General features: G+C 66.8%; 289 protein-coding genes, 3 tRNA genes and 3 pseudogenes (1 of these 295 running past the window's edge). 150 read left to right on the forward strand and 145 right to left on the reverse strand.

Features of this window, described 5'->3' with window-relative positions; genetic code table 11:
• Positions 1-447 carry the 3' end of a DNA repair helicase YoaA gene (yoaA, locus tag CDN36_RS00230; protein WP_287495852.1) on the forward strand. The gene continues 1,836 nt to the left of window position 1, outside the view, so the window shows 447 of its 2,283 coding nt (coding positions 1,837-2,283); the start codon falls outside the window, past its left edge; it ends in the stop codon at positions 445-447.
• Between the two features lie 110 nt (positions 448-557).
• Here yoaA and CDN36_RS00235 read toward each other — a convergent pair whose 3' ends face one another.
• Positions 558-1,382 carry an outer membrane protein assembly factor BamD gene (locus CDN36_RS00235; protein WP_150554199.1) on the reverse strand — a complete coding sequence of 275 codons (825 nt, stop codon included), beginning with the start codon at positions 1,380-1,382 and terminating at the stop codon, positions 558-560.
• 21 nt (positions 1,383-1,403) lie between these two features.
• On the opposite strand from CDN36_RS00235, the gene CDN36_RS00240 reads away from it, so the two are divergent.
• Both CDN36_RS00240 and pgeF read left to right on the forward strand, forming a co-directional pair.
• On the forward strand, positions 1,404-2,609 hold the full coding sequence (locus tag CDN36_RS00240) for an RluA family pseudouridine synthase (RefSeq protein WP_287495686.1): 1,206 nt from the start codon (positions 1,404-1,406) through the stop codon (positions 2,607-2,609).
• A complete protein-coding gene (gene pgeF, locus CDN36_RS00245) occupies positions 2,590-3,426 on the forward strand; it encodes a peptidoglycan editing factor PgeF (RefSeq protein WP_502920317.1) in 837 nt (278 codons plus the stop codon). The genes CDN36_RS00240 and pgeF overlap by 20 nt, the downstream gene beginning before the upstream one ends.
• Positions 3,427-3,494: 68 nt before the next feature.
• Here pgeF and CDN36_RS00250 read toward each other — a convergent pair whose 3' ends face one another.
• Complete coding sequence (locus tag CDN36_RS00250; RefSeq protein ID WP_174966256.1) at positions 3,495-3,749, reverse strand: hypothetical protein; 255 nt, start codon at positions 3,747-3,749, stop codon at positions 3,495-3,497.
• A gap of 284 nt (positions 3,750-4,033) precedes the next feature.
• On the opposite strand from CDN36_RS00250, the gene phaC reads away from it, so the two are divergent.
• The 8 genes from phaC (at position 4,034) to CDN36_RS00290 (ending at position 13,936) form a co-directional block, all read left to right on the forward strand.
• Entirely contained in the window at positions 4,034-5,803 is a 1,770-nt protein-coding gene (gene phaC, locus CDN36_RS00255; protein ID WP_287495854.1) for a class I poly(R)-hydroxyalkanoic acid synthase, read from the forward strand.
• A gap of 61 nt (positions 5,804-5,864) precedes the next feature.
• Positions 5,865-7,046 carry an acetyl-CoA C-acetyltransferase gene (locus tag CDN36_RS00260; RefSeq protein ID WP_150554201.1) on the forward strand — a complete coding sequence of 394 codons (1,182 nt, stop codon included), beginning with the start codon at positions 5,865-5,867 and terminating at the stop codon, positions 7,044-7,046.
• A 195-nt stretch (positions 7,047-7,241) separates the two neighbouring features.
• Complete coding sequence (locus CDN36_RS00265; RefSeq protein WP_150554202.1) at positions 7,242-7,982, forward strand: 3-ketoacyl-ACP reductase; 741 nt, start codon at positions 7,242-7,244, stop codon at positions 7,980-7,982.
• Positions 7,983-8,138: 156 nt separating this feature from the next.
• A complete protein-coding gene (gene phaR / locus CDN36_RS00270; RefSeq protein WP_150554203.1) occupies positions 8,139-8,717 on the forward strand; it encodes a polyhydroxyalkanoate synthesis repressor PhaR in 579 nt (192 codons plus the stop codon).
• A 139-nt stretch (positions 8,718-8,856) separates the two neighbouring features.
• Positions 8,857-10,224 (forward strand): 30S ribosomal protein S12 methylthiotransferase RimO, encoded by a 1,368-nt coding sequence (rimO, locus tag CDN36_RS00275; protein WP_287495687.1) that lies wholly within the window; start codon positions 8,857-8,859, stop codon positions 10,222-10,224.
• Positions 10,225-10,354: 130 nt separating this feature from the next.
• Positions 10,355-11,290 carry a sugar kinase gene (locus CDN36_RS00280; RefSeq protein WP_150554205.1) on the forward strand — a complete coding sequence of 312 codons (936 nt, stop codon included), beginning with the start codon at positions 10,355-10,357 and terminating at the stop codon, positions 11,288-11,290.
• Positions 11,291-11,480: 190 nt separating this feature from the next.
• On the forward strand, positions 11,481-12,662 hold the full coding sequence (gene bktB, locus CDN36_RS00285) for a beta-ketothiolase BktB (RefSeq protein ID WP_150554206.1): 1,182 nt from the start codon (positions 11,481-11,483) through the stop codon (positions 12,660-12,662).
• Between the two features lie 53 nt (positions 12,663-12,715).
• Positions 12,716-13,936, forward strand: a complete 1,221-nt coding sequence (locus CDN36_RS00290) for a cystathionine beta-lyase (protein WP_287495688.1) — start codon at positions 12,716-12,718, stop codon at positions 13,934-13,936.
• A 74-nt stretch (positions 13,937-14,010) separates the two neighbouring features.
• Here CDN36_RS00290 and serB read toward each other — a convergent pair whose 3' ends face one another.
• The 8 genes from serB to mfd form a co-directional block, all read right to left on the reverse strand.
• Positions 14,011-14,889, reverse strand: coding sequence for a phosphoserine phosphatase SerB (gene serB, locus CDN36_RS00295; RefSeq protein ID WP_150554208.1), 879 nt, complete (start codon positions 14,887-14,889; stop codon positions 14,011-14,013).
• Positions 14,890-14,952: 63 nt separating this feature from the next.
• On the reverse strand, positions 14,953-15,963 hold the full coding sequence (locus CDN36_RS00300; protein ID WP_150554209.1) for a GlxA family transcriptional regulator: 1,011 nt from the start codon (positions 15,961-15,963) through the stop codon (positions 14,953-14,955).
• Positions 15,964-16,023: 60 nt separating this feature from the next.
• Complete coding sequence (locus CDN36_RS00305; protein ID WP_287495689.1) at positions 16,024-16,581, reverse strand: isochorismatase family protein; 558 nt, start codon at positions 16,579-16,581, stop codon at positions 16,024-16,026.
• A 145-nt stretch (positions 16,582-16,726) separates the two neighbouring features.
• On the reverse strand, positions 16,727-17,743 hold the full coding sequence (locus CDN36_RS00310) for an ornithine cyclodeaminase family protein (protein WP_287495690.1): 1,017 nt from the start codon (positions 17,741-17,743) through the stop codon (positions 16,727-16,729).
• A 104-nt stretch (positions 17,744-17,847) separates the two neighbouring features.
• Positions 17,848-18,876, reverse strand: coding sequence for a threonine/serine dehydratase family protein (locus tag CDN36_RS00315; protein WP_287495691.1), 1,029 nt, complete (start codon positions 18,874-18,876; stop codon positions 17,848-17,850).
• Positions 18,877-19,034: 158 nt separating this feature from the next.
• Entirely contained in the window at positions 19,035-20,321 is a 1,287-nt protein-coding gene (locus tag CDN36_RS00320) for an MFS transporter (protein WP_150554213.1), read from the reverse strand.
• Positions 20,322-20,540: 219 nt separating this feature from the next.
• A complete protein-coding gene (argE, locus tag CDN36_RS00325) occupies positions 20,541-21,758 on the reverse strand; it encodes an acetylornithine deacetylase (protein ID WP_287495692.1) in 1,218 nt (405 codons plus the stop codon).
• 245 nt (positions 21,759-22,003) lie between these two features.
• Positions 22,004-25,468 carry a transcription-repair coupling factor gene (mfd, locus tag CDN36_RS00330; RefSeq protein WP_287495693.1) on the reverse strand — a complete coding sequence of 1,155 codons (3,465 nt, stop codon included), beginning with the start codon at positions 25,466-25,468 and terminating at the stop codon, positions 22,004-22,006.
• A 109-nt stretch (positions 25,469-25,577) separates the two neighbouring features.
• On the opposite strand from mfd, the gene ispD reads away from it, so the two are divergent.
• Together ispD and ispF are read left to right on the forward strand one after the other, a co-directional pair.
• Positions 25,578-26,300, forward strand: coding sequence for a 2-C-methyl-D-erythritol 4-phosphate cytidylyltransferase (gene ispD, locus CDN36_RS00335; protein WP_287495694.1), 723 nt, complete (start codon positions 25,578-25,580; stop codon positions 26,298-26,300).
• Between the two features lie 69 nt (positions 26,301-26,369).
• A complete protein-coding gene (ispF, locus tag CDN36_RS00340; protein WP_287495695.1) occupies positions 26,370-26,909 on the forward strand; it encodes a 2-C-methyl-D-erythritol 2,4-cyclodiphosphate synthase in 540 nt (179 codons plus the stop codon).
• Between the two features lie 294 nt (positions 26,910-27,203).
• Here ispF and CDN36_RS00345 read toward each other — a convergent pair whose 3' ends face one another.
• The 4 genes from CDN36_RS00345 to ompR form a co-directional block, all read right to left on the reverse strand.
• Positions 27,204-27,731, reverse strand: a complete 528-nt coding sequence (locus CDN36_RS00345; protein ID WP_150554217.1) for a carboxymuconolactone decarboxylase family protein — start codon at positions 27,729-27,731, stop codon at positions 27,204-27,206.
• A gap of 59 nt (positions 27,732-27,790) precedes the next feature.
• Positions 27,791-28,339 (reverse strand): peroxiredoxin, encoded by a 549-nt coding sequence (locus CDN36_RS00350; RefSeq protein ID WP_150554218.1) that lies wholly within the window; start codon positions 28,337-28,339, stop codon positions 27,791-27,793.
• A 242-nt stretch (positions 28,340-28,581) separates the two neighbouring features.
• Positions 28,582-29,922, reverse strand: coding sequence for an ATP-binding protein (locus CDN36_RS00355; RefSeq protein ID WP_150554219.1), 1,341 nt, complete (start codon positions 29,920-29,922; stop codon positions 28,582-28,584).
• 191 nt (positions 29,923-30,113) lie between these two features.
• The gene (ompR, locus tag CDN36_RS00360; protein ID WP_010808867.1) at positions 30,114-30,839 is read right to left on the reverse strand and encodes an osmolarity response regulator transcription factor OmpR; all 726 of its coding nucleotides are present in this window, start codon (positions 30,837-30,839) and stop codon (positions 30,114-30,116) included.
• A gap of 169 nt (positions 30,840-31,008) precedes the next feature.
• Here ompR and CDN36_RS00365 point away from each other — a divergent pair, with 169 nt between their 5' ends.
• The 3 genes from CDN36_RS00365 (at position 31,009) to CDN36_RS00375 (ending at position 34,492) form a co-directional block, all read left to right on the forward strand.
• Positions 31,009-31,338: a hypothetical protein gene (locus tag CDN36_RS00365; RefSeq protein WP_150554220.1), complete on the forward strand. Its 330-nt coding sequence runs from the start codon at positions 31,009-31,011 to the stop codon at positions 31,336-31,338.
• A gap of 277 nt (positions 31,339-31,615) precedes the next feature.
• The gene (locus CDN36_RS00370) at positions 31,616-33,118 is read left to right on the forward strand and encodes a DUF1800 domain-containing protein (protein WP_502920322.1); all 1,503 of its coding nucleotides are present in this window, start codon (positions 31,616-31,618) and stop codon (positions 33,116-33,118) included.
• A 126-nt stretch (positions 33,119-33,244) separates the two neighbouring features.
• On the forward strand, positions 33,245-34,492 hold the full coding sequence (locus CDN36_RS00375; protein WP_287495697.1) for a DUF1501 domain-containing protein: 1,248 nt from the start codon (positions 33,245-33,247) through the stop codon (positions 34,490-34,492).
• A 42-nt stretch (positions 34,493-34,534) separates the two neighbouring features.
• Here the strand turns inward: CDN36_RS00375 and hpnD are convergent, their stop codons facing one another.
• Positions 34,535-35,422 (reverse strand): presqualene diphosphate synthase HpnD, encoded by an 888-nt coding sequence (hpnD, locus tag CDN36_RS00380; RefSeq protein ID WP_150554223.1) that lies wholly within the window; start codon positions 35,420-35,422, stop codon positions 34,535-34,537.
• Between the two features lie 270 nt (positions 35,423-35,692).
• On the opposite strand from hpnD, the gene CDN36_RS00385 reads away from it, so the two are divergent.
• Positions 35,693-35,779: transfer RNA gene (locus CDN36_RS00385), tRNA-Leu, on the forward strand.
• A 413-nt stretch (positions 35,780-36,192) separates the two neighbouring features.
• Here CDN36_RS00385 and CDN36_RS00390 read toward each other — a convergent pair.
• The gene (locus tag CDN36_RS00390; RefSeq protein ID WP_502920323.1) at positions 36,193-37,005 is read right to left on the reverse strand and encodes an IclR family transcriptional regulator; all 813 of its coding nucleotides are present in this window, start codon (positions 37,003-37,005) and stop codon (positions 36,193-36,195) included.
• A gap of 342 nt (positions 37,006-37,347) precedes the next feature.
• Here CDN36_RS00390 and CDN36_RS00395 point away from each other — a divergent pair, with 342 nt between their 5' ends.
• From CDN36_RS00395 to map, 9 genes are all read left to right on the forward strand, one after another.
• Positions 37,348-38,901: a class I adenylate-forming enzyme family protein gene (locus CDN36_RS00395; protein WP_287495699.1), complete on the forward strand. Its 1,554-nt coding sequence runs from the start codon at positions 37,348-37,350 to the stop codon at positions 38,899-38,901.
• A 37-nt stretch (positions 38,902-38,938) separates the two neighbouring features.
• Positions 38,939-39,733 (forward strand): citryl-CoA lyase, encoded by a 795-nt coding sequence (locus CDN36_RS00400; RefSeq protein WP_150554225.1) that lies wholly within the window; start codon positions 38,939-38,941, stop codon positions 39,731-39,733.
• Between the two features lie 48 nt (positions 39,734-39,781).
• Entirely contained in the window at positions 39,782-41,107 is a 1,326-nt protein-coding gene (locus tag CDN36_RS00405; protein ID WP_287495700.1) for an MFS transporter, read from the forward strand.
• Positions 41,108-41,308: 201 nt separating this feature from the next.
• Positions 41,309-42,151: a MurR/RpiR family transcriptional regulator gene (locus tag CDN36_RS00410; RefSeq protein WP_287495701.1), complete on the forward strand. Its 843-nt coding sequence runs from the start codon at positions 41,309-41,311 to the stop codon at positions 42,149-42,151.
• A gap of 411 nt (positions 42,152-42,562) precedes the next feature.
• Positions 42,563-44,041: an MFS transporter gene (locus tag CDN36_RS00415; protein WP_150554228.1), complete on the forward strand. Its 1,479-nt coding sequence runs from the start codon at positions 42,563-42,565 to the stop codon at positions 44,039-44,041.
• A 15-nt stretch (positions 44,042-44,056) separates the two neighbouring features.
• The gene (locus tag CDN36_RS00420; RefSeq protein ID WP_287495702.1) at positions 44,057-44,755 is read left to right on the forward strand and encodes an aspartate/glutamate racemase family protein; all 699 of its coding nucleotides are present in this window, start codon (positions 44,057-44,059) and stop codon (positions 44,753-44,755) included.
• Positions 44,752-46,089, forward strand: a complete 1,338-nt coding sequence (locus tag CDN36_RS00425) for an MFS transporter (protein WP_287495703.1) — start codon at positions 44,752-44,754, stop codon at positions 46,087-46,089. The genes CDN36_RS00420 and CDN36_RS00425 overlap by 4 nt, the downstream gene beginning before the upstream one ends.
• 149 nt (positions 46,090-46,238) lie before the next feature.
• The gene (locus CDN36_RS00430; protein WP_287495704.1) at positions 46,239-46,490 is read left to right on the forward strand and encodes a ParD-like family protein; all 252 of its coding nucleotides are present in this window, start codon (positions 46,239-46,241) and stop codon (positions 46,488-46,490) included.
• Entirely contained in the window at positions 46,490-47,317 is an 828-nt protein-coding gene (gene map, locus CDN36_RS00435) for a type I methionyl aminopeptidase (RefSeq protein WP_150554232.1), read from the forward strand. Before CDN36_RS00430 ends, map begins: the two co-directional genes overlap by 1 nt.
• 104 nt (positions 47,318-47,421) lie before the next feature.
• Here map and CDN36_RS00440 read toward each other — a convergent pair whose 3' ends face one another.
• The 7 genes from CDN36_RS00440 to CDN36_RS00470 form a co-directional block, all read right to left on the reverse strand.
• Positions 47,422-48,249, reverse strand: a complete 828-nt coding sequence (locus CDN36_RS00440; protein WP_287495705.1) for a hypothetical protein — start codon at positions 48,247-48,249, stop codon at positions 47,422-47,424.
• 226 nt (positions 48,250-48,475) lie between these two features.
• Complete coding sequence (locus CDN36_RS00445; RefSeq protein WP_287495706.1) at positions 48,476-49,588, reverse strand: HPP family protein; 1,113 nt, start codon at positions 49,586-49,588, stop codon at positions 48,476-48,478.
• 346 nt (positions 49,589-49,934) lie between these two features.
• Positions 49,935-50,402: an RcnB family protein gene (locus CDN36_RS00450; RefSeq protein WP_287495707.1), complete on the reverse strand. Its 468-nt coding sequence runs from the start codon at positions 50,400-50,402 to the stop codon at positions 49,935-49,937.
• A gap of 384 nt (positions 50,403-50,786) precedes the next feature.
• Positions 50,787-52,328, reverse strand: a complete 1,542-nt coding sequence (locus CDN36_RS00455) for an efflux transporter outer membrane subunit (RefSeq protein WP_287495708.1) — start codon at positions 52,326-52,328, stop codon at positions 50,787-50,789.
• 12 nt (positions 52,329-52,340) lie between these two features.
• On the reverse strand, positions 52,341-55,526 hold the full coding sequence (locus tag CDN36_RS00460) for an efflux RND transporter permease subunit (RefSeq protein WP_150554237.1): 3,186 nt from the start codon (positions 55,524-55,526) through the stop codon (positions 52,341-52,343).
• A 64-nt stretch (positions 55,527-55,590) separates the two neighbouring features.
• Entirely contained in the window at positions 55,591-56,955 is a 1,365-nt protein-coding gene (locus tag CDN36_RS00465) for an efflux RND transporter periplasmic adaptor subunit (protein ID WP_287495709.1), read from the reverse strand.
• Between the two features lie 28 nt (positions 56,956-56,983).
• Positions 56,984-57,880, reverse strand: coding sequence for an alpha/beta hydrolase (locus tag CDN36_RS00470; RefSeq protein WP_287495710.1), 897 nt, complete (start codon positions 57,878-57,880; stop codon positions 56,984-56,986).
• Between the two features lie 262 nt (positions 57,881-58,142).
• On the opposite strand from CDN36_RS00470, the gene CDN36_RS00475 reads away from it, so the two are divergent.
• Both CDN36_RS00475 and CDN36_RS00480 read left to right on the forward strand, forming a co-directional pair.
• Entirely contained in the window at positions 58,143-59,168 is a 1,026-nt protein-coding gene (locus CDN36_RS00475) for a LysR family transcriptional regulator (RefSeq protein WP_150554239.1), read from the forward strand.
• The gene (locus CDN36_RS00480; RefSeq protein ID WP_287495711.1) at positions 59,165-59,740 is read left to right on the forward strand and encodes a GNAT family N-acetyltransferase; all 576 of its coding nucleotides are present in this window, start codon (positions 59,165-59,167) and stop codon (positions 59,738-59,740) included. Before CDN36_RS00475 ends, CDN36_RS00480 begins: the two co-directional genes overlap by 4 nt.
• A 172-nt stretch (positions 59,741-59,912) precedes the next feature.
• On the opposite strand, the gene cphA (CDN36_RS00485) is transcribed toward CDN36_RS00480, so the two are convergent.
• Positions 59,913-62,492 carry a cyanophycin synthetase gene (gene cphA / locus CDN36_RS00485; RefSeq protein WP_287495712.1) on the reverse strand — a complete coding sequence of 860 codons (2,580 nt, stop codon included), beginning with the start codon at positions 62,490-62,492 and terminating at the stop codon, positions 59,913-59,915.
• Positions 62,493-62,633: 141 nt separating this feature from the next.
• A complete protein-coding gene (cphA, locus tag CDN36_RS00490; protein ID WP_150554242.1) occupies positions 62,634-65,267 on the reverse strand; it encodes a cyanophycin synthetase in 2,634 nt (877 codons plus the stop codon).
• Between the two features lie 405 nt (positions 65,268-65,672).
• Here cphA (CDN36_RS00490) and CDN36_RS00495 point away from each other — a divergent pair, with 405 nt between their 5' ends.
• From CDN36_RS00495 to CDN36_RS00505, 3 genes are all read left to right on the forward strand, one after another.
• Entirely contained in the window at positions 65,673-68,015 is a 2,343-nt protein-coding gene (locus tag CDN36_RS00495) for a cyanophycin metabolism-associated ABC transporter (RefSeq protein ID WP_287495713.1), read from the forward strand.
• 18 nt (positions 68,016-68,033) lie between these two features.
• Positions 68,034-68,501, forward strand: coding sequence for a cyanophycin metabolism-associated DUF1854 family protein (locus CDN36_RS00500; protein ID WP_287495714.1), 468 nt, complete (start codon positions 68,034-68,036; stop codon positions 68,499-68,501).
• A gap of 77 nt (positions 68,502-68,578) precedes the next feature.
• The gene (locus CDN36_RS00505) at positions 68,579-69,487 is read left to right on the forward strand and encodes a recombination-associated protein RdgC (protein WP_150554245.1); all 909 of its coding nucleotides are present in this window, start codon (positions 68,579-68,581) and stop codon (positions 69,485-69,487) included.
• Between the two features lie 108 nt (positions 69,488-69,595).
• Here the strand turns inward: CDN36_RS00505 and CDN36_RS00510 are convergent, their stop codons facing one another.
• Positions 69,596-70,312 carry an SDR family oxidoreductase gene (locus tag CDN36_RS00510; protein WP_150554246.1) on the reverse strand — a complete coding sequence of 239 codons (717 nt, stop codon included), beginning with the start codon at positions 70,310-70,312 and terminating at the stop codon, positions 69,596-69,598.
• A gap of 197 nt (positions 70,313-70,509) precedes the next feature.
• Here CDN36_RS00510 and CDN36_RS00515 point away from each other — a divergent pair, with 197 nt between their 5' ends.
• Positions 70,510-71,106: a TetR/AcrR family transcriptional regulator gene (locus CDN36_RS00515; RefSeq protein WP_150554247.1), complete on the forward strand. Its 597-nt coding sequence runs from the start codon at positions 70,510-70,512 to the stop codon at positions 71,104-71,106.
• A gap of 106 nt (positions 71,107-71,212) precedes the next feature.
• Here the strand turns inward: CDN36_RS00515 and CDN36_RS00520 are convergent, their stop codons facing one another.
• Positions 71,213-72,118, reverse strand: a complete 906-nt coding sequence (locus CDN36_RS00520) for a LysR family transcriptional regulator (protein WP_150554248.1) — start codon at positions 72,116-72,118, stop codon at positions 71,213-71,215.
• A 219-nt stretch (positions 72,119-72,337) separates the two neighbouring features.
• Between CDN36_RS00520 and CDN36_RS00525 the strand changes: the two genes are divergently transcribed.
• The 3 genes from CDN36_RS00525 to CDN36_RS00535 all read left to right on the forward strand — a co-directional run bounded on the left by CDN36_RS00525 (position 72,338) and on the right by CDN36_RS00535 (position 74,227).
• Complete coding sequence (locus CDN36_RS00525; protein WP_287495715.1) at positions 72,338-73,051, forward strand: SDR family oxidoreductase; 714 nt, start codon at positions 72,338-72,340, stop codon at positions 73,049-73,051.
• A 23-nt stretch (positions 73,052-73,074) separates the two neighbouring features.
• Positions 73,075-73,866 (forward strand): SDR family NAD(P)-dependent oxidoreductase, encoded by a 792-nt coding sequence (locus CDN36_RS00530; RefSeq protein ID WP_287495716.1) that lies wholly within the window; start codon positions 73,075-73,077, stop codon positions 73,864-73,866.
• 235 nt (positions 73,867-74,101) lie between these two features.
• Positions 74,102-74,227 (forward strand): hypothetical protein, encoded by a 126-nt coding sequence (locus CDN36_RS00535; RefSeq protein ID WP_277396700.1) that lies wholly within the window; start codon positions 74,102-74,104, stop codon positions 74,225-74,227.
• A 95-nt stretch (positions 74,228-74,322) separates the two neighbouring features.
• Here CDN36_RS00535 and CDN36_RS00540 read toward each other — a convergent pair whose 3' ends face one another.
• Entirely contained in the window at positions 74,323-74,511 is a 189-nt protein-coding gene (locus tag CDN36_RS00540; RefSeq protein WP_039411560.1) for a hypothetical protein, read from the reverse strand.
• 351 nt (positions 74,512-74,862) lie between these two features.
• Between CDN36_RS00540 and minC the strand changes: the two genes are divergently transcribed.
• Genes minC through minE form a run of 3 tightly spaced genes read left to right on the forward strand, consistent with a single transcriptional unit; the run spans position 74,863 to position 76,782 of the window.
• Positions 74,863-75,648, forward strand: coding sequence for a septum site-determining protein MinC (minC, locus tag CDN36_RS00545; protein WP_287495717.1), 786 nt, complete (start codon positions 74,863-74,865; stop codon positions 75,646-75,648).
• 54 nt (positions 75,649-75,702) lie between these two features.
• The gene (minD, locus tag CDN36_RS00550; protein ID WP_150554252.1) at positions 75,703-76,518 is read left to right on the forward strand and encodes a septum site-determining protein MinD; all 816 of its coding nucleotides are present in this window, start codon (positions 75,703-75,705) and stop codon (positions 76,516-76,518) included.
• Positions 76,519-76,527: 9 nt separating this feature from the next.
• Complete coding sequence (gene minE / locus CDN36_RS00555) at positions 76,528-76,782, forward strand: cell division topological specificity factor MinE (protein WP_010808102.1); 255 nt, start codon at positions 76,528-76,530, stop codon at positions 76,780-76,782.
• Positions 76,783-76,922: 140 nt separating this feature from the next.
• Here minE and CDN36_RS00560 read toward each other — a convergent pair whose 3' ends face one another.
• The 7 genes from CDN36_RS00560 to CDN36_RS00590 all read right to left on the reverse strand — a co-directional run bounded on the left by CDN36_RS00560 (position 76,923) and on the right by CDN36_RS00590 (position 87,747).
• Positions 76,923-77,879: a DUF1571 domain-containing protein gene (locus CDN36_RS00560; RefSeq protein WP_287495718.1), complete on the reverse strand. Its 957-nt coding sequence runs from the start codon at positions 77,877-77,879 to the stop codon at positions 76,923-76,925.
• A 194-nt stretch (positions 77,880-78,073) separates the two neighbouring features.
• Positions 78,074-79,813: an AMP-binding protein gene (locus CDN36_RS00565; RefSeq protein WP_287495719.1), complete on the reverse strand. Its 1,740-nt coding sequence runs from the start codon at positions 79,811-79,813 to the stop codon at positions 78,074-78,076.
• Positions 79,814-80,069: 256 nt separating this feature from the next.
• Entirely contained in the window at positions 80,070-81,389 is a 1,320-nt protein-coding gene (locus tag CDN36_RS00570; RefSeq protein ID WP_287495720.1) for an acetyl-CoA C-acetyltransferase, read from the reverse strand.
• 124 nt (positions 81,390-81,513) lie between these two features.
• Positions 81,514-82,560 carry a MaoC/PaaZ C-terminal domain-containing protein gene (locus CDN36_RS00575; RefSeq protein WP_287495721.1) on the reverse strand — a complete coding sequence of 349 codons (1,047 nt, stop codon included), beginning with the start codon at positions 82,558-82,560 and terminating at the stop codon, positions 81,514-81,516.
• Positions 82,557-83,978 (reverse strand): 3-oxoacyl-ACP reductase, encoded by a 1,422-nt coding sequence (locus CDN36_RS00580; protein WP_287495722.1) that lies wholly within the window; start codon positions 83,976-83,978, stop codon positions 82,557-82,559. The genes CDN36_RS00575 and CDN36_RS00580 overlap by 4 nt, the downstream gene beginning before the upstream one ends.
• A 51-nt stretch (positions 83,979-84,029) precedes the next feature.
• Entirely contained in the window at positions 84,030-86,531 is a 2,502-nt protein-coding gene (locus CDN36_RS00585; RefSeq protein ID WP_287495723.1) for an acyl-CoA dehydrogenase, read from the reverse strand.
• 373 nt (positions 86,532-86,904) lie between these two features.
• Positions 86,905-87,747 (reverse strand): TetR/AcrR family transcriptional regulator, encoded by an 843-nt coding sequence (locus CDN36_RS00590; protein WP_150554258.1) that lies wholly within the window; start codon positions 87,745-87,747, stop codon positions 86,905-86,907.
• A gap of 491 nt (positions 87,748-88,238) precedes the next feature.
• Between CDN36_RS00590 and tig the strand changes: the two genes are divergently transcribed.
• From tig to CDN36_RS00630, 8 genes are all read left to right on the forward strand, one after another.
• Positions 88,239-89,579, forward strand: coding sequence for a trigger factor (gene tig, locus CDN36_RS00595; RefSeq protein ID WP_150554259.1), 1,341 nt, complete (start codon positions 88,239-88,241; stop codon positions 89,577-89,579).
• A 125-nt stretch (positions 89,580-89,704) separates the two neighbouring features.
• Positions 89,705-90,358 carry an ATP-dependent Clp endopeptidase proteolytic subunit ClpP gene (clpP, locus tag CDN36_RS00600; protein ID WP_150554516.1) on the forward strand — a complete coding sequence of 218 codons (654 nt, stop codon included), beginning with the start codon at positions 89,705-89,707 and terminating at the stop codon, positions 90,356-90,358.
• A gap of 234 nt (positions 90,359-90,592) precedes the next feature.
• Positions 90,593-91,873, forward strand: coding sequence for an ATP-dependent Clp protease ATP-binding subunit ClpX (clpX, locus tag CDN36_RS00605; RefSeq protein ID WP_150554260.1), 1,281 nt, complete (start codon positions 90,593-90,595; stop codon positions 91,871-91,873).
• Between the two features lie 194 nt (positions 91,874-92,067).
• Positions 92,068-94,488 (forward strand): endopeptidase La, encoded by a 2,421-nt coding sequence (gene lon / locus CDN36_RS00610; protein ID WP_287495724.1) that lies wholly within the window; start codon positions 92,068-92,070, stop codon positions 94,486-94,488.
• Positions 94,489-94,766: 278 nt separating this feature from the next.
• Positions 94,767-95,069, forward strand: coding sequence for an HU family DNA-binding protein (locus CDN36_RS00615; protein ID WP_477642103.1), 303 nt, complete (start codon positions 94,767-94,769; stop codon positions 95,067-95,069).
• Between the two features lie 56 nt (positions 95,070-95,125).
• Positions 95,126-95,201: transfer RNA gene (locus CDN36_RS00620), tRNA-Val, on the forward strand.
• Positions 95,202-95,215: 14 nt separating this feature from the next.
• Positions 95,216-95,292, forward strand: a tRNA-Asp gene (locus CDN36_RS00625).
• Positions 95,293-95,374: 82 nt separating this feature from the next.
• Positions 95,375-97,297 (forward strand): SurA N-terminal domain-containing protein, encoded by a 1,923-nt coding sequence (locus CDN36_RS00630; protein WP_287495725.1) that lies wholly within the window; start codon positions 95,375-95,377, stop codon positions 97,295-97,297.
• A 50-nt stretch (positions 97,298-97,347) separates the two neighbouring features.
• Here CDN36_RS00630 and CDN36_RS00635 read toward each other — a convergent pair whose 3' ends face one another.
• Positions 97,348-98,046 carry an arylesterase gene (locus CDN36_RS00635; protein ID WP_287495726.1) on the reverse strand — a complete coding sequence of 233 codons (699 nt, stop codon included), beginning with the start codon at positions 98,044-98,046 and terminating at the stop codon, positions 97,348-97,350.
• On the opposite strand from CDN36_RS00635, the gene CDN36_RS00640 reads away from it, so the two are divergent.
• Complete coding sequence (locus CDN36_RS00640; protein WP_287495727.1) at positions 98,045-98,737, forward strand: ABC transporter ATP-binding protein; 693 nt, start codon at positions 98,045-98,047, stop codon at positions 98,735-98,737. The genes CDN36_RS00635 and CDN36_RS00640 overlap by 2 nt on opposite strands.
• A 46-nt stretch (positions 98,738-98,783) precedes the next feature.
• Here the strand turns inward: CDN36_RS00640 and pgi are convergent, their stop codons facing one another.
• The 3 genes from pgi to CDN36_RS00655 form a co-directional block, all read right to left on the reverse strand.
• Positions 98,784-100,454 (reverse strand): glucose-6-phosphate isomerase, encoded by a 1,671-nt coding sequence (pgi, locus tag CDN36_RS00645; protein WP_287495728.1) that lies wholly within the window; start codon positions 100,452-100,454, stop codon positions 98,784-98,786.
• Between the two features lie 124 nt (positions 100,455-100,578).
• Entirely contained in the window at positions 100,579-102,282 is a 1,704-nt protein-coding gene (locus CDN36_RS00650) for an NAD(P)H-hydrate dehydratase (protein ID WP_287495729.1), read from the reverse strand.
• A gap of 433 nt (positions 102,283-102,715) precedes the next feature.
• On the reverse strand, positions 102,716-104,014 hold the full coding sequence (locus CDN36_RS00655; RefSeq protein ID WP_353846831.1) for a D-amino acid dehydrogenase: 1,299 nt from the start codon (positions 104,012-104,014) through the stop codon (positions 102,716-102,718).
• A gap of 259 nt (positions 104,015-104,273) precedes the next feature.
• On the opposite strand from CDN36_RS00655, the gene purL reads away from it, so the two are divergent.
• Positions 104,274-108,305, forward strand: a complete 4,032-nt coding sequence (gene purL / locus CDN36_RS00660) for a phosphoribosylformylglycinamidine synthase (protein ID WP_287495731.1) — start codon at positions 104,274-104,276, stop codon at positions 108,303-108,305.
• 242 nt (positions 108,306-108,547) lie between these two features.
• Here the strand turns inward: purL and CDN36_RS00665 are convergent, their stop codons facing one another.
• The 6 genes from CDN36_RS00665 to CDN36_RS00690 form a co-directional block, all read right to left on the reverse strand.
• Positions 108,548-109,342, reverse strand: a complete 795-nt coding sequence (locus tag CDN36_RS00665) for a peptidylprolyl isomerase (protein WP_287495732.1) — start codon at positions 109,340-109,342, stop codon at positions 108,548-108,550.
• 62 nt (positions 109,343-109,404) lie between these two features.
• Positions 109,405-109,668, reverse strand: coding sequence for a BolA family protein (locus CDN36_RS00670; protein WP_150554271.1), 264 nt, complete (start codon positions 109,666-109,668; stop codon positions 109,405-109,407).
• Between the two features lie 17 nt (positions 109,669-109,685).
• The gene (locus CDN36_RS00675) at positions 109,686-110,219 is read right to left on the reverse strand and encodes a septation protein A (RefSeq protein WP_150554272.1); all 534 of its coding nucleotides are present in this window, start codon (positions 110,217-110,219) and stop codon (positions 109,686-109,688) included.
• Between the two features lie 185 nt (positions 110,220-110,404).
• Positions 110,405-110,830, reverse strand: coding sequence for a YgiW/YdeI family stress tolerance OB fold protein (locus tag CDN36_RS00680; RefSeq protein WP_174966261.1), 426 nt, complete (start codon positions 110,828-110,830; stop codon positions 110,405-110,407).
• A 213-nt stretch (positions 110,831-111,043) separates the two neighbouring features.
• A complete protein-coding gene (gene msrB / locus CDN36_RS00685) occupies positions 111,044-111,466 on the reverse strand; it encodes a peptide-methionine (R)-S-oxide reductase MsrB (RefSeq protein WP_150554274.1) in 423 nt (140 codons plus the stop codon).
• A 124-nt stretch (positions 111,467-111,590) separates the two neighbouring features.
• A complete protein-coding gene (locus CDN36_RS00690; RefSeq protein ID WP_287495733.1) occupies positions 111,591-113,108 on the reverse strand; it encodes a protein adenylyltransferase SelO in 1,518 nt (505 codons plus the stop codon).
• Between the two features lie 353 nt (positions 113,109-113,461).
• Here CDN36_RS00690 and CDN36_RS00695 point away from each other — a divergent pair, with 353 nt between their 5' ends.
• The 9 genes from CDN36_RS00695 to CDN36_RS00735 all read left to right on the forward strand — a co-directional run bounded on the left by CDN36_RS00695 (position 113,462) and on the right by CDN36_RS00735 (position 123,769).
• Positions 113,462-115,090, forward strand: coding sequence for a 3-(methylthio)propionyl-CoA ligase (locus tag CDN36_RS00695; protein WP_287495734.1), 1,629 nt, complete (start codon positions 113,462-113,464; stop codon positions 115,088-115,090).
• Positions 115,091-115,360: 270 nt separating this feature from the next.
• On the forward strand, positions 115,361-116,350 hold the full coding sequence (locus tag CDN36_RS00700; protein WP_287495735.1) for a branched-chain amino acid ABC transporter permease: 990 nt from the start codon (positions 115,361-115,363) through the stop codon (positions 116,348-116,350).
• Positions 116,350-117,702: a branched-chain amino acid ABC transporter permease gene (locus CDN36_RS00705; RefSeq protein ID WP_287495736.1), complete on the forward strand. Its 1,353-nt coding sequence runs from the start codon at positions 116,350-116,352 to the stop codon at positions 117,700-117,702. The genes CDN36_RS00700 and CDN36_RS00705 overlap by 1 nt, the downstream gene beginning before the upstream one ends.
• An 86-nt stretch (positions 117,703-117,788) precedes the next feature.
• On the forward strand, positions 117,789-118,520 hold the full coding sequence (locus CDN36_RS00710) for an ABC transporter ATP-binding protein (RefSeq protein ID WP_241013853.1): 732 nt from the start codon (positions 117,789-117,791) through the stop codon (positions 118,518-118,520).
• Entirely contained in the window at positions 118,513-119,247 is a 735-nt protein-coding gene (locus tag CDN36_RS00715; protein WP_287495737.1) for an ABC transporter ATP-binding protein, read from the forward strand. Before CDN36_RS00710 ends, CDN36_RS00715 begins: the two co-directional genes overlap by 8 nt.
• Positions 119,248-119,347: 100 nt before the next feature.
• Positions 119,348-121,444 (forward strand): 3-hydroxyacyl-CoA dehydrogenase NAD-binding domain-containing protein, encoded by a 2,097-nt coding sequence (locus CDN36_RS00720; protein WP_287495738.1) that lies wholly within the window; start codon positions 119,348-119,350, stop codon positions 121,442-121,444.
• A 93-nt stretch (positions 121,445-121,537) separates the two neighbouring features.
• Positions 121,538-122,143, forward strand: a complete 606-nt coding sequence (gene pncA, locus CDN36_RS00725) for a bifunctional nicotinamidase/pyrazinamidase (protein WP_287495739.1) — start codon at positions 121,538-121,540, stop codon at positions 122,141-122,143.
• A 163-nt stretch (positions 122,144-122,306) separates the two neighbouring features.
• Positions 122,307-122,747: a PaaI family thioesterase gene (locus CDN36_RS00730; protein WP_150554281.1), complete on the forward strand. Its 441-nt coding sequence runs from the start codon at positions 122,307-122,309 to the stop codon at positions 122,745-122,747.
• Between the two features lie 26 nt (positions 122,748-122,773).
• Entirely contained in the window at positions 122,774-123,769 is a 996-nt protein-coding gene (locus tag CDN36_RS00735; protein WP_150554282.1) for an NADP-dependent oxidoreductase, read from the forward strand.
• A 60-nt stretch (positions 123,770-123,829) separates the two neighbouring features.
• Here the strand turns inward: CDN36_RS00735 and CDN36_RS00740 are convergent, their stop codons facing one another.
• The 3 genes from CDN36_RS00740 to ygfZ are packed head-to-tail and all read right to left on the reverse strand — an operon-like array spanning position 123,830 to position 126,154.
• On the reverse strand, positions 123,830-124,708 hold the full coding sequence (locus CDN36_RS00740) for an NRDE family protein (RefSeq protein ID WP_150554283.1): 879 nt from the start codon (positions 124,706-124,708) through the stop codon (positions 123,830-123,832).
• Entirely contained in the window at positions 124,699-125,004 is a 306-nt protein-coding gene (locus tag CDN36_RS00745) for a DUF4936 family protein (RefSeq protein ID WP_150554284.1), read from the reverse strand. The genes CDN36_RS00740 and CDN36_RS00745 overlap by 10 nt, the downstream gene beginning before the upstream one ends.
• A gap of 19 nt (positions 125,005-125,023) precedes the next feature.
• Positions 125,024-126,154 carry a CAF17-like 4Fe-4S cluster assembly/insertion protein YgfZ gene (gene ygfZ / locus CDN36_RS00750; RefSeq protein WP_287495740.1) on the reverse strand — a complete coding sequence of 377 codons (1,131 nt, stop codon included), beginning with the start codon at positions 126,152-126,154 and terminating at the stop codon, positions 125,024-125,026.
• A 187-nt stretch (positions 126,155-126,341) separates the two neighbouring features.
• Here ygfZ and mltG point away from each other — a divergent pair, with 187 nt between their 5' ends.
• The 5 genes from mltG (at position 126,342) to CDN36_RS00775 (ending at position 130,652) form a co-directional block, all read left to right on the forward strand.
• Positions 126,342-127,337 (forward strand): endolytic transglycosylase MltG, encoded by a 996-nt coding sequence (gene mltG, locus CDN36_RS00755; RefSeq protein WP_150554286.1) that lies wholly within the window; start codon positions 126,342-126,344, stop codon positions 127,335-127,337.
• Positions 127,334-128,005: a dTMP kinase gene (gene tmk, locus CDN36_RS00760; protein ID WP_150554287.1), complete on the forward strand. Its 672-nt coding sequence runs from the start codon at positions 127,334-127,336 to the stop codon at positions 128,003-128,005. The genes mltG and tmk overlap by 4 nt, the downstream gene beginning before the upstream one ends.
• Before the next feature lie 49 nt (positions 128,006-128,054).
• Positions 128,055-129,095: a DNA polymerase III subunit delta' gene (holB, locus tag CDN36_RS00765; RefSeq protein WP_287495741.1), complete on the forward strand. Its 1,041-nt coding sequence runs from the start codon at positions 128,055-128,057 to the stop codon at positions 129,093-129,095.
• A gap of 28 nt (positions 129,096-129,123) precedes the next feature.
• Positions 129,124-129,906: a TatD family hydrolase gene (locus CDN36_RS00770; RefSeq protein WP_287495742.1), complete on the forward strand. Its 783-nt coding sequence runs from the start codon at positions 129,124-129,126 to the stop codon at positions 129,904-129,906.
• 71 nt (positions 129,907-129,977) lie between these two features.
• Positions 129,978-130,652: an ankyrin repeat domain-containing protein gene (locus tag CDN36_RS00775; protein WP_287495743.1), complete on the forward strand. Its 675-nt coding sequence runs from the start codon at positions 129,978-129,980 to the stop codon at positions 130,650-130,652.
• A gap of 44 nt (positions 130,653-130,696) precedes the next feature.
• Here CDN36_RS00775 and CDN36_RS00780 read toward each other — a convergent pair whose 3' ends face one another.
• From CDN36_RS00780 to otsB, 3 genes are all read right to left on the reverse strand, one after another.
• A complete protein-coding gene (locus CDN36_RS00780) occupies positions 130,697-131,515 on the reverse strand; it encodes a crotonase/enoyl-CoA hydratase family protein (RefSeq protein WP_287495744.1) in 819 nt (272 codons plus the stop codon).
• A gap of 206 nt (positions 131,516-131,721) precedes the next feature.
• On the reverse strand, positions 131,722-133,143 hold the full coding sequence (gene otsA / locus CDN36_RS00785; protein ID WP_150554292.1) for an alpha,alpha-trehalose-phosphate synthase (UDP-forming): 1,422 nt from the start codon (positions 133,141-133,143) through the stop codon (positions 131,722-131,724).
• Complete coding sequence (gene otsB, locus CDN36_RS00790; RefSeq protein WP_287495745.1) at positions 133,140-134,000, reverse strand: trehalose-phosphatase; 861 nt, start codon at positions 133,998-134,000, stop codon at positions 133,140-133,142. Before otsB ends, otsA begins: the two co-directional genes overlap by 4 nt.
• 361 nt (positions 134,001-134,361) lie before the next feature.
• Here otsB and CDN36_RS00795 point away from each other — a divergent pair, with 361 nt between their 5' ends.
• On the forward strand, positions 134,362-137,010 hold the full coding sequence (locus CDN36_RS00795) for a PepSY domain-containing protein (RefSeq protein WP_287495746.1): 2,649 nt from the start codon (positions 134,362-134,364) through the stop codon (positions 137,008-137,010).
• 165 nt (positions 137,011-137,175) lie between these two features.
• Positions 137,176-137,460 (forward strand): acylphosphatase, encoded by a 285-nt coding sequence (locus CDN36_RS00800; RefSeq protein ID WP_150554294.1) that lies wholly within the window; start codon positions 137,176-137,178, stop codon positions 137,458-137,460.
• A gap of 155 nt (positions 137,461-137,615) precedes the next feature.
• Here CDN36_RS00800 and CDN36_RS00805 read toward each other — a convergent pair whose 3' ends face one another.
• Together CDN36_RS00805 and CDN36_RS00810 are read right to left on the reverse strand one after the other, a co-directional pair.
• Positions 137,616-139,253: a methyl-accepting chemotaxis protein gene (locus tag CDN36_RS00805; RefSeq protein WP_287495747.1), complete on the reverse strand. Its 1,638-nt coding sequence runs from the start codon at positions 139,251-139,253 to the stop codon at positions 137,616-137,618.
• Positions 139,246-140,010, reverse strand: coding sequence for a hypothetical protein (locus tag CDN36_RS00810; protein WP_287495748.1), 765 nt, complete (start codon positions 140,008-140,010; stop codon positions 139,246-139,248). Before CDN36_RS00810 ends, CDN36_RS00805 begins: the two co-directional genes overlap by 8 nt.
• Positions 140,011-140,136: 126 nt before the next feature.
• Here CDN36_RS00810 and CDN36_RS22485 point away from each other — a divergent pair.
• Together CDN36_RS22485 and CDN36_RS00815 are read left to right on the forward strand one after the other, a co-directional pair.
• A pseudogene (locus tag CDN36_RS22485) lies at positions 140,137-140,460 on the forward strand (sensor histidine kinase); the annotation flags it as partial.
• A 283-nt stretch (positions 140,461-140,743) separates the two neighbouring features.
• On the forward strand, positions 140,744-141,463 hold the full coding sequence (locus CDN36_RS00815) for a response regulator (RefSeq protein WP_287495749.1): 720 nt from the start codon (positions 140,744-140,746) through the stop codon (positions 141,461-141,463).
• On the opposite strand, the gene trhA is transcribed toward CDN36_RS00815, so the two are convergent.
• The 3 genes from trhA to CDN36_RS00830 form a co-directional block, all read right to left on the reverse strand.
• Entirely contained in the window at positions 141,454-142,098 is a 645-nt protein-coding gene (gene trhA / locus CDN36_RS00820) for a PAQR family membrane homeostasis protein TrhA (protein ID WP_150554297.1), read from the reverse strand. The genes CDN36_RS00815 and trhA overlap by 10 nt on opposite strands.
• Positions 142,099-142,106: 8 nt before the next feature.
• Entirely contained in the window at positions 142,107-142,661 is a 555-nt protein-coding gene (locus CDN36_RS00825; protein WP_150554298.1) for a peroxiredoxin, read from the reverse strand.
• A 195-nt stretch (positions 142,662-142,856) separates the two neighbouring features.
• Positions 142,857-143,369: an Lrp/AsnC family transcriptional regulator gene (locus CDN36_RS00830; RefSeq protein WP_287495750.1), complete on the reverse strand. Its 513-nt coding sequence runs from the start codon at positions 143,367-143,369 to the stop codon at positions 142,857-142,859.
• 170 nt (positions 143,370-143,539) lie between these two features.
• Here CDN36_RS00830 and ilvB point away from each other — a divergent pair, with 170 nt between their 5' ends.
• The 18 genes and pseudogenes from ilvB to CDN36_RS00915 all read left to right on the forward strand — a co-directional run bounded on the left by ilvB (position 143,540) and on the right by CDN36_RS00915 (position 168,064).
• Positions 143,540-145,372: a biosynthetic-type acetolactate synthase large subunit gene (gene ilvB, locus CDN36_RS00835; RefSeq protein WP_150554300.1), complete on the forward strand. Its 1,833-nt coding sequence runs from the start codon at positions 143,540-143,542 to the stop codon at positions 145,370-145,372.
• A gap of 268 nt (positions 145,373-145,640) precedes the next feature.
• Positions 145,641-146,420: a basic amino acid ABC transporter substrate-binding protein gene (locus CDN36_RS00840; RefSeq protein ID WP_206111077.1), complete on the forward strand. Its 780-nt coding sequence runs from the start codon at positions 145,641-145,643 to the stop codon at positions 146,418-146,420.
• 149 nt (positions 146,421-146,569) lie between these two features.
• Entirely contained in the window at positions 146,570-147,322 is a 753-nt protein-coding gene (locus CDN36_RS00845; RefSeq protein WP_150554301.1) for an amino acid ABC transporter permease, read from the forward strand.
• Positions 147,306-148,028 carry an amino acid ABC transporter ATP-binding protein gene (locus CDN36_RS00850; RefSeq protein WP_150554302.1) on the forward strand — a complete coding sequence of 241 codons (723 nt, stop codon included), beginning with the start codon at positions 147,306-147,308 and terminating at the stop codon, positions 148,026-148,028. Before CDN36_RS00845 ends, CDN36_RS00850 begins: the two co-directional genes overlap by 17 nt.
• 221 nt (positions 148,029-148,249) lie before the next feature.
• A complete protein-coding gene (locus CDN36_RS00855) occupies positions 148,250-149,491 on the forward strand; it encodes an aspartate aminotransferase family protein (protein WP_150554303.1) in 1,242 nt (413 codons plus the stop codon).
• A gap of 299 nt (positions 149,492-149,790) precedes the next feature.
• Entirely contained in the window at positions 149,791-150,864 is a 1,074-nt protein-coding gene (gene astA, locus CDN36_RS00860) for an arginine N-succinyltransferase (protein ID WP_174966273.1), read from the forward strand.
• A 386-nt stretch (positions 150,865-151,250) separates the two neighbouring features.
• Positions 151,251-151,823, forward strand: coding sequence for an HdeD family acid-resistance protein (locus tag CDN36_RS00865; RefSeq protein ID WP_287495751.1), 573 nt, complete (start codon positions 151,251-151,253; stop codon positions 151,821-151,823).
• A 137-nt stretch (positions 151,824-151,960) separates the two neighbouring features.
• Complete coding sequence (gene dps / locus CDN36_RS00870; RefSeq protein WP_150554306.1) at positions 151,961-152,446, forward strand: DNA starvation/stationary phase protection protein Dps; 486 nt, start codon at positions 151,961-151,963, stop codon at positions 152,444-152,446.
• A gap of 165 nt (positions 152,447-152,611) precedes the next feature.
• On the forward strand, positions 152,612-155,317 hold the full coding sequence (locus tag CDN36_RS00875) for a bifunctional acetate--CoA ligase family protein/GNAT family N-acetyltransferase (protein WP_287495752.1): 2,706 nt from the start codon (positions 152,612-152,614) through the stop codon (positions 155,315-155,317).
• Between the two features lie 81 nt (positions 155,318-155,398).
• Positions 155,399-156,376: a magnesium/cobalt transporter CorA gene (gene corA, locus CDN36_RS00880; RefSeq protein ID WP_287495753.1), complete on the forward strand. Its 978-nt coding sequence runs from the start codon at positions 155,399-155,401 to the stop codon at positions 156,374-156,376.
• A gap of 243 nt (positions 156,377-156,619) precedes the next feature.
• Positions 156,620-156,700, forward strand: a pseudogene (locus CDN36_RS22490) (hypothetical protein); the annotation flags it as partial.
• Between the two features lie 20 nt (positions 156,701-156,720).
• Positions 156,721-157,980 (forward strand): CoA transferase, encoded by a 1,260-nt coding sequence (locus CDN36_RS00885; protein WP_287495754.1) that lies wholly within the window; start codon positions 156,721-156,723, stop codon positions 157,978-157,980.
• A 514-nt stretch (positions 157,981-158,494) separates the two neighbouring features.
• Entirely contained in the window at positions 158,495-160,735 is a 2,241-nt protein-coding gene (locus CDN36_RS00890; protein WP_287495755.1) for a TonB-dependent receptor, read from the forward strand.
• Entirely contained in the window at positions 160,735-161,469 is a 735-nt protein-coding gene (locus CDN36_RS00895; RefSeq protein WP_287495756.1) for a tetratricopeptide repeat protein, read from the forward strand. Before CDN36_RS00890 ends, CDN36_RS00895 begins: the two co-directional genes overlap by 1 nt.
• Before the next feature lie 442 nt (positions 161,470-161,911).
• Complete coding sequence (locus CDN36_RS00900; protein WP_287495757.1) at positions 161,912-162,754, forward strand: sulfite exporter TauE/SafE family protein; 843 nt, start codon at positions 161,912-161,914, stop codon at positions 162,752-162,754.
• Positions 162,755-163,232: 478 nt separating this feature from the next.
• On the forward strand, positions 163,233-163,796 hold the full coding sequence (locus CDN36_RS00905; protein WP_287495758.1) for a hypothetical protein: 564 nt from the start codon (positions 163,233-163,235) through the stop codon (positions 163,794-163,796).
• 186 nt (positions 163,797-163,982) lie between these two features.
• Positions 163,983-164,657, forward strand: coding sequence for a response regulator (locus CDN36_RS00910; RefSeq protein ID WP_150554314.1), 675 nt, complete (start codon positions 163,983-163,985; stop codon positions 164,655-164,657).
• Positions 164,658-164,686: 29 nt separating this feature from the next.
• Positions 164,687-168,064 (forward strand): hybrid sensor histidine kinase/response regulator, encoded by a 3,378-nt coding sequence (locus tag CDN36_RS00915; protein ID WP_287495759.1) that lies wholly within the window; start codon positions 164,687-164,689, stop codon positions 168,062-168,064.
• 41 nt (positions 168,065-168,105) lie between these two features.
• Here the strand turns inward: CDN36_RS00915 and CDN36_RS00920 are convergent, their stop codons facing one another.
• Entirely contained in the window at positions 168,106-169,011 is a 906-nt protein-coding gene (locus tag CDN36_RS00920; RefSeq protein ID WP_287495760.1) for a LysR family transcriptional regulator, read from the reverse strand.
• Between the two features lie 113 nt (positions 169,012-169,124).
• On the opposite strand from CDN36_RS00920, the gene hmgA reads away from it, so the two are divergent.
• The gene (gene hmgA / locus CDN36_RS00925; protein ID WP_287495761.1) at positions 169,125-170,444 is read left to right on the forward strand and encodes a homogentisate 1,2-dioxygenase; all 1,320 of its coding nucleotides are present in this window, start codon (positions 169,125-169,127) and stop codon (positions 170,442-170,444) included.
• Positions 170,445-170,537: 93 nt separating this feature from the next.
• Positions 170,538-171,812, forward strand: a complete 1,275-nt coding sequence (fahA, locus tag CDN36_RS00930) for a fumarylacetoacetase (RefSeq protein ID WP_150554318.1) — start codon at positions 170,538-170,540, stop codon at positions 171,810-171,812.
• 92 nt (positions 171,813-171,904) lie between these two features.
• Here fahA and CDN36_RS00935 read toward each other — a convergent pair whose 3' ends face one another.
• The 4 genes from CDN36_RS00935 to astE all read right to left on the reverse strand — a co-directional run bounded on the left by CDN36_RS00935 (position 171,905) and on the right by astE (position 177,094).
• The gene (locus CDN36_RS00935) at positions 171,905-172,156 is read right to left on the reverse strand and encodes a hypothetical protein (RefSeq protein ID WP_287495762.1); all 252 of its coding nucleotides are present in this window, start codon (positions 172,154-172,156) and stop codon (positions 171,905-171,907) included.
• Between the two features lie 234 nt (positions 172,157-172,390).
• Positions 172,391-173,638, reverse strand: coding sequence for an AI-2E family transporter YdiK (gene ydiK, locus CDN36_RS00940; protein WP_287495763.1), 1,248 nt, complete (start codon positions 173,636-173,638; stop codon positions 172,391-172,393).
• Positions 173,639-174,256: 618 nt separating this feature from the next.
• Positions 174,257-175,945 carry a hypothetical protein gene (locus CDN36_RS00945; RefSeq protein ID WP_287495764.1) on the reverse strand — a complete coding sequence of 563 codons (1,689 nt, stop codon included), beginning with the start codon at positions 175,943-175,945 and terminating at the stop codon, positions 174,257-174,259.
• Between the two features lie 81 nt (positions 175,946-176,026).
• Positions 176,027-177,094, reverse strand: coding sequence for a succinylglutamate desuccinylase (gene astE / locus CDN36_RS00950; protein ID WP_287495765.1), 1,068 nt, complete (start codon positions 177,092-177,094; stop codon positions 176,027-176,029).
• 144 nt (positions 177,095-177,238) lie between these two features.
• On the opposite strand from astE, the gene astD reads away from it, so the two are divergent.
• The 5 genes from astD to CDN36_RS00975 all read left to right on the forward strand — a co-directional run bounded on the left by astD (position 177,239) and on the right by CDN36_RS00975 (position 181,557).
• Positions 177,239-178,720 carry a succinylglutamate-semialdehyde dehydrogenase gene (astD, locus tag CDN36_RS00955; RefSeq protein WP_150554323.1) on the forward strand — a complete coding sequence of 494 codons (1,482 nt, stop codon included), beginning with the start codon at positions 177,239-177,241 and terminating at the stop codon, positions 178,718-178,720.
• Positions 178,721-178,821: 101 nt separating this feature from the next.
• A complete protein-coding gene (gene astB, locus CDN36_RS00960) occupies positions 178,822-180,186 on the forward strand; it encodes an N-succinylarginine dihydrolase (RefSeq protein WP_287495766.1) in 1,365 nt (454 codons plus the stop codon).
• A gap of 252 nt (positions 180,187-180,438) precedes the next feature.
• Positions 180,439-180,741: a DUF1488 family protein gene (locus tag CDN36_RS00965; RefSeq protein WP_150554520.1), complete on the forward strand. Its 303-nt coding sequence runs from the start codon at positions 180,439-180,441 to the stop codon at positions 180,739-180,741.
• A gap of 262 nt (positions 180,742-181,003) precedes the next feature.
• A complete protein-coding gene (locus CDN36_RS00970; RefSeq protein WP_150554325.1) occupies positions 181,004-181,213 on the forward strand; it encodes a DUF2964 family protein in 210 nt (69 codons plus the stop codon).
• A gap of 152 nt (positions 181,214-181,365) precedes the next feature.
• Positions 181,366-181,557: a DUF2964 family protein gene (locus CDN36_RS00975; RefSeq protein ID WP_150554326.1), complete on the forward strand. Its 192-nt coding sequence runs from the start codon at positions 181,366-181,368 to the stop codon at positions 181,555-181,557.
• A 75-nt stretch (positions 181,558-181,632) separates the two neighbouring features.
• Here the strand turns inward: CDN36_RS00975 and CDN36_RS00980 are convergent, their stop codons facing one another.
• A complete protein-coding gene (locus tag CDN36_RS00980) occupies positions 181,633-182,382 on the reverse strand; it encodes a class I SAM-dependent methyltransferase (RefSeq protein WP_287495767.1) in 750 nt (249 codons plus the stop codon).
• Positions 182,383-182,839: 457 nt separating this feature from the next.
• Here CDN36_RS00980 and CDN36_RS00985 point away from each other — a divergent pair, with 457 nt between their 5' ends.
• Complete coding sequence (locus CDN36_RS00985; protein ID WP_502920318.1) at positions 182,840-184,225, forward strand: BaiN/RdsA family NAD(P)/FAD-dependent oxidoreductase; 1,386 nt, start codon at positions 182,840-182,842, stop codon at positions 184,223-184,225.
• Between the two features lie 17 nt (positions 184,226-184,242).
• Here CDN36_RS00985 and CDN36_RS00990 read toward each other — a convergent pair whose 3' ends face one another.
• The 3 genes from CDN36_RS00990 to CDN36_RS01000 form a co-directional block, all read right to left on the reverse strand.
• Complete coding sequence (locus CDN36_RS00990; RefSeq protein ID WP_287495769.1) at positions 184,243-185,412, reverse strand: methyltransferase; 1,170 nt, start codon at positions 185,410-185,412, stop codon at positions 184,243-184,245.
• Between the two features lie 83 nt (positions 185,413-185,495).
• A complete protein-coding gene (locus CDN36_RS00995) occupies positions 185,496-187,589 on the reverse strand; it encodes an FUSC family protein (RefSeq protein ID WP_287495770.1) in 2,094 nt (697 codons plus the stop codon).
• 21 nt (positions 187,590-187,610) lie between these two features.
• Positions 187,611-188,261: an HAD-IB family hydrolase gene (locus CDN36_RS01000; RefSeq protein ID WP_287495771.1), complete on the reverse strand. Its 651-nt coding sequence runs from the start codon at positions 188,259-188,261 to the stop codon at positions 187,611-187,613.
• Between the two features lie 370 nt (positions 188,262-188,631).
• Here CDN36_RS01000 and CDN36_RS01005 point away from each other — a divergent pair, with 370 nt between their 5' ends.
• Both CDN36_RS01005 and CDN36_RS01010 read left to right on the forward strand, forming a co-directional pair.
• The gene (locus tag CDN36_RS01005; protein ID WP_287495772.1) at positions 188,632-189,627 is read left to right on the forward strand and encodes an aldo/keto reductase; all 996 of its coding nucleotides are present in this window, start codon (positions 188,632-188,634) and stop codon (positions 189,625-189,627) included.
• A gap of 157 nt (positions 189,628-189,784) precedes the next feature.
• The gene (locus CDN36_RS01010) at positions 189,785-190,810 is read left to right on the forward strand and encodes a universal stress protein (RefSeq protein WP_287495773.1); all 1,026 of its coding nucleotides are present in this window, start codon (positions 189,785-189,787) and stop codon (positions 190,808-190,810) included.
• Positions 190,811-190,942: 132 nt separating this feature from the next.
• Here the strand turns inward: CDN36_RS01010 and CDN36_RS01015 are convergent, their stop codons facing one another.
• The 5 genes from CDN36_RS01015 to CDN36_RS01035 form a co-directional block, all read right to left on the reverse strand.
• Positions 190,943-192,202 (reverse strand): NAD(P)/FAD-dependent oxidoreductase, encoded by a 1,260-nt coding sequence (locus CDN36_RS01015; protein ID WP_287495774.1) that lies wholly within the window; start codon positions 192,200-192,202, stop codon positions 190,943-190,945.
• 173 nt (positions 192,203-192,375) lie between these two features.
• Entirely contained in the window at positions 192,376-193,026 is a 651-nt protein-coding gene (locus CDN36_RS01020; protein WP_150554335.1) for a TetR/AcrR family transcriptional regulator, read from the reverse strand.
• Positions 193,023-194,585, reverse strand: coding sequence for an efflux transporter outer membrane subunit (locus tag CDN36_RS01025; protein WP_287495775.1), 1,563 nt, complete (start codon positions 194,583-194,585; stop codon positions 193,023-193,025). The genes CDN36_RS01020 and CDN36_RS01025 overlap by 4 nt, the downstream gene beginning before the upstream one ends.
• On the reverse strand, positions 194,582-197,800 hold the full coding sequence (locus CDN36_RS01030; RefSeq protein WP_287495776.1) for an efflux RND transporter permease subunit: 3,219 nt from the start codon (positions 197,798-197,800) through the stop codon (positions 194,582-194,584). Before CDN36_RS01030 ends, CDN36_RS01025 begins: the two co-directional genes overlap by 4 nt.
• Positions 197,797-199,068 carry an efflux RND transporter periplasmic adaptor subunit gene (locus tag CDN36_RS01035; protein ID WP_150554521.1) on the reverse strand — a complete coding sequence of 424 codons (1,272 nt, stop codon included), beginning with the start codon at positions 199,066-199,068 and terminating at the stop codon, positions 197,797-197,799. The genes CDN36_RS01030 and CDN36_RS01035 overlap by 4 nt, the downstream gene beginning before the upstream one ends.
• Positions 199,069-199,617: 549 nt before the next feature.
• Between CDN36_RS01035 and phbB the strand changes: the two genes are divergently transcribed.
• Positions 199,618-200,361: an acetoacetyl-CoA reductase gene (gene phbB / locus CDN36_RS01040; protein ID WP_287495777.1), complete on the forward strand. Its 744-nt coding sequence runs from the start codon at positions 199,618-199,620 to the stop codon at positions 200,359-200,361.
• 41 nt (positions 200,362-200,402) lie between these two features.
• The gene (locus CDN36_RS01045) at positions 200,403-200,993 is read left to right on the forward strand and encodes a hypothetical protein (protein WP_150554339.1); all 591 of its coding nucleotides are present in this window, start codon (positions 200,403-200,405) and stop codon (positions 200,991-200,993) included.
• On the opposite strand, the gene CDN36_RS01050 is transcribed toward CDN36_RS01045, so the two are convergent.
• Positions 200,975-201,685 carry a phosphatase PAP2 family protein gene (locus CDN36_RS01050; protein WP_287495778.1) on the reverse strand — a complete coding sequence of 237 codons (711 nt, stop codon included), beginning with the start codon at positions 201,683-201,685 and terminating at the stop codon, positions 200,975-200,977. The genes CDN36_RS01045 and CDN36_RS01050 overlap by 19 nt on opposite strands.
• Before the next feature lie 290 nt (positions 201,686-201,975).
• On the opposite strand from CDN36_RS01050, the gene CDN36_RS01055 reads away from it, so the two are divergent.
• From CDN36_RS01055 to CDN36_RS01085, 7 genes are all read left to right on the forward strand, one after another.
• The gene (locus CDN36_RS01055) at positions 201,976-203,127 is read left to right on the forward strand and encodes an acyltransferase family protein (protein WP_287495779.1); all 1,152 of its coding nucleotides are present in this window, start codon (positions 201,976-201,978) and stop codon (positions 203,125-203,127) included.
• Between the two features lie 315 nt (positions 203,128-203,442).
• On the forward strand, positions 203,443-203,997 hold the full coding sequence (locus tag CDN36_RS01060; RefSeq protein WP_174966262.1) for a M23 family metallopeptidase: 555 nt from the start codon (positions 203,443-203,445) through the stop codon (positions 203,995-203,997).
• Positions 203,998-204,165: 168 nt separating this feature from the next.
• Positions 204,166-204,291, forward strand: a complete 126-nt coding sequence (locus CDN36_RS01065; RefSeq protein ID WP_287495780.1) for a hypothetical protein — start codon at positions 204,166-204,168, stop codon at positions 204,289-204,291.
• 71 nt (positions 204,292-204,362) lie between these two features.
• Positions 204,363-205,181, forward strand: a complete 819-nt coding sequence (tam, locus tag CDN36_RS01070) for a trans-aconitate 2-methyltransferase (protein ID WP_287495781.1) — start codon at positions 204,363-204,365, stop codon at positions 205,179-205,181.
• 214 nt (positions 205,182-205,395) lie between these two features.
• Positions 205,396-206,286, forward strand: a complete 891-nt coding sequence (locus CDN36_RS01075) for a helix-turn-helix transcriptional regulator (protein ID WP_287495782.1) — start codon at positions 205,396-205,398, stop codon at positions 206,284-206,286.
• A gap of 295 nt (positions 206,287-206,581) precedes the next feature.
• Complete coding sequence (locus CDN36_RS01080) at positions 206,582-207,328, forward strand: TSUP family transporter (protein ID WP_287495783.1); 747 nt, start codon at positions 206,582-206,584, stop codon at positions 207,326-207,328.
• A gap of 257 nt (positions 207,329-207,585) precedes the next feature.
• On the forward strand, positions 207,586-208,050 hold the full coding sequence (locus CDN36_RS01085; RefSeq protein WP_502920324.1) for a nuclear transport factor 2 family protein: 465 nt from the start codon (positions 207,586-207,588) through the stop codon (positions 208,048-208,050).
• A gap of 130 nt (positions 208,051-208,180) precedes the next feature.
• Here CDN36_RS01085 and dapA read toward each other — a convergent pair whose 3' ends face one another.
• A complete protein-coding gene (gene dapA, locus CDN36_RS01090; protein ID WP_287495785.1) occupies positions 208,181-209,164 on the reverse strand; it encodes a 4-hydroxy-tetrahydrodipicolinate synthase in 984 nt (327 codons plus the stop codon).
• A 530-nt stretch (positions 209,165-209,694) separates the two neighbouring features.
• On the opposite strand from dapA, the gene CDN36_RS01095 reads away from it, so the two are divergent.
• Together CDN36_RS01095 and CDN36_RS01100 are read left to right on the forward strand one after the other, a co-directional pair.
• The gene (locus CDN36_RS01095; RefSeq protein ID WP_174966263.1) at positions 209,695-210,315 is read left to right on the forward strand and encodes a DUF4142 domain-containing protein; all 621 of its coding nucleotides are present in this window, start codon (positions 209,695-209,697) and stop codon (positions 210,313-210,315) included.
• Between the two features lie 275 nt (positions 210,316-210,590).
• On the forward strand, positions 210,591-213,812 hold the full coding sequence (locus CDN36_RS01100) for a VTT domain-containing protein (protein ID WP_287495786.1): 3,222 nt from the start codon (positions 210,591-210,593) through the stop codon (positions 213,810-213,812).
• Positions 213,813-213,822: 10 nt separating this feature from the next.
• On the opposite strand, the gene CDN36_RS01105 is transcribed toward CDN36_RS01100, so the two are convergent.
• Entirely contained in the window at positions 213,823-214,299 is a 477-nt protein-coding gene (locus tag CDN36_RS01105; protein WP_150554347.1) for a VOC family protein, read from the reverse strand.
• Between the two features lie 625 nt (positions 214,300-214,924).
• On the opposite strand from CDN36_RS01105, the gene CDN36_RS01110 reads away from it, so the two are divergent.
• On the forward strand, positions 214,925-216,331 hold the full coding sequence (locus CDN36_RS01110) for a diguanylate cyclase (protein WP_287495787.1): 1,407 nt from the start codon (positions 214,925-214,927) through the stop codon (positions 216,329-216,331).
• A gap of 9 nt (positions 216,332-216,340) precedes the next feature.
• Here the strand turns inward: CDN36_RS01110 and CDN36_RS01115 are convergent, their stop codons facing one another.
• Positions 216,341-217,126 (reverse strand): FRG domain-containing protein, encoded by a 786-nt coding sequence (locus CDN36_RS01115; RefSeq protein ID WP_150554349.1) that lies wholly within the window; start codon positions 217,124-217,126, stop codon positions 216,341-216,343.
• A gap of 165 nt (positions 217,127-217,291) precedes the next feature.
• Positions 217,292-217,807, reverse strand: coding sequence for a DUF2938 domain-containing protein (locus tag CDN36_RS01120; protein WP_287495788.1), 516 nt, complete (start codon positions 217,805-217,807; stop codon positions 217,292-217,294).
• A 130-nt stretch (positions 217,808-217,937) separates the two neighbouring features.
• Between CDN36_RS01120 and CDN36_RS01125 the strand changes: the two genes are divergently transcribed.
• Both CDN36_RS01125 and CDN36_RS01130 read left to right on the forward strand, forming a co-directional pair.
• Entirely contained in the window at positions 217,938-218,453 is a 516-nt protein-coding gene (locus tag CDN36_RS01125; RefSeq protein ID WP_287495789.1) for a helix-turn-helix domain-containing protein, read from the forward strand.
• Between the two features lie 317 nt (positions 218,454-218,770).
• The gene (locus CDN36_RS01130) at positions 218,771-219,631 is read left to right on the forward strand and encodes a class I SAM-dependent methyltransferase (RefSeq protein WP_150554434.1); all 861 of its coding nucleotides are present in this window, start codon (positions 218,771-218,773) and stop codon (positions 219,629-219,631) included.
• Positions 219,632-219,721: 90 nt separating this feature from the next.
• Here CDN36_RS01130 and CDN36_RS01135 read toward each other — a convergent pair whose 3' ends face one another.
• Positions 219,722-220,045, reverse strand: coding sequence for an ArsR/SmtB family transcription factor (locus CDN36_RS01135; RefSeq protein ID WP_241013841.1), 324 nt, complete (start codon positions 220,043-220,045; stop codon positions 219,722-219,724).
• 175 nt (positions 220,046-220,220) lie between these two features.
• Between CDN36_RS01135 and CDN36_RS01140 the strand changes: the two genes are divergently transcribed.
• Positions 220,221-220,931 (forward strand): hypothetical protein, encoded by a 711-nt coding sequence (locus CDN36_RS01140; RefSeq protein ID WP_287495862.1) that lies wholly within the window; start codon positions 220,221-220,223, stop codon positions 220,929-220,931.
• A gap of 437 nt (positions 220,932-221,368) precedes the next feature.
• Here the strand turns inward: CDN36_RS01140 and CDN36_RS22495 are convergent.
• Positions 221,369-221,596, reverse strand: a pseudogene (locus CDN36_RS22495) (helix-turn-helix domain-containing protein); the annotation flags it as partial.
• Between the two features lie 155 nt (positions 221,597-221,751).
• Between CDN36_RS22495 and CDN36_RS01150 the strand changes: the two are divergent.
• Positions 221,752-223,197, forward strand: a complete 1,446-nt coding sequence (locus tag CDN36_RS01150) for a CoA transferase (protein WP_502920325.1) — start codon at positions 221,752-221,754, stop codon at positions 223,195-223,197.
• A 51-nt stretch (positions 223,198-223,248) separates the two neighbouring features.
• Here CDN36_RS01150 and CDN36_RS01155 read toward each other — a convergent pair whose 3' ends face one another.
• Entirely contained in the window at positions 223,249-225,036 is a 1,788-nt protein-coding gene (locus CDN36_RS01155) for a GGDEF domain-containing protein (RefSeq protein ID WP_287495791.1), read from the reverse strand.
• Between the two features lie 425 nt (positions 225,037-225,461).
• Between CDN36_RS01155 and CDN36_RS01160 the strand changes: the two genes are divergently transcribed.
• The 4 genes from CDN36_RS01160 to CDN36_RS01175 all read left to right on the forward strand — a co-directional run bounded on the left by CDN36_RS01160 (position 225,462) and on the right by CDN36_RS01175 (position 230,999).
• The gene (locus tag CDN36_RS01160) at positions 225,462-226,511 is read left to right on the forward strand and encodes a YVTN family beta-propeller repeat protein (protein ID WP_150554443.1); all 1,050 of its coding nucleotides are present in this window, start codon (positions 225,462-225,464) and stop codon (positions 226,509-226,511) included.
• 13 nt (positions 226,512-226,524) lie between these two features.
• The gene (locus CDN36_RS01165; protein WP_287495792.1) at positions 226,525-227,517 is read left to right on the forward strand and encodes a sterol desaturase family protein; all 993 of its coding nucleotides are present in this window, start codon (positions 226,525-226,527) and stop codon (positions 227,515-227,517) included.
• 210 nt (positions 227,518-227,727) lie between these two features.
• Positions 227,728-228,801 carry an Lnb N-terminal periplasmic domain-containing protein gene (locus CDN36_RS01170; protein WP_502920319.1) on the forward strand — a complete coding sequence of 358 codons (1,074 nt, stop codon included), beginning with the start codon at positions 227,728-227,730 and terminating at the stop codon, positions 228,799-228,801.
• A complete protein-coding gene (locus CDN36_RS01175) occupies positions 228,798-230,999 on the forward strand; it encodes an alpha/beta fold hydrolase (RefSeq protein ID WP_287495793.1) in 2,202 nt (733 codons plus the stop codon). Before CDN36_RS01170 ends, CDN36_RS01175 begins: the two co-directional genes overlap by 4 nt.
• A gap of 37 nt (positions 231,000-231,036) precedes the next feature.
• Here the strand turns inward: CDN36_RS01175 and CDN36_RS01180 are convergent, their stop codons facing one another.
• Complete coding sequence (locus CDN36_RS01180; RefSeq protein WP_287495794.1) at positions 231,037-231,666, reverse strand: putative pterin-binding protein; 630 nt, start codon at positions 231,664-231,666, stop codon at positions 231,037-231,039.
• A 238-nt stretch (positions 231,667-231,904) separates the two neighbouring features.
• Between CDN36_RS01180 and metE the strand changes: the two genes are divergently transcribed.
• From metE to CDN36_RS01200, 4 genes are all read left to right on the forward strand, one after another.
• On the forward strand, positions 231,905-234,193 hold the full coding sequence (metE, locus tag CDN36_RS01185; RefSeq protein WP_287495795.1) for a 5-methyltetrahydropteroyltriglutamate--homocysteine S-methyltransferase: 2,289 nt from the start codon (positions 231,905-231,907) through the stop codon (positions 234,191-234,193).
• 380 nt (positions 234,194-234,573) lie between these two features.
• Positions 234,574-235,233, forward strand: coding sequence for a response regulator transcription factor (locus tag CDN36_RS01190; protein ID WP_150554448.1), 660 nt, complete (start codon positions 234,574-234,576; stop codon positions 235,231-235,233).
• Positions 235,230-236,618, forward strand: a complete 1,389-nt coding sequence (locus tag CDN36_RS01195; protein WP_150554449.1) for a sensor histidine kinase — start codon at positions 235,230-235,232, stop codon at positions 236,616-236,618. The genes CDN36_RS01190 and CDN36_RS01195 overlap by 4 nt, the downstream gene beginning before the upstream one ends.
• A gap of 58 nt (positions 236,619-236,676) precedes the next feature.
• Positions 236,677-238,404: a glycosyltransferase family 39 protein gene (locus CDN36_RS01200; RefSeq protein WP_287495796.1), complete on the forward strand. Its 1,728-nt coding sequence runs from the start codon at positions 236,677-236,679 to the stop codon at positions 238,402-238,404.
• Positions 238,405-238,567: 163 nt separating this feature from the next.
• Here the strand turns inward: CDN36_RS01200 and CDN36_RS01205 are convergent, their stop codons facing one another.
• The 4 genes from CDN36_RS01205 to CDN36_RS01220 form a co-directional block, all read right to left on the reverse strand.
• Positions 238,568-239,398 carry a family 1 encapsulin nanocompartment shell protein gene (locus tag CDN36_RS01205; RefSeq protein WP_287495797.1) on the reverse strand — a complete coding sequence of 277 codons (831 nt, stop codon included), beginning with the start codon at positions 239,396-239,398 and terminating at the stop codon, positions 238,568-238,570.
• On the reverse strand, positions 239,395-240,525 hold the full coding sequence (locus CDN36_RS01210; protein ID WP_287495798.1) for a Dyp-type peroxidase: 1,131 nt from the start codon (positions 240,523-240,525) through the stop codon (positions 239,395-239,397). The genes CDN36_RS01205 and CDN36_RS01210 overlap by 4 nt, the downstream gene beginning before the upstream one ends.
• Before the next feature lie 252 nt (positions 240,526-240,777).
• Entirely contained in the window at positions 240,778-241,359 is a 582-nt protein-coding gene (locus CDN36_RS01215; protein ID WP_287495799.1) for a hypothetical protein, read from the reverse strand.
• A 175-nt stretch (positions 241,360-241,534) separates the two neighbouring features.
• Entirely contained in the window at positions 241,535-242,146 is a 612-nt protein-coding gene (locus CDN36_RS01220; RefSeq protein WP_287495800.1) for a hypothetical protein, read from the reverse strand.
• A 627-nt stretch (positions 242,147-242,773) separates the two neighbouring features.
• Between CDN36_RS01220 and CDN36_RS01225 the strand changes: the two genes are divergently transcribed.
• The 6 genes from CDN36_RS01225 to CDN36_RS01250 all read left to right on the forward strand — a co-directional run bounded on the left by CDN36_RS01225 (position 242,774) and on the right by CDN36_RS01250 (position 247,262).
• Positions 242,774-243,592 carry a DUF2092 domain-containing protein gene (locus tag CDN36_RS01225; RefSeq protein WP_287495801.1) on the forward strand — a complete coding sequence of 273 codons (819 nt, stop codon included), beginning with the start codon at positions 242,774-242,776 and terminating at the stop codon, positions 243,590-243,592.
• Between the two features lie 527 nt (positions 243,593-244,119).
• Positions 244,120-244,305 carry a hypothetical protein gene (locus tag CDN36_RS01230; protein ID WP_174966255.1) on the forward strand — a complete coding sequence of 62 codons (186 nt, stop codon included), beginning with the start codon at positions 244,120-244,122 and terminating at the stop codon, positions 244,303-244,305.
• 91 nt (positions 244,306-244,396) lie between these two features.
• Positions 244,397-244,810: an alternative ribosome rescue aminoacyl-tRNA hydrolase ArfB gene (gene arfB, locus CDN36_RS01235; RefSeq protein ID WP_150554457.1), complete on the forward strand. Its 414-nt coding sequence runs from the start codon at positions 244,397-244,399 to the stop codon at positions 244,808-244,810.
• 121 nt (positions 244,811-244,931) lie between these two features.
• On the forward strand, positions 244,932-245,255 hold the full coding sequence (locus CDN36_RS01240) for a helix-turn-helix transcriptional regulator (RefSeq protein ID WP_241014137.1): 324 nt from the start codon (positions 244,932-244,934) through the stop codon (positions 245,253-245,255).
• The gene (locus CDN36_RS01245; protein WP_287495802.1) at positions 245,252-246,547 is read left to right on the forward strand and encodes a type II toxin-antitoxin system HipA family toxin; all 1,296 of its coding nucleotides are present in this window, start codon (positions 245,252-245,254) and stop codon (positions 246,545-246,547) included. The genes CDN36_RS01240 and CDN36_RS01245 overlap by 4 nt, the downstream gene beginning before the upstream one ends.
• Positions 246,548-246,659: 112 nt before the next feature.
• Positions 246,660-247,262: a DUF2239 family protein gene (locus CDN36_RS01250; protein WP_287495803.1), complete on the forward strand. Its 603-nt coding sequence runs from the start codon at positions 246,660-246,662 to the stop codon at positions 247,260-247,262.
• A 103-nt stretch (positions 247,263-247,365) separates the two neighbouring features.
• On the opposite strand, the gene CDN36_RS01255 is transcribed toward CDN36_RS01250, so the two are convergent.
• The 8 genes from CDN36_RS01255 to CDN36_RS01290 all read right to left on the reverse strand — a co-directional run bounded on the left by CDN36_RS01255 (position 247,366) and on the right by CDN36_RS01290 (position 255,683).
• The gene (locus CDN36_RS01255) at positions 247,366-248,580 is read right to left on the reverse strand and encodes an MFS transporter (RefSeq protein ID WP_502920320.1); all 1,215 of its coding nucleotides are present in this window, start codon (positions 248,578-248,580) and stop codon (positions 247,366-247,368) included.
• 510 nt (positions 248,581-249,090) lie between these two features.
• Positions 249,091-249,333 carry a ChaB family protein gene (locus CDN36_RS01260; protein ID WP_150554462.1) on the reverse strand — a complete coding sequence of 81 codons (243 nt, stop codon included), beginning with the start codon at positions 249,331-249,333 and terminating at the stop codon, positions 249,091-249,093.
• A gap of 119 nt (positions 249,334-249,452) precedes the next feature.
• Positions 249,453-249,608 carry a DUF3309 family protein gene (locus CDN36_RS01265; protein WP_072637024.1) on the reverse strand — a complete coding sequence of 52 codons (156 nt, stop codon included), beginning with the start codon at positions 249,606-249,608 and terminating at the stop codon, positions 249,453-249,455.
• Between the two features lie 321 nt (positions 249,609-249,929).
• Positions 249,930-250,355 carry a PRC-barrel domain-containing protein gene (locus CDN36_RS01270; RefSeq protein WP_241014144.1) on the reverse strand — a complete coding sequence of 142 codons (426 nt, stop codon included), beginning with the start codon at positions 250,353-250,355 and terminating at the stop codon, positions 249,930-249,932.
• Positions 250,356-250,428: 73 nt separating this feature from the next.
• Positions 250,429-250,791, reverse strand: coding sequence for a BON domain-containing protein (locus CDN36_RS01275; protein WP_287495804.1), 363 nt, complete (start codon positions 250,789-250,791; stop codon positions 250,429-250,431).
• 225 nt (positions 250,792-251,016) lie between these two features.
• Complete coding sequence (locus CDN36_RS01280) at positions 251,017-252,039, reverse strand: BON domain-containing protein (protein ID WP_287495805.1); 1,023 nt, start codon at positions 252,037-252,039, stop codon at positions 251,017-251,019.
• Positions 252,040-252,475: 436 nt separating this feature from the next.
• Positions 252,476-253,969 (reverse strand): DUF2252 domain-containing protein, encoded by a 1,494-nt coding sequence (locus CDN36_RS01285; RefSeq protein ID WP_287495806.1) that lies wholly within the window; start codon positions 253,967-253,969, stop codon positions 252,476-252,478.
• A 10-nt stretch (positions 253,970-253,979) separates the two neighbouring features.
• A complete protein-coding gene (locus CDN36_RS01290) occupies positions 253,980-255,683 on the reverse strand; it encodes a mechanosensitive ion channel family protein (RefSeq protein ID WP_287495807.1) in 1,704 nt (567 codons plus the stop codon).
• Positions 255,684-256,130: 447 nt separating this feature from the next.
• Here CDN36_RS01290 and CDN36_RS01295 point away from each other — a divergent pair, with 447 nt between their 5' ends.
• Positions 256,131-258,254, forward strand: a complete 2,124-nt coding sequence (locus CDN36_RS01295; protein WP_287495808.1) for a putative bifunctional diguanylate cyclase/phosphodiesterase — start codon at positions 256,131-256,133, stop codon at positions 258,252-258,254.
• Between the two features lie 58 nt (positions 258,255-258,312).
• Here the strand turns inward: CDN36_RS01295 and CDN36_RS01300 are convergent, their stop codons facing one another.
• The 3 genes from CDN36_RS01300 to CDN36_RS01310 all read right to left on the reverse strand — a co-directional run bounded on the left by CDN36_RS01300 (position 258,313) and on the right by CDN36_RS01310 (position 261,949).
• Positions 258,313-258,897: a winged helix-turn-helix transcriptional regulator gene (locus CDN36_RS01300; protein ID WP_287495809.1), complete on the reverse strand. Its 585-nt coding sequence runs from the start codon at positions 258,895-258,897 to the stop codon at positions 258,313-258,315.
• Positions 258,898-259,121: 224 nt separating this feature from the next.
• Positions 259,122-260,666: a DHA2 family efflux MFS transporter permease subunit gene (locus CDN36_RS01305; RefSeq protein WP_287495857.1), complete on the reverse strand. Its 1,545-nt coding sequence runs from the start codon at positions 260,664-260,666 to the stop codon at positions 259,122-259,124.
• A 152-nt stretch (positions 260,667-260,818) separates the two neighbouring features.
• The gene (locus CDN36_RS01310; protein WP_287495858.1) at positions 260,819-261,949 is read right to left on the reverse strand and encodes an HlyD family secretion protein; all 1,131 of its coding nucleotides are present in this window, start codon (positions 261,947-261,949) and stop codon (positions 260,819-260,821) included.
• Between the two features lie 193 nt (positions 261,950-262,142).
• Between CDN36_RS01310 and CDN36_RS01315 the strand changes: the two genes are divergently transcribed.
• Positions 262,143-263,693: an efflux transporter outer membrane subunit gene (locus CDN36_RS01315; protein ID WP_287495810.1), complete on the forward strand. Its 1,551-nt coding sequence runs from the start codon at positions 262,143-262,145 to the stop codon at positions 263,691-263,693.
• A 154-nt stretch (positions 263,694-263,847) separates the two neighbouring features.
• On the opposite strand, the gene CDN36_RS01320 is transcribed toward CDN36_RS01315, so the two are convergent.
• Positions 263,848-264,882 (reverse strand): DNA-binding protein, encoded by a 1,035-nt coding sequence (locus CDN36_RS01320; RefSeq protein ID WP_287495811.1) that lies wholly within the window; start codon positions 264,880-264,882, stop codon positions 263,848-263,850.
• A gap of 113 nt (positions 264,883-264,995) precedes the next feature.
• Here CDN36_RS01320 and CDN36_RS01325 point away from each other — a divergent pair, with 113 nt between their 5' ends.
• Both CDN36_RS01325 and CDN36_RS01330 read left to right on the forward strand, forming a co-directional pair.
• Positions 264,996-266,216 carry a site-specific integrase gene (locus tag CDN36_RS01325; protein ID WP_287495812.1) on the forward strand — a complete coding sequence of 407 codons (1,221 nt, stop codon included), beginning with the start codon at positions 264,996-264,998 and terminating at the stop codon, positions 266,214-266,216.
• 257 nt (positions 266,217-266,473) lie between these two features.
• On the forward strand, positions 266,474-267,607 hold the full coding sequence (locus CDN36_RS01330) for an NAD(P)H-dependent flavin oxidoreductase (RefSeq protein WP_287495813.1): 1,134 nt from the start codon (positions 266,474-266,476) through the stop codon (positions 267,605-267,607).
• Between the two features lie 136 nt (positions 267,608-267,743).
• Here CDN36_RS01330 and CDN36_RS01335 read toward each other — a convergent pair whose 3' ends face one another.
• The 8 genes from CDN36_RS01335 to CDN36_RS01370 all read right to left on the reverse strand — a co-directional run bounded on the left by CDN36_RS01335 (position 267,744) and on the right by CDN36_RS01370 (position 282,569).
• Complete coding sequence (locus CDN36_RS01335; RefSeq protein ID WP_150554475.1) at positions 267,744-268,469, reverse strand: ABC transporter ATP-binding protein; 726 nt, start codon at positions 268,467-268,469, stop codon at positions 267,744-267,746.
• A gap of 63 nt (positions 268,470-268,532) precedes the next feature.
• The gene (locus CDN36_RS01340; RefSeq protein ID WP_241014135.1) at positions 268,533-270,521 is read right to left on the reverse strand and encodes a branched-chain amino acid ABC transporter ATP-binding protein/permease; all 1,989 of its coding nucleotides are present in this window, start codon (positions 270,519-270,521) and stop codon (positions 268,533-268,535) included.
• Between the two features lie 2 nt (positions 270,522-270,523).
• Positions 270,524-271,402: a branched-chain amino acid ABC transporter permease gene (locus tag CDN36_RS01345; protein WP_150554476.1), complete on the reverse strand. Its 879-nt coding sequence runs from the start codon at positions 271,400-271,402 to the stop codon at positions 270,524-270,526.
• A 219-nt stretch (positions 271,403-271,621) separates the two neighbouring features.
• Positions 271,622-272,839: an ABC transporter substrate-binding protein gene (locus CDN36_RS01350; RefSeq protein ID WP_150554477.1), complete on the reverse strand. Its 1,218-nt coding sequence runs from the start codon at positions 272,837-272,839 to the stop codon at positions 271,622-271,624.
• Between the two features lie 391 nt (positions 272,840-273,230).
• Positions 273,231-276,818 (reverse strand): DNA translocase FtsK, encoded by a 3,588-nt coding sequence (locus CDN36_RS01355; RefSeq protein ID WP_287495814.1) that lies wholly within the window; start codon positions 276,816-276,818, stop codon positions 273,231-273,233.
• Positions 276,819-276,990: 172 nt separating this feature from the next.
• A complete protein-coding gene (locus tag CDN36_RS01360) occupies positions 276,991-278,004 on the reverse strand; it encodes a WaaZ-like lipopolysaccharide core biosynthesis protein (RefSeq protein ID WP_287495815.1) in 1,014 nt (337 codons plus the stop codon).
• Positions 278,005-278,456: 452 nt separating this feature from the next.
• Positions 278,457-281,474, reverse strand: a complete 3,018-nt coding sequence (locus CDN36_RS01365; protein WP_287495816.1) for a putative bifunctional diguanylate cyclase/phosphodiesterase — start codon at positions 281,472-281,474, stop codon at positions 278,457-278,459.
• A gap of 219 nt (positions 281,475-281,693) precedes the next feature.
• On the reverse strand, positions 281,694-282,569 hold the full coding sequence (locus CDN36_RS01370; RefSeq protein WP_287495817.1) for an N-acyl amino acid synthase FeeM domain-containing protein: 876 nt from the start codon (positions 282,567-282,569) through the stop codon (positions 281,694-281,696).
• Positions 282,570-282,940: 371 nt separating this feature from the next.
• Between CDN36_RS01370 and CDN36_RS01375 the strand changes: the two genes are divergently transcribed.
• Both CDN36_RS01375 and CDN36_RS01380 read left to right on the forward strand, forming a co-directional pair.
• Complete coding sequence (locus CDN36_RS01375; protein ID WP_150554482.1) at positions 282,941-283,429, forward strand: MarR family winged helix-turn-helix transcriptional regulator; 489 nt, start codon at positions 282,941-282,943, stop codon at positions 283,427-283,429.
• A gap of 136 nt (positions 283,430-283,565) precedes the next feature.
• Positions 283,566-285,104, forward strand: coding sequence for a DHA2 family efflux MFS transporter permease subunit (locus CDN36_RS01380; RefSeq protein ID WP_287495818.1), 1,539 nt, complete (start codon positions 283,566-283,568; stop codon positions 285,102-285,104).
• 73 nt (positions 285,105-285,177) lie between these two features.
• On the opposite strand, the gene CDN36_RS01385 is transcribed toward CDN36_RS01380, so the two are convergent.
• On the reverse strand, positions 285,178-285,579 hold the full coding sequence (locus CDN36_RS01385) for a hypothetical protein (protein ID WP_287495859.1): 402 nt from the start codon (positions 285,577-285,579) through the stop codon (positions 285,178-285,180).
• A 253-nt stretch (positions 285,580-285,832) separates the two neighbouring features.
• Here CDN36_RS01385 and CDN36_RS01390 point away from each other — a divergent pair, with 253 nt between their 5' ends.
• Entirely contained in the window at positions 285,833-288,523 is a 2,691-nt protein-coding gene (locus CDN36_RS01390) for an autotransporter family protein (RefSeq protein ID WP_287495819.1), read from the forward strand.
• Between the two features lie 25 nt (positions 288,524-288,548).
• On the opposite strand, the gene CDN36_RS01395 is transcribed toward CDN36_RS01390, so the two are convergent.
• The 11 genes from CDN36_RS01395 to CDN36_RS01445 form a co-directional block, all read right to left on the reverse strand.
• Entirely contained in the window at positions 288,549-289,808 is a 1,260-nt protein-coding gene (locus tag CDN36_RS01395) for a GGDEF domain-containing protein (RefSeq protein WP_287495820.1), read from the reverse strand.
• A 403-nt stretch (positions 289,809-290,211) separates the two neighbouring features.
• Positions 290,212-291,060: an IclR family transcriptional regulator gene (locus tag CDN36_RS01400; protein ID WP_150554486.1), complete on the reverse strand. Its 849-nt coding sequence runs from the start codon at positions 291,058-291,060 to the stop codon at positions 290,212-290,214.
• A gap of 275 nt (positions 291,061-291,335) precedes the next feature.
• Positions 291,336-292,961: an AMP-binding protein gene (locus CDN36_RS01405; RefSeq protein ID WP_502920326.1), complete on the reverse strand. Its 1,626-nt coding sequence runs from the start codon at positions 292,959-292,961 to the stop codon at positions 291,336-291,338.
• A 71-nt stretch (positions 292,962-293,032) separates the two neighbouring features.
• Positions 293,033-294,790 (reverse strand): ABC transporter permease subunit, encoded by a 1,758-nt coding sequence (locus CDN36_RS01410; RefSeq protein WP_150554488.1) that lies wholly within the window; start codon positions 294,788-294,790, stop codon positions 293,033-293,035.
• A gap of 59 nt (positions 294,791-294,849) precedes the next feature.
• A complete protein-coding gene (locus CDN36_RS01415; RefSeq protein WP_150554489.1) occupies positions 294,850-295,944 on the reverse strand; it encodes an ABC transporter ATP-binding protein in 1,095 nt (364 codons plus the stop codon).
• A gap of 35 nt (positions 295,945-295,979) precedes the next feature.
• On the reverse strand, positions 295,980-297,062 hold the full coding sequence (locus tag CDN36_RS01420; RefSeq protein ID WP_150554490.1) for an ABC transporter substrate-binding protein: 1,083 nt from the start codon (positions 297,060-297,062) through the stop codon (positions 295,980-295,982).
• A 122-nt stretch (positions 297,063-297,184) separates the two neighbouring features.
• On the reverse strand, positions 297,185-297,985 hold the full coding sequence (locus tag CDN36_RS01425) for an enoyl-CoA hydratase/isomerase family protein (protein ID WP_287495822.1): 801 nt from the start codon (positions 297,983-297,985) through the stop codon (positions 297,185-297,187).
• A 515-nt stretch (positions 297,986-298,500) separates the two neighbouring features.
• Entirely contained in the window at positions 298,501-298,926 is a 426-nt protein-coding gene (locus CDN36_RS01430; protein ID WP_150554492.1) for a F0F1 ATP synthase subunit epsilon, read from the reverse strand.
• Between the two features lie 118 nt (positions 298,927-299,044).
• Positions 299,045-300,097 (reverse strand): Ldh family oxidoreductase, encoded by a 1,053-nt coding sequence (locus CDN36_RS01435; protein ID WP_287495823.1) that lies wholly within the window; start codon positions 300,095-300,097, stop codon positions 299,045-299,047.
• Positions 300,098-300,123: 26 nt separating this feature from the next.
• A complete protein-coding gene (locus CDN36_RS01440) occupies positions 300,124-301,614 on the reverse strand; it encodes a DASS family sodium-coupled anion symporter (RefSeq protein WP_150554494.1) in 1,491 nt (496 codons plus the stop codon).
• Positions 301,615-301,929: 315 nt separating this feature from the next.
• Positions 301,930-302,442 (reverse strand): hypothetical protein, encoded by a 513-nt coding sequence (locus tag CDN36_RS01445; protein ID WP_287495824.1) that lies wholly within the window; start codon positions 302,440-302,442, stop codon positions 301,930-301,932.
• 557 nt (positions 302,443-302,999) lie between these two features.
• Here CDN36_RS01445 and gor point away from each other — a divergent pair.
• A complete protein-coding gene (gene gor / locus CDN36_RS01450; RefSeq protein ID WP_150554496.1) occupies positions 303,000-304,361 on the forward strand; it encodes a glutathione-disulfide reductase in 1,362 nt (453 codons plus the stop codon).
• A 75-nt stretch (positions 304,362-304,436) separates the two neighbouring features.
• On the opposite strand, the gene CDN36_RS01455 is transcribed toward gor, so the two are convergent.
• From CDN36_RS01455 to CDN36_RS01495, 9 genes are all read right to left on the reverse strand, one after another.
• Positions 304,437-305,198 (reverse strand): phytanoyl-CoA dioxygenase family protein, encoded by a 762-nt coding sequence (locus CDN36_RS01455; RefSeq protein ID WP_287495825.1) that lies wholly within the window; start codon positions 305,196-305,198, stop codon positions 304,437-304,439.
• A gap of 84 nt (positions 305,199-305,282) precedes the next feature.
• Positions 305,283-305,639 carry a hypothetical protein gene (locus CDN36_RS01460; RefSeq protein ID WP_150554498.1) on the reverse strand — a complete coding sequence of 119 codons (357 nt, stop codon included), beginning with the start codon at positions 305,637-305,639 and terminating at the stop codon, positions 305,283-305,285.
• A 183-nt stretch (positions 305,640-305,822) separates the two neighbouring features.
• Positions 305,823-306,068, reverse strand: a complete 246-nt coding sequence (locus tag CDN36_RS01465) for a hypothetical protein (RefSeq protein ID WP_150554499.1) — start codon at positions 306,066-306,068, stop codon at positions 305,823-305,825.
• Positions 306,069-306,165: 97 nt separating this feature from the next.
• Positions 306,166-306,408, reverse strand: coding sequence for a formate dehydrogenase subunit delta (locus tag CDN36_RS01470; protein ID WP_150554500.1), 243 nt, complete (start codon positions 306,406-306,408; stop codon positions 306,166-306,168).
• Between the two features lie 77 nt (positions 306,409-306,485).
• Positions 306,486-307,442, reverse strand: a complete 957-nt coding sequence (gene fdhD / locus CDN36_RS01475) for a formate dehydrogenase accessory sulfurtransferase FdhD (RefSeq protein ID WP_502920321.1) — start codon at positions 307,440-307,442, stop codon at positions 306,486-306,488.
• 24 nt (positions 307,443-307,466) lie between these two features.
• Positions 307,467-310,352: a formate dehydrogenase subunit alpha gene (gene fdhF / locus CDN36_RS01480; RefSeq protein WP_287495827.1), complete on the reverse strand. Its 2,886-nt coding sequence runs from the start codon at positions 310,350-310,352 to the stop codon at positions 307,467-307,469.
• Positions 310,353-310,381: 29 nt separating this feature from the next.
• Positions 310,382-312,022, reverse strand: coding sequence for a formate dehydrogenase beta subunit (locus CDN36_RS01485; protein WP_150554502.1), 1,641 nt, complete (start codon positions 312,020-312,022; stop codon positions 310,382-310,384).
• Positions 312,015-312,497 (reverse strand): NAD(P)H-dependent oxidoreductase subunit E, encoded by a 483-nt coding sequence (locus CDN36_RS01490; protein ID WP_150554503.1) that lies wholly within the window; start codon positions 312,495-312,497, stop codon positions 312,015-312,017. Before CDN36_RS01490 ends, CDN36_RS01485 begins: the two co-directional genes overlap by 8 nt.
• Before the next feature lie 259 nt (positions 312,498-312,756).
• Entirely contained in the window at positions 312,757-313,830 is a 1,074-nt protein-coding gene (locus CDN36_RS01495) for a substrate-binding domain-containing protein (protein ID WP_150554504.1), read from the reverse strand.
• 202 nt (positions 313,831-314,032) lie between these two features.
• Between CDN36_RS01495 and CDN36_RS01500 the strand changes: the two genes are divergently transcribed.
• The 6 genes from CDN36_RS01500 to CDN36_RS01525 all read left to right on the forward strand — a co-directional run bounded on the left by CDN36_RS01500 (position 314,033) and on the right by CDN36_RS01525 (position 322,599).
• Positions 314,033-316,345, forward strand: coding sequence for an FdhF/YdeP family oxidoreductase (locus tag CDN36_RS01500; protein ID WP_287495828.1), 2,313 nt, complete (start codon positions 314,033-314,035; stop codon positions 316,343-316,345).
• A 377-nt stretch (positions 316,346-316,722) separates the two neighbouring features.
• Positions 316,723-317,799 carry a fatty acid desaturase family protein gene (locus CDN36_RS01505; RefSeq protein WP_287495829.1) on the forward strand — a complete coding sequence of 359 codons (1,077 nt, stop codon included), beginning with the start codon at positions 316,723-316,725 and terminating at the stop codon, positions 317,797-317,799.
• Positions 317,800-318,016: 217 nt separating this feature from the next.
• The gene (locus CDN36_RS01510) at positions 318,017-318,295 is read left to right on the forward strand and encodes a hypothetical protein (protein ID WP_150554507.1); all 279 of its coding nucleotides are present in this window, start codon (positions 318,017-318,019) and stop codon (positions 318,293-318,295) included.
• Positions 318,285-318,539 (forward strand): hypothetical protein, encoded by a 255-nt coding sequence (locus CDN36_RS01515; protein ID WP_150554508.1) that lies wholly within the window; start codon positions 318,285-318,287, stop codon positions 318,537-318,539. Before CDN36_RS01510 ends, CDN36_RS01515 begins: the two co-directional genes overlap by 11 nt.
• A 10-nt stretch (positions 318,540-318,549) precedes the next feature.
• Positions 318,550-320,235, forward strand: a complete 1,686-nt coding sequence (locus CDN36_RS01520) for a PepSY-associated TM helix domain-containing protein (protein ID WP_287495830.1) — start codon at positions 318,550-318,552, stop codon at positions 320,233-320,235.
• Positions 320,236-320,460: 225 nt separating this feature from the next.
• The gene (locus CDN36_RS01525) at positions 320,461-322,599 is read left to right on the forward strand and encodes a TonB-dependent siderophore receptor (RefSeq protein ID WP_287495831.1); all 2,139 of its coding nucleotides are present in this window, start codon (positions 320,461-320,463) and stop codon (positions 322,597-322,599) included.
• 111 nt (positions 322,600-322,710) lie between these two features.
• On the opposite strand, the gene CDN36_RS01530 is transcribed toward CDN36_RS01525, so the two are convergent.
• The 6 genes from CDN36_RS01530 to CDN36_RS01555 form a co-directional block, all read right to left on the reverse strand.
• On the reverse strand, positions 322,711-323,481 hold the full coding sequence (locus CDN36_RS01530; protein ID WP_150557388.1) for a ferredoxin--NADP reductase: 771 nt from the start codon (positions 323,479-323,481) through the stop codon (positions 322,711-322,713).
• A 275-nt stretch (positions 323,482-323,756) separates the two neighbouring features.
• The gene (pelG, locus tag CDN36_RS01535; RefSeq protein ID WP_287495832.1) at positions 323,757-325,133 is read right to left on the reverse strand and encodes an exopolysaccharide Pel transporter PelG; all 1,377 of its coding nucleotides are present in this window, start codon (positions 325,131-325,133) and stop codon (positions 323,757-323,759) included.
• Positions 325,133-326,821, reverse strand: a complete 1,689-nt coding sequence (pelF, locus tag CDN36_RS01540; RefSeq protein ID WP_287495833.1) for a GT4 family glycosyltransferase PelF — start codon at positions 326,819-326,821, stop codon at positions 325,133-325,135. The genes pelG and pelF overlap by 1 nt, the downstream gene beginning before the upstream one ends.
• Positions 326,818-327,894: a tetratricopeptide repeat protein gene (locus CDN36_RS01545; protein ID WP_287495834.1), complete on the reverse strand. Its 1,077-nt coding sequence runs from the start codon at positions 327,892-327,894 to the stop codon at positions 326,818-326,820. Before CDN36_RS01545 ends, pelF begins: the two co-directional genes overlap by 4 nt.
• 22 nt (positions 327,895-327,916) lie before the next feature.
• The gene (locus CDN36_RS01550) at positions 327,917-329,335 is read right to left on the reverse strand and encodes a PelD GGDEF domain-containing protein (protein WP_287495835.1); all 1,419 of its coding nucleotides are present in this window, start codon (positions 329,333-329,335) and stop codon (positions 327,917-327,919) included.
• Positions 329,336-329,717: 382 nt separating this feature from the next.
• Positions 329,718-330,545 (reverse strand): phosphodiesterase, encoded by an 828-nt coding sequence (locus tag CDN36_RS01555; protein WP_287495836.1) that lies wholly within the window; start codon positions 330,543-330,545, stop codon positions 329,718-329,720.
• Positions 330,546-331,063: 518 nt separating this feature from the next.
• Between CDN36_RS01555 and CDN36_RS01560 the strand changes: the two genes are divergently transcribed.
• Both CDN36_RS01560 and CDN36_RS01565 read left to right on the forward strand, forming a co-directional pair.
• On the forward strand, positions 331,064-331,342 hold the full coding sequence (locus CDN36_RS01560; RefSeq protein WP_150557394.1) for an HU family DNA-binding protein: 279 nt from the start codon (positions 331,064-331,066) through the stop codon (positions 331,340-331,342).
• Positions 331,343-331,877: 535 nt separating this feature from the next.
• Positions 331,878-332,897 carry a CHAD domain-containing protein gene (locus CDN36_RS01565; RefSeq protein WP_287495837.1) on the forward strand — a complete coding sequence of 340 codons (1,020 nt, stop codon included), beginning with the start codon at positions 331,878-331,880 and terminating at the stop codon, positions 332,895-332,897.
• A gap of 115 nt (positions 332,898-333,012) precedes the next feature.
• Here the strand turns inward: CDN36_RS01565 and CDN36_RS01570 are convergent, their stop codons facing one another.
• A complete protein-coding gene (locus CDN36_RS01570; RefSeq protein ID WP_287495838.1) occupies positions 333,013-335,469 on the reverse strand; it encodes a heavy metal translocating P-type ATPase in 2,457 nt (818 codons plus the stop codon).
• Positions 335,470-335,537: 68 nt separating this feature from the next.
• On the opposite strand from CDN36_RS01570, the gene CDN36_RS01575 reads away from it, so the two are divergent.
• The 5 genes from CDN36_RS01575 to CDN36_RS01595 all read left to right on the forward strand — a co-directional run bounded on the left by CDN36_RS01575 (position 335,538) and on the right by CDN36_RS01595 (position 342,379).
• Positions 335,538-336,074, forward strand: coding sequence for a Cd(II)/Pb(II)-responsive transcriptional regulator (locus tag CDN36_RS01575; protein ID WP_353846834.1), 537 nt, complete (start codon positions 335,538-335,540; stop codon positions 336,072-336,074).
• Positions 336,075-336,407: 333 nt separating this feature from the next.
• On the forward strand, positions 336,408-337,673 hold the full coding sequence (locus tag CDN36_RS01580) for an NAD(P)/FAD-dependent oxidoreductase (protein WP_287495839.1): 1,266 nt from the start codon (positions 336,408-336,410) through the stop codon (positions 337,671-337,673).
• A gap of 309 nt (positions 337,674-337,982) precedes the next feature.
• Positions 337,983-339,317 (forward strand): putative bifunctional diguanylate cyclase/phosphodiesterase, encoded by a 1,335-nt coding sequence (locus tag CDN36_RS01585; RefSeq protein WP_287495840.1) that lies wholly within the window; start codon positions 337,983-337,985, stop codon positions 339,315-339,317.
• A gap of 24 nt (positions 339,318-339,341) precedes the next feature.
• Entirely contained in the window at positions 339,342-341,015 is a 1,674-nt protein-coding gene (locus CDN36_RS01590) for a sensor domain-containing diguanylate cyclase (RefSeq protein WP_287495841.1), read from the forward strand.
• A 47-nt stretch (positions 341,016-341,062) separates the two neighbouring features.
• The gene (locus tag CDN36_RS01595; RefSeq protein WP_287495842.1) at positions 341,063-342,379 is read left to right on the forward strand and encodes a phospholipase A; all 1,317 of its coding nucleotides are present in this window, start codon (positions 341,063-341,065) and stop codon (positions 342,377-342,379) included.
• Positions 342,380-342,400: 21 nt separating this feature from the next.
• Here the strand turns inward: CDN36_RS01595 and CDN36_RS01600 are convergent, their stop codons facing one another.
• Positions 342,401-342,808 carry an EamA family transporter gene (locus tag CDN36_RS01600; RefSeq protein WP_287495843.1) on the reverse strand — a complete coding sequence of 136 codons (408 nt, stop codon included), beginning with the start codon at positions 342,806-342,808 and terminating at the stop codon, positions 342,401-342,403.
• A gap of 158 nt (positions 342,809-342,966) precedes the next feature.
• Between CDN36_RS01600 and CDN36_RS01605 the strand changes: the two genes are divergently transcribed.
• Positions 342,967-343,194, forward strand: a complete 228-nt coding sequence (locus CDN36_RS01605) for a DUF1289 domain-containing protein (RefSeq protein ID WP_150557402.1) — start codon at positions 342,967-342,969, stop codon at positions 343,192-343,194.
• Here the strand turns inward: CDN36_RS01605 and CDN36_RS01610 are convergent.
• The 6 genes from CDN36_RS01610 to CDN36_RS01635 all read right to left on the reverse strand — a co-directional run bounded on the left by CDN36_RS01610 (position 343,175) and on the right by CDN36_RS01635 (position 351,567).
• Positions 343,175-344,608 carry an aldehyde dehydrogenase family protein gene (locus tag CDN36_RS01610; protein ID WP_150557403.1) on the reverse strand — a complete coding sequence of 478 codons (1,434 nt, stop codon included), beginning with the start codon at positions 344,606-344,608 and terminating at the stop codon, positions 343,175-343,177. The two genes, CDN36_RS01605 and CDN36_RS01610, sit on opposite strands and share 20 nt — an antisense overlap.
• A gap of 161 nt (positions 344,609-344,769) precedes the next feature.
• On the reverse strand, positions 344,770-346,365 hold the full coding sequence (locus tag CDN36_RS01615) for an ABC-F family ATPase (RefSeq protein ID WP_287495844.1): 1,596 nt from the start codon (positions 346,363-346,365) through the stop codon (positions 344,770-344,772).
• 214 nt (positions 346,366-346,579) lie between these two features.
• A complete protein-coding gene (locus tag CDN36_RS01620; RefSeq protein WP_287495860.1) occupies positions 346,580-347,695 on the reverse strand; it encodes a BMP family ABC transporter substrate-binding protein in 1,116 nt (371 codons plus the stop codon).
• A 130-nt stretch (positions 347,696-347,825) separates the two neighbouring features.
• Positions 347,826-348,746, reverse strand: coding sequence for an ABC transporter permease (locus tag CDN36_RS01625; protein ID WP_287495861.1), 921 nt, complete (start codon positions 348,744-348,746; stop codon positions 347,826-347,828).
• A gap of 19 nt (positions 348,747-348,765) precedes the next feature.
• Positions 348,766-349,872 (reverse strand): ABC transporter permease, encoded by a 1,107-nt coding sequence (locus CDN36_RS01630; RefSeq protein ID WP_287495845.1) that lies wholly within the window; start codon positions 349,870-349,872, stop codon positions 348,766-348,768.
• 144 nt (positions 349,873-350,016) lie between these two features.
• Entirely contained in the window at positions 350,017-351,567 is a 1,551-nt protein-coding gene (locus CDN36_RS01635) for an ABC transporter ATP-binding protein (RefSeq protein ID WP_287495846.1), read from the reverse strand.
• A gap of 221 nt (positions 351,568-351,788) precedes the next feature.
• Here CDN36_RS01635 and CDN36_RS01640 point away from each other — a divergent pair, with 221 nt between their 5' ends.
• Complete coding sequence (locus CDN36_RS01640) at positions 351,789-352,727, forward strand: LysR substrate-binding domain-containing protein (protein WP_150557409.1); 939 nt, start codon at positions 351,789-351,791, stop codon at positions 352,725-352,727.
• 211 nt (positions 352,728-352,938) lie between these two features.
• On the opposite strand, the gene CDN36_RS01645 is transcribed toward CDN36_RS01640, so the two are convergent.
• Positions 352,939-354,318 carry an 8-oxoguanine deaminase gene (locus CDN36_RS01645; protein ID WP_150557410.1) on the reverse strand — a complete coding sequence of 460 codons (1,380 nt, stop codon included), beginning with the start codon at positions 354,316-354,318 and terminating at the stop codon, positions 352,939-352,941.
• A gap of 49 nt (positions 354,319-354,367) precedes the next feature.
• Complete coding sequence (locus tag CDN36_RS01650; protein WP_287495847.1) at positions 354,368-355,738, reverse strand: nucleobase:cation symporter-2 family protein; 1,371 nt, start codon at positions 355,736-355,738, stop codon at positions 354,368-354,370.
• Positions 355,739-356,174: 436 nt separating this feature from the next.
• Here CDN36_RS01650 and uraH point away from each other — a divergent pair, with 436 nt between their 5' ends.
• The 3 genes from uraH to CDN36_RS01665 all read left to right on the forward strand — a co-directional run bounded on the left by uraH (position 356,175) and on the right by CDN36_RS01665 (position 359,750).
• Positions 356,175-356,525, forward strand: a complete 351-nt coding sequence (gene uraH / locus CDN36_RS01655; RefSeq protein WP_150557412.1) for a hydroxyisourate hydrolase — start codon at positions 356,175-356,177, stop codon at positions 356,523-356,525.
• A 44-nt stretch (positions 356,526-356,569) separates the two neighbouring features.
• Positions 356,570-357,775, forward strand: coding sequence for a urate hydroxylase PuuD (locus CDN36_RS01660; protein WP_150557413.1), 1,206 nt, complete (start codon positions 356,570-356,572; stop codon positions 357,773-357,775).
• 586 nt (positions 357,776-358,361) lie between these two features.
• Positions 358,362-359,750 (forward strand): MATE family efflux transporter, encoded by a 1,389-nt coding sequence (locus CDN36_RS01665; RefSeq protein WP_287495848.1) that lies wholly within the window; start codon positions 358,362-358,364, stop codon positions 359,748-359,750.
• 83 nt (positions 359,751-359,833) lie between these two features.
• Here CDN36_RS01665 and CDN36_RS01670 read toward each other — a convergent pair whose 3' ends face one another.
• The 5 genes from CDN36_RS01670 to CDN36_RS01690 form a co-directional block, all read right to left on the reverse strand.
• Entirely contained in the window at positions 359,834-360,679 is an 846-nt protein-coding gene (locus CDN36_RS01670) for a proteasome-type protease (RefSeq protein ID WP_150557415.1), read from the reverse strand.
• A 52-nt stretch (positions 360,680-360,731) separates the two neighbouring features.
• A complete protein-coding gene (locus CDN36_RS01675) occupies positions 360,732-361,538 on the reverse strand; it encodes a transglutaminase family protein (protein WP_150557416.1) in 807 nt (268 codons plus the stop codon).
• 4 nt (positions 361,539-361,542) lie between these two features.
• Positions 361,543-362,538 (reverse strand): alpha-E domain-containing protein, encoded by a 996-nt coding sequence (locus CDN36_RS01680; RefSeq protein WP_150557417.1) that lies wholly within the window; start codon positions 362,536-362,538, stop codon positions 361,543-361,545.
• 170 nt (positions 362,539-362,708) lie between these two features.
• Positions 362,709-364,133, reverse strand: a complete 1,425-nt coding sequence (locus tag CDN36_RS01685) for a circularly permuted type 2 ATP-grasp protein (protein ID WP_174966492.1) — start codon at positions 364,131-364,133, stop codon at positions 362,709-362,711.
• A 214-nt stretch (positions 364,134-364,347) separates the two neighbouring features.
• On the reverse strand, positions 364,348-364,579 hold a 232-nt coding region (locus CDN36_RS01690), incomplete at its 5' end, for an ureidoglycolate lyase (protein WP_287495849.1).

Consider the following 364,579-nt stretch of genomic DNA (forward strand, 5'->3'; position numbering starts at 1 on the left):
CAGGGAGAGGCGAGCCGCACCGAACTGCTCGACCGTTTTCGCGCGTTGGGCAACGCGGTGCTGGTGGGGAGTCAGAGCTTCTGGGAAGGGGTGGACGTGCGCGGCGAGGCGCTGTCGCTGGTCATCATCGACAAGCTGCCGTTCGCGCCGCCCGACGACCCGGTGCTCGCAGCCCGGCTCGATGCACTCACAAAGAAGGGACTCAGCCCGTTCGCCGTGCACCAGCTGCCGCAGGCGGTCATCACGCTCAAGCAGGGCGCCGGTCGCCTGATTCGTTCCGAGCGTGATCGCGGCGTGTTGATGATCTGCGATCCGCGTCTTGTCGACAAACCCTACGGGCGTCGGATCTGGCAGAGCCTGCCGCCGTTCAAGCGCACGCGCGAACTGCCGATCGTGCGCGGATTCTTCGACGAGATGGCCGCCGGGGGCGACGCAGGTCGATCCTGACGCGCGGCCGGCCGCGCGGGCGCCGGTCGCCTCTCGGGCGCCCAGAAACGAAAAGCCCCCGCACGGGCGGGGGCTTTTGTCATGCCGTCTTGCTCGGGAGCACCGGCAGCTTAACGCCAGATTTGCCACCACGACTTCTTGTCGCCGCTGGTGTCGATACGGCGACCCACCGTCAGATAGCCGCTGTTCGGATACGTCTGTTCCATCACGCGACGCGCGTCGTCGCGCAGTTCGGTCATGCCGAGTTTGTCGTAAGACTTGATCATGATGCCAAGCGCGTCTTCGAGCGCCGGCGCCTTGTCGTAGTCCTTGAGCGCGGTCTGGGCGCGGTTCACGGCGGCCAGGTAGGCGCCACGGCGATAGTAGTACTCGGCCGCGTGCACTTCGTGTGCGGCCATGGCGTTGACGGCGTAGCGCATGCGCAGGGCAGCGTCGTTTGCGTACTTGCTGTTCGGATAGTGCTCGACCAGATACTTGAAGCTGTCGTAAGCCGCACGCAGCGCCTTCGGATCGCGCTCGCTCAGATCCTGCCCCGAGAAGCGCCCGAAAAGACCGAGGTCGTCGTTGAAGTTGATCAGACCCTTGAGGTAATAGGCGTAGTCGATCGAGGGGCTGTCCGGATGCAGGCGGATGAAGCGATCCACGGCCGTGAGCGCCTGCGCCGGCTCATTGTCCTTGTAGTAGGCGTAGGCCGTGTTGATCTGGGCCTGTTGCGCATGCGGGCCGAACGGGTCGCGCCCTTCGAGCAGTTCGTAGTACTTGGCGGCCTTCGTGTAGTCGCCGCTATCGAAGCTGTCCTTGGCTTCCGAGTATAATTTGTTCGTCGACCAGCTGGCCGTTTCGTCGACTTTCTCCGGCAGAATGCCGCAGGCGGCCACACCGCCGACCAGGATGGCGGCCAGCGTCAGATGTTTGACAAGTTTCAGGGCTTGCATGCTCGTTGGCTTCACTTCTCGATGACCCGTTCAATACTGCCGGATTATAGCGTAACCGCCTCATTAGCCACGGAAAATGCGGATGACTCGTCCGATGACGATTTCGATTCGCTTGCCGAGGCTTTCCCGGGTGCCGCGCACGGCATCGCCACCTCCACCGACGCCTCCATCGCCGCCTCCACCGCCGCCCCCGCACCGGGCGGCCCGGCCCCGTCGTCCGACCAATCCGGCCAATCGATCGCGAATGTCCCGCTCAGCGCGACATTGCCCGACGCGGTGGCCGGCGAGCGCCTCGACAAAGCGCTGGCCCTCTGTTTTCCCGAATATTCCCGGAGTCGCCTGCAGGCGTGGGTCGAAGACGGACGCGTCGCGCTCGACGGTGTGACGGCCAAGGTGCGTCAGAAGGTCGCCGGCGGCGAGTCGGTCCTCATCATGCCGGCGGCGCTGCCCGAGCAACTCGCGTTTGCACCGGAGCCGGTGCCGCTCGACGCCGTCTACGAAGATGCCGCGCTGGTCGTCTTCAACAAGCCGCCCGGGCTGGTCGTGCATCCGGCGGCCGGCAACTGGTCCGGCACGCTGCTCAACGGGCTGCTCCATCGCTACGGACACGCCGCCGCCGATCTGCCGCGCGCCGGCATCGTGCATCGGCTGGACAAGGAGACGTCGGGGCTGATGGTGGTGGCGCGCACGCTCATCGCGCAAACCGACCTCGTGCGCCAGTTGCAGGCCCGCACCGTCAAGCGCCATTACGCGGCGCTGGTCTGGGGACGCCCGCCGCTGCGCACGATCGTAGACGCGCCGATCGGGCGCGACCCACGCGAGCGCACGCGCATGGCGGTCGTGCAGGGGCAGGGCGGCAAGCCCGCGCGCACGCGCGTGGCGACTGTCGCCAGCGGGGAATGGGAAGGCTCCCCGGTGTCGCTCGTGCTGTGTTCGCTCGACACGGGGCGCACGCACCAGATTCGCGTCCATCTCTCGCACCTCGGACATTCGCTGCTCGGCGATCCCCTGTACAAGCCGCGTCACAAGCGACCGGCGCTGCCGGGCGACTTTGCGCGCCAGGCCCTGCACGCGTGGCGTCTGGGGTTGCTCCATCCCGACGACGGACGGGCAATGCACTGGCAGGCGGCGCTGCCCGGCGACATGCAAGACCTCATGGCCGCCATTGGCCTCGAATTCGATTTCTCAACGCTGCCCGACTCGCTCGATGACTTCTTCCCTGCCTGAGCCATTTTCTCCAGCCCCGATGCCCGCCGACTGGATCGTGCCCGACTGGCCGGCGCCGGCCAACGTCCGCGCGGTATTCACGACACGCGCCGGTGGGGTGAGCGAAGGGCCGCAGGCGACGTTCAACCTCGGTTACAAGGCCGACGATGACCCCGAGGCCGTGCGCGTGAACCGCGAGCGGCTCCGGGCGTATACGGGCGTGCCGTCGGCGTGGGTCGCGCAGGTGCACGGTCCGCGCGTCGTGGACGCTCGGGACGCGCTCGCCGCCGCCGAGGCCGGCGAACCGCTGCAGGCCGACGCCAGCATCACGACCGCCGTGGGCCTGGCCAGCACCGTCATGGTGGCGGACTGCCTGCCGGTGCTGCTGTGCGACACCGGGGGCCGCGCCGTCGCAGCGGCCCATGCCGGTTGGCGCGGACTGTGCGCGGGCGTGATCGAGCAGACCGTGCAGGCGTTGCACGCCCGTTTGAAGGACGAGGCGGACGGCGCAGAGGCATCGGTCATCGCCTGGCTCGGGCCGTGCATCGGCCCGACGGCGTTCGAAGTCGGGCCGGAAGTGCGCGCGGCGTTTCTCGATGCGGCCACGCCCGAAGAGCGGGACGCGACGCGCGCGGCGTTCGTGGCGCGCGGCGCGCCGCAAGCGGACAAGTCGCTTGCGGACCTGTGTGCGTTGGCCCGCTTGCGGCTCGCGCGCGAGGGCGTGACGAACGTCTCGGGCGGGCAGTGGTGTACGGTTGGCGATCCGGCGCGGTTCTACTCCTATCGACGCGATCGCGTGACAGGGCGCATGGCCGCGCTCGTGTGGCGCGTGGCGTGAGGCGGGGCGAGGGGGGCGAGAGGGGCGAGGGGGGGCGAGAGGGGCGAGAGGGGGGGGGGCGGCGCGTGTCACTCGGACGCGTCCGACGTCGGTCCGGTCCCGGGGGCTGCGCCATGGAGGGCGGCATCAGCAGGCGCTGCGGCATCGCGTCGCAGCGCCTGGGCGCTACGGATGCGGCGAATGCGGCTTCCCGCAATGTATAGCCACAGCAGCGCGGGGGCGATGCCGCCGCCGGCGAAGATCAGCAGACCCAGCCAGACCGAGGGTGCGGTGATTGCCACCATCGCCATGACATACAGCCATCCGAGAATGACGATAAACATCGGGACAAACGCGCATTCAAAAAAGGAAGGGGTGACGGGACAATGCCCCCCGGGACGTAGCCGCAAGCATTGACAGGCCTGCGCACGCACGCAAGAATGCTCCACAGGCGGGGCGCATCGCTCGCAAAGCGAAGCCCGCCGCCGCGTTTCGGGCACTGGCCCGTGAACGCAACGGACGTGACACTCAGGCTATCATGAATCGCGCCAGTGCCAACTTCGATCCGGCTTCGTTTGCCGCCTCGTTCGCTCAGCAGTTCCCCTCCGCTTCGCTCTCCGCCCAGGACATGTCGCAGTGGTTCAAGGCCGCCCAACAGATGTTCGGCGCTTTGCCGGGGCTTGCCGCGCAGACCGGCTCCGCAGCCAGCGGCGCTTCGAGTGCTGCCAGCACCGCCAATCCCTTCACTGGTCTCTTCGATCTGTTCGGCAAGGCGGGCAGCCTTCCAAAACCCACGCCCGTGCACGTCGATCCCGCGCGCCTGAGTGCGCTGCAGGCGGACTACGCGCGTGAATTTTCCGAACTTGTCGCCAGCTTCAATCAGCCGGGACTCGACACGGCGCCCTCGCTTGGCGACCGCCGCTTCGCAGGCGAGGGCTGGCGCAACCCGTTCTATGCGCTGCCGGCCGCGCTATACCTGCTCAACGGCCGCTTCCTGATGCGCATGGCGGAACTGGTCGACGCCGACGCCAAGACGCGCGAGCGTATACGCTTCGCCGTCGAGCAATGGGTGGCGGCGAGCTCACCGGCGAACTTCATCGCGACCAATCCCGACGCGCAGCAGCGCCTCGTGCAGACGCACGGCGACAGCCTGCTCGCGGGCATGCAGCACCTGCTGGTCGACATGGGCAAAGGCAAGGTGTCGCAGACCGACGACGCGGCCTTCGAAGTCGGGCGCAACGTGGCGACCACCGAAGGCGCCGTGGTCTTCGAGAACGACCTGATTCAGCTCATCCAGTACAAGCCGCTGACGGCGACCGTCTATCAGCGTGCGCTGCTGATCGTGCCGCCTTGCATCAACAAGTACTACATCCTCGACCTGCAGCCCGAGAACTCGCTCGTGCGCTACGCGGTGGAGCAGGGACATACGGTATTCGTCGTGTCGTGGCGGAACCCGGACGCGTCGCTCGCCCACAAGTCGTGGGACGACTACGTCGGCGAAGGACCGATTGCCGCCATCGACGTCGTGCGCGAAATCAGCGGGCAGCCGCAGATCAACGCGCTCGGCTTCTGCGTGGGCGGCACGCTGCTGGCGGCGGCGCTTGCCGTATTCGCGGCGAGGGGACAGAAGGGGCGCAAGTCGCCGGTCGCCAGCGTGACGCTGCTCACCACGCTGCTCGATTTTTCCGACACTGGCGTGCTCGACGTATTCATCGACGAGGCGCACGTGCAATTTCGCGAGCAGACCATCGGCGGCGGGCTGGGGCAGCCGCCGGGCCTCATGCGCGGCGTGGAACTGGCCAACACGTTCTCGTTCCTGCGCCCGAACGACCTGGTCTGGAATTACGTCGTCGACAGCTATCTGAAAGGCAATGCGCCACAGCCGTTCGACCTGCTGTACTGGAACGGCGACGGCACCAACTTGCCGGGGCCGATGTTCTGCTGGTATCTGCGCCATCTCTATTTGCAGAACGAGCTGAAGCAACCTGGCCGCGTGCAGACCTGCGGCGTGCCGGTCGATCTGGGCGCCATCGACGCACCGGCCTACGTATTCGGCTCACGCGAGGACCACATCGTGCCGTGGACATCGGCGTTCCGCTCGCTGGCCCTGCTCGGCGGCGAGCGCCGGTTCGTGCTCGGCGCGTCGGGGCACATTGCCGGCGTGGTCAATCCGCCGGCGAAAAAGAAACGCAGCTATTGGCGCAACGACGACGTGTGCGTCGAGGCGAACGACTGGCTGGCCGGCGCGACGGAGCACCCGGGCAGCTGGTGGACCGACTGGAGCGAATGGCTGGCGGGCTATGCCGGCAAACGCGTCAAGGCGCCAAAAGCGTATGGTAATGTTGCTCATGCACCCATCGAACCGGCGCCCGGCCGCTACGTCAAGGCGAAGGCCTGAGCGGTAGCGGCAACGCGGGCATCCCCCCCGGTTCGACTCATTTGATTACGAGGAAAGAGACATGACGGATATCGTGATTGTGTCGGCTGCGCGCACCGCGGTCGGTAAGTTTGGCGGCTCGCTCGCGAAGGTGGCTGCGCCGGATCTGGGCGCCATCGTCATCGAGGAAGTGCTCAAGCGCGCCAGGCTCAAGGGCGAGGACGTGAGCGAAGTCATCATGGGCCAGGTGCTGACCGCGGGTTCGGGCCAGAACGTGGCGCGTCAGGCGTCGATCAAGGCCGGCCTGCCGTCGATGGTGCCCGCGATGACGATCAACAAGGTGTGCGGCTCCGGCCTGAAGGCCGTGATGCTCGCCGCCAACGCCATTACGGCCGGCGACGCCGACATCGTGGTCGCGGGCGGCCAGGAGAACATGAGCGCCGCGCCGCATGTGCTGCCGGGCTCGCGCGACGGTTTTCGCATGGGCGACGCCAAGCTCGTCGACAGCATGATCGTCGACGGCCTGTGGGACGTGTACAACCAGTACCACATGGGCATCACGGCGGAGAACGTCGCGAAGGAATACGGCATCACGCGCCAGATGCAGGACGAGTTCGCCGCGGCGTCGCAGAACAAGGCGGAAGCCGCGCAGAAGGCCGGCCGCTTCGACGACGAGATCGTGCCGGTGTCGATTCCGCAGCGCAAGGGCGACCCGGTCGTCTTCAAGACGGACGAGTTCGTGCGTCACGGTGTGACGGCCGAGTCGCTCGCGGGTCTGAAGCCGGCCTTCACGAAGGACGGCACGGTCACGGCTGCCAACGCCTCGGGCATCAACGACGGCGCGGCGGCGGTGGTGGTGATGTCGGCGCGGCGCGCCGAGCAGCTTGGGCTCACGCCGCTCGCGCGCATCGTCGCGTATGCAAACGCCGGCGTCGATCCGTCGGTGATGGGCATCGGCCCGGTGCCGGCTTCGCAGCGTTGCCTCGCGCGCGCCGGCTGGAAGGCGAGCGATCTGGACCTGATGGAAATCAACGAGGCGTTCGCGGCGCAGGCGCTGGCCGTCAACAAGCAGATGGGCTGGGATACGTCGAAGATCAACGTGAATGGCGGGGCGATCGCCATCGGTCACCCGATCGGCGCGTCGGGCTGCCGCATTCTCGTCACGCTGCTCCACGAGATGGCGCGCCGCGACGCGCGCCGCGGCCTCGCCTCGTTGTGCATTGGCGGCGGCATGGGGGTGGCGCTGGCGGTCGAGCGCGTCTGAGGCGCTTCGGGAACGCCGTCCATTCGTCCATAACGATTTGAATCGAAACGGCATCGGCCGCGCGTGCAAGGCGCGCGGCAGCATGCCGGGGCAGTCAGGAGACGAAAGGCGCGCGGGAACGCGCGGCTTGCGCGTCGGTCAATTGGCAGTCGCAACAGGCGGCACGCGGTGCCGTTATTTAGGGGGAAGCGTTCCATGACTCAACGCATTGCATACGTGACAGGCGGGATGGGCGGTATCGGTACGTCCATTTGCCAGCGGCTGTACAAGGATGGTTTCAAGGTCGTAGCGGGCTGCGGGCCGAACTCGCCGCGCCGGGTGAAGTGGCTCGAAGAGCAGAAGGCGCTCGGCTTCGACTTCGTGGCGTCCGAAGGCAACGTCGGCGACTGGGATTCGACCAAGGCGGCGTTCGACAAGGTGAAGGCCGAAGTCGGCGAGATCGACGTGCTGGTCAACAATGCCGGCATCACGCGCGACGTGGTGTTTCGCAAGATGACCCGCGAAGACTGGGACGCCGTGATCGACACCAATCTCACGAGCCTGTTCAACGTCACCAAGCAGGTGATCGACGGCATGTGCGAGCGCGGCTGGGGTCGCATCATCAACATCTCGTCGGTCAACGGCCAAAAGGGCCAGTTCGGTCAGACGAACTACTCGACGGCCAAGGCGGGCATTCACGGCTTCACGATGGCGCTGGCGCAGGAGGTGGCGACCAAGGGCGTGACGGTCAACACCGTGTCGCCGGGCTATATCGGCACGGACATGGTGCGCTCGATCCGCCAGGACGTGCTCGACAAGATCGTGGCGACGATCCCGGTCAAGCGTCTGGGCGAGCCGGGCGAGATCGCGTCGATCGTGGCGTGGCTGGCTTCGGACGACTCGGGCTTCTCGACGGGCGCGGATTTCTCGCTCAATGGCGGCCTGCACATGGGCTGAGCGGTGACGGGGCCGGCGCGGACCGAATTTCGCAGTCGCACCCCGTTGCGGGTTAGGGCTTTGCCGCATGGCAGCAAACGTCCTAGAATCGATAATATGTGACTAACCCCGACCGCCGGTCGGGGAAGTCCTTCATAAAAGCAGGAAACCCACCGCATGACCGCGAGCAAGAAGACTGACGAGCGCCTGATCAAAAAGTATCCGAACCGGCGTCTGTACGATACCCAGACCAGTACGTACATCACCCTTGCCGATGTGAAGCAATTGGTACTCGAGACCGAAGAGTTCAAGGTCGTCGATGCCAAGACGGGCGAGGACCTGACCCGCAGCATTCTGCTGCAGATCATTCTGGAAGAAGAAACGGGCGGTGTCCCGATGTTCTCGAGCGCCATGCTCGCCCAGATCATCCGCTTCTACGGCCACGCGCTGCAGGGCATGATGGGCACGTACCTCGAGAAGAACATCCAGACGTTCATCGAGATTCAGAACAAACTGGCCGATCAGTCGAAGGGCATCTACGAGGGCGCGGCCTTCAATCCGGACGTCTGGGCGCAGTTCATGAACATGCAGGCGCCGATGATGCAGGGCATGATGACCAACTACATCGAGCAGTCGAAGAATCTGTTCGTGCAGATGCAGGAGCAGATGCAGAGCCAGGCCAAGAACATGTTCAGCACGTTCCCTTTCCCTGGCGCCCCCGGCGCCCCCGGGACGGACCCGAACAAGAAGCCCTGAACGCCCGCCTTCCCCCGACAGGAACGTTGCGATGTGACCGGGGCGCGCATCGCGACGAATGTTGGAACGCACCGCGGGCGAACAAGGTAAAATGCGCGGTTCGACCGTTACACGTATTCACTAGATCAGGATTCGCCCCATGTCCCGCCCATCGCCCGCCGGCACCCCCAAGGTCGGCTTCGTTTCGCTCGGCTGCCCGAAGGCCCTGGTCGATTCCGAGCAAATCCTGACCCAACTGCGCGCCGAAGGCTACGACATTGCCGGCACCTATGACGGCGCCGATCTCGTCGTGGTCAATACCTGCGGCTTTATCGACGACGCCGTTCAGGAAAGTCTCGACGCCATCGGCGAGGCACTCGCCGAAAACGGCAAGGTGATCGTCACGGGCTGTCTTGGCGCGAAGAAGGACGCCGCCGGCCAGGACATCGTGAGCGCAGTCCACCCGAAGGTGCTCGCCGTGACAGGCCCGCACGCCGTGGGCGAAGTGATGAGCGCCGTGCACACGCACTTGCCGAAGCCGCACGATCCGTTCACCGACCTCGTGCCGCCGGCCGGCATCAAGCTCACGCCGCGTCACTACGCATATCTCAAGATTTCCGAAGGCTGCAACCATCGCTGCACGTTCTGCATCATCCCGTCGATGCGCGGCGATCTCGAGTCGCGCCCGGTCGCCGAGGTGATGCTCGAAGCCGAGAACCTGTTCAAGGCGGGCGTGAAGGAACTGCTCGTGATTTCGCAGGACACCAGTGCCTACGGCGTCGACGTGAAGTACCGCACCGGTTTCTGGGCGGGCCGCCCGCTCAAGACGCGCATGACGGAACTGGTCACGGCGCTCGGCGAGTTGGCCAGGCAGTATGGCGCGTGGGTGCGCCTGCACTACGTCTATCCGTATCCGCACGTCGACGAAATCATTCCGCTGATGGCCGAGGGCCACATCCTGCCGTATCTCGACGTGCCGCTGCAGCACGCGCACCCGGACGTGCTCAAGCGCATGAAGCGTCCCGCGTCGGGCGAAAAGAACCTCGAGCGTATTCAGGCGTGGCGCAGACTGTGCCCGGATCTGACGATTCGCAGCACGTTCATCGCTGGCTTCCCCGGCGAGACGGAAGCGGAATTCGAATATCTGCTGGACTTCCTGCGCGAAGCACAGCTCGATCGCGTGGGCTGCTTCGCTTACTCGCCGGTCGAAGGCGCGAAGGCCAACGAATTGCCGGGCGCGTTGCCCGACGAGGTTCGCGAGGCGCGCCGCGCGCGCTTCATGGAGGTGGCCGAAGCGATTTCGGCCGAGCGCCAGCAGCGCAAGGTCGGTCGGACGATCCAGGTGATCGTCGACGAAATCAATCAGGACGGCGGCATTGCCCGTTCGGCGGCAGACGCCCCCGAAATCGACGGTCTGGTCTACATCGAGCCGACGCCCAAGGCCGCGAAGCGCCTGAAGGTCGGCGAGTTCGTGAACGTGACGCTCACCGGCGCCGACGGCCACGACCTGTGGGGCGAAGTGGTCTGATGCACGCGGCGCGCGCGGTTGCCGCGCGCGCTCGCAAATCCTTGAGTCGCAATTTCCGAAGCTCAATCAGTTTCTCCAGCCCGTTCAGCCTCCTCGGCCCTCCAGCCCCATTGCTCCGAAGACCGCACCGATGACGCAAGCCCGCTCGCAAACTCCGCAAGTCCTGGCCATGGGCGAAGCCATGGTCGAATTCAACCAGTCGCCCGACGACCCGCGCCGGTATCTGCAGGGTTTCGGCGGCGACACGTCGAACTTCGCCATCGCCGCGCGCCGTCAGGGCGTTCGCACGGGCTTCGTGAGCGCCGTGGGCGACGACCTGTTCGGCCGCATGCTGCTCGATCTGTGGCGCGAGGAGGATGTCGACACGCGCTACGTGAGCGTCGACGCACAGGCGCCGACCGGCGTCTATTTCGTGTCGCACGACGAGAACGGCCACCACTTCGACTATCTGCGCGCCGGCTCGGCGGCGAGCCGGTATCGCGCTCAGGACCTGCCGCGCGACGCGCTCGCCGGCGCCTCGTTCCTGCATCTGTCCGGAATCAGCCTGGCGATCAGCGTGAACGCCTGCGATGCCGCGTTCGACGCAATGTCGAAGATCCGCGCGGCCGGGGGCAAGGTGTCGTTCGATACCAATCTGCGCCTGAAGCTGTGGCCGCTGGCACGCGCGCGCGCGACGATGCGCGAGGCGTTCAGCCTGACCGACGTATGTCTGCCGAGTTGGGACGACGTGACGGCCGTCACCGGCCTGGAAGACCGTGACGCCATCCTCGACGCGCTGCTCGCCTACGGGGTGAAAGTCGTCGCGCTCAAGCTGGGCCGCGAGGGCTGCTACGTGGCCACGCCGGACGAGCGACGCATCGTGGCGCCGTACCCGGTGCAGGCGGTCGACGCGACGGGCGCCGGTGACTGCTTCGGCGGCGCTTTCGTCGCGCGACTGGCGCTGGGCGATGATCCGTTTGCCGCCGCGCGCTACGCCAATGTGTGCGCAGCGCTGTCCACGACCGGATACGGCGCCGTCGCCCCCGTGCCGCGCGCCGAAGCGGTGCTGCGCACGCTCGCGGCCTGAGGCCCGAGTCCCACCGGCGGGGGGCGGGTGACGGGCCGCTCGCGGCGCCCGTCATCTGCCATCGTCTGCCGGTGCGGCGCCTTGGCGCACCGCCATGCGTCACCGAAGCTTCCCTCCAAAGTCCCTGCCATCGCGGTAACCCCCGCGGCGGTATACTCGTTGCCAATCCAAATCCACCCGGAGAAGAGACATGCAACGAGAAGTCGTGATCGTCAGCGGTGTGCGCACTGCCATTGGTGATTTTGGCGGCAGCCTGAAGGATTTCGCGCCGACGCAGCTCGGCGCCATCGTCGCGCGCGAAGCCATGTCTCGCGCCAACGTGGGCGGCGAGGACATCGGCCACGTGGTGTTCGGCAACGTCATCCATACCGAACCGAAGGACATGTATCTGGCGCGCGTGGCGTCCATCGAGGCCGGCGTGAGCCAGCATGCGCCGGCCATGACGGTGAACCGCCTGTGCGGCTCGGGCCTGCAGGCGGTCGTCTGCGCCGCGCAGTCGATCCTCCTGGGCGATGCGGACGTGGCCATGGCCGGCGGTGCGGAGAGCATGAGCCGCGCGCCGTACATCATGCCGGGCGCCCGCTGGGGGACGCGCATGGGCGAGTCGCGCCTGGTCGACATGATGCTCGGGGCGCTGCACGATCCGTTCGCGAATATCCACATGGGCGTGACAGCCGAGAACATCGCAAGGAAGTGGGGCATCACGCGCGAGGATCAGGACCGTCTCGCGGTGGAGTCGCACCAGCGTGCCGCGCGTGCGATGGCGGCCGGCTACTTCAACGACCAGATCGTGCCGGTGACGCTCAAGACCAAGAAGGGCGAAGTGGCGTTCACCACCGACGAGCACGTGCGCGCCGACGTGAGCCTCGCGGACATGGCGAAGCTGCGTCCGGTGTTCGAGAAGGACGGCACGGTAACGGCGGGCAATGCCTCGGGCCTGAACGATGCGGCGGCGGCGCTCGTTCTCATGGAGCGCGCCGAAGCCGAGCGCCGCGGCGCGAAGCCGCTCGCCCGGCTGGTGAGCTACGCGCACGCCGGCGTCGATCCGAACTACATGGGCATCGGCCCCGTGCCGGCCTCGCGCCAGGCGCTCGCGCGTGCGGGTCTGAAAGTCGACGACATCGACGTCGTCGAAGCCAACGAAGCGTTCGCGGCGCAGGCTTGCGCCGTGACGCGCGACCTCGGCTTCGACCCCGCGAAGGTCAACCCGAATGGCTCGGGCATCTCGCTCGGTCATCCGATCGGCGCGACCGGGGCCCTCATCACCGTCAAGGCGCTGCACGAACTGCAGCGCACTGGCGGCCGCTACGCGCTGGTGACCATGTGCATCGGCGGCGGGCAGGGCATTGCGGCCGTGTTCGAGCGCGTGTAACTTACTCCCGAGGGGCCGGCGTTCTTGCCGGCCCCAGTTTTTCCGGAGCCGTGATGACGCAAGACAACCGCAAGCCCTTCGATACGCCGGAAGCCAACGGCTGGCACTGGCAAACCAACATCCTGCACGCCGACACGCAAGTCCCGGCCGGCTTCGCCGCCATGCCGGTGCCGGTCGCGCGCGCCTCGACGGTGGTCTTTCCCGATCTGGCCGCCATGCGCTCGCTCGACTGGAAGAACGACAGTCAGTGGCGCTACGGACTGCACGCCACGCCGACGTCGATGGAACTCATGCGTCGCCTGGCCTCGCTCGAAGGCGGCAGGCACTGCCTGCTGTTCCCGTCGGGACTGGCTGCAATCTCGAACGTCTACTTCGGCCTGATCAAGAGCGGCGACGACGTCCTCGTGCCCGACAACGCCTACGGTCCGAACCGCGAGCACGGCGACTGGCTCGCCGAGTCGTTCGGCATCACGGTGCGCTACTACGACCCGATGATCGGCGAGGGCATCGGCGCGCTGATTCGGCCCAACACGAAACTGATCTGGCTCGAAGCCCCGGGCTCGGTCACGATGGAAGTGCAGGACGTGCCGGCGATTGCCCGCGTGGCGCGCGAGCGCGGCGTGCTCACCGCCATCGACAACACCTATTCGGCAGGGCTGGCCTTCCGCCCGTTCGAGCATCAGGTCGACATCTCGGTGCAGGCGCTGACCAAATACCAGTCGGGCGGCAGCGACGTGCTGATGGGCTCGGTCGTGACCGTCGATGACGACATTCATCATCGCCTCAAGCAGGCACGCATGCGCATGGGCGTGGGGGTGTCGGCCGACGATTGCAGCCTCGTGCTGCGCAGCCTGCCGAGCATGCGACTGCGTTTCGAAGCGCACGACCGCGCGGCGACGGCATTGGCGACATGGCTGGGTGCGCGTGACGAGATCGCGGCGGTGCTGCACCCCGCGTTCGAGGACTGCCCGGGGCATCGGAACTTCCGTCGCGACTTCACGGGCGCGGGCGGCCTGTTCTCCGTGGTGTTCCACGAACGCTACGCACAGTCGCAGATCGACGCCTTCATCGAGGCGCTGCGTCTGTTCAAGATCGGCTTCAGTTGGGGCGGCGCACACAGTCTGGTCGTGCCGTACCGCGTGCCGTCGATGCGCACGGCCACGACATGGCCGCACAAGGGCGCGCTCGTGCGCTTCTATGTGGGGCTGGAGGACGTGCGCGATCTGCAGTCCGATATCGAAGCCAGCCTGAAGGCGCATCTCGGCGGCGCCTGAGCGGCCGCCGCCAGTGCGCGCCAAGCGGCAAAACGCATTCGCCCGGCACCGCAACGGCGCCGGGTGACGTCGCCTCAGGCGTCGCGGAACAGCGATAGCAGGCCGTCCAGGCCGACGTGGTTGAACGCCACCGAGGCCTTCTCGCGCACCACCGGCTTCGCACGGAAGGCCACCGACAGTCCCGCAATCGCCATCATCTGCAGGTCGTTCGAGCCGTCGCCCATGACAATGGCTTGCGAGGGCGTCGCACCGAACTGCGCCGCCACTTCGGCGACCGTGCGCGCCTTCACTTCGGCGTTGACGATCTCGCCGAGCACGCGGCCGGTGAGCCTGCCGTCGACGATTTCCAGCGTGTTGGCGCGCGTGACATCCAGATTCAGACGCGCCTTCAGGCGATCGGTGAAGAACGTGAAGCCGCCCGAGACGAGCAGCGTGCGCAGGCCCAGCGCCTGCACGCCGCGCAGCATGGTCTGCGCGCCGGGCGAGAGTTGCAGGCGCTCCTCGTAGACCTTTTCGAGCGCATTGGCCTCCAGACCCTTGAGCAGCGCCACGCGGCGCGTAAGGCTCTCGTTGAAGTCCTTGATCTCGCCGCGCATGGCCGCTTCGGTAATGGCCGAGACTTGCGCCTTCAGGCCGCAATAATCGGCGATTTCGTCGATGCACTCGATGGTGATGAGCGTCGAGTCCATATCCATCGCGACCAGCTTGAAGTCCGCCAGACGGCGCGTGCTGTCGACCAGCACGGCGTCGACCCGGTGCTGCTGTGCAAAGGTTGCAGCCACGGCGCGCAACGCCGGAGAATCGGTGACGCCGGCAATGCGGGCGATCGGGGCGCGCGTGTCGGCGCAAAACGTAACCGGGGCGCCGGGCACCAGTGCGCGAATGGCGGACTGCAGCGCGTCTGACGCCGGCAACGAGGCGGGCGCACCGAGAATGACAAGGTCGTGGGTCATGATGAAATGGCAGTCTTGCGGAATACGGGCGACCGACATTCTACCCGGGTTGCGGTGCGGCACTTACGCGTCCGGGCGCGCGCGGCGGGCCTGACTCGGCGGCAGCGTTTCGAACTTGTGCCACACGCGGCGCAGGTGGCGGCTGGAGCCAAAGCCGGTGCGCTCGGCAATGCGCTCCAGATCGAGCCGCGTGTTGCCCAGCATCTCGCGCGCCAGGGCGATGCGCAGACGATGCAGATAGTCGATGGGCGCGACGCCCGCGTGCTCGCGGAAAAGACGCGTGACGTGGCGCTCGCTCGTGCAGGCGATTTCCGCCATGAGGGCAAGCGTCCAGTCGCGGGCGGGTTCGGCGGCCATGGCGTCCTGAACGCGATGCAGCGCCGGATGCAGATGGTTGCGGCCTTCGAGCCATGGCGACAACTGCGGATCGGCGCCCGCGCGCCGCGCGTAGACCACCATGTGCCGCGCAATGGCCGCGGCACATACCGCGCTCGTGGCATTGGCAATGAGCGTGAGCATCAGGTCGAGGCCCGTCGTCACGCCGGCACTGGTCCACACGTTGCCGTCCCGCACGTAGAGCCGGTTGTCGGCGACGCGCGCGCTGGGCGCAAGTGCTCGCAGCTCGTCGCAACTGCTGTGATGCGTGGTGCACTGGCGCGCGTCGAGCAGGCCGGCGCGCGCCGCGAGCAGTGCGCCGGTGCAAATGCAGGCGATCTGGTGCGTGGGCCCCACGACCCGGCGCAGCCACGCGATCGCGCGCGCCTGCGCGAGCGCCGGCGACTCGCCGCGGCCCGGCGCCTCGCCCGAGGCGCCCCACACCGGCAACGGCTTTTCCACCGTGCCGGCGATCACGAGCCAAGCGTTCTCCGGCAGTGCGTCGGGCAGCACTTCGAGCGGCGAGATCCGCAGCCCGATCGACGTCGCCATCGAGGGCCGCGTTGCGACATAGCGCAACGTGAAACGCACGTCGTTCTGCAGGTGATTGGCGATGCGCAAGGCCTCTGCCGGCGCGGCGACGTCGAGCAGCAGCGTATCGGGCATGACCAGCAGGTAGACGGGTTGCAGACGCGGCATGGGCGAGATCCGGTCGGTCGGACAAGGCGCCCGCAGGACGCCTTCGGACAAGCCTTGACGTTACACCGCGGCGAGCGCTTCCTCAACCGTGACGACGCGCGCGAACCGATCGACGAGTACCGTTTCGGTCCGCTCCTTGAGTTCTTCCACCGACAGTTCGCGGCCGGTGCGGGGGTGCCGCATCGGGAACGTGAGTGTGGCCTCGGTCACGAAGTCGACGTCGTAGCCGGCGTCGGACGCGGCCCGCGTGGTCGTCTCGCAGCATTGTTCGGTGCGAATGCCTGAGACGATCAGGCGAGTGATGCCGTGCTCGATCAGCCAGGCGCCGAGCGTCGAGCCCGCGAGAGCGCTGTGCCTCGTCTTGTCGACGGTGACGGCCGGCGCGATGCGCAGTTCCTCGAGCGTGCGCACGAAGCCCGACTCGCGCGAGAACGGACCCGACGAGACGTGGAACACCTGCACCACGGGAATGCCCCTGGCGACGGCGCCGTCGATGAGGGCCTGCTGGCGCTCGAAGTAACTCGCGAGGTCGTCCTCGCGCCAGAACGGGCGCTGGCGAAACGACTCCTGCGCATCGATGACCAGCAGGGCGGTGCGGGGGGATGGGACTTGTGACATTTGCGGCTCCGTATGACGGTTGACGATGGCCCCATCGTAGGGTCGCGTGCGTTATCGCGACAGGCCGGGCGCAGACCGGAACCGGACGGATCCGGACGAATCCGGACATCGGGGGGCGGCTGCCCGACGCCGATCACCCCCCGGCTCAGATTGCGACGCGGGCGCCCGCGCCGGCGTCCTGTGCGCGTTGATACAACGCGGCGGCAAGCGCCACGTCCTGCGCGCCCATGCCGAGTGATTTGAACAACGTGACCGATGCCGCGTCGGTGCGCCCCGGATGCGCGCCCACCACGATCTCGCCGAGTTCGGCGAGCAGGTGCTCCGGTCCGATCCGGCCTTCGGCGGCTGCGGCGAGATAGTCGCCCGATTCGTTGATCGTCGATTCACGCCGGTCGACGAAGAGCTGCCCCAGGGCCATGAGCGCCGTGTCGGCCTCGCGATGGCGCGGCGTGCTGCTGCCCACGAGGTTCACATGCGTGCCCGGTGCGAGCCATTTCGCCTCGAGCACGGGGTCCGTCGCGTTGGTGACCGTGACGACGATGTCGGCGTCGCGCACGGCGTCCTGAACACTGCCTGCCGCCTCCAGCGTGACATCGTAGTGCGGCTGGACGGCGTCGACGAATCGCTGCGCACTCTCGAGCGAGCGGCTTGCCACACGCACGTGACGCAGGGGCCGCGCCGCCACCAGCGCCGCGAGATGCCAATGCGCCTGATGGCCGGCGCCGATGAGCGCAAGACGCGTCGCATCGTGGCGGGCCAGCAGCCGTGTGGCCAGGCCGGTCACCGCCGCCGTGCGAATGCCTGTGATCTGCGCAGCGTTCATGATGGCTAGCAGCTCGCCCGTCTCGCCGCTCATGAGCACGACACAGCCTTGGTGCGGATCCTTGCCCAACGTGCTGTTGCCCGGGAAGAACGTGCCGACCTTGGCGCCGTAGACGGGCGCGCCGCCGCCGATGAAGGCGGGCATCATGCCCAGCAGTCCCTTGGCGCCAAGCGCCTCGGGCGGGCGCACGATCTGGCGCAGCGGCAGATGGATCTGGCCGCGTGCGAGCGCGGCGAACATGTCCGACATCACGGGGATGGCGTCGGCGACCGGCATCAACGCGGCGACTTGCGCGGCGTCGAGCACGAGCACGGCGGGCGAGGGTGAGGTGGCGCTCATCGGGGCGAACCTGGGCGGGGCATGCTGGACGGTAGTGGCAGTAGCAGCAGTAGCAGCAGTAGCGGCGAGGACGGTCTCAATGGTGGAGAAACGGCGAGCGCGTGTCAGCGGCCGCCCTGCGCGGCGAGCGCGGCGTCGATGTGGCGCTGGAATGTCGCCGTGTCGGTGTTCGTCCCGCACAGCAGCACGCCCACTCGCTTGCCGAGGAGCGTCTCGCGCAACGGCCCCATGAGGGCGGCGGTCGCAGCCGCGCACGCCGGTTCGACCGCGAGCTTCAACTCGCGGAACAACGTGAGCATGCCGGCGCGCATCTGGTCGTCGGTCACCGTGACCAGCTCGTCGATATGGCGACGGCACAGCGTGTAGCTATAGCGTTCCGTGTGCGGCGCCATCAGACTGTCGGCGATGCCCGTCATCGGGCCCATCTTGATGGGGCCGCCGGCGGCGAAACTCCGCGCCATGGCGTCCGCGCCGGCGGGCTCCACGCCGTAGACCTTCACGTGCGGCGCGAACAGCTTGAAGGCCGTTGCCACGCCCGCGATCAGTCCGCCGCCGCCGATGGGCACGATCACCGCATCGAGCTCCGGCGCCTGCCGGGCCCACTCGTAACCGAGCGTGGCCGTGCCGAGCACCGTCCGGTAGCCGTTGAACGGATGCACGAAGTAGCGGCCTTCGTCCTGCTCCACGCGCTTGACGATGTCGAACGCCTCGTGCACGTTCTCGGCGAGCACCAGATCCGCACCGTACTCGCGGCACAGGGACGAGCGCGCCGGGCTTGCCGTCTTGAGCATCACCGTCTTGGCGGCCACGCCCATCGCCTGCGCGGCGTAAGCCACGGCCACGGCATGGTTGCCCGCCGACACGCACGTCACGCCGGCCCTGCGCTGGGCGTCGTCAAGCGAGAGCAGGTTGGAGAAGGCGCCGCGCGCCTTGAACGTGCCGGACGCCTGCAGTAGTTCGAACTTGAACGTCACGCGCGTATCGCCCAGCGTCGGGAAGTCGCCGCGCGTGAACACCGGCGTGGTGCGCACGTATCGCTTGAGTGTCTCGTGCAGGGCCGCGATGGCGTCCCGGGTCGGCGCGGGCTGGCCGTCGATGGTCTCGGCGTGCAGGTCGGGGGTCGATTGCGTCACTTGAAACTTGTCTCCGTCATGAAGGCCCGCAAGCCGGGCTCCGGAAAAGCACCTGCGCGACACGTCGCGCAGGGCGCCACTGATAGGACCGCGATCGCATGGGCGTATCGCGATTTGCCGCGCCTGCCGCGCCGCAGCGGGCAAAGCGCACGCTGGCCTCAGCGCAGGCCGAGCGTGCGGCTGCGCAGCAGCGCGGTAATGCTGATCACGGCGGCGAAAATCAGATAGAAGCTCGGGGCAAGCTTGTTGCCGGTCGCGCCGATGAGCCACGTAATGATAAACGGCGCGAAGCCGCCGAACACGGTCGCCGCGATGTTGTAGCCGAGCGAGAGGCCCGTCGTGCGCACCTGCACCGGGAAGAGCTCGGTGAGCAGTGCGGGCAGTGCGCCGAAGTACGTGGTCATCAGCAGGCCGAGCACGATCTGGAACACCATCAGCGAGGCGAACGTCGGATTCGCATCGAGATAGCGGAACATCGGATAGACAAGGATCAGCAGGGCGACAGCCGCGGCGAGCATCGGCTTGATGCGGCCATGCGTGTCCGACCAGTGGCCGACGATGGGCGCGACGATCAGCTGCACCACACCGGTGAGCAGCACCGCCGAGAACGCCGCGGAGGACGGCAGGCCGAGCTGCTTCACGGCGTAAGTCGGCATGTAGAGCACCAGGTACGTCGCCACGGTCGCCATTACGACGACGCCGATGGCAAGCAGCAGGCGCTCCTTCTGGCTCGCGAACGTGTCGCGCAGCGGGCTTTGCGTGGGCTCGATGTCGAGGAACTCGGGCGTCTCGTCCAGGCGCCGGCGGATGTAGTACGCGACCGGGCCGATGAGCAGGCCGAAGAAGAACGGGATGCGCCAACCCCAGGACGCCATCGCCTCGGGCGACAGATTGCCCGTGAGCAGCGCGCCGAACCCGGCGGCCAGCAGCGTGGTGAGGCCTTGCGAGGCGACCTGCCAGCTCGAGAAGAAGCCGCGCCGCTGCGGGGCGTGCTCGGCAAGAAATGCCGTGGCGCTGCCGAACTCGCCGCCGGCCGAGAAGCCCTGCACCATGCGCGCGATGACGATGCCCACCGGCGCGAGCACGCCGATCGCGGCGTAGGTCGGCATGATCGCGATGAGCAGCGTGCCAACCATCATCAGCACGATCGAGAGCGTGAGGGCGGCCTTGCGCCCGGCGCGGTCGGCATAGGCGCCGATCACGATGGCGCCGAGCGGGCGCATGAAGAACGACACGCCGAACGTGCCGAGCGTGAGCAGCAGCGACACCGTGTCGTTGCCGGTCGGGAAGAACAGCTTGGCGATGGTCACGGCGAAGAAGCCGTACACCACGAGATCGAACCACTCGAGCGCATTGCCGATCGAGGCCGATACGATGACACGCCAGGCGTGCGGGGACGTGCGGGCGGCAGGGGCCGTCGCGTTGGGGGCTGCGCTTGCGCTCATGGGCGAGATCTCCAAAACCTGTCTGGCGTTGTGTGCTTGTAATGTTGCGAAGGGGTTGTCCTGTGCGCCCATTCTTTTGCAGGCGTCTGGTACTGCGTACAACGGTGTCCCGGCGCCGTACCGGCCGTCCAAGACAACGGGCCGCACCCGCGAAGCGGATACGGCCCGGCAAACGTCATGTCTTCATGCTGGCGTCGCAGGCGAGCATGGCGGCCCGTCTCAGGCGTCGACCGTGTTGCTGCGAATGAGCTTTTGCAGGAACGATTCGCACTGCGCGATCTGTTCGAGCGACACGAATTCGTTGGGCTTGTGCGCCTGCTCGATGTTGCCCGGGCCGCACACGATCGAGGGCACGCCCGCGAGCTGGAACTGGCCCGCTTCGGTGCCGTAGGCGACCTTGCGCTTGTCGGTGTCCTTGGTGAGCGCGCGCACGAGTTGCGTGATGGCGTCCTGCTCCGAGGCGTCGAGCGCCGGCGCGGCGGCAATCTTCTTGAATTCGATGCCTGCGCCCGGATGCTCCTCGCGCATCTTCGGCACGAGCTCTTGCGTCGCGTATTGCTGGATGCGCTGGAAGATGCCTTCGGCGTCCACGCCCGGCAGGTTGCGGTACTCGAAGACGAATTCGCACAGGGCCGGAATCGTGTTGAGCGCAATGCCGCCCGAGATCGTGCCTGTCTGCGCCGTGGTGAACGGCACGTCGAAGAGCTCGTCGAACGGGCCGTTTTGCTTGAAGTGATCGGCCAGATCGCGGATGTAGCAGATAAGGCGCGCCGCGTATTCGATGGCGTTCGAGCCCTTGGGCGTGAGCGAGGAGTGCGCGGCGTGGCCGCGCACGCAGCAGTGATAGGCGTTGATGCCTTTGTGCGCGACGATCACGCGCATGCTCGTGGGCTCGCCCACGATGCAGCCGTCCGGGCGAATGCCGCGCTCGCGCAGCTCGGCGAGCATCACCGGCGCGCCCACGCAGCCGATTTCTTCGTCATAGGAGAACGCGAAGTGGAACGGCGTCTTGAGCCTGGCCTCGCGCATGGCGGGCAGCATCGTCATGACCGAGCCGATGAAGCCCTTCATGTCGCACGTGCCGCGGCCGTAGAGGTTGCCGTCGCGCACCACGGGTTTGAACGGATCGGTGTCCCAGGCCTGGCCGTCGACCGGCACCACGTCGGTGTGGCCCGAGAGGACGATGCCGCCCTGCGTATTGCCGTCGGCGGCGGGCAGCGTCACGAACAGGTTGGCCTTGCGCTTGGTGGCGTCGTAGGACAGCCACGGCTCCACACCGGCGTCCTTGAGCGAATCGCGTACCGTCTCGATCAGGCCGAGGTTCGACTCGCGGCTCGTGGTGTCGATGCTCACCAGCTTCGTGATCCAGTCGAGCGATGCCGGCTGGGCCTCTGTGGCGGCCTGCGGTGCGATGGCTTGGGGGGAAGCGCTTGTCATTCGAATCTCCGGAAATCTGCCAGTCATGTGCGTCACATGGTCTGGGAAATGGTACTCAAAAATAATTTAGAGGTAAAAGGTTGCTCACACAACATTTCTTACCTCGCGGGAATCGGCGGGCTGGGCAAGGGTTTGCCCGGTGCGCCGGAATCGGGAAATCGGGAGGCGGCCGAAATTGGTGCGGTGCACACCGGCGGGCGGCCGTCTGTGGCCGCTCGCCGCGCGTGGGAACGAGCGCATGGACGTCACGCCGCGCGCGCCACGGGCGAGCCCAGCGCGCGCAGGGTCTCCTTGATGGCACGCACGCGATCGCTCAACTGCGCGTGCCTGAGCTCGACGCGCAGCTTGTCCTGACCGGCGAGCTTGATGTGACGATGCTTCTGCACGAGCTCGATGATGCGCATCGGGTCGACGGCCGGTGTCGGCTCGAACTGCAGCGCGATCGCTTCCTCGCTCGCGTCGATCTTCGTGATGCCCAGCGGCTTGGCCAGCAGACGCAGGCGATGCGTCTCGATGAGAGCCTGCGCCTGTTGCGGCAGCTTGCCGAAGCGATCGACGAGCTCCTCCTGGATCGTGTCGATGGCGTCGGCGTGCGTGCCGTTGGCGAGCCGCTTGTAGAGCGAGAGGCGCTCCTGAACGTCGCCGCAATAGTCATTGGGCAAAATGGCCGGCACGTGCAGGTTGATCTCGGTCGTGGCGGCCAGCGGCGCCGTCAGGTCCGGCTCACGGCCGGCCTTGAGCGCGCTCACGGCGTCGGCCAGCATGTCCGTATAGAGCTGGAAGCCGATCTCGTGAATTTCGCCCGACTGCTTGTCGCCGAGCACTTCGCCCGCGCCGCGAATCTCCAGGTCGTGCATGGCGAGGTAGAACCCCGCGCCGAGTTCTTCCATCTGCTGAATCGCTTCCAGGCGTCGCTGCGCCTGCTTGGTCAGCGCCTTCGGATCGTGCACGAGCAGATACGCATACGCCTGGTGATGCGAGCGGCCCACGCGGCCGCGCAACTGGTGCAACTGCGCCAGACCGAACTTGTCCGCGCGATGCATCAGGATCGTGTTGGCGGTGGGCACGTCGATACCGGTCTCGATGATGGTGGTGCACAGCAGCACGTTGGCGCGCTGCGTGACGAAATCGCGCATCACGCGCTCCAGATCGCGCTCGTGCATCTGCCCGTGGGCGACGACGATGCGCGCTTCGGGCACGAGGGCTTCGAGCTGCGCCTTGCGGTTCTCGATGGTCTCGACCTCGTTGTGCAGGAAGTACACCTGGCCGCCGCGCTTGAGTTCGCGCAGCATGGCCTCGCGAATCACGCCGTCTTCCTCGCGCCGCACGAACGTCTTGATCGCCAGGCGCTTTTGCGGCGCGGTGGCGATGACCGAAAAGTCGCGCAGGCCTTCGAGCGCCATGCCCAGCGTGCGCGGGATCGGCGTGGCGGTGAGCGTGAGCACGTCCACTTCGGCGCGCAGCGCCTTGAGCGCCTCCTTCTGACGCACGCCGAACCGATGTTCCTCGTCGATGATAACGAGCCCCAGGCGCTGGAATTGGATGTCGTTCGAGAGCAGCTTGTGCGTGCCGATGACGATGTCCACCTGTCCTTCGTTGATTGCCTTCACGCTCGCATTGACTTCCTTCGCCGTCTTGAAGCGCGAGAGCTCCGCAATGCGCACCGGCCAGTCCGCGAAGCGATCCGAGAAGGTCTGCGCGTGCTGCTCGGCGAGCAGCGTGGTGGGCGCGAGCAGGGCCACCTGCTTGCCGTCGAGCACGGCGATGAAAGCTGCGCGCAGCGCCACTTCGGTCTTGCCGAAACCGACGTCGCCGCACACCAGACGGTCCATCGGGCGACCGCTCGTCATGTCGCTCATCACGGCCGCGATGGCGGCGGCCTGGTCCGGCGTCTCCTCGAAACCGAAACTGTCGGCAAACTTCTCGTAGTCGCGCGGCGAGAGTTCGAACGCATACCCCGAGCGCGCGGCGCGTCGGGCGTAGAGATTGAGCAGTTCGGCGGCGGTGTCGCGAATCTGCTGCGCCGCGCGGCGCTTGGCGCGCTCCCACTGTCCCGAGCCCAGCGAGTGCAGCGGCGCGGTGTCGGGGTCGGCGCCGCTGTAGCGCGAGATCAGGTGCAACTGCGAGACCGGCACGTACAGCTTGCTGTCGCCCGAGTATTCGAGATGCAGGAACTCGGTCTCGCCTTCGCCGAGGTCCATGCTCACGAGACCCTGATAGCGACCAATGCCATGCTGGCTGTGCACGACCGGGTCGCCGACCTTGAGCTCGGCAAGATCGCGCACCATCGAGTCGACCGACGTCGCCTGTTCCTGGCGGCGCCTGCCAGCTCGGCGCGCGAGGCCTTCGTAGAGCTCGTTCTCGGTAATGAACGCGAGGTCTTCCGTCGGCAGCAGGAAGCCCGCGGCGAGCGGCGCGACGCCAATGGCAAAGCGCGCGTCGGACGTGAGGAAGTCCTCGAGCGACTCGACCGTGGCCGGTCGCAGATCGTTGTCGTGCAGCAGTTGCAGCAGCGTTTCGCGCCGGCCTGCCGAGTCCGCGCATAGCAGCACGCGCGCGGGCGTGCGGGCGAGATACGCGCGCAGCGCCGCGAGCGGGTCGTCGGCGCGCCGGTTGATTGCGAGCGGCGGCAGGGCGATCGCCCAGGAGCCGTCGCCCGGCGTCGGCAGTGTCAATCGCGCGAAAGGCTTGGCGAGCGCGAAGAAGTCCTGATCGAGCAGGAATAGCTGTTCGGGCGGCAGCACCGGCCGTTCGCGATCGTGCGACAGGAAGTTGTAGCGCTGGCGCGTATCGTTCCAGAAACGGTGAATCGCCGCTTCCAGATCGCCGACGAAGACCAGTTGCGCGTCGGCGGGCAGATAATGGAAAAGCGTGGCCGTCTCTTCGAAGAACAGCGGCAGGTAGTATTCGATGCCCGCCGAGGGCACGCCGCTGCCGATGTCCTTGTAGATCGGGCTGCGGCTCGGGTCGCCTTCGAACACTTCGCGCCAGCGGCCGCGAAAGGCCGTGCGGGCTGGCTCGTCGAACGGAAATTCGCGCCCGGGCAGCAGGCGCACTTCCTTGACCGGATACAGGCTGCGCTGCGTGTCCGGGTCGAACGCGCGGATGCTGTCGACCGTGTCGTCGAACAGGTCGAGGCGGTAGGGCAGCGCCGAGCCCATGGGGAAGAGGTCGATCAGACCGCCGCGCACGCAGTATTCGCCCGGGCGCATGACCTGGCTCACGTGCTCGTAGCCGGCCAGCGTGAGTTGCGACTTCAGACGCGCTTCGTCGAGGCGCTCGCCCTGCGTGAAGAAGAACGTGTAGGCCGCCATGAAGCTTGCCGGGGCCATGCGATAGAGCGCCGTGGTGGCGGGCACGAGCACGATGTCGCAACGCTTCTCGCCGAGGTCGTGCAAGGTGGCCAGGCGCTCGGAGACGAGATCCTGGTGCGGCGAGAACGTGTCGTAAGGCAGCGTTTCCCAGTCGGGCAGCAAACGCACGCGGGCTTCGGGCGCGCACCACCTGAGTTCCTGCTGCAGACGCAGCGCGTCGGTCGCTTGTGCGCAGACGACGGCCAGCAGCGGTACGCGCTCGCGGTTTGCTTCGAAGTAGCGGGCGATGAGCAAGGCGTCGCTCGACGCGTGCGAGCCCGCGAAGGCATAACGCTGTCCCGCTTTCACGAGCGGCACGGGCACGGTATTACGGGATAAGGCGTTGGCGGATGACATAGGAAAAGCGTTGCAGAAATGGCAAAGCACGGGGCTCCATCCACATGGGGCCCCGTGACAGTCAGCGTCTATTATAAAATCCCCGCTTTACCCTTACCTGCGTTTTATCGTGAGCGACCGACTTTTTGCCGTCATCCCGTGCGCCGGCGCCGGTGTGCGCGCCGGGGCCGATGTGCCCAAGCAATACCGGAGCGTGGGCGGACGCGCCATGCTCCACTACGCGCTCGCGGCGTTCGACGCGTGTTCGGAGTTCGCACAGACGGTGCTGGTGCTCGCCCCGGACGACAATCATTTCGACGGCCGGCGCTTCGGCCCGTTGCGCTTTGCGGTGCGCCGCTGCGGCGGCCCGTCGCGGCACGCATCGGTGCTCGGCGGCCTGCAGGCGCTTACCGAGTTCGGGGCGCAGGACAGCGACTGGGTGCTCGTGCACGATGCGGCACGCCCCGGCATCACGCCCACGCTGATTCGCGCGCTGGTCGAAGCGCTGCGCGACGATCCCGTCGGCGGCATCCTCGCGTTGCCGGTGGCCGATACGCTCAAGCGCGAGCAGCCGCCGCGCGAGAAGGGCGCGCTGGCGGCCGTACAGGCGACCGAGTCGCGCGAGGGGCTATGGCAAGCGCAGACACCGCAAATGTTCCGTCTCGGCATGCTGCGTCATGCGCTGGAAGACGCGCTTGCCGCCGGCGCCGAAGTCACCGACGAAGCGAGCGCGATCGAGCGCCTCGGCCATGCGCCGAAGCTCGTGCGCGGCAGCCTGCGCAATTTCAAGGTGACTTATCCCGAGGACTTCGCACTCGCCGAGGCTTTTCTCGGCACCGCCAGGCCCGCGTGAGGGCAACGCCCTCAGGCCGGCCCGGCAACGTCTGCGTTGTACCGTTTTCTTCGCATCTGGCGATTCTTCATGACTGATCAAGCTGATTCTTCCCGCGCCTCGCTCGCCCCATCCAGCGAGGGGCGCCTGCCCAGACTCCGGATAGGACAGGGCTACGACGTGCATGCGCTCGTGCCGGGCCGCCCGCTCGTGATGGGCGGGGTCACCATTCCGTTCGATCGTGGTCTGCTGGGCCACTCCGACGCCGACGTGCTGCTGCACGCGATCACCGACGCCGTGCTCGGTGCCGCAGCGTTGGGCGACATCGGCCGGCATTTCCCCGATACTGATCCCACTTTCAAGGGCGCGAACAGCGTCGTGCTGCTCAAGGAGGCGATGCGCCGCGTGCGCGAGCACGGCTATGAAGTCGTCAACGTGGATTGCACGGTGATCGCGCAGGCCCCGAAGCTCGCGCCGCACATCGGTGCCATGACGCAGTCGATCGCCGACGCGCTGGGCGTGAGCGTCGGACAGGTCAACGTGAAAGCGAAGACGAACGAAAAACTTGGCTACCTCGGGCGTCAGGAGGGAATCGAGGCGCAGGCGGCGGCGTTGCTCGTGGGCGTCTGAGCGACGGCACGACGGAGGCGCCCATGCGTGCGGCGCCCCCAGGGAAGGGTAGTCGGGCTCGGGCGCGCCAATCGACGCGCATGGTCTGGACGATACGGACGATATGGACGATACGGACGATGTGGACGACACGGACAACGCGGACGACACGGACGATCGGAACGACCGGAACGACCGGAACGAAAAACGGCGCGGCGGGGATCGTTCCCGCCGCGCCGTTTTGTTTTGTTGCGCGTGGTATCGCGGCCGTGGCTGCTACGCGCGCCCCCGCGCCTGGCCCGCTTAGGCGCCCCCTTACGCCGCTTCGGCGGCGAGCACCTGGGCTGCCGCATTGATGACGGCGGCGATGCGCCCGACGTCGCGCAGTTGCGCGGTGCTCATGCCTTGCTCGTTCGCCAGCAGCGCGTAGTGCGACTTCACGCAGAAGTGGCACTTGCCGACGATGGACGCGGCAAGCGCGTACATCTCGAAGCGGCGCTGATCGACGCCGCCGCGCGTCGCGTAGCCGTTCATGCGCAGTTGCGCCTTTTCGTTCTTGAGATCAGCGTTATCGGCCATCTCCAGATACGGGTACCACGTGTTGTTCATGCCCATGAGTGCTGCCGCGGTCAACGCGCCTTCCAGCTCTTCGGGTGACAGCACGCCGGCTTCGCGGATCGCTTTGACGATCGGCTGGCTCTTCGCCGCGAAGGCGGCGGCGAGGGCGACACCTACGGCATCGTTGCCCTCCAGCGAGGAGCGGGCGATCGTGCCGTCGAGGTTCAGGCGAATGTCCTTGGCGTAGTCAGGGATCTGTGCCTTAATCGCGGTGAGGAATTCCATAAATTTCTCCTATTGCTTGGGGCTGAAAAAGCCCGCTTGCGCGGGCTCCGAGACGACGCTTACAGCGTTGCACCGCCGACCGCGCGGTTGCACGGGCAAAGTTCGTCGGTTTGCAGGCCGTCCAGAATACGCAGGATTTCCTGCGGGTTGCGGCCGACGTTCAGGTTGTTCACCGAAACGTGCTGGATGGTGTTGTCCGGGTCAACGATGAACGTTGCACGCAGGGCCACACCGGCTTCCTTGTCGCGCACGCCGAGCTGGTCGATCAGGGCACCCGTGGTGTCGCCGAACGAGTAGTGGTTCAGCTTGTTCAGGTCCTTGTGCTCACGGCGCCATGCGAGCTTCACGAATTCGTTGTCGCCCGAGCCGCCCAGCAGCACGGCGTCGCGGTCTGCGAAGTCCTGAGCCAGCTTGCCGAACTCGACGATCTCCGTCGGGCACACGAACGTGAAGTCCTTCGGGTAGAAGTAAATGATCTTCCACTTGCCCGGGAACGAGGCTTCGGTGATCGTTTCGAAAGCCGACTGGCCGTTTTCTTCGTGGTTGTTGAAACCAGGCTTGGCCGCTTGAACCGAGAACGCTTCGAGTTTGTCGCCGACAGTTTTCATCGATTTACTCCTTAATAGATGCGGTGAATGTTGGATGCCATGTGTACATCGCAACCTGCAACTGACCGGGGACTTTCGTTCCCGGCCAACTAAAGCAGTATACGCTATCGATGTACCGATAGCAATAGTTTGTTTTTATTCCGGGGATAGTTAAATCAAATCCCCGCGATAGGATTTCGTGTGGCGCCGGCGAATGCCGGGCAAGCCTTGAGCATAGCCAAATTTGCTTCGCGTCACATCCCTTATTTAGCAAGCGGGAATGACACGATGATTTCAAGGCCGGTTCCCGGGCGCACATTGCGAAGCGAGGCGTGGCCCTTGTAGCGCGAGGCAATGCGCTGGACGATCGCCATGCCGAGTCCGGTGCCTTCGGCCTTCGTGCGCGCCGTGTCCACGCGATAGAACGGCCGGAAGACGAGCGCGAGCTGGTCTTCGGGAATGCCGGGACCGGTGTCGCGCACGCGCATCTCGACGCGCTCACCCAGCACTCGCGTCGAGATGAGGACGTTGGCGATGTTCGTTTGTGGGTCGCGTCCGTATTTGCGCGCGTTCTCGATCAGGTTCGTGAGCAGGCGCTTGAGGTCCGTGCGTTCGGCGAGTACGGGCGCGCTGTCGGCGAGCTCGACTGTCACCTTCAGATCTTCGCGGGCGTCGAACGCCGCGGCCGTCTCGCGCGCAATGTCGGACAGATCGAGCGACTGCATCGTGCGCGAGGCGGGGCGGGCATAATCGAGGAAGCGGCCGATGATCTCGTCCATCTGCTCGATGTCGCTGATCATGTCGCGCTTGACCGATTCATCCGACGGACTCATTTCCGTTTCCAGCCGCAGACGGGCGAGCGGTGTACGCAGGTCGTGCGAGATGCCGGCGAGCATGAGCGCGCGATCCGCCTCGAGCCGCTCGAGCTCCTGCACCATCTGGTTGAAGCTGCGGTTGGCTTCAGCAGCCTCGCCCATGCCGCGCTCGGGCAACGGGTCCGGGCGCTGACCCTCGCCAATGGCGCGCGCCGCGTGGGCCAGTCGCGCGAACGGACGGTTCACGAGGGCGGTGATGAAGGCGGCGCCGAGCAGCGAGAGGGCCAGCGCGAACGTGCCCCAACTGAAGAGCTGCAGGCCGGTGGCCGTGTCGATGCGGTCCTGCTCGATGGCGACCCAATAGTCGTCCTCATCGATCTTGAAGCTGATCCACATCGCGGGGATTTCGTTGACCGCGGCGGCGATCACGGTGTCGGTGCCGAGGCGCCGCTGAACGTCGCGCACGATCAGGTCTTGCACCACGCCGCCGGGCTGCTTTTCCACTTTGTCGGCCGGCTCGCGCGGGTACACGCGAATCCCTTCGTTGCTCTCCAGATCCTGCAGCAGCGCGCGGCGCAGGTCGGGCTCCGAGTAGAGCAGGGCCGTGCGCGTGAGCTTGACGATCGACACGAGCTGCTGCGCCACGCGCTGTGCGCGCGGTTCGCGCTCGATCACGCGAAAGCTCTGATACCAGGCGGCCAGGCTGACGCCGATGAGCAGGGCGATGAGGAAAAAGGTACGCCAGAAGAGACCGCCGAACAGCCCGCGTACCATCCGTATCGGATGCATGGGGGGCTCCGTCTAACGCGCGATGCGTACTACCGCGGAGATGATCCCGAGCGTCGGCGGGCAACGCTCGACATCGGTGATGCGCTGCGTCCGGAAAGGCGGCACGGGGCAAGTCGCGAGGCCGGTGCGCACGTCACGCGAACGTGTTGCGCCCGGCATCGTTTTGCTGCGTGAGACGTGGGGCTCGCAGGTCACGCGCCGCCGTCCGGGATGAACACGTAACCAAGGCCCCAGACGGTCTGAATGAAGCGAGGGCTGCCCGGGTCCGGCTCGATGAGCTTGCGCAGACGCGAGATCTGCACGTCGAGGCTGCGATCGAACACTTCGTATTCCCGACCGCGCGCCAGTTCCATGAGCTTCTCGCGCGAGAGCGGCTGGCGCGGGTGGCGCGCGAAGACCTTGAGCACCGAGAACTCGCCCGTGGTGAGCGCGATTTCCTGGCCGTTCTTGGTGAGCGTTCGCGTAGCGAGATTCAAGGCGAAGTCGCCGAACTCGAACGTCTCCATCGTTTCGCTGGGCGCACCGGGGAGCTCGGGCGGCGCCTGGCGACGCAGCACGGCATGAATGCGGGCGACGAGCTCGCGCGGATTGAACGGCTTGGGCAGATAGTCGTCCGCGCCCATTTCGAGGCCGACGATTCGGTCGACATCCTCGCCTTTGGCCGTTAACATGATGATCGGCGTGCGGTCATTGGCGCCACGCAGGCGGCGACAAATCGACAGACCGTCTTCACCGGGGAGCATCAGGTCCAGCACGAGCAGATCGAAACGCTCGCGCACCCAAAGCTTGTTCATGGCCGTGGCATTCTCTGCCACAAAGACATTGAAACCCTGTTCCCCGAGGTAACGACGCAGCAGGTCGCGCAGGCGCGGATCGTCGTCGACAACCAGAATTTTGGGAGAGTTTTTGTTTTCCATGCCACGTATCTTAGCCCGAAATGTTGCGATCTGAGGAGGCCGCCAAAGCGGGTTACAAAGGGTTACACAATTTACCCTACGGCTTGTGCGCTGACCATAGGCAGTCGGTACACTTGCAGCCCTGCCAGGGCGAAAACTTGCTGCACGGCATGAAGGACACACGCACAAGATGAGATGGGCTGCTGAGTTGACGCTACTGGTCGGGGGGATCATGCTCTGGGGGCACCTGAGCGTGACGTATGCCCGTCCCGCCCCCCATTTCAGTGCTCAGTCGCAAGGCATGAGTGCGCCGAAGCTCCAACGCAATGCGCCCGCGCCGTCGCCGCGCAATCCATCGAAGAGCGGCCAGGGCGCGAGCGATGCCGGCGCCGCCGAGCGCCGCGGCGACGAATCGCCGAGCTCGCCGGCGCGTCGTCCCAACGGCCACATGTCGGCCGAAGACCGGCGCCTGCTGCGCCAGCACATCCAGGACGCCGTGCGTGAGCTGTACACCCACTGATTGCCGCTCGCGAGAACCGTCATCATCGAATATCGCTTCTCTCCAAACGCCGGTAATGTCACTTTGACGTGAGCGTCTCATGAGGCCGAATCGAACCCCGCCAGCAACGCTCGACGCTGGCTTTTTTTGCGCCCGCCGTCGGCGAAATCCGACTGCTGCGCGGTGCATCGGACGGCTTGCGCTCATCCCGGCCGTTGTCGCCGCAACGTGGCTGGCGCCCATGCGTGGCGTAGCCGCGGATTTCGCGGGTTCCACCGGTCGCGCCGCAGGGCGTGGCGTGACGTCGCACGAGTCGCGTGCGGCGTCGCCACGCGGTGCAGGGCGCGCGCCTGACCCGGCGTCGCGCGTGCTGGGCGCTGACGACGCGCGCTACCTGTTGACGCGAACGGGCTACGCGCCCGACGCGCGCGAACTGGCGCCCTTCGTCGGGCTCACGCGCGCGCAGGCCGTCGACCGCCTGCTCTCCCAGACCCGCCGCACCGCGGTGACCATGCCGCCCGAGTGGGTGAACGATCCGCCGCTCTATGGCGCGCCCGTCAAGAACATGACCGACGAGCAACGCAGGGCGCTCAACGAGCGACGCAACCGGATGGCCGCGTCGCTCGCCGGCTGGTGGGCGCAGGAGATGGCCACCACGCCTTCGCCGCTCACCGAGCGCATGACGCTGTTCTGGCACAACCATTTCGTCTCGAGCGACGACAAGGTGCGCGAGCCGGTCGCGCTGTATCGGCAGAATGTGCTGCTGCGGGCGAACGCGCTAGGCAACTTCGGCACACTGCTCCACGCGGTGTCGAAGGACCCGGCAATGCTCGTCTATCTGGATGGCGCTGGCAGTCGCAAGGGGCGACCCAACGAGAATTTCGCGCGCGAGGTGATGGAGCTGTTCACGCTCGGTGAAGGGCATTTCAGCGAGCAGGACGTGCGCGAGGCAGCGCGCGCGTACACCGGCTGGAGCATCGATCGCCCGACGATGACATACGTCTGGCGCGCGAATCTACACGACACTGGCGCGAAAACGGTGCTCGGGCACACTGGCGACTTCGACGGCGATCAAGTGCTCGACATCTTGCTGGCGCGCCCCGAGACCGCCGCGCTCGTGACGGCCAAGTTGTGGCGTGAATTCGTCTCGCCCACGCCGGAGCCGGTGCAGGCCGCGAAGGTGGCCGGCGCGTTCCGGGCGAGCGGCTATGACGTGCGTGTCGCCCTGCGCGCGTTGTTCCTCACGCGGGCATTCTGGGACGCCCGCAATCGAGGCGCGCTCGTCAAATCGCCGTCCGAGTTCGTGACCGACGCGGTGCGCGAGTTCGACATCGGCTACGACGACCCGCAAATGCTCGCGCAACAGATGCGTGTGCTCGGGCAGGACCTGTTCCGTCCACCCAATGTGAAGGGCTGGCCGGGCGGCGACACGTGGATCGACAGCACGACGCTGCTCGCGCGCAAGCAATTCGTCGAGCGCATGTTCCGCGCGACGGAGCGTGCCAACGCGGTCGGGCCGGCAACGATGGGCCCGGCGATGTCCACGCGCGCCGGAGTGCAGGGCTCGGCCGTGCGCGCGCCGCGGGCCATGCCAGGAACGGTGGCTGGCGTGCGCTTCGATCTCGCGCGCTGGCTGCAGCCGTATGCGCTGGGGCCGGTCGATGTGCCCGACGCCGCCTCGCGCGAGGCACTGCAACGGGCGGTGCTGCCGTTGGCCCCGGCGGTGGCGCACACGAGCGGCGACAGCAGTGCGGCGTACTTGCAGGCGTTGTTGATGGATCCGGCGTATCAATTGAAGTAGCGGAAAGTAAGTGGAAAATGCGCGGAAAATGCCCGGAAAGTACGCGGAAAGTGCGCGAGAGTGTGCGCACAGGAGCCGCATGTGCTTCGCCAGTGTGGGTCAATGCCGAGCAGCAAGAGGTGCGAGATGCGTGATTTTCGTCGACGGGATTTTCTGACGTTTGCTGCCGGGCTGGGCGCGGCGTGGCTCGCCCCATTGCCTGCCTTCGCGGCGGCGCGCGACCTGTCCCGGCCGCTTGCCGGCGCGCAGGCGCCACATGGCGGCAGCTACGACAACCTGCTCATCCTCATCGAGCTCAAGGGCGGCAACGACGGCCTGAACACCGTCATCCCGTATGGCGATCCGCTCTATGCCGTTCTGAGGCCGAACATCGGCATCACGCGAGAGCAGGTGATACAGCTCGACGAGCGCAGCGGCCTGCATCCGGAGCTGCGAGCGCTCATGCCGATGTGGCAGGCGAACGAGTTGGCGATCGTGCAGGGCGTAGGGTATCCGCAGCCGAATCTGTCGCACTTTCGCTCGATCGAAATATGGAACACCGCCTCGCGTGCCGACGAGTATTTGCGCGACGGCTGGCTGTCTCGCGCCTTTGCCGAGCGTGCGGTCCCGAGTGGATTCGACGCTGACGGCGTGATCGTCGGCAGCGCGGAACCCGGACCGCTCGCCGGCGGCGCCCGCGCGGTGACCTTGACCAATCCGGCGCAGTTTCTGCGCGACGCGGGCCTGGCGTCGGCGAACGCGGCGCAGGCGAGCAATCCCGCATTGGCGCATGTGCTGCGTGTCGAGAACGACATCGTGAAGGCGGCGCACGGGCTGCGCCCGCGCCAGGGGCAGTATGTGCTCAAGACGCCGATGCCGCCGGGTGCGTTCGGCAATGTGGTGAAAACGGCGCTGCAGGTCCTTGCGGCGGCGGACTCGCCTGCGGGCGTGCCGCTGCCGGGACGCGGCGTGGCGGTGTTGCGTCTGACGCTCAACGGTTTCGACACGCATCAGAACCAGCCGGGGCAGCAGGCCAGTTTATTGCGTCAATTGGCGCAGGGAATGATGGCGTTGCGCGCGGGGCTCACGGCGTTGGGCCGATGGCAGTCGACGATGATCGTGACGTATGCCGAGTTCGGCCGCCGCCCGCGAGAGAACCAGAGCAACGGGACCGACCACGGCACGGTCGCGCCGCACTTCATCGCGGGCGGCGGGGTGCGCGGCGGGCTGTATGGCGAGGCGCCGCGTCTGGATCGCCTGGACGGCAACGGCAACTTGCCCTTCGCGGTCGACTTTCGCGAGGTCTACGCGACCGTATTGCAGCGATGGTGGGGAATGGACCCGCGGCCGGTGCTCGGCGCGGCGTTCCAGCCGCTGGACGTGCTGCGGGGGTGATCGGTCTCGCTTGCGAGCGCGCGGCTATCGCGCCGCAGCCGCTCAGCGTGCTCGCCAGGCGCGCCAGAATTTCCGAAGCGGCGTGAGGTCGATGCGCTGATGGAGCACCTGATAGTCGCTGACGGCGACTTCGTCGAGAAGCGCCAGTTGCAGCGCAGCCAGCGCGAGCAATGGTTTTTGTTTGCGGCGGTCGCGCCCGGGCATCGCGGCGGCGGCCTCGACGATGGACTGGCGTGCGCGCGCGTGCTGGAACTTCATCAACTCGACGAAGGCGGGCGAGTACTTGCCGTTCTGCAGGTCGGCGGCGGTGACACCGAAGCGTTGCAGCTCGTCGATGGGGAAATAGACGTATCCCGCGCGCGCGTCGACGCCCACGTCCGTGACACGTCGGCCGAGCGTGATGGCGTGACCGAGAGCGCGGGCGAGGGCGGGAGTCCGGGCGTCGTCGAAGCCGTAGACGTGCGAGACCAGTTCGGCGGGCGCGCCGCCGGCGGCGTCGCAGTAGTGATCGAGGCCGGCGAAATCCAGATAGCGCATTTGTGACAGGTCCATCTCGGCGGCGTGCAGGACGGCTTCGAAGGCGTCGCGCGACAGACCGAACGTCTTGACCACGGGCGCGAGCGCGCGCGTGACCGGGTGCGCGGGCGTGCCGTCGAAGAGACGAGCGAGCTCCTGGCGCCACCAGTCGAGCTTGGCGTGGGCAACGCCGGGGTCGTGGACAGCCGAGTGGATGTCAGCAATTTCCTGGCAGAAGGCATGGACGGCGTAGGCCGCGTCGCGCCTGGATGGCCGGAGTTGCAGCAGGGCGTAGTAAAGGGCGGAACCGGGAGGACCAGCCTTCTGGCGACAGTACTCGTGGGCTTGTACGTTGGCCTGTGCGGGACTGTCGGGGGAGCCGGCGTGCTCGTCGGCGTTCTCGTGGGGTTGCATGCGAATGGGATATCGGTTTGGTCAGATGCCCGACAGCGGGTGGCGCAGGCGCGCGACCGGGGCAGATGCCATGAATTGGGGGGAATTCTAGCATTGCGGGGTGGGGCTGGCGGATTGCCGGTGAAATTCACTTCGTGTAGAATGCTCGCCTGCTTTGACGCATGCGAGCGGGGCGGCGACGAGTCGCCCCTTTTCATGTCCGACAGGACGCATGCCGTCGACCCGATGCCGGGCGTCGTACCTTACCCAGGTGCGCGGCGCCCACGGGCTGCGAGGATGGCGAAATTGGTAGACGCACCAGGTTTAGGTCCTGACGCCCGCAAGGGTGTAGGGGTTCGAGTCCCCTTCCTCGCACCAAAAGACCCTTAAAAATCATCGGGATGAAATTTGAGTCCGGCAAAAAATCGAGCCGGTTTTCGTCTGTCTGTCTCCCGAACTTCCGGCTTCCGTGCCGGCCTTTTCCGGCAAACGATTTGTGCGGCCCTGTCCCCGGCGCGCACGTCAGCGGAAGGCATCCATCCCCCCGTAGATTCGCGCGATCAATGGTCCAATCTGCATGCTCCATTTGCTTCGCAACCACATCTGGTGTTCGCTCGCAGAGAGTATCCTCGATGCATAAGTTAGTACGCGTCCCTACGTGTCCCTACGTGTCCCTACGTGTCCCTGAGCGCTCCTACGCGCCTCGAAGCGAGTTTTAGCCGGGCGACGCGCGATTGGCGCCCTCGCAAGCCCGCCTGCCGATGCCAACTCGTTTTCTCGGGCGCGCTGTCTCAATCCCACATTTCCCCAACTGACCGTAGCGCAGAGCGGATGGCATCGACGATAAACGCTTGACGTTGCCGGGACATTCGATCAGTGGGCGCGGCCACGCTGATCGCCGCGATCGGATAGGCGCGGCGGTTACACACGGCAACGCCGACGCCGAGGGCGCCCTTCGCCGCATGGTTGCCCACGACCGACCACCCCCGCTCTCGCGACGCCTTGACGAGCAGACGCAACGTCTCGCAGTTCAAGCCGCCATAGCTCGACAAGGTATCGCCATGCTGCGCGATCACGGCTTGCGCTTCGTGGTCGGGCAGCGCGGCCAATAACGCCAACCCCGCAGCGCCGGCGCCGAGCGGCTGGCGCGTTCCCACATCGACTGCCAGCACCTGGACGGGATAGCTTCCGATCCGGCGCGCAATGCATGACGACATGCGTCCTTCGCGCACCACGGCGAACGCCGCATCCCCGCTGATGGCGCTGACGTGTTCGAGCACCGGCTCGAGCTTGCTGGCGATCACCGATTGCGTCAGCACGTTCTCGGCGCGCCATTGCCGAACGGTCTCACCCGCGACGTAGCGATAACGTCCGCTCAGTTCGATGTAGCCCGCTTCCCCAAGCGTTTGCAAGATTCGATAGATCGTCGCGCGCTCCAACTGGCAGCGACGTCCGATCTCGGCGACGCGCAGCCCGGTGTCGCCCGCTTCGATGATGGCCGCCAGCACGTCGAGCCCGCGGCGCAACGCCCGCAAGCCTGCGCTTTTGGTGTCGTCCAAAACGTCCGCCTGATGAACGTTCGAATTGGTGATGATCGTCTGCATGAGAAAAGCCGGAATGAAAAGACGGTTCACCATCACCGATGCAAGGTCGCTCATCAACAAGGGAAAACACTGATCCGCGAATGCATCGTCGCCCATGGAAAACGTCCGATTGCCGGACGATTCGATTTCTCGCACCCGGCGCGGCTGCGGAAAATCTCTGGTGTTGGGACGACGGTGGCACATGGCCCGCGCCAAGCGCAGGGGCTTGTCAATGTCCTGGGATGGGCCTGCCAATCGCCCACCAATCGCCCACCCATCGCCTACCGATCGCCTACCAGTCGCCGCCAACAATTGAAAACTGCGTGCACGTCAACCGAGTGCACTCTTCGAGGATTTCGGCACATGTATCCCATTGATTTTTTCTGGCGCGCGGCGCGCCGTTGGCCAGACCATATCGCGATCGACGCGCCTGAAGGCGTCGTTCGCTACGGGGACCTGGCGCGCAGCGTAGCGGCGCTGGCCGCGGCCTTCCAGGCAATCGATCCGTCGCCACAAAGCCGCGTGGCCATCTGCGCGGGCAATAGCACGGCGCATCTCGTCGCGCTGCTTGCCACGCTGGCCAGCGGCAAAGTCTGGGTGCCGCTCAACCCGCGTAGCACGGCACCCGAAATTCAGCGAATCGTCGATACGACAGCGCCGGGCATTGTCGTGACGGACGTCGCATCCGAATGTCTCGTGGCGAACGCCTCGGGATATCGCATCGTCTGCGACGGCGAGGCGGCGGCCGCCACAACCCACCGCACGAACAGCACGCAGGGCACGTTGCTGAGCCAGCTACTCGCCGCGCACGACGGGGCTTCGCCGCGGATCGTCGATCTGCCTGACAGTGCCACGCAGGCGATCAAGTTCACCGGCGGCACCACCGGCATCCCCAAGGGCGTGATGCAACCCTATCGCGCGTGGATGGCCAACGTCGCAAACCAGATTCAGACGTGGGGGCTCACAGAGCGCGATCGCTACGTCGTCGCCGCGCCGATCACGCACGGAACGTCGACGTACATCCTGCCCACCCTCGCGCAGGGCGGGTGCCTCCTCATTGCGTCGCAGGCGGGCGCGCCCGGCGTGCGTGACGCGTTTCGCGACAAAGGCGGCACGATCGCCTTCATGCCGCCTACGCTCATCTACAAGCTCATGGGCTTGCCAGGTGTCTCGCGTCGCGACTTCCCGCAACTGCGGTTGCTCATCTATGGCGGCGCGCCCATGCCGCCGGAGAAGATTCGCGAAGCCCGTGATTTCTTTGGTCCCGTGCTCGCCACGCACTACGGGCAGACCGAGGCGCCCCAGATCCTGACGGCGATGCGCCCGGAAGATTTCGACGATCCGTCGCGCTGGTCATCCGTCGGCCGCGCCACGTGGTTCTCGGAGGTGGCCATCATGTCCGCCGACGGGACGCGGCTGCCGCCCGGGGAAATCGGCGAAGTCGTCGCGCGCGGCGACCTGCTCATGACCGGCTACTGGCAGTTGCCCGACAAAACGGCGCAAACGCTGATCGACGGCTGGCTGCACACGGGCGATCGGGGCTATCTCGACGCCGCCGGCTTCCTGCATCTGAAGGACCGCATCCGCGACGTGATCATCACCGGCGGCTTCAACGTCTACCCGATCGACGTCGAAAACGTGCTGGGCCAGCACCCGAGCGTCTTCGAATGCACGGTGTTCGGCCTGCCGGACGACGTATGGGGCGAAGCCGTGCAGGCCGGCGTGCAACTGCGGCCCGGCGGCGCGGCCACCGAAACCGAGCTGAGCGCCTTCGTTCGAGAGAAGCTCGGCCCGGTCCACACGCCCAAGCGCATCCATTTCTTCGACGATTTGCCGCGATCGTCCGTGGGCAAGGTCGTGAAGAACGCGGTGCGCGACCAGATCCTGTCCGGGCGCGCGGCTGCCGCGAAACTCTGATGCCCCCGAACCCCTGAACTCCTGAATCCTTGAAGCCATGAAAGCCGATATTCCGTCCGAGCGCAAAGGCCCCGTCACGCGGCTTTGCGCGCACACGCACACGTCACTCCATTACGGCGACGCCGATCTCGTCGAGACACTGATCGGAAAGAAGACGTTCACTGAAGTTCTGCTGCGGCAGATCCTGGGCCGCGCCATTCGTCCCGTCGACGTATGCATTGCCGACGCAGTGCTCGTCGTGCTGATGGAGCACGGACTCACGCCGAGCTCGATCTCCACGCGCCTCGTCTACATGAGCGCCCCGGAGAACCTCCAGGGGGCCGTGGCCGCAGGGCTGCTGGCGGTGGGCAGCCAGTTCGTCGGCACGATGGAGAACTGCTCGCGACTCATTGACCGGGTTCGCGACGCGGCGGATCCACAGGCGCAGGCCTCGGCCATCGCTCGCGAATACCTGCAAGCCCGCAAGGCCATCCCGGGTTTCGGCCATCACCTGCACAAGCCGGTCGATCCGCGTGCCTACAAGCTGCTCGATCTCGCGCGTGCGCAGCCCGAACTGGCCGGCGCGCATATCGAAACGCTGATGTTGCTCTCGCGCGAGATCGACGCCGTGTACGGGCGGGCGATCACGATCAACGCGACGGGCGCCGTTGCCGCGCTGCTCGGCGAGATCGGCGTTGCCACGGACATCATGCGCGGCTTCGCCGTGATCTCGCGCGCGGCGGGCCTCGTCTCGCACGTGGTCGAGGAACGGCAATGCCCTTCGGGACGCTTCATCTGGGAAACGATCGAGGAGGCCATCCCGTTCGTTCCCGGCCGGGCGGATGCGGACTGACGGGCGCGCGAGTTGCCAAACCAACATACGACAATGAGGAGACGAATCATGACTGCCCTATCGACGAACGCCGTCGCGGACCCCGCCTTCGAGCAGCGCACGATGACCAAGGTGGGCTGGCGCATCCTGCCGTTCCTGTGCATCTGCTTTCTCGTGAACTACATCGATCGCACCAACGTGAGCTTCGCCGCGCTCACGATGAACCGCGATCTCGGTTTGACGCCCACCGGCTTCGGCTGGATCGTCGGCGCCTTTTTCTTCGGCTATTGCATTTCCGAGATTCCCAGCAACCTGGCGCTGCAGAAGTTCGGGGCGCGGCGCTGGCTCGCGACCATCATGATCGCCTGGGGTTTCATGACGATGGTGTGCGCGCTTGCCCGCACCCCGGCCGAGCTGATGGCGGCGCGCTTTCTGCTGGGCGTGGCCGAAGGCGGTTTCTCGCCGGCCGTCTTCATCTATCTGGCGCAGTGGTTTCCGTCCCGTTGGCGCGCGAAGGCCATCGCGACGTTTCTATTGGGCGTGCCGCTTGCTGCCGTGTTCGGCGGTCCGCTCTCCGGTGCAATCCTGTCGCTCTCGGGGGTGGCAGGGCTCAAGCACTGGCAATGGTTGTTCCTGCTCGAAGGCGTTCCCGCGCTCGTGCTCGGCGCGCTTTGTCTGCGCATGCTGATCGACTCGCCGACGAAGGCCGCATGGCTCGACGCCGACGAGAAGGCATGGATCGAATCCGAGCTGCGCGCCGAGCGCTTGGAGATCGAGAGCGCGGGGCACATGACACTCGGCCAATCGCTGACCGATTTTCGCGTGATCGTGCTCTCGCTGACGTACCTCACCGGGCTCATCGGGCTAAACGGCGTGTACTACTGGATGCCGCAGATCCTGAAGTCGTTCGGGCTCGATACGGTCACGGTGGGCCTCGTGAGCGCAATCCCGAACTTCGTGAGCGCGGTGGGCATGGTGCTTTGGGCGCGCAGCTCGGACCGTACCGGGCAGCGCGTGGGGCACGTCGTGGCAACGTGCCTGCTCGGCGCGGCGGCGCTCGCGGTGAGCAGCGCGTTCAGCGATCCGCGAGTGCTGATGGTCGGGTTGACGGTGGCACTCATTGGCGGATTCGGGTTTCTCGCGACCTTCTGGGCCGTGCCGTCGACCTTCCTGACGGGCCGCGCCGCAGCGGGCGGTTTCGGCCTGATCCTGTCGATCGGCAACTCGTCCGGTTTCTTCGGGCCGTACATCGTCGGTTGGCTAAGGGAGGAGACGCATGGCTACGGCGGCTCTTTCCTGGCGCTCTCGGGCTTCCTGATCGCTGCCGTGCTGCTCTCGCTCACCTTCGTGCGCCGGGCGCGGGCGCTGGAGGTCGCGCCGTCCGGGGCATCGTAAGCGCGAGCATGCGCGTTTTTCGCGCCCGAGCCCGTCGTCGGGCGCAAACGCATGCGCGCCGCCGCGCGCCGCCGGCCTCGCTCCGGTCCGCCGCGCGGCGGCACCGAATTTTCGGCGCCGAGTTCTCCGCGATTTCGCAATCGGGCGGAATCGCGCGACAATAGCCCGCCCCAACCACGCAAATCGCTCATGGCATCGCATATGAAGAAGTCTTTCGTCGGCCGGATTCGAGAGCAACTGGATCAACTCTCGCCGTCGGAGCGGCGGCTGGCGGAATTCGTGCTCGATCTGCCGGGCGATCTGGCGGGATACACGGCGTCCGAGCTTGCGACACTCGCGCAGGTCTCGAACGCTACCGTCACCCGGTTCGTGAGGCGCCTGGGCTACGAGTCGTTCGACGAAGCGCGCAAGCATGTGCGCTCCGAGCAGCGCGCCGGCTCGCCGTTGGCGATGGCGGCCACCCCGTCCGCGGCACGGACTGCCGCCGACGACCTCGTCGGTGCGCAATGCCGACAGAGCCTCGCCAACATCGACGCCACCTATCGGCGGCTTTCGTCCACCGAAATCGAGCAAATCGCCTCGGCTGTTCTGGCCGCGCGCAAAGTCTGGGTCGTTGGCTTCCGCTCGAGCCTGCCGCTCGCGATGTATCTGCGCTGGCAGTTGCTGCAAATCGTCCCGAGCGCGCAGGTCATTCCCGGTGCGGGAGAGACGCTGGGCGAACATCTCGCGGGCATTGGCGAGAACGATCTCGTGATCGTCTTTGCCTTGCGTCGCCGTGTGCGACAGATGCCGGCCGTCGTCGCCCAGCTCGCCAAAGCGTGCCCGAATCTCGTCTACATCACTGAGCGCAATGCTGGGGGTAAAACGCCCGCGAAGTGGTGGCTGCAGTGCGACGTGCAGGGCCCCGGCGTGCTCGATAACCACACGGCCGTCATCGGCCTGTGTCACCTGATCGTCACGCAGGTCATGACGCTGGCCGGCAATCCGGGACGCCGCCATCTCGGTCTGGTCGAAGCGCTCCACGACGCGCTCGACGAAATCTGACTCACGCTGCCCGCCCGGGCAGACGCGCACACCGCACGCCCGAGCGTCACCGAGCACCGCCTGATCGCATAGCCTGCATAGGCCGCATAGTCCGCATAGTCCGGATGGACCGCGCATCCAGCGCCCGACGGGATACCGGCCGCCGGATGCCGGACTTTTCTGCGCCCTCACGACATCTCCGCGCATTGACCGCCCCGCCCGGTCAAGGGCGCGCCACGTTCGGCGCGTCATGTGCGTGGCGTGTCCGCATCATGTCCGCATCATGTCCGCGTCGTGTCCGGTTAACTCCTGATATGAAAAATAATTTTCAATAACAAATAATATGAAAAAATATTAACAAACGGATGTTCATCCGACGCTGGGTGACGCAATGGTTCGCAAGGCGCCGTTCCAGGCGCAGGGAGTGCAAAGATGGGCGCAGAAGTGGTCGTATCTTCGTCGGAACCCAGGCTGCAGCAGCTCGAGCGGGCGCTCGACGACATTGGCGTGACGCCGTCGCACAAGAAAATCCTGGCGCTGATCCTGTTCGGCGTGCTGTTCGATGTCTTCGAGCAGAACGCCGTCGGCCTCGTCGGGCCTTTGCTGCGCGAGTCCTGGGGCGTCTCGGCCGCGCAGATCGGGTTCCTCAACACGCTCACGTTCGGCGCGGCGGCGATCGGGCGGCTCGGCTCGGGCTACATCGCGGACCGCTACGGACGCCGCACGATGCTGAGCATCAACCTGATGCTCTTCACGCTCGGCGCCCTGATCTGCGCGCTCGCGCCCAACTATCCGACGCTCGCGGCCGGGCGTTTCATCGTCGGCTTCGGCCTTGGCGGCGAAATCTCGATCGCCGTCACCATGCTCGCGGAGTTCTGCTCCTCGCGCTTTCGCGGTGTGGCAGTCGGCGCCATCAACGTCGCGGGCGGCGGACTGGGCAATATGCTGGCGCCGGCATTCGGACTCGCGGTCTTCGCGTTCTTCCCAGGGCCGGATAGCTGGCGCTGGCTGTTCGGCTGTCTGGTGCTGCCGGCGTTCTTCGTGCTGCTGTATCGCCGCTTCATTCCCGAGACGCCGCGATTCCTGCTCTCGAAGGGCAGGGTGGAAGACGCCAACCGCGTACTCAACGTCCTTGCCTCGGGCAAGCTCGGCAAGTTCGCCGGCGGGGCGAAGCGCTATCTCAGCGAAGCGCCGGGCGGCGCGCACCGTGCGGAAAAGGTGCGCCTGCGCGAGGTGTTCATCGGACCGCTGGCGCGCCGCACCGTGGCCGTGGGCATCGCCGTGTGCATGACGTATGGCGCCCAGATTTCCGTGCTCACGCTCATGCCCACCATCCTCATGGCGCAGGGCTACACGCTCAGCAAGAGCTTCGTGTTCACCATCGTGATGCAATCGGGCAGCTTGCTCGGTGCGCTCACCGCGTCCTATTTCGGCTTCCGCTTCCCGCGCAAGCGCGTATTGACGCTCGGCGCCATTGCGGCCTGCGTGATCGGGTTGTGCTTCGGCTTCCTGTCGAAGTCGCAGCCACTGATTCTCGTGTTTGGCGCCGCTTTCCAGTTCTGCGTGCTGCTGCTCAATACGTCCATCTGGATCTATGCGCCGGAGCTCTATCCCACGCGAGTGCGTGCGTTCGGCACGGCGTTCATTCTGGCGCTGGGCACGCTGGCCGGCGCGGCCATGCCGCTGGTCGCCGGACGCGTTTTCGACCACGCGGGCATTGGCGGCATGTTCGGCATGATGGCGGCCATGTATGCGGTGTTCGCTCTTGCGCTGACGTTCGCGCCGGAGACGTTCGGCAGGCCGATCGACGGCCCCGAGGCCGACGCCGGGCGCGAGACGTCGGCCGCAACGGACCATGACACGCACGCCGCGAGAACGTCCGCCGGCGCCCCCGTCACACCCGCTTCCTGATTCGCCGACATAGCCATGACCCGTATTCTGCTCATCAACCCCAACACGTCGACGGCGACGACGCACATGATGGCCGGCATCGCCCGAACGTATTTCGCCAGCGTGATGGCCGGGCCACCGAGCGTCGTTGGCGCGACCGTGCCGCATGGCGCGCCGATGATCGTCGACGAGCACGATCTCGCCATCGCGGCCGAGGCGGTGAACGATCCGCAGATCATTGCGCTGGCGGCGCTGGCCGACGGCGTCATCGTGGGCGCGTTCGGCGACCCCGGCATCGACGCGCTGCGTGCACGGCTCGACGTGCCGGTCGTGGGCATCGGCGCGAGTTCGGTGCGCGAGGCGGCCACTGGCGGCCGACGCTTCGGCATTGCGACGACGACCCCGCGGCTCGCCGATTCGATCGCCGCGAACGTGCGTAAGCTGGGGCTCGGCGCCCACTTCACCGGCGCGCGATTCACCACAGGCGATCCGCTCGCATTGGGCGACGCGCCGGCGCAGCTGGAGTCGAGTCTCGCGGGCGCCGTGCAGGCCTGTATCGAGGCCGACGGCGCGCAAGCCGTCGTGATCGGCGGCGGACCGCTGGGCGAGGCGGCGCAGGCGCTGGGCGAGCGATTCTCGATCCCGGTCATCGGGCCGGTGCCCGCCGCTTGCCGGGCCCTGCTTCGGGCGATGCGCCTCGGCCAGGCACGCCCGTTCAGGGAGGAGACGACATGACTCAACAGCCACCATCACGCATGCAGGACGCGCAGCAGCCAATGCTCGATCCCATCTACAGAAAGATCATGTGGCGGATCATTCCCTTCATCTTCGTGCTGTGGATGCTCGCGTGGATCGACCGCGTGAACGTCGGCTTCGCGAAGCTGCAGATGCAGCAGGACCTCGGCTTCAGCGAGACCGTCTACGGCATCGGCGCGGGCATCTTCTTTCTCGGGTATTTCTTCCTCGAGATCCCGAGCAACTGGCTGTTGCTGCGCATTGGCGCGCGCCGCACGCTCGCGCGCATCGCGCTCGGCTGGGGGACGATATGCGTGCTCATGATGTTCACGCATTCGCCCGTGTACTTCTACGTCATGCGCTTCCTGCTCGGGGCATTCGAAGCGGGGTTCCAGCCGGGCGTGCTGCTCTACCTGACGTTCTGGTTCCCGGCGCACCGGCGCGCCAAGGCGTTCGCGTGGTTCATCTCCGCGTCGGCGGTGTCGTCGGTCGTGGGCGCGCCGCTCGCAGGCGCGATCCTCAACGGCATGCACGGCGTCAACGGCTGGGCGGGGTGGCAGTGGCTGTTTTTGCTCGAGGGCGTGCCGACCGTGCTCGCCGGCGTGCTGGCAGTGTGGTTTCTGGTAGACCGGCCCGCGCAGGCGAGCTGGCTCTCGGAGACGGAGAAACGTCTGCTGCAAGCCGATCTCGACCGCGACCAGAAGAGCGCCGGCAAGCGCGAGCACAGCTTTGTGCAGGCGGTGCGCAGCCCCAGGCTGTGGCTGCTCACCGGCATCTACTTCGGTATCGTTGCCGCCAATGCGACGCTGTCGTTCTTCGCGCCGACCATCGTTCGTGCGCTGGGGCCGACCAATCCTTTGCACATCGGGCTGCTCGTCGGGGTGATGTACGTCTTCGGGGCGATCTTCCAGATCGCCATCGGCTACAGTGCGGACAAGCGTCGCGAGGCGCGCGTGCATTGCGCGATCCCGGTGTTCGTGGGCGCGTGCGGACTGGCCGGCGTGGGGCTGTTCGCCGGAAGTCATGGCGTGGCGGCGTTCCTGTGCCTCGTGGTCGCGGTATCGGGCACCATGGGCGCGATTCCCGTCTTCTGGCAGTTGCCGAACGCCTATCTCGCCGGCGGCGCTGCGGCGATGGGCGTGGCCTTCATCAATTCGGTCGCGAATCTGGCTGGCTTCGGTTCACCGTACCTGCTCGGCATGGTCAAGGATGCGACGGGGAGTTTCAATGCCGGGCTCTGGATCGTGGCGGCGCTCGAAGCGTTCATGGCGCTGCTGATCTGGTGGCGAATGCACCGCCGGGAGACCCCGGCGACCGTACCGGAGACGGCCTGAGCTCTCTGGGCGGGGCGGGGCAGCGGCACGGCGCTGGGGCCCGGTCCCGCAGTATTGCCGAGCGCCGTGGCGCACCTTGGGCGAGACAATCCCGCGCGGGCCTGTTAATATACGTTTCGTAGTTACTTTGTATATAACAGGTTCGCATCATGGGAATCATCAAAATCTCGGAGCCGATGCACGCCGCGCTGCGTAACACCAGCGGGGCGCTGAGCCGCTCCATCAACGCGCAGGCCGAGCATTGGCTGCGCGTCGGCATGCTTGCCGAGCTCAACCCGTCGCTGAGCTACGGCGAAATTTGCCGCCGTCTCATCGAATCCGACGGTGCGCTGGTCGACGCCAACGCCGCCGTGTCTCCCGCAGCCGGTGCGCTCGTCACCGCATTCGACAAGGTGGCGTAATGGTGCGCGAACGCGTTGTAATCCGCTCGAAAGAAGAAATCGCCCTGTCGCGCCGCGCGGGGGAGATGGCCGCGCAGGTGCTTGCCATGATCGGCGAGTACGTCAAGCCCGGCGTGACGACCGACGAGCTCGATCGTCTCTGCCACGACTTCATCGTGAACGAGCTCAAGGCGATTCCGGCGAACATTGGCTATCACGGCTATCCGAAGACGGTGTGCACCTCGGTCAATCACGTCGTGTGTCACGGCATTCCCGGCGAGAAGAAGCTCCACGACGGTGACATCGTGAATATCGACGTCGCCCTGATCAAGGACGGCTGGTTCGGCGACACTAGCCGCATGTACTTCGCCGGAAAGCCCAGTATTCTTGCCAGGCGCCTCGTCGACACGACCTATGAAGCGATGCTCGCGGGCATTCGCGCGGTGCGCCCCGGCGCGACGCTCGGCGACGTGGGTTACGCGATCCAGACGGTCGCGCATCGCGAAGGCTTCAGCATCGTGCGCGACTATTGCGGACACGGCATCGGCACGACGTATCACGACGACCCGCAGGTGTTGCACTACGGACGCCCGGGTACGGGGCTCACGCTCAAGCCGGGCATGATCTTCACCATCGAGCCGATGGTCAACGTGGGCAAACCCGACACGAAGCAGTTGGCCGATGGCTGGACGGTCGTCACGCGCGACCGTTCGCTCTCGGCGCAATGGGAGCATATGGTGGCGGTGACCGAGACGGGATTCGAAGTGCTCACGCAATGGCCTGACGGGCTCGGCGAGTATGCCCGCTACGGCGAGCTGGCCAGTCCGGCCGAGGCGAACGCCGCCTGATCGCTGATCGCGCCGGCCGATCGCCGGCCCCGTGATGGATGAGCGGCCCGCGCTGCCAATGCAGTGCGGGCCGTTTTTGCGTCTGGCGACGCCGGCACAGCGATTCAGACGTCGTCGGGGGCGCCGTCGAGTTGCAGCAACTCGTTGGCAAAACGCCGGTACACCCATGCCGCGCTGCCGATGGCCACCGCGATCCATGCGACAGACAGCAGCGTTTGCAGAATCAGCGAGCCGAGGACCACCACCGTGGCGTCTGGCGCGACGGCGAGAACCAGGCGGAAGAGCACCGTGAGCACGATGCCGACGGCCACGAGCGGGAGCACCGAAACGAACGTCGTGCCGAACATCGCCCAGAAATGCCCGCGCGAGTCGTGCCAGGCGGCGCGCCAGCGCTTGCTGCGGCCCGCGCCGATTTGCCCGTAGATCAGCTGCACGCGCACGAGCGCGTATATCAGCGCACAGAACAGCAGCACGAAAAAGGTGCCGAGCAAGGCAAACGAACTGCCGTGTCCCATGGCGCGCAGGGCGAGCACCGCGAGCACCGACAGGACGATCCACACGACGGCGATGCTCACGAAAATCTGGATCGACGTCCACAGATATCGCCAGAGATCGCGGCCGTACCAGCGGGCTGCGCGTGCGGCTTCCGGCCCGAGGATCACATATCGGAAGATGTGGAGCGCCAGCACGGAGAACGCCACGACGTTTACGATCATCACGGCGAACGAGACGAGGCCCACGCGAATGCGAGGGCCCGCCGCGACGCCGTCGTGCGCCATCGTGGCGGCAAGCGACCTGAGCGAGACGCCGAGCGCGAACATCACCAGTACGATGACGGCAACCGACAGACACAGGATGGGACGATTGCGCAGGGCGTTGAAGCCGTCGCGCCATGCGCCTCTGAAACACTGCTTGAATGTGATCTGTTCCACGATTTCCCCCGGGGCGAGCGTTATTTCGCAGATCGAAGCGATATGGCGTGATGCGTCAGAACGCCGCCATTCTTGCAGAACGAGCCGGGGCTGACAATGCGGGAAGGGAGAACGAGGGAAGGGAGAACGAGCGGAGCGCTTCGAGGGGGCGCGGCGGGGCGAAGCCACCGCGGGCGTGAATGCGAACGCCGCGGCAGGGCGCCCGGTGCGGGCGCCCGCGGCGGGTTCAGGCGGTAACGACCCGGCGCAGCACTTCGGCGTGTGTGACGAGACCGACGAGCCGCGCGGCGTCATCGAGCACGGGCAGGGTGCCGTGGCGTTGCGCCATCAGCAGCGCGACGGCTTCGGACAGCGGCATGCCCGCCGTTGCCGTCTTGAGTTCCCCCTGCATGACGTCGCGCACCGCCGGGCGCGGCCTTGCCGCCAGGCCGAAGCGCGGCCAGCGCTGACGACGCGCCCGGCGCGCGTGCAAATCGTGACGCGTCACCAGTCCGATGACCCGAGCGTCGCCGTCGACGACGGGCAGCGCGTCCAGACCGTGCCGCTGCAGCAGGCGCCAGGCAGCCGGCGCTTCCTCATGCGCATGCACTTTGGCCAGCGGCGGGGCCATCACGTCGGCACACGTGAGCTCGCGGGCACGGCGTGCGTATGCTTCGCGCTGTGTGTCGCGCAGCAGACTGGCGAGGTCGTCCGGGGAAATGTCGAGCAGTTCGCTGCGACGCGCGAGTGCCTTTTCGGCGTCCGCGGTCGTGACCGGAATGGCCGACGGGTTGACCGGGCGCACCGGCGTCGTCTGCGCGCGCGCCGCATGCGGATAGCGGTGACCGGTGAGCGCGTGATAGCCGATCGCCGCGCCCAGCAGCACGACCGTCTGCACGGCGATCGGCTCGAGGACAAAGCCGTAGCCGAGCGCATGCACGGCGGGCCCACCGAGCACGGCCGTCAAGGCGACCGCGCCCGAAGGCGGGTGCACGCAGCGCAGGGTGAACATCAGCGCGATGGACACGCCGACGGCGGCGGCCGACGCGATGACCGGCGACGGAATGTAGGTCGCACACGTCACCCCCACCACGGCCGCAATCAGATTGCCCCCGACGATGGACCACGGCTGGGCGAGAGGACTGGCGGGCACACCGAAGAGCAGAACGGCTGATGCGCCCATCGGGGCCACCAGCCACGGAATATAGGTTGCAGGGCCAAGCAGCCAGAGCATCAGGCCGCCCGTCAGCGCGATACCGCACAGGGCGCCGACGCCGGCGCGCAGGCGCTCTCGCCAGTGCACGGCGACTACGGCGGGCAGAAAGCCCGTCAACCATTGCCTCACGTCTTGTTGTGTCATTGCCATGTCGTCCGCTCCACCGAGTGCACCGAATCGGGGCATTCGTTTGATATTTTGTGCATGATATATCGTATATCGATGGATTGGGAGGGCACGAGGCGTGATTTTAGTGTTGCGCCGCAGCGAAAACAGCATCGCGATCAGCGTGGCGGGGAGAGGGCGCAGCAAATTTCAGAAAACGGGACGGACGGGGCGCGAACCTTGCTAGCGTTGTAGCGGCGCCTGGTGGCGGAGTGACGGAGTGGCGTAGCGGGGGGAGACGGGGCGCATGCGGCAGGGGCGAGACCCTGCCGCATGGCTGGCCAGTCAGAAGGAACTGCCGACGATCGCGTGGGCGCGGCGTGGCTCAGCGTTGGCTGCCAAGCACGATTTGTGAAATCACGCCCGTGCCGATAGCCACGAGCAGGAAGTCACCGCCGACGCCCACCCAGTGATAGCCGCGCGGTGGCGGGTTCAGGCGATATTGTCGATAGTCGTCGACGACGTATTGCCGGTCGCGATACTGCTGCGGCACGCGCTCGCCACGGCGCCATTCGGGATGCTGCCACGTGTCCGGTGCAGGACCCGCATTGCCGCGCGGCGGCGGGCCGCCGTGCTGCGCCTTGGGCGCGCCGTGTTGCGGGTGTTGCGGGCCGTGGCCGGGAGGTCCGCCATGCGGACCGCCAGGGCGCTGCCCCGGAGGACCGCCGGCGCCGGGGCCTTCCGAGCCGCCCGGGCCGCCCTGGGGCGGCGGTCCGCCTTGTGCGAACACGAGAGTGGAGGAGACCGCCAGACCGGCGGCGAGGCAAAGCGACAACGTTTTGCGCATCTTCATTGTTTGCACTCCTTATCGTAGGGTCGAAGCGACCGAACGCGGGCAAAGCACTCGAGATGACTGGCCAGCGACGATTTCCGCATGCAGGCGCCCCGAGCCGGGGTGCGGCGAAAACCGTGCTGCCATCCTACCATTGCCGGATAAAAAAACGCCCGGACATGCCCGGTGTCGTGGGACGCGGGCATGCGCCGGGCAAGCAGGGACGCAGGGAAGAAGCCTGTGCGCTCCTTATCGGAGCTAGGGTGCATCGAGACCGGCGGCACGCATGACGCGCGTCGGGGGCAGGTCGGCGCGTCGCTCGGCTTGGGGATGACGAGTGGCCGCCGGCCCGATGCATTCACTACCGAGGACGGGCCGGACGCCCGGCGCCGCCCTCGCTTTGCGTTATCGTGCCGCCACCGTGGGGTTGGCGGCGTTCGCGCTGGCCGTGGGCGCACCGTTCGGCTTCGCGGCCGGCACATCGCCCCAGCCACCGCCGAGCGCGCGGATCAGGTTGACCGTCGACACCGCCTGTGCGCCGGCCAACTGCACGGCGTTGCGCTGCGCCTGCAGCACGGTGCGCTCGGCGTCGATGACGTCGAGATAGGCGATCGAGCCTTCCTGGTACTGCGTGCGCGAGAGCTGCGCGGCGCGGCGCGACGATCTCACCGCATCGTCCTGCGCGCGGGTTTGCTCGTCGAGCAGACGCAGGTTCGACAGGTTGTCCTCGACCTCGCGGAACGCAACGAGCACCTGCTGGCGATAGTTCGCGACATCTTCTTCGTACTGAGCACGGGCGCGCACCAGGTTGCCGCTGCGCGCCCCGCCGTCGAAGATCGGCAGCGAGAGCAGACCGCCCACGGCCGGCCCGAGCAGGAACGTGCGGCTCGACCAGTTGAACAGATCGCCGAGCGTGGCCGCTTCGAACCCGCCCGAACCCGTCAGCGAGATCGACGGGAAGAACGCCGCCTTCGCCACGCCGATGCGCGCGTTCGCTGCCGCCATGGCGCGCTCGGCGGCGGCGATGTCCGGACGCCGTTCGAGCAGCGCCGACGGCAGCCCCGCCGGAATGCGAACGTTGACCGGCGCGAGCGGCGCGGGCTCGAACGTGAACTCCGCCGGCGTCTTGCCGAGCAGAATCGCGAGGCTATGCTCGGAAGCGGCGCGCAGGCGCGCGATGGCCAGCGCGTCGGACTGTGCCGTGGCCAGTTCGGCCTTGGCGCGCGCCACGTCGAGCTCACCGATGTCGCCTTCGGTGAAACGCCGCTGCACGAGCTTGAGCGCTTCCTCGCGCAACTTCACGGTCTGCGTGTACAACGCCTGCTCGGCGTCGAGCTGGCGCAGGTTGAAGTAGTTCTGCGCGACGTCGGCCTGCAGCGCGAGCTGCACCGAACGGTACAGCGCTTCGCTTTGCTCGGCGTCGGCGCGGGCCGCCGCCACGCTGTCGGAGACACGGCCGAACAGATCGACCTCGTAGCCGACGCCGGCCTGCGCGCGCCACAGCGTGTACGGCGCGATGTTCGTGCCATCCGGCTGCAGTTGTGAAGCCGGCGAGACTTTCTGGCGCGTCGGCCCGAAGCTGGCGTCGAGCGTCGGGAAGAGCGCGGCGCGGGCCTGACGCTGCACGCCGCGCGCTTCCTGCACGCGGGCGGCAGCCGCCTTCAGGCTCTGATTGGCCGCGAGCGCGTCGGCTTCGAGCTTGTCGAGCGTCGGGTCGCCGAACACTTTCCACCATTCGCCGCGCTCCGTCGCTTCCGACGGCTCGGCGGTCTTCCAGGTGCCGGCCTGATTGGCCGGCAACGCGGCTTCCTTGAAGGCCGTCGGCGTTCCCTTGTCGGTCACCTCGGGCACTTGGTACGCCGGGGCCATCGAGCAGCCCGCCACCACGAGCAGCGTGGCGAGCATACCCGGGACACCCAGGCTGCGTTTGATCGATTGCGGTTGCATGATAGACATCCTTCAGACTTCGGCCTTGACGTTGGCGGGCATGGTCGACGCGTGCGCGCTATGCAGCGGCTTCTTGCCGGCGAGCGCGCGCAACAGCACGTAGAACACCGGTGTGAGCAACAGGCCGAAACCCGTCACGCCGATCATGCCGAAGAACACCGCGATACCCATGGCGTGGCGCATTTCCGAGCCAGCGCCCGTCGACATCACCAGCGGCACCACGCCCATGATGAACGCGATGGACGTCATCAGGATCGGGCGCAGACGCAGCCGGCTCGCCTCGATGGCCGCGGCCACGGCCGAGCGGCCCTGCATTTCCAGCTCCCGTGCAAATTCCACGATCAGGATCGCGTTCTTCGCGGATAGCCCCACCAGCACCATCAGGCCAATCTGCGTGAAGATGTTGTTGTCGCCATTGGTGAGCCACACCCCGAACAGCGCCGACATGATGCTCATCGGCACGATCATGATCACGGCGAGCGGCAGCGTGAGACTCTCGTACTGCGCGGCGAGCACCAGGAACACCAGCAGCACCGAGATCGGGAACACCCACAGCGCCGAATTGCCCGCGAGAATCTGCTGGTACGTGAGGTCGGTCCATTCGAACTTCACGCCGCGCGGCAGCGTTTCGGCCGCAATGCGTTCCACGGCCGCCTGCGCCTGACCCGACGAGTATCCCGGGGCCGGGCCGCCGTTGATGTCGGCCGCGGTGTAGCCGTTGTAGCGCACCACCATTTCCGGACCGTAGGTCGGCGAGACCTTCACCAGCGAGGAGAGCGGCACCATGTCGCCATTCGCATTGCGCGTCTTGAGCAGGCCAATGTCTTCGGCATGGGCGCGGAACGGCGCGTCTGCCTGCACACGGACCTGATACACGCGGCCGAACTTGTTGAAGTCGTTCACGTACAGCGAGCCAAGATAGATCTGCATCGTGTCGAACACGTCCGTGATCGGCACGCCGAGCTGCTTGGCCTTCACGCGATCGAGGTCCACGTTGAGCTGCGGCACGTTGATCTGGTACGACGAGAACGTCGGACCGAGCTCCTTCGTCTGCGACGCCTTCTTGATGAAGGCCTGCGTGGCGTCGTTCAGCGCTTCGTAACCGAGCGCGCCGCGGTCTTCGATCTGCAGCTTGAAGCCGCCGAGCGTACCGAGGCCCATCACCGGCGGGGGCGGGAACACGGCGATGAACGAATCCTTGTTCTTCGAGTACTCGGCATTGAGCTTGTCCGCGATGGCGGCTGCCGCGAGCGTCTTGTCGTGACGCTTGGCAAAGGGCTCGAGCATGACGAACACGATACCGGCGGACGACGAGTTGGTGAAGCCGTTGACCGACAGGCCGGGGAAGGCCACCGCGCTTCTTACGCCGGGCGTCTTCAGCGCGATGTCCGTCATGTCGCGGATCACCTTGTCGGTGCGGTCGAGCGACGCGCCGTTGGGCAACTGGGCGAACGCGACCAGATACTCCTTGTCCTGCGCCGGCACGAAGCCGCCCGGAACCACTTTGCCGAGCAGCATCGTCACACCGATGAGCACCGCGAAGATTGCCATCATGAGCGCCTTGCGGCCGACCGCGCGGGTCACGCCCTGGCCGTACTTCTCCGAGCCGCGATGGAACACCCGGTTGAACACGGCAAAAAAGCGGCCGAGATATCGGTTCATCTGGCGCGTGAGCCAGTCCGGCTGCGCGTGATGGTCCTTGAGCAGCAAGGCTGCCATGGCCGGCGAGAGCGTAAGCGAGTTGAACGCCGAGATCACCGTCGAGATCGCGATGGTCATCGCGAACTGCTTGTAGAACTGGCCCGTCAGACCCGACATGAACGCCAGCGGCACGAACACGGCAACGAGCGTGAGCGCAATGGCGATGATCGGTCCGCTCACTTCGCGCATGGCCTGATACGTGGCTTCCTTCGGCGAGAGCCCCGCCGCGATGTTGCGCTCCACGTTCTCGACGACCACGATGGCGTCGTCCACCACGATACCGATGGCAAGCACCATGCCGAACAGCGAGAGTGCGTTGATCGAATAACCGAAGCCGAGCAGCAGCGCGAAGGTGCCGACGATCGAGACCGGCACGGCGAGCAGCGGAATGATGGATGCGCGCCACGTTTGCAGGAACACGACCACCACCAGCACCACGAGCGCGATGGCTTCGAGCAGGGTGTGGATCACGGCCTTGATGGATGCGCGCACGAACTGCGTCGGGTCGTACTCGATGCGGTATTCGATGCCCGGCGGCATGTCCTTCTGCAAGTCGGCCATGGCCTCGCGGACCTGGTCGGAGATCTGCAGCGAGTTCGCGCCCGGTGACTGATTGATGGCCAATGCCACGGCGGGCTTGTTGTCGAGCAGCGAGCGCAGGCTGTAGCTCGAGGCGTCGAGCTCCACGCGCGCCACGTCGCTCAGATGCGTGACGGCGCCGTCCGGCGACGTCTTCAGGATGATGTCGCGGAACTCTTCTTCCGTGTTCAGACGGCCGCGCGCGTTCACGTTCAGTTGCAGCGGCGTGTTGGGACCGGCCGGCGTCGCACCGATCACGCCGGCGGCGACCTGCACGTTCTGCTCGCGAATGGCGTTCACCACGTCCGAGGCGGTGAGGCCGCGCTGGGCCACCTTGGCCGGATCGAGCCAGACGCGCATCGAGTAGTCGCCGCCCCCCCACAACTGCACTTCACCCACGCCCTGGATGCGCGAGAGGCGATCCTTCACGTTGATGAGCGCGTAGTTGCGCAGGTACGTCATGTCGTAGCGGTCGTTCGGCGAGATCAGATGCACCACCATGGTGAGCGTGGGCGAGGACTTGATCGTCGTCACGCCCAGACGCTGCACGTCTTCCGGCAGACGGGGCAGGGCTTGCGAGACGCGGTTCTGCACGAGTTGCTGCGCCTTGTCCGGGTCGGTGCCCAGGCGGAAGGTCACCGTTGTCGTGAGGTTGCCGTCGCTATTGGCCTGCGACTGCATGTACAGCATGTTTTCCACGCCGTTGATCTGCTCTTCGAGCGGCGAGGCAACGGTCTCGGCGATCACCTTCGGGTTGGCGCCGGGGTATTGGGCGTGCACGACGACCGACGGCGGGACCACTTCCGGGTACTCCGAAATCGGTAGCTGGAACACGGCGATCAGGCCGGCCAGCAGCGTGACGACCGATAGCACCCCTGCGAAGATGGGCCGGTCGATAAAGAATTTTGAAATGTTCATAACGAAACTCTGGGGTGTCGTTCAGCGCGCGAGGCGTGTGATGTGTCCGTGTGCCCGAACACGCTCACGAACGCGTCGCCGCCGTCGTTGCAGCCACCGACTGCGACTTCGCCGTCCGGGCCGGGCCGGCTGCTTTGCCGTCGGTGCCGTTGTTCTGAGAGGTCTTGGCGCCGGCTTCGCCCGCGGCGGATTTGGCCGACGCGTCCTGGGTGCCGCTGGTGCCGCTGGTGTCGCCAGCGGCGAGAGCCGTCGTGGCGGCGTCGACCGGACCGCCGGTGTCGCCGGCCATCTTCACGACCTTGGGCGAGACCGCATCGCCCGGACGCACGCGTTGCAGGCCGTTCACGACGATGCGCTCGCCTTCCTTCAGACCGCCGGCCACTTCCACGAGCCCGCCGTGGCGCTCGCCGAGCTGCACTTCACGGTACTGCACCTTGTTCTGGGCATCGAGCACGAGCACGAACTTCTTGCTCTGATCGGTGCCGATGGCGGCCTGGTCCACGAGCAGCGCCGGGTGCGGCTCGCCGCCGCCCACGCGAATGCGGGCGTAGAGGCCGGGCACGAGCGCGCCGTCGGTGTTGTCGAAGCGCGCGCGCACGCGGATCGTCCCCGACGTGGTGTCGAAGCGGTTGTCGACCGAGTAGACGGTGCCCTTGCGCGAGTAGCCCGCTTCGTTGGCGAGGCCGAGATCGACCGGCACGCCGCCCGGTTTCGCGGTGTCGCGCGACAGATAGCGCAGGTACGTCTGTTCGTCGACGTCGAAGGCCGCGTAGATCGGTGAGACCGACACCACGGTGGTCAGCGCAGGCGACTGGGCGCCGGCCGAGACGGTGTTGCCCACGGTGATTTCCGCGCGCGAGACACGCCCCGAGACGGGCGCCACGATCTGCGTATAGCCGAGGTTGATGCGCGCCGCTTCGAGCGCGGCGCGAGCGGCCTTCACGCTGGCGGCGGCTTCGCGCGCGGCGTTCTCCTTCTGGTCGAAGTCCTTCTTCGCGATGGCGTTATCCGCGATCAGGCGTTGCGCGCGCGCAAGATCGGTGCTGGCGAAGACGTCGCGCGCCTGTGCCGAGGCGAGCTGGGCGGCGGCGCGGTCCACTTCGGCCGCATACGGGCGCGGATCGATCGTGAAGAGCGGGTCGCCCTTCTTGACGAGTTGTCCGTCCTTGAAATGCACGGCGGTGATGGTGCCTGACACGAGCGGCTTGATGTCGACGCGGTCCACGGCGTCGAGCCGGCCCGAGTAGCTTTGCCAGTCGGTCACGGTGCGCGAGATCACGTTGGCCACGTCGACTTCGACCGCGGGCATGACTTGCGCAGCGGGGGGCGTGCTGGCGTCGACGCGCACGACGGTGAACGTGCCTATGGCCACGAGGACGGCCGTCGCAGCGGCGGCAATGAGGACGGGTTTGCGAGCGAGGGTGGTCATTTCTTCAAATCTCCGGCTTCGGATGGACTCACTGGGTAGAGCCGGCGGCAGGCGGTGCCAGCCGGCGTGTCAGGAACGCGGCCACCTCGCGCAGTGCTGCGGGCAAGGCGGCCAGACCGTGATGGGAAGCGCTGCGATGGCGCGTGACCTGCGTCGGCACGCCGGCCGCGATGAGTTCGGCAGCGTATTTTTCAGCTTCGACGTGCAGCAGGTCGTGTTCGGCGGAAGCGATCAGCGTGGGCGGCAAACCCGCGAGACGGCGTGATTCGAGCGGCGCCGCGTAGGGGTGCAGCCGCTGCGCCGCGTGGGGCAGGTAAGCGCGATAGCACTTGGCGCATTCGCTTGCCTCGATGTCGCTCGGCGTGCGGCCGTCGGCCAGGCGCGTCATGCTGGGATCGAGCAGCGGGGCGAGCAGCGCCTGTGCCGCGATCGCGATTTCACCGCGATCGCGTGCAATCATCGTGAGGGCCGTGGCAATATTGCCGCCGGCATCGTGACCGGCCACCGCGAGACGGCGCGCGCTCGCCCCATACCGGCGGGCGTGGCGGTGCAGCCAGAGCGCGGCGTTCCAGGCGTCTTCGGGCGCGGCCGGAAACGGGTGCGCCGGAGCGAGCGAGTAGCCGACCGAGACGACCAGCGCCGGGATGTGGGCGGCGAGGTAGCGCGCGGCGGCGTCCCCGTCGTCGAGCGAGCCCCCGCAGAAGCCGCCGCCGTGGAAATACAGCACGGCGGGCAGGTGCGCTTCGAGCGAGACCACCACGCCCGGCTCGCCGGTGTGACCGACGCACGGCGCGGCAGACGGATTCGGCCGGTACAGGCGCAGCGTGACCGGGCCGACGTGGCCGGCAACGCTCACCTCTTCGATGCGCAGCCCGTCGTCGGTGCGGGACAGCTGACCCGAGTGCGGCTTGGTGTTGACAGACATATGGCGTTGGGCGCGCGCGAGCGACACCCCTCTGATGACATTGGATGGAGCGAAGTCTAGAGGCCACGGACATCCGGATAAACGCCTATAATTTGGCAACACTGTTCGGCTAGCTCGACTAATCGACGCAAGCCTTATGGGCATTGGCTTATGCCGCCGACCAATATGCATATGCCCGCGCCGTTCGGGCGGGTGACGGGCACTGCAGCGGGTGCGATGGCGGTTCGGTCAGTGCAACATCATTCTCATCGAGGGAAACACCATGGATCGCTTGCAGGCAATGCAGGTCTTCACGCGGGTGGTCGAGGCGAATAGCTTTTCGCGCGCGGCCGACAATCTCGGGCTGCCGCGCACCTCCGTGACCACCATCATTCAGAATCTGGAGGCGCATCTGGGCACGCGGCTGCTGCAGCGCACGACCCGGCGGCTCAATCTCACGCCGGACGGGGCGGCGTACTACGAGCGCTGTCTGCGCATCCTGGCCGACATCGAGGAGACGGAATCTTCGTTCCGTGAGAGCAGCCAGCGCGTGCGCGGCAAGCTGCGCGTCGACATGCCGGGCTCGCTCGGCAAGCTCGTGGTGCTGCCGTCGCTGTGCGAGTTCCACGACCGCTACCCCGAGATCGAACTCATGGTCGGCATGGGCGACAAGCCGGTCGACCTGATTCAGGAAGGCGTCGATTGCGTGCTGCGCGTGGGCACGCTGCAGGATTCGAGCCTCGTCGCGCGCCGCGTCGGGCTGTTCCAGAGCCTGACGTGCGCCTCGCCCGCGTATCTCGAGCGCATGGGCGTGCCGCATACGCTGGAGGATCTGCAGCGCCACACGGCCGTGCACTATTTCTCGAGCCGCACGGGGCGCGTGCTCGAAGAGCAGTTCCTCGTGGACGGCAAGGAAGTCGAAATTCGCGTGCAGGGCTCGGTGGCCGTCAACGATGCCGAGGCGTATCTGCAGCTCGGCCTGGCCGGTTTCGGCATGGTGCAACTCGCGCGCTTCATGGCGCTGCCGTACCTGCAATCGGGCCAACTCGTGGAGGTGCTCCATCAGTGGAAACCGCCGCCCATGCCGATCTCGGCGGTGTATCCGCACAACCGCCATCTGTCGCCGAAAGTGCGCGTATTTGTCGACTTCATCGCCGAACTCTTCGAACGTTGCCCGTTGCTGCAAGGACTCGACGAGACGGCCGGCCAGTGCAAGCCGACGGTCGCGGCGGCCGATGCCGATGCCAGCCCGAACGGTCGCTGGGGCACGTATGGCACCGAAATGGCGCCACAGGAGGTGGTGGTTTGACATCCGGGCCGGCGGCGCGGGTGAGGCGCGCCACGCCGGCCGACGCCGCCGCATTGCCGGGCGTCGAGCGCAGCGCCGGCGACCTGTTCCGGACGCTGCCCGGCCTGGGCTGGCTCGCAGATGGCGAGCCGATTGCCGAAGCGCATCATCGGCGATGGATCGCCTCGGGCACGGTCTGGGTGGCGGTGGACCCGCACGGCGAGCCCGACGCTCCCGTCGGTTTTCTGGACGCTGAAGCCTTTGACGACGCCCTGCACGTTTGGGAAATGTCGGTGCACAGGCGCTGGCAAGGGCGGGGCATCGGGCGGGCGTTGCTCGATGCGGCGAGCGCCCATGCGTGCGATGTGGGCCTTGCCAGGCTGACCCTCACCACGTTCTCCGACGTTCCCTGGAACGCGCCGTATTACGCGCGCATGGGGTTCACGCGCATCGACGCCAGCGCACTATGTACGCGTTTGCAAAGCGTACTGGAAGCGGAAATTGCCGCCGGTCTGCCGGCGGCACGGCGCTGTGCAATGCAGCGGTGGACGAACGCAACGGCCGGAACGTCAGGAACCACAGGATCGGCCTGACGCCGCGGCTTGCGCGACGCCAAGCGCGCGGCCCAAAGAAAAGCCCCCGGCATTGCGGCTCGGGGGCTTTCGCGATACCTCCCTGTGTCAGGCGTCGGCAGCCGTGAGCCGGAAGGGCGGAAGAAGGTGGGGGGAACGGGGCAGAAGCGGAGAGAAAAGGAGGGCGGTCCGGTCAGTGTGCCGAGGCTTCCTTGACGCGCTTGCCGATGTGCTCGAGCGCTTCGTCGACCTGATCGATGAGGATCAGGCACAGGTCGCCCGGTTGCAGGCGCGCCAGCGCCGTGTCGATCGCCACGAACTCGCCGCGGATTTCGTCGATGTGAGTGGCGCGGCGCGCGTTGGCCAGACCCTCGCGCAGCAAGCGCAGCACTTCACCGTCTTCGCGGCCTCGCTGGCATTGATCCTGATAGAGCAGCACGTCGTCGAAGGCGTCGCCAAGGATCTGCGTCTGGCGGCGGATGTCTTCGTCGCGACGGTCACCCGCCCCCGAAATCACCACCGAACGGCGGCGCGCCGGCATCGTTTCGACGGCCTGCGTGAGCGCCGCGATCGCATCCGGGTTGTGGCCGTAGTCCGCAATCACGGTCGCGCCCTTGTAGTCGAACACGTTGAATCGGCCGGGTGCGGTGCCCGCATCGTTGACGAACGTGGCAAGGCCCGCGCGGATCGTCACCGGGTCGAGCTCGAGCGCCCATGCCGCGCCGATGGCGGCCATCGCGTTCTCGACCTGGAAGCCGATCGCGCCACCGCGCGTGAGCGGAATTGCCGCCAGCGCATAGCGGGTTTCTTCGCTGCCGCGCGCGGCCACGATGTGACGGTCCTCGACGTACACGACTCGCTTGCCCTTCGCGCGATGCGTGGCGAGCACGGGATGCGCGCCGTCGACGGCGAAATAGGTCACGTCGCCGGGGCAGGCGTCGGCCATGCGCGCGACCATCGGATCGGCGGCGTTGAGTACGGCCATGCCGCGCGGCGCCACGTTGCGCACGATTACGCTCTTGAGCACCGCCAGATCCTCGACGGTATTGATGTACGACAGGCCCAGGTGGTCGCCCATGCCGATGTTCGTCACCACCGCCACGTCGCAACGGTCGTAAGCGAGACCCTCGCGCAGCAGACCCCCGCGCGCGGTCTCGAACACGGCCGCGTCCACGTCCGGATGCATTAGCACGTTGCGCGCGCTGCGCGGACCGCTGCAGTCGCCGGTGTCAATGCGTTGACCGCTGATATAGATGCCGTCGGTGCCGGTCATGCCCACGCGCAGCCCTTGCTGTGCAATCAGGTGGGCAATCAGGCGCACCGTGGTCGTCTTGCCGTTGGTGCCGGAGACGGCCACGACCGGAATGCGGCCGTCGTCTCCGTCTTCGAACATCGTCGAGACGATCGCTTCGCCGACCGCGCGGCCCTTGCCGTATGACGGCTGCAGATGCATGCGCAGGCCGGGCGCGGCGTTGACTTCCACGATGCCGCCCGCCTGTTCCTCGAACGGGCGGATGACGGTCTCGCACACGGCGTCGACCCCGGCGATGTCGAGCCCGACCTGCTGGGCCGCGGCTACCGCACGCGCGGCGATTTCCGGGTGGACGTCGTCGGTCACGTCGGTTGCCGTGCCGCCCGTCGACAGGTTGGCGTTGTTGCGCAGCACCACGCGCGCGCCGGCCTCGGGTACGGAGTCGGCGTCGAGCCCCTGCTTGGCGAGCGTGGCGAGTGCGATGTCGTCGAAGCGAATCTTGGTGAGCGACGTCGCGTGGCCTTCGCCACGGCGCGGGTCGGCGTTTACCGCATCCACGAGCTGGCGCACGGTGTGCACGCCGTCGCCCGTTACCTGCGGCGGGTCGCGACGTGCGGCCGCCACCAGCTTGTTGCCGATGACGAGCAGGCGGAAGTCATGACCGGGGATGTAGCGCTCGATGATGACGTCGCGGCTGATGTCCTGCGCGGCCTCGAACGCCTTCTCGATCTCTTCGCGCGTGCGCAGGCGCACGGCGACGCCCTTGCCCTGGTTGCCGTCGCGCGGCTTGACCACGACGGGCGCATCGATTTCCTGCACGAGCTTCCATGCATCTTCGATATTGCGCACGGTGCCGCCGAGCGGGACCGGCACGCCGGCCGCGTGCAGCAGCGTCTTCGTCAGGTCCTTGTCCTGCGCGATCGATTCGGCCACGGCCGAGGTGCGATCGGTTTCGGCCGCCTGGATGCGACGCTGCTTGCTGCCCCAACCGAACTGCACCATCGAGCCTTCGGTGAGACGGCGGTACGGAATGCCGCGCGCCACGGCGGCATGGACGATCGAACCGGTGGACGGGCCGAGGCGCACGTCCTCGTCGAGATCGCGCAGGCGATGGAGCGCGTCGGCCAGATCGAACGGGCTGTCCTCGAGCGCGGCATTGATGAGCTGCTGCGCGAGATCGAACGCGAGACGGCCGACCGGCTCTTCGCTGTACTGCACCACGACCTGAAACGTGCCCGGCTCGATGGTCTGCGTCGTCTGACTGAAGGTGACCGGACAGCCCGCGGCGGCCTGCAGGTGCAGCGCCGTCGTGGCGAGCGCGTCGGCCAGCGACACCGGACGCTCCTCGGCATCCGGCGTGAGCGCCGGCAGCTCGGCGAAGCGAGCGCGCAGACGAGCCTCGAAGCCGGCCAGATTGCCGATCGAGTATTCCAGATCGGTGCACGTCACGATCGCCTCGATGGCGGTGTGGCGGCTCCAGAGGTTCGGGCCGCGCAATGCGCGGATACGGGAGACTTCCATAAATTGCAATCCCTGTCTGTCCACTTCGCGTCCCCTGTATGGCGGTTGGTCGGCGAGAAAAACGACTGTGGTTTGGGTATTCGGTAGCTATCTATATAGAGAAGACGGCGGCGGGCGGCGCGCGCCGTCTTCAGGCGCCGCTCAGGCGGCCAGCGCGCGCATCGGCTGGCCCATCCACAGATGCACCAGATCGAGCATTGCCGCGGCGCCGCCTTCGTCAGCCTGCAACACGAGCAGTTCGCCGCTCGCGAGTTGCGCGAGCGCCGCTTCGGCCGCTGCACGCCGCTCGCCCGCATCGCTCACCTGCACCTTGGTGCCGGCCGCGTCCAGGCCTGCGCGCAGCTGGGCCCGCATCTCGTCGGCCGGGCGCTTGCGCGCGACGCTCAGGTCGTCGCACAGCACCACGCGGTCGAAGGTCTCGCCGAGCAGCTTGCCCTGGGCTTGCAGGTCTTCGTCCATGCGGTCGGCGCCGGCGCCGTACACCGCAATGCGGCGGGCGGCAGGCAGCGTGCCGAGCGCGGCGGCGAGCGCGGCGAGCGCCGGGGCGTTGTGGGCGTCGTCGACGATGACCGTCGCCCCTTGCTTCTCGAACAGCGTGAAGCGACCCGGCGCGTCGACCTGACCCACGTCGAACGTGATCACGCCGGTGCGCAGGACCTCGATGGCGACGCCCATCGACCAGGCGGCGGCCACGGCGGCGAGCACGTTCTCGACCTGGAAGGCGACTCGGCCGGCATACGTCAGCGGCATGCTGGCCGTGGCGCCGAGCACGGTTTCGTCCGTGCCGGTGGCGAGGATCACCTGAGCGTCGCGCACGAACACCACGCGCTTGCCTGCGGCGCGATGCGCCACGATGGCCGGCAGGTTTTCGTCCAGACCGAAGAAGATCACGTCGCCATCGCACAGCTCGGCCATTTCCACCACGAGCGGATCGCGGGCGTTGAGCACCGCGACGCCATCGGGCAGCACCACGTCGACTTGCGTGCGCAGCACGCTGAACATGCGATCCACGTCCTCGACGAAATACTGGCCCAGATGGTCGGGGCGGTCGATGTTGGTCACGATGCCGACCTGGCAGCGGTCGTAGGCCAGCCCTTCCGAGAGGATGGCAGTGCTGTCGTTCTCGAAGACGGCGGCGCTCACGCTCGCGTTCATCAGCACGCGCCGCGCGGCATCCCAGTTGGCGCGGTCGCCGCCCTGAACGAGGCGCTTGTCGAGGAACAGGCCGTCGCTGCACGCGAGTCCCGTGTGCTCGCCCGCGAGTTGCAGCAAATGCGCAAGCAGGCGGGCCACCACGGTCTTGCCGTTGGTGCCGGTGATGCCGACGACGGGAATGCGGCCCGCGTCGCCCTCGGGAAACAGATGGTCGACGATGGCGCGGCCCACCGGACGCGGCGTGCCTTCGGCCGGCTTGAGATGCATGAGCAGGCCCGGGCCGGCGTTGACTTCGACGATGGCGCCGCGCTGCTCGGTGAGCGGGCGCGAGATGTCTTCGGCGACCAGATCGACGCCTGCGATGTCAAGCCCGACGATGCGCGCGGCGAGCGATGCATGGGCTGCCACGCTCGGGTGCACGCGGTCGGTGACGTCGAATGCGACGTTGCCGTTGCGCTGGATCAGCACGTTCTTGCCTTCGGGCGGCACGGAGTCGGCGTCGAAGCCCTGGCGCCGCAGTTCCAGCCGGGCCGACGAATCGATGCGCACGCGGTTGAGCGGCTGGTCTTCGGCGCTGCCGCGGCGCGGGTCGCTATTGATCTGCAGCTCGATGAGTTCCGAGATGGTGTGCTTGCCGTCGCCAACGACGCAGGCCATCTCGCCCATGGCCGCGGCCACGACGCGGCCGCCCACCACGAGCAGGCGGTGCTCGAGGCCCGGCACGAAGCGCTCGACGATCACGCCGCTGCCTTCCTCGAGCGCAACGTCGAACGCCGTGGTGACCTCTTCTCGCGTGGTGAGATTGATGAATACGCCGCGGCCGTGGTTGCCGTCGTAGGGTTTCACGACGACCGGCAGACCGATGTCTTCAGCGGCCTCCCAGGCGTCCTCGGCGCTGTCGACCAGCCGGCCTTCAGGCACGGGCACGCCGCACGATTCGAGCAGTTGCTTGGTGAGATCCTTGTCGCGCGAGATGCTCTCGGCAATGGCGGGGGTGCGGTCGGTCTCGGCGGTCCAGATGCGGCGCGCGGCGGCGCCGTAGCCCAATTGCACCAGATTGCCGTCCGACAGACGCAGGTGGGGGATGTCGCGGTCGTCGGCGGCGTCCACGATGCACGCCGTGCTCGGACCGAGACAGTGCTTGTCGACCAGGCCGCGCAGGTTTTCGACGGCGGCCTCGACGTCGTAGGGGCGGTCTTCGATGGCCGCCATGACCAGATCGCGGGCGGCGAACAGAGCCGCACGCGTCACATCTTCGTGCCAGGCGCGAACGATCACCTTGTAGACGCCCGGAATTGGCGTCTCGCGCGCCTTGCCGAAGCCGCCGGGCATGCCGGCGAGGTTCTGAAGTTCGAGCGTGACGTGCTCGAGAATGTGACCAGGCCAGGTGCCTTCGCGCAAGCGCTGCAGGAAGCCGCCGCGCTCGCCGATGCTGCAGCGGTGCTCGATGAGGCTCGGCAGCCATTCGGACAGCCGCTCGGGGAACCCCGGGATCTTGTTGGACGGGAACTCCTCGAGCTCGCCGATATCGACCCATGCCTCAAGCACCGGCCGATATGTCCACATATTCGGCCCGCGCAGTGACAGGACATCGAAAATTTCAATGTCTTTCTTTTTCATCTAAGGCTTATTTCACGCGTTCTGGCTGGTCTGGGAAGCCGGCGAGGCCGATTTCGGGCGGCGCAGCCGGTCGCGCTATTACAGTTAACTGGTTACTTAACGTGAAAATCCGCAAACGGTTGACCGTCGCAACAATATTTCCATTGTGCGGTGTGTCATCGGGGAACTCCGCGCCGCAAAGGGCGTCGCTGTGGTTATACTTGCGGCAAATTCGCGGACTGACAGGGAAAGTCCGCCTTGATTCTTCTCCGTTTGCCTCGATGTCCGCCCCTTGAGGACACGTCTGCCACAGCAATGACCGACACTTCCACCCCGGCGCCTTCTGGCGCTGCCACGCCGCAAGCCGCTTCCGATAGCGACGCCTCCGGTTCGCCTTCGCCTTCGCCTTCATCTTCGTCTTTATCCTTGCCTTCCGCCTCCCCCCTCGGCCGCAGTGCCGCCGCCCAGCCCTGGTATCCGGAAGTCGCCGCGCAACTGACCGCCGGCGAATCCGTGCTCGCGTGGCTGCCCGTGGACCTCGACGCCCAGTTGCATTTCGCCCGCGGCGTAGTGGTGGCCACCGAGCGCCGCTTGCTCGCACGCGAGCCGCGCCGCGATGGCGCGCACGGCGAATGGCGGTCGCTGCCGTACCGCGCCGACCTGTCGCTCTCGCACACGGACCACGCAGGCGTGGGCTCGCTGGAGGTGTGCGACGCGCGTGAGAGGCTCGCTCACTGGCGCTACACGCTCGGTCACAATCCGGCCGCGCTGCAGTTGATGGATAGGGTCGCGCGTGAGCGCGACGCGCTCGTCGCCGGGCATACGGCGACTGCCGAACCGGTCGAGGCGGGGGCGTGCCCGATCTGCCAGGCCGAGTTGCCGGCGGGCGTCGACGACTGCCCGCAGTGCAATTCCGAGACGGAAGCCCCACCGTCGACGTGGGCATTGCTGCGCCTGTGGCGCTTCGCGCGTCCGTACCGTTTCCAGTTGCTGGCCGGTTTCCTGCTCACCCTGTGCGCGACGGGCGCCACGCTGATTCCGCCGTATCTGACCATGCCGCTGATGGATAACGTGCTGATTCCGTTTCAGAACGGTCAGCCGATCGACTACGGCCGCGTGGCGATGTATCTCTCGGGACTGCTCGGGGCCGGTCTCGCGGCATGGGTGCTTGGCTGGGCGCGCACATACCTGCTGGCGAAGGTGTCGGAGCGGATCGGGGCCGATCTGCGCACGGCCACGTACTCGCACCTGCTGCGGCTCTCGCTCGAGTATTTCGGCGGCAAGCGCACGGGCGACCTGATGGCGCGCATCGGCTCGGAGAGCGACCGCATCTGCGTGTTTCTGTCGTTGCACCTGCTGGACTTCGCGACCGACGTGCTGATGATCATCATGACGGCGGTCATTCTCGTGTCGATCAACCCGTGGCTCGCCGTGGTCACGCTCGTGCCGCTGCCGTTCATCGCCTGGCTCATCCATCTGGTGCGCGATCGCCTGCGTCACGGCTTCGAGAAGGTCGACCGGATCTGGGCGGAGATCACTAACGTGCTCGCCGACACGATCCCGGGCATTCGCGTGGTGAAGGCGTTTGCGCAGGAAAACCGTGAAGTCGCGCGCTTCAAGGAGGCGAACCGGCACAACCTGGTGGTCAACGATCGCGTGAACCGCGTATGGTCGCTGTTTTCGCCGACCGTCACGTTCCTTACCGAAGTCGGCCTGCTCGTGGTGTGGATCTTCGGCATCTGGCAGATTTCCCGGCACGAGATCACGGTCGGCGTGCTGGCCGCGTTCCTCACGTACATCAGCCGCTTCTACACGCGTCTGGACTCGATGAGCCGCATCGTCTCGGTCACGCAGAAGGCGGCAGCCGGCGCCAAGCGCATCTTCGACGTGCTCGATCACGTCTCGAACGTGCCCGAGCCGGCCAACCCCGTGCACCTGAAGGAAGTGAAGGGCGCCATCGACCTGCGCGACATCGGCTTTCGCTACGGCAACCGTTCGGTGATTCGCGGCATGGACCTGCGTATTGCGCCGGGCGAGATGATCGGGCTCGTGGGCCATAGCGGTTCGGGCAAGAGCACGCTGGTCAACCTGATTTGCCGCTTCTACGACGTGGCCGAAGGCGCGATCCAGATCGATGGGGTCGACATTCGCGCGCTGCCGGTCTCGGAATTTCGCCGTAACGTGGGGCTCGTGCTGCAGGAGCCGTTCCTGTTCTTCGGCACGATCGCCGACAACATTGCATACGGCAAGCCGAACGCCACGCGCGCCGAAATCGTGGCGGCCGCGCGCGCGGCGCACGCTCATGAGTTCATTCTGCGGTTGCCGCACGGTTACGACTCGCTCGTGGGCGAGCGTGGCCAGGCGCTCTCGGGCGGCGAACGCCAGCGTATCTCCATCGCGCGGGCGCTGCTGATCGATCCGCGCATTCTGATTCTCGACGAGGCAACCTCGTCGGTGGACACCGCCACCGAGAAGGAAATCCAGAAGGCGCTCGACAACCTCGTCAAGGGCCGCACGACGATCGCCATCGCGCACCGCCTCTCCACGCTGCGCAAGGCCGATCGCCTCGTGGTGCTCGACCGCGGCAAGATTGTCGAGGTTGGCAATCACGACGAGCTGATCGCGCGCGAGGGCGCGTACTACAAGCTTTACCAGGCCCAGCAGCGCAACGTCGACACCGACGTGGACGACGTCGTCGCTTCGGCCGAAGCGGCCGCCACCGTTGCCGCCGTGGCGGCTGCGCCGGCCCAGCCGCTCTCCGTCAACTGAACGTTCGCGAAGCTCCTCATGCAGATTGATTTCACTCTCTCGCGCAACGCCTTCGGCCGTCTGGTGCTGACCGATGCGGCGGGCGTCGCCCACGAAGGCGTGGTGCCCGTGCGCGCCTTTCCGATCGCCGCGCCCGAGGCGGGCCTCGCTCTCGTGAGCACCGAAGGCCGCGAACTGGTCTGGCTCGACTCGCTCGACGCGCTGCCCGCCGCGATGCAGGCGCTTGTTCGCGAAGAGCTCGCCGCGCGCGAATTCATGCCGGAAGTGCTGCGCATCAAGGGCGTGTCGACCTACGCCACGCCCAGCACGTGGACCGTGGAGACGAATCGCGGCGAGGCGTCGTTCGTGCTGCGCGGCGAGGAGGACATCCGCCGCCTGGGTGGGCAGACGCTGCTCATCACCGATAGCCACGGCATTCACTTTCTCATTCGCGATGCGGGCAAGCTCGACAAGCCCAGCCGCAAGATCCTCGACCGCTTCCTCTGACGCGAAACGCGTCGCGGGATTCGCCGCGCTTCGCGTCGCTGGTAGAATCGCTGCTTTTGCTTGTTGCGGTGATGCCGATGTGGTTCAAGAATCTTCAGTTGCACCGAATTCCTGCCGGTTGGTCCATGAGCGTCGCGCAAATGGAAGAGGCGCTCGAGAAGCACGCCTTCCGCGAGGGCGGCAGCCTCGAATTGCAGGTGCAGGGCTGGGCGCCGCCGCGTGATGGCGGCGAGCTCGTTCATAGTGTCAATCGTCAGTTCCTGCTGGCGTATCGGGCGGAGAAAAAGCTGCTGCCCTCGACCGTGGTGAATCAGGTCACGCGCGCCAAGGCCGCCGAACTGGAGGAGCAGCAGGGCTTCAAACCGGGCCGCAAGCAGATGCGGGAGCTCAAGGAGCAGGTCACCGACGAGTTGCTGCCGCGTGCGTTCGGCATTCGTCGCGATACGCGCGTATGGATCGACCCGGTCAACCGCTGGCTGGTCATCGACGCGGCCTCGCCCGCGAAGGCCGACGAAGTGCGCAGCCTGTTGCTCAAGACGCTCGACATCGTGCTCGAACCCGTGGAGCTCAACGAAGCGCCAGTCGCGATGATGACGTCGTGGCTTGCCGGCAACGAAGCCCCGTCGGGCTTCACCGTCGATCAGGACGTGGAGCTGCGCTCGAACACCGACGAGAAGGCGGCCGTGCGCTACGTGCGCCACCCGCTCGACGGCGCGGACGTGCGCCAGCATATCGAGGCCGGCAAGCGCTGCACCAGGCTGGCAATGACGTGGAACGACCGTATCTCGTTCGTGCTCACGGACGCGTTCATCATCAAGCGTGTGACGCCGCTCGACGTGATCAAGGACGCCGCCGACCCGACGGCGGAAGGCGAAGCCGAGAAGTTCGACGCCGACGTCGCGCTCATGACGGGCGAGCTCGCACGCATGCTCGATGATCTGGTCGAGGCGCTAGGCGGGGAGCGCCAGATGGACAAGGCCGCCTGAGTCACTTGCGTCACCTGCGTCACCTGCGCCACCTGCGCCACCCGAGGCCGGCGGCAACGGCGCACGCCAGGCGTTTCGCCCGCGGCAGGCCGCGCTGCCGGCACCCGATCAGAACTGCGTCTGCGCTCGCGTGTCGCCGAGATAGATGCCTTGCGAGAGCCCCTGCCTGACCTGTCGCGTGGCGTCGTCGACGCACACTTCCTCCTCGCCGGCCTCGATGGCGTCATAGGCCTGACGTACCACCTCGGCCGGCGCGATCTTCTGTGCTTCGAAGCCGCGCGTCAGGTCGGTGTCGATGAAGCCCGCGTGCAGACCCACCACGAGCGTATTCTGCTCGCGCAGTTCCTTGCGCACGCCATTGGTCAGCGACCATGCGGCCGCCTTGGTGATCGAGTATTCCGGAATCGCGCTCGAACTGATCCAGCTCACGATGGAGAGCACGTTGAGCAGTGCGCCGCCGCCGTTGCGCCCGAGCGTGCCCGCGAAGGCCTGCGTCATCGACAGCACGCCGAACAGGTTCGTCTCCAGCGTGGCGCGCAGTAGCTGTGCCGAGCCGGGACGGGTGAGCCCCTCGGTCAATCCCGCCGTGCCCGCATTGTTGATGAGCAGCGTGACGTCACCGGCCAGCGCTGCGGCGGCGGCCACGTCGTCCGGATCGTTCACGTCGAGCTTCACCGGGATGACACCCGGCAGCGTAACCCTGGACGGATCGCGCGATCCGGCATAGACCTTCTTCGCGCCGCGCGCGAGCGCCTGTTTGGCGAATTCCAATCCCAGACCACGATTGGCGCCCGTGATGAACACCACGGCATTTTCGATCTTCATTTCCATAACTCCGGTAGAGAGGGGACGAGTGGCCCGGTCATTGCGCGGCCTGGGCTATACTTCATGACGATTGTGATCGACATCGTCATGTGTCAGGCATTGTGCCGAGTCCGGCAGCGCCATGTCAATGGTGATCAACATTGTCTTTTTCGATGGCAACGATAGGCGCGATGGCGCCGGGTTGCGGGGAGTACGTGATGGGGATTTCGAGAGAGCAGGCGGCGGAGAACCGCGAGGCGATCGTGGCGGCGGCCGAACGGTTGTTTCGCGAGCACGGCGTGGACGCGGTGGGGCTCAGCACATTGATGAAGGCCGCGGGCTTCACACAGGGTGGCTTTTACAACCACTTCAAATCGAAGGACGCGCTGGTCGAGGCGGTCATGGCCCGTGCCGTGGCAGGCAACGTCGGCCTGCTGGCCGGGGGCGATGCGCGGGCCGAGGCGGCGCTGTCGCCGCAAGCGGCCGTGGCCCGTTACCTGTCACCGGAGCATCGGGACAACGTTGCGTGCGGCTGTCCGATGGCGGGATTTGCCGGCGACGCGCCGCGCATCGGCGAGGCCGCGCGGGCCTGTTACGCGGCCGGGCTGGCCGAGGTGATCGCACGCATGGCGGCCGCCGGCGTCGCACGCGGCATGTCGCCTGGGCAGGCGAGTCAGGCGGCGATGGCAAGATTCGCGCAGATGGTCGGCACGCTGGTGCTCTCGCGCGCCGTGGCGGGAGCAGATCCCGTGCTGTCGGACGCGTTGCTGGCGGCGGGCCGGGAGGCGCTCAATGGCGCCGAGGCACACGAATGACGTGCTCGGTCACTGGCGCGTAAGAGAAAGGCGCACCGCGCGCCGCGCGTGGGAGAGAGGCGCACCGCGTGCGGCGCGTGGCGGCACGGGCGCGAAGGCGGCGAAGTCAACGCTGCGGCCAGCGCCACGAGGCGCGCAGCCGGTCGCGCAGGAAGTCCACGAACGCTCGCGTGCGCGGCGCGAGATGGCGGCTGTGCGGATACACCGCATGAAGCGGCGACGCCGGAATCTGCATCGCGGGCAATACGCGAACGAGGCGCCCGGCCCGGATGTCGTCGCCCACATCCCAGATCGATTTCTGCGCGATGCCCGCGCCGTGCAGCGCCAGTTCGTGCGCGGTGTCGCCATCGTCCACCACGTAGGTATCGCGCACCTGAACCCGTAACGTTTCGGAGTGCCATACGAATCGCCAGTCGCCGTGGGGCGCGTTGCCGAACAGGATGCAGTCGTGCTGCTGCAGATCGCCGAGCTCGTGCGGGGTGCCGCGGCGCGCCAGATAGTCGGGTGAGGCGACCAGCACGCGGTAGTTGGGCGCGAGTTCCTGCGCCACGAGGCTGGAGTCTGGCAGGGAGCCCACGCGAATCGCGACATCGGTGCCGTGCGCCACCAGGTCGACCCACAGGTCGGTGAGCTCGAGATGCACCTTCAGGTCGGGGTGGCGTTCGCGAAACGCCACCAGCAGCGGCGCCAGGTGGCGGCGGCCGAATGCGCGCGGGGCGCTGATGCGCAGCACGCCGCCGACGGTTCCCGCCTGTCGCGTCATGAGGCGCTCTGTCTCGGCAATTTCGGCGAGGATGCGCTGGCAGCACGCGTGAAAGACCTGGCCTTCCTCGGTGAGCGCCTGCCTGCGCGTGGTGCGATTGAGCAGCCGCACGCCCAGGCGCTGCTCGAGCAGCCCGAGCCGCTTGCTCACGACCGCGAGCGACAGCCCCATCTCGCGCGCGGCCGCCGACATGCTGCCGGTGGCGACAACCCGATCGAAGAGCGTGAGGTCAAGCGTTTGATCGATCATTTCCTGTCGGTTCGTGTCAGTTCGTGTTGATTATCAATATTTTGAAGAGAGTCATTCAGTCTGAAGGTGGATTATCGTCCTCTTCGATGAGGATCACAATGGCGCCATGACATCGCGCAGGGACGGTGCAGGGCGCCGGCGCGGTGTCCGTGCGCGGCGATCCGCCGGATCGCTTTGCAGCGAACTCAAACCGTATCCATCGTTTCCAGGAGTCATGCCATGTTCAATTTTGAAGGTCAGCGCGTGTTGGTCATCGGCGGCAGTTCCGGCATCGGCCGCGCTGCGGCCCAAGCGTTCGCCAGGGCCGGGGCGGCGCTCACCATCGCCTCGCGTAATCAGGCCAAACTCGACGAGGCGCTTGCCACCATCGGCAACGCCGCGCGTGCGGCCGTGCTCGATACGGGCGACGCCGCTGCGATCGAGCGCTTCTTCGCCGAGCACGCGCCGTGGCACCATGTGGTGATGTCGGCCGCGCAAACGCCGACGGGTCCGGTGCGCAAACTCTCGCTCGACGATGCGCATGCCGCCTTCGACAACAAGTTCTGGGGCACCTATCACGTGGCGCGTTTCGCCCGCATCGAGGACGGTGGCTCGCTCACGCTGACGTCCGGCTACCTGAGCGTGCGGCCGAGTACGTCGTCGGTGGTGCAGGGTGCCATCAACGCGGCTATCGAGGCATTGGGCCGCGGCCTGGCGCTGGAACTCTCGCCGGTGCGCGTGAATACCGTGTCGCCGGGCCTGACGGTCACGCCGCTGTGGAACAAACTCGCGCAGGCCGATCGCGAGGCGATGTACCGAAACGCTGCCGAGCGCTTGCCGGCACGCCGCGTGGTGGCCGCCGAAGACGTCGCCAACACGATTCTCTATCTCGCAGGCACGCCGAGCGCCACCGGCTCGACGGTGCTGATCGACGCAGGCGGCGCGATCGCCTGACGATCCACACTCGAGGAGGCTCCATGCATATCGATCTGAAGGAAAAAATGGCGCTGGTCACGGCGTCGACGGCCGGCATCGGCTTGGCCATTGCCCATGGGCTGGCTGCGGCCGGCGCCACGACCATCATCAACGGCCGCTCGCGCGAAGGCGTGGACGCCGCCGTCGCGAAGCTGCGCGCCGCGCTGCCCGAGGCGCAGGTGCGCGGGCTGGCGGCCGACGTATCGAGCGCGGCCGGCTGCGACACGCTGGCACGCGCCGTGCCCGACGTCGACATTCTCGTGAACAATGCGGGCATCTTCGGTCCGCAGGACTTTTTCGAGATCCCGGACGAGCGCTGGCAGCACTTCTATGACGTCAACGTCATGTCGGGCGTGCGCCTCTCGCGCGCATATCTGCCCGGCATGGCCGCGCGCGGCTGGGGTCGCGTCGTGTTCATCGCTTCGGAGTCGGCGCTGAACATTCCGGACGACATGATTCATTACGGAATGACCAAGACGGCGCAACTGGCCATTTCCCGAGGCCTGGCCAAGCGCATGCGCGGCACGGGCGTGACGGTCAATGCCGTACTGCCCGGTCCGACGCTCTCCGACGGCATGGCGGCGATGCTGCACGCCTCGGGCATGCCCGACGACGCCGATATGGAACAGGCCGCGGCAACGTTCGTGCGCGAGCACCGTCCGAGCTCGCTGATCGGACGGGCGGCCAGTACGGAGGAAGTCGCGAACATGGTGGTTTATGTTGCGTCGCCGCAGGCGTCGGCGACGACCGGCGCGGCCCTTCGCGTCGACGGCGGTGTGGTCGACTCGCTGTGAATCGCTGCTGCCGTGAGCAGCGCAAGCGCCGTATCCTGGCATTGCAGGGCGCCGGCGTGCTGCGCTGCGCAAGCGAGCCGGGCCCACCCACGCAGCACTTTTGACCCGGCGCAAACGCGGTATACCCGAATGACTTTCGGGTACCCAATTCGATAGGGATTGCCTAGAATGAAAGCGTGCCATCCCGCCATGTCGAAGTTAGGAGGCCGCGATGCTTACAGGGAGCTTGATTGCAATGTTGGTAATCGTGCTGGTCGTCGGCGCCGCCGTCGCCTGGCTCGTGGATCGCAACTGGTGTCGCGAACATCCCGCGGCGCGCCACACGTGGCGCCGGCACCGCCGGGACGTGCGCCACGGTTGAGCCCTACACGCCTCAGGGGAGCCCGCGCCAAACAAAAAGCCCGCCGAAAGGCGGGCTTTTTGTTGTTGCTTACACCTCAACAACGGGCTGGGCGCTCAGGCAACGGCCTGAAGGACATACTTGCCCTGGACAGTCAGTCGCGGGGATTTCCCACCCGTTTCCAACTCTTCCCATTCGATCAGTTTGCTCTCGAGCAACGATTCGAGGTCCGGGCGATCAAGCTCCACTTGTTCCGGAGCGTCCTTGACCAGCATCAGGGTGGCAAATTCATGATGACTCAGCATCTTCGTCTCCCGGTTTGCGGTTCCACTGGGGGTCCCTCGTCAGGGACTTTAAGGATAGGTCACGAATATGGCACTTGTGCGACAAAATTCGTACTTTCGATGCTGCTATGCAGCATTTCTCGTGGCGACTTCCCCCGACGCCAGCATAAGCTCGCAGGGTGACATTACGATGTCATTCCGATAGCATTCCCGCCGCTCCGGAATGCATGCAGAATTCATCTGAATGCTGCGCTGCAATAGTGACGAAATTCATGCCGCGCACGCGCTTATGTCGCTTATTTTGGGTTTGCTCGGGCACGAGGGACGGTAGAATGGCCCAATTTGCCAGCAATTCGCGCACAACAACCTGACATGCCGCAAAAGAAAACGCCGTACTTCGAGTTACGCAGCGGTGCAGTGGACACGCTGCATTTCGTGGTCAAGACGCCTGAACTGGATACGCTGCGCACCGAACTGGCGCAACGTTTCGAAGCGACCCCGGAATTCTTTGCCGGGGACACCGTCGCCATCGACGTGCGGCGTCTGGCGGGCAACGAGCGTGTTGCCGTGCCGGCGTTGGCCGAAATGCTGACTGAATTTCGCATGAAGCCGATCGGTGTGGTCGCCAATACCGAGCAGGCCGACTGGGCGGTGGTGGAGGGTCTGCCGCGTCTGGATAGCCACGAGCGGCGCATCTCGCGCACTCCGCGCGACGCGGGCGGTGCCGGCGACGACGAGGGGGCGCCCGCCGGGCAGCCTGCCGGGGCCACTGCTGCCGCCGCCGCTGTTGCCGGCGGCCCTGCGCCGGCCGAAGCCTCCGCCATCGCTTCGACCATCATCGACAAGCCGTTGCGTTCGGGCCAGCAGGTCTACGCGAAGGGTGACCTGATCATCCTCGATCTCGTCAGTTACGGGGCCGAGGTGATCGCCGAAGGTAATATTCACATTTACGCGCCGCTGCGGGGGCGGGCGCTGGCAGGCGTGAAGGGCAAGCTCGATGCGCGCATCTTCTGCACCTGCCTCGAGCCCGAGCTGATTTCCATCGCCGGAATTTACCGGACCGGTGAGCATGCGCTGCCGCCTGAAGTGCAGGGGCGTTCGGTGCAGGTGCGGCTGGTAGACGACAAATTGATTTTCGAGCCCCTGGGGCTCAAGTGATTCGTAGCTAAGGTAGCTAATTTCATCCTCAATAGTTTGGGAAGGCATCGACAGATGGCAAAAGTGATTGTGGTGACCTCTGGCAAGGGTGGCGTCGGCAAGACGACGACCAGCGCCAGCTTTTCCGCCGGCCTCGCCTTGGAGGGGCACAAGACGGCAGTCATCGATTTCGACGTCGGCCTGCGCAACCTCGATCTGATCATGGGTTGCGAGCGCCGCGTGGTCTACGACCTGATCAACGTGATCCAGGGCGAGGCGAACCTCAATCAGGCGCTCATCAAGGACAAGTCCTGCGAGAACCTGTTCATCCTGCCCGCCTCGCAAACGCGTGACAAGGAAGCGCTCACGCAGGCAGGCGTGGAGAAGGTCATCAACGACCTTGCCGACATGGGCTTCGAGTACATCGTGTGCGATTCGCCGGCCGGTATCGAATCGGGCGCGCTGCTCGCCATGCACTTCGCCGACGAGGCGCTCGTGGTGACGAACCCCGAAGTGTCGTCGGTGCGTGATTCGGATCGCATCCTGGGCATTCTCTCGTCGAAGACGAAGCGCGCCATCGAGGGCAGCGAGCCGATCAAGGAACACCTGCTCATCACGCGCTACAACCCCAAGCGCGTGAACGACGGCCAGATGCTCTCGCTCGAAGACATTCAGGAAATCCTCCGGATCAAGCTCATCGGCGTGATTCCGGAGTCGGAGTCGGTGCTGCACGCATCGAACCAGGGCACTCCCGCGATCCATCTCGACGGCACCGACGTGGCCGACGCATACCGCGACGTGGTGAGCCGATTCAAGGGCGAAGACAAGCCCATGCGCTTTACCGACTATCAGAAGCCGGGGTTGTTTCAGCGCATTTTCGGCTCGAAGTAAGGAGCGCCCATGTCCTTCCTGTCTTTCCTCCTGGGGGAGAAGAAAAAGACCGCCGCCGTTGCCAAGGAGCGCCTGCAGATCATTCTGGCGCACGAGCGCGCGGGCTCGTCGCCGCCGGCCGATTATCTGCCGGCGTTGCAGCGCGAGCTGGTCGCCGTCATCTCCAAGTACGTCAAGATCGCCCAAGACGACATCAAGGTCAGCGTCGAGCATCAGGACAACCTGGAAGTGCTCGAGGTGAAGATCGAATTGCCGCAGACCTGAGCGGTCTAGGCACGGCGACGCCAACGCGCGTCGCCGGTCGTCGCGTGGCTGCCGACGCGCAGCATGGCCATGCCGTGCCGTGCGAATGAGCGAGACGGCCCGCCACTCCGCTGTGGGGCGGCGGGCTCCCGCCATGTCCGTCAGAACTTGTAGTCGGGATTCTTCGGATCGAACGTGAGGTCGGTCCACGTCTGTCGGCGCACCTTTTCGAAGCGCATTTCCTCGATCTTCTGCCCTGCGGCGTCCCACGCCTCGATGCCGCGCGGGCGCCCCGTCCTCAGATCGAGCAGCACGCGCGACCGGTTCGCGTAATGCTGCGGCGGCCCTGACGGCGCGTCCCATTCGAGCGCGGCCACGCGCACGCCATTCAGTTCGGACACCGATATTCTTGCCGGCTTCTCCGGGAGTCCGGCGGCCCGGAAGCTGCGGCCGTCATGCGCGATCTGCTCGGCGATGAATGCGAAGCCCAGGTCGCGCACGGTGTGATTCGATTGCGAGCGCGCGAGCGGCCCGTCGATGCTGCTCCAGATCGACGTGAAGCCCAGGATGCCGCCGAGATGACCGTACATTTCCTTCGGATTCCTCGTCTCGTCGTAGATGATCTCCTGGCCGGCATGAGCGCCGTCGGCCAGCCACTTGGCGTAAATCTGCAGCGGCTTTTCGCGGATTTTCACGAGCATGTGATCGGGTGTGCCCTGCCACTGGTCGTTGATGCGCTCATGGCGCGTGAGTTCGTACTGATACTCGGGCATGGCGGCCGCTTCCGCCTTGAGGAACCGAACCAGCGCGTCGGGCGAGAGTGCCTGCAGGTGGGCGACGATCTGCGCGTCGCTCATCTTCGCGAATTCGCCGCTTTTGATCGCGCGCGAGAACCATTGCGCTTGCGCCGCGACGGGCATGGCGGCGAGCCGGGTCGCGTCGGCGTCGTTCGGCGTGGCGCCTGCGGCACCCGCCCCGCTTGCCGCCGACGCCGTCGGGCTCGCCTGAGGAGCGGTTTGTGCGCACGCGACCGATGCGCTCAACACACCGGCGGCCAGCGTGAGCGGCAGCCAGCCGAGTACGAGCGCCAGACGTCCCACGCGCGGCGCTCGCCACATTGCGTGGCGTGGATGGAAACGCCGCTTGCCATGGCGGCGCGCAGGTGTTCGGGCAATCGAATTGCGAAAGATGACCATTGTCGTTGTCTCCCTGAATCGATGGGGCGCCGGCGGAGGGCGTAGAAGTGCGCCGGCGCGCTTGGATCCGGCCACGCAGGCGCCTCGGGCCGCGTCAATACGCTTCCAGGCCATTTTCAAGGCGGCGTGGCCGGCGTCGGCGCCGGCTCGCGCAGTTCGCGCCGCAGGATCTTGCCAACAGTCGTCTTGGGCAGCTCGCCCTGGCGAAATTCGACGATGCGAGGCACCTTGTACGCCGTGAGGTGCTCGCGGCAGTGAGCGAGGATCGTCGCGGTGTCCAGTTGCGGATCTCTCGCCACGAGGACGAGTTTCACACGCTCGCCCGCCACGGGGTCGGGCACCCCGACGACCGCCGCTTCGCGCACGCCGGGATGCAGCATCACGACGTCCTCGATCTCGTTCGGATAGACGTTGAAGCCCGAGACGAGAATCATGTCCTTCTTGCGATCGATGAGCCGGACGTAGCCGCGCTCGTCCATCACGCCAATGTCGCCGGTCATCAGCCAGCCGTCGGCGTCGAGGGTCTTCGCCGTCTCTTCGGGGCGTCGCCAGTAACCGCGCATGACCTGCGGCCCACGCACGCACAGCTCGCCGGGCTCGCCGATCGCAGCCCACGTGCCGTCTTCGCGCCTGAAGCGCACTTCGGTGGACGGCGCAGGCAGGCCGATCGATCCGGTGAACTCGTAGTCGTCCATGTGGGCGAGATCGACCGGGTTCATGGTGACGATGGGCGAGCATTCCGTCAGGCCATAGCCTTCGATGATCGGCTTGCCGGTGACCTGCTTCCAGCGCTCGGCAATGGCGCGTTGCGTGGCCATGCCGCCCGCGAGCGACAGCTTGAGCTTCGAGAAGTCGCGCGCGCAGAAGTCCTTGTTCTCGAGCAGGCCGTTATAGAGCGTGTTCACGCCCGTGACGCCGGTGAAGGCCTCGTTGCGGATGATGTAGACGACCTTTTTCACGTCGCGCGGATTCGCAATGAGAATGTTGCGTCCGCCCAGGCTCATGAACACCAGAAGGTTCACGGTGAGCGAGAGGATGTGGTACATCGGCAGCAGCGACAGGTTGACCTCGATGTCGCCGTCGAGCTGATCGGCCGCCCACGCCTCGGTCTGGAGCAGGTTGGCGAGCACGTTGCCGTGCGTGAGCATCGCGCCCTTTGCCACGCCCGTCGTGCCGCCCGTGTATTGCAGGAACGCGAGATCGTCGCGCGCGAGCGGCACGGCAGCGGCGGTGAGCGTTGCGCCTTGCGCCAGCGCGCGGCGCAGCGCGACGGCGCGGGGCAGGTGATATGCCGGCACCTGCCTGGCGATGTGCCGCATGAGGAAATTGACGGCGCGTCCCTTGGCGTTCAGGCCGGCCCCGAGCAGGTCGCCGATCTGGGTGACGAGCACGTGGCGCACGTCAGTGTCGGGCAGCGCGTCCTGCACGGTCTTCGCGAAGTTCTCGAAGACGACGATCGTCTGCGCGCCGCTGTCCTGCAACTGATGCTTGAGCTCGCGCGCGGTGTAGAGCGGATTGACGTTGACCACCACGCCGCCGGCGATGAGCGTGCCGAACAGGCAGATCGGGTACTGGAAGCAGTTGGGCATCATGAGCGCCACGCGATCGCCGGCGCGCACGCCTTGCGCTTGCAGCCACGCCGCGAATGCGCGCGCCTGACGCGCGACTTCACCATAACTCATTTCGCTGCCGAGGCTCACGAACGCCACGCGGTCGCGATACCTGGCGATCCATTCATCGAAGGCCTGCACGAGCGACGTGTACCGTGTCACGTCGATGTCGGCCGGCACGCCGGGGGGATAGGCGCCGAGCCAGATGCGGTCCTGCTGGACAGCTTGGTCCATCGTTGTCTCCATGAAAAGCTCCCCGCGCTCGCGCATTCGCTCGCCAATTCGCCAGCTAATTCGCTCGCTCATCTGCTGACTCGCTCGCATGCTGCGGCTTGCTCTGCCGGCAAGACTCGTGCGCGCGCGGGCGCGGTGATGGCTGCCCCTGTGATGCCGATTCCGTTCTCGTTATGTGATTCGCGTCCTGGTTCGTATCGTCGTTGGTGTCGTCGTTGGTGGCGTCGTTTCGGTAGTTCCCGGTCGTCTGCGCTCCGGCCGTCTCACGTCAGCGCTCGAGCATCGCCACGACGCCCTGACCACCTGCCGCGCAAATCGAGATGAGCCCGCGCCCGCCGCCGCGCATGGCAAGCAGCTTGGCGAGCGTGGCGAGAATGCGCCCGCCAGTGGCCGCGAACGGGTGTCCGCACGCGAGTGAGCTGCCGTGTACGTTCAAACGCTGGCGGTCGATGCCGCCCAGCGGCGCGGCAAGCCCCAGCTTGTCGCGGCAGTACTGCGGGTCTTCCCACGCCTTGAGCGTGCAAAGCACCTGCGCGGCGAACGCCTCGTGGATTTCGTAAAAGTCGAAGTCCTGCAGTGTCAGGCCGGCCTGCGCCAGCATGCGCGGGACCGCGTAGACTGGCGCCATCAGCAAGCCCTCGCGTTGCGATTCGTCCGGATTGAAGAAGTCGACGGCCGCCGTCTGCGAGTACGTCAGGTACGCGAGTACCGGGATACCGTGCGCGTGCGCCCACGCTTCGCTCGCGAGCAGCACACACGAGGCGCCGTCGGTGAGCGGCGTCGAGTTGCCGGCCGTGAGCGTGCCGGCGGCGCTGCGGTCGAACACCGGCTTGAGGCTGGCGAGTTTCTCGAGGGTGACGTCGGGCCGCAGGTTGTTGTCGCGTTGCAGGCCGCGAAACGGTGTCATCAGATCGAGGAAGAAACCTTGTTCGTAGGCCGCGGCGAGACGCTCGTGGCTCGCGAGCGCGAGTTCGTCCTGCGCGGCGCGCTCGATCTGCCAGTGCTTGGCCATCAATTCGCAGTGCTCGCCCATCGACAGACCGGTGCGCGGCTCGCCATTGCGCGGCAACGACGGGCGGAACAGCATGCCGGGCCGGGCTTTCGCGAACGCGCCAATCTTCGCGCTCGTGCTGCGTTGGCGGTTGGCTTCGAGCAGGATCTTGCGCAGCGTCTCGTTCACGCCGATGGGGGCGTCCGAGGCGGTGTCGACGCCGCCCGCGATGGCCACGTCGATCTGGCCCATTGCGATCTTGTTGCCGGTGAGGATGGCCGTCTCCAGCCCGGTGCCGCATGCCTGCTGCACGTCGTAGGCGGGCGTCTGCGGCGCGAGCGTGGTCGACAGGACGGATTCTCGCGTCAGGTTGAAGTCGCGCGAGTGCTTGAGCACGGCGCCTGCGGCGACTTCGCCCAGCCGCTGGCCATGCAGGCCGAAGCGGTCGATGAGGCCCTGCATGGCCGCGCTCAGCATGTCCTGGTTCGATGCCGTCGCGTAGGCAGTGTTCGCGCGCGCGAATGGAATGCGATTGCCGCCGAGGATCGCGACGCGTCGCAGCGCGGGTGCGGGGGCGGTAGGTTTGAAGGCGCTCATGAAAGGTCCGTTCCGGGTGCGGTTTCGGGTGCAGTTTCGGGTGCAGTTTCGGGGGCGATTTCGGTTGCGATTGCGGTTTCGGTTGCGATTGCGGTTGCGATTTCGGGTGAGGTCTCGGGTCCCGTCATGAAGCGGCGGGGGCGTCGACGGTGCCGGTGGCGCCGAGGGCAGCCCCCGTATCGCCGGCGCCGCGGCGCTGTGGCGACGCTGTGGCGGCGTTCTCGGCGAGTTGCCATCGTCCGCGCAGATGCGGGACGGTCCCCGCCGCATCGCGCAGTTCGAACACGGTCCCGGGCTCGGCCCCGTCACCGGCTGTGCCGCTCGCCGGGGCGCCGTCGGACTGGCGCCAGAGCGTCACCTGGCCCGGCAGCAAGATCGGCGTCTTGAATTCGACGAGCAGATCGAGGGTCGCGGGCGAGCCTGGCAGCACGGCCGCGAGCGCGCGCGCGAAGCTCCACATGCCGTGGATGATCGGACGCGGAAAACCGAAGCATCTTGCCGTGATCGGCCACAGGTGGATCGGGTTGTAGTCGCCCGACACGCGCGCGTATTGCCGGCCGAGGTCGCGCGGAAGCGACCACGCTTGCGTTTGGATCAACGACGTGCGCGCGCCGAGCGCCGCGCGATAGGGCGTGCCCAGCGCAGCGCGCACGCCCGTGCGCAGATACAGGCTTTCGCCGCTCCAGACGACTTCGCCGCCGCGGCGCGCAGTGGTGAGCACCGTGAACGCCTGTCCCTTGTCATGCGCGTACAGCGCGCCGCAACGCACGTCGAAGTCGAGCCGGTCGCCGGCGTGAAGCGTCGCATGCTGCACGATGCGATTGGCCAGATGCACCATGCCCAGCATCGCGAACGGGAAGGCGCGATCGGTCATCAGCAGCATGTGTAGCGCAAACGCGAGCAGATGCGGCCACGTGGGCGGCACGGCGGACGTCTGCGCAAAGCCGCACAGACGCGCGTAGCGAGCGATGGCCTCGGCCTCGAGCGCCACGTTGCGCCATTCGAAGGCGAGCGGGGGCAGCGGCCGGGCGCGCGCAGGCTTGCGCGAGGCGAGCAGCGCGCGCACGTAGCACCGCAGCGGCGAGGGCAGGTGCGTGATGCGACGGGCGGCGCCCTGCGCGGGGTCGCGTGAACGGTCGTGCCGCGGCGAGCGGTCGTCGGCCATGGTCATGCCCCCAGCAGGCTCTGGCCGCACACGCGCACGACCTGACCGGTCAACGCCCCGGAGGCCGGATGGGCGAGCCACGCGATCGTCTCGGCGACATCGACGGGCTGGCCGCCCTGGCCGAGCGAGTTCATGCGGCGTCCGGCCTCGCGAATTGCGAACGGCACCGCTGCCGTCATCTGCGTTTCGATGAAGCCCGGGGCCACGGCGTTGATGCTGATGCGGCGCTGCGCGAGCCGCGGCGCCCAAGCCTCGACCATGCCGATCACGGCCGCTTTCGATGCCGCGTAGTTCGTCTGCCCGCGATTGCCGGCAATGCCGCTGATCGACGCCACGCCGACGATGCGGCTGTTGGCGCGCAGCATGCCGGCCTCGAGCAGCGCCTCGTTCAGGCGCTGCGGGGCGCCCACGTTGATGTCGAGCACGCTGCGCCATTGCGCCTCGCTCATGCGAACGAGCGTTTTGTCGCGCGTGATGCCGGCGTTGTGCACGAGCACGTCGAGTCCGCGCGGCGCGTGAGTCGCCAGATGCGCGAGCAGGGTGGCGGCGGCGTCCGGCCCGGCGATGTCGCAGGCAAGGGCACTGCCTTCCAGGCGCGATGCCACGGCTTCGAGAGGGCCCTGGGCGGACGGAATGTCGACGCATACGACATGCGCGCCGTCGCGCGCCAGCACGCACGCGATGGCTTCGCCGATGCCGCGCGCCGCACCCGTTACCACGGCGACCTGCCCGGCAAGCGGGCGCGCGTCGCGCATTGGCGGTGCGTCGAAGACCGGCGCCTGCAGCGTGATCGCCTGACCGTCGACGTAGGCCGCTCGCGGCGAGAGGAAGAACCGCAGGCTCGAGTGCAACGCCTCGTGCGCCTGAGGGGCGACGTAGAGCAGTTGTGCCGTGGCGCCGCGCTTGAGCTCCTTCGCGAGCGAACGCACGAAGCCTTCGAGCGCGCGTTGCGCCGTGCTCGCCTGCGGGGTTGCGGCCAGATGCGGCGGCAGGCCGAACACAAGCACGCGAGCGCATGTGTCGAGCGAAGCGAGCGTGTCGTGGAAGAACGTGTAGAGCGCCATCAACGCGTCGGTGCTGGCGATGGCGCTCGCATCGAAGAGCAGTGCCTTCGGGCGTACACCTTCGGCCGGGTTGAAGCGTCCGCTCATCGTCCCGGCGGCGTTCGCATGACCAATCCAGTCGAGCGTCGCCGCGTGCGCGAGGCTCGGCACACCGAGCCAATGGAGTTCGCGCGCAAGCGCGGGGAGCAATGGCGCGGCATCTCCGCCACCGACGACGGCCAGGGGCGGCGTGGGGCCTTGTGCTTCGGCCGCGCCGTGCTGCGGCATGCGCTCGAGCGGCACGGGGCGCGGCAGGCCCAGCGCGTTGGCAAGACGGCTGCCCACGGCGGAGTTGGCGAAAGCCAGATATCGGTCGGACATCGTCACAGCCTCGATTCCTCCAGGTGATGGGGGCGATCCGGGTTTCCGGGTTCAGCTCGTGACGGCTTCGCCGGTCGCCGCCTGTTGCTGCGCACGCCGCATGTCGGCAAGGCGGCCAAAGTCGGCGGGGAAGTCGTCGACCGCCACGGCCCGCGCGGCATAGTCGGCGTACTGTGCGAGCACGCGGCGCTCGTCCTCGCTCAGCAGTTGCAGCGAAGCGGCCCGGTCGACCCATTGCGTGAATTCCGGCAGGCTCTGCGGCATGGCCGGCAGACGACCTTCCCTGATCGCGGCGCGCAGACGGTGCTCGATCGCGCTGACTTGCGGCGTCATCTGGAACACGATCTCGCCATACGCCAGTCCGTCGATCTCCGGGCGCGGCGAATAGCTGCCGGCGATCAGCCGCTCGCGCGCGTCGCCGGGCGTCTGCATCAGTTCAGCCACCTGCGCGCCGAGGGCGTCGGACGGCTTGGCGTAGGGTAGGCCCAGCGGCGTGAGCTTCCAGCGCATCCACCAGGCGACGAACCGCGACGGATAGTTCGCCAGCACGCCTTCGAACGCTTCGCGCGCTTGCCAGAGCGCGTCTTGCGCGGCCCAGTGCACCAGTGGCAGATCGGCCTGCGGGCGTCCTTCGTCTTCGAAGCGCTTGAGTGTTGCCGTCAGGAGGAACAATTGCGAGAGGATGTCGCCCAGGCGCCCCGTGATGCTCTCGCGGCGTTTGAGCGAACCGCCGAGCACCGCCATCGAAACGTCCGCCGCGATGGCCAGCAGCGTCGAGAAGCGATTCGCCGCGCGGTAATACGCGTGCAGTTCCGGCGCGCTGCGCTCGGGCACGGCGGAAAAGCGCGCATGTGTGATGCCGTGCAGCGCGCCTCGCACGATGTTGCTCGTCACGAACGTCAGGTGACCGAAGAGGGCGTCGTCGAAGGCGCGCACCGCGGCGTGGCGATCGGGCATCCGTGCGGCGGCGAGTTCCTTGAGCACATACGGGTGGCAGCGGATTGCGCCCTGGCCGAAGATCATCAGGCAGCGCGTCATGATGTTCGCGCCCTCGACCGTGATCGACACGGGAATCTGCTGATATGCGCGGGCGAGGAAGTTGTTCGGGCCCATGCAGATGCCCTTGCCGGCGACCACGTCCATGCCGTCGTTGACCACCTTGCGCGCGCGTTCGGTCACGTGATACTTCGCGATTGCCGAGATCACCGACGGTTTCTCGCCGAGATCGACGGCAAGGGCGGCGAGGCGACGTGCGGCATCCATCGCGTAGAGATTGCCCGCCATGCGCGCGAGCGCTTCCTGCACGCCCTCGAACTTGCCGATGGGGGTGCGGAACTGGCGCCGGACGGCCGCATACGCGCCGGTCGCCCGCACTGCGATCTTCGAGTAGCCGACGTTCGATGACGGCAGCGAAATGGCGCGGCCGGCCGCCAGGCACTCCATCAGCATGCGCCAGCCTTTGCCGACCTGTGCGCGTCCGCCAATCACCCAGTCGAGTGGAATGAAGACGTCCTTGCCGGAATTCGGGCCGTTCTGGAAGACGGCGTTCAGCGGCCAGTGGCGACGGCCGATGACGACGCCCGGGTGATGCGTGGGAATGAGCGCGCAGGTAATGCCGGGCTCGTCTTCGTCGCCGAGCAGATGATCCGGGTCCAGCGCGCGAAACGCGAGGCCGAGCACGGTAGCGATCGGGCCGAGGGTGATGTAGCGCTTGTTCCAGGTCACACGAAAGCCCAGCGTCTCGCGGCCTTCGTGCATGCCCCGGCATACGACGCCCACGTCCGGGATGGCGGCGGCATCCGAGCCCGCGTAGGGGCTCGTGAGCGCGAAGCAAGGAATCTCCTCGCCCTTGGCCAGGCGCGGCAGATAGTAGTTCTTCTGCGCTTCGGTGCCGTAGTGCAGCAGCAGTTCGGCCGGCCCCAGCGAATTCGGCACCATGACCGAGACCGCGGCGGCCGAGCAGCGCGAGGCGAGCTTCATCACGACCTGCGAATGCGCATACGCGGAGAATCCAAGGCCGCCGTAGCGCTTGGGAATGATCATGCCGAGAAAGCCGGCTTCCTTCGCGTATTGCCAGGCCTTGGGCGGCAGATCCTGCCAGACCTGCGTGCTTTCCCAATCGTTGGACAGATCGCACAGACGCTCGACCTCGTTGTCCATGAACGCCTGTTCTTCGGCGCAGAGCCCGGGCGCGGGCAGCGAGGCGAACTTCCGCCAGTCGGGGCGCCCGGAAAAGAGGTCGGCGTCCCACCAGACGCTGCCGGCTTCGATCGCATCTTTTTCGGTTTCGGACATTTCCGGCATGATCGTGCGGAATTTGGCAAGCGCGGGGGCCGTGATGCACGCGCGTCGCAGCGGGCCGATGCTCAGGAACAGGGCGGGAAGGACGAACACGACGGCCAGTATCGCGGCGGCAACGGGACCGCACAGGCCGAGCGCGGCGCCTGCGCCCACCCACAGCGCGGTGGCGATCAGCCACTGCCATGCGCGTGCGCGATAGAACAGCAATGCGCATACGCCTACGATCAACGCAAGAATCCAGATGGCCGTCATGTTTTCCTCCCTTCGTCCCTTCGTCCCTTCGTCCCCTCGTCCAGTTTCGGTTCGGCCTCCGGTGCGTCGCTTTCCACCTTCTGCCTACCGCCTTGCGGCGTTGCGACGTGTCATGGACTGCCGCGTGATGGCGCCGTCGCGCGGGGGGGCGTCGTCCTCTTGCCGGGCAGTGCGAATCGCGTGCGCTGCGCCGCTGCCGGCACTCTTGTTGGATCGTTTCGCCGGACCTTGGTGCGCGGCGAATTCGAGTGATACGTCGAAACTGAAACGCGAGCCTCGCATTCGGCGCCGACGCGCCACGGGGCGTGTGCGGGCGCCGTGGCTCGCAGGCCTCGCCGTGCTGCCGGATGTGCCGGGCGAATCGGACAACCGCTCAGGCGCTTGCCAGTGAGCGGCTCGCACCGCCGGAGGCGCGGCCGGCCTCGTCGCCCGACGTGGACGACGACATCGCCGCCGGCGAATCGGGATCGGGGTGTCCGGCTTCGCGCGGCGGCGTGACGCCGGCTTCCCTGGTCAGGGCGAACACTGCGGCAAAGCTCGCGAGCTGCGCTTCGCCCGGCATCGGCGCCTTGAGCGCGGCGACCATGAGCGCGGTGAGGCGCGCCACCACCTGCAGGTCGCCCATGGGCTGGCCCTGGGCGAACGTGTCGATCAGACGCGTCGTGTCGCTGCTCGCCAGCACGCCCGAGAGCGCCTGCAGCGCGAATTGCAGGCGCCAGCGCAGCTCCTGATGCGGCAGCTCGGGCAGCGCCTGCGCGAAAGCGTCGAAGAAGCGCTTGAACACCGGCGCGTAATGCTGCTGGAGATAGTCGCGAATGAACGGCGACGGGTCGGCGTAGACCCGGCCGAGCAGGCGCAGGAACGCCGGCCCGCCGATGTCGCGGTGGTGCGAGATCGCCAGCGCCGGGATGAACATCGCCCCCAGCACGTGTTCGCACGTCAGGCGCGACCCGGGCCATGCGGCTTCGGCGCGCGTGAGCAGCGCGAGACGTTCCTCGTTGAGCCGGTCGAGCCGGCGCGAGAGCATGGCCTGCAACAGCGTTTCCTTGCTGCCGAAGTGATAGTTCACGGCCGCCAGATTCACCTCGGCACGCGAGGTGATCTGACGCAGCGACATGGCGTCGTAACCGTATTCGATGAAGAGGTCTTCTGCCGCATCGAGAATGCGCAGTTTGGTGTCGCCGGCTTGTCGGCCGGCCGGGACGCGTGGGCTCACGACGAATCTCCTTGGGGGCGCCGTCAGGCGCCATGTCGTCTTGTAATGAACTTCCGTTTCATTCAAACGTTCGATTGAATGCTAGGCCGGGATCGGCTGTCTCCCAAGGGGTTTTTCTGGAGAGGGAACTCTAAAGCGGCGGATCGGCCAATGAAGGCGTGGGCCCGGCGGTGGCCAGAGGCGATTGTTAAAGGGGGCAAGCCGTGAAAGGGGGGCGGGGAGAGGCTCGCCAAGGGAACCGGCCTGGATTTCGTGAATTCCCCGATATTTCCTCGATGCCGGGCCGGAAAGTCTAAAGGCGGGGCAATAGTTTGCTAAAATGTCCCGCTTTGTGTGCAAAACCGTTTTGGCGCTACCCCGGTTTGCCGGGGGCGGAGGGAAGCCGGCGTCGCTTCGTCGGTACCGGCCCAAGGTTGATTAACTGACAGGGTCCGCTTGCGGCATTCCCTCGCCGCAACACAGAACGACCCTCTGGATGGACGAATATCCTCATGACTATCGTTGTTGAAAACCTCGGCAAGCTCGAGCGTCGCTTTACCATCGCCCTGCAGAAGCAGGACGTCGAGAAAGAAGTTGCGGCACGCATTCAGAAGCTGTCGAAGACGGTTCGTATGCCGGGCTTCCGTCCGGGCAAGGTGCCCCTGAAGATGGTCACGCAGCAGTACGGTGGTCAGGTCGAAGCCGAAGTCGTGAGCGACAAGGTCGGCCAGCAATTCTTCGAAATCAGCAAGAACCAGGATCTGCGCGTGGCCGGCCAGCCGCGCTTCGCCCCGAAGGCAGACGCCGCCGAGACCGAATACGCGTTCGACGCCACCTTCGAGGTCTACCCGGAAGTCAAGATCGGCGACCTCGCCGCCGCCGAAGTCACCCGTACCACGACCGAAGTGTCGGAAGCGGAGATCGATCGCACCATCGACATTCTGCGCAAGCAGCGCGTTCACTACCACGTGCGCGGTGAAGCCGGCGCCCATGGCGACGGCGGCTCGGTCGAAGCCAAGGACGGCGATCGCGTGACGGTCGACTTCGTCGGCAAGATCGATGGTGAAGCCTTCGCGGGCGGCAGCGCCGAAGATTTCGTGTTTGTGCTCGGCGAAGGCCGCATGCTGCCGGAATTCGAAAAGGCCACGCTGGGCCTGAAGGTCGGCGAGTCGAAGGAGTTCGAGCTCAAGTTCCCGGACGAGTATCACGGCAAGGAAGTGGCCGGTAAGACCGCCACGTTTACCGTCACGCTCAAGAAGGTCGAGTGGGCGCACCTGCCGGAAGTCGACGCCGAGTTCGCCAAGTCGCTTGGTATTGCCGATGGCAGCATCGAGAAGATGCGCGCCGACATCAAGGAAAACCTGTCGCGCGAAGTGAAGCGTCGCACCCAGGCGCTGCTCAAGGACCAGGTGATGAACGCCCTGATCTCGGTGTCCGAGCTCGACGTGCCGAACGCGCTGGTCGCGCAGGATCAGGAGCGTCTGGTGGCGATGGCGCGTCAGGACCTCGCACAGCGCGGTGTGCCCAACGCCGGCAACGTGCCGATTCCGGCCGAGATGTTCAAGGAGCAAGCCGAGCGCCGCGTCAAGCTGGGCCTGATCCTTGCTGAACTGGTCAAGCAGCACGATCTGCAGGCCAAGCCGGAGCAGATCAAGGCAGAAGTCGAAGAGTTCGCGAAGAGCTACGAAGACCCGCAAGAAGTCGTCCGCTGGTACTATGGCGATCAGCAGCGCATGGCGGAAATGGAAGGTTTCGTCGTCGAGAACAATGTTGTCGAGTTCGTCCTGGGCAAGGCCAAGGTGACCGACAAGCAAGTGAGCTTCGAAGAGCTGGCCGGCAACACGCAGGGCTGATCGAGCACGACGGACTGACGGAGCCGCCGCGGCCGCAAGGCCGTGGCGGTTCTTTTCCAAATGGCCTCCGGGCCTCCTCCCTGCGGCGCGCAAAACCATCTCGATAGAAGGGTCGAACCGATATGATTACCCGTTCCGAATTGCTCGCCCAACTCGCTTCCCCGACGCACAACTCCGCTCTCGAATCGCAGGCTCTGGGCCTCGTGCCGATGGTCGTCGAGCAAAGTGGCCGCGGTGAGCGCGCTTACGATATCTACTCGCGTCTGCTCAAGGAGCGCATCATTTTCCTGGTGGGCGAGGTCAACGACCAGACCGCCAATCTCGTCGTTGCGCAATTGCTGTTTCTCGAGAGCGAGAATCCGGACAAGGAAATCTCGATGTACATCAACTCGCCGGGCGGCTCCGTCTCGGCAGGGCTCGCGATTTACGACACGATGCAGTTCGTGAAGCCGGCCGTCTCCACGCTGTGCATGGGCATGGCCGCGAGCATGGGCGCGTTCCTGCTCGCCGCCGGCGAGAAGGGCAAGCGCTATGCGCTGCCCAACGCCCGCATCATGATTCACCAGCCGCTGGGCGGCGCGCGCGGTCAGGCCTCGGACATCGAAATTCACGCGAAGGAAATCCTGTTGCTCAAGGACCGCCTGAACCGTCTGCTCGCCGAGAACACGGGGCAGCCGCTCGAGGTCATCGCGCGCGACACCGATCGCGACAACTTCAAGTCCGCGACCGATGCCGTGGAGTACGGTCTGATCGATCGCGTGCTCGAAAAGCGTCCCTGAATCGGTTGCCGATTGGGGGCGCGCGACGGCAAAACGCTGGCGCGACATCCGGTAATTTCGACGTCGAACACCGGGTGATCGCGCCAAGTCTTTGTCGTTAAAGGAAATTTGCGGCTGTCGCGGGTGGGCCACACGCCCGCGCAGCATGGCGTTACAATGGGATTCACGTATGCCGCGTTTGCCGCCCCGGCGGGGGACGACCGGGGCGCAAATTGCTAGCAGGCTGACACAGATATGGTGGATAAAAAAAGCACTTCCAACGGCGAAAAGCTGCTCTACTGCTCCTTCTGCGGAAAGAGTCAGCACGAGGTCAAGAAGCTCATCGCGGGACCGTCCGTGTTTATCTGCGACGAGTGCATTGATCTGTGCAACGAGATCATCCGCGACGAGGCTGCGGCAGCCGAGGACGAGAGTGGCAGCGGCGGCAAGTCCGATCTGCCTTCGCCGCAGGAAATCCGCGAGAGTCTCGATCAATACGTGATCGGTCAGGACCGCGCCAAGAAGATTCTGGCGGTCGCGGTCTACAACCATTACAAGCGGTTGAAGCACCTCGGCGACAAGCGCGACGAGGTCGAGCTTTCCAAGAGCAACATCCTGCTGATCGGGCCGACCGGCTCAGGCAAGACGCTGCTCGCGCAGACGCTCGCGCGTTTGCTCAACGTGCCGTTCGTGATCGCCGACGCCACCACGCTGACCGAGGCCGGCTATGTGGGCGAGGACGTCGAGAACATCATTCAGAAACTTTTGCAGAACTGCAATTACGAGATCGAGCAGGCGCAAAAGGGCATTGTCTACATCGACGAAATCGACAAGATCAGCCGCAAGTCGGACAACCCGTCGATCACGCGCGACGTGTCCGGCGAGGGCGTGCAGCAGGCGCTGCTCAAGCTCGTCGAAGGCACGATGGCATCGGTGCCGCCACAAGGCGGGCGCAAGCATCCGAATCAGGACTTCATCCAGGTAGATACGACCAATATCCTGTTCATCTGCGGCGGCGCGTTCGATGGTCTCGAGAAGATCATCATGAACCGCACGGAGAAGACCGGGATCGGCTTCGGCGCGACGGTCAAGACCGGTGAAGAGCGCGACGCGGGCGAATTGCTGCGCGACGTGGAACCGGAAGACCTGATCAAGTTCGGTCTGATCCCGGAGCTGATCGGCCGTCTGCCCGTCGTTGCCACGTTGGGCAAGCTGGACGAAGACGCGCTCGTGACGATCCTGATCGAGCCGAAGAATGCGCTGGTCAAGCAGTACCAGCGTCTGTTCGCGATGGAAGGCGTGGAGCTCGAGATCCGCCCGGCGGCGCTGCATGCGGTGGCTCGCAAGGCCATCAAGCGCAAGACCGGTGCGCGCGGGCTGCGTTCGATCATCGAGCAGGCGCTGCTCGAAGTCATGTACGAGCTGCCGTCGCTCAAAGGCGTGACCAAGGTGATTCTGGACGAGAACGCGATCAGCGGCGACGGCAAACCGCTGCTGATCTACCAGGAGTCGCCCAAAGTTGCCGGCTCCAATTGAACGGTCAACTCAACTTGCTTCGAAGCCGTTCATGGAAACATGGACGGCTTTTTTTCCTTCATACTAGTGCCACGGGCAATGAAACCCCGAGTGGTGCACCTTATCGGCGAAGGGGCCTTTCCACCCCCTTGTAATTCTCGCCGGCGGCCTCAATTAGCTGGAACACAACGGTATCGTTAATTATGGGGAACGAGATGTCAGGCACCCAAATCCTCCCGCCCGAAGCGATTCAACTGCCCCTGTTGCCTCTGCGCGACGTGGTCGTGTTTCCGCACATGGTGATTCCCCTTTTCGTGGGGCGTCCGAAATCGATCAAAGCGCTTGAAACCGCCATGGAAGGCGGCAAGCACATCATGCTGGTCGCCCAGAAAGCCGCGGCCAAGGACGAGCCCACGGCCAAGGATCTCTACGAGATCGGCTGCGTGGCCAACATCCTGCAAATGCTCAAGCTGCCGGACGGCACCGTGAAGGTGCTCGTCGAGGGCATCCAACGTGCGCGCACGCTGAGCGTGGATGAAGAAGAAACCCAGTTCACGTCGGAAGTCATGCCGCTCGAACCGGATGACGGCAATTCGCCCGAATCCGAGGCGCTGCGCCGTGCCATCGTCGCGCAGTTCGACCAGTACGTGAAGCTCAACAAGAAGATCCCCCCGGAGATCCTGACCTCGCTGTCGGGCATCGACGAAGCGGGTCGTCTGGCTGACACCATCGCCGCGCATCTGCCGCTCAAGCTCGAGCAGAAGCAGAAGATCCTGGAGATGTTCCCGGTCATCGAACGGCTCGAGCATCTGCTCGCGCAGCTCGAGAGCGAGATCGACATCCTGCAGGTGGAAAAGCGCATCCGCGGCCGCGTGAAGCGCCAGATGGAAAAGAGCCAGCGCGAGTACTACCTGAACGAGCAGGTCAAGGCCATCCAGAAGGAACTCGGCGAAGGCGAGGAGGGCGCGGATCTCGAAGAACTCGAAAAGCGCATCAAGGCCGCGCACCTGCCCAAGGAAGCCAAGAAGAAGGCTGACGCGGAACTCAAGAAGCTCAAGCTGATGTCGCCGATGTCGGCCGAAGCCACGGTCGTGCGCAACTACATCGACACGCTGGTCGGACTGCCGTGGCGCAAGAAGAGCAAGGTAAACAACGACCTGTCGAACGCCGAGAAGGTGCTCGACGAAGACCACTTCGGTCTCGAGAAGGTCAAGGAACGTATCCTCGAGTATCTTGCCGTGCAACAGCGCGTGGACAAGGTCAAGGCGCCGATCCTGTGCCTAGTCGGGCCCCCGGGCGTGGGCAAGACTTCGCTCGGCCAGTCGATCGCGCGTGCTACGAACCGCAAGTTCGTGCGCATGGCGTTGGGCGGCGTGCGTGACGAGGCCGAGATTCGCGGCCACCGTCGCACGTACATCGGGTCGATGCCGGGCAAGATCCTGCAGAGCCTGTCGAAAGTGGCCGTGCGCAACCCGCTGTTCCTGCTCGACGAAGTGGACAAGATGGGCATGGACTTCCGTGGCGACCCGAGCTCGGCGCTGCTCGAAGTGCTTGATCCGGAGCAGAACCACACGTTCTCGGACCACTACGTCGAAGTCGACTTCGATCTGTCGGACGTGATGTTCGTGGCGACGTCGAACTCGCTGAACATTCCGGCGCCGCTGCTCGATCGCATGGAAGTGATTCGCCTGTCGGGCTACACGGAAGACGAGAAGGTCAACATCGCCCAGCGTTATCTGCTGCCGAAGCAGAAGAAGAACAACGGGCTGAAGGAAGGCGAAATCGAGCTCACGGAAGCCGCGATCCGCGACATCATCCGCTATTACACGCGCGAAGCCGGTGTGCGTTCGCTCGAGCGCGAGATCTCGAAGATCTGCCGCAAGGTCGTGAAGATGCTGTTGCTCAAGAAGGTCGAAGGCACGTCGATCAAGGTCGACGCCGGCAATCTCGACAACTTCCTGGGCGTGCGCAAGTTCGACTTCGGTCTGGCGATGAAGGAAAACCAGATCGGCCAGGTCACGGGGCTGGCGTGGACGGAAGTGGGCGGCGATCTGCTGACCATCGAAGCCGCGTTGATGCCGGGCAAGGGCAACATCATTCGCACGGGCTCGCTCGGCGACGTGATGAAGGAGTCGGTCGAGGCGGCCCGCTCGGTGGTACGCTCGCGTGCGCGCCGCCTGGGGGTGACGGATGACCAGTTCGAGAAGAAGGACATCCACATCCACGTGCCGGAAGGCGCGACGCCGAAGGACGGCCCGTCCGCCGGTATCGCGATGACGACGGCGCTCGTGTCGGTGCTCACCGGCATTCCGGTGCGTGCCGATGTCGCGATGACCGGCGAGATCACGCTGCGCGGCGAAGTGTTGCCGATCGGCGGTCTCAAGGAGAAGCTGCTGGCCGCGCATCGCGGCGGCATCAAGCTCGTGTTGATTCCGGAAGAGAACGTGAAGGATCTCGCAGAGATTCCCGACACGGTGAAGAACGCGCTGGAGATCGTGCCCGTGCGCTGGATCGACAAGGTGCTGGAGCTGGCGCTGGAGCATGCGCCGACGCCGCTGCCCGAAGAAGAGGCGAAGGCTGCACCGGTGACGCCGAACGCGGACGCCGGCGGCAAGCAGGACGTCATCAAGCACTGACGGCGTCGCTTGCCGGGGAGGGGCGGCGATGTTCGCCGCAGCTCCCGGCATCGGAAAAGAGTGAAAGGCGAAAAAAGCTCGGGGTTTTCCCCGGGCTTTTTTTATTCACGCAAAGTGCTCGAAAATAGCGGCCGGAAAGCGCAGGTTCAGGAGTGCTTCCGAAGCCGCCAAAATGGCGCAAAACGGCTTGACATAAGGGTTTTCGGCTTGTCTAATGGCAAAGCCAGCGGACCTCGCAGATCAATGTCAAGGCGCGCGAAGAGCGCCTCCGCGGCTCAATCGCCTACTATCCTTGCAAGGGGGTTACAGTGAATAAGACGGAACTGATCGATCATATCGCGAGTGAGGCAGATATCTCGAAGGCCGCCTCGGGTCGAGCACTTGATGCATTTGTAGCTGCAGTAAAGAAGGCGCTGAAGAAGGGTGACGATGTGACGCTGGTGGGCTTCGGCACGTTCTTCGTGAACAAGCGCGCAGCGCGCACCGGCCGCAATCCGCGCACCGGCGACGCGATCAAGATCAAGGCCGCAAAGGTTCCGAAATTTCGCCCTGGCAAAGATCTCAAAGATACTGTAAACTGATCGACTTTCCTGCTCCGGCGGGAAGTAGCAGCAAGAACAACACTAGAATCGGGAACGGGTGCTTAGCTCAGCTGGTAGAGCGGCGCCCTTACAAGGCGTAGGTCGGGGGTTCGAACCCCTCAGCACCCACCAGTTCCAGATCTTGGGGAGCGGTAGTTCAGTTGGTTAGAATACCGGCCTGTCACGCCGGGGGTCGCGGGTTCGAGCCCCGTCCGCTCCGCCAAATTGTGAAAAGGCGAACTTCGGTTCGCCTTTTTTGCCATATGACGTCCTAAGACGCCTCCAGACGACTCTTCCGATTTCGTATGTTCGACTTCATCCGACGCCATCAACGATTGGTCCTCATTTTCCTGACGGTGTTGATCGTGCCGTCGTTCGTGGTCTTCGGCGTTCACGGCTGGCAGGAGTACGCCTCGGATGCCGGCACGATTGCCAAGGTGGGCGATCAGACCGTGACGCGTCAGGAATACGACAGCGTGTTGCGTGCCCAGACCGAGCGCATGCAGCAGATGTTCGGCGGCGCGGTCGACGCCAGCCAGATCAATACGCCCGAAATGCGCACGGCTGTGCTGGACAACCTGATCCAGCAGAAGCTGCTCATGCAGGAAACCCTCAAGAAGAATCTGTCGGTGCCCGATGCCCAGGTACGCGAGGCGCTGCTCGCCATCCCGGCAATTGCGCAGATGCGCCGCCCGGACGGCTCGATCGACGAAGCCAAGTACGAGCAACTGCTTGCCGCGCAGAACCTCACGCCGCAACGTCTCGAAGCTCAGGTGCGTTTCGAGCTCGCTTCGAACCAACTGCCGGCGAGCGTGCAGGCAAGCGCAATGCTGCCGAAGACGGTGATCGATCGTTTCGCGCAGCTTCGCGCACAGGAGCGCGAAGTGTCGGCGCTGACGTTCCCGGCCGCCGAGTACGCAGGCAAGGTCGCGCCGACGGCGCAGCAGATTCAGGCCTACTACGACGCCCACAAGGCCGCCTTCCAGACGCCGGAGTCGGCCGAGATCCAGTACGTCGTGCTCGATCCGAAGGCAATGCCGGCCTCGGCGCAGAGTGCGGCGAGCGATGACGTGCTGCGCAAGATGTACAACGACAACCTCAAGCAGTACACCACGCCGGAGGAGCGCCGTGCGTCGCACATCCTGATCGCCTCGCCGTCCGATGCATCGCCGGCCGAGCATGCCAAGGCGAAGGCCAAGGCCGAGGCGCTGCTCGCACAGCTCAAGCAGCATCCGAACGATTTCGCCAAGCTCGCGACCGAGAACTCCGACGATCCGGGTTCGAAGGCCAACGGCGGCGACCTCGGTTATTTCCAGCGCGACGCCATGGTCAAGCCGTTCGCCGACGCCGCCTTCGCGCTCAAGAGCGAAGGCGAGGTGAGCGACGTCGTGAAGAGCGACTTCGGCTATCACATCATCAAGCTGACCGGCATCAAACCGGGGCAGACGAAATCGTTCGAGGAGGTCAAGCCGCAACTCGCCGAACAGTATCGCCAACAGGAGTCGGCCAAGGCTTACGCCAAACTCGCCGACCAGTTCACCAACGCCGTGTACGAACAGCCGGACAGCCTGCAACCGGTGGCCGACAAGCTGAACCTGAAGGTGCTCGCCGCGACGGTCACGCGCACGCCGGACCCCGCGCAGGCCAAGGGGCCGCTCGGCAACGAGAAACTGCTCAAGGCCGTGTTCGGCGACGAGTCGCTCAAGAACAAGCGCAACACCGAAGCGGTGGACGTCGGACAGGGCGTGCTGGTCTCGGCGCATGTCGTCAACTATCATCCGGCCGCGACGCCGCCGCTCACGCAGATCGAAGCGCAGGTCAAGGAGAAGGTGGCCGCCGATCTGGCCGCGCAGGACGCGAAGAAGGCCGGGGAAGCGAAGCTCGATGCGCTGAAAAAGGGCGGCGATGCCGCATTCGGCCCAGCGCAGACGGTCTCGCGCGACAACCCGGGCAAGCTGCCGGCCGCCGCGCTCACCGCGATCTTCGGCGCCGACACGGCCAAGCTGCCGGCATACGTCGGCGTGGATCTCGGCGAAGGCCAGGGCTATGCGGTGTACCGCATCAGCAAGGTCTCGCAGCCCACGGTGCAAGACCCCCAACGGTTGGCCGCCGAAACGCAGCAGCTCAACCAACTGGCGGCGCAGGCTGAATGGAACGCCTGGCTCGGGGATCTGCGCGCGCGCTCGAAGGTCAAAATGGTCAACGACGTGACCAAGCCGGGCGCCTGATTCAGCGAGGCTCGGTGCAATGAAAAACGCGGCTCCCGGGCCGCGTTTTTTCATGCGCCGGACTTCGGCGTAGGAGCGTCGACCGCTTTGGCCGCCGGCTTGCCGGCAGGCTTGAGCAGCGGTTTCACGGTTGGCCAGACGTTTTGCAGAATTTGCGGGTGCGCCTTCGCAAGCGGATGAATCTGGTCCTGCTGGAACCAGTCCGGATGCTCGGCCACGCCGGCCAGCAGGAACGGCACATAGCCCGTCTTTTCCTGTCGGGCGAGTGTGGCGTACATGTTGTAGAACTGCTCGCTGTAGTCGGGCCCGTAGTTGGGGGGAATGCGCATGCCGACGACGATGACACGGCTGCCCGCCTTGCGTGCGGCTTCGATCATCGCCCGGAGATTGGTGCGCGTGAGCTCGAGCGGAATACCGCGCAGCGCGTCGTTGCCGCCCAGCTCGAGGATGGTGATCGCAGGGCGATGCCGTTCGAGAAGCGGGGCGAGCCGTGAGCGCCCGCCGCTCGTGGTGTCGCCGCTGATGCTCGCGTTGACGACGTTATAATCGAAGCCGTTTTGCGTGATCGTCTGCTGCAGGAGGTTGACCCACCCGGCGCCGCGTGCAATGCCATACTCGGCCGAGAGGCTGTCGCCCACGACGAGAATCGTCGGCGCGCCCGAACTTGCCGCGTTCGCCACAGTCCCTGACAGCAGGCTCCAGCCCACGAGGGCCGTGGCGGCCAATTTCAAGAACTCTCTTCTTGCCATGTCGTTTTCCGAAAACGTAATTGAGGTGCGGGGGCTCGGCAAGCGCTTGCGCGACGCCACCGGCGAGCTCGTCATTTTGCAGGATATCGATTTTTCCGTCGCGAAAGGCCAGACGGTGGCCATCGTCGGCGCTTCCGGCTCCGGCAAGTCGACGTTGCTGGGCCTCATGGCCGGCCTCGACACCGCGACGGACGGCAGCGTGACGCTGCTGGGCAAGTCGCTCGGCGATCTCGATGAAGAGGGCCGCGCCGCCCTGCGCCGCGGCGCCGTGGGCTTCGTCTTTCAGTCGTTCCAGCTGATGCCGCACCTGACGGCGCTCGAAAACGTCATGCTGCCGCTCGAACTGCTCGGTGAGACACGCGAGGTCCGCAATCGTGCCGTGAAGTTGCTCGAACAGGTGGGGCTCGGCGCGCGACTTACGCACTACCCGAAGCAGCTCTCCGGCGGCGAGCAGCAGCGCGTGGCACTGGCGCGCGCGTTCGTGACCGAACCGGCCGTGCTCTTTGCCGACGAGCCCACCGGCAGCCTCGATACGGCGACCGGCGAACGCGTCATCGACCTGATGTTTTCTCTGAACGAGGCGAGCGGCGCGACGTTGGTTCTCGTCACACATGACCTGGCCATTGCGCAGCGTTGCGACGCGACGGTGCAGCTCGCCGGCGGCCGGCTCGTCAACGGCGCCCACGTTTGATCGGGGCCGTGTCGCCGCACCTCAAAGCAAAGAAAGAGAGGGGAGGTCAGCCCTTGCGCCGCCGGAGCGCCTCGCCCGCCAAGCGGATGAGCGAGGCGGTCGAAGCATCGTGAGCGCCGGGTCTGAGCGTGTCCGGATCGAGAAGCTCGGGCTCAATCGCGCGGCATAGCGTCTTGCCGAGTTCCACACCCCACTGGTCGAACGGATTGATGTCCCAGACAGCGGCCTGCACGAAGATCTTGTGCTCGTAGAGTGCGATCAACGCGCCCAGACGCTCCGGCGTCAACTTGTCGATGACGATGGTGTTGCTCGGCCGGTTGCCGTCGAAGCGACGCTGTGCGCCGAGCGGGCTGCCAGCCTGTTCGCTCGTCGCCATCGAACCGCCCTGGAGCAGGGCTTCGCTTTGCGCGAAGCAGTTCGCCAACAGCTTGCGATGGTGTTCGAGATAGGCCGCACCTTCGTACTGCGGCTCCAGCACGGCGATGAAGTCGACCGGCACGAGCGTCGTGCCCTGGTGCAGCATCTGGAAATATGCATGCTGCCCGTTCGTACCCGGTTCGCCCCAGATGATCGGTGCGGTCTGCCACGCCACCGGCGTGCCGTCGATCTGTACGGACTTGCCGTTGCTCTCCATGTCCAGTTGCTGCAAATATGGCGGCAGCTTCTGGAGCGCGTCCGTGTACGGGGCGATGGACAGCGTTTGCGCATCGAAGAAATTGCGATACCAGATGCCCAGCAAACCGAGCAACACAGGCATGTTGGCTTCGAGCGGCGCGGTGCGGAAGTGTTCGTCCATCGCATGCGCGCCGGCGAGCAGGGCGTCGAAGTGCCGCGGGCCCAGATAGAGCATGATGATCAGCCCCACCGACGACCACAGCGAATAGCGTCCGCCCACCCATTCGCCGAATTCGAAGACATTCTCGCGGTCGATGCCAAAGCGCGTTGCCTCGTCGGCGTTCGTCGATACCGCGACGAAATGCTTGCCCAGCGCGCTCTCCGGGATGCCGTTGGCCAGGAACCAGGCGCGAATCGTGCGCGCGTTGGTCATGGTCTCGAGCGTGGTGAACGTCTTCGAGCACACGACGACGAGCGTGGTTTGCGGATCGAGCGTGGGCAGCGTGCGGGCGAGTTCGGTCGGATCGATGTTGGCGATGAAGTGCGCCGTGAGTTCCGCGCGTCCGTAGACGGCGAGCGCGTCGCAGACCATGCGCGGCCCCAGATCAGAGCCGCCGATGCCGACGTTGACCAGATGCCGGATGCGCTTGCCGGTGGCGCCAAGCCACCGGCCGTCGCGAACGCGCTCGCTGAAGGCGCGCATGCGCGCGAGCGTCTGATGCACGCCGGCGCTGACATCGCCGGCGGCGTCGCGAAACGCCGCGCCCTGTGGCGCGCGCAATGCCACGTGCAGCGCCGCGCGGTCCTCGGTGACGTTCACGTGTTCGCCGGCCCACATTGCGTCGCGCTTGGCGGGTACGTGGCATTCGCGCGCGAGATGCGCGAGCAGGGTGCGCGTCTTGTCGGTGATCCGGTTCTTCGAGTAGTCGAGATAGAGGCCGGCGGCATGCAGCGAGAACTGCTCGACGCGTGCATTCGCGCCGGCGCCGGCAAACCAGTCGCGCATGTGCTGCCCTGCGATTTCATCGCGATGCTCGAGCAATGCACGCCATGCGGCGAGTTGATCCAGACGAACGGAGGGCGCGGAAGGCTTGTACGACATGTGCGGTAAGGGCATTTCGATAAAGCGAAGTATAACGGGAGTCACGCGCGATCACGCCGAAATGACGCCGTCGCGCGGCCATGGCGCGTGCTTCGGCCGTGCTTTCGACAGTTCTGTGGCGCACTCATGTCGCGGTCCGGGTCGCACCGCGCGCGCCGCGCTCCGACAACGCCGCCAGTTCGACGCGCATGGCCGGCAACAGTTCGGATGCCGTCAGTCCCGCGGGTCCTGCGCCTTCGGCGACGCAACGGTCCGCGGCCTTGCCGTGCAGCCAAACGCCGGCCAGCGCGGCGGTGTTTGCGGGCGTGCCCTGCGCGAGCAATGCGCCGATGGCGCCGGTGAGCACGTCGCCCGTGCCGGCCGTCGCCAGCCCCGCATTGCCGGTGGTATTGATCCACGCGCCGGCACCATCGTCGACGATGCTGCCCGATCCCTTGAGTACGACGACCGCACCAAAACGCTTTGCCAGCGAGCGCGCGGCGCTCAGGCGGTCGGACTCGACGTCTGCGACGCTGCACCCGGCCAGTCTTGCCGCTTCGAGCGGATGCGGCGTGAGTATCGTAGGACCGGCGCGGCGGCGCACGCGCTCGGCAAGCGAGGCGTGCGCCGCGATGAGATTGAGGGCATCGGCGTCGATGACGAGCGGCGTCTGCTCGAGCGACAGCGCACGGGAAAGACATGCCGCCGAAGCCGCGGACGTGCCCAGCCCGGGCCCGACGCACACCGCCTGCATGGCTGCCAGATCGACGTCTTCTGCCGCACGCAGCATGAGCTCGGGATGGACGGGGTCCCACGCAGGTGCGTCGGGGGCGACGAAACCGACATAGACGCGCCCGGCGCCGGTCATCAGCCCGGCGCGCGCACACAGGAGCGGCGCACCGACCATGCCGGGGTGGCCGCCGAGCACCGCGAGCGAGCCGTAACTGCCCTTGTGCGAGGCGTGGCGGCGCAGCGGAAGGTCGGCGCCGAAGACGTCCGGCGCGCTCGTGGCAAGTGTCGCAAGTGTGGGGCGGGCGGCAGGGGTGGCAGGGGCGGCAGGGGCAGCAGGGGCGGCCTCGAGCGCCTCCTCGGCGCCCAACGACGCGACGAGTACCATGCCCGCAACGTCGCGGCCCTTGCCGGTAAACAATCCCGGGCACGCGCCGAGCATGGCGATCGTGACATCGGCGTGAATGACCGCGCCGTCCGCCATGCCCGTGGCTGCGCCGAGCCCGCTCGGAATGTCGATCGCGAGAACCGGCGTGCCGTGCGCGTGGGCATAGGCGATGTTCCCGACGAGGGCCGCGACAGCACCATCGAGCGGACGCGACAGGCCAATGCCGAACAGGCCGTCGACGATCCACGCATAGGTGGCCGGGTGCGGCCACACCGCCGGCGCCGGGCGGATCGGCACGCCCGCCGTCATGGCCTGCGCGTGGGCCCAGCGGGCGTCGTCCGTCGCGGGTGCGGCGCATTGCCAGACGTCGACCAGTACGCCGCGCCGATGCAGGTCATGCGCGGCGACGTAGGCGTCGCCACCGTTGTTTCCGGGGCCGGCGAGCAGCAGCACGGGCTGACGACCGGCGCTGGCCAGGACCGGCAGTCGTGCGTAGAGCCAGTCGGCGACGGCGGCGCCCGCGCGCGCCATGAGCGTGTGTGGCGGTAGCTTGGCCGCCGCGGCGCGCTCCACGTCGCGCAGCGTCGCCGGAAGATACAGCGCGAGCGACGTGCCAGGGTCGCAAACCGTTGCGGTGTGGGTGAGCGATGCGGGCTGCGTCAACGCGGGCGGACGCGCGAGCGGACTCGGATTGAGCGCGGCGGGAACATCGATGCGCAGTGGGTTCGGCATGACAGGCGGGGCTCCCGGAGAATGCGGCGCGATCGCCCGAAGGGACGACGGACGCCGATGGCGGGCTCGGCGCCATGCCGGAGGGCCGACGTCGCGAACCTGCGCCTCAACGCAGGCATTATGCCGCCAACCTCGTCATCTGCCTGCCGGTGGGAATCCCGACCTCGTGTCGGCAATGTCTGACGTGCGCGGCGGGGCGCACGAGGCGGCTGCGGCGCCGGGTGCTGACGCGCGGACCATCGACGTGCGCGGCCATCGCATGCGGCGGCACGCTCCACACGATCGGGCACGATTCACACGATCGGGCACGATTCACACGATCCGGCACGATTCGGCACAATCAGCGCGACTGGCGGGATTGGCGGGATTGGCGGGATTGGCGCGGCTGGCTGCGGATGGCGCGGTTTAGCGCGGTTTGGCGCGCCAGCGGGGCTCAGCGATCGCGGCGAGCGTGGCGATCGTAGCGGGCGAGCGTGAGCCCGTCGAGATCGATCTCGGGCGTCTGGCCGGAGATCACGTCGGCGAGAATGCGCCCCGATCCGCAGGCCATGGCCCAGCCGGTGGAGCCGTGGCCGAGGTTGAGGTAGATGCCCGGCAGGTGCGTCGGCCCGAGCAGCGGCGGGCCGTCCGGCAGCATCGGTCGCGCGCCCACCCAGGCGCGCGCCTCGCGGTACTTGCCGGCGCCCGGAAACCAGTCCGTCGCCACCTTGTAAAGCGTGGAGATGGCGCGCTCGCGCAGCACCAGTTCGGTGTCGCCGAGCTCGGCCGTCCCGGCAATGCGCAGCCGGTTGCCCTGCGGCGTGATGGCGGTCTTGTACGACTCGTCCATGACGGCAATGCGAGGGCTGAACAATTCCGTCTTGACGGGCACCGTGATCGAGTAGCCCTTGATCGGCCAAAGCGGCACGTCGATGCCGAGCGGGCGAAGCAGGGCGGTGCTCGCCACGCCGGCCGCGATCACCACGGCGTCCGCTTCGAGCCTCGCCGTCTGGCCGGGCACGCCGCTTGCGGCCATCTCGACGGTGACGCCCGCGCGCCCCACGTTCGGGCGCACCGACAGCACGGTCGTCTCGGTGGCGAGCGTCACGCCGAGCTCACGCGAGATCTGGGCCAGGCGCTTGGTGAACAACGGGCAGTTGCCGGTCTCGTCGCGCGGCAGATGCAGCCCGCCCGCAAGCGGCGCGTCGTTGGAGATCGCGGGTTCGAGCTTGCGGCATTCGTCGGCGGTGAGCAGGCGGTGCGGGACTTCGTTCTCGGCCAGCATGGCGCGCGCCGGCTCGTTCAACTTGATCTCGCGCTCGGTGCGAAACAGTTGCAGATAGCCCTGCGTGTGCTCGTATTCGAAGACGTGGACGTCGCGCAGGTCGTGCAGGCAACGCTGGCTGTAGAACGCCAGGCGCTGCATGCGCTCGCGGTTGGCGCGATAGCGCTCGAGCTTGCACTCGCGCAGCCAGCGCGCAGCCCAGCGCCAGGTGCCGGCCGACAGGCCGGGGCGGAAGATGAGGGGGCTCGCGGCGCTGAACATATAGCCGAGCAGCTTGCGCGGCATGCCCGGCGCGGCCCAGGGAGTGACGTAGCCCGGCGCGATGACGCCCGCATTGCCGAAGCTGCTCTCCTGCGCGACCGTGCTGTTGCGCTCGACGAGCGTGACCGTGTGCCCCGCGGCGGCCAGATAGTAGGCGGTGCATGTGCCGATAACCCCGCCGCCGATAACGATGACCTTCATTCCCAACCGTCTGGTGTGTGGCGAACGCCCGCCCGTTCGCTTGTTAGTGTCGTTCTTGGTGGTGCGGCCCGGACCCGTGGGGCCTCGCGCCGGTGTTCCAGTGTGTGTCCATCGCGGGGCGCATAGGTTACCAGAGAGCGGCCCGGACCGGGCGGGTAGATGGCGGAATTCGGTCGCGCGCACTCGGGTATAACCCGGGGTAAGCAGGGTATAATCCCGGTTTGTCGTTCCCCCGCGTTTTGAACGCCTCGCCTTCCGTCCTTCCATGACTCACATTGCCTGCTTCGCCGGCGCCTTGGCGCTTTCCGAATTCCGCCAGCAACGTCTTCTGCAGACCCTGCAAGCCATCGACAGTTCGATCGTGCGTATCGACGCCCGCTACGTACACCTCGTGGCCAGCGCCGAACCGCTGTCGAGCGAAGACGAGGCGCGCGTGGCCGGGCTGCTCACCTACGGTGAGCCGGTGCGTGAGGAGCCGGTGGGCGATCAGTTGCTGGTGATTCCGCGCCTGGGCACGATTTCGCCGTGGGCGAGCAAGGCGACCGACATCGCGCACAATTGCGGCATCGCCCACGTGCGTCGTATCGAGCGCGCCGTCGAATACACCATCGGTGTGAAGTCCGGCCTGCTCGGTGGCAAGAAGTCGCTCGCGGCCGACGTGCTGGCCCGCGTGGCCGACGTGCTGCATGACCGCATGACCGAGACGGTCGTCGCCACGCGCCGTGACGCCGAGGCGCTCTTCGTCGAGCTGCCCGCCAAGCCGCTGCAGACGGTCGACGTGATCGGCGCCGGTCGCGGCGCGCTCGAAGCGGCCAACCGCGATCTGGGCCTGGCGCTCGCCGACGACGAAATCGATTACCTGGTCGACGCGTTCACGGCGCTCGAGCGCAATCCGACCGACGTGGAGCTGATGATGTTCGCGCAGGCGAACAGCGAACATTGCCGCCACAAGATCTTCAACGCACAGTGGACCATCGACGGCCAGCCGCAGGACAAGTCGCTGTTCCAGATGATCAAGAACACGCATCAGTTGCATCCGCAGGGCACGATCGTGGCCTATTCGGACAACGCTTCGGTGATGGAAGGCGCCGAAGTGGAGCGCTGGTATCCGCGCGGCGCCGACGGCAAGTACGACCGCAGCGTGGAGCTCACGCATACGCTGATGAAGGTCGAGACGCACAATCATCCGACGGCGATTTCGCCGTTCCCGGGCGCGTCGACGGGCGCGGGCGGCGAAATTCGCGATGAAGGCGCCACGGGCCGCGGCTCCACGCCGAAGTCCGGTCTGACCGGTTTCACGGTGTCGAACCTGGCGCTGCCCGACGCGCGTGAAGCCTGGGAGAACGATCTCGACGTGACGGTGCCGCCGTCGCTGCGCAAGCCCGACGACAAGGGCGCGGACTACGGCCGCCCGGACCGCATCGCCTCGCCGCTGCAGATCATGATCGACGGCCCGCTCGGCGGCGCCGCGTTCAACAACGAATTCGGCCGCCCGAACCTGGGCGGTTACTTCCGCGCTTACGAGCAGAACGTCGGCGGCCGTGTTCGCGGCTACCACAAGCCCATCATGATCGCGGGCGGCATGGGCAACATCGCGGCGCAGCACACTCACAAGCACGACCTGCCGGCCGGCACGCTGCTGATCCAGATCGGCGGCCCGGGCATGCGCATTGGCATGGGCGGCGGCGCCGCGAGCTCGATGGCGACCGGCACGAACACCGCCGAACTCGACTTCGATTCGGTGCAGCGCGGCAACCCGGAAATCGAGCGTCGCGCGCAGGAAGTCATCAACTGGTGCTGGCGCCAGGGCGAGGCCAACCCGATCCTGTCGATTCACGACGTGGGCGCGGGCGGTTTGTCGAACGCATTCCCGGAGTTGGTCGACGGTGCCGACAAGGGAGCCCGTTTCGATCTGCGTCAGGTGCAGCTCGAAGAGTCGGGCATGTCGCCGGCCGAAATCTGGAGCAACGAAGCGCAGGAGCGCTACGTGCTGGCTATCGCGCCGGACGACTTTCCGGCGTTCCAGGCCGTGTGCCAGCGTGAGCGCTGCCCGGTCGCGGTGGTCGGCGTGGCGACGCAGGAGCGGCAGCTCAAGCTCGTCGACCCGATGCACCCCGAGTCGCCGGACCCTGTCGACATGCCGATGGACGTGCTGCTCGGCAAGCCTCCGCGCATGCATCGCGACGTCAAGCGTGTCAAGGCGGCGCTGCCGCCGGTGGACGTGACGGGGCTCTCGCTCGACGAAGTGGCACGTGCCGTGCTGCGCCATCCGACGGTGGCGAGCAAGTCGTTTCTCATCACCATTGGCGACCGCACCGTAGGCGGCCTGACCGCGCGCGACCAGATGGTCGGTCCGTGGCAGGTGCCGGTGGCCGACTGCGCCATTTCGCTGATGGATTACGCGGGCTATCGCGGCGAAGCAATGACGATGGGCGAGCGCACGCCGCTGGCCGTCATCGACGCGCCGGCCTCGGGCCGCATGGCGGTTGGCGAAGCCATCACCAACATTGCGGCCGCCCCGATCGCGTCGCTCGACCGGATCAAGCTGTCGGCCAACTGGATGGCCGCATGCGGCACGGAAGGTGAGGACGCCGCGCTGTTCGACACGGTCAAGGCCGTCGGCATGGAGCTTTGTCCGGCGCTGGGCCTGTCGATTCCGGTCGGCAAGGATTCCCTGTCGATGCGCACCAAGTGGGAAGACGCCGGCCGCGCCAAGGACGTGGTCGCGCCGGTCTCGCTGATCGTCTCGGCGTTTGCCCCCGTCGAAGACGTGCGCGGCCATCTCACGCCGCAACTGCGCCCGGTCGCCGAGGTTGGCGAGACGGTGCTGATCGCGATCGATCTCGGCCGCAACAAGAACCGTCTGGGCGGCAGTATCCTCGCGCAGGTCACGCAGCAGATCGGCGACGTGGCGCCCGACCTCGACGATCCGGCGGACCTCCGGCGCTTCTTCGACGCCATCCAGGCGCTCAACCGCGCAGGCAAGCTGCTCGCCTATCACGATCGTTCGGACGGCGGCCTGTTCGCCACGGTGGCCGAGATGGCGTTTGCCGGCCATGTGGGCGTGTCGCTCAACGTCGACATGCTCACCCTCGACGAGGGTTTCGAGTCGGACTACGGCGACGCCAAGGACTGGGCGAAGCAGACGATCGGCCGCCGCGAGGACAAGACGCTGCGAGCGCTCTTCGCCGAGGAACTGGGCGGCGTGATCCAGGTGCGCGCCGCCGAGCGCGACGCGGTACTGCAAACGCTGCGCGAAGCCGGTCTGTCGGCCTGCACGAACGTGATCGGCAAGCCCAATACGAACGACGTCATTGAAATCTATCGCGACGCCAGGAAAATCTTCGGCGCGCCGCGCGCCGAGCTGCAGCGCGTGTGGTCCGAAGTGAGCTGGCGCATCGCACGCCTGCGCGACAACCCGGCTGCGGCTGACGCGGAATACGAAGCGCTCAACGATACGAGCGATCCGGGCCTGTCGCCGAAGCTCACGTTCGACCCCAACGAGGACATCGCCGCACCGTTCATTGCGACGGGCGTGCGCCCGAAGATCGCGATCCTGCGCGAGCAGGGCGTGAACTCGCATCTGGAGATGGCGTATGTGCTGGACAAGGCCGGCTTCGACACCTACGACGTGCACATGAGCGACCTGCTCGCGGGCCGCCACTCGCTCGAAGCGTTCAAGGGCTTCGTCGCCTGCGGCGGTTTCTCTTACGGGGACACGCTCGGCGCCGGTGAAGGCTGGGCGAAGACGATTCTGTTCAATCCGGCGCTGGCCGAGCAGTTCGCCGGCTTCTTCAATCGTGCGGACACGTTTGCGCTGGGGGTCTGCAACGGTTGCCAGATGATGAGCAACCTGTCGAATCTGATTCCGGGCGCGGCGGCGTGGCCCAAGTTCACGTACAACCAGTCGAAGTACGAGGCGCGTCTCACGCAGGTGGAGGTGCTCGATTCGCCGTCGCTGTTCTTCAAGGACATGGCCGGCTCGCAACTGCCGATCGTCGTCGCGCACGGCGAAGGCTTCGCCAACTTCGGTCTGCAGGGCAACATCGATCAGGCGATCGCCGCGATGCGCTTCGTCGATCACCGCGGTCAGCCGACCGAGCAGTATCCGTTCAACCCGAACGGCTCGCCGCGCGGCCTCACGTCGGTGACGACTGCCGACGGTCGCTTCACGGTCATGATGCCGCACCCGGAGCGCGTGTTCCGCACGGTGCAGATGAGCTGGGCGCCGGCGCAGTGGGGCGAAGACAGCCCGTGGATGCGCATGTTCCGCAACGCGCGCCGCTGGGTGGCCTGACGTTGCGGCGGCGCATTGCCGGTGGCGCGGCGCCGTAACACCATAACGTCATCGGGCCACGGCGCCATCGCACCGTATCGCCGTATTGCCGTATTGCCGTATTGCCGTATTGCCGTATCGACCGCCTGTCCCGCGATGGGGCAGGCGTTTTTTGTTCACCGCCGGCCCTGCTGCCGTGAAGGAATAAAAAAACCCGCCGTGCGAACGGCGGGTTTTCCGCAACGGGCGTCGCGCGTCTACGCTTATTGAATCTTGGCCTTCTTCTCGAGGCCGTCGATGAAGCCTTGCAGCTTCTCTTCCTGCATCTGCTGCATGAGTTGCGGCTTGACGTCGGACAGCGGCGGAATCTGCGCGTCGCGCGTGTCGTCGAGCTCGATCACGTGATAGCCGAACTGCGTCTTGACCGGCGTCTGCGAGTACTGACCCTTTTGCAGCTTCTGCAGCGCGTCGGCGAACTCGGGCACGTAGGCATTGGCAGGCGACCAGTCGAGATCGCCGCCGTTCTGTGCCGAACCGGGGTCCTTCGAGTATTGCTTCGCGAGGTCGGCGAACTTCGCCCCGCCCTTGAGCTTGGCGATGATTTCCTTGGCCGTGTCTTCGCTCGGCACCAGGATGTGGCGCGCGTGATATTCCTTGTCGCCGAACTGCTTCTTTAGCTGGTCGTAGCGTGCCTGCACCTCGGTGTCGGTGATCGGCGAGCGCTTCTGGAAGTCGGCGATCAGCGCGCGAATGAGCACGCCTTGCTCGGCCAGCTTGAGTTGCGCCTTGACGTCGGCCTGTTTGGCCAGACCGTTGCTCACGGCCGCTTGCGCGAGAATTTCGCGCTTGACCAGCTCTTCGCGCACTTGCTGTTGCAGTTGCGCAGAGTTCGGCTGACCCTGGCGCACCATTTCGCGCACCATGGCGTCGGCGCGCGACACGGGCACCGGCGTACCGTTTACGACGGCAACGTTCTGGGCAAAAGCGGGGAGGGTAACGGCGGTCAGCGACACGGCGGCGCCGAGCGCCAGCGCCGTGCGGGCGAGTTTCAATGCCATGCTGTTTTTCCTAACGAATGACGAAGGCAAGATTAATCGACGGGGGACGCGTTTCACGCGGATCACGCTTCGCCCGGGGCGAGCGCGACGATGGCGAGGGCGTGGATGCCGTTCTGCATCAAATCGGCTAGCGCATCATACACCAGCCGGTGGCGCGCCACGCGGTTGCGTCCGGTAAATGCCGCGGAGACGATCCGCAGGTTGTAATGCCCGCCGGAAGCGGCGCCGGCATGGCCGGCGTGGCGGGCGCTGTCGTTCTCCAGCGAGAACTCGAGCGGGGCGAGCGCAGCGGTGAGCCGCGCCTGGATCTGCTCTTCGATGCTCATGGCCGTGGCTCCCCGGATTACTCGTCCTGCTTGATGTACTTCGCAAGCCACAGGCTTTGCACGACGATGAACACCACCATCAGCCCCATGCCGCCGAAAAGCTTGAAGTCGACCCAGGTGTCGGTCGAGAAGTGGTAGGCAATCACGAGGTTGAGCGCGCCCATTGCGAGGAAGAACAGCGCCCAGCTGAAGTTCACGGCGCGCCAGAGATTCTCGGGCAGAGCCATCTGCTTTTCCATCATCGCGCGAATGAGGTTCTTGTCGAAGACCAGTTCCGCCACGAACAGCGTCACGCCGAACAGCCAGTACAGCGCCGTCGGCTTCCACTTGATGAAGGTCTCGTCGTGCAGCAGCATGGTCGCGCCGCCGAACACCACGATGATGGCGAGGCTCACCCATTGCATGGGTTCGACCTTGCGGTGGCGCAGCCACATCCAGATGACCTGCACGATCGTGGTGGCGATCGCGATGCCGGTAGCCACATAGATGCCGGCGAACTTGAAGGCGACGAAAAAGAGGATGACCGGTAGCAGGTCGAAAAGAAATTTCATGAAGTCTCGGCTAGGGCGCTTCAGGCTTGCTGCGTCGGCCGCATGCGGCCGGCCGCGGCGAGCCCTGATCGAGCGCGCTCGGACGCGCGTCGGCGCGATTGACGGAAAGCCGCATTATATTTCAAAGCCCCGCGTTCGCCGAAATGGGCGGCGCCGCAGAGACACGGTGCCGCGGATTCGGACGATTACCTGACGATCTCGATGCGCTTCACCTCGATGTCGTTGGGACGGAAACGGTGGCGGTCGACTTCGCCGGTGATCCGAACGCGCGTCCTGTCATTGATGACCTGGCCTGGCGGCAGATACTTGTCGTCGAGGTCGATCTCGATGGTCTTGCCGGCATCGTCGCGGAACGTGTAGTGCTCGTGCCGGAGCTTGTTGACGATGAATCCCTCGATCACCGCGGTGGCGTCGTCCGGTGCGGCGAGCGCCTGCTCGACCGTCACGGCATGAGGCATGGCGGCCGGCACGGCGATTGTGCCGCCCGCGGCGGCGGGCTGTGCCGACGGCCCCGTGTACTGGGCTTGCGCCTGGCCGACGAGAGCGCCGCTGCCGGCGATCAGCAGCGCGGCGGCGGCGAACGAACGAAGAGGGTCGGATTTCCCGGGCATGGATCGGCTCCTGTTTTGCGTTGAACACATACGCAGCTTAACAGCCGGAACTGCCGATTCTTGCAAGAATGCCCTGGCATTCGCGACATTTCACTGATCTGGCACAAGAAATGAGCGGATTCCAGGGCGGGGGGGCGAGGTGTGGCCGCCGAGTGACCACCAAGTGGCCGTCAGGTGGCCGCATTGGTCACGATTGGGGTGGGCGGGCCTGGTTCAGGCGTCCCCTGGCTTGTCGGACGCGCCGTCCCTGTCCTCGAAGTTGAGCGACGCCGAGTTGATGCAGTAACGCAGGCCGGTGGGTTGCGGACCGTCTTCGAACACGTGGCCCAGATGAGCGTCGCAGTTGTGGCAGCGCACTTCCACGCGCACCATGCCGTGGCTGTAGTCCATCACCTCGTCGATGCTCGCCTTGTCGATCGGTTTCGAATAGCTCGGCCAGCCACAACCCGCGTCGAACTTCTCGGTGGACTCGAACAGCGGCGCGCCGCAGCACACGCAGCGATACGTGCCGTCCTTCCAGTGGTCCCAGTATCGGCCGGTGAAGGCGCGTTCGGTGGCGGCGTGGCGGGTGACCTGGTACTCGACGTCGTCGAGTTGGGCGCGCCAGTCGGCATCGGATTTTTCCACTTTGCTCATGAGAGTCTCCTGATGGGCGCCGGCATGTGGGTGGCCGACGCGCGTCGAATGTCTTTCGGACCTGTCGCAGATGGGGGCGCGGCGCCGTTTTTGCAATGCCCGGCCGGTCTTCCGCGCCGGCCGCTCAGGACGAGCAGCTCACTTCGAGCTGTCCGGCCCAGTCGGGCGGCAGATCGGCGTAGCGCTCGAATTCCGGCTGCTCGTCGTAAGGGCGCGAGAGCACGCGAAGGAGCGTGTCGACTTCGGAGAAATCTTTCTCGCGGGCCTGCCGGATGGCGATCTCGGCCAGATGGTTGCGCAGCACGTATTTCGGATTGACCAGGCGCATGGCCACCGCGCGCTTCGCGTCGGTGCTGCCTTCGTGCCGCAGGCGCGCCCGATAGTTCGCCGCCCATGCATCGAAGCCCTCGCGGTCGATGAACATGTCGCGAATGGGCGCATCCGCTGCGGGGTTCTCGAGCTCCAGCGCTGCCAGCGTCCGAAACAGGCGCGTGAAGTCGACCCGCCCCTCGTGCATCAACCGGAACAGGCCGTTGATGAGCGTCTCGTCGTCGGCGTGCGACTCGCGCAAGCCGAGCTTGGCGCGCATGCGCAGGTCGATCTCTTCGGCAAAGCGCGTCTTGAAGAGCGGCAACACCGACTGCGCCTTCTCGATGGCGGCCTCGCCCTCGCCGAAGAGCGGCAGCAGCGCCTGCGCGAGACAGAACAGGTTCCAGTACGCCACGTTCGGCTGTGCCTGGTACGCATAGCGTCCCTGCGTATCCGAGTGGTTGCAGACGTGATGCGCGTTGAATCCGTCGAGGAAGCCGAACGGGCCGTAGTCGATCGTAAGACCCAGGATCGACATGTTGTCCGTGTTCATGACGCCGTGGCAGAAGCCCACGGCCTGCCAATGCGCCACCAGCTCGGCCGTCGCATCGCATACTTCGCCGAGCAGCGCCAGGTATGGGTTTGCCTGGTCGCGGCAGTGCGGATAGTGGTGATCGATGGTGAAGTCGGCAAGCTGGCGCAACGCGTCGTGCCGATCGTTGGCCCAGAAATGCTCGAAATGCCCGAAGCGGATGAAGCTCGGCGACAGGCGCGTGACGACGGCGGCCGTCTCGATCGTCTCGCGGCGTACCGGCGCGTCGGAGCCGATCACGCACAGTGCGCGCGTGGTCGGCACGCCGAGATGGAACATCGCCTCGGAGCCCAGAAATTCGCGGATCGACGAGCGCAGCACGGCGCGTCCGTCGCCCATGCGCGAATAGGGCGTGAGCCCGCTGCCCTTGAGCTGGATCTCCCAGCGCCCGCCCGGGCCGTCGGCCTCGCCGAGCAGCAGCGCGCGGCCGTCGCCAAGCTGGCCGGCCCATACGCCGAACTGATGGCCCGAATAGACGCTCGCGAGCGGATCGCCGCCCGGCAGCGGGGTGTTGCCCGCAAACGTCGCGACGAACCGGGGGGCGCGCGCGGCGTCGGGGGACCACCCGAGCAGACGCGCGGCGTCGGCAGAGAACCCGACCAGATAGGGGTCGGGCAGCGGCTGCGGGGAGAGTCGCGTGTAGAACTCGGCGCCGAGCCCGGCAAACCGGTTCGCGAGCGGCAGCGGTCCGAAGGGCTTGAGCGAAGGGGACACAGCGTCGGGGCGGTCAGATGCCGGCATTGGGGACGTTCCTGAGGGTGAACAAACATTCTACTTGAGGTGTCCGTAGTGCGCTGCCGGCTCGCCTATGATGACAGCGCATCTCGCCGCGGGCGCTTCGCTCGCGCGACTGTTGCGCCGCACAAGCGATGGGCGTTGACCCGGCGCCCGCCCGCGTCAAGAATGATCCGCAGGCCGCATGGACGCCGCCGAAGGTGCCCCGCCCGCGCGAGACCCGGGTCCGATGCACGCGTGAGTCCATGTTGGCCGACGCCATCCATTTTCGATAGTCGTTCTCGATAGCCTGTCTCGATAGCCGTTTTCGACGTATCCCCGTAGTTCCGGTATTCCCGACTTTTCTGGAGATTCGACGCATGGCAACACCGCTCCTCGGTCAGATGATGGCCGCGCCGCTATTGATTTCCTCGCTGATCACGCACGCTGCCCGTCACCATGGCGACACGGAAATCGTGTCGCGCCGCGTCGAGGGCGACATCCACCGCTACACATGGCGCGACGCGGAATTGCGCGCCCGCCGGCTCGCGCAGGCGTTGCGCCGGCTGGGCGTGGGCGACGGCGAGCGGGTGGGCACGCTGGCGTGGAACGGGTATCGCCATCTCGAGCTGTATTACGCCGTGTCCGGCATGGGCAGCGTGGTGCACACGATCAACCCGCGGCTGTTTCCCGAGCAGATCGCGTACATCGTCAACCACGCGGAAGACAGGTTCGTCGCGTTCGACATCAACTTTCTGCCGCTTGTCGAGACGATCGCGCCGCAGTGCCCGACGGTGCAGGGCTGGATTGCGATGACCGACCGGGCGCATCTGCCGGATTCGACGCTGCGCCTGCTGTGCTATGACGACCTGCTCGCCGCGGAAGACGGCGAGTTCGCCTGGCCGTCGCTCGACGAGAACACGGCCTCGGGCCTGTGCTACACCTCGGGCACGACAGGCAACCCCAAGGGCGTGCTCTACAGCCATCGCTCGACGGTGCTGCACGCGTTTGGCGCGTCGTTGCCCGACGCCATGGCGATGTCCGCGCGCGACGCCGTGCTGCCGGTCGTGCCGATGTTTCACGTCAATGCGTGGGGGCTGCCGTATTCGAGCGCGCTGGTCGGCGCCAAGCTTGTTTTCCCCGGCAAGGATCTTGACGGGAAGTCGCTCTACGAATTGTTCGAAGCGGAAGGCGTGACGTTTTCCGCCGGCGTGCCGACGGTGTGGCTCGGCTTGCTGGCGCATGTCAAGTCGATCGGGGCTCGCTTTTCCACGCTCGAGCGCACCGTGATCGGCGGCTCGGCGTGCCCGCCCGCCATGCTGCAGACCTTCGAGAAGGACTACGGCGTGCGCGTCATCCATGCCTGGGGCATGAGCGAGATGTCGCCGCTCGGCACGCTGTGCCATCTGCGCAAGCATCATCGCGATCTGCCGCCCGAGGCGCAGCAGCGCATCCTGGAGAAGCAGGGCACTGCCATCTATGGCGTCGATCTGAAGATCGTCGGGCCCGACGCCGAGGAACTGCCGTGGGACGGCAAGGCATTCGGGGATCTGTATGCCCGCGGACCGTGGGTGATCGACCGCTATTTCCGCACGGCGGCGTCGCCGCTGGTGGACGGCTGGTTCCCCACGGGCGACGTGGCCACGATCGACCCGGAGGGTTACGTGCAGATCACCGACCGCAGCAAGGACGTGATCAAGTCCGGCGGCGAGTGGATCAGCTCGATCGACGTCGAGAACATCGCCATGGCGCATCCCGAGATTCACGAAGCGGCCTGCATAGCCATCCGGCATCCGAAGTGGGAAGAGCGGCCGTTGCTTGTCGTCGTGCGCAAACCCGGTTCGTCGCTCACGCGCGAAGCGGTGCTCGCGTTCTACGAGGGGCGAGTGGTGAAGTGGTGGATCCCCGACGACGTGGTTTTCGTCGAGGAGATTCCGCACACTGCAACGGGCAAGATGCTCAAGCTCAAGCTGCGCGAACGGTTCCGCGATTATCAGGTGCCGTCCTGAATGCGGCGCATGGTGGGCGCTGGGGTGGCGGGGGGACGGTGGGGCGGCTGACCGATCGGGCGCTCGGAATCGTCCGACGCGACGAGCGCGTCGGTCCGAAATTCAGCAACGGCGCGGTTTCGCGGGTCGTTCCGGTCGAGTTCGCAATCGAGTTCGCGGTTGATTTCGCGGTCGATTCCGATCGCACGCGCCCCTTATAATGTCACGCTGGATTTCCCCGGACGCGGCGGTTCGCGCCGCGTCTTTCCCTGGCTTTCCGAAGGAGACGCAGTGCATCTGCTGAGTGCCACCGCCGGCCTCGTGTTGGTGAACGGCGTGAGCTACGGCTTGCTGCTGTTCATGCTCTCGAGCGGTTTGACGCTGATCTTCAGTATGCTCGGCGTGCTCAATTTCGCGCATGCCAGCTTCTACATGCTCGGGGCGTACTTCGCCTATGCGCTGTCGGGGGCGATCGGCTTCTGGGCGGCGCTCGCGGTGGCGCCGCTCGTCGTCGGTGCGCTCGGTGCGGTGTTCGAGCGCGGCGTATTGCGGCGTCTGCGCTCGCGCGGCGCGCTCGCCGAGCTGCTGGCCACGTTCGGGCTGGCGTATGTGGTGGTGGAACTCGTCCAGCTTGCCTGGGGACGCGGGCCGGTGGAATACGGCGTGCCGGGCGCGTTCGAGGGCGTGCTCGTCCCTGTGGCCGGCATTGCGGTGCCGGCTTACCGGTTGTTTCTGATGGGGCTTGCGTGTGCGATCGCGCTGCTGGTCTGGGCAGCGTTTCGCATGACGCGTGCCGGACTCATCGTGCAGGCCGCCCTGTCGCAGCCGGCCATGACGCAGGCGCTCGGATATGACGTCCCGGCGCTCTACACGGGCGTGTTCGCCTGCGGGGCGGCGCTCGCGGCACTGGCCGGTGCTGCCGGCGGCAATGTGCTGGTGACCGAGCCCGGCATGGCGGCGACCGTGGGCAGCGTGGTTTTCGTGGTCGTCGTCGTAGGCGGGCTCGGTTCGCTCGGCGGCGCGTTCGTGGCGTCGCTGCTCATCGGCGTGTTGCAGACGTGGGCGGTCACGAGCGATGCGAGCCTCGCGTCGTGGTGGGGCGGTGCGATCGGCGGCGGACCGGACACCGGGGGCGAAGGCCGCTGGGCCGCCGTGACAGACCTGATGGCGCCGCTTGCGCAGTTGACGGTGGCGCAGCTTGCGCCGGCGGTGCCGTACCTGCTGATGGTGGCGGTGCTGCTGTGGCGTCCGCGCGGCCTCTTCGGCGTGCGGGAGGGCTGATGCGTCGGGCCGCCTCCGTTCGTCTGGCATTCGGGCCGTGGCGTGCGCGCGCGAGCCTGTGGCTCGCGTTTGCGGCGCTGCTCGGGGTCGCGCCATTGTGTTTTCCGTCCAACGCCGCGCTCACGGTGATGACGCAGATGGGCACGGCCGCCATTCTCGCGCTTTCGTTCAATCTGTTGCTCGGATCCACGGGGCTGCTGAGCTTTTGCCATGCCACGTATGCGGGCGTTGGCGCTTATGCGGGCGTGTGGTGCATGAACGGGATCGGCCTGCACGCGTGGCCCGTGTCGATGGCTGTCGTGCCGCTCGCGGGCGGCCTGGCGGCCGGGCTCGCGGGCGCGACGCTCGGCTACGTGACGACGCGTCGCGCCGGCATGACGTTCGCCATGATCACGCTCGGCGTTGCCGAACTGGTGTGGGTGGTGGCCGCGATGGTGCCGGCATGGTTCGGCGGCGAGCGCGGCATTCCGACCGACCGCACACTCGGCGCGCCCTGGCTCGGTGTGACGTTCGCAACGCAACGCGAGGTGTACGGCCTCGTGGCGATGTGGCTCTTCTTCTGTACGGCGGCGATGTATGGCGTGACGCGAACGCCGTTGGGATTTCTGGCGCGCGCCGTGCGCGACAACGCGGGGCGGGTGGCGTTTCTCGGTCAGTCGCCCGCTGCCGTGCGTTACCGCATGCAAATCATCGCGGCGGCGTTTGCCGGCGTGGCAGGCGCGCTCGGTGCGCTCAACTTCGAACTGGTCAGCGCAGACGCGTTCAGTCTGGAGCGTTCCGGAACCGTGCTGGTGTTCACCGTCCTGGGCGGCACGGCCTATTTTGCGGGACCGATGCTGGGCGCAGTCCTCGGCGTATTCGTGACGGTGGTGCTCGCCACGATCACGCGGGCGTGGCAGTTGTACCTGGGGCTGGCCTTTCTCGCGGTGGTGATGTTCGCGCCGGGCGGGGTCGCCGGACTCGTCGCGCTACACGTTCGTGCGTGGCGTGCGGGTCTGGTGCGTGCGTTGTGGCTGCCGTATTCGGTGCTCGGTATGGGGCTCTTGCTCTTCGCGGCCGGTCTGACGGCCATCGTTGAAATGACTTATGCGTCGCGTCTGGCGGATAGCGCCGGGCCCTGGACGGCAGGCAGTGCGCACGGCCTGCCGGGTCTGGCCATGTGGGCTTGCGCGGCGGCCGCAGCGGCCGTGGGCTTGGCCGTGCTCGTGCGAGGGTGGCGGCGCCTGCGCATGGCGGCAACGCGCGCGGGGATGGCCGGGATGGCAGCAAACGCGGGAATGGTGGGCATGGCGGGAATGGCGGAGATGGCGGAGATGGCGGAGATGAGGGAGATGACGGAGATGACGCGGTGAGGCGGCGTGATGCCGGCGCCGCGCCGTTGCCCGGGCAAGCCCTCAGCGTGCGCGGCGTGCGCAAGTCATTCGGACGAACCCGGGTGTTGAACGGCGTCGATCTCGCGCTCGCGCCGGGCGAGCGTCTGGCGATCATCGGGCCGAACGGCGCAGGCAAGAGCACGTTGTTCGACGTCATCACGGGCAGGACGCGCGCCGACGGCGGACGCGTATTGATGGGCGGGCGCGACATCACCCGGTGCGCCCCCCACCGGATCAGCCGCCTCGGACTGTCGCGCAGCTTTCAGACGTCGCAATTGTTCGGCCAGATGAGCGTCATCGATCATCTGCGTTGCGCCGCGTTGTGGCCCGACGGGCATCGGTACACGTTCTGGCGCCGCATGCGCGGTCTCGCGGACGTCACGCGCCGCAGCGAGGGGTGGCTCGCGCGCCTCGGGCTTGAGGACCGGCGCGACGTGCCGGCAGGGGCCCTCAGCTATGCGGAGCAGCGCGTGCTCGAGGTCGGCCTGTGCGCGGCATCGGCAGGCAGCGTGATGCTGCTCGACGAGCCGACGGCCGGCATGAGCCAGTCGGAGTCGGCGCGCATGGTCGCGCTGATCGCGGCGCTCAGTCGCGGCCGCTCGCTGTTGATGATCGAACACGACATGAAAGTGGTGTTCTCGCTGGCGGACCGCATCGCGGTGCTTGCGCGGGGAACGGTCATTGCGTGTGACTCGCCGGCCCGGATTCGCGAGCATCCGGACGTGCGCATGGCCTATCTCGGTGAGTACGCGGATGCGCTGGACGACGCCGGTGCGCGCGAGGCGCGCAATGCTTGAGCTGATCGACGTTCGCGCGGGTTACGGCGGCAGCCGCGTGCTTCACGGCGTGACGATGCGCGTGGCGCCGGGCGAGATCGTGGCGCTGCTCGGCCGCAACGGCGCGGGGCGCTCCACGCTGGCACGCGCCATCATGGGGCAACTGCCGCGCCAGGGCGAAATTCGCTGGCACGGTCGGTCGCTGAGCGCGCTCGCCCCACACGAGATTGCGCGCCTGGGTATCGCCTACGTGCCCGAGACGCGCGACGTTTTCGGCCCGCTGACCGTCGCACAGAATCTGCTGCTCGGGCAGCGCGGCGCAAGGGTGCCGGCGACATCGTTGCCCACGGCGCCCGCGCCGGGCGTCGGCGACACGCTCACGCTCTCGCAGGCGTTCGAGCGTTTCGAGGAGCTTGCGCCGCGTCGGGATACGCCGGCCGGTGCGCTGTCCGGCGGCGAGCAGCAATTGCTCTCGCTGTGCCGGGCCATGATGGCCGGCCCGGGGCTGCTGATCGTCGATGAACCGACCGAAGGGCTGGCGCCGCGCGTCGTCGCGCGCATTGGCCGCATCCTGACAGATTTGCGCGCCACGGGCGTGGCAATCCTGCTCATCGAACAGAAGCTCACGCTTGCGCTTGGCTGTGCGCAACGGGTCGCCGTCATGGGGCGCGGCACATTGGTGTTCGAAGGCGCGCCGCAAGCGCTGGCGGCGGCCGAGGGCATTCGCCGCGAATGGCTCGAGGTGTAGGGCTGCGCTAGAATCGAACGATCGTCCTGCCGCGTTCTGTACGTTCTGCACGTTCGCGGCTCCCGCAACGACGCAAACAAGTATCAGGATAGAGACAACGATGAGCACGGCATACGAGGTTCGGGACGGCGTGGCCGTCATTACGCTGGAAAATCCGCCGGTCAACGGGCTGGGACACGCCACGCGCGCCGGCATTGCCGAAGGCCTGACGCGGGCGCAGGCCGACCCGCAGGTGCGCGCCATCGTCTTGATCGGCGGCGGCAAGGCATTTTCCGGTGGCGCCGACATCCGTGAATTCAACACACCGAAGGCCACGCAGAGTCCGCTGCTGGTTGACGTCATCGCGGCGCTCGATGCCTGCAAGAAGCCGGTCGTCGCCGCGGTGCATGCCGTCGCCATGGGCGGCGGGCTCGAACTCGCGCTCGCGTGCCACTACCGCGTGGCACTCCCGGGCGCGCAGATCGCGTTGCCCGAAGTGAAGCTGGGGCTCCTGCCCGGCGCGGGCGGCACGCAGCGTCTGCCGCGCGCCGTCGGCGTTGCCCGTGCGCTCGACATGGTCGTCACCGGCCGTGTCGTGAAGTCCGAAGCGCTCGCCGGCACGTTGTTTGCGAAGATGTTCGAAGGCAGCCATGACGATTTGCGCGAGGGCGCGATCGCGTTTGCCAACGACATGGCGGCGCGGGGCGGCGCACTCCCGCGTTTGCGCGACGCGGCCATCGAGGATGCCGACGGCTCGGCGAAGGCCGCCATCGAGGCGGCACGCGAAAAGGTGCAGCGCGAGCAGCCGCATTTCCCGGCCCCGCATAAGTGCGTGGCGGCCGTGGAGGCGGCGCTGCAGCGTCCGTTCGACGAAGGTGTGAAGTTCGAGCGAGAGTGTTTCGTGGCGCTGGTCAGCTCGCCGGAGTCGAAGGCGCTGCGGCATGCGTTCCTCGGCGAGCGCGCGGCCGCCAAGATCGCCGACGTGCCCGACGATACGCCGGTGCGCACTATCGAGCGCGTTGCGGTGATCGGCGCAGGGACCATGGGCGGCGGCATCGCCATGACGTTCGCGAATGCGGGGCTGCCGGTGACGCTGGTCGACACGACCGAGGCGGCGCTCTCGCGCGGCGTCGAGGCGATGCGCGGCAACTACGGGCGTGCCGTCACGCGCGGCAAGCTGAGCGCCGAGGAAGCGGACAAGCGTCTGGCGCGTATTCGGGGCAGTACGGATTTCGCCTCGGTGGCCGACGCCGATCTGATCGTCGAAGCGGTGTTCGAGGACATGGCCGTCAAGCAGGTGGTGTTCCGCGAGCTCGACAAGGTGGCGAAGGCAGGGGCCATTCTGGCGTCGAATACTTCCACGCTCGACCTCGATGCACTGGCGCAGACCACGTCGCGCCCGCAGGACGTGATCGGCATGCACTTCTTCAGCCCGGCCAACGTCATGCGCTTGCTCGAGGTCGTGCGCGGGGCGAATACGGGCAAGGACGTGCTCGCCACGGTCATGAAACTGGCCAAGCGCATTGGCAAGCTCGCCGTGGTGGCGCGCGTGTGCGACGGATTCATCGGCAACCGCATGCTCGAGCCGTATTTCAAGCAATCGCAGTGGATGGTCGAGCAGGGCGCCACGCCCGCGCAGGTCGACGCCGCCATCGAGCGCTTCGGCTTCGCGATGGGGCCGTTTCGCACGAGCGATCTGACGGGCAACGACGTGAGCTGGGCGATTCGCAAGCGCCGTCATGCCGAGCATCCCGGCATTGCGTACCCGAAGATCGCCGACGTGCTGTGCGAGGCGGGCCGTTACGGGCAAAAGACGCACGCCGGATGGTACGACTATGCGCAGGGAGATCGCACGCCGCGCGAGTCGGCCAAGGTGGCGCAGATGGTCGAGGACTATCGCCGCGAGCATGGTATTACGGCCCGCACGTTTTCGGACGAGGAAATCGTGGATCGGCTCGTGTACGCGCTGGTCAACGAGGGCGCCAAGGTGCTCGCCGACGGCACGGCGGCGCGCGCATCCGACATCGACATGGTCTATCTGAATGGCTATGGGTTCCCGCTGTGGCGCGGCGGCCCCATGCTCTACGCCGACATGGTCGGGCTGGACAGGGTGCTCGCGCGGGTGCGCGAGTTCGAGAAGGCCGAACACGGCGAGGACTGGGCGCCCGCGGCGCGCCTGGTCGAACTGGCCGACGCCGGCAAGCGGTTCAATGGGTGACGGTCGGACGACCGTAATGAAGTCGCAACGAGGCCGTAACGATGACGAGCGGCGACGCCGATGAAGGCATGAGGACGACGTGAGGACAATGGGATGAAACCGATGGACGAGGTGCTGCTCGTGATCGACGTGCAAAACGACTTCATGCCCGGCGGCGCGTTGGCGGTGCCGCGCGGTGACGAAGTGGTGCCGGCGATCAACGCGCTCGCCAGTACGTTTGCGCACGTCGTGCTCACGCAGGACTGGCATCCTTCGGATCACGTCTCCTTCGCCGAAAACCACGCGGGACGCCAGGCGTTCGAGACGATTCGGCTGCCATACGGCGAGCAGGTGCTCTGGCCCGCGCACTGCGTACAAGGCACACACGGCGCGGCGCTGCATGCGGCACTGCACGCACCGCATGCCCAGGCGGTCGTGCGCAAGGGCTATCAGGCCCACGTCGATAGTTACTCCGCGTTCGTGGAGGCGGACCGCAAGACGCCCACGGGGCTCACCGGTTACCTACGCGACAAGGGCGTGAGGCGCGTGCATTGCGTGGGGCTGGCGACCGATTTCTGCGTCGCCTGGAGCGCGCTCGACGCGAAGGCGGCGGGCTTCGACGTTTGCGTAATCGAACACGCGTGCCGGGCCATCGACCTCGATGGCTCGCTCGCGGCGGCATGGGCGTCGCTCGCAGCAGCAGGCGTGGCGCGCGAGTGACGGCGCATCGGCGCAAGAGCCGCATGCGGTGTGCGCCGACGGGCGGCAAAGCCCGTGGGTCCAATGACAATTCGGTACGCCCCCGCTAGGGGCGTGTGCCTTTGACAAACGGCGGGATGATGAAAACGTTTTACCAGGCAGGGCACTACGGCCGGGGCGCGCAATGACGGCGCTCTCGATCCGGTCGGGCTTCATCGATCACCTCGGCATCGAACTGCTGCGCGCCGAGGGCGGCGAGTCGGAGTTGCGGCTTGCACTCGCACCGCAGCATCTCAATAGCTGGGAAGTGATGCACGGCGGCGTGACGATGGCGTTGCTCGACGTGGCGCTGAGCACCGCCTGTCGGAGTACGGCGCCGCAGGGCACGGGCGTTGTCACGATCGAGATGAAGACGAGCTTCATGCAGCCGGGCGCGGGAGAGATGCGCGCGTTCGGGCGCCTGCTGCATCGGTCCACGACAATGGCCTATTGTGAAGGCGAGGTGCGCGATGCCGAGGGCAAGCTGGTGGCCAAGGCGATGGGCACTTTCAAGTATTTGCGTCGTCTCGCGGTGGGGCGCGACATTCGTCAGCAGCGTCGTCCCGACGATCCGCGCGGCGACTGATCCGAAGCTCCCAACGGAGGAATGCCATGACGATCAACCGCCAGATTCTTCTGGTCTCACGCCCCAAGGGCGAACCCACGCTCGAGAACTTCCATCTGGCGGCGCCCGAATTGCCCGAGTTGGGCGAAGGTCAGGTGCTCGTGCGCAATTTCTATCTGTCGCTCGATCCCTACATGCGCGGTCGCATGAACGACACGAAGTCTTACGCGCCGCCTCAGCCGCTCGACACGGTAATGATCGGCGCGACCGCCGGCGAGGTGATCGAGTCGCGGCATCCGGACTGGCAGCCGGGCGACGCCGTCACGGCCATGTTCGGCTGGCAGGAGTACGGCATTTCGGACGGCTCGAATCTGCGGCGAATCGACGTGGCGCGCGTGCCAATGAGCGCCTATCTGGGCGCCGCGGGCATGCCGGGCGTCACGGCGTGGTACGGCCTGAAGCGCATCATCGCACCGAAGGCGGGCGAGACGGTGGCGGTCAGCGCGGCCTCGGGCGCCGTCGGCAGCGTGGTCGGGCAACTGGCCAAGCGCGCGGGATGCCGGGTTGTCGGCATCGCGGGCGGCGAGCACAAGTGCGCGTATGTCGTCGAGACGCTGGGCTTCGACGCGTGCATCGACTACAAGGCGGGTCATCTCGACGAGGCGCTGCGCGACGCGGCGCCCGACGGCATCGACGGATATTTCGAGAATGTGGGCGGTGCGGTGCTCGACGCCGTCCTCATGCACCTGAACGCTCACTCGCGCATCGCGCTGTGCGGCATGATCGCCGGCTACAACGGCGATCCGATTGCGCTGAAGCACCCGGCGCTGCTCCTGACGAACCGCGTGCGCCTCGAGGGTTTCATCGTCACCGAGCATATGGATGTCTGGCCGCAGGCGCTGACGGAGTTGGCCGACGCGATCGCCGCGGGTGAGCTGCGATACCGCGAGACGATGGCGCAGGGCATCGAGAACGCGCCGGCGGCGTTCCTTGGCCTGCTCAGAGGCGAGAATTTCGGCAAGCAGATCGTCAGGTTGGTGTGACGGGCCACGCTCGCGTACCTGCGGCGCGCCAGGGCGCGGCGGCGCGCACCCCGGCCCGCGTCAGATTGGCGTGGCCTCGAAGCGATAGCGTTGCAGGTCGCGCAGTTCGTCGGGGCGCTGGCCGGGCGCGACGGTCGATTCGGTAAGCTCGATCACGCCGTTGCGGTGATACCGAAGCAACGTCGTGCACCGCGTGCCGTAAGCGGGTGAGGTGATGAACGCGGCCGAGAGTTTCTTTTCCCAGGCGGGCGGCACACCCGTCCTGGGCAGCGCATCGTCGAGCGCTTCGGTGGTGTCGCGCATGAGGCCGAGCAGCGCGAGGTCGTCGGCGTCGTGGCCGAGCGCGTCGGCCAGTGCGTCGCGTCGGCTCACCAGCTTCGGCCAGGGCGTATCGAGCAGCGCGTTCGACAGGCCATGGACGCCCGGGGCGATCGCGTGCGCCATGGGTCTCACGCACGCGGCGGCCTGCGGCGCACCGTTCGCGCGCGTGACGGGCCTCCCGGATTCCGGCAACTCGGCCAATGCCGCCCTCGCCGCCGTATCCCGATTCCCGAGCCAGAACAGCTTACCGGCGGGCAGATCTCCGGTGAGCAAATTGAATCCCGCGTATTCGTGAGCGTGCCGCTCCACACGTGTGAGATCGTCGTCGAACGGCGTGGCGTCGAGCATGGCGCAGACGAGCAGGCCGCGCGACGGTGCATCCTTCGGCGCCATCGGCGCGCGGCCGTCACGGAAGTTGGTCAGCGCGGCGAAGCGCCCGGCGCGATTGACGCCCATCCAGGTGCCGCCGCCGCGAAGGTCGCGCCCGGCGAGCACGTCGCGCCGGTCGCGCCACCAGTGCATGGGTTCGGCGGGGCGCTCGAAGAATTCGTCGCGATTGGCGAGCAGCACCAGCGGCGTGGCAGCGTCAGGCCGCCAGGAGAAGACGATCAGGCACATGGGCTCGGGGCGTCGACAAAGCACTCGATGTGAAGGCCGCCCTCGATGAGCGCCGCGAGTCCGCATTCGCGGGCCAGTTCGGGCAGCGCCGTCACGAACGCTGCGTCCACGCCGTCGTATCGCTCCATCCACGTGAGGGCGCCTGCGGCGGCGTCGTTGGCCGATGCATCGGCGCGCCACTGCAGGCGCCCGCCAACGCCGAAGCGCTCGGCCACCAAGGCGAAGCACCGCGCGACGGCCTGTCGCGCGGCTGCCGCGTGGCAAGACGGGACGCGGTAGTAGACGTAACAGTCCATCGGCAGGCGAGCGGGCGGCTCAGGAGGCCGCGGCAGACGACGCGGGCGCTTGCGTCGGATCGACGATCGCGTATGGCAGCTCGGCGAACGCGAGGGCAGGGCCGTCGACCGTGCCGAGCCGCACGTCGTCGGCTTCGCGCGAGGCGAGCTTCACCTCGACCAGCGCATCGTAGCCGCCGTGCGGCGCGGGCGCCGCCTGTACGACCATGCCGCAGGGCTGGTCCGGATCGCTCGTCTCGACCAGTTCCTGGCCGGGCGTCGGCGCGCTGCCGTCGACGTGTGCGAGATGCAGACGCCGTTTGATCGTGCCGCGGTACTGGCTGCGCGCCACGACTTCCTGCCCCGGATAGCAGCCCTTGCGGAAGCTCACGCCGCCGACGACTTCCCAGTTCACCATCTGCGGCACGAACTGCTCTTGCGTGGCAGTCGTCACGCGCGCCACGCCGCTGTGGACCTCGAGCCATGCGGCGAGCGCCGGGTCCACGACTGCGTCGGCGGCTTGCGTCAGCGCCTGCCAGACCTGCGCCACGTGCGAGACCGGCACACTCCACAGGAACCGCGAGAGCGAGCGCGCCGCGCCTGCGGCCGGCAGGCGCACGAGGCTTGTCGGCGCTTCGCCGAGCACGGCGTGCGAGGCCGCCAGCGGTGCGTCGGGCAACGCGCCGAACGTGCCGGCAAGAACCGCCTCGACACCCGGGCCGCCAACCTGCAACAGGACGTGCGTGCCCGTCGCGTCGGTGAGCTTTGCCTTGGCGCGCAGCACGAACATCGACAGCCGCTTCTGAACGGCGGCTTGCACGGCGGCGTCGCAGGCGAGGTAGATCGTGCCTTCGGGCGATGCATCGCGCCACATCAGGAACGTGGCGAGCAAGCGGCCCTTGGCCGAGCAGTAGCCGGCCAGCCGGGCCTGTGCCGGCGCAAGCCGTTCGACGTCGTTGGTGAGCTGGCCGTGCAGGAAGGCGCCCGCGTCCGCGCCGTTGACGGCGATGAGACCGGTGTCGCTCGCTAGGCAGACGAAGCTGCCGCGCTGCAGCGCCTCGAACTGCACGGCGCGCGCGCTGGCGTGGGACGAAACGTCGGAAGGGTCGGAAGGGTCCGAGTAGGCCGCGGCTGCCGCTTGCGGCAGAAGATCATGCCATTGGGAGGTCATAAACGGGGGTGCCTGTCAATCTGTGAGGGTTCGGCAAGTCAAAGTATTATATTGGGTCTTCCGCCAGGACGTGCGAGCCGGCCCCGCGCGCAAAACGCGCGCGCAGGCGCGGCATTCGCTCCCGCGCCTGCGGCGGACCGAGCCCCCCGAACCCGCTGCCGCCGCCACGCGGCTTACCCTGCAATTCATGTCTTTCATCAAACGCCTGTTCGTCCTGCTGATAGTCGCCGCACTGGCGGCGGGCGGCGCCTTCTATTACTGGGCGCAAGCGCCGCTGCAACTGGACAAGCCCACGCTGGACGTCACGATCAAGCCCTACAGCTCGGTGCGCAGCGTGGCCGCGCAATTGCGCGCGGGGGGCGTGCCGGTGCACCCGCTGCTGTTCAACCTGCTCGCTCGCGTCATGGATGTGGGCACGCGCCTCAAGTCCGGCAACTACGAGTTCGCGACCGGCATTACGCCTTACGAGGTGATGGAAAAGCTCGCGCGCGGCGACGTCAACCAGTATGTGGTGACGATCATCGAGGGCTGGACGTTCAAGAAAATGCGCAGCGAGATCGACGCCAATCCGGCGCTGCGCCACGACACCGCCGGCCTGCCGGATGCCGACGTGATGCAACTGGTGGGCGCCGATCGCGCCGAGGCCGAGGGTATGTTCTTTCCCGATACGTACCTTTTTCCGAAAGGCACCAGCGACATTGACATCTACAAACGCGCGTATCGCCTGATGCGCAAGCGCCTGGACGAGGCATGGGCTTCGCGCGCGCCGGGCCTGCCATACACGACGCCGTATGAAGCGCTCATCATGGCGTCGCTCGTCGAGAAAGAGACGGGGCAGGCGGCCGAGCGCGGGCAGGTCGCCGCCGTGTTCGTGAACCGCCTGCGCAAGCGCATGCTGTTGCAGACCGATCCCACGGTGATCTACGGCATGGGCGAGCTGTACACCGGGCGTCTGCGCAAGCGCGATCTGCAGACGGACACGCCGTACAACACGTACACGCGCGCCGGCTTGCCGCCCACGCCGATCGCGCTGCCGGGCGTGGCGTCGCTGGCCGCCGCGCTCAATCCGGCGCCGACCGACGCCCTGTACTTCGTGGCGCGCGGCGACGGCACGAGCCATTTCTCGACGAATCTCCAGGAGCACAATCGCGCCGTGGACAAATATCAACGAGGTGAGCAATGACGTCATCCACCGGGACGCCGGCCGCAGTGCCGGGCAAGTTCGTGACCTTCGAAGGTATTGACGGCGCCGGCAAGAGCACGCACGTCAACGCCTTCGTCGAAACGTTGCGCCAGGGGCTTGCGAGCGTGGGGCGCAGTGTGGTGGCGACGCGTGAGCCGGGCGGCACGCCGCTGGGCGAAGCGCTGCGCAAACTGGTGCTCGACGAACCGATGGACCTCGAGACGGAAGCGCTGCTGATGTTCGCCGGCCGTCGGGAGCATCTGGCCAAGGTCATCGAGCCGGCGCTCGCCCGCGGCGATTGGGTGGTGTCCGATCGCTTCACCGACGCCACCTTCGCGTACCAGGGCGGCGGCCGCGGTTTGTCGCTCGAGAAACTGGCGATTCTCGAGCGCTGGGTGCACGGCGCGCGTCAGCCGGATCTCACGATCCTGTTCGACCTCGATCCGGCCATTGCCGCCGCGCGGCTCGCGGGCGCGCGCGCGCCGGACAAATTCGAGCGCGAGTCGGCCGCCTTCTTCACGCGGGTTCGCGAAGCGTACCTTCGTCGGGCGGAGGCTTCGGCCGGACGCTTCGTCGTGATCGACGCCGCGCAGAGCATCGACGCCATCGCGGCCGAGCTCGCCGGCGTGTACGTCCGGCTGGGACTGCCCGGGCACGGAACGCGCTGACGCGCGATAATCGCCGGTAATCCGATACCCTTCCGGCCAAGGAGCCCCCATGCTGTATCCGTGGCAGTCACAGGACTGGACACGCCTTAACGATCTTCGCGCCCAGATGCCGCACGCGTTGCTGCTGCAAGCGGTGCCCGGCATCGGCGAAATCGAGCTCGCGCGCACACTTGCGCAGGGGCTGCTGTGCGAGTCGCCGCGCGACGATCACCAGCCGTGCGGCACATGCGGCGCGTGCCAATGGTTTGCCAGCGGTAACCACCCGGACTTTCGCGCCGTGTGCCCGGAGGCGCTCGCCGACACGCTGCCCGGCGCCGAGGCCCGGGCCGAGGCCGAGGGCGACAAGAAGACCAAGACGCCGAGCAAGGAAATCAAGATCGAGCAGGTGCGCGAGGTGATCGACTTCGCGAGCCTCGGCTCGCACCGGCAAGGACGCCGTGTCGTGTTGCTCTTCCCGGCCGAGGCGCTCAATGTGCACGCCGCCAACGCGTTGCTCAAGACGCTCGAAGAACCGCCCGAAGGCGTGGTCTTCCTGCTGGTCACCACACAGCCCGACCGTCTGCTGCCGACGATCCTCTCGCGCTGCCGCCGCATGGTGCTCACGCGCCCGGACGCCGCCCAGGCAACCCAATGGCTGATGGGCGACGCCGGGCTCGATGCGGCGAGCGCCGCAGCCGTGCTTGCGGAGGCCGGCGGCGCGCCGCTCGCCGCCCGCGCGCTCGCCGGACCGGACGAGCGCGGTTGGCGCGACTGGCTGTTGGGACAACTCGCGCAGGGCGGGGCCATCGATGGTTTTGCCTGTGCAGAGCAACTGCACAAGGGCAATCTGCCGGGCATTCTCGACACGCTGCAACGCTGGTGCTTCGACGTTCTGGCCGAGCGCATGGCCGGCACCGCGCGGTTTTTCCCGGGCCACGCCCAGGCGCTGCAGCGCTGCGGCGAGGCGACCGACGACGTTCGCCTGCTCGGGTTCCTGCGCGAACTCGCCCAGCAGCGTCAGGTGCAGAATCATCCGCTCAACACGCGGGTGCTGCTCGAGGCGCTGTTCCTGCAATACAAACAGTTGTTCGGCGGCCCGGCCTCGCTTTGACGCGCGCCCCGACGACCGATCGCACATCATGTTCATCGATTCACACTGCCATATCAATTTTCCCGAGCTGGCCGAGCAGATGCCGGCCCTGCTCGAACGCATGCGCGAGAACAAGGTCAGCCACGCGCTGTGCGTGTCGGTCGACCTGCCGACGCTGCCGCAGGTGCTGGAAATCGCCGCGCAGCACGAGAACGTCTACGCGTCGGTCGGCGTGCATCCCGATTACGAGGATACGCCGGAGCCGAGCGTCGACGATCTGGTGAAGCTCGCAGCGACGCCGAAGGTCGTTGCCATTGGCGAGACCGGCCTCGATTACTACCGCCTCGAGGGCCGCACCGTCGACGACATGGAGTGGCAGCGCGAGCGCTTTCGCACGCATATCCGCGCCGCGCGCGCCACGGGCAAGCCGCTGATCATCCACACGCGCTCGGCCGCTGCCGACACGCTGCGCATCATGCGCGAGGAGCACGCCGGCGAGCCGGCAGGCGTCATGCACTGCTTCACCGAGAGCTGGGAAGTGGCCCAGGGCGCGCTCGACCAGAACTTCTATATCTCGTTCTCGGGCATTGTGACGTTCAAGAGCGCACGCGATCTGCAGGACGTCGCGCGCCGCGTGCCGCTCGATCGCATGCTGATCGAGACGGATTCGCCCTACCTTGCGCCCGTGCCGTATCGCGGCAAGCTGAACCAACCCGGCTACGTGCGCCACGTAGCCGAATGCATTGCGGACCTGCGCGGCGAACCGCTGCAGAGGATCGCCGATGCCACCACGGAGAACTTCTTTCGCCTTTTCGCGACGGCCAGACACTGAGTTCCCGGATTCTGCGCCTTCTCTCGTGCCTTCCCTTATGCCTTTCCCCGGACCACCGACAGGAGCTCCCGATGCGTAAATTCTTGATGATCCGAGCCTGGATGTTGCTCAGCGTGCTGTGGCTCGCCGCCTGCGCGAGCGCCGCAACGTCCAACACGGCGCTGGTCAAGGCCGTCGTCTTCAACGATACGAAGGCGGTTGCCGAGGCGCTCAAGGCCGGCGTCGATCCGAACTCGACCGACGAGAAGGGCAATCCGCTGCTGGTCATTGCCATGCGCGAGAAGTCGACGGACGTGGCGCGTTTGCTGATCGACGACAAGCGCACGGACCTGGACGCGACCAACGCGGCCGGCGAGAACGCGATGATGATTGCGTCGCTGCAGGGCCTTGCCCCGATGGTCAAGCGGCTCATCGACAAGGACGCCGAGGTCAACAAGAAGGGCTGGGCGCCGCTGCACTACGCGGCAACGAACGGGCACGACGACATCGTGCAGATGCTGCTCGAGGCGTCGGCTTACGTCGACGCCGAATCGCCCAATGGCACCACGCCGCTCATGATGGCGGCGCGCGGCGGACACATCACCACCTGCAAGGTACTGCTCGACGGCGGCGCCGACGTTCGCCTGAAGAACCAGCTCGGCATGACGGCCGTCGACTTTGCCAACCAGGCGCATCAGACGGAAATCGCCGACGGTCTGCGCAAGCGCATGGCGCAGGTGCAGCAGTCGCGTCCGGCCGGCAAGTAAGGCCGCCGCGCGGCCGAGGCCACCCCACGCCGCGCCACGGCGCATCACGACATGTCTCTGGGCGCCCCGTGGCGGCCGGCGCCGCCGAGAAACGCTCGCGCTCCGGCCATTCCCTCCGAGAACACCACGGCGTGTCCCGCTGCGCCCTCCTGGCGCAGCGCATCTTCGAGCGGCAGATCCCATTGGGCGTAGGCAGCCCGGCGGTCGGCGCGCAACGCGCCCTGCGGCAGCGCCGCGAGCTGTTGTGCGAGCGCCACGGCGCCCTGGCGCGCCATGCCCTCTGGCACCAGCCGGTTCACCAGTCCGATTTCAAACGCTTCTCGCGCGCCCACCGCACGGCCGGTCAGGATCAGGTCCAGCGCGCGGCTCATGCCGATCAGGCGTGGCAGGCGCACGGTGCCGCCGTCGATGAGCGGCACGCCGAAGCGGCGACAGAAGACGCCGAACGTCGCCGAGTCGTCCGCGACACGAAGGTCGCACCACAGCGCGAGCTCCAGTCCGCCCGCGACCGCGTGACCGCTCACGGCAGCGATCACCGGCTTGGCGAGGTGTCGCCGCGTGAGCCCCATCGGGCCGTCGCCGCTGCCGTCGGGCGTGACGACGTTGCGCCGCTGCGGGTCGTCGAACGCTGACAGGTCGGCGCCCGCGCAAAAGGCCGCACCCTTGCCGCAGAGCACGGCCACGCTCGCGTTGTCATCCTGCTCGAAGGCGAGCAGGGCGTCGCGCAGCGCCGCGGCCATGTCGCGGTCCACGGCATTGCGACGCCCGGGCCGGGCGAGCGTGATGATGGTGACGGGCCCGTCGGTCTCCACTTCGACACAGGGGGCGGCCGCGGGGTCCGGATGTGCTGAATGTTGGCTCATGGCGGGTCTCCTTACGCGCTCGCAGGGGCCTGGCTGGCGCCGGGCGGCGCGGATGCACCCCTCGCATGCACCGCACGCCGCGCGAACGCCGCCGTCGGCGACGGTCCGGCCCGGCCAGTCGAGGTCGCCGAGTCAGCGGCGCTTGTGCCGCCGCCCGTGCGGGGCGATCGACGCAGGGGCCGCCGACGGCGGCCTCGGGCCGCGCATCAGGCGGCCGCCGGGTGCGCGCAGCGCAGCAGGGCCGGGCAGGCGGCGACCGCCGGCTGACGGAGGTCGGCGATGAAGCGGTCGCGCCATGTAGACAGATTATGCTCGCGAAGCTTCGCCATCATGCTTTCGTAGCGAGACTGCCGCTCGGAGAGGGACATGTTGAGCGCCGTGCGAAGCGCCTCGGCCATGCAGTCGATGTCGTAGGGATTCACGATCAGTGCGCCGTCGAGTTCCTGCGCGGCCCCCGCGAAACACGACAGGACGAGCACGCCCGGGTCGGCCGGATCCTGCGATGCGACGTACTCCTTGGCCACCAGATTCATGCCGTCGCGCAGCGGCGTGACGTAGCCGACCTGCGAGGCGCGGAAGAAGGACATCAGCACCTCGTGGTCGTAGCGCTTGTTCACGTAGCGCAGCGGCGTCCACGCCATGTCGGAAAAACGGCCGTTGATATGGCCCGCCTCCGCCTCCAGCTGACGGCGGATCTCGCCGTACCCGGCCACATCCGAGCGGCTCGGCGGCGCGATCTGCACGAAGCTGACCGTGCCCTGCTGGTTCGGCCACAACTCGAGCATGCGCTCGAAGGCGCGGAAGCGTTCGAGCATTCCCTTCGAATAGTCGAGGCGGTCCACGCTCATGATGAGCTTGCGCTCCTGCAGTCCCTGCTTGAGATCGAGAATGTGCTTGACGGTCGAGCGCGCGGTGGCCTGCTGCTGGATCTCGTCGGGGTAGACGCCGATCGGATACACGCCCGTGCGCAGGGTGCGTCCATAGGCCGTGATAGTGCCGTCGCTGTTCAGCGTGGCGCCCGCATAGCGCACGAGATAGTCGGTAAACGCCGTGCGGTCGATCTCGGTCTGGAAGCCGACGAGATCGTATTCGCACATCGCGCGCACGAGTGCCTCGTGCGGCGGTACGGTCATGAGCACCTGCGGCGACGGGAACGGGATATGCAGGAAGAAGCCGATGCGCTGCTTGAGCCCGATCTGGCGGCACGCCTGCGCGAACGGCAGCAGATGGTAATCGTGCACCCAGATCAGGTCGTCGTGCTCGAGCAGCGGGGCGAGCAGCGAAGCGAAACGGGCGTTGACATGGCGATAGCCGTTGTAGTCGTCGCGTTCGAAGCGGGTGAGGTCGTCGCGGTAGTGGAACGTCGGCCACAGGGTCGCGTTGGAGAAGCCGCGATAGTAGGTGTTGTAGTCGCGTCGCGTGAGCGGCACCGTGGCAAAGGTGACGTTGTTGCGGTGCGCGATCTCGGGCGCGGTGGCCGGTTCGGCGTCGATTTCGCCGTTCCAGCCGAACCACATGCCTCCTGTGTCCTTGAGCGCGTCGAACACACCGATGGCCAGCCCACCGGCGGTCGGTTTGCCCTCGGTGATGGGGGCGACCCGGTTCGACACGATGACTAAGCGGCTCATACTCCATTCTCCTGTGAGGTGTGGCGAGGCGGGCCGTGTCGCAACGTCAGCAGCCAGGCGGTGAGCGCCTCGGGCGACGGCAAACGATGGCGGGCACAGGTCTGCCCCTCGCCGATCTTGATCGTGATGCCGCCAAGGGCGTTCACGTCGGCAAAACCTGCCTCGTCCGTCAGGTCGTCACCGGCGAAAAGCGGTGTGCGCCCGGCGAACGGGGTCTCCTTCAAAAGCGTGGTAATGGCGCTGCCCTTGCTCACATGGCGGGGGCGCAGTTCGAACACGAGCTTGCCCGGCTGCAGCGCGAAGCGCTCGGCGTGCACCTCGGCCAGCGCCGACATGGTCTCGCGCGCCACGCCCGCCAGTTCTGGCGCCCCGCGATAGTGCAGCGCGAGAGCGCTTCCCTTGTTCTCCAGCAGCAGCCCGGGGTGCTGCGCCACGAGCGCCTGCAGCGGCGCGACCATTGCGGCGACCTGCGCGGTGTCTTCGGCGTGGCCCTCGACGCGCCGCCACTGGCCGTCGGCATGGCGGATCTCGGCGCCGTGCAGGCCCGCGGCGGGTACTCGCAGCGGCGCGAGCAGGCCGTCGATGTCGTCGATGGTGCGCCCCGAGACGACCGCCACGGCGCCGGAGGTGCGCTCGAAGAGGCTCGCGAGTACCGAGGCCGTGTCGCGCGGCAGGCGCACCGCGTCGGGACGCCCGGCCAGCGGCGCGAGCGTGCCGTCGAGGTCGAAAAAGAATGCCGTCGTGGCAACGTCGACGACGCGGGTGTCGGCCGGCGTGGTTTCCGAGGCCGCTGGCGTCGCTGACGTCGCGGATGCCGCCGGCCTGGCCGGCTGGTGAGACGCTAAAGGCTGCTGCATGGCACTCCGTCGCTTCGTGCCGCAGGTCGATAGGTCGTATCCGGCGCCGTTCCGAGGGATCAGGCGGGCATGGGCAAGGGTAGACGAGACGTGCGGCGGTTCGGTGGGCGTAAGAGCGCGGTCAGGCCGCGCGGATAGATTCATCCTAATCAGTCAAAAAACGGCCGACAGTCGTCCTATCTATGAAATTACTGTCGGATGAGACCTACAAGGCGTAGAAAGTAAAGTTGATATTGAATATGAGAATCGTTTGCAATAACATGCGATATCGCCGCTGAGCGTCCACCGGGGACGGCGGCACGGCACACACTTGCCACGCACGCGCCATCGCCGGCGTACCGACGTGCGTCGGACGACAAAAATGATGAAAAGACTGTGGTTTCAGCTGCACTGGTTCTTCGGTATTACGGCCGGGCTGGTGCTGGCGGTGGTCGGGCTCACCGGCGCGCTGCTCTCCTATGACGACGAACTGACCCGCGCCTTGAGCCCGGGCGTGATGACGGTGCCCGTGCGGGATACCGCGCCGCTGCCCGTGGCGGAGCTCGTCGCACGCGTGCATGAAGCGGCGCCCGAGCGCCGCATCCTGCTCATGACGCTCACGCGCTCGCCGGAGGACGCGGTCGGCGTGCGGCTGTCCACCGGGGACGGGCCGCGCGGCGAGACGTATTTCGTCGATCCGTACACGGGTCAGATGCTCGGGCGCTCGAAGGCGGACGTGGTCTTCCGCTTCATCATGGACGTCCACCGGTTTCTGACGATCGACGGCATCGGCAAGCAGATCACCGCCGCGGCCACGCTGCTGCTGTTCCTGCTCGCCCTGTCGGGTCTCTATCTGCGCTGGCCGCGACGTGTCGGCAACTGGCGCGCGTGGCTGCACATCGACGTCAAGAAGCGCGGCCGGCCATTCCTGTGGAACCTGCACGCGGTCATCGGCACGGTGGTGCTGGTGCCGTACCTGCTCTCTGCCGTCACGGGGCTGTACTGGTCGTATGACTGGTGGCGCGGCATGCTCTTCACGATCGCAGGCGTGGAGCAGCCGGTGCGCAATCGCCCGGCGCAGGCGCCCAAGGGCGGCAAGAACGGGGCGCGTGACGAGGGCAGGAAAGCCGTGTTGCCTGATCTCGGTTCGACCTCCATCGGCGACATGAGGGTGGTCTGGGACAGCTTCAGCGCACGCGTGCCGAACTACACCAAGGTCTATCTGCGTCCGTCGCAGAAGCCCGGAGGGCCGCTGCAGGTGACGTGGCTCGATGACACCGCACCGCACGAGCGTGCGTTCAGTCGCATGGACGTCGTGCCGGCCTCGGGCGAAATCAGGAACGAGGAACGCTACGGCGAGAAGACGCTCGGCGCTCGGCTGATGACCAGCATCTACGCGCTGCATCGCGGCAGTTTCTTCGGGCAGGCGGGCATCATCATCATGATGCTCTCGAGCCTCATGATGCCGGTCTTCTTCGTGACGGGCTGGATGCTTTACCTCGACCGTCGCAAGAAGAAGCGTGCGCTGGCCGCCTCGCGGGTGGCCGGGGCCGACCACGGCGCGAACACGGCCGCGGGTGCGCTGACGGACGATGGCGTATTGATCGGGTACGCGAGCCAGAGCGGCGTGGCGGAAGGCCTCGCGTGGCAGACGGCCGGCATGCTGCAAGGCGCGGGCGTGCCCGCCCAGATCCAGCCGCTCGCGCGCATCGGCGAGGCGCAGCTCGGGCGCGCCAGGCGAGCGCTTTTCATCGTGAGCACCTTTGGCGACGGCGAACCGCCCGACAGTGCGCGCCGTTTCGCACAACAGTTGATGAATCAGGCCATGGCGTTGCCCGGCTTGCGCTTTGCCATGCTTTCGCTCGGTGACAGCCACTATGAGCGCTTCTGCGGCTTCGGCCGCAAGCTCGACGGATGGCTTCGGGCGCAGGGCGGGGTGGCGGCGTTCGAGCCGATCGAGGTCGATCGCGGCGATCCGGGCGCCTGGGCGCGCTGGCAGGAGCGCCTGGGGGAATGGCTGGGCCGGCCCCTCGGACCCCTTGGACCCCTTGGCTCCGTTGGCTCCGTTGGTTCCGTTAGTGCTCCTGTCGCGGCGAAGCAGGGTGCGGCGCCGGCCTTTGCGCCGTGGAAACTCGTCGAGCGCCTCGAACTGAACCCCGGCAGCGCCGGGCTGCCCGCGTATCATCTGGCCTTCACTCCACCGCCTGGCGCCACCTGGGTCGCCGGCGATCTGGTCGAAGTGCGGCCGCGCCACACGGCCGCCCGCGTCGAGGCGTTCCTCTCGGGCAGCGTGTGGGCGCCCGACGTGCGCGTGAGTGTGGCCGGACACGCCCTCACGCTTGGCGAGGCGCTGCGCGAGCGAGTGCTGCCCGATGCGGCCCCGCCGGCCGGCGTCGATTTGCAGGACTGGCTCGAGCACCTTGCCCCGCTGCCCGAGCGCGAGTACTCGATCGCCTCCACGCCTGCCGAGGGCAAGCTGATGCTACTGGTGCGCCAGGCGCGTCGCCCGGACGGCTCGCTGGGACTCGGCTCCGGCTGGCTGACCGATGGGGCGGCGCTCGGCGAGGGCGTGACGATGCGCGTGCGGCCGAATCCGGGGTTTCACGGCCCCGACGACGCCCGTGGCATGATCCTGATCGGCAACGGCACCGGACTGGCGGGATTGCGCGCGCACCTGGCCGCGCGCATCGCGCAGGGGCGCGTGCGCAACTGGCTCATCTTCGGTGAGCGCCAGGCGGCGCATGACAGCTTCCACGACGCTACGCTGCGCGAGTGGCTGGCCGAGGGCGGCATCGCGCGGCTCGATCGGGTCTATTCGCGCGATCAGGTGCAGCGCGTCTACGTCCAGGACAAGGTGCGCGAGTCGGCGCGGGATATTGCCGCGTGGGTGGCGCAGGGCGCATCGATTTACGTGTGCGGCAGTCTCGCCGGCATGGCGCCCGCGGTCGACGCCGCGCTTGCCGAGGCGCTCGGCGCCGAGGTATTGCTCGATCTGTCGGCGCAGGGCCGCTATCGCCGCGACATCTACTAGACGGATACGCGGCGTGTGCTAACTTGGTGAGAGCGAACTTGACGAGAAACAGGGCCTGTGCGATATCAGGCCCTTTTTGATCGTCCGTAAGATCGTCCGTAAATCGTGCATTGGCGAGGCGTGGCGGCTGTGCGCGCATCGTGTCGTTTCATCGTGGGAGGCCCCATGACGGCAACGTGGCAGATCGTGGTGCATGGGCGGGTGCAGGGCGTCGGTTTTCGCGCGGCCTGCGTGGCCGAGGCGCGCAAGATCGGGGTGCGTGGCTGGGTGCGCAACCGCCGCGACGGCACCGTCGAGGCGATCGCGCAAGGCGACGCTGCGCAATTGCTGGCGTTTTGCGAGTGGATGCGTCATGGGCCGCCTGGGGCGCAAGTGTCGTCCTGCGATGTCGACAAGGCCTGGCAGGCGCAGACGCCGCTCGTCGGCTTCGAGCAGCGGGGCAGCCTCTGAGGCCCGTCCCGGCCTGCCGGCGGTGTGATGGGGAAGGGCGGGAAGGGGCAAAGGCGGGGCGGACGCATTTAGCCGCCCCCATTTAACGGGGCATTTGCGATGGACTTCGGCCGGCGCTCGCCGCGTCGCGACCGGCGCGAGCGCCCTGCGGGCCGTCAGGCAGCGAGGGCGAGCGAGCCGGAAGCGGCGGCGACACTGCCGCTGTCGACGGGTGCCGGCTGCGCAGCGTCGTGCGACGACAAACGGAACAGCGCCACGGATTCGCGCAGACGCGCCGCCTGCACTTCGAGGGCCGCCGCGGCCGCCGAGGCCTCTTCCACGAGCGCCGCGTTCTGCTGCGTCATCTCGTCCATCTGTGTGACCGCGCGGTTGACCTGCTCGATACCGCTCGATTGCTCGACGCTGGCCGCGGAGATCTCACCCATGATGTCGGTCACGCGCTTGACCGACTGCACGACTTCCACCATCGTCGCGCCGGCGCGCTCGACCAGGCGGGTGCCGACTTCCACGCGGCTGCCGGACGCCTCGATCAGGCCCTTGATTTCCTTGGCCGCCGACGCGCTGCGCTGCGCCAGCGTGCGCACTTCGCCGGCCACCACCGCAAAGCCCCGGCCCTGCTCGCCCGCGCGGGCGGCTTCCACGGCCGCGTTGAGCGCGAGGATATTGGTCTGGAACGCGATGCCGTCGATCACCGTCAGGATGTCGGTAACTTTTTGCGACGCCTCGGCGATGTCGCGCATCGTCGTCACGACTTCCTGCACGACCTCGCCGCCGCGCGAGGCGGTGTCCGACGCCGTCACGGCGAGCTGACTCGCGGCGCGCGCATTTTCGGCGTTTTGTTTCACGACGGCCGTGAGCTCCTCCATGCTCGCGGCCGTCTGCTCGAGCGACGACGCCTGCGATTCGGTGCGCTGCGACAGATCGGCGTTGCCTTGCGCGATCTCGCGGGCGCTGGCGTGAATCGCCTCGGTGCTCTCACGCACGGTGCCGACCGTGCTGGCCAGTCCGTCGCGCATGCGACCCAGCGCGCCGAAGAGCTGCCCCATCTCGTTGTTGGTGCGTTGCTCGACGCGCTGGCTCAGGTCGCCCGCCGCCATGCGCTCGAAATGCGCGATGACCTCGCGGATCGGCCGTAGCACGGCGCGGGCGAGCATGGCGCGCCCCCACAGGGCCAGACCCAGCGCGACGACCAGCGTGGCCCCCAGCGCAATGCGCATCACGCTGTAGCGCTGCTGCGCGGCCTCGTAGCGCGCCTTCTGACGCGCGATCTGGATGTCCTGGAGCTCGCGCATGCCCGCGTCGAGCGCGCTGTAAGCGGCCGGCGCGACGCGCGCCTGAATCTGATGGAAGCCGGCCACGTCGCCCTGCTTGAGCGCGTTGAGGGCCGGCGTGACGACTTTGTCGAAGAAGGCCTTGCGTTTCTCGTCGGTGGCCTTGGCGACCTCCGCCTCGTGCGCATCTTCTTTGGGACGATTCAGATAATCCTTCCAGAGCGCATCGGCGGTGGCGATGTATTGGGTGCCGCGCTTGAGCACCTTGTCCGATTCTTCCGGGTCCGCACCCAGGCTGACGTAGGACGCGTATGTCGCCATGGACAGACGAGTCCGCAGGATCTGCTCGCTCGTGCCCTTGAGCTCGGCCAGTGCCGGGGTGTCTTCCGTGGCCATCTTGCTCAGGGAGTCGTTGCTGGAGCTCAGTGCCTGAAGGCCCAGAGCGCTGACGAGGACAAGCAGTGCACCAAGCAAACCTAAGACCAGTGTCAGGCTGGTCCGAATCGTAATGTTCTTATACATATGGATCGATGGATTGTGTGCCCGGGTCGCGTAGGAGTGCGCGCGGCCTCCCCGTCCGTCGGAAAATGCATGACGGGGCATAGGGATTATCGGCAGATGAGAGGCAGAACTTGAGCCGTTCGGCTTCGGGCAAGTCCGAAAGCGCGGGGTACGCAGGCGAAGATCGGAATTTGCTCGACCGCAAGGCGGCGCCAAACGCCCACACTCGGGGCTTCTTCCTGTTCTTCAGGACGCCGAAGCGCATGAATCGTGACGAGGCGTCAATGACGCGATGACTCTCGACAATTTCAAATCCTTGCGGGACAGCGCCGGGGCGGGGCGCGGCGAACACGAAACGGCGGGTTCGGGAAACGGCCTCGGCGCCATGGCGGACGGCATGGGGCTGGCCCCCAGTGCGGCGCACGGCACGGCGCCGATCGATATCGCCACTTTCCGGCTTGCGCTGGTGCACGAGCTCCGGGCGCCGCTGCAGGTGCTGCAGGGGCACCTCGACGCGCTTTGTGCGCAAGCCGAACGCGATGAGGCCGCCGCCCGGGACACGGGTCGGGGCGGGGGCGGTGACGAGGCCGGCGCCCAGGCCGGTGAGGGAGGCGGCCGTCTCACGCGCCGGGGCTTGGCGGACGTCAAGGACCGTTGGGCGCCCGACGGCGGCCAGGTGCCGATTCGCCAGCGCGTTGTTGCAATGCGCAATATGCTCGACGCGGTGGCCTCGGCCGTCGACGACGTACTCGAACTGGGGCAGGGCGACGTGGTGCAACTACCGCTGCGCGAGGCGCCTTTCGAGGTGCGGGCCTGTCTGGACGAAGAGGTCGGCTGGTTTGCGGCGAAGGCGCGCGCGAAGCATCTCGACCTGACGTGCTCCATTGCCGACGACGTCCCCGTCATGCTGCACGGCGATGCCGCGCGTTTGCGGCAGATTTTGCGCGTGCTGATCGACAACGCGCTGAAATACACCGCTTGCGGCGGCGTCGCAATCGCCGCGGCGTGGGCAGGCGCGCAAGGCGCCCGAGACAACGACGGCGCCGCGCGGATCGCAACGCGGAAGCCCCTGCGCCCGTGCGCAGGATATTTGACCCTGGACGTGGCCGACACCGGCCCCGGTGTTCCGGCCGGCATGGAGAACGCCGTGTTCGCGGCGTTCTCGCGCGCGGACCAGGAAGCGCCCGGGGCCGGCCTGGGGCTGTGGATCGCGCGGCAATGGGCGCAGCGCATGGGCGCAGCGCATGGGCGGCGTACTGCGTGTGGAACCGTCCTCGACTGGCGCACGTTTTCAACTGTGTGTCCCGCTCGCCGCGTTGGCGTCCTGCGCGCCGTCCGGGCCGTCCGGGCCACCTGGGTCATCCGAGCCACCTGGGCCATCGGAGTTACCTGGGCCGTCGGGGCCGCCCGCGGACTCGTCCGCTGCCGTGCGCGCATTGCCGCCATGCCGGCCGGGCGCGGCGAGCGAAGTGCCGGCCGTGCCTGTCGACGTGCGGCGCGGGTTGCGCGCAATGGTAGTGGACGATCACGCCCTGAACCGGGCGATCGTCGCCGAGCAACTCGGCGCGCTCGGCTGCGAGGTGCGGTGCGCGGCGGACATCACCGAGGCGCTGCTGCACTGGCTCCGCTGCGACCTCGACGTGGTGCTCACCGACGTTCAGCTTGGCGACGGCTCCGGTTTGACATTGGCCAGGACACTGCGGGCACTGGCGCCCGTACTGGCAAGACACGTGCCGGTCGTGCTGGCGATCACGGGTTCGGTGGTGTCGGCTCGGGCCGCGCGCGAGGCCAGCCTGGACGGCGTGCTGACCAAGCCCGTCTCGCGCCACCGGCTCGCGCGGGCGCTGGCGGCGCGATGGCCGGCGTTCGGCCAGATGCACGGTGCGCAGGGCTCAGCGGCGGGTGAAGCTGCCGGCGATACGCTCTTGCCCGGAGCCGCCGTGCCGGCCGGCGCGCGAAGCGTCGCGCTCAAAGACGACCCCTATGCGCGTCGTTTGATGCGAGACGAGATGGCGAAGGATCTGGCGCGCTTTCGCCGTTTGCTGGCGGGGCGGCGCGAGGAAGACCTGCGGGCCGCGCAGGCGGTGGTGCACCGTATGCGCGGCGCGTGCCGGATGTTCGGTGATCCGGTGCTGGTGGCGCGCTGCGAGCGGTTGGCGGCAAAACTCACCGAGACGCTGGTCCGCAGCGGCGCGGCGCCGGCCGGCGACGACGGCGTCGATCAGAGGTAGCGGCACACCGCCAGGTAGTGGCAGGCGGTGCCGCCGATGGCGAACAGGTGCCAGACCAGATGGCCGAACTTGATATGTCCGTCGAGCGAGTAGAAGACCGCGCCGATTGTGTAGGCGGCGCCACCCGCGTAGAGCCATCCGGCGCCCGGCCCCGGAATGGCGGCGAGTACCGGGCCGGCCACGAGCACCGCCACCCAGCCAAGCGCGACATAGAGCAGCGTGGAGACGAGCGGCCGGTCGAGCAGCCCGAGCGACTTGGCGATCAGCCCGGCGATGGCCATGCTCCACACGCCGGTGAGCAGCGGCCAGCCCCATGGGTCATGGAGGATCTTGACGGTAAAGGGCGTGTAAGTACCGGCAATGAACAGAAAGATGGCGCAGTGATCCACGCGCATGAACAGGCGCTTCGCGGGCCCGTCAGGCAGCCCGTGATACAGCGCGGAGGCCAGGTAGACGATGACCATGGTCGCGGCGAATACGCCGATGCCGATCTGTTGCACGGTGGTCGGCATTGGCGGGCGTACCGTCGAGAACAGGAACGGAATGGCCGCGAGGGCCGCGAGACAGGCGATGCCGTGGCTGACGCTGTTGGCGAGCTCTTCGCTACGCGTCTGGGCGCGTGCTGATGCTTTCATGTTTGCCCTCACGGATGGGCGGCGCGCCACTTGCGCACGGCATCGAGCGTGTTGGCCACGTGCTTTTCGGGGTTGAGGCTTACGTAGCTGTAGATCACCTTGCCGTCGGGGGCGATGACATACGAGACACGGTTGGCCAGATCAGGCTTGAGCGCCAGCACGGCGTCGTAGGCGCGCATGATGTGCTGGTCGGTGTCGGCCGCCACCGCGAACTTGCTGCGGCACTCCGACACGGAGAATTTGTTGAGTGTCTCGATGTTGTCGTGCGACACCCCGATCACCGTGGCGCCCATCGACTTGAACGTGTCGGCAGCCTCGGCGAAATCGTGCGCCTCGATGGTGCAACCCGTGGTGAACGCGGCCGGATAGAAGTACAGCACGACGGGGCCTTTCTTCAGGGCGTCGGCGAGGGAAAACGTGAAGACCTGCCCGCCGAGCGACGCCTGTGCGGCGAAGTCCGGGGCCTGCGCGCCGTTCTTGAGGGCTGCGTGTGCCGGGATGAAGCACCAGGCCGTGATACCCAGGACGGCTGCAGCGGCGGTCATTCCTAACCAACGTTTCATGCGTGGCTCCCATAGGTGGATGCTTAAGGATAGAGGCTTGCAACGGCAGTGTGCAACCTTGGGAGCGCAGGCGTCGCGGTCGCGCGACGCCCGTTGCGCTTTTGCCCGACGCACCTCGCCGCCGCCGTATTCCCGTCCTGTCCGCCTCCTGCCCGCACCCTGTCATCGTCTCGCTGGCGGACGGTCATCGCCACGTCACGAAACGCCGGCACTCCCCATGGCGCCGGCCCCCGAGCCTGCGGCGCGGTCCCCAATGGGCAGCACCGTCGTCGATTTGATCTGCGAGAGCGCAATCATCGAGTTCACTTCCTGAACCATCGGCAATTGCGAGAGGCGCTCGAAGAAGAAGCGCTCGTAGGCGTCGACGTCGCGCGTCACGATGCGCAGCAGAAAGTCCACGTTGCCCATGAGCACGTGGCATTCGAGGACCTCCGGAAACGCCTGGATCGCCTTGGAGAACTCCGGCAGCGCGTTGCGGTTGTGGCCGGCGAGTTTCACGTGCGCAAACAGCATCACGTTCAGGCCCACCTTCTTGCGATCGACCAGCGCGACCCGGCGCTCGATGACGCCTTCCGCGTCGAGCCGATCGATACGCCGCCAGCATTGCGACTGCGACAGGCCGATGCGCTCGCCGATCTGGGCGGCGGACAACGATGCATCTTCCTGCAGGATTGCGAGAATTTTCTCGTCGAATTCGTCAAGTTGCATGATTTATTCTCAATAAGGAGCTTGATTGAATGAATCATGTGAAATTGACCGGATTTTGTCAACGATACGCGAAGCAATTACCGCCCGATGCCCGTAAGCTTGAATGTCATCAGGCGAGCTCGCGCCATGCTCGCCGCTGTTCGTTGACATCCGCAGGAAACCACGTACCCATGAAACTCGATCTGACTCTGCCCGCTGCCGAAACCGTGACTGGCGCCGTCGCCCAGCCCGTTGCTCCGTTGTCCGCCAAAGGGGCGGACCTGATTGCGCGCACGCTGGTCGAGATTGGCATCGACACGGTGTTCTGCTATCCGGGCGGGGCCAATCTCGAGATGCTCGACGCACTCTCGCGCGTGGATATCGCGCTGGTGCGCACGGAGCACGAGCAGGGCTCGGTGTTCGGCGCGCAGGGGTACGCGCGCGCTACCGGCAAGCTGGGTGTATGCCTGGCGACGTCCGGGCCGGGCGCGACCAATTTGGTGACGGGCATTGCGGACGCCGCCAGCGACTCCGTGCCCATTCTGGCCATCACTGGCAATGTCGCGACGCACTGGCTGGGCAAGAACGCGTTCCAGGAAGTCGACATCGTGGCCGTGACCCGGCCGGTGACCAAGCTCGCCCGGCAAGTGCGCGAAGCGCGCGACATCCCGGCGGCACTGCGCGAGGCCGCGGCATGCGCCCTGGCGGGCCGGCCCGGCCCGGTGCTGCTCGACTTTCCCAAGGACATCCAGCAGGCACGCCCCGATCAGCCGACCGACAAGCGTTTTACCGCGCCGGTGCCTGCCGGCATGAGCGACGAGACGGCCGAGCGCATCGCGGCGCTGCTCGCGGCGAGCGAGCGTCCCGTGATCTACGCTGGCGGCGGCGTCATCGCGTCCGGAACGAGCGCGCAGCTCGTGGCGCTGGCCGAAGCGCTCGACTGCCCGGTCGCGCTCACCATGATGGGCCTGGGCGCGATGCCCGATGACCATCCGCTGCTGCTCGGCCCGCTCGGCATGCACGGCGCTCATGCGGCCAATGTCGCGGTCAATGAAGCCGACCTCGTCCTCGCGCTCGGCGTGCGCTTCGACGATCGCGTGATCGGCGACCCGGCGTCGTTCGCGCGCTACGCCAGGATCGTGCACGTCGACGTCGACGCGGCCGAGATCGGCAAGAACAAGCCCGTAACGCTCGGTGTGCACGCCGACCTGCGCGACGCCTTTGCCGGCCTGCTCGCGCATGCGAAGCGTCGCGAAGTGCCGCAGTGGCATGCCTACCTGCGCGAGCGTCGCGCGGCGCATCCCCTGCGTCCCGTGCAGAACGCCGGCGACGGCGCGGGCCAGGACAGGGGCGACGTGCTCACGGGCGTTGACGTCATCACGGCGCTGGCCGCCTTGCTGCCGCGCGAAGCAGTGGTGACGACGGGCGTGGGGCAGCACCAGATGTGGGCGATGCAGCACCTGCGTCTGCGCGAACCTCGCACCTTCCTCTCGAGCGCCGGCTTCGGCACGATGGGCTTCGGCCTGCCGGCCGCGATCGGCGCCAAGGTGGCGCTGCCGAACGTGCCGGTGATCGATATCGACGGTGATGGCAGCCTCAACATGTCGGTCAACGAGCTCTCGACGTGCCGCCGTTACGGGCTGGGCGTCAAGGTGCTGGTCATCAACAACCAGTGGCTCGGCATGGTGCGCCAGTGGCAGGACATGATCTATGCGCGCAACCGGGTGGCGTCTTCGCTGGTCGATCCGAACGCGCCCGATGCGGCCGACGACGGCCGGCCGTACCCGGACTTCGTGACGATCGCCGCGGGCTATGGCGTGGCGGGCGCGCGCGTTACGCGAGCCGCGGACTTGCCGGGGGCGCTGGCGCGCATGCTGGCCGATCCGGGCGAGCCCTATCTCCTCGACGTGCTGGTGGCCCGCGAGGACGACGTCTATCCGATGATCCCCGCGGGCAAGACGTATCGCGACGTCGTTTTCGGACCGGGGCAGGCGGCCGGCCCCATCGCGGCAGGCGCTTTCTGAGAGGGCTGGCGGCAGCGTGCGGGCGGGGCGTCACCCCACGCGCCGCCCTGTGCATCGTTCCATGCATCGTCGCATGCGTCGTCGCATGCGTCGCCATGTGGGCCGTCATGTGCGCTGCCCGCGCGCTCAGGTGTTACCGTCACATGAGAATCGCCCGTCACGTCGCGAGATCGCAACGAGCGAACCCGCTCAGGCGGGTTTTTTTCGTTTCGGCGGTGGCGAGGAGTATCATTGCGCTCTTTTACGAATTCTCGCCAAGGAAATCAACATGTTGACGAAGCGCCTCGTGCTGGCCGCCGCCTGTTTTCTGACGACCTTTGCCGCGGTGCCGGCAGCGCAGGCCGCCGATCCCACGTACACCGTGGGCGCCGGCGGCACGTATCGCCCGTTCGAGTTCGAAACTCCGCAAAAGGAGCTGGTGGGCTTCGACATCGACGTGATCAAGGCGATCGGCAAGGCCGGCGGGTTCAACGTGAAGCTGGTCAGCACGCCGTGGGAAGGCATCTTCGCAACGCTTGACCAGGGCGATCGCGACATCATCATTTCGGGCATCACCATTACCGACAAGCGTCGTGAAATGGTCGACTTCTCGGCGCCGTATTTCCCGGCAGATCAGGTCATCATCACCTCGCCGGGCGCCAAGGTGGCCGGTCTGTCCGACCTGAAGAAGCTGCAGGTGGGCGTGGTCAATTCGAGCACGGGCGACATCTCCGTGTCGGAAGAGCTGGGCAAGGCGAGCACCGCCATCCGCCGCTTCGACAACACGCCGCTCATGCTCGAGGAACTCTATCGCGGGGGCGTGGACGCCGCCGTGGGCGACGTCGGCGTGATCAAGTTCTACATCAAGAGCCACCCGGAAAAGCCGTTCAAGCTCGTGTACGACAGCAAGTTCAAGCGTCAGTACTTCGGTATCGCGGTCAAGAAGGGCAACAAGGCGGTGCTCGACAAGGTCAATGCGGGCCTGAAAAAGATCGTGGCTGACGGCACCTACGCCAAGATCTACAAGCAGTGGTTCGACGCCGACGTGCCGGCGCTGCCGCAACAATAAGCAACGCGTGTAAGATTCGCGCCACGCGCGCCAGATATCTGGCTCCTCGCGGCCCGTGAGCTGATCGTCGTCCTGCGACGTCAACCCCCGGGCCGCGAGCGTTTTTCCGCCGCCGGCCGGTTCGTTTCATTTTGTGAGAAAGGTGCTTCATGGGTGGGTTCCAGTGGAACATCATCAGCGAATACATGCCCCTGTTCGTCGAGGGCACGCTGATGACGCTCAAGTGCACGGTGATCTGCGTGATCGCCGGCACGTTACTCGGGCTCGTGCTCGGCGTCGGCCGTCTGGCCGAGGCCCGTCACGGCTTCTACAAGTATTTCCTGCGCTACGCGGTGCAATACCCCGTGCGTTTCTATGTCAGCTTCTTTCGCGGCACGCCGCTGTTCGTGCAGATCCTGCTGATTCACTTCGCGCTCATGCCGATGCTGATCAACCCCGCGGGCGGCCTGATCGTCAGCGGCGACTTCGCACGCGAGATCCGCTCGCAGTACGGCGCGTTCATGTCCGCGGTGCTGGCCATCTCCCTGAACGCCGGCGCGTATGTGTCCGAGATTTTCCGCGCAGGCATTCAGTCGATCGATCGCGGTCAGGCCGAGGCGGCCCGCTCGCTGGGCATGACCTACATGCAGACGCTGCGCAAGGTCGTGCTGCCGCAGGCGTTTCGTCGCATGCTGCCGCCGCTGGGCAACAACGCCATCGCGATCGTGAAGGACTCCTCGCTGGCCTCGGCGATCGGCCTGGCCGAACTGGCATACGCGGCGCGCACCGTCTCCGGCGCCTACGCTCGCTACTGGGAGCCGTATCTGACGATTTCGCTCATCTACTGGGTGATCACGCTGGTGCTGTCGGCATTTGTTCAACATCTGGAATTGAGGTACGGCAAAGGTGATCGTCGTCAATAACCTGCAAAAGCAGTACGGCGATGCGCACGTGCTGCGCGGCATTTCGTGCCGCATCGAAGAAAGCGAAGTCGTTTGCGTGATCGGGCCGTCGGGCTCGGGCAAGAGCACTTTCCTGCGCTGCCTGAACGGGCTGGAGGACGTGAGCGGCGGCGAAGTGCTCGTCAACGGCTTTCACGTGGAAGATCCCAAGACGGACATGAATGCCATGCGCGCGAGCGTGGGCATGGTGTTCCAGCGCTTCAACCTGTTCCCGCACATGTCCGTGCTCGAGAATCTGATCCTCGCGCCGATGCAGGTGACCGGCATCAAGCGCGCGGAAGCGGTCACGATTGCCGAGCAGCTGCTGCGCAAGGTTGGCCTGCTCGACAAGATCGACGCGTTCCCGAACCAGCTCTCCGGCGGGCAGCAGCAGCGTGTGGCGATTGCGCGCGCGCTCGCCATGAAGCCCACCGTCATGCTGTTCGACGAGCCAACTTCGGCGCTCGACCCCGAGCTCGTGGGCGAAGTGCTCGAAGTCATGAAGTCGCTCGCCGAGGAAGGCATGACGATGGTGGTGGTCACCCACGAAATGGGCTTCGCGCGGGAAGTGTCCGATCGCGTGTTTTTCATCGATCAAGGCGTGATCATGGAAGAAGGGGCGCCGGAGCAGATCTTCTCGTCGCCGAAGCACGAGCGCACGCGCGAATTCCTGCGCAAGGTCCTGTAACGGCCGACGCCATTCTCACGACGCGGCGCGCGCGAAGGGTGTATCCGTGCGCTGCATCTGATTACAATGCGAGGGTACGCGCGCCAAGTGTCGGTCGACGTGATCGACCGCGGCGCGACGCCGGCGTCCTGAGCCCCCAGCCAGGTTTCTTTCATCGAGCAGCGACCGCGATGCGGCCTGCTTCGCAATCGCAGATTGCACTCCGATTTCATGAGGTTGTCATGAGCCAGCCAATCCCCGTGACCCGCCAGACGTTCGACGACGTGATGGTGCCCAATTACGCTCCCGCCCAGATGGTGCCGGTGCGCGGCGAAGGCTCGCGCATGTGGGACCAGGAAGGCCGCGAGTATGTCGATTTCACCGGCGGCATTGCCGTGAACGCGTTGGGCCACGCGAATCCGGAGCTGGTGAAAGTCATCGAGGAGCAGGCGCGCAAGGTGTGGCACATCGGCAACGGCTACACGAACGAGCCGGTGCTGCGTCTGGCGAAAGCGCTCACCGAAGCGACCTTTGCCGACAAGGCGTTCTTCTGCAATTCGGGCCTCGAGGCCAACGAAGCCGCGCTCAAGCTCGCACGGCGCTACGCATACGACCATGCGGCCGAGCGCGGCGGCAAGGAAAAGAGCGAGATCATCTCGTTCTACAACTCGTTTCACGGTCGTTCGCTGTTTACCGTGAGCGTAGGCGGTCAGGCCAAGTACACAGAAGGTTTCGGCCCGTTGCCGGGCGGTATCATGCATCTGCCGTACAACGACCTGGCGACCGTGGAGGCGACCCTCTCGGACGCCACGGCCGCCGTGATCGTCGAGCCGGTGCAAGGCGAGGGCGGTGTGCTGCCCGCCGATCCCGACTTCCTCAAGGGCCTGCGCGCCCTGTGCGACAAGCACGGCGCGCTGCTCATTTTCGACGAGGTGCAGACGGGCGTCGGCAGAACAGGCACCCTCTACGCCTATGAGCAGTACGGCGTGACGCCGGACATCCTGACGACGGCCAAGGCGTTGGGCAACGGCTACCCGATCGGCGGCATTCTGACCACGAGCAAGATCGCGGCGAGCTTCTCGCCGGGCACGCACGGCTGCACGTATGGTGGCAATCCGCTTGCCACGGCCGTTGCGGGCCGCGTGCTCGAACTCATCAACACGCCCGAGACGCTCAACGGCGTGAAGTCGCGCCACGACTACTTCATCAAGGGCATCGAAGCGATCAATGCGCGCCACGGCGTGTTTGCCGACGTGCGCGGCATGGGGCTGCTCATCGGCGCGGTGCTCAAGCCGGCATTCGCGGGCCGCGCGAAGGACATCGTCGCCGAAGCCGAGAAGAATGGGCTGATGCTGCTGGTGGCCGGCGGCGACGTGGTGCGTTTCGCGCCGTCGCTCAACATTCCGTTCGCGGATATCGACGCGGGCCTCGCGTCGCTCGACAAGGCGGTCGCGGCGGTGGCCGCCACGGCAAAGGCTGCCTGAGGCGGACTGACGTCACTCAATGCCGCTTGGCACCGCCGTGTTCGCAGTGTTTGCGGGGGGGGCGCGCTCGTCGGCCGGCTGACGCCGGCCCGCACCGACCCTTCGCGCTGATGTCAGCACAAGGACAGCACGAAGGACACCACGAAGGACACCGGGCCGGACCGACGGAGCCCGTCGCTCCGGCCCATGTTTCATCGACCTCGCCGGATCTGCCCATGACACGCCCATCGAAATCGCTGACGCCGCCCCTGCCGCAAGGTGATCTGCCGTCGCCGGAGGATGTCGCAATGGCGTCGTCGCTGCGGGTGGTGCGGCTGGCGCGCCAGGACGATTTGCCCGCGCTGCTCAAGCTCGCCGAACTGGCCGGCCCGGGCATGACGTCGTTCAAGCCCGACCGGGCGGCACTCGAAGCCCGCCTGGCGCGTGTCGCCGCCACGATCGACGGCCAGGCGCCCACCGCAGCGCAGGGCTATCTGTTCGTGATGGAAGATGTGGAGACGGGCGAGATTGCCGGCGTGTGCGGGCTGGAGGCCGCCGTCGGGCTCGAACAGCCGTTCTACACGTACCGTAAGGACACCATCGTCCACGCGAGCCGTGAATTGAACGTCTGGTCGCGCATGCTGACGTTGTCGCTCTCGAACGACCTCACCGGCTACAGCGAGCTCTGTTCTCTGCTGCTCGATCCCGCATGGCGCGGGCATGGCAACGGCGCATTGCTCTCGAAGGCTCGCTTTCTGTTCATGGCACAGTTTCCCGAGCGGTTCGGGCCGTATGTCTGCGCCGAGCTGCGCGGCTATTTCGACGATGACGGCCAGAGCCCGTTCTGGCGTTCGCTGGGGCAGCACTTCTTCAAGATCGATTTCGATCAGGCGGATTACCTCACGTCGATCGGCAAGAAGTCGTTTGTCGCCGAACTGATGCCGAAGTACCCGATCTACGTCGACTTTCTGTCGCCGCAGGCGCAGGCGGCCATTGGCGTGACGCACCGCGATACACTCCCCGCGCGTCGCTTGCTCGAACAGGAAGGCATGCGCTCGGGCGCCCACGTCGACATCTTCGATAGCGGGCCGGTGCTCGAGGCGCGCGTGGCCGATCTGCGTGCGGCGCGCGACGGCCGTTATCTCAGCGTGAACATCGTGGATCCGGCCGCCAGCCAAAACGGCGGCACCGCGCCGCCGAGCGCCGTGCCTGCCGGCGAGGCGTATCTGGTGGCGCGTCTGGGGCTGGCGAGTTTCCGCGCGACGTTGGTCACCGGCCGTCCCGAGCGACGCAGTTTCGCAATGAGCCCGCTCGCGGCGAAGGCGCTGGGCGTGGAGCAGGGCGATCGCGTCCAGGTGCTGCCGCTCAAGCCGCCGCGCGCCGACGCGATCTGACACGGCGTCATCCGCGCATGCGCCTCGCGCGCGCGGAACCATTGCGCGCCGAGTGTCGCGTTCATACGCGCAACGCGCATGTTGTTGGCCACGCAGCGCGCATGCGCACACCCGCGCGAAAGTTCGATGGAGAAAATTCATGAGGGCGGTGACGCCGATTCGGGCGTGCCGGCAAGACGAGATGACGCCGGTCAAAGCACCTGCTCGCCGTACAAGCATTCGCGCATTTTTCACTTGATCTTGCCGCGTCGCCGTCTCTAGAATGACCTTTCGACGCGCCTCGGATGCCGTTGCCGCCGCCCCCCATCGTGCTCGTGCGTAGCTTCGATATGGGCGCGCCAGTGGCTCGCGTTCGCTACCCGCGGTTATTTCACGAGAGGGATGCCATGCTCAGACTTCTGTCGAAATACTGGTGGTTGCTTGTGTTGCGCGGTGTACTGGCCGTGATTTTCGGCATTGCGGCGTTTGCGCTGCCCGGGGTCACGATCGCCGTCCTGGTGCTGTGTTTCGGCGCCTTCTCGTTTGTCGACGGCATCTTTTCCCTGAGCGGGGCGTGGAGTGCGCGCCGCGAGCACTCCGACTGGTGGCTGCCGCTGCTCCAGGGCATTGCCGGCGTCGTCATCGGCGTTCTGACCTATCTCAACCCGGCGCTGACGGCCGTCGCGCTGCTCATCTATATCGTGGCCTGGAGTTTTGTCACCGGCGTGTTGCAGGTGGCGGCAGGCATCGCGTTGCGGCGCGAAGTCAAAGGAGAGCTCTGGGTCATTCTCTCCGGTGTGTTCAGCATCCTGTTTGCCGTCTTCATCATGTGGCAACCCGGCGCCGGGGCGCTCGCGCTCATCTGGGCCATCGGGTCGTGGGCCGTCATCTGGGGCGTGCTCCTCGTGATGGCCGGTATCAAGCTGCGCGGCGCGGCCCATGGGCCGGCGCACGCTGCCCCGGGGCAACTGCGCCCGTAGATCCGCACGCCGGCACACCCGCACACCCGCGGCGCGCCGTTTGCCGATTTTTCTTCGTCCGCGCGGGCGGCTGGGGCCGTCCGGCGCCGACGGCCATCCCCGGCGGCCCGCCGGCCGCCAGACGTCAGGAGTGTCAAATGGCTCTGAATCATACGCGTAACACCCTCGGTGAGAAGATCCGTATCGAGTCGGTCAATCAACTCAATCGGGGGCTGGTCAACGGCATCGACGTTCAGCGTCAGGCCAAGCAGGCGCACTGGAACGTACACGGCCCGGGCTTCATCGAGCTGCACCTGCTGTTCGACGAGGTCTACAACGCCGCGGTCGAATGGGCGGATCTGTGTGCGGAGCGTCTCGTCGCCCTCGGTGGCGTGGCCGACGGTCGGGTGCAGAGCGTTGCGCAGAAGACCGAACTGCCGGTGTACAAGAACGAGTTCAAGCGCGGCATCGATCACGCCGCGGCGCTGGCCGAAGCCCTGGCCGCATACGGCGAAATCATTCGCGGCCTGATCGACGCGTCGGCGGAAATCGGCGACGCCACCACGTCGGACGTATTTACCGAGATCTCGCGCGGCGTGGACGATCACCTCTGGAAGGTGGAAGCGCACTTGCGCGGCGATTGATCCCGCGCAGTCGCCTCGTGCGCACGGCCCCGAGCCGTTTGCGCTGCCGCCGCCGCTCGAGGCGGCGGCCTGCCGCATTGCAATGCGCATGACAAGGAACGCGCGCACCGGGTCGTGCCGGTGCGCGCGTTCGCGCGTGCATTACCCGATCCCCCCGGAGCTCTCATGACCACCCGTAACCTGAGCCAGATGTTTCAGCCCAAGTCGGTCGCCGTGATCGGCGCGTCCAACCGCGAACGCCGCGTGGGGACGACCGTGCTGCACAACGTCATCGACGGCGGCTTTCGGGGCGAGATCTATCCGGTCAATCCGAAGTACGGCGCGCTCGCGGGCAGGAAGTGCTATCGCAACGTCGCCGACTTGCCGCAGGCGCCCGATCTGGCCGTGATCTGTACGCCACCCGCTACGGTGCCCGAGCTGATTCGCGAACTGGGCGCGCGTGGCACACGCGCGGCGCTGGTGCTGAGCTCGGGGCTGGCGCGCGAGCGCGATCGTCATGGCGTAACGCTGCAAGCGCGCATGCTCGAGGCCGCCAAGCCGCACGTGCTGCGCGTTCTCGGGCCGAACTGCATCGGACTGTTGAGTCCCGGCATCGGCTTGAACGCGAGCTTCGCACACATGGGGGCGCGCCCGGGAAAGCTCGCCTTCGTCTCGCAGTCGGGCGCGCTCACCACCGCAGTGCTCGATTGGGCCGACGCGCGCGACATCGGCTTTTCGCACTTCGTCTCGCTGGGCGACGGGGCCGACGTGGACTTCGGCGACATGCTCGACTATCTCGCGAGCGATCCGGGCACGGACGCGATTCTGATGTACATGGAATCGATTCGCGACGCACGCAAGTTCATGTCGGCCGCGCGCGCGGCTGCACGCAACAAGCCGGTTGTCGTGATCAAGTCGGGGCGCGCGCCCGAAGGCGCTCAGGCGGCGGCGTCGCACACCGGCGCACTGGCCGGGGCGGACGATGTCTACGATGCCGCGATCCGGCGCGCGGGCATGCTGCGCGTGGACACGACCGACGAGCTTTTCGCCGCGGTCGAGACGCTCGCGCGCCTGCGCCCCTTCCTTGGCGACAGGCTTTCGATCATGACCAACGGCGGCGGCGCCGGCGTGATGGCGACCGACGCACTCGTACTCGCCGGTGGCAAGCTCGCGGCGCTGAGCGACGAGACGCGCGAGGCGCTCGACGCCGTCCTGCCGAAATCGCTCGGTCGCGTCAATCCGGTCGACATCGGCGGCGACGCCGATCTCGAGCGTTACACGAAGACGCTCGCCGCGCTGTGCGAAGACCCGGAGACGGCCGCGGTACTGTTCATACAGGCGCCGACGGCCGTGATGCCGAGCCTCGACGTCGCCCATGCCATCGCCGCGTTGCCCCGAATGCCGAAGAACGTCTTCACATGCTGGCTTGGCGGCGAGACGGCTGAGCGCGCGCGCCGCGTCTGTCGCGAGGCGGGGCTGCCGACGTATGACACGCCGGAGAACGCCGCGCGGGCCTTCCTCGAAGCCGTGAACTATCGCCGCAACCAGGCGCTGCTCATGGAGACGCCGCCATCGATTCCGCCAGGCTTCGCGCCCGACATCGCGCGGGTGCGCGCGATCGTCGAGAGCGCGATGCGCGAGGGTCGCGAACTGCTCTCCGAGCCGGAAGCCAAGGGCGTGCTCGCCGCTTACGGCATTCCCGTCGTGGAGACGCTCGTGGCGCAGACGCCGGAGCAGGCCGGCGAGCTGGCGCAAGGCATCGGCTTTCCGGTGGCGCTCAAGCTGGTGTCGCCCGACATCACGCACAAGTCGGACGTCGGCGGCGTGGTGCTCAATATCGAGACGGCGGAGCAGGCAAGGCAGGCCGCGTGTCAGATACGCAAGCGCGCGCTTGCCGCGAGGCCCGACGCCCGCGTGAGCGGCTACGCCGTGCAGCGCATGGTCAACGGGACGGAGGCGTTCGAGCTGATCGTGGGCGTGGCGACCGACAGCGTCTTCGGTCCGGTGCTGCTGTTCGGGCAGGGCGGCACTGCCGTCGAAGTCATTGCCGACCGCACCATCGGCCTGCCGCCGCTGAACCTGAATCTCGCGCGCGACATGGTGGCGCGCGCCCGCGTGTCGCGGCTGCTCGCGGGCTATCGCAATCGCCCGCCGGCCAACCACGAGGCCATCTATCTCACGCTCGTGAAGCTCTCGCAACTCGTATGCGACGTGCCCGAAATCGCGGAGCTGGACATCAACCCGCTGTTCGCGGATTCACACGGCGTGCTCGCGCTCGACGCACGCATCGTCGCGCGCAGGCCCGCGGTGCCGGGGCATGGACGGTTGGCGATTCGTCCGTATCCGCAGGAGCTCGAGAGCACCGTGGACGCCGGCGGCAAGCCGGTGCGCGTGCGCCCGATTCGTCCCGAGGACGAGCCCGCCTACAACGCGTTTTTCCACACACTCACGCCGCAGGACGTGCAGTTCCGCTACTTCGGGCTCATCAAGGAGCTGTCGCACTCGCAGATGGCGCGCGTCACGCAGATCGACTACGACCGCGCGATGACGTTCGTGGCGACCGAAAAGGACGAGAGCGGCAGCACGCGCCTGCTCGGCGTGGTGCAGGCGATGGCCGATCCTGACAACACCGTGGCCGAGTTCGCGGTCACCGTGAGTCCGGCGGCGCAGGGGCGGGGCCTGGGTCGTGCGCTGATGGAGCACATCATCGACTACTGCCGCAAGCGTGGTACTGGGGAACTCATCGGCTATGTCCTGTGCGCAAATACGCGTATGCTGACACTCGCCCGCCATCTTGGCTTCCGGGAGGCCGAGGAGATGGAGGCGGGCATCGTTCATATCCGGCTGCCGCTGCAACAGACGGCGCAGGCGCAGGAGACGCGCGAGGAGTGACGGCCGTGGGCCGCCACGTCGGCCGGATCCGGTGCCTGGGCGCGAACGCGCAGCAGGCGACCGCACCGACCAGGAAGACGAATGCTAGTGAATTGCGTGGCCTACGAGGATGGCCGCAAGATCGCGGATCTGCATCCCGACGAAATCTCGGACTATCTGGAGCGCCCGCAGTGCTTCGTGTGGGTGGCGCTCAAGGACCCCGGGCCGGGTGAGCTGGCGCAGATGCAGCACGAATTCGGCCTGCATGACCTTGCCGTGGAAGACGCGCAGCACGGCCATCAACGCCCGAAGATCGAACAGTACGGCGACTCGCTTTTCGCCGTGCTTCACGTGCTGAACAAGGACGCCGACGGCGACTTCACGCTAGGCGAAGTCGCTATCTTTGCAGGGCACAATTACGTGCTCTCGGTGCGCTCGAACGCGACGCAGGGCCTGGGCGCGGTGAGGGCGCGCGCCGAGAAGGAGCCGCACCTGCTCAAGCAGGGCTCGATCTTCGTGCTCTACGCGCTCATGGACGCCGTCGTCGACAGCTACTTCCCCGTGTTCGACGATCTCGAAGCGCAGCTCGAAGCGATCGAGGAGCAGATCTTCACGCCCAACGCGCCCACCAAGGGGCGCGCGATCATCGAAGACCTGTACCAACTCAAGCGCCGATTGATCACGCTCCAGCATGCCTGCGTGCCGCTCATGGAAGCCGTGAGCAAGCTGTTCGGCGCCATGGCCCCCAAGCTGTGCGGCGGCATGCAGGAGTATTTCCGCGACGTGTTCGACCATTTGCAGCGCATCACGAAGAACATCGATTTGCTGCGCGAAATGGTCACCACGGCGCTCTCGGTCAATCTCGGCATGATTTCGCTGACGGAGAACGAAACGACCAAGCGGCTCGGCTCGTTCGCCGCGCTCTTTGCGGTGCCGACGATGATCGCAGGCATCTACGGCATGAACTTCGCCGACATTCCCGAGTTGAAGTTTGCGTATGGCTACCCGCTTTGCATTGCCGCGATGGTGCTCATCGACGTGCTGCTGTTCCTCAAATTCCGTAAGGCGGGGTGGTTGTAAGGCCGGGGCTTGTGGTGCGCGAGGGCGAGGTCTGCGGCGCGCCGCGAGGGCGCCAGCGTGTGACGCGCACATGTCGCCGACGCCCGTCCATCGCACTTGTTGCCCCGTGGCAACGGGGCGCGGCCCCTCCTTTTTTCCGCAGTGACCGGCGTTGAACATTTGCACTAGAATTCGCCAACACCGCGCCAGACGGTTGCCAAGGGTAAGAATTACAACAAACGCCAGGCAAATAGGGGTCAGATATTGAACGCACCACTTTCGGGGATCCGCGTCATCGAGTTCTGTCGGGGCGCGGCGGGCGCCTACTGCGGCATGCTGCTCGCTGACATGGGCGCGGCGTCATCATGGTCGACGATCCCGTCGACGAGTTTTCCATCGACAGCCAGAGTCCATTGGGCGCCTCGACGCAGGTCGGCCTGCGGCGCAACAAGCGCTCCGTCGTGCTGGATCTGCTCACGCTCGAAGGACGAAGTCTCGCCCATACGCTGGTGCGCGGGGCGCATGTCGTCATCGAATGTCTGCCGCCGGGCATGCTCGCGCGTGCCGGACTTGGCTACGACGCACTGGCTGCCGTGCAGCCGCATCTCGTCTACGTCTGCATTTCCGCCTTTGGCCAGGATGGCCCGCGCTCGGTGACGCAGCCCGACGTGCCCGCACTGGAGGCGCTGCGCGGCATGCTCGGCACGGCCTCCGGCCGGCTCGAGCCACCGCGCGATTTGCCGGTCGCCGATCTGGCGGCCGGGCTCTACGCGGCGTTTTCGGCCTCGGCCGCGCTCGTCGCGGCGCAACAGCACGGGCGAGGCGTGCATATCGACGTACCCATGCTCGGCGCCACGTTGGCCATTGCCGCGTTGCGGGCCGGCGACGAGGGCGCTGAAGCGGCGCAGCGGGCCGGACTGGTGCCGGCACAGGCTCTCACGTCAACACTCGCACCGACGCTCGCACCGACGCCCACACCGGCACATACATCGGCACATACATCGGCACGCGTGCCGGCCGGCAGTGCCGCGACGGCGGCTTCCCCGGGAATGGGTGAGGCGGCGGGGGGCGGCGCCGTTTCTCCGCTCGCGAAGGCGCTGGGAAATGACGAGGCGCGCTTCGGCGGTCCATCGGCGCCCTGGCCGACGTTTCGCGCCCGTGACGGCTACTTCGGCATGGACCTCGATGGCCCAGCGCATTGGCAGGCGATCTGTGCGCTCGTGCATCGCGTCGATCTGCTTGACGACTCCCGGTTCGCCAACGCGCGCGAACGGGCGTGCCATCAGGCGGCGCTGCGCGATGTGCTCGAAGCCGTGTTCGTGCTCGAAGACCGGAGCGTCTGGCTGGCACGGCTGCACGCGGTCGGCGTGCCATGCACGGCCATCAGCACCTACTCGCGGGTGTTGGCCGACCCGCAGGTCGCCCATATGGGCTGGGTACGCCCCATGGTCCTGCCGAGCGGGGAGATGACGCACACCATTGCGTCGCCGGTGCGGCTCAATGGCCAGAGCCCCGTGGCGCCTATCGATCCGCCGGCGCCCGGAGCGCATACGGGCGATATCCTGGCTGAACTCGGCGTCGCGGACATCGCCGCGCCATCGGCCGACTTCACCGGGCGCCGCTGACAGGCGCGCCGCCTCCTGATCGAGACAGCGGCGCCGTGGCGCCGCCAGTCCCGGCCAGCAAGCGCTGTGCGACTTCGCGCCATCGCCGTGAACGGCTGGTATCTCCAGAATCTCCTCCCTTTCTTCTCTCGCTCCCCTTATTCCGCTTAGTCGCCTTAGTCGCCTTACTCCTCTTACTCGCCTTACTCGCCTTACTCGCCTTACTTGCCTTACTCGCCTTACTTGCCTTACTCGCCTTACTCGCCTTAGCCCCTCGTGTTCGGAAACATTACAAATTATTTGCCATCGTTATTAAAAATAGGAATAATTCGCATTTCCGAAGAGCGATTCCAGTTCAGTATTTGGCTGATTCGGCGGTGACCGGCCGTGGTAGCCGGCCGGGGGCGGCAGGTGACGGGCGACGCAGGCACGATGTCGCGCGTCACCCGTTTGCCGGCGGGGGCCGGAGCCACGACAGCCTACGAACGACACGCGGATCGCCCGATGACAGCGATCTCCAAGGGGGAAATCCGAGATGCAAGCAGGACCGATGACGCTGCGCCGCTCGCAACTGAGCGCCGCATTGGTGGGCATTCTGAGCGCGCAGGGCGCGATGGCAGCCGACGCAGGAACCACGCCCGGCGCGGCCGAGGTGCAATTGCCCAGCCTCAATGTCACCGGCGAGCGGGACAGTTTCAAGGTCGATTACTCGTCGTCGCAGAAGTTCACGGCGCCGATCCTCGACACGCCGCGCGCCGTGACCGTCATCCCCGAGCCTCTCCTGCAAAGCACCGGATCGAGCACATTGACCGAGGCGCTGCGTACCGTGCCGGGCATCACGTTCGGGGCGGGCGAGGGCGGCAACCCGCTCGGCGACCGCCCGTTCCTGCGCGGCTATGACACACAGGGCAGCCTGTTCGTCGACGGCATGCGTGACGTCGGCGCGACCACGCACGAGATGTTCAACACCGAAGCGGTGGAGGTCGTGAAGGGGGCGAGCGGCGCCTACGGCGGCCGTGGCGGCGCAGGCGGCAGCGTGAACATCGTGAGCAAGGAGGCCAAGCTCGGCACGTTCGCCGAAGGCACGGTGGGCCTGGGCAACGCGAAATACAAACGGCTGACGGCCGACGGCAACTGGCAGGTCGGCGACCACGCCGCATTCCGGCTGAACCTCATGGGGCATGACGCCGGCGTGGCCGGGCGCGACGCGATCTACGATTCGCGCTGGGGTATCGCGCCGTCCGTGGCATTCGGGCTGGGCACGCCCACGCGCGTAGTGGCGAGCTTCTATCACATGCAGTCGGACGGCCTGCCCGACTCGGGCATTCCGTACAACTACGCGCCCGGCCGCCGCACGGGGCCTGCCGCCGTCAACGCGAGCAACTTCTACGGGCTCGACGACCGCGACTTCCGCCGCACGTCATCGGACATCGGCACGATCAAGATCGAACACGACATTTCGCCGACGCTTACCGTGCGCAACATGACGCGTTACACCAAGTCGTCGCAAAGCTATATCTGGACGCAGCCCGACGACAGCCAGGGCAACGTGGCCAACGGCAAGGTGTGGCGCCGCGCGAACACGCGAGACAGCAACGTGTGGAGCATTGCCAACCAGACGGAGCTCTTCGGCGAGGCGCACACCGGACGCTTCAAGCACAGCTTCAACATCGGCGCCGAGTTCTCGCGAGAGTCGAGCCGCAAGGACGCCTACGCCGTGGCCGCCGGCAGCGGATCGGGCGCCGCGAACTCGTGTCTGCGAGGGATCGGCGCGGCGTCCGGCTACAACTGCACGAGCCTGTACGACCCGAACCCGTATGACCCGTGGACCGGCAGCATCCGGTTGAACGACGATCCGGCCTTCCAGCGCACGGTGACGGCCGCGGTCTATGGCTTCGATACCATCGACCTGTCGAAGGAATGGCAGCTCAACCTCGGCGCGCGGGTCGATCGCTATTCCACCGATTTCACCGACACGCGCGCCAACGGCGGCAAGACGACCTCGCGCGACGACACGCTCTTCAACTGGCAGGCGGGCGTGACGTACAAGCCGCTGCCCAACGGCAGCATTTACGCGTCGTATGCGACCTCTTCGGTGCCGGCCGGCTCGCTGCTCGGCGAAGGCAGCGAAGGGCAAAGTCTGCTGCCGGGCCGCGGCGGCGTTGGCGCGAATGCGGCCGATCTCGCCCCCGAGAAGAACCGTTCATACGAGATCGGAACGAAGTGGAACGTGCTCGGCGAGCGTCTGTTGCTTACCGCCGCGTTGTTTTACATCGAGACGACCAATGCCCGCGTAACGATGGCCGACAACACGTATGCGATGGTCGGCGGCAAGAACGTGAAGGGCGTCGAACTCGGCTTCGCCGGCAAGCTCACCGACAAGTGGCAGGTGTTCGGTGGCTACACATACATGAAGAGCGAGCTCACCGACAACGGCACGGGCGCGGCAGCGTCGAACAACGGCAACCAGTTCCCGAACACGCCGCGCAACAGCTTCAGCCTGTGGACGACCTACGACATCGTTCCGGCGGTGACCGTGGGCGGCGGTGCGTTCTACACGTCGAGCGTGTTCGGCGACCCGGCCAACCTGCGTGAGATTCCCGCGTACTGGCGCTTCGACGCGATGGCCGCGTGGCGCATCAACAAGAAGATCACGGCTCAGCTCAACGTGCAGAACGTCTTCAATCGTCGCTACTTCGACCAGGCCTACCCGGCGCACTACGCGTCGATGGCGCCAGGACGCAGCGCAATCGTGTCGCTCACCGCCCGTTACTGATGCACGTTACGCCGTCGCAAATCGCGACGCTCACGCCTGCGCAGATTCGCGAGATTCTCGCGGGGCCGCCGGCAACGGCGCTCGCGTGGCTTGCCGCGGCCTCGCGGGCGGGGCACGTCGAGGCGCAAACGGTGTACGCGCAGTGGTTGCTCGAGGGGCGCGGGAGCGCGCCCGACGCCGCGGCCGCACTCGAGTGGTTCAAGCGCGCCGCACACGCCGGTCACGGCATGGCAGCGAACATGGTCGGGCGGTGCTATGAGAACGGTTGGGGCGTGTCGGCCAGCGACGACGTGGCGCGCTACTGGTATCGCCAGTCCGCGCGCCGCGACGAGCCATGGGGCATGTACAACCTCGCGACGTTGCTCGCGCTCGGGCGCGGCGGCGAGATGGATCGCAAGACCGCCCTGGCGTGGCTGGAAAAGGCGGCGGGCCTTGGGCACGCCAAGTCGCAGAACCTGCTGGGGGGCTTCTTCGAAGACGGCTGGGAAGTGCCGCGCGACATGACGCGCGCGCTCGACTGGTATCGGCGTGCGGCTTTGGGCGGGGACTTTCGCGGCCAATTCAACGTGGCGCGCCTGCTGATCGGGCAGCGGCAGTTCGACGCGGCGCTGACATGGCTTGCCCAGGTGCCGACGACGGCCACCGCTGCGTTTCTCCAGAAGGCGGCCGATTTTCTGTCCGCAGTGCCGGACGAGCGAATCCGCGCGCTGGCCGCAACATGGGCCGGGGCATGAACGGCGGCACGGTCGCGCCGTCGCCGCATCCGCCCAGGTATCCGACCCCACGGCCTGGCAGCGCTGCAACACGGCGCTGCAAAACGGCGCTGCAAAAGGGCACTCCATAACGGCATTCCATAACGGCATTCCATAACGGCATTCCATAACGGCGCTCCATAGCGGCGCTCCATAGGCGTCGCGTGCCCGAATGCCGACTGGACCACAGCCCTCCCAAACGGCGAGCGGGCCTCCGCTGCTGACCCCACTCACCGCACTCACCTCACTCGCCATAGGCACCATCAATACCCACCGAGACCCCCGTCAGGCGGGCGTCTGCGCTGCTCTGCGTACCCGGGACTTTTCTGTTTGGGATGATTCCTATATAATTTGACGTCATAAGCATATGACTAATAGTGATTTGGAGATGGCGCCAGGTCACTTTTTTGTTGGAAATCGTCCCATGTCCCCCGACCTCGCGAGTGTGTTCCCGGCCGCGGCCCTGCTGGGCGCGGGCGTTGGCCTCGTGCTCGGATTGACGGGCGCGGGCGGCGGCATCTTCGCGGTGCCCGCGCTGGTGTTCGGCCTTGGCTGGGGCGTGCCGCAGGCGGGGCCCGTGGCGCTGCTCGCCGTGGGGGCAAGTGCCGCGGTTGGCAGCGCGCAGGGCTTGCGCGCCGGCCTCGTGCGCTATCGGGCCGCCATGCTCATGGCCGGCATTGGGGTATGCGTTGCACCGCTCGGTACGTGGATGGCGCATCGGTTGCCCGAGCGATGGCTCGTCGGACTGTTCGCAATAGCCATGCTCATCGTGGCTGCACGGATGTACCGCGCCTCACGCGGTGCGCGCGCCCGTGCGTCAACGACAGGCCCGTCCGGCGCCGCAGCGGCGCCGCCGCCGTGCCGGCTCGACCCGGCCACGGGACGCCTGCACTGGACACGTCGCGTGGCCGGCACGCTTGGCACCATCGGCGCCGTCTCCGGATTCGCCTCGGGACTGCTTGGTGTGGGCGGCGGTTTCGTGATCGTTCCGGCACTGCGCCGGTTCTCCGACATCACGGTGCACGGCGTTGTGGCGACGTCGTTGTTCGTCATTGCGCTGATCTCCGCCGGAACGGTCGCCAACGCGTGGTGGCACGGCATGCATCCGGGGGAGCAGGGCTGGACGTTCGTCGTGGGCGCCGTTGCCGGCATGGTCCTCGGCCGGGCGCTCGCGCCGCGCCTCGCCGCCGCGAGGTTGCAGCAGGTCTTTTCCGCCCTCATGGCACTCGTTGCGCTCGGCATGTTCGTGAAAGCCTTCGGCGCTTGATGCCTTGCGCCGCGGCGCGCGATGTACCGGCGTCGCACGCGAGCGTGTGCGAATGCATGAATGACGCCCGAGGCCGGGCATGCTTTTTCAGGTCGATTTCATTCTCTCGAAAATCACAACGCCTTTCGAGTGAATTGCCGTTTCCAATGAAACGCGCATAGCGGCGCTATTTCCAAACGCAAGTCGGTATTGGCGGCGGTTCGCGCCGGAGGAAATGAATCTTTTCCTTGCGTATCTGTCCATCAGAACGCGCCTGAAGCAAGCAGCGGGCGGGAATTAAGCAATTCCTGCATTAAATCGCCGCGGCATGCGTGCACTGCGCGGTTCGAAAACAGTGATCTGCCTATTCTGAACTAGGATGTTTCCTATAACTGAGTTCGAATTGGCCGGATTTTGTAGATTTATCCTATATTCCTGCTGATCGTAAAACGTGACAGGTAACGTGAATCGCCACGCGTTGCGGGTCAGCATTTCATTGATGACCACGACACACGTTGACGCTTTCCCTTCCGGCTTCGGGCAATCCGCAAAAGCGGTGCGCGCGGTGGTGCGACACGCTCGCACGAGCCTGATCGGTGCCGTGGCGATGCTGTGGCTGGCGGGGTGCAGCGAGTACCAGCCGTCGGCGGCGGGTGGCACGGGGCAGGGCGCCGAGGCGCACACCGCCGGTGCATCGTTGTCGGCTGCGCATTCTCCGACAGCGACGAAGGAGATCGATACCCGTTTGCGGCCCGTGGCGGCCGCGGTCGCGATGAGCGGGACACCACAAGTGGGCCGCGTCGTGAGCGGAACGTATCGATGGATGGCCGACTGGCCTGAGACCGATAGCGTGCATCTGTGGGAAGCGGCGTCTGGCCCGACACGCATTCGGGTCGTGGGACGCGCCCGCGAAATGATGCCCTCGGCCGGCTTGCGCGGCGCGCGGGTTCGCTACTGTGTCAAGCCGGTCATCGGACAAGGGGAGACGCGGCTCGCGGGGCACAAGACGTGCTCCGCGTGGACAACGGTCGGCGACGCGAGGTCGCCCGACGCCGCGGAATAACGCGAGGCCGGAAGCCGGCAGGACCGGTGCTCCGCAAGACATCGCGCAACGACGAGGCGGTCACTCGCCAGTGACCAACGAGTGTGTCGGCCCGACACGCATTCCTCTTTCAGGAGGCCATGACGCGTAGACGCGGCGGAGGATCGCGCGCGCCCACGGCTGACTTCTTTTAAAAGGATTTTGCACATGATGGTAAAAATTCTGATTGCCGATGATCATCCGATCATCGCCTCCACGCTGCGTGAAATGCTCTCCCCGGATCCCGGCTTCCACGTGTTGCCGCCGGTGTCGAACTCCACCGAATTATTCAAGGCGCTCGAGACGAATTCCGTCGACGTGCTCATCACCGATTACTGCATGCCGGGAGGCACCTTCGGCGACGGGCTCGTGATGATCAACCGCGTGCGCCGCAAGTATCCGGACGTCAAGATCATCGTCTTCACGTCGATCGAACAGCCGGCCATCATCCACGCGCTCGACAACTGCGGCGTGCTCGGCGTGATGACCAAGTCCGACGATCTGCGCGAAATCACGGTCTGCGTGGAGCGCTGCCGTCGCGGCATGAGCTATCGCGGCGGTCGCGCCGAACAGATCCTCGAGGAGCAGATGCGACGCAAGCCGACGGCGCGCCGCCCGCTTTCGCCCAAGGAAATGGAAGTGCTGCGCATGTATCTGGATGGCCAAAACGTGTCGCAGATCGCGGCGGCGCTCAAGCGCTCGGCCAAGACGATCAATAACCAGAAGCGCATGGCCATGTGCAAGCTGGGTTGCCGCACCGATATGGAACTGTTCAAGCTGCACGTCTCGAGTCCCGTCCAGTTCGATCGCGAAGGCGAAGCCGAAACGGCAACCGCGGCCTGAGCCCGCCACCACGCCGGACGCCGGAGCCTATGCCCACCCGAACCATGATGCGTGACATCGCCATTGCAGGCTGTCTGCTCCGTGCAGGCAGCCTGCTTGCGCTTCTCTTCGGCCTGTCCGTCTGGTGCGCGGCGGTGTCGTATGCGCTGTTCGGCGCGCTCTGGCAGGGCGGCCAGAAGACAGAGGCGTTCTTCGCCGCTGTGGGCCGCGAGATCCGCGATCTGGAGATATTCAACGAGCAGGCGCGCGCCATGGCGCAGTCGACGCAGGCCAGCCGCATGCGACCGGGCGGCGTGACGCAGACGCTGACCGATCGCATCCTCCAACCATTGCTCAGCATGCCCGTGGGCACGGCCAAACGCATCAGCGGCGTGGGTTGGGACGGGCAGTTCGAAATCGTCAAGCTCGCCGAGATTCCGCCCGAGCGCGCGGAGCTCTATGCACGCTTGACCTTGCGGCTCATGGTGCTCGACGCCAACTTCTGGAGCCCGCTCGACAGTCAGGACGAGACGTTCATCATCTCGCCGGACGGCGCCTTCGCGACATATCGCCCTGCCGCCGGCCGCGAAGCTTTCAGTCCCGCCAAGCTGGCGCAGGATGCGCGCGCGATGCTGGGCGAAATCAACAAGGTCGAGCGCTATCACGCGCGCGCCCGCGGCAACAGCGAAGGTCCGTTCTGGACGTACAACTACGAGCATCCGGTCACGCATCTGAAGACCGTGGCGAACTTCACGCCGATTCGCGACCTGCAGGGGCATCTGCTGCTGTACGTCGGCACTAGCATGTCGCCCGAAATGCTCGTGCCGCCGCATATGCGCGACCTCCAGCAGACCGGGCAATCGCTGCAACTGGTGTCCGACGATGGCCTGGTCATTGCCAGCGCCGGCGTGCCGCTCCCGTCTCTGGGGCATTTGCGCAGACTCCTCACGCTGCCGCTCTTCGGCGGCGCCCGCATGTCCCTTTGCACCGACGGCCAGCGCATCGTGTTCGAACGACACCTGCCGTCCGCGCCGTGGTTCGTGCGTTATGCCGCGCAGCCGTCCACGCTGCTGCGCGAGAACGCGACGCTGCTGCTCGGCGCGACCGTGCTACTGCTGCTATATGCGGGCGGCGTATACGCCGGCATGCGCTACATGCGCCAGCGCATCATCGAGCCGGCCAGTCAACGCACGACCACGTTGCTTGAGCGTGACGCCTTCACCCAGACGCTTATCGAGACGGCGCCGGTCGGCATGGCCATCATCGACCCGTTCGAGCCGGCCGTCGTGATGAGCAATCCGGCGTATGCGGGAACGGTCGACCTGTTGCGGCAACTGGGCGACGGCGAGCTCACCCGCATGTACCGCCAGCTCAACAGCGGCGTGGTCGCGCGGCCGGCGCGGCGTCTGCTCAGCGCCGTCGACGACGCGGGCGAGCGCCACTACGCCGTGAGCTTCGTCGATACGGTGTTTCGCGAGGCGCCGGTGCTCATCGCCACGCTCTCCGACGTGACCGAGCAGCGCCGCTTCGAACTCGAGCAGCGCAAGGCGCGGCTCGCTGCCGAGTCCGCCAATCGGGCCAAGGACGTGTTCCTCACGACCGTCAGCCATGAGATGCGCACGCCGCTCTATGGCACGCTGGCGTCGCTCGAGTTGTTGAGCGCGCAGAAGCTCGGCGACGATCACCGTTACTACGTGGATGTGATGGAAAGCTCCACGCGCAATCTGCTCGACCTGATCAATGACCTTCTCGATTACTCGCGCATGCAGGTCGGGCGTTTCGAGCTCAATGCGCGCGACTGCTCGTTGCTCAAGGAACTCGAAGCGGTGGGGCTGTCGTTCACGGGACGTGCGCGTTTGCAGGGCCTCACGCTCGACTGGATGATCGATCCGGCGCTCGCGCGCGCCGTACATACCGATGCGCTGCGCATCGGCCAGGTGGTCACCAATCTGGTCGGCAACGCGATCAAGTTCACGGAGAAGGGGCATGTGGCGTTCAGCGCCATGCTCGCACGCGCGGACGCACAGGGCTGCGACGTGACCTTCACGGTAAACGACAGCGGCGTCGGTATTGCCGCGGAGGACCTCGTGGACCTGTTCCGGCCATTCGGAAAGAGTACGAACGAGCCAGGCATGCAGCACGGTACGGGCCTGGGGCTGGCCATCTCGCATCAATTCGTCGGCATGCTCGGGGGCCAGTTGCGGGTGGACAGCCGCAAGGGGGAGGGCACGACGATGACCTTCACGCTGCGGCTGCCATGGGCCGCCGAGAGCGAGGCGCCGCTCGTGATCGAGAGCGGGGAAACATTTGGCTATGTCAGCGCGCTCTCGCGCCGGCACGGGTACCTCGAAGCGTTGATTCGGCGCGCGGGTTTCATTCCCGTGCGCCATGACGATGCCGTGTCGTGGTCCATGGGCGCCGGTCGCAGCGATGACGCCGGTCTGCTGATGTTCGCCGACGAATGGCCGGTGCGCGGCATGGCGGGCGCGAACGTCTACCTGCTGCGTTCGACGCCGGTCGACCGGCCGGCGGGCGCCACGCGCGCGTGGCCGCGCGACATCTCTCTCTTTCAGCAGGCGGAGTTGTGGGAGGCGATGGGTTCGGTGCCGCGCCCCGGTGAGATGTCGCATGGGGAACTGCCGTCCACGACCGACGCGCAGGCGCGCTCGCAGCCGCTGGCCGGCTGGTACGTGCTCGTCGCGGACGATCATCCGATCAGCGGCATGTTGCTCTCTCGGCAACTGGAAGGATTGGGCGCGATGGTCGACTGCTACCACGACCCGCGCGAGGCCCTGGACGCCTTCGATGCCGACTCGCACATGCTGGTGATCACGGACGCCAACATGCCGCACATCTCCGGTTATGCGCTCGCGACGGAGATCAAGGCGCGCGCCTCGCACGTGCCGGTGCTCGTGGCAACCGCGGATGTGACGCTGCGTCACGACGGCGATGCGAAGTCGCCGTATGACGCGATCGTCTACAAGCCCGTCGACGCGCGCTCGCTGCTGCGCGCGGTCGATCTGGTGCGCAAGCGCTACCCGGCGCTGTCCGGCGAAATCGCGCCGTTGCCGGCGCCGCCGACCGAACCGGCCAACGAATCGGCCGCCCACACGCCCGCAGCGAACGAGGGGAGAATGCCGCTCTCGGATATGCTCGACACATTCGTCAACATTGCGGATCAGGACATCGCCAACTGCCGCGCGGCCCTGGCCACCATGTCGCGCGAGACGCTGCGCCACTCCGCGCACCGCCTGCGCGGCGGCTACATGACGTTCGGCCTGGGTTCGCTCGCATCGCTCGCGGCGCAAGTGGAACACCTGGCGCCGCAGGCGTCGTCTGGCCAGATGGAAGCGGCGCTCGACGCGCTCGACGTCGCCTGGAACGAGTGGCTGCGCTCGCAGGGCCACGCCATCGCCACCGACGCGTGACGGCCGGTGCAAGGCGACGCCGACTGGCCGCGCGCGCCGCGCTACTCCACGAAATGCTCCGAGACGATCTGCCGCAGCCACTGATTGCCGGCGTCCTGATGATACCGGCGATGCCAGAACACGTTCGTCTGCAGCGCCGGAAGCCGTAGCGGCGGCTTGACGAAACGCAGCCCGAACGGCTCCGCGGCGCGTTCGGCGAATTTTTGCGGCACGGTCACCACGAGATCGTTGACGCTCACGACATAGGGCACGGCAATGAAGTGCGGCACCCAGAAGTTGGCGTCCGCGCCGAAGCCGGCTTGTGCAAGCAACTGATTGACGCGAGCGTAGGGATTGTCGCCCGTCGACACGAACAAGTGCCGCGCCGCCTGGAAGTCCGCAAGTCCCACGCCCGGCCTGTCCAATGCATGCCCGATGCGAAACATGCTGACGTACTGCTGCCGAAAGAGGCGCCGCTGGAAAAAGGGGCCGGTGAGATCGTCGAACGCGCCAACCGCGAGGTCGATACGGCCTGCAGCCATCTCTTCCTTCAGATCCGGCAACGTCGCGCGCACCGTGCTGATCCGAACGCCCGGCGCGAGCCGGGTGCACAGGTCGACGAGCGCCGGCATGAAGTACACCTCCCCGACATCCGTCATTGCCAGCGTGAAGGCGCGCTGGCTGCTGGCGGGATCAAACGCCTCGCGATGATTGATCGCGCGCGAAATCCCCGCCAATGCGGCCGACACCGGCTCGGCCAACGCCTCGCCGAACGGCGTGGGCTGCATGCCAGCCCCCGTGCGCGTGAACAGCTCGTCGCCAAACGTCTGGCGCAGGCGGGCCAGACCGTTGCTGACGGCGGGCTGCGACAGGCCGAGTTCGCGCGCGGCCTGCGAGATGCTCCGATGCGTGAGCACCGAATGAAAGACGACCAACAGGTTCAAATCGACATCGCGCAAGGAAATCATGGTGCGGTTGATCTATTCATGCTGTGAATATAGTGGATTTGTCTATTTATATCGCAAAATGTGATCGCTTGTCGGACAATGGTCGCATTCGAAATCAGGAGACGAGGCAAGTCATGCGCCAAGCCGATCAAATCCAGGGGGAACTGGGTTATTTGTCCGGGTTCGCCAACGAATTCGCGTCCGAGGCCTTGCCCGGTGCGCTACCCATCGGACAGAACTCGCCGCAGCGCGCGCCGTATGGGCTCTACGCGGAACAACTCTCGGGCACCGCATTTACGGCGCCGCGCGGCCATAACCGCCGCTCGTGGGTGTATCGCATTCGCCCGGCCGCCGTGCATCAGCCGTTCACGGCCATCGAGCAGGCGCGCTGGTTGAGCCGCTTCGGCGACGTCCCGACGCCGCCCAACCAATTGCGCTGGGACCCACTGCCGATGCCCGATGCGCCGACCGATTTCGTCGACGGCATGGTCACGATGGCAGGCAACGGCAGTCCGGACGCCGGCCACGGTTGCGGCATTCATCTGTACGCGGCCAACAAGTCGATGGAAGGCCGCTTCTTCTACAACGCCGACGGCGAAATGCTGGTTGTGCCTCAGGAGGGCCGGCTGAGTATCGCGACCGAATTCGGCGTGCTCGAGGTCGAGCCATACGAGATCGTGGTATTGCCGCGCGGCGTTCGTTTTCGCGTCACGCTGCCCGACGGCCGCGCTCGCGGTTATGTCTGCGAAAACTACGGGGCCTTGTTCCGTTTGCCGGACCTTGGCCCGATCGGCTCGAACGGCCTGGCCAACCCGCGCGACTTCCTCACGCCGGTCGCCGCCTACGAGGACGTCGAAGGCGACTTCGAACTGGTGGCCAAGTTCTGCGGCGCGCTCTGGCGCGCCGACATCGGCCATTCGCCGCTGGACGTGGTGGCATGGCACGGCAACTATGCGCCGTACAAGTACGATCTGCGCCGCTTCAACACCATCGGCTCGATCAGTTACGACCATCCGGATCCGTCGATCTTCCTGGTGCTGCAGTCGCAGAGCAACACGCCGGGCGTCGACGACATCGATTTCGTGATCTTCCCGCCGCGCTGGCTCGCCATGGAACATTCGTTCCGCCCGCCCTGGTTCCATCGCAACGTCGCCAGCGAATTCATGGGCCTGATCCACGGCGTGTACGACGCGAAGGCCGAGGGCTTCGTGCCGGGCGGTGCTAGCCTGCACAACTGCATGTCGGGCCACGGCCCCGATGCGGATACGTTCGAGAAGGCGTCCGCGGCCGATACGACCAAGCCCCACAAGGTAGACGCCACGATGGCCTTCATGTTCGAGACGCCCGCGGTCATTCGTCCCACGCGCTTCGCGCTGGAGTCGAAGCAACTGCAAGGCAACTACTACACGTGCTGGCAAGGCCTGAAGAAGCACTTCAACCCGAACCAGAAATAAGCGGCGTCGGCTAACGACCCCCCCCTTTGGACGGCCGGCCCCGCGCGTCGTGCGCCGTGCCGGCCGCAGCACTTCTCCGAAAAAGGAATTCACATGTCTGCTCTCCCGCAAAGCTGGGTCGCGTCCGCCAACACTGGCGTGACGGACTTCCCGCTGCAAAACCTGCCGTATGGCGTGTTCTCGACGCAGGCGAACCCGTCGCCGCGCGTGGGCGTGGCTATCGGCGACCAGGTGCTCGACCTGGCCGCTCTCGAGGCTGCCGGCGTGCTTGCCGCGGGCGATGCACCCGTTTTCGGCCAGTCGTCGATCAACGCTTTCGTGTCGTTGGGCAGTGCGGCATGGCGCGCCACGCGCGCGCGTCTGACCTCGCTGCTCGCCGCCGACGGTGACGCCGCGCTGCGCGATAACGCCGCCTTGCGTGCGCAGGCGCTCGTGCCCCTGGCCGACGCAACGCTGCATCTGCCGGTGCAAGTACCGGGCTACACCGACTTCTACTCGTCGAAAGAGCATGCCACGAACGTGGGCAGCATGTTCCGCGACCCGGCCAACGCGTTGCTGCCAAACTGGCTCGAAATCCCGATCGGCTACAACGGCCGTGCCAGCTCGGTGGTCGTGAGCGGCACCGACATCCATCGTCCGAACGGACAGATCAAGCTGCCGGACCAACCGCGTCCGATCTTCGATGCGTGCCGCAAGCTCGACTTCGAGCTCGAGACCGGCTTCATCGTCGGTCGTGACACGTCGCTCGGCGAGGCACTCGGCATCGAGGCGGCAGAGGCGGCCATCTTCGGCATGGTGTTGCTCAACGACTGGTCGGCCCGCGACCTGCAACAGTGGGAATACGTGCCGCTCGGCCCGTTCAACGCCAAGACGTTCGGTACGTCCATTTCGCCGTGGGTGGTCACCATGGAGGCGCTCGAGCCTTTCCGTGTCGCCGGTCCGGAACAGACGCCGCAGCCGCTTTCGTATCTGCAACAACCGGGCAAGCATGCGTTCGACATCGAACTCGAAGTGCTGATGCGAGCCGAGGGCGATGCGCAGGCGACGTCGATTTGCCGCACCAACTTCCGCTACATGTACTGGAGCATGGCGCAGCAGCTCGCGCACCACACCGTGTCGGGTTGTAACGTCCGCGTGGGCGATCTGATGGGTTCGGGCACGATCAGCGGACCGACGCCGGACTCGTTCGGCAGCCTGCTCGAACTCACCTGGAACGGCAAGAATCCGATCACGCTCGCCAGCGGCGCGAAGCGCTCGTTCATCGAAGATGGCGACACCATCGTGATGGCCGGCTGGTGCCAGGGCGATGGCTATCGCGTGGGCTTCGGCGAAGTCAGCGGCAAGATTTTGCCGGCTAGGGCGCGATAATCCGCTGCGCCGCCTGCACACCGCCCGGGCGAATACGCTCAAGCGGAACATGCACCGAACACGCGCCGTACCGCTTCGTCGGTCGGCGCGTTTCACTTTGGTGACTCATGCGTTGGCATATGCATGCAGGCGTCGGTGCGCTCCGCCGGTGCGAGATGCTGCCACCACTCGCTCAGGCGCCGGATGCTCAGGCTGGCGGTGACGCGGCAGCGCGTTGGCGTGTAGGCGAGCTCATCGCCGACGCGTCGCAGTAGCGGCGGGTCGCCAAGCCGCGCGCGACGGGGCACGCGAAGCGATCGCCGCTTGGGCTGGGTGATGTCCTGATGGGGTGAGGTATTGGGCATTGAATGCTCCCGGCATCGTGTGATGACGAGACCATTAAGCCATGCCGGGCCGTTTGGCGACAGGTGAAGCGATCCGAAAAATGCGTCCGCTTTGCGTGACATCGGCGCCGAGACGGGGAGGGACCGTACTGTGCCGCCGCTCGTGCGCCACTCATGCGCCACTCATGCGCCACTCATGCCGCCCTTGTATGCCTGTCCCGTGGCGGGGTCGGCGGCGCTGCCGGAATCGTGCCGTCAGCCGCGCGTCTCTTCGCGGTCCGCCGCCTTGCTTGCCGATGCGGAGGCCGAGGCCGATACCGGTGCCGAAGGTTCGGCTGCGCGCGTGTTCGGCCCCGGGCCCGTCGACGTTTCCGGCGGGACTGTCGCCGCCTCAGTCGCTGCCCCGGTCGTTGCCCCGGCCGGCGCCCCGGTCGGCGCCATCATCGGCCGGTTCAGGCCCTCGTTGATCCAGGCGGTGAGCAGCGTGTATGTCACGGCGAGAATGACGGGGCCGACGAACAGGCCGACGATGCCGAACGTCAGCATGCCGCCGAGCACGCCGGCGAGAATCAGCGTCATCGGCAGATCCGCACCGCGGCGAATGAGCATCGGGCGCATGACGTTATCGAGCATGCCGATGAAGACCGATAACACGAGCAACAGGGTTGCCAGCGTGGGGCTGTCCTGCCAGTAGAGCCATGCCACGCTCGAGAGCAGTACCGGGAAAGGCCCGATTTGCGCGATGCACAGCACCAGCATGAGCGCCGTGAGGAAGCCGGGCAGCGGCACGCCGGTCAGCCACAGTCCCAGGCCGCCGAGCAGCGATTGCGTCACGGCCGTCACCACGATGCCGAGCGCCACCGCGCGAATCGACATGCCGGCCAGCCGCACCGATTCCTCGCCGCGATCGCCTCCCAGACGCCGCGCCATGCGGATAAGTGCGCGCGCCGCGTGCTCGCCCTGCATGAACAGGATGGCCGAGATGATCAGCGTCAGCCCCAGGTGGACGAAGAGCAGGCCGATCGACCCGAGCTTCGCGAAGCCCCATGACGCCGCCTTGACTGCGTAGGGCTGCACCTTGGCGACGAGACCGCCCGGGCCGGCGGCGGCCAGGGCCTGCCATTCGTCGCTGGCGCGCTGGCCGATCACCGGAATGCGCGCGAGCCAGTCGGGCGGCATGGGAAGACCGCGCTGGCCGATCGAATGAACCTGTTCGCTGATGTCGCTCGCGTGTCCGATGAGTGTGCCGATCGCCGCCGTCAGCGGGGCGACGACGATAATCAACATCGCGATGATCATCACGGTGGTGGCGAGCCAGCGGCGGCCCCAGAGGCGGCGTTGCAGGCCAATGAGCATCGGCCAGGTGGAGGCGACGATCGTCACCGCCCAGATCAGCGCGGGCAGGAATGGCAGCAGAACCCAAAGCGTACCGATCATCAACAGGCTGAGCACCAGGATGATCAGCAGATTGCGGGCCAGCTCACTCGGGGTGGTGGAAAACATAGGCGCTCCTGCGGGCGGGGAAAGAAAGGCGCGCGGCAAAGCCGCGTCCGTCGAGCGCATTCGTGCGCAGCGGGCGCGCTCGTGAAGGAAGATGCCACGCCGGGGCAGGCACGGCAAGTGCGTCGCAACACTTCGTCACAAAGCCGTCATCGAAGCAGGCGCGCGATCCGTGCCGTGCGCGTCGCCGGCCGTGGCGCCGCGCTCGAAATCGCTCGAGCCGCCCATGCCGTGCGGCGGTATGCCGGCCGGTGCGACCATGGTCCCATGCCGGCGTGCCGCGGGTGCTGCCGGTCCTGCCGGTACTGACGCCGCCGACGGCGGCGACCGCGTCGGCGAGACGGTCCCGAGACTCCCATGGCATTCGCCGGCGCCGGGCATTTCTCCGATCGGCGCCCGGGCTCCGGCGTTCTCCGGCGTGCCGCCAGAGGTGTTCCCGCACGCCTCGTTCGACACATCGGGGCCGAGCGCGTCGTCCCGATCCGCCGCCATGCCGCAGAACGAGCCCGAGGACGAAAGGCCCGAGTCCGCCTGCGAGGCGAGGGTGATGGTGCTGATCTTGGGCCGCCCGCGCCGTCGCATGTAGGCCGTGCTGATGTCCCCGTGTCGCGCAGCCACGCCCTACAGGCCGATGGCCGTTGCGATCGTGCCGTAGATCGTCGCGAGAAGCGCCTGCGTGTGCCAGTCGATGCCCACGTCCACGTCATCGGACCGGGCGGGCGATGCCGTCGAATTCTCGCCGGCGCCCGGCGAAGGGTCATCGGCGGCTCCGGTGGCTCCGGTGGCTCTGGTGGCACAGGCGCCGTCGTGCAGCGATGCCAGGAAATAGAATCCGAGCGTCAGCGTGAGCCATATGGCGCGAGGCGCCGCCGACGCGAGGAGCAGCCTCATCTCGCGCCAGAAGACGGACCACCCGTCGGGCGCTGCGACGTTCGCACGGGCACCGGCACAGGCGTCGGCGACCAGATCCGCAAACCGGTCCTGGAGGAGCAGTTCCAGTCGCGCATCCTCGGCGGGCATGCTGATTCGTTCGATCGTCGGCTGCAACAGCATGCCGGGAATCGGGGCGAGGAGAATTTCGAGCGCGGCGTGAATCGTGTTGGCGAACCGGTGCGACATCATGCCGGGAAGCGCGGCGGACAGCCCTGCCTCCATGCCCAGCCGCGCACCGTTTCGTATCACGCCGTAACAGAGCACGAACCCCACGACATGGGCGAGAACCTCACGCGCGGGGTGGCGCAGTACCCAACTCAGCGCTTCCTGACCCTGCGCGGGCGTCATGCGCGTGACCTTCTTGCGAAGTGCCGGGTGGCACGCATTGAAGCGGGCCATGCCCATCAGGCTGATGAGGACGACGCCAGCCGCTTCCACCGCGGGCCACAACGCGGCCTGCGTGCGCTCGGGGTCTACGCTGTCGACGAGCAGCGCGATCAGCGTCGAGCCCACGGCGAACGGCAGCGCATCGCGCTCCATGCCTATACGCAGGGAACGCAGGCAGAGGCCCGGACGTTCATGCCGCATGAGCGCATCGAAGCGGCGACGGACGTCGGGCGCATCGAGCCCACGTTGCGCAAGCGCTTGCGCCTCTGCACGCAGGTGCGGTTGCAGCGTTTCGTACCATGGCAATGACAGCACGGGGTCTTGCACCGCGGCCTCGCGTCGCGCGCTCTGAATACCTGGCCCCGCGGCGCTTCCGGGTTGCCGCGGATGTACGCGGCGCCGCAGCGCCGGCGCAGCGATCTCATCACGCAACGCTGCGTAGATATGCTGCGCCCGCGTGAACGTGTCGCCGCGCTCGCCGCGCAGACCGGCGACGGCGCGGCCGTCGCGGTCCGGCCGCACGTTGGCGACATGCCGGGCAGCGAGCGCGAATTCGACGCCGTCGGACGCGAGGCCGGGCGAGTTGCCATTGACGTCGACTTTCCGGCAGGCGTGGGCGCACGAGATGGCCATCTGCTGTTGCACGAGGGCGAGATCGGCGGCGAGGTGACGGGGCGACGCCGTGCAGGGCATGCGTTCGGGCGCGTCGGCGCTGAAACTCGTGGAGCGGGTGCGGCAATTCAGGGAATGCAATAAACCGTGGGGCATGTCGTCGATGGCGGATCGGCTCGGACCGCAGCAGGGCTCGGCTGGGCTCGGTGCGGATACTCGTGCGGCGCCTTCTCGTGGGAAAAGAACGGGCGATGCTACGCGCATCCCTGTGTGATGACGACGCTCCGACAGGCGTTTGAAGACGTTAAGCCGCGTTTGTGCGTACACGGCGGCGCGCGCTGTCTCGCGCGAACGGCCGTCACTGCCATGTGCGGCCATGCGCTCGTTCCCGGCGCGACACCTTCGGCGCCATAATCCCGATACGGTAGCGCAACCGCTCGTATGCGCTCGACCGCCGGATCACTCCGGCACTACCATCACGCCCGCGCGCAATCCGTTCGCCACGTTCGGATTGGGAAACACGATGCGCTCCTCGGGGTGCGAGACGGTGTACGTGTTTTCACCATCGCGTGCGAGTACGGTGCCTGCGGGGTAGGGCGTGAAGTTTGGCGTGTCGGCAGGCACGTCGAGCACGAAGGCGTCGGTACGGCGCACGATTTCCGCGGCCACGCGAAACCGGCGCGGGCCGGTCGTCCGTGCGTCGTCGCGTTCGCCCATCTCGCCGCCCGACAACCAGCGGCGCAAGGCCGCGTCGATACCGGCGAAGTCCGCAAGCTGGTTCTGCCCGAACGGGGCGACCTTGCCGAGTTCCAGCGTGCAGCTCTCGGCGCCGAAGCGCGCGCACGTGTAGTAGGAGAACGTCGCCGACGGCTGATCGGTGAGCACGACCGCTTCGATGCCGGCGGCCGCGAGCGTCGCGACCCAGGCGTCGCTGGCCGCGTGTTGCGGCGTGCTCGGCACCACCGCGAAGCGCGGGTAGAGCGATGCGCGAATGGCGGTGTGCATATCGACGTGCCGGCGCACCCTGCGTACACCGTCCACGCCGGCGAAGAACTGCGCCACGATCACTTCGAGCTCTCGGGCGCGCTGCACTGCTGGTGACTCGGCGCGTTTGGCATGTGCGCCCTGGAAGAGCCGGTTGAGGTCGTATTCGAGATATCGCTTGCCGGCGCGCACGGCCTCGGGATTGCCAAGCACGACGAGAACGCGCTCGCGCAGCGTCAGGCGAGCGTCGGCGATATCGCGAAGGATGCCGTCGACGATTTCGATGGGCGCCGTTTCGTCGCCATGAATGCCGCAGGACAGGATCGCGTCGAAGCGATGGCCACGTAAGATGACATCGGACGCGCCACCACCATCATCACCGTCGGCGCCGGCCCTCGCGGCCGGCGCCAGCTCCAGCACGCCGTGTGCGTGGCGCCGCCAGCGCACACCGCACGGATCGACGCCCGCGCCGGGGCTGGTGTCACGCGCGTCGAGCACATCGCTGAGCCAGTCGCGCAGGGCCGAACGAGAGACGGGCGTCATGGCGAGGATCTCCAGGAAAACCAAATTCGTATTCTATGCGTGTCCGAGCCGGGATCGTCACATGATGTTCCGGCCATGCAATCCGTGTCATCATGATCCGCATCGCACGCCGCGCCTTCGGGCGTGGCCTCAGGGGGGCCGTTCATGACCGATCTGTACATCGAAGGCGTCTGGCGCGCTGCCGACGGCGCCGAGTTCCGTTCTCTGGACCCGATGTCGGGTGATGTCGTCTGGCGCGGTCGCGCGGCCGACGCCAACGACGTCGACGCCGCCGTGCGGGCCGCGCGTCAGGCGCAGCGCGACTGGTCGCGCCGTGGCGCCGAAGCGCGGCTCGCGATCCTCGAGCGCTTCGCGTCCATCGTGGTAACGCATGCCGAAACGCTTGCCGACGCCATCGGTCGCGAAACCGGCAAACCGCTCTGGGAAGCACGGACGGAAGTGGCGACGATGGCCGCCAAGGTGGGCCATTCGGCGAAGGCTTATCACGAGCGCACCGGCGAGCGGCGCAGCGAACTCGCCGACGCCCGGAGCGTCGTGCGCCATCGGGCGCATGGTGTGATGGCCGTCCTCGGACCGTACAACTTTCCGGGGCATCTTCCCAACGGCCATATCGTGCCGGCCTTGCTCGCCGGCAATACGGTCGTCTTCAAGCCGAGCGAGCTCGCACCCGGCGTGGCCGAGCGAACGATGCAGTGCTGGATCGAGGCGGGCCTGCCGCCTGGCGTGCTCAATCTGGTGCAGGGCGGACGCGACACCGGGGCGGCGCTCGCCGCGCATGACGGCATCGACGGTCTGTGCTTTACCGGGAGCTCCGCTGGCGGTCGCGCGTTGCATCAGCAGTTCGCGGGACGGCCGGACAAGATCCTTGCGCTCGAGATGGGCGGCAACAACCCGCTGATCGTCGATGCACCGGCGGATATCGATGCCGCCGTGCACGTCACGATCCAGTCGGCGTTTCTGTCGGCCGGCCAGCGCTGCACGTGCGCGAGACGTTTGCTGGTGCCGCGCGGCCCGCAGGGCGACGCGTTCGTGGAGCGGTTGGCGTTCGTCACGCAACGCATCCATGTCGGACGGTACGATGCAGAACCGCAGCCCTTCATGGGCGCGGTGGTGTCGCTACGGGCGGCGCGCCGCATGACCGAAGCGCAGGCTGGGCTGATGTCGCTCGGCGCGCGTGTCATCGTGCCGCTCTCGCAACCCGACGGGCGCAGCGCGCTGCTCACGCCGGGACTGATCGACGTGACGGCCATCGCCGCGCGCGACGCGCTGCCCGACGACGAATATTTCGGACCGCTGCTGCAGGTCATTCGCTACGACACCTTCGAACACGCGATCGCGCTGGCCAACCGCACGCGCTATGGGCTGGCCGCCGGCCTGCTGACGGACGATCCCGCCCGCTATGCGCAGTTCGTCGAAGAGATCCGCGCCGGCGTGGTCAACTGGAACCGGCCGACGACCGGCGCCGCGAGCGCCGCGCCGTTTGGCGGCGTAGGATTGTCCGGCAATCACCGGCCCAGCGCGTGGTACGCGGCGGACTATTGCGCCTATCCGATGGCGTCGATGGAAGCGACGCACGTCGCGATGCCCGAGCGCCTGAGCCCGGGACTGGACTTCGGCGGCGCCTGAGAGGCGCGCGGTGGGCGGGCGACGCCCGACGTCATCCGACGCGGCACGACGTCGCCTGCCGAGAGGGACTTGTTTGGTCTTTACTGATTTCAGGATTTGACATGACGCGTCTTGCCTTCGAAGCAAACTTCGACGGATTGGTCGGCCCCACCCACAACTACGCAGGTTTGTCGTTCGGCAACGTGGCCTCGGCGAACAATGCGAACCGCACGTCGAATCCTCGTGAGGCAGCCCTGCAGGGGCTCGCGAAGATGAAGGCACTGGCGGACCTGGGATACGCCCAGGGCGTGCTGCCGCCGCAAGAGCGTCCCTCGGTCGCGTTGCTACGCACGTTAGGCTTCTCGGGGAATGACCGCGCCGTGATCCGAGAGGCGGCGCGCACCGCACCGGCGTTGCTTGGCGCGGCAAGCTCGGCCGCGAGCATGTGGACGGCCAACGCGGCCACCGTCAGCCCGTCGGCGGACACGGCCGACGCTCGCGTACATTTCACGGCGGCGAATCTGTGCAGCAAGCTGCATCGGGCGATCGAGCATGAGACGACATCGCGCATCCTGCGTGCCGCTTTCCCCGACGAATCGCGCTTCGCGCATCACGCCGCGTTGCCCGGCTGGCCGTCGTTGGGTGACGAGGGGGCTGCCAACCATACGCGATTTTGCAGCGCCTACGGCGAGCGCGGCGTCGAGCTCTTTGTGTACGGCCGGGACGATCTGGCCAGTGCGCCGGCGCCGCGCCGGTTTCCCGCGCGCCAGACCCTGCAGGCAAGCCAGGCGATCGCGCGCCTGCACGGGCTGGCAGACGACGATGTGGTTTTCGCGCAGCAGCACCCCGACGCCATCGACGCGGGCGTGTTCCACAACGATGTGATCGCGGTCGGCAACGGCAACGTGCTGTTCTGCCATGCGCAGGCGTTCGTCGATCAACCGGCAGTCCTGGCCACGTTGCGCGAGCGGCTCGCCGCGCGGGGCGTGGCGCTCGAGGTCATCGAAGTCGCGACGGCGGACGTCTCCATCGAAGACACCGTCGGCAGCTATCTCTTCAACAGCCAGTTGCTCGCCCGGTCGCCGCAGGCGGGGGGCGGCATGCGTCTGGTCGTGCCGCAGGAGTGCCGCGAGCGTCCCGCGGTCTGGCGCTACCTCGAATCGCTCGTCGCCAGCGGCGGGCCCATCCGTGAGCTGCATGTGTTCGATCTGCGCGAGAGCATGCGCAACGGCGGGGGACCGGCATGCCTGCGTCTGCGCGTGGTGCTCACCGACGAAGAACGCAAGGCGGTGAACGCCGGGCTATGGATCGACGAGGCGCGCTATGCCGCGCTGACCGACTGGGTGAAGCGCCATTACCGCGACCGGTTGGCGGTGGAGGATCTGGCGGATCCTGCGCTGCTCGATGAATGCCGGACGGCGCTCGACGAGCTGACACGTCTGCTGGGGTTGGGCGGCGGCCTCTATCCGTTCCAGCGAGACGTGTAGTGGGCCTGGGGGGGCGACGGCCGGCCGGCGAGATGATCGTTGGTGAATTTTATAAAGCCGATAAAAAACAATGGGATAAGGGGATTTGTTGATGTTGATTCTCGATGATGAGACTGACAGACCTCTCGCCAATCGCTGCGCGCGAACCGATTGGCGACGCGATTTTCCGAATCCGCAGCGATGCGCTATGCTGGATGGAACGTGTCGGCCGACACGTCGATCGCGTCATTTCGTCCAACCGGGGGTGCCGCCATGCAAATCGAGTTTCCGGATCACCGACCCGTGTTCAACTACGAAGACCTGACGATCGAGTTTGCCGTCGTCGTCAACGGGCGGCCGATCGACTGCGCGGTGTCGGCCGAGGCGCTGGAGGACCACTTCGGCGCCCATTCCGCGCGCGCCGACGATCTGCTTCATGCCTTCGAGCACGGTCGTACCGACATCGAAGCGCTCACCAAGCAATATCTTTCCATGGGGCTATCAGGCCCGGTGTTGTTGCGCAGCGGGCATTTCCGCTGGGTTCGCGAGGCCAAGCGCCAGGAGGCCCGGCGATAAGCCGCGCCGGCGTCTGCGGTTCCATCGCGGCCCAGTCCTGGCGCGGCATGTCGCGCGCCCTCGCCGTTTCGGTTTCGGCACTCCGCCGAAACCGCCCGGCCGGACGCGCTCGTTGACCTGCGTCAAATGCCGGAGGGGACAGGGCGCCACCGTCATGCTCGGTGCTCCGCTTTCGGCGTACACTGATATTGCCGTTCGGGAGAACGTCCCAACCGGTCTGCGGACGGTGCCATTGTCGATAACTACACTACAAGGAGTCGCCATGGGCTCGGAATTCCGTGTCGTCATCGCCTCGATCGCGGCCTTCATGACGCTGGCGGGCGCATTCGCCACCATCCACGGTTTGTTGTACGACAGGACGCAGGTCATGAACGGCGGCATCGTCACCGTGCTGTTCGGGATCCTCTTCATCGTGGTGATGCTCACGCCGTGGGCCCGCGACGAGGAACGCGACACCGCCGGCAAACCCTGAGTCCGCGGCCTGCCGTTCGGCGCAGCGCGTCCTACACTGAAGTGGAGGGACGCCGCCGAAGCCCAGCCGGCATTGCACGGCTCGCGCGGGTCCGCAAGGAGCCCTGCGCCACAGCGCTTCGCAACGGGCGTGGCCTCGTTGTGAGGTGATGTATGTGCTCCGATATCCGCGTGTTCATCGCGTCCGTCGCGGCATTCGTGATGCTGGGCGGCATCTTTGCCACCCTCCATGGCCTGCTGTTCAATCTCCACGAAATTGCGCGTTACGGCGTGGCAGCCGTCCTCCTGGGGGCGACCACCACGGCGACGATGCTCATTCCCTGGGGCGCGCGAGACGAGTCCTGAAACATCGCGCCCGCTTGGGCGCCCCGCGCGCGGTCTTCATGGATGCGCCGCGCTTAAGGGGCCCGGGCTGTCCGTCTATGCAACCGGCGCGCGGCGCGCGCGCACGCACAGAAACGCCGGCACCTGCGACAACTCGCCGTAAAGCCGCGGGTCGACGCGCTTCATTTCCGGCTGCGGCCGCGGTTCCACCATCCGTTCGAATTGCCAACCCGCGCCGGCCGCTGCATTGAGAATGTCGGCGAGCGGGCGTCGGAACGATTGCACGAACGGCTTCGGCTCACCGAAACCGCTCCAGTACATGCCGAAGCGGGTCGTCTCGAAGTAGGGGCGATTGCGGTGTGTGCGCTCGTCGAGCCAGTCGCGCATGGGGTGCGCCATCGACCACACGAGGGTCGCGCCCGGTCTTGCCACCCGAGCGAACTCGCGGAACGTTGGGGCGAGATCCTCCACGTAGTCGAGCGCGAGTGCGCTCAGGACGACGTCGAAGCGGCCGTCGTCGAGCGTGGCGAATGGTTGCGCGAGATCCTGCACGTCGAACGTCGCGGCCATTCCTTCGCAGCGCTTGCGCGCGAGCGCGATCATCTCCGGCGTGACATCGATGCCGTGCACCGTGGCGCCATGCTGCGCGAGCCACGCGCTGTTGATGCCGGGGCCGCAGCCGGCGTCGAGCACGTGCAGACCGTCGAGGTTGCTGCCGAGCAATTCGCGCGTGGCGGGGCGCTCATAGAGGGCGTTGTGCGGCTTGGTGAGGGCGATTTCTGCGTAACGTTCGGCGAAACTGGCGTAGGCGGTGCGTACCATCGACGCGGCTTCGGATGACGACATGCGCAACTCCGGGTGGACGCCGCTGCGGCACGCGAAGGACAACGGCGCGCCGCGCGGCAGCGGTAAACGACAAAGGCGGGGGGAGCGATTGTAACGCCAAAGACGGGATGGTTTCTCGGAGGCGATGGCGCGTCTGGACGCCCCCGGTGGGACACTCGGCCCCCCACGCGGCGCCGTTTGTGGGCCATTCGACTGTGGGGCCATTCGACTGTGGGGCCATTCGACCCCATTCAGCTGCATTCGGCGCCTGCCTGCTGTCTTCCTGCTGTCCTCCTGCTGTCTTTGCGCTTGCCTTCCCGCCCGTGTCGTATTGGCTTCGAATCGCGTGCCGGCTCTGGCACCGATATGGGACAATGACGACCTTCGGCGTCACGCATGCCGACGAGGGGGCACCGGCGCGCCGACGGCGTCCGGCGCCACTGCCGCCATGGCTTACCCCCGCAACATTCTTCCCAGCATGACCGCATCTACCGCCGCCTCGCGCCCCATAGCGCCGTCCGCCCCGTCCGCCCCGTCCGCCCCGTCCGCCCCGTCCGCCCCGTCCGCCCCGTCCGCCCCGTCAAGTGCCTCTGGCAGTTCGCCGGCCGCCACGCTCGCGACCGACGTCGCCGTGATAGGCGCCGGGCCGGCAGGGCTGATGGCGGCCGAAGTGCTGTCGGCGGCGGGCTGGCGCGTGGACGTGTTCGACGCCATGCCGTCGGTCGGCCGCAAGTTCCTGATGGCCGGCAAGGGCGGCATGAATCTCACGCACAGCGAGGCCGCGGACGCGTTCGTGTCCCGCTACGGCAAGCGCGCCGCGGCCGTGGGGCAGTGGCTGCGCCATTTCGGCGCGGACGATGTGCGCACGTGGGCGCATCGCCTGGGCGTCGACACCTTCGTCGGCACGTCGGGGCGCGTGTTTCCCACCGACATGAAAGCCGCGCCGTTGCTGCGCGCATGGCTCACACGCCTGCGCGCGGGCGGCGTGCGGCTGCATGTGCGGCACCGCTGGCTCGGCTGGCCCGAGGCCTCGCCCGCGCAGCCTGGGCCGCTTCGCTTGGCGACACCGCAGGGCGAGCGCCTGGTGCAAGCGAGGGCGGTGGTGCTGGCATTGGGCGGCGCGAGCTGGCCGCAGCTCGGCTCCGATGCGGCGTGGGTGCCCTGGTTGCGCGAGCATGGCGTCGACGTGGCGCCGTTGCGTCCGGCGAACGCCGGCTTCGAAATCGACTGGACGCCGCACATGCGCGAACGGTTCGCCGGCCACCCGGTGAAGTCGGTCACCATGGCGCTGCCTGATGGCACCACGCGACAGGGCGAGTTCGTGATCTCCGAGCATGGCATCGAAGGCAGCCTGGTCTACGCCCTGTGCGCACCGATTCGCGACGCCATCCTCGCCGAAGGCAGCGCTCGGGTGTATCTCGATCTGTTGCCCGACTGGCCGGCGCAGCGAGTGCGCGACGAAGTGTCGCGCCCGCGCGGCTCGCGCTCCATGGCGAGCCATCTGCAAAGCCGGTTGGGGATCGCCGGGGTCAAGGCCGGGCTGCTGCGGGAATGCCTGTCTCGCGACACGTTCGACGACCCGGCCGCGCTGGCAGCGGGCATCAAGTGTTTGCCGTTGACGTTGCGACGCACGCGCCCGATCGCGGAGGTCATCAGCAGTGCAGGCGGGGTGACGCTCGAAGCGCTCGACGAGCGCTTGATGGCGCGCGCGCTGCCCGGCGTGTTCTTCGCCGGCGAGATGCTCGACTGGGAGGCCCCGACCGGCGGCTACCTGCTCACGGCGTGCTTCGCAAGCGCGTGTGTCGCGGCGCAGGGCGCCGCCGCCTATCTCGAGACCTTGCGCCAGGCGAGCGAGCGGTACTGAAGGGGCGGTGCCCCCGGTCAGGACTGCGCCGGCCGCACTCCGAGGCGCCACAGCGAAGTGACTTCGGCGCGCCGCGCGGCATGCAGCGGATCGCCCGCATCGCCGGCTTTGGGATGGCGCGGACGAACGTCGTGGCGCGCCAGCACGACCAGCCCCGCCGCGTGAATCCACGAGAGCAGCGTCTCGCGCGTGCGCAATCCGAGGTGCTCGGCCAGATCCGAGAGGATCAGCCAGCCTTCGCCCGCGGGTGTGAGGTGTGCGGCGAGTCCGTTCAGAAAGCCTTTGAGCATCTGGCTGTCCGGATCGTAGATGGCGCGCTCGATGGGGGCATTGGCCTTGGCGGGCAGCCATGGCGGGTTGCAGACCACGAGCGGTGCACGGCCCTCGGGAAACAGATCGGCGTCCACGATCGTCACCGAGCGTTCGTAGCCCAGGCGCGCGATATTGTCGCGCGCGCACGCGAGCGCGCGCGGATCGCGGTCGGTACCCACGACGTGCTGCACGCCGCGACGGGCGAGCAGCGCGGCGATCACGCCCGTTCCCGTGCCAATGTCGAACGCCAGCGACTTGTCGGGCAGCGGCGCCTGGTCGACGAGATCGAGATACTCGCCGCGTACCGGCGAGAACACGCCGTACCACGGATGGATGGAGGCGCCGAGTGCCGGAATCGTCACGCCTTTCTTGCGCCATTCGTGCGCACCGATCAACCCGAGCACTTCGCGCAGCGAGGCGACCGAGGGCGTCCCGTCCGGTGCGCCCCAGGCTTCGGTGCAGGCCTCGCGCACGTCCGGCGCGCGGCGCAGCGCAATGCCGTAATCGGCCTCGAGTGCAATGAGCACCATGCCCAGAATGCGCGCGCGTTGCGCCTGCGCCATGCGGTGCTTGTGGAACGCGTCGGCCGGGCCGGCGGGGGCCGCTGCGTCCTTGCCGCCGGACTTGCGGCGCTGACGGTGAGGCGGGCGGTCCACGCGACGGGCCATGGCCTGCATCAACTGGCGAGCGTTGTGATAGTCGCCGCGATACAGCAGTGCGGTGCCGCCGCAGGCGAGGTGATAGGCGTCGTCGGCGGTGAGCGTGTCGTCGACGACTTCGACGCGACGCGGCGGCATCACGCCGGCCTCGGAGCGCCAGCGCGCGGTGACGGGGCGACCGTCTTCGGTCCAGGCTAGCGTCGGGGTAGTGTTCATGCAGCGTCTTTTTGAAAAACGTGGCGGCGCGCGGAAAAGCGTCTCGCGCGCCCGGAAGTCCGCATTATGCCTGTGTTGCCGGGCTATCGGCCGGAAACCGGACGCTCCGGCCCCAGCGATGCCTCCGGTGCCTGCGGTGGCTGCGGTGCGTCCGGCTCGCCAGATCCGGTCGGCGCCCTCGGCTTGGTGGGCATGGTGGGCATGGTGGGCATGGTGGGCATGGTGGACACGATGGGCGTGGTGCGCCCGAGCGAGGCATCGCGCGGGGCGGCACCAGAGAGCAACGCGATCGCTTCTCGCAGGGCGGTGTCCAGCGCGGGCCCGATACCCGCCACGGGCGCGTCGGCCATGACCGGGACCGGTCCGCCATGGCGCAGCGCAGCGGCCAGACGCGTTAGCACGGCCGCGGCGGGATGCACCGGCGCATCGGGATCGTCGCCATGCGCGGCGGTGTCGGTAATCGCGTTGGCCACCCGTTCGAGCGAGACGAGCGCCGGCCACCACCGTGCCGCGCGGCGGCTCACTAACGGCGGTTCGGACAGTGCCCGTTGCAGCGCGATGCGCGTGTCGTCGAGCGCCTTGTATGCGGCGCGGCGGGCGGCGAAGGTGGCGTCCGCGTCGTGCGTGCAGGCAAGCGCCGCGTAGCGGCCGAGCGCGTCGAGCGCGTTCGCCACGCGTTCATCGAGCTGACGGCGCTCCCATTTCGCCCACGGCAGATAGCCCACGAGCAGCACGATGGCGCACGCGGCCACGGCGTCGACGAAGCGCGCGATCGCAATGTCCTGGCTGCCGGGTTGCAACGCGCCCATCACGAGCATCAGGATCGGCAGCAGCAACGCGCTGAAAAGCCCGTAGTTGCGGCGCAGCGCCCACGGCAGGCAGGCCGCCAGCGGCACGAGCGACGCCAGACTCGCCACGCCATTGCGATCGATTGCGACGACCGCCGCCGATACCGCCACGCCCACAATGCTGCCGAGACCGCTTTGCAGCGCCCGGGCAAACACGGATCCGTAGTTCGGCTTGAAGATCACCACGACGATCAGCGGCACCCAGTACGAGCGCGGCAGCGCCGTCACCGCGATGAAGATCTGCGCGACGAGCACACACAGCCCGATGCGCACGAGATAGCGCCACACGTCGGGCCACGGCCACTTCGGCGTCCAGCGCGCATGGGCGCTCGCGCGGGACCGATGCCGCGCGAGCGCCACGAGCGGAGCCTCGGCCGCGTGAACCGCGCCGGTGAGAAGCGGCTGCGCGCGGTGCAGTGCAGCGCTCAACGCCGTAGCGCCGTGTGTTTCGGCCGCGGCGGCCGCACTGTCGACGTCGACCGGCCGGTCCCGGGCAATGCTGCGCGCCATGCCGTAGAGGGCGCGCCCGAGCGGCGCCGGCACCGGCTGTCCGCTTTGCGCGAGCCCGATCACGGCGGCGGTAATCGGCTCCGCGGCAAGGATCTGGGCGGCGCGCCGCTCCAGGATGTCCCAGCCGTTGGTGGTGCTCGCGCTGGCGCTCAGCAGCGTGTCGTAAGCGGCGGCGATGGCGTTCTCGAGCGAGCGCCGCGCCAGGCGCGCCCGAGGCGTGCCGCTCGCATCGAGCACGTTGGCGAGTTGCTGGTAGATGGCGGCCACGGCATCGCGCTCGGCCGCGCCGGGGTGCCGCAGCCAATGCACGGCCATGAGCAGCATGCTGAACAGGCCCCCCGCCGCGAGCAGCAACGGTGCGCGCCACTCCGGCGGCGGTAGCGCGAGCCCCCAGCCGACGATCAGGTACACCGCGCCTTGCAGCGTCGCGGCGGACGCCACGTTCCCGAACGTACCGAGAAAACTGAGCAAGAGAACCGCGATCTGCAGCAACACATGGGCAAGCCAGGGGTGTGCCACGCCGACGTCGTGGATCAGCATGCCCGCGTAAAAGCCGGCGCCGCCGGTGAGAATGGTGATGAGGATGGAGCGGGCCCGGGCGCGATACGGACCGGTGCGGTCGCCGGTGATGGCGGGCAGCGCACCGAGCGCGACGACAGAGGCGTCCGCGCCGTGGCCCAGCGCGGCGCCGACGGCTGTCGGCACGGCGACCGAGAGCGCTGCGTGCACGGCGTCCCAGCGCGAAAACGCCACGGGTTCGAGACGCGTCAGTCGCGACACCCATGCCACGCGGCGGCCGGGATCGGGCGTGCTCGTCATTGGCGCATGAACGGTGAGACGTCAGGACGCGCGCGAGGGCGCGTCGGCATCGGTGAGCGGCATCAGCCTGCCCTCACCGCGGATCCATGCGTAGTCCGCGCGCTCGGCCATCTCCCTGTCGCCGCGGCTGTCGCCATAGACGAACAGCACGCGCGGCGGCGCGGCTCGCCACCACTCCTCGAGGCGGCGGATCTTCTCCGGTCCCCAGCAATTGGGCCGGGCGAACTCGCCGGTGAAGCGATCGTGCGCATCGAAGGCGAGTTCGGTGCTCAGCACGGCGTCAAACCCGAGCGGCGCGGCCCACAGGCGCAGGTAGAGTCCGGGCGAAGCGCTGACCAGCACGATCCGATGACCGTGCGCGCGGTGCTGGCGCAAGCGCGAGAGCATCTCCGGCCGGATCAGCGCGGGCAGATGCTGCGCCGCGAAACGTTGGGCGTCGGCTTCGAGCTGTGTGCGCGTGCGAGCGCCGAAGCAGGCGCGCAGAAAAGCGGCCTTGGCCGTGCCGCGATCGACCAGGCGCAGCGCTGCGCCGATGAGCCATGGCGACGCGCGCAACGCGCCGGCAACGAAGCGCGGCGTGCCCACCGTGGTGCGCACGAACACACGCAGGCTGTCGGTCGTGGAAATCGTCCCGTCGAAATCGAAAGCGGCGACGATGGAGGAATCGCGCATGCGAGATCAGGTCGCGCCGATCGACGCCGCGTCGCGCGAATCGGCGAACGCCACGAGATGCGGCCGGCGCTCGCCCGCCCGGCGGCGCGCCGCCACGGGGGAGATGGATTCGGTCGGGCTCATGCCGGGCATTCTATACGGTGCGCGGCGCGCGCGGCAACGCTCCTGAATCGCTGGCTTGGGCGAGGGCGCGAGGCGAACGAAGGAGAGGAGGGAGAAGACGGGAGGGGAGGAAGAGAGGAAGGGATGAAGAGTGCGGAGCGCGCAGTTTCCCGGAATCGCGCATACTGTGCGTCGTGCCCGCGCGAGCGGGCAGCGCAGTCTCATGTTTTCAGCGTATTCGCCTGAACCGTACTTTCCGGGAGCTACCGTGCAATACACGAAATTCGGCCGTACCGGCCTGAGCGTATCGCGTCTGTGTCTGGGGACGATGACCTTCGGTCTGCAGACCGAAGAAGCCGCCAGCCACGCCATCATCGACCGCGCGACCGACGCGGGCGTCAATTTCATCGACATCGCCGACGTCTACCCGCTGGGCAGCGACACGTCACTGGCCGGGCGTACCGAGGAGATCGTCGGACGCTGGCTCAAGGGCCGGCGCGAGCGCTTCATCGTGGCGACCAAGGCGTGCGGCCAGATGGGGCCCTCGCCGTGGGACAAGGGCGCGTCGCGCAAGCACCTGCTCGATGCCATCGACGCCTCGCTCCGGCGGCTCGGCACTGACTACGTCGATCTCTATCAACTGCACTCGGACGACACCGACACGCCGATCGACGAGACGCTCGAAGCGCTCGACACCATCGTGAAGTCCGGCAAGGCGCGCTACATTGGCGTGTCGAACTATCTCGCGTACCGCCTCGCGCGCGCACTCGGCCGGGCCGACGTACTGCGCGTGGCGCGCTTCGTCTCGGTGCAACCGCGCTACAACCTGCTGTTCCGCCAGATCGAACGGGAACTGCTGCCGCTCGCGAGCGAGGAGGGACTGGCGGTGATTCCGTACAACCCGCTCGCCGGCGGGCTGCTCACGGGCAAGTATCGCCACGATGCGACGCCCAGCGAAGGGCGCTTCACGGCAACCGTCGGCAAGGCCGGGGCGATGTACCAGCAGCGCTACTGGCACGAACGCGAGTTCGAGACCATCGAGACGCTCAAGGGCATTGCCAGCGAGGCGGGCGAGTCGCTCACGCGTCTTTCGCTCGCGTGGGTGCTCGCCAATCCGGTCGTGACCTCGGCGATCATCGGTGCGAGCCGCGTGGAGCAGCTCACCGAGACGCTCGGCACCATCGACTACGCGCTCGACGCAGAGCTCAAGGCGAAACTCGACGAGGCCTCGCACGCCTATCGCTGGGGAGACGCCGCGCGCTGACGGCACGCTAACGGCAACATTGCCTGCGGCAGAACCCGACCACAGGCCCGCCATGCCGGGCCTGTATCGTTTGCGCTGCGTCAAACCGCGTTTGCGTGCGCGGCGCATTGAACGCGTCGCACTGGTTTTGGTCGCTTATCGAGCGGTATAGTGAGAAGTGTCCGGTGCGCTCCGGTCGGCGCTTTGCGAGTCCGATGCGCGGGCCTCGGCGCCCGGCACTCCCGCCATTTCCAATGCGAGGCTGCTCATGAACAAACGCATTCTCCTGGCGACCGACGGAAGCGAGTCGTCGCGCCGCGCCTTGCGCGAGGCCGCTGCCTTTGCCTGCAGAGGCGACACGATACGCGTCATCCATATGGTGGAAGATCCGGTCAATCTGCTGACCTCCGCGTTCAGCAAGGTAATCGACCTGGAGCAGGTCCGCCGCGACATGCAGACGGAGGGCGAGGAGCACCTGGCGCGCGCCGTGCTGTATCTGCGCGAGGAAGGGCTCGACGCCGAGGCCCATCTGCTGGACCTGCGCACGACGGGTGAGACGGTGCCCGAGGCGATGACGCGCGAGGCCAACGAATGGTCCGCCGACATCATCATCGTCGGCACGCACGGGCGCAGCGGTGTGCGGCGCGCCATGCTGGGCAGCATCGCCGAGCAGATTCTGCGCAACGCCCAAATCCCCGTGATGCTGGTCTCCGGAGAAGCTCGTCCCCACGAGCCGCAGCGCGCCGACGGCCACTACGAACGCGTGCTCGTCGCACTGGACGACAGCGAGACGGCGCGCCGCGCATTCGACTACGCACTGGCGCTGGCGCGCACCCATACCGCGTCGCTGCGCGCGGTGCATGTGCTCGACATGCCCGGCCCGTTTCTCGCCGGGTTCGACCCGGAGCCGCTGCTCAACGCCGTGCGGGCGGTGGGCGACCAGGTACGGACGTGGGCGACGCACAAGATGCGCGAAGCCGGCGTTCCCGGGGAAGTGGAGATCCGCGAGATTCAGCCGATCGGGGAGGGCGTGGCCGACCAGATCGTCGCCGCCGGCAAGGACGCCGACGCCGACGTGATCGTGCTGGGCACCCACGGCCGGCGAGGGTTCCGGCGCTTCACGTTGGGCAGCGTGGCGGAGGATACGGCTCGCCACGCGGGCCGTCCGGTATTGCTGCTGCCCGCGCTGGCGCCGTCCCCGTAAGGGGGTAGGCGCGGTGAGGTGCGGTGAGGTGCGGTGAGAGGACGGGCAATGGGGGCAATAGGGACAATGGGGCGGGGCCACGGCAAGAGCGCGAGACGGCATGACCGTGCCGCGCCCCATGCGTCGTGAGGCTCAGGCCGCCGGGCCCAACTCGGCGAGCAGCGTCTTGAGCGGCGTGGCGGCGTCGGCCAGACGCGCCGGGTCCACCACCGCGCGGCGTCCGACCAACTCGCGCGCCGCCATGAATTCCTGCGCGCGGTTGATGCTCGCGGCGGCCACCACGGCGCCTTCGCGCAGATAGAACAGCATGAAGACCGCCGCGCCCTGGGCGTCCGGCAGGCGACGCTCGACCACGGTGTCGTGGCCTTCCGTCATGCCGACCATCTGCATCTTGGCGTTGAACTGGTCCGACCAGAACCATGGCGCCGTGGCAACCGCCTTGGGCGCGTCGCCGTGCACGACGCTCGCGGCAACCTTGGCCATCTCGCTGGCGCTGGGCACCGATTCGAGGCGAATGCGGCGGCCAAGCGCGAGATGCTTGTGGTGCGCGCAGTCGCCCACGGCCAGAATGGCCGGATCGCTCGTTCTCGCGAATTCGTCCACGAGGATCCCATTGTCGACCGCCAGTCCGGCGGCCTGAGCGAGTTCGGTGTTCGGGATCAGGCCGATGCCCACGACAACCACGTCGGCCGGCAGGCGCTTCTCACCGGCGAGCACCGTCGTGACATGCCCGTCGGCGTCCTGCTCCAGCGCGCTCACGCCGACGCCGACCTGCACGTCGACGCCGTTCTCGCGATGCAGCGCGGCAAAGAAGCCGGCGAGCTCGGGCTCGGCCACGCGTGCGAGCAAGCGCGGCGCCGCTTCGAGCACGGTCACCGACGCGCCCGCCTTGACGGCGCTCGCCGCCACTTCCAGACCGATATATCCGCCGCCGATCACCACCACGCGCTTGCCTTGCGCGAGGGCTTCGCGCAGGCGCTGCGCGTCGGCAATGTCGCGCAGGTAATAGACGTTCGGCGCATCGCCGCCCGGCATCGGCAGACGGCGTACACGCCCGCCGAGGGCGAGCACGAGGTGGTCATAGCCGAGCGTCTGGCCGTCGTCGAACGAAACGGTGCGGGCCGTGCGGTCGATGGCCGTGGCCGTGACGCCCAGGCGCACGTCGATCTCGGCCTTCTCCCAGGCGTCCGCCGGGCGGATCAGCAGGCTCGCTTCGTCGGCCTGCCCGGCGAGAAACGCCTTCGAGAGCGGCGGGCGGCGATACGGCAGATGGGTTTCGTTGCCGGCGAGCACGATGCGGCCGGTGTAGCCGAGTTGACGCAGTGCGAGGGCGGTTTCGCCGCCGGCCTGGCCGGCGCCGAGGATGACGGTGGTGGAATTAGCTTCGGACATTGGCGTGAGAGCGTGTGAATTTGGCCGCCAGTGTAATGCATCGGCGCGCCGCCGGCGTCCCGGATACCGGCAAGATGGCCGCCGCGCCGACCGGCGCCGGGCGCTGGCGACGACGCAATGCCGCGGCGCCTCGCCGATCGTCTTCAGGTCGCCTCCCGAGACCCGGGCGCGCGTTAGCCCTGCGTGTCCGGCGGCGTGAAGAACACCATCTCGACCTGCTTGAGCAGCGCGGGCCCGAAGGCCTCACCGCCGACTTCCGGCGCGATCAGCTGCATCAGCACGGGCGAGCCGGGCGGCGGATGCAGCGCGTGCGCGAGCACGCAAAAGTACATTGCCGGGTGCTCCGCGCGAATCACCCCGGCCGCCATGCCTTCGACGATGAGTTTCTCCATGCAGTGGTAGACGGGTTCGAGCAAGTGGCGGTACAGCACCGCGCCGCGCTCGCCCGTCTCCGACGCGTGCAGGGAAATGAAGCGCTTGTGCTCGGGATGCTGCATCGCGTGGGCGGCCATCAGCGCAATGGCCTCGCGCAGCCGGTCCCGGACCGGCCGCGTCGTGTCGTCGGCAATGGCTTTCAGGTGAGCCACGGGGGCCGCGAGCGCGGCCTCGAGCGTATCCACACAGGCGCGCCAGAGTTGCTCCTTCGAGCCGAAATGCACGCGCACGAGGCTGGCGTCGACTTTGGCGGCGGCGGCAATGCCGCGCAGGTTCGCGCCGTCATAACCGAGATGCGAGAAAGCGTCGATGGCCGCGCCGAGCAGGGCGGCGCGGCCATCGGGCAGATGTTTGGGGCGTCTGCCCCGTGTCGTGGAGGTGGCGGTCATCGTGTCGCAACGTCTTGCGGCGGGGGCGGCCGTTCGCCGGCCGGTGCGGTCGCTGCCGCCCCGGCGGCCGGCGTCGCCGCATCGGCGAGCGGCTCGGGCGGCACCCCCATCGCGTAAAACAGGAGCGCAGTATCCGACAAACGGGCGCCGGTTGCACGCACCGTCGTCAGATAGGCGTTCCAGTACTGCTGCTCGCGCCCGCGCGCGGCCGACACCGGCAGCGCTCCCAGGCGCACGCGCGCCGCCGTGTCGCGGTAGATCTGCTCGGCCGCGGCGCTGGCGTTGTCGGCGTGCAGCAGCGACGTGTTGTCCGCCTCCAGCGATGCGAGCGTGTCGGCCACGTTCCTGAACGCGGTGAGCACCGTCTGCCTGTATTGCTCGACGGCCGCTTCGTAGGACGCCTGCGCCGCGCGCCGCTGGGCGAGCAGCGCGCCGCCATGGAAGATCGGCTGCGAGATCGACGCGGCCACGCTCCACAACGACCCGGCGTTGGACATCACGGTCGCCCACTTGAAGCCGCCTTTGCCCATCGACGCGCTGAGCGACAGGCTCGGGAACATCTGTGCCGTGGCCACGCCTACTTCGGCCGATGCCGCCTTGAGCGCCATCTCCGCGGCCTGAATGTCCGGGCGCGACTGGAGCAGCGTCGACGGCACCGAGACCGGCACCTTCTCCGGCACCTTCAATTCGCCCAGCGCGATATCGTCGGGCGCCTGATCGGGCGTGCGGCCGAGCAGCACGGCCAGCGCATGGCGCGTGGACTGCCACTGGGCGCGCAAGCCCGGCAGCGACGCACTGAGCGATTCGGCGTTCTGCGCGGCGGCGAGGGCGTCGGCGCGCGAGACCGCGCCGAGGGCTTCGCGCCGCGCCATGTCGTTCGCGTCGGCTTGCGCGAGTTCGGCCAGACGCTCCGTCGCCTTGACCTGAGCGCCGAGCACCGAGGCGCCGATCGCGCCCGAGACGATGTTGGCCGCGAGCGCCTGGCGCGCCGACTCGAGCTGGAACGCCTGCTGGTCGACCTGCGCGGCAAGCGACGCGTTTGCGAAGCGTGAAGCGCCGAAGAAGTCGAACGTATAGCGCGCCTGGATCTGTCCCACGAACATGTTGTACAGCGCGGTCGGCGGCCCGAGCGTCGGAATGCCCAGCGCCCGTTCGCGCGCCGCCTCGCCGCCGAGGTCGACGGAGGGCAGCAGCGACGAGCCCACCTGCGCCTTGAGCTGCTCGCGCGCCGCCTGCAGCGCATGGTCGGCCGCCGCGAGATTGGGGCTGTTGCGCAGACCTTCGTCGACCAGCGCGTCGAGCTTGTCCGAGCGATAGGCGCGCCACCACGCCTTGACGGGCGGCGCGCCCACTTCGAACCGTTGCGACGTACCCTGCGCCGACACCGTGCGTTCCGGCAGCGCCTGCGTGCCGTAGTGGGCGGGCGAGGGCATGGCGGGCGGCTTGTCGCCGGGCGTGAACGAGCAGGCGGCCAGCCACAGTGACACGAGCGGCAGGGGCAGCAATCGCGGCGCAGCGCATCGACGCGGCGCAGCAGGGGGCAGGGGGCGCGGACTCATGAGCGGTCTCCTTGCGAGCTGCCGGACGCCGCGGCGCCGGTGGCAGGGGGCGCGTGCGACGCGCGTTCGTGGTGGCGCACGCGAAATGCCGCCGCATACAACGCAGGCAGGAAGAATACGGTGAGGACGGTCGCGCTGGTGATGCCGCCCATGAGGGCGGTTGCCATCGGACCGAAGAAGTTGCTGCGCAGCAGCGGGATGAGCGCCAGCACGGCCGCCGCGGCGGTGAGCGTGATCGGCCGGAAGCGTCGCACCGTGGCGCTTACGATTGCGTCGAAGCGCGGGTGCCCGGACGCGATGTCCTGCTCGATCTGGTCGACCAGGATCACCGAGTTGCGCATGATGATGCCGAACATGGCGATCACGCCGAGCATCGCCACGAAGCCGAACGGCTTGCCGAAGAGCAGCAGGGTGGCGACCACCCCGATCATGCCCAGCGGCGCGGTCAGCACCACCAGCATCGTGCGCGCGAAGCTCTGCAACTGGATCATGAGCAGCGTGAGCACGGCGATGATCATGATCGGCATCTGCGCATTGATCGAGGACTGGCCCTTCGCCGATTCCTCGACCGAGCCACCGATCTCGATGCGATAGCCCACGGGCAGCGCCTTGCGAATGTCGGCGAGCTGCTTGTAGACCGCCTCGGTCACGTCGATGCCTTGCTTGCCGGCGCGCACGTCCGAGCGCACCGTAATGGTGGGCTGGCGGTCGCGCTCCCAGATCACGCCATATTCGAGCGTGTCGACGACCCGCCCCAGCGTGGCGAGCGGCACCGGGCCGTTGGGTGTGGGCATGGCGAGCGTGGCGATTTTCGCCGGGTCCACGCGCTCGGCCCTGGGCGCGCGCAGCGTGATCGAAATCAGCTTGTCGCGCTCGCGATACTGACTGATGTCGTAGCCGGTGAGTGTCATGGCGATGAAGTTCGAGATGTCGGCGGAGCTCACGCCGAGCGCGCGCGCCTTCTGCTGGTCGACTTCGAAGCGCACAGAGCGTTGCGACGGTTCGTCCCAGTCGAACTGAACGTCGACCGTGTCGCCGTTGCGGCGCATCACCTCGGCGACCTGTTCGGAGATTCTGCGCACCGTGCCGATGTCGTCGCCGCTCACACGGAACTGCACCGGAAATCCCACCGGCGGGCCGTTTTCGAGCCGCGACAGACGCGTGCGCACGCCCGGCATCGCTTCACGCAGCTTCGGTTCGAGCCATTGAGCGAGCGCTTCGCGTTCTTCCACCGATTTCGCGGTGATGACGAGCTGCGCGAAGTTCGGCGTGGGCAGCTGCTGGTCGAGCGGCAGGTAGAAGCGCGGCGCGCCGGTGCCGACGAAGCTCACCGTGTGATCGATTTCCTTGCGGCCTTCGAGAATTTTCTCCAGCCGCTGCGTCTCGCGCAGGGTCGCCTGGTACGACGCGCCTTCCTGGAGCCGCAGGTCGACCATCAGCTCCGGACGATCCGAGCTGGGGAAGAACTGCTGCGGCACGAGCGAGAAGCCCGCCATCGAGATCAGGAACAGCACCACAGTGATCGCGAGCACCACGAACTTGCGTTCGATGCACCATGTCAGCCAGCCGCGCAGGCGATTGTAGAAGCGCGTGTCGTAGACCTCGTGCTCGTGGTCGTCGCCGTGATGGGCCTCGCGCGCTCGCTCGGGCAGCAGCTTGTAGCCGAGCAGCGGAATGAGCACCACCGCCGCGAGCCACGACGCGAGCAACGCGATCGCCGAGACCTCGAAGATCGAGCGCGTGTATTCGCCGGTGCTCGACTTGGCGAGCGCGATCGGCAAAAAGCCCGAGACGGTCACGAGCGTGCCGGTGAGCATCGGGAAAGCGGTGCTCGTATACGCAAAGGCGGCAGCACGCCTGCGCTCCCATCCCTGCGCGAGCTTCACGGCCATCATCTCGACGGCGATGATCGCGTCGTCCACCAGCAGGCCGAGCGCGAGAATCAGTGTGCCGAGCGAGACCTTGTGCAGCCCGATGTCGAAGAGGTACATGAACAGCGAGGTGACGGCGAGCACGACCGGAATCGAAATCACCACCACCATGCCTGTGCGAAAGCCCAGCGAGACCAGGCTCACGACCAGCACGATCGCCACGGCCTCGGCCACCGCTTCGAGGAAGTCGTCCACCGAGTGCGAGACCGACTGCGACATGCTTGCCACTTCCGTGAGCTTGAGCCCCGCGGGCAGCTGCGCGCGCAGCTCGCCCATCGTGTCGGCAAGCGCGCGGCCGAGGTGGACGACATCCTGACCCTTTTGCATCGTGATGCCGATGCCGAGCACGGGCTTGCCGCCGAAGCGCATTTCCGAGATCGGCGGGTCGACGTAGCCGCGCTTGATGGTCGCGATGTCGCCCAGGCGGAACGTGCGGTTGTTCACGCGGATGAGCGTGTCGGCAAGCTCGGCAACGTTGCGGAACTCGCCGCTCGGGCGCACGACCACGCGATCGTTCGGCCCCTCGATGGTGCCCGCCGGCGACACCGCGTTCTGGCCATTGACGGCCTGCGCGATCTGATTCGGCGAGATGCCCAGGCGCGTGAGCTGCGTGTTGCTGATTTCGACGTAGACGCGCTGGTCCTGGTCGCCGAAGTAGTCGACTTTCGCCACGCCGGGCACGCGCAGGAGCACCGTGCGCAGCGAATCGGCATAGTCGCGCAGCTGCGCAGGACCGAAACCGTCGCCTTCGAGCGTGAAGATGTGCGTGTAGACGTCGCCGAACTCGTCATTGAAGAACGGCCCCTGCACGCCGGGCGGCAAGGTGTAGGCAATGTCGCCGACCTTCTTGCGCACCTGATACCACTCCTCGGCGACTTCGCTCGCCGGCGCGGAGTCCTTCATCGCGAAGAACAGGAGCGACTCGCCGGGGCGCGAATAACTGCGCTGAAAGTCGATCGAGGGCATCTCCTGGAGCTTGCGCGCGATGCGGTCGGTCACCTGGTCCTGCACCTGCTTTGCCGTGGCGCCCGGCCAGAATGTGCGGATCACCATCACGCGGAACGTGAAGGGCGGGTCTTCCGATTGCGCGAGACGCGAGTAGGCGAGGATGCCGAAGATCGTCGCCATGGCGATGAGGAACACGACGAGCGAGCGATGGCGCAGCGCCCACGCGGAGAGGTTGAAGCGCCCCTCCTCGTGGCGGTAGTCCTGCGGTTCGGCCGGCGTTGGCGTTGGCGGTGCGGGGGGCGGGGGTACGGGCGGCTTCCCGTCGAGCGTGCTCATGACGCAAAGTCCTCGGGATGCAGCGGCGCGACGACGCGCACCTTTTCACCGGCGGTGACCGTATGAACGCCTTGCCAGACCACGCGCTCGCCCGGCTGGACGCCGCCGGCGACGGTGACCGTGCGCTCGCCATAACGCGCGATTCTCACGCGGCGCAGCACGAGGGTGTCGTCCGCCTTGACGATCCATACGGCTGGCTGATTGCCATCGTGAAAGAGTGCGGTCGAGGGCAGCGTGATCGGTGGGCCGTCGCTCACGGCGGCGGCCGGGGGCGTGGAAGTTGCGGGCGCGGAAGATGCGGACCCGGAGGAGGCCGCCGAGGGCGCCGACGCGCTCGCCGCCGGTGCGGAGGCAGCGGGCGACACAGCGTGCATGGGCAGCAGGTTGAGCGGCTGTGCGAAGGCCACGTTCGCCGTCATGCCGAGCTTCACGTCGGGGCCGGGCGAGAGCAGCGAGAGCTTGGCGCGGTAAGTCCGGCTCAGCGGATCGGCCGCCGGGGCCACTTCGCGCACGCGCGCCTGCCACGTCTTGCCGGGCACGGCGGGCAGCGACACGGTCGCGGTCTGGCCGATGCGCAGGGCCCCGAGCGCGGCTTCGGGCACGTCGGCAACGACGTCGACGTCCCCCGTCCATGCCAGTTGGTACACCGGTTGACCGGCGCTGACGTTCTGTCCCGTATCGGCCTGCTCGGCCGTGATGACGCCGTCGCGCTCGGCCTTGAGATTGCCGTAGCTCAACTGATCCGCAGCCAATGCCGCCTGCTGGCTTGCCTGATTGCGTTGCGCGAGCGCGCTCGCGTAAGCGTTCTCGGATTGCTCGAGCTGCGCGGGCGCGATCAGGTTCTCGCGCGCCTGCGCACGGTCGCGGGTGACCGTCTGCGTGGCGTAGTCGAGCTGATGCTGAGCCGCGTCGAGCTGCGCGCGGGCGCTCGCGGCGTTTTTCGACAAGTCCGCCGGATCGAGGCGCGCCACGATCTGGCCGGCCTTGACGGCATCGCCCAGGCGCACGGAGCGCTCGATGATCTTGCCGGCGACGCGAAACGACAGCGGCGTGGAATAGCGCGCTTCGATCTGCGCGGGCAGCGACGCAATGGGCGTTTGCTCGGCGGCCTTCGCTGCCACGGCGACGACCGGTCGCGGCGGCGGTTCGGGCGGCGCCTTGCGCGAGCACGCGGCAAGCAAAACGAGAACGGCGGCGGCAAGCGCCGTGGTGGCGACCGTCAGCGCGGGGCGACGGTGGTGTGGGGCAGTATCGGGCAGAGAAGGCATCATGCGCTCATGACTCACCAGGTGAGAAGTCCGGGAAGAAGACCCCCGCGTTCGCGCCCGCCGGCCTTCGCCGCGAGACGGCGAGACGGCGAGACCAGCGCTACCGGCGCGATCCGGAAAAAAATCTACGGGCGATGATATATGGATTGGCCACACGCCGCAACGGTCGCGCGGCGGATTTTGTCGCGTTATTGCCTCGACCTGTGACTATCGATAGGGGCGTGTCATTGGATTGTTTTTGACGGAGGCCGGAAGGCCAACCGGCAAATTATTTTGGAGTACGATCCCAAGCACACACCAACACACTCAACACCTCCCCACACGTCCACGCTGGCGCGCCGCGATTGCATGCAATCGGACAATCTGCAACGGAATGCGCGCCGGGCACCAGGCCGACGGCCGTCCTCATCGGCGCGTCGTCGAACGCCTGGGAAAAATTATCACGGCGCGGAACGTTCTCGCGCCGCACGAGTCGCATTGCGGCCCCCCGAACGTTCAACGATCGACATTCAACGATCGACGATCGACGTTAACCGGAGATGGAAAGCCATGACAACGCGAATTGCATTGGTGACTGGAGGTATGGGGGGACTGGGCGAGGCGATCAGCCTGCGGCTCTCGGATGCCGGATATCGCGTAGCGGTCACGTGTTCCCCTCGAAACGAGGATTGCGAGGGCTGGGTTGCGCGCATGCGCGAGACCGGCCGCGACTTCGACGCCTATCGCGTCGACGTGGCCGATTTCGCCTCCTGCGCGGCCTGCGCGAAAGCGGTCGAGTCCGACACCGGACCGGTCGACGTTCTCGTGAACAACGCGGGCATCACGCGCGACGCCACGATGCGCAAGATGTCCGCCGAAGACTGGCAGTCGGTATTGCGCACCGATCTGGACAGCGTGTTCAACATGACGCGTCCGATCTTTGGCGGCATGGTCTCCCGCGGCTGGGGCCGCATCATCAATATCGCATCCGTGAACGGCAGCCGCGGCGCCTTCGGCCAGGCGAACTACGCCGCGGCCAAGGCCGGCATGCATGGTTTCACCAAGGCACTGGCGCTGGAGGTGGCCAAGTCCGGTGTGACGGTCAATACCGTCTCGCCAGGCTATCTCGCCACGAAGATGGTCACTGCCGTGCCGCGGGAAGTGCTCGAATCACGCATTCTTCCGCAGATTCCGGTCGGCCGGCTCGGACGCCCCGACGAAGTCGCCGCGCTCGTGGCGTTCCTCGCGTCCGACGACGCCGGTTTCATCACCGGCAGCAACCTTGCCATCAACGGCGGCATGCATATGGAGTGACGCGCGTGGCGCGCGACACTCATCTACCTAGGAGAGTGACGATGTCAAAGGAAACGAATCCGGCGTTGGCGCTGGCGAAGCTGGGCACTGCAAGTGCGCTGGGCGCCTACGGTATTTTTCTCGAAGCCGCGCAGCGTGCGCACCAATTGCAGGCACGGCGCGACAGTGAACTGCTCAAGACGCAAGCCGAAGCGAGTCAATCGTTCGACGACGCCAGGGATTTCAACGCGCTGCTCACCGCGCAGTTGCAATTGCTCAATGGACAGCTCGCGCAGCACAACGAGTTCTGGCGTGAATGGTTCGCCGCATGCGCCGACAACCAGCTGCAGTGGGCCGAGCACTGCCGCAAGATGGGCGAAGACGTTCAGCACGGCATGGCCAGTGCGATGACGCTGCCCGATCTGCTTGGGGCGGGAACGAGCGCGGGCGAGGCGGCGAGGGCGGTCGAAGCGCCGCTGCAAAAGTGGTTCCAGGCGTTCAACGACGCGACGCAAAGCACGATGGACGTGTGGCGCCGCATGTCGGCCGAAGCAGCACAGGCGACGCAAGCGGCGGCCTCGCCGCAGTCGCCGCTCAACGGTCGCGTGCCACCCAGGCGCGGCGGTGCGCAGGCTCAGCGTTCGAGCGCGTAAGCCCCGGGCGCTGTCGCCGGCGCAGTGACGGGCGAGGCTGCCGGGGTGGGCGATGTGGACGGCGCGGGCGCCACCGGCTTGCGTGCGTGCCAACTGGCGCGGCGGAACGGCTGATCACGTCCGGAGAGTTTCAGCGCGATGTGGGTGATCCAGCGCTGCGTCGGCACGCGCTCGCCATGCAGCCACATCACGAGCACGAAGAGGCTGGCCGCCATGGGCAGCGCCTTGAGATGCGGCGCGTCGTCGCGACGGCTGAACCAGGCGAAAGCGCCGCATACGGCGAAACCGACCGCCCAGCCGGCTACCGTCTCCGAGATCGAGTGCGCCGAGAGCGCGACCCGCGATACGCCCACCGCCACGCTGCCGGCCATCGCCGCGGCCATGCCGAGCACGCGCCAGGGCCACGCCACGCGCCGCAGCAGCAGCCACGCCATCGTCGGGTAAACCGTCGCCGCAAGCATCGTATGACCGCTCACGCCCGTGAAGTCGAGTTCGCGCACGCCCATGCCCCAGCCAAGGAACATGACCTTGGAGACCGCCACGAGGAGCGCGCCCGCGGCGAACATCATGCCCCACGCGACGGCCATGCGCCACGCGCGCGCCGAGAGAAGCCAGAGGGTGAGCGCCGCGGCCGCCGGCACGGTCACGGCGGCGCTGCCGAAATTGGTGATGGTGATCCAGAAGTTAGACATGACAGCCGCAAATCGGCCCGACGGCAGGGCGCCCCGGGCGAAGGCGCTATCTTACGCGTGCGGCGGCGCGAGGCACAAATGGCGTCCCAGGCCGGTCGCGGCAACCGCGTGTCGGACACCGTTGCCGCGACGGTTCGTCCGACGGCGGCGCACGGCCGGGGTGGCAGCGCTCGCCTGGGCCGCGTGCTCGCCGGCGCGCCTGCCGGGTTTGGGGGCTGATGAATGCGCGAGGTCGTAGTACGATGGCCGCGGATGTGATTCCCCCTCGTCACATCGCTCCAGGAGACTTCATGGCTTTGAACCCGGCGCACGCGAGCCCGCTGCGCCCGCGCAACGACAGCATCGACCTGTTGCGCGGCTTGTCGATCCTTTTCGTCGTCGTCCACCACCTCGCACTCCCATTCCGTCTGCCGCTCGGACCGAGCCTGCTGGGCGACGTGCTGCCGCGTCGCGTCATCAATGGTTTGAGTTTCAACGGATACGAGGCGGTTTTCGTCTTCTTCGTGATTTCCGGTTTCGTCATCACGCGTCGCTCGCTCGAGCGCTACGGTTCGCTCGACGCCTTGCGCTGGCGCCACTTCTATGCCCTGCGCGCCGTGCGCATCTTTCCATTGCTCCTGCTGCTTCTCGCGGTGCTGGCGGTCATGCATTGGCTGGCAGTGCCCGGTTTCGTCATCGACAAGCCGGGGCAGACGCTCGGCGGCGCGCTGGCCTCGGCGCTCACCATGACGCTGAACTGGTACGAGGGCCGCACGACCTGGTTGCCGGGCGCATGGGACGTGCTGTGGTCGCTCTCGATCGAGGAGTGCTTCTATCTGGCGTTCCCACTCGTGTGCCTGGTGTTGCGCGGGCGCTGGCGAATCCTGGCGCTGACGGCGCTGGCCATCTCGCTGCCGTGGACGCGCGCCGCGCTGCAGGCTAACGAAATCTGGCAGGAAAAGGCGTATCTGCCCGGCATGGCGGCGATTGCGTGGGGCGTGCTCACGGCGCTGGCCGTGCAGCGCGTGACGTTGCCGCGCACGGCCGTCCGGGCGACGGGGGCGCTGGGCGTGGCCGGCCTGGTGGCGGTCGTGTTTTTCGGCGGCGCGCTATGGAGCGCGCTGCATGACGGTGTGATGCTGGTGCTCTGCGCGAGCGCGGCGTGCTGGCTGGCGGCCGCGCACGGCTCGACGCGCGCCGTACCGCGCGCATGGCAATGGCTCACGCAAATGGGCCGCTGGAGCTACGAGATCTATCTGAGCCATATGTTCGTCGTGCTTGCGGTAACGCCGGCGTACCTTGCGCTATCGGGCGGCGACATGCGCTGGACGTTCCTCGTCTATCCGCCCGTACTGATCGCGTGCACGGTCCTTGGCGGCCTGTTGCATCGAGGCGTGAGCATCCCGGCGGGGCGCCGCCTGATGCGGCGGAAGGCCGCCCCCGGCGCGGCGAACGTGGTCTGATCGTACCGGTGCCCGCTCGGGCACCAGCTGCATTGCCATCACCCTGATGGGCGGGCTCCCAAAACACGGTGAGCGGGCGCCCATCGCCTGCCAATTTGGGGTGATTCCCGCCAAATCCCCGTCGTAATGTCCGTAGACTGCGTCGCTTTGGAATTTGTTCTTCGAGCGATGTTTTCTTCTCTATGGTCCTCATGGGCAGCATTGCCGGGCCGAGCCGCCGCGGACCGTGACATCGCGGATCCGCCCGGGCACGGGCGCGCGCCTCTACGCCGCCGCGCGCCCCGGATCGTCGTCGGCGGTTTGTGTTGCGTGGCGATGCAACTGACCGGTCCCGCATTCGGCGGCGCGAAGTTCGGCGCACAGTTCGGCGCGACCAGCGGCCGGAGCCCGGCGTCGGCCGAGTCGTACATGGAGCCGGTCGCCACGGTGCGCGTGTCGTCGCCGTTCGGGGTGCGATACCACCCGTTGCGGCGCGTCAGCCACCGGCACAACGGTGTGGATCTGGTCGCCCCGAGCGGCACGTCCGTGCATGCCGCGGCCCAGGGCGTGGTCAGGCACATTGGCTACGAGCGACGCGGTTATGGACGCTATGTGGTGATCGATCACCGATACGACAGCGAAACGCGCTACGCCCACTTGTCGCAGACTGCGCGCCACCTCCGAGTCGGAATGACCGTCGAAGCTGGGGAGGTCATCGGCAAGGTGGGGCGCACGGGTATGGCGACCGGCCCGCATCTGCACTTCGAACTGTGGCGCTACGGCGCGCCGGTCGACCCGCTGCCGCTGATCCGCGAGTCGGCTCGTGCGGCCCCTTCGGCCCCTTCGGCCTCTTCCGCTTCTTCCGCTCGTTGGTACCGCCCGCCGATGTGACGCGGGGAAGCCACACGGCCGTCCGACAGGGCTCGCGAATCGCTCGGCAATGTCGGCAATGTCGGCAATGTCGGGATATCGCAAAGAAGGCGGCACGTCGGCCGGTACCACGGATCACGGCAGCGCCCAACGCCCGTCACGGCGACGGATGCGCGGCGGGCGCCGACGGTGACTGGCGATGATGGCTATGCCACCGCCCGATGGCGACGCGACGGCATGACGCACTGGGCGATTACCGACGCCGAGGCGTCGCACCTGCGCGTGTTCGTGGAGGCATTGCAGGCCGGGACCTGATATCGTGAAGGCTGTTCCCGTTTCCCGTTTCTTATTTCCCATCTCCCATCTCGCATCCGAAGGAGCGCGTCATGGCGCAAGTGCCCTCGCCGAATGCCCCTGTCAACCCTGCGTGGCAGGCCGCCCAGTATGTGAAGTTCGAAGACGAGCGCACACGTCCCGTGCGCGACCTCGTGGCCGCCATTCCCGATCTGCCGGGGCGCACTGCCATGCGCGTGGTCGATATCGGCTGCGGGCCGGGCAATTCGACGCAGGTGCTCGCCGCGCGCTATGCGCAGGCCGAAGTGCTCGGCCTGGACAGTTCGCGCGACATGATCGATGCGGCGCGCGCCCGGTTGCCGCAGTTTCGCTTCGAAGTCGCGGACATCGCTCGTTGGCAAGACGAGCAGGGCGGAGCACCGTTCGACGTGATTCTCGCCAACGCCGTGATGCAATGGCTGCCCGATCACGAGACGCTGTACCCGCGTCTGGTCGGGCGCCTCGCCCCTGGCGGCTCGCTGGCCGTGCAAACGCCTGACAATCTCGACGAACCTGCTCATGTGTTGATGCGCGAAGTCGCCGCCGACGCGCGTTGGGCAACCACGCTCAGGGGTATCGAGCGCACCGCGCGCCATGACGCCGCGTTCTACTATGCGCTGCTGCGTGCAACGTGCTCGCGCGTGGACGTCTGGCGCACCACTTACTACCACCCGCTGGCCGCAGGCGCGGCGGCCGTGGTGGAGTGGTTCAAGGGCAGCGCATTGCGGCCGTTCCTGGCAAAGCTCGACGAGGACTCGCGTGAGGCATTCCTCAGCCGCTACACCGACGCCATATCGAAGGCCTATCCGGCGCTGGACGACGGCACGGTGCTGCTGCCGTTTCCGCGGCTATTCGTCGTCGCGACGCGTTGATCGATCCGGCGGGCCGCCTCCGCTTGCGGCCCAGCCTCCGGCGCTTGCCCGCGCTCTTACGCTTGCTTCCTCCTGCTTCCTCCTGCTTCCTCCTGCTCTTCCACCGGCGCTGTCTCCCTGCGCACCATGGCCCTCCGAAATCCGTCTGACAGACCGCCAAGGCCCTTCGCCACCCGTGCGGCAAGCGTCCGCGGCCCAGTGTAAAGTAGCGGGCATGAACGCCTCCACCCCACCGCCCCGGCCGTTTCGCAACGCCCCGCTGTACTGGCGCTCGTCGCTCGTGCCGGGGGCGGACATGCTCACGGCCGAGTACAACGATCACACCTTCGCACCGCACTGGCACGACGCCTACACGTTCGCCTGCATCGTGGCGGGCGCGGAGCGCTATTTCTATCGCGGTGGCGAGCACGTGGCCGACGCGGGCTCGATCGCCATCATTCATCCGGGGGAGGTGCATACGGGCGCGCGCGAGACCGACTTCGGCTGGCGCTACCGCGTGTTCTATCTGCCGGTCGATTTCGTGAAGGGCGTACAGCGGCAGTTGGTGCACGCGCACGCGGGGCCGAACTCGGCCGAGGACGCCATGCCGTGGTTCGGCGAATATGTCGTACACGACGACGAGGCGTTGCAACGGCTCGTCACCGCACATCGATTGCTGCAAGGCGGCGCGGATCCGCTCGTGGCCGAAAGCGTACTGATCGAGGCCGTGTCGATGATGCTCGTGCGTCACGCGCAGGCGCGGGTGCCGGCGTTGCCCGGGCATCGCGACGCGGTGCGCGTGGAGACGATGAAGGCGCGACTGTCGGCCGATCTGACGGAGCCGCTGTCGCTCACGGCCCTGGCCGAGGCTGTCGACCTCTCGCCGTTTCACGCGGCGCGCCTGTTCTCGCGCGAGACGGGCCTCGCGCCGCACGCCTGGCGTAACCAGCTGCGAGTGGTGCGCGCCTTGCCGGCGTTGCGCGCCGGGGCGTCGGCCACCGATGTCGCGCTCGCCCACGGCTTCAATGACCTGTCGCACTTCACCCGGTATTTCCGGCGTGCCTTTGGCGTGCCACCCGGGAAGTGGAGCGCAGGGAGTGCAGGGAACGGAGGAGCGGCGGCGTGAGCGCCGCGACGCTCGCCCGAACATCGCCCGAACCTCACCCGAATGACGCCGACTTCCGGTGATTTCCGCTGACGTCTGGGCTGCCGGGTGCCCGCTCCCGTGGGGCAGTTCCCTTCGGGCAGTTCCTGTGTGGCAGCTCCCGTCTGGCCGCTCGATTTATCGATGGTGCGAGCGTCGATCATGGATTATCGTTCGTCCCTGATTTGTCCTGCGGATGCGGACGCATTCTGGCGACGGGTTGGCAACTGACGAGGCACGAATGCACGAGGGATGGTTAATGCACGAGGGATGGTTAATGCAGTCACTGGCCGCGCATGCCTGGGGCATGGCGATGGTGGCCGTCGTGGGAACGGCGGCAGGTGTGGTGAGCGGCGTGGTCGGGACGGGCTCGTCGATGATGCTCCTGCCGGTACTCGTCTACACATATGGGCCGAAGCAGGCGGTGCCGATCATGGCCGTGGCCGCCATCGTCGGCAACGTGTCGAAGGTGCTGGCGTGGTGGCGCGACATCGACTGGCGCGCGGTGCTCGCATATTCGATGGCCGGAGCGCCGGCCGCGGCGCTCGGGGCCCGCACGCTGTGGAGTCTGCCCGCCACGGCGGTGGACGTCGCGCTGGGCCTGTTCTTTGTCGCGATGGTGCCCGTGCGGCACTATCTGCTTCGCAAGCACTGGCGGCTCTCGCTCTGGCAACTGGCGCTGGCCGGGGCCGCGATCGGCTTTCTGACGGGGATCGTGCTCTCCACCGGGCCGCTTAGCGTGCCCGCGTTCGCCGCCTACGGCCTGTCCGGCGGCGCGTTTCTCGGCGCCGAGTCCGCCAGCTCGGTGCTCATTTACGTGGCCAAGGTGCTGATGTTTTCCGGCCTCGGCGCGTTGCCGCCCGAGGCATGGGCCAACGGTCTGATCGTCGGCGCGACGCTGATGTTGGGCACGGTGCTCGGCAAACGCTTCGTGCTCGGTCTGCCTGCCCGTGTCTTTCAACGCCTGCTCGACGTCATGCTCATCGTGTCGGGCAGTGTGATGCTCAGCGCGGCGTGGCGCTGATCGGGCTCCTTGCGCACATTGCGCACGTCACCCGCCGACGCCCGGGCGCAGCGGGTTGTCGGCGATGTCTGACAGGCGACCGGCCGTGCGAACTGCTAAGCTGATGGCATGGCGTCCGGCTGCCGGAGGCCCACCTGTACCACTGACCGGTTCACGTCTGCACCGCACCCACCATGAAGACGTCAATTGCAACGCTCCTTGCCGTCGTCGCCACGGCTACCCTGGCGCCGATGCCGCTTGGCTTCGCCGCCAGCGGCATGCCGCCGGTGCCCGGCGCCGCGATCTCCGCGGCCGGCTCCGACGGCTTGCGCGCCTCGGTGAACCCGGTGGCCGAGGCGCCCGCCGAGCAACTGGCGTCGAACAAGGACATCGTGCTCGCGTTCTATGAGGCGGGACTCAACCGCAAGGACTTCGAGGCCGCGCGTCAGTACCTGGGGCGGCAGTACATCCAGCACAATCCGAATGCGGCGGACGGCGTCGAAGGCTTCGGCAAGTTTCTCGACTTCCTGCGCAAAAACCAGCCCGATTCGCACAGCGAGATCGTGCGCGCGTTCGCCGACGGCGATTACGTGATTCTTCACGTCAGAAAGGTGCCATATCCGGGCGCCCAACCCATTGCGATCGTCGACATCTTCCGGCTGGAGAAGGGCAAGATCGTCGAGCACTGGGACGTGTCGCAGCAGGTGCCGGCGAAGACGGTCAGCGGCAACTCGATGTTCTGAGCGCGCGGCGCCGCGAAATTGCGGCGCGACGGCTCAATCGCGGCTCGCCGCGCAGATTCCCGACCGCCTGCGTGAACATGCTTCAGGCGGCTTCGGGGCGTGTCAGGCGACCCCGGCCGCCCCCCGGACCTCAGGCCGCGTTCATCGCGCCCGGGCCGAATTCGGCGTCCACGGCAACAATCGCTTGCGCCAACTGTTGCGCGAGCGCGGGCGATGCACTCGTCATGGGCGCGCGCAACACGTCCGCCAACCATCCCTCTCGTGCGAGCCATGCCTTGACCGGCCCGGGATTCGGTTGTGCGAAGAGCAGCCGGATCACCGGCATGAGCGCGTGGAACAAGGCCCGCGCCGTATCGAGCTGCCGCGCCTGCACCGCGCGATACAGCGCGACGAAGTGCGCCGGGCGGCAATGGGACGAGGCAATGATGGCGCCGTGTCCCCCCATGGCCAGCGTCGACAGCAGCTGGTGATCCTCGCCGGCGAGGACGGCGAGCCGCCCGTCGGCGATGAGCGCCTGCGTGGTGTGCGGGTTGCCGCCGCAGTCCTTGATGCCGCGGATGTTGCCATGGCCGGCGAGCGTGAGCAGCGTGTCGAGCGCGAGCGCGGCCCCCGTGCGGTACGGAATGTCGTAGAGCACGAGCGGCGCGTGCGAGCGGTCCGCCAGCGTCCGGAACCATTCGACGAGGCCTTCCTGAGACGGGCGGATGTAGTAGGGCGCCGGTGCCAGCACGCCGGCGAGCGGCAGGGCGTTCAAAGCATCAAGGCGTGCGAGCGTGTGACCGAGATGATTGCCCGCGAGGCCCGCAATGACGGGCAAGTCGCCCACTTCGTTGAGGACGGTGTCGAACACCGCGAGCTGCTCGGCGTCGTCGAGCGCGGCGGCTTCGCCTGTCGTGCCGCAGATCACGAGGCCGGCAATGCCAGAACGGCGGTAGTGTGCGACCAGACGGCGCAGGGCGGCATGGTCGACCGGTCTGTCGGCGCCTTCGCCCGCGCCTCGCGCTGCGCCGTCGCGAGAGAACGGCGTGACGAGCGGCAGCCAGATGCCCCGAAAGGCCGGCGAGGCGGCGCAATGAGCGGTGGGTGCGGCGGTTTGTGACGGTGCGGCTTGCATGGATGTCTCCGTGACGATACGTAAGCGGGTGATGACCTGTACGGAAACCGTGCAGTCGGGCGACGCTGACGCTTGCGTGGAGAGGGGTTCGGGGCAGAGGCCGATGGTGCGGGTGATGCGGGGATGCTCGAGGCGCCAGGGGCGCAGGGCGGGACTGCCGGGTCCACGTGGCTATTCCGTCGCTCAACTGACGGAACAGCACGCTCCGGTCAGTTGAGCGACTGTTTTTTGCTTTTGACGAGCGCCACCGATTGCCCCATCAGGGCAACGCGCAGTACCGGAGTCGCGTGGTGGCGGAAATTCGTCATGCGGTGACTCTAAACGCAATGTGCGGGTGTCGTCAACTCGACATTGAGATTCTGTTGCCGATGCGGGCATCGCATAGGAAGTTTCGATGGCGCACGCTCGAACGGCGTCGCAAACCGCGTAGTCGAACAGGCATCGGTCGGGTGCCGGGCGGGGCTGCCGATGCGCGACGCGCCGGCGCCGGACGTTCCACGGTTCAGTGGCTCGATGATAAGGAGGACGATATGCAATCACGACAGACCACAGGGTATGGCGCTTGCCTGACGGGCGTCGCGTTGCTGGTGAGCGCAGCCGTTGCGTTTGCACAGGGATCGCCCCGGAGCGTACCGGCGCAGGGCAGCGCGACGGAGGCCGGCGGCAGCGCGGGACCGTCGCGCGCCCAAGCCACGCGCACCGCCGAGCCGACGACCGGCATTGATGTGGAGTTCGTCGACAAGGCACAGAAGTCCGGCAAGACTGAAGTGCAGGCGAGCCAACTGGCGGTGCAGCGCTCCAGCAATCCGTCGGTCAAGCGCTTCGCGCAGCAGATGGTGACCGACCACAGCAAGGCGAACGAAACGCTGCGGCAACTCGCGGCGAAGAAAGGCGTGAGCGTGCCTAACGACGTGGCCGTCAATCCCGACATCGAAGCGCTCAAGCGAAAATCCGGCCGGGAGTTCGACGTGGCGTATCTCGCGCTGGCCGGGCCCGATGCGCACGAACAGGCCGTGACCCTCTTCGAGACCGAGTCCGAAAAGGGACAGGACTCAGACTTGCGCGGATTCGCGCGTCAGACGTTGCCTACATTGCGTCATCATCTGAGCGAGGCGCGTGAGGTCTCGGCGAAGATCGAGATGGGCAAGTAGTCCCGACAGAACGCGACGTTGTGGCCAGACCGCCGGAAGATCGGCGGCAGATCGCTGGCAGATCGCCGGTATAGCGTCCGTTTGACATCCGTTTGACGTCCGTTCGGCGTTTGTGTGGCGGTGCGTCGTCGCGAACGTTTCTTCGCGCCTGGCGAGCCAGCGCAACGCGGTTGTGCGCGCACGGCGTGCGCCATTCACGTCCGGCCGTGCGCGTTGCCGCTTTGCCACGATGGGAGTGCTGAAACTTGCGCGACGCACGACGAGTCACATCGCGCATGAAAGACGCCAACCCGATGACCTCGCCGCCGGCGACGTCCCCGGCGGCAGACCGCGCCGGGACACCCGAGACAACCGCGACACCCGGAACGTGCGCGGCGCCCATGATCGCCGCACCGCAAGCTTGCGCGCGTGACGGCGACGCCGCCGGGTCCACTGTGCCCGGCACGCCGTTGCGCCTGCGCGAGGGGCGTCACTGCTGGCGTATCGCGCCGGCGGCGCGCATGCGCATGCTCGTGGACGGGCAGGCCTATTTCAGCGCGCTGCGCGAGGCGTTGCGCGCGGCGCGGCATACCGTTTTCATTCTCGGCTGGGACATCGACAGCCGCATGCAACTTCAGCCGCTCGGCGTGGACGACGGCTTGCCCGCCGGTTTGCGCGATTTCCTCGACGCCCTTGTACGGCGCCGAAAAGGGCTGCGCATCTACGGCCTCAGCTGGGACTTCGCCATGCTCTATGCGCTCGAGCGCGAGTGGCTGACGTCGGTCAAGCTCGACTGGCGCACGCATCGGCGGCTGTGCTTCCGGCTCGATGGTCACCACCCGAGCGGGGCGTCGCATCATCAGAAGATCGTAGTGATCGACAATCGGCTCGCCTTCGTGGGCGGCCTCGATCTCACGCGACGGCGCTGGGATACGTCCCGCCACGCACCGGACGAGCCTGGACGGCTCGATCCTGCCGGGCATCCCTATCCACCGTTCCACGACGTGCACGCGCTCATCGACGGCGAAGCGGCGCGCGCCGTGGCCGGTCTGGCCGAAGCGCGCTGGCATCGGGCGACGGGCATGCACGTCGATCTTCGGCTGCCCGATGCGCGAGACGCGCCGTATGCGCCGCTCGATCCCTGGCCGACGAGCGTGGCCCCCGACCTGACGGACGTGGAGGTCGCCATCGCGCGCACAGCCCCCGCGTTCGACGGACGGCCCGCGGTGCAGGAAATTCAGTCGCTCTACCTCGATGCGATCGCCAGCGCGAAAAAACGGATCTACTTCGAGAATCAGTATTTCACGGCGAAATCGATCGGCGACGCGCTGGCGGCGCGGCTGTCGCAGCCCGACTGTCCCGACATTGCAGTCGTCTCGCGCCGCATCGAGGACGGCTGGCTTCAGCAGCAGAGCATGGGGGTGCTGCGCGCGCGTCTTTACCGGCGTCTGCGCGAGATCGATCCGGGCGAGCGTTTCCGCCTGTACTGCCCTGAAGTGCCCGGTGTCGCACCGGCGTGCGTGAACGTGCACAGCAAGGTGATGGTCGTCGACGACGAGCTACTCGTGATCGGCTCGGCCAACCTCAACAATCGCTCCATGGCGCTCGATACCGAGTGCAATATCGCCATCGCGGCCAATGGCGACGCGCGCGTCGCGGCCGGCATCGCACGCGCGCGCAACCGCCTGCTCGCCGAGCATCTCGATGTCCCCGAGCCGGCCGTCGAGGCGGCGCTGGCGCGGGACGAAGGGCTGCATCGCGCCATCGCGACGCTACATCGGGAAGGCGCCCGCACGCTCGAGGCGTTCGCGCCGGAACTGCACGAGGCCGACGATGCGGCGTCGCCGGGGCCGGTGGTGCTCGACCCGATGGAGCCGATCGACTTCGAGAACGTGATGGGCACCTTCATTGCAACGGAAGCGCGCCCGCGCCTGATTGGGCGGATTGCTTCGCTCATCGTGCTGCTGCTGGCGCTGGCCGGCCTGGCGCTCGCATGGCGCTACACGCCCTTGCGCGAATGGGCCGACGTGCGCCGCGTGCTCGGCTTCGTGGAGCACGTCCACGACCTGCCGCTCGCGCCGCTTGTCATGATGGCCGTGTACATCGTCGGCACGTTGATCATGGTGCCCGTCACGGTATTGATCGTGGTCACGGTCGTGGTCTTCGGTCCAGTCATGGGCGCCCTCTACGCGCTGAGTGGCACGACGCTGGGCGCGATGGCCGGCTATGCCGTCGGACGCGTGGCCGGGCGCGACGCCGTGCGACGCTTCGGCGGCCGGCATCTGAACGCCGTAAGCCAGCAGATCGGCAACCACGGCCTGCTCGCCATGATCGTGCTGCGCCTGATGCCGCTCGCGCCATTCACGTTGGTGAATTTCGTGGTCGGGGCCTCGCGCATCCGGTTGCGGCATTGCCTGCTGGGCACGGTGATCGGCATGGCGCCGGGCATTCTGATTGCCGCCGCGCTCGTGGACCGCGTGGCGGCGCTCGCACAGCGCCCGAGCGGCTGGACGGCGGCGTTGCTCGCGGCGGTGCTCGTGGTGCCCGGCCTGGGCGTGGCCGCGCTCAAGCGCCGTATCGGCGCTGCGCGCAAGTCCGGCAATGGCGACGAAGGCGCCGGCACTCATGCCAGCCCCGTAACCAGCGAGCCCGCGCTGCCCGAGCGTCCCGGGCGGATCAGCCGGGAGCTTTGCGTGGCGAGCTACAACATTCACGGCGGCGTGGGGGCGGACGGGCGCCATGCGCCCGGTCGCGTGCTCGGCGTGCTCGACGAGATCGATCCGGACATCGTGGCGCTGCAGGAAGTCCAGGCGAGTGCGACGGGCGTGGGGTTGCTCGCGCAACTGGCCGAGGCGCGCGGCATGCACGTGATCCCCGGACCGACGCTCACGCGAGGCGGGCTCGAGTACGGCAACGCGATCCTGACACGCTTCGCACCGGTGGCCGTGCGCCACATCGACCTGAGCGTGCCGGGCCGCGAGCCGCGCGGCGCCATCGACGCGACGCTCGTCTGGCACGACGCGCAGGGCCGTGAGATGCAACTGCGCGTGATCGCCACGCATCTGGGGTTGCATCCGGGCGAGCGTCGGGAGCAGGTCAGGCGCCTGCTCGAATGCCTGGCCGGCCAGCCGCGCACCGCGACCGTGCTGCTGGGCGACGTCAACGAGTGGTTCCTGTGGGGACGGCCGCTGCGCTGGCTGCACCGCTATTTCGAGCGCACGCCGCACGTCGCCACGTTTCCGTCGCGCCTGCCGGTGCTCTCGCTCGATCGCATCTGGACTTCGCCTCGCGCGCATCTCGGCGAAGTGCGCCGCCATGCCACGCCGCTGGCGCGCGTGGCGTCGGACCACCTGCCGCTCGTCGCGACGCTGCGCACGTCGATGCCAATGCGCGAACCGGCACCGCGCCGTCCTGCCTCCACGCCCGAATCCACGCCCGAATCCACGCCGGAATCCATGCCCGATCCTGCACCCGGCCCCGCAGGCGAATCCGCAGCCGCCAGTCCCGACCGGGCGTAAGCGCGGCAGCTCAGGTCGTGGCGATGGCGCGCTCGAGCGCCGCGATGTCGATCTTGTGCATCGTCATCATGGCTTGCATGGCGCGCCGCGCCTGGGCCACGTCGGGGCTGGTCACGAGATCGAGCAGGCGCTGCGGCGTGATCTGCCAGGAGAAGCCCCAACGGTCCTTGCACCAGCCGCAGGCCGACTCCGCGCCCCCATTGCCGACGATGGCGTTCCAATAGCGGTCGGTCTCCTCCTGATTTTGCGTGAGCACCATGAAGCTCACCGCTTCGTTCGGTTTGAACTCGGGACCGCCGTTGAGCCCCACGAAGCGCCGGCCCAGCACCGTGAACTCGACCGTCAGCTCGTCGCCTTGGCCGATGCCCGGAATGGGAGAGGGATGCAGCGCATCGACGTGGCTGTCGGGAAATGTCGCGGCATAGAACTCGGCCGCCTCGCGGGCCTGACCGTTATCGAACCATACACAAGTGACGAGTTGGGTCATCGCTGTCTCCTGTCGTGAAGTGAAACCGAAGCGTCAAACCGAAGCGTCAAACCGACGCGAATACCGCGCACGCCGACACAGACGTAATCGCATGCGGTGCCGCGGTGAACCAGAGGAGAAATAATGGTTACGGAAAACTATATATGAAGTTTACGGTTCACCCGGATTTTTACTCTTAATTCGTTTTACGAAGGATTCAAGGAATGAAAATACCAAATGTGGACGCGGTCGATTTCCAGTCTCGGGATTTGCGAATGACGCGTCCGACTACTCAATTGGCGCTCGCGCGTCAACAATGGCGTCGTTGCGACAGATGTCGCCGCGCAAGTTGCCAATTTGAATCGACCAAGTGACAATCAGCGGGAATTGGCGGCACGGCAGTACAGGGGAAATACGGGACATACCCGACGGTACGAGATATATCGACCGTGTCGGCTTTAGCGAACGAGAGTTGGAATTCCGCTCGCTGGGTGGTGTCGCAAATCAAACGTTGCGCCGCGAATACGACGCTGCGAGTCGAAAAGCGCGGCAAGCGAACCAAACCTGCGTGGCGACGCCAGTCTGGATCAAGCAATTGATTTTCTGATCGATGGAATTCGTAACAAAAGACGTCCTCGCAAGTTGCATGGAACTGCTGCTGGATGCGGTGTTTCTCGTCAATCGCGAGGGCACGCTCGTGTACGTGAGCCCGGCCTGCGAACGCATTTTCGGTTATACGTCGCAGGAGCTCATGGGGCGCTCGATGATCGACTTCGTGGCGAAGGAAGATCGCGAGCGCACCCTCGAGGAATCGAAGCGCGTCATGGCCGGCCAGCCCCGGATCGGTTTCGAGAACCGATATGTCCACAAGGACGGCCACTACGTTCATCTCATGTGGTCGGCGCGCTGGTCGGAGGAACACGGCCTGCGTATCGGCGTGGCGCGCGACGTCTCGGCCCGCAAGCGCGCCGAAGCGTTACAGCGCGCCACCTATTCGATCTCCGAGGCGGCGCACGATGCGGCCGACATTCGCACACTGTGTCAGGCCGTGCACGCAACACTGTCCACGTTGTTTCCCATCGACGCGATTGTCGTCGCCACCTGTACGGCGGCGGTGGCCGATTCGATGGACGCGGAAGATGCCGTGGACGGCCTGGGCGGCGAAGACTCGGCTGGCGCCTGGGAGAAGGCGTACCAGTACCGTGAGAGTCCTGAGGTGCCGTTGCTCGACTGGGCGCTGGCGCAGCGTGTCTCGGCGCGCGCGGTGCGCGCCCGGCAGCCGCGGTGGCACCTGATCGACGCGGCGCCAGCTCAGGCGCGCGTCGAGCCGTTCACGCCGAACGACGCGTCCGCCGTCATCGACAAGGACGGGGGGGCGTTGGCGGTGCTGCCCATGCATACGGCGCGCCGGGCCGTCGGCACACTAATGATCTATGGCCCCGCCGGGGCGCTGCAGGCCGAGGCGGCGCAACGTCTGCTCGCCTTCGTATGCGACCAGACCGCGTTGGCCATCGAGCGCAAGCAACTCATCGACGATCTGTACAAGGCCGCGCGTTTCGATGAGCTCACCGGTTTGCCGAACCGCCGCACCTTCGGGGAGTACGCCGCCGACGCCGTGCGGCGCGCGCAGCGGACCAACGGCAAGCTGGCGCTGCTCTTCGCCGACATCGACGGCTTCAAGGGAGTGAACGACGGCATGGGCCACGCGGTCGGCGATCTGCTGCTCAAGGAGATCGGCGGGCGCATGAAGGCGGGCGTGGCCGAGTGCGGCTTCGTTGCGCGGCACGCCGGCGACGAGTTCGTGGCCCTCCTGCATGACGCCGAGATCGTCGAGCGCATCGACTTCGCCGTCAATCGCCTGCGTGCCGGGATCGAGCAGGCCATCTCGGTAAACGGCGTGGATGTCACCGTGCGCGTGAGCGTGGGCGTGGCGGTCTTTCCTGACGACGGCGAATCGATGCACGAACTGATCCGCGTCGCCGATCAGCGCATGTACGCCAACAAGGCCGAGCGCAAATCCGGCGCGGCGGGCTTCCTGCAGCGCCTCATCTGAGCGGCGCGCTCAGCCCAGGGTCTGCGTGGGCCACACCATCTCGATTTCGATGGCGATCGAGCGCGCCAGTCCGTCCAGGTCCGGGAACAGCGAAGCATTGGTGATGTTCATGCGGTAGAGCCATTTCATGGCGTCCGCGCGCAGCGCCACGGGCAGCACGATCTTGCGCAACAGCGGCTCTTCGCTCTCATAGCCCTCGAGAATGCGATGCAGCGGGCGGTCGATGATGCCCGGCACGACGAGCGTGCCCGACTGGGCGATCAGCCGACCGTCCATCTCCTCGGGCTCGCCGAACCAGACCACTTCGTTGTCGTTGCCGAGAAAGTACTTGTCGAGATTGCCCTTCACGCGTGGGTCGATGGTGTCGCGCGTGAGCCACGGGGCATGGCGGGGGCGAGCGCGATCGGCGTACAGCGCCGGGGTGTTCAGCGCGAAGATGGCCGAATCGCTCGTGGCGCGCTCGAGCGCGAAGAAGGCGGCGACGAACGGCGACTTGGTGAAATCGAGCAGGCGCGTGGGCGCGCCGTGGTGCTGCATGAGGCCGAGGCAGCGCAGGTCATCGTGCAGCACTTCGGGCCATGCCACATGGTTGTGCGCCTTGCGCCGGAAGATGCGGATGGCGCGCGCCTCGCGGCTGCGCCACTGTTCCTTGTCCGACACGAACGCGTGCAGGTACCGCGAGAGCGAGCTTTGCAGATGCCAGCGTGCGTCCTGCTGTCCGCGAAAGGCCCAGCCTTCGAAGCGGGAGGACAGCTCCATGAAATCCTTCCAGCTCTCGACGACGATGGTGTCCATAGTGGGCAAAATCCTTGCGCCGGCCCGCGCGATGGCCAGCGGTTCTGTTGAGGACGCCAAGGCATCGCAATCGATGCATGGCGTCGGCCACTATAGTACGGCGTCTGTGACAGCTCAAGCGCACGCCGCCCCGTGCCTGCGATATCGGCCGGACGCCCGCCCGGATCAGCCGGCGATGGCGCGCGGCGCGAAGTTCACGAGCCAGCCGCCCGCATACAGTCCGAGGCCGAACACGGCATGCGTGATCAGGCTGCGCACGCGCGCCTGGACGGGCTTCGGCGTCTTCGAGGCCGCGATGCCGGCGCCGAACGCCGGCTGCATGACGAAGAACGGCAACACCACGGTGGCGACGCCGAAGGCGAGCGCCGGTCCAGGAGCCGGGGCTTGCAGCCACGCCGTGCCCGCCACGAGGACCAGTGCGGCGGCAAACGCCACGCCGATCGCATAGTGGGCCACCCAGCCCAGCGCCTTCTCGCCGCGCACCGGCCTCGAGCGCCCGATGCCGGCATGCGCGAACTGCCCGGCGCCCATATGCCCGATCCAGCGCCCGACGAGTGCGTAGTCGAGCGGCGTCACGCCGAACAGGCGGCGCAACAGCAGCGTCCACAGATCCATGATGACCGTGGCGAAAACGCCGATGGCCAGAATTTGCGCAATGAGACTTAACGTCGTCGATGTCATTTCGGCTCCTCGAAATCATCTGAAAATCGTTTGAAGCAGCCGGTTTTCCGGGCGAAGTCGCGCACGCACCGGCTGCGATTGAGGCACTATACGAATTCAAGTCAACTTGAAGTCAAGCGGGAGCGTCGACATGACACTGGACATTGGCGAGGTGGTGCGGCAGGCCGGCGTGCCGCCGTCCACGTTGCGGTATTACGAGGAGAAGGGGTTGATTGCGGCGACGGGCCGTCGCGGGCTGCGACGCCAATACGACGCATCCGTGCTGCAGACGCTGTCGTTGATTGCGCTTGGCCGGACGGCGGGATTCTCGCTGGATGACATTGCCGGTATGTTGTTGCCGCAGGGCAAGGCGAGCATCGACCGCGCGCGCCTGCAGGCGAGGGCCGACGAGATCGACAGGACCATCCGTCAGCTCAGTGCGCTGCGCGACGGCTTGCGTCACGCGGCGGTGTGTCCGGCGCCGGAGCATCTGGCGTGCCCGCAGTTCCAGCGGCTGCACGACACGTTCATGCCGGCGCTGGAGCGCCGAGAGAAGGACATGATCGCGTGCCTGACAATTCCCGAGCGACGGGCCCTCGAGGAGCTGTTGCGCAAGTTATGCGCTCACGGACCGACGTGGAGTGGAACGACGCACTGGCTGCCGTAGCGAGCTAATTGCGCCCGGGCGGGCGTTCCGCGCTCGGACCAGCGGGCGGAGCCCTGACTCCTCGGAATGACGGGTTGGCGCTCGCGGCCCGCTTTGGCTGTGTCTTACTGCCCCTTAGATGTGGATGCCTCCTGCGACCTCGATACGCTGAGTTTAACATAATGTACATTATGCGAATAATGAGCATCGATGCGCAGCATCGTCTGGCGGGGCCGCCGGCCCGCTTCGCGTCTTTTCGGTAAACTGTCGGTCTTTCCGGGCCGCTGCGGCGCCCGCCGCGATCGCGCAATGGTTGCGCGCCGTTTTACCGTCTTCCCATGTCGAACACCCACGAAATCCGTCCCGGTCAGTCCATCGAGCTATTGAAGGAGCTCCACATTCTCACGCGCGACGGCAAGATGAACCAGGACAGCCGGCGCAAGCTCAAGCAGGTCTACCATCTGTTCCAGTTCATCGAGCCGCTGCTTCAGGAGGTCAAGGCCGAACGCGGCCGTGTCACGCTGGTGGACCATGGGGCCGGCAAGTCCTATCTCGGGTTCATCCTCTACGACCTGTTCTTCAAGGCGCTCGCCGACGACTCGCACATCTTCGGCATCGAAACGCGTGAAGAACTGGTCAAGACATCCCAGGCGCTGGCCACCCGGCTCGGCTTTCCCGGTATGTCGTTCCTGAATCTGTCGGTCGCCGATTCCATCGCCTCGCCCGCGCTGCCGCCGAGCGTGGATGTCGTCACCGCGCTCCACGCCTGCAATACCGCCACCGACGATGCAATCCGTTTCGCGCTGGCCAAACAGGCCCGCCACATCGTGCTGGTGCCGTGCTGTCAGGCCGAAGTCGCCAGCGTCCTGCGCAAGCACAAAGGCAAACAGCTCGCCGGCAATCCGCTGACGGAAATCTGGCGCCACCCGCTGCACACCCGTGAATTCGGCAGTCAGGTCACGAACGTGCTCCGCTGCCTGCAACTGGAAGCGCATGGCTATCAGGTCAGCGTCACCGAACTCGTCGGCTGGGAACACTCGATGAAAAATGAGCTCATCATCGCCCAATACAAGGCTCTGCCACGCCGCCGTCCGGCCGAACGCCTCGAGAGCGTGCTGACCTCGCTCGGCCTCGAAGAACTTCGCGAGCGTTTCTCGACCGCCCCCGTGGGCGCTGACGACGCTGCCCGCCCCGCCTGACGCCGTTCGAGCGCCCCGCCCTGACAGGAGCAAACGCGCGACGCCCCCTATCGGATGGGCAGTCGGATGCGCAATCGATTGGCAGTTGGGTCAGCACTTGCGCGGCGACGCCGGCTCGCAAAGCCCCGGCACGCCCTGACAGCAGTTTTCGGTGAGAAAGCCCACGAGCGCGTTCATCCGGTCGATGGAGGCGCTATAGAAAATGTATCGCCCTTCCTGCCGCGACGTAATGAGCCCCGCGTGAGCCAACTCCTTGAGGTGAAATGACAGCGTGGCGTTGGGCAGGCCGAGAGCTTGCGCGATGTTGCCGACGCTCAAGCCGTCCGGGCCGGCCACGACCAACAGGCGGAACACGGCAAGCCGGCTGCCCTGAGCAAGCGCGGCCAGGGCTTTGACGGCGTCGGTATCGTTCAAGGTGATGCGCCCTCTGTCCAATGTTCCCATGAGTGTTTCGATATTTCCGGAATTCTAAGTCATTCCGTTGCGGCAGATGAGTGACAAGCGCCGAGAGTTCCGCCAGAATTCCCATCGGCTCGTCCTGGCGAACGCCCGGATCGCCGGTCAATTAGTTTGGCGTGCCAAGTCCGCAGTGCAACGAACCCCTCTGCTCAAGGCTTACGACATGTCACATCCCGTCTTTCTCGAGAGTCCGCCCTGGCCGCGCATGCCGGAGGGCCGTAAAGGCGAATTGCCGACTTACTTCGGGCGCGGCGGCCCGTCGCTCGAAGCCAATGCCGGAATTCCGCTGTTCTGGCGCGTCCTGTTTGCGCCCGAGGACATCCGCTTTGCCTACGTCATCGACGACTTCGACCCGCAGGACCAAGCCATCGAGATCGAGGAGTTTCTCGAAGACGCCTCGGAAGAGGAAAAGAATGCCAAGTACCCCTATCTGGTAACGACCAAGGCGCAGGCGCTCGAGCGCGCCGCTCGTCGTCGCGATGCATTGATCGCCTTGCTCGACGAGCGCTACGCCCCGATCTACGACGCCTTCGTCGACTACGTTGCGTCGGCTTACGGCGATTATGTCCTCGTGCGCACGAGTGGGCTGCCCGACGTGACCGACGCCACAGGCTGGCTGACAGCCGAAATGGAGCGTGTCGCCACACTCGACGGCGGAAAACCCGTCGATGCGGGCTTTTCGGAAGAAGCCGACGAACTGCGCCGCGCGCGGGACGAGAGCGCCGTCTGGCAGACGACCGGCGTGGGCGACCCGCACGCAGCAGTCCATCCGTGGCCGATGCGGATGAGGTCGGCGCCTTGCGCGTCGCGCACACCCCACGCCTGCGCGCATTGCTCGTGAATCGGCGCGTCGCCGGGCCGCGTGCCGAGCAGACATGCCGTCATCAGCCGCAGCAACGCCGCACTGCCTTGCGCCACACGGACCGGGTCACGCTGCCAGATGGCCGTGGGCGCGTCGTCGCTCACGACCGTAAACGACGGCAACAGGGCTTCTTCCGCGCGAGTACCGCGAAACCGTTCGAGCAGCAGCACCGGCCAATCCGCCGCGAGGCGATCGCCGTCTAATCCCGAAAACGCCGATGCCTCGTCGCACTGCCACAACCATGCCGCCGCGGCCTCGACGGAGGCTGACTCGGCCATGGCGAGCGCGTCGCGCCCCCGGTAGTAGCAGCGGCCGTCTTCGATCAGCGTGATGGACGATTCAAGTACCGGCATGCCCCAGTCGAGTGCGGCCTTGGCCACCTCCTTCGGCTTGCGCCCGCGCGTGCGCTGCGCGGCCAGCCGCTCGACTTCGGCGGCCCGGTAGCGGCGCTCCCGGTGCGTCTTGCCCGGCTCGGCGTGCAGCAGGCCACGACTCACGTAGGCGTAGAGGGTCGGCAAGGAGATTCCCAGGCGTTCGGCAGCCTGGGCGGCGGTGAAATATTGCGTCATGGCGGGCAGGCGTGGCGCTGGTCGCGGAAAAGATTGATTAAGATAATCAATATTGACAATAAAATCCATCGGCATAAGCTTCAATGCGCCGGCAGTCTTGCCTCGCGACTCACTGCGATGCCACGTATCGATTCATTCGAGGACTTTCCATGCCTTTCGATATCTGCCTGCCGCCCGACGCCATTGCGCTTGCCGATGACACGGGCTTCGTCGCGCCCTATTTTCGAGCGATGCGCCACGCCGTGGCCGCCGCAGGCGCCGCGAGTGCCGCGAGTGCCGCGAGTGCCGCGAGTGCCGCGAGTGCCGCGAGTGCCGACCACGCCGCCCACCGCCTGACGATCAGCGGACGTGGCGCGTTGCCGTGCGTCTTTCCTTTCACGGATTTCGCGGCGGCGGCGATCGCCTGCGCGACGCTCGGCGTTGCCGGACTCGCGACAGGCGCAGGCGGCGACTTCGGTCTCGACGAGCGAGCTGCGACGCCCGACGTGAACGTCGACCGACGGCTCGCGTCGTTCTGGTTTCTCACGTCGTTGCGGCCGCAAGGCTGGACGTCGCCGCCGCAGTGGGATCCGATCGCCGGCGATTACCGCGCGGCCGACGGCTGGATTCGCCTTCATACGAACGCAGCGCATCATCGGGCGGCGGCACTCGCGGTACTCGGCGTGGACCCCGATCGCCACGCGCTCACACGCGCCGTCGCCATGTGGCAAGCCGACGCCCTGGAAGCCGCCATCGTCGGCGCCGGTGGCTGCGCGGCGGCCATGCGCACCCTCGCCCAGTGGGACGCGCATCCACAGGGGGGCGCCGTGGCCGCCGAGCCGCTGCTGCAATGGGAGACGTTCGACGCCGGCGCAGCCGGGATACGAGATGGCGGGGCCAATTGGCGGCTGGTGCCGGCGCGCCCGCTCAGCGGCATTCGCGTGCTCGATCTCACGCGCATCCTGGCCGGCCCGAGCGCGACGCGGTTTCTGGCCGGCTTCGGCGCGCAGGTGCTTCGCGTCGACCCGCCCGAGTGGGACGAGCCGGGCACCGTGCCGGAAGTCGTTCTCGGCAAGCGCTGCGCGCGGCTCGACCTGAAGCGGGCCGAAGGCCGCGCGGTGCTCGAGGCGCTGCTGCGCGGCGCGGACATCGTCGTGCATGGCTATCGGACGGATGCCCTCGAACACTTGGGCCTCGGGGCGGCGTGGCGGCGCGAGCGCAATCCCGCGCTCATCGACATCTCGCTTAACGCCTATGGGTGGCAAGGTCCGTGGCAAGCCCGCCGCGGCTTCGACAGTCTTGTGCAGATGAGCTCGGGAATCGCCGATGCAGGCATGCGCGCTGCCAATGCGGATCGGCCGGTGCCGCTGCCGGGTCAGGGCATCGACTATGCGACCGGGTATCTGATGGCGGCCGCCGCGGTGCAAGCGCTGGCGCTTCGACAAACCCGAGGCGTGGGCGCCACCGTGCGCGCCTCGCTGGCGCGCACCGCGCGACTGCTGGTCGCGCATCGCACCGGCAATCCCGCGCCGGCGCCGCTCGCGCCAGAGACCGGCGCCGATCTTGCGCCTCGCATCGAGGACACGTCCTGGGGGCCGGTGCGCCGCGTGGCAACACCGATGTCGATCGCCGGCACCCCGGTGGAGTGGGCGCTGCCGGCCATGGCGCTCGGTACGGCCACGGCACGCTGGCCGTGATCGGCACGCTCCGCGGTCACGGAGGCCAACCGACGCGCAACGGCTCCGTGCTCAGTCGGCCGCGTGGCGCCTCTTGGCGTGCCGAGCGGCCGACAACCGGCGCTCCGCCTGGCTGAGCAGCGCCGAGACGTCCACGGGATCGTTGGCAACATCGGCGACGTCGGCGCTCGCCGGAAGGGGCGGCGGCGCCATCGCAATGCCGAAACTCGCCTTCAGCGGCAGGCGTCCTCCGCCGTGCGGCAGTGTGAACGCCGTCGCTTCGATGCGCCCACGCAACAGTTGCGCGAATTGCTGCGCGCGCGACTCGTCGAGCACGCGCGCGAGAATCACAAAACCGTCGGCCCCCAGCCGCGCGAGCAGGTCACCCGGCTGGCAGGTGTTGAGACACACGGCGCCAACGCGGCGCAGCACATCATCGCCCACGTGGTGGCCCCACGTCGCGTTGATTTGCGTGAAATCGTCGATGTCGAACTTGATCAGCGCCACCGGCCCCTGCGACGACAGCGCGCACAGCGCACGCGCCCGGCGCTCGAACGCCCCCCAGTTCATCAAACGCGTGAGCGCGTCCGTATCGGCGCTCATTTCCAGCTCGCCGAGCAGCCGGATGCGCTCGCGGCGCAACTCGATCAATTCCACGGCGTTCCGTCGCAGGACATGCAACGCGTCGAACACGGCACGCACCTGCGGGCGACGCGCCGCCGCACGCTCGGGCGGCAACGGCGCGTCGAGATCGCCCTTCGCCAGCGCGTCGACGAATTGCACCGCAGCCTCGAACGGCTGAACGACGCTGCGCCGGAAGTTGCGCAATGCCACGAAGATGACCAGCACCAGCGTGACTTCGACTACCGCCGTGAGGATCAATGTGCGCCGCGCCCGCTCGCGCTGGGCCTCGACCTTGCGCTTGGCCAGCGCGAGCATGCTGTCGCGCAGGTCCGTGATGGCCCCCATCGTCGGCACGTATTGGCTCGCGAACTCGGCAGTCGTGAGCCGTGCGGGGGGCGGCTGGCTGGCGAGCGTGCGCACCGTCGCCACGTAGTGCAGCCCCGCCGCGAAGTATCGCGTGTTGAGGGGCGCGAGGGTCTGAGGGCCGAGCTCGGACGGCTCGACCACACGGGCGGCGATCATCTCGCGCAGTTGGTCGATGCGCCCGAGCGTTCTCTCGATGGCGCGCTGGTCCGCTTCGGTCAACGCCTTGCCCGTGGCCAGGGCCGCCGTGAAGTGCGAGCCGAGTTGGCCGGCGTATTCGCGCAGTTCGGCCGCGAGACGCGCCAGGATGATGTAATGAATCGCATCGGGCGCGCCGCGCGCGACCACGTCGATACGCGACGCCGCCACCGGCATGAAGTCGGCGATGACGCGCACCATGCGATCGACGGCGTCGCGCACGGCCGCGTCGCTGCGCATCTGGCGCGGACGCTGAACGAGCAGATCGACGTTGGCGCTCGCGGCGGCAAGTGCCAGGCGCGCCCGCTCGATCGCGCGCAGGCCTGAATCGCACTGCTCGCAGCCGTCGGCCGAGAGCGCCGCGAGCAGTTCCTGGAGACGGGCATTGGTGGCTTCACGGGCGTCGCGCAGCGCAGCGACGGCTGCGTCCGGCAGTGGCAGGTCGGCACCGAGCACCGCATTGGCCGGCCCCCGCTCGGCGGACGCCTTTTCCATCGCAAGCAAGGTGGCGCGCAGTGCGTCCAGCGCGACGTCGGCATCGCGGGTGCGCTGGTAGGTTCCCCATGCCCATGTGAGCAGCGCGCCACACAGCACGGCGACAACCGCGACGACGGCGAGATTCTGCACACGCAGGCGGCCCGTGTGCGAGGCGGCAGACAGTAACTTGCGCTTCATTGAGGATCACGCCGCTGGCCAAACGGCAGGCACTCCTGGTGAAGCCGTCGCGGACGATCGCGGCGGCGGCCATGCGCAATGCGCAGCGCGGCGCCCGGACGCGGCGGCCACGCTCAAACGTCAATGGCGCCGGCCGGCGGCGCCATTGGAAGAGGCGCCATTGTCGCACAACGCGTCGCCCGGGTCGCCTCGTTTGCCGGGCGGCGCGGCCGGCCCGGGGCCGCGGACCGGCGGCCAGCGCCATGCCTTGCCGACGGCCCCGCTTCGCACGTAGCTCGGCGACCACGTCCGCGCCGCCGGCAGCGGAAAGGCTCATGCCTGTCAACGGCCGGGCCCGGTGGCGCGTTTAACGTGAGAATCGACGCTTCGCGCGCGAGCGAGCTTGCGGGCGTTCGTCATCGTTTTTCGCCCCACCCTAGGCATTCATGGTGTTTTCTCTCAAGATTTCGCGGCTCTCGAAACTGACCGGCCGTGTTCGCGCTCTCGCAACGCTCCCCACGCTGGCGGTCGCCGCGGTCCCGCTGACCGTCGCCCTCGCCTCCCATACTGCCCATGCCGGCACGGTGATCGTGCTCGACTCGGGCGCGGCCCAGCTCTCGCTCATCGATCAGGCCTCGCACAAGGTCGTCGGCACCATGCCCACGGGCAAGGAGCCGCATCACCTGATGATCACGCCGGACAAGCGTTCGCTGATCGTCGCGAACTCCGTCTCGAACAGCCTGATGTTCCTCGATCCGAACACCGGCAAGCTGCAACGCCAGGTTGCCGACATCGACGATCCCTACCAGCTCGGCTTCTCGCCGGACCGAAAGTGGTTCGTGACCGCGGCGCTGCGGCTGGACCGGGTCGACGTCTATCGTTATGACGGCGAGAACGTATCCGTCGTCAAACGCGTTGCACTGGCCAAAACGCCGAGCCACATGACGTTCTCCTCGGACAGCAAGACGGTCTTCGTCACGCTGCAGGATTCGGGCGAGCTCGCCGCCATCGACCTCGCGACGCAGACGGTGAAATGGCGCATGCCGGTCGGCAAGACCCCGGCCGGCCTGTGGATGACGCCTGGCGACAAATACCTGCTCGTCGGCATGACGGGCGAAGACGATGTGGCCGTGGTCGACTGGCGCGCACAGAAGGTCGTCAAGCGCATTCAGACCGGGCGCGGCGCGCACAACTTCCGCTCGCTCTCGGACGGCCGCCACATTGCCGTGAGCAATCGCGTCGAGAGCACCATCAGCATCCTCGACTACGAATCGCTCACCAAGGTCGCCGACATCACGGGCCTGATGCCCGGCCCCGACGACATGGAACTTTCGGCCGACAAGCGTTATCTGTGGGTGACGTTCCGCTTTGCGCGCCATGTGGGCGTGATCGATCTGAGCACGCGCCAACTGGTCGATCGCATTGCGGTGAACCGCTCGCCGCACGGCATCTTCTTTGCCGAGCGCGCGCCTGTTCTCTCACCGAATCCGGATTGACAGGGTCGCCCGAATGATTCAGGAAGCGCTCAACTTCGTGGATAACGGCATCAGCGCCGTACAGACGCTCATCTATGTCGATGTGGTGCAACCGCTGCTGTTCCACTTCAACCTGATGGGCTATGACGACGACATCTATGACGCCCTGTACTGGGTGCTCATCGGCGTGCTGCAGATCGGGGTGACATATGCGCTGCTGCGCCCGCTCGAGGCACTGCGCCCCGTCGAGCAGTGGCAGGACCGCCGTCAGGTGCGCGCCGACGTGATCTATACGTGGATCGCCAAGCTCGGCATTCTGAACCTGCTGTTCTTCGTGGTGCTCCAGCCGGGTTTCAATGCGCTGCAGAGTCAGATGGTCATCCACGGGCTGCCCGCCATCGACCTCGACGGCCTGTATCCGGGCGTGACGGACAAGCCGCTCGTGTCGTTCCTGCTCTACCTGATCGTGCTGGACTTTGCCGGCTACTGGTACCACCGCTGGCAGCATCGCTTCGGCGTGTGGTGGGAGCTGCACGCCGTGCACCATAGCCAGCAGCAGATGTCGCTGTGGTCGGACGATCGCAATCATTTCCTTGACGACGTCATGCAGGCCGCCTTCTTCGCGGGTATCGCCCTGTTCATCGGCGTGCAGCCGGCACAGTACGTGGTGCTCGTGGCGCTCGGCAACTTCCTGCAAAGCGTGCAGCACGTCAACGCCCGCCTGCCTTACGGTCCGGTGCTCGAGCGCGTGATCGTGAGCCCGACGTTCCATCGCCGCCATCACGCGATCGGCTACGGTCACGAAGGCACTCGCTACGGCTGCAACTTCGGCGTGCTCTTCCCGTGGTGGGACATGCTCTTTCGCACCGCTTCGTGGGAGCGCACCGTGGAGCCGACCGGCATCCGCGATCAACTTCCGGCGCCCCATGGCCGTTCGCGCCGCTATGGCACCGGCGTCGTCTCGCAGCAGGTGCGTGCGCTGGGTCGCATCGCGCGCCGGCTTGCTCCCCGCCGAAGCGCCGTCTGAGCCCGGGCGGGATCAGCACAACCCAGGCGCCGGCGCTGCTGGTATTCTTCGGCGCTGACACTCGAAAACCGACTGGCACGCTGCGCCAACCGGGGACGCCGGCAATGCCGCGCACGTTCGTCTGCCGGTAAACGCCCCCGGTCCGCCCGTTCGATCGACCTCGCCCGCCGCGGGTCGCGCGTCGGACACGGCGTCCCACTTCTGCTGATCATGGTGCAACTGCAATCCCACGCCGGCGAGGCGCTCGCCGGCCCCCACATCGCGTGGTACGTCTACGTGCTGCGCTCCTGCCTTGCGCTCGTCGTGCTGGGCGCGTGCGCCTGGGGCGCGATGGCGCTGGCCTATCGATGCCCCGGCCCCGGCTTCGTGCGCTATGGGGTCGTCGCGCTGTGGGTGCTGCTCGGTATTGCCGCCCTGCTCGCCCTGTGGCGCGTGCGGGCCGGAGCATCGCTCAAGGGGTGGCCGCTGGCCTTCACGTTCGCGATGATTCTCCTTCTCGGCTGGTGGCAGACGATCCGACCGTCCAACGACCGCGAATGGGCCGCGGACGTGGCGGAGATGCTCGATTCGCGGCAGGACGGCACGCACGTCACACTGCATAACGTGCGCAACTTCGCGTGGCGCAGCGAGACCGACTTCACGCCCCGTTGGGAGACGCGCGAGTACGATCTGGACAAGCTGGTCAGTGCGGACCTCGTCCTCTCGTACTGGATGGGGCCGGCGATCGCCCACACGCTGGTTTCCTTCGGCTTCTCCGACGGCAAGCGCGTGGTGTTTTCCATCGAGATCCGCAAGAAGCGCGGCCAGAAGTTCTCGGCCATCGGCGGGTTCTTCAAGGACTTCGAAGCCACGCTGGTGGCCGCCGACGAGCGCGACATCCTGCGCGTGCGCAGCAACGTGCGCGGCGAAACCGTCTACCTCTACCGGCTGAACATCCCGCCCGCGCAATTGCGGCGCGTCTTTGTGGCCTATCTGGAGCGCGCCGCGGAACTGCGCCGCGAACCCGCCTGGTACAACACGCTCACGAGCAACTGCACGACCATCGTCTTCGAGATTGCGCGCCTCATCGCGCCGGGCCTGCCGCTCGATTACCGCCTGCTACTCTCGGGCTACTTCGCCGAGTACGCGTTCGATCAGGGCGGTCTCACCCCGGGCTTCACTTACGCCGAGTTGCAGGCGCGGGGCAACTTCGTCGCCCGGGCGCTCGCCGCGGGTGACGCCCCCGACTTTTCCGCACAGATCCGGCAGGGCGTGCCGGGCGACGATCCGAGGGTGACGCCGTGAGCGGCCGCACGATCCTGGCGGCGTGGACGCGTCGCGCCGCGCGGGTCGCCGCCGCCGCATGCCTGGCCGCGCTTTCCGGCTGCGCCATGGTGGAAGTCCGCTCGCTCGGCCCGGAGCAATACATCGCAATGAAGCGCGGCGACATTCTGTCGACCAACAAGCTGAGCGCGGCCACCGACGAAACGATCCGCGTCGCCGGACTCGACGACACGATCTGCGCCAAACCCTCGCTCGACTGCATCGATGCGCTCGGGCGTGCCGGCGAAATCGACAGCGACCGGCGGCTTGCCGCCATGGCCGAGATGGCGCTGCAACTGGCGATCGCCCAGACGCCCGCCGGCGAGCGGCAGTGGAACGACGCCCAGTTCGATCTGTGGCTGCGCGCGGCGCGATACTCATACGCCTACCTTTTTTATGGCGACCGGCCGTCGAGCGAGCGCGCGTTCGAGGACCGCCAGACGCAGGTGCGCGACTATTACAACTACGCGGTGCAAACGTTCTCCGTTGCGCTGTTTCGGCGTGTGCAGGCCACCGGCAGCGACAAGATCGCGGGCTGGACGCTGCCGGTCGATGCAAGCAGCGTGCGCTTTGCCGAGAACCGCACGCGTCCGCGCGAGGTACTGCCCGCTTCGACGCTGTCGTTCGCCGGCCTGCGCAGCCCCTACCGACGCGACGGCTTCGGCGCGGAACTGGTCGCGGTGCTCGACGAGAAATCGGCCGCCGAGGCGCTTGTGGCCGACGCCGGCCGCACGCCGGCGCCGCGCGGCGATGCGTCGACCGGCCCGGACAGCGATGGCGTCTATTCGACGCCCGGCGGGCGAAGCAGCGGCGCGCGCAATCTGCGCGAGCGTCGGGCATCGCGCGACTTCCGACGCGCCACCGACCCCGACGCCGGGCCGATGTTCAGCGAAATGCCCTCGCCGTCGCTCACGTTGCTGCTGCGCTTTGACGGCAACACACGCGACGAAATTCTCACGACGCACGTCGCCACGCTCGTCGTCTATGACCCGTACCGGCAATCGTCGGTGGAACTGCATGGCCAGACGGTGCCGCTCGCGGGCAATTTCACGGCTGGCTATGGCTTGTGGCTGGCCCGCTCGGGTTTTGCCGAGCAGTCCCTGCGCACGTTGTTCGGCCGCGACCGCGGCATCGATCGCCCGCACATATACCTGATGCAGCCCTTCGATCCGGGGCGCCGTGTCATCCTGATGCTGCATGGGCTCGCGAGCAGCCCGGAAGCGTGGGTGAATCTGGCCAACGAGATTCAGGGCGACGCCACCCTGCGCGAGCACTTCCAGATCTGGCAGGTGTACTACCCGACCAATGGGCCGATCCTGGTGAACGCGATGGCCATTCGCAACGCGTTCGAAGCGACGCTAAAGCACTTCGATCCGGACGGGCAGTCCGCCGCCTCGCACGATGCCGTGATCATCGGCCACAGCATGGGAGGCGTGATTGCGCGGCTGATGGTCGCGCGCGCGGACGACGAGCTATGGCGAGCGTTCCGGGAGGACTACGACATCGATGAAGACCGCCTGGTCCGGGCGCGCGATCGCCTCGATCCGTTGTTCCATTTCAAGCCGGTGCCGCAGTTCGAGCGGGCGATCTTCATCGCCGCGCCCCACCGGGGCACGCCCTTCGCCCGCAACCGGCTGGGGCGCTGGGTTTCGAACCTGATCAGATTGCCCGTGACGCTGCTCGCCGGTCTCGACGACGCGCTGCACTTTGCCACGGGCGCCGAGGATGCGCCGTCCGAGGGCAGAACCCGCTACGTGCCGAACAGCGTCGATCAACTGCGCGACGACGATCCCTACGTGATGGCCGCCGCGAACCTGAAGATTTCACCGTCCGTGCAGTATCACTCGATCATCGCGCGACGCGACGCGAAGGGGCCGCTCGAGCAGTCGAGCGACGGCGTGGTGCCGTACCTGAGCGCACATCTGGCGGGCGCGCAATCGGAGCGCGTGATCGTCTCGGGCCACAGCGTTCAGGAGACACCGCAGGCGATCCTCGAAATCCGCCGCATTCTGCACGAGGACGTCGACGCGCTCGACCCGATTCGGGCGCCGGACCGCGCGGATCCGTTCGCGCCGATCGCGCCGGCGCCGCTCGCGGCGCCGGTGGCGCCCGCGACATCGCCCGCAGCCGGCGCGACGAAGCCCGCCGGGGTCACCAAGGCGGCCAAGGCAGCGAAGTGATCAGCGAAGTGATGGCGTCCGCGGCGCGCCGGCAACGTCAGGACACGGCGTTGATCTGGATGTGATACACGCCCCACGGGCACAGCGTGAACTGTTCCTTGAGCGGCTTGCCGGCGAGCGCCGGGATCTTCGCCGGATCGTACACCGCCCACAGGGGGCCCAGGCCACCCAGGGCGAGCGGCTTGTCGTCGAGGTGTGTGGCGAGCAGGAAACGGTACTCGCGCACAGTGCCCAGCGTGGTCGCCACGACGTAGCCGTCGAGCGCCCGCAACAGCACTTGCGTGGCCGGGTTGGCCGGGGCGCCCGTGCTCGCGAGCACGTCGGCGAGCAGCGGGCCGCGCAGCGTATGGGGCTTCGCGTCGTATTCGAGGGTGGGACGGACCGTCCGGGCGGCCATGCGCGCGAGCATGCCGAAGTCAAACGCGTATGCCGCGTCGAACTGGACCAGCTGCTTGTGCAGGAGCTGGTCGAGCGCCGGGTCGACGGGGCCGCGGTTATGGCGGCCAATGGCTCCGCTCACCGTCACGAGCGGCGTGGTGGCTGGCGGGACTGGAGCTGCGGACGGTGCCGCGGAAGGTGTCGCGGAAGGTGTCGCGGAAGGTGCGGCAAACAACGGCGCGGAGGTGCCGAGCGCGAGCGCACCGGCCAGGAATTCACGTTTTTGCATGACGTTGGCGAAGACGATGAACAAACAGGGGCGGCACCACACGCAACCTGGCTGGCCGCATGCGGACGAACGCAGCGCCCCCGCCCGGTGGCGAGAGCGTAACACCGAAGCCGCGGCCTCGCCCATCATGAATAAATTTAAAGAGAATCACAAATAAGACCATTTTCATTCATGAAAGAGGGTCTCTATGATCGTCGTCACGATTTCACTCATCCGGCGGCAAGCGTCATAAGAGAACATGGCAACGACACACAACCTGGGATTTCCGCGCATTGGCGCAAAGCGTGAACTGAAGTTCGGTCTGGAAGCGTATTGGAAGGGGCAGTCGTCGCGAGACGAACTCAAGGCGCTGGGCGTCTTGCTGCGTCAACGTCACTGGCAGGACCAGGCGGCGCTCGATCTGGTGCCGGCGGGCGACTTCGCGTTTTACGATCAGGTGCTCGACATGAGCTTCACGCTCGGCAACCTGCCCGAACGCGTGCGAGGCTTTCATGGCGATGCGCTGGACAACTACTTTCGCGTGGCGCGAGGCCGCTCGGCGCTGAGCGCGCAGGCCCACACCGAGTGCTGCGGCGGCGTGGCGGCCGGCGAGATGACGAAGTGGTTCGATACCAACTATCACTACATCGTGCCGGAGTTCTCCGCCGCCACGGTGTTCTCGCTCGACGCATCGCGTCTGGTCGACCAACTCGCCGAAGCGCGCGCCGCCGGGGTGAGCGCCAAGCCGGTCATCATCGGGCCGGTGACCTATCTCTGGCTCGGCAAGGCGAAAGACGACAGCGACAAGCTCGCCCTGCTCCCTCGCCTGCTGCCGGTCTACGTGAAGCTGCTCGAAACGCTCGCGGCACAAGGCGCGCAGTGGGTACAGATCGACGAGCCGATTCTGGTGACCGAGCTGAGCGCCGAGTGGCAGGACGCCTTCGAGACCGCTTATGCCGCCCTGGCCGTCACACCGATCAAGCGCCTGCTCACCACGTACTTCGGCGAATTGCGCGAGAACCTGCCGCTGGCATGCCGGCTGCCGGTCGACGGCCTTCACCTCGACGCCGTCAGCGCCCGCGGCGAAGTCGCCAAGGTCGTGGCCGCGCTGCCGACGGACAAGGTGATATCGCTCGGGGTCATCAATGGCCGCAACATCTGGAAGTCCGACCTGGGCGCCGTGCTCGAGTGGCTGGAGCCGGTTGCGGCGGCGCTTGGCGAGCGGCTGTGGATCGCGCCGTCGTGCTCGCTGCTGCACGTTCCCGTCGATCTGGACAGCGAGCGCGAGCTCGACGCGCAAATCCGCTCGTGGCTGGCCTTCGCCAGGCAGAAACTCGCCGAGCTCAACGTGCTGGCTCGCGCCATCAACGAAGGCCGCAGCGCCGTGCGCGCCGAACTGGCGGCCAACGCGGCGGCCATCGCGAGCCGCCGGGCATCCCCGCGGGTGCACAACCCATCGGTCAAGGCGGCCGTTGCCGGCATCGAAGCGTCGCTGGGCCGGCGTCAGAAGCCCTACGCCGAGCGCGCCGCAAGGCAGGCCGCCAAACTGAACCTGCCCCTCTACCCGACCACGACGATCGGTTCATTTCCGCAGACGGCCGACATCCGCGCCGCGCGCCGCCGGTACAAAGCCGGCGAGCTCGACGAGGCCGGCTACATCGCCGCGATGCGCGCGGAGATCACGCGCAGCGTGCGCGAGCAGGAAGCGCTGGGCCTGGACGTGCTCGTGCACGGCGAAGCGGAGCGCAACGACATGGTCGAGTACTTCGGAGAGCAGCTCGAGGGCTATGCGTTCAGCCAGTTCGGGTGGGTGCAGTCGTATGGTTCGCGCTGCGTGAAGCCGCCCATCATGTTCGGCGACATCAGCCGCCCCAAGGCCATGACCGTCGAATGGATCAAGTTCGCCCAGTCGCTCACCGACAAGCCGATGAAGGGCATGCTGACCGGCCCGGTGACGATCCTGAACTGGTCGTTCGTTCGCGACGACCAGCCCCGTTCGGTGTCGTGCTTGCAGCTTGCCCTCGCCATTCGCGAGGAGGTGCTGGACCTGGAACGTGCCGGCGTGCGTGTGATCCAGATCGACGAAGCGGCCCTGCGCGAAGGCTTGCCGCTGCGTCGCGCGCAATGGCAGACGTATCTGGACTGGGCGGTGGAATCATTTCGCATCGCGGCCAATGGCGTGCAGGACGATACGCAGATTCACACGCACATGTGCTATTCGGAGTTCAACGACATCATCTCGGCGATTGCCGACATGGATGCCGACGTCATCACCATCGAGACCTCGCGCTCCGATATGGAACTGCTCGACGCGTTCGACTCGTTCCAGTATCCGAACGAGATCGGACCGGGCGTGTACGACATCCACTCGCCCAACATCCCGACGCAGGCGCATATCGTGTCGCTCATGAAGAAGGCCGCCGAGCGCATTCCGGCGACGCGCCTTTGGGTCAACCCGGACTGTGGGCTGAAGACGCGCCAGTGGTCCGAGGTGATCCCCGCCCTGCAAAACATGGTCGCCGCCGCGAAGACACTGCGCGCACAGTAAGGCGATGGCGGATGGCGGATGGCGCATCGCGCGCCGACGGCGCCTCACGACGGGCTGGCGTTTGCCGGCCCGTTCCGCGTGGACGGCGAGCGCCGCATCCTGTGATTCCCCCGCGCCATGCACGCTCGGAAAAATCTCACGAAACGACGCAAAACGCGCCGCGACGGCGCCAAAACGGCACGGACTCGCCGATTACATGAAAAACGCTTGCTAAGTATTTGATTAAAAGTCGCTTTGCATGGCATAGTCGCGCGGGCACACGCCGCCGCGCGCTAAGTTTCTCCTAAGTTTCGCGCGCTATCGTGCGCCCTTGCCGCCCCGTGGCGGCAAGGTAACGCGCGCGCGCCGGCTCGGTTGCGCCGCGGAGCATTCGGGACACCATGCGGATATTGCTCGTAGAAGACGACACCATGATTGGCGAAGCCATGGCGCAGGCGCTCAAGGACGCCTCGTATGCGGCCGACTGGTGTCGCGACGGCGACGCAGCCCTCGCGGCGCTCGCCGCGCACACCTACGACCTGATGCTGCTCGACCTCGGCCTGCCCGGCCGTGACGGCTGGGAAGTGCTGCGCGCTCACCGTGGCGCGGGCGGGCGCACGCCGATCATCGTCGTGACCGCCCGCGACGGCGCCGAGGACATCATCCAGGGACTGGACCTCGGCGCGGACGATTTCGTCGTCAAGCCGTTCGAAGTCGGGGAACTGCTCGCCCGCATGCGCGCCGTCATCCGCCGCAATGCCGGCGTGGCCGTTCCCGTGCTGACCAACGGCGCCCTCTCGCTCGACCCCGCCACCCACGAGGCGACGTATGGCGAGAACCGCTGCGTGCTTTCCGCTCGCGAGTACGCGCTGCTGCACGCGCTGATGCTCCGGCCGGGGACCATCCTGTCGCGCGACGCGCTCGAGCACCGGCTGTACGGCTGGGGTGAGGAGATCGAAAGCAACATGATCGACTTCCTGATCCATTCGATCCGCAAGAAGCTCGGCGCCGACGTTATCCGCAATATCCGCGGCGCGGGCTGGCTGGTTCCCAAGGCATGATGCGCTCGCTTCAGTCGCGTCTGGTCATTACGCTGTCCGCCTGTGCGCTGGGGCTGGCCGTCGTGGCGGGCTTCGTCTCGTATGCGGCCGCGTTCCGTGAAGCGTACCGCTTTCAGGACGATCAGTTGCTGCAGCTCGCCGCGCTCGTCGACACGCGCAACCTCACCGCCGCGGACACCGCCATGCACGGCCTGCCGCTTCAGGACCACGACTACCGCCTCACGGTGCAACGACTCGGCGGCACGTTTCCGGCCACGCTCGCCGACGGTTTCCACACCGTCACCACCGGCGGCCACACCTGGCGGGCCTTCGTGCGCACGATCGGGCCGTCGCAGCGCATCGTGGTCGCCCAACCCACGGAGGGTCGCAACGAGATCGCACGCAACAGTGGCCTGCGCACGGCCGTCCCGTTCGTTGTATTGGTGCCGCTGCTCATCGGCGCCATCGTGCTCACGGTGCGGCGCGCCTGGCGGCCGGTGCAGCGGCTCGCCGGCGAGATCGACAAGCGCCGCAATACCGACCTGCGCCCCCTCGATACGCGCGGCACGCCGACCGAGATCGAGCCGTTCGTCGTGTCGATCAACCGGTTGCTGGCGCGTCTGGCCAAGGCGCTCGACGAGCAGCGCCGGTTCGTGGCGGACGCCGCGCACGAGTTGCGCTCGCCGGTGACCGCGTTGGTGATTCAGGCCGAGAACCTCGACCGCGCGCTGGCGCCGGCGCCGCTCGACGCCGAAACGCGCAATCGTCTCACGCGGCTCAAGAGCGGCTTGCAGCGCACCCGCACGCTGCTCGAGCAATTGCTCACGTTGGCGCGCGCGCAGAACGTGCCGGTGGTGGCCGTCACGCCGCTGACACTGCTGCCGGCCGTGCATGAAGCGCTCGAAGACGTTTTCGTGCTGGCCGATCGCAAGCAGATCGTGCTCGATCTGGTGGACACGTCGCCGAATGTGCCGGGCCAGCCGGGACTGCGCGTGCTCGGCACCAAGCGCGACATCGTCACGCTGCTCGGCAATCTCGTGGGCAACGCCGTGCGCTATACGCCGGAAGGCGGCACCGTCTCGGTGCGCGTGTCGGCCACCGGCCCCGACGTGGCCATCGACGTGATCGATTCGGGCCCCGGCATCGACGCCGACAAGCGCGAACACGTCTTCGACGCGTTCTATCGCGGCAGCGATCAGCGAGAGCCGCGTGAGCACGGCGGCGAAGGCACCGGGCTCGGACTGGCGATCGTGCGCGCGATCGTCGACCGGCTCGGCGGCCGCGTGACGCTCAAGGACGCCAGTCTCACGCCACCGCGCGGACTACATGTTCGTGTCACGCTGCCGAACCCCGACGCCTCGCCGTCGGCCATCCGGCCGCCATCGCCCCTACCCCCATCCCGCTGAGCACCGCTCGCGGCCCTTCAGTTCTTCTTCACCTCAAAGTCCGGAAAGCCTCGCATCCATGTCCACACGCCCTCAACGTGACGCCGGGTTGGAACCCTGGCCGATCTCTCCTGCCGCCCTGCTCTGGCTGGTCGCCGCGTTCGCGCTCGTCTGGTTCGGCGTGCTCAACCTGCGCCATCTGATCCCCAGCGACGAAGGCCGCTACGCCGAGATGGCGCGCGAAATGCTCGCCAGGGGCGACTGGGTCACGCCGCGTTACAACGGCTATCTGTATTTCGAAAAACCGCCGCTGCAGACCTGGATGAATGCGCTCACGTTCATGCTCTTCGGGCTTGGCGACTGGCAAGCGCGTTTGTGGACGGCGCTCACGGGCTTCGCCGGCGTGCTGCTCGTGGGCTACACCGGCCGGCGCGTATTCGGCGCGCGCGCGGGGTTCTTCGCTGCGCTCGCCCTCGCGAGCGCGCCGCTGTGGAGCCTGCTGGGCCACTTCAACGTGCTGGACATGGGGTTGTCGTTCATGATGGCGCTCGTGTTGTGCTCGCTGCTGCTCGCGCAGCGAGCGGGTCTCACGCACACGCAGACGCGCAACTGGATGTGGCTGTGCTGGGCCGCAATGGGCCTGTCGGTCCTCAGCAAGGGCCTGATCGGCGTGGTGCTGCCGGGCGCCGTACTCGTGATCTATACGCTGATATCGCGTGACTGGGCGCTCTGGACGCGCCTGCACATCGCCAGCGGGCTGATCGTGCTGCTCGCGGTGACCGTGCCGTGGTTCGCCGCCGTGATGGCGCGCAATCCGTCGTTCTTCGACTTCTTCTTCATCAACGAGCATTTCAACCGCTTCCTCAAGCCGGATCATCATCGCCCAGGAGCGCTGTGGTACTTCGTGCCGGTGCTCGCCGTCGGTTTCCTGCCGTGGCTGTCGATGTTGCCGCGCGTTGTCCCGGCCTCGCGCGCCTTGCCGCGCCAGCCGAACGGTTTCCGCCCGGCGCTGATGCTCGCGGTCTGGGCGGTGTTCATCTTCTGCTTCTTCTCGATTTCACACTCCAAGCTCATTTCCTATGTGCTGCCGGTGGCGCCCGCGATCGCGCTGCTGCTGGGCATCGGTCTGGCGGGATTGACGCGCGAGACGCTGCGCAAGCACCTCATCGTCTCCGTCGTGCTGTTCGTAGCCACGATCGTCACGGGGCTGGTGTTCCTCTCTCACCACTCGGATCGCCACAATCCGGTCGCGGCATACCGGGCCTTCACGTATTACCTGTACGCCGCGAGCATCGTCGGCCTGATCGGTATCGGCGTGACGCATTGGCTCGCTCAACGCAGCACGAAGCAGGCGCTTGTCGCCTTCGCGGCCACGTGGTTCGCCTTCGCGATGATCAGCGGCTCGGGCCACGAGGCGTTCGGGCGGGGCAGCTCGGGCATCGATCTGGTGCCGGCCGTGCGCGCCGAGATGGACCGCCTGGGGCCGGACACGCCGTTCTATTCGGTGGGCACGCTCGACCACACGATGCCGTATTACCTGCGCCAGCCGATGATCATGGTGGCGGTGCAGGACGAGCTCGAATTCGGTATCTCGCAGGCCCCCGATAGCTGGATTCCGACGCTCGACAAATTCGCCGACGTCTGGATGTCCGCGCCCAAGGCGCTCGCGCTGGTGGACCCGGAGAAGTTCACGGTGCTGCAAACGCTCGGCCTGCCGATGAAGGTCATCGCACGCGACGATCGACGCGTGATTATCGAGAAACCGACGGACCAGGCGGGCGCAGCGTCGTCCGACGCCGGCAAATAACGCAGGAACCGGGAGACCCGGGCGCGATCCGCGCCGGCGGCTCCCACGGAACGCGCCCGCACGCCGGCAGGCGCGTATCCTCCTGATGGGTGAACGGCACCACAAAAAAAAACGGCCGGGGGCATCACAGCACCCTCGGCCGTTTTTCTTTTTCTTCAGGGACTTACTTGGCTTTCTTCTTGCCGTCCAGAGGTCTTGCGGGACCGACCGAAACACTGGCTTCAGCCGTGAGCATCAGGAATGTGAACGTCTCTTCCAGATACAGACGGACGGTGCTCGCCGTGTGCTCGAGGTAGCCGATCGATACATCCTGGCCGATGTGCATCTCGAAGTCGCCGCCGCGTGTCGAGACGATGCAGCCGCCGTCGATGGCCGGCGCCCAGATGATCTCGCCGCTCACGATGTGGCCGATATGCTCGAGAATCGGGTAACCCTGGTCGTTCGCTTCGGCCACGGCGGTGTAGGCGTCGGCGCCGAGCAGCACGCTGTAAGGACCATCCACGCCCTCCAGGCGCAGTTGCTCGAGCGCCTTGGCGATCACGGTCGGGTAGTCGGCGATGTTCTGCGGCAGCGGCAGTACCGGATTCGACGTCCCTTCGCGCACTCCCGTGATGCCGGCAGCCCGATACCCGTCGAAGATCGCACGGTCTTCGGCGTATGCGAGCTTGATGGCCGCGTCCTTGGCCGGTTGCCAGTCGGAATCGTTGGCGCCGCGCTCGACGTCGTCGATCGCTTCGCGCGAAAGCTCGAACGGCACGCGCAGCGCCACGAGCGGCATGACTTCGCGTTGACGCGCGCCCACCCCCTCGAGCGGCGCCTCGATGGCCTTCTGATGCCCCGTACCCACGCCGGCGAGTGCAAGCCCGCCCGGCCCCTTCACATCGACCACGCGCCGGGCCGCGACGGTACGCTTGAACGTGCGCGCCACTTCCTCCTCGATCTGTTCCCACGCGGCGTTCGAAATGGGCGCAAGTTCGCGATGCAGGTTGTTCATGCCTGAGAAACTCCTTTGAGCGATCCGATGTTCAGTGAGCCTGCCGACGTGTCGGGGCCCGCATTCGTAAGAGAAGAAACCGTGACGTCGAGCACCGGGCTCGCGCGCGTGGGCGCCTGGGTGTCGAGCAATGTCTGGATGGCGGACGGGCCGGCAGCGGCCGCCGCCACCTCGGGGGTGCGCTCGGCAAGCGCCTCGAGCAGCGGCGCCGAGGGCACGAAGAACAGGCCGCCGGTGACCGCCGTGCTGAAGTCGAGCAACCGGTCGTAGTTGCCGGGCGGGCGCCCCACGAACATGTTCTCCAACATCTGCTCGATGGGCGCGGGCGAGCGGGCGTAGCCGATGAAGTACGTGCCGAACTCCGCCGAGCCGGGCCGCCCGAACGGCATGTTGTCGCGCAGGATCTTGATTTCCTTGCCGTTTTCCTCGAGCGTGGTAAGCGCGCTGTGCGACCAGCTCGGCTTCACGCCCTCGTCGAGCTCGACGTCCGAGAGCTTGGTGCGCCCGATGATGCGCTCCTGCGCCTCGATCGGCAGCGCGTTCCAGCCGGCCATGTCGTGCAGGTACTTCTGCACGAGCACGTAGCTGCCTCCCGCGAACTCGGGATCTTCGTCGCCCATCACGGTGAACTCCAGCGCCTCCTGACCCTCGGGATTCTCGGTGCCGTCGACGAAGCCGATCATGGCCCGCATGTCGAAATAACGGAAGCCGTGCACTTCGTCGACGACCGTCACGGCGTCGCCCAGCTTGTTGAGCATGAGCGTGGCCAGGTCGAAGCACAGGTCCATCTGCTCGGCACGGATGTGCAGCAGCAAGTCGCCGGGTGTCGCCGGCGCATGGCGCTTGCCCGATCCGAACTCGCGAAACGGATGCAGCTCGGCGGGACGCGGTGCGCCGAACAGGCGATCCCAGGCGCTGTCGCCAAAGCCGACCACGCACGACAGTTGCCCCGACGGCACGCGCTTGCCGACGGAGCGAACATAGGCGGCCACATCGGCGCACCAGCCGCGCACGGTGGCATGCGCGGCCTCGTCGTCGCGCACGGTGGCTACGAGAAAGATGGCACTGCGGGTCACGGTGCCCGACACGGGCTGAGGTTCAGGGGGAGACGTCGGACGTTCGGTCATTGCACTCCTGCGTGTGGCTGAGGTTCTCGGCGCCTGCGCAGGCAGCGTCGGGTCGAACGGCAGACCGTAGGCTATCGGGCGGCGACTTTTGGTGCGTCAAGTTTATAACGCAACACACCGCAATATGCCACTCCCTTGCTCAACCTCGCGTGAAAAGCCTTGCACCGTGGGGTTTTGCGACCGATCGCCAGATTTCCGTCGATTTCGCCACACGGTCGCGACAGTGCTGCTTCACCGTCGCGGCCCACCCCGTCAGGCGCCGTGCCGGCCGTGGCCACCCATCGACTGCACGGCATGTGGCGCGAAGACGGTCAGCGTTTCACCCAGCGCCTCGCGCGCATACGCCGCGGCCACCGTCATCTGCGCCAGACGCGCGCGCAACTCCAGATTTTCCCGCTCGAGATGCTGCACCCGGCGCATCGCGTCGGCCACATCGGTGAGCGCTTCATTCGCCGGCTTGTGCCCCTCGGGCATGGCGTCCAGCAAAGTAATGGCGCGGGCCAGATTCTGTTCCAGTTGCTGGACCCAGATAGACGGGCCGCTTGCGGGCAATGGACCAAAGGCGGGCGCCGCGGGCACCTCGTACAGCGCGCGTGCCCGCACGATGGCCTTCTGCACCGTGCCGGCGCTGGGGCGACGCGTCACGCCCGCCTCCGCCATGAAGCGAAGATAGGTTTGCGCCCCGTAGACCCGGTGCGTGGCTTTCCACACGTCGACAAGAAACGCATCGAGCAAAGCCGGATTGTTATGGGGATTTGCCGCGTCCGCGTTGCGCGCGGCAGCCAGCAAAGCAGCGTAGGTTGCATCGTCGAACTTTAAGGCGGACCGTGCCATGGCGATCTCCGGATGCTTGCCGTATGGGGGGCGTCGTCCGCCGGCGGGCCATCACTGGCGACACCGGCGGCGCGACGGGCCAAGCGAGCGCGTCAGCAGCACCACAACGCTTCGTTCGCGTGGTGCGATGCGCGCGAGAGAGTTCAGCGCTTATCGACTGCAGGGTTCCGGGTGATCACGGCTTCGGCGCCGGCGCCGGCGTAGGCGGCACCCACTTGCGCTTGGCGGTGGGATCCTGCGTCACCGCCACGGCAACCGCTTCGGTGTAGTCGACCGTTACGGCATCGCCCACCTTGACGCCCTCGAGCAGCTTCGGATCCTCCACGGCCACGTCCACCGTGCGCGAGGGGCCGCGTACAGTGATGACGTTGGCCTTGCGGTCGATTTTCTGCACGGTTGCCACGACCTTGAGGTTGCGCGCGGCGTCCGCGGCCGGGCGCTGGCCCGGCGCCGCCCGGTCGGCGCCTTCGGTCTGGACCCGGCTGCGGATGCCGTCGCCGGGCGCCACGGAAATCGCAACGGAGCGCTCGTAGGCCACCACGACCTTGTCGCCCTTGCGCATCTGCTCGAAATTCTTCACATCGGGGCCGACGACAAACGTCACCGGCTTGCCGTGGTCGTCCGCGACCTGAATGGTGCGATTCTTCGCGTCGACGCCGAGCAGCGTGGTGCGGAATTCAACCACACCCCCTGCAACGATCGGTGCCGGCCGGGCCGCGTCTTCAGCGTGCACTACGGTTCCCAACGACAACAGGCCGGCCAGAATCATGGCTTGCGTAAGCTTCATGGTGAGTCCTTTGTTATCGATGTACGCGACTCCCGAACCGGGGACCGCGACTTAGTTAATTATCCAAACTAAAACACCGGGACTACCGGTCCATGCATTTACCCGGGGTTTCCGCTGGATAGTAACAAAATAATTCTAAATCGCAATGAAAATTCGTTTTGCATGCAAAATATCAAATCAATCCTGCGTAATAAAAATTATCCATTCCTCCCGGCTCGCCGCTCATTCGCCATCGATAAACGCATCGGAATGATCGTCGCGGCTTGATACAGATCAATATTTGCGCGCATTGATCGCCGAATCCAGTGTAATGTGGCCCGCCCGAAAGAAACGTTTTGTTACAAATATCATCTCGTTATTAGAAAGATTCTTAATCCATTCGGATGATCATCACCAACTTGACAGTTTGCATTCCGAATTACTAATCTCCTTTTATGCGGCGCGCTGTGGCTTTGTTCGCGGCTGCACTTCCTGTGGAGGCCGCGCCCGCCTTTGCGCACTTCCCCTGGGGAGTGGTTGCGCGTCCGCCTAGCGTCGCGCCTGCACATCGATGTCGTCCCGTTCAATTCCGCTTCCGAATGAGGTCACACAGTGCGAATCCCGTCCCTACGACGCATTTGCCGAAGATTGCCCCGCCACCGTGCGCTGCTCGCCCTGCTGGCCGGCGCGCTTGCCGCCGCACCGCCGACGCTGGCGCAGGTGCCTGCTTCGGACAGCGATCTTCCTGTGCAAGGCATGCCGGAAATGCAACAGGGCGCCGTAGACGCGCTCTCTGCCATGAGCCGTTACCTGCGCTCGCTCAAACGGTTCCGCGTCGAAGCGGACACGGTAACCGACGCCGTATTGAGTACCGGGCAAAACGTCGGCTTTCTGCACCGAACCGAGTTGTCGGTCCAACGCCCCGACAAAGTGCGCGCAGTCGTGACCGGGCAGACGCGTAATCGAGGTTTGGTCTACGACGGCAGGACGTTCACGCTGTACGACCAGACGCAGGGCAAACATTTTTACAGTCAGGCAAGCGCCCCACCGACCATCGACCAGTTAATTCGGGATATCGACGAGAAATACGGTATTGGTCTGCCGCTGGCCGATCTTTTTTATTGGGGGATGGACGCCGACGATGCCTCGCAGCTTCGGTCGGCATTGTTTATCGGACTCGACCGCGTCGGGGGAGAATGGTGCAACCACTATGCTTTTCAACAGCCTGAGCTCGACTGGGAACTTTGGATACGCACTGGATCGCGCCCCCTGCCTTGTCGATTCGTCATTACGGACACCACACAGCCCTCTCGACCACGGCACGCCGTGAACTACCGCTGGGACGCCAATCCGACTTTTGCCGCCGACACCTTCACGTTCCGGGCCCCTGCCGGGGCGCAGCGCATTGAAATGCGTCCGCCCCCCGGGCCGCGAAGCGACGCACTCCCGGCAGGAGGTCAGCGATGAAGCCGCCGACCTCTCACGACCGCGCCCGAATCCGGGACAAGTTTGTCGCGCCGCGAATCACGGCTACCCGCCGAGCCGTTTGCCTGGTGACTGCAGCGGTATTCGCGGTGGCTTCCGGCGCAAGCCATGGATTCGGCTTCCATGGCGGCGCGCGCACCAGCTTGCACGGTGGTGGCTTCCACGGGGGCGCCATATCGCACGGCGGCAGTTTCGCGGGCGCCGGCCCGAGGGGTGCTCAACCCGCGCATACCCACGCGGGCGCGACCCCCGGTCCCGGCCCAGGGCCGCGGCCCGCTCCCGGCCCCGGGCCTTCGCCGAACCCGGGCCCACATCCCCCCGGTCCTGGCCCTGGCCCTGGCCCTGGTCCTGGTCCTGGTCCTGGTCCTGGTCCTGGTCCTGGCCCTGGCCCTGGTCCTGGGCCTGGACCGCACCCGCCGCCGGGCCCGGGGCCGCATCCGCCGCCCCCGCCGCCTCCGCCACCTCCCCCGCCCCCACCTCCGTATTGGGGGGGTGGTTGGTATGATCCGGTGGCGGCGGCCGTCACGATCGGTGTATCCGCGGCGATCATCGGTTCGACCGTTGCCTCGATTCCGCCCGGCTGCGTCAGCACGGTCGTCAACAATGTGGCGTATCAGCATTGCGGCTCGACGTGGTATCAACCGGTCTACTCCGGCTCCACCGTCCAGTTCGTCGTGGTCGCGGCGCCACACTGACCGAGACGATGGCGCGGGGCTTCGGCCCGGCGCCATCGTCCCGGTTCCGGCGTGCTTGTGAGGGTGACAGCGAGAACGTTATCCTTGCTTCATGAATCGCCGCATCCTCATCGCTCCCGAAGACGTCGAGCTGACCGCCATGCGCGCCCAGGGCGCCGGCGGCCAGAACGTCAACAAAGTCTCCAGCGCCATCCACCTGCGTTTCGACGTCATGCGCTCGTCTCTTCCCGAGGACGTCAAGTCTCGCCTGCTCTCGCGGCTGGATCAGCGCATCACCCAGGACGGGGTGATCGTCATCAAGGCCCAGCAGCATCGGTCACAGGAACTCAACCGCGCGGACGCACTGGCCCGTCTCCAGGCGCTGGTCGACGCAGCCGCCGTGCCGCCACGCCGGCGCATCGCCACACGCCCCACGCTGGCCAGCCAGGTGCGGCGCCGCGACGCCAAACGGGTGCGCTCGCGCCTCAAGGCGTCTCGCGGCAAAATCCGTGGTGGTGACGAGTGATACCAAAAGATAATTATTGTTATCTTTTCGCTTAAAAAGCGATCTTAAACTATCTTTTTATGGCAAAACCGTTTTCGAGATGCTAAGATAAATCATCATTTTCTCGAAAATGCACACGAACATGAGCTTCATGGAACCCCTTATCGCGGCGCGCAAGGACGCCGGGCTGACGCAGGCCGAGCTTGCCGACCGGGCCGGCCTATCGCGCATGACGGTGCAGAAAGCGGAATCCGGCGCGCTCGACCCCCGGGTGTCCACCGTGCTGGAAATGGCGCGCGCGCTCGGACTGGAACCCATGCTCGTGCCGGCCGGCCTGCGGCAGGAAGTCGAAGCCTTCCTTCGCTCCGGCGGCAAGTACCTTGCGCAGCCCAGTGGCGTATCCGCCCCGCCCTCCATCGTCGAGACGCTCGGGCGGCCGGATGCCGCCGCCGGTGCCCGCTCATGAACATCAAATACCTGCGTGCATACCTTCATCAGCCGGACGGCTCGCGCCGACCGATCGGCTACCTCTCACAGTACGGCGACATCCTGCGCATGTCGTTCGACGAAGATTACATTGCCGACGCGCAGCGCCCGACGCTCTCGCTGGCGTATCGCGGCGCCAATGAAACGGCCACCCGCGAGATTCTGGCCTCGCCGCAGGACGCCCGCCTGGTGCGCACCGACGGTCGCTGGCCGGTGTATTTCGAGAACCTGCTGCCGGAGGGCCACAACCGCGAACGGCTCGCCGCCGAGCGCCGCTGCAGCCCGGACGACGAGTTCGAGTTGCTCGCCGCCGCCGGCCACGATCTGATGGGTGCGCTGGAAGTCGAGCCGGTGCCGGCGCGCGAAGGCGTGCCGGACGTCGTGCACCGCTGGCATACCGCGCTCGGACTGGAAATGGTGGAGCCAGGTTTCGTCGATACGCCGGTGGAAGACGCCGCCTCGCTGCCGGGCGTCGTGACCAAGTTTTCGGCCATTCGCGACGGGCGCCGCTACATCGTCAAGCGCCACGGGCGGGCGGGTTCGGTCATCCTCAAGCTGCCGACCACGCGACACCCCGACCTCGTCGAGAACGAATTCACCGGCTACCGGTTGTGCGGCGCGCTCGGGCTCGACTGCGCAAAAGCCGAGATCATCTCGCGGCACGACGCCGAACTTCCCGAGCAAGTGCCCTTCGAGCACATTCTCGCGGTGCCGCGCTTCGACCGATTGCCCGACGGGCGGCGCGTTCACATGGAAGAATTCGCGCAAGTCCTGCAATACCCGCCGCGCAGCAAGTACGGACGCGGCCTGGACGTCGATTACACAACGATGCTGCGCGTGCTCGATCAGCTCTCCCGACAACCCGTGCGAGACGTGCGCGAGTTCCTCCGGCGGCTCATCGCTTTCATCCTGCTCGGAAACACCGACGCCCATCTGAAGAACTGGGCGCTGACCTATCCCGACGCCCATACGCCGCAGCTCGCACCGGTGTACGACCCGGTTTGCGTTGCCGCCTTCTTTCATGATGTCCCGCTCACGCAGTACGGCGTGAATCGCGCCATCGACAAGACGCTGCGCGCGTTTGACTGGAACGCTCTCGAAGGTCTGTTGAAAGGCGCCGGACTGCTGCGCGTGGGGCGCCTGATGACGATCGCCCGCGAGACCGTCCGCGAAGCGCAGTCGCGCTGGCCCGCCCTGCTCGGCGACGCCCCCGGCGCAGTCCGCGCCACGGTGCTCGAGCGGCTCAATGGTGGCGTCGCGCTCACGGCTTGAGCGGTTCCACCCCCGTCGGACGAAAATATTACCCGGATGATATTGCACCTCCTATAACACCCGGGTAATATTAGTCGGTGTTGACGATTCTCGTCTGTTTCCGGAGTCCGCCATGACCGCTCATTCCCCCGGTTTCACCGTCTTTCGCGATATGCGCCGTATCGCATCGGGTTCGCTCGCCGACGCCGCCATTGCTTACCAGCAAGCGACGATGGCCGACCCGAATGCGGCGGTATTCATCTTTGACGACCTGCACGGCGACACGCGCGACGTCGATGTGCGCGGCACGGCCGCCGACATCCGCGCCCGCTATGGCACACCGGCGCCGGCCGCGCCCGCAGGCGAAGCAGCTCCGGCCAGAACGCGCGGCCGCCCAAAACTCGGCGTCGTCTCCCGTGAAGTGACGCTGCTGCCCCGCCATTGGGAGTGGCTGGCGGGTCAGCCGGGCGGTGCATCCGTTGCCCTGCGCAAGCTCGTCGACGAGGCGCGCCGCAGGCACGCCGGACGCGACTTGCAGCGCCGCGCACAGGAGCGCGCATATCGCTTCATGTCCACGATCGCAGGCGATTTGCCTGGCTTCGAGGAGGCGTCGCGGGCCCTGTTCGCGAACGACCTCGAGGCGCTGGGCTCGCGTATGGCCGGCTGGCCGGACGATGTGCGCGCGCATGTGCTGCGCCTCGCATCCCCCGACGATCTCGTCGACGCGCCCGCATGAGGCCGCCCAGCCCCGGCAGGCGTCGCGTCTCACGCGGGCGCTACGCCGGGCATCGCCGGCTTGCCGGTATCGAGCGGTCGCAGGGGATCTCGGTGAGGGCGTGTTACGGCGCCTTCTGGCGCGCGTCGTACCGGGCCCAGGCGAACATGAGCATGCCGGCGCAGGAAAGCAAGGCGCCGACCCAGCCGGTCGACGTCCAACCGTAACCCGCCGTGATCGCCGCGCCGCCAAGCCACGCGCCGGCCGCGTTGGCCATATTGAAGGCGGAGTGATTGAGCGCCGCCGCGAGCGTCTGCGCCTCGCCGGCGACGTCCATGAGACGGATCTGCAAGGCCGGCCCGATGATGATGATCGTGCCGATGGCCAGCACGTTGACACCGGCGAGCCAGGGGTTCGACGACGTGAAGGTGAACGCGCCGAGCAGCAGCGCCGACCAGATCAGCGTGCCGCCGATGGCGCGCATGAGCGACGCCGCAGCAACCAGACGCGGCCCGATGACGGTGCCCGCCACCATACCCACGCCGAAGAGTGCGAGGTAGAACGGCACCCACGCTTGCGGCACACCAGCCACCTGCATGAGCGTCGGCTTGATGTAGCTGAATACGGCGAACATGCCGCCAAAGCCGATCGCGCCAATGCCCAGCGTGAGCCACACCTGCGAGCTGCGCAGTGCGCTCAACTCGCGCAGCGGGCTCGCGCCGTGGGGCGCGGGGGCGTTCGGCACCCAGCGCCAGACCATCAGTGCCGTGAGCGCACCAATGGCGCCGACCAGCACGAACGCGGCCCGCCATCCCAGCCATTGGCCGAGACCGGCGGCAAGCGGCACGCCAAACAGCGTGGCGAGCGTGAGGCCGAGCATCACCTGCCCGACCGCATGGACGCGACGGTGCGAAGGCACGAGAGACGCAGCAACGAGCGATGCCACGCCAAAGTAGGTGCCGTGCGGCAAACCGCTCAGAAAACGCAGCCCGATAAGCGCCAGGTAGTTCGGCGCCAGGGCGCTGGCGATATTCCCGATCGAGAACATCGTCATGAGGGCGATCAGAAATGCACGCCGCGGCAGGCGCACGCCGAGCACCGCCAGCAACGGCGCACCTATGACCACGCCCAATGCGTAAGTGCTGATCGCATGACCGGCTTGGGGAATGGTGATGCTCAGATCCCGGGCGACGTCCGGCAGCAGACCCATGATCACGAACTCGCCCGTACCGATACCGAAGCCGCCCATCGCCAGCGCGACGAACGACAACCACACGGGAATGGACGATAGGGGCAAAGCTTCGGCTGCCTCTGCGGGCAAGACTTGGGGGGCACTCATTGGAATTCGGTGATGACAGCAGCAGCGCGAGGCTGCCAAGTTACCGGTAGCGGCAAGAAAAAACGGCGGCGGGCGCTGCACGATATCGATGGCCGACAGGAGCATCCGCCATCGGGCGCCATCGGGCGCCATCGGGCGTACCAGGCACCGCAGCCCGGTTAAGGACGGACGCCCGGGACACCCGGGACACCCGGGACACCCGGGACACCCGGGACACCCTGTTAAGGACGCCAATTTTACGCCAATGGCCGAGATCTTGCCGAGCAGGCGCTGCAACGCAGCATTCACAACATTTCATGAGACATGAGGTTCACGGCGCCACGACGACCGACTTATCTTGCACCGCAAAAAAAGCCGGCCCAGTGGGTGGGCCGGCAATCTACGGTTGCGCTCCGGATGCGGGTACCGGATGCAATCGTATTGGGGGTCGACGAAGCGAGGTGCGCGGCAAACGCCCGGCCCGGCATGGGGGCCGCGTCGTTCGTTCGCACTCCGCTCCGGAATCCGTCGTCAGTGACGATGCTTTTTCGCTCGCCACTGACCCGACGATTCATCCTTTTCGTAGTTCTTTTTCACGGCCGTCCATGCCACCTTGTGCGCGGTTTCCTCGCGCGACTCGTGCCCCCGCCGTTCGGCGGGTTCCTTGTATTCGTCCCAGGCGGCGTTGAATGCCTTGAGGTAAATCTCCTGTGCGTGTGCGGGCAAGTGGTTCTTGACGCTCGCAGGCAAATCACGCGTTTGGTGATACGGCATGACGATGTCTCCTTGCACGCAGCCCCTCGAATCCGGTTCGCGGGACATCCATGCAGTTCCGGTGGAGCAATGTCGAGCGGCGCGCAAGCCCGCGGTTCCCGCGGGCCGGCGCCTGCCGATCATATGTGCCCCATCAACACCAGCAACACGACGATCAGCACGACCAGCCCGATGCCGCCGGACGGGTAGTAACCCCACCCCCGGCTGTAGGGCCAGGCCGGAATCGCGCCAATCAGCAACAGAATCAGAACGATCAACAAGATGGTGCCAAGCATGACTTTCCTCCCTTGTCGCCTTGCCGATGCGGCGAGGCATGGCGCCGACGCAGTTGCGCCGCCCTCCCGAGTGCCGCGCGCCGGTCGCGCGCGACGTATTTACCCGGCGGCTTGACGGGCGGCTCTTCCACCGGCGGGTCCAACGGCCTGTCGGGCGGCGGTGCCGGGGGCGGTTCGTCCTCCTCGGGCGGCGACTTCGGCGGCGGCGTTCCAGGCGGCTTGCCCGGCTCGAACGGCTCCGGCAGATGCCCGCTCAGCCCATGGAATGGCGTCAGCCGGCAAATTTCGGTTTGGCTCGGCATGAGCAACGTCCCGCCCGGCTCAATGCCAGTAGGGGTCGACGGTGTAATAGGTATGCACCTGCTCGGCCCACTGCAGGTCGGCCATGCTCGGCCAGTGATCCTTGTCGAAGCCCGGCGCCTTCTTGAGGGCTTCCTTGTCGATGTCGAGAATGAAGCGCTTGTGCTCCACGTCGAGCTGCAAGGCATGCCACGGAATGGCGAAGAGCTTGTCGCCCATGCCGAGAAAGCCGCCGAACGACAGCACGGCGTAAGCGACGGTGCCGCGCTGCACATCGAGCATGATGTGCTTGACCTTGCCGAGACTCTCGCCGGCGGGGTTTACGACGTCCTCCGCGTCGAGCGAGTCGGCTGCCATGATCGACGGCCCGGGGCCGTCAGGCAATTTGTGGCTCGCGCCAACGATACGGGCACCCGACTGCGATGAGGCGCCCCGCTGGGTATGCATGGTCATGGTTCCTCCTTCGTCCGGTCATGTCGCGGCGCGCAGCGCGCGCCCGCGACGGATGGCACGAATGCGGTTACTTGCCCGACACCTTGATGTCGTCCTTCACGTCGACAACGCCGTCGACGCCCTTGACCGTATCCACGACGAGGGTCTTCTGCGCCGACTGCGGCACCGAGCCCGTCAGGTGCACCACGCCGTTGCGCGTGGTGACGTGGACCTTGGTGGACGGCACGTCCTTCTTGGCGAGCAGCTCGGCCTTGATCTTGGCGGTGAGCGCCGAGTCATCGATCTTGCGACCGGTATCGCTCATGGCACCGCTCGCACCGGCGTTGTCGGCGATCTTGATGATGCCGCCCTGGTCCAGCGCATGCGCCGAAATGCCGGCGGTGGCGAGCGCACCCGCCATGACGAGTTTGAGCAGATTGGCTTGTTTCATTGATGACCTCCCGAAAATGTCGTCACATCGTTGGCAGTGTCTGCCGTGGGCGTCACCTTCAGCACATCCTGTGCGGCGCCCCTGCGACGAACGAGTCCTAGGTGATACATCCCCTCGCCCGGAGATGCCCGGCCTTGCCTGTCCGCCAGGTCCGGCCCGCGACGTGAATGCAGCACGCCCCGCGCTCCGGCCCCGCCGGATATTCGTTGACGCGCCCGATTGGCGTCAGATCTTGTGCCCTTCCTGGCTTTCGCCCGGGCGACTCATCGGTTTCTCGCGGCGCTCGTGCAACCGGTTGTCGACGCCCGTCACACCGGGAACCTTGGCGACAACGCTCTCCACGACATGCTGCATCGATCGCTCGGGCACGGAGCCGGTAAGCAGCACCAGTCCGCTGTGGACAGACACGTCGACCCTTGCGACGTCGAGATCGCGCGCATCGAGCAGCGCCTTGCGAACCGCGTCGCGCAACACCGTATCGTCTCCCGACGCACCGTGCGAGCTCGCCCGCACCGATGCATGCGCCGTATGCTGCGGTTGGCCGCGCACGCCGGTCTTCGCGGACCGACGTTCGTCGTCCTTGACCGCCCCGGGCCCGGCTTCGGCCGTCGGGAGCGCTGCCTGCGCGCCGACAGTGCCTTGCGGCCACTCCACGCGCCGCGATTGCGCCGGACTCGGCGGCGAAGACACATGGCCCGCCGCATTACGGCCCGTCCCTGCATAGTCGTCGTGGGGCCCATAGCCGCTTTGCCGTCCGAACCGCGGGTGTTCGCCCGGGGACGCATTCCCCGGGCCGTAGCCGCTTTCTTCACCGTGGGCAATCTCCGGCGCATAACCATGGCTGCCGCGAGCCCCCTGATGGCCTGCCTCACTTCCCGTCCGGGTGTCGCTCGGCGCAGCGGACGACTCCCCGGACGACGCCTTCGTCGTGTTTTCGTTTTGCTGCGCGCCTCGCTTCGGGTTGGAGGCCCCCAACCATGCCGGGTCGCTCTGCCTGGCGGCCTGCGCCGTCTGCGCGTTGCGCATCGCGGACTGCCTGGTTTCGTGCGACGCCGCCGAATTCGTGCCGCCCGGCCCGTTCAGTGCGTCGGCTCCCTGCGCGCCGCCACCAACCGTCTCGGCATCGCCATCTTCATGCGTGAGTACGTGTTCCTCGTTCTGTCGGCCTTCGTCGGCCCCTTTCTTCGCTTCCTTGTTCACCCCTTCGTTCGCCGCACCGGCCGGCGATGGGGAATTGCGCTTCGCCATGACAAACTCCTTGGCTGCCGCCGACGCCACGGTTTCCGGCACTCGGCTTGTTGAAATCGATTGTAGATAGACGGGTTCGCCGGGCGAATCGGCGGAATCTGAAAGACGTGTAGGCGCATGCTGGCAAGTCGCGAAGGGGCGACGGAGGACGAGAGGTCGACCGGGGAAATCTCTTTTCAGTCGGGAGGTTACGGCACGGAATGAAGGTGATTTGCGAGCACGCCGAACACCGACCGCGGCACAAGAACGCAGGGCCGCCGGCTGGCCGGTGGGACGTGTCCTACAGCCCGACGCTCGCCGATCTCGCTTACTGATCTCGCTTACCGATCTCGCTTACCAATCTCGATGTGATCGAACAACTTGCGGAAGTATTCGATATCCACGGCCAGCGAGGCCACGCCGCCAAATGTGCCGTCGGGCCCGGCGGTGCGCCGGCTCAGGCCATGAAGTCCGCCGCCATGTCGGCGTCGGTGCGTGCCTCCAGCCTGCCGTCACGGCATGCCTTGCGAAAGACGTCGTAGTCGCGCTCGACCTGATCGGCGTAGCCGGTCGCGTAGTGGATCAGCGCCTCGCCGAGCCGCACGCCCTTGCCGACGTAACCGACCATTTCGGCCGCGCAGCCGCCCGCCTTCGCGTGCGCACGCGCGAGCACCCAGCCGCACAGTCCGGCGTATTCGCGGAATCCGTCGGCGCGAAAGAGCTCGAATTGCGCGGAGATCTTCATGTCACGCAGCTGACGCCCGTAAATGCAACGCCCGAACGGACCGCTGGCCCAGCCAAGAAACGCGTCGGAAGCCGCCTGCATGAGGCGCTGGCCCTCCACGACACGTCGTCCGTCATGCTTGGGTGTCGTGCTGCGGAAATAGCGCGAGATCACCGACTTCGACGCTTCCTTGAACTGAAGAAAGAGAGGCTGGCCGTGCGCGTCCATCATGAGCAGCACCAGGCAGCGCGTGCCGACGCTGCCCACGCCCACCACCTTGAAGGCCAGATCTTCCTGCGTGTAGCTCGCCAGCATGCGCGCCCGGTCCACCGGCAGCGAGCCCACATAGCTCCTGTAGACGGGGGCGAACAGGGTGCGCCAATCACCCAGCCCCAGCCAGTCGTCCTCGGGGCCAAACAGCGTCGTGGCGCCGTGTACATGAAAGACGGTGGGCGGCGTGTCGCGGATCTGCCAGTGGTCTCCGACTTGCTGGGCGAACTTGGGCAGCACGTTCTCGTGCGTGCGCCCGGCCGCGCGGGCGATACCCCGTTTCACGCCATCGCGCACCCGGTCCGTGCCGGCGAGCTCCAGCATGCGCTCAAAGGTGATCTGCTCGTGCCAGAGCGCGATCGTCGGCATATGGGCGTACTCGTCCAGACGCCGCGCATAGCTGTCGACTGCCGCGCACACCATCTCCACGCCGAGACCGTCGCCGAAGCCGAATTGTCGAGCGGCGAGCACCAGGCTCGCGCAAAGTCGCTTCAGGTCCCATTCCCAGGGGCCGGGGGCCGTCTCGTCAAAATCGTTCAGATCGAAGATCAGCGTGCGCTCGGGCGTGGCGAAGCCGCCGAAATTGGCCAGATGGCAGTCGCCGCAGATCTGCATTGTGAGCCCGGTGTGCGGGGTGCCGGCGAGATCGTGCGCCTGAACGATGGCGCTGCCGCGAAAGAAAGCGAATGGCGACGCCAGCATGCGGCCGTAGCGCAGCGGCACGAGCGCGGCAACGCGCCCTTCGCTGCTCGTGCGCAGCAGCTCCACGATGTCGCGCTCGAGATTGCCGAGGTGAGCGTGATCGCCGCGCGGCACCTTCTGGCGCAACTGGCGTCCCGCCCCCACGCGAGCCTCGAACGGAACGACCGGAGGGACAGGCGCGGCGATCGCATCGGTGAGTGCTTCGCTGCCCGGGGCACGGGCAGACGACTTGGCGGACGACAACTTGAGAGACATGGCCGGCTCCTTATGTCTGGGACGACGTCTGCACGCTCGCCTGCGCCGGAGCGGGATACCAGTGCTCCGGCCGGATCGTGAGCGGCGAATCGGGCTGTTCTTCGAAATGCGGCGACATGATCTGTACGCCGTAGCGGTTGAAAACGTCCTGAATGTTCTCGTGCAGCGACGAAATCGCGGCAAAACGCGTGGCCGGATCGCGCAGCGTGGCGAACAGCTCATACTCCACGTAGAAGTCGGAGAGCGCCCGTTGCAACACGTATGGCGCCGGCGCCGACGCAACCTGCGGCGTACTCGCGGCAGCCTCGATGAGCATCGCATGCACTTGCCGCCATGGGGTGTCGTAACCGATGGTGAGCGTCGTACTGATCGCCACACCGAGGTGTCGTCCCTGCGTCGTGAAGTTGCGCACCGTCGAGGCCACGACCACCGCATTGGGGATCGTCAGCTCCTCTTTCGCCTGATTCAGAAGCTTGACCGAGAGGGCGTCGACGGAGATCACCACGCCCGTCGCATCGCCGATGGACACGAGATCGCCTTTCTTGAGCGAGCGGCTGTAGATCACGACCATGCCGCTCATCAACTGATTGACGATGCCGCTCGAGCCGAGCGTGACCATCAGACCGAACAGCACCGACAGCCCCTTGAAGACATCGCTCTGCGCGCCCGGCATGTACGGGTAGGCGAACGTGATCGCAAGGCCCCAGATCACGACCGACACCAGACGACGCGTGGCGCCCGCGGTCTCCGGATGCATGCCGGGGATGCTCAGACGGCCGCTCTGCACCGCGTCGAACACGTTGTTCACGAGGCTTTGCAATGCGCGGGTGAGCAAGAAGATGACGATCACGGTCATGACGCCGGGGACCGCCGCGGCCACACCCAGCCCGAAGCGGTCCACCAACGTCCAGAGGAAGTCGGACAGCCGCGTGGCCAGCGGCTCACTGACCGGGAATTGCATCAACGCGAAGATCAGGTACAGATAGGCGAACGCCAATGCCAGACATACCGCGCCGATCTGCACGATCTGGTGCACGAGCTGCATGGCCGAGCCGGTCCAGTCATAGGTGCGTGCGGTGCGTTGGAGAACGTGCTTTTCGAAAGCCGTCTGCAGGCGAGTCTCCAGCCGGCTTCGCATGCGCCCCACACCGATCACGAGCAGCGCCAGTACGCCCGCGCCCAGCGCGCTGAGCGCAATCCCCCGAAGGATTGTCGGCCAATGAAGCTGGGCGCGGCGCGCCGCGAACGCCGCCTGAAGGCGCTGACGGACGGCCTCGCCGGTCTCCTCGAGGGTGCGCGGGTCGCCCGGTGCCAGGTCGTCTGAGGTCAACGCGAAGAGCAGTCGGTCCTGCACCCGAAACGCAACGCCCGAAACGCCTCCCACGGAGACGTGCAGCGCGTCCACCGGTGCGCCGAATGCGCTGGCCGGCAGGCCGCCGAGCGCCGCCCGGGCTCGTGCGGCCCGCACCTGAGGCGTCGCGCCGGCCAGAACCCCACGAAACGTGACGATCGGGCGATCCATGAAGCGAAGCGCGACGCCATCCGGTCCTTCGGCCGCCGATGCACTCAGGTTAGGTGGCTGCTGCCCCGGGAGCGCCTCGCTTCCGTCTGTCGCAGCTACCGGCACGGCCGCCTCCGGCACAACCGAATCCGCCGGAAAACCGGGCGCAGCCATCCATCCACACACCACCACCAGCACTTGCAACAGCCTCATGCGAACGCGCATATCACGGCTCCTGCGGGCAAGTTGTTCATCAAGATTGAACGCGGCGCAAGGAAATCCCGCGGAAATCGGGCAAAATCGAGGGCTGCCAGATACCGCCATATAGGCTCCCGCCGCCCGTCTGTCGCGAGCGCGAAAGCGCAGCGCGCCGTGGATCACCGGGTTCCCCCGGAGCACCGTGCGGGTGCGTTGCGCACGCGACGCCGCCTGATTCGTCCCTGGCCGGGGACGCCGACGGAGGGCGGATATGAACGGATTATTCACTATGGCATGGGCAGTGTCGAGCGTCGGCGAGGCATGCACGGACATTGGCCGGTCCAATGCGCTCGCCCGGCCGGCAAGCCCAGCCCCCTTGTCGGAAAAATTCCGACACCACGCTCAACTATTGGCTGCCCATGCCGATAACCAGTTAAGCGGCACTTTTCGGTCGGTTTTCATATGTCCAGTACGTACAGTGGTTGGCTCGTCGCGTTATCGCTTGCGGTAGCGGTACTGGCGTCGTTTACGGCGCTGGACCTCTCGGGTCGCATCTATCTCCTGATTCACCGCGGCATGCGCCACGCCTGGCTCGCCGTGGGCGCCGCCGCCATGGGAATCGGCATCTGGTCGATGCACTTCATCGGCATGATGGCCCTCTCGCTCTCCCCGTCCGGGACGCCGCTCGACAACGCCTTGGCCGTGCCGCTCGGCTACGACCCGACCCTCACGGCCGCCTCGCTCGCCATCGCCATGGGGATTTCGTGGGGCGCGCTGTGGCTCGTCGCGAGCGAACGCTTCACCCGATGGCGCCTCGCCATCGCAGGCGTCACGCTGGGCATCGGCATTGCCGCCATGCACTACACCGGCATGGCGGCCATGAAAATGAACCCGGCCATCGAATACGATCCGCGCCTGTTCGCGGCGTCGGTGGCCATTGCGATTGTCGCGGCCACCGCCGCTCTGTGGATCGCCCGAACGCTGCGCGACGGCAGCCTGCGCTACGTCCTGGCCAAGCGCGTGGGCGCCGCGCTCGTCATGGGCCTGGCAATCACGACCATGCACTACACGGGCATGGCCGCCGCCAACTTCGCACCGGGCGCCATCTGCGGCGCGGCCGCCGGCGTCAGCTCGCCGTGGCTCGTAAGCACGGTCAGTCTGTTCACGTTCCTTATCCTGATCACCACGCTGCTCGTCTCGCGCCTCGATGCGCGCACCAGCTTCCTCGCCAACTCGGTCCTGCAGCTCAACACACAGATCGCCCGCATGGCGACGTATGACGCGCTTACCGATCTGCCCAATCGCCGGGCGCTTCACGACGCCGCGGCTCGCATGTTGATCAACTCCCGTCGCGACCAGCGTCGCTTTGCCGTGCTGTTCATGGATCTGGACGGCTTCAAGACGATCAACGATTCGCTGGGCCACAACGTGGGCGACGACGTGCTGCGCGCCTTCGCAAAGCGCCTGCGCAAGAACGTGAACGGCGACGACGTGGTCGCACGCCTGGGCGGCGACGAATTCGTCGTGCTGCTCGGGGCGCTGTCCTCGCCCCAGGTCGCCGGTCGCGTGGCGCAGCGTCTGCTCGACGACATGCGCGACGGCTTGCGCGTGGGCGACCAGTCGCTGCACGTCATGCCCAGCATCGGGGTGGCGGTGTTCCCGGACGATGGCGAGAGCATCGACGTGCTGCTCAAGCACGCCGACACCGCAATGTACGAAGCCAAGCGCGCCGGGCGCGGCACGTTCCGCTACTTCGAGCCGCGCATGAACGCCGCCGCGCAGCGCACCTGGGAGATTCAGCAGGCGCTGCACGACGCCGAGCAGGCGCAATACTTCTCGCTGCACTTTCAGCCGAAATATCGCGGCGACACGGAAGCGCTGGCCGGCGCCGAAGCGCTGCTGCGCCTCACGCATCCGACCTTCGGCGAGCTCCAGCCAGTCGACTTCATCCCGGTGGCCGAGCGTACCGGGCAAATCGTGCAAATCGGTTACTGGGTGGTGCGCGAGACCTGCCAGCACATCAAGACATGGGATGCCGCAGGGCTTCCGCCCGTAAAGGTCGCGATCAACCTCTCGCCGCGCCAGCTGGCGCAGTCGTCGCTGGTGGAGAACATCGTGACGATCGTCAACGAGGCCGGCGTCGCCTGCGACCGACTCATGTTCGAGATCACCGAGACGGTGGCGATGTTCGACGCGCAACACACCATCGACGTGATTCGCGCGTTCCAGGACCACGGTTTCGAAGTGGCGATCGACGACTTCGGCACCGGCTACTCCAGCCTCGCCTACCTGCAGCGCTTTCGTGTGAAGCAGTTGAAGATGGACCGGTTCTTTACCAATGGCCTCGACACTTGCGGCCAGGAGGGCAGTGCCGTGGTGTCGGCCATCATCGCGCTGGCCCACTCGCTCGACATGGATGTCGTGGCCGAAGGCGTCGAGACGGCCTCACAGCGTGAGGCGCTCAAGACGCTCGATTGCGACGAACTGCAGGGTTTCCTGCTCGGCAAACCGCTCACCGGCGACGCCTTCGCCCGGCTGCTCGCCTCACTGCCAGGCGTGCCGGGCGCCGCCGCCGCGCTGGCGTAATGGTGCGGCAGGCCGGCCAAAACCGACTGAAACCTGCCGACACCTGCCGAAACGGCATTTAGCGCCCCGCACCTCCCGGCGCTTGGGCGACACGTCCGCCATCGGTGCCATCGGTGCCATCGGTGCCATCGAAGCTGCCGGGCGCCTGTCCCGTCGCAAATGCCGCGGCCTGCGCCAAACGTTTGCGCATCGCTTCGCTCGCGGCGGGCCCGGCCGACGGGATATGGCGCTTCGGGTCCAGCCGCACGCCCGTCACGGCGTCGACGACCACCGGCTCGACAGCCTGGCCGGTCTCGCGATCCACCAGTTGCGCCGACACCCCCTCCGGCGCGAAATGCCGGTTGCCCCACGCCAGCAACGCCCACAACACTGGGCGGAAATCGCGCCCCGCGTCGGTCAGCACGTATTCGAAGCGCGGCGGCCGGTCGCAATACTGGCGACGCTCGAGCAGCCCTTCCTCCACCAGCGCATTCAGACGTCGCGTGAGCATGTTGGGCGCAATGTCGAGACGGCGCTGGAAGTCGTCGAAGCGCGTCGTGCCATAGCCGGCTTCGCGCAAAATCAGAATGCTCCACCACTCGCCCACTCGCTCGAGGCTGCGCGCGATGGGGCACTGCATGTCGCGAAACGTTTTTCGTTGCATCAGGAATTCCTCCGCTCCAGAGCAGGCGGCGGGGCCGCCCCACCCTTGCTATTACCATGCAAGTGAGCATAAGCGCGTCGCCGAGGACAGGCAAGCCCATGTCGGTCGCCGTCGCACCGCATCCCGAGCAGGCGAATTGAATGCGACCCTCCCCTCAACAAAATCAATCACTTAAAAATCATTCCTGACACAATGCATTTAAAGTGAATTCTGCTGCCAACGGCTCAATGGGCGTCCGCGCCGGGGGCCTTGGGCGGTGCAACCCGATGCATGAGCGGCACCATCAGCGTCACACACACGAAGATTGCCCCCAGCCCACCATAGATGTCGCCAAAGGTGATCGTCTGCGCCTCGCGCAATGTCAACAGCCACAGTTGGCGAAGCGCCGCCGTGTGCGCGTCGGCGACATCGAGCCCGGCGGCATTCATGCGCGCGCCTACGGCCGCCAGCCATGCGCCGAGCGCGGCACTGCCCTCGCCCATGCGCTCGGCAAGACGGAAAAAGTGCAGATTGGTGCGGTCATTGAGCACGGTCGTGCATACGGCGATCCCGATCGCTCCGCCCAGGTTTCGCATCAGATTGAAGAGTCCCGAGGCAAGACGCAGCCGCGCCGGCGGCAAGCCGCCCAGCGTCAGCGTAACGATCGGGGCGACCGCGAACTGCTGCGCCGCTCCGCGCAACGCCTGCGGCAGCAGAAGCTGCGCCGCTCCCCAGTCGTGCGTCATCGGCGCGAACTGCCACATCGACAGGGCGAACGCGCCAATGCCGGCCATCATCAACACCCGCAGATCGACGCGATTCGCGAGCATGGCGTACACCGGAATCGACAGTAGCTGGAAGATGCCGGTCGAGAACACGGCGAGGCCGATCTCGAAAGCCGAGAAGCCCCGCACGCGCCCGAGAAACAGCGGCGTGAGGTAGATCGTCGCGAAAATCCCGATCCCGGTGGCAAACGAGAAGAAGCAGCCGAGAGCGAAGTTGCGGTCCTTCAGCGCCCGCAGGTCGACCACCGGCCGGGAGTAAGCGAGGTTGCGCCACACGAACGCGATGCCGCACAGGCCGGCGAGCCACGCCGTCGTGCGGATGGTATCGTCGCCGAACCAGTCCCAGCGCGGTCCCTCTTCCAGCGTGTATTCAAGGCAACCAAGGCAGACGGCCATCAGCGCCATGCCGAGATAGTCGGCCCCGCGCAGCAGCGACCAGTCAGGACGGTCGATGCGCACGAGCAGCGGCACGGTGACCGTCACGAAGATGCCGGGCACGAGATTCACGAAGAAGAGCCAGTGCCATGAGTAGTTGTCCGTGATCCAGCCGCCGATGGTCGGCCCGAGCGTTGGCGCCAGCGAAGACAACCCGCCGACCACGGCTGCCGCCAGCACCCGTTGCGGCCCGGTGAAGAACGCAAAGGCCGTGGTGAACACCAGCGGGATCATCGAACCGCCGAGGAACCCTTGCAGCGCGCGAAACGCAATCATGCTCTGGATATTCCACGCGGCGCCGCACAGCAGGCTCGCGACCGTGAAGCCCGCGGCCGACGCGGCAAAGATCCAGCGCGTCGACATCACGCGCGAGAGCCAGCCCGACAGAGGAATCACGATGATTTCGGCAATCAGGTAGCTCGTCTGCACCCACGCCGTTTCGTCGGCACCGGCGGACAACCCGCCGCCAATGTCCCGAAGCGACGCGGACACGATCTGGATGTCGAGCAGCGCGATGAACATGCCGACGACCATGGTGGCAAAGGCGACGACCTTCGCCTGCGTCGACATGGCGCCGGCCGAGAAGCCGTCGCGCGGCGCGGATGGGCCCACCGAATGCGAATCGTTGGCCGGCGGGTTCGGTTGACCCGGCAACTCCGGGGGCAGGGTCGCGGGCGCGCTCGCCGCCGTCGCAGCGCCCACGGCGCCCGATGATGAAGCGCTCATCGCGCGGCCACCCTGGCAGGCGCAGACGCAGTCGGCGCGGCCGGTACGACCGGTTTGGCCGGTTTGGCCGGTTTGGCCGGTGGGGCCGATTCGTCACGGCCGCCTGCACGCGAATCCACTTCCGCGGTGACCGACAGACCCGGGCGCAGCGTGCCGAGCCGTGCGTCGGCATCGTCGAGTTGCACCCGCACGGGCACGCGCTGGACGATCTTCGTGAAATTGCCGGTGGCGTTTTCGGGCGGCAGCACACTGAACTGCGCCCCGGTCGCCGGGGCGAGGCTCGCCACGCGGCCGTGGAACACCCGTCCGGGCAACACGTCCGCCTCGATCCTTACCGGCATGCCGGGACGCAAACGCGCGAGCTGCCCTTCCTTGAAGTTCGCATCGACCCAGAGGCCGTGCGCCGGCACGACGGATAGCAGTTGCGTGCCCGCGGGCGCGTAGGCGCCCACCCTCGCCCGGCGGTTGCCGACAGTGCCGTCGACCGGCGCTCGCAACACCGTGTCTTCAAGATTAAGCCGGGCAATGTCGCGCTCGGCCACTGCCTGGGCCAGGGCCGCCTGTGCCTGCCGCTTCTGTGCGGCGATCACGTCGAGCTGACGCTGCGCCGCCACCGCGCCGGCTTCGGCCCGGTCGCGATAGGCCACGACCTGCTTGTAATCGGCGTCCGCCTTCTGCGCGCTTTGCACCGATACGGCGGACTTGGCAACGAGATCCTGATAGCGCACCTGATCGTCGTGCGCCCGACGTGCGTCGGCCGCCACCGCCGCCACGCTCGCGCGCGCCTGCGCGATCACCGCCGTCTGCAGCCTCGCGGTCGCGTCGAGATTGGCGAGCAACGCCTGCTGCGCCGCGACGGCACCCTCCGCCTTGGCGAGCGCTGCGCGGTAATCGCGATCGTCGAGCCGCACCAGTACGTCACCCGCCTTCACCGACTGGTTGTCGGTGACGAGCACCTGGGCGATGTAGCCCGGCACTTTTGGCGCCAGCATCGTCACGTCACCGCCCACATAGGCGTCGTCGGTCGATTCGAGATACCGCGCCGTGGTCCACCAGTAGACGCCGTAGCCAAGGACGGCCAGCGCGGCCACGACCGCAACGCCGCGCAGCGCGACGCGACGCGACATGGCGCGCCTGGCGGCAGTGCCGCCCGCCGGGGCGACGCCGGGGGTGGAGGAGCTTGGAGATGTCATGAGATCAATCCTTCTTCAGGGGAGGGGGTAATGCGTCGCAAGAGGGGTTGCTTTCACAATGGAAGTGAGTATAGAGTTGTAACTATTATGTTGCAAGTTACTTGATTCAATTACTTAATTCACTGCCATGCAAATTACGCACTCGACATCTGCCACCCCCCGCCCACCTCTTGTGCGCCGCGCATGGCTGGCGTTGGCCGCGGCGACACTGACCGGATGCGCGGTCGGCCCGGATTACACGCCACCGAAGGCAGAGTTGCCGGAGCATTTCGCCAACGGCGCGCGACTGGCACAGCGCGATATGGCCCCGGCGGCACGTCGCCCCGGGCAGCAGGACCCGCAGCCCCCTGCCGCGCTCGACGCGTGGTGGATACGTTTTCAGGACCCCGTGCTCACCAGCATCGTCGAACAGGCGTTGGCCCAGAATCTCGATCTGCAAGCCGCCATGGCACGGGTCGCACAGGCGCGGGCACAGGCGCGCGCCGCGGGCGCGCAGCCGCTGCCCTCACTCGCGCTCGGCGGCAGCGTGACGCGCGAGCATCAGTCATTGGAAAGCCCGCTGGGTTCGGTAGCGCGCACGGTGCCGGGCTATCAGCGCAACTTCACGAACTACGACATCGGCGCAGGCGCGAGTTGGGAACTGGACCTGTTCGGTGGGCTCGCGCGCACCGCGCAAGCAGCGGCGGCGACGGCACAGGCGGCCGAAGCGCAGCGTGACGGGGTGCGGGTGAGCGTCGTGGCCGAGGCTGCGGATGCCTATTTCCGGGTGCGGGCGGCACAGCGGCGCCTTGCCATCGCGCAGGACCAAATCGAGACCGATACGCGACTCATGGAAATCGTGCGGCTGCGACTCAAGGACGGCCTGGCCACCGCACGCGAACTCGCACAATCGGAAGCCCTTCTGGCGCAAGCCCGCACGACGTTGCCACCATTGCGCATCGAGCGCGAGACCCAGCTCAACCGGCTCGATGTCCTGATGGGCGCCGCACCGGGCACCTATGCGAGACGCATGAGCGAAGGCACGCAGCGCGACGACACGCTAGGCCGCGCCATCATCGTCCCCGCGATCGCGGACGCGGGCGCGCCCGTCGATCTGTTGCGCCGCCGCCCTGACGTGGTGGCCGCCGAGCGCCGGCTCGCCGCGTCGAACGCACGCATTGGCGCGTCGCTGGCCGAGTACTACCCGAAGCTTTCGCTCTCGGGGGCCCTGGGATTCGAGACGCTGGCCGGCGGGCGCGTGCCCAGCGCAGCAACATTCCAGCCGCTCGCCACATTGGGGCTGCGTTGGCGACTTTTCGATTTCGGCCGGATCGACGCCGAGCTCGCGCAGGCGCGAGGCGCCAATGCCGAGGCGCTCGCACAATACCGGCTGGCGATGCTACGTGCGACGGAAGACGTGGAAAACGCGATCGTGGCGCTCGTCGAGCTGGAGCAGCAGCGCAAGGATCTGATGAATGCCGTGCAGGCGCAGACGCGGGCGCGAGACAGCGCGCAGGAGGCTTACACCGGCGGCGCGGTAAGCCTTTATGAAGTGCTCGACGCGGACCGTCAGTTGCTGGCGGTGCGCGACGCCGATGCGCGTGCGCAAGCCGACAACGCTCGCGCGGCGGTGGCCACGTTCCGGGCCTTGGGCGGTGGCTGGGAAGTCTCGACGCAGGCGCTGGCGCAATCGCGATGAATCGCGCCTCGGAGCGCGTTCGCACCGAAGGCCCCGCCGTCGACGTGCGAATTCGGTGCTTTGGCCCGGGCGCCATATCGAGTCCGGGGCCCAGGCGGGGTCGCGAAAGCCGCCGGGGCGCCACGCCGCTCCCGGCACACAACCTTCCGGGGGGTCATATCCGCCGCGCTTTCCGAAGGATCGAGGCCGCACCGGGAGCGGCGCTGCCGACGCGGCGCTTGCGACTGACCGCCATGTTGCGGCCGGCCGCCGCTGCCGCAGGCGACGCGAGCATCGACTGATACGTCGCGGCCAGCGCCTCCTGCGCGCTCACCTGCTCCCGCAGTCGCGCGATGACGGCATCCTGCAACGCTTTGGCCGAGCGCATCTCGTGTTGCGCTTCGGTCATGGCAGCCAACCCGGCCTGCGTCTCCTGCAATTCCCGTTGCAACTGCCTTCGCTCTTGCTGGAGCGATTTGACGGATTCGCGCGCCGCGTCCAGTTCCAGCATCCAGCGACGTTCGCTGGCGTCGGCGCGTTCGACCAGCTTTGCTCGCTCGGCGTCCCATTGCGCGCGGTGTTTCGCATGCGCCTCCTGCGCGGCCTGTGCCGCATCGCGGGCGGCGGCGAGCGCCTGGCGCGACGCCACGGCGTCCGCCTGCGCGTCGATCAGCAGCGCCTGCGCCCGACGCGCCTGGGCTTGCGCCTCGTCGCGCGCCTGCCGCGCATCTGCCGCCGCCGTCTCGGCAGACGTCACCCGTTCGTGCAACACCGCCCGCGCCTGTTCCAACGCTTCGCGCTGCGCCGCGAGCTCAGCGCCTCGCGCATCAAGCTCGGCCCGTTGTGCGGCCGCCTGCGCTTCCAGGGCCTTGTGCCCCTCGTGCAGCGCCAACGTCCAGAGATCGAGCGCGGCCCGAGCCACCGGCTCCGGCATCGCCGCGCCATCGGGAAGCGTCGCGCCCCCACGCCCCGCGCACCCCATGCCCTGCAGTCGGGCGCCCAGGCCCGCAAACCAGGCATCGAGATAGGGACTGACGGTATTGGGCGAGCCGCGCCCCAATTGCTGACGGATCCGCTCGATGGTCGGACGCTGCCCGGCCATCAGCAGCGCATCGGCCGCCGTCCAGACGTCCTGCTCCGTGATGCCTCGGCCGCCCTGTCGCGACGACGACATCTGCGGATTCGAACTCGACGAAGGAAGCTGAGCCATGAACGAAAACTCCTTGATAGCGGGGTCGTTGCCAAATAACCCACGATAATGGAAGATTATCGCAAGCTATCTTGTAATACGTTATATTTTTTACATTTTACATATGAAATCATATGTTCGGTAAGCAAAATACGCCGAATGCGCTCTCGCGGGGATATCGGGCGCGAGATGCCTCGTCTCCAAGCGTCACGCAGTCGCGCCCGCCCCGGCTTCTCGACCCGGCATCGCTCGATGCCGACGCCCGGGCCGCGGCGCAAGCACTCGTGCGCGAAGGCGAGTCGGTCAATACGCAGCAGAGCTATCGATCCGCCATGCGGTATTGGATGGGCTGGTATCGTCTGCGATATGGTCAGACGCTCGTCACGCCGCTATCGCCGGCGGCCATCGTGCAATTCGTCGTCGACCACGCGCAGCGTCAGGGCAAAGGTCACGGCAAAGGTCAGGGGCAAGACGAGCTGACGACCGAAATGCCGGCCGAGCTCGATGCCGAACTCGTCGCACAAGGGCTTAAAGCGCGCCCCGGACCGCCCTCGCTGGCAACGCTGCTGCACCGGCTGAGTGTCATCGGCAAGCTGCATACGTCGCGAGGTCTGCCCAATCCCTGTGCGGAGCCCGCCGTCCGCGAGCTGCTCGCGAAGACGCGCCGCGCGTATGCCAGACGCGGTGTCCGAACGGCCCGGAAGGACGCCATCACGCGCGAGCCGCTGCGCGCCATGCTTGCCACCTGCGACAACTCGCTGCGGGGCAAGCGCGACCGCGCATTGCTACTGTTCGCCTGGGCCAGCGGCGGGCGCCGTCGCTCGGAAGTCGTGCGCGCGACATGCGAGAACGTGCGGCGCACGGGGCCGGATCGCTACGTCTACACGCTGGCCTGGTCGAAAACGAACCAGCAAGGCGCAGACCTGCCGGAAAACGAGAAACCGGTGACCGGCGCCGCGGGCGTCGCGCTCACCGACTGGCTCACGTCTGCCGGTATCACGCAGGGCGCCATCTTCCGCCGCGTGCGGCGTGGCGGGCATGTGGGCGAAGCGTTGACCGAAGCGGCGGTGCGCGACATCGTTCGCGAGCGCTGCGCGCTTGCCGGGCTCGAAGGCAACTTCTCGGCGCACTCGCTGCGGGCGGGCTTCGTGACGGAAGCGGCACGGCAGCAGGTGCCACTGGCCGAAACCATGGCGATGACGGGCCACACGAGCGTGGCCACGGTCATCGGCTACTTCCGGCGTGCCGACATGCAGCGCTCGCGCGCGGCCGACCTGATGGGAGAGGACGTCGGCTGCGGCGCGCACGCAGAGGCCGACGCCACTCACGGCGGCAGCCCCACTCGCACGGGATAACGCACGGGATAGCGCACGGGCCGACAAACCTATGACGGGACGCACGACGGCAGAACGCCGGAACGACTCCCCGCCCTCGAGGGAACAACAGGACCGAGACCGCGCCTGAGCCGGGTGACGCCGATCGCTGGCCTGCATAAAGGTGCATATTGGTGGTATCTTTTGGTGCGTTGCGCACGTATGCCATAGTGAACATACTGCGTGCTGTGACTGCTGCGGTTCCCCCCGTTCCCGAACACACCAAGGTGCAGATCGTCATGTCCAATTCCCATGCCGCCCAATCGCGCAATCGCGCCCTCATCGAGCGTTTCGGCTTGCTCGCCCCGATCATTCAGGCCCCGATGGCCGGCACGTCGACGCCCGCGCTGGCCGCTGCCGTCTCCAACGCCGGCGGTCTCGGCTCGATCGGTGTGGCGGCCATGGGCGCCGAAGCCGCGCGCAAGGCCATCCGGGACACGCGCGCGCTGACCAGCAAGCCGTTCAACGTCAATGTGTTCTGCCACGCGCCGGCCAGGCTCGACGCGGCGCGCGACGCCGCATGGCTTGCCTACCTCGCACCGGAATTCGCGCGCTTCGACGCCACGCCGCCGGCAACGCTCAGCGAGATCTACAAAAGCTTCGTGGTCGACGAGGCAATGTTCGCGGTGCTTCTGGAGGAGCGTCCGGCCGTGGTGAGCTTCCATTTCGGGCTGCCGTCGCAGGAGAAGATCGACGCCCTGCACGCGGCCGGCATCACGCTCTTTGCCACGGCGACCAATCTCGCCGAAGCCAGGGCCGTCGAAGCGGCCGGGGTCGACGCCATCGTTGCACAAGGCTACGAGGCCGGCGGTCACCGCGGCCGCTTCGAAGATCTTGGCGATGGCGTGCCGAGCGACGACGAACAGCTCGGCACGCTCGCGCTCGTGCGGTTGATCGTCACGCACACGTCGGTACCGGTGATCGCGGCGGGCGGCATCATGGACGGTGCCGGTATCGCAGCCGCGCTCGCGCTTGGCGCGCAGGCGGCACAACTCGGCACGGCGTTCGTGGCCTGTCCCGAATCGTCGGCAGACGCCGCCTACCGCGAGCGCATGACGGGCGCGCAGCCGCCGCGCACCGCCCTCATTCGCGCGATTTCGGGACGTCCCGCCCGCGGCTTCGTGAATCGCCTCTACGAACTGGAACAGGCGGCCGGTCGCCCCGCACTGCCCGCCTATCCCGTGACTTACGATGCGGGCAAGGCGCTCAACGCCGCGGCCAAGGCCAAGGGCAACGGCGACTACGGCGCGCAATGGGCCGGACAGGCCGCGCCGCTTGCCCGCGCCATGCCGGCGGCCGAGCTCGTCGGCGTGCTACGCACCGAGCTGCGCGAAGCGTTCGGCGCGCTGCGCGAACTTGCCGCCACGTTCTGACCGGCCGGACGACGGGCCGCAGCGCGGTGCGAGGGGACAAGGCTCGACGCGCGCACATCCCTTGCCCCGGAAGCACGACGGGCAGCCATGAGGCTGCCCGTCGTCATCGGCGGGCCGCTCGCGCGCCCGTGACATCTCAGTGACCGCCGCCGCCCAGATACGCCGCGCGCACGGCATCGTCGTTGCGCAGGCGCTCGGCCGGGCCGTGCACGGAAATGCGCCCGTTCTCTAGCACATAGCCGTAGTCCGCAACGCCAAGCGCTGCCGCGGCGAACTGCTCGACGAGCAGCATCGTCACGCCCTCCGCCTTGAGATTGCCGATGATGCGGAACACTTCGTCGACGAGAATCGGTGCGAGCCCCATCGACGGCTCGTCGAGCAGCACGATGTCCGGGCGCAGCATGACCGCGCGCGCCATGGCGAGCATCTGCTGTTCGCCGCCGGAGAGCGTGCCCGCCAGTTGATTGCGGCGCTCCTTGAGCCGCGGAAACAGGTCCATCGCGCGCTCGAGGTCCGCCGCCACGTCGCCGCGGGGACGGCTGCCCGTCAGGCGAGCAAAGGCCCCCAGCCGAAGATTGTCCGTCACCGACATCGTCGCGAACACACGCCGGCCTTCGGGTGAATGCGCCAGCCCGAGCTTGGCGATGCGATGCGAATCGAGCCCGTCGATGCGCTTGTCGCCCAGCGTGATTTCGCCCGACGTCGGCTTGATCATCCCCGACACCGCGCGCATGGTGGTGGTCTTGCCCGCCCCGTTCGAGCCGATGAGCGTGACGACCTGACCGCTCGGCACATCGATGTCGATGCCGTGCAGCACCTGCACCTTGCCGTAGCCGGCCTGCAGATTACGAATGGAAAGCATAGTGGTTCCGTTTGTTCGTCGTTGCCGCGCGAGGCAGCGCGAGGCGAGCCGTCGCGCGTGTCGTCAGTGCGCGGTCGATGCGCCACCCAGATACGCTTCGATCACCTTCGGATCGGCCTGAATCTGCGCCGGCAGCCCTTCGGCGATCTTCTGCCCGAAGTCGAGCACGGACACCGTCTGGCACGTGCTCATCACCACGTCCATGTGGTGCTCGATCAGAATGACCGTGATGCCATGGTCGCGGATCTTGCGGATGATCGCGAGCAGCTCCCGTATATCGGGCGCCGTAAGACCGGCGGCCGGCTCGTCGAGCAGCAACAGGCGCGGATCGAGCGCCAGCGCGCGGGCGATTTCGAGCAGACGCTGCTTGCCGTAGGGCAGATTGCGCGCCTCCTCGTCGGCAAGCGCCGTCAGCCCCACGAACTCCAGCAGTCGCATGGCGCGCGCGCGAGCGCCGTCCTCCTCACGCTTGTAGCGCGGCAGCCGCAGCGAGACGTCGACCAGCGTCGAATCGAAGGTGTGATGCAAGCCCACGAGCACGTTCTCGAGCGCCGTCATTTCGCCAAAGAGCTGCACGTTCTGGAACGTGCGCGCCACGCCCGATAGCGCAATGTCCGACGACGTGCGCCCGGCCAGCGACTGTCCGGCGAACTCGATGCTGCCCGCCGTCGGCACGTAGATGCCCGTGAGCACGTTCATCATCGTGCTCTTGCCGGAGCCGTTCGGGCCGATCAGCCCGTGGATCGTGCCGCGCCTGACGGTGAGGTCCACCTGGTTGAGCGCCTTCAGGCCATCGAACTGCATCAGCAACTGGCGCACCTTGAGCAGTTCTTCCGGCCCGCTCGCCGCTGCGGCGAGCACCGGATCGGCGCCGCCGGCGCTCGCTTCGTCGACCTGGGTCGCCGACACGGTCACCGTGCGGCGGCGATGCAGGATGCGTGAGCGCAGAAAGCCGATAATGCCGTCGGGCAGGTAATACACGACGAAGAGGATCATCAGGCCGAAGATCGTCAGGCGCCAGTCCGTGATGCTCTCGCGCCACCACGTGACGCCGGCCAGAGCAATCGTGCCGACGATCGGCACGGCTGCCTTGGCGAGCGTTGTGCGCGCCTTGGCGATTGCCGCAACGGCGACGACCGCCGTCACCGCCGCGATCACCGTCGCGACAATGCGAAAGACGCCGATGTCGTCGAGCAGCTGCGGCAGCAGCACGATGATGGCCGCGCCCAGCAGCGAGCCGCTGCGCGTCTTGCGCCCGCCCATGATGACCGCGAGCAGGAACAGGATCGTGAGCTCGAAGTTGTACGTATTGGGCGAGATGTACTGCTCCGAGTAGGCGTAGAGGCTGCCCGCCAGGCCGGCAAACCCGGCGCTGATCACGAACGCATACACCTTGTAGCGGTACACCGACACGCCCATGCAGTCGGAGGCGACCGGCGAATCGCGCAGCGCTTCGAATGCGCGCCCGAGGTGCGACTTCAGGATACGGTGCGCCACGAGCATGCTCAGCAGCAGCAACACGGCGACGAGCCAGTAGTACTCGACTTCATCGATCGGATGCCCGCCGATGAGCGGCTTCGTCAGCTTGATGCCCAGCGGCCCGGCCGTGAGGAAGTCCATTTCGTTGATGAGGATCTGGATGATGGTGCCGAACGCCAGCGTCACCATGGCCAGATAGGGGCCGATCACGCGCAGCGCCGGCAAGGCGAGCACCGCGCCGAACGCCGCCGTGATCAGAATGGCGGCGGGCAGCGCCAGCCACAGCGTGAGACCCAGTTTGGCGAAGAATACGCCCGCCACGTAGGCGCCGATGCCGAACAGGCCCGCGTGGCCCAACGACACCTGCCCGGTGTAGCCCACGACGATATCCAGCCCGAAAAGCAGGATCGCGTAGATCATGATCGTCTCGATCATGTGGATGTAGTACGGATTGCCGACGGCCAGCGGGAAGCCGAACAGCGCCACGATCGCGAGGATCGCGGCGAGTTTCGTGCCCACACGCAGGCCGCCGAGATCGCGGTCCGCGCGAGCGGTGGAGGTCTGTGCGGTCATGGTTACACCTTCTTGATGGCGGTCTTGCCGAACAGGCCCGCCGGCTTCACGGCCAGCACAAGCAGCAGCAGCACGAGACCCGGCACGTCCTTGTACCCGGTCGAGAGATAGAACGCAGTGGTGGTTTCGGCCACGCCGAGAATCACGCCGCCGACGAGCACGCCCATGCCGCTCGAGAGCCCGCCGATGATTGCCACGGCAAATGCCTTCAAGCCGAGCACCGCGCCCATCGTGGCGCCCGTGAGGGTGAGCGGCGCCACGAGCACGCCGGCGAACGCGGCGGCCATCGACGAGAGCGCATACGAGAACGTAATCACCAGGCTGGTGTTGATGCCCATCAGGCCGGCGGCGTCGCGGTCGTTGGCGGTCGCCACGACGGCCTTGCCGTATATCGAACGCCGGTTGAAGAACTCGACGGCGGCCATCATGAGCAGTGCGCCGGCGACCACGAGCAACTCCATCGGCAGCACGTTGGCGCCGACGAGCTTGACCGGCGCTTCGGGAAGCGGTGACGGAAACTTCAGATCGTCGCGGCCCCACACGTTCTCCGCGACGTTGCGAAAGATGATGCCCAGCGCAATGGTGGACATGATCCAGCCGAACTCGGACTTGATTCTCAGCGCCGGTTTGACGCCGATGCGCTCGACCAGCGCGCCTTGCACCAGCCCGAACAGGCAGACGATGGGAACCATCAGCCAGTAGTTCAGACCGAGGGTGTCGACCAGTGTGAGGCCGACCAGCGCGCCGAGCATGAGCGCTTCGCCCTGGCCGAAGTTCAGGGTGCCGGACGTCGCGAAAGTCAGTTGGTAACCGAAGGCGATCACGGCGTAGATCATCCCCAGCGCGATACCGCTGTAGATGAGTTGAATCAGGATGGTCATGCGTTCCTCTCTCGCGAGTGCGAGCCTACGAGCGATGCACGGGAGGCATTCGGGACGCTCGCCTTGCGCCGGTCCCGCGTGCCGGCGCAAGGCGTCGGGTATCGATACGGCGCGTGCGCCGCGCCGCGCTGCGCCGTCATTGGCGCGCGGGACGCGAACGACACGCGCGGTCGTTCACCCGTCATGGCTGCAGGATGCAGCGCTGGATGGAAATGCGGCTTACTTGCTGGCCGTCTTCTCGCGGACCTTGCTGCCGGCCTTCAGATCGCTGTCGTAGGCGTACACCACGCGACCGCCCTTCACTTCGCCGAACACCGGAATGTTGGCGGTGATGGCATCGTGATCGTCATGCGTGAAGGGGTGGTCGTAAGTCGTGACCACGCCCTCGACCGGCGTCTTCAGGTCTTCCAGCGCAGCGCGCACCTTCGGGCCGTCCGTGCTGCCGGCCTGCTTGATCGCCGCGGCGAGCAGGTAGATCGAGTCGTAGCCCTGCGCCGCCGAGACCGCCGAGTCGATACGGTTGTTCTTCGGCTTGAACATGGCCAGATAAGCATCGATGAATGCCTTGCGCTTGGGCGTGTTCGGCTCCTGGATGAACGTCTGGGGCATGCGCGCACCCTCGCCGTTCACGCCCGAGTTGTCGATGTAGTTGGCCATCGCGAGCGTCCAGCTGCCGACGATCGGCAGCTTCCAGCCGAGCTTGGCCATGCCGTTGGCGATCTGCGCCAGTTCCGGGCCGATGCCGTAGGTGAGGATCACGTCGGCGCCGGCCTGCTTGGCCTTGAGCAACTGCGCCGTCATGTCGACGTCCTTGATGTTGAACTTCTCGACGGCGACCGGCGTGATCCCCTTCGACTTGAGCGCCTTTTCAAGATCCTCGCGGCCGAGCTGACCGTAGTTGGTCGAGTCCGCCAGGATCGCCGGCTTCTTGAAGCCGCGACGCGTGATCGCCTCCTCCACGATCATCGGCGCCTGGATGCTGTCCTTGGCCGAGTTGCGGAAAACGTAGTTGTCAGGGTACTGGGGCGGCTTGAATTGCTCGGTAATGACGGTGCCCGTGGCCACGTTGTTGAACACCGGAATCTTGGCGTCCTGGTAGAAGCGCTGCGAGGCGAGCGCCACGCCGGTATTGATGTAGCCGACCGTGGCGACCACCTTTTCCTTGTTGATCAGTTCCTGCGCAACTTGCACGCCGCGCTCGTTCTTGGCTTCTTCGTCGCGCTCGACGAGCACGATCTGACGGCCCAGCACGCCGCCGGCCTTGTTGATTTCCGCGGCGGCCAGACGCACGCCATCGCGCATGGAAACGCCCATCGACGACGAGCCGCCGGTAAACGGGCCGGACACGCCGATCTTGATCGGATCGGCCGCGATGGCCATGGAGGCAGACAGCGCGAATGCCACGGCGCCCGCCATGAGCTTGAATCGGAATTGCATAAGGGTCTCCTTCGGTGCGATGCGTTTCGATATGACGCTTTTTTACTGCGATTTCCTGGTGTCGCAGGCCCTGCCGTGGGATGCGCGACTCACGGGTTGTCTTCCCCGTCTGCACCGCCCCGGTCTTGTAATTCGTGTCAGGGCGATACCATCAAGCACGCGTCGAACGACCAACCTAGCGCGCCGATTATGTGATCGCTGAGTTTCGCCCGCAAAGGCGGGAATACCCCTATCGGCACGGGGGTTTGCGGCCCGTCATCGCGCATTGGCGCGGGTTTGCGGAGGGTTTTGGCGGCGCGCGCCATGTATGGCGCGTGTCCGGAGATCGGCACGGAGTGCCAAAGAGTTCGACTTGAAATGCGGGTCGTAAGGGAGATGTAAGCGACGGCGATTAGTCGCCCGGCGCGATCACTTCGCGGGCGCCGTTACGGCCCATCGGGCTGACCAGCCCGGCGGTTTCCATCTGTTCGATGAGACGCGCCGCCCGGTTATAGCCGATGCGCAATTGACGCTGCACCGCCGAGATCGACGCACGCCGCGAACCAAGCACGAACGCCGCCGCTTCGTCATAGAGCGGATCGGCTTCGGCGTCGCCTGGCGACTCGCCGAACAGATCGCCCGGGGCCGCCTCGGCCGGATCGCCGGCGAGGATCGCTTCGTCGTACTCGGGCTCGCCGTATTGCTGCCAGTGCTGCACCACGCGATGCACTTCGTCATCGGCCACGAACGCGCCATGCACGCGCTGCGGATAGCCCGTGCCCGGCGGCAGAAACAGCATGTCGCCCTGGCCGAGCAGCGACTCCGCACCCATCTGATCGAGGATGGTGCGCGAGTCGATCTTCGACGAGACCTGGAACGCCACGCGCGTCGGAATGTTCGCCTTGATGAGGCCGGTGATCACGTCGACCGACGGGCGTTGCGTTGCGAGAATCAGATGAATGCCGGCCGCGCGGGCCTTCTGTGCAAGCCGTGCGATGAGTTCCTCGATCTTCTTGCCTGCCACCATCATGAGGTCGGCCAGCTCGTCGATCACCACCACGATGAAAGGCAGGCGATCGAGCGGCTCCGGGGCATCGGGCGTGAGTGAGAACGGGTTGCCGATCTTCTTGCCGGCGGCCCGCGCCGCGTCGATCTTCTCGTTGTAGCCAGCCAGATTGCGCACGCCGAGCGCCGACATCAGCCGGTAGCGCTTTTCCATCTCGCCAACGCACCAGTTCAGTGCGTGCGCGGCCTGCTTCATGTCCGTGACGACCGGCGCGAGCAAATGCGGAATGCCGCCGTAGACCGACAGTTCCAGCATCTTCGGGTCGATCATGATGAGACGCACGTCGTCTGGCGTGGCCTTGTACAGCAGCGACAGGATCATGGCGTTGACCGCCACCGACTTGCCCGAGCCGGTCGTGCCGGCCACCAGCAAGTGCGGTGCCCGGGCAAGATCGGCCACGATGGGCTCGCCCGTGATGTCCTTGCCCATCGCCAGCGCCAGGCGCGAGCGGTGCGAGTCGAACGCCGGCGCGGTCAGGATCTCGGACAGGCGAATCATCTGGCGCTGCGCGTTCGGCAATTCGAGGCCCATACAGGTCTTGCCTGGGATCGTCTCGACCACGCGAATCGAGGTGACGCCCAGCGCCCGGGCCAGATCCTTCATGAGACCGACGACCTGCGCGCCCCGCACGCCCACTGCAGGCTCGACTTCAAAACGCGTGATGACCGGGCCGGCCGACGCACCTACCACCGTCACCGGGACCTTGAACTCGGCGAGCCGCTGCTCGATCAGTTGTCCGACGGCGGCGAGCGTCTCGTCGGATACGACGTTCGCCACGTCTTGCGACGTCGCCGGACTGAGCAGGTCGAGCGACGGAAGGTCGTAGGCGATCGGCTCGCGCGGCGTTGGCAGCTCGCGCGGTGCGTCGGCGGTAAACGCGGCTTCGCGCGGCGCGGTCGTCGGCAATGCGCCATACGCTGCGGCGTCCGGTTCGGCGCGAGCCCAGGTGCCGTCGGCGCGCAAAACGTAGTGCGGTTTGGTGGTCGATCCGCTGGCTTGCCCCGCGGGTTCATCCGACTCGGACGCGCGCCCGGGCGCGGTCTCCGGTGCGCACACGGTCGCCGCCGCCGCCGTCGCCGGCTCTTGCACTTGCACGCTCGCCAGCACATCGGCGAACAGGAAGGGGCGGCGCGCGGCACCAGCCGGTTGTCCGGGCGGCGGCGCGATCAACACCATTGGCGGAACGTCCAGCACCTCCGCGCGCGCCCGCGATTCGGTCTGCGCCGCTTCGCGCAACTGGGGCGTCTCGTCCACGGCGGGCGCCGGCTGTGCTGCGTGCGCAGCGACATGGTCGGCCGCCTTCGCGATGGCGCTGCCGCCCACGACGGTCACCGGCGCTTCCATTGCGGAGGACCACTCGCGCAAGTCACGAAGCAGTGCTTCGGCTTCCTCGCGCAAGGCGGCGAGCGCCTGCATCCTCGCCTGTTGCGCGACGCGCGCGGCTTCCTGCTCGGCGAGCATTGCCGGCGTGGGCGTTGATGGCGCAGCGGCAGGCGGCTCGTCGGGCGTTGCCTTCGGGGACAAATCGAGCGGCGAGAATTCCGCGACGTCGGACGTGAGCGGCGATGCGGCGTCCATCGCGGACCACGAGGCTGCGCCCCGGATCGGTGGCGCCTCGGGCGAACTCATGCCGTCACTTGCCACGCCCGGCATGCCGTCATCAGCGGCCACGAGAGTATCGGGAGAAGCCGCGACGACGACCGGTGAGTGCGTCGCGACGGGCGACGCGCCACGCGGGGGCACATCCTCCAGCCCCAACTGCGGTTGGCGGAACGGGCTGTGGACGATCGTGCCGCGCAGGTGGGCCGGGGCCACCCCGACCGGGCGGCGATGACCGGGGGCGCCGTCAGCAGTCGACGTCGAATGCAGAGCGCCGCCGGATGCCGGCTGCGTGGCGTCACCGACTGCCGCGACCGAGGGCTTCTGCGCCGTCAGCGAGGATGTGCGCTGGGCGATCGGCGCGGGCATGGCACGAGGGCCGGAAGCACTGGAAGCACTGGAAAGGCTGGAAGCCGCAGACGCGCCGCGTCGCGCTGCCGGACCGCGCGCGTCTTGCGCGCGCAGACTCGGCTCGGCACGGACCCACTCGGGCGCCGTGATCGTATCGCCACGCGCGGTGCGCAACACATAGGCGCCACGCGGCAGTACGGCGCGCGCGCCTGCCGTGGCATGGGGCGAAGCGGCAGCCGCTGTTGCCGCGCCGACCGCCGGCGCAGCCGCACGTCCGACAGCGGGCTCCCTCCTCGCCACACGCGCCGCGCCGGCGCGCATGAACGAAGGTTCGGCGCGCGGTGCGCCTCGCGTAGCGAGCGGCGGCGGCTGCATCGCATCGAGCCGCGCGCGCTCTTCGTCGGTGAGCTTCCAGCGCGGCTGCGCGGCAAGCCCGCGCCGGCGGGGCGTTGCCCCTTCGGTCAAATGCCCCGCGTTGTGATGACCCTGCCCCAACGTTGGTGTGAACCGCTCGCCGCGTTCGCCACGCTCGTGTGGCCCGCCGAACGACAGTTGCGACATTTGCGACAGTCCCCGCACCGGTTCACCGGCACTGCCGGCAAAACGCGTCTCGTAAGGGGATTCGTCGTCATCGTCCGCCGTGGGCTTCGCACGCGCGAACATGCCCCACCACGTGGTGCCAAAGACGAGCGGAAGAGAAAAGAGAAGGACAACGCCGGCGAGGCCCATGGCGAGCGTGCCGCCGAGCGCCAATTGCAGGCCGTGGGCGAGCGACTGGCCGACGCTGCCGCCGGCGGTGTTGCCTTCGCCGCCCGTCAATGCGGCCAGCGTGGCGCTCGACACCATCGTGAGCGGCACGCCAAGCAACATGCGCAGGGTGCCGGGGCCGAAGAGTCGAATCTCACCGCCAAGCAGACCCCGGACGCCAGGCCAGCACAATGCCAGCAACCAAAACGTCGACAGTCCGAACCAGCCAAACCCCATAATCGCTCGTGCTTCAGGAAAACCCGGAGTGCGATTGTAGCAGGTAGGCCACCGCCGGGCGGTCCGAATGGCGCGATCTGACGCGGTCTGGCGCGGTCTGGCGAGATTTGGCGCGCTCCACGACTGACGGACCGACGCAGCGGCCGGCGGCAGACCGAGACCTGGCGCGTCGTCAGTGCGTGCCGGTCGGGCGCAGCATGGGGGACGCGGCGCCATCCGCACCCTGGACCATTGCGGGCGACACGGCTTCGCCGGGCACCACGAGGCTCAGATTGCGGCGGCGCAACGAACGCCAGTCGACCTTCGGGAAGATGTCCTCACCCAGCGCGCTCACGCGCGACAGGTTCTCGACGCGCACGCCGCGCGCGCGCAGCACCTCGGCGGCATGCCGGAACGACGGCTCGATCAGGCTCGCGAATTCGGCATCGAGACGCGTTGGCGCCCGCGTCTGCATCGTCTCGTAGAAACGCGGCGTGTGCGCCGCGTCGCGCAGATCGACCCCGTGCAGATACAGCTCGGTAAAACCGAGCCATGTGGCCACTTGCAGCGCGAAGTAGGCTACCGTGCCACCGTGAAAGAAGCCGTTGTCGATGTCGAAGCTGAACCCGAGACGCCCGTGCTCGCCGAAGAACGCCGCGCTCGCCGCCACGCGCGCGTTGGCGCGCAGCGACGCGGGCGTGCGCGCGGCTTCGAGGCCGCGTTTGAAGATGTCGTCCACCAGATAGAACCGACAGCCGAACGCCGACGGCGGATACCTCTCCAGCAGCCGCGCCAGTACCACCGGCGTGACGAACAGCACGAGATCGCGCGCGATGATGCGGCGCGCCAGGTCGGGGCGCTGCCTCACGAAGCCTGCGTCGAGAATGCAGTAATAGTCGAACTTGACGGGCGCGCGATCAATGAGCGCAATGGCCCCGTTCACGCCCATGACGTGATGCATCGGCAGCGCTTCATAGTCGATGTCCGCCACCGACGGTCCGCTCGCAATGATATGGCACGGCGTCTGACGCAGGCGTTGCAGGTCCGCGCGCCGCGCCAGCGGCACCGGGCGTCCGCGCCAGGTGAAGCGCTCGATGGCCCCCACGCCATCGTGCTCGATTCGCGCATGCGGCCACAGCCGCTCGTTGTGCCGCCACTTCGCCGTATGGCTGTAGCGATACGCGAGTTTCAAAATAGACGAAATCATTGTCGTTCTTTTGGTTAGGTGTTCCGGTCGCGCCGCAGGCGCCTTCCGGATGCCCGCGGTCCTAACCCCGTTGCTCGTCGCGTGTCTGTGTTTGGCCGAGCGGCCGCAGGCCGGTGCATCGCCGCGTTCCCCCTGAACCCGGCTGCAGCCCACGGCGCATGGGGACATGGCCCCATCACGTCGATGGTCAGATTCTGCCCCTTGGCATGCCGAGGGACAAGATTTATTCCAAATGGAAATCTTACGTCAGGTTACGCTCCGATGTCGGGGCAGGACATGGGGCTTGACATGAAAAAGCCCCATTCGCGGGGCTTTGCGGGCATTGCACCCGTCAGAATCGATAGTGGCGGCCGGACATCGAGAAAGAGAGCATTGCGAAAAATGCGGACAATGCAGCCGAACGTTGCGCATTCCCGAGCATGGCGGCGGAGTGCGCCGGGCGCCGGCTCCCCTCAATGCAGGGCCGCCCTGCCCCCCGCCCGCGGATAGAACGCCTGACCGAGCTGCACGAGCAGCGACGCGAGTGCCGGGTCGCGCACGAAGCTGGCGGCCGAATCGGCAGTGAGAATCGCCTCCGGCGTCTGCGGTCGCGCGATGAGAAAGCCCTGGACGTAGTCCACGCCGAGCTCGGAGAGCGCTTCGAGCGTGGCGGCGTCCTCCACCCATTCGGCCACGCTGCGAATGCCCAGATTCTTGGCGAGCGCGACGATCGCCTCGACGATGGCCAGATTGGCCGGGTGCGCCGCCATGCTCTTCACGAAGGCGCCATCGATCTTGATGGCGTCGACCGCCAGGTCCTTCAGATAGGAGAACGAGCTGAAACCGGCCCCGAAGTCGTCGAGCGCGATCCGCCCGCCCAACTGATGAATACGATCGACGAAACGCCGCGTGTTGTCCAGATCGTGCAGCGCCACGGTTTCGGTGATCTCGATGCACAGCAGCTCGACCGAGCGTTCGTGCGCGGCCAGCGTGGCGAAGATGTCGCGCACGAAATGCTCGTCGTTGAGCGACGCGCCCGAGAGGTTCACGCAGACGAACTGCGTCTTCGCGAGCCGATCGCGGTGCGCGTCGATCCACGCCAGCGTGTTCGTCAGCACCCATTTGTCGATCATGCCGATGCTGCCGTTCTCCTCGGCCGCGCTGATGATGCGTGAAGCGGGCACGATGTTGCCGTCCGAGTCGCGCATGCGCAGCAGCACCTCGAAGTTGAGCGACTCGCCCGGCGAGGCCATCTCCATGATCGGCTGCATCTCGAGAAAAAGCGTATTGGGCGCAAGGCCGGCGTCGAGCGCGTCGATGAGCCGAAGCTCGGCGAGCCGCTCGCGGAACGCGGCCGCCCCGCGCTCGTAGACGACCAGGTCGCGCCGGCTCTTCTTGGCTTCGCGGCACGCACGATCGGCCGACGAGATGGCGTCGGGCACGCGCATGTCGGTCGTGAGCTCGATCACCCCGGCCGACGCCCGCACCTGGAACGCCCGCTCGCCGATCTGGTACGGCTCGCCGGCGATGGCGTCGACGAGCCGGCGCGCGATCGCGGCCGCCTCCTTGATCGTGGCGTCCCGGAAGACGACGATGAACTCGTCGCCGCCCGTGCGCCCTACGCTCTGGTCGGCGGACAGCCTTGCACGCATGCGGTCGCACGCCTGGCGCAGCACCTCGTCGCCCGCGGCGTGGCCGAACAGGTCGTTGACGAGCTTGAAGCGGTCCAGATCGAGGTAGGCCAGCGCGGCGGGACGTGCGTCGGACAACGTGCGAATCGCCTCGCCGAGCGCCTTCTCGATACCGCGCCGGTTCGATACGCCGGTAAGCGGATCGTTTTCCGCGAGGTAGCGCAATTGTTCCATCGTGCGGGCGCGCTCGGTAATGTCCTGCAGCGAGCCCTCGATGCGCCCGTCCGCGAAGATCGCCTTGACGAGATAGCGGCTCGTGCGTCCGTCGTCGCGCGGCAACGAGAGAATTTCCAACTCCGACTCGTCGCTGTGCTGGGCAACGTCGAGCAGCATGCGCCATGTGCTCTGGCCGAAGAACTGGTCCCAGCGGTACGTGCGGGCCTCGATATTGGGAATGCCCAGCATGGTGTGCAGCGCCGCGTTGCCGCGCACGAACACCCCCTGGTCGTTGAGCGTGAAGAGCCCGACCGGCGTCACGTCGTAAGCGTTACGCAGCTCGGCCTGGGCCTCGAGCTTGCCCTGATGCTCGGCGCGCATCTGCTCGGCGATCGCCAGCGCCGCCATCAGGCTCGAGAACAATGCCGCGGTCACGCTGTTGAGCGCCGAGGATAGCGCGCGTGCGTTGAACGCCGCGGCGATCACCTCGGAGAACGTGGCGAACAGCACGATGGCGAGCGACGCGCTGTACCACACCGCCACGCGCGAACGGGTGATCACGAGAATGCGCGCGAGCAGAATCAGTACGATGACAATGCCCAGCGCGGCCACGCTCCACAGCACCGGGATGAAATGCGCATACGGCAGCGCAATCGCCGCGCAGCACAGCACCACGCCGGCCCACTGCAGCACCATCACCATCCAGCGCAGCCCGATGCGACGCAGCTCGCGCTTGAAGAGCTGCGTGAAGAGCGAATATGTCAGCACGTAGTAGACGGCGAACGTCGCCTTGCGCACGAGCGCGTCCCAGTCGGTCGGGATGGTGCGCTCGAGCCACTGCGTATCGGCGCCGAGCGAGTTCGCCGCGAGGCGCAGGTTACCGATGAGCCAGGCGGCGAACAGCACGTACAGCCATTCCTTGTTGATGATGGCCGTCACGAGCACGAACGCCGAGAGCGTGAGCAAGCCGCCTTCGAGCAACCCGTTGCTGCGCTGGAATTCGGTTTCGGAGACTCGCAATTGCGCGGCAGGCCACGCCACGAGGGTCAGATGCGCCGGCCCGAAGAACGTGCCCTGGCAAAGCAGGCCGACGGGCGCCGTGAGGTGGCCGAGATCGATGGCAAAGCCGGCCTTGGAGACGCGAATCGCGCCGCTCACGGCGGCGCGATCGGCGCGCCCGATGGCCGGCGCCTCGGGATCACGCCAGCAGGCCAGCGTCTGCGCATGGCGCGAAGGGAATTCGATGACCGTGTGCTGATCGCCGCCCACCGGCAGCACGTTCACCCGGAACCACACAGGCGCTTCGGAGAGCTGTGTGCTGAATTGCGAGACGGCGGGTGCGCGTTCGAGCGAGTTCGACACCATCGCGGGGCCGAACGTCGTGGGCAAATCGTTTTGCGCCTGGAAGGTAAGCGGCGTGGCGCCGCGCACGGTGAACTGGCTTTCCTGGAACAGCAGCACGATACCCGAGAGCAGCATGATGGCTGCAGGCACGGCGTACAGGGAGATGCTGCGAAAAAGTTCGTCGAGCCTCGTGGTGACGCGCCAACGCCTGCGCGAACCGGAGAGTTCTGCCAACTCGTCGGTGAAATCGTTCGAATTGCGGCCGTGATGGTCACGCTCGTTGCCGAGTTCCCCCGCCATATGACTCGTCTGCCCTTGTCTCGTTGGTCGCCCCCGCGTTTGTCGCCGGGCAAGGCGGCGGTCCTTGCCCGCCTTGCCGGCCGGGAGGGCCCCGTCCCGTGCCGCCGGTCGACCCGGCGGACACGGGCAGGTATTTCTCTCCCGTCTTGCTCGCTACCGCCGTCGCTGCAACCACCCAACCCTGCGCACGACGGGATAACGTTATTTCCAATAACGGCATCACACCGCCAGGCTGTAGCCCGATGCTACGCATCCTACCGCGTCGGCACCAAAAGATAAATCCCGCAAACGCGCGCCAACACTGGATTCGACCGGGGCCGACGGTTCCGCAAGCGGTGCTCCCAGGCGCAGGTCCGGGTGATGCGTGAGGCACATGTAGTCGAAGAGCGGGTGCCCCGCGGCCTGCCAACGCGAACGCGCCTGCGCGACGTCGAGCGCCAGCACGCGGTGCCCAATGCCACCCACGTGCGCCATCGGAATGAGCGCCTGCGACGGAAACACGTCGACGAACATCAACGCTTCGTACTGCCGGTGCAGCGGCGGACGCGCCGTAATCACCATCCAGTCGATGCCGCTGAGCAGGCAATATTGATAGAACGCCTTGAAGAGCGCGGTCTTGACCACACGCCCCACGGCCCCGGCGGCCACGCCCAGGCGCGTGGCCTCGGCCAGTGCCGCGCTGTCGAGCCAGTCGGGCAACGGCGCGGAAGCTTCCAGATGCAGCGGCTGATAACGGTTCGTCTGAATGCGCATGGTGCCGATCACCGCCCCGTCCAGACGCGCGCGCGCCACCAATACGACAGCGCCCGGCTCCCGATCGCTCGGCTCGGGCTCGCTCAGCGTGGCCGCGAGTTCGGGCAGATGGCGGCCATACGCCGCGCTGCGCATCGCCGCAGCGTCGCGCAGCGCGGCCTCATCGCCGGCAATCGTGATCACGAACGGCAAACGCTCTTCACGCATGCCCGCCGTCGGCAGCGCTGCGCACAGCGCGGCCACACCGACTGCTGCCGAAGGGGACGTGCGGTGAGGTTGACCGTGCGAGCGGTCCGCTTCTGTCATCGACAACACATCCGAAGCTTGTGAAAGATCAAACATGATTGACACTCCTTAGAGTCAAAAAAGAGGCTGGTGCCACGCGCGGGCTGTCTCGCCGATGCGTCGCACCATTCCTTTCTTGATCCGCCGGGGCAATGTGTCAAGTGCTTATTTTTGCTGGCTTTTTCACACTTCCGTGATCTTCGCTCGCCCGTCTTTCGATTCGCCCCGCCAACCGCCGGGAAACGCCCGTCGCGCCGGATAAAACCGCGTTTTTGCCCGGTCGCCGGTCGCCCGGTGTCACCTATTTGCCACAGTTGCCGTTCGAAGAAAGACTCTGGCAAAATAATAAACCTGTTTACTAATTTGCCGGCCCAAGGGTGTTTGTTCCTGCTTTCTCCAGCTTTGTCCCGGCCCCGGCACGAACCGACATGCCGAAAATCGATTGGTCATCCCGTTTCGGCACGCTGGTGCACGACGTGGCACGCGTTCATTCGCGGCTGTTCGACCGGCGTGCCCGCGGCAACTTCGATCTCACGCGCGCCCAGTCGCGCGTGCTGGTCATGCTGCACCGCTACGGGGTTCAGACGCAGGCCGAACTGGCCGAACGCATGGAGTTGACGCCGATGGCGCTCGTCAGACTGCTGGACCGGCTGCGCGAAAAGGGGCTGGTGCGCCGCGAGCGCGATCCGAAGGACAAGCGCGCCCATCTGCTGTATCTGACAGACGCCTCCGAGGCCAAGATCGACACGATCGTCGCCTTTGCCAACGTCACGGAGCGCGAGGCGCTGCAGGACCTCACGCCTGCCGAGCGCGCCGAGCTCACCCGCCTGCTGGGCAAGGTGCTCGCGAATCTCACGCGCGCCGAGGCCGAATGCCCCGCGCCTGAGCGGCGTCTCGGGCAGACCGATCCGGAATAAGGCCATCGCGAGGAGACGACGGACGGCGCCTGCGCACCACGTGCGCCAACGGCATGGCCGCCGGGCGCGCGCAAAAACAACGGCAGCGACCACGACAACGACAACGACAAACGCAAGGACCACCAGAGGATTCGCCGTGTCATCCCCACAAACCACTGACGATCCGGGCAGGCATCGGGCGCTCGTCAGCGTATCCGTCATGCTGGCGACCGTGCTTCAGACGCTCGACAGCACCATCGCCAACGTTGCGCTGCCGCACATGCAGGGCAGCCTGTCGGCCTCGCAGGACTCGATTACCTGGGTGCTGACGTCCTATATCGTGGCCGCGGCCATTGCCACCCCGCTCACCGGCACCCTGTGCGCGCGCTTTGGACGGCGGCGCGTATTCCTGTGGTCGGTCGCCGGCTTCACCATCGCCTCGGCGCTGTGCGGCATGGCGCAGTCGCTCTCGGAGATCGTCGCGGCCCGGCTGCTGCAAGGCATTTGCGGCGCCGCCCTCGTGCCGCTCTCGCAGGCGACGATGCTCGACATCAATCCACCGCACAAGCACGGCTCGGCAATGGCGGTGTTCGGCATGGGCGTGATGGTTGGCCCGATTCTCGGCCCGTCGCTCGGCGGCTGGCTCACGGACAGCTACAACTGGCGTTGGGTCTTCTACATCAACCTGCCGATCGGGCTCATCGCGTTCCTCGGAATTGCCGCCTACCTGAAGGAGCCGCCCGAGCAAAAAGCGGGCAAATTCGACACGCTCGGGTTCGTTACGCTAAGCCTCGCCATCGGCCTGCTGCAGTTGCTGCTCGATCGCGGCGAGCAGCAGGACTGGCTGAACTCGACGGAAATCTGGCTGGAAATGCTCGGAGCCATCGTCTGCTTCGCCTATTTCGTGGTCCATACGTGGACGGCCGGCGAGCACTCGTTCTTCAATCGCGCCCTGCTACGGGACCGAAACTTCAACACGGGCGTGGTCTACATCTTCGTGGTCGGCATCATCCTGTATGCCACGCGCGCCCTGCTCCCTCCCATGCTTCAAAGCCTGTTCGGCTATCCCGCGATCCTGACGGGCCTCGTGACAGCGCCTTCGGGCGCGGGAACGATGGCGGCGATGCTGGTCGTGGGGCGCCTCGTGGGCAGGGTCGACGTGCGCTATCTGCTCGGCTTCGGCTTCGCGTTGACCGCGTACTCGCTCTATCTGATGGCTGGCTACTCGTTGACGCTGAGCCCGTCGGACATCGTCTGGCCTGGCGTGATCCAGGGCTTCGGACTGGGCTTCGTCTTCGTGCCGCTCACCACGGTGACGTTCGCGACACTGCCCGGCACGCTGCGCGCGGACGGGGCGGCAATCTACAGCCTGTCGCGCAACATTGGCAGCAGCATCGGCATTTCGGTCGTGCAGACGCTGCTCACGCAAAACACGCAGGTCAATCACGCGCAGCTCTCGGAGCACATCACGCCGTTCACCCAGGGGCTGGAGAGCTACGCACAGACATATGGCTCGGCCGCGATCGCCGCGATCAACGCCGAAGTCACCCGGCAGGCGGCGATGATCGCCTATCTGGACGACTTCCGCCTGATGATGGGGCTCACGGTCCTCGTCATGCCGCTGCTGCTCTTCATTCGCTTGAAAAAGAAAGCGCCCGGCGAAGTCGACGAAATGGTGCACGTGGCGGCCGACTGATTCGCCGTCCGGGTTCGGACCGGCGGCCTGCGGCATGGGCGGGCGAGGCCGCCGTCAGCGCATGCCAATCGTCTCATGCCGGGCCACGCGAGCGCGGCGGGCCGGACTTGCGCGGCCGGCGGGGTCCGCGCGGGCGCGGCTCGATCCCGATGCGCGGGTCGCCCGCCAGGACCAGCGCCACGGCGCGCTGTGCGACCGCCTCGAAAGACGGATCCGACTGCGGCACGTACAGCCACTTCCCCAATACCGGATGCACACGCAGCGCCGGCATCTCCCGGATCAGCGCCGCATGATGCACGTGAGACGTGCATACGAGCAGGCCGTCCCACGGCGCATCCTTGTCAATCACGGCGAGGCACTGCAAGCCGTTCAGGTACGCCGCGTCGGCGCCGAACATCCGCTTGTGAATGTACGTCTCGTTGCGCTCGAACGCATCGAAGATCCAGAGAAGCGAATTACGAATGGCGGCAGGCATCGGCGCGAAGGGTTCGGATGTCAGGAGCGCGGCGACTGAAGTCGACGACGCCATTCTATGGGCGCAATGTCGGCCGGGCAATTCCGGTATGGCGCCGGGAGTGTCCCGATGTTTCAATCGGCCGGCGTCTGGCGCACGCGTGTCGGGCCTGCAACGTAAGGATTTGAAAGATTTCGGCAAAACCATTATTTTTGACGCACTCGGATGCACCCGGCGAACCGCAAACGCCCCCCAAATTCTCTGGGAGTCCAACATGCAGACTTCGCGCGTCGATGTTGAGCAGGCCGAATCGCTACGCTGTTCATTGCCCCTCAAGCCGCTGATCGTGGCGCTTTCGCTTTGCGTGATCGGTCAAGCACGGGCCGCCTGCGACAACACGGCGCCCGCGAGCGGCACGACCGTGACCTGCACCGGCACCGACGGCGCCGTCGCAGCGCAAGCCGGCAGCACGGGCGTGACCGTCAACGTCGCGCCAGGGGCCACCGTCTCCTCGACGCGCAGTTCGCCCAATGCGGCCACTATCTCGGTGGACACGGCGAGCACGATCACGAATGCGGGTGCCATCGACCTCACCGGCACGAGCGCCAGCGGCCGCGGCGCCGCCATGCTCGGCGCGAACGACGGGAACACGCTCGTCAACACTTCGACAGGGGTCATCACCACGACGGGCGCCTCGAACGACGGCATGGCGAGCAACGGCAACGGCGGCACGCTCGTCAACCACGGCGCCATCACCGTCAGCGGACCGAACGCCTTCGGCATGACCGCCGCCTGGGGACAGTCGTCGGGGCTGGGGCTGAACAGCGCGTTCACCAACACGGGCACGATCACGGCAAACGGCTCGGGTTCGCGCGCCATCAGCGTGGTCGGCGGGCAGAGCACGGTGACAAACTCCGGCACCCTCGTCACGACCGGCGGGACGGCGTCGAACCGCTCCTTCACCGTGTTCATGCAGGGCAACAACAACCAGCTCACCAACAGTGGGTACATCGAGGCGCGCGGCGTGAGCAGCGACGCCGTGGTGTCGAACACCGCGCAAGGCTTCACGTCGTCCATCGTGAACCAGGCAGGCGGGCAGATCATCAGCCGGCAGGGCTTTGGCGTGCGAACCGTCAACGGCACCATCTCGATCACGAACGCGGGGCTCATTCAGAGCGACGCGGGAACGGCCATCGCCATGAATGCGGCGGCGCGCTCGAACACGCTCACGCTGCAAACCGGCTCGCAGATCATCGGCACCGCCGACGGCGGCGCGAGCGCCGTGAGCCGCCTGATCCTGCATGGCACCGGCACGGCGAGTAACGCCTTCGTGAACTTCGGCACGCTGCTCGCGCAGGGCGACAACTGGACATGGACCGGCAGCGGCAATTTCACGACGGCACAGCTCCAGAGCGGCGTGCTGGACCTGCGCAGCACACTCGGCGGCGCGGCGACCACCGTCGCCTCGGGCGCCACGCTGACCGGCACGGGCACGCTGGCAGGCAACGTGACCAACGCCGGCACCGTGCACCCCGGGGACGGCGCCGGCAACGGGACATTGACCATTGCGGGCGGCTACACCGGCCAGAACGGCACGCTGGCCATCGACACGGCGCTCGGCAACGATGCCTCGCGCGTCGCTCCGCTTACCGTGAGCGGCGGCGCCATTGGCGGCAGTACAACGCTCGTGGTGAACAACCTGAACGGCCTCGGCGCCTTGACCACCGGCAACGGCATTCCGGTCGTCAATGCCGTCGGCGGCGCCACGTCGGCGGCGTCTGCGCTCACGCTGGGCGGGCCGGTCAGCGCCGGTGCCTACTCGTACTTTCTATACAAGGGCGGCACGACGCCCGACAGCACGCAGAGCTGGTTCCTGCGCTCGACCGTCCCCGCGGCCACTACCGCCACGGTGCTCGACCCGGCCAGCGGCCAGACGGTCAGCACGGTGCTCACGCCAGTGGCGGCCAGCGGCAGTCCGGCCGTGGCCGCCGTGGGCGAGGCCCCGGCGCCGATCTATCGCGTCGCCGTTCCCGTGTACTCGGAAATGCCCGAAGTCGCGCGAGCGGCCGGCTTCGCGCAGATGGGCACGTTCCACGAACGGCAGGGCCAGCAAGGGTTGCTTACCGAAAAAGGGTGGCTCACCAGCGGCTGGGCCCGCGTCTGGGGCCAGACGGAACAACTGCGCGCGAAGGGCGACGTCTCCCCCCAGTTCGACGGCAACATCGGCGGCGTGCAACTCGGCCACGACCTCTTCGCTCGCCGCACGGACGGCGGCCATAGCGACCACGTCGGGATTCTCGGCGGATGGACCCGTGCGTCGGGCGACGTGCAGGGCTTCGCGCTCGGCACGAAAGACATGCACACCGGCTCGCTCGGACTAGACATGTACAGCGGCGGGCTGTACTGGACGCATGTGATGCCGGGCGGCGCGTACACCGATGCAGTCTTCCTCGCCTCGAGCCTGCAATACGAATCGAGGCCGGTCAATGGCGTGAACCGCAGCACGCATGGCACGGGGCTGGCCGCGTCGCTCGAGACAGGTTGGCCGATCGCACTCACGCCAACGCTCTCGCTCGAGCCGCAGGCGCAACTCATCTGGCAGCGTCAGTCGCTCAATGATCTGAGCGACGACGTCTCGACCGTCTCGTTCGCCAACACGAATAGCTGGCTCGCCCGCGTGGGCGCCCGGCTCGAAGCAAACTACGACGGAGATCGGGGATTGTTGCGGCCGTATCTGCTGTTCAACCTGCTGCACCGTTTCGGCAACGACGGGCGCGTGGTCTTCGGCGGCACGACGCCGGTCGTCACCAGTGCCAACAGTACGGCCGCGCAATTCGGCATCGGCGTGGCGGGACGCTTTAATCGTGCTGCGAGCGTCTACGCCACCCTCGCTTATCTGACGCAGCTCGACAGCACGCGCCAGCAAAGCGTCTCGGCTACCCTGGGTCTGCGCTGGACGTGGTAAGCCATCGGGTTCGCACGGCGCGGGCTCATCCGCGGGCGGCCGTGCGCAGCGACGACGCCTCCGGGCCCGCCTCGTGCATTGGCGTGACGGTCCCCGGCGGCATGACAGTCTCCGGCGTGTAGCGCATGCAGCGATTGCGGCCGGCCGCCTTGGCCTGATACAGCGCACGGTCGGCGCGCTGCACGAGCGACGCCAGCTCGCCACGCGAACGCTCGTCGCATGCGATGCCGATGCTCACCGTCGCTCCCACCGCCTCGCCCTGCACGGTACGCGCCGCGCGCTCGAACGCTTCGCGCACGCGCTCCGCGATGGTCTGCGCCTCGGCCGCGCCCACGCCCGGCAAGAAGAGCGCGAACTCCTCGCCGCCATAGCGCCCGAAGATGTCGTCCGCCCGCAATTGCTGGGTGGCCGTGCGCGCGAACAGCAGCAGCACCGTGTCGCCGAACGGATGCCCGAAGGTATCGTTGATCCGCTTGAAGTGATCCAGATCGAGCAGCAGCAAGGCGACCGGCGAGCGCGCGGCACTGTGCCTGCGCATCTGCTCACGCGCCAGACGCGTGAATTCCGGGCGGTTGTATGCCTGCGTGAGCCCGTCTCGGGTGGCCGCGCGGTGCAGTGCGATCTCGGAGCGCTCCTTGCCGAGCGAGACCATGAGAAAGCTGGCGACCACGATCAGCACCAGCATTTCGGTGGTCGCGACCTGGGGGCCGAACCACGCGAGAAAGACGGGGTCGGCCGGACCGAGCCAGACCAGCGCGACCGCGCGCGCCGTATAGAACGCACCATGCAGCACGGCGACCACGGCCAGCACGATGCTGCTCGGCAGGCGTCGTCCGGATGCCTGCCAGAACTCCCTGGCCGCCATCAGGCTGTAGAGCGCGAGCAGCGCGAAGAACAGCACGCCGCCGCTCCAGGCGTCGAGCGGCCGGGCGAACAGCCATGTGCCCCACAGCAGCACCGCCGGGCCGCCAAAGACGGTCACCCATTGCACGCTGCGCGCGTAGAAGCGGCGCGCGCCGCTCCACACCATGGCGAACGCGAGCGTCGCGACCGCGTTGCCGAGCGGATACAGCACCGCGAGCCGCGAGCTGCGCGCGGCAAGCAGATAGAGCACGGGGGAAAATGTCGCGAGCAGGAAAGCGAGGCTCCACCAGCGCGGAGACTCGGCCTCGTCGCGACGCAGTGCGTCGAGCATGAACAGGATGCCTGTCGCGATGCTCAACAGGAAAGTGACGAACTGCAATGTCGGCAGGTCCAGCGCCGGTAGCGACAAACCAAGAGCCATGCTCCATCCCCCGTGCGCATACCCTCGCCCGGGCGCGGCGGCCCGATGCGCAATGCGCGATGTGAAGTACGGGGAAGGAAAACCTGCGCGAGACGACGGCGGTTTGGCAAGGCGGGTCGGAATGTCTGGCAGTGACTTGCGCGCCGATGGCGGCGCACCGTGTGGCCGCCCCGGTCCGGCCATCGGTTTCTCTGAGGAATCTCCAGCACATCGTGACCGACGCCGCGCCTTCCCTGCCGCTCGCTGGTCGCGAGCGGCGTTGCGCGCCGCTGGAGTTCCCGGAATTCAACCCTGCTCCCTACCCATGCGGCGGGATTCTAGCACGCCACGATGAGAATACCGGCCGCCCCGGGGTCGGCAGACGCTCCGAGCGGAAAACACCCCGCAACGCTGCCGATGTGCCTCACATGTCCTGACGGCGCCGCGCGGACAACGCGCCGGCCGTCTGGATGACCAGATCGGCGAAGCGTCGCTCGTCGCGCCCGGCGTTCCAGCGCACACGCGGCACCGCAATGTTGATGGCGCCGATGGCGCGTCCGTCCTGATTGACGACGGCCGCCGCGGTGGAAATGTCGCCCATGAAGTACTCGTCCTCGGTATGCGCATAGCCCTGCTTGCGAATCCTGGCGAGGCGCTCCTTGATTTTGCGCGGGTGGGCCACGGTCGCGGGCGTGAACTGCACGAGATGGGTCCGCCCGAGGATATCGTCGATCTCCTCTTCGTCGAGTGTCGCCAGCATGGCCAGCCCCGGCGCCGTGCAATAGGCCGGCAGGCGCGAGCCGACGATGACGTTGGCATTGAACACGCTGCGGCTCACGATACGCAGCACGAACACGATATCGGTGTCGAGACGCACGGTGAGGTTGGTCGCCTCCTCCGTTTCCGCCGCGAGTTGCTGCAGATATGGGGCCGCGCGGCTCACCAGCTCGTTGGAGACGAGGTAGTGATAGGTGAAGTCGAGCAGCTTGGGCGAGAGTTCGTATTTCTTGCTCTGGGGATCCTTGAGCAAATAGCCGAGCGCGGACAGCGTGAAGGTAAAGCGTTGCGCCGCGCTGATGTCGAAGCCCGTGGCGGCGGCGATTTCGGAGAGCGAAAGATGGCGCTTCGAGCCGTCGAACGCAGTCAGCACTTTCATCGCCTTTTCCACGGACTGAACGTAGAGCGTGGAATCGGCAGGCGAACCGGACGCCGCCGGGACGTCGACAACGGCGGCCGCTTTGGCGCGGGTGCGAGGTGTTTTGGTGGTGGCCACAGTAAGGATGAGATTGGGGCGGGCGGTTCCGGATTATCTCATAAACATAACTATCTATCTTTATGCGATAAGATCGAAGTGACTCATCGTCGCGAGGCCATTCGGGTCTTCCCCGCCATGCGCCGCCGCCCTGTCACCCACCTGGCCGGAGCGGTCGCCCCTTCGCAACTTCGCCCCTTCGCCCCTTCGCGCCGCTCGGGCGCCGCGCCGCTCGCTGTAAAAAAGAGGCCTCGCGCGGGCCACCCGCTGCCCCGCCGGCCGGCCTCCCTTGCGCGTTACTCTGGTGACTTTGCCGAGGCCGCATCCCACGCCTGCGTCGTGTCGCGCGACAGCAAGTGCTTTCGAATGCGCTCCGACGGCGTGGTCTCGAAACGTGCCGTCTCGCGATAGTAGCGCGGCCGCTGATAGCTGGCGAGCTTGTCCGCCGCCCATGCCGACAACGCCGCCCACTCGAGCGCCTGCCCTTCGCGGAATTGCACGTACAGCATGATGTCCTGCTCGCCAATGTCGCTTGCCACACCGATCGCCGCACACGCCGCCACCGCCGGATGACGCGCGAACACCCGCTCGATCTCCCACGCGGACACGTTCTCGCCGCGAACGCGCATGCTGTCGGTGCGGCGGCCGATGAATACCAGGCTCCCATCCGCGCTGCGCCGCGCACTGTCGCCCGTGAACAGCTTGCCATCGCGCAGCGCCTTGGCCGTCGCCTCCGGATTGTCGAGATAGCCCGGCAGGAACACCCCTTCCACTTCGCTGGACAACACGATCTCGCCCGGTTCGCCGTCGGCCACCGGGGCGCCGTCGTCATCGAGCAATTCCAGCGTCAGCCACGGCAGCGGGTGACCGATGGAGCCCGGCACGTCGGCGTCGTTAAGCGTCGCGAAACTCGAACACTCGGTCATGCCGTAACACTCGCGCAACGCGCACTGCAGGCGCTCGCTCGTGGCGCGCCAGGCGCTCGCCGAAACCCCCGCCCCCCACGCCACGCGCAGGCTGTTTCGCGCCGGCTGTGCTTCGCGCGGCAGTTGCATCAGGATGTCGAGAATGCCGCCCAGATAGTGCAGATGCGTGGCTTGCGCCGCCTCGCACTGCTGCCAGAAACGACTCGCGGAAAATCGCTCCACGACGTGCATTTCGACATCCGCGAGAAACGGCAGCAGCAGCATTTGCGCCCCGCCGATATGGCACAGCGGCTCCCACAGGAACAGTCGGTCGCCGTCGCGCGCATTGGCCACCTGCAAGGCCGCCTCGCTCGCAATGCGCATCATTCGGTGCGTGAACAGCACGCCCTTGGGGGCGCCGGTCGTGCCCGACGTGTAGATGACACACAGCACGGACGCGGGCGTCACCTCGGCCGCGCGCGGCACGGCGCCCGCGAAGGCGCCGGCCTGGGTCATGACCTCGGACAGCATGCGGCGCACCACCGTCGGGCCGTGATGTCCCGGCTGCCGGGTGGCCAGCGCCACACCGGCGTCCAGTACCTCGGAGAATGCCGGTTCGGCGATCAGCAGCTTCGGCTTGGCGTGCCCGAGCAGATACTCGATGCCGTCGCCCTTGAGCCGCGTGTTGACAGGCACCCACACGAGTCCCGAGAGCATCAGCGCATAGATGAGCGCCACCTGGGCCGCGCTGTTGCCGAGCATGACGGCCACGCGATCGCCGGGCACGAGCCCTTGCGCCGCCAGCCATCCCTGCATGGCGCCCACGCGTGCGGCCATCTGGCCGCGGTCGATCGCCTCGCCCTCGAACACGACGACCGGTTTGGCCGACGTGCCGCGCAGACCCGCCATGAGCAGCGGCACGACGTCGAGCCGGTCGCCCTCGGTCCGCTGGGGAAAGTACCGGGTATAAGGATGTGAGGCGTAAGGATGCGAGGCGGTTTGCGCCGCGTTCGGCATCGGGGCGGTCTGTGCGCCTGTCGGCGCAACCCGGGCAACATTGGACATGGACATACGGAATTCCGCGGATATCAATAGCTCTTGCGTTTGAAGATCGAAGACAGCCAGACGACGAAGGCCATCAGGAATACCAGCGACGTCGCCACGGCAGCAAGCGTCGGCGTGACGGCCAGTTGGATGTCGTCCCACATCTGCTTGGGCAGCGTGGTGTTGATGCCACCGGACACGAAGATGGCGATGGTCAGATCATCGAACGACACGATGAACGCGAACAGAAAGGCCGACCCGAGACTCGCCGCGAGCAGCGGCAGCAGCACGGTGCGCACCCGCGTGAAGGCCGAGGCGCCGAGCATCTTGGCGGCATCGTCGAGTCGCCAGTCGAAGCGCTTGAAGCTCGCCGAAAGCGTGACCACCACGTAGGGAATCGCCAGCACGGTATGGCCGATGACGAGGCCCGCATTGGTGCCGGCCAGCTCCCACCGGGCGAACAGATAGAGCAGTCCGACGGCCACCACGATGCGCGGCACGATGAGCGGCGCGATGAAGACGGCGAAGAGCGGCTTGCGCCAGCGCGACGGTAGGCGCACCAGCGCTAGACTCGCCCCGAAGCCGAGTACGAGCGCGAGCGCGGCCGTGGCAAACCCCACGCCGAGCGAGCGAAGCAGCGCGGCTTGCCACACGCTCGATTCGAGGAACGCCACGAACCATTTCAGCGTGAACAGTTGCGGCGGAAACGCCACGAACGATTGCCGGGTGAAGGCCAGCGGCACCACGAAGGCAATCGGCAACACCAATGCCAGCACGATCACCCAGGTGTATGCCTTCAGGCCGACATCGCCATGTGTGCTCTGCGCCCGGCCATGCGTGAACGAGAGCTTGCCCGCCAGACGCCCGAGCGCCATGAGTACCGGCACGAGACGGCCGCCCTGCCCGCCGCCGCGCCGCTCGGGCGCCTCGCCGGCAAGCGACGAGAGCCCCACCACGCGGTCGTAGACGAAGAACACGACGATGGAGCACAGCAGCAGCACGGTGGAGAGCGCCCCGGCGAATCGTAGGTCGAACAGCTCGAGCACGGAAGAAATGACGAGCTGTGCGACCATCGACTCACGCGGCGAACCGAGCAGCGCTGGCACGATGAAGAACCCCAGGCTCGTGATGAAGACCAGCAGCCCGGCCGCTGCCGCCCCCGGCCCGGAGAGCGGCAGGAACACGGTGAAAAAGCCGGTGGCGCGGTCGGCGCCGAGCGTCTGCGCCGCCTGTACGAGCTGCATGTTGATGCCGCGCATGATCGGCAACATCGTCATGACGGCGAGCGGCAGCATGGCGTGGACCATGCCGATCAGCACGCCGGTCAGCGATGGCGCGAGCGTTCCCGCGCCATCGAGCAGGCCGAGATGCGTGGCGACGGCGGTGAGCAGGCCGGTCTTCGAGAGCAGCAGCATCCAGGCATAGGTCTTGACGAGATAGCTCGTCCAGAACGGCAGCACGATCCACAGCAGCCAGCGCTCGCGCGAACGTGCCGACAGGCGCGCCAGCAGATACGCCACCGGATAGCCGAGCAGCACGCTTAGCGCCGCGGTGAGAAACGCGATCCAGAAGGTGGACGCGAGCACCTTCACGTACACGGCTGAGTGCGTCATCCGGGCGAACTGTGCCATCGACAGCACGCCGTCGCCGTCGTACAGCCCGCCTTGCAGGATTTCGACGACCGGCACGATGAAAAACACCGCGAGAAACAACAACGCGGGCAAGGCCGGCAACCACCGGGCCAGATGCTTTGGCCAGGTAAAACGGGCCCCCGCCTGAGGCAGGCGTTGAACAAGCCACATGGCAAATACTCCAGAAGCTAACGACTTGGCAAATTTCCGCGAGGCAACGCGCCGGGATCTCAGCGCGTGAGCAGCGTGGCGCGCGCGTGATCCCATGCGAGCCCCACGCGATCGCCCACACGCGGGCTCAACTCGCGCGGACAGCGCACCGTGAAAGCCGCGCCCTCCCCGTGCGCTGCGTCATCGGTGCGGGGCGAGGCGTCCCCACCGAGAGAGACGATCGCGCGTGTGTCCGAACCGAGGAAGACCACTTCGCGGATGGTGCCGGCGAGTGCTCCTTCCTCCGGCGAGGTCAGCCGCGCCGCCTCGGGCCGCACCAGCAGGCTGGCCTCACCCGCCGACGGCAGGTCCGCGCCCGGGCCGACCGGGACGAGGCGATTGCCTACGCGCAACGCCACGCGGCCGTCGGCCGTTCGTTCCACTACGCCGTCGAGCAGGTTCGAGTGTCCAAGGAAGTCGGCGGCGAAGCGCGTGGCCGGCCGGTCGTAGAGCTGTGCCGGCGTGCCGATCTGCTCGATGCGCGCCTGGTTCATCAGACAGATGCGGTCGGAGAGCGTGAGCGCCTCGTCCTGGTCGTGCGTGACGTAGATGAACGTTGCGCCCAGTTCCTGATGCAGACGGCGAATTTCGAGCTGCATGTGCTCACGCAGCTTTTTGTCGAGCGCACCGAGCGGCTCGTCGAGCAGAATGATCGACGGACGGAACGCGAAGCAGCGCGCCAGCGCGATGCGTTGCTGCTGACCGCCCGAGAGCTCGGACGGCAGTCGCTGCGCGAACGCCTGCATCTTCACCATTGCCAGCGCCGCGTCGACGGCCGGCGCGAGTTCGGCGCGCGGCAGCTTTCGCATGCGCAGCCCATACGCCACGTTCTCCCAAACGCTCATGTGCGGAAAGAGCGCATAGCTCTGGAACACCATCCCGATGCCCCGCTTGCCCGGTGCGTCGTGCGTGGCGTCGCGCCCGTCGATGAGCAACTGCCCGGCGCTGGGCTCGACCAGCCCCGAAATCATCTGCAACAGCGTGGTCTTGCCCGAGCCGGAAGGCCCGAGCAGCGTAAGAAACTCTCCGGCCGCGACCCGCAGATCGGTCGGCAGAAGCGCGGGGGTCTCGCGATAGGTCTTGGCAAGACCGACGGTTTCCAGTTTGGTACTCATGTTCTGCTCATCCTGCTCCGGTGACGCGCGACGACTTACGACAAAAGCCATGCGTTGAAACGCTCAGTGGCCTTCGTGCGGTTCTCGGCCCACCATTGCGGACTCGGCAAACGCATGCCCTTCAGGTTCGCAGGCGCGGTCGGCAGCAACGGCGCACGGTCCTTCGGAATGGCGTCGAACGCCTTGAGGTTGGTCGGGCCATACGCAAGGTCCTGGGTAATCAGCGCCTGCCGCGCCGGATCGCCGCAGAAGCGCACGAACTGACGCGCGAACTCGGCGCGCGGCGTGCCCTTCGGAATGCCCCAGCCTTCGATCGAGTACAGGCCCTGGTTCCAGACGATCTTCACCGGCGCCTTGTTGTCGATGGCCGCCTGGGCGCGGCCGTTCCACGTCGACATCATGTCGACCTCGCCGCTCTGGATTGCCTGCATGGCCTGCGCGCCCGACGTCCACCACAGATTGATGTGCGGCTTGATGCGATCGAGCGACTTGAACGCGCGATCGAGATCGAGCGGATATAGCTTGTCGATGGGTACACCGTCGGCCATCAGCGCCTGCTCGAGCGTGTCGAGCGGGCTGCGGCGCAGCGAGCGGCGACCCGGGAAACGTTTCACGTCCCAGAAGTCGGCCCAGGTTTGCGGCGCTTCCTTCGGGAATTTGTCGGTGCGATAGGCCAGCACGGTCGAATAGACGTCCACCCCGAGCCAGTCGGCCGTCACCGCCTCGGGCATGATGCCGGGGAAGTCGCCCGCCTTCATGCCGACGGGCTCGAGGAAACCCTTCGATTCGAGATACGGAATGTCGGCCGAGAGCGTGAGCGTGGTCACGTCCCATACGAAGTTTTTCGTCTGCACCATGGCCGCGAACTGCGCCACCGGCTGCGAATCGCGTGCCACGCTCACCACCTTGATGCCGGTGGCCTTCTCGAACGGATCGTAGAACGCGCGGCGGTAGGCTGCGGTGTAGGGACCGCCGGGGTCGGAGACGATCAACTGTCTTGCCTGCGCATGCGCGAGGCGCGATGTCGCCATCGGCAACGCGCCGGCGAGCGCGGCGGCGCCGGCAAACTGCAACAGGCGACGGCGGGACGGATTTTGCGGGTCGTGCGAATAGGACATGAGTAACTCCGCTAACGTGTGGACAGGCGCGACAGGCGTGCCCGGTCATGGTGAGCGCCGCGCGTTGCCGGCTCGGCGGCCGGGATGCGCGGCGAGCCGCCGCTCGATGGCGGCCCTGATCGTCAGGCGCTGGTCGTGCCGCTCCTGGCCGCGCGCTTGGCAAAGAACTCGGCCATCATGCGCGCCGGCTCGCCCGACTCGTAAGACTCGCGCTGGATACGCATGCCGGCCGCGATAGCGTCCTGGAACGTGCCCTCGGTCATCTCGCGAAAACGCTGCTTGTCCAGGCGCATCGCCACCGGCGGCTTGCCCGCCAGTTCGGTCGCCACCTCCAGCGCCTTCTCGAACACCTTGTCTTCGGGCACCAGATGGTGGATGAGCCCCAGGCGATGGCATTCGTCGGCATCCATCAGGCGGCCGGTGAGCGTGAGTTCGATCGTGCGCGACAGACCGAGCATGTGATTCATGATCCACGGACCGGTCGTGCTCGCGATGCCCGCGTTGATCTCCGGCTGCCCCATGCGCACGCCCGGGTGACCGACGCGAATGTCGCCCAGCAGCGCCACCTGGAACGCCGAGCCGGCGGCCGTGCCGTTGAGCGCCATCACCAGCGGCTTTTTCAGGCTGCGAATCACGTCGTAGTAATGCTCCCAGCCTTTGATCCATTCGATCGCGGTGTCGCCGTCGAAGTGCTTCGCCTCGCCCAGGTCCTGCCCGGCGGAAAAGGCGCGGCCCGCGCCGGTCATGATCACGGCGGCCACGCCGTCGTCGGCGTTGTAGCGCTCGAGCGCCGCAATGATCAGTTCGCGCATGGCGATGGTCCAGGCGTTGAGCGCCTGCGGACGATTCAAGGTGATCACCGCCACCTTGCCGACCTGCGTGAAGAGGACTTCCTGCTCCGTTTGCTTTGCTGTCTCGCTCATTTGAACTCCAGGGGCACGAACGCGTGCGTTGAAAGACGATCTTGCGACCATCGCAAAAATCGCTAAATTTTTATCTCACTGCAATAACTCTTATTTGGTAGCAATATAGTTATTTCAAAAAAACGGTGCAAGCCGATTCGCTTCAGGGTTTACCTCAGGCGGGTTGCACCTCGGGCGCGACGAAAAGGCGGCGATGCTCCCGGCGGACTGGCGATGGAGCGCGCGGGACTGGATGGGCGGGGGATCGGGGCGAGCGCGGACGACGTCAGAAAGATGTCGGCGCGAGGAGGAGCAGAAGCAGAAGGAAGAGCAGAAGGAGGGGGATCGCGCGACGAGACGTCAGCGAAAAAACGCGTTGTGGCGCCGGCGCGGCCGGCGGCCCGGACAGAACGGGCACAACGGACACAACGGACGAATGAAAGGAACGGGCGTCGGCGGGAGATCGGGATGGCGACGCACCACGGGTACGGCACGTCACATGACGCAAGGCAGCGAGTCCGGCGTTGCGCTCACCCCTACCCGGCCTGGTTCTGTTTGCGCATGCGTTTGATGGCCTGCAACTGTGCGACGGCCTCGGCAAGCTCGGCTTGCGCCTTGGCGTAATCGATGTCGTCCGATTGCTGCTCGAGCAATGCCTTCGCTTGCTCGCGCGCGCGTTCGGCACGCGCCTGATCGAGACTGTCGGCGCGCATGGCCGTATCGGCGAGGATCGTGACCCGATCGGGCTGGATTTCGACGAAACCGCCCGCGATGTACAGGAACGTCTGCGAGCCGTCGGCCGCCTCGATGCGCACCGTTCCCGGACGGATGCCGGTAAGCAGCGGCGTGTGCCCGGGCAGCACGCCGAGCTCGCCCGCCGTGCCCGGCACTTCGACGAAGCGCGCTTCGCCCGAGAAAATCGAGCGCTCGGTGCTGACGACGTCCACCTTGATCAATGCCATGCGTATCACTTCTCCCGGCAACGCCTCGCGGGCGTTACCATGCTCATGCCTGTTTCACGGCGCGCCGGCCCTTGCCGGCGCCGTTTCGCCACGAACGCGCCGCCGGGCGCTGCCGATTTCACAGTGTACGCGGCGGCGCCACGCTCAACTCGGCCGCCATCTTCACCAGCGACTCCCAGATGGGCGCCGTCAGATCGATGTGATCGTGATGTTTCCTGCGATTATCCGCTTCGTATTCGCCCGGATACTGCACGCGGTCGAAGCCGGGCTGCGGCGGGCACGACGTCAGGTATTCGATAAACGCCTCGACTTCGTGCGAGCGCCAGGTGGCCGAGAAGTCGACCTGCGGATTGAGCACAATGGCGAACATGTTGTTCGTGGCCACGCCCGCGCGCGGGTGTTCCGGCTGAATGGTGCCGCCGCCCGAGAGCACGCCGGCGAGCAGTTCCGCCACGATGCCGAGTGCGTAACCCTTGTGCGCGCCAAACGGCAGCAGCGCGCCGAACGGCTCCGTGAAGAGCGTGTTCGGATCGGTCGACGGGTTGCCGTAGCCGTCGATGAGCGATCCCGGCGGCGCCGACTTGCCTTCGGCCGCCAGCACGCGCGCCTTGTTGATCGCGATGGCGCTCGTCGCCATATCCACCACGAGCGGCGGACGATTGTTCGGCAGCGGCCCGGCGAAGCACAGCGGATTGGTCGTCAGGCGCGGTTCGCTGCCGCCATAGGGCGCCACCATCGGCTGCCGGTTCGTCACGTTGGTAAACGCCATGAACACCAGCCCCTGCAACGCGGCCATTTCGCCGTACTGGCCCATCCGGCCCAGGTGATGGCTGTTGCGCAGCGTCAGGATCGACACCCCCTTGTCGAACGCGCGCGCGATCGCATGCTCGAGCACGAACTTGCCCACGTGCTGGCCGAAGCCGCGATTGCCGTCGTAGAGCAGCAGGTTGCCTTGGTCGGTGAGCACCGTGGGGCGGCCGGTCGGATTGACCTGGCCGTCTTCGAGCACCTTGCGATATGTCGGCAGAATGGACAGGCCATGGCTGGCATAGCCGACGCGATCGGACTCGACCAGATGCTGCGCGACGTCCAGCGCAATGTCCTCGGGCACGCCCTGCGCGAGCAGCAGTTGCTTGCCGAAATCGGTGGCGTCTTTCAGAGGGATACGCATGATGGCTCCTTTTCGATTGCCATGACTCACAACCAGCCCAGCCAGCGCCAATATGTCGCGCCGAAGAGCAGCAGCATTGCGTAACCGATGATCGTGACCACGATGCCGACGCGCGCGAACTGCTTCGCGGTGAAGGTGTCGGTGCCCAGGCACACCATGTTCTGCGGCGCGTTGATCGGCAGGATGAAACCGAAACTCACCGTGAAGCCGAGCAGCATCGTCATGCCGAGCCGGTTGAAGTCGCCGGGCAACGTCTGCAGCACCGAAATGAGGATCGGCAGCATGGCCGAGGTGAGCGCCGTCGCACTCGCGAAGCCGAGATGGATTAGCACCAGGAACGCCGACAGGATGGCGAAGACCCACAGCGTCGAGAGCGAGTCGAGGCCGGTTGCCGCCACCACGTGATTGCCGAGCCACTGCCCCGCCTGCGTGGTGAGGAGCGCGGTGCCGAGACTGATGCCGACGCCGAACACGATCACGGTGCCCCAGGGAATGCGCGACTGCACGTCCTTCCAGGTCATCACGCCGAAGCGCGGTAGCATCAGCACGACCAGACCCACGTAGGTCACCGACGTGGTGTCGAAGCGGTGCAGCTTGCCCTCCGTCGCCCAGAACAGCAGCAGGCCGATCGACACGGCAAGCAGACGCTTCTGGGCGCTCGTCATCGGTCCCATCTCGCGCAGTTGCGCCTCGACGGCCTCCTTGCCTCCTGCGATGGCGTCGGCCTCGGGCGGCATCATTCTGAGCACGAGCACCACGAGAATCACCGACATGATGATGGCCCACGGCGCGCCGGCCACCAGCCATTCCGCCCAGGTGATTCGCGAGCCGAGCATCTTGTCCATGAAGCCGACGGTCAGCAGGTTCTGCGCGGCCGCCGTCTGAATGCCAATGTTCCAGATGCTGGTGGCCTGCGCCACGATGATCATGATGCCGGCGGCGATGTTCGAGCGCCTGTCCACGCCGAACGCGGCGATCACACCCATCATGATTGGCACCACGCACGCGCTGCGCGCGGTGGCGCTCGGCACGACGAGCGAGAGCAGGATGGTCACGGCGATGGCGCCGACCATGACACGGCGCGTACTGGTGCCGATCCTCGAGAGCGTGACGAGCGCGATGCGTCGATCGAGCCCGGTGAGCGTCATCGCCGCGGCGATGAACAGCGCGCCGGCGACCAGTGCGAGCGCCGAGTTGGAAAAGCCGGCCAGCGCCATGCTGATGGCGCGCGACGTGCCGTATTCGACGCCGGGGTCCTGCACGGTCGGCGCGGTGCCCACGAGAAACGCCATCAACGAGGTGATGATGATGGCGCTCGCTTCGTAGGACACGGCTTCGGTGATCCATACGACCACCGCGAACGCGAGAATCGCGAGCATGCGATGGCCCGCTACGGGCAGGTCGTCCGGCATGGGAATCAGCAGTACGGCGATCAGGACGATCGCACCCGCCATCAACCCGATGGGAACCGCTTTCTTCTGGGGAGGACTTTGCACAGAGACTTCAGGCGTGCTCATAGGGGGCTCCAGAACGGATTGGCATGCCGGCAGTCGGCATGTCTTGATGAGATGCCACGCTTGAACTGCGGGTTAATCCTAACCGCATCGGTCCTGGCGAAGCAAGCGTGGAACAGGCGACCGGGTCGAAAGCACGGCCGGCGCGACACGGCACACCGCGCGAGGGCGTGGCGGGGGCCGGGCAGGCGTGGGCGTGAGTGTGGGTGGGAGTGCGGGTGGGGGGCTGGCGGGCAGCGCTGCGCCGTGCCGCGACCCGGGCGGCGCAGACGACGCGCCGGCTCGGGCGCCCCCGGCGCTCGAGCGAATCGAACCGGCTTAGAAATGGAGTCCGAAGTACTCCGGGGCGCCGGCAAACCACTGCGGGCTCGACACGTTGGTCGCGAGCGCGTGATGCCAGACGGTCTGGTAAAGGCCGGTGAGACCCGCCCGGGGTCCGGTGATCAGTCCCGGTGCCGGATGCGCGACACCCGCATTGCCGAGCGTGCCGTTCAACGTCCGGCCGCTCACGATGATCGGCTCGGCCGCCCAGGCGCCCGCTTCTCCGAAGACGTCGTGCCACGGCGCCGGCGCGGCGCCGACGAGTGCAGGCGGTGGAGACCCGGGCGGCGCGAAGGCCGGCGCCCGGGCCGCACGCTTCGCGCGCGCAGCCCGGGACGGCCGGGCACCGTGCGTGACGCCGGCCGCCGTGGGCTTCTTGATGACCGGCGACCCCGGTGAACCCGGAGTCCCCGGCGGATTCGCGGCATGTGCCGATGCCGGTATCCACACAGAACACAGCAACGCCAGCGCCATCATGGCGCCCATGAGGCGGGAGTGCGACTTCGTCATGACAACCTCGAGTGCCGGCGGTACGTCCCGCCTGTATCGCCCTACCTGCAGCAACTTTCGGGCCACTCAGGACAACCCTTTGATTCGTATGCACTTCCAACCTCACCGTTCGTGTCATGCCGGAGCGACGCCCGCGAAGTGTTTCAATTTGGAAACATCGACGTGCCGAGATGCCGTCGCAGCAATACGCCCTGAACGGCCTCGTGTGCCACCCATGCGCGCCGGGAAACACAGATCGACTACCGACGCCTTCGATTCTCTGCCTGCACTCCCTGCGGGGCATTGATGCGCATCAACAAAAGCGCACACCCGTGCGAAAACCCCGATTGACGAATCGGATCACGGACGAAAGTCGCAGCGCCGACCCATGCCGTGTAAGGAATTTCGGGTACGACGATCGGCGCAGTCCGAATCCTCGACGAACCGGCCGGCCGAGCCGGCGCGGCACGCCGCTCTCTGGCACAATCGCTCAACGTCAGCCATGGCGGCGCACTCGCGTCGAGGCGCGCACTCGTGCGAGCGAGCGTGGTGGGCCGCCAGACAACAAGGAGTCAGCAATGCCTCAGTTCGATGTGGATCTTTTCGTGATCGGCGCCGGTTCCGGCGGCGTGCGCGCGGCGCGCGTGGCGGCGCAGTACGGCGCGCGAGTAAAGGTAGCGGAGGAGTATCGCGTGGGCGGCACGTGCGTCATTCGCGGCTGCGTGCCGAAAAAGCTGCTCGTCTACGCGAGCCGGTTCGCCGACGAGTTCGAGGATGCCGCCGGCTTTGGCTGGCAAGTGCCCTCGCCCGCCTTCGACTGGAAGACGCTCATTGCGAACAAGGATCGCGAAATCGCCCGGCTCGAAGGCATCTATCGCACCAATCTCGAGCGCGCGGGCGCCCAACTCATCGAGGCGCGCGCCGTCGTCGAGGGCCCGCATACGGTCGTGCTGCCGGCCACGGGCGAGCGCATCACGGCGCGCAACATCCTGATCGCCACGGGCGGGCGTCCCGCCGACCAGCCGCATTTCGTGGGACGCGAGCACGCCATTTCGTCGAACGAAGTCTTCCATCTGGCCGCGCTGCCCGAGCGCATCACGATCATCGGCGGCGGCTACATCGCGATCGAGTTCGCGGCCGTCTTCGCGGGACTGGGCTCGAAGGTCACGCTCGTGCATCGCGGCCCGCACCTGCTGCGCGGCTTCGATGAAGACGTGCGCACCACGCTCGAAGCCGACTACAAGGCGCGCGGCATCGAGATCCTGCTCGAGCGCACGGTAGCACGGGCGGACAAGGTGCAGGACCGGCTGCGCGTGACGCTGTGCGACGGCAGCACGCACGAGACGGATGTACTGCTCAGCGCGGCCGGGCGCGTGCCCTACACGCAGGGGCTCGGGCTGGCCGCGAGCGGCGTCGCCCTGAACGAGCGCGGCGCCGTGATGGTCGACGAGTTCTCGCGCACCAACGTACCGTCGATCTTCGCCGTGGGCGACGTGACCGACCGCGTGAACCTCACGCCGATGGCGATTCGCGAAGGCCAGGCGTTCGCGGACACCGTGTTCGGCGAGCGGCCGACGCGCGTGGATCACAAGCTGATCCCGACGGCCGTCTTCGGCACGCCGGAGATCGGCGTCGTGGGTCTCACGGAGAGCGAAGCGCGGGCGCAATATGCGCAACTCAAGGTGTACAAGGCGAGCTTCCGCCCGCTCAAGGCGACCTTGTCGGGACGGCAGGAAAGGACACTGATGAAGTTGCTGGTGGACGGGGCGACCGACAAGATCGTCGGCGCGCACATGGTTGGCGACCACGCCGGCGAGCAGGTGCAGTTGCTCGGCATCGCGCTGTCGATGGGCGCGACCAAGGCGGACTTCGATCGCACGCTTGCCGTGCATCCGACGTCCGCCGAGGAGTGGGTCACGATGCGCACGCCCGTGGCGTGAAAGGGGTGGAGTCCGCGCCGCGTCCTCAAAAGGGCCTGACACCGGACACCGAAGCACCGGACAGCCGAACTGGCCTCAGCGGCCGAGCGGCACCTCACCGGCCGACGCCGAGCGCGTGCCGGGCACAGGGGGGTTGCTCTCGCCGCGATACGCGAACACGACGGAAAACTTGGTGGCATCGCCCTCATTGCGGCCGGCCGCGTGAAACAGACCGCTGTGGAACAGGACAACGTCTCCCTGAGCGAGCTCGACCTGCCTGCCGCGAGCGACGAGCGACTGATTGTCCGGTTCGTCCGGACGAAGGAAATCGAGCGCGTCGAGCTGGTGCGGCTGGAGCTGTTCGCGATGCGAGCCCGGGATGAAGCGCAACGCACCGTTTTCGCGGGTTTCCGGCCCAAGCGCGAGCCACACCGAGACGAGCGAATTGTGCGGAAACGACCAGTAGCGGATGTCGCGATGCCAGCCCGTGGCCGTACCGAAGTGCGGATGCTTGGTCATCACGCAGTTATGGTGCGCCAGCGTGAGCACGACGTTTTCGCCGAAGATCTGCGCCAGCGACTCGACGAGGTCCGGGCGCGTCGCCCAGCGGCGCAATGTATCTGCCCGGTCGTAGGCCTTGAGCAGGCGCCGCACGGTTTGTCCGCCTTCGGCCTCGCGCGAGGCCGGCGCGCCGGCATAGCCCACGTCCGCCTCGAATTCGAGCGGCCCCGACGCCGCTGCCAATTGCGCTCGCGCGTCAGCGAGCATGGCCTCGCACTCGGCCTGCGCGACATAGCGCGGGAGGATCAGATAACCGTCGTTACGGAACGTGTCGAGTTGCGATGCGGTAAGCGCCATGGCGGTCGGCGAAGCAGGCGGGAAATGGCTGGTTGGCGAAAGATTCGACGATGAAACGGTGGACAGCGTGATCACGCGGCCGACTCAGGCAGCGCGTTTGCGTCGTCGGGGCGCAAGCTCGGCGGCCGGCTTGGGGTCGGGCTGCGGCACGTCCGTCCCCGGCAGCGTAGCCTGCGGGTTACCGGCAGGACGCGGCGTGTCGACTACGCTGCGCAGACGGTCCAGTTCACGCGTGAGTTTCGCCAACTGGTATTCGAGCTGGCAATTGCGGCGGTACAACGTGCGCATCTTCTGGCTGAGCGCCTGCGTCTGCGTCCAGTACTCCGGATACATGACGAATCGCCCATCCGGACGCTCGACGACGCCCAGCCCGCTCTGTCCCATCACGTCGATGGTCTCCAGCGCGTAGCGTCGAACTTTTTTTACCGTACCTGCCGCCATTGATTTCCTACAGTCCCTGCCTGAGAGAGTCAGGCGCGGCATTTTGCCACGAATTCGGCCCGGCCGGGCGGCAAACCCGCGCCGGGCCGGCTATTTATTTTCGGCCGTCGGCCCCGTGCGGCGGGGCTGTGCGGCGGATCTGTCCGGAATAGCACCCGATCGGCCGCCTTTGTGCCGCCATCGTCAGGGCTTCGGCGTCTTGCCCGTGTCGATCGACACCGGGTCGCTTGCCGGAAATGTCTCCTTGAGCCCCTCGTCAAGGCGCTTGCCCTGGGCGGTGCGCGACGCGGGAACACGCTTGGGTTTGTCGACGCCAATGGAGACCGGGTCGCTCGCCGGAAACGTCTCCTCGAGCCCTTCGTCGAGGTCGCGTTCCACTTCGTCTTCCTGCTGGGGACGCTGTGGGCTGGGCTTGCGGGTATCGCTCATCAAGTCCTCCGCTGGTGAAGGTCACGCCCGGTGCGCGACCGTTCCCCACACTATACCGCGAGCAGCGTACCTCGGCGTGAGCTGCCGGCGCCGCCGCTCAGGAAACCGGGCCGGCGGGCGCCAGGCGTTCGCGGTGGCGGGACAGCGCCTCGCGCACGAGCGCGTGCATGGCGTCGGCGGCGGGGGTGTCGGCCATCGCCAGAATGTGGGCGCGCATGCGCGGGTCCCAGAACTTGCGCAGATGCGCAGCGACTTCGGCCACCGCTTCCTCGCGATCCGGCAGGGACTCGAAGAAGTCGGCAATGCGATTGGCCATGCGCACGAGGTTGTTGCCGTCCATCGGAAATCTCGCTCCTGGGGGGTTATGCTGCCAGCGTTGTCAGCGCTATCCGTGTTCTCGGTACTTGGGAGCCGGACTCAGCCGCCGCGCTCAAGCGCCGCACCGCCGGTATAGATGACGCATTGCTCACCGCGCACGAAGCCCACGAGCGTGAGGCCGGCAGCGCTCGCCGTGCGCACGGCCAGGGCGGTGGCGGCCGACACGGCGGCGACCATCGGAATGCCGACCTGCGCGGCCTTTTGCACGATCTCGACGCTGGCCCGGCTCGTCATCAGGACGAAGCCGGCGTCCAAGCGTAGATCCTGCCGCGCGAGTGCGCCAATGAGCTTGTCGAGCGCGTTATGGCGCCCCACGTCCTCGCGCAGGCACAGGATTTCGCCGTGCGGCGAGCACCACGCCGCGCCATGAACGGCGCCGGTCACGGCGTTGAGCCGCTGATGCGCCGCCAGACCGGCGTGTGCGGCGGCCAGCGCCGCGTGCGAAACCCGCAGCGGCTCGCCGGCCGCCGGCAACGGGCGCAGGACCTGATCGAGACTCTCCGTGCCGCACAGGCCGCAGCCGGTGCGCCCGGTCAGGTTGCGGCGGCGTTCCTTGAGGCCGGCAAAGGCGCGCGACGACACCTCGAGATGCGCGGTGATGCCCTGCGTCGTTGCCGAGACGTCCACGCCATAGCATTCGCGGCGATCATTCAGAATCCCTTCGGACAGCGCAAAGCCGACGGCGAAGTCCTCGATGTCGGCCGGGCTCGCGAGCATCACCACGTGCGAGATGCCATTGAATTCCAACGCCACCGGGACTTCCTCCGCGAGCTCGTCGCTCGCGTGTTGCCAGGCGCCGTGCCGAAAGCGACGCACGTCGAAAGACGCATGCGTCGTGAGACGCTCGGGGTCGAGCGCGGCAGGCGCCACGTCGCACGAGGCGCCCACCGCGTTCATGGTGCTCATGGTCCCCGCGAGCCCATTGCCGTGCGGCTCGCCATCGAGAAAAGTGTCGCGACCGGCGGCCCGGTCGCGCAAGGGGTTGGACATCGTCAAACACGGACTCCGGAAAGCGCCGCCCTACTTCGCCGGAACCGGCTCGGAGGGGTTGCGGGCCGCATCGAGCAACTCGAGCTGCTTGCGGTTGAACGTCGAATATTTCGCCTGCCACGCGGACGGCTGCACCACGGGCAGCACCTGCACCGCCGTGACCTTGTACTCGGGACAGTTGGTCGCCCAGTCCGAGTTGTCGGTCGTGATGACGTTCGCTCCCGACTCGGGAAAGTGGAACGTCGTATACACCACGCCGGGCTGCATGCGCTCGCTGATCGATGCGCGCAACACCGTCTCGCCCGCGCGGCTGCGAATGCCGACCCAGTCGTTGTCCTTGATGCCGCGCTCCTGAGCGTCGTGCGGATGGATCTCGAGCCGGTCCTCGTCGTGCCAGTGGACGTTGTGCGTGCGGCGCGTCTGCGCCCCCACATTGTATTGCGAGAGGATGCGCCCCGTGGTGAGCAGCAGCGGGTAGCGCGGTGTGACCTTTTCGTCGGTCGGCACGTAGCGCGTGATGATGAAACGCCCCTTGCCGCGCACGAAACCATCCACGTGCATGATCGGCGTGCCCTCGGGCGCCTCCTCGTTGCACGGCCACTGCAGGCTGCCCAGGCGGTCGAGCTTCTCGTAGCTCACGCCCCGGAATGTCGGCGTAAGCCGCGCGATCTCGTCCATGATCTCCGACGGATGCGAGTACGGCATGTCGTAGCCAAGTCGCTTGGCCAGCGCGATCGTCACTTCCCAGTCCGCCATGCCCGGCACCGGCGCCATCACGCGGCGCACGCGCGAGATACGGCGCTCGGCGTTGGTAAACGTGCCGTCCTTCTCCAGGAACGTCGTGCCGGGCAGCAGCACATGCGCGTACTTGGCCGTCTCGTTCAGGAAGATGTCCTGCACCACGATGCACTCCATGGCCTGCATCGCCGCGGCCACATGCTGCGTATTGGGGTCGGACTGGACGATGTCCTCGCCCTGGCAGTACAGCCCCTTGAAGCTGCCGTGGATCGCCGCGTCGAACATGTTCGGAATGCGCAGCCCCGGCTCGGCCTGCAGCGTCACGCCCCAGGCCGCTTCGAATTCCCCGCGCACCAGCGAGTCGGCAACATGCCGATACCCCGGCAGCTCGTGCGGGAACGACCCCATGTCGCACGAGCCCTGCACGTTGTTCTGCCCGCGCAGCGGATTGACGCCGACGCCCTCGCGCCCCACGTTGCCTGTCGCCATCGCCAGGTTGGCAATGCCCATGACCGTGGTCGAGCCCTGTGCATGCTCGGTCACGCCCAGGCCGTAGTAAATCGCCGCATTGCCGCCTGTCGCGTACAGGCGCGCCGCGCCGCGGATCTGCTCGGCGTCCACGCCTGTCACGACGGCGACGGCTTCGGGCGAGTTTTCGGGCTGTGCCACGAATTCGCGCCACTGCGCGAACGCACGGTCTTCGCAGCGCTCGGCGATGAACGCCTCATCGAGCAGTCCCTCGGTGACGATCACGTGCGCAAGGGCGTTGATCATCGCCACGTTGGTCCCCGGGCGCAACGGCAGATGGAACGCCGCCAGGATGTGCGGGCCGTCGACGATGTCGATGCGCCGCGGATCGATCACGATGAGCTTCGCGCCCTCGCGCACGCGGCGCTTGAGCCGCGAGGCGAACACGGGATGGCCGTCGGTCGGGTTCGCCCCCATCACAAGAATCACGTCCGAATGCTCGATCGATTTGAACGTCTGCGTGCCGGCCGACTCACCGAGCGTCTGCTTGAGCCCGTAGCCCGTCGGCGAATGACACACGCGCGCGCAGGTGTCGACGTTGTTGTTGCCGAACGCCGCGCGCACGAGTTTCTGCACCAGATACGTCTCCTCGTTCGTGCAGCGCGAAGACGTGATGCCGCCAATGGCGTCGCGCCCGTACTTCGCCTGAATACGGCGAAATTCCGAGGCGGCGTAGTCGAGTGCCTCGTCCCACGACACTTCGCGCCACGGGTCGGTGATCCGGCGGCGGATCATCGGCTTGGTGATGCGCTCCTTGTGCGTGGCGTACCCCCACGCGAAGCGGCCCTTCACGCAGGCGTGGCCCTCGTTGGCGCGGCCGTCCTTGTACGGCGTCATGCGCACGACCTCGCCCCCCTTCATTTCGGCCTTGAAGGCGCAGCCCACGCCGCAGTAAGCGCACGTCGTCACGACGGCGTGCTCTGGCTGGCCCATCTCGATGACGGTCTTTTCCTGCAGCGTCGCGGTCGGGCACGCGGCCACGCACGCACCGCACGAGACGCACTCGGAGTCCATGAACGGCTGGTCCTGACCGGCCGAGACGCGCGCCTCGAAGCCACGCCCCGAGATCGTGAGCGCGAAGGTGCCCTGCGTCTCCTCGCAGGCGCGCACGCAGCGGTTGCACACGATGCACTTCGACGGATCATAAGTGAAATACGGGTTTGACTCGTCTTTCCCGCTGTGCAGATGGTTCTCGCCGTCGAAGCCGTAGCGCACCTCGCGCAGCCCCGTCACGCCGGCCATGTCCTGCAGCTCGCAGTCGCCGTTGGCCGCGCACGTCAGACAGTCGAGCGGGTGATCGGAGATGTAGAGCTCCATCACGTTGCGGCGCAGCGCCTGTAGCTTGGGCGATTGCGTGCGCACCTTCATGCCCGGCTCCACCGGTGTGGTGCACGACGCGGGATAACCGCGGCGTCCCTCGATCTCGACCAGACACAGCCGGCAGGAGCCGAACGGCTCCAGTGAATCCGTTGCGCAGAGTTTGGGGATGTTGACGTCGCTGCCCGCCGCGGCGCGCATGATCGACGTGCCGGCCGGCACGGTCACCGCCTGACCGTCGATCTCGAGCGTGACGCTCGTCTCGCTCTGACGCAGCGGCGTCCCCATGTCCCGGTCGTGGCCCGGCCTGACGTATGCGTTCGGATGAATCATGTGTCGTCCTCCCTGCCCGCGCCGACGCGTCAGGCGGCTTCGGCGCATCCGGCGCCATCGGGCAGACCGAAGTCCGCCGGGAAATGTTCGAGCGCCGAGCGCACCGGGAACGGCGTCATGCCGCCCATGGCGCACAGCGATCCCGAGACCATCGTGTCGCACAGGTCGTGCAGCAGCTTCACCTGCCGCGCGGAAGTGTCGCCGCGGCGGATCCGTTCGATCACCTCGACACCGCGCGTCGAGCCGATACGGCACGGTGTGCACTTGCCGCACGACTCGAGCGCACAGAACGCCATCGCGTAGCTCGCGAGCCCCGCCATGTCCGCCGTGTCGTCATGCACCACCACGCCGCCGTGGCCCACTACCGCGCCGAGCGCGGCATACGCCTCGTAGTCGAGCGGGACATCCCATTGCGCTGGCGGCAAGTAGGCGCCCAGCGGGCCGCCGACCTGAATGGCCTTGGCCGGACGACCGCTCGCCGTGCCGCCGCCGAACTCGTCGAGCAAGGTATTGAGCGTCACGCCGAACGCCAGCTCCACCAGTCCGCCGCGGCGGACGTTGCCCGCGAGCTGCACCGCCAGGGTGCCCTGCGAGCGACCCACGCCGTATTCGCGATAGGCCTGTGCGCCATGCGCGAAGATGAATGGCACGCTGGCGAGCGTGATGACGTTATTGATGAGCGTCGGCGCACCGAACAGGCCGCGCAGCGCGGGAATCGGCGGCTTCGCGCGCACCACGCCGCGCTTGCCCTCGAGGCTCTCGAGCAGCGCTGTCTCTTCGCCGCAGATATAGGCGCCGGCCGCTTTCGCCACGCGCATCTCACACGGTCGGCCCGAACCGAGCACGTCATCGCCGAGCCAGCCTTCGCGGCGCGCGATGGCGATGGCGGCCTCGAGCGCGGCGATGGCGTGCGGGTATTCGCTGCGCACGTAGATGATGCCCTCGCTCGCCCCGACGGAAAGCGCCGCGATGATCATCCCCTCGATCAGCACGAACGGATCGCTCTCCATGATCAGGCGATCGGCGAACGTGCCAGAGTCACCCTCGTCCGCATTGCAGACGACATACTTGCGCGGCGCCTGTGCGCGGCTCACCGTGCGCCATTTGATGCCTGCGGGAAACGCCGCGCCGCCGCGCCCGCGCAGGCCCGAGTCGAGCACCATCTGGCACGCGGCCTGCGCGTCGAGCGCCAGGCAGGCTCGCAGGCCCGCGAGGCCACCGTGCGCCTCGTAATCGGCCGGATCGAGCGGATTCGTCACGCCAACGCGCGCGAACGTCAGACGCTGCTGACGCGCAAGATAGGGAATCGCATCGACCACGCCCACGCACGCCGGCAAAGCGGCGCCCCAACTGCCGTCGGGCGTCTGTCCGGACGGGACTTGCGCGGCCTCTTGCACGGCGCGCGCCGGCCATCCGCCGTCGAACAACGCGCTCACCTGAGCGGCCTGCACGTTGCTGTAGCCGATGCGCCCTGCCGGCGTCTCGACTTCGACTAGCGGCTCGAGCCAGAACAGGCCGCGCGAGCCGTTGCGCACGATATCGACCGCGACGCCGCGCCGGGCCGCTTCCCTGGCGACAGCCGCCGCCAGCCGATCGGCGCCCACCGCGAGCGCGGCCGAATCGCGCGGAATGTAGATGCGGTACGTCGTGCGTGCGCCGGCCTCAGACATGGGCGCCCTCCGACTGATGGACGGCCTCGGCCAGCAAGGCGTCGAAGCGCTCGGGGCTCACACGGGCGTGCAGCTCGCCGTTGATGGTCACCGCGGGCGAGAGCGCGCACTGCCCGAGGCAGTACACGGATTCGACACCCACGCCGCCGCGGGGCGCGCCATCGACGCGCGCGCCCGTGCAGGCCTCGACGTGTGCGACGAGCGCTTCGCCATCGCGGCTGCGACACGCTTCCGCGCGGCACACCTGCACGACGGTCGCCGGCGGCGGCGCGGTGCGAAAGTGGTGATAGAACGTGATCACGCCGTGGACTTCGGCGCGAGAGAGATTCAGCGCGGCGGCGATGGCCGGCACATGGGCCGGGTCGACATAGCCTTCGCTGTCCTGCAGGGCATGCAGCAGCGGCAACAACTCGTGAGCGCGGCCAGCGTGGCGAGCCAGCAGCGGCGCGAGCGTCGCATGAGGGGTAGACACCATCTCGAACGTCTCCTGGGGGCGAACGGCGGCTCATATGTTCTACGTTGCATATGATGACGACACGTTTCTGGGGGCTCGGCACTTAGGACATTAGTCCAAACGGCGCGGCTCAACAAGCCTCGTGGAAACACCGATGGCATCTCGTCTCCCCGATTTGCTGCGCGGCAGCATGCCGGCGGGCCGCGAGCGGCGCCGACCGGGCCGTCCGCCCAGCCTGTCGTTGTGCGTAAAATATGCAATAAAAAGCATATGAAAAATGTCAACCCAACGAGGGGAACGCCTCCGACAACGACGTCACGGTTCCGGTTTCCGCTTCGCTGTAGCCGGGAATCGCGTGAACGGCCTGGCGGTATTGCGCGCTTTGCAGAATCTCCAGCAATCCCCGCACGTGCGCGGACTCTGCGGCGCTCTCCGGGAACATGAGGCAATAGCGCTCGGTGAGGATGGGAATGAAGTCGAGGCCGAACTGGCTTGCCGCCGCTTCGATGGCGAGCCCGGCGTCGGCGCGCCCGCTCGCGATATAAGCGGCGACGGCGGCATGAGTGAATTCGATGTTCTCCGCCCCCGCGACGGCCGCCGGGTCGATGCCGTCGCGCGCGAGCAGCAGATCGAAGATGATGCGTGTGCCCGAGCCGCGCTCCCGGTTGGCAAACCGCGCGCCGGTGCGCGGCAGATCGGCCAGCGTGCGAATGCCCAACGGGTTGCCGCGCGCGACGATCAGGCCGAGCCGGCGCGAGGCCACGTCGGCGACGCGATACGCCTTGCCTTTGAGCAGCGGCATGTACTGGTCGAGCACCGGCTCCGCGAGCGCGCCGATGGGGACATGGAAACTCGCCACTTCGCATTCGTGCTTCGCGAGCGCGGCAATCGCCTCCATGCTGCCGCGATAGCTGACGTCGATGGGCAGTCCCGCGCGGCCCGCGAACTCGACGAGCGCTGCCACGGCGAGTCCGTGACTGGCGAAGAGCCGCAACTGGTCGGCATTCTGCAGGAGAAGGTCGTCGAGTTCGCTCTGCAACTCGGACGCCATGGTCTCCAGAAGCGGCCCGAGCCGCGCCTGCAAACGCTTTTGTCCCCACAGCAGGCGCTGCGCGAGCGGCGTGAGCACGGCCCCGCGCCCGCGCGCCATCGTGAGCAGCGGCGCCCCCATGAGCGTCTCGATCTCCTTCACGTGGCCCCAGGCCCCCCGGTACGACTGGCCCAGCGCCTGGCTCGCCGCCTGCAGGTTGCCGTGCAGCTGCACCTGCGAGAGCAGCGACAGCACCTTGTCGAGCGGCAGGTCGTTGCCGTCGTGCCGCAAACGCAATTGCGGAGCGATGGAGATTCGCTTCATGGGCTCACCTTATATGTTATTAATTGCATAAATAGATTTATGCAAAATCCTGATAAGATGCCAAAAACCCTGATTCAACAAGCTTGCTTGCATCAGCATCCTGGCGAACATACCGTGCAACACCATCGAATTATGCATTTACTTGCCTATTAGATGTCAATCGGTGTGCTTCGCTGCCGTCATTTCCGTTCGAACCCGTCTCATGTCAGCCCCCAAGATTGCGCCATACGACCGCCCTGCCGGCGGCTGGGGCGCGCTCAAAAACGTCGCCATCCAACTCGTCGCGCAAGGCATTCCGCTCAAAGGCGCCCGCACATTGCTCAGCGCCAACCAGCGCAGCGGCTTCGACTGCCCCGGCTGTGCCTGGCCCGACCGCGAACACGCCTCCACGTTCGAGTTCTGCGAGAACGGCGCCAAGGCGGTCGCCGCCGAGGCCACGAAGCGGCGCGTCACACCGGCGTTCTTTGCCGCGCACAGCGTGACCGAACTGCTCGACTGCGACGACTACACACTCGAAGGCTACGGGCGTCTTACGCACCCGATGCGCTACGACGCCGCCACGGACCACTACGTGCCTATCGCGTGGGACGATGCTTTCGCGATGATCGGCCGGCATCTGCGCGCACTGCCCGACCCGGATCAGGCCGCGTTCTACACCTCGGGGCGAACAAGCAATGAGGCCGCGTTCCTCTATCAGCTCTTCGTGCGCCACTACGGTACGAACAACTTCCCCGACTGCTCGAACATGTGCCATGAGCCGACGAGCGTCGGCTTGCCGCCGGTCGTGGGACTCGGCAAAGGCACCGTGACGCTCGAAGACTTCGAGCAGGCCGACACGCTGCTGCTGTTCGGCCAGAACCCCGGCACCAATCATCCGCGCATGCTTGGCGAGTTGCGCGAAGCCGCGCGGCGCGGCGCCACCATCGTTTCGATCAACCTGCTGCACGAGCGCGGCCTGGAGCGCTTCGCCGATCCGCAGAGCCCGGCCGAGATGCTGAGCCTTGGCGGCACGTCCATCAGTGGCCACTACGTGACGCCGGCGAGCGGCGGCGACTTCGCCTTCGTAAAAGGCATGATCAAGCACATACTCGAGCGCGATGCGCAGGCGCGCGCCGACAGTCTGCCCGCGCTGCTCGACGACGCCTTCATCGCCGAGCACACCCGCGGATTCGAGACGTTCGCGGCCGACGTGCGTGCCGAGCGCTGGGACGATCTGGAGCGCGCCGCAGGCGTGTCGCAGGCGCAAATGCGTCGGATCGCCGACGTCTACCTGCGCGGCGAGCGCGTGATCGCGACGTGGGGAATGGGCATTACGCAGCACAAGCATGCGGTGGCGACCATCCAGATGATCGTCAATCTGATGCTCCTGCGCGGCAACATCGGCCGGCCGGGCGCCGGACTGTGTCCGGTGCGCGGCCACAGCAACGTCCAGGGCGATCGCACGGTCGGCATCAACGAGAAACCGTCGGCCGCGTTTCTCGAGCGGCTCGGCAAGGCGTTCGATTTCGACCCGCCGCGCCGGCCGGGGCTGGGCGTGGTCGACACGATCGCCGCCATGCTCGAGGGCCGCATCAAGGTCTTCATCGGCATGGGCGGGAATTTCGCGATGGCCACGCCGGACACGCCGCGCGCCTGGGAAGGCCTGCGCCGCTGCGACCTGAGCGTGCATGTGGCGACGAAGCTCAACCGCAGCCACCTCGTGCACGGGCGCGAGGCGCTGATCCTGCCGTGCCTCGGGCGCACCGAGATCGACATGCAGGGCGGCGCGGTGCAAGGCGTGACGGTGGAGGACTCGATGAGCATGGTGCATCTGTCATACGGCATCAATGCGCCCGCATCCGAACATCTGCGCTCGGAGCCCGCGATCGTGGCAGGCATGGCACAGGCCACGCTGGGCCGCGGTCCGGCGGGGCGCGACGACTGGCATTGGTTCGTCGAGGACTACGATCGCATTCGCGACGGCATTGCCGCCACGTTCGAGGACTTCGCGGACTTCAACCGCCGCGTGCGGCGCCCCGGCGGCTTCCGTCTCGACGTGCCGCCGTCGCAACGCCGCTGGCTCACTCCCAACGGACGCGCCAATTTCACCACGCACGCCCTGCCCCGGGAGTTGCCCATCGATGTGGCGCGTCGGCACGCCGGCGCGCGCGGCGCCGACGTGTTGCAGTTGGCCACCATTCGCTCGCACGATCAGTACAACACGACGATCTACGGGCTCAACGACCGGTACCGCGGCGTCTTCGGGCAGCGCCGCGTCGTCTTCGCCAACCCCGAGGACCTCGATGCGCGCGGGCTGCGCGCCGGCGAGCGAATCGATCTCGTGGGCGTGTGGGACGACGGCGTGGAGCGGCGAGCCGAGGACTTCCTGCTCGTGGCATACGACATCCCGCGCGGCAGCGTCGCCGCGTATTACCCGGAGACGAACGGCCTGGTGCCGCTCGACGCGACAGCCGACGGCGCCGGCACGCCGACGTCCAAGTCGGTGCCGGTGCTGCTGGAGCGGCGTGGTGGCTGAGCAGCACGCCGGATCGCGCACCGCGGCGGCGCCAGACAGCAGCGCCGATCAGGCGCCACAGATCTCACCCCACAAATCTCACCCAACTGCTGCAAGCGCGGCCGAAGGCCGCCATGAACGGTAAGGCGCTGCAACGAGATTGACATAATTCCATCCCGGCTCGCGACATACACTGCCGTTGCTGCCGTGACGCCCCCTTCCTGCACGGTGCAGGAAGGCGGCGAGTCGCGGCTATCCCGCCCGGAGCCCCCATGGAGAATGTCGTCGCGCGTCCGACACAGATCGATTCCGTCACGTCGGACGCGGTTTCCCTCAGCCCACATCGCCCACATCCACTGCAGCCACCGCACCATCCACCCCGGACGCCGTCCGGCGCCATGCCGCCAGCGTCGAACGGCCCGCAGGCACCGCGCGATCCGCGAGGCGGAGATCGCGCCGACGCCTCCGCCTCGCTTGCACCCGCGTGGTGGCGCCACAGCCGCCCGTCGCGCTGGAACCCGTGGCTGATCGCTCTCACGGCGCTGGCCGGCCTCTGGCAATGGTTCGGGCTCGGCTGGGCGCTGCGTCATTGGGGCGATGCCGCCGCCTGGACGCTGCTGCCCATACTGCTGCTCACGCCAATGCACTGGGGCCTCGTCCACGAATCGATCCATGGCCAGTTACGCCTGAAGGCGCGCGCCAACGAGCGGACCGGGCGCATGCTCGCACTGCTGCTCGGGCTGCCCTACGAAATCATGCGCTTCGGTCATCTGGTGCATCACCGTTTCACCCGCCAGCCGTATGACCGCCCCGATATCTCGACGCTGCCCGACCATGCCTCGACGGCGGCACGCGTGCGCGCATGGCTCGGCTATCAGTCGCGACTGCTCGGCGGCATGTGGCTGGCGGAGTGCTTCGCGCCGCTCGTCGCCTGGGTGCCGGCGCGCCGCTTGCCGTCGCTGGCACTGAAGGCGCTCGGCAGCGATGCGCAGGATGAGGACGTGCGTCGCCGCGCGGTGATGTTTGCGTCGGACCCGGTACGCCGCCGGCGCATCCGGCGCGAATTCGCGGCACTGCTCACTGCGCTTTCACTGGCCCTGTGGGCCTACGGTCCTTGGTGGCCGGTGTTCGTCGCGGCATTCGCGGCGCGCGGCGTCTGGCTGTCGATCGCCGACAATCTGCCGCACTACGGCGTGGCAATGGACGAGCCGGCGCGCGCACGCAACTTCCGGGCGTCGGCCTTCACACGCGCGCTGCTGCTCAACCAGCACCTGCATCGCGTGCATCATCGCTATCCGACAGCCCCCTGGCACCGGCTGCCAGCGATCGACGCGGCCGAGCCCAGCCCCGGCCCGACGATTCCTTACTGGCGCGCCATCTTCCGCCAGTTCGGCAGTCCCTTGCCGCCCGGCACGCTGGAACCGTCCGGCGCGGGTCCGCTCGTTGGCCAACCCGCCGGAACTTCTGTTCATTGACATCCGACGGCGCCTTGCGCGCCGTTGCCCCCGAGCGCCCCGGACCGCCCCGGAGCAGCCTCCGAGCTGCCCAACCAGGCCGCCTCACACGGCGACTCGCGGTCGGGTATTTCGGAAAACTCCCAAATCATGATATAAATGCGAATCGTTTGCGTTAACAATAGCGTTAACGTTTACGTCCTCATTCGCGGGATCCGACTTTCAGCGACTCACAAGCATGTTAATTGCATTGGCCATTGCACTGGCATGGCTGGCAGGCGGCGCCTGCTACCTCACCTCCGAGCACCAGCGCCTTCGTGCGCAACGCCTGCCCGCGCAACCGGCGCGGGGCCTCTCGCTCGCCGCGGCCCTCGCCTGCCTGGCGTGCTGGTGGCTCGCGGCCGGGCCGTCGGCCGGCATCGCCGCCGCGATCGCGTCGCTGTGCTTCGGATTCCTGTTCTGGCCTTACGCCGCTGGCGGATGGCACTGGCTGCGCGGAGACGCCCATGTGGAGTAGGACCATCGCAGGCCTCGTGCTGGGCTTTCTCGCCGCGATCGCCCTGTGCGGCGCCGTGGCCTATCTCACCCCCGCCGGCTGGCATACGGCCGTCATCCCCGTCATCGCCCTCTTCCCGCTCGTGTGGCTCGGCCTGTTCGCCGTGGTGTACGCGAGCCGTACCGCCATGCGCGCGTGGGTCGGCCTGGGCGCCACCACGCTCGTCGCATGGGCCGCGCTCCTGGCAGCGCGCACCGTCTGGTAAGGATCGTCCGATGCGCGCGCAAACCCTGCGTCAATACCTGAGCGTTCATACGTGGGCCGGCATCGTGGCCGGCTTCGCCCTGTTCGTCGCCATGCTCGGCGGCGCCCTGACCGTCTTCCATCACGAGATCGAACGCTGGGAACAGCCGGCCACGCGTCACGCGCCGCTCTCGCTTGCCCAGACCGAGCGGCTTGCCGAACTCGTCCGCGAGCAGTACCCGGCTGCCCGCGAACAGATGGGCGTGGTGCTGCCCAACCACTCGCCCACGCCGTTCGCCTACTGGCAGCAGCCCAACGGCGAGTGGATGCAGGCGCGGCTGAACCCGAGCGCCGGCGCCGACGCGCCGTCGCTCACGGTCGGCAATGCGCGTCCCGGCCTGTCGGGCACTATCAACGCGCTGCACTACTCGCTGTCGATCCCGGACTATGGGCTGTATCTGATGGGCGTGGTGTCGCTGTTCTACGGCATGGCGCTGATCTCCGGTGTGATCGTGCATCTGCCGCGCCTCACGCGGGACATCTTCGCACTGCGCCCGGGACGCAATCTCAAACGGTTCTGGCAGGACGCGCACAACGCCATTGGCGTGTTGAGCCTGCCGTTCCATATCGTGTTCGCGCTCACGGGCGCGCTGCTCTGCCTGAGCCTGCCGTTGATGATGGCGTTCAACGCGGTAACGTTCGAGAGCCGGTTGATGTCGCAGATTCCCCAGATTACGGGATCGGTGCCGGCGAAGGTCGCCCCGGTCGAAGGCAGCCCGCTCGATCTGAAAACCCTGCTCGCGCGCGCCGAACATGCGGCCCCCGACATGGAAACGACGGCCGTGGCATGGACGCGCTACGGCAAACCCGATGCCGTGGCCGAGGTCTACGGCGAGGCCGGCGATTCCCTCGGCGTGTTCGCCGCCGTGGCCTTGCGTCTGAACGACGGCGCCGTCGTCGGCCAGCACAGCCCCGGTGTGCGCGATGCGAACCACGCCGTGCTGAGCATGATTTACGGCGCGCACTTCGGCAACTTCGCGGGCGACGCCATGCGTTGGGTGTACTTCGTCCTCGGACTGATGGGCGCCGTGCTCGTCTACAGCGGCAACTTGCTGTGGCTCGAGTCGCGCCGCAAGCGCAACGCGGCGCTTCAGCCGGCCAACCTGCGCTGGATGGCCAAGGCGACCGCCGGCGTATTCCTCGGCACCTGCCTGGGTATCGCCGTCGCCTTCGTCGGCGCGGTGCTCGCGCCGGGCACGACCTCGATTTCCGTCTTCGTCGGCACGCTCGCCGTCTCGCTCGCGTTCGCGGCGCTGTGCGCACCCGCCGTGGCCGCCACCGGCCTGCTCGCCTCGACGGCGCTCGCATGCCTCGCGATCCCCGCCGTCGATGCCCTCTTCACTCCGGACAACCTGCTGCGCACGATGGCGGCCGGCGACTGGGTGCTCGCGGGCGTGGATCTCGTGGCGATCGCCTGCGCCGCCGTCTTCGTGTTGTTCGCGCGCGCCACGTGGCGACGCGCGCGCCTGGGCGATCCGAACAGCGTATGGGCACATCCGGACGCGGCGCGCTCCGCAGCCGCGGCGCACGCCACCGACGACGCCGACGATGCCTGCCGCGAAGCAGGCGCCGCGGCACGCGCCGGCGCGCCGGGCAAGCCGATCTCGACGCCCGCGACAGCGCTGCCCGAGCCGCCGGACGCCGCCGCACGGACCTGAGCGCGGGCGCGGGCCGCACGACGGTTCGATACCCGTGCCCCTCGCGAATGCTGCGCCTGTTGCCCCCATCGTGACGAGCGTGGTGCCCCACGAGAAGACCAGAACACACGTCGCTTTACACAAGGGAGATTCACACCGATGTTGCACCACCGCCCGTTCACAGGCCGTGGCGCCGCCCTCGCGCGCGCCTCGCATGCTTCGACTCGTCACCCGTCGCCCTCCTCCATGACGCGCGCCATCGCCGGGGTCTTTGCCGTGTGCGCCGCCTCGCTCTCGCTCGCGTCCGGCAGCGCCTTCGCCCAGCAGACGCCGGACGCGCAGCCTGCGGCCAATGGCGCAGCGGCGGCCGCGCTGCCGGCCACGACCGTCTCCGCCGGGCGCGATGACGATGTCAAGGTCGAGCGCGTCTCGAGCGGCGCGCTCGGCACGCGGCGCGCGGTCGACACGCCATTCTCGGTCACGGCCGTGAACAGCGAGCAGATCAAGAACCAGATGGCACAGACCGCCACGGACGCCTTCAAGTACGATCCGTCCGTCAGCACGCTCTCGGAGAACAAGCGCAACGAAAACTCGTACTTCGCCGTGCGCGGCATTCGCGTGGACATGCTCGACGGCACGAAGGTGGACGGGCAGAACTTCGTCTCCTGGCAGGCCGACATTCCGCTCGAACCGTTCGAGCAGGTCGAGTTGCTCAAGGGCCTGTCGGGCTTCATGTACGGTTTCGGCGCGCCGGGCGGCATCATCAACTATGTGCTCAAGCGCCCGACCGACGAGCCGCTGCGTCAGATCTCCGTGGGCTACGAAGCGAGCAACGTCTGGAGCGAGAAGGTCGATCTGGGCGGCCGCTTCGGCCCGGACAACCGCTTCGGCTACCGCCTGAACCTCGTCAACGAGGAAGGCAACACGGCCGAGCCGAACAACCACGTGCGCCGCAAGACGATTTCGTTCGCGACCGACTTTCGCGTCACGCCCGACCTGACGATCGGCGCCGACGTCATGTACTGGAAGCGCCAGACCACGGGCACGCTGTTCGGCATGAACTTCGCCGGCGCCGGGGCGGTGGCCGACGCGAACAAGGTGGCCCGCAATCTCGCCCAGCCCTTCACTTACTACGAAGGCGACACGCTCTCGGCGGGCGCGTCGGCGGACTATCGCATCAACGACCAATGGAAGGCCAATTTCAAGTATCGCTTCGCGCGTCAGAACCGCCTGAACGGCGACAGCTTCCTGTCGGTGCTCAATGCCGCCGGCGACTACGCCGACACGCAGTACAAATGGAAGACGGCTTACTACTACCAGGCGTGGGACGGCATGGTGCAGGGCAAATTCAGCACCGGCGCCCTCAAGCACGACGTGGTGTTCGGCGTGGGCTACCAGAGCCAGACGAAGCTCAACGACAACGGCATCGGCGGCAACGGCATTGCGCTCGGCACCAGCAACATCTATAACCCGTCGCTGCTGCCGAACCAGGACATCGGGCTCGACTATCAGCCGTACCGCAGCGAGAAGATTTCGCAGCGCGCGATCTATGCGAGCGACACGATCGGCATTACCTCGCGTATCTCGGTGCTCGCCGGCTTGCGCTACACCGAGTTCCATGACGACGTGTATGACACCAGCGCACAGACCACGTCGTCCTACCGCGCGAAGCCGGTCTCGCCGACGGCTGCGCTGATGTACAAGACCGACAACGACTCCACCGCCTACGTGAGCTACGTTGAATCGATGGAACCGGGCGGCTCGGCAGGCATTACCGACAAGAACTACCCGCAGACCTTCGGCCCGCTCACGAGCAAGCAGTACGAGGTGGGCTGGAAGGCGGACAAGGACACGTGGGGGGCGAATCTCGCGCTGTTCCGCGTGGAGCGCGGCTACGGCTACACCAACCAGGCGGGCTACTACGTGCAGGACGGCACGCAGCGTTTCCAGGGCCTCGACGCCAGCGGCTGGGTGCGTCTGGCGCGGGACTGGCGCGTCATTGGCGGCGTCTTGCTGCTCAATACCAAGGCCGTGGACGTGGACGATCCGGTGGTCGCCGGCAAACGCATCTTCGCCACGCCGCGCTACGTGGTGACCGGCCGCGTCGAGTACGACACGCCGTTCGTGCGCGGCCTGACGGTGGCCGCCGGCGTGAAAGTGACCGGCCAGCAGGAAGTCGATGCCGCCAATACGCTCTCGGTGCCCGCCTACACCACGATCGACCTGTCGGCGAGGTACACGACCCGCATCGCGGGCAAGGCGGTGGTGCTGCGCGCAGCGGTCAACAACGTGACCGACAAACACTACTGGACGACGACGTACAACGGCTTCGTGCTGCCGGGCTCCACGCGGACCTTCCTCGCTAGCGCCACGATGGACTTCTGAGCCACACGCGGGGCAGGAAAACGATAGGAAAAAGGAAAAGGCCGCTCGAATGAGTGGCCTTTTTTCTTTTCTCGTTGCCCGCCGCTGGCGGGCGGTCGCGCCAACGGCGGCTCAGCCCACGAACGCGCGCTCGACGAGGTAGTGCCCCGGCGCGTGGTTGTGGCCTTCAACGAAGCCGCGCTTTTCCAGCAATTCACGCGTGTCCTTGAGCATGGCCGGGCTGCCGCACAGCATCACGCGGTCGTGTTCCGGCGTGAATTCCGGCAGACCGATGTCCGTAAAGAGCTTGCCCGACTCCACCAGCTCGGTGATGCGGCCCTGGTTCTCGAACTCCTCGCGCGTGACCGTCGGATAGTAGATCAGCTTGTCGCGGACGTACTCGCCGAGGTACTCGTGCTCGGGCAGGTGCTGCGTGATCAGCTCGCGGTACGCCAATTCGCTGGCGAAGCGGCAGCCATGCACGAGGATGATGTGCTCGTAGCGGTCGTAGACTTCCGGGTCGCGGATGATGCTCATGAACGGCGCGAGCCCCGTGCCGGTCGAGAGCAGATAGAGGTTCTTGCCCGGCAGCAGGTTGTCGTTGATGAGCGTGCCCGTCGGCTTGCGGCCCACGATGACCTTGTCACCCGGCTTGATGTTCTGCAGACGCGAGGTGAGCGGACCGTCCTGCACCTTGATGCTCAGGAACTCCAGCTCTTCCTCGTAATTGGCGCTCGCCATGCTGTAGGCACGCAGCAGCGGCTTGCCTTCGACTTCCAGGCCGATCATCGTGAACTGGCCATTGACGTAGCGGAACGACGCATCGCGCGTCGTCTTGAAGCTGAACAACGTATCAGTCCAGTGGTGGACTTCCAGCACGGTCTGTTGATTCTGTGAACTCATATTCGCGTTGACGTTTGACGGAGGGCGGCGGCGCGGTGCACAGGCCTGGCCGGGAGTCTCCCGGCCCGCCTGGGGTGTGCCTGCGCGGGCCGTCCGTGATGGCCCCGATGCCCGGCCCCGGACGTGTCGGGTGCACGCACTGTCGGTCGAGGGCGGGAAAACCCCACTATTTTACCCCAATTGGGAATGGCTTTCATTTGTCCGCTTCATTTGTCCCCTGCGCACGTGCGGGATTTTCGGCATGGGGATTGATATCCGTTACGGCGCGTGCGCCCTCACCCCTGCTGTCCCATATAAGTATCGTATTCAAGCGCCGCAAGACGGCGCGCCAGCCGGTGTGCGCCCAGCAGCAGCACGCCAAGCAATGCCGCGGCGAATCCGTAGCCGTAAAGCGCCGGGCCGTAATGCAACGTGGCCCAGGTGAGCATGGCATTGAGCACCACCAGCAGACCGGTGAGCAGCAGCACGTCGCGCCGCCGGTCCAGATAGAACAGGACGTTGAGCACGCCGAGCAGCAAGACTTGCAACCCCGCCGCAATCACGTCCACGCGCAACAGCGGCTGCCAAGCCGCCGGCATGCCGACGAGCCGCAACAGGTCGTCGCCGAACGCGAAGACGAGCAGCGTTACCACCGCCTGCACCTTGAGGATCTCGTAGAGGCCCGCGCGCACGGCGCGCACCATCGATATGCGCGAGGCCGAGATCTGGCGCAGCGTGCCGCCATGGCGAATCGCGTCGAAGAAGCCTGCGTAAGCCTCGGCGAAATCGGTCTCGATGCGCAGCAGGAACACCGCCATGCCCGGCATCACGCACAGGTACGAGAGGAATATCGGCAGGTCGTAGACGGGCGCCGCGCGCAGGGGACCGATCACCGCCATGCCGGTCGCCGGCGACGCCCAGAAGATCAGCTTGTCGATCCATACGCCCAGCCCGAAGCACACGCCGACGCCCACGAGCGACAGACGGAGATTGCGCGGCACGAAGACGTCCCACGAGAGCCAGGTCGTCGTCCGGTACTGGCGCACGACGATCGCCGTGAGGCCCAGCAGCAGGCAGGTGTGGCCGATCACGAAACCGCCGAGCAGTCCGGCAAGTCCGTAGCGCCCGAGCAGGACCGCGCTCACCACGCACAGGCTGTAGCCCGCGCAGAACACGCCGAGAATGGCGCGGTACTGCTTCACGCTCGTGAGAAACAGCACCACGATCCACAGATTGCCCAGCAGCACGAAGCCGACCCACATCAGCCAGCGATATGCGAGCGGCTGGCCCGCGAAGAGCGTCTGCGACAGCACGAGGCCGACGACGCCCATCGCGACGGTCGTGACGAGCGTGACCGCGTTGAAGGAGGGCATCACCGCCTGCGGCTCGCCCGCGAAAAGCCTGTCACTCAGATAACGCGTGAACGCAAGCTGGATCAGACCGGTGGCGATCACGCTCGACGCGATCAGGTACGTGACCGACACCTGGAACTGCATGAGAACCTGCGGCGGGTGAACGTTTGCGAGGCTCATCAGGCCAACCAGAACGACCCCGACCATCGAGAGGACCAGCGGCCCCGCGCTGATGATGCCCGCGTAGCTGTACGCGGCGAGCGTTCCCGAGAGCGTATCGCTGCGCAGCAGGCGCCGCAGCTCGAAACCGATGCCGGCCATCAGTCCGCACTCCCCGCCATACGGCGGCAACAGAGCCCCTGATACAGCGAACGATACGCGTCGCACATCATGTCGAGCCGGTAGTAGCGCGCCACGCGCGTCATGCCGGCCTGGCGCGCGGCATGCCACTCGGCGGGCTCCAGCACGTCCACGATGGCCGCGGCGAGCGCCTCGGGGTCGGCCATCGGCACGACGCGCCCCGCGCGGCCCAGCGCCCGGTCTTCGGCACCCTGCCCCTCGATCACCTGACGGCATGCGCCCACGTCCGTCGCCACAACCGGCACGCCCGCAGCCGCCGCTTCGAGCATGACGAGCGGCAATGCTTCGGACACGGACGAGAGCGCGAGCACGCCGATCTGCGGCAGCACCGATTCGACGGCGCGATAGCCCATGAAACGCACTTGAAACTCCATGCCGAGACTTGCCGCAAGGTCGCGGCACTCCTGCGCGTAGGCCGGATCCTCCGTGTCAGGCCCCACGATCCATGCCTGCACGTCCGGGCGCGCGCGGTACGCAATGAAGACCGCGCGCAGGAACGTCTTGATGTCCTTGACCGGCACCACCCGGCCCACGAGCGCCACGACGGGCGGAATGTCCGCATCGCCGGCGCAGGGCGGCGACGGCCGGCGCAGCGCCGCGAAGCGCGCCACGTCGACGCCGTTGGGGATGACGCGCGTCTTGCCGACCGGCGCGCCGTCGCTCACCTGTCGCCGGCGATTGCCCTCGTACAGCGCGACGATCTCGTCGGCGGCGTCGTAGCACACGCGTCCGATCGCCTCGAAGAAGCGCATCCACAGGTTCTGGAAATAGCCCACCTGCGAGATGTCGCGCTCGAACGGTCCACGGTTGTCGCGCAGCCATTCGCTTTGCAGCAGGTCGAGCTTGCGCTCCTTGGTGTAGCTGCCGTGCTCCGTCACGAGCAGCGGCCGGCCGCTGCGCATGCGCAACATCGCGCCCAGCAACCCGGCATAGCCGGTCGACACCGTGTGGTACATCCGCGCCGCGGGCAGCGCATGGGCGAGTCGCGCGAGCTGCCAGATCGGCCTGTGCATGGCGCGCACCGTCCAGAAATAATCGGTAAACGAGGGGTCGTGGCAATGCCGTTCGTACCGCTCGGTGATGAAGCCCCACGCGCTTTCGCCATGCAGGAACGCCGCTTGCGCGAGCGGCTGGCCGTCCTGCAATTGCGGCACAAGCCGCGAGAGCAGGTCTCGCACTGTGTCGTCCGCCCCGGTCGACGGCTCGCGCAGCGACGCGCCGCCGTCGGCCCCCGACGCATGGCGACGACGAAACATGTCGTGCATGCGGGCGACGTCCGCGAATGCCGGGGCCTCGCCGGACTTCGGGCGCGTTCGCGAAGGCCGCCCGGGGGCGCTCGCCGATGGTGCCGATGGTGCCGATGATGCTGACGGCGCCGGGGTTTCATAAAGATAGTGCGCTTCGAAGTGCGCGACGTTGGGCGGCATGGCGTACACCGGTTCGCCGTAGTCGGCACGACGACTGCCGATGAACACGACCGCAAACGTCAACTCGGGAAACGCACGGATGAGCTGATCCACCCACGAGGACACGCCCCCTCTCACATACGGAAACGTACCTTCGAGCAGCAGCGCGACGTCGGCCACCACCGCGCTGGCCACCCGATCGGACCCCGGAGGTGCGGGTGCAAAATCGCCGGGCGTCGTCATGGCCGCGTCCAGAAGCGCACGGCAGGTTGCACCACCGGCGAGACGGCTGCGCCCGTCACGGCACTCTCGCCAATGCCGCCGAGCAACTGCGACACGTGGTCGTAGCGGCCCTTCTGAAACGCGGCTTCGGCCAGCCAGGGCAGCAGGCGCTCTGTCGGGAAACTGTGGAACTGCGCGTGCCGCAGATACATTTGCGCCGCGTCGGGCTGCTCGCGCATGAGTGCGCAACGGCCGAGCAAATACCACATCGACGCGTCATCCTCATACTGCGCCAGCGTATCGCGCGCGAACGTCTCCACGCGCTCCAGCGTGTAGCGCAGCACTTCGCCGCGCACGAGATTCTGATAGACCAGTTCCCAATACAGTTGCGCGAGCCGCCGGGCGGCGTGGGCGCGTTCGTCGTCGTCCTGGGCCGCCTCGTGCCAGGCTCGCGTGGCGAAAATCTGCTGCATGATGCGTTTTTCCAGTCCGTCGAGAATGCCGTAGGCCAGCAGGCGCACCTCCTCGACCGGATCGGCGAGCAAGTCGCGCGCGATTCCGCTCGTCACGCGCGAGGGCAGCGCCTGCACCGAGACGAGCGCCGCGACGCGGTCGTCGCGCTCACCGCGCACGTTGCGCAGACGCGCGCGCAGGCGCATGCCCGCGCCGTGCCGCACGCGCGCCATCAGATGCGACACGAAGCCGGGTACGCTCACCCGCAACGCTTCGGGCGCCTCGCGCGGGGGCGGAAACAGGTAGCCGAGCAGCAGGACGCCCAACATCACCGCAAGGCCCGCCATCGGAAGGAAGAAGACGATCAGCGCCGCATGCAGAAAGACGCCTCGCCGCTGACGGTAGCGGGCCGGCAGCACCCGCACCATGAAGAGGCCGGCCAGCGCGGCCGCCACGGCCTGCCATGCCAGAACGACCGGCAGCGCGCCCGACGCCACGGCGTCGCCGGCCGTCAGCACGAGCTCCAGCGCGCGCAACTGACAAGCGATGGCGAGCGCCGCACCGCCCAGCAGCGTCAGCCAGCGCACCAGGCGCAGACAGTGCGTCACTCCGCTGCGGCGGGCGTGCCACCTCGAGGCCATGCGCGAGTTCCCGGATGGCGGCTCAGCCATGATCCACACACCGCTCCATGAGCTTGAGCAGTCCCTCGCCGGGCGACTCGGGGTCCACATGGGCCGTATGAACCGCAATGTGGCCGGTCTCGAAGTCGACGTCGTACTGCTGGCGCAGCAGCGTCTCGACGCGCATCAGGTAGCCGTCGATCCCGTGCTCGTCCGTGATCGGCATCAGCGCAATCGCAATCTGGCGACGCGGCGTGCCAATGGTCCACAGCGCGTCGAGCGCGCGCCGCTGACGCACTGTCTGCTCGAACAGCGAATCGCCTCGCGCGCCGCGCGGGAACGCGAGCGCGACCAGCGACGATTCGATGCCGCTCGCGCGCTTCAGACGCGCCAGGCGGCCAAGTTCGAGCGCGAAGTCGTATGGCGCCTGCGGCACCGATTCGCGCACGGCGGCCACGAGCGGCTGATGCGCCACGCCGTCGGCGTAATACGCGAGCAGGACGAGCAGCAGTTGCAGATTGTCGTGGTTGAGCGCCAGGAACGGCATGCGACGCACGATCAACAGGCTCACCAGCGTGCCGTCGCCGTCGAGCAGCGGCGCACACGCGAGGCACGCGCGGGTGTCGCTTGCCGCATCGTCGGCGCGCACGTGGGCAAGCGTGCCCTCGCGCAGGCAATGCTGCACGAGCGGGTCGTCCGGATTCGGCTCGAACCCTTCGCCAACCCGTGCAATGGCGGTCGGCACGAGCCGGCCCGCGCGCACGGGAAAAAGCGACGCGACCTCGATCTGGCACGTGAGCGCGGCGAATTCGAGCATCGGCTGTGCGTTGGGCAGGCCGCTGCCAAGCGTGTGGATGTCGCCCGCGCGCCGTGAGCTCAGATCACGCAAGCGGGTGAGTGCGTCGCGCAACGTCACCGGCCGAGCCAGCAAGTCGCGCTCCAGACGCTCGTGCGAGACGCGCAACAGATAATGGTTGTGCGTGATCGCCACGAGCCGGTCGCTGTAATAGGCGTTGATGCCCTGTGCGCGATGCGCGCGATTCGACCAGATGTCGCAGAAGTGTCCGGCGACCAGCGCGACGATCGTGCCGCCGGCGAAGTGCACGGTGGGGAACGGCATGCCCGGCCGTGCGCTCAGCCCATACCAGCCGGCCACGAGCACCAGCGAACTGGCCACGCCGGCGAGCGCGCCGTAGCGCAATGCGAAGACGAGCACGACGAGCCACAACCAGGGGAATTGCGTGGCGAGCAGCAGCGGATCGTCGGGCCGAAGCTGCCAGGCCACCAAGAGCGCCAGCACGGTGCCGACGACGACTTCGAGCAGCGCGAACGGACGCACCATGGCAGGCGCGATCCATCGCCCCCAGCGCCCGAGATTGCCGAGCGGCTGCGAGCGACGCACGCGCACGGACGATGGCACGTCGCGTGCCGGTTCGGCGTCTTCTGGCGTGGCGGTAGTCACGTGGCGCTCGCGGAAAAATGAGTTCAGCCGGGTCGTGCGGCCGGATGCCCCGGGTGTCGGGCCCTCGGCTGCGCGTCGTCGCACGCCATCGAAATGCCCTGAATGCGGCAAGGGCGCACGCGCGACTGATGCGCGATGGCGGTATGCACGGTTGCCCGTCATCGGACGGCGTCTCGCCCCGGCACACCGGGCCGCAATGGTGGCACCGGAGGGGCGGCAGTGGATCGCAGATCCGCCCTTCCCGGCACAGGCCGGGACGACGTGTCATGCCCTGTCACTGCTGATCCGAACTGGTCTCCCAGGTTTGATGGGACCGCACTTTACACACGGCCGGTCCTACTTTCGTCCCCATTTTCATCGCGCGAAAACCCACGGCCTTCCTTCAGGAGACCGGCTCGCCTTCGAACGTGTACGGACCGTCGTACCGCCCGACGCAGGCCATGTGCGTGCGCAGGCCCGCTCCCGGCTGCCACAGGTGCAGCGCAAAACCGGGGGGCTCGAGCATGATGGACTCCGGGGCGTCGGCCGCGAGGTCTAGCGTGATCTGATGCGCCGTCGATACGCATGTGCTCGCCAGGACGCCCGGCGCGCCTTGCACGCTTGCGTGAATGCTGCGATGCAGATGGCCGCAGATGACGCGCTCGACATGACGATGGCGTGACATCACGCGAGCGAAACCTTCGCGGCTCTGCGCGCAAAGGCCCATGCCGTCCATCCAGTGAATCCCCGTGTCAAACGGCGGGTGATGCATCGCCACGACGGTCGGTCGCGCCGCGCAGGCATGCAGCTGCTCGTCGAGCCAGGCGAGTCTCGTCTCGCATAGACGGCCGCCGGGCCGCGGTGGGTTCTGCGTGTCGAGGGCGAGCACGGTCAGAGGCCCGAGGTCGACGCGGTACTGCACGAACTCGCCGCCCGTCCGTAAATAGGTGTGGTCGGGAAACGCCTCGCGCAGCCACTCGCGATGGTCGTGGTTGCCGACGACGAGATACAGCGGAATGGACAATCCGGCCAGGCATTCGCGCAGTACTTCGTATTCCGACGGATACGGCGTGTCGACCAGATCGCCGGTGGCGATGACGGCGTCCGGGCGCGGCGAGAGACGCTCAATGGCAGCGATCGCCTGACGCAGCGCGCGTGCCGTATCGACGCGTGCGCACGCCAGCGTGTTGGGACGAGTGACATGAAGATCGGTGATCTGACATAGCAGCATGGGGCAATTCCTCGAAAAGATGCGGCGTGCGCCGGGCGGCGTCACGCTAGCCGGCACGAATGACGCCGCGATGACGTCACGTGGGGCCAGCACGGCGCGCGCCGATGCCAACCAAAAGTCGTCTTCGTGCGCAAGCCCCCGGAAGGCTAGGGAAACCCCCAAAGCCCGCCTGGCAAGGGATTGCGCGCAGGCATGCCCGGAGATGGCCGGAGATACCGGGATTTTGCAATCAAAAACGAGAAAATACGCGGCATGCCATAACAAAATCGCCGCAAACCGTTGTCAGGACTGGCCCACAGCCCGTCGAAGGCTCTATAATGCGCCTGCCCGGCCAGTGCCGGCGCCCTCTCGATGCGTGACGGGGCAGATCCGCGGATCGCGCCTGCATGACGCGTCGCGAAGGCGAACCTCTGGCGTGTGCCGCGTGCCTTATGGCGCGGATACAACACCGACACTCGTCAAATGACGAAAGTGTTAGAGTTGTCGCCGGTATTCACCACCTCTCAAGGGAAACACACATGAACAAACAGGAACTGATCGACGCCGTCGCCGGTGTTACGGGTGCAAGCAAGGCTCAAACTGGCGAAACCATCGACGCTGTGCTCGAGGTCGTCAAGAAGGCTGTCGCCAAGGGTGACTCGGTTCAGTTGATCGGCTTTGGTTCGTTCGGTTCGGGCAAGCGCGCTGCGCGTACCGGCCGTAACCCGAAGACCGGCGAAGCGATCAAGATCCCGGCCGCCAAGACCGTGAAGTTCACGGCTGGCAAGGCGTTCAAGGACGCCGTCAACAAGAAGTAAAACCAGTTGCGCGCAGGCCGGCCTCCGTGCCGGCCTATCTTTTTTGCTCGCGCCATCGCTTTGCGACATGCGGCAAATGGATGAGCGTCACGTCATCCTCTCGCGAGGTCCACGACTGATGTGACGCCGCGTGCCTCGCGGGTGTCCCGCACACCGATCCCTTCGGAGACCGGGCGCCCGCGACGAAAGCCCCCACCACCTGGCGTCGTCACCCGCTCCCACCTTTCTTCGCTCGCCTTTCTTCCCTCACTTTTCCTCACGTTCGCGCTTTCTCGCTCCTTGCGCGTCTCGTCGCTTCCGTTTCGCCGGTCGCATTGCACCGTCTGGTTGTACCCCCGTTGCGCCCTCTCGTTGCGCCCTCTCGTTGCGCCCTCTCGTTGCGCCCTCTCGTTGCGCCCTCTCGTTGCGCCCTCTCGTTGCGTCCTCTCGTTGCGCCCTCTCGTTGCGTCCTCTCGTTGCGTCCTCTGGTTGCGCCCCCTTTTTCGCATCGTCCGGCACAATTTTTCGTCGCGACAACTGTGCTATGTTGCGTGACATGACACGCGCGACGACTGCGGCGACTGCCGCCTCCCCCGAGGTTTCGCACGCTGGCGACACGGCCGTCGCAGCCGCACTGCCCGACGCCGCCCAGGCGCGTCGTCTGTCGGCCCCGCGTGTGCTGGTGATGCTCGCCGCCGCGGTGATCGCCGACTGGCCGCCGCAACCCGATTCGGCCGGCCATACCGACCCCGCCGGCGCGATCGAGCCGGAGACCGTTCATCAGCTTCGCATTGCCACGCGGCGCCTGCGCGCGCTGATCGACGTCTTCTCCGCCTGGCTGAAGCCCCGCTGGCGGCGGCGTCTGAACGACGAACTCCGTTGGCTCCGCCTCGAGATGGGCCCCATGCGCGATGCCGACGTGCTGGCGACCACGACCCTGCCCGCGTTGCGCATCGAGCATCCCGACATCGAATGGCCCGCGCTCGACGCACACGTCGCCAGGCTGCGCGGTGACGCACAGGCGCAAGCCGCGCGAGCGCTGAGCAGCGAACGTCGGGTCGCGCTGTACGGGTTGTTACGCCAGGCATTTGGCGTTGCGGAAGACGGCTGCGCCGACGTCCGCAACGCGAAGGCGCTGCGACGCGCATCGCGCACGCCGGGCAAGCGACCTCGCACGCTGGCCAGGCACGTCCATAACGTGGTTCGGGAGCGCTATATCGCCTTGTTCCCGGATTGCCGACGTTTGGCAATGCTCGACACCGGGCAGTTGCACGCCTTGCGCGTGCGAATCAAGCATGCGCGTTACAGCGCCGAATTGCTCGCGCCGTGGCTGCGCAGATCGATGCGCGCGCCCTATCAGGACACGCTTCGCGCCGCGCAGGCCTTGCTTGGGCAACTCAACGACGCCGTGGTTGCCCAGCGCTTGTGCGAAGACTTGCCGATAAGCGCCGAGCAGCGCGCCGTGCTGACGGGCCGGCTCGATACGATCATCGTCAACGCCACGAGCCGCGCCGCGCACGTGCTTTGCCATCTGCCCGATGCGCAGACGCTCGAGCGCGGCCTGCGCAAGGCCTGACTTTCGTCACCACGGCCACGACGAAAAGCACAGAGGGCGGCCAGGCCGCCCCCTTTCGCGCTGTCGGTCTCTCGGGCTCCCCCCTCGCTCATGCGCCGCGCCTCGCCCGTGAGCCTTACACCACCCTGGTCCTCAGCAGGCGCATTCCGTTGGCGATGACCAGGAGACTCGCGCCGACGTCTGCGAACACGGCCATCCACAGCGAGGCCAGTCCCACGGCCGCCAGGGCGAAGAACACCCCCTTGATGCCCAGCGCGACGGCGATGTTCTGTTTGAGCACCGCGGCCGACCGTTTCGACAGATCGATGAACGCGGGCAGCTTGCGCAGGTCGTCGTCCATGAGGGTGACGTCAGCCGTCTCCAGCGCGCTGTCCGTGCCGCTCACGCCCATCGCGAAACCAACGTCGGCGGCCGCGAGCGCCGGAGCGTCGTTGATGCCGTCGCCCACCATTGCCACGTGCCCGGACTGCTCGCGCAATGCCGACACCGCCCGCCACTTGTCTTCGGGCAGCATCTCGGCGCGCACGTCGCTCACGCCGGCCTGCTCGCCGATCACCTGCGCCGTCGCCCGGTTGTCGCCCGTGAGCATGACCGTGCGCACGCCCATTTGGGCAAGCCGCGCCACCGCGGCTCGGCTCTCCTCGCGCAACGTGTCGGCGACGGCAAGCACGGCAATCGCCTGCGTTTCGCTCGCCAGCACGATGGCGGTGCGCGCTTGCGACTCGAGACGCGTCAACTCGGCCTCCACGCCCGCATGGCACACGCCGAGAGACTCGACCAGACGGTGATTGCCAAGGTAGTACAGCGTCTGCCCCACGCGACCCTTCACCCCCATGCCGGGCAGCGCCTCGAAGTCGGTCACTGGTGCAAGCGGACCCAGCCCGGCGTCGCGATGCCCGTCGACGACGGCACGGGCGATCGGGTGGGTCGTCTGGGCATCGAGCGCCGCGGCGAGCGCGAGCGCACCGTCACGCGAGGTTTCGCCCAGCGGCACGACATCCGTCAGACGCGGCTCGCCGCGCGTGAGCGTGCCGGTCTTGTCGAGCGCCACGGCGCGAATCAGGCGCCCGTTTTCCAGGAACGCGCCGCCCTTGATCAGAATGCCGGCGCGCGCCGCTGCCGTCAGACCGCTCACGACCGTCACCGGCGTCGAGATCACGAGCGCGCACGGGCAAGCGATGACGAGCATCACGAGCGCCTTGTAGATCCAGGGCACCCACGCCAGACCGAACGCAAGCGGCGGCACCAGCGCGACGAGCAACGCACACAGCACCACCACTGGCGTGTAGATGCGCGAGAACCTGTCGACGAAGCGCTGCGTGGGCGAGCGCTGCTGCTGCGCGGTCTCCACGATGCGCACGATGCGGGCGAGCGTCGTGTCGCCCGGCGCAACCGTCGTGCGATACACGATGAGGCCGCTCTCGTTGATGCTGCCCGCGTAGACGTCGTCGCCGACCGTCTTGTCGACGGGTACGCTTTCGCCCGTGATCGACGCCTGATTGAGCGCCGAGCTGCCTTGCTCGATTACGCCGTCGATCGCGATGCGCTCGCCTGGACGCGCGCGAACCCGCGAGCCGACCGGCAACGTGGCGGCGGGTACGTCGATCCAGCTTCCGTCGGACTGTTCCACGCAAGCCTGATCGGGCGCGAGGCGCATCAGCGCCTCGACCGCGCGGCGCGCTCGCGTGAGCGATGCGGCCTCGAGCCGCTCGGACAAGGCGAACAGCACAATGACCATCGCCGCTTCCGGCCACTGCCCGATGCACATTGCGCCAATCACGGCGAGCGACATCAGGAAATGAATGTTCAAGGTGAAGTGGCGCAGCGCGATCCAGCCTTTCTTCAACGTCGGCAGGCCGCATGACAGGATCGCCGCCACGACGATGGCGCCCACCCATGGACTGTGCTCCGGCACGCCCGACCAGACGGCGACTTCGCCGGCGGCGGCGAGCACGCCGCCCGCTGCCAGACGCCACGCCTCGCGCGGGCGCGCCTGGGGAGCCGGTGGCACCGCGTCGGTGGCGCCGCCGAGCGGCACCGGCGTCATGCCTAGCTTGCGAAGCGTTCCGGCGACGGACTCGCTGTGGCGAGCGGCGTCGCGCGCCGACATGCGCGCCTCGAAAACGACGGTCAGCTCACGCTTGAGAAGATTGAAATAGAGAGCGTCGACGCCGGGTTGGCGCTCGAGCTGATCGCGAATCAGACGCTCTTCGGTCGGGCAGTCCATCTGGTCGATCCGAAAGCGCGCCTGCGGCGCACCGGGGTCGGGAATCGGCGCGGTCGCCGCGACCCGCGCAACTCCCGCACAGCACGCGCCGTCGGCGTGCGAGTGCCCGGCGGGTGCCGGTGAGGCGTGCGCGTGGGCATGGTCGTGCTCGTGCTCGTGCTCGTGCTCGTGACCATGCGGGTGCGCATGATGGGGCGTCTGTGCCGCGTCGTGGCGATGGACCGCGCCGCCGACCGCGCCGCGACGGGGCATCGAGGAATCCGCTGTCATCGGGTCCGCGATCGAACCCGTCATTGGCTGCGCAATCGGGGGCGTCACGCGGGCCGGCTTCGAGGGGTTGGACATGCTCACTCCTGGTTGACCGATTCGTGTTACTCTCCATTCAAAACCCTGTAGTGACTACGGAGTCAAGCATGAAGATCGGAGAACTGGCCCGGGCGGCGGGCACCGACGTCGAAACGATCCGTTATTACGAACGCGCCGGCCTGTTGCCGCCGCCGCCGCGCACCGATTCGGGTTACCGCACTTATGGCGAAGATCACCTGGAAGCGTTGCGCTTCATTCGTCACTGCCGCTCGCTCGACATGCCCCTTGCCGACGCCAAACGCCTCGGCGAGCTCGCTCACGACACGAGCGTGACATGCGAAGACGCCAATCGGCTGATCGAAACGCACCTCGCGCGCGTCCATGCACGCATTCACGAATTGCAGGCGCTCGAGCAGCAGTTGCTGCACCTGCAGGCGCAATGCCAGAGCCGCCACGACACCAGCGACTGCGGCATCCTGCGCGCCCTCATGCAAGGCGCCAACGGCGAAGCCTGCGCCTGCCACAACGACACCGATCCAATCGGCGTGGCTTGCGATCACGCCCCCACCCCCGCCTCTCACCCCGCATCCGGGCATACGCATCGGCATACCGGATCGCCGTCACGTCGGGGCGGCTCCGCGTAATCTTGCGCAGTCGTGCGTAATCATGCGTAGGCAAATTTTTCCTCGCACAGCGTACACCGAAGCAATGCGCCACGACATTGCCTACGAGCCGGCGTCAGAAGCGCGGGCCGTTTGACGTCTTTCGTTGCATCGCCGCACGCCATCGCATCACAAATGTGATGAATTGCGTGTTTTCCCGCGCAAGCAGGGGCAAATCGGCCCAGTTTCTATACAATGTCCCGCACGCGTCGTGCCGCGCCGCATTCGAGTCTGCGAACGGCGATCGCGCAACGCCCGGGTGCGCGCCGATAGATCGCCATCCGTCTCAACACTCGTTTATTTGCCGGAGACTTTATGTCCAGCGACGTATCCGCAACGCCGACTCCTGCGACGCAAAGCAGTGCCGACATCGTCATCATGGGCGCGGGCGCGGCTGGCATTTCCGTGGCCGCCAGTCTGCGCCGGCGCCGCCCGTCGGTCTCGATCACGATCATCGATCCGGCCGATACGCACTACTACCAGCCGGCATGGACGCTCGTCGGCGCCGGCGAGTTCGACGCGGCGCGAACGGCGCGGCCCATGTCGAGCGTGATCCCCGAAGGCGTGAACTGGGTGCAGGCCGCCGTCACCGCATTCGTGCCGGAACACCAGCAGGTGCTGCTCTCGGATGGCCGCCGCATCGCGTATCGCTATCTGATCGTCGCCCCCGGTCTGCAACTGAACTGGGAAGCGATCGACGGCCTGACCGATACGCTCGGGCGCAACGGCGTCACGTCGAACTATCGCTTCGATCTCGCCCCCTACACATGGTCGCTGGTGCGCGAGTTCAAGGGCGGCAACGCGCTCTTCACCCAGCCCCCCATGCCGATCAAGTGCGCCGGCGCCCCGCAAAAGGCGATGTATCTGTCGGCCGACACATGGCGGCAGAACGGCGTGCTCGACAAGACCCGGATCGAATTCCACCTGGTGGCCCCTGCGCTTTTCGGCGTGAAGGACTACATTCCGGCGCTCATGGAGTACGTGAAGCGTTACAACATCTCGCTCAATCACCTCTCGCACCTGCGTGCGGTCGACGGTGAGCGCCGCGTGGCGCGCTTCGAGATCTTCGATGCCGACGGCCAATCGCAGTTTGTCGACAAGTCTTTCGATTTCCTGCATGTGGTGCCGCCGCAAAGCGCGCCCGACGTGCTGCGCGCCAGTCCACTCGCCGATGCCGCGGGTTGGTGCGAGGTCGATCCGGCGACGTTGCGCCACGCGCGTTACGTCAACGTGTTCGGGCTGGGCGACGCCATCTCGGCGCCCAACGCCAAGACAGCGGCCGCCGCGCGCAAACAGGCGGTAGTGGTCGCCGAAAACCTGCTCGCGGCAATGGACGGCCGCGCGTTGCCCCTGCAGTACGACGGCTATGGGGCGTGCCCGCTCACGGTCGAGCACGGCAAGATCGTGCTGGCCGAATTCGGCTACGGCGGCAGGCTGCTGCCCACGTTCCCGATCGACGGCACACGCCCCAACCGCTTCGCGTGGATGCTCAAGAAGTACGTGCTGCCGAAGGTGTACTGGGATTTCATGTTGCGTGGACGCGAATGGCTGGCGCAACCGAGCCGCTCCGACCATAGGTGAAACCCCAACTCAATTTTCATGGACGGGTGCCGTTAAAGGTCAAAGGACCCGGTTTCGCGACCGGGCACGAGCTTCTTGTCGGGCCACGCCTTGCGCGCGGTCTGCCGGGGACGCAGGCGCGGCGCACCGGGAGATGAGCGCCGCCTGCCTGTCACCGGCCGACACATTTACGCGTCTTATGCAGAACATGATTCAAGGGTTTTCCGGCGGCACGACCTGTTCGACGCGCAGGCTTGCCCAGCCTTGCGGTATTACACGCGGCACTGACCACCGTTCAACCGTTCGGGCGACGTTCGCCTGCCTGCCGAGATGAACGATACAAACGCGCTGCGCCGGCAAGTCGTGCTCGCCGATCTGCTGCTGGATCGTCAGCGGCTGTTGCGCGCCCTGAGTCTCGAGCTGCGCACGCCGAGCCCGGCCGGCAGCCACAGCGCGCTCGTCGTCCTGCATGTCGGGCGCGGCCAGCGCACGGCAACGAGCCAGGCGGCCATCTCGGACGCCGATCTGCTGGCGACCATCGCGTTTCGCATCGGTTCACGCATTCGCCGCCGCGACCTGATCGGGCGGGTCTCCGATCAGCAGATCGCGATCCTGCTGCGCGACCTGGGCAGCCGCGAGGCCGCCGTGCAGGTCACCCGCCGTTTCATCCGCGCCGGCGAGTCGCCCGTGCCGTGCGGCAACGGCCTGCTCTACCCGATTCTCTCGGCTGGCATCACGCATCTGCCGCAGGTGCCCGTCTGGCCGGCCACGTTGCTCGAACACACCTCGGACGTGGCCGACCAGGCCATCCGCGAGAGTGCGTCGCGTTTTCTGGTGACCGAGGCGCCATTAGCGCCGACCGAAGGCGTTCAGCCGCCCGACGAAGCGGGCAACGAACACTATTGGCGCAGCGCCATCGGCCGCGCCCTGTCCGAGTCGGAATTCCGCCTGCACTACCAGCCCCAGATCGACATGCGCACGCACCGGCTCACTGGCCTGGAGGCGCTCATCCGGTGGCAGCGCGACGACGAACTGATCATGCCGGGTGAATTCATCCCGGCCGCGGAGCGTTGCGACGTGATCGGCCCGATCGGCGACTGGACCCTGCACGAGGCCTGCCGCCAGCTCGATCAGTGGCACAAGGAGGGCGAAGAATACCCGCGCGTGGCGGTCAACCTGTCGGCCCAGCAGATGCGGGTACAGACGCTCGAGACGGTGCGCTACGCACTGCGGCATCATCGCGTGCCGCCTGACAAGCTCGAAATCGAGATCACCGAGTCGTCGCTGATCTCGCATCTCGACGAAGCCGCCACGTTGATGAACGAGCTCGTGGCGATGGGCGTGCGTCTGTCGCTCGACGACTTCGGCACCGGCTACTCGAGCTTCGTGCGCCTCAAGCGCTGGCCGTTCGGCACGGTCAAGATCGATTATCAGTTCGTGGCCGGCGTGCTGCTCGGCGGCTACGATACCGAACTCATACGCGCCATTATCGCGATTGCCCGCAAGCTGGAGATCGAGACCGTCGCCGAAGGCGTCGAGACGAGCGCCCAGCGCGATGCCCTCGCCTCGCTCGGCTGTCATGCGTGGCAGGGGTATCATTGCACGCGTCCCCTGCCGCCCGGTCATATCGAAACGTTCATTCGTGATTGGCACGGGCGCCTGTAAACGCGTCTGCAACCGCTTCAGCCATTGACCAACGTTCTGTTCAATCGCCGTCGCGCCGCTCCCGTCCTCGTTGCCGGACTGGTCGCTCTCGCGTGCGTCGTCATCGCCTGGGGGCTGGCCCGCTTTGCGGCCGACCAACTCGTGGCGAACCGCTCCGCACGCCTGCTCTATGAAGAGCGCAGCGTCGCGAGCCGGCTGGCGCATGGCACTGTCCACACGGTCAATCAGGACCTGATCCTGATTCGCGGCATTCCGCAGGTGCTCGCGCAAATCGAGCAGATCCAGGCAGCCGCCGAGCAAATCGACGATCACCCGGTCGCCGGACTGCCGCCCGCGAAGGCCCGCGAGGCATTGCTGGCCAACACGACGCTCAAGCCGGTCAACGAACTGCTGCATGCGACGCAGCTTTACTTCGGCGCCGACCTCGTCTGGCTCGCGACACCCGACGGCACGACGATCGCCTCGAGCGACGCCCACACGGCCGACCCGCTCGTGGGCGAGAACTACGGCGACCGCGAGTATTTCCGCATCGCCGTGCTTGGCGGCAACGGGCAGCAATACGTGATTGGCCGCAAGACGCGTTTGCCGGGCATCTACTTCACCGCGCCGGTCTACCAGGACGGTCGACTCGTCGGCGTGGCAGTCGTCAAGCTCGGGCTGCGCCGGCTCGCGCACTGGGTCGACTCCGGCCTGTCGTTCGTGACCGACAAGAACGGCGTCATCGTGCTGGCCAACGACCCGACCTTCACGGGCATGGCGGTGCCCGGCGCAGGCGTGTTCAAGCTCACACCGGCCGAGCGGCGACGCATCTATCAGCAGGAAGACTTCACCGTCGTTCCCATCGAGAACTACGACCTCTCGCCGGCCACCCCGGCGTTTCTGGAGAACGAAGACGTCGAAGACGGCGTGCGCGACCCGCGGCTCGTGCGCGTGAGACCCGACGACCAACCCTATCTGCTCGAAGCCGACGCGGCACTCGACAGCGAACTGGTGATCTACACCATGAGCGAGGTGCCCACGCTGGGCAGTCTGTTCGTCGAGCGCCGCCGCTATGCCGTGCTGGTGTTCGCGCTCCTGCTGAGTTCGGCGGGCGCCCTGTTCATGCTCATCCGCTACCTGCGCCGGGAAAAGCTCCAGCTCACCGACACGCTGGCCAAGAATGCCGCCCTCGAACACGAAGTCAAATACGACGCGCTGACGGGCGCACTCTCGCGCGGGCACTTCCTCAAGCGCCTGCGCGCGGAACTCATGCAGGCCAGCGCGACCGAGGTGCCGACGAGCATCATCCTCGTCGACCTCGACCATTTCAAGCAGATCAACGACACCTGGGGCCATGCCCTTGGCGACACGGTGTTGGCCACGTTCGTCCGGCTTTGTCACGAATCGTTACGCGAAGATGACATTTGTGGACGTTTGGGCGGCGAAGAATTCGCTATTATCTTGAGTGGCGCCAACGAGGCGCGCGCCTTCGAGGCCGCAGAGCGACTGCGCGAGGCCGTTCGGAGTGCTCGCATCGTCGTCGACGCACGCACGCTGCAGTTCACCATCAGTGCCGGCGTTGCCGAGTGGCATGCCGGCGACGACGACAATGCGTGGCTGCAACGCGCCGACGCAGCGCTGTACCTTGCCAAATCTCGCGGGCGCGACCGCTGCGCCCGCGAATCCGACCTCCGGGTGCTCTCCCGGGCAGGGTCGTAACGGACTTCGGGCTCACCGGCCCGAGGTCGCCAACCCAGACCGGACCGATGCCCAAGACGAATCTCGCGACATTCGCCCCATCGCCATTGCGCGTCCTGCAGGCCGCCGCAGCCCTCTGTCTGGCGCTCAGCAACGCCGCACACGCCGACCTGTCCCTCTTGCAGCCGCCACGCTCGCTCACGGGCGGCGCCCCGCTGCAGTTGACACTGCTCGCCACACAGGACTCGCCGGGGCGCAAGACCATCACGCTGCCCGACGAGATCGTCGTTCGCATCTCGAACGACGATTTCAAGCCGACGCTGCTGCGTCTGAAGCGCGCGGCCGTCACCCCGGCGCAGCTCACGCTCTCGAGCGGACAGTTCCGGCGCGTCGCCTACGCCGCCGCGCTTCCCGCCGAGTTGCGCGGCACGGTGCGCGTCGAGCCGCTGGACTGGGACGCCTCGACCACGACCATCGTGCTCGATCGCGCCGCGCCTGCCGAGCCGATGGTGGCCGCGGCGCCCGCCTCCCGGGCGTCTGCTGCGAGCCCTGAAGTCGCGTCGTCCACGTCGGCGGCAGCGGCGGCGACCCCATCGGCCACCAGCGCATCGGCGACCGGCGCGGCGGGCAGCGTGCCGCCTGACGCGATCGCTCCCACGAGCGACACCGAGTTCGCGCGCATCTCCTCCAACGAGCCGATGTACATCGCGTTCGGCAAGAACGGGGACACCAACGCGCGTTTTCAGCTCAGCTTCAAGTTCCACATCCTCAAGCCGGACAATCCGTCGTCCAAGGCTTTCCTGGACAACCTCTACTTCGGCTACACGCAGTTGTCCGTCTGGGACCTGGAAGCGGAGTCAGCGCCGTTTCGCGACTCCAACTACCGGCCGAGCCTTTTTTACTATGTGCCCGACACCGGCGTGCGCGCCGGCTGGTTCACGTCGCTCGGAGTGGCCGCAGGCATCGAGCACGAATCCAACGGCAAGGCCGGCGACGACTCGCGCAGCATCAACACCGTCTTCGTCAAGCCGATCCTCACGTTCGGCAACCCGTCCGACTATCACTGGACGGTCGCGCCGAAGCTCTACGCCTATCTGGAAAAGAAGGACAACAGCGACATCCAGGACTACCGCGGCTACATGGACCTGCTCGTGCTGTGGGGCAAACCCAACGGGTGGCAGATCGGCGCCACGCTGCGCAAGGGCATGAAACGCAATTACGGCAGCGTGGACGTGCAGGTGACCTATCCGCTCGGCAAGCTCATTCCGGGCACCGGCGGCTATATCTGGCTGGGCTACTTCACGGGCTACGGTGAAGACATGCTCGACTACAACCGCCATTCGCCGTCGCAGGTGCGCATCGGGTACAGCGTTTTCCGCTGGTAGCACGACAACGCGGCGGCGCGCTCACAGCACCAGCACCAGCGCTCCGCCGACGATCGCCGTCTTGAGCGTCAGCGGTTCGCCCAGCACAATCCAACCGATCAGGATCGCCATCGCCACGCTCAGCTTGTCGAGCGGCGCCACTCCCGATACGGGCCCGAGTTGCAGCGCCCGGAAATAGCACAGCCACGACAGACCGGTCGCCACCCCGGAGAGCACCAGGAACAGCCAGGTGCTGGCGCTCAGGCTGGCGGGGCGCTGCCATTCGCCGCGCATGGCAACGATGGCGAGCGTCACCGCGAAGATGATGACCGCACGGATCAGCGTGGCCATGTTCGAATTGACGTGCGCCACGCCGAGTTTGCCGAACACCGCCGTCAGCGCGGCGAAGAACGCCGAGCCCAGCGCGAAAAGTTGCCAGCTGCGCAGCATGGAATTCCTTCATATCGGCAGCGATCTGCCGGTAAACACCAGAAACACGGACGAAAGTCCATACCTGAGCGTCGGCCGTGGGGGAATCCGGGCCGGCGCCGCCATCGGTGCGATAATGGCACCTTCTGCTTGACTGCCTCACCCAGCCGCCCGCCCCTATGTCCGAATTGCACGACCGCCCCGACAGCCCTTGCATTGGCGTTTGCTCGACCCTCTTCGACGAGGTCTGCAAGGGTTGCGGGCGCACTGCCTACGAAGTCTCGAACTGGGTCTTCTTCTCCGAAGAGGAAAAGGCGGCCGTGTGGGCGCGCATTGCCCGGGAAGGCAAGGCAATGCGCTTCTGTGAAAACAGCACTGCGAACGGCACTACGACTTCGCAACCTTGAACTGCAACGACTTGTACTCGAGAAACTCCTCGAAGCCGTACACGCCGTTCTCCCGCCCGTGGCCCGACTGCTTGAAGCCGCCGAACGGGGCCTGTACGTTGAACTCCCCGCCATTGATGTCCACCTGTCCGGTGCGGATCTGGCGCGCAACGCGCACGGCCCGCGCCTCGTCGCCGGACCACACGCCGCCGCCCAGCCCATAAATCGAGTCGTTGGCAATGCGCACGGCGTCGGCTTCGTCCTCGTATGTGATGATCGAGAGCACTGGACCGAAGATCTCCTCTTGCGCAACGGTGGCATCCGGCGCCACCCGGCCGAGCACCGTCGGCTGCACGAAGAAGCCCGTCTCGAAGCCCTCGGGCACCGTCTCGCCGCCGGCGATCAGCTCGGCGCCTTCGGCCAGCCCCTTGCGGATGTAGTTCAGCACGCGCTCGCGCTGGGCGGCTGACGCCAACGGCCCCAGACGCGTCGACTCCTCGCGCGGATCGCCCAGCGTAAAGCGCGCGACCGCCTCCTTCACCAGTGTCTTCACTTCCTCGTAGCGCGACGCCGGCACCAGCATGCGCGTGTGTGCCGAGCAGGTCTGTCCGGAGTTCAGGTAGCAGGCGTTGAGCGTGCCCTTGACCGCGGCGGCCAGGTCCGCGTCGTCAAGCACCACGGACGCCGACTTGCCCCCCAGCTCGAGCGCCACGCGCTTGACGGTCTGCGATGCCACTTCCGACACTCGCTTGCCCGCCCGCGTCGATCCGGTAAACGACACCATGTCGACGTCCGGATGTCGCGCCAGCACCTCGCCGACGACCGGGCCCAGTCCCGTCACCAGGTTGAAGACGCCCGCCGGCAAGCCGGCCTCGGCGATCACCTCGGCGAGAATGAATGCATTGAACGGCGCCACTTCGGACGGCTTGAGCACCACCGTGCAGCCCGCCGCCAACGCCGGCGCGACCTTCAGCGTGATTTGATTTAGCGGGTAGTTCCAGGGCGTGATTGCCCCTACGACGCCTACCGGTTCGCGCACGACGAGCGAGTTGCCCACGCGCGCCTCGAACTCGAACGACTCGACGAGCTCGGCGTACTTGTTCCAGTGATAGATCGGGCCGCCCACCTGGATGGCGCGCACGAGCTTGATGGGCATGCCCGTCTCACCCGTCATGGCCTGCGCCAGGTCGTCGCCGCGCGCCTTCAGTCCCGCCGCGATCTTGCGCAGGTAGCCCGCCCGTTCGGCCGGCGTCGTGGCGGCCCAGCTGTCGCGCGCCCGGCGGGCAGCCGCAACGGCTGCTTCGGCGTCCTGCACGGCGCCTTCGGGAATCCGCCCCATGAGCGTCGCGTCAGCGGAGTGAAACACCTCGAGCGTGCCCTGCCCCACCGGGGCGACCCACTTTCCGTCGATATAGAACTTGTCGTGCGTGATCATGCATTGCCTCCTGATGCCATTAGGACACGAGTTAGGACACGAACGTGTCATTGTAGTGCGCTTGCGCGTTCGCTTTGGTGTCGCAGCGCCCGTATACGCAAACAGGGCGCCTGCAATGCAAGCGCCCTGCATGGGACCGCCAATGCCGGAGAAGCCCGGTGTCAGACTTCCACGCCCTGGCTCGCCAGGTATTCGTCGTAGGTGCCCTGGTAGTCGACAAGCGTGCCGTCGCTCTTCACTTCGATGATGCGCGTGGCCAGCCCCGACACGAACTCGCGGTCATGCGACACGAAAATCAGCGTGCCCGGATACTTGTCGAGCGCGATCTGCAGCGATTCGATCGACTCCATATCCATGTGGTTGGTCGGCTCGTCCATCATCAGCACGTTGTGGCGCCCGAGCATCAGCTTGCCCCAGATCATGCGGCCCTTCTCGCCGCCCGAGAGCACGCGCACCGACTTGCGCACGTCGTCGCCGCCGAACAGCAATCGCCCCAGCGAGCCGCGGATCACCTGGTCGTCGTCACCTTCCTTGGCCCACTGCGACATCCAGTCGGTCAGCGTCACGTCTTCCGGGAACGCCTCGGAGGTGTCCTGCGGCATATAGCCGATGTTGGCGTTCTCGGCCCACTTCACGTGGCCGGCGTCGACCGGCAGATCCGCCATCAGGCAGCGCAGCAGCGTGGTCTTGCCCGCGCCGTTCTCGCCAATGATCGCCACGCGCTCGCCAGCGCGCACCGCACCCGAGTAATCCTTGAAGATCTGGCGGTCGAACGATTTCGCAATGCCCTCGAATTCGAACGCGAGGTTGTGCAGCTTCTTCTCGAATTCGAAGCGGATGAACGGGTTCTGGCGCGACGACGGCTTGACGTCCTCCACCTTGATCTTTTCGATTTGCTTCAGACGGCTGGTCGCCTGACGCGCCTTCGACTTGTTCGCCGAGAAGCGGCGCACGAAGTCCTGCAGGTCGGAGATGCGCTCCTTCGCCTTCGTGTTCGCCGCCATCTGGCGCTCGCGCGCCTGCGCCGACGCCAGCATGTAGTCGTCGTAGTTGCCCGGGTAGATGGTGAGCGTGCCGTAGTCCATGTCGGCCATGTGCGTGCACACGGCGTTCAGGAAGTGGCGGTCATGCGAAATGATGATCATGGTGGAGTTGCGCTCGTTGAGCACGTCTTCCAGCCAGCGGATCGTGTTGATGTCCAGGTTGTTGGTCGGCTCGTCGAGCAGCAGCACGTCCGGATTCGAGAACAGCGCCTGCGCGAGCAGCACGCGCAGCTTCCAGCCCGGCGCCACGTTGCTCATCGGCCCCTGGTGCTGCTCCGTCGGAATGCCCACGCCGAGCAGCAGTTCGCCGGCGCGCGCTTCGGCCGTGTACCCGTCATACTCGGCGAACTTCGCCTCGAGTTCAGCGGCGTGCATGTAGTCGTCGTCCGTCGCTTCCGGATTGGCGTAGATCGCGTCGCGCTCGCTCATGGCGGCCCACATTTCCGTGTGGCCCATCATCACGACGTCGAGCACGCGCATGTCTTCGTAGGCGAACTGGTCCTGCTTGAGCTTGCCGAGACGCACGTTCGGTTCGAGCATGACGTTGCCCGAGCTCGGCTCCAGGTCGCCGCCGAGGATTTTCATGAACGTCGACTTGCCGCAACCGTTCGCGCCGATCAGGCCATAGCGGTTGCCCCCGCCGAACTTGACGGAGATGTTCTCGAAAAGCGGCTTGGCGCCGAATTGCATCGTGATATTGGCGGTAAACAGCACAGGCGGTATCCGGGAGATGAGGTGCGGTGGCACGAAATTGCGCCACGAAACCCGACATTTTAGCACCGATGCGTGTCACGCGTGCCCTTGCCGGCGCCTGCCCGCCCCCCCCTTCCCATGGCGGCAGGCGTGCGCTCGACAAAAAAACCGCCGGGGGCGCCGGCGGTTGCTGCGCGACAGGCGCGCGCGCCCGGCCGCGCCGGGGCGAGCCGCCTTACTGCTTGGGCAGCGAGCCTTCCACGCCCTCGACGAACCAGTTGATCTGATGCTTCTCGTCATCGTTGAGCGTCTTGCCGGGCGGCACGATCTCCTTGCCGTCCTGGCCCTTGATGGGACCGGTGAACGGGTCGTACTTGCCGTCGCGGATGGCATCGTGGCGCTGGGCCACCGCCTTGCGCGCCGCCTCGGGCACGGCCTTGTCGTTGATCGCGACGAGGTTGATCTCGTCTTCCTTGATGCCGCCCCAGACCGGTGTGTTCTTCCAGGTGCCCTGCATCACTTCGTCGACGGTGCGAATGTAGTACTTGCTCCAGTCGATGGCCGCCGAGGCCAGGTGCGCATTGGGGCCGAACTTGCTCATGTCCGAATCCCAGCCGAAGGCATGAATCTTCTTCTCTTCGGCCACTTGCATCACCACGGCCGAGTCGACGTTCTGCATGAGCACGTCCGCGCCCTGGCCGACGAGCGACTCCGCCGCCTGACGTTCCTTGCCCGGGTCGAACCAGCTATTGATCCAGACGACCTTCACCTTGACCTTCGGGTTCACTTCACGCGCGGCAAGCGTAAAGGCGTCGATGTTGCGGATGACTTCGGGAATCGGCACCGAGGCCACATAGCCGATGACGTTCGTCTTCGTCACATGACCGCCCACGACGCCGGCCAGGTGGGCACCTTCGTAAGTGCGCACGTCATACGTGCCGAGGTTCGGCGCCGTCTTGAAGCCGGTGGCGTGCTCGAACGTCACGTCGGGGAAGTCGGCCGCGGTCTTGACCATCGAATCCATGTAGCCGAACGACGTACCGAAGACGAGCTTGTTGCCCTTGCTCGCCAGATCGCGGAACACGCGCTCCGAGTCGGCGCCTTCGGGCACGTTCTCCACGCGCGTCACGGTGACCTTGTCGCCGAACTTCGCTTCGACCGCCTTCGCACCCTGCTCGTGCGCGTAGGTCCAGCCCGCATCGCCGGGGTTGCCGATGTAGACGAATGCCACGCCCATCGGCCCCTTGGCTGCTGGCGCTGCCGGCGCTGCCGACGCGGCCTGCGCGTCGGACGCCGCGCCCGGGGCGCCGGCCGTGCTGCTTTCCTGCTTGCCGCAGGCGGACATCAGCATGGCGGCCGCCAGGCTCGCCATCGTGATCAGGACTTTACGTCGCATCGATTCTCTCCTCGTCATCGATTTGTTTCAGGTGGGTGTTTTTGAAGTGCGCCGGCAAGGCGCGACACAGTGACGGTGCGCCGGCTCATGACCCCGCGAAGAACGGCTTGCCCAGCGACGCCGGCGCATTGAGCCGGATCGTCTGACGGTTGCGCGAGATGATCACCAGCACCACGATCGTCGCGAGATACGGCAGGCTCGCCAGCGCCTGAGACGGAATACGCATGCCCATGGCCTGCGCCTGGAACTGCAGCGCCATCACCACGCCGAAGAGCAGCGCGCCGAGCACCGTGCGCCCGGGCCGCCAGGTGGCGAACACCACCAGCGCCAGCGCGATCCAGCCGCGGCCCGCGGTCAGATTTTCCTGCCACAGCCGCAGATAGCCGACCGAGTAATATGCGCCCGCGAGCCCGGACATGGCCCCGCCGAAGAGCGTGGCGAGATAACGGATGCGCACGACCGGGTAGCCGATGGCGTGGGCGACGGACGGGGCTTCGCCGATCGAGCGCAGCACCAGTCCCGCGCGCGTGCGATAGAGGAACCCCGCGATCGCCGCCAGCAGCGCCACGGCGAGATAGCCAAGCGGGTTGAGTGAAAAGATCGACGGGCCGAGCACGGGGATCGCCGAGAGGCCCGGGATCGGCACGTCGCGCAGCATCGGGATCGTGGCGTCGGTGTAGGGACGCCCGACATACGCCGAGAGCCCGACGCCGAAGATGGTCAGCGCGAGCCCCGTGGCGACCTGATTGGCCATCAGCGAGAGCGTGAGCCAGGCGAAGACGGCGGACATCGCCACCCCGGCGGCGACCCCGGCGAGCACGCCGAGCCAGAGGCTGCCCGTCTGCACGGTGACGGCGAAGGCGCCGATGGCGCCCATGAGCATCATGCCTTCCACCCCGAGGTTGAGCACGCCCGACTTCTCGGTAACGAGCTCGCCGAGCGCGGCGAGCATGAGCGGGATGGCGGCAATCACGGCGCTCGCGGCGAGCGGTGTGAGCAGATGGATCCAGTTCACGGCGCGCTCCTCAGGTCTGGCCCGCCGCCGCCCGGGTGCGGCGGCGCAGGCGGTAATTCACGAAGACGTCGCACCCCAGCAGGCTGAAGAGCAGCAGCCCCTGGAAAACGCCGCTGATGGCCTTGGGCAGTTGCAGCGACGTCTGCACCGCTTCACCGCCGAGATACAGCAGCGCCATGAGCAGGCTCGCGAGCACGATGCCGACCGGATGCAGTCGTCCGACGAACGCCACGATGATGGCGGTAAAACCATAACCGGGCGCCCACGTCGCCTGCAGTTGCCCGACCGGGCCGGCAACCTCCCCGGTGCCGGCGAGCCCTGCCGCCGCCCCGCCGATGAGCAAGGCAAGCCAGACCGCGCGCGGCTCGGAGTAGCCGGCATAGCGCGCGGCGAGCGGCGCGAGGCCACCCACTTCCATGCGGTAGCCGGCAAAGCTCTTGCGCATGAAGAACCACGCGGCCGGCGCCGCGGCCACCGCCATGAAGATCGACGCGTTCAGACGCGTACCGCGCCACGGCGCCCAGTGCCAGTCGCCGAAAAACCGCGGGAACAGCGCGTCGCGGCCAAAGTTGATGGACTGCGGGAAGTTCATCCCATGCGGGTCCTGCCACGGCCCGCTCACCAGATAAATGAGCAGTTGCGTGGCGACGTAGGTCAGCATCAGGCTCACGAGAATCTCGTTGGCGTTGAACCGCACGCGCAGCAGCGCGGGGATCGCGGCCCACAACATGCCGCCGAGCGCGCCCGCGGCCATCATCAGCGGCAGGAGCCACGCGCCGCCGCGACCGTCGAAATGAATGGCGACGCCCGACGCGAAGATGCCGCCGAGCAACAGTTGCCCTTCCGCGCCGATGTTCCATACGTTTGCACGGTAGCCAATGGCGAGGCCCAGCGCAATGAGACACAGCGGCGAGGCCTTGAGCAGTAGCTCGGACCAGCCGTTCAGACTGCTGACCGGCGCGAGGAAGAAAGCGGCCATGGCCTGCGCCGGGTTCTTCCCGAGCAGACTGAAGACGAGCACCCCGCCGGCCAGCGTGACGAGCGTGGCCACGAGCGGCATGACAAGCCGCATGGCGTGCGAGGGACTTGGCCGCGGCTCAAGCGTGAAATCGAACATGTTGTCTGTGAATCGATGAAAACCGATGAATACACGCCGGCCGCCGCGACAGTGCCGCCTCGTCGCCGCATACCGTTGTGCCGCCGTCATACGGTGCCAGCGGCCAAGCGCCGGGCGCTGCCGGCGCGCGCCTCGCCCACTGCCTCACGCCGCACGCTCGCCCGGACCGCCGGGGAACATCCCCGCCATCCACAGACCGATCTCGCGCGCGTCCGTCTGCTCAGGCTTGCGCACCGGCGAGAGCCGCCCCTGCGCGAGCACCGTGATCCGATCGCAGATCTCGAACAACTCGTCGAGCTCCTCGGAGAGCACGAGCACCGCCACCCCGCGCGCCGACAGGTCGAGCAACTGTTGACGGATGAAGCTCGCCGCGCCAACGTCCACGCCCCAGGTCGGCTGCGCCACCACGAGCACGCGCGGCTCCTGCAGGATCTCCCGGCCGACGATGAACTTCTGGAGGTTGCCGCCGGACAGGCTCTGCGCTGCGGCCTGCGGCCCGCCAGCCTTGACGTTGAAGCGCTCGATGCATTGTGCCGCAAAGCGGCGCAGCGCCTTGCGACGGATCCATCCGCCGCGCAGCAGCCCGAGATGGGGCGTGCCGGCCGCGCCCAGCAGCGCGTTGTCGGCGAGCGACATGCCGGGCACGGCGCCGCGCCCCAGCCGCTCCTCCGGCACGTAAGCCAGTCCGAGGCGGCGGCGAGCGGCGGGGCCCATGCGGCCAACGGCGCGCGAGTTCAGGGTAATGGCCCCGGCGTGCGGCGCGCGCGCCTCTCCGGACAGCGCGGCCAGCAGTTCCGCCTGGCCGTTGCCGGACACGCCGGCGATACCGACGATTTCGCCCGCATGCACGTCGAGATTCACGTCGCGCAGCGAAGTGCCGAACGGATCGTCGCTCGCCATCGTGAGTTGACGCAGCGAGAGCAGCACCTCGCCCGGTTGATGCGCGCGGCGCTCGATCTGCGGCAGCGCGCGGCCGATCATCATCTGCGCCAGCGTATCGGCCGTTTCCTCGCGCGGGATCGCATGCCCCGACACGCGGCCGGCGCGCAGCACGGTCGCGCGATCGCACAATTCGCGGATTTCGTCGAGCTTGTGACTGATGTAGACGATGCTGCAGCCTTCGGCCGCCAGGCGACGCAGCGTCGCAAAGAGCTTCTGGACCGCCTGCGGCGTGAGCACCGAAGTGGGCTCGTCCATGATCAGCAGGCGCGGGTTCTGCAGCAGGCAGCGCACGATTTCGACGCGCTGCCGTTCACCGACGGACAGGCTGTGCACGTGACGCACGGGGTCGACTTCGAGCCCGTATTGCGCCGACACCTCCCGGATGCGCTCGGCCAGCGCCTTCAGGTCGTGACCGGCGCCGTCGAGCGCGAGCGAAATGTTCTCCGCGACAGTGAGCGTCTCGAACAACGAGAAATGCTGGAACACCATGCCGATCCCCAGCCTGCGGGCCGCTGCCGGGCTGTCGATGCGCACCGGCTCGCCCTCCCAGCGAATTTCGCCGGCGTCGGGACGCACCGCCCCATAGATGATCTTCATCAGGGTGCTCTTGCCAGCGCCATTCTCGCCCAGCACCGCGTGGATCTCTCCGGGCAGCACGCGCAACGCGACGTCGTCGTTGGCCAGCACGCTCGGGTAGCGCTTGGTAATGCCCGAGAGCGCCAGGCGTGGAGTCGGTTCGGGATGGGATGTCACTGGGAAAATTCTGAGTCCTGGGCTTGGGCGGGACGAAAATACCCAATTCGCGGGCAATTGTCGAGCGTGTGTCAATAAGATGGCATCCCCGGCCTCATTGCGCGCGACAGCCGTCTGTTTTGGTGATAGGGACTTTCCGCTATGGAGTCGGCCGCCCTTGTGCCTCATAATGATTTACTTATGCACTACTGGGTCCGACATATTCGGATTGTTATATTTCTATGAGCCAAAACCGTGAACCGATCGACACTTATTTGCTGCGCGTGCTGCACACCTTGCTGATCGAGCGCAGCGTCACGCGCGCGGCTGTCAAGCTGAACCAGTCGCAGCCGGCGATCAGTGCGGCCTTGCGGCGTCTGCGAGACATCACGGGCGATCCCCTGCTCGTGCGCGGCAAGTCCGGCATGGTGCCCACCGAGTACGGTCAGTCGCTGCTGGAGCCGACGCAGAACGCGCTGCGCGAAATCGAGCGCATCACGGTTCAGCAGTCGAATTTCGATCCCGCCACCACGGTGCGCACGTTTCGGATCGGCTCGCCCGACTATCTCAATACGCTGTTCGTGCCGACCGTCGTCGAACGTTTCCGGCAGCAGGCGCCCAACGCCCAGCTCGAACTGCACTCGCTCGGCCCGGCCTTCGACTACGAGCATGCGCTCGAAGACGGCAAGGTCGACATCGTCATCGGCAACTGGCCCGAGCCGCCCGAGCAACTCCACCTCTCGAATCTCTTCGTCGACCAGATCGTCTGCCTCGTGCGCAACACGCACCCGTATGCCAAGCGCGGCCTCACGCTCGACCAGTATCTCGCCAGCCCGCATCTCGCGCCCACGCCCTACTCCGTCGCGCAACGCGGCGCCATCGACATGCATCTGGCGCGCGAGCGTCTGAAGCGCAACGTCGTCGTCACGATCCCGTACTTCAACCTCGCGCCCTACGTGCTGCTCAAGTCCGATCTCATCTTCACGACGACACGGCTGTTCGCCGATCACTACGCGGAATTTCTGCCGCTGACCGTGCTCGAGACGCCGATCGACTTTCCGCCGATGCAGTACTACCAGCTCTGGCATGAGCGCACCCACTACTCGGACGAAGTGCGCTGGCTGCGCAGCGTGATCTCCGACGCCACGCGCACGCTGCTCGACGCCCGGGCGCAACCCTGATCGCCGAAGTGCCGGGGCGCTCGCCGGTCGGCACGCGGTGCGGCGCCCCACGCGTGGCCGCGCGCCGGTTTTACCGGCGGAGCGGCCCCCACCGCTCCGCCGAACCGCATGGCGGCGTTCCCCATGCACGGGAACCCCGCCCCCGACTTCCCGCTTGCCCATTGCCACGCTCGGCCGCACACCATGAATATGCGGCCGGCATGGCAACGCTTCACCGGGAAGCCTCGGCCAGTTGCCGCGCCAGCGCGTTGTGACGCGTGACGAGCGACGGCAGGTCGAGCGTCGTCAGACGCCCTTCGCGCACCACCACGCGTCCGTTCACCACGCTGTACGCGGCTTGTCCGGGATTACAGAAGACCAGCGCCGCGACCGGATCGTGCAGGCCGCCGGCCATGCCGACGCCGCGCGTGTCGAACGCCACGAAGTCGGCCGCCATGCCCGCGGCGAGCACGCCGATGTCGTCGCGCCCGAGCACGCGCGCGCCGCCCACGGTCGCAATCTCCAGCGCTTCGCGCGCCGTCATCGCGTTCGGGCCGAAGCCGACGCGCTGCAACAGCAAGGCCTGACGCGCCTCGTTGATCATGTGTCCCGCATCGTTGGACGCCGAGCCGTCCACGCCGAGACCGACCGGCACGCCAGCGTCGCGCATGCGGCGGATCGGCGCGATGCCCGAGGCGAGCCGCATGTTCGAGCACGGGCAATGCGCCACACCGGTGCCCGTCTTCGCGAAAAGCGCGATGCCGGCGTCGTCGAGCTGCACGCAGTGGGCGTGCCATACATCGTGCCCGACCCAGCCCAGGTCCTGCGCATACTCGGCCGGCGTCATGCCGAACTTCTCTCGGCTGTATGCAATATCGTTGACGTTCTCCGCCAGGTGCGTGTGCAGCGACACGCCATAGTGGCGCGCCATCGCCGCCGACTCGCGCATGAGGTCGCGACTGACGGAGAACGGCGAGCACGGCGCCACGACCACGCGCAACATCGCGTAGCGGCCCGCGTCGTGATACGTCTCGATGAGTCGCTGCGTGTCCGCGAGGATGTCCGCTTCACGCTCGACCACGCGGTCGGGCGGCAGGCCGCCCTGGCTCTGCCCCACGCTCATGCTGCCGCGGCTCGCGTGAAAACGCATGCCGATCTCGGCGGCCGCCTCGATGCTGTCGTCGAGCTTGCAGCCGTTCGGGTAGATATAGAGATGATCGCTCGACGTCGTGCAGCCCGAGAGCAGCAACTCGGCCATGGCCGTCTGCGTCGAGACGCGGATCATCTCCGGCGTGAGGTTCGCCCACACCGGGTAGAGGTTCGTCAGCCAGTTGAACAGCTCGCCGTCCTGCGCGGCCGGAATGGCGCGCGTGAGGCTCTGGTACATGTGGTGATGCGTGTTCACGAGGCCCGGGATGACGACGTGCCCGCTCAGGTCGAGCACTTCGTCGGCGGTGGCCGGCAGCGTGTCGCTGGTGCCAACGGCCACGATTCGGTTGTCTTCCACGTAAAGCCCGCCGCGGGCGATCTCGCGACGGCCGGCATCCATCGTGACGAGGACGTCGGCATTCTTGACGAGCAGCGTTTTGCTGGTTTGAGAACGGGTTGTCATGGTGTAGTGACGTGGAATCGATGACCTGTGAACGAACGGGGCGCCGCGCTCAGTGCGCCTCGAGCCCCATGCCCGCGCCGTTGGGCTTGCCGTGGCCGTTGGCCACCGGCGCCTTGAAGCCGTTGAAGTAAGCGTTGAGGATCACGGCCGAGAGCGTCGCGAGCAGAATGCCACTATGGAGCAACGGGGCCAACTGCTCGGGCATCTTGGCGAAAAACTTGTTCGACGCGACCGGAATCATGGCCATGCCGATGCTGATCGCCACGATATACAGGTTGTAGCGGTTGTTCGAGTAGTCGACCTTCGACAGGATCTTGATGCCCGTGGCGAGCACCATGCCGAACATCACCACGCCCGCGCCGCCGAGCACGAATTGCGGAATCGAGGCGACGACCACCGACATCTTGGGAATCAGGCCGAACACGAGGAGGATGACGCCCGCGGCCGCGCAGACCCAGCGGCTCTTCACCCCCGTCACGCCAACCAGACCGATGTTCTGCGAGAACGACGTGTGCGGGAACGTGTTGAACACGCCGCCGATCACGGTGGCCACGCCGTCCACGCGCAGGCCGGCCACGAGCGTCTTCTCGTCGACGCGCTTGCCGACGATTTCGCCGAGCGCGAGGAACATGCCCGTCGATTCGATGAACGTGATCAGGATCACGATGGTGAGCGTGAGGATCGCCCACGGATCGAAGACCGGCATGCCGAAGTGAAACGGCAGCACGACGTCGAACCACTTCACCTGATCGAGACCGTCGAAGTTCACCTTGTGCAGCAGCAATGCGATCACGAAGCCGAACAGAATGCCCAGCAGCACGGCGATGTTCGAGAAGAAGCCCTTCACGAAACGCGTGACCAGCAGAATGAAGACGAGCACCGCGAACGACACGCCAAGGTAGACCGGATCACCGTAATCGGGGTTGCCCACGCCGCCGGCCGCCCAGTTGATGCCCACGCCGATGATGGTCAGACCGATGGACGTGATCACGATGCCGGTGACGATCGGCGGGAAGAAGCGCAACAGCTTGCCGACGACGGGCGCCACGAGCGTGCCGATGACGCCCGAGGCGATGGTCGCCCCGAAGATGCCGGGCAGGCCGAGCGACGGATTGGTGCCAATGGCGAGCATCGGTCCGACGGCCGCGAACGTCACGGCCATGATGACCGGCATGCGGATGCCGAAGCGGCCCACCCCCACGCTCTGCAGGAGGGTTGCGATGCCGCAGCACATCAGGTCGGCGGAAATGAGGAAGGCGATCTGGTCCTTGGGCAAGCCAAGGGCGCCGCCGATGATGAGCGGCACGGCTACCGCGCCCGCATACATCACCAGCACGTGTTGCAGGCCCAGCATGAACAGTTTTCCGATCGGCAGTCGCTCGTCGACCGGATCCACCACGGCTTTGGTTGTCACACTCATTGCGTCTCCGTCCCAGGGGGGCTGTTTGATTGATATTTTTGGGGTGGCTCAATGGTGCAGGCCGACGCCTTTTGCGGCAAGACCGGCGCCGGCTATAGTGTTTTTTTCATAGAACGTATGCATGAATGCTTATCATGCGTTGCGGGTTTTCCCCAAGCATGCACGCAGGCATTGGGCTTTCCGGGCGGGTGGTCTCCCACCGTGAAAACGCCTCATACGCCAAGCGTTATAAGCTGGATAACAGAATCAAATAAGGGTGACGAAAATCCCCGATTCTGTGCATCGGGCCTCCATTCGAGATCGCTTGCCGGCATATTGAGGCCTGTCATCTTTTTGTCCGACTTGGCGGGGTATGTGCGCGTTTTTATCTTTGGTATTGCGCGCGTTGTCCGGCCGCCATCTCCCTACAATGCAGCCATCCATCACAGGAGACATCATGGGACGACTGACTACCCACGTACTTGATACATCGCACGGCAAGCCGGGCGCGGGCATTCGTGTGGAGCTCTGGCGCGTGGACGGCGAGCGCCGTTCGCTGCGCGACGTGCAGACCAATCACGACGGCCGTTGCGACAAGCCGCTGCTCGAAGGCGAGGAGTTCGTCGCCGGCGAATACGAGCTGGTATTTCACGCGGGCGACTACTTCGCCGCCCAGGGCGTGGAAGTGCCCACGCCGCGCTTCGTCGATCGCGTCGTGTTGCGCTTCGGCATTGCGGAGCCTTCGCAGCATTACCACGTGCCCCTTCTGGTGTCGCCGTGGAGCTTTTCCACGTATCGCGGCAGCTAAGACAAGCGCGAGCGTGAACGTCAGGCAGTTGAGGAGAACATAAGATGGAAGCGTTTATTACCGACTGGGTCAATCTGTTGCTGCGCTGGCTGCATGTGGTGGCGGCGATCGCATGGATTGGCGAGTCGTTCTATTTCGTGATGCTGGACAACGGCCTGAAGCCGCCCAAGGCCGCCGAAGACAAGCAAAAAGGCGTGTTCGGCGAGATGTGGTCGGTGCACGGCGGCGGTTTCTATCACGCGCAGAAATACCTGAATTCGCCGCCGCAGATGCCGGAAGACCTGCACTGGTCGAAGTGGAAGTCGTATACCACATGGCTCTCGGGCTTCGCCCTGTTCTGTGTGCTGTACCTGCTGCAGCCGCAGACGTATCTCATCGACAAGAACGTGATGGATCTGCAACCGGGTCAGGCCGTGGGCCTCGCGGTGGCGTTTCTGATCGGCGGCTGGTTCGTCTATGACTTCCTGTGCCGCATGCTGGGCAAGAACGAGCGCGTGCTCGGTGTTGCCGTGGCGCTGTTCGTGATCGCCGCAACATACGCGACGACGCACATCTTCGCCGGCCGCGCGGCATTCCTGATCGTGGGGGCGATGATGGCCACCTCGATGTCGGCCAATGTGTTCTTCTGGATCATTCCGGGGCAGCGCAAGAGTGTGGCCGCGCTCTCGAAGGGGGAAGTTCCGAACCCGATCTGGGGCAAGCTCGGCAAGCAACGCTCGGTGCACAACACGTATTTCACGCTGCCGGTCGTGTTCATCATGATCAGCAACCACTACGCGTTCACGTACAGCAATCCGTACAACTGGGTGATCCTCACGATCATCATGGCTGCGGGCGCGATGATTCGTCAGTTCTTCGTGCTGCGTCACGCAGGCAAGAATCTGTATGCGCTGCCGGTCGCGGGCGCCGCCCTGCTCGCCGGCGTGGCGGTGTTCGCCGCGCCGCGCCCGGCGCCCGCTCCCGCCGCTGGCGCGCACGGTGAAGCCGCCGCCCCCGCGGTGAAGCTCTCGGAGATCCAGCCGATCGTCACGCAACGGTGCGCCACCTGCCACTCGGCCAAACCGACGATGATGGGCAGCGCACCGGCAGGCGTGATGCTCGACACGCCGGCGGAGATCTCTCAGAACGCGCAGCGCATTTATCAGCAGGCCGTGGCGCTCAAGTCGATGCCGCTGGGCAACGTGACCCAGATGACCGACGACGAACGCCAGAAGATCGCCGCCTGGTTCAACGGCGGCGCGCAACAATAGCGGCCGAACCGTCCTTCTTGCTGGACCCATGTTGGGGCGCTTCGGCGCCCCTTTTTTATGTGCGCTACGCGGCGCCCTCGTCCCGCGTGAGGCCGATGTCGCGTGCGGCGGCGGTCTCACGGAAACGAGCCCCGGGGAACTTCGTCTCGGGGACAGAGGTCTCTATCACGCGCCCGGGCGTGGTGTTTTGGGGCAGCGGCGGCATCGGCCGACCCTCCCATGACGTCAGATGACCGGCGCGATGCCTTCGACGGGCGGGCGCGGCAGGCCACGTCCACGTCACGTCACGAGACTCCATGAGCTTTCTTCTTTTTTCCGCTTCACGGCAAGGCGTTGTCTGGTTGCATCTGCACCAGGCGATGTTTCCGCCGTCCCTCTCCGGGCCACGCTAGCGGGCCTTTGTGCGCGGCTCGCCAGCGCACGCCCGCCGGCCTGTCCGTGCGCACGTTCGTTACGGGCAGCGCGCCCACGCCGTCGCTTGCGCGTGGGTGGCGATCCATCGCTTCGAATTCTCGGCATTTTTCGATGTGCAAGCCACGGTGAGCCGCGTCCCGACACGACGCGGCGATTTGTCATCGGGGGGACCATGTCTCTATCCACGCATTCCAACGCTTCCAACACGCTACAGGGCGCGAGGACGTCCCTGCTCAAGCAGTTCACGTCGCTCGCGGTTCCGACGATCCTGTCGGGCTGGGTCTACACCGTCTACACGCTGATCGACGGCATTTTCATCGGCCGTTACGTCGGCCAACAGGCGTTGGCCGCATTGAATCTGGTCGTACCGCTGCTCTACGTCCCCTACGCGATCAGCGTGATGGTCGGCGTGGGCGGCGCCACACTGATCGCTCGTCTGCTTGGCGAGCAGCGACACGCCGATGCGCGTCGGGCGTTCTCGCAAGTGCTCTGGGTGATGTTCGCCTCCGGCATCGCGATGAGCGCCGGCATACTGGCGTTCAGGCACGAGATCGCTGCCGCGCTCGGCGCGCAAGGCGCCATCACGAACGACGTGGTGGCCTATCTCTCGGGCTGGGGATGGTTCGTGCTGTTCGCCAATGGTCTGTACGCCATGGAGCTGTTTCTTCGCGTGGAGGGCGCGCGCGCCGCGCGCTTCGGCCTCTACGCGATGTTCCTCGGCGCGCTCGCCAACGTGGCGCTGGACTACTGGCTGATTGTCGTGCGCGGTATGGGGATGTACGGCGCGTCGCTGGCAACGGGTATCTCGATGATGGTCTCGAGCAGCGCAATGTTCGCCTATCACCTGTGGCTCGCGCGCAAGGTCGTGCCCGCGGCGCAGGCGTTTGGCGGCGGCACGGTCCACGTCTGGCGCGCCATGTACAACGGTGCGTCCGAGTTTCTCGGCGCGATCGCCCCCGCGGTAACAGTATTCGCCTTCAATCGCGTGATCCTGGCGAATTTCGGCGAGCCGGGTCTCGCGGCGTATGCCATCCTGGAATACATGACGCTCGGCGCCACTGTCACGATGGTCGCCCTCGTGCAGAGCATGCAGCCGATGATCAGTTTCTATCGCGGCGCCCGCGACACGCGATCGCTGCGCGGGTCGTTCCGGCTCGGCGTGATGGCGGTACTGGGCTTCTCGCTGGCGGTGGCCATCGCGATGGCAACGCTGGCGCGTCCGCTGACGTTCGCGTTCCTGCCGTCGGGCGGACAGGCGTGGTCGATTCTCGAACATGCGGTGCTGTGGTACGCCCTCGCCTTCCTGCCGGCGGCCGGCAACCTGATCGTGGCCGGCTTCCTGACGGCGGTGGAAGCACCGGGCCCGTCCGCGGTCATTGCAATGCTGCGCAGTTGGGTGCTGCTGCTCGGTATGCTGTGGTGGCTCGACGCATGGCTCGGCGGCGAAGCCATCTGGTACACGCTGCTGATCACGGAAACAGTGACGCTCGCCGTCAGCGTCTGGCTCTACTGGCGCCATGCACGCGGCGAGAAGTTGTTGCCCGCTGCGGCGATGCGCTGAGCGGCGCGGTTCAACGAAGAAACGGCGCGGCCCGACGGTCACGCCGTTTCCGTTTCCGTTTCCGCTACCGTTCCCGAGGCCGCTCAGGACGGTATCTTCAGCGAGAAGGTCTGCGCGAGCGACTGCACGCTGCCCGGCTGCGCGGCGCCCGGAATGCCTTCGGGCGGCGCGGCGAACGGCGGCAAGGCCGTCGGGGCGCCCGGCGTCACCGCAGCCCATTGGGGCTCGGGCAGTTCGTTGAACACCTGGCGCAAACGCGCCCCCCACGTGTCGTGAATCATCCGGTAGTACACGTTCTCGTCGTCCAGCGATGCAAAGCGCGTCACCCGCAGCGAATTTTCCTCGTACACGAGCAGGTCGAGCGGCAGGCCTACCGAGACATTGGAGCGCAGCGTGGAATCCATGGAGATCAACGCGCATTTCGCTCCGTCGTCGAGCGACGTGGCCGGCGTCACGAGCCGGTCGATGATGGGCTTGCCGTACTTCGACTCGCCGATCTGGAAGTACGGATTGACGGAGGATGCTTCGATGAAGTTGCCTGCGGAGTACAGTTGGAACAGGCGGCTCGGCGCGCCGGCGATCTGTCCGCCGAGCAGGAAGCTGCAGTTGAAGTCGACGCCGAAGGTCTCGAGCGCCTTGGCGTCTCGCGCGTAGACGTCGCGGATGGCCTGGCCGACGACGCGCGCGACATCGGTCATGGATTTGGCGTTCCACAGCGTATCGGTGTCGCGTGCGTCGATGAGTTGCTGGCGCACGGCCTGCGTCACCGCAAGGTTGCCCGCCGAGAGCAGTACGAGCACGCGCTCGCCCGCCTGCTCGAACACGAGCATCTTGCGGAAGGTGCTCACGTGGTCGACGCCCGCATTGGTGCGGGTATCGGAGAGAAAGACCAGCCCGGCGTCGAGCTTCATGGCCACGCAGTACGTCATGTCGTTCCTGTCTTGCGAATCTTGCGAAGCGTCGGCAGCGTCGCACGAAAGTCTATTGTTGTCGATCGATCGGCGCGGCGTCGACGATGACGTTCACGTGCAGCGCCTCCGTCGCCCCGCCGCTGCGCATGCCTCGCACGGGCGCGGCCGATTCGTAATCGCGCCCGACGGCCAGCCGGCAGTAGTTGCCGCTGGCAAAGCAGGCGTGCGTCACGTCGATGCTGACCCAACCCGCGCCGTCGACCCAGACGTCGACCCACGCGTGGCTGGCGGCGTGCGGCACGTCGCCGGGATCGATGTATCCGCTGACGTAACGCGCCGGCACCCCACGCGCCCGGCACACGGCAAGCATGAGGTGCGCGTGGTCCTGGCAGACGCCGCGCCCCAGCGCCAGCGCCTGCGCCGCGGTACTCGTCACCGCGGTAATGCCGGACTCGTAGTCGACGGCGTCACAAATGGCGGCGGCAAGCGCGAGCAAGTCGTCAACGGTCGCCACGCCCGCGGCCCCTGCCAGCGCGTCGATGGCTTCGCTGCGCGCGGTGAGCGGCGTCGGGCTGGCGAAGGATAACACTGGAACGGCATGAGTCGTCTCGCCGAGCCTGCCGTCGACGAGCGGCGTGGTTTCCACCTCTCCCTCGGCAAGCAGGCGGATCTCGCTGTGCGGCTGGTGCAGCACGAGGGTGTGCATGTCGTTGCCGTAGGCGTCTCGGGCAGCAGTGAGTTTGCCAGGCGCGCTCAGCCGCCATTGCACTATGCGCTGCCCGCCTGAGGCCGCAGGCGTGAGCCGCAACTGCTGGATGGTGTAGCGCACTGGCGAGTCGTAGCGGTAGGTGGTTTCGTGACGGATGGTCAGGCGCATGGTGTCAGGCGGCGAGCGGAATCAGGAAGGTCTGGCTGATCTTGTTGCCGAGCACGGACACGCGTTCGAGAAACTCGGTGAGTACGGCGTGCAGTCCCTGTTGCTGGATTTGCCGGATATCGGTGTACTTGAGTTCAGCTTGCAGTTTGCCGGCATATCGCTCGACGTCGCCAGACTGGGCGTTGGAGAGCGTGGCCAGGTTCTCGCACACGCCGTTGAGGGACGCGAGCAGCGAGCGCGGCATGTGGGGATTGAGCATGAGGAGTTCCACGACACGCTCGGGGGTAATGACGTCGCGATAGACCTTTCGGTAGATCTCGAACCCGGACACGCTGCGCAGCACGGCAGACCAGTAGTAGAAGTCGGTGGGATGCGACGCATGGGGACCGGCCCGGTCGGCGCGCACGGCCTCATGAAAGCGCACGTCGAGAATCCGCGCGGTGTTGTCAGCGCGTTCGAGAAAAAGGCCGAGGCGCGTGAAGTAGAACGCGTCGTCCTGGAACAAGGTGCCGAAGCTCACGCCGCGCGAAAGGTGGGAGCGCACTTTGACCCATTCGAACAGGTGGGCAGGATCGTGTTCGAGCAGGTCGAGCATTCTGGGAAACTCGAGCCAGGTGCTGTTGACGGTTTCCCACAGTTCGGTGGTCAGGGTGCCGCGCACGGCGCGCGCGTTTTCGCGGGCTGCCGCGAGGCAGCAGGCAATACTCGAGGGATTGTCGCGGTCACGCACGACAAAGTCGAGCACGTTGGCCCGCGTGGCGCGCGAGTGTTTGCGGTTGAATGCAGGCTCGAGCTCGGAGATGCGCAGCGTGGCGCGCCAGCCGGCTTCGTCGTCGAAGGCGCTCGTGGGCACGGGCGGCTCGGTGTCGTCTTCGTCGTCGATGGCATCCTGCGGCAGCAGCAGATTCTGTAGATTGACGTCAAGAAGACGTGCCGTGTTTTCTGCCCGCTCCATGTAGCGGGCCATCCAGAACAGGTGATCGGCGGTGCGGCTGAGCATGATGGATTTCCGAGGGGTATTCGGTCTTGTCGGTCTTGTCGGTCTTGTCGGTACGGGCTGCCTTCCGATGGCTGCTTCATTCCGCTGGCTGCCTTCCGTTGGCTGCTTTCGGAGCGTTGCTTTGGTCGATCGGCTTTGGTCGATCGGCTTTGGTCGGTGTGTTCTCGCGATTACTTTTCGAGCACCCAGGTGTCTTTCGTGCCCCCGCCCTGCGACGAGTTGACGACGAGCGAACCTTCGGTCAACGCCACCCGCGTGAGGCCGCCGGGCACCATGGTCACGCTCTTGCCCGACGACAGCACGAACGGCCTCAGGTCGATGTGCCGCGGCGCGATCCCGGCTTCGACGAAGGTCGGGCAGGCGGACAGCGCCAGCGTGGGCTGCGCGATGTAACCGTCCGGCTTCGCGATGAGCCGTTCGCGGAAGGCCTCGATTTCCGCCCGGGTGGACGCCGGGCCGACAAGCATGCCGTATCCGCCCGCGCCGTGGACTTCCTTGACGACGAGTTCGCCGAGATGCTCGAGGGTATACGCGAGGTCGTCCGCACGGCGGCATTGGTAGGTCGGAACGTTGTTCAGGATCGGCTTTTCGCCGAGGTAGAACTCGATCATGTCGGGCACGAACGGGTAGATGGACTTGTCGTCCGCCACGCCGGTGCCAATGGCGTTGGCCAGCGTGACGCGTCCGGCCCGGTACACGCTCAGCAGGCCGGGCACGCCCAGCGTGGAGTCGGCGCGGAATGCGAGCGGATCGAGGAAGTCGTCGTCGATGCGCCGGTAGATGACGTCGACGCGTTTGGGGCCGTTGGTGGTTCGCATGTAGACGAGGTTATCCTCGACGAACAGGTCCTGCCCCTCGACCAGTTCGATCCCCATTTGCTGGGCGAGGAAGGCGTGCTCGAAGTACGCGGAGTTGTAGATGCCCGGCGTCATGACGACGACGGTGGGGTCGTCAACGCCCGTCGGGGCGACCGCGCGCAAGCTGTCGAGCAGTAGATCGGGGTAATGCTCGACCGGCGCAATGCGGTTCCTCGCGAACAGCTCGGGGAACAGGCGCATCATCATCTTTCGGTTCTCGAGCATGTACGAGACGCCGGACGGAACACGCAGGTTGTCCTCCAGCACGTAGAAGGCACCGTCGTCGCCGGTTCCCGCTCTGACGACATCCACGCCGGCGATGTGCGCGTATATGCCGCCGGGCACGTCCACGCCCTGCATCTCGGGGCGATACTGCGCGTTCATGAGCACCTGCTCGGGCGGAATCACGCCGGCTCGCAATATCTCCTGTTCGTGGTAGACGTCGTGGACGAACCGATTCAATGCCTCGACTCGCTGGCGCAAGCCGGTCTGCAGGGTCTGCCACTCATGTGCGGGAATGATTCTCGGGATCAGGTCGAAGGGAATCAGTCGCTCGGTCCCCGCATCATTCCCATATACGGCAAAGGTGATCCCCACCCGGCGAAACGCCAGATCGGCTTCGGCGCGCTTATGGTGCAAGACATCGTCGGACTGGCACTTCAGCCAGTCGTCAAATCGCCGGTAGTGCGAACGCGTCGCGCCCGTGACGCTCGCCATCTCGTTATAGCTCTCGACCATATGCTTCTCCGCAGATTGCTGTGTCGAGATCGAGCAATAAATATGCCCGAGCCATGCCCCCCTTCCGGCACGGTTTCGGTGCGCAATTCGCTTTCGCGCACCACGCCGGTGATCTGGAGTATAGGATTCGGCGCTGGCGGCGTTCCGGCTTTTTCCGCGGCCATAAAAAACGCCGGGGGGCCCCGGCGTTTGTCTGGTGCTGTTATGGCTCGCCCTATGCAACCTTCTTTGTGGTTCGGGCCGCGTCCAACGCGGCCTGCGTCAACAGATAGACGCCCGGCAAGTCCTGCTCGTCACAGTTGTGTCCCTCGCCCCCGCGATCGACCACCACGAAGTCACTCACCTCGTCCAACGCCAACAACGGGTGATGCCACACGCCGCGCGCATAGTTCACCCCCTGCCAACCGTCCGATACGAACGCCCGCATCTGGCTCACGTCGAGCTCG

It is taken from the genome of Pandoraea sp. CB10b_02, assembly GCF_002216225.1.
In the GTDB taxonomy this organism is placed as follows: domain Bacteria; phylum Pseudomonadota; class Gammaproteobacteria; order Burkholderiales; family Burkholderiaceae; genus Pandoraea; species Pandoraea nosoerga.

Excerpts from the sequence above, each read along its gene's own strand:
- CDN36_RS00995 (WP_287495770.1), bottom strand. The coding sequence starts at position 187,589 with ATGACGAGCACGCCCGATCCCGGCCGCCGCGTGGCATGGGTGTCGCGA.
- CDN36_RS01650 (WP_287495847.1), bottom strand. The coding sequence starts at position 355,738 with ATGAGTGTGACAACCAAAGCCGTGGTGGATCCGGTCGACGAGCGACTG.
- CDN36_RS01115 (WP_150554349.1), bottom strand. The coding sequence starts at position 217,126 with ATGGACACCATCGTCGTCGAGAGCTGGAAGGATTTCATGGAGCTGTCC.
- CDN36_RS00890 (WP_287495755.1), top strand. The coding sequence starts at position 158,495 with ATGCAAGCAGGACCGATGACGCTGCGCCGCTCGCAACTGAGCGCCGCA.
- metE (WP_287495795.1), top strand. The coding sequence starts at position 231,905 with ATGGCAACGACACACAACCTGGGATTTCCGCGCATTGGCGCAAAGCGT.
- CDN36_RS01130 (WP_150554434.1), top strand. The coding sequence starts at position 218,771 with ATGTCGAACACCCACGAAATCCGTCCCGGTCAGTCCATCGAGCTATTG.
- pelG (WP_287495832.1), bottom strand. The coding sequence starts at position 325,133 with ATGGCCGGCATCGGTTTCGAGCTGCGGCGCCTGCTGCGCAGCGATACG.
- CDN36_RS01260 (WP_150554462.1), bottom strand. The coding sequence starts at position 249,333 with ATGCCGTATCACCAAACGCGTGATTTGCCTGCGAGCGTCAAGAACCAC.
- CDN36_RS01075 (WP_287495782.1), top strand. The coding sequence starts at position 205,396 with ATGAACGCCTCCACCCCACCGCCCCGGCCGTTTCGCAACGCCCCGCTG.
- CDN36_RS01285 (WP_287495806.1), bottom strand. The coding sequence starts at position 253,969 with ATGTCTCTCAAGTTGTCGTCCGCCAAGTCGTCTGCCCGTGCCCCGGGC.
- CDN36_RS01670 (WP_150557415.1), bottom strand. The coding sequence starts at position 360,679 with ATGACGTACTGCGTGGCCATGAAGCTCGACGCCGGGCTGGTCTTTCTC.
- minC (WP_287495717.1), top strand. The coding sequence starts at position 74,863 with ATGCCGCAAAAGAAAACGCCGTACTTCGAGTTACGCAGCGGTGCAGTG.
- CDN36_RS00400 (WP_150554225.1), top strand. The coding sequence starts at position 38,939 with ATGAAAGCCGATATTCCGTCCGAGCGCAAAGGCCCCGTCACGCGGCTT.
- CDN36_RS00840 (WP_206111077.1), top strand. The coding sequence starts at position 145,641 with ATGTTGACGAAGCGCCTCGTGCTGGCCGCCGCCTGTTTTCTGACGACC.
- CDN36_RS00715 (WP_287495737.1), top strand. The coding sequence starts at position 118,513 with ATGCTTGAGCTGATCGACGTTCGCGCGGGTTACGGCGGCAGCCGCGTG.
- CDN36_RS01100 (WP_287495786.1), top strand. The coding sequence starts at position 210,591 with ATGAAAGACGCCAACCCGATGACCTCGCCGCCGGCGACGTCCCCGGCG.
- CDN36_RS01045 (WP_150554339.1), top strand. The coding sequence starts at position 200,403 with ATGTCAAAGGAAACGAATCCGGCGTTGGCGCTGGCGAAGCTGGGCACT.
- CDN36_RS00985 (WP_502920318.1), top strand. The coding sequence starts at position 182,840 with ATGACCGCATCTACCGCCGCCTCGCGCCCCATAGCGCCGTCCGCCCCG.
- CDN36_RS01205 (WP_287495797.1), bottom strand. The coding sequence starts at position 239,398 with ATGAACAACCTGCATCGCGAACTTGCGCCCATTTCGAACGCCGCGTGG.
- CDN36_RS01250 (WP_287495803.1), top strand. The coding sequence starts at position 246,660 with ATGACCGCTCATTCCCCCGGTTTCACCGTCTTTCGCGATATGCGCCGT.
- CDN36_RS01210 (WP_287495798.1), bottom strand. The coding sequence starts at position 240,525 with ATGACCGAACGTCCGACGTCTCCCCCTGAACCTCAGCCCGTGTCGGGC.
- tam (WP_287495781.1), top strand. The coding sequence starts at position 204,363 with ATGGCGCAAGTGCCCTCGCCGAATGCCCCTGTCAACCCTGCGTGGCAG.
- CDN36_RS01605 (WP_150557402.1), top strand. The coding sequence starts at position 342,967 with ATGTCCGAATTGCACGACCGCCCCGACAGCCCTTGCATTGGCGTTTGC.
- CDN36_RS00845 (WP_150554301.1), top strand. The coding sequence starts at position 146,570 with ATGGGTGGGTTCCAGTGGAACATCATCAGCGAATACATGCCCCTGTTC.
- CDN36_RS00675 (WP_150554272.1), bottom strand. The coding sequence starts at position 110,219 with ATGAAATTTCTTTTCGACCTGCTACCGGTCATCCTCTTTTTCGTCGCC.
- CDN36_RS00895 (WP_287495756.1), top strand. The coding sequence starts at position 160,735 with ATGCACGTTACGCCGTCGCAAATCGCGACGCTCACGCCTGCGCAGATT.
- CDN36_RS01160 (WP_150554443.1), top strand. The coding sequence starts at position 225,462 with ATGGTGTTTTCTCTCAAGATTTCGCGGCTCTCGAAACTGACCGGCCGT.
- CDN36_RS00540 (WP_039411560.1), bottom strand. The coding sequence starts at position 74,511 with ATGCTGAGTCATCATGAATTTGCCACCCTGATGCTGGTCAAGGACGCT.
- CDN36_RS01280 (WP_287495805.1), bottom strand. The coding sequence starts at position 252,039 with ATGGCGAAGCGCAATTCCCCATCGCCGGCCGGTGCGGCGAACGAAGGG.
- CDN36_RS01485 (WP_150554502.1), bottom strand. The coding sequence starts at position 312,022 with ATGTCTGAGGCCGGCGCACGCACGACGTACCGCATCTACATTCCGCGC.
- CDN36_RS00525 (WP_287495715.1), top strand. The coding sequence starts at position 72,338 with ATGTTCAATTTTGAAGGTCAGCGCGTGTTGGTCATCGGCGGCAGTTCC.
- CDN36_RS00800 (WP_150554294.1), top strand. The coding sequence starts at position 137,176 with ATGACGGCAACGTGGCAGATCGTGGTGCATGGGCGGGTGCAGGGCGTC.
- CDN36_RS00795 (WP_287495746.1), top strand. The coding sequence starts at position 134,362 with ATGATGAAAAGACTGTGGTTTCAGCTGCACTGGTTCTTCGGTATTACG.
- lon (WP_287495724.1), top strand. The coding sequence starts at position 92,068 with ATGTCAGGCACCCAAATCCTCCCGCCCGAAGCGATTCAACTGCCCCTG.
- CDN36_RS01620 (WP_287495860.1), bottom strand. The coding sequence starts at position 347,695 with ATGCTGATGTCCGCCTGCGGCAAGCAGGAAAGCAGCACGGCCGGCGCC.
- CDN36_RS01530 (WP_150557388.1), bottom strand. The coding sequence starts at position 323,481 with ATGAGTTCACAGAATCAACAGACCGTGCTGGAAGTCCACCACTGGACT.
- CDN36_RS01575 (WP_353846834.1), top strand. The coding sequence starts at position 335,538 with ATGAAGATCGGAGAACTGGCCCGGGCGGCGGGCACCGACGTCGAAACG.
- CDN36_RS00250 (WP_174966256.1), bottom strand. The coding sequence starts at position 3,749 with ATGTTTATCGTCATTCTCGGATGGCTGTATGTCATGGCGATGGTGGCA.
- CDN36_RS01330 (WP_287495813.1), top strand. The coding sequence starts at position 266,474 with ATGTCCAATTCCCATGCCGCCCAATCGCGCAATCGCGCCCTCATCGAG.
- hmgA (WP_287495761.1), top strand. The coding sequence starts at position 169,125 with ATGCGCCAAGCCGATCAAATCCAGGGGGAACTGGGTTATTTGTCCGGG.
- ydiK (WP_287495763.1), bottom strand. The coding sequence starts at position 173,638 with ATGTTTTCCACCACCCCGAGTGAGCTGGCCCGCAATCTGCTGATCATC.
- CDN36_RS01505 (WP_287495829.1), top strand. The coding sequence starts at position 316,723 with ATGCCGCCAGCGTCGAACGGCCCGCAGGCACCGCGCGATCCGCGAGGC.
- CDN36_RS01315 (WP_287495810.1), top strand. The coding sequence starts at position 262,143 with ATGCAAATTACGCACTCGACATCTGCCACCCCCCGCCCACCTCTTGTG.
- CDN36_RS00280 (WP_150554205.1), top strand. The coding sequence starts at position 10,355 with ATGACGCAAGCCCGCTCGCAAACTCCGCAAGTCCTGGCCATGGGCGAA.
- astD (WP_150554323.1), top strand. The coding sequence starts at position 177,239 with ATGACCGATCTGTACATCGAAGGCGTCTGGCGCGCTGCCGACGGCGCC.
- CDN36_RS01035 (WP_150554521.1), bottom strand. The coding sequence starts at position 199,068 with ATGCCTTCTCTGCCCGATACTGCCCCACACCACCGTCGCCCCGCGCTG.
- CDN36_RS01340 (WP_241014135.1), bottom strand. The coding sequence starts at position 270,521 with ATGACCGCACAGACCTCCACCGCTCGCGCGGACCGCGATCTCGGCGGC.
- CDN36_RS00570 (WP_287495720.1), bottom strand. The coding sequence starts at position 81,389 with ATGAGCGCCTTCAAACCTACCGCCCCCGCACCCGCGCTGCGACGCGTC.
- CDN36_RS01610 (WP_150557403.1), bottom strand. The coding sequence starts at position 344,608 with ATGATCACGCACGACAAGTTCTATATCGACGGAAAGTGGGTCGCCCCG.
- argE (WP_287495692.1), bottom strand. The coding sequence starts at position 21,758 with ATGACAAGCGCTTCCCCCCAAGCCATCGCACCGCAGGCCGCCACAGAG.
- CDN36_RS01295 (WP_287495808.1), top strand. The coding sequence starts at position 256,131 with ATGTCCAGTACGTACAGTGGTTGGCTCGTCGCGTTATCGCTTGCGGTA.
- CDN36_RS01025 (WP_287495775.1), bottom strand. The coding sequence starts at position 194,585 with ATGAGTCCGCGCCCCCTGCCCCCTGCTGCGCCGCGTCGATGCGCTGCG.
- CDN36_RS01580 (WP_287495839.1), top strand. The coding sequence starts at position 336,408 with ATGTCCAGCGACGTATCCGCAACGCCGACTCCTGCGACGCAAAGCAGT.
- CDN36_RS01545 (WP_287495834.1), bottom strand. The coding sequence starts at position 327,894 with ATGGCCTCGAGGTGGCACGCCCGCCGCAGCGGAGTGACGCACTGTCTG.
- CDN36_RS01240 (WP_241014137.1), top strand. The coding sequence starts at position 244,932 with ATGAGCTTCATGGAACCCCTTATCGCGGCGCGCAAGGACGCCGGGCTG.
- CDN36_RS00350 (WP_150554218.1), bottom strand. The coding sequence starts at position 28,339 with ATGAAAACTGTCGGCGACAAACTCGAAGCGTTCTCGGTTCAAGCGGCC.
- CDN36_RS01415 (WP_150554489.1), bottom strand. The coding sequence starts at position 295,944 with ATGAGTACCAAACTGGAAACCGTCGGTCTTGCCAAGACCTATCGCGAG.
- CDN36_RS01165 (WP_287495792.1), top strand. The coding sequence starts at position 226,525 with ATGATTCAGGAAGCGCTCAACTTCGTGGATAACGGCATCAGCGCCGTA.
- CDN36_RS00375 (WP_287495697.1), top strand. The coding sequence starts at position 33,245 with ATGCGTGATTTTCGTCGACGGGATTTTCTGACGTTTGCTGCCGGGCTG.
- CDN36_RS00300 (WP_150554209.1), bottom strand. The coding sequence starts at position 15,963 with ATGCCGCGTCTGCAACCCGTCTACCTGCTGGTCATGCCCGATACGCTG.
- CDN36_RS00975 (WP_150554326.1), top strand. The coding sequence starts at position 181,366 with ATGTGCTCCGATATCCGCGTGTTCATCGCGTCCGTCGCGGCATTCGTG.
- CDN36_RS00290 (WP_287495688.1), top strand. The coding sequence starts at position 12,716 with ATGACGCAAGACAACCGCAAGCCCTTCGATACGCCGGAAGCCAACGGC.
- CDN36_RS00415 (WP_150554228.1), top strand. The coding sequence starts at position 42,563 with ATGGGCGCAGAAGTGGTCGTATCTTCGTCGGAACCCAGGCTGCAGCAG.
- CDN36_RS00730 (WP_150554281.1), top strand. The coding sequence starts at position 122,307 with ATGACGGCGCTCTCGATCCGGTCGGGCTTCATCGATCACCTCGGCATC.
- CDN36_RS00580 (WP_287495722.1), bottom strand. The coding sequence starts at position 83,978 with ATGTCCGACCGATATCTGGCTTTCGCCAACTCCGCCGTGGGCAGCCGT.
- CDN36_RS00425 (WP_287495703.1), top strand. The coding sequence starts at position 44,752 with ATGACTCAACAGCCACCATCACGCATGCAGGACGCGCAGCAGCCAATG.
- CDN36_RS00680 (WP_174966261.1), bottom strand. The coding sequence starts at position 110,830 with ATGCCCGGGAAATCCGACCCTCTTCGTTCGTTCGCCGCCGCCGCGCTG.
- CDN36_RS00875 (WP_287495752.1), top strand. The coding sequence starts at position 152,612 with ATGACCACCCGTAACCTGAGCCAGATGTTTCAGCCCAAGTCGGTCGCC.
- CDN36_RS00970 (WP_150554325.1), top strand. The coding sequence starts at position 181,004 with ATGGGCTCGGAATTCCGTGTCGTCATCGCCTCGATCGCGGCCTTCATG.
- CDN36_RS00505 (WP_150554245.1), top strand. The coding sequence starts at position 68,579 with ATGTGGTTCAAGAATCTTCAGTTGCACCGAATTCCTGCCGGTTGGTCC.
- CDN36_RS00990 (WP_287495769.1), bottom strand. The coding sequence starts at position 185,412 with ATGAACACTACCCCGACGCTAGCCTGGACCGAAGACGGTCGCCCCGTC.
- CDN36_RS00635 (WP_287495726.1), bottom strand. The coding sequence starts at position 98,046 with ATGGCAAGAAGAGAGTTCTTGAAATTGGCCGCCACGGCCCTCGTGGGC.
- CDN36_RS00910 (WP_150554314.1), top strand. The coding sequence starts at position 163,983 with ATGATGGTAAAAATTCTGATTGCCGATGATCATCCGATCATCGCCTCC.
- CDN36_RS00355 (WP_150554219.1), bottom strand. The coding sequence starts at position 29,922 with ATGCATCCGATACGGATGGTACGCGGGCTGTTCGGCGGTCTCTTCTGG.
- phaR (WP_150554203.1), top strand. The coding sequence starts at position 8,139 with ATGACCGCGAGCAAGAAGACTGACGAGCGCCTGATCAAAAAGTATCCG.
- CDN36_RS01275 (WP_287495804.1), bottom strand. The coding sequence starts at position 250,791 with ATGAAACAAGCCAATCTGCTCAAACTCGTCATGGCGGGTGCGCTCGCC.
- CDN36_RS00445 (WP_287495706.1), bottom strand. The coding sequence starts at position 49,588 with ATGACACAACAAGACGTGAGGCAATGGTTGACGGGCTTTCTGCCCGCC.
- CDN36_RS00865 (WP_287495751.1), top strand. The coding sequence starts at position 151,251 with ATGCTCAGACTTCTGTCGAAATACTGGTGGTTGCTTGTGTTGCGCGGT.
- CDN36_RS00905 (WP_287495758.1), top strand. The coding sequence starts at position 163,233 with ATGACCACGACACACGTTGACGCTTTCCCTTCCGGCTTCGGGCAATCC.
- rimO (WP_287495687.1), top strand. The coding sequence starts at position 8,857 with ATGTCCCGCCCATCGCCCGCCGGCACCCCCAAGGTCGGCTTCGTTTCG.
- CDN36_RS01220 (WP_287495800.1), bottom strand. The coding sequence starts at position 242,146 with ATGAAGCTTACGCAAGCCATGATTCTGGCCGGCCTGTTGTCGTTGGGA.
- CDN36_RS01465 (WP_150554499.1), bottom strand. The coding sequence starts at position 306,068 with ATGAGCGATACCCGCAAGCCCAGCCCACAGCGTCCCCAGCAGGAAGAC.
- CDN36_RS00320 (WP_150554213.1), bottom strand. The coding sequence starts at position 20,321 with ATGAGCGCAAGCGCAGCCCCCAACGCGACGGCCCCTGCCGCCCGCACG.
- CDN36_RS00740 (WP_150554283.1), bottom strand. The coding sequence starts at position 124,708 with ATGTGCCTGATCGTCTTCTCCTGGCGGCCTGACGCTGCCACGCCGCTG.
- CDN36_RS00825 (WP_150554298.1), bottom strand. The coding sequence starts at position 142,661 with ATGAAACGTTGGTTAGGAATGACCGCCGCTGCAGCCGTCCTGGGTATC.
- CDN36_RS00455 (WP_287495708.1), bottom strand. The coding sequence starts at position 52,328 with ATGCAACCGCAATCGATCAAACGCAGCCTGGGTGTCCCGGGTATGCTC.
- CDN36_RS00510 (WP_150554246.1), bottom strand. The coding sequence starts at position 70,312 with ATGAAGATCGAAAATGCCGTGGTGTTCATCACGGGCGCCAATCGTGGT.
- CDN36_RS01120 (WP_287495788.1), bottom strand. The coding sequence starts at position 217,807 with ATGACATCGACGACGTTAAGTCTCATTGCGCAAATTCTGGCCATCGGC.
- serB (WP_150554208.1), bottom strand. The coding sequence starts at position 14,889 with ATGACCCACGACCTTGTCATTCTCGGTGCGCCCGCCTCGTTGCCGGCG.
- CDN36_RS01515 (WP_150554508.1), top strand. The coding sequence starts at position 318,285 with ATGTGGAGTAGGACCATCGCAGGCCTCGTGCTGGGCTTTCTCGCCGCG.
- CDN36_RS01245 (WP_287495802.1), top strand. The coding sequence starts at position 245,252 with ATGAACATCAAATACCTGCGTGCATACCTTCATCAGCCGGACGGCTCG.
- CDN36_RS00885 (WP_287495754.1), top strand. The coding sequence starts at position 156,721 with ATGGTCGACGATCCCGTCGACGAGTTTTCCATCGACAGCCAGAGTCCA.
- mfd (WP_287495693.1), bottom strand. The coding sequence starts at position 25,468 with ATGTCATCCGCCAACGCCTTATCCCGTAATACCGTGCCCGTGCCGCTC.
- cphA (WP_150554242.1), bottom strand. The coding sequence starts at position 65,267 with ATGAAAAAGAAAGACATTGAAATTTTCGATGTCCTGTCACTGCGCGGG.
- CDN36_RS01570 (WP_287495838.1), bottom strand. The coding sequence starts at position 335,469 with ATGTCCAACCCCTCGAAGCCGGCCCGCGTGACGCCCCCGATTGCGCAG.
- pncA (WP_287495739.1), top strand. The coding sequence starts at position 121,538 with ATGAAACCGATGGACGAGGTGCTGCTCGTGATCGACGTGCAAAACGAC.
- CDN36_RS01345 (WP_150554476.1), bottom strand. The coding sequence starts at position 271,402 with ATGACCATCCTGATTCAACTCATCTACAGCGGTATCGCGCTGGGGATG.
- CDN36_RS00500 (WP_287495714.1), top strand. The coding sequence starts at position 68,034 with ATGCAGATTGATTTCACTCTCTCGCGCAACGCCTTCGGCCGTCTGGTG.
- CDN36_RS00855 (WP_150554303.1), top strand. The coding sequence starts at position 148,250 with ATGAGCCAGCCAATCCCCGTGACCCGCCAGACGTTCGACGACGTGATG.
- CDN36_RS01265 (WP_072637024.1), bottom strand. The coding sequence starts at position 249,608 with ATGCTTGGCACCATCTTGTTGATCGTTCTGATTCTGTTGCTGATTGGC.
- CDN36_RS00915 (WP_287495759.1), top strand. The coding sequence starts at position 164,687 with ATGCCCACCCGAACCATGATGCGTGACATCGCCATTGCAGGCTGTCTG.
- CDN36_RS01000 (WP_287495771.1), bottom strand. The coding sequence starts at position 188,261 with ATGCGCGATTCCTCCATCGTCGCCGCTTTCGATTTCGACGGGACGATT.
- ispF (WP_287495695.1), top strand. The coding sequence starts at position 26,370 with ATGACTGATCAAGCTGATTCTTCCCGCGCCTCGCTCGCCCCATCCAGC.
- pelF (WP_287495833.1), bottom strand. The coding sequence starts at position 326,821 with ATGACGACGCCCGGCGATTTTGCACCCGCACCTCCGGGGTCCGATCGG.
- CDN36_RS01170 (WP_502920319.1), top strand. The coding sequence starts at position 227,728 with ATGGTGCAACTGCAATCCCACGCCGGCGAGGCGCTCGCCGGCCCCCAC.
- CDN36_RS00980 (WP_287495767.1), bottom strand. The coding sequence starts at position 182,382 with ATGTCGTCATCCGAAGCCGCGTCGATGGTACGCACCGCCTACGCCAGT.
- CDN36_RS00390 (WP_502920323.1), bottom strand. The coding sequence starts at position 37,005 with ATGCAGACGATCATCACCAATTCGAACGTTCATCAGGCGGACGTTTTG.
- CDN36_RS01300 (WP_287495809.1), bottom strand. The coding sequence starts at position 258,897 with ATGCAACGAAAAACGTTTCGCGACATGCAGTGCCCCATCGCGCGCAGC.
- CDN36_RS01055 (WP_287495779.1), top strand. The coding sequence starts at position 201,976 with ATGGCTTTGAACCCGGCGCACGCGAGCCCGCTGCGCCCGCGCAACGAC.
- CDN36_RS00395 (WP_287495699.1), top strand. The coding sequence starts at position 37,348 with ATGTATCCCATTGATTTTTTCTGGCGCGCGGCGCGCCGTTGGCCAGAC.
- mltG (WP_150554286.1), top strand. The coding sequence starts at position 126,342 with ATGTCTTTCATCAAACGCCTGTTCGTCCTGCTGATAGTCGCCGCACTG.
- CDN36_RS01030 (WP_287495776.1), bottom strand. The coding sequence starts at position 197,800 with ATGAGCACGCTCGACGGGAAGCCGCCCGTACCCCCGCCCCCCGCACCG.
- CDN36_RS00670 (WP_150554271.1), bottom strand. The coding sequence starts at position 109,668 with ATGAGCATCGAAGAGCAGATCCAGGCGCGGCTCACCGCTGCGCTCGCC.
- CDN36_RS00265 (WP_150554202.1), top strand. The coding sequence starts at position 7,242 with ATGACTCAACGCATTGCATACGTGACAGGCGGGATGGGCGGTATCGGT.
- CDN36_RS00920 (WP_287495760.1), bottom strand. The coding sequence starts at position 169,011 with ATGATTTCCTTGCGCGATGTCGATTTGAACCTGTTGGTCGTCTTTCAT.
- CDN36_RS00585 (WP_287495723.1), bottom strand. The coding sequence starts at position 86,531 with ATGACGGCCATCTGGATTCTTGCGTTGATCGTAGGCGTATGCGCATTG.
- arfB (WP_150554457.1), top strand. The coding sequence starts at position 244,397 with ATGAATCGCCGCATCCTCATCGCTCCCGAAGACGTCGAGCTGACCGCC.
- CDN36_RS00260 (WP_150554201.1), top strand. The coding sequence starts at position 5,865 with ATGACGGATATCGTGATTGTGTCGGCTGCGCGCACCGCGGTCGGTAAG.
- CDN36_RS01080 (WP_287495783.1), top strand. The coding sequence starts at position 206,582 with ATGCAGTCACTGGCCGCGCATGCCTGGGGCATGGCGATGGTGGCCGTC.
- msrB (WP_150554274.1), bottom strand. The coding sequence starts at position 111,466 with ATGAGCAAAGTGGAAAAATCCGATGCCGACTGGCGCGCCCAACTCGAC.
- CDN36_RS00690 (WP_287495733.1), bottom strand. The coding sequence starts at position 113,108 with ATGCCGGCATCTGACCGCCCCGACGCTGTGTCCCCTTCGCTCAAGCCC.
- CDN36_RS00520 (WP_150554248.1), bottom strand. The coding sequence starts at position 72,118 with ATGATCGATCAAACGCTTGACCTCACGCTCTTCGATCGGGTTGTCGCC.
- CDN36_RS01560 (WP_150557394.1), top strand. The coding sequence starts at position 331,064 with ATGAACAAACAGGAACTGATCGACGCCGTCGCCGGTGTTACGGGTGCA.
- CDN36_RS00815 (WP_287495749.1), top strand. The coding sequence starts at position 140,744 with ATGGTAGTGGACGATCACGCCCTGAACCGGGCGATCGTCGCCGAGCAA.
- ygfZ (WP_287495740.1), bottom strand. The coding sequence starts at position 126,154 with ATGACCTCCCAATGGCATGATCTTCTGCCGCAAGCGGCAGCCGCGGCC.
- CDN36_RS01335 (WP_150554475.1), bottom strand. The coding sequence starts at position 268,469 with ATGCTTTCCATTCGTAATCTGCAGGCCGGCTACGGCAAGGTGCAGGTG.
- CDN36_RS01555 (WP_287495836.1), bottom strand. The coding sequence starts at position 330,545 with ATGCTGCTATGTCAGATCACCGATCTTCATGTCACTCGTCCCAACACG.
- CDN36_RS01150 (WP_502920325.1), top strand. The coding sequence starts at position 221,752 with ATGCGCCACGCCGTGGCCGCCGCAGGCGCCGCGAGTGCCGCGAGTGCC.
- CDN36_RS01445 (WP_287495824.1), bottom strand. The coding sequence starts at position 302,442 with ATGACGAAGTCGCACTCCCGCCTCATGGGCGCCATGATGGCGCTGGCG.
- CDN36_RS01510 (WP_150554507.1), top strand. The coding sequence starts at position 318,017 with ATGTTAATTGCATTGGCCATTGCACTGGCATGGCTGGCAGGCGGCGCC.
- CDN36_RS00565 (WP_287495719.1), bottom strand. The coding sequence starts at position 79,813 with ATGGAGACAACGATGGACCAAGCTGTCCAGCAGGACCGCATCTGGCTC.
- CDN36_RS01630 (WP_287495845.1), bottom strand. The coding sequence starts at position 349,872 with ATGTTCGATTTCACGCTTGAGCCGCGGCCAAGTCCCTCGCACGCCATG.
- CDN36_RS00465 (WP_287495709.1), bottom strand. The coding sequence starts at position 56,955 with ATGACCACCCTCGCTCGCAAACCCGTCCTCATTGCCGCCGCTGCGACG.
- ilvB (WP_150554300.1), top strand. The coding sequence starts at position 143,540 with ATGAAACTCGATCTGACTCTGCCCGCTGCCGAAACCGTGACTGGCGCC.
- pgeF (WP_502920317.1), top strand. The coding sequence starts at position 2,590 with ATGACTTCTTCCCTGCCTGAGCCATTTTCTCCAGCCCCGATGCCCGCC.
- CDN36_RS00530 (WP_287495716.1), top strand. The coding sequence starts at position 73,075 with ATGCATATCGATCTGAAGGAAAAAATGGCGCTGGTCACGGCGTCGACG.
- minD (WP_150554252.1), top strand. The coding sequence starts at position 75,703 with ATGGCAAAAGTGATTGTGGTGACCTCTGGCAAGGGTGGCGTCGGCAAG.
- fahA (WP_150554318.1), top strand. The coding sequence starts at position 170,538 with ATGTCTGCTCTCCCGCAAAGCTGGGTCGCGTCCGCCAACACTGGCGTG.
- CDN36_RS00235 (WP_150554199.1), bottom strand. The coding sequence starts at position 1,382 with ATGCAAGCCCTGAAACTTGTCAAACATCTGACGCTGGCCGCCATCCTG.
- CDN36_RS01310 (WP_287495858.1), bottom strand. The coding sequence starts at position 261,949 with ATGTCGCGTCGCGTCGCGCTGCGCGGCGTTGCGGTCGTGGCCGCGCTG.
- CDN36_RS01195 (WP_150554449.1), top strand. The coding sequence starts at position 235,230 with ATGATGCGCTCGCTTCAGTCGCGTCTGGTCATTACGCTGTCCGCCTGT.
- uraH (WP_150557412.1), top strand. The coding sequence starts at position 356,175 with ATGGGACGACTGACTACCCACGTACTTGATACATCGCACGGCAAGCCG.
- CDN36_RS01640 (WP_150557409.1), top strand. The coding sequence starts at position 351,789 with ATGAGCCAAAACCGTGAACCGATCGACACTTATTTGCTGCGCGTGCTG.
- CDN36_RS00240 (WP_287495686.1), top strand. The coding sequence starts at position 1,404 with ATGACCCGTTCAATACTGCCGGATTATAGCGTAACCGCCTCATTAGCC.
- CDN36_RS01270 (WP_241014144.1), bottom strand. The coding sequence starts at position 250,355 with ATGCATACCCAGCGGGGCGCCTCATCGCAGTCGGGTGCCCGTATCGTT.
- CDN36_RS00460 (WP_150554237.1), bottom strand. The coding sequence starts at position 55,526 with ATGAACATTTCAAAATTCTTTATCGACCGGCCCATCTTCGCAGGGGTG.
- CDN36_RS00305 (WP_287495689.1), bottom strand. The coding sequence starts at position 16,581 with ATGTCACAAGTCCCATCCCCCCGCACCGCCCTGCTGGTCATCGATGCG.
- bktB (WP_150554206.1), top strand. The coding sequence starts at position 11,481 with ATGCAACGAGAAGTCGTGATCGTCAGCGGTGTGCGCACTGCCATTGGT.
- CDN36_RS01495 (WP_150554504.1), bottom strand. The coding sequence starts at position 313,830 with ATGAAGCGAATCTCCATCGCTCCGCAATTGCGTTTGCGGCACGACGGC.
- CDN36_RS01595 (WP_287495842.1), top strand. The coding sequence starts at position 341,063 with ATGCCCAAGACGAATCTCGCGACATTCGCCCCATCGCCATTGCGCGTC.
- dps (WP_150554306.1), top strand. The coding sequence starts at position 151,961 with ATGGCTCTGAATCATACGCGTAACACCCTCGGTGAGAAGATCCGTATC.
- clpX (WP_150554260.1), top strand. The coding sequence starts at position 90,593 with ATGGTGGATAAAAAAAGCACTTCCAACGGCGAAAAGCTGCTCTACTGC.
- CDN36_RS01660 (WP_150557413.1), top strand. The coding sequence starts at position 356,570 with ATGGAAGCGTTTATTACCGACTGGGTCAATCTGTTGCTGCGCTGGCTG.
- CDN36_RS00535 (WP_277396700.1), top strand. The coding sequence starts at position 74,102 with ATGTTGGTAATCGTGCTGGTCGTCGGCGCCGCCGTCGCCTGGCTCGTG.
- CDN36_RS01420 (WP_150554490.1), bottom strand. The coding sequence starts at position 297,062 with ATGTCCTATTCGCACGACCCGCAAAATCCGTCCCGCCGTCGCCTGTTG.
- dapA (WP_287495785.1), bottom strand. The coding sequence starts at position 209,164 with ATGCAAGCCGCACCGTCACAAACCGCCGCACCCACCGCTCATTGCGCC.
- CDN36_RS01665 (WP_287495848.1), top strand. The coding sequence starts at position 358,362 with ATGTCTCTATCCACGCATTCCAACGCTTCCAACACGCTACAGGGCGCG.
- otsA (WP_150554292.1), bottom strand. The coding sequence starts at position 133,143 with ATGAGCCGCTTAGTCATCGTGTCGAACCGGGTCGCCCCCATCACCGAG.
- CDN36_RS00720 (WP_287495738.1), top strand. The coding sequence starts at position 119,348 with ATGAGCACGGCATACGAGGTTCGGGACGGCGTGGCCGTCATTACGCTG.
- CDN36_RS01305 (WP_287495857.1), bottom strand. The coding sequence starts at position 260,666 with ATGTCGACGCAGGCGAAGGTCGTCGCCTTTGCCACCATGGTCGTCGGC.
- CDN36_RS01410 (WP_150554488.1), bottom strand. The coding sequence starts at position 294,790 with ATGTGGCTTGTTCAACGCCTGCCTCAGGCGGGGGCCCGTTTTACCTGG.
- CDN36_RS01060 (WP_174966262.1), top strand. The coding sequence starts at position 203,443 with ATGCAACTGACCGGTCCCGCATTCGGCGGCGCGAAGTTCGGCGCACAG.
- CDN36_RS01155 (WP_287495791.1), bottom strand. The coding sequence starts at position 225,036 with ATGAAGCGCAAGTTACTGTCTGCCGCCTCGCACACGGGCCGCCTGCGT.
- CDN36_RS00745 (WP_150554284.1), bottom strand. The coding sequence starts at position 125,004 with ATGGACTGTTACGTCTACTACCGCGTCCCGTCTTGCCACGCGGCAGCC.
- CDN36_RS01190 (WP_150554448.1), top strand. The coding sequence starts at position 234,574 with ATGCGGATATTGCTCGTAGAAGACGACACCATGATTGGCGAAGCCATG.
- CDN36_RS00935 (WP_287495762.1), bottom strand. The coding sequence starts at position 172,156 with ATGCCCAATACCTCACCCCATCAGGACATCACCCAGCCCAAGCGGCGA.
- CDN36_RS00430 (WP_287495704.1), top strand. The coding sequence starts at position 46,239 with ATGGGAATCATCAAAATCTCGGAGCCGATGCACGCCGCGCTGCGTAAC.
- CDN36_RS01360 (WP_287495815.1), bottom strand. The coding sequence starts at position 278,004 with ATGATTTCGTCTATTTTGAAACTCGCGTATCGCTACAGCCATACGGCG.
- CDN36_RS01490 (WP_150554503.1), bottom strand. The coding sequence starts at position 312,497 with ATGGTGTCTACCCCTCATGCGACGCTCGCGCCGCTGCTGGCTCGCCAC.
- CDN36_RS01500 (WP_287495828.1), top strand. The coding sequence starts at position 314,033 with ATGTCAGCCCCCAAGATTGCGCCATACGACCGCCCTGCCGGCGGCTGG.
- CDN36_RS01385 (WP_287495859.1), bottom strand. The coding sequence starts at position 285,579 with ATGCCTGCCGCCATTCGTAATTCGCTTCTCTGGATCTTCGATGCGTTC.
- fdhF (WP_287495827.1), bottom strand. The coding sequence starts at position 310,352 with ATGATTCATCCGAACGCATACGTCAGGCCGGGCCACGACCGGGACATG.
- cphA (WP_287495712.1), bottom strand. The coding sequence starts at position 62,492 with ATGGAAGTCTCCCGTATCCGCGCATTGCGCGGCCCGAACCTCTGGAGC.
- pgi (WP_287495728.1), bottom strand. The coding sequence starts at position 100,454 with ATGTCGTACAAGCCTTCCGCGCCCTCCGTTCGTCTGGATCAACTCGCC.
- CDN36_RS01470 (WP_150554500.1), bottom strand. The coding sequence starts at position 306,408 with ATGGACGGCAACAACCTCGTGCGCATGGCCAATCGCATTGCCGACTTC.
- CDN36_RS01600 (WP_287495843.1), bottom strand. The coding sequence starts at position 342,808 with ATGCTGCGCAGCTGGCAACTTTTCGCGCTGGGCTCGGCGTTCTTCGCC.
- CDN36_RS00475 (WP_150554239.1), top strand. The coding sequence starts at position 58,143 with ATGGATCGCTTGCAGGCAATGCAGGTCTTCACGCGGGTGGTCGAGGCG.
- CDN36_RS01405 (WP_502920326.1), bottom strand. The coding sequence starts at position 292,961 with ATGCCGAACGCGGCGCAAACCGCCTCGCATCCTTACGCCTCACATCCT.
- corA (WP_287495753.1), top strand. The coding sequence starts at position 155,399 with ATGCTAGTGAATTGCGTGGCCTACGAGGATGGCCGCAAGATCGCGGAT.
- CDN36_RS00470 (WP_287495710.1), bottom strand. The coding sequence starts at position 57,880 with ATGTCTGTCAACACCAAGCCGCACTCGGGTCAGCTGTCCCGCACCGAC.
- CDN36_RS00560 (WP_287495718.1), bottom strand. The coding sequence starts at position 77,879 with ATGTGGCGAGCGCCGCGCGTGGGACGTCTGGCGCTCGTACTCGGCTGG.
- CDN36_RS01355 (WP_287495814.1), bottom strand. The coding sequence starts at position 276,818 with ATGGGGTTTGGCTGGTTCGGACTGTCGACGTTTTGGTTGCTGGCATTG.
- CDN36_RS01180 (WP_287495794.1), bottom strand. The coding sequence starts at position 231,666 with ATGCAAAAACGTGAATTCCTGGCCGGTGCGCTCGCGCTCGGCACCTCC.
- otsB (WP_287495745.1), bottom strand. The coding sequence starts at position 134,000 with ATGCAGCAGCCTTTAGCGTCTCACCAGCCGGCCAGGCCGGCGGCATCC.
- CDN36_RS01085 (WP_502920324.1), top strand. The coding sequence starts at position 207,586 with ATGCCGCCGGTGCCCGGCGCCGCGATCTCCGCGGCCGGCTCCGACGGC.
- CDN36_RS01435 (WP_287495823.1), bottom strand. The coding sequence starts at position 300,097 with ATGCGTATCCCTCTGAAAGACGCCACCGATTTCGGCAAGCAACTGCTG.
- CDN36_RS00705 (WP_287495736.1), top strand. The coding sequence starts at position 116,350 with ATGCGTCGGGCCGCCTCCGTTCGTCTGGCATTCGGGCCGTGGCGTGCG.
- CDN36_RS01255 (WP_502920320.1), bottom strand. The coding sequence starts at position 248,580 with ATGAGTGCCCCCCAAGTCTTGCCCGCAGAGGCAGCCGAAGCTTTGCCC.
- tig (WP_150554259.1), top strand. The coding sequence starts at position 88,239 with ATGACTATCGTTGTTGAAAACCTCGGCAAGCTCGAGCGTCGCTTTACC.
- CDN36_RS00640 (WP_287495727.1), top strand. The coding sequence starts at position 98,045 with ATGTCGTTTTCCGAAAACGTAATTGAGGTGCGGGGGCTCGGCAAGCGC.
- CDN36_RS01525 (WP_287495831.1), top strand. The coding sequence starts at position 320,461 with ATGACGCGCGCCATCGCCGGGGTCTTTGCCGTGTGCGCCGCCTCGCTC.
- CDN36_RS00965 (WP_150554520.1), top strand. The coding sequence starts at position 180,439 with ATGCAAATCGAGTTTCCGGATCACCGACCCGTGTTCAACTACGAAGAC.
- CDN36_RS01095 (WP_174966263.1), top strand. The coding sequence starts at position 209,695 with ATGCAATCACGACAGACCACAGGGTATGGCGCTTGCCTGACGGGCGTC.
- CDN36_RS00780 (WP_287495744.1), bottom strand. The coding sequence starts at position 131,515 with ATGAGCCAACATTCAGCACATCCGGACCCCGCGGCCGCCCCCTGTGTC.
- CDN36_RS00830 (WP_287495750.1), bottom strand. The coding sequence starts at position 143,369 with ATGCAACTTGACGAATTCGACGAGAAAATTCTCGCAATCCTGCAGGAA.
- CDN36_RS00775 (WP_287495743.1), top strand. The coding sequence starts at position 129,978 with ATGCGTAAATTCTTGATGATCCGAGCCTGGATGTTGCTCAGCGTGCTG.
- CDN36_RS00695 (WP_287495734.1), top strand. The coding sequence starts at position 113,462 with ATGGCAACACCGCTCCTCGGTCAGATGATGGCCGCGCCGCTATTGATT.
- CDN36_RS01215 (WP_287495799.1), bottom strand. The coding sequence starts at position 241,359 with ATGGCACGGTCCGCCTTAAAGTTCGACGATGCAACCTACGCTGCTTTG.
- CDN36_RS01365 (WP_287495816.1), bottom strand. The coding sequence starts at position 281,474 with ATGGCGGGGGAACTCGGCAACGAGCGTGACCATCACGGCCGCAATTCG.
- CDN36_RS01125 (WP_287495789.1), top strand. The coding sequence starts at position 217,938 with ATGACACTGGACATTGGCGAGGTGGTGCGGCAGGCCGGCGTGCCGCCG.
- hpnD (WP_150554223.1), bottom strand. The coding sequence starts at position 35,422 with ATGCAACCCCACGAGAACGCCGACGAGCACGCCGGCTCCCCCGACAGT.
- phbB (WP_287495777.1), top strand. The coding sequence starts at position 199,618 with ATGACAACGCGAATTGCATTGGTGACTGGAGGTATGGGGGGACTGGGC.
- CDN36_RS01395 (WP_287495820.1), bottom strand. The coding sequence starts at position 289,808 with ATGGCTCTTGGTTTGTCGCTACCGGCGCTGGACCTGCCGACATTGCAG.
- CDN36_RS01645 (WP_150557410.1), bottom strand. The coding sequence starts at position 354,318 with ATGACAACCCGTTCTCAAACCAGCAAAACGCTGCTCGTCAAGAATGCC.
- CDN36_RS01325 (WP_287495812.1), top strand. The coding sequence starts at position 264,996 with ATGTTCGGTAAGCAAAATACGCCGAATGCGCTCTCGCGGGGATATCGG.
- CDN36_RS01565 (WP_287495837.1), top strand. The coding sequence starts at position 331,878 with ATGACACGCGCGACGACTGCGGCGACTGCCGCCTCCCCCGAGGTTTCG.
- CDN36_RS01460 (WP_150554498.1), bottom strand. The coding sequence starts at position 305,639 with ATGGCGGCAGGTACGGTAAAAAAAGTTCGACGCTACGCGCTGGAGACC.
- CDN36_RS01290 (WP_287495807.1), bottom strand. The coding sequence starts at position 255,683 with ATGAGGCTGTTGCAAGTGCTGGTGGTGGTGTGTGGATGGATGGCTGCG.
- CDN36_RS01320 (WP_287495811.1), bottom strand. The coding sequence starts at position 264,882 with ATGGCTCAGCTTCCTTCGTCGAGTTCGAATCCGCAGATGTCGTCGTCG.
- CDN36_RS01390 (WP_287495819.1), top strand. The coding sequence starts at position 285,833 with ATGCAGACTTCGCGCGTCGATGTTGAGCAGGCCGAATCGCTACGCTGT.
- CDN36_RS00945 (WP_287495764.1), bottom strand. The coding sequence starts at position 175,945 with ATGGCCGCACATGGCAGTGACGGCCGTTCGCGCGAGACAGCGCGCGCC.
- CDN36_RS01685 (WP_174966492.1), bottom strand. The coding sequence starts at position 364,133 with ATGGTCGAGAGCTATAACGAGATGGCGAGCGTCACGGGCGCGACGCGT.
- CDN36_RS01370 (WP_287495817.1), bottom strand. The coding sequence starts at position 282,569 with ATGTTTGATCTTTCACAAGCTTCGGATGTGTTGTCGATGACAGAAGCG.
- CDN36_RS01200 (WP_287495796.1), top strand. The coding sequence starts at position 236,677 with ATGTCCACACGCCCTCAACGTGACGCCGGGTTGGAACCCTGGCCGATC.
- tmk (WP_150554287.1), top strand. The coding sequence starts at position 127,334 with ATGACGTCATCCACCGGGACGCCGGCCGCAGTGCCGGGCAAGTTCGTG.
- CDN36_RS00575 (WP_287495721.1), bottom strand. The coding sequence starts at position 82,560 with ATGACCATGGCCGACGACCGCTCGCCGCGGCACGACCGTTCACGCGAC.
- CDN36_RS01430 (WP_150554492.1), bottom strand. The coding sequence starts at position 298,926 with ATGGCATTGATCAAGGTGGACGTCGTCAGCACCGAGCGCTCGATTTTC.
- CDN36_RS00365 (WP_150554220.1), top strand. The coding sequence starts at position 31,009 with ATGAGATGGGCTGCTGAGTTGACGCTACTGGTCGGGGGGATCATGCTC.
- CDN36_RS01425 (WP_287495822.1), bottom strand. The coding sequence starts at position 297,985 with ATGAGCGAGACAGCAAAGCAAACGGAGCAGGAAGTCCTCTTCACGCAG.
- purL (WP_287495731.1), top strand. The coding sequence starts at position 104,274 with ATGACTCACATTGCCTGCTTCGCCGGCGCCTTGGCGCTTTCCGAATTC.
- CDN36_RS00735 (WP_150554282.1), top strand. The coding sequence starts at position 122,774 with ATGACGATCAACCGCCAGATTCTTCTGGTCTCACGCCCCAAGGGCGAA.
- astB (WP_287495766.1), top strand. The coding sequence starts at position 178,822 with ATGACGCGTCTTGCCTTCGAAGCAAACTTCGACGGATTGGTCGGCCCC.
- CDN36_RS00420 (WP_287495702.1), top strand. The coding sequence starts at position 44,057 with ATGACCCGTATTCTGCTCATCAACCCCAACACGTCGACGGCGACGACG.
- CDN36_RS01440 (WP_150554494.1), bottom strand. The coding sequence starts at position 301,614 with ATGAGCACGCCTGAAGTCTCTGTGCAAAGTCCTCCCCAGAAGAAAGCG.
- phaC (WP_287495854.1), top strand. The coding sequence starts at position 4,034 with ATGTCGCAGTGGTTCAAGGCCGCCCAACAGATGTTCGGCGCTTTGCCG.
- CDN36_RS01585 (WP_287495840.1), top strand. The coding sequence starts at position 337,983 with ATGAACGATACAAACGCGCTGCGCCGGCAAGTCGTGCTCGCCGATCTG.
- CDN36_RS01375 (WP_150554482.1), top strand. The coding sequence starts at position 282,941 with ATGCCGAAAATCGATTGGTCATCCCGTTTCGGCACGCTGGTGCACGAC.
- minE (WP_010808102.1), top strand. The coding sequence starts at position 76,528 with ATGTCCTTCCTGTCTTTCCTCCTGGGGGAGAAGAAAAAGACCGCCGCC.
- gor (WP_150554496.1), top strand. The coding sequence starts at position 303,000 with ATGCCTCAGTTCGATGTGGATCTTTTCGTGATCGGCGCCGGTTCCGGC.
- CDN36_RS00410 (WP_287495701.1), top strand. The coding sequence starts at position 41,309 with ATGAAGAAGTCTTTCGTCGGCCGGATTCGAGAGCAACTGGATCAACTC.
- CDN36_RS00310 (WP_287495690.1), bottom strand. The coding sequence starts at position 17,743 with ATGAGCGCCACCTCACCCTCGCCCGCCGTGCTCGTGCTCGACGCCGCG.
- trhA (WP_150554297.1), bottom strand. The coding sequence starts at position 142,098 with ATGAAAGCATCAGCACGCGCCCAGACGCGTAGCGAAGAGCTCGCCAAC.
- CDN36_RS00900 (WP_287495757.1), top strand. The coding sequence starts at position 161,912 with ATGTCCCCCGACCTCGCGAGTGTGTTCCCGGCCGCGGCCCTGCTGGGC.
- CDN36_RS00805 (WP_287495747.1), bottom strand. The coding sequence starts at position 139,253 with ATGTATAAGAACATTACGATTCGGACCAGCCTGACACTGGTCTTAGGT.
- CDN36_RS01105 (WP_150554347.1), bottom strand. The coding sequence starts at position 214,299 with ATGACCCAACTCGTCACTTGTGTATGGTTCGATAACGGTCAGGCCCGC.
- ompR (WP_010808867.1), bottom strand. The coding sequence starts at position 30,839 with ATGGAAAACAAAAACTCTCCCAAAATTCTGGTTGTCGACGACGATCCG.
- map (WP_150554232.1), top strand. The coding sequence starts at position 46,490 with ATGGTGCGCGAACGCGTTGTAATCCGCTCGAAAGAAGAAATCGCCCTG.
- CDN36_RS01020 (WP_150554335.1), bottom strand. The coding sequence starts at position 193,026 with ATGACCGCCACCTCCACGACACGGGGCAGACGCCCCAAACATCTGCCC.
- CDN36_RS01520 (WP_287495830.1), top strand. The coding sequence starts at position 318,550 with ATGCGCGCGCAAACCCTGCGTCAATACCTGAGCGTTCATACGTGGGCC.
- CDN36_RS01015 (WP_287495774.1), bottom strand. The coding sequence starts at position 192,202 with ATGTCCGAAGCTAATTCCACCACCGTCATCCTCGGCGCCGGCCAGGCC.
- CDN36_RS00345 (WP_150554217.1), bottom strand. The coding sequence starts at position 27,731 with ATGGAATTCCTCACCGCGATTAAGGCACAGATCCCTGACTACGCCAAG.
- CDN36_RS00650 (WP_287495729.1), bottom strand. The coding sequence starts at position 102,282 with ATGCCGAACCCACTGCGCATCGATGTTCCCGCCGCGCTCAATCCGAGT.
- CDN36_RS00515 (WP_150554247.1), top strand. The coding sequence starts at position 70,510 with ATGGGGATTTCGAGAGAGCAGGCGGCGGAGAACCGCGAGGCGATCGTG.
- CDN36_RS00770 (WP_287495742.1), top strand. The coding sequence starts at position 129,124 with ATGTTCATCGATTCACACTGCCATATCAATTTTCCCGAGCTGGCCGAG.
- CDN36_RS01350 (WP_150554477.1), bottom strand. The coding sequence starts at position 272,839 with ATGCAATTCCGATTCAAGCTCATGGCGGGCGCCGTGGCATTCGCGCTG.
- CDN36_RS00665 (WP_287495732.1), bottom strand. The coding sequence starts at position 109,342 with ATGGCATTGAAACTCGCCCGCACGGCGCTGGCGCTCGGCGCCGCCGTG.
- CDN36_RS01675 (WP_150557416.1), bottom strand. The coding sequence starts at position 361,538 with ATGCGCCTGACCATCCGTCACGAAACCACCTACCGCTACGACTCGCCA.
- holB (WP_287495741.1), top strand. The coding sequence starts at position 128,055 with ATGCTGTATCCGTGGCAGTCACAGGACTGGACACGCCTTAACGATCTT.
- astE (WP_287495765.1), bottom strand. The coding sequence starts at position 177,094 with ATGACGCCCGTCTCTCGTTCGGCCCTGCGCGACTGGCTCAGCGATGTG.
- CDN36_RS01680 (WP_150557417.1), bottom strand. The coding sequence starts at position 362,538 with ATGCTCAGCCGCACCGCCGATCACCTGTTCTGGATGGCCCGCTACATG.
- CDN36_RS01455 (WP_287495825.1), bottom strand. The coding sequence starts at position 305,198 with ATGGCGCTTACCGCATCGCAACTCGACACGTTCCGTAACGACGGTTAT.
- CDN36_RS00405 (WP_287495700.1), top strand. The coding sequence starts at position 39,782 with ATGACTGCCCTATCGACGAACGCCGTCGCGGACCCCGCCTTCGAGCAG.
- CDN36_RS00450 (WP_287495707.1), bottom strand. The coding sequence starts at position 50,402 with ATGAAGATGCGCAAAACGTTGTCGCTTTGCCTCGCCGCCGGTCTGGCG.
- CDN36_RS01050 (WP_287495778.1), bottom strand. The coding sequence starts at position 201,685 with ATGTCTAACTTCTGGATCACCATCACCAATTTCGGCAGCGCCGCCGTG.
- CDN36_RS01110 (WP_287495787.1), top strand. The coding sequence starts at position 214,925 with ATGGAACTGCTGCTGGATGCGGTGTTTCTCGTCAATCGCGAGGGCACG.
- CDN36_RS00630 (WP_287495725.1), top strand. The coding sequence starts at position 95,375 with ATGTTCGACTTCATCCGACGCCATCAACGATTGGTCCTCATTTTCCTG.